This is a genomic window from Pseudomonas sp. CC6-YY-74, assembly GCF_002025205.1.
In the GTDB taxonomy this organism is placed as follows: Bacteria; Pseudomonadota; Gammaproteobacteria; order Pseudomonadales; family Pseudomonadaceae; genus Aquipseudomonas; species Aquipseudomonas paeninsulae.
This window is the reverse complement of sequence record NZ_CP019947.1, coordinates 3,782,892-4,235,171: the sequence shown is the minus strand read 5'-3', so window position 1 is coordinate 4,235,171 and position 452,280 is coordinate 3,782,892. Positions and strand designations below refer to the sequence as shown.

Below are 452,280 nucleotides of genomic sequence, written 5' to 3'. Positions count from 1 at the left end.
CCAGGGTGGCGACGGTGATATCCAGGGTCTCAGGACTGAGCGTGGTGAACAGGGTCAGGTGGGCGCCGCAGCGCGGACAGAAGCTGCGCGTGCAACTGGCTGACGAGACGAACTCGGTCGGCGTACCGGCCAGCCACGCAAAGCTTGCCAGTGGCACCGTGATCCAGGTGGTGAGGATGCCGCCGGTACTGCGGCGGCAGATCGAGCAGTGGCAATGGGCGATGTCGCGCAATGCTGCGCGAAATTGATAGCGCAAGGCGCCGCACTGACAACCACCGCTGTGAACGTCGCTCATAAGCCCCTCCTCGATCGGCACTAGCCTCAGCCTAATACCGTTAACGGCCTTGCGCCGCTGTGCCGCGCTCTCCAAGATAGCCGCTGGTCCGAAGGCGGAGATTGCCGTGCTGGAGTTGTTGCAGGCCTTGTGGCCATTGTTCGCCTTGATCGTCGCCGGCTTTTACCTGCGCCGCTGGGACTTCCCCAACGAAGCCTTCTGGCCCGGTGCCGAGCGGCTGAACTACTTCATCCTGTTTCCCGCCCTGCTGTTCAGCAGTCTGGCCAGAGCACCGCTGGACAACCCGGCGCTGCCACGCCTGGCCCTGGCAGTGATGCTCGGCCTGGGTATCGCCTGGCTGGCGCTGCTTCTGTTGCGGCGCCTGCGCGGCTGGCCTGCCGGCCGTTTCGGTGCCTTCAGCCAGGGCGCGCTGCGCTTCAACACCTACCTGGGCCTGGCCGCTGTGGGCAGCCTGTACGGCCAGGACGGCTTGAGCCTGGCCGCCCTGATGCTGGCCCTGATGGTGCCAACGGTCAACGTGCTGTCGGTCTGGTCACTGACCGCCGAGCGCGGCGTCAGTGCGCGCAGCCTGCTCCTGCCGATTCTCAAGAACCCGCTGATTCTCGCCTGCCTCGGCGGCGTCCTGATCAACCTCAGCGGGCTCGGCCTGCCCGGCGGCAGCGAGCGCCTGCTCGGCCTGCTCGCCGCCGCCAGCCTGCCGCTTGGCCTGCTCTGCGTCGGCGCCGCGCTCAAGCCCGAGCAACTCGGCGGCGAGATTCCCGCCCTGGCCTGGAACAGCGGCCTGCGCCTGCTGGCCATGCCCCTGCTGGCCTGGGCCGTGGCCTATGGCCTGCAATTGCCCGCGCTGGAAAGCAGCGTACTGGTGCTGTTCTTCGCCCTGCCGACGGCACCGACCGCCTATGTACTGACCCGCCAACTGGGCGGCGACAGCCACCTGATGGCCGGCATCATTACCCTGCAGACGCTGTTGGCGGCCGCCAGCCTGCCCTTGCTGCTGATACTGGTGGTGGGCTGAAGACCTGACTCGTCAGGCGTTGAAAATATTGGACTGCCACAGATACTGAAAACAAAATATATTCGTTTAAAAACAGCTATATAAGCCAATATTTCTCAATAATCAGCATACCGACTGCTTGGTTATCTCCACAAATATCGTGCTATTCGTTTGACATATTTTACGGCTTTGGCAGACTGAGCCGGTGTTTCGACTACCCGAGAGCGCCGAAAACAGGTTCAACCGCCACCCTCCCGGCAAGCCTCTTGCAGCCTGTTGCATCTACCCAGGCGCCCGTCGACACCGGCAACAAAAACAGGAAGCAGTGCCGCCGCGACGGCCCTTCCTGCACAGCAACGGCAGACTTTCTCTGCCCCAAGGTGATCTATGTCCAACAACAGCGGCACTATTTCCAACGCCAAACGCAAGCCCGTGGTCCTTATGTCCATGGGCGCCCAGGAACGTAAAGGTCATGCCTATCAGGTGATGACTCACAAATACATCGCCCCCCTCGTCGAGTTTTCCGGCTGCGTACCGCTGCTGGCACCGACCTGCTTCGGCACCGACGACCTCGCGCAATACCTCGACATGGTCGACGGCGTGTACCTCACCGGCGCCGGCAGCAACATCGACCCGGCCCTCTACAACCAGGAAAACCTCACGCCGGACAAGGCCCAGGATCGTGATCGCGACCTGTTCGACCTGCCGCTGATCCGCGCCGCAGTGGCGCGTGGCCTGCCGATCTTCGGCATCTGCCGCGGCATGCAGGAAATCAACGTGGCCCTGGGTGGCGACATCCACCAGAAACTCTATGCCGTCGGCGGCTTCGACGACCACCGCGAGGACTCCAGCGACCCGGTGGAGGTGCAGTATGGCGAAAGCCACAACGTGCGCCTGGTCCCCGGCAGCTGGCTGGCCGACTTGCTGGCCAAGGATGAGATCAGCATCAACTCGCTGCACGGCCAGGGTATCGCCACCCTGGGCGAAGGCCTTGAAGCACTGGCCTACGCCGAAGACGGTCTGATTGAAGCCATCCACGCGCCCGGGCTGGCGCAATTCACCCTCGCGGTGCAGTGGCACCCGGAATGGCAAGCCAGCGCAAACCCCGACTCGGTGAAAATCTTCCAGGCCTTCGGCGCGGCCTGCCGCCAGCGCGTGGCGCAGACGGCGGCGGCTAACCTGCGCTAGTACACAGTGCTTTGCGGCCGAGGTTCTGCACGCAGGCGCTCGGTCGCAGGTGCGGAAGCGGGCGGGCTATTCGAGGGTGAACCACGGCACCTCGACGCGGCGGTTCTGCTCGCGGTACTGACCTCGCGCTCAACGCGCGGCTTGCTGGTCGCGTTGCTGCAGATAGCCGTCGAGTATCAGGCGGTACTGGTTGCCCGCCTGCAACTGCGCCAGGCCCTGATTGAAGGTCAACAACAGCTGCTCGGCGTGCGGATGACGACGCGACACGATCAGGTTCAGGCTCCTCTCGGGAAAAGCACTCTGCGAGCGACGAAAATGACTGGAAGGCTCTCCCGTGGCCTCCAGCGCGGCCTCGCCAATTGGCCCATTGGCGATGAAGAAATCATCGCGCTGGAGCAACAGCAAGCGGGCGCATTCGATCATCCCCGGGGGCGCATGCCGCGTCAGCAGGCCTTGCTCGACCATGCTCTGGATCGCCGTAGGCAACTGCCAGCCGAGCGGATAACACAGCCGCTTTCCGGCCAGAGCCGGCAGGTCGTCGACCTCATAGACCTCGCCAGCCCGGCTGAACAGATGCTGCCTGACCACCAGCAGCGGATCGGAGAACAGGTAGTCCTGCTCCATCTCCTGCGAGCGCACGTAGGGGAAGGTCGCGTCGTACTGCGCTAACAGGGTCATGTGCAGGCCGCGGTTCCAGGGTTGCCAGTCCAGCTCGCTGCTGACCCGGCTCTGACTGAGGGCCGCCTGTACCACCTGGGTGAGGAGGCCGCCACCGGGCAATGCCTTGCCGGTAAAGGGCGCATAACCATCTCCGGTAACCAGCTGCATGGACTCAGCAGAGGCCTGGGGAACGAACCACAGACTCGACAGCAACATCAGCAACCGACCAACTCTCATGAATACTCATTCCTTTCGTTAACTGGCGTAGGGTGGCACCTGAGTAGATCCGCGCGACAGAGTGGCGCGAAGCGGCTACCCAGCGAAAGCGCATCAGGCCACCCTAACAGCCAGGTGTTCAGTCGAACAACGCCAATTGGCCAGCATCCTTACCCGCCGCCGGCACCGGCAAAGCCACCCCCGCCAGCCGCTCGGCCAATCCCGCCGCGCGCTCGGCGCGGGTGGCCACCGCCTCGGCCAGACGCGCCGGCAGGCCCCAGATTTCCACCTTGTGCTTGGCCCGGGTGATGCCGGTGTAGAACAGGCTGCGGCTGAGCAGCGGGCTCGGTTGCTCGGGCAGCGCCAGCAGCACTTCGCTGAATTCCGAGCCCTGGCTCTTGTGCACGGTCATGGCGAAGGCACTGTCGTGGCTGGGCAGGCGTGCCGGGGCGAAGGGGCGGTAACCGTCCTCACTTTCGAAGAACACCCGTAGGCCGTGTTCGCTGTGCAGGCAGATGCCGATATCGCCGTTGAACAGGCCGAGGGCGTAGTCGTTCTGTCGCACCATCACCGGCCGACCGACGTACCAGCGTTCGCGGCTGGCGACCTGGCTGCGCCTCTTCACCCGTGCTTCCAGCGCTTCATTGATCCCGGCCACGCCCCAAGCGCCTTCGCGCTGGGCGCAGAGGGCACGGAAGTCGTTGAAGGCGGCGAAGGCCGCCTGTGGATCGGCGCTTTTCGCCGCGGCGAGAAAGGGTGCGTAGCCCTGGTCCAGCCGTTCGAGCAGATCGGCGGGGGTCGGCTGGGCATTCCAGGCCAGGTCGCTGCGCTGTTCTTTGAGCAAACCCAGGGTGCCGCTGACGTCGCCGCCATTGATCCGCCGCGCCAGCTCGCCGATGCCGCTGTCGCCGGCAAACCGGTGGCTGTGCGTCAGCAGCACCACGGCATCGCCCAGGCGTGAGGTCGGCTGGGCGACCGCTACCTGTTGACCGGTGATGCGTTGCAGGTCAGCCGCCGCCTGGGCGTCGAAGCCACGGCCCTCGCACAGCTCGGCGAATACCGCGCCGGCTTCCACCGCACAGAGCTGATCCTTGTCGCCGAGCAGGATCAGCCGCGCGCTGGGCGGGAGGGCATCGATCAGCTTGGCCATCAGCGCCAGGTCGACCATCGAGGCTTCGTCGACCACCAGCACGTCCAGCGCCAGCGGGTTGGCCGCGTGGTGCCGCACCTGCGGGCTGTCGCCACGGGCGCCGAGCAGACGGTGCAGGGTGCGTGCCTGTTCCGGCAGCGCCGCCTTGACCGCCGCGCTGACCGGCAGCGCTGACTTGGCATTGCGGATCGCCTCGGCCATGCGCGCCGCCGCCTTGCCGGTGGGTGCAGCCAGGCCGATGGCCATTCGCTCGCCGCCGGGTTGTTCGAGTAGCGCCGCGAGCAGACGCACCACAGTGGTGGTCTTGCCGGTGCCGGGCCCGCCGGAGATCACCGCCAGCTTGCGCCGTACCGCCTGGGCAGCGGCCAGGCGCTGCCAGTCGGGTTGCTGCCCCGCTTGGGATGAAGAGTTGAAGGCGAACAGGCGAGCCAGGCTTGCACTCAGTTGGCCCTCGTCGACTACCGGCAGATCGGCCGCACGGCCAAGCAACTGCTCGGCGAGCTGGCGCTCGTAGGCCTGATAGCGCGCCAGATAGAGCCGCCCGTGGTCGAGGATCAGCGGGGTGAAGTCGCCGTCGCCACCGACCAGCGACGAGGCCTGCAGGTGCGCCTGCCACTCGGCCAGGGCCGGCAGACAGAACGCGTGGTCCGCCCAGGGCCGCTGCCCGGCCCGGCGCGCCAGCGGCAGGCAGACATCGCCGTTATCCAGCGCCGCACAGAGCAGCGCCGCCGAAATCAGCACCAGCGGTTCGGCCGCCGGGTCGAGGCGCCGCAGGCTGTCGACCAGGGCACGCTCCAGGGGACCGAGGGGCAGGTCAGTCAGCATGGAGGTACTCCGGCAGGAGATTCCCCGTCATCCAGACGCCGCGTTGTCGCGCAGCAAACTGGGGGGCAATTGCGTCTATCAGCTTGTGGGTACCTGTAGGAGCGGCCCATGGCAGCGATGCGTTTCGCGGGCATGGCCCGCTCCTACAGAAAACGTAATAACCAATAAAATCAATAACATACTGTTTGCTTGATGAGAGCGGGCCATGGCCGCGATGCTCTTGCGCCGGCGCCTTTTCGCGGGCACGCCCCGCTCCTACAAAAGCCGTCATCACCCTTCTCCTTCGAACAGGTTATCCAACGCATCCAGCAGCCCATCATTGGGTCGCGAGAAATACACCCCGGCGCTGGGCATGCCGCGCAGGAACAGGTAGTAGGCGCCGCCTAGTTGGCTGCCGTCGAAGTCGGCCAAGCGTTGACGCAGGAAACGCCGGAGCGCCACCAGGTAAATCAGGTATTGCAGGTAGTAATGCTCGCCGGCCAGGGCCTGGAGCAGACGTTCGCCGCCATAGTAGCTGGCGTCCGGGCCGAGCCAGTTGGACTTGTAGTCGGCGATATACCAGCGGCCGTCGTGCTCGAAAGTCAGGTCGATATAGCCTTTGAGGAAACCCTTGAGGCTGTCGAACTCCAAACGCGCGGCGGCTTCGCGCATCGGCGCGGCCAGGCCATGGGCCGGATCGGTGAGGATCGCGCGCAGGCGCTGCAGATCGAGATTGACCACGGGGAAGGTGAAGCCCAGTTCCGGCAGGCGGCGCGCCGACTGCAGGCTGGCCAGGGTCAGGCCGGCGCCGTTGAGATCGCTGTCGATCACCTGCTGCAATTGGCTCAACGCCACCTCGCTCCAGTCGCAGCTGATGCCATGACCGCGCAGCGCCGGCTCGATCAGCTCAGGCAACGGCGCCTTGCCGCGTGCCCAGTCTTCCAGGATCGCGTGCAGGCAGGTGCCGGCGCGGGCGCCGCGGGGGAAGGCGAAGAAGCCACTACCCGGTTCGCTGGCGGCGGGCAGCACCAGGCTATCGCGGTCCGGCGCTTCCATGTGCATGCCGGAAGCCAGGCCGGAGAAGCTGCCGATGCGCCAGGCGCTGTGCAGGCTGCGGTTCATGTGGTCCAGCTGCTGGGGCGGCGGTGCGCGGCGCTCACCGGCGGCGCTGGCTTCGCTCTCGCGCAGTGCTTGCACGGCCATATGGCCGTGGCTTGAGCCCACCAGCTGATCGATTTCGCCGCGCAGGCCGCTGGGGCTGAGCGCTTGCAGATGGCCGGCGAGTTCGCCCAGGGCATCCTCGCCCGGCAACTGGCGGCCGTGCAGCAGCCAGGCCAGGGCACTGCTGTGCAAGCCGGCCTCGCTGAGCGTGCCGTCCTTTTTCGGCTTGCAGTCCACCGGCCCCCAGTGCAACCAGAGGCGGTCGCGGGCGCGGGTCAGGGCCACGTAGGTCAGGCGCAGGCGCTCGGCGAAACGCTCATGGCGGGCGCGCTCGCGGTGCGTATCAAAGTCTTCGCCACCCAAATCGAGCAACGGCGCACCGTCGTCGGCATGGCAGGTGATGTCTTCGCTCTGGCGCAGCAAGGCGCCGTCCCACAGGTAGGGGCAGAACACCAAGGGGTATTCCAGGCCCTTGGACGTGTGGATGGTGACGATCTGCACCCGCTCGGCATCGCTTTCCAGGCGCAACAGGGCTTCTTCACCGTGGCTTTCGGCGCTGCGCTGGGCGTTGAACCAGCTCAGCAATTGCTCCAGCCCCGGCCGTTGCAGGCTCTCGCTCTGCAGCAGTTCGGCCAGGTGCAGCAGGTTGGTCAGCCGGCGCTCGCCATCGACCAGGGCGAGCAGACGCGGCGCCACCTGTTGCTCGTCCAGCCAGGCGCGGAAGGCGCGCATAAAACCCTGTTGCTGCCAGAGTTGGTGGTAGCGCTCGGCGGCTTCGCGTTCGCTATCCCAGGCCTGGGCGTCGTCCTGGCAGGCCGCCAGATCCACGGCGCTGCGGCCAAGCAGGCGGCTGGCCAGGGCGTAGCGCAGCGCACCTTCGCGGCCGGGCTCGGCGTAGGCGGCCAGCACCGCGGCCAGCTCGCCGGCCTCTTCGCTGTGCCAGACGTTTTCCTTGCCGCGGCGCACGCTGGGCACCCCGCGGGCGGCCAATTCGGCGGCGACGTCGCCAGCCTGGCGGTGGCTGGCGACCAGGACGGCGATATCGCCGCCCTTGAGCGCCGTGCGCTCGCCCTGCGCCTCGAAATAGGCCTCGCCGCGACTGCTCGCCGCCAGCAAGGCGGCGATGCGCCGGGCTGTATCGCGGGCGACCAGAGCGCCGGCTTCGCCCTTGCCGAGGTAGTCGTCGTCCAGCCAGACCAGCGCCAAGGGCGCGTCCGGCTCAGCATCGACAACGGGGAGCACCAACTGCGCCCGTGCACGCTGGCTGGCACCGACTTGCGGATAGCTCAGGCCCGGCTCGGCGAACGGCATGGGCCGGTCGAACAGCTGGTTGAGCGCGGCAATCAGCTCGGGGGTGGAACGGTGGTTGGTGGCCAGGCTGTACTGGCGCGCCGCCTCGTCGCGAGCCTTGAGGTAGGTGGCCAGGTCCGCGCCGCGAAATGCATAGATGGCCTGCTTCGGATCGCCGACAAAACACAGGTCGCCCTGGTTTTCGTAGATCCGCCGGAACACCTGGTACTGCACCGGGTCGGTGTCCTGGAACTCGTCGATCAGCGCCACCGGGTATTGTTCGCGCAGGGTGCCGGCCAGGTGTTCGCCGCCCTCGCCGTAGAGGCCCTGCTGCAGTTTGTTGAGCAGGTCGTCGAAAGCCAGCAGGCGCTGGGCGGCCTTGCGCTGCGGCAATTGCTGGTTGAGCTCGCCGATCAGGCGTACCTGCAGGTCGATCAGGCGTTGCTCGGCTTCGGGCTGCGCGGTCTGCAGGGCGTCGCACAGGCCTTGCAGGGCATCGGCCAGCGGGCTGTCCGGCGCACTGCTGCCCTTCTTGCTGGCCTTGGCCAGGCCTTCACGCGCCAGCCGCTGGTGCGCCTCGGTCTTGCTGAACAGCGCGGCGGCATCGCTGAAGTAGCCGTCCAGCTCGCCTTGCCAGGCGCCGAGCTTGAGCGGGTTGCACATATTGCTCTTGAAGCCGTCGAAGGCCTTGAGCTGCTGCAGCCATTCACCGCTCAGTTGCTGCCAGCAGTCCCGCGCGTGCTGCCAGGCATTGCGCAGGGCGCTCATCTCGCTGCGGGCACCGGGCTGCGGCTCGATGCGCAGGTAGGGTTTGCCCAGGTGGTTGCGCAGACGCTGGCGCAGGCTCTGCGGGGTCAACTTGTGCTGGACCAGAAAGGCCGCCCACTCCGGCTCGGCGGCGGCCAGCTCATGGCGCCAGAGGTCGGCGAGCAAGGCGTCGAGAATCTCGCGGTCGTCGTGGGTCAGCTCGTTGTCGAAGTCGCCGCCGGCCTCGAATGCGGCGTCCTGCAGCGCACGCTGGCAGAAGCCGTGGATGGTGAAGATCGCCGCCTCGTCGAAGCCGTGCACCGCCAGCAGCAGACGCCGATGACTGGCCGCGTCCGGGTACTCGGCGTGCAGGCGATTGAGCAACTCGTCCGCGCCGGGGCCGGCGTCGTAGACCGCCAGCAACTCGGCCAGCCGCAAGCGAATGCGCTCGCGCAATTCGGCGGTGGCGGCGGTGGTGAAAGTCACCACCAGGATCTGGCTGACGCTGAGGCGCTGCTCCAGCAACAGGCGGGCGTACAGCGCGGTGAGGGTCCAGGTCTTGCCGGTGCCGGCGCTGGCTTCGATCAGCGAGCGGCCGGCGAAACTGTCGTGCAGCAGGTCCAACGGTGCGCTCGTCATGCCTCATCCTCGTCACTGTCGCGCAGGGCATCCAGGGCCGGCCCATAGAGTTGTTCGGCCAGGGCTTCGAAACGTGCGTCCAGCGGCTCGCGGTCGCGGAAGGCCAGGGCGTTCCAGGGGTCCTGGCCTTCGCCGCTCATGTAGTCGTTGCCTTGCCACATCACCCGCGCTTCGCTGCGCGCGGCGTCGAGCGGTTCCTTGCGGCCGGGCTTGCGCCATTTACGGGCGAAGCCATAACTGCACTTGGCCAGCACCGGCAGCGGTTCGCACAGCGCACTTTTATAGGCTTCGAGCCAGGGTTCGAGCAGTTGCAACGGGTTGGCCAACGGCCCCAGGCGCCATTCGCTTTTCGGCGACAGCAGACGGCTGTCGCGGGCGATTCCTGGGGTGGCGGCGCAATTGAGCAGCAGGTGGCGCAGCCAGAACGGCGCCAGCTCCCAGGCGCCGAGGTCGCGCAGGCGGTAGTCGAACAAGCCGCTGGCGCTGACGCCGTCGAGCCAGCCGTGGATACGCACGCCGGCCAGCTGGATATCCACCAGCAGCGGTTGCGGCGCATCACTCGGCCGTTCGTCGAACAGGGTCGGGGCGAAGGCGCGGATCGGCCCACGAATCTGGCCCCAGTGCGCCTGGCCCAGTTCGCCCACCGGCAACCAGCCGGAGGCGGCGGCCACGCTGCGTTCCGCACGCTCGCTCCAGCCTTGTTCGACGGCCCGCAGCGCCAGTTGGCGCAGGCCGTGTTGGCTGGTCCATTCGACGCTGAAGGGTTCGTCGCCGGCCAGGGCTTCCTCGCTTTGCGCCAGGCGCAGGCCGAGGCGCTGTTCCAGCAGGTAGCGCGCCGGGTGCTTGAAGCAGTGGATCAGCTGGCTGGGTTCCAGGGTCAGTTGATCGCCGCCCGGCCCGTCCTGGTCCGGCGCGGCCAGGATGCTGGCGAAGGGCTGCGGTGCTGCGACCACCTCACTCAGGCGCTGGGCGGCGCGGAACCAGGGCGCGGCGAAACCGGCCTGGGCGCCACCGGCGAAGTTGCCAGAGGCGAAGGGCTGCAGCGGGTGCTGGTGGGTAATGTGGGCGCTGGCCTTGGAAGGCGATGATGGATCGGTGGCGTCTGTTTCGCGGCTAAAGCCCCTCCCACAGGAGTTTCCACAAACTGCGGTGAGGTCGATGACATCCAGCAGTTCGCTGACCAGCACCGAGGGTGGCAATTCGGCGTTACTACGCGGGTCGCGGCCGACGTAGCTGAGGTACAGGCCGCCACGCGCCGAGAGCAGGGTTTCCAGCAGCAGGTAACGGTCGTCGAGGCGCCGGGCGCGGTCGCCACGCCGGGGTTTCTGGCCGATCAGGTCGAAGCCGGCGGCCGGGGTGCGCCTTGGCAGGGCGCCGTCATCCAGGCCGAGCAGGCAGACCAGGCGGAACGGCAGGCTGCGCATCGGCACCATGGTGCAGAAGGTCACCGCGCCGGTGAGGAAACCCGAGGCGCCGCCGCCCTGCTCCAGCGCCGACGTCAGTTGCTGGCGGATCAGCGCCAGCTCCAGCGGCCGCTCGATGCCGGAAGCCAGCGCTTGATCCTGCAGCGCCGCGCAGGCTCTGGAGAGCAATAACAAGGTGTCGCCGGCCTCGCGCTCATCGAACAGGCCGTCGACCACCTGCAACAGGGTCTCGGCCCATTCGCTCAGGCTGCGTGGGTGCTGCAGGCTCTGCGCCAGGGCGGCCAGGCGCTCGACGAAGGCGATCAGGCGCCCGAGCAACTGCGCGCGGCCACCTTCCAGGGCATCCAGCGGCCAGCTGTCGCCGAGCAAGGGGGCCTGTACGCCGGCCAATTGTGGCGGCGCGGCGAAGCCCAGCAGCAGGCGATCCAGGCCCTGGCGCCAGGTGAAGGCACTGTCGGCCGGCAGACCCAGTTGCTGGCGATGCGCGCCGTCGCGGCCCCAGCGCACGCCGGCCTCGCGCAGCCAGTCGCGCAGCAACGTCAGGTCCTCGGCTTCGATACCGGCGCGGCGGGCGAGCGCCGGCTGCTCCAGCCAGGCGAGGATTTCCTCGGCGGCAAAGCGGCTGTCGGGCAGGGCGAGCAGGTTGAGGAAGGCTTCGATCAGGGGGATTTCCGCGCGCTGGCTGCGGTCGGCCAGGCTGAAGGGAATGCGGGGTCCGGCCGTCCGGGGCCGGCCATCCGTGGGGCGCCGGTTTTAGCCGCAAAAATCGCCTCGATATAAGGCGCGTAGCGCTCGATATCCGGGGTCAGCACCACCACCTGGTCCGGGGTCAATTCAGGCTCGGCGGCAAAGCGGGCGAGCAACTGGTCATGCAGGATTTCCACCTCGCGCAGCGGCGAATGGGCGATATGCAGCTCCAGCGAGCGGTCGTCCTCGCGCAACAGCAGGCGTTCATCGGCCGGGCGGGTGCGCAGGCGCAGGATGTCGTTCTGCAGCGCCTGCAGCAGGCTGGCGTCGTGCAGATCGGCATCCTCGGAGTACAGGCCGGTTTCCTGGCTGCCTTCGGCCGAGGCCAGGGAGAACAGGCTGTCAAAGAAATCGCGGCCCTGCTTGCCCAGGCTGGCCAATAACGGATGGCCGACATCCAGGTACCAGTCATCCGGGCTCAGCTCAGGTTGCCGGGCCAGCTCGCGGATATCGCGAATCTCGCCCCAGGCCTCGCGGCAGGGGTTGAGGGCAAAGATCACCACCTCGGTGTGCCGCGCCAGGCCTTCGAGCACGCGCAGATGGTGGGTCGGCAGGCTGCTGATGCCGAACACCAGCAGGCGCTCGGGCAGATTGGCGATGGGCGCCTCATCGTACAGCCGGCGCAACAGATCCTCGAGCAACCGCGCGCGATGCGGATGGCCATCTCGAGTCAGCTCGCGCCAGAGCAACGCCTGCCAGGCTTCGTCCGGCCCCAGGTCGAGCAGCTCGTTACGCTCCCAGGCGGCCAGCCAGTCATCGCGATACAGCAGGTATTGGTCGAATACGTCGGCGATCTTGCTGGCCAGCGACAGGCGCCGGCGCTCGTCGCCACCCTCGAGGTAATGCGCCAGACGCGGCGCCTCGCCCAGCTTGCTCGGCTCGCACAGCCAGTCGTACAGGCGCCAGGCCAGGGTGGTCGGGGCGAACGCCGATTGCTCTGGCAGCTGCCCCAGAACCAGGCGCGACAGGTCCCAGACGAACTTGGCCGGCAACTGCACCTCGAGCTGCATGGCAATGCCCTGCTTGCGCGCCAGCTCCAGGGTCAGCCAACGGCCCATGCCCTGACTCGGCACCACCACCAACGCCGGGGCGAAGGGCTGATGCAGCGGCTGGGCGAGCAGCGTAGTCGCCAGTTCGCCGAGGGTTTCCAGGTCGGGGGCATGATAAAGATTGAGCATGGTTGGCACTGCATCCGTTGCGAAGCGCTAGCAGCCTGTCGGATTCGACCGGCGGTGGCGAGAGGAAGCCCGCGGTCCGACATTTTGGGTTGAGGCAGTTCTGCTGTGTTATCGAGGCGAATAGCTGGCTACTTAACGAAAACGCACAGCAAAACTAACCACGTCCGGCTTTCCCGCAGTAGGACAGCGTTAAGTCCGCCAGGCTGCTAGATTAACCAGTCTGGCAGCGCGGGGCGACAGCCAGTGTCGCCCGAGCGCGAGGATACGAGTACACAAGGCCAGGAGGCTCGATCAACGCTACGACCTGAGCTTCACGGTCAAGCTGGAGCGCGGCTTCGGCCAAGGGGACGGGGCCATCAAGCGGTTGCCGAGCCATGCCACTTAGGTGCAAGTGCCGGCAGGGAGCGCGTCTGCCACCCTGACGTCCAGCAATCCAACGAGGAAATCGCCATGCCCACCCTTGCCTTCGATGTTTACGGCACCCTGATCGACCCCAGCGACGTCACCCGGCAACTGCGCACGACCCTCGGCGAACGCGCCGAGGTCTTCTACCAGAGCTGGCGCGACAAGCAGCTGGAATACAGTTTCCGGCGCGGCCTGATGGGCGCCTACGTGGATTTTGCCCAGTGCACCCGTGAGGCCCTGGCGTTTGTGTGTGCGCAGACCCAGGCCCCGCTCGACGCCGCGGCGCAACAAGGCTTGCTGGATGCCTGGAGCCACCTGCCGGCCTTCGCCGACAGCGCCTCTGGGCTGCTCGCCCTGCAGCAACGCGGGATTCGCCTGTATGCCTTCTCCAACGGCAGCCAGGCGGCAGTCGGTGCCCTGCTCGAGCAGGCCGGTCTGGTGGACTTCTTCGACGAAATTGTCAGCGTCGAGGCGGTACGCAGCTTCAAGCCGGCGCCGCTGGTTTACCAGCACCTGCTGAGTCGCACCGGCAGCGCCGCCGCAACCACCTGGCTGGTCTCCAGCAACCCCTTCGACGTGCTCGGTGCAAACCATGCCGGCCTGCGCAGCGCCTGGGTCAAACGCAGTGAACAGGCCCAATTCGACCCCTGGGGCATCGAGCCGGATTTACAGGTCGCCAGCCTGCTGCAACTGGCCGAACGCCTGCCCGACTGAGCACCTACCTGGCCCTTGGCGGTTGGCGCGAACGCCAATCGCCGACTACAGCTTAAGATAAGCCCGATAAAAACTATTCAATCCCGGGCCAGCACTATCGACCTGGGCCCAGCGCCGCGGGTAACCTGCTCCACATCCGTTTGTTGCCCGCACGTGGGCGCCCCTGTCAGGGAGATGCACGATGCTGACCCTGCTCAATCTGCTTTCTGCTGTTGCCCTGCTGATCTGGGGGACCCATATCGTCCGTACCGGCATCCTCCGTGTGTACGGCTCGCAGCTGCGCAAGGTCCTCAGCCACAACGTCAGTAAACGGCCCATGGCGTTTGTCGCCGGTATCGGCGTCACCGCCCTGGTACAGAGCAGCAACGCCACCGCGCTGCTGGTCACTTCCTTCGTCGGCCAGGGCTTGATGGCGCTGACGCCAGCCCTGGCGATCATGCTCGGCGCCGACGTCGGCACGGCGCTGATGGCGCGGGTACTGACCTTCGACCTGAGCTGGCTATCGCCACTGCTGATTTTTCTCGGGGTGATCTTCTTCCTCTCACGCCGGCAAACCCGCGCCGGCCAGCTTGGCCGCGTGGGCATCGGCCTGGGCTTGATGCTCCTGGCGCTGGAGTTGATAGTCACGGCCGCCACGCCGATCACCCAGGCCCACGGGATCAAGGTGCTGTTTGCCTCGCTGACCGGCGACCTGCTGCTGGATGCCCTGATCGGTGCCTTGTTCGCCCTGATTTCCTACTCCAGCCTGGCCGCCGTGCTGCTCACCGCGACCCTGGCCGGCGCCGGGTTGATCAGCCTGCCGGTGGCCATTGGCCTGGTGATCGGCGCCAATATCGGCAGCGGCCTGCTGGCCTTCCTGACCGCTAGCCTGCAGACCCCAGCGGGGCGCCGGGTGGCGCTCGGCAGCCTGCTGTACAAGCTGATCGGTCTGGTCCTGGTAATTCCCCTGCTGAACCCGCTGGTGAGCTGGCTGGACAGCCTGAACTGGCGTCCGGCCGAGCTGGTAATCGGCTTCCACCTGCTCTACAACAGCCTGCGCTGTGTGCTGATGCTGCCCAGCGTCGGGCCGATGGCGCGCTTCTGCAACTGGCTGCTGCCAGATCGTGCCGACACCGGCGGCGTCGCCCGCCCGCGTCACCTCGACCCCACGGCCCTGGCCACGCCGAGCCTGGCGCTGGCCAATGCGGTGCGCGAAACCCTGCGCATCGGCGATCTGATCGAGACCATGCTCAACCACCTGCTGGAAGTACTGCGCAGCAACCAGCCGGCGCTGAGCAAGGAGCTGCGCCGCCTGGATGACGATGTCGATGCCCTCTACAGCGCGGTCAAGCTGTACCTGGCTCAGGTGCCGCGTGAGGCGCTCAGCGATCAGGACAGCAGGCGTTGGGCGGAAATTCTCGAGTGGGCGGTCAACCTGGAGCAGGCCGGCAACATCATCGAGCGCATGCTCGGCAAGGTGCAGGACGAAAAAACCGCGCAACGCCATGCCTTCTCCGAGAGCGGCCTGGAAGAACTGACCGGCCTGCACGCCCAGCTGATGGCCAACCTGCGCCTGGGACTCAACGTGTTTCTCTCCGGCGACGCCGAGAGCGCCCGCCAACTGCTCCACGAGAAACGCCGTTTCCGCATCCAGGAACGCCGTCTGGCCCATGCCCACGTCGGCCGCCTGCATCGCCAGGTGGTGCAAAGCATCGAAACCAGCTCGCTGCACATGGAGCTGATCGGCGACATGAAACGTCTCAACTCGCTGTTCTGCAGCAGTGCCTATGCGGTGCTGGGAAGCAAAGAGACAGGCGCGCTGCACGCGGAGGAAGTGGGTGGCGAGTAGCGCCGAGCTACAGGCCCGCCACAGCAAGCCAGCGCCCAGCGCAAGCCCTCAGGCAAACGCCATTACCTCATGCACCGGTTTGCGCGGCTTCTGTGGCCAGTTGCCGGGCGCGGGGTAGCCCGCGGTGACCAGCATGACCGGCACCTCATTTGCGGCCAAGCCAAACTCGCGCGCCACGCCAGCTGCATCGAAACCGCTCATCGGCCCAGTCGACAGGCCCATGCCCTGGGCGGCGAGCATTAGCGTCATCGCGGCCAGGGAAGCAGAGCGCAGCGCCTCGTCGCGTTGTAACTGTGGATTGCCCTGATGCGAGCCCGTGGCCGCGGCGACCCAGCCCGCGACGATCGACTGATCGAGAATGCCCGCGTCGAGCGCCGGCTGCAGCGCATCGGCGAGGCCCTCATGCGCCGCCAGCGTGCCGCAGATGATGAAGGTGACCGGCGCTTCCAGCACCTGCCGTTGCCCGTAGGCCACGGTGTGTAGCCGCGTTTTGGCCTCGGCGGAGCGCACCGCGATGAACGTCCAGTTCTGCAGGTTGTAGGCCGACGGCGCGCGGGTGGCCAGGCCTACCAGTTCGCTGATGACTTGCTCAGACAGATCCCGGTCGACTGCATAACGGCCGGTCGAGACCCGCGATTCGATCAGCTGCTTGATGGAGTTGAACATAACTTTCTCCTTTACAGGGTGGTTGAGGGCCAGCGCAAACACGCCGCCAACCCAGGTGAGCATCAGCGCACGACTTGCGGTGATGCTGTTGGCGCCGGAGCGCTTGAGGCCCACTGCACCGCCAGGATGCTGCCGAGCACGGTCAGCAGCCCCACCAGCGACAGCCCGCTGATGCTCTGGCCGAGCAACGCCCAGCCCAACACCACCGCCACCAGGGGGCTGAGCAGGCCCAGCGACGACACCGCGACCGGCGCCAGGCGGGCGATGCCGCGGAACCACAGGGCATAAGCCAGCAGCGCACCGAACAACGAGAGATAGGCATACCCCAGCAGGTGCGTGGTGCTCAGCGTCGGCAGTGGCGGGTCGACAAGCCAGGCCACCGGCGCCAGCAGCAATCCGCCTAGCAACAGCTGCCAACCGGTGAGGGCCAGTAGGGGCATGGCCGGACGCCAACGGCGAGTCAAGTAAGTGCCGAGGGCCATGCACGCGGTGCCGACAAACGCCGCCGCGATGCCGATCGGGTCCCACACGGCGCCCGGCGCCAGCAGCAGAGCAGCCATGCCGGCGACCCCAAACAGGCTGGCACACACGGCCAGGTAGGCTGGTTGGCGCCGGTCCAGAGTCCACACCAGCCCAATCACCAGCAATGGCTGAATGGCTCCGACTACGGCCGCCAAGCCGCCTGGCAGGCGATACGCCGCGACAAACAACAAGGCCTGAAAGAAGCCGATATTCAGTGCCGCGAGCACCGCTAAGCGGCCCCACCCGGCGCGCTTGGGTAGGTGCCGGCTGTATAGCACCAGCAATATCCCAGCTGGCAGAGTGCGCAGCAGGGCGGCTGTGAACGGGAGGTCCGGCGGCAGCAGCTCGGTGGTGACGATATAGGTCGAGCCCCAGATGGCCGGCGCCAATGCGGTGAGCAGCGCATCGACCCAGGGTGGGATGGTTTTTCCAGCGCCCATGTAATTACCTTCAACTCAAGATATAATTCGAGCCTGACATGAATTAATCTTGATATCAAGACAAGTGAGACTTCCTGATGAGTGCAGATCGACAGCCGGATGCAGTAGACGCCATCCTCGGCCAATGGCGCCGGGAGCGACCGGATCTGGACCTAGGCCCGATGGCTGCCATCGGGCGGGTCAAACGCTGCTCCGTCCTGCTCAGCCGGCGGCTGGACGAGACGTTCGCAACCTTCGGCATGAGCACCTGGGAGTTCGATGTGCTGGCCACGCTCAGGCGCTCCGGGGAGCCTTATTGCCTGGCCCCGACTGCCTTGTTCTCCACCCTGATGATCACCTCAGGCACCATGACCCATCGGCTGAAACGCCTAGAGGCCAGCGGCTGGATCGAGCGCGAAGCCAGCCGCGAGGATGCGCGCAGCCTGCTGGTGCGCTTGACCCCGAGTGGGCTGGAATTGGTTGACCGCGCCGTAGAGGCGCATCTGGAGAATGAGCGGCGCATCCTCGCGCCGCTGAGCGCCGCCGAGCTGGCGGCGCTGGACGCCAGTCTGGCCACTCTGCTGGCGGTGTTGGAGCCGGTTCGCAGCTGAGCCCTGCAAGCGGCGGAAGGGTCTGCGGGAAATAGTGAGGACTGGCGGGGTTGCCCGGGTACCCATATGCAGCGTCAGCCAACCCGCTGCCATGGTGAAACTGCCGATATCCAGATAGACCTCGTTCCTGCGCCAGATGATATTCATCAGATCGCTGGTGGGCTGTCCGATGGGGATCGGCAAAGGAGCCCGGAAAAGCGGAAAAGGGGACAGATTTATTTATCAGTCAAAAATAAATCTGTCCCCTTTTCCTCATGTCCCCTTTTCCTCACGGTAGATCTGCCCATGGATGCCATTGCCGGCGGGTGACATGGCCAGAAAAGCGGCTTGGTGCAGCAGGCTTTCCGGGTCGAGATCGGGACGTTCGCTGACCAGTTCCAGTTCGAATTCGAAGGGCTGGCTGATTGCCTCGCGGCCACGAAATTCAAGCACTTGTTAAGCCTCTGGCCCGCAAGGATCAATGACTCTGACCCTATTGGTCTTCGAGACAATGTGCTAAACGGATGGGTGGCCTGGGTACCAGTACTGTTGCATCCAGGCCATGCCTTACACGCCCTCACGGCTGAAATTTACGCAGCTTTCCAATGTTGTAGTTCATGTCGCTCAGCGACGGCTGCAGTCTCACTAACAGGTTATCCAATCCTTGCCGGTTGAGCTTTAGTGATAAGCGAAATTGCAGGTCTTGCTTGGTTTCTAGCAAGATCCCACGATCCCGCACCAACAACCACCCATCTTGGATATAACCGGAAACCGCCTTAATATCGGATAATTTAATTTTCTCTTGGAACTCTACCAAATTATCCACAGTAGCCAGAATGCGCACTCCATCTTTGCGAAATTCCGCAGATAATTCGCCGATATCTTCGGGGCGGTTCGACTTGGTCATCCATGCGATGAACAGGTACAACACCAAGAAAACCCCGGCAACAAGAACAGCATCTAGCGGACCAGAAAGTTTGGTAACGGCAGTAAATAAAAGTGCAACTGTTATTAATAACCCCGACTCATATTTAGGTCTTTTTGGCTTAGCCTCGGCAGGGCGGTAATATTTTTTGATGAGGTGATGGTCAAGCTTCTTGCTCATGAAAAGTCGTTCCTTGATAAATGTATCGATAATATTCAGTTGCGATGGTCGCTATCGAAATCGTCTGCCTTGGGCGTGGCCAGAATGCCTTTGGCTTCCTGGCTGCGGTAGTAGGTTTCGATGCTTAGGCTGAGGTCGATCTTCGCCTGGAGGATGCAAGGTGGCTCCTGCCAGGGGTAAGTAGCCAGTTGCTCACGCAATTGCTTGCCCTCTTTGCGCGGCCAGGCTTTGCCATTGATATCGCGCCAATAGCGCGGTGGGCGGTTTGTCGCTGCGTCGTGGGCGACGGTCACCGAATCGAGATGGCGGCTTTGCTCCAGAATGGGCATGTCCGGCAAGGGCTGCTCTACATCCATATAGCGCTGCAGGGTGTCCCAGAAAGCCAACAGGTTGGGCTTGTCCAGGCCCAGGCTATGCAGCTTGCCGGCCAGGCAGACCTTGGTGCCGGTATAGCGGTGGTATAGCCACAGGGCATAGTCATGGCCGCCATGAGGCGTGACCATCAGCTGCATCACCGGGTCGTACTCGTAGAAAGGCGCAACGAAGGGTTTGCGCAAGCGTCGGGCAATGGCCAGGGTGCCAGCCTGACGACTGAACTCACTACCATCATGCTCGTAAAAGCGGGCATAAAGCCCGAGCAAGGCATCGGCACCGATCAAGGCCATAAAGAACAGAAACATACCCCACCAGAAGGCGGTTTGCTCAGCCCAGAAGCCCCAGAGCGCCCCATGGCGCCAACTGATCAATGCAGCGGTGAGTGCAGCGCCTACGGCCATCAGCCAATAGGCATAGTGTTGTTTGCTGGTGCCGAAGAGAAACAGCGAGCCAAGGGAAGTCCCAACGGTGGTCATGCCCCAGACAAATACTTCACCATCACTTGACCCTAAATCAAAAAGCACACCGAGCTTTACACCCCAAAAAAACCAAGGGAAGCCAAAGCAACACCACTTAATTACGAATAACAGGTGCGGAATCTTGCTGATGTTTTCAAAGCGCCAGCGCTGGGCATCGCAAAAAATCCGCTGCGGGCGTTTTTCCTGCTCTTGCCGCTCATAGGCCTTATGCAATTCGGCGTTGAGCTGGTACTCCACCTCAGTGGCAGGGTCCAACCCGGCATAGTGTCCCCAGTTCAGTGGGGTATGCATAAGCCCGGCGTGCTCGTCCTTGCTCGGCGGCAGGTCCGGGATGCCATCGGCACTGTAGGCCCCGGGCTCATAGGGAGTATTCGCTTGCTGCACACTCATGCCTTTGGGGAAAAGGGGACAGATTTATTTATCAGTCAAAAATAAATCCGTCCCCTTTTCCATTAATAGATGGCTAATCGCCTCGCGGCTACTTTAAAACCGTGGTCTGTCCCTAAGGTTTCCGGATATCTTCTTCAGAGTTTCCTTAAAGCGGAAGAGCATCCCTGTGTTCGCTGTATGTTCACTAGTACGTAATTGTATCTGGCGCGCCAATTAGTTTGGTGAGCTCACATATAAAATCAGTTTCATCTTTGGCATGTGTTTTGTCTAGAAAATCCAAGAACCACTCGGCATTCAAAATTATAAATATATCACGCCATTTTAATTGTTTTGCTGTTGACTCTGGCAATTCCCCGCCCATCAAGCCATGCCCTTTGCCTTCAAGAAATAAAAAATATTTATCCTTGTAAGAATAGCCAATAATCTTTGGCCATTCGGAGCTATGAGCTGCGTTAGGTGATAAGTCCTTTTGTGCAATAACATAATAATCTTTCATTATTTCTCCGGTAGCACGTCGACTTTATCGAAATCTACTTTCTGTCCGTCCAAATGGATCTGCGCATCTCCGCCCTTTCCGTACTCAGGGTATGCCTCGGCGAAAGGTTCAAACTTGGATTTATCGGTGTCCCCCTTCCAATGTGGCACACGCGCTTTCGGTACGCCTTCGACATAAAGTTGCAAGGTGTCGAACTCACCTCTTAAGCGAGCGTCACTCCAAGATCCCGCACCATTTGCATCTGATCCAATTTCAGGACCTTTAACTTGAAATGCCTCTCTAGCCTTAGAGCCGGTCTCATACTTCTCGAATCCCACATAAGTGGTAGGTGCGGATTTTGATTCTAGTGTCATATCGGCAAATTTATTAATACTGCCATCATCGTTTTCATACCGCATATAGCGATAGCCAGTTGAAGGGAGCGTCGAGTCAGGGCCAGATGGGCCGACATAAAAATCAGGCTTGCCTGGCGAAGGGCAATCCCCCTTCACCCCAGCCAACCCCAACGGATCCACCCACCCCGTCGGGTTGTTCACATACTGGTAGTTATTCAACCCGCCCGCCAGCTTGATCGGGTCGGGGGTGAGGTAGCTGCCGGTGTTGGGATTGTAATAGCGGTGGCGATTGTAGTGCAGGCCGGTTTCGGCGTCGTAGTACTGACCCTGGAAGCGCAGGGGGTTGTCGATTTCGGCGATTTCCAGTTTGGCGACGTTGCCGTAGGCGCGGTATTTCACCGACCAGAGGATTTCGCCGGCGGCGCTGGTGAGCTCCTGCGGGGTGCCGAGGTGGTCGAGCTGGTAGTAGAACGGCTCGGCCGTGGAGCCTTTGCCCTGAAGCATGGCCAGGGGGCGGAAGCTGCCGGGTTCGTAGAGGTAGCTGCGGTAGTGCTCCGGGCCGCTCTCTGCGATCAGGCGGTCGCCTTGCCAGAGGAATTCGCTGGTTTTGCCGTCGACCACCTTGGCGATGCGCCGGCCGAAGGCGTCGTAGCGGTAGCTCACCTGGCTGCCGTCGGGCAGGCTGACGCCGATCAGGCGGTGCTGGCAGTCATAGCGGTAGTCGGTGATCAGCCGCTGGCCGGCGCCGCGGCGTTCGCGCATCAGGTTGCCGAAGGCGTCGTAGTCGAAATGGCGGTCGCCCTGCATCAGCAAACGATTGCCCTTGACGTTGACGCGGTCGTCGGCGACGGCGCTGCTTTGCCCCAGCAGGGTGCCGGCCGGGTCGTGGGCGAAGCTTTCCGGAGTATCGCCGCGTACTGCGATCAGCCGATCCAGTGGGTCGTAGTGGAAGCTCTTGCTGCCTTTGCGCGAGTCGTCGATGCCGGCCAGGTTGCCGTTAGCGTCGTAGCGGTAATGCCGCTGCAGCACGCGTTGCTGTTCCTGACGCAGGCTGTGGGCATGCAACCGACCTTGTTCGTCGTACTGGTATTCGCTGAGCAGCGCGCCTTGCTGACGGTACTGTTCGCGCCCGCCTGGGGTGAACTGGTGGGCGGTCAGCGGCTGGCCGTTGAGATCGATGGCGGCGAGGGTACCGCCGGCCTGGTGGCGGTAGTCCAGGCGGCTGCCATCGGGCAGACGACAGTGGCTGAGCTGGCCGAGGGCGTCGTACTCGTAGCGCAGGGTGGCCCAGCCCTGGTGTTCCTCGATCAGGCGATCCTGCAGGTCGTAGCAGTAGGCCAGCGGCCACTGGCCGTCGTCGACGCCAACCAGACGACCAAGGGCATCATAGGCGTAATGCACTTGCTCGCCGTCCGCCAGGGTCTTGACCAGCAGGCGCCCGGCGGCGTCGCGCTGGTAGGCGGTGACCAGCTGGCTGCCGTTGTCGCCGAACTCGGTCTTCTCGACCAGGTGACCGTTGAGGTCGTAGGCATAGGCGGTGCTGCGCCCGTCGAAGGCGGTTTCGCGCTGGATCAGGCCGTTGGGGTGGTAGGCCAGTGTGTAGTGTTCACTGCGCTCGTTTTCGATCTCGGTGAGCAGCAGGCGGGCGTTGTCATAGCGGTAGCGTAGCTGGCTGCCGTCGGGGTTAATGCGCCGGCTGACCAGGTGCAAGCCGTCGGCGTATTCGTAGCGGGTGACGCGGCCGAGCTCGTCGCGCTCGCCGGTGACCTTGCCGTAGGCGTTGTAGCTGAAGCCGCGCGTGCCACCGCCGGGCAGGGTGACTTGCGCCAGCCGGCCGACGGCATCCCACTGGTACTGGGTGATGGCGCCGCTTTCGTCCTGGCGGGTGATCTGCCGGCCCTGGGCGTCGTAGCGGTAGCGCCGCTCGCCGCCAGTGGGTAACTGTTCCTCTATCAACTGGCCCAGCGGGTTCCAGGTGAGTTTGTGAGTGCTGCCGTCTGGGTGGCTGATGGCGAGCAGACGGCCCTGGGCGTCGTAGCTGTAGCGGCTGGTGTGGCCATGCGGATCGATTTGCGCAGTGATGTCGCCCTGGGCGTTGCGCCGGTATTTCCAGGTCGCCTCGCCGCGCTGTACCGCGCTGACGAAACCGTCGCGGTACTCATAGGCAACAGGCTGGTCTTCCGACGGGATCACGGCGGTGAGACGACCGACCTCGTCGTAGCGGTATTCGGTGATGGCGCCGAGCGGATCCTGCTCGGCGATAAGTTGGCCTTTGTCGTCGTAGGATTTGAGGGTTTGCGCGCCGTCCGGGTCGACCTGTTTGACCAGGCGAGCGTTGTCGTCGTGAACGTAGACTTGTTCGCTGCCGTCGGCGTTGAGTACCGTGACGCCACCCTTGTCGTCCCAGCTGTAGCGTGCCTCCATTTGCCGGAAATTAGCCCAGTGGCGTACGCAGCGCGCCTGCTTGCCGGCGCCTTGCCATTCCCAGTAGAAGGCCGCGCCGCCGGCCAGTTGCCGTTCGAGGATGACGTTGGCTTCGTCGTAGCGGTAGCGCTCGGTCTCGCCGAGGGCATTGCTGGCTTCAAGCAACTGACCGGCCGCGTTGTAGCGATAACGCGCCAGAGTTTGCTCGGTCTGCCAGCTGTCTTCCTCGGTGTCCGCGGCGCGCTGGACCTGATAATCCACCGCGGCGATATGCTTGCCCTCGTAGCGCAGCTTGAGGGCGCGGCCGGCGCCGTTGCTCAGGCGCTGGATGCGGCCCATCAGGTCGCGACTGAGGTTGATGCGGTTGCCGTAGGCATCGCTGATGGCGATCAAATAGCCGCCCTGGGCGTCGCGGCGGAAATGGTAGAAGCGCGGCGTCTTGCCGGCCTGGGCGAGGATCAGTTCGGCGGGGTCGTCACCCAGGTAGATGGCGGCGCGCGACAAGCGGTTGGTGATCGCCGGGCGCTGCTGGCTGGGCACTGGGAAGCGGGTGCGGCGGTTCTCATGGTCGGTCCAGACCAGCTCCTCGCCGTCGCTGTCCAGGCGGTGCGCCAGGCTGTGGCTCCAGCCATAGCCCAGGCCGCGGTCGATCTCGGCGGCACTGGTGCGATACAGACGGCTCCAGGGAAAGCTCAGCAGGCCGTCCAGTTCGCCGTCGGTAAGAGTCAGCAGCTCCTCGCCGGTAACCATCGACACAGGACATTTGTCGGTGCAGGTCTTGTCGGCGCTGTCCGCCGCTTTATCGTTGGGTTTTTCGCCGGTGTCGAAGCATCGTCCACCGTTTCCGCTTTCGTCACCCGAGTGTTTTGCGTCTTGCCGCGTTTGACGCTCAGGGTGTCCGGCTCGGTCAGGTCGATACCCTGAGCCGGGCTCTTGACCTGCAGCGTGGTCTTTTGCGAGCTATTGACCAGCACCTCGCCTCGCACGGCCAGTGGCTTGACCGCTTCGGCATGGGGTTTGAGCGCATGGCTCTTACTCACGTCGATCAGGGTCTGCACGGCATTTCTCAGCTGCCCGGCGGGACCGCTGCTGAGCCCCTTGATCGCTTTGGTGGAATAGCGCACGGCCAACCCGGCGCCGCCAGTCAAAACGATGCCCAATAGTATGTCCAGCAGCAGACCGGTAAGGGCTTGCCCGGTAAGTTCCGCCACGGTGGTGGGCGGTAACAACTGCACCCAGCAAACCACCGCAGAGGCGTAGAGAAACATCAGCGGCTCGTCGCTGACGATCAGCAGCAGGGTGTGCATCAAGTCCTTGGCCTGGGCCTTGAGCTTCTGGAAGTCGGTCTCGGAGATAAACGTCAGCAGCTTGTCGCAGTACTTGTCCAGGTTGGTGAGGATTTCGAATAGCTTCTTGACGTCGTCCCAGAGCGCCATCAGGGCGTTGCCCATGCCGTCCAGAAAAGCCTTGCTGATCTGCGCCAGGCGTTTGGGGTCGCCAACAGGTGCAAGCAGCTTCCACTGCGCGGCGATGTTGCCGCTCCATTCAGCCTGCAACCAATCGTGCAACTTGGCGATGACGCCGTCGTAGGAGGCGTAGAGGGTGTCGACCTCGCGCTGGCTGACGTTGGGATAGAAGCGGATGCGGTATTGGCTGTTCGGGATGCAGCCAACGATGCTGCCCATACCGTTAGCATCGAGAATACCGCTAAATTTCTGCGGGCTCTGACCGCTGAAGATCGAGAGCTGTTGCACCGCCTCATAGGGCGTATTGCCGATGGGCACGAAGTTGGCGGAATCGAACGCATGCAGCAGCTTGAGTTGCCCGTTGGCCGGGCAGGACGCATAGCCGTTTATCGCCCCCGTCTTATCTTTGTCGACCTTGATCGGCATGATCTCGTCGCCGATGGTGAACTTCTGCTGGGCGTCGAGCGCCCAGCCGGTCAGCAGGCTGTCGGCCAGGTCTTTGTAGCGCTCCATGCTATTGCGCTTGAAGTCGCCAATGATCTTGGTCGCGTCGGGCTCCTGCGCCGTCAGGCCGTTGAGCATGAACGAGCCATAAAGGACGTTGCTGATCATCGAATCAGTTCCTGTTCCAAATGGGCCTTGAAGCGCCCAGCTAAAGTGTCTTCCGTGTGCTGGCCGTGCCGAACGAAGTGCGCGGTCTTCAGCCGCAGGTTGGGCTCGGGAAAGGTGAAATACAGCTCGGCGTGATCCTCACGCAGCCACTGCATCAGGTTGTCGACCCGCGGAGTGGGGTCTTCCTCGTTCAGTTCGTCGAGCAAGGTCGCCGGCACTTGCCACCAGGGATAGGGCTTGGCCGGGGTGAGCGCTGGTAGGGCAACTTCAAGCCTCTGGCCGTTGATCAGGTAGCGGTCGAATATCGGCAGCAGCTCGCCGGCCTTGGCGCCTAGGTGGTTGAGGATCGGCAGCAAATGACGGCCATCCCAGAAGCGGAAGAACACCTCGCTGGCATCCGGCATGCGCACCTGGGTCAGGCCCTTGAGGTGGTCGAGCACGGTTTCCGCCGGGTACGGCGAGCTGGCCAGCCAGCCCCAGTCCTCTTCGTCCACCTGCTCGATCCAGTCAAGAAAAGGGCTGTCAGGCGGCAACTCGCCGAGAAACGGCATGACCGCCTGCCAGTCCGCATAGGGCGTGCCGTCCCAGATGGGCAGCGGCGCAATGGCGAACTCCTGCTGGTAATAGGCGTGCAGCGGATTGGCGTCGCTGGCGCTACTCATCACCACGTAGAGATGGCTATCGCCGGGGCGAGGCTGGCTATTCAGCCAGTCGCGGGTACTCAGGCGCTTAGATGGCACAGCCACCATCCTTGCATTTCTCGCACTCTTCACAGAAAGGCGCGTTGCGCTTGAGGGTTTGAATTTGCGCAGGCGTCAACAGGGCGCCCGCCTGGTCTGCATCCGCCGGTTTGACCTTGCCCGGCAAGATGGGCGCCGCCCCCGAGCCGCTGCCTGGGCCGCCGCCGGAGTTGAATTTGATCACGGGTCCGACCAGGGTGATGCCGCCGGCGTCGAGTTTGATAAAGCTGCCGGCGGCTTTTAAGGTCAGTTCGCTGCCGGCTTCGAGGACGACTTTCTGGCCGCTGGAGAGGTGGATTTCGTTGCCGGCGTGGATAAATTGGCCGGTGCCGATCTTGATGTGCTGGTTGTTGCCGACGGTCAGGTGGTCGTTGGTTTTGATTTCGCTTTTGCGGTCGAGGTGGGTGGTGCGGTGTTCTTCGGCCTTGAATTCGCTGTAGCTGTTGGCTTCGACCGTGTCGTGGCGCTGGTGGCCGATGCGGATCTTCTGGTCGTGTTCGATGTTCTCGTCCCAGTCGCGCTCGGCGTGGATATAGATCTGCTCGGCGCCCTTGCGGTCCTCGATGCGCAGCTCGTTGTAGCCGTCGCCACCCGGACTGCTTAGGGTCTTGAATACCGTGCGGGTCTTGTTCGCCGGCAGGTCGTAGGGGACTTCATGGGCAGCGTGGTGCAGGCAGCCGGTGACCAGCGGCTGGTCGGGGTCGCCTTCGAGGAAGCTGATCAGCACTTCCATGCCGACCCGCGGGATGGCGATGGCGCCGTAGCGGTCGCCAGCCCAGCTGCTGGCTGCTCGCAGCCAGCAACTGGTCTTGTCGTCGGCCTGGCCGTGGCGGTCCCAGAAGAACTGCACCTTGATCCGGCCGTATTGGTCGCAGTGGATTTCTTCGCCGACGGGGCCGGTGACCACCGCGCTCTGGCTGCCGAGGATGCGTGGCTTGGGGTGCTCCAGGCTCGGGCGGTAAGGCACCGTCCAGGGCGTGGCGCTGAAGCGGTTGCGGTAGCCCTGCTGGAAGCCGCCGTCGGCTTCGCGGTGTTCGCTCACCGACTCTTCCAGCACTTGCGGCTGCTTGCCTTCGTGGTGCAGTTCGGTGAGCAGCCAGAGGTCGTTCCAGCTGGGCCGCGGGTGGGCGGTGACGGCGAGGAAGTGGCCGCTGACCAGCAGGGGCTGGTCACTTGCGCCCTGGGCCAGTTCGAAGTCGTGGCGGTGGCGTTCCAGCGCGCGTTGGCTGAGGTGTTTGCCGCGCTCGCGCTCGACGAAACGGCCAGGGTAGTCGTAGTCCTCGAGGTCCGGGACGAACGCGCTCTTGGCCTCGGCCTCCAGCAGTAGGCGCGGTTTTTCGAAGTCGTAGTCGCGACGGGTCACCCGGCTGCTGCGGGTTTCCACGCGCACGCCGAAGCGTTTGATTACCGGGTCGTCGGCGACCAGGCCGCTGTCTTGCTGATAAGCCGTGGGCGCGAGCGTGGGGAACGGCGTCTGGTCGTCGCCAAAGACCAGCACATGTCCGTCGGTGCTGTGCTGGAAGTGGTAGTGAATACCTTCTTCCTCGCACAGGCGCTGGACGAAGTGCAGGTCGCTTTCGTTGTACTGCACGCAGTACTCGCGCTCGGGGTAGATCGAGCCGAGTTGAAATTGGTAGGCGTTGGCCTGGATGCCGTGCTCTTCGAGCACTTGGCCGATGATCTTCGCCACCGTCAGGTGCTGGAAGATCCGTTGATTGCTGCGGTGCGCCAGGTACGCCAGCTGCGGGCGCAGGCTGAGGTGGTAGCGACTCAGGCGCTTGCCGGATTCGCCCTGGGCGACGCGATAGATCTGCCCGTGGATGCCGTTGCCGGCGGGTGACATGGCCAGAAAAGCGGCTTGGTGCAGCAGGCTTTCCAGGTCGAGGTCGGGACGTTCGCTGACCAGTTCCAACTCGAATTCGAAAGGCTGGCTGATCGCCTCGCGGCCGCTGAATGCGAGTACCTGCAGATCGTGGCTAACGCCTTCGATGCTCAGGCTGAAGTGGGTCTGGTTGGCAGGGGCGAACATTCGTTGTTCCTCTTCTTTCGTTCCATGAGTCGAAGCGGCTTGGCGCGCAGCTGTTTTAACTCAGACGCGGCCCGCTGAACGTGCACATTCGTCTTTTTACGAGTAGCTCTGCTGCGAAACACAGCGGCCAGGACTATGCCTGGCCGCTGCGGTGATGCACGAACTCAGCCGATGCTCAGGCGGAGATCGGGGTACGCCAGTCGTCGGAACCGGAAGTGCCGGAGACTTCGTGGGTCCAGACGATTTTACGGTAGGTGAAGTAGACGTCTTCCAGGTGGGTGAAGTGAGACATGTTCGGATCCTGGCAGTTCGGCATGCGCGACTGCACGTCGACGATCACGGCATCTTCCAGCTCGATGGTGAAGTAGTGCTCCTGGGTACCGGTGGAGGACGTGCGGTACCACTCCAGGCGGCACTTGTTCAGGCGCTCGCCGGAGGTCAGCGAGTTGAAGATCAGCGGCGAGGACTTGTCGAACACCTTGGTGATCATCAGCGGCTTGTGCACGCGCTGGCCAGTCGGCTGACCGGACTGCGGATCGCGCGGGATGATTACCTGGTGGCTGAAGGCCTGAACCAGAATCTGGTCTTCATGACCTTCCTGGAAGATGTTACCAACCGAATCTTCGGTGAAGGTGCCGGCGGTGATCAAGCCTTGCTTGGTGCCTTCGAGGGACAGATACGCGGGTGTTGGCATGAGTGCTTTCCTTGCCTTGGGTCAGGGATCAAAAGTGATCCGGGAGCCAAGTAGAAAGCTATTTGCGTGCCAATTTTAAAAAATCGATACAAACCAATCAGTTGGCATGACCATAAAGACAACACTAGTCATAACGTGCGGTAAGTCACTGAAAGTTGAGCAACTTATTGCGCAGTGCTGCGCAACAAGTTGCTCACTGGCCTGCAGGCCATTGGCAGCAAGGCCTACAGAGAAGTACCCACAGGCTTATCCACAGCCTACTGCGCAACAAGTTGCGCAGTAGGGCGAGGCGCACGCGAACCTAGGAACACTGAGTCGCCTTCCCTATCAGGCCCCAACCGACACCTCATTCGGCATCCGCCGCCGCCGCTGCAGCCAGACCACCAGGGCGAACAGCAGCAAGCCTGGCAGCCACATCAGCTCCTTCAGCCAGCGCTCGGTCGGGGCGCGTACGACGAGGATCTGCTGGTCGAATTCCAGGCCCGCTTCGGCCGCCAGGCTGCCAAAGGTGACGCTGTCGATCAGCAGCTTGCCGTCTTCTTCAAAGGTCAGCAGGCCGAGTTTCGCCATGCGTTGCTCACCGGTCTCGCCATCCGGCACCGGCAGCAGCAGGGCGAACTCGCGGGGATCGCCCACCGCGTCCTCGCCTTTGATGCGCAGGCGCAACTGGCTGCCTGCCTCGACCTCGCCCAGCGCCTGCACCAGCTGCGCCGGTGGAATATCGCGGTAGGGGTCGTGGAGCATGTCCATCCAGAAGCCCGGGCGGAACAGGGTGAAGGCGATCAGCAGCAACAGCAGGCTCTCGTGCCAGCGGCTCTTGACCAGGAAGTAGCCCTGGGTGCCAGCGGCGAAAATCAGCATGGCGACGGTGGCGACGATGAAGATCAGCACGCCGTGCCAGAAGTCCACGTCGATCAGCAGCAGGTCGGTGTTGAAGATGAACAGGAACGGCAGCGCCGCGGTGCGCAGGCTGTAGTAGAAGGCCATCAGCCCGGTCTTGATCGGATCGCCCTTGGACACCGCCGCCGCGGCGAACGAGGCCAGGCCCACCGGAGGGGTGACGTCGGCCATGATGCCGAAGTAGAAGACGAACAGGTGCACCGCGATCAGCGGTACGATCAGGCCATTCTGCTGCCCCAGGGTGACTACCACCGGCGCCAGCAGGCTGGACACCACGATGTAGTTGGCGGTGGTCGGCAAGCCCATGCCGAGGATCAGGCTGAGCAGCGCTGTGAGCAACAGCATCAACAGCAGGTTGCCCATCGACAACAACTCGACCACATCCGCCAGCACCAGGCCGACCCCGGTCTGCGATACCGCGCCGACGATGAGTCCGGCGGCGGCGGTGGCAATGCCGATACCGATCATGTTGCGCGCCCCGGCGGTCATGCCCTCGCGCAGGTCGACCAGGCCGTCCATGAAGCTGCCGTGCTCGTGGCTGCCGTCGGTACGCAGCCAGCTCAGCAGCGGGCGCTGGGTGAGCAGGATGAACACCAGCATCACGCTGCCCCAGAAGGCCGACAGCCCGGGCGACAGCTGTTCGATCATCAGGCACCAGACCAGCACCACCACCGGCAGCAGGAAGTGCAGGCCGCTGAGCAGTACCGCGCGCGTCTCGGGCAGCTTGTCCAGTGGTGCGTCGGGGTCTTCCGCCGGCAGCGGCGGCACACTGGCGGCGATCTTCAGCAGGCCGAGATAGAGCGCCGCCAGCAGCACGCCGACGACCCAGCTGAAGCCCTCGCCGAGGGCCGGCTTGAGCCAGCCGAGGCCGTAGTAGACGCCCAGGGAAATCCCACTGATCAGCGCCGTACCGAAGGCCAGACCGGTCAGGCGGCGCAGCCAGGGGTGCGCCGGACTGTTGCGCGGCAGGGCGGTGAGGCCGAGCTTGAGCGACTCCAGGTGGACGATGTAAACCAGCGCGATATAGGAAATCAGCGCCGGCAGGAAGGCGTGCTTGACCACATCGACGTAGGGAATGCCGACGTACTCGACCATCAGGAAGGCCGCGGCACCCATCACCGGCGGCATGATCTGGCCGTTGACCGAGGAGGCCACTTCCACCGCGCCGGCCTTCTCCGCGGAGAAGCCGGTGCGCTTCATCATCGGGATGGTGAAGGTGCCGGTGGTCACTACGTTGGCAATCGAGGAGCCGGAAATCAGCCCGGTCATGCCCGAGGCCACCACCGCCGCTTTGGCCGGGCCACCGCGATAATGCCCGAGCAGGCTGAAGGCCAACTGGATGAAGTAGTGGCCAGCGCCGGCGCGCTCGAGCAACGCGCCAAACAGCACGAAGAGGAACACGAAGCTGGTGGACACGCCCAAGGCGATGCCGAACACCCCTTCGGTGGTGATCCACTGGTGATTGGCCAGGGCCGTGAAACTCACTCCGCGGTGCGACAACAGGCCCGGCATATAGGGCCCGGCCAGACTGTAGAGCAGAAAGATCAGGGCGATGATCGCCAACGGCGGACCGAGTGCTCGCCGCGTGGCTTCGAGCAGCAACGGAATACCGATACAGGCGGTCACCAGGTCGGCGCTGGTCAGGATGCCGGGGCGCTGCGCCAGATCCTGGTAGAAGATGAACAGGTAGGCCGCGCTGGCCGCGGCGACCAGTCCCAGGGCGACATCCAGCAACGGCACGCGATCACGCGGCGAGCGCTTGAACGCCGGAAAGGCGAGAAACGCCAGGAGCAGGGCAAAGGCCAGATGGATGGCGCGGGTCTCGGTGCTGTTCAACACGCCGAAGTTGAAGAGGAACGGCAGCGGCGAGGCGATCCACAACTGGAACAACGACCAGAGCAGCGCCAGGCCGGCGATCGCCTGGGCCATGACGCCATCCGGGGTGCGTGCGCCGACGTCCTGGGCGATCAGCTCTTCGGTAGACAGCTCTTTGCTGGCCGGCTTTGCGGTTAAAAGTTGCTTGTCATGCATGGGCTGCAACCTGCATTCGAGAAAGCGGAGAACGGCAAAGCCCGCAGCCTTACAGCACGCGGGCTTGTTTCAACCTTAAGGGTAGCGGGCTATTTCGCGTAGCCCGTAGCCCGTAGCCCGCAGCCCAATAAGTCCAGGCGGCGGACGGGGGCTTACATCCAGCCACGTTCCTTGTAATAACGCACGGCGCCGTCATGCAGCGGCGCGGTCAGGCCGGCCTTGATCATGTCGGCTTCCTTGAGATCGGCGAAAGCCGGGTGCAGGCGCTTGAAGCGCTCAAGGTTGTCGAACACCGACTTGACCAGCTGGTAGACCACTTCCGGGTCGGCACTGGTGGTGGTGGAAAGTACCGCCTTGCCGCCAATCGACGGGGTCGGCGCATCGTTGCCCTTGTACACGCCACCCGGAATTTCGGCCTTGGTGTAGTAGCTCTTCTCGGCCAACAGCTTGTCGATCTCAGCGCCCGTCACCGGCACCAGCACTGCATCGGTGGTGGTGGTGGCTTCCTGGATCGCGCCATTGGGGTGGCCGACGAAGTAGGTCATGGCGTCGATGTTGTTGTCACCCAGGGCAGAGGCCTGCTCGGCGGGCTTCAACTCGGCGGACAGGGCGAACACCGACTTGTCCCAACCCTTGATCTGCATGATTTCATCGAGGGTGTCGCGCTGCCCGGAACCCGGGTTGCCGACGTTGACGCGCTTGCCCTTGAGGTCGTCGAAACTGCTGATCTTGGCATCGCGGCGAGCGAGAACGGTGAAGACTTCGCTCTGCAAGGAGAACAACGCACGCATGTCGCCCATCGCGCCTTCAGCCTCGAACGGCGCCACGCCATTGAGTGCCTTGAACTGGTGATCCGACTGCATGATGCCGAAGTTGAACTCGCCGCTGCGCAGGCCATTGACGTTGGCCACGCCACCACCGCTGGCCGGGGCGTTGCACTTGATGTCGTGCTCGCCACGGTTGACGAAGCGGCAGATCGATTGGCCGGCGACGTAGTAAACCCCGGTCTGACCGCCGGTACCGATGGTGATGAATTTTTCTTCGGCCTGTGCCGCGCCGCTCAGGGTGATACCCGCAAGCGCAGCCGACAGGACCCATGCCAGGGATTTGCCTTTCATGGGAGTGCTCCTTTTCTGCTTGTTGTTAAGCCGCGCGACCTCGTGGGTTGCGGCCAGAAGCGAGAAAGTCTAACCGTTCGGGCAAAATTTGCACGGAGCAATGCGCTTTTAGAGGGTAAGCGAGTCTGTAGCGGCGCCTGCCGTGTCGAGCAACCGGCCATGATCCACCGCCGCAATGCGTAGGGAGTGGCCGTCGGGAAGGCCCACCTGCTCGTGATCCTGCCCGAGCCGAAGTGCGCCAGCCGTGTCCCGTAATGACGCCATGGCCAGGTGCCAGGGTGCGCAGTACGAGGCAACCTGAGCGACTGTAGCCAGACCGCGCGCGGTCCCGCGCCGAGCACGCGAAACCACTGAAGACCGGCAGGCGGCTCTGGACACAGGCGGCGGGCACAAGGAGTATCCTCGACTATTCGCCGACCACTGCCATGAGCCTGCCCTTGACCCTACTCGCGCGCGGAAAAACCCAGTTGTTCCGCCTGATCGCCCTGATCCAGCGCCACCCCGGGCTGGTGGCGATCTTCGGTTTTGCCTCGGGCCTGGCGAGCTTTCTGCTGGTCGAGCGCCAGGCCCAACTGGCCCAGGTGCTGGCCACGGTGATGCTGGTCAGCTGGCTGTGGCTGATTCTGGAGAACATCCTGCGCGCGCAAATCGCCCGCTGGTTCGGCTTCGAGTTGCCGCCACCGCTGCTGCGCTACGCGACCCAGATGATCCACCAGGAAAGCCTGTTCTTCGTCTTGCCATTCTTCTTCATCACCACCACCTGGAACAGCGGCCAGGTGCTGTTCAGCGGCGTGCTGGCGCTGGCGGCGCTGGTCTCGATCATCGACCCGCTGTATTACAAGTGGCTGGCGCCGCGGCGCTGGCTGTTCCTCGCCTATCACACCCTAACGCTGTTTGCGGTCATGCTCACCGCCTTGCCGATCATCTTCAAGCTGACCACCCCGCAGAGCTATAAGTTGGCATTGGCCACCGCGGTGATCCTGTCGGTTCCCAGCCTGACCGGGGTCATCACCGTAAAGCGCTGGTGGCGCGGCGTGCTGCTGGTCGGCTTGATCCTGGCGCTGGGTGCGACCGGTTGGCTGGCCCGGGTCTGGGTGCCACCAGCCACCCTGTGGCTGACCGAGGTGGCGGTGAGCCAGGAATTCAACGACAGCAACCGCTCGCCAGGCGCTGGAATCAAGCAGCTCGGCGTCGCCCAATTGCGTGCCCAGGGGCTGTTCGCCTACACCGCGATCAATGCGCCACGGGGCCTGAACGAGCGCATCTACCATGTCTGGCGGCGCAACGGCGAGGAAGTCGAACGCATCGCTCTGGATATTTCCGGAGGGCGCAAGGAAGGCTACCGCGCCTGGACCCATAAGCAGAATTTCCCGAAGGACGCGCTTGGCCACTGGCAGATCCAGGTGCTCACCGAGGCCGGGCAGATGATTGGCGTGTTGCGCTTCCGGGTGCTGGAGTCAGCTGGCGCCCCGGCTCCCGACCCGAGCGGCGAAGCCGAAACACCGCTTCAACCGAAGAACCAGTAGCACACGCCGATGGCGGCGAGAATCCCGGCCAGATCGGCGAACAGCGCACAAGCCACGGCATGCCGGGCGCGCTGGATGCCCACCGCGCCGAAATACACCGCCAGCACATAGAAGGTGGTCTCGGTACTGCCCTGTACCGTCGCCGCCAACAAGGCGGGAAAGCTGTCCACGCCAAAGCTTTGCATGGTCTCGATCAGCATGGCCCGCGCCGCGCTGCCGGAGAACGGCTTCATCAGCGCGGTGGGCAGGGCATCGATAAAACGGGTGTCCCAGCCCAGCCACTGCACCGCCGCGCGCACGCCATCCAGGCCAAAATCCAGGGCGCCGGAGGCGCGCAATACACCAATCGCGCAGAGCATGGCGACCAGGTAGGGCAACAAGCTCTTGGCCACGTCGAAGCCTTCCTTGGCGCCTTCGATGAAGCTCTCGTAGACCGGCACCCGGCGCAGCGCACCGACCAGCAGGAACAGCAGGATCAGGCCGAACAGGGTGAGGTTGCCGAGCAGCGAGGACAGTGCCGCCAGCGCCGTGGCCGAGAGCCCGGCAAGCAGCGCCATGAAGCCGCCGAGCAGCAGTGCACCGGGAATCAGGTAGGCCAGCACCACCGGATCCCACAGGCGCAGACGCTGCATCAGGGCCACCGCCAGCAGGCCGGCCAGGGTCGAGGCGCTGGTGGCCAGGAGGATCGGCAGGAACACCAGGGTCGGGTCGTCGGCGCCCTGTTGCACCCGGTACATGAAGATCGACACCGGCAGCAGGGTCAGGGAGGAGGTGTTGAGCACCAGAAAGAGGATCTGCGCGTTGCTCGCCACCACCTTGCTCGGGTTCAGCTCCTGCAGCGCGCGCATGGCTTTCAGGCCGATCGGCGTGGCGGCGTTGTCCAGACCGAGGCCGTTGGCGGCGAAGTTGAGGGTGATGAAGCCCAGCGCCGGATGACCGCGCGGTACCTCGGGCATCAACCGCGCAAACAACGGTCCCAGCGCACGACCCAGGAGGTCGACCAGGCCGGCCCTCTCGGCGATACGCAGAAAGCCCAGCCACAGGGTCAGGGTGCCAAACAGCACCACCATCACCTCGACCGCCAGCTTGGCCATGGCGAACAGGCTCTCGACCATGGCGGCGAATACCGCCGGATCGTCACCCAGCAACCAGCGCGACAAACCCGCCACTGCCGCCACCACGAAAAATCCCAGCCACAAGCCGTTCAGCATCATCCACCCCGATCGATGCGCGGATGATAACGCGCCTGTAATGGCCCGTGTGAAGGAGGGAGGGAGTAGGCAGCCCGACTCGATAATGAACGGCCGTGGGATGGACAAGGCAACAGCAGCCGATGCATGACTCGATCAATCGCTAGCGCCCAGACCGGCGCTCGTGGCCATTGTCGCGCTCAGCTGCGCGGCGGCTCCACTCGGCGTTCACTACTCATTCGTTCGTTGTTCAGCGGTTCCTTGAGGATCGGCTGTCCGTGCATCAGGCTTGCTCAGTCGGTGGGCATCGGTGTTCTTGTCGCCGACTCCAGCCGCCACGCTGCCGCCTAGCAACGGCAGCAGCGAGCGTCTTGAGTAACGGCATCGACGCTCCTCAGCCGCGCCGGCGACCCATGATGAAGGACACGACAAACAACACCAGGAACACCACGAACAGAATCTTCGCGATGCCAGTGGCGGTGCCTGCGATACCACCGAAGCCCAGCACAGCGGCAACAATGGCGATGATCAGAAAGGTTATGGCCCAACTTAACATAATGATTCTCCTTCAGTTTTCTGGATATTGCGGTGTATCAGGTAAATCCGAAGTGGCATCACACTGCCCTTATCACGTCCTGCTGCAGCGCCAACCTGACAAGCACACCTGCTAGCGGTTGCGACTGTATTTAGAACACCCAACTGCGTTGCAACCTTTGTCGTTCCCCGAGCGGTAACTGACGGACCCGACTCACCGGTTGCACCGGTGCAGCCGGCGGCACACTCAGTACTTGCTCTGTCGGCAGACGACGCCATTGCGCCGCCTGCGTCGTCGGCTTGGCATCCAGCCCTTGCTCGCCGATCAGCAGCAACAACAGTGCTGCGCTGGCCAGCAGTCCCTTAGCCAACAAAGGGTAAGGCAAGTGACGGTGGTTCATCCTCAAGCTCTTTCTGATCCTTGCTTTGCTGGCCTTTTCTGCCTTATTCATTGCAGCCTGAAGGTCACTCGATAAAAATAAAAATATATAAATCAACAAGTTAAAAATAAATCATGATGCATTAACCGACTGCCCACACAATCGCCCAGCTGCCCTCGGGCGTTTGCACAAGACCGTGGGCCCACGGGCGAGCGGAACGCCCCTGCTCCACTCCATACACCGTTGTTACTGCATGCTTTGCTTGAGCGCGCGCATGCGCTCGTGACAGGCTCGTACCTTCGGCATCTCCACCGCAAGCAGAGCCTTGACGTCCGGCTCAGCACACTCCAGGGCATCCTCGAAGGCGTGCAGGATGCGATCCTCGGCTTCTTCCAACTGGGCCACGTAGGTCGCCTCTTCCTCGCTGGACAGGGTCGCGCGAGTATCGGCATAAACCTGACGCATCTTGCCCAGCAGGGTGCCACCGGTGGCCGGCGTCTCATGGTTGGCCGCGACTTTAACGCCCAGCGCCTGTATCACCTGGGTCTTGGCCTGCTGCATATCGCGGAACACCGCTTGCAGACGTACATCCTCGACGGTCTCCTGGGCGTGCTCGTAGAAGCGCTGACCGTCACGGGTGATTTCGATCAGCTCGTTGAGTTGTGCTGTCTTGCTAGTCATGAAGTTTCTCCATTGGTTGAGTGCCGCGTCATACGGCACTGGGCAAGGAACGCTGGCCACTTCTGGCCAGCGGCTGATCAACTTTCGACGCGCAGGGTGTCGGCATCCACACCGCGTACGCCGCGGATGTTGCGAGCGGTCTCGATGGCCAGCTGCTTCTCAGTGCTGCTCCGCACCTTACCGCTGAGGCTCACCATGCCGCCCTTGGTGTCGACCGAGATGTCCAGACCATCGAGGTTGCGACTGTAGAGATAGCTGGATTTCACCTTGCTGGTGATCCACGCATCGCTGATTGCCGCACTGGCATCATCGGTCGCGTTCTGCGTCTTGGCCGCGGCGCTGTCGGCGGCGCTGACGGTGAGGTTGTTGTGCACCTCACGCACGCCCTTGGTGTTGGCGGCCAGGCGAGCGGCCAGTTCCTTGGCCTCCGGGGTTTGTGCACTACCCGTCAGGGTGACCTCACCATTCTTGGCTGCAATATTAATGTCCAGACCTTCGGTATTGCTGTTCCACAGCAATTTGGATTTCACCGTGGCGACCAGGGTGGCATCGTCGAAACGCTGCGCCAGGGTCGATTCGCCCTCGCCTTTGCGCTCGGCCTTGGCATCGACTTTCAGCTGGTTGTCGACGTTCTTTACACCGTCGATACCCAGCGCAAGCTGTTCGGCTAGATCGCGTTCAACGTCGGTTTCGACACTACCGGTGAGCTTGGCGCTGCCGTTCTCCACATCGACGTCGATAGTGAACGGGTTGAGATGACGGTTGAGGGTGATAGCCGTCCAAATTGACCCCTCCTGACGTGCTTCCCTGAGCTCGCGGCTCATATCGCCTTCGGCCGCATAAGTGGTCAAGGGCGTCAGGGCAATCACGCTGGCAGTTGCAGTGGCCAAGGCGAGGGTTTTGAAATGATTCATGGCGGTTCCTCCAGTCATATCCATATACGCGCTGCCAATGGCAGCCGTTGCATAGATATTTGCAAGCCCTGTGCCAGCTTTTAAATATAAATAACTCTTTTAAAACCAATTACTTAGTTATTCAAACTGACAACCTAAGGCTTGCAGCTTGCAAGATCGCCCCAGACACACCGTGCAACTTGCACGAAAGTTTCCGGACTAATTACATACACTCAATCACTGGAGCACGCACATGGAAGCAGTAGAAACGCAAAGCGGACGCATCCTTCTGGTCGATGACGAGTCCGCGATCTTGCGCACCTTCCGCTACTGCCTGGAGGACCAGGGCTATCAGGTGGCCACGGCCAACAGTGCGGCCCAGGCCGATGCCTTGTTGCAACGTCAGGTCTTCGACCTGTGCTTCCTCGACCTGCGCTTGGGCGATGACAGTGGCCTCGATGTCCTGGCGCAGATGCGCGTGCAGGCGCCGTGGATGCGCGTGGTGATAGTGACCGCGCATTCCGCGGTAGATACCGCAGTGGATGCCATGCAGGCCGGCGCGGCGGATTACCTGGTCAAGCCTTGCAGCCCGGACCAACTGCGCATGGCAGCCGCCAAACAGCTGGAAGTACGCCAGCTGGCCGCGCGCCTGGAAGCCCTCGAAGGCCAGGTAGATAAGGCCAAGGACAACCTCGACTCGCACAGCCCGACGATGATGGCGGTACTGGAAACCGCCCGACAGGTGGCGAATACCGACGCCAATATCCTCATCCTCGGCGAGTCTGGCACCGGTAAGGGCGAGCTGGCACGCGCCATCCATGGCTGGAGCCGGCGTGCGAAGAAGTCCTGCGTGACCATCAACTGCCCGTCACTCTCCGCCGAACTGATGGAGAGCGAACTGTTCGGCCACAGCCGGGGCGCCTTCACCGGCGCCAGCGAAAGCACCCTCGGCCGGGTCAACCAGGCAGATGGCGGCACCCTGTTCCTGGATGAGATCGGCGATTTTCCGCTGAGCCTGCAACCCAAGCTGTTGCGCTTCATTCAGGACAAGGAATACGAGCGGGTCGGCGACCCGGTGAGCAGGCGCGCCGATGTGCGCATCCTCGCCGCGACCAACCACGACCTGCAGGACATGGTGGGCGAAGGGCTGTTTCGCGAAGACCTGCTCTACCGCCTCAACGTCATCACTCTCACTCTACCGCCACTGCGCGAACGGGCCGATGACATCATCGATCTGGCCGAACGTTTTCTCGCCCGCTTCGTCAAAGACTACGCGCGTCCGGCCCGCGGTTTCAGCGATGAAGTGCGGACCGCATTGCTCGACTACCCGTGGCCGGGCAACATCCGCGAGCTGCGCAACGTCATCGAACGCGCCAGCATCATCTGCCCCGAAGAACGGGTGCAACTCAACCACCTCGGCCTGCACACCAGCGTGAGCAATGACACACCGCGGGCCGGTACCGAGCTCAGCCTGGAGCAACTGGAAAAAGCCCACATCGCCGCGGTACTGGCCACCAGCAGCACCCTCGAACAGGCGGCCAAGACACTCGGTATCGACGCCTCGACCCTGTACCGCAAACGTAAGCTGCTCGACCTATGAAACTGCGCAGTCAGCTGTTCCTCAGCAGCAGTGCGCTGATCACCGTCGCCCTGTTCGGCCTACTGCTCGGCATGTTCAGCGTGTGGCAACTGAGCAAAGGGCAGAACCAAGCGATGACCCGCAACCTCGCCATCATCGACGCCTCCCTCGGCCTGCGTCAGGAGATGGGCACCCAGGTCATCCTGATGATTGCCGACAAGCTCGACCGCGATGCCTTGAAAACCTCCGACGCACGCTTCCAGCAGTGGCTCGGCAAGGCCAGCGCAGGCGCCATCGATGACAGCGACCGCCAGGCCGTGGCTGAGATCGGCCGCGCCTATGCGCATTACCAGGACCTCCTGCAAACGCCGCTGGCGGTACGTCGCCAACTACTCAACAACGACGATTTCGGTCACGCCCTGAGGGTCCTGCGCGACCGTATCAATGCCATCCAGATGCGCTATGTCGAGCAGATGCACAGCGCCCAGGCAATGATGCGCGAACGTGCCTGGCTGATTACCGGGCTACTTGGTCTGATCAGCCTGGCCGTGCTGGTCATTGGCTTCATCACCGCGCACAGCATCGCGCGGCGCTTCAGTCAGCCGATCGAAGCCCTGGCGCGCGCCGCCGATCAGATCGGCCAGGGTGATTTCCAGGTGTCTTTGCCCATCTCCCAGGCCGCCGAGCTGGCCACCCTGAGCCGGCGTTTCGGCCTGATGGCCGCGGCCGTGCAGAAGTTCAAGAACAGCAACATCGCCGCGCTGATGGCCGAGCAGCGCCGCCTGCAGGCGGTGCTCGACAGCATCGATGACGGCTTGTTGATTTTCGATCGCCACGGCCTATTGGAACACTTCAACCCCGTCGCCCAGCGCCAGCTCGACTGGCACGACCAGCCTCTCGGTCAGAGCCTCGGCCACGCCCTGCACAAGCCTGAACTGGATGAGCAGCTGCAACGCGTGCTGCAAGGCAAGCACCTGGAGCAGGCGCTGGAGGACCTGCAGATCGAAGCCGACGGTGAAACCCGCCTGCTGGCTTACAGCCTGACCCCGGTCAGTCATGCCTCGGGGCATATCCAGGGCGCGGTGATGGTGCTCCACGACGTCACCAAGCAGCGCGCCTTCGAACGCGTGCGCAGCGAGTTCGTGCTGCGCGCCTCGCATGAGCTGCGCACCCCGGTGACCGGCATGCACATGGCCTTCGGTCTGCTGCAGGAGCGTCTGCACTTCAGCGACGAAGCCCGTGAAACCGACCTGCTGCGCACCATCGACGAAGAGATGCACCGCCTGGTACGCCTGATCAACGACCTGCTGAATTTCTCGCGCTACCAGAATGGCCTGCAACAGCTCGACAGGCGCCCGTGCGACCTCGAACAACTGCTGCAGCAGGCGCAACAGCGCTTCGCCGCCCAAGCCGCCGAACACCGGGTCACACTGAGCGTCGAGGTCGGCGGCGCGCTGCCCGAGATCGACCTGGATCGCCTGCAGATCGAACGAGCCCTCGACAACCTGCTCGGCAACGCCCTGCGCCACAGCCACGCCGACGGGCAGGTCCGTCTGCAGGCGCGGCGCCAGGGCCAGCGGCTGATCGTCAGCGTCGAGGATGATGGCGAGGGCATTCCCTACAGCCAGCAGGCGCGGATATTCGAGCCGTTCGTCCAGGTCGGGCGCAAGACCGGTGGCGCCGGCCTCGGCCTGGCGCTGTGCAAGGAGATCGCCCAACTGCACGGCGGGCGCATCGGCGTGCAGTCACGGCCGAGACAGGGCGCGCGCTTCTATCTGGAACTGCCGTTCTGAGCGGCAGCCTTGGCGTCACAGATTGCACTTTACTACTGGCATCAGCCGGTCCAGGCGGATGCCAGAGCCTGGTACAGGAGCCAGATGGATGCCCGCCATCATCCCCAGTCACGACCAAGCGGCCACCGTTGTCGAGACGATGCTGGGCGCTTGGCGACGGGCTTGAAGCTGGCGCTGACGCTTATCAGCGCCGGCCTAGCTGTCGGCTGCCGCTGCCACTGTCGACGCTTGCCCGCCGCCTGACCTGCTCGCCGGAGCACTTGCCACCAGCAGCGGGACCTCCCGACCCTCAGCGTCGAATAACTTGCCGCCCTTGAAGTAGTCACCATCGTTCAACGCGGCGACATCCTGGTAGCGCAAGGTGCGCTCGCTGGCTGCGGCGAAGACCGATTGCTGGTCCGAGTTACCGGCCTTGAAGTGGTTGAACGCCAGGTTCAGCAGGATCGCCATGATCGCCGCCGAGCTGATGCCGGAGTGGAAGATGGTTTCGAACCAGGCCGGGAATTGGTGGTAGAAGGTCGGCGCGGCGATGGGAATCATGCCGAAGCCGATTGAGGTCGCCACGACGATCAGATTCATATTGTTGCGGTAGTCGACCTTGGACAAGGTGCGGATGCCGCTGGCGGCCACCGTACCGAACAGCACGATGCCAGCACCGCCCAATACCGAGGTGGGGACTGCGGCAACCAGACGGCCCATGACCGGCAGCAAACCCAAGGTCACCAGAATCAGGCCACTGGTGGCCACCACGTAGCGGCTCTTGACCCCGGTGACGGCTACCAGGCCGACATTCTGGGCGAACGCGCTCTGGGTGAATGAGCCGAAGATCGGCGCAAACATACTGGAGATCATGTCGGCGCGCAGGCCATTGCCCAGGCGCTTGGAATCCACTTTGGTCTCGATGATGTCACCGACCGCGAGGATGTCCGCCGAGGTTTCCACCAGGGTAACGATGATCACGATCAGCATCGAAATGATCGCCGCAACCTGAAAGGTCGGCATGCCGAAATGGAATGGCGCCGGGAAAGCCAGAATCGGCCCTTCGCCAACCCTGGAAAAATCCGCCATACCCAGCGCCACCGCAACCAGGGTACCGATCACCATGGCCAGCAGAATCGACAGGCGTGAGATGCTGGCGCTGCCGAGCTTGCTCAGGAGCAGCACGGTGGCAAGGGTCAGCGCCGCAAGGCCGATATTGGCCATGCTGCCGAAATCCTCGGCGCGACTGTTGCCGCCCATCGCCCAACGCGCCGCTACCGGCATCAGGGTGAGGCCGATGATGGTGATGACGATGCCATTGACCAGCGGCGGAAAGAACTGAGTAATCCGCGAGAATATCGGGGTGATCAGCAGGCCAATGAAGGCCGCCGCAATCACCGCACCGAGCACCATGGGCATGCCACCCGCGCCGTCACTACCGATGATCGCGATCATGGTCGCCACACCCGCGAAGGAAACGCCCTGCACCAGTGGCAGCTGGCAGCCAAAGAACGGCAGGCCGATGGTTTGCAACAGCGTCGCCAGGCCTCCGGCGAACAGCGAGGCGGCGATCAGCAGGCCGATATCCGCTGGCGACAAGCCCGCGGCCTGACCAACGATCAGGGGCACGGCAACGATGCCGCCATACATGGTCAGCACATGCTGCAAGCCATAGGCAAGGTTGGCACCGAGGCCAAGATTTTCGTCTTCCGGGCGCGGCGCAGGAGACGGCGTAACAGGTGAAGTCGTCATGCTGGGGTACTCGCTGTTATTCTTGTATGCGGATTGTAGACAGCTATGTCGATAAACATCCTATTCTTTGTATACAATTTCTGTCCAGCAGTACCTGCCCGCACCTTTCGCAACGGCCTGGGGTAATCGATGCATGGCGGTCGCAGGCTGTGGCGCTGCGCGCGCGAGCTTATGGCGCCGGACAAGCAGCCGCGGTCCAGGCACGCAAACGCAAGAGGGAGAGGAAGAGGGGGAGGGGGAGGGGACAGCGGATGGCTGAGCACTGACCACGAGCGGTGATCGAGCTAGCGTGCAGGGCGCCCCAAAACCAGCAGCAGCGCCGCCGTCTCGGCATCCGGCTCACCGTCGTAGCGCGCCGGGCGGTACTTCATCTGGAAGGCTGCCAGCACATTGCGCGTGGCCTTATCCAGCTCGCCATGCTCGGGCACCAGATAGCCCTGGCGCTGCAGCTGCTGCTGAAACCAGGCCACCGTGGGCAGGCTCTGGCTGAACGCTGCCTGTTGCTGCGCCACGGCGCGGGCATCCGGCCAGGGCAGCAGACCGGCATCGGCCAGGCGCTTCCAGGGGAACAGCGGCCCCGGATCGACCTTGCGCTGCGGCGCCACGTCACTGTGGGCGAGGATGCTGCCCGGCGCCAACTGGTGGCGCTGCATGATGTCCTTGAGCAATTCGACCAGCGCCTCGATCTGCGCCGGGGCAAAGGGTTGCCATTGACGCCCGTTGGGTCCGTCGGAATAACCACGGTTAACCAGCTCGATGCCGATCGTACTGGCATTGAGCCAGGTGCGCCCCTGCCACTGGCTATCCCCGGCGTGCCAGGCACGGCGGTTTTCATCGACCAGGCGGTAGATGGTCGCCGGCGTATCACCGATCAGGTAATGGCTACTGACCTCCTCCTCGGTCAACAGACGCAACGAGTTCGACAGATTGGTCGAGGTGTAATGCAGGACGATGTACTGCACCCGGCTGTTCTGGCCGATCGCCGTGTAACGACTGTCGATACGCGGACCGCTGGCACAACCGGCGAGCAGGCAAAGCAACAGGGCAAGGCAAAGGATTCTCATGGGCTGATATGCAACACGCTTTGCAGGTTATCCAGCAGCATGTCGACGCTGAGCATGATCAACAGCATACCCATCAGTCGCTCCACTGCGGTCAGCCCGCGAGGGCCGAGGAAACGCTGCAGGAACGCGGCCTGCAACAAGATAAAGGCGGTCGCCGCCCACGCCAGGATGACGGCCAGGTAGAGCTCCCAGAGCGGCCCTTCGTGGGTATTGCGCAGGGTCATCAACACCGCCAGGGCCGAGGGCCCGGCTACCGCCGGGGTGGCCAGCGGCACCAGCATCGGCTCGCCATCCGGCACATCGCCGAGCACGCCCTGTGGTCCGGGAAAGATCAGGCGCATGGCAATCACGAACAGGATGATACCGCCGGCAATCGCGGTTGCCTCGCGCGACAAACCCAGGGCGCTGAGTACTTTGTCACCAAAGGTAAGGAACAGCAGGAGGAAGGCCAGGGCACAGAGCAACTCGCGCCCCGCCACCCACAGCCGTCGCTTGGGCGCGACGTTCTTCAGCGCGGCGATAAAAATGGCGATATTGCCGAACGGGTCGGTCACCAGAAAGATCAACACCGCGATCCCGAAAATATCCATGCAGCACTCCTAGACAGGTCACGACAGTCTAATGTTGTAGTAGGCGTGAGTCTGTCGGCAAAACGCCTTCGTGAGGCTAATCGGCGGCAAGCGCACCTTCGCCGATGCTTGAGGAACCCTCCATGCGCGCACTGCTGTGGTTCAAACAGGACCTGCGTCTCGACGATCACCCGGCCTTGCAGGCCGGACTGAGTGCCGAGTGCCTGCTGCCGGTGTTCGTCTTCGATCCGGCGCAGCTGCAGACCTGCGCCCTCGGCACCCGCCGGCTCGGCGTGCACCGTGCGCGCTTTCTCCTGGAGAGCCTGATGGTGCTGGATGGCGCGCTGCGCCAGCGTGGTTCGCACTTGCTGGTTCTGCCGGGTACGCCAGAGCAGGTGCTCCCCCGGCTGGTCAGCCAGCTCGGCCTGGATCAGGTGCTGACCCTGGAAGAGATCGCCCCGGACGAACGCGCGCAACTCGCCCGTGTGCAGGCCGCGCTTGCCGGCGTCGCGCTGCAGCAAGTACCTGGCAACAATCTGCTGCACGCCGAGGAACTGCCCTGTCCAGCCGAACAACTGCCGCAAGTCTTTAGCCAGTTCAAGAACCTGGTCGAGGAACGCCTGCATGTGTTCCAGCCCCGCCCCGCGCCACACCGGCTGCCGCCCTTGCCGGACGGCGCGCAGACGCTGCTGCAAGTGCTGCCAAGCCTGTCTCGGCTGGGCCTGGGCGAGCCGCTCAGCGTGCCGGCCAGCGCCTTCCCCTTCTCCGGCGGAGAAACCGCGGCGCAGGCACGCCTGCGCGATTACCTGTGGAACAGTCAGGGGGTGCGCCACTACAAGGACACCCGCAACGGCATGATCGGCAGTGAGTACTCGTCGAAACTCTCCCCCTGGCTGGCCAACGGCAGCCTCTCGGCGCGGCGGGTGGTGGCCGAATTACGCCGGCATGAGGCGCAATACGGGGGCAACGACTCAACCTATTGCTTGTGGCTGCAGCTGCTCTGGCGCGATTTCTTTCGCTGGACCCTGGTTCGTCACGGCAGCGCGCTATTCAAGGCGGGCGGCTTGAAAGCCACGGAGCACGCCCCGCAACGACTCGATCGAGGCTTCGAGCGCTGGTGCCAGGGTCGTACCGGCATGCCGCTGGTGGACGCCAATATGCGCGAACTGGCCGATACCGGCTTCATGTCCAACCGTGGGCGGCAAGTCGTCGCCAGTTACCTGATCAACGACTTGCAACAGGATTGGCGATACGGCGCCGCCTGGTTCGAGGAACACCTGATCGACTACGACCCGGCAAGCAACTGGGGCAATTGGGCCTACCTGGCCGGCGTCAGCTGCGACCCGCGGCAGCAGCGGACCTTCAACGCCCTGCGCCAGGCTCGCCACTTCGATCCGGACGCCAGCTATGTCAGCCTCTGGCTGCCGGAACTGCGCCATCTGCCGCCGCATTTACGCCACACGCCGTTTCTACTCTCGCAACTGCAGCTGGACGCGCTCAACTACCCGCGCCTGGAACAGATTCCCGAGACCTGGCGACCTTATCTGCCCAGGGCGGCCTGAGGCCATCCGGCCGCTCCTGCGACTAATCTCGCGACCCAACTCAAGCTGCGGTTAAACGGCCTCTCGGAGGGCGGCTTAGGCGCACGCGGCCGATCGCGATGATCCAGCAAGATCCGTTGCGCCCCCACCATCGGTGCAACGCGCCCAGTATCGCGGCGATGCGCTTGATGGATTAAGCCGCGCGCCACGATGGCGGCGCCTGAGCGCGCAGAGGCCTTGCTCAGCCGGCCTCGATACAGTTGCGGCCGCCGCGCTTGGCCCGGTACAGCGCCTGGTCGGCGCGCTCGAATACCTGTTCGCTGCGCTCACCGCTGACGAAGGTACTGATCCCGGCGGACAGGGTGATGGTCACCCGCTCGCCCCTGAAGTGGAACGGGCAGGCTTCGATGCCGGCACGCAGGGTTTCCAAGAGCTGCAGACCACCGGCCAAGGGGTTCGCCGGAATCAGCAGGGCGAACTCCTCACCGCCGAAGCGGGCGATGAAGTCAGTCTTGCGCAGGCGCTTGTGCAGTTCACCGGCGATGATTTTCAGCACCTTGTCGCCGGCCAGGTGGCCATACTCGTCGTTGATCCGCTTGAAGTGGTCGATATCGATCACCGCCATCAGCAATTCGCCGCCATAGCGCTGCCAGCGTGCCAACTCCAGATCCAGGCGCTCGTTCCAGGCCGCGCGATTGGGCAGGCCGGTAAGCGGATCGAGCAGGGCTTTCTGCCGCTGCTCTTCCAGGTGCTGACGAAAGCCCTTGGCTTCCTGCTCCATGTTCGCCACTCGCTCGACCAGGGTTTGCAGGCGCCCGGCTACTAGCTGCTCGCGCTCGTCACGCTGGCGCTGGTATTGCTCCATGGTGCCCAGCAAACCGTCCAAGCGGTTTTCCACCAAGTCCTTGAGACTCGGCAAATCCGTTGCCTGCTGCACGCTGCTGTGCAGTCCGTCGACCTGCTGGCGCAGCTCGCTGTCCAGCTCACGCGCGGCATTGACCGAATCGGCGTAACCATCGTGGGCGTCTTGCAAACCGCCCTGAAAGGTCGCCAGGCGCTCATTGAGCTGCTGGAGGTAACCCTCGAACTCGCGCTGCCCGACATCGGCAATAGCCAGCATCAGCACGGCCAGATCGTCCAGCACCGGCACCAGTTCATATAGGTTCAAGCCGGCCAGAATGCGCTCGCGCAGCAGATCGGCCTGGTCCTGGTGGCGCTCCGGCAAGGCCAATTCGTCCAACAGACCGAGCAGAGTTGCCTCGACATGGCTGGCGATGGCGCTGTACCCAGGTTCTGGCGGCGATGGCAGGGCGAACTCGGGATCCGCCTCGAGGGGCATATCACCGGGGCCAGTCTCTTCCGCCGGCGCCGCCGGCGGTAACAGGCCGGTAGGTAGTGGCAGGCTGTCGAGCCTACTCGCCAGCAGGGTCGGGGCTGGCGCGTGAACAGCGCTCGGCTCGGCCTGGCTGGCGGCAACCCGCGTGGGTTCGACCACGGGGCGGGCGGACACCGGTGTCGGCAAGGACGCGACTGTCGATGGCATTAGCGCCGACTGCAGCGGCATCTGCTGGACCACAGACAGCGACGCCGGCACAGGCCCGGATTCGGCCGCGGCCGGCAGGTCACTGGCCGTCGCGGCGCGGCCGGCGAACAGCCGCTGGAGCAAGCCCGGACGCTCGACCTGCTCGTGCCCTAGGACTGCCAGCGCCTGTTGCTGCAGGGTACTCAACTCGGCCAGCAACAGCGGCAACTCGCGTACCTGCTCGGCACGGCTATCGAGCTGCTTGGCGTAGTCTTTCAGCGGCCTGCGCACTTCGCGCGGCAGATCCAGTTCGAGCAGCTGGTCAACCAAGGCAACCAGCGCGCTGGAAACCTGCCCGACTCGTTGCTGGCGCCGCTGCTCGGAATCCAGAACGGCTTTTTCCAGACGCGGGATCAACCCAGCAAGGCCCGCATCCATGTCATCACGGCGCAGGATTTCACGCAGATCCTGCATGCACTGATCGACTGCTTTATCGGCGCCCTCGGCCGCCAGGCTGCTGCGCACCAGGCCACGCCGCAGCAGGTCGACCCGAGCATCCCAGCGCCGCTCGAGGACTTCCTGCTGCTCGAGGCTGGCCAGGTACTTGTCTTTCCAGCGCTGGACGTCGTTGTTCATTGCGATTTTTCGCCAGCGGACAGGTTAAGTGCAGGCAGCTGCGAGCTGCCCAGTGCTTGGGGCAGGCGAATTTCCACGGCCACGGGCAGATGATCGGAGATCGGCAGAGCCAATACCTCAAATCGCTCCAGCGCCAGGCCAGGGCTGAGCAGGATATGGTCGAGGCAGCGCTGTGGCCGCCAACTGGGAAAGGTCGCTTCGATCTGTGGCGCCACCAGGCCGAGGTCGCGCAAGGGCGAGTTCAGCAGCAGGTCGCTGGCGTGGGTATTCATGTCGCCCATCAGGATCTGGTGCCGGTAGCCGCCGATCAATTCGCGGATATAGGCCAACTGGCGGGTGCGGGTACGCGCCCCGAGCGACAGGTGCATCATCACCACGACAATAGCGTCCTCGCCTTCGCCAATGCGCAATAGCATCGCACCGCGGCCCGGCGGACCAGGCAGCGGGTGATCCTCCAACAGGCTGGGCCGCAGCCGGCTGAGCACGCCGTTGCTGTGTTGGGCCAGGCGGCCAAGATTGCGATTGAGCTGCTGGTACCAATAGGGAAAGGCACCGAGGCGGGCCAGGTGTTCGACCTGGTTGACGTAGCCGGAACGCAGGCTGCCGCCATCGGCTTCCTGCAGGGCGACCAGGTCGTAATCTTCGAGCAGATTGCCGATGCGCTGCAGATTGCCGGCACGGCCGATGTGGGGCAGCAGGTGCTGCCAGCTGCGCGTCAGGTAGTGATGGTAACGCTGGGTGGTGATGCCGACCTGGATATTGAAGCTGAGCAGCCGCAGGAGCCCGCCGCAGGGCCAATCGACGGCAGCAGTGCACTGCGAGTTGATCTGTGGATCACACAGACCAACTTGGCGACTGCTCGTCCAACGACGCAGCATGCTCGGCGCTCGTGGCGGCCGCCTACTGCGCGGCGCGCTCTTTGTCGATCAGGAAATCGGCCACTTGCAGAGCCTGCTTGGCACCGCCTGCGCTGCCGATGTCGAAACGGTACTTGCCGTTGACGACCATCGTCGGCACACCGCTGATCTGGTAGGCCATGCCCAGTTTCTTGGCCTTTTCCATCTGGCTCTTCACGCCGAAGGAATTGTAGGTCTTGAGAAAGGCGTCTTTGTCGACCCCCTGGGTGGCGAGGTACTCGGCCATTTCTTCTGCCGTCGCCAGCTTCTTGCCTTGCTTGTGAATAGCGTCGAATACGGCGGCATGCACCGCAGGCTCCACCTTCAGCGCTTGCAGGGTGATGAAGCCCTGACCATGCACGTTCCACAGGCCACCGAACAAGGCCGGAACGCGCACGAAATTGACGTCGTCTGGCAACTGCTCGACCCACGGGTTGATGGTCGACTCGAACTGATAGCAATGCCCACAGCCGTACCAGAACAACTCGACCACCTCGATCTGCCCGGGCTTGGATACCTGCACAGGGCTGGCGAGCTCGACATAGTTCTTGCCGGCTTCGGGTTCCGCTTGAACAGCCAGCGCGAACAGGCTGCTGATGGCCAGGGCAGCGCCGAGGATCAGTTTACGCATAGGGTACTCCTTGCTTGGATGTAAGCGTCGCCCAGCGACGAGTCGGTAGTCAGACCCTGGGCTACGGGCCAGGTTCCAGCCATTGTAGCGGGCTGACAAACGAAACAGGGTGGCCGCGGCCACCCTTTTCGTCGCAGGTTCTTACATCCCGCGCGACAAGACTCAGTGTAGGCCCTGGATGAAGCTGGATACCGCGGCGATATCCTTGTTGCTCAGCTTGGCGGCGATGCCGCGCATGATCATGTTGTCGCCGTCGTTGGTCCGATTGCCTTCACGGAAATCGGTCAACTGCTTGGCCACATAGGCAGCATGCTGGCCACCGATTTGCGGGAAGCCGGCAGCGTCGAGACCCGCACCGTCGGGCGAGTGGCAACCGGTGCAGGCTGGCATGCCTTCGTTCAACTTGCCGCCACGGAACAGCGCTTCGCCGCGGACGACCAGTTCCGGGTCAGCTGCGCCAACGCTCATCGTCTGGCTGGAATAGTAGGCGGCGATATCGGCCAGATCCTCATCGCTGAGGTTATTCAGCAGGCCGGTCATTTCCACGACCTGGCGCTCGCCGGACTTGATGTCGTTAAGCTGCTTGAGCAGGTAGCGCTCGCCTTGACCGGCCAGCTTGGGGAAATTCGGTGCAGCACTGTTGCCATCGGCACCGTGGCAAGCGCCACACACGACAACTTTGCCCTGACCTGCGGCTGCATCCCCGGCGGCCTGGGCCAAACCGGTGATGCCTAGGGTCAACAGCAGACTCACGAGTATTTTGTTCATCAGCTAATCCAATTACGGCTAAGGGAAAAAGAGTTATGGGCCGGATTTACTCGGTCATCCACTGTATGACGGCTTGGTAATCCTCGGCGCTGCAGTCCATGCACAAACCACGCGGCGGCATCGCATTAAAACCATTGGTGACGCTGGTGACCAGCATCTCCATGCCTTTAGCCAAACGTGGCTCCCAGGCAGCTGTGTCGCCTTTTTTCGGTGCCATTGGCAATTGCCCATTGTGGCATGCCCCGCAAGCGCGGTTGAACACCGTTTGTGGATCCTGGGCAGCCTGGCTGTTGTAGGAAAACACCAACACAGCAGCGGCAAGCAGCATTTTAGTCATCAGATCAGACTCATCAGGGAAGGCAATGCACCGCCCTCTATGGACACCAAGGTCTAATTCGTCCCCGCAATACTCATCCAGCGGATGGGACAAAGCGCACACAAAATTTGCGGCATTATATACTGGCACCACTGAAACGGAAACGACGCCGCTTGCCGCGCCGCGTAGCGCCCGCAGGATGTGCGCAAATGTCGCAAGGGCTGCGCGCCTGCAATTTCTATTATGCCCGCCCTCACCGGATACCCTGATGCAAGCTAAGAACCCCATTATCGGCCTGTGCCAACAAGCCACCTTCCAGATCAGCGCCGCCAAAGTCGACCAATGTCCGGACGATCTGGGCTACGAAGTGGCCTTTGCCGGCCGCTCCAACGCCGGCAAGTCCAGCGCGCTGAACACCCTGACCCACGCCAGCCTGGCGCGCACCTCGAAAACTCCGGGGCGCACTCAACTGCTGAACTTCTTCCGCCTCGACGATGAGCGGCGCCTGGTCGACCTGCCCGGTTACGGCTACGCCAAAGTTCCCATCCCGCTGAAGCTGCACTGGCAAAAGCACCTGGAAGCTTATCTGGGCAGCCGCGAGTGCCTGCGCGGGCTGATGTTGATGATGGATATCCGCAAGCCGCTGACCGAGTTCGACATTTTGATGCTGGATTGGTCGACAGCCAGCGAGATGCCCATGCACATTCTTCTGACCAAGGCCGACAAGCTGGCTTTCGGTGCGGCCAAGACGACGCTGCTCAAGGTGCAGCAGGATATCCGCCAGCGCTGGGGTGACCGGGTGAGCATCCAGTTGTTTTCCGCACCCAAGCGTATGGGCATCGAAGACGCCCAGACGGTGCTGGCTGAATGGCTGCAATTGGGTGAGTTCGCGCTGAGCGAGCCGGAAACTGAAGACTGAATCAGCGGCCGAGTACTTTTCTGCGGACAAAAAAAACCCCGAGCCTCATATGGGGAGAGAGAAGCTCGGGGTCTAAGGTCTGAACCGCTAGGGCGGGGTTCAGATATCTGCCAACACTTAACACAACAAGGAGCATTGAAAGGCTTTCTGGGCCATTCGTAAGTTCTGACTCCTGGTGCAAACGCAAAGTTCAGTGGCGTCTTAGAATCTATTGGGCATAAAGCATCTGCACTTGATGCTTTCCGGTTTGAAAAGTCGGCAACCCAGGCAGTGGCCGCCCCCATCCGCTGCCGGGTTCGCGCCGCCCAGCACCCGTATCAGTGCGCCTCGTCCCAGTTATCGCCCACGCCCACTTCCACCAGCAGCGGCACATCCAGTTCGGCGGCGCCGCTCATCAGTTGCTTGATCTGCTCGCGCACCTGCTCGATCAGGTCTTCGCGCACCTCCAGCACCAGTTCGTCGTGCACCTGGAGGATCACCTTGGCATCCAGCCCTGAGTCGCTCAGCCAGTTGTCCACCGCGATCATCGCGCGCTTGATGATATCCGCGGCAGTGCCCTGCATCGGCGCGTTGATCGCGGTGCGTTCGGCGCCCTTGCGCAGGCCCTGGTTCTTCGCATTGATTTCCGGCAGGTACAGACGACGGCCGAACAGGGTCTCGACATAGCCCTGCTCGGCGGCCTGTGCGCGGGTGCGCTCCATATAGGCGAGCACGCCGGGGTAACGGGCGAAGTAGACGTCGATATAGGCCTGGGCCTGCTTACGGTCGCAACCGATCTGCTTGGCCAGGCCGAAGGCGCTCATGCCATAGATCAGGCCGAAGTTGATCGCCTTGGCGCTACGCCGCTGGTCCGTGGTCACCTCGTCCAGGGGAACGCCGAACACTTCGGCCGCCGTGGCCTTGTGCACGTCGCGGCCATGGCGGAAGGCGTCCAGCAAGCTCTCGTCCTTGGCCAGGTGGGCCATGATGCGCAGCTCGATCTGCGAGTAGTCCGCCGCCAGCAGCTTGTAGCCCTTGGGCGCGATGAAGGCCTGGCGAATACGCCGGCCCTCGGCGCTGCGGATCGGAATGTTCTGCAGGTTGGGGTCGGTGGATGACAGTCGCCCGGTGGCCGCCACCGCCTGGTGGTAGCTGGTGTGGATGCGCCCGGTGCGTGGGTTGATCTGCTCCGGCAGGCGGTCGGTGTAGGTGCTCTTGAGCTTACTCAGGCTGCGGTACTGCATCAGCACCTTGGGCAGTTCGTAGTCCTGCTCGGCCAGTTCGGCGAGCACCGCCTCGGCCGTGGAAGCCTGGCCCTTGGCGGTTTTGCTGATGATCGGCAGGCCGAGTTTCTCGTAGAGAATCACCCCGAGCTGCTTGGGCGATGACAGGTTGAATTCCTCGCCGGCGATGTCGAAGGCCTGACGCTCCAGCGCCACCAGCTTGTCGCCCAGCTCGACGCTGTGCTCGCCGAGCAGCTTGGCGTCGACCAGCGCGCCCTGGCGCTCGATTCGCGCCAGCACCGGCACCAGCGGCATCTCGATCTCGCGCAAGACCTTGGCCAGGCTCGGTTCGGCTTCGAGCTTGGCCCACAAGGTCTGGTGCAGGCGCAGGGTCACATCGGCATCTTCCGCCGCATAAGGCCCGGCCAGTTCCAGGGCGATCTGATCGAAGGTCAGCTGCTTGGCGCCCTTGCCGGCGATGTCCTCGAAACGGATGGTGCTGTGGTCGAGGTACTTCTGCGCCAGGCTGTCCATGTCATGGCGGGTGGCCGTGGAGTCGAGCACATAGGACTCGAGCATGGTGTCGAAGGCCACGCCCTGCACGTCGATTGGCGTCGAGGCATTGGCGAGGATATTGATGTCGTACTTGGCGTGCTGGCCGACCTTGGCCTTGTGCGGGTCTTCGAGAATCGGCTTGAGCGCGGCCAGCACCTGATCCCGATCAAGCTGCGCCGGCACGCCCATATAGGAGTGGGCCAGCGGAATATAAGCGGCCTCGCCAGCCGTGACCGCAAACGACAAGCCCACCAGCTGCGCCTTCTGTGCATCGAGGCCAGTGGTTTCGCTGTCGAAGGCGATCAATTCGGCGTCTTTGAGCTTCTCCAGCCAGCGATCGAACTGCGCCTGGTCGAGAATCGTCTGGTAGCCCGTCGAGGCGGGGATCACCACGGCCGGCTCGGCTTGCGGCGCAGCGCTGGCGACCAGGTCAAACAGCTCATCGGCAGCTGGCGCGACGCTGGCGACCTTGGCGCTTTTGGCAACCAGGCCCTTGTTCTGGCGCAACAACTCATCGCGCCAGCTGTTGAATTCCAGCTCGTCGTACAGCTCGAGCAACGCGGGCACATCGGCGGGGCCAGGATGCAGCGCGTCGATTGCCAGGTTCAAGGGTACGTCCAGCTTGATGGTCGCCAGCTCGTAGGACAGATACGCCATGTCGCGGTGCTCGCTGAGCTTGGCCGCCAGGGTCTTGGCCCCGCGAATCGGCAGCCCGGCCACCTGGTCGAGGTTGGCGTAGATCACGTCGAGACCGCCACCAATACCGACCAGCAGACCTTGCGCGGTTTTCTCGCCGACCCCCGGCACCCCGGGAATGTTGTCGACCTTGTCGCCCATCAGCGCCAGGTAGTCGATGATCAGTTCAGGACCGACACCGAATTTCGCTTTCACGCCGTCGATATCATAGATGCTACCGGTCATGGTGTTGACCAGCGTAACGTGCGGGCAGACCAGCTGGGCCATGTCCTTGTCGCCGGTGGAAATCACCACGTCACGGCCTTCGCCGGCGCACTGGCGGGCCAGCGTACCGATCACGTCATCGGCTTCGACGTTATCGACACACAGCAGCGGGAAGCCCTGCGCCCTGACGCTGGCGTGCAACGGCTCGACCTGCACGCGCAGATCATCGGGCATCGACGGCCGGTTGGCCTTGTACTCGGCGTACAGCGCATCGCGGAAGGTTCCGCCCTTGGCATCGAAAACCACGGCGAAGGGGCTGTCAGGGTACTGCTTGCGCAGGCTCTTGAGCATGTTCAACACGCCCTTCACCGCACCGGTGGGCAAGCCCTTGGAGGTGGTCAGCGGCGGCAGGGCATGGAAGGCGCGGTACAGGTACGAAGAACCGTCGACCAGGACGAGAGGAGCTTGGCTCATGAGCAGGATCAACCTTTTCGGCGGGGGCGGCGTTAGAATGACCGCACCATTGAAAACAAAGGGACAAGGTTACCATGCGCACACTCAATCGCTTGTTGCTGGCCAGCCTGTTGGCAGTCACTTCGCTCGCGGCATTTGCCGATGATGCGCCTCGGCCGAGCCGGATGTAACCATCCGCCAGGAAGGCGATCGCACCGTTAAGGAATACCGGGTCAATGGTTTCCTCTATGCAATCAAAATCACCCCCAAGACCGGCAAGCCCTACTTTCTGGTGCGCGCCGACGGCAGTGACGGCAACTTCGTCCGTTCGGATTCTCCGGACATGCTGATTCCGTCCTGGGAAATCTTCAAATGGTAAGTCGGCGGTTCTGATATGTCGGTATTCACCCCCTTAGAGCGTCACGAACTGGAAGTCTTTCTCGCGCCTTATGGCCTGGGTCGCCTGCGCGACTTCCAGGGCATCGTCGCGGGCAGCGAGAACAGCAACTTCTTCGTCAGCCTGGAGCAGGGCGAATTCGTCCTGACCCTGATCGAACGCGGCCCCAGCGCCGACCTGCCGTTCTTTATCGAACTGCTCGATGTGCTGCATGCGGCCGGCCTGCCGGTGCCCTATGCCCTGCGCACCGAGAGCGGCGAAGCGCTGCGCAGCCTGGCGGAGAAACCGGCGCTGTTGCAACCGCGCCTGCCGGGCAAGCACGTCAGCCTGGCCAACCCGCACCACTGCCAGGAAGTCGGCGGCCTGCTCGCGCATATCCACCTGGCCACCCGCGCCCATGTGCTGGAACGCAAGAGTGATCGTGGCCTGGACTGGATGCTCGAAGAGGGGCCAAGCCTGGCGCTGAGACTGCCGGAGACGCAATTGCCGTTGCTGCGCGATGCCCTGGCGGAGATTCATGCGCTCAAGCCACGCATCCTCGCCTTGCCGCGGGCCAACCTGCACGCCGACCTGTTCCGCGACAACGTGTTGTTCGACGGTAATCACCTGGCTGGGGTGATCGACTTCTATAACGCCTGCGCCGGGCCGATGCTCTACGACCTGGCAATCGCCCTGAATGACTGGTGCTCGGACGCCGATGGCCGTCTCGATGCACACCGCGCCCAGGCCCTGCTCGGCGCCTATGCCGCCCTGCGTCCCTTCACCCGGCCGAGGCCGAGCTGTGGCCGGCCATGCTGCGCATCGCCTGCGTGCGCTTCTGGCTGTCGCGGCTGATCGCCGCCGATTCCTTCGCCGGTCAGGAAGTGCTGATCCATGATCCGGGCGAGTTCCAGCACCGCCTGCTGCAGCGCCAACGAGTCGAGGTGGCGCTGCCGTTCGCCCTGTAACGGCGGCGCGCTGGTGTGAGCAGCGGCGTTACCCGGCGACTACCCGCATTTGGAGTGGCCGCAGTTGAGGCAGGTCGCGCAGCCGTCCATCTGCACCACTGCCTGGGTGTTGCACTTGCCACACAGCTGCGCACCGGCCGGGAAGCCGTCGCCCGGCTCCAGCGTCACGGCGCCCAGGCTGGCCTCGTAGGCGGCGCGCTTCTCGGCCAGGTACTGGCGCTGGGTTTCGTCCAGTGCCTGCCCCTCAAGCATGCCGATGGCGATCAGGTGGCGCTCCAGCACTACACCGATCTCGGCGACTATGGAGGGCATGTACACCCGCCCTTCTTCAGGTAGCCGCCGCGCGGATCGAACACCGCCTTCAGCTCCTCGACCAGGAAGGTGCAGCCGCCGCCCTTGCGGAACACCGCGGACATGATTCGGGTGAGCGCGACGATCCATTGGAAATGATCCATGTTCTTCGAGTTGATGAATATCTCGAACGGCCGGCGCTGCTCGTGGGGCGTGCCGGCATTGAGCACGATGTCGTTGACGGTGACATAGAGCGCGTGCTCGAACAGCGGCGACTTAATCTTGTAGGTGATGCCAATCAGGGTCTCCGGACGCTGCAGGCTTTCGTGCATTTCCACCACGCTGCTCTTGTTGGCCTTGTCGGGGGTGGTGCTGGCGGCGGAGCGTTCGAGGGCCTCGTCGACTACTTTGAAACCCGTGATGCGCTGGCTGATCTTGACGGTCATGGTGCAATCTCTCCTGTCGGGCAGCGGCTGCGGCCCGAGTCTTGAACGGTGGCGGCGCCCGGCTCAGTACTTGCCGTAGTAGCCTTCTTTGAGTGCGTCGAACAGGTTGGCGGCGGAGTTCACCTCGCCATCGTATTCGACCTCCTCGTTACCCTTGAGCTCGACCGCGCTACCGTCCTCGAGGACGAAGCGGTAGAGGGTCTTCTCCAAGTCGGCTTCCTTGACCAGTACGCCCTGGAAGGCCGCCGGGTTGAAGCGGAAAGTAGTGCAGCCCTTGAGGCCCTGGAGCCAGGCGTAACGGTAGATGTCCTTGAACGCCTCGAAGGGGTAGTCGGTCGGCACATTGGCGGTTTTCGAGATCGACGAATCGACCCATTTTTGCGCCGCGGCCTGGATATCCACATGCTGGGTTGGGCTGACGTCGTCGGCGGTGATGAAGTAGTCCGGCAGCTGCTCGCCCGGCTCGATCGAACCCGGCGTGGCCCGCTGATTGATCAGGGTGCGGTAGGCCAGCAGCTCGTAGCTGAACACCTCGATCTTCTCCTTGGCCTTGCGCCCGGGACGGATCAGATTGCGCGAGTAGTGGTGGGCGAAGCTCGGCTCGATACCGTTGGAGGCGTTGTTGGCCAGGCTCAGGCTGATGGTGCCGGTGGGCGCAATCGAACTGTGGTGGGTAAAGCGCGCGCCCCGCTCGGCCAGATCTTCGATCAGTTGCGGGGCGAATTCCGCCAGTTTCTGCATGTAGCGCGAATACTTGGCGTGCAGCACGCGACCGGGAATCTGGTCGCCAACCTTGTAGCCATCCGTCTTCATTTCCGGGCGCTTGCGCAACATCTCGGCAGTGACCTTGAAGTCTTCCACCAGCAGCGGTGCCGGGCCTTTCTCCCTAGACAGCTCGAGCGCCTCTTCCCAGCCGACCAACGCCATTTCGCGGGCGACTTCTTCGGTGAACACACAGGATTCCGGGCTGCCGTAGCGCAGCTTGAGCAGGGTCAGGGTCGAGCCGAGGCCGAGGAAGCCCATGCCATGCCGGCGCTTGTGTTCGATCTCGTGCCGCTGCTGCTCCAGCGGCAGGCCGTTGACCTCCACCACGTTGTCCAGCATGCGGGTGAAAATACGCACGACTTGGCGGTACTTGTCCCAGTCGAAGCGCGCCTCGACACCGAACGGATCGATCACGAAGCAGGTCAGATTGATCGAGCCCAGCAGGCACGAGCCATAGGGCGGCAGCGGCTGCTCGCCGCAGGGGTTGGTGGCGCGGATCGCCTCGCACCACCAGTTGTTGTTCAGCTGGTTGACCCGGTCGATGAGGATAAAGCCCGGCTCGGCGTAATCGTAAGTGGAGACCATGATCATGTCCCACAGATGCCGCGCCTTGACCCGGCCGTAGATACGGCAGGCGACCAGGCCGTCCTCGCGGACGATATAGCCGTCGTGCACCGGCCATTCGCGCCAGAGCACCTGCTCCGGATCGTCCAGCTCCAGCTCGGCCTTTTCCTTGTGGTGCAGTGGGAAAATCAGCGGCCACTCGCCGTCGGCCTCCACCGCCTGCATGAACTCGTCGGTGATCAACAGGCTGAGGTTGAACTGACGCAGCCGGCCGTCCTCGCGCTTGGCGCGGATGAATTCGCGCACATCAGGATGGCCGATGTCGAAGGTGCCCATCTGTGCGCCGCGCCGACCGCCGGCGGAGCTGACGGTGAAGCACATCTTGTCGAAGATATCCATGAACGACAGCGGCCCGCTGGTATGCGCGCCGGCACCCGAAACGAAGGAGCCCCGCGGACGCAGGGTGCTGAACTCATAGCCGATGCCGCAGCCGGCCTTGAGCGTCAGCCCGGCCTCGTGAACCTTGCCGAGGATGTCGTCCATCGAATCGGTGATGGAGCCGGAGACCGTGCAGTTGATGGTCGAGGTGGCCGGCTTGTAGTCCTGCGCGCCGGCGTTGGAGATGATCCGCCCGGCGGGAATCGCGCCGTTGCGCAGAGCCCAGAGAAATTGCTGGTACCAGTGCTCGCGTCCTTCTTGCGGCTCGACATCCGCCAGCGCCCGGGCGACACGCTGCCAGGTGTCGTCGACGCTGTCGTCGACCGCCGTGCCGTCCTTGCGGGTGAGACGGTATTTCTGTGCCCAGATATCCTCGGAGGCCGCCTGCAAAGCGATACCAGAAATGTTGTCAATACCTGCCGCGATGGATCCGCTCGTCTTCGCCATGCCCTGCGTATCCTCGTGTCGATACTAAGAAATCAAAGCACTACAGGATAAACAAACTTACGCCCTACACCTTAACCTGCGTCAATTAGTGCACTACGAGTTAGCGCGATTTCAGGCGACCAGCCAGTGGCGCGCCGCGGTTATCCAGCAAGGCCGCATAGCCAGCGCCAGCCACTGCCAGGGTGGCGCCCAGGGTATCCAGTTCAGCCAGAGTCGCCGACAGTTCGCCGCTCAGGGTTTCGGCCAGGCGCGGGCTCGCTGAATACGCGGCTCGGGCCGGCCTGCTCCAGGCGGGTGCGCATGGCCGCGACCTGGCGTGCGCCCGGTTGCACTTCCCCTGGCAGCCTGTCGGACTTGAACTCATCAATGGGCGGGGGCGCGGTGAATCGCTACGGCTTTCGTAGACACATTCGCGCCTACTCTTTTGGCCATTTTCGGCCTGAGCCACCGGCAGCTTCACACCCCGAGAAAGCCATTCGCGCCAAGCCGGCGCAGCCACATTGGTTGCGCCCCTGGGTAGGGATTCTCTGCGCACACCGGGCTGGCCGCCCTTAACCGCCGGCCACTCGCACCCACAACTTCAGCGCCGTTTAGGGCGCCTTGAAATTGCAGGTCAGGTAGCGATTGCTGAAGCCGTAGCGCAGCATCGAGCGCAGGCGCAGCAGCAGGTAGAGGGGGTGCTTGCGGTAATACTGCAGCACCGCGTTGCCCACCCCTTCGGAGCGGTGCTGCTTGATTGGCCGTTTGACAAACAAGCCCTTGAATTGCCACCACTGGATCTGCTCGAACTGCTGATCCGGGCGTAGGCCATGGGCGCGGAACAGGGTGAAAAACGAGGCTTTGCTGAAGTCATGCAGATGGTGCGGGTTGCCGTCCAGGGTCGGGGTGATCGGCACCGAGGCGATCACCTGGCCATGCTCGGCCAACAGCGCGGCATAGTTGGCGACCAGTTGCCGCGGGTTTGGCAGGTGCTCGATGGTTTCCAGGCTGACGATGCTGTCGAAGCGCTGCTCGGCGCTGAAGCTCTGGGCATCGGCGCAGCGGTAGCTGAGGTTGGGCAGGCGGTAGTGCTCCTCGGCATAGGCAATGGCCGCCGGATCGATGTCCACCCCCACTAGAATCTTGTCCGGGTGCAGCTCGGCCAGCAAGGCGGTGCCGTAGCCGCACCCACAGGCCATGTCGAGGATGCGCTCGCCGCTCAGGCAGGCAGCGGCAAAACGATAGCGCTGCAGATGAATGCGCAGGGTGTTCTGATCGTCGACATTGTTCGGGTCGAGTTGCTTGGGGTAGATGCGTTCAATGGTCAGCATGCAGGCCTTCCCTGGTGAGCCAGCGGTGGCGTCGATAACGCCGGACTATAGGGCAGTGCCGCGCGTTTAAACAGGCGTGCAGCCCAAGCGCGGGCCGGGTTGGTGAGTTGGACTGAAACTGTCAGCAATCAATGCGCACGCAGGCATGATCGGCCAGGCTCTGGCGAGAATGTGCTGATAAAAAGCCCTATTGCAGCGAACTACCTTGAAGAACCCGCCTATTCACGCTGTCAGAATGACCGGACCCTGGTGGTTCTCTGTGTTCCTCGCCCAACAACCGGAGTGACCATGACGAAGTGGTACCAGCACGACCCTCTTTCCGCCCTGCAGGCCAAGGAAGAAGCACAGCGCCTGGCGTTTGCGCCAATCGCTTTTCAAACCGCACTGAGCTTGCGTGATCTGGGCATTCTCGAGGTGCTCGACCAGGCTGGCGATAGCGGGTTGCCTTCGGGCGTGATCGCCGAGCGTAGCGGCGTCAGCGAATACGGGGTCAAGGTGCTGTTGGACATGGCCCTCAGTGCAGGCATCGTCACCGAGGACGGGCCCTGTTATCGGCTGGCGCGGCTGGGCCACTTCCTCCTGCACGACGGCATGACCCGCACCAATATGGATTTCACCGCCGACGTCTGTTACCGCGCCATGAGCCATCTGACCGAGGCCATTCGCACGGGCCGGCCGGCGGGGCTGAAAGAATTCGGCGACTGGCCGACGCTGTACCAGGGCCTCTCGCGCATCCCGGAAAAGGCCCGACAAAGCTGGCTGAGCTTCGATCACTACTACAGCGACAGAGCCTTCCCCGAACTGCTGCAGCGGGTGCTGGCCGAGCGCCCGCAACGCCTGGTGGACATCGGTGGCAACACCGGCAAGTGGGCCTTGCAGTGCTGCAAGCATGACCCCGAGGTGCAGGTCACCCTGGTCGACTTGCCGGGACAGCTGGACATGGCCCTGAGTAACATCCACGTCGCCGGTTTTGCCGGGCGCGTGCAGGGCCATCCGATGAACATCCTCGACCCCGGGCAGAGCCTGCCGCAGGATGCCGATATCTGGTGGATGAGCCAGTTCCTCGATTGCTTCGCGCCCATGGAAATCCTCGCCATCCTGCGCCGTGTGCGCGCTGCCATGCGCGCCGACGCCAAGGTCTACATCCTGGAAATGTTCTGCGACCGCCAGCAATTCGAGGCGGCCACCTACAGCCTGAATGCCACCTCGCTGTATTTCACCTGCCTGGCCAACGGCAACAGCCGCTTCTACCGCAGCGACGACTTTATCGCCATCGTGCGCGAAGCCGGTTTTGTGCTGGTCGAAGACATCGACGATATCGGCCTTGGCCATACGCTGCTGCGTTTGCAGGCGGGCTGAGGGGCGATAAGAGGCAGAGCTGGGGCATGGCCGTCGTGGTTGTTACAGCCCTTCCAGGCACCCCGCCAACTCGCCCGCCAGATTCTCCAACAGGGTTTCATAGCCGTGGCCATCCACTGCCAGCGCAGCGCCCATGGTATCCAGTTCGGCCAGAGTCGCCGGCAGGCCGGCGATCAGGGTTTCGGCCAGGCGCGGGCGCCGCGGCGGCTCGTAGAATACGCAGCTCGGCCCAGCCTGCTCCAGGCGGGTGCGCATGGCCGCGACATGGCGGGCACCCGGCTGCACTTCCCCGAGCACGCTGAACACCCCGGCGTGCTGGAGGCCGTAAGCGGCCTCGAAGTAGTCGTAGGCTTCGTGGAAGACGAAATAGGGCTTGGCGGCCACCCCGTGCAAACGCTGTTGCAGACGCTGGTCGAGGGCCTCCAGACGTTTGCCGAAGGCGCCCAGGTTGGCCTGGTAACGCGCGGCGTTGGCCGGGTCGGCGGCGCTCAGGTCGGCGGCCATGCGCGTGGCGATCACCCGCGCATTGGCCGGCAACAACCAGAGGTGCGCATCCACGGTACCGGGGCGGTGATCCTGATCGTGCTGGTCGGCGACCGCCTGCTCATCCTCGGCGTACTCGTCATGGGCCTGTTCGTGGTCATCGTGCTCGGCATGCTTGTCAGCGAAGTGGCGCAGGTGCATGCCGGGCAGATCCTGCACGGCGACGCTAAGCTTGCTGCGCCCCTCTAGCACCCGCGGCAGGAAGCTTTCCAGGTTGGGACCGACCCAATAGAGCAGCGCCACGTCGCGCACTCGCCGCACATCGGAGGGGCGCAGTGCGTAGTGATGCGGCGAGGCGCCGGGCGGCAGCAGCACTTCAGGGCTGCCGACACCGTCCTGCACGGCCGCGGCGATCAGCTGCAAGGGCTTGATGCTGGTCAGCACGCGCGCCTCGGCTAGAGCAGCAGAGCTGGTGAGGAAAACGGCGCAGAGCAGGCTGACAGCAGAAAAAAGACGCAACACGGCGGACACTCTGGCGGGATGGAAAGGGTAATATAATAACGTCTCCAGTCTCTGCCGTCCCTGCCCATGACTCAGCCACCGCTCGCCTCACGCCCCCACGACCATTCCCACTGCGTCAGCCATGCCCTGGCCGAGGCCGAAAGCATCTGCACGCATCAGGGGCTGCGCCTGACCGCCCTGCGCAAGCGCGTGCTGGAGCTGGTCTGGCAGAGCCACAAGCCGCTCGGCGCCTACGACATTCTCGCCGTGTTGAGCGAACTGGATGGCCGCCGCGCCGCGCCGCCGACCGTCTATCGGGCGCTGGATTTTCTCCTGGAAAACGGCCTGGTGCACCGCATCGCCTCGCTCAACGCCTTCGTCGGCTGCAGTCACCCGACGCATACCCATCAGGGCCAGTTCCTCATCTGCCGCAGTTGCCATGCGGCCATCGAACTGGAGCACGCGCCGATCAGCGCAGCGATCATCGGCGGGGCGCAGAGTGTCGGTTTCGTGGTCGAAGGGCAGACCGTCGAAGTGCTCGGCCTGTGTGCCGGCTGCCAGGAGGCCGCATGAGCGATGCGCTGATTCGCCTCGCCGGGATTAGCGTCAGCTTCCGCGGCCAGAGCGTGCTGCAGGATGTGCAACTGAGCGTCAACCCCGGCCAGATCGTCACCCTGATCGGCCCCAACGGCGCCGGCAAGACCACCCTGGTGCGCGCCGTGCTCGGCCTGCTCAAGCCCGATAGCGGCAGCGTCTGGCGCAAGCCGAAACTGCGCATCGGCTATATGCCGCAGAAACTGCATGTCGATGCCACCCTGCCGCTCAGCGTGCTGCGCTTTCTGCGCTTGGTGCCCGGCGTCGATCGCGCCAGCGCCCAGGCGGCACTGGCCGAAGTCGGCGCCAACCAGGTGATCGACAGCCCCTTGCAGAGCATTTCCGGCGGCGAGTTGCAGCGCGTGCTGCTGGCCCGCGCGCTGCTGCGCGAGCCGGAGTTGCTGGTGCTCGACGAGCCGGTGCAGGGCGTCGACGTCAGCGGCCAGGCCGAGCTGTATCGCCTGATCACCCAGTTGCGCGACCGCCATGGTTGCGGCGTGCTGATGGTCTCGCACGACCTGCACCTGGTGATGAGCACCACCGATCAGGTGGTCTGCCTGAATCGACATGTCTGCTGTTCCGGCCATCCGGAGCAGGTCAGCGGTGACCCGGCCTTCGTCGAACTGTTCGGCCAGGATGCCAAGAACCTGGCGATCTATCACCACCGCCACGACCATGAGCACGACCTGCACGGCGCCGTGGTCAACGAACCAAGCGCCGGCCTGAACATCAAGGGTCCGGTCCAACCACACGTGCACGGAGATGGCTGCAAGCATGGCTGATTTTCTCCTCAACGCCCTGCTCGCCGGCCTGGCCCTGGCCATAGTCGCCGGCCCCCTCGGCTCCTTCGTGGTCTGGCGGCGCATGGCCTATTTCGGCGATACCCTGTCGCATGCCGCGCTGCTCGGCGTCGCCCTCGGCCTGATGCTCGACGTCAGCCCAACCCTGGCGGTGACGGTCGGCTGCGTGCTGCTGGCCGTGCTGCTGGTGACCTTGCAGACCCGCCAACCGCTGGCCTCAGACACCCTGCTCGGGATTCTCGCCCACAGCACCCTGTCGCTCGGCTTGGTGGTGCTGAGCTTCATGAGGGATGTGCGCATCGACCTGATGGGCTACCTGTTCGGCGACCTGCTCGCCGTCGGCCCCAGCGACCTGGCCTGGATTCTTGGCGGCAGCGCCCTGGTGTTGCTGCTGCTGTGCCTGCTCTGGCGGCCCCTGTTGGCGATTACCGTGCACGAGGAGCTGGCCCGGGTCGAAGGCCTGCCGGTGGCGGCGATCCGCCTGAGCCTGATGCTGCTGATCGCCGTGGTGATCGCCGTGGCGATGAAGATCGTCGGCGTGCTGCTGATCACCTCCTTGCTGATCATTCCCGCGGCGGCGGCCCAGCGCCACGCGCGCACCCCGGAACAAATGGCCCTGGGCGCCAGTTTGCTGGGCATAGTCGCCGTTTGCGGCGGCCTCAGCCTGTCGTGGTTCCAGGACACCCCGGCCGGACCCTCGATCGTGGTAGCGGCGGCCAGCCTGTTCCTGCTCAGTTTCGCCTTGCCACGGCGCACGGCCTGAGGCTCAGGCTACGCTGTAGCAAGCCTTGTGCATGAACATAGGAACTACCGGGCAATCGCAGCAGGGTTTGGTTGCGCTCGACTCGGCGGTGTAGAATTGCACGTTTTTTGCCCAACATGAGACTCGCAGAAATGATCTCGTTCGCCTCACGTTGTCTTTCCATCCTCGCCATTTCGCTGCTGCTGGCCGCGTGTCAGAGCACGTCTAAAGGGCCGGGCCAGGCCACCGACGAGCTGCTCGGTGATTTTCGCCTGCTCGAGCAGAACCTGGCCAGCGGCCAGTTGAGCGAGGCCAAAAGCCAGCTCAAATCCCTGCACGGGCGCGCCAGCGGCGATGCCCGCCTGGAGCTGTATCAGCGCCAGCTGGCCGAGGCCTATCTGCGCCAAGGGCAAACTGCCCTGCAGACCGGCGATCTGGACCGTGCCGCCAAGGCCCTCAGCCAGGCGCGTCAGTTGATGCCGCAGGCTCCCGCGCTGACTACCGGGCTGGGTGGCGCCATTGCCCAGGTTCGGCAAACCGAGCTGGACGCGGCGGATCTGGCCAGCAACGCCGCCGAACAGGCTGCCGCCCAGGCCCAGGTCGCACGCGGCGAGCAGGCGCGCCAATTGCACCAGGCGGCCGAACGCCAGGCCGCGGCGCTCAGGGCGGTCCAGTTGCCCGAAGCGGCGCCGGAGCCGCACACCCAACTGATCGATCCGGCCGCACCCAGCAGCGTGGTTGCCCTGCCGATGCTGGACAGCCGCGACAACCAAGGCCTGTACCGCCTGCTCGATGCGGTCGCCGCGGAGGTGCTCAAGTACCGCTGCACAGTGGAGATCCAGGTCCGCCAGGCCAGTGACTATCTGTGGCTCGCCCCGCTGCTCAATGCGCGGATAGAACGCCTCGATCCGCGCTTCAGCCCGACCATGAGCCAGGTGCTTGCACCCGCACAGACCCCGCAACTGCGGCTTAGCCCGCAACGCTAGCCCTGCACGACCGGGTGCCGCAACGACGGCACAGGTGCCTGTTGCTGTGTTCATTCATGCGATCTGGCTATAACCATAGGTCTACAAAGATTTTTGCGGCCTAAACGGCGCCGGGTAGACTAGACGCCTTTTCGCCTACCCGGCAGCTCGACAAACCCAAAAGGTTTAACGCGTGATCAATTTTCACCAGGTGCACAAGGCGTATCGCGTCAGTGGCCACGATATCCCCGCCTTGCAGCCGAGCGACCTGCAGATCGCCCGTGGCGAAGTGTTCGGCATCATCGGCCATTCCGGTGCCGGCAAGAGCACCCTGCTGCGCCTGATCAACCGCCTGGAAGAGCCGTCCGGTGGACGCATCCAGATTGACGGGGAAGATGTCACCGCGCTGGACGCGGCTGGCCTGCGGCGCTTCCGCCAGCGGGTCGGGATGATCTTCCAGCACTTCAACCTGCTCTCGTCGAAGACCGTCGCCGCCAACGTCGCCCTGCCGCTGAAGCTGGCCGGGACACTCTCAGGCAGCGCCATGGCGGCGCGCGTGGCCGAACTGCTGGCGCGGGTCGGTCTCAGCGAGCATGCCAACAAATACCCGGCGCAACTGTCCGGCGGACAGAAGCAGCGGGTCGGCATCGCCCGCGCGCTCGCCACCGAGCCGAAAATCCTGCTGTGTGACGAGGCCACCAGCGCCCTCGACCCGCAGACCACCGCCTCGGTATTGCAACTGCTAGCGCAGATCAACCGCGAACTGAACCTGACCATCGTGCTGATCACCCACGAGATGGACGTGATCCGCCGAGTCTGCGACCGCGTGGCGGTGATGGACGCCGGCGTGATCGTCGAGTCGGGCCCGGTGGCCGATGTGTTTCTGCATCCGCAACACGCGACCACCAAGCGTTTCGTCCAGGAAGCCGAACAGGTCGATGAGGACGAACTGCACGACGATTTCGCCCATGTGCAGGGGTGCATCCTGCGCCTGACCTTCCAGGGCCAGGCGACCTATGCGCCGCTGCTCGGTACCGTGGCGCGCGAAACCGGGGTGGATTACAGCATCCTCGCCGGACGCATCGACCGCATCAAGGACACACCCTACGGCCAATTGACCCTGGCCCTGACCGGTGGCGATCTGGATGCCGCGCTGGCGCGCTTCAAAGCCGCCGACGTACACATGGAGGTGCTGCGCTGATGGAAAAGCTATTGGCCAACTTATTGCCGAATGTCGACTGGCTGGAAATCTGGCAGGCCAGCCTGGACACCCTGAGCATGCTCGGCGGTTCGCTGCTGTTCACCATAGTCCTCGGCCTGCCGCTGGGCGTGCTGCTGTTCCTCACCAGTCCACGGCAGATGTTCGAACAGAAAACCTTCTACGGCTTTCTGTCGCTGCTGGTGAATATTCTGCGTTCGGTGCCCTTCGTCATCCTGCTGATCGTGATGATTCCCTTCACCGTGCTGGTTACCGGCACCTCGCTGGGCGTGGCCGGGGCCATTCCACCGCTGGTAGTGGGCGCCACGCCGTTCTTCGCCCGCCTGGTGGAAACCGCGTTGCGCGAGGTGGATCGCGGCATCATCGAGGCGACCCAGGCGATGGGTGCGACTACCCGGCAGATCGTGATCAATGCCTTGCTGCCCGAGGCGTTGCCGGGGATCTTTGCCGCCGTGACAGTGACCGCCATCACCCTGGTGTCCTACACCGCCATGTCCGGCCTGATCGGCGGCGGCGGCTTGGGCGATCTGGCGGTGCGCTATGGCTATCAGCGCTACCAGCCAGACGTGATGGTGGTGACGGTGATCCTGCTGCTGGTGCTGGTACAGATTCTGCAAACCGCCGGCGACAAGCTGGTGGTGCATTTCTCCCGGAAATAAAAAGCTCTCGACAATAACAGCCCAGAAAATAGGCCGGCCACCCGCCGCCGCCACCCCCCTGATCCCACAAGGAGTCCTTCATGAAAAAATTGCTGACTGCCATCGCCGTCGTCGCCGCGTTTTCCAGCGCTGCCCAGGGCGAAGCCCTGAGCGTGGCGGCCACCGCCGTGCCGCACGCGGAAATCCTCGAATTCGTCAAACCAGCCCTGGCCAAAGACGGCGTCGAGCTGGAGATCAAGGTCTTCACCGATTATGTGCAGCCCAACGTGCAGGTCGCCGAGAAGCGCCTGGACGCCAACTTCTTCCAGCACCAGCCGTACCTCGACGAGTTCAACAACAGCCGCGGCACCGAGCTGGTCAGCGTCGCCGGCGTGCATGTCGAGCCGTTTGGCGCTTACTCGAGCACGGTCAAAACCCTGGTTGAACTGCCGCAAGGCGCCAACGTGGTCATCCCCAACGATGCCACCAACGGTGGCCGCGCCCTGCTGCTGCTGCAGAAGGCCGGGCTGATCAGGCTCAAGAACGGCGCCGGAATCACCGCCACCGCCAAGGACATCGTCAAGAACCCGAAAGGCATCAAGATCCGCGAACTGGAAGCCGCGACGCTTGCGCGCGTACTGACCCAGGTCGACCTGGCGCTGATCAACACCAACTACGCCCTGGAAGCCAAGCTCAACCCGACCCAGGATGCGCTGATCATCGAAGGCAGCGACTCGCCCTACGTCAACATCCTGGTGGCTCGCCCGGACAACAAGGACAGCGCCGCCATGCAGAAACTGGCCAAGGCGCTGAACAGCCCCGAAGTCAAAGCCTTCATCCTGGAGAAATACCAGGGCGCGGTGGTGCCGGCGTTCTAAGCCGACGACTCCTGCCCCTGCAGAACGAGCCCGCCGCGTGCGGGCTTTTTCTTGGCTATATCCCCGTTACCTGTTGGAAAAAGCGCTGGGCAAGACCGCAAATCGTAGGGTGGGTTAGCGGCGCATCGCGGGCTAAAACCTAGCCTCAGTGACTGTGCGCCGCGTAACCCACCTACGGTATCGGTTCATTTGGCGGGTTACGGCGCAGCCAACTACCTGCCAACCGCTAGCCATGCAGTCAGTGCCTAACCCACCCTACGAAAACTATTCGCAACACATAACCGGGACATAGCCTTGTTCTTGCCTACCCGTGTGGCAGCGACCGCAGGCACTCCAGCAGACACTCCAGGGCCGGCTGCTGCTGGGCGCGGCGCAGCAGCGCAACCAGTTCGCGGTGGAAGGTTAGTTCGCCCAACTCGAGCACCCGCAGCTGGGTCGGCCGCTGCAGCCACAGGCCGGCGCGCGGGATCAGCGAGACGCCGAGGCCGCATTCGACCATGCGTACGATGGCCTCCAGTTCGTCCAGCTCCAGCGCCTCGTGCACGCTCAGACGTTGCTCGCGAAGAAACTGGCTGACCAGCCGGCCACCGAAGGAGCGGCGCTCGTAGCGTACGAACGGCTGCTCGGCGAGGATCTGCAGCGGGTCATCGCCGGTAACGCCCATGGGCGTGATCAGAACGAAGGGCTCGCGCGCCAGACTGATTTGCAGCAGTTCCTTGGGCAACTCGAATGGCGGCTTGATCAGCAGCGCCAGGTCCAGTTCGCCGGCATCCACCTGGCTCAGCAGATTCAGCGACACGCCGGGCACCAGCTTCAGCTCGACCCGCGGCGCAGCGGTACGAAAGCGCGGCAGGGCTTCGGGCAACAGGCCGGTCTGCACACTGGCGATGGCGCCGACCTTCAGCTCGCCCTGCCACTCGGCAGCCGAGGTCGGCAGCGCCATCTGGGCATAGAGCGCGAGCATCTGCTCGGCCAGCGGCAGGGCATGCCGGCCGGCGGCATTGAGCAGGGCGGCGCGGCCACTGCGGTCGAACAGGCGCACACCCAAGCCCTGTTCCAGCACGCGCATCTGCGCGCTGACCGCCGACTGGGTCAGGCTGACCTGCTGGCCGGCGGCGGCGAAGGTGCCGTGGCGGGCGACCATCACGAAGGTTCTCAACTCACGCAACATCGCCGCCTCGACTGATCAAATTTATTTGTGCTTGCGAACAAGAATATTCGCTTTCACTCAGTATCGCTGTTGCTGAGAATCAACGGACAGTCACCACAAGGAATCTCTTCATGGCGCTCGCCCCCTTTCACCTGGCCATTCCGGTCCACGACCTGGCCGCTGCCCGACACTTCTACGGTGAGGTATTCGGTTGCGCCGAAGGTCGCAGCAGCGCGCACTGGGTGGACTTCGACTTCTTCGGCCACCAGCTGGTGATTCACCAGGCGCCGCAGATGGAGCATCAAAAGGCCGTGCACAGCAACCCGGTGGACGGTCACGAGGTGCCGGTACCGCATTTTGGCGTGGTGCTGGAGTGGGACGATTGGCAAGCCCTGGCCGAGCGCCTGCAGGCCAGGCACACCCGCTTCGTCATCGAGCCCTATGTGCGCTTCGAGGGCCAGGTCGGCGAGCAGGCCACCCTGTTCCTCCTCGACCCCTGCGGCAACGCCCTGGAGTTCAAGGCGTTCAAGGATATAAGTCAGCTGTTCGCCAAATAGCTCGGCGATGGATTGTCAGCTACGCGGCCCGACCCACCAATCAATTCAGTGGCGTAACCAGCCCCGGTAGTTGTACCGCCAGCTTTGCGTTGTTCAACGGCGCGCGGATAAAGCCGCGTTGGGTGCCGTCCGGGCCGATGATCACCAGGTTGCCGCTGTGGTCGACGGTGTAGTTTTCCTTGCTGGTATCGGCCGGAATATAGGGAATGCTCAGCGCATTGGCGAATTTCTGCAGGGTGGTTTCCTCGGCGGTCAGGCCGACAAATCCGGCATCGAAGTAGTCGAGGTATTTCTTCAACTGCTCCGGCGTGTCGCGGTTGGGATCGACGCTGACCAGCATCACCTGCAGGTTGGCGCGGGCCTGTTCCGGCAGCTGGTCTTGCAGCTGGCGCAGCTGGGCGAGCGTAGCCGGGCAGATGTCCGGGCAGAAGGTGTAGCCGAAAAACAGCAGGCTCCACTTATCCTCGAACTGATCGACGTTAAAGGTCTGGCCATTCTGATCGACGAAGCTCAGCTCAGGCAGCGTGCGACTCTGTGGCAGCAGGACGATGCCGGCATCGAGCAGCGCGGTCGGGTCGGCCTGGCCCTTGTTGCTCAGCACCTTGTTGACGGTCAAGCCGAGCACCAGCGCAACCACGGCAACGAGAATGAAAACGGTTTTCTGAGTACGGGTCATAGCACCAACGATTACAGGTTGAACAGCAGGTAGTGATCGACCAGCAGGGCGATAAACAACGAGAAAAGATACCAGATGCTGTATTTGAAGGTATTGATCGCCGCGTGCGGTTTGCTGTCACGGTACAGCACCCAGGCCCAGTGCAAAAAGCGCGCGCCCAGGCCGATGGCGCAGACCAGATAGAGCAGGCCGCTCATGTGAATGGCGTAGGGCAGCAGGGTCACGGCAAACATCACCAGGGTGTAGAGCAGGATGTGCACCTTGGTGTAGTGCTCGCCATGGGTCACCGGCAGCATCGGGATGTTGGCTTTGGCGTATTCGGCCTTGCGGTGAATGGCCAGGGCCCAGAAATGCGGCGGGGTCCAGGCGAAGATAATCAGCATCAGCAGCAGCGGCTCGGCGGTCAGCTCGCCGGTAACCGCGACCCAGCCCAGCAGCGGCGGTGCCGCACCGGCCAGGCCGCCGATGACGATGTTCTGCGGTGTGGCGCGCTTGAGAAAGCCGGTGTAGATCACCGCATAGCCGAGCAGCGAAGCGAGGGTCAGCCAGGCGGCCAGTTCATTGGTGAAGGTCAACAGCAGGCTAAGGCCCGCCACCGCCAACAGCAGGGCGAAGCTGAGCGCCGCCAGCGGAGTGACCCGGCCTTCGGCCAGCGGGCGTTTGTGGGTGCGCGCCATGATCGAGTCGATGCGCCGGTCCACCACATGGTTGACGGCCGCCGCCCCTCCGGCACACAGACCGATACCCAGGTTGCCGAAAATCAATACCGTCCAGGGCACGCCAGCACGGGTCGCGAGGAACATGCCGACCAAGGATGTAATCAGCATCAGCACTACCACCCGCGGCTTGGTCAGCTCCAGGTAGTCGCGCCAGCTGGCGTGAGCATGTTGTTCGCGCAGTAGAGTAGCCATACGGTCTCTCCTTGTTGTTCTTTATTGACCTGTAGGAGCCAGGGGGACGCTTAGTCCTTGCTGGCGATCCGGCGTCCCGGCGTTGTGTTGCCGCACGCCTGGATCGCCAGAATGCCGGACCACAGCAAGCTGGCTGCTATGGGAGTTCAAGCGCACCCGGTAGTTAACTAACACCAGCGTCAACAGCAATAGCGCACCACCGGCGTTATGCGCCACTGCCACCGGCAGCGGCAGATGGAAAATCACGTTACTGATACCCAGGCTGACCTGCACGCCCAGCGCCAACAGCAGCCCGCCGGCCAGACGCGACAAGCCGGTGCGGCGCAGTCGCCAGGCCAGCAGCAGCAGGATCAGAGTCACCACCAGCGCACCCAGACGATGGGTCATGTGGATGGCCGTGCGTGCGTCGCTGTCGAGCTGGCCGCCTAAGTAGTTCGGACCGATATGCTGGGTAAGATGAAAGCCGTTGGCGAAATCCATCGCCGGCCACCATTCGCCGTGACAGGTCGGCAGGTCCACGCAGGCAACCGCCGCGTAATTGCTGCTGACCCAGCCGCCGAGGGCAATCTGTCCGATCACCAGCAGCAGGCTGATCGCAGCCAGACCGCGCAGGCGGGCGGAAAGCGTGGGCATTGGCGGCGCCGCACCAGACAGGCGCAAGGTCAGGAGGAACAGCAGGCTGAGGGTGGCAAAGCCGCCGAGCAAATGGGCGGAAACCACTTGTGGCCAGAGCTTGAGGGTCACCGTCCACATGCCGAAGGCGCCTTGCAGGATCACCAGGCCGAGCAGCAACAACGGCAATTTCAACGGCTGCCCCGGCTCGCCGCGACGGCGCAGCGCCTGTGCAGCAAGCCCCAGAATCACCAGGCCGAGGCTGCCGGCAAAATAGCGATGGACCATCTCGTACCAGCCCTTGGCCACTTCCACCGGCGCCTCGGGGAAACGCACCTCGGCCAGTGCCTGCTTGTGCTCGCTCATGGGCACCGCGAGAAAACCGTAGCAGCCTGGCCAATCCGGACAACCCAAGCCCGCGTGAGTCAGCCGGGTGTAGGCACCGAGCAGCACTACCACCCCGGCCAGGACGGTGGCGAACAAGGCAAGGCGGTATCCGGGTTTGACCATCGTGGTACTCCTTGTGCCGTCGTCGAGATCAGCCGATCTGGGAAATCTTCAGCAAATGGCGTAAGTCGTTGAGAATCGCCTTGCCCTTGCTACGGCTGCCATAGCGCAGCACCAGATTGCCACGCGGATCGACTATCCACAGCTGTGCCCCTTCGGCTTTGCCGGCGACTTCGCCATAGGCCTGGAGCTCGAGTTGATAGCGGGCCAACTGCGGATATTCGCGGCGCAGCAGCGCGTCATAGTCCTCGGCCAAGGGTTGGCTGCTGGCCACGGCATGTGAGGCCCGTGCGGTATCACGATTGAGACCGATATGAATCTGCCGCGCGAGGAACACCAGTTGCTTGCAATCCGTATCGCAGGCACCCGGGACTGTCACCAGCAACTGCCAGCGCTCCTCCGGCGCACCCGTGACACCGAGATCAGCACGGGACTGGCCGGTGCCAATCAACTCGCCGTGGTAGTTGCGGGTTTCCGGGACCCAGAAGCGCCACTGGTACATGGCGCTGGCCAGGATCATCGGCCCGATAACCACGGCGAGAATCATGATCAGCTGCAGGCGACCGCGCCGACGACGGCTGGGCGACACTTCAGGAAGAGTGGTGGCTGGGTTCATGGCGAGTCTCCCGCGCGTTATACAAACCTAAATAGATGAACAGGCCGAGCAAAGCCGTTGCCAAAGCGAACCATTGAAAAGCATAGCCCAGGTGTTTATCCGGGCTCATGGCGATCACCGGCCAGTCGACCCGAAAAGACCCAGGCCCGGGGGCCAGACGCACCTCATGGCTCAGGCCCACGCGCCCCAACTGGCGCCAGATTTCGTCCGGTTTGACCGCGCTGATCAAACGTGGCCAGGCACTGCCCTGCGGTCCCTGCTGCAGTTGCAAGCCATCGCCCAGGGACACGTATACCGAGGCCTGTAGGCGCAGCGGCGTATCTGGGGTGGCGAAAGTCGGGGTTATGCGGCGATCCGGCCAAGGCAGCCAGCCGCGATTGAGCAACAGCCAGAGACCGCTGGCCTGATCATGAAAGGGTTGCAGGACTTCGACGCCCGCCTGGCCATCACGGGTGCGGTTATCCAGCAAAAAACTGTGCTGCGCATCGAAGTAGCCCTGCAGTTTTACCCGCACATAGGCAAGAGTTGCATGGTTCTCGAGTTCGGCGATAGCAATAGGTGTGGCCAGCTGCTGCGCTTGATGGACGGCCAACAATTCGCGCTTTTCTTCGGCGCGTGCCAGCTGCCAGAAACCCAGGCCGATAAGCGTAGGGAACAGCATCAGCACCAGCAGACTGGGCAACCAGCCAGGGCGAAAAGCGCTCATCGCGCGCGCCCCGAAGCCCGGGTCAAGCTGGTTATACTGCATCTGCAACACATTCCTCTCCCCCCGGAGTTACCCATGCTCAAGATCGCGATCGTCCTCTTGCTACTCGCTACAGTGGTCAGCTTGTTCAGCGGTCTTTTTTTCCTGGTCAAGGACGAGGGTCGCTCTTCCCGAGTGGTCAATTCCCTGACCGTTCGGGTCACGCTCACCGCCCTGACTGTAGCCCTCATTGCCTGGGGCTTCTATAGCGGCCAACTGGCGCCCCAGGTGACGTGGTAGGCACCGGTCACACGCCTACCCCCTTCCTGCCGCTTTTCCTAGGCCGCGCGGATCAGAGTACATAAACGAACGTAAACAAGCCGAGCCACACCACGTCGACGAAGTGCCAGTACCAGGCGGCCGCCTCGAAGCCGAAGTGCTGTTCGGGGCTGAAGTGGCCACGCACGACGCGGACCAGCATCACCGTCAGCATGATCGCCCCCAAGGTGACATGGGCGCCGTGAAAACCGGTGAGCATGAAGAAGGTCGCGCCATAGATGCCCGAGCCCAGGGTCAAGCCGAGTTCGGTGTAGGCATGGATATACTCTTCGGCCTGGAACACCAGGAACGCCGCGCCGAGTACCAGAGTCAACGCCAGCCAGAGTGTCAGCGGCTTGCGCTGGTTCTTGCGCAGGGCATGGTGGGCGAAGGTCAGGGTGAAGCTGGAACTCACCAGCAGCACGGTGTTGAGCAACGGCAGACCCCAGGCGCTGATGACCCCGCTGGGGGCCGGGTAGAGTTTGGGATCCGGCGTGTTGAGCAACGGCCAGCTGTACTCGAAACCCGGCCAGAGCATGTTGGCAATGCCTTTGTCGCCTTCGCCGCCCAGCCAGGGCCCGGCCCAGGTGCGCACGTAGAACAGCACGCCGAAGAACGCGGCGAAGAACATCACCTCGGAAAAAATGAACCAGCTCATGCCCCAGCGGAACGAGCGATCCATCTGCGCGCTGTACAGGCCTGAACTGCCTTCCTTGATCACGGTACCGAACCAGCCGAACAGCATGTAGGCGAGGAACAGGCCACCAACGAAGAAGATCAACGGGCCGTTGGAGTCGGCCCGCTCGGCCTTCATATCGTTGAACCAGGTGGAGAGCCCGACGACCGTGATCAGCAAGCCGATAGTGGCGATAATCGGCCACTTGCTCTGGGCCGGAACGTAGTACTGCTCATGAGCTGCCATCTTTATTCTCCTTATTGGCCCACCTGGGCTACAGGCGGTTTACTCGCAGTGATATCGAACAGAGTGTAAGCCAGGGTCAGGTGGCGCACATCTGCGGGTAAATCTCGATCGACGATAAAACGTACCGGCATTTCAATACGCTCACCGGGCTGCAGAACCTGCTGGGTAAAGCAGAAACACTCGGTCTTGTGGAAATACGCCGCCGCCTTGGAGGGGGCAATACTGGGAATCGCCTGAGCAGTCATCGGCTTGTCCGTAGGGTTGTGCGCGACGAATAACATCTGCGTGCTTTCACCCGGATGCACCGTCACTTCATCGCCCAGCGGGCGGAACTCCCAGGCCATATCGGCCGCATTGGTGGCGAGAAACTGCACCCGCACCTGACGCGACTGGTCCACGCTTTGCTGCCCGGCCTCATAGACCCCGGCGGTTTTACCGTTAATGCCGAAGGCCTGGCACATCACGTCGTAGATCGGTACCAGGGCGAAACCAAAGCCGAACATCCCCACCACCACCAGCACTAAGCGGATGACCAGACGACGGATGGCCAGGGCCTCACTCATAGTCGGCTCGCAGGGTGGGCCGGTCAGCGGCCAAACGTGCCTGGCGAACTGGGTCTTCGCAGAGGTTCATCACTTCACGTCCGGCGGAGTCTGGAAGGTGTGGTAAGGCGCTGGCGACGGCACCGTCCACTCCAGACCTTCGGCGCCATCCCAGGGCTTGGCCGCGGCCGGCTTGCCGCCACGGATGCACTTGATGACGATGAACAGGAACAGCAACTGGGTCGCGCCGAACATGAAGGCACCGATGCTCGAGACCATGTTGAAGTTGGCGAACATCATGTTGTAGTCGGGGATCCGCCGTGGCATGCCGGCCAGGCCGACGAAGTGCATGGGGAAGAACGCCATGTTCATGCCGACGAAGCTCATCCAGAAGTGCAGCTTACCGAGGGTCTCGTCATACATATGGCCGGTCCACTTCGGTAGCCAGAAGTAGGCCGAGGCGAAGATGCCGAAGATCGCTCCCGGTACCAGTACGTAGTGGAAGTGCGCCACCACGAAGTAGGTGTCGTGGTACTGGAAGTCCGCCGGGGCGATGGCCAGCATCAGTCCGGAGAAACCGCCAATGGTGAACAGAATGACGAACGCCACGGCGAACAGCATCGGCGTCTCGAAGGTCATCGACCCCCGCCACATGGTACTCGCCCAGTTGAACACCTTAACTCCGGTGGGCACGGCGATCAGCAGGGTGGCATACATGAAGAACAGCTCGCCGGTCAGCGGTATGCCAACGGTGAACATGTGGTGCGCCCAGACGATAAACGAGAGGAAGGCGATCGATGCGGTGGCATAGACCATCGAGGTATAACCGAATAGCGGCTTGCGGGCGAAGGCCGGGATGATCGCACTGACCGCGCCGAACGCCGGCAGGATCATGATGTACACCTCGGGATGACCGAAGAACCAGAACACGTGCTGGAACAATACCGGGTCACCGCCACCGGCGGCGCTGAAGAAGCTGGTGCCGAAGTGGATGTCCATCAGCATCATGGTCACGCAGCCCGCCAACACTGGCATCACCGCGATCAGCAGGAAGGCGGTGATCAACCAGGTCCAGACGAACAGCGGCATCTTCATCAGGGTCATGCCGGGGGCGCGCAGGTTGAGGATGGTGGCGACCACGTTGATCGCGCCCATGATCGAACTGATACCCATCAGGTGGATGGCGAAGATGAAGAAGGTCACGCTTTCCGGCGCGTAGGTGGTGGATAGCGGTGCGTAGAAGGTCCAACCGAAGTTCGGTCCGCCACCCTCCATGAACAACGTGCTGACCATTATGCTGAAGGCCGCCGGCAGCAGCCAGAAGCTGAAGTTGTTCATCCGCGGCAAGGCCATGTCCGGCGCGCCGATCATCAGCGGAATCATCCAGTTGGCCAGGCCGACGAAGGCCGGCATCACCGCACCGAAGACCATGATCAAGCCATGCATGGTGGTCATCTGGTTGAAGAATTCAGGCTGCACGATCTGCAAACCCGGCTGGAACAACTCGGCGCGAATCACCATGGCCATGGTGCCGCCGAGGAGGAACATGGCGAAACTGAACCACAGGTACATGGTGCCGATGTCTTTATGGTTGGTGGTTAGCACCCAACGCATCAGACCTTTGGCCGGGCCGTGATGATGGTCATCCCCGGCATGGCCATGATCTTTATGATCCGTATCGATCACTGCACTCATGTCCTTACTCCTGAGCTTGTTTGAACGCGAGAACGTCTTGTGGCGTGACCATGTCACCCACTTTGTTGCCCCAGGCGTTGCGTTCGTAGGTGATGATCGCGGCAATGTCGACTTCCGACAGTTGCTTGCCGAAGGCGGCCATGGAAGTGCCCGGCTTGCCGTTGACCACCATGCCGATATGTTCTGCGGCTGGGCCGGTGGCGATGGCCGAGCCCTTGAGCGCCGGGAACATCGGTGGCAAGCCTTCACCAGTAGGCTGATGGCAAGCGGCACATGTGGTGTTGTAGGCTTTTTCGCCACGGGCCAGGAGTTCTTCCTGGGTCCACTCCTTGCTGGTCAGCTCCTTCTCGGCAAGCGCGAGCTGTTTGCGCTCGGCCAGCCAGAGGGCGAAGTCTTCCTTCGATTTGACCTCGACCACGATCGGCATGAAGCCATGGTCCTTGCCGCACAGCTCGGCGCATTGACCCCGATAGATCCCTGGTTCCTCGACCCGCGTCCAGGACTCATTGACGAAGCCGGGAATGGCGTCCTTCTTCACAGCCAGGGCCGGCACCCACCAGGAATGGATCACATCGGCGGAGGTAATCAGAAAGCGTACCTTGGTGCCAACCGGCACCACCATCGGCTCATCGACCTCGAGCAGATAATGCTCGCCTTTCTCGGCTTTATTATTGATCTGGTCTTGGGGAGTGGTCAGGTTGCTGAAGAACTCCACGTCCTGGCCCAGGTATTTGTAATGCCATTTCCACTGGTATCCGGTGATCTGGATATCCAGCTCGGATTCCGAGCTGTCGTAGATGTCGATCAGCGTCTTGGTCGCCGGGATCGCCATCAGCACCAGAATCACCAGCGGCACCACGGTCCAGAGGATCTCCACCGTGGTGCTTTCGTGAAAGTGCGCGGCCTGCTGTCCCGTGGAGCGGCGGTGGACCAGCATCGACCAGAACATCGCGCCGAACACCACCACGCCGATCGCGACGCAGATCCAGAAAATGGTCATGTGCAAGTCAAACACCGAGCGACTGACCTCAGTAGCTCCGGGCGCCATGTTGATCGTCCAGCTAGCGTGAGCCGAGCTGAATACCAAACACAGCAGGAGGCTCATCCAAACGCGTGGATGTCGCATCATTGCGGGTTCCCCTTATCATTCTTGTTATCCCGCCGGCGGAACATGCAGCAAAAGGATCGACGGCCATGACAACTGTCGAAACCTCTCCGTGCCGAAGCCCGTCCGGTGTTATCAGGTACTGTCTTTCGAATTCGAGTATAGACGGCGACTTCAACCTGGCAACGTCAAAACGAAAATCGTCAACACCGCGCAAGCCTTGTGCTAAACGCCACGGAGGGTGTGGCCCGCTAGAATCAGGGGTAGCGCGTTATAGCGCTCTCGTATAAGTATGAAAAATTTATGACAATCGCGTCTGAGCAGTCGCCTCCAGCCAGCTATGGTTCACGCCCATGTCCTCACTTCAGGAGTAGTCATGAATACCCCCGCATTGCGCGAACTGATTCAGCGCGCTCACCAACACGAAACCAACAGCAAGCAGCTCTCTGCGCTACTGAGTACGCAACTGGAGCGCCTGCATCCCTCCATCCGCCTACCCGACATTGACACCCTCGAGGTGCTCACGCGCTTTGTCAGCGCCTATATCGAGCAGGTACCCGATGTGTTGGAAGCGGCCAATCAGGTCGCACGCGAAGCCGGCATCGAGGCGCAGATCAAGCCCGTACTGAAAGTCGCCGAACAGTTTTTCCTCCAGCCGCCCGCGCTGATGGCCGGACATGACGGTCTCGATGGCCTGCTTGACGAAGCCTACCTGGCCCACCGCCTGGTCGAGGAGGTCAACGACCGCTACATCGCCCACCTCGGCCGACCCCTGATTCCGCTGGACACCACGGTGGCCAACCTGATCGCCCACCAGTTGATCGGCGAGCCATTTGCCAATCAGCTGGACGAAGCCGTGCACCACGCCGTGGCTGGCATGCTCGATGAGGCCAGCTTCGACCAGGCCTCCGTGCGCGCCTATCGCGAGCGCTTGAGCGATCCGCACACCGAAGCCGCCTGGAAACGCTGGCCCTGCCTGTCAGGCCAACTGGGGGTAGAACTGCAGCTGGACGAATCGCGCATAGCCGGCTGAAGTAGCCTCGCGGCTACGTATGTGCGGGGTCATTCTTCTTGACCCCGCGAATATTCAGCACGGCCAGACAGACCTGCAACACGATCAGCGCCCAGGCACCGGCATGCCAGCCCCAGATCGTCCAGAGCAGGTTGCTCAAGATAAAGCACCAGAAACCGATAGTGCGTCGACGCAAATTCAGTGACGCGATCAACCAGGCGGCGATCACGGTCGCCAGCATCGCCGGCCATTGCAGCCAATCAATGTAATCCACCGGTCTCTCCAGACAATAAGCCGCTGAGGGGCACTAAATAATGGGTGTGACAACACGCGAATAGTTCCCGCAAAAAACCTCGGGTCTAGCTTTGCAAATAACGTGGCCGCGGCGTAGCCATCGGCAGCGGGCCATCACCGATCTGGCGGAACTCGCCTTTCTCGGCGTCATAGGCCTTGATCTCGCTGGTCTCGATGTCGTACACCCAGCCATGGATGAACAGCTGACCGCTAGCCAGGCGCGAGGCCACCGAGGGATGGGTGCGCAGGTGGTCGAGTTGGGCCACCACGTTCTCCTCGGTGAGGATACCCAGGGTGTTGTGGTCGGCGCAGCCGCAATTGTCCTCGACCACGATCTTGGCCACTTCGGCATGGCGCAACCAGGCTTTTACCGTCGGCATGCGCTCCAGTTCTTCGGGGTTGAGCACCGCCTTCATCGCGCCACAGTCGGAATGCCCGCAGATGATGATGTGCTGCACGCCCAGCGCCATCACCGCATACTCGATAGCGGTGGAGACCCCGCCCATCATCTGCCCGTAGGGCGGCACTACATTGCCGACATTGCGGGAAACGAACAGGTCGCCGGGATCGCTCTGGGTAATTAATTCGGGGACGATGCGCGAATCGGCGCAGGTGATGATCATCGCCCGTGGCGTCTGCTCATGGGCGAGCTTCTTGAACAACGCCTGTTGCTGCGGAAACACCTCCTGACGGAAGCGCTGAAAGCCTTCGAGGATATGCCGCAGCGCCTCCTCCGCGCTTTCCACCACGCGAATGCTCTGCTGCTCTTGCTTGTCCATATGACTAACCTCGAAAAATCTGCGGGATCGCATCTTCCTGGCTCGGTCAATGCCCTTAGCAGGTGATTGCGCACCGTTACTGGACACTCGACGCGCGCCTTGGGTCACCGCGAACCCAGCCAATGGTGGCCTGATACATCGCCTGTTCGATTAAGAGCAATTGGCGTTCCAGTTGCGTTACCCAGGACACGATTAGCAACGGGCATCTGTAGGCGACCGCAGTAAACCGTTGATTCATAACCTCCCCGTATTCAGAGCAGGCTCAGCTGCGCACCCGGCGGGCAGAATTGCGAGCAATCCAGACCCTGGGTGTCACGGCGATCCAGACCCAGCTTGCGACTGGCCAGGCGAAAGCGCTGGGCCAGCAGTTCGGCGAACGGGCCTTCGCCGCGCATGCGGCTGCCGAAGCGGCTGTCGTAGTTTTTGCCGCCGCGCGACTGGCGGATCAGGCTCATCACATGCACGGCGCGCTCGGGAAAGTGCGCCTGCAGCCATTGCTCGAACAGCTCGGCGATTTCCAGCGGCAGGCGCAGCAGCACATAGCTGGCCGAGCCCGCGCCGGCATCGCGGGCGGCCTCGAGCAGGCGCTCCAGTTCCATGTCGTTGATCATCGGAATCATCGGCGCGCAGATCACGCTGACCGGCACACCGGCCTCATGCAGCGTGCGCATGGCGCGCAAGCGTGCCCCGGCGAGGCGGCGCGCGGCTCCATGATGCGTTTCAGTTCATCGTCGAGGGTGGTCAGGCTGAAGGCCACGCTGACCAGGCGTTGACTGGCCAGCTCGCTGAGCAGATCGAGGTCGCGCAGGATCAGCGAGCCCTTGGTGATGATGTGCAGCGGATGCTTGTAGCGCAGGAGAACTTCCAGGGCCTGGCGGGTCAGGCGCTGCTCGCGCTCGATCGGCTGGTAGGCATCGGTGTTGATGCCCAGGGCGATCGGCTGCGGCACATAGCCGGGCTTTTGCAATTGTTCTTCCAGGCGGCTGGCCAGGTTGGTCTTGGCGATCAGCCGGGTCTCGAAATCGATGCCTGGCGACATATCCCAATAGGCGTGGCTGGGCCGGGCGAAGCAGTAGATGCAGCCGTGCTCGCAGCCACGATAGGGATTTACCGAACGGTCGAAACCGACATCTGGCGAGTTGTTGCGGGTGATGACGCTCTTGGCGATCTCGCTGCGCACTTCGGTGGCGCGCGACGGCGGCGTCTCGTCCTGAAACCAGCCATCGTCCTCGGCCACCGAACGGGTCGGCGCGAAGCGGTTATGCGGGTTGCTGGCGGTACCGCGACCGCGGGTTGGTAAGGAAACGGACATGGGGCGACTCCGGCAGAATACTGTATATAAATACAGCCATTCTGCCTTGTCACCAAGTGCCAGCCGTCGCCTGCCGGCGGCCGTCCATGCCCAGACCGTGGCTCCAGGGTCATGTGCACGGCCTGCGCCGTCGTGGCTGACGCTTTTCCCATCCGCCATCGCCTTCATCGTTCCCACGCCGCAGCGGTGCAACGCAGCCCAGGACGTTGCGCATCAGCGACGAATCCAACACCTGGCACACCGCGCCGGGGCTGATCCGGGCGACAAAACCCTGTAGCCCGTGCGGGTTTACTCCTTGGGCTTCTTCAGCTTGGGATTGGGAAAGAACTGCACCGCCTGCACCTTGGGATTGGCGGCCTTGGGTTTCAGCGCGCTGATATTGACCCGGGTCGGCAGCTCCTTGGGTACCGAGTTGCCGCGCGCATCCAGGGTGTCGGCGTAGCCACAGGCCACGCATTCGCGGTGCGGCACGCCGTCTTCGTCCCACATCTGGATCTTGTCCATCTCGCTGCAGGCCGGGCACACGGCGCCGGCGATAAAGCGCTTCTTGGTCACCTTGGGTACGTCGCTCATGCGGCCTCCTGACTCAGGCCCAGATGGCGCAACAGGGCATCGATGCGCGGCTCGCGGCCGCGGAAGTCGACGAACAACAGCATCGGTTCCTGCGAGCCGCCACGGGCGAGGATCGCCTCGCGGAAGGCGCGCCCGGTGTCGCGGTTGAACACGCCTTCTTCCTCGAAGCGCGAGAAGGCATCCGCCGAGAGCACTTCGGCCCATTTGTAGCTGTAGTAACCGGCGGCGTAACCACCGGCAAAGATATGCGCGAAGCTGTTGGGGAAGCGGTTGTAGGCCGGCGGACGCAGCACCGAGACTTCAGCGCGGATGCTTTCGAGCACCTCCAGCACGCCGCGGCCGTCACCGTGGGTCGCATGCAGTTCGAAGTCGAACAGGCTGAACTCCAGCTGACGCACCATCATCAGCCCGGACTGGAAGTTTTTTGCCGCCAGCATCTTGTCCAGCAGGTTCTGCGGCAGGGCGTCGCCGGACTGGTAGTGACCGGAAATCAGCGCCAGACCTTCGGGCTCCCAGCACCAGTTCTCCATGAACTGGCTCGGCAGCTCGACCGCGTCCCAGGCTACGCCGTTGATCCCCGAAGCGCCGGCATGCTCGACGCGGGTCAGCAGGTGGTGCAGGCCATGGCCGAACTCGTGGAACAGGGTGGTGACTTCGTCATGGCTCAGCAGCGCCGGCTTGTCGCCGACCGCCGGGGTGAAGTTGCACACCAGGTTGGCCACCGGGCTGATCAGCCGGCCAGCGGCGTCACGACGCTTGTCGCGGGCGCCGTCCATCCAGGCGCCGCCGCGCTTGTTGGCGCGGGCGTAGAGGTCGAAGAAGAAGCGCCCGACATGCTCGCCGTGCTCCTTGATCTCGAACAGGCGGACATCCGGGTGCCAGGCGTCGAAACCCGACAGCTCCTCGATCTGGATGCCGTAGAGCTTCTCGACGATGGCGAACAGGCCGCTCAGCACCTTGTCGATGGGGAAATAGGCGCGGAGGATTTCCTGGGAAATGCTGTAGCGCTGCTCGCGCAGCTTCTCGCTGTAGTAGCCGACATCCCAGCTTTGCAGGTCGCTGCAGCCTTGCTCGGCGGCGAAAGCTTGCAGCTCGGCCAGGTCCTGGGCGGCGAACGGCTTGCTGCGTACCGCCAGGTCACGCAGGAAGTGCAGCACCTGGTCGGTGGACTCGGCCATCTTGCTCGCCAGGCTCAGCTCGGCGTAGCTGGCAAAACCGAGCAGCTTGGCCAGTTCCTGGCGCAAGGCGAGGATTTCCAACATCACCGGGCTGTTATCGTGCTGGCCGGCATTCGGCCCCTGATCGGAGGCGCGGGTGCAGTAAGCGGCATACACCTCTTCGCGCAGGGCGCGGTCATCGGCGTAGGTCATCACCGCGAAATAGCTGGGGAATTCCAGGCTGATCAGCCAGCCGTCCAGGCCCTTGGCCTCGGCCGCTTGCTGCATCTGCGCCTTGGCCGAATCGGTCAGGCCGGCCAGCGCAGCCTCGCTGCTGACCTGCTTGCTCCAGGCCTGGGTGGCATCCAGCAGCTGGTTGGAGAAGCGGCTGCCCAGCTCGGAGAGCTTGCTCTGAATGGCGCCGAAACGCTGCTTCTCGAGCTCCGGTAGATCGATGCCGGACAGGTGGAAGTCACGCAGGCTGTGCTCGAGGATGGTCTGCTGGGCGACGTCGAACGTGGCCGCCTCGGGGCTCGTGGCCAAGGCCTGATAGGCCTCGTAGAGCACGCGGTTATGACCCAGTTCGGTCGAGTACTCGGACAGCTTGGGCAGGCTGGCCTCATAGGCCGCTCGCAGCTCGGCGTTGTTGCACACCGCATTGAGGTGGCTGACCGGGCTCCAGGCGCGGCCAAGGCGATCATTCAATTCGTCGAGCGCCAGCACCAGCCCACTCCAGCTCGGTGTGCCAGACTGTTGCTTGAGCAGTTCGGCAATGGCGGCACGGTTCTCGGCGAGGAGCGTATCCACCGCCGGCTCGACATGCTCCGGGCGGATGACGGAATAGGGTGGCAGGTCGAAGGCTTGCAGCAGCGGGTTGTTGGCGGTCACGATAGGGCACCTGTAACGAAATGGGTTTGAAGCCATGAGCCTGCGCTTGGCAGGGTGGACTCGGCACATATGCCCGTCATCATAATTACAATCACAGCTCACCGCAGCCTAAGAGGTTTCTATCGTGTCGATACGTACATACCAACAGTTCACTCCGCTGCTCGGCGAGCGGGCCTTTGTCGATACTTCCGCCGTGGTGATCGGCGATGTAGAAATCGGCGCCGACAGTTCGGTCTGGCCGCTGGTGGTGATCCGTGGCGACATGCACAGCATCCGCATCGGTGAGCGCACCAGTATTCAGGATGGCTGCGTGCTGCACATCACCCACGCCGGGCCCTTCAACCCGCGCGGCTACCCGCTGAATATCGGCGACGATGTGACCATCGGCCACAACGTCACCCTGCACGGCTGCAACATCGCCGACCGGGTGCTGATCGGCATGGGTAGCATCATCATGGATGGCGTGGTGATCGACGCGGAAGTGGTGCTCGGCGCCGGCAGCCTGGTCACCCCCGGCAGCCACCTGGAGAGCGGCTACCTGTACGTCGGTAGCCCGGCGAAAAAAGCCCGTGAGCTGACCGAGAAGGAGCGCAGCTACTTCCGCTACAGCGCCGACAACTATGTGCGCCTGAAGGATCAGCACCTGATGGAAGGCTATGCCAGCTGATGAAGCCGGGCAGCATGCACTACCAACACATCCTCTTCGACCTCGACGGCACCCTGACCGACCCGCGTGAAGGGATTACCCGTTCGGTGCAGCATGCCCTGGCGCAGCTGGGCATCGACGAATCTGACCTGCAGGCGCTGGAACACTTTATCGGGCCGCCGTTGTTGCAGTGTTTCATGCAAACCTATGCCTTCGACGAAGCGACGGCCTGGCAGGCGGTGCATCACTACCGTGAGCGCTTTCGCGACGTCGGCTTGTATGAGAATCGCCTGTTCGATGGCGTGGGCGACCTGCTTGAGCTGTTGCTGACGCAGCAGCGAACCCTGTATATCGCCACCAGCAAGCCGGCGGTATTTGCCGTGGAGATTGCCCGCCACTTCGATTTTGCCCGGCACTTCGAGGTGATCTACGGCAGCGAATTGGACGGCACACGCACCGACAAGGTCGAGCTGCTTGCCCATCTGCTGGCGCAGGAGCAGTTACCCAAGGACAGGACGCTGATGATCGGCGACCGCAAGCACGACCTGATTGGTGCGCGGCGCAATGGCCTGGATGCGGCGGCTGTTGGCTATGGCTTCGGCAGCCGCGAGGAGTTGCTGGCCGAGGCCCCGACCTATCATTTCGCCAGCCTGGCCGAATTGCACCGAGCCTTTATCGACTGAGACCCAGGATGGGCCGGCGCGTAGCGAGGATGGGTTAGGCACGTAGCGGCGTAACCCATCGTATGGGCAGCATCGGTATCGCTCCGTTCAACTCAGCCTACAGTCAGCCGTTCTTCTGGTAGACGATCTTCCGAGTGCCACCGTCGCAGCTGCCGACCACCATGTTCTGATCCTGCACCTCGTCGTTATCGACGATCTCCAGGGTGTAGCTGGAAACGCCAGCGGCCTGGATCTTCACTTCGATTTCCTGCTTCAGTTCCTCGCAGGGCTTGGGCGCCGCCCATGCAGCGCTGCCGAGCAAGCCGAGCAGCACGGCCACTGTCCATCGGTTCATCGTCATCTCCTTGGTTTTGCGAAACTCGCCAGTATTTGACTGGCGGGCGCTACAGCAAGTTCTAGCTGGCTTTGCGCAAGGCTTCCAGTGCTGCAGTGCGCGCCTCGGCTGGCAACTTGCCGAGGGCGGTGACGCTTTGGTAGAAGCGTGGCCAATCAGCGCCGACCTCGGCGAACACGGCGGCGAACGCCGGCACCCACTTGTCGTAGAGGCCGAACGGCAGCAGCTTGGCGTTATTCAGCGGCGCCGCGACCCAGGCGTCGTAGCGGCCACGCCCGCCCCACTCGCGCTCACGCAGAGCCCGGTACTCCTGGCGTAGACGCTCGAACTCGGCCTGCTTGGCCGCACGCATGGCATCCACCGCCAGGTCGCGGGCATACAGCTGCTCCAGGCGCGCACGGCTAGCCAGCACCAGCGCACTGAACTGTTCGCGCTGCCGGGTTTCGTCCCGGTCGGTAGCCGGGAGGCCCTGCGCCTGTTGCCACTGGCGCAGGCCTTCGCGCTCGACAAAGGTGGCGAAGGATTCGTTGAACGCGGTGTCGTCGGCCACATACAGTTGCTGGTGGGCCAATTCGTGGAAGATCACCGCCACCAGGCGTTCATCGTTCCAGCGCAGCATGGTGTTGAGAATCGGGTCGTCGAACCAGCCCAGGGTGGAATAGGCCTCGACCCCAGCCAGGTAGGTGTCGAAACCGCGCTGCTTGAACAGCGCCGCCGCGCCACGGCCGCGGCCCTGACTGTAGTAGCCGCGATAGGCCACGCAGCCGGCGATGGGAAAGCAGTGCAACTCGGGCTTGACGGAAAACTCCGCCGTGGCGAACAGGTTCCACACCACGAAAGGCCGCTGGATATCGGCATACAGGCGATAGCTGCGGTTATCCGGCAGGCCCAGCCGCGCACTGGCGAAGTCGCGCGCCTGCTGAGTCAGGATCAGGCGTTGCTGCAGGCCAGGATCAACCTGCGGGTCACGCAGCAAGGCAGCGACCGGCGTGCTCGCCTGCAGCAACTGCAGCTGACCCCGGGCCAGGTGGCTGTAGTAATCCAGGGTAGTGCAACCACCGAGCAACAGCAGCGCCGCCAGCAGCGGAACCCAGTGCCGGCAGAGGGAGTCGATAAGAGCATGAGCAGTGCGATAGGTCATGCCCAGCAAACTAGCGCATTGCAGCTACTGTTCGCACTATCGGCGTAAGCTGATTACATAGCGTCAATTTCGGAGACGTCCATGCGTTACCTAACCCTGATCGTCAGCGCATTGCTTCTCAGCGCGTGCGCCTCGCCATTGCCACCGCGCGACCCTGGTATGGCCTGGGTCGATCTGTACACCAGCGCCAGCGACCTGTTGATGGCCGAGCAACTCGACGGCAAGCGCCTCAACGACGGCCGTTACTTCCAGATCAGCCCTGGCGCCCACGAACTGATCGCACGCTTTCACTTCGAAGTGCAGGGCGGCGGCAATCTGATGGCCGAGCCGATTCAGCGCACCTGTGAGATCCGCGTGCGTTACGACGACTTCGCCGCCGGCCAGCACTACCGGATCGAAGCCAGGACGCTGGCGATGAGCGCCCAGGCCTGGCTCTACGACGAGCAACGTAATGTGCTGGCGCGCGCCAAGGTGCTGCGCTGCGGAATGTTCTAACGGCTAGCGGCGCTCTGCCAATACCGATCAGCTGTCGAGCACGGCTTCCAGGGTGATCTCGGCATTCAGCACCTTGGATACCGGGCAACCATTCTTGGCGGCTTCCACCGCCTGCTCAAACGCCGCCCGGTCAGCTCCCGGAATCTTCGCGCGCAGGCTCAGGTGCACGGCGGTTATGGCGAAGCCGCCGTCGACCTTGTCCAGCGTCACTTCAGCCTTGGTCTCGATGCTTGCGGCGGTCATCCCGGCGTCACCCAGTTCCTTGGACAGGGCCATGGAAAAACAACCGGCATGGGCCGCGCCGATCAGCTCTTCCGGGTTGGTGCCCGGCTGATCCTCGAAGCGCGAATTGAAGCCGTAGGGGCTTTTCGTCAGCACACCGCTCTGGGTGGAAATAGTGCCTTTGCCGTCTTTGATGCCGCCTTGCCAGTGGGCCGATGCTGTCTTTTTCATCTGAACTCTCCATTGCATAAGGGCTACAGAGTTCAGAGAGCTATAGGCGCGACAAGTTCGCGGTGATTTAGCCGGCACGCACCTGGGCAAGAATCTCGAAGGCGCGCAGGCGGTCGGCGAAGTCGTAGAGATCGCAGGTGAAGATCAGCTCGTCGGCCCCGGTTTGCTCCAGCAGCACCTCCAGGCGCGCGCGGACTTTTTCCGGGCCGCCGACCACCGCCATGCCGAAGAAGCTGGCAACGGCCTCTTTTTCGTGGGGCAGCCACAGACCCTGCATGCTCTTGACCGGCGGCTTCTGCACCAGGCTGTGGCCACGGATCAGGGCGAGAATGCGCTGGTAGGCCGAGGTTGCCAGGTATTCCGCTTGCTCATCGCTGTCTGCCGCGATCAACGGCACACCGAGCATCACGTAGGGCTGGTCGAGTACCGCCGAGGGTTTGAAGTGGCTGCGGTAGACCCGAATCGCCTCATGCATGTAGCGCGGCGCGAAGTGCGAGGCGAAGGCGTAGGGCAGACCTTTCTCACCCGCCAACTGGGCGCTGAACAGGCTGGAGCCGAGCAGCCAGATCGGCACCTGGGTGCCCGTGCCCGGCATGGCGATGACCCGTTGCTGCGGCGTGCGCGGGCCCAGGTAAGCCTGCAACTCCTCGACATCACGGGGGAAGTCGTCGGCACTACCGGAGCGCTCGCGGCGCAGGGCATGGGCGGTGAACTGATCGGCGCCTGGCGCACGCCCCAGGCCCAGGTCGATGCGCCCTGGGTACAGGGTGGCGAGGGTGCCGAATTGCTCGGCGATCACCAAAGGCGCGTGGTTGGGCAACATCACCCCGCCGGAGCCGACACGCAGGGTCGAAGTACCCGCAGCCAGGTAGCCCAGCAACACTGCGGTTGCCGAACTGGCGATGCCGTCCATGTTGTGGTGCTCGGCGACCCAGAAACGGGTGAAGCCGAGCCGCTCGACATGCCGGGCCAGCGCCAGGGAGTTGTGCAGCGCCTGCTCGGGCCCGCCGTCATCGCGGATCGGTGCGAGATCGAGGGTGGAAATCTTGGTCTGTGCTAACGCGCTCATAGGCCCCGCCTGTTTGCTTGCATGGAGTTATCGGCGCAGGCCTGCGCCAATAACCCAGCTAAAGAGTAGGGCTTACTCTACGGATTGCAGGGACGAACGACCAGCAGGCACTTTTCAGTGCCATAGCCATTGAATGGTAAGCAAGCAGGCAACAGCGGCTGCTTAGCATGATTCGGCAAGCGGGCTGCAATCGGGCTACCCACTTGCGGAGACGGTCGCAGTAGGCGGGAGTTTTTTCACCGCCGCTCAGCTCTCGCTGAGGCGAAAACCAACCTTGAGGGTCACCTGGTAGTGACCGACCTTGCCATTTTCGATATGCCCGCGGGTTTCCAAGACTTCGAACCAGTCGAGGTTGCGCACGGACTTTGAGCACTCTTGCAGGGCATTATTGATTGCTTCATCGATGCTGTTTTTCGACGAACCGACGACCTCGATTTTCTTGTAGGTGTGGTGATCAGACATGGCGTTTTCTCCACTGTGGATAAGTAAACGCTAGTCGAGCACGCCGACTTTTGTGACATGTATTTGGTATATCCCGGCAAACTAAACGCGATAGTCAGACGCGGTTCAGCCGTCCAGCTCGCCGCGCAGCCACTCGGCCAAGCGCTGCGCGCGCTTATCCAGGCGTCGCGCGGGCACCCACAAGGCCAGCCGGGCCGGGGTTGCGACGAAGCCCCAGGGCGCGACCAACCGCCCGGCCGCCAGATCGTCGGCGACCAACTGTTGCGGGGCGATGGCCACCCCCAGGCCAGCCGCGGCTGCCTCCAGCAGGTAGTAGAGATGCTCGAAACCCTGGCCCAGCCTGAGCGCACCAGTATCGAGGCCATTGCTCGCCGCCCAACTTGGCCAGGCTTGCGGGCGCGAACTGGTGTGCAACAAGGGTTCGCCCAGCAGTACCGCCGCTGGCGCCTGGTGCAGTGCGGCGAAGCGCCCATAGCGCGGACTCAAGACCGGTCCGATGTGCTCGACCGCCAGCTCGAACACCTGCATGTCCGCCGGCCAGGGCGGTTCGGCGAACCACAGGGTGGCGTCGACCCCGACTCGCCGCGGGTCCAGTTCACCCTCACTGGCCGAGAGTTGCAGACGCAACTCCGGCAGTTCGCGATTGAGCCGATCCAGGCGCGGAATGAACCAGCGCGCCAGCAGGCTGCCCGGGCAGGCCAACACGAATGGCGCCTCGGCCTGGCCCTGCTGCAACTCGCTGCAGACCGCCCGCACCCGCTCGAACGCCTCGCTGCTGACATCGCGCAAGCGCAACCCGGCATCTGTGAGTTTAAGGCCACGACCGTCCTTGGCGAACAAGGCCACGCCGAGGTGCTCTTCCAGTGCCCGAATCTGCCGACTGACTGCACCATGGGTGACATGCAGCTGCTCGGCGGCCTGGCTGACGCTTTGCAGGCGGGCGGCAGCCTCGAACGCACGCAGGGCATTGAGGGGGGGGAGCATTTGACTCATCTGTGAGTTTTCCTGACAGGTTGCGGCAATCTTATCGCTTTTGTCCTGGGCCACACAGTCTTATCCTGTGGCCATTGTCGCAGGAACCGCAGGACCGCCGCGTCCCGCTCCCAGACGCCCAACACTCCCAGGAGAACGCCATGACCTCTTTCCGCAGCGGCCCCGATGCCAACGGCCTGTTCGGCTCGTTCGGCGGCCAATACGTCGCCGAAACCCTGATGCCGCTGATCCACGAGCTGGCCGCCGAATACGAGAAGGCCAAGCTCGACCCCGAGTTTGCCAAGGAACTGGCCTACTTCCAGCGCGACTACGTCGGCCGGCCGAGCCCGCTGTATTTCGCCGAGCGCCTGACCGAGTTCTGCGGCGGGGCGAAGATCTACCTCAAGCGCGAAGAGCTCAACCACACCGGAGCGCACAAGATTAACAACTGCATCGGCCAGGCTCTGCTGGCCCGGCGCATGGGTAAGCAACGCATCATCGCCGAGACCGGCGCCGGCATGCACGGCGTGGCTACCGCCACCGTGGCCGCGCGCTTCGGTCTGGAGTGCGTGATCTTCATGGGCACCACCGACATCGATCGCCAGCAGGCCAACGTGTTCCGCATGAAGCTGCTCGGGGCCACCGTCATTCCAGTCGTCGCCGGCACCGGCACCCTGAAAGACGCGATGAACGAAGCGCTGCGTGACTGGGTAACCAACGTCGACAACACCTTCTACATGATCGGCACCGTGGCCGGCCCGCACCCGTATCCGGCAATGGTGCGCGACTTCCAGGCGGTGATCGGCACTGAAACCCGCGATCAGATTCTCGCCCAGGAAGGCCGCCTGCCCGACAGCCTGGTCGCCTGCATCGGCGGCGGCTCCAACGCCATCGGCCTGTTCCACCCCTTCCTTGACGACAAGGGCATACAAATCATCGGCGTCGAAGCGGCCGGTTACGGCATCGAAACCGGCAAGCATGCTGCCAGCCTCAACGGCGGCGTACCGGGCGTGCTGCACGGCAACCGCACCTTTCTGCTGCAGGACGACGACGGCCAGATCATCGACGCCCACTCGATCTCCGCCGGCCTGGACTACCCCGGCATCGGCCCGGAACACGCCTGGTTGCATGAGGTCGGCCGCGTCGAATACACCTCGGTGACTGACGACGAAGCCCTCGACGCCTTCCACAAGTGCTGCCGCCTGGAAGGCATCATCCCCGCCCTGGAAAGCGCCCATGCCCTGGCCGAAGTATTCAAACGCGCGCCGACGCTACCCAAGGAGCACCTGATGGTGGTCAACCTGTCCGGGCGCGGCGACAAGGACATGCAGACCGTGATGCACCACATGGGCGAACTGGAGAACCAAGCATGAGCCGCCTACAGACGCGCTTTGCCGAACTGAAACAACAGAACCGCGCCGCCCTGGTGACCTTCGTCACCGCCGGCGACCCTAACTACGCCGCCTCGCTGGCGATCCTCAAGGGCCTACCGGCTGCTGGCGCCGATGTGATCGAGCTGGGCATGCCGTTTACCGATCCGATGGCCGATGGCCCGGCGATCCAGCTGGCGAATATCCGCGCGCTGGACGGTGGGCAGAACCTGGCCAAGACCCTGCAGATGGTTCGTGAATTTCGCCAAGGCGAGCAGAACACGCCGTTGGTACTGATGGGTTACTTCAACCCGATCCACCATTACGGCGTCGCGCGCTTTATCGCCGAGGCCAAGGAGTCGGGGGTCGATGGCCTGATCGTGGTCGACCTGCCGCCGGAACATAACGTCGACCTCTGTGACCCGGCGCAAGTCGCGGGCCTGGACTTCATCCGCCTGACCACCCCGACCACCGACGATGCGCGTCTGCCCAAGGTGCTCAACGGCAGCTCCGGCTTCGTCTACTACGTCTCGGTAGCCGGCGTCACCGGCGCTGGCGCGGCGACCCTGGAACACGTCGAACAGGCCGTCGCGCGTCTGCGTCGGCATACCGACCTGCCGATCAGCATCGGCTTCGGCATCCGCACCCCGGAACACGCGGCGACCATCGCCCGCCTGGCCGACGGTGTAGTGGTCGGCTCGGCGCTGATCGACCAGATCGCCCATGCCGAGGACAGCGAGCAGGCCGTGCAGGGCGTACTGAGCCTGTGCCGCGACCTGGCCGAAGGGGTGCGTAACGCTCGTCTGTAATCCTTGACGCGACACACAAAAGCCGCTACTGCCACACCGGCGTAGCGGCTTTTGTGTGTGTGCAGATCCTGCACGCGCCAATCAACCCCAGCTTGATTGGCAGAAGTGCTGAATAACCACGGTCAAAACCCCAGCACTGTTGCCCATAATGGAATGACCAGCCAGCAGGAGACGCGTCAGTGGACAGGTTTCAGGAAATGCAGGTGTTTCTCGCCGTCGCCGAGGAACAGGGCTTTGCCGCTGCCGCCCGCCGTTTGCACCTGTCGCCACCCAGCGTGACCCGCGCGGTGGCGGCCCTCGAAGAGCGCATCGGCACCCTGCTGCTGGCACGGACCACGCGCAGCGTGCACCTGACCGAAGCCGGCCAGCGTTATGTGGAAGACTGCCGGCGGATTCTCGTCGAGCTGCAAGAGGCCGAGGAATCGGCGGCCGGCAGCCATGCCATTGCTCGTGGTCTGCTGACGCTGACCGCCCCGGTACTGTTCGGCGAGCTGTTCGTCACCCCGCTGATGGTCGATTACCTCGAGCAGCACCCGGCGGTGTCGATCAAGGCCCTGCTGCTCGACCGCGTGGCGAGCATGGTCGACGAAGGCATCGATGTCGCGGTGCGCATCGGCAACCTGCCGGACAGCGGTTTGCACGCCGTGCCGGTCGGCACGGTGCGTCAGGTGGTCTGCGCGGCCCCGGCCTACTTGCAACGGCACGGCCGGCCAGAGCACCCGCACGAGCTGCACGCCGCACGCATCGTCCTCGCCGCCAGCAGCAGCCTGCTCACCGATTGGCAGTTCAACACACCCGAAGGTGCGTTGAGCATCCGCCCAGAACCGCGCCTGGTGGTCAGCGCCAACCAGGCCGCGATCAATGCCGCGCAACTGGGCTGGGGCCTGACCCGGGTGCTCTCCTATCAGGTGGCCGCGCAAGTGGCCGCCGGCGAACTGGAGCTGCTGCTGGAGCGCTTCGAGCCGCCGCCGCTGCCGATCCACGTGGTCTATCAGGACGGCCGCCGGGTGCCAGCCAAGGTGCGCAGCTTTGTCGATTATTGCGTCGAGCGCCTGCGCGGCGACGCGGCGCTCAATCCACCGACGCGTAGCTGACCGACCATGGACCGTTATCAACAGATGCGCGCATTTCAGGCCGTGGCCGAAGACCTCAGCCTGGCCGCAGCGGCGCGGCGCCTGAACATGTCCGCGCCCACGTTGACCCGCGCCATTGCCGCCCTGGAGCAGCGTCTCGGCACCGCGTTGCTGAGCCGCAGCACCCGCGGCGTGCAACTGACCGAGGCTGGCCAGCGCTTCGCCCTCGACTGCCAGCGCATCCTGCGCGAGCTGGTGGAGGCGAACGAGTCGGCCAGCGGCCTGCACCGGCAACCGCGCGGTCGACTGACGTTGGCCATGCCGCTGCTGTTTGGTCAGCAGGTGCTGACGCCGATCCTGCTCGACTACCTGAATGCCTACCCCGAGGTGCAGATCCTCGGCCAGTACCTGGACCGCGTGCCCAATCTGCACGAGGAAGGGGTGGATGTCGCGATCCAGGTCGGCGAACTGGCGGACTCGTCGCTGTACGCGCGCAAGATTGGCAGTATCCGCCGGGTGGTCTGCGCCAGCCCGGCGTATCTGGCCGCGCAGGGCGAACCGGAGACGCCGCAGGGCTTGCATGCCCAGCAGATCATCCACTCGAGTGCCGATACGCGTTTGCCGGAGTGGCGCTTCCAGCACAATGGCCAGGCACTGACGGTGAGCCTGCGCCCGCGTCTCAGCTGCGCCACCAGTCAGGCGGCGATTGCGGCGGCCTGCCGGGGCGCCGGCCTGACCCGCTGCACGAGTTACCAGATTCATGCGCAACTACAAGCGGGCCAACTCCGAACGGTGCTGACGGCCTTCGAACTGCCCAGCCAGCCGGTCTACCTGGTCTACCGTGAAGGCCGCAGGGCCGCCGCGCGGGTGCGCAGCTTCGTCGATTTTGCGGCGGCTAAATTACGCGAGCACCCGGCGCTCACGCCAAGCTGACGACCGCTACGGATTGCCGCAGGTCGGCCCTGATCGGCTCCAGGTGCGTGCCGCACAGTCGGCGGCGCAAGGCCGAATAGGCTTACAGCCGCCTCAGGCGTTATTGCGCAAACTGAAACAGTGGATTGTCATTTCTGGTGATTCTGCAACTTCCATCGAGGGTGGATGATCACGTCCATCGGCGCGGCCTCCGGTATTACCGCCCGCCGCTGAGCGATCCCCTCAACTGCCTTGCGGAGCCTCCCATGTCCCAGAATGCCATCAAACTGTTTGGTTTCCCCCTGTCCGGTCACTCCCACCGAGTCGAGCTGATGCTGTCGCTGCTCGGCCTGCCGAGTGAGTTCGTGCTGGTCGATCTGACCAAGGGCGCGCACAAGCAACCCGAATTCCTGGCAATGAACCCCTTCGGCCAGGTGCCGGTCATCGACGACAACGGCAGCGTGCTGGCCGACTCGAATGCCATTCTGCTGTACCTGGCGCAGAAATACGGCGAAGGCCGCTGGTTGCCGAGCGATGCCGCTGGTGCCGCCGCCGTGCAGCGTTGGCTGTCGATTGCCGCCGGGCCACTCGCTGCGGGACCGGCCCGCGCACGGCTGATCACCGTGTTCGGCGCGCCCTACAACGCCGAAGAAGTGATCGCCAACGCCCACGCCCTGCTCAAGGTAATCGAGGCCGAATTGAGCGGCCGACAGTACCTGGTCGGCGAGCAGCCGAGCATCGCCGACGTCGCCTGCTACAGCTATATCGCCCACGCCCCGGAAGGCAACGTGGCGCTGGCCGACTACCCCAACCTGCGCGCCTGGCTGGCCCGCATCGAAGCGCTGCCGCACTTCGTAGCGATGCCGCGCACGGCCGCCGGCCTGCAAGCCTGACTCGCCGCGCCGGTCACCCGCACGGTGGCCGGCACCCTGTCGCCTGAATTGTTCTGGAGTCGCCGCGATGGTTCCTCACCCTCCCGAAACTGCGCCCTCGCCCTGGCATGCCGGGGAACAGATCCTGCAGCAACGCGTCGGCGTGGCCGAGCGCATGGAGGCGTTCGGGCGCAAGGTGATCCGCGATCACCTGCCCGAGCAGCACCGCGACTTCTACCGCCAACTGCCCTTTATCCTGCTCGGCTCGGTGGATGCCGCGGGTAACCCCTGGGCCAGCATTCTCGAAGGCCTACCGGGTTTTGCCCATGCTCCCGAGCCACGCTTGCTGCAGCTCGATGGCCGGCCAGATGCCAACGACCCGGCGGCGGCCAACCTGGCCGACGGCGCGGCGGTCGGCCTGCTCGGCATCGAGCTGCACAGCCGCCGGCGCAACCGGGTCAACGGCCATGTCACGGGCTCTTCCGCGACTGGCTTCGGCGTGGCGGTGGAGCAGGCGTTCGGCAACTGCCCGCAATATATCCAGCAACGCCAAGCGCACTTCGTCCGCGAGCCAGGCCAACAGCAAGGCCTTCAGCTGCAGCGGCTCGATGCGCTGGACGAGGCCGCCCGCGAGCTGATTAGCGGCGCCGATACCTGCTTCGTCGCCAGCTATATCGACCCGGACGGTGATCCCGCGCGACGCTCGGTGGATGTCTCGCATCGCGGCGGCCAAACCGGTTTCGTCCAGGTCGAAGGCGACTGCCTGAGCATTCCGGATTTCGCCGGTAATCTGCACTTCAACACCCTGGGTAACCTGCTGCTCAACCCGCGCGCCGGCCTGCTGTTTATCGACTTCAGCAACGGTGATCTGCTGCAACTCAGCGGCCACAGCGAGATCATCTTCGATGGGCCCGAGGTGGCGGCCTTTCAGGGCGCCGAACGGCTCTGGCGGCTGCACGTCACCCAGCTGGTACGGCGGCCGGCGGCGTTAGCGCTGCGCTGGGCTTTTCAGGGCTTTTCGCCGAACAGCCTGATGACCGGCTCCTGGCCCCAAGCCCAGCCACGCCTGCAGGCCGAAGCGCTGCGCCACACCTGGCGCAACCTGCGGGTGACGCGCATCGAGGAGGAAAGCGCGAACATCCGTTCGTTCTATCTTGAGCCCGCCGACGGCGCCGGCTTGCCGCTGTTTCAGGCCGGCCAGCACCTGCCCATCCGCCTGCAACTGCCGGGCACCTCGACATTGCTGATCCGCACCTACAGCCTGTCCAGCGCGCCTTCGGATGGCCACTGGCGGATCAGCGTCAAACGCCAAGGCGCGGTGTCCAGCTACCTGCATGAGCACGTCACGGTGGGCGACCTGCTCGAGGCACGGGCGCCGCAAGGCAGTTTCGTCGTCGCTGCCGACGAGCCACGACCGCTGGTGTTGCTGGCCGCCGGCGTCGGCGTGACGCCCCTGCTGTCGATGCTGCGCGAGGTGGTCTACCAAGGCCAGCGCACCCGTCGCACGCGCCGCACCTTCTTCGTGCAGAGCGCGCGCACCCTCGCTCAGCTACCGTTCAAGGATGAGGTGGCGGATCTGACCCGCCAAGCGGGTGATGCGCTGAGCGTGCTGCGCCTGCTCAGCCAGCCGGAGGCGCATGCCCGCGCAGGCGAGGACTTCGAGCGGGCGGGGCGCATCGACATCCATCTGCTGAAGGCGCTGCTGCCCTTCGATGACTTCGATTTCTACCTGTGTGGGCCGAGCCGTTTCACTCAGGATTTGTATGACAGCCTGCGTGCGCTGCGCATCGCTGACGCGCGCATCCACGCGGAAACCTTCGGGCCCTCGACCCTGCGCCGCCAGCCCGATTCAGGCCCAGCCTTGCTCGAACAGACCATGGCGGCCACGGCACCGGTGCCAGTGCTGTTTGCCCAGTCGGCCAAGCAGGCGCGCTGGACGCCCGAAAGCGGCAGCCTGCTGGAACTGGCCGAGAGTCGTGGCCTGAACCCGGAGTTCAGTTGTCGGGGCGGTTCCTGCGGCACCTGTAGCACCCGCCTGGTCAGTGGCCAGGTGCATTACCCGATTCCGCCGGCCGAGTTACCGCCGAGCGGTGAAGTGCTGATCTGCTGCGCCATTCCGGCGCACCCCAGCGAGGGCTCAAGCGGCCTGGTGCTGGAGCTTTAATCCACCGCCCACTATTGCGAGGCAACCCCATGAGCAACGCCGAAGCCCGTCCACCCTTGCCGCCCTTTAGCCGCGAAACGGCGATACAGAAAGTGCGCATGGCCGAAGACGGCTGGAACAGTCGTGATCCACAGCGGGTCGCCCTGGCCTATACCCTCGACAGCCGCTGGCGCAACCGCGCCGAGTTCCCCCGGGGCCGGGCTGAGATCCAGGCCCTCCTCGAACGCAAATGGCAACGCGAGCTGGAGTATCGCCTGATCAAGGAGCTCTGGGCCCATGACGGCAACCGCATTGCCGTGCGTTTTGCCTACGAATGGCACGACGCCGAGGGCAACTGGTTCCGCGCCTACGGCAACGAGAACTGGGAGTTCGACGAGCAGGGCCTGATGCGTTTGCGTTTCGCTAGCATCAACGACCTGCCGATCAGCGCCGCCGAGCGCAAGTTCCACTGGCCGCAAGGCCGGCGCCCGGATGATCACCCCGGGTTGAGCGAGCTGGGCCTGTAACAGTCCCGCCCATGAAAAAGCCGCTGCTCCGGTCAGGAACAGCGGCTTTGCTGTGCGCTGGAGCGCCATGCCGACGCGCTCGTAAGCATGACCTAGCCTCGCACTCACACGCAGATTAGGGCTGCGCCGCCTGCAGCTGCCGTTGCGCCATCTTCTGCTGGCGGTAGCTGATCGCTGCGGCTGGCACCGGAGTGACCTTGCCGGTTTCCAGCCAGCGCTTCAGGCGGTTGGCGTCGGCCATGTGGGTGTATTTGCCGAAGGCGTCCAGCACCACGAAAGCCACCGACTTGCCGGCCATCTGCGTGCGCATGACCAAACAATGACCCGCCGCATTGGTGAAGCCGGTCTTGGTCACCTGCACGCTCCAGTTGTCCTTGCGCACCAGGGCGTTGGTGTTGCGAAAGCCCAGGGTGTAGTTGGGTTTATGAAAGGCCACGGTTTTTTCCCGGGTAGTGCTCAGCTCGCTGATCAGCGGGTACTGCTGAGTGGCCTTGAGCAGCAGCACCAGGTCGTTGGCGGTGGAGACGTTGTGCTGCGACAACCCGGTTGGCTCGACGAAGTGGCTGCGGCTCATACCCAAGGCCCGGGCCTTGGCATTCATCGCCGCGATAAAGGCCACATGACCACCCGGATAGTGATGCGCCAGGCTGGCCGCCGCGCGGTTTTCCGACGACATCATGGCCAGCAGGAGCATGTCGCGACGACTGACCTCGCTGCCCACTCGCACCCGCGAGAACACGCCGCGCATCTCTGCGGTGTCGCGGATCACGATCGGCAATTGCTGGTCCAGCGGCAACTTGGCATCCAGCGCGACCATGGCGGTCATCAGCTTGGTCACCGAGGCGATCGGTACGACCATGTCAGGATTGCTGGAATAGAGCACCTGGTTGGTCTTCAGGTCGACCAGCAGAGCACTCCCGGCAGCAAGCTGCTGGGTCGGGGTCTTGGCGGCGGCCAGGCTGTTCGAGGCAACTACAAGGCTGCTGCAGATCAGCAGCAGACTGACTATCGAATGACGGATTTTCACAGGAGCATTCACTGGTTGGGTGGGGAAGTGCCGGGGCAGCGGATTCTGGCCGCGCCAGTATACGCAACTCGGCTATCACTCTTGCAGTGTAGGGCGTCTGCAGCAAGGCATTGCGCCCGTTCGGCGGAACCTCTCAGACCGGCGGGGCTTCCCGTGTCAGTTCCAGCTTGAGCCAGTCGACGAACTGCTGAGTCAGGCGCTGGCGACGTTTGCGCTCGGGCAGCACCACGTAGTAGCCGAACTCGGAACGAACCTCGCCGGCACAGACCCGGCAGAGCAGGTCCTGGGCCAGCAATTCGTCGACCAGATGGCGCCAGCCGATGGCCACGCCCTGGCCGGCAATCGCCGCCTGGATCAGCAGGGTGTAGTTGTCGAAACGCAACATACCCAGGCTCGGCGTCTCGGCGATGTCGAACTCACGGAACAGGCCGTTCCAGTCGAACCAGCGCGAACGAATCTCCGGCCGCAGGTGCAGCAGGGGGAGTTCGGCCAGTGCCGTCGGCGCCAGAGGCAAGCTCCGCCCCTTGAGCAATTGCGGACTGCACACCGGGAACACTTCTTCATGAAACAGCAGGTGGGCCTCGCCATGTTTGAAACGACCGTCGCCGAAGGCGATGGCGACGTCGATGTCCGAAGGCAGGGTTCCCAGGTCACGCGCGCTGCTGATCAGGCTGACGTCCACCTCGGGGTGGATCTGATGAAAACGCGGCAGGCGCGGCATCAGCCAATAGGCGGCGAAGGCGAAATCGGTGGCCACCTGCAAGACCTCGTGCTGCTGCCGGGCGGTGACTGCCATCAGGCCGGCGTCGAGCGACTCCAGGCCGCTCCGCACATAGCGCAGCAACAACTCACCGGCCTCGGTAAGGACGATGCCGCGATAGACCCGATCAAACAGACGGGTCGCCAGCTGCTGCTCCAGACGCTTGATCTGCTGGCTGATCGCCGGCTGGCTGCTGCCCAGTTCGCTCGCCGCCGCGGTGAAACTCAGATGGCGGGCGGCGGACTCGAACACCCGCAACGCGTCCAGGGACACGCCCTCAATACTCTCAAACATAAGCTGTAGTTATCCGAGTCATGTGTTTCAAGCGGGTTTACCCGATTTATTGCCGGGTAGATTATCGCAAGCAGCAATTTCGCATAAATATTTAATATGGAATACCCGCCATGAAGCGCCCGAATATCCTCTTCATCATGGCCGACCAAATGGCCGCGCCGCTCCTGCCGATCCATGATCCGGCCTCGCCGATCAAGATGCCCAACCTGGTGCGCCTGGCCGAAACGGGCGTGGTTTTCGATTCAGCCTATTGCAACAGCCCGCTCTGTGCACCGTCGCGCTTCACCCTGGTCAGCGGTCAGCTGCCGAGCAAGATCGGCGCCTACGACAACGCCGCCGACTTCCCCGGCGACGTGCCGACCTATGCCCACTACCTGCGCAACCTCGGTTATCACACGGCGCTGTCCGGCAAGATGCACTTCTGTGGCCCGGACCAGCTGCATGGCTACGAAGAGCGCCTGACCAGCGACATCTACCCGGCCGACTACGGCTGGGCGGTGAACTGGGACGCGCCCGAAGAGCGCCTGAGCTGGTACCACAACATGTCCTCGGTATTGCAGGCCGGTCCCACCGTGCGCACCAACCAGCTGGATTTCGATGAAGAAGTGGTGTTCAAGGCCCAGCAGTACCTCTACAACCATGTCCGCGAGAACGCCGAGCAGCCGTTCTGCCTGACCGTGTCGATGACTCACCCGCACGACCCCTACTGCATCCCGGAAGAGTTCTGGAGCCTGTACCGCGATGAGGACATCCCCCTGCCGGGGGTCAACATCGACCAGCAGGACCTCGACCCGCACTCGCAGCGCATCCTCAAGGTCATCGACCTGTGGGGCAAGGACCTGCCCGAGGAGAAGATCAGGGACGCGCGGCGCGCCTATTTCGGGGCCTGCAGTTACATCGACGCGAATATCGGCAAACTGCTGAAGACCCTGGGTGACTGCGGCCTGGCCGACGACACCATCATCGTGTTCTCCGGCGACCACGGCGACATGCTTGGCGAGCGCGGCCTCTGGTACAAGATGCACTGGTTCGAGATGGCCGCACGGGTGCCCTTCGTGGTCCATGCACCGAGCCAATTCGCCGCGCACCGGGTCAGCCAGTCGATGTCCACCGCCGACCTGCTACCGACCCTGGTTGAGCTGGCCGGCGGCTCGGTAGATCCCAGCCTGCCACTCGATGGCCGTTCCTTGCTGCCGCACTTGCAAGGCAGCGGCGGGCATGACGAAGTGCTCGGCGAGTACATGGGCGAAGGCACCAACAGCCCGCTGATGATGATCCGCCGCGGCGATTGGAAGTTTATCTACTCGGAAGTGGACCCGTTGCTGTTGTTCAACGTGGCCAATGACCCGCAAGAGCTGGAAAACCTGGCCCAGTCACCCGATCAGCAAAGTCTGTTGGCCGAGTTCCTCGAGGACGCACGCCAGCGCTGGGACATGCCCACGATCCATCAGGCCACCCTCGCCAGCCAGCGGCGCCGACGCTTCGTCGCTGAGTCACTGACCAAGGGCAAGCTGAAGAGCTGGGACCATCAACCCATGGTCGATGCCAGCCAGCAGTACATGCGCAACCACATCGATCTCGATGATCTGGAGCGGCGTGCCCGCTACCCCAAGGTATGAGCGCGACAACCGACATGCGTGCGACTACAACTATAAATAAGTGGAGATGCCCCATGAAAAAGATCAGCACCCTATGTGCCGCGAGCCTGCTGATGGCCGCCGGCACCTTGCCGGCCCAGGCCGAAGACGCCCAATGCGCCACGGTGAAACTCGGCGATCCGGGCTGGAGCGACATCGCGGTGACCAACGGCATCGCCAGCTTCCTGCTCGATGGCCTGGGCTACAAGGCACAAACCCAGATCCTGGCCGTACCGATCATCTTCGCCGGCCTGCAGAAGGGTCAGGTCGATGCCTTCCTCGGCAACTGGATGCCAGCGCAACAGAGCAACTACGACAAGTTTGTCAGCAGCGGTGAGGTGGCCAAGCTGGCGCAGAACCTCAGCGGCACCGAATACACCCTGGCAGTGCCAGCCTACGCCTATGAGGCTGGCGTGAAGACCTTTGCCGACCTCGACAAATTCGCCGACAAGTTCAACAACAAGCTCTACGGCATCGCCTCGGGTTCGCCGGCCAACGAGTCGATCCGCAAGATGATCGAAGTCGACGAGTTCGGCCTGGGTGACTGGAAACTGGTGGAATCCAGTGAACAGGCAATGCTGGTGCAAGTCGGGCGCGCGGTGAAACGCGACCAGTTCGTGGTGTTCCTTGGTTGGACCCCGCACCCGATGAACGTCAACTACGACATCAAGTACCTCAAGGGCGGCGAAAAGTATTTTGGCGAAAGCGGCAGCGTCAACACCCTGGCCCGCAAGGACTATGCGGCGCAATGCCCGAACGTCAGCACGCTGCTGAGCAACTTGAGCTTCACTCAAGACATGGAGAACAGCATCATGAACCAGGTGCTGAGCAAGCAGGCGAGCAACACCGAGGCGGTCAAGGCTTGGTTCAAGGCCAACCCGGCGGTGCTCGACAGCTGGCTCCAAGGTGTCACCACCCGCGATGGCGGCGACGCGATGGCGGCGGTCAAAGCTAAGCTTTGAATCGCCAGGCTGGATTGCGTAGGGTGACCCCAGGTTCTTCCTCCGCTGGCCGCCCCGGATCAGCCGGGACTTGTGATCGACGGGGCAGCCCGCCTCCAGCCCATAACTAGACGCCCCCATGCAGCGACCCAACCGCCAAACGCTACTGCCTTTCCTCAGATGGCTGCCCAACACCAGCCGACGCAGCCTCGGCAATGATTTGCTGGTGGGTCTGAGCGGCGCCATCCTGGCCCTGCCGCAATCCATCGCCTACGCGCTGATCGCCGGGCTACCTGCGGAGTACGGTTTGTATGCGGCCATAGTGCCGGTGATCATCGCCTGCCTGTGGGGCTCGTCCTGGCACCTGATCTGTGGGCCGACCGCAGCGATCTCCATCGTCCTGTTCACCAGCGTCAGCCCACTGGCGACCCCGGGCAGCGACGACTTTATTGCGCTGATCCTGTTGCTGACCTTTCTCGCCGGGCTGTTCCAGTGGCTGCTCGGTATGCTGCGCTTCGGCGCCCTGGTCAATTTCGTCTCGCACTCGGTGGTACTCGGCTTCACCCTCGGCGCCGCGACTGTGATCGTCCTCGGTCAGTTGCCCAACCTGCTCGGCATCAGCATGCCCAGCCAGGCCACGGCTCTGGCGACCCTGCTCAGCCTCGGCGAGCACTTGCTGGAAACCGACTGGCGCTCCCTGGCCCTGGCCCTATTCACCCTGGGTGTCAGCCTGCTGAGCAAACAGTTGTGGCCACGTTCACCGGCCCTGCTGTTTGGCATAGTCGCCGGCAGCCTGGCCGTGCTGGCGTGGCCGGCCCAGCTCGGCGGCATCGCCCTGGTCAGTGCCTTCGACGGCCAACTGCCGCCGTTCCGCCCACTGACCTTCGAGCTGTCGAACATTCTCAAGCTGCTGCCCGCGGCAGTGGCCTGCGGCATGCTCGGCCTGGTCACCAGCCTGTCGATTGCCCGCGCCCTGGCCAGCAAATCCCAGCAGTTTCTCGACGCCAACCAGGAAGTGCGTGCCCAGGGTCTGTCCAACCTGATCGGCCCCTGGTTCTCCGGCTCCCTGTCGGCCGGCTCCTTCACCCGCTCGGCGCTGAACCTGCAGGCCGGCGCGCGCTCGCCCCTGGCCGGGGTGTTTTCCGCGTTGCTGGTGGCGTTGTTTGCCCTGGTCGGTGCCCGCCTGATCGCGCACATCCCACTGCCGAGCATGGCCGCGAGCATCCTGCTGATCTGCTGGGGGCTGGTGGATATCGCCGGGGTGCGCGCACTATTCCGGGTCAGCCGCTCGGAGTTCCTGGTGATGCTGCTGACCCTGCTCGCCACCCTGCTGATGGAGCTGCAAACGGCGATCTATGCCGGGGTGCTGGCCTCGTTATTCTTCTACCTCAAGCGCACCTCGCAGCCGCGGGTGAAGTTCTGGAAGGAGGGCGAGGAGGAACTGTTGCGCGTGGAAGGCTCGATCTTTTTCGGTGCCTGTCACTACCTGCAACAGATCATCCAGCGCAGCAAAGGCGAGCGGGTGATCATCGATGCCCACCACGTCAACTTCATCGATTACGCCGGGGTGGAAATGCTTCACCAGGAAGCACGCCGCCTGCTCGCGCAAAAACGCAGCCTGATCCTGCGCCGCGCCCGGCCGCAGGTGATCGAGGAGATTCATAAACTGGAAGGCGCCGAGCGCTGCCCGGTGCAGTTCGAGGATTGAAACGTGGATGACGTTTTTCATCCACCTCGCTGTCCTCATGGTGGATGGGTGAAGCGTCATGCCAGCTGACGACGCAACTCGGCCAACACCGGCGCGCTGTCCGGGCGCACGCCGCGCCAGAGGAAGAACGCTTCGGCAGCCTGCTCAACCAGCATGCCCAGGCCATCCAGGGTGCGCGCCGCGCCTTGCTCGGCGGCCCAGCGGTTGAACGCGGTGGGCTCTTTGCCGTACATCATGTCGTAGCACAGCGTATGACCCGACGCGATCAGGCTCGCGGCAATCGGTGGTAGCTCGCCGGCCAGGCTGGCCGAGGTGCCGTTGACGATCAGATCGACTGGGGCGTCGATCCAGTCGAAGCCGCTGGCCACCACCGGCCCCAGGTCGGCGAACTCGCGGGCCAGCTGTTCGGCCTTCTGCACCGTGCGGTTGGCAATCACCAGAACCGCCGGCTGCTCGCCCAGAAAGGGTTCGAGCACGCCACGCACGGCCCCGCCGGCACCCAGCAGGAGGATGCGTTTGCCGCGCAGGGCGAAGCCGGCGTTCACGGTCAGGTCACGCACCAGCCCGGCGCCGTCGGTGTTGTCGCCGAGCAGGCTGCCGTCATCGAGCTTCTTCAAGGTATTCACCGCACCAGCACGGCGGGCCCGAGCGCTCAGGCTGTCGGCCAGCTGGAAGGCCTGCTCCTTGAACGGCACGGTGACGTTAGCGCCCTTGCCCAGGGCGAAGAAGCGTCGGGCGAAACCGCCGAAGTCGTCCAAGGGCGCGAGCAACGTCTCGTAGCTCAGTTGCTCGCCGGTCTGCGCGGCGAACAGGCGGTGAATCAGCGGCGACTTGCTGTGGTCGATGGGGTTGCCGAATACGCCGTAGCGGTCCATCAGACTCATACCTCCTGCAGCCAGTCGCGATCGGTCAGGTAATACTCGGTCAGGCGCGCCTCTTCGCTGCCCGGCTCGGGTTTCCAGTCGTAATCCCAGCGCACGTGCGGCGGCAGCGACATCAGGATCGACTCGGTACGCCCGCCGGACTGCAGGCCGAACAGGGTGCCGCGGTCGTAGACCAGGTTGAACTCGACGTAGCGGCCGCGGCGCAACGCCTGGAACTCGCGCTCGCGCTCGCCGTAGGGAGTCAGCTTGCGCCGCTGCACGATGGGCAGGTAGGCCGCGAGGTAGGCGTCGCCTATCGCGCGAATGAAGGCGAAGCTGGTGTCGAAGTCCCACTGGTTGAGGTCGTCGAAGAACAGGCCGCCGATGCCGCGCGGTTCGCCGCGGTGCTTGATCTGGAAGTAGCGGTCGCACCAGGCCTTGAAGCGCGGGTAGACCTCGGCGCCAAAGGGCGCGCAGGCCTCAAAGGCAACCCGGTGCCAGTGCACGCAATCTTCTTCGTTGGCGTAATAAGGGGTCAGGTCGAAGCCACCACCGAACCACCAGACCGGCTCCTCGCCTTCCTTCTCGGCGCTGAAGAAGCGCACGTTGGCATGCGAGGTGGGCACGTAGGGGTTTTCCGGGTGGATCACCAGGGACACGCCGAGCGCCTCGAAACCGCGCCCAGCCAACTCCGGCCGATGGGCGCTGGCCGAAGGCGGCAGGCCGCTGCCAAACACATGGGAGAAGTTGACTCCGCCCTTTTCGATCAGCGCGCCATTCTCGATCACCCGCGTGCGGCCACCGCCGCCGGCCGGGCGCTGCCAGCTATCCTCGAAGAACTCGGCGCCACCGTCCTCGGCTTGCAGGGCGGAGCAAATACGGTCTTGCAGGTCCAGCAGATAGGCCTTTACGGCCTCAGTACGGTCACTCACGGCGCCACCTTGGAAGCAGTCAGGCCAGCCGGAGGTTGTCCAGCAGGCGAAATCGACGCCAAGCATAACATTTGCCAATGCGCCCTCGCAGTTGACGCCGGTTACACGAAACGATTGGATAGAGACCCCGACGCGCCTCAGCCGCCATCATCGACGGTTTGACCGAACCCCCTTGCCGCAAGGAGCCTTGTATGGCCAAGCGTATTCAATTCAGCAGCCACGGCGGCCCCGAAGTCCTCGAGTACCGCGACTACCAGCCTGCTGCTCCCGGCCCCGACGAGATCCGCGTGCAGAACCAGGCGATCGGCCTGAACTTCATCGACACCTACTTCCGCAGCGGCCTGTATCCGCCACCGGCCCTGCCGTCGGGTCTGGGCACCGAAGGCGCCGGCATCGTCGAGGCAGTCGGCGCGCAGGTCAGCCAGTTCCAGGTCGGCGACCGCGTGGCCTATGCCACCGGTCCGCTGGGTGCCTACAGCGAACTGCACGTGCTGCCGGTCGGCAAGCTGGTCAAACTGCCGGACGCCATCAGCTTCGAACAGGCCGCGGCGGTGATGCTCAAGGGCCTGACCGTGCAGTACCTGCTGCGCCAGGTGTTTCCACTGCAGGGCGGCGAAACCATCCTGTTCCATGCCGCCGCCGGTGGCGTCGGCTCCTTCGCCTGTCAATGGGCCAAGGCGCTGGGGGTGCAACTGATCGGCACCGTCAGCTCGGCCGAGAAAGCCGCGCGGGCCATGGAGCAGGGCGCCTGGGCGACCATCGACTACAGCCATGAGAACGTGGCCCAGCGCGTGCTGGCGCTGACCGACGGCAAGAAATGCCCGGTGGTGTATGACGGCGTCGGCAAGGACACCTGGGAAACCTCGCTGGACTGCGTCGCCCCGCGCGGCCTGCTGGTCAGCTTTGGCAATGCCTCGGGTGCGGTGAGCGGAGTCAACCTGGGCATCCTCGCGCAGAAGGGTTCGCTGTTCGTCACCCGGCCGACCCTGGCTGGCTACGCCGACACCCCCGAGCGCCTGCAAATGATGGCCGACGAGCTGTTCAAGATGATCGAAAGCGGTCAGCTCAAGGTCGATATCAGCAACCGCTATGCACTCAAGGACGCCGCCGCCGCGCAGGCCGCCCTGAGCGCCCGACAGACCACCGGCTCGACCATTCTGCTGCCGTAGGGTGGGGTAAGGCGCGCCAACCGGTTTCGCACGCACAGTCCAATAACTGCCGCGCCGTATCCCACCATGGCCATCTGCGGCGCCTGAATGGGTGGGTTACGAATTGCGCCAGAGCGACTTGAAGTCCTGACTTAGAGCGGCCCAGGCGGCGATCCGCGCGGAGCGTAGGGCGGCTTCGGAGCGCAGCGACAACCCGCCAGCTTTATGCCGCGCGGCTGAACCACGGTGCACTGCCTGCGGCGAGTGACACCCTACAACAGCATCAGGATGGCCTGATCACATCGCCGCTAATCAGGTCGCGAATCAGGCTGGGGTTCTTGCGCCCGCCCAGGGCGCCGCCGAGCACCTTGTCCAGTTGCCGCGGGAAGTACTGCTCGACCCGCAGCCGCGTGCGTGCCGCCGGACGTCCAGCCGGGTTGGCCGAGGTCGATACCAGCGGGCCGGTGAGGGCGCAGAGTTCGCGCACCAGCGGGTGATCGCTGACGCGCAGGGCGACGCTGCTGTGCTCACCGGTGATCCACTCGGGCAGGCGCTGTTGATGTGGCACCAGCCAGGTATTGGGCCCCGGCCAGGTGCTGGCCAAGCGCTCTTGCCAGATATCCGGCAGATCGTCGAGAAGAAAGTCGAACTGCTCAATGCAGTCCGCCACCAGGATCAGGCCCTTGTTCATCGGCCGCTCTTTCAGCGCCAGGAGCCGCTCCACCGCAATTTCGTTCCACGGGTCGCAGCCCAGACCCCATACCGCCTCAGTCGGGTAAGCAATTACGCCACCCTGACGCACCACGCGCGCTGCCTGCTGTACCTGCCAACTGCTGACCATTCTCTGCTCTCCCGCTATAGGAATGCCGCGCAGTGTATCCAAGCTAGCGGCCGCGGCCCACCCAGCGCCCAGCTTCGCAGGCTATATGACCGTCCAGCTCCAGCTCGGTGAGGGCCGCCAACACCTGGGGCAACGGCCAACCGCTGACCGCCGCCAGGGCTTCACTGCTGTGTGGCGCCGCATGCAGCAAGTCGAGCAGCGGATGCTCGAAGCGCTGGGCCGGCCTCGCCTCGCTCGCCAACGGCGGCTGCAGCTGCCAGCCGCGCAGCGCTTCGAGAATATGCTCAATGCTTTCCACCAGCACGGCGCCATCGCGGATCAACTGATGACAACCGCGCGCACCCGGATGGTGGATCGAGCCGGGAATGGCATAGACCTCGCGCCCTTGCTCGGCCGCCAGCCGCGCGGTGATCAGCGAGCCGCTGGAGGGACTGGCCTCGACCACCAGCACGCCGAGGGACAGGCCACTGATGATGCGGTTGCGCCGAGGAAAATTGCTCGCATGCGGCGGGCAATCCAGTGGCAACTCCGACACCAGCGCGCCACCATGCTCGACGATGTCCGCGGCCAACTGCCGGTGCCGCGCCGGATACAGGCGCTGCAAACCGGTGCCGAGTACCGCGATGGTTTTGCCTGCCACATCCAGTGCACCTTGATGGGCAGCGCCGTCGATGCCCAGCGCCAGGCCGCTGGTGATCACAAAGCCACCGGCGGCCAGGCTGCGGGCGAAGCTGTGCGCGGTATCCAGTCCGGGCCGTGAGGCGCGGCGACTGCCGACCATGGCCAGTTGCGGCTGCTCGAGCAACGCCGGATCGCCCGCCACATAGAGCAAGGGCGGCGCATCGCCGAGCTCGGCGAGCAACCCCGGGTAAGTCGGGTCATCCCACATCAACAGATGATGCTGGTCAGCGTCCAGCCAGGCCAGGGCAGCAGCGGCGTGCTCACGCACCTCGCTGCTGCGTCGAGGCTCCGCGCAGGCGGCCGGCAAACCCAGCGAACGCCAGGCGCTGGCTGGCGCACTGAGGGCCGCGGAGGCACTATCGAAAGCGCTGAGCAATTTGCGAAAACGCCGCGGCCCAAGCTCCGGCAGGCTGTGCAGACGCAGGCGGGCTTCGAGTTCGGCAGGGGAAATGCAGTGGCTGGGGCATTGCGCCATGGCGATCATCCTTGATCGGGTGCGCCCGCTAACCTTGAGGGTTGTGGGCGGCAGGTAGCGAGGAAGCAGAAACGCCAACCGCGCAAGCGCACGGCTGGCGTTGGAGTGTTACGGGTTACGCACCTTGTCCATCACTGCAAGCTGACGGGTGGCGCCCAGGATCAGGCCATAACTGAGCTTTTCATAGGTGCGGAACACCATCAACAGACCGGCCCGCTCATCAGGGATCTTCACCGCATCGCCCGTGATCCGATCGCGTACGGTTTCGCCGGTCTTGTACACCGCCAGCACGTTACCCTGGGCCAGGCCATCACGCGTCCCCTTGTTCAGGGTAACCACGTCGAACTGACCGATCTGGGTCACGCCACGCGGAACGTCGAGAATCAACCCCTTGATTTCGCTGCTCGGCTCGCTAGGCATGAAGGTCGAAGTGATCGCCCGCTCTTCAGTGGCGAACAGACGATCGCCAAGGCGGACTTCCTGGGTCGTGCGAGTCAGGTTCATGGTGCCGATATCACCCTCCTCGGCAACGATCTCACCGCCACCGATGTCATCGGCGTTGATCCCGAGAAACTCCTGGGTATCCGGATCGATATAGGTTTTGCCCTGGCGGAAGATGCCATACACCGGCGCCGTTTCGTCAAAGGACCCACGCGCGTAGACGCGATCCCCGGCGCCGCTGACCACACGCTCGGCATTGCCGGCGACGATATAGGGCGCTTCCTGGAATTCTTCCGGGGTATCGACGATGCGGTTACTCAGCAGAAAGCTGTTGATCGCCCCCAACGGAATAGTCGGAATGGCTTCGGCCATCGGCGTGCTGCGGATCTGCGGCGACAGCTTGATAGTGCCACGCGACTCGCCACGGCTGAGCATCAGGCGTGGTTGACCATCGACATAGACCAGGCTGAGCTGATCGCCGGGATAGATCAGGTGGGGGTTGGCCACTTGCGGGTTGGCATGCCAGATTTCCGGCCACTTCCACGGTTCACTGAGAAACCGCCCGGAAATATCCCAGAGAGTATCGCCCTTGACCACGGTATAACGGTCTGGGTGACCGTCCTTGAGATGCACTTCGGCCTGGACCAAGCCGCTAGCGGCAAGCAATAGCAGGGCGAGTAGTGATTTCCTCATGCGGTGAATCCCTTTATTATGTGTCTTCACGTGGAGCGCCCTAGCGCCGCGACTAAACCCAGTAGTACTGCGGCGTGAAGCCGTTTTTCAATGCTGCTCATCATCTTAGCAGCGGATTTTGACTTTATTCCACAAGTGCATCACAAACGCATATGGCTATCTTAAACATCCTCGAATTTCCCGATCCACGCTTGCGCACAATCGCCAAGCCGGTGGACATGGTCGACGACGCCTTGCGTCAACTGATCGACGACATGTTTGAAACCATGTACGAAGCCCCGGGCATCGGCCTGGCCGCGACCCAGGTCAACGTGCACAAGCGCCTAGTGGTGATGGATCTGTCGGAAGACCGAAGCGAACCCCGGGTGTTCATCAACCCCGAGTTCGAGATCCTGACCGACGAGGTCGAGCAGTACCAGGAAGGCTGCCTGTCGGTCCCCGGCTTCTACGAAAACGTCGATCGACCGACCAAGCTCAAAATCAAGGCGCTGGACCGCGATGGCCAGCCCTACGAACTGGTCGCCGAAGGCCTGCTCGCGGTGTGCATCCAGCACGAGTGCGATCACCTCAACGGCAAGCTGTTCGTCGATTACTTGTCCAACCTCAAACGCGACCGGATCAAGAAGAAGCTGGAAAAGCAACATCGCCAGCAGGCTTGAGCCACACCTTGATAGAAGGCTTGCCGCGGCAAGCCTTCTTCTTTTTCAGTAGTGATTAGCGAGAACCCATGTCCGAGTCTTTGCGTATCGTCTTTGCCGGCACCCCGGAGTTCGCTGCCGAACACCTCAAGGCTCTGCTCGATAGCCCGCACCAGATCATCGCGGTGTATAGCCAGCCGGATCGGCCGGCCGGTCGCGGACAGAAGCTCACCGCCAGCCCGGTCAAGCAGCTCGCACTGCAGCATGGAGTTCCGCTCTATCAACCGCAGACCCTGCGCGACCCGGCAGCCCAGGCTGAGCTGGCAGCGCTCGCGCCAGACCTGCTGGTGGTCGTGGCCTACGGCCTGATCCTGCCGCAGGTGGTGCTGGATATCCCGCGCCTGGGCTGCATCAACAGCCACGCCTCGCTGCTGCCGCGCTGGCGCGGCGCCGCACCGATCCAGCGCGCCATCGAAGCCGGCGACAGTGAATCAGGCGTCACCGTGATGCAGATGGAAGCAGGCCTGGACACCGGACCGATGCTGCTGAAAGTCAGCACGCCGATTGCTGCCGACGACACCGGCGGCAGCCTGCATGACCGTCTGGCCGGCCTTGGCCCGCAGGCGGTGATCGAAGCGATCGGCGGCCTGGCCAGTAGCAGCCTGGTTGGCGAAGTGCAGGACGACAGCCTGGCCACCTACGCGCACAAGCTGAACAAGGATGAAGCACGCCTGGACTGGACGCGCCCGGCGCTGGAACTGGAGCGGCTGGTGCGGGCCTTCCACCCCTGGCCGATCTGCCACAGCACGCTGAGTGGCGAAGCGCTGAAGGTGCATGCGGCTGAGTTGGGCGAGGGCAGTGGTGCACCCGGCAGCATACTGTCGGCCGACAAGCAGGGCCTGATGGTTGCCTGTGGCCAAGGCGCACTGCGCTTGACCCGCCTGCAACTACCGGGCGGCAAGGCACTTAATTTCAGTGACCTGTACAACAGTCGCCGCGAGCAGTTCGCCGTCGACCTGGTGCTCGGCGTATGAACCCTCGTCTCGCCGCCGCCCGCGCCCTGGCCGTCGTACTCAATGGCAAAGCCTCGCTGGGCAGCAGCCTGCCGCCGCTGCTGGACAAGGTTGAACAGCGCGACCGCGGCCTGGCCCAGGATCTGGCGTTCGGTACTGCACGCTGGCAACCACGCCTGGCGCTGATCGCCGAAAAGCTGCTGCAAAAACCCTTCAAAGCGGTCGACCGTGATGTCGAGGCACTGCTGCTGATCGGGCTGTATCAACTGTTCTACACCCGTATTCCCGCCCACGCCGCCATCGGCGAGACCGTGGCCTGTATCGACAAGCTGAAGAAGCCTTCGCTCAAGGGCCTGCTCAATGCCGTGCTGCGCAACGCCCAGCGCGAAAGCGACAGCATTATTGCCAGCCTGGACCGCGATCCGGTGCTGCATAGCGCCCACCCACGCTGGCTGCAGAAAACCCTGAAAGCCCAGTGGCCCGAACAATGGCAAGCCATCTGCGCGGCCAACAACGCCCATCCGCCGCTGATTTTGCGGGTCAATCGCCGCCTCGGCAGCCGCGATGACTACCTGGCTGAACTGCGCCGGAGCGGATTCGCCGCCGAACCCTGCACGTTCAGCCGCGACGGCATCCGTTTGCTCCAAGCGTGCGACGTCACCAGCTTGCCAGGCTTCGCCGCAGGCCACCTCAGTGTGCAGGACGAAGCCGCGCAACTGGCCGCCGAGCTGCTCGACCTGGCCCCAGGGCAACGGGTGCTGGATGCCTGCTGCGCACCGGGCGGCAAGACCTGTCACCTGCTCGAAGCCGAACCCGCGCTGGCCGGCGTGGTCGCAGTGGACCTGGAAGCAAAGCGTCTGGTGCGGGTGCGCGAAAACCTCAAGCGCCTCAACCTGGACGCCGAGCTGATCGCCGCCGATGGGCGTGATACCGCAGCCTGGTGGGATGGCCAGCCGTTCCAGCGAATTCTGCTCGACGCGCCGTGCTCCGCCACCGGGGTGATTCGCCGCCATCCGGACATCAAGCTGACCCGTCAGCCCGCGGATATTCCCGCGCTGGCCCAGCTGCAGGGCGAGTTGCTGGACGCCCTGTGGCCGACTCTGCAAGTCGGCGGCATTCTGCTGTATGCCACCTGCTCGGTGCTGCCCATGGAGAACAGTGACAACATCGCCGCCTTTCTCGCCCGAACCCCAGGCGCACGTGAGCTGGAGATAAACGCCGACTTCGGTCTCAAGCCGGCCCATGGTCGCCAGTTGTTGCCACAAATCGACGGTCACGATGGTTTCTACTATGCCAAGCTGAGCAAGATCGCCGCATGCTGAACAGATTCGTCGGCTGGGCCGGGCCGCGCAGGCTTGAGTCCAGCGCAACGCCCGTATAACTGGAGTTGGTGGACTCGAGCTGAACGCAGCCCAGCCCACCCAACAGGAGTGATCGCTTGAAAATCATCATTCTCGGCGCTGGCCAAGTCGGCGGCACCCTGGCGGAACACCTGGCCAGCGAGGCCAACGACATCACCGTGGTCGACACCGATGGTGATCGCCTGCGCCAGCTCAGCGACCGTCTGGATATTCGCACCGTACAGGGCCGCGGCTCCTTCCCCACCGTGCTGCGCCAGGCCGGCGCGGACGATGCCGACATGTTGATCGCGGTGACCAACAGCGACGAAGTCAACATGATCGCCTGCCAGGTGGCCTACACCCTGTTCCACACCCCGACCAAGATTGCCCGGGTGCGCGAGGCTGCCTACCTGACCCGCTCCGGCCTGTTCAACAACGAAGCGATTCCGGTCGACGTGCTGATCAGCCCGGAACAGGTGGTAACCAACTACATCAAGCGCCTGATCGAATACCCCGGCTCGCTGCAGGTAATCGACTTCGCGGAAGGCAAGGCCCAGCTGGTAGCCGTGCGCGCCTACTACGGCGGCCCGCTGGTCGGCCAGCAACTGCGTCAGTTGCGCGAGCACATGCCCAATGTCGACACCCGGGTGGCCGCAATCTTCCGCCGCAACCGGCCGATCATTCCCCAGGGCGACACCGTGATCGAGGCCGATGACGAGGTGTTCTTCATCGCCGCCAAGGGCCATATCCGCGCGGTGATGAGCGAAATGCGCCGCATGGAAGTCAGCTACAAGAAGGTGGTGATTGCCGGCGGCGGGCATATCGGCGAACGCCTGGCCGAGGCGATCGAGAGTCGCTACCAGGTGAAGATCATCGAGATGAACCCGGCGCGCTGCCGCTACCTCTCGGAAAATCTCGACAGCACCGTGGTCCTGCAAGGCAGCGCCTCGGACAAGGACCTGCTGGTCGAGGAGAACATCAGCGACGCCGACATCTTCCTCGCCCTGACCAACGACGACGAGGCCAACATCATGTCGTCCTTGCTGGCCAAACGTCTCGGCGCGCGCAAGGTGATGACCCTGATCAACAACCCGGCCTATGTCGACCTGGTCCAGGGCGGCGAGATCGACATCGCCATCAGCCCGCAGCTGGCCACCATCGGCACCCTGCTGACCCACGTGCGCCGGGGCGATATCGTCAGCGTGCACTCGTTACGCCGCGGCGCCGCCGAAGCCATCGAGGCCATCGCCCACGGCGACGCCAAGTCGAGCAAGGTGGTTGGCCGCGCGATCAAGGACATCCCGCTACCGCCGGGCACCACCATCGGGGCGATCATTCGCGCCGAGGAAGTGCTGATCGCCCACGATGCCACGGTGATCGAATCCGGCGACCACGTGATCCTGTTCCTGGTGGACAAGAAGTACATCCGCGATGCTGAGCGCCTGTTCCAGGTCGGCCTGACGTTTTTCTAGCCCTGACGTTGTTCCGAGCGTAGGAGCGGGCCATGCCCGCGAGCCGGGCAACGCAAGCGCTTCGCGGGCATGCAACTAGGCGTTCCCCCCGCTCCTACTCGGAGGTTTTATGCTCGAATCCCTGGAAAAAATGCTGGCCAAGGGCGTGGACAACGCCCTGCTGCGCTTCGGCCTGGGCAAAGGCTATCTGGATGCCGGCGAGCCGGCGCGCGCCGCCGAACACCTGCAGCGCTGCGTCGAACTCGACCCCAAGTATTCGGCCGCCTGGAAGTTGCTCGGCAAGGCGCTGTTGGCCGCCGAGCAACCGCTGGCGGCCCGCCAGGCATGGGAGCAGGGCCTACAAGCCGCGCACGACCACGGCGACAAGCAGGCGGAAAAGGAAATAACGGTATTCCTGCGCAAGCTGGACAAACGCCAGCAGCAACCCTAGTAGCTCACGGCAGTCTCTAGCCGCCTGTCGAGAACCTGCCTAGCGGCGAATGCAGTCCGCAGGGCTGCCCAGTTGTGCTGCCGCGCACAGGAAACACCGAGCTCGGGCCTCCCACAGATAAGACTCAAGCCGAAGAATTGAGCTAAGCAACTAACCGTATAGGCCACTAGCTAGCAGGGTTGTTCTTCAACCTCGGGAAGACAGCGCCTCGCGCTTGGGCACAGCCCGGGCGATGGCGTTGAGCAGCATGCCGTAGAGCGGCACGAAGAGCAGCAGGCTGACCGCCAGTTTGATTGCGTAATCCACCGCCGCGATCTCGACCCAGTGCTCGGCCATGAACAGGTCGCTGCTTTGCCAGAAGGCGATGGAGAAGAAGACGAAGGTATCCAGCAGGTTGCCCAGCACCGTCGAGGCGGCCGGGGCCACCCACCATTGACGCAAGCTGCGCATACGGTCGAATACCTGGATATCCAGCAGTTGCCCGAGGACATAGGCGAGGAAGCTGGCCAGGGCGATGCGGGCGACGAATAGGTTGAATGCTAGCAACGCGCTAACCCCGGCGAAACTGCCGTTGTGGAACAGCACGGACACCGCATAGGACGCGACCAAGGCGGGCAGCATGACCCGCGCGATCACTTGCCGCGCCGGGCCTTTACCGAGCAGGCGTACGGTGAGGTCGGTCGCTAGGAAGATGAACGGAAAGCTGAACGCGCCCCAGGTGGTCTGCCAACCGAACAGGGTCATGGGCAGCTGCACCAGGTAGTTGCTGGCAATGATGATAAGCATGTGAAACGCGATCAGGCCGGCCAGAGCCGGGCGCCAGATCGTCGCAGAGACCGTGGGCATGACATGTCCTTTTTCAATGAGATGGGGTTAGGGAACCCATTGCGGCGGCGGATGAATATTCACCGCGCGGCATTCTAGCGTTTTCTTGACCGCGGAGATAAGTTTTATTGTGCGCCGCGGACGGCTGGTCAGCGCTCGGAGGTTGTGAAAATATCGAGCGCCGTAGCGAGAGCGTCTTCTGGTGTTCGCGGCAAGGCGCGGTACGCGAAAAATAGCGGAGTTTACTGAGCTAAATGACCCGGTTTTTCGCGTAGCGTAACGCCAGCAGCGGGCGCCAGGGGGCGGTCGCAGTAGGCGAGAGTTTTTCCACTAGCGCTCAATAAAGCGCAGACCGATACCCTCGGCGTCCATCCGCATCACTTCCATCTGCAGCACCGGCGCCTCGATCGGCAGATCCTGTACCTGACCCGTGACTATCGTGCCTTGGGGCAGGGCCAGCAGATCCGGGTGTTTGACGTAGACGCCGCCATCGGAGAGGTCGCGGGTCTGCGCCACCACTTCACCGAAACTCGGGTGGCAGATCTTGATCCGGCACTTCATCGAGGTACGTGGATGCTGGCGCTGACTGGGCATAGAGGTGACCGTCCTAAGCAGGTGAGGTGCGATTAATAGCGCAAAACTCTGAAAACGCCCAGCAGCAAAAGGCAAAAGGCACCGATTGGGCGCCTCGCCTCAATACCACTTCTTCTCGCCTGGCGGGCGCTTCTTGAAGCGTTTCATGCTCCACATGTACTGGCTCGGGTAGGCCCGCACGTATTTCTCGATGACCGCGCTCATGGCCGCCACCGCGACTTCCACATCTTCGCTGTACATCTCCGCTGGCGCCGCCTCGAGGATCACCTTGAAGCCGGAACCATCGGCCAGGCGCAAGGCATGCAGGAACACACCGCGGGCCTTGCCGCCGACCAGCATGCCGGCCACGAATTTGCTGGTCAGCGCTTGGGTGGCCAGAAAGGGCACGAACACGCCCGCGGAGAGACTCGGCTCAGGGTCAGCGGGAATGCCCACGGCGCCGCCTTTGCGCACTTCCTTGATGACGCTGAGGATACCTTCGCGGGTCGAAGGGGCCACCCGGTTGCCCAGTTGGACCCGCTGCTTGCGCAGCAACTCGTCGACCGCCTTGAGCTTGGGCGGCCGGTAGAAAATGATCGGCTTGCACTGGTCACAATAGAAGTGATTGAGCACTTCCCAGTTGCCCAGGTGGCTGGTGATGCCGACCACGCCCTTGCCGCTGGCCAGGGCTTGCTCGAGGACGTCCAGGCCCTCGACCTCACGGATCAGGCCGATGGACTTCTGTGCCGGCCAGATCCAGGCGCAGGCGCTTTCGGTGAATGTCTTGCCGATGTCCTTGAGGCTCTGACCGACCAGGCGCTCACGCTCGGCCTCGCCCAACTCAGGGAAGCACTTGGCCAGGTTGATCCGCACCACCTCGCGCGAGCTGTTCGGCAGCTTCCACATCAGCCAGCCGATGACATTGCCCACCGCCTGAACGGCGCGCCAGGGCAGCAGGGCGAACAGACGGAGAAAGCCGACCACCAGGCGGCCTTTGAATGCTTCCACGTATGACTCCAGGCAGTTGGGTAAAAGCCGGCATTGTAACCGGCTGAGCCGGTTGCGGGCGTGCCGCGTGGTTTGGGTTGGGACGTAGGGCGGGTGCAACCCGTCAGTCTCGCGGATGATCCAGGCGGGTTGCACCCGCCCTACGGGGTCACACCATCTCCGCTAGGCACGGCACAGCGCGGCATAGCGGTCACAATCGGTGGTGTGGTCCATGACCATCCCCGTGGCCTGCATATAGGCGTAGCAGATGGTCGGGCCAACGAAAGTGAAGCCGGCCTTCTTCAGCGCCTTGCTCATGGCTTCGGCCTCCTCGGTGATGGCCGGCACCTGGCTGCGCTGGCTGAAGTGATTGAGCTTCGGCTGACCGCCGACGAACGACCAGAGCAGCGCCAGCGGATCCTCCAGCCGCAGCCAGGCCTGGGCGTTCTGCCGTGCGGCCTTGAGTTTCAAGCGATTGCGGATGATGCCGGGGTCTTGCATCAGGCTTTCCAGATACTCATCGCTCATAGCGGCTAAACGCTGCACGTCGAAGCCGAACAGCACCTCACGGTAGCGTTCGCGCTTCTTCAGCACGGTTATCCAGGACAAGCCGGCCTGAAAGCCCTCCAGCAGCAATAACTCGAACAGGGCTTGGGGATCGCGCTGCGGCACGCCCCATTCCTGATCGTGATAGGCCTGGTAGAGCGGGTCGTCGGTACACCAGAAGCAACGCGGCATAGGGCCTTCCAGGGCGGTGGAGGCCGCGTCGATTGGGGTATACTCCCGCCCTTTCTGTCGCAGCCCCAACAGGTGAATTTTCCGTGAGCCAGACTACGCCTGCCGTGCGCACCTTCCAAGACTTGATCCTCACCCTGCAGCAGTACTGGGCCGAGCAAGGTTGTGTGGTGTTGCAGCCTTACGATATGGAAGTGGGCGCCGGCACCTTCCACACTGCCACGTTCCTGCGTGCCATCGGCCCAGAGACCTGGAACGCCGCCTACGTGCAGCCCTCGCGGCGTCCGACTGACGGCCGCTATGGCGAGAACCCCAACCGCCTGCAGCATTACTACCAGTTCCAGGTGGTGCTCAAACCCAACCCGGAAAACTTCCAGGAGCTGTACCTCGGCTCGCTGCAGGCCATCGGCATCGATCCGCTGGTACACGACGTCCGCTTCGTCGAGGACAACTGGGAATCGCCGACCCTCGGCGCCTGGGGTCTGGGCTGGGAAATCTGGCTGAACGGCATGGAAGTCACCCAGTTCACCTACTTCCAGCAAGTCGGCGGCATCGAGTGCTACCCGGTGACCGGCGAGATCACCTACGGCCTGGAACGCCTGGCCATGTACATTCAGGGCGTCGACTCGGTCTACGACCTGGTGTGGACCGACGGCAAATTCGGCAAGGTCACCTATGGCGATGTGTTCCACCAGAACGAGGTGGAGCAGTCGACCTACAACTTCGAGCACGCCAACGTCGAGAAGCTGTTCGAGCTGTTCGATTTCTATGAGTCGGAAGCCAATCGCCTGATCGAGCTGGAACTGCCGCTACCGACTTACGAGATGGTGCTCAAGGCCTCGCACACCTTCAACCTGCTGGATGCCCGCCGCGCCATTTCGGTGACCGCGCGCCAGCAATACATCCTGCGCGTACGCGCCCTGGCTCGCGCCGTGGCGCAGAGCTACCTGCAAGCGCGACGCAAACTCGGCTTCCCGCTCGCCGCCCCCGACCTGCGCGATGAAGTTTTAGCCAAGCTGGAGGCAGCAGAATGAGTGCGCACGATTTCCTGGTAGAACTGGGCACCGAAGAGCTGCCGCCAAAATCCTTGAACAGCCTGGGTCAAGCCTTCCTCGCCGGTATCGAAAAAGGCCTGAAAGGCGCCGGACTGAGCTATGGCAAGGTGCGCTACTACGCCGCACCGCGCCGTCTCGCGGTGCTGGTCGAGCAGCTTGAAGAGCAACAAGCCGATCGCACCCAGAACCTCGATGGGCCACCCCTGCAAGCGGCCTTCGACGCCGAGGGCAAGCCGACTCAGGCGGCGCTGGGCTTTGCCAAGAAATGTGGCGTCGACCTGGCCGAGATCGACCGCACTGGGCCGAAGCTGCGATTCAGCCAGCGCATCCCTGGTCAGGCCGCCGCCGGCCTGCTGCCGGGCATCGTCGAAACCTCGCTGAACGAGCTGCCGATTCCCAAGCGCATGCGCTGGGGCGCACGCAAGACCGAATTCGTCCGTCCGAGCCAGTGGCTGGTGATGTTGTTCGGCGACAACGTGATCGATTGCGAAATCCTCGCCCAGACGTCCGGTCGGGTCTCGCGCGGTCACCGCTTCCACGCCAATCAGGAAGTGCGCATCTCGGCACCGGCCAACTACGCCGAGGACCTGCGCAGCGCCTATGTAATCGCCGATTTCGCCGAGCGTCGTGCGCAGATCGCCGCGCGCATCGAGCAACTGGCCAGCGAGCAGCAGGGCACCGCGATAGTGCCGCCTGCGCTGCTCGATGAAGTCAGCGCCCTGGTCGAATGGCCGGTGCCGCTGGTCTGCTCCTTCGAGGAACGCTTCCTCGAGGTGCCGCAGGAAGCGCTGATCATCACCATGCAGGACAACCAGAAATACTTCTGCCTGCTCGATGGCAACGGCAAGTTGCTGCCGCGCTTCATCACCGTGGCCAATATCGAAAGCAAGGATCCGCAGCAGATCATTTCCGGCAACGAGAAGGTGGTGCGCCCACGCCTGACCGACGCCGAGTTCTTCTTCAAGCAGGACCAGAAGCACAAGCTCGAGACCCTCAACCAGCGCCTGGCCAACGTGGTATTCCAGGCCCAGCTCGGCTCGGTCTACGACAAGGCTAAGCGGGTGTCCGCCCTGGCCGGCTTCATCGCCCAGCGCGTCGGCGGCGATACCAGCCGTGCCGCGCGCGCCGGCCTGTTGTGCAAGTGCGACCTGGCCAGCGAGATGGTCGGCGAGTTCCCGGAAATGCAGGGCATCGCCGGCTATTACTACGCCAAGCACGACGGCGAGCCGGAAGACGTCGCCCTGGCGCTCAACGAGCAATACATGCCGCGCGGTGCCGGTGCAGAATTGCCGAGCACCCTGACCGGCGCCGCGGTGGCCCTGGCCGACAAGCTCGACACCCTGGTCGGCATCTTCGGCATCGGCATGCTGCCCACCGGCAGCAAGGACCCCTATGCCCTACGCCGAGCGGCCCTGGGCGTGCTGCGTATCCTGATCGAGAAACAACTGGATCTGGATCTGGCGGCCACCATCGCCTTCGCCATCGAACAGTTCGAGGGCAAGGTCAAAGCCGGCGATCTGGCGTCTCAGGTGCTGGACTTCATCTTCGACCGCCTGCGCGCTCGTTATGAAGACGAAGGCGTCGATGTCGCCGTCTATCAGGCCGTGCGGGCGGTCAACCCGGTCTCGCCGTTGGACTTCGACCAGCGCGTGCAGGCCGTGCAGGCCTTCCGCACCCTGCCTGAAGCAGCCGCCCTGGCCGCCGCCAACAAGCGCGTGTCGAATCTGCTGAGCAAGGCCGGGGGTCAGGTCGCTGCGAGCATCCAGGCCCACCACTTCGATACGCCGAGCGAGTTCACCCTCAACGCCGCCATCCAGCAGGCAGAGCAGGCCGTGCTGCCACTGGCCGAGGCGCGTCAGTACAGCGCCGCCCTGGCGCAACTGGCCGGTTTACGCGAGCCAGTGGACGCCTTCTTCGAGTCGGTGCTGGTCAACGCCGAAGACCCGGCGGTGCGGGCCAACCGCTATGCCCTGCTGGCCAAGCTGCGTGGCCTGTTCCTCGGCGTGGCCGATATCTCGGTGCTGAGCTGACGCTTGCCTGATCGTAGGATGAGTTGAGCACAGCGATACCCACCACCACCTTCGCCGGGTTGCGGCCACCACCGCAACCCGGCTACGGACGCCCCATGAAACTGCTGATTCTCGACCGTGACGGCGTGATCAATTACGACTCCGACGCCTATATCAAAAACCTCGACGAGTGGATTCCACTGCCTGGAGCCGTCGCCGCCATCGCTCGTTTGTCCAAGGCCGGCTGGACAGTGGCGGTTGCCACCAACCAGTCCGGGCTGGCGCGTGGCTATTACGCTCAGACCGCGCTCGACGCGATGCACGCGCGCTTGCGCCAACTGGTCGCCGAGCAGGGCGGTGAGCTGGGACTGATCGTGCATTGCCCGCATGGGCCCGATGACGGCTGCGACTGCCGCAAGCCAAAGCCCGGTATGCTCCAGCAGATAGCCGCGCATTACGGCGTCAGCCTGGCCGGGGTGTGGTTCGTCGGCGACAGCAGCGGTGACCTTAACGCCGCGCTTGCCGTCGATTGTCAGCCGGTATTGGTCAAGACCGGTAAAGGCCTGCTGACACTGGCCCAGCCATTACCTGCCGGAACCCTGGTATTTGATGATCTGGCGGCGGTCGCCAGCCAACTTATCCACTGAAAGAAAGCAGGACGGTAACCGCTCCCATGTCGATATTGCAGACCCTCAGAACCTTCCTTTTCTACCTGTTGCTGTCTGCCAGCGCATGCTTCTGGTGCATCCTCAGCGTATTCGTCGCGCCCTTCCTGCCGTTTCGGGCGCGCTACCGGTTCGTCAATCAGACCTGGTGCCGGTGCGCCGTCTGGCTGGCCAAGGTGGTGATGGGTATTGGCTACCAAGTCACCGGCCTGGAGAACATCCCGCAACGGCCCTGCGTGATCCTCGCCAAGCACCAGAGCACCTGGGAGACCTTTTTCCTCTCGGCGCTGTTCGAGCCCCTGAGCCAGGTGATCAAGCGCGAGTTGCTCTATGTGCCGTTCTTCGGCTGGGCCATGGCCATGCTCAAACCCATCGCTATCGACCGCAGCAATCCCAAAGCCGCCCTCAAGCAACTGGCCAAACAGGGCCACGAGCGCCTGGAGCAGGGCGCCTGGGTGTTGATCTTCCCGGAAGGCACACGGATTGCCACCGGCCAGATCGGCAAATTCTCCCGTGGCGGCGCCTCCCTGGCGGTCAACGCCAACCTGCCGGTATTGCCCATCGCCCATAACGCCGGCGAGTTCTGGCCCAAGCAGGGCTGGGGCAAAAACCCCGGTACCATTCAGGTGGTAATAGGCCCGGCCATGCACGCCGAGGGCACAGGCCCGCGGGCAATTGCCGCGTTGAACGAGCGCGCCTTCGCCTGGATCAGCCAGGCACAGCGCGATATCGGTGCCCTGGCCGCCGAAGGTACCGCTTGCGACACCCGCGAAAGCATCTAACCAACCAGCAGATTCAATACCATTGAGAATCCGCCGCATTCTTTAAAATTGTGGATAAGCTGTGCACAAAATATTGAATAGCTTCATTTATCCGGCATAACTAGCTGATTATTAATACCTTTGTCAAAGGTATGAAAAGCTCGCCAGCTGGGTATAAGTTTTCAACCGCAGCGCTAATCCGGCACTGACGCACGGTCAGGACATACAAAGCGCCTAAGTGACTCGCCCCTCCTGTGCACTGAAGGGGATTCAGGCCGTTGCGCTCCATTTACCAACTCAAGCCACACGTCCACAACCTGCTGCGCCCCGGGGTAAAGCACCTCTACGCCAGAGGCGTGAGCGCCAATCAGGTGACTTTGACAGTGGCCATGATTGCGCTGCTGCTCGGCAGCCTTCTGGCGACCTTCCATCAACACGCCTGGCTGTTCGCCCTGATCCCGCTATGGATGCTGCTACGCATGACGCTCAACGCCATGGACGGCATGCTCGCCCATGAATTCGCAAGCAGTCGAAGCTCGGCGCCTACCTCAACAAACTCTCCAACCTGATCGCCGCCAGCCCCTGTATCTGCCGTTCGCCCTACTGTTCGACACCCTCTACCACCGCGTGCGCCAAGGTCTGGCCGAAGCGGCCTGATCTGCCCACTCGATGTTGGGGCATCTCGATGTGCGAAGTACACGCCGTGCTGCAATACCTGTGCGGCAACTGCTAGGCAAACACATATCGTCCCACGCCTGTCGCCCTCGAAGACCGTGGAAGGCTTTATCGGCGGTGTCAGCCTGGCTTGCCTGGTTGGCGCGCTGCTGGGCTGGATCACCCCGTTCAACTTCTGCCAGGCGGCGCTGATGGCCCTGACCCTCAACCTGCTCGGTTTCGCCGGCGCCCTGCTGATGTCGGCGATCAAACGTGATCGCGGGGTGATGGATGGGGGCCATATGATCGAAGGCCATGGCGGCATGCTCGACCGCCGGGACTCGGTGTGTTTCGCCGCACCGATATTCTTCCACTTCGTGCGTTACTGGTGGGTACCGCCAATGGCCTAGAGTCGGTGAGTCGGCCGCCAGGGCAGCCCAAGGAATAAAACAGCCCCAGGTACCCGAGGGCTGCTTTATTCGACTGCAGCGAAGCTCGATATACCGTTCAGTTCATACCCCCAACAGCCCACTCTTCAGCCATTGATCGACGCCAACGCCGGACGATGCCGCCACATGATGGTCGCGATGGCCGCGGCATACAGGGCAATCACCACCAGCCCCACCGACTGAATTTCGAACGGGGTGAATTTGAACAGCAGGACCAAGGCGGCCAGGACACTCACGTTGAGCAAAATGAACTTCGGCCGCCCCAGTTTCTCGACCTTGATCCCCAGGTTGTCGGTGTACAAGCGCACCAGCGAATCGACCGAATTGATCACGAAGATAATCCCCACCGTGACCATCGCCAGCTTCAACAGCAGGGTGATCTCAATGGCGTTGGCGAAGTAGTAGTACAGCACGGAAAACCATATCGCCAACGGAATGGACGGGATGATCAGCAGTGCCAGCAGCAGTTGATAGGTCTTCAGGCCGCCGACAAAGCGCGACACGAACTGCCCGATCATCACGCTCCAGGCAAACCACCAGAACAGATAGAAGGCGTGGTAGTCGCTCAGCGGCAGGACGAACTCATGCAGCTTGGCGAAATAGCCGGTGCCGATCGCCGAAGCCGCCTCGGCCACATAGCCTGCATCGGCATCCATCAGCCACCACATCCCGGCAATCAGGGCGAAGAACAACCAGGTCGAGGCCACGCTCAAGATCTTCAGGTACTTGAGATCGGTGCTCGAATAAACCGCCGCCAACAGAATCAGGAAGACCACCAGGTAACCCCAGCCCTCGCCGACTTCCGGTGCATACCAGGCGATATTCACCAGGAACAGGTAAGCCGTGAAGGCGCAGGTCGAGATGATCACCAAATTGTTGATGATCTTCACCGGTTTCAGTTCGAAGAACTTCACCCGTGGCTCGATCACACAGAAGTAAAAGGTGGTGATGAAGTAAAACACCCAAATCAGAAAGCCCCAGAAGCCGAACTCGACGGCCAATGGGTTGGAGAATTGATATTCCGCATCCTTGGCGTAGACCGGAAACTCGGTCAACGGAAATATGATCAGGCCCATGTCCAGGCCCGAGGTAAACAGGATGGCCATGAAGGTCAACAACCCCACTGGCTCCGAACCATGACAGCGCTGATTACCCCAACGCATCAGAACAAACAGGGTGATGAGCAATAGCGTGATGATCGCGCCGGACAAAACAATATTCATAGAGATCCCATGCCTAACGCCTTGCCTGATGCTGCGGGTCGGGATCAACCTGCAGGTCGGCTGTAGCGTTGTACTTGTAGTTGTAATGGCTTGATGGACTGCTTGCGGATTGGCGCTTGCCTGCTTGGGTACCGCGGTGCGGTCCTAGCGACTCATAACCACGGCTCAACTTCGAGCGGCGGCTATGGCAAGTTCATCTCGGCGGTTGAACCTACGGCCAACATCTTTAGCTCCAGGGCTGGCTGCGTCATAAGCACGCTCAGCTGTCATCGTTATCCTGTCGTTCGCTGCAACTCCACGCATTCCTGTAGGCGACGTCTTTTATCCTGTAGCCGGCCAGGACACGCCACTGTGCGAGTGATTAGTTGAGGGGGAGGGGATCATCGGCTTGACCCAGGCGATTCCAGCGGCGTGGTTCTCTTGCCTGACCTGTTGGTTTGCCTGACTGGCGGCAGGTTCCTACAGGCGGCATGTTCGCTCGGCTACACCACCGCTATAGCCCAACCGCTTGCTCGTCCGACGACCAATCGCCCTGAGTGACACCGCCCAACACTGGCGGCCGAGCGTCCGGTGTTACGACCACCAGCCACAGGTAACGTAACTGAGTGATACGGAAACAGATCAGCCACACGTCTACCTGGCAGAAACAGTGGCAATTTACCAATCTATTGATTTATAAACATATTTTAAAGCTGGCACGAGCCCCCGGTGTCAGGCTAGTTGTCGCCTCAGTGGATTTATCAAAACGATAGATTGGGGGCGTCAAAGAGAGCTGCAATGTCGAGCTATTCACCTGAGCGTAAAGCTGCCCTGCTGAACAAGTTACTCCCGCCACTAAACCACTCCGTAGCTGAGCTCGCGCGCCAAGAAAGCGTCCCCGAAGCGACGCTGTATGCTTGGCGTACCAAGCTCAAAGCAGGAGGCGCAGTAGTGCCTGGAGACAAAACCAAAGCCGATAACTGGCCCGCTGAAGCCAAGTTCGCGGCGGTGCTGCATGCGGCCACCTTGAGCGAGATCGAGCTCAGCGAATACTGTCGCAGCAAGGGTTTGTACCCTGAGCAAATCAGCGCATGGCGCCAAGCCTGCATCAGTGGCCAGCTGTCGGCCCAAGCGCAGCGTCAAGCCGATCGGGATCAGGCGCGTGCCGACAAGAAGCGCATAGCCGCACTGGAGCGCGAGCTGCGGCGCAAAGACAAGGCACTGGCTGAAACCGCCGCGATCTTGGTGCTGCGAAAAAAGATGAATGCCTTCTGGGGAAACGACAACGAGGACGTTTGACCTCGCTGCCAGAACGGCAACAACTCGTTGAACGGTTTAACCATGCCGTCGCTTCTGGTGCGCGCAAGGCGGTGGCCTGCGCAGAGATCGGACTGTCGCTGCGCGCTGACGCCGGTGATGCTGGCCGATGTGCGCACCACCACGGTACGGCCACAGCCGCCGAACGCCCTGAGTGAGGACGAGCGCCGCACCATCCTGGCAGTGTGCAACAGCGCGCCATTCGCCAGCTTGCCGCCTAGCCAGACCGTGCCACGGCTGGCCGATCAAGGCCGTTACCTGGCCTCAGAGGCGACCTTCTACCGCGTCCTCAAGGCCGCCAATCAGCAACATCGCCGCGGCGGTCGCAGCCATGCGCCGCACAAGCACGCGGCGCCGACCACGCACAGTGCAACGAAGAGCAATCAGGTCTGGTCATGGGACATCACCTACCTGCCATCGCCGGTGCGCGGAAAGTATTACTACCTGTATTTGATCGAGGATATCTACAGCCGCAAGGGCGTGGGCTGGGAGGTTTACGAGCAAGAAAGCGGCAAACTGGCGGCCGAACTGATGCAGCGCACCGTGCTGGCCGAGCGCTGCGTGGGTCAGCCCTTGGTGCTGCACTCGGACAACGGTGCGCCGATGAAATCGGTGGCGCTGCTGAGTAAACTCTACGATCTCGGCATCACTCCATCGCGTGGACGACCCCGAGTAAGCAACGACAATCCCTACTCGGAATCGCTGTTTCGAACCCTGAAATACTGCCCGCAATGGCCCAAGGATGGCTTTACAGATTTGGATGCAGCACGCAGCTGGGTGCGCGACTTTATCCGCTGGTACAACCATGAGCACCGCCACAGCCGTATCCGCTTCGTAACCCCGGCACAGCGTCATCGCGGCGAGGATCAAGAGGTGCTGGCCAAGCGCCACGCGCTGTACCAGCAAGCCCGCCATCAGCACCCGCATCGCTGGTCAGGCAACACTCGAAATTGGCAGCCTATCGGGGCTGTCACACTCAACCCAGAGAGACTGCAACCGGCACTGAGAATAGCGGCATAAGAAACACGGCTGACGCGACAACTACCTTGCAAAACGCCGGCTCGGCTACACCACCGCTATAGCCCAACCGCTTGCTCGTCCGACGACCCATCGCCCTGAGTGACACCGCCCAACACTGGCGGCCGAGCGTCCGGTGTTACGACCGCCATCCACAGGTAACGTAACTGAGTGATACGGAAACAGATCAGCCACACGTCTACCTGGCAGAAACAGTGGCAATTTACCAATCTATTGATTTATAAACATATTTTAAAGCTGGCACGCGCTGTGCTCTTTCAATGGTAGAACAACAACAAAAGCAGCAAAAAGAAAAACATCTCGACTCTGGCATAACAACAACAAAACCGCAGAGAAGTAGCAAACAGATTTTTTTGGAGAGGGTACGCTTTCGGGACTTCATTCCGGCAACCAGTTTTAAAAGAATAAATCTACCTTGAGGTAGCTCGTTCTGGTTGGATCACCTAGTGACAAGGTCAGTACCAGCAACCAAAAAAATACGTTTGCCCTTGATCCCTCTTGGGGATCTGATGAAAAAGTTGCCGATCACTAATAACAACAACAGATCGCTAAACATAAAAACAAAGCACGGATTAATTATTAGAGGGGAGCCAATGGCTCCCCTCAGTGCTTTCTGGCATCTCCATCTTTAGCAGGCCAGCCCTCTGCGGGCAGTCCCGGCTTGCTCCGGCAGACGAACGACAGCATAAGACTACGGGCAATGGCGCTGATGCTCTGGCCACTGGCCAAATCCCACCTTCGCATTTCGGCAATGATGTCCATTGATAACACCCAGATTCTCCGGCCAAAAGACCGGATGGTTGTACATCCCGGGTGTTGAAACTATTGGACGCTGTTTACCCCTGGGTAATCTGGAAAATTTCCCACGCGGTGTCACACCATCAGACTTTTCATGGCCAACACACCGGATTTCCCTCGGTTCACGGATATCTACTGTCAGTACACGAGCCTGATCTCGCCACGTTACTTGTAACCCTATGATCACAAAAAGAAAAACCCCGGCTTTTGGCCGGGGTTTTCGTTCTGATCATGACAACAATTGCGCACAAACATGACAGTTTATGCACCCATCGACAAACAATCAGAAGTCCAGATTGGAAACCGCCAGGGCATTGGCCTCGATGAATTCGCGGCGTGGTTCTACGGCATCGCCCATCAAGGTGTTGAAGATCTGATCCGCGCCAATGGCGTCTTCGATCGTCACCTTGAGCATGCGCCGTACGTCGGGGTCCATAGTGGTTTCCCACAGCTGGTTAGGGTTCATTTCACCGAGACCCTTGTAGCGCTGAACGCTGTGGCGTTTAGTGCTCTCGGTCATCAGCCAGCCCAAGGCGTCCTTGAAGGTGGTTACCGCCTTCTTGCGTTCGCCGCGCTGCACGTAGGCGCCTTCTTCCAGCAGACTGTTCAGTTGGTCGCCCAAGCTGGTGACGGTCTTGTAGTCGTTACTGGCGAAAAAGTCGCGATTGAAGGTGATGTAGCTGGATACCCCGTGGGAAATCAGTTCGACCCGCGGTAGCCACAGGTGACGCTCCTGGTCTTCGTGCAGGCTGGTCTTGTACCCCAGACCGGACTTCTCCGTGTCTTTCAGACGAGCATCGAGCAGGCCTAGCCAGGCTTGCATGGCATCCTTGTCCGCCAACTGTTCGCTACTGGCGCGTGGAATGTAGACGAAGTGTTCCGTCAACTCGATCGGGTACAGCCGCGACAAGCGATTGAGGGTCTTCATTACCAGGCGGTAGTCATTGACCAGCCGCTCCAGCGAAGCGCCTGACAAACCGGGTGCACTTTCGTTGACGTGCAGGCTGGCATCTTCCAGGGCCGACTGGGTCATGTACTCCTCCATGGCCTCGTCGTCCTTGATGTACTGCTCCTGCTTGCCCTTCTTGACCTTGTACAGCGGTGGCTGGGCGATATAGATGTAGCCGCGCTCGACCAGTTCCGGCAACTGACGGAAGAAGAAGGTCAGCAGCAGGGTACGGATGTGCGAACCGTCGACGTCGGCGTCGGTCATGATAATGATGTTGTGATAACGCAGCTTGTCGATGTTGTACTCATCGCGACCGATACCACAGCCCAGCGCGGTGATCAGCGTGCCGACTTCCTGGGAGGAAATCATCTTGTCGAAGCGGGCTTTCTCGACGTTGAGGATCTTGCCCTTGAGCGGCAGGATAGCCTGGGTCTTGCGGTTACGGCCCTGCTTGGCAGAACCGCCCGCGGAGTCCCCTTCCACTATGTAGAGTTCGGACAGCGCTGGGTCCTTTTCCTGGCAGTCGGCCAGTTTGCCGGGCAGGCCGGCGATATCCAGGGCACCTTTGCGCCGGGTCATCTCACGCGCTTTGCGCGCGGCTTCACGGGCACGGGCGGCGTCGATCATCTTGCCGACCACGGCCCTGGCTTCACTCGGATTCTCCAGGAGGAAGTCCGAGAAGTGCTTGCCCATTTCCTGCTCGACCGCGGTTTTGACCTCGGAGGAGACCAGCTTGTCTTTGGTCTGCGAGCTGAATTTTGGGTCCGGTACCTTCACCGAAATAATCGCGGTCAACCCTTCGCGGGCATCGTCGCCGGTGGTGGCGATCTTGTGCTTCTTGGCCAGACCTTCCTGCTCAATATAGGCGTTCAGGTTACGCGTCAGCGCCGAACGGAAACCGGCCAGGTGGGTGCCACCATCGCGCTGGGGAATATTGTTGGTGAAACACAGCAGGTTCTCGTTGAAGCTGTCGTTCCACTGCAAGGCCACTTCGACACCGATGCCATCTTCACGCTGGAAGGTAAAGTGGAACACCTGGTTGACCGCAGTCTTGTTGATATTGAGGTATTCGACGAAGGCGCGCAGGCCACCTTCGTACTTGAACAGCTCTTCCTTGCCGCTGCGCTCGTCCTTGAGCACGATGCCGACACCCGAGTTGAGGAACGACAGTTCGCGCAGACGCTTGGCCAGAATATCCCAGTTGAAATGGATATTGGCGAAGGTCAGGGAGGATGGCTTGAAGTGAATCTGGGTGCCAGTGGTGTCGGAGTCGCCAACGATACGCATGGGTTCTTGTGGCACACCGTGCACGTAGGTCTGCTCCCAGATGTGGCCACTGCGGCGCACGGTGAGCAGCAGATGCTCGGAAAGGGCGTTGACCACCGAGACACCCACGCCGTGCAGGCCGCCGGAGACCTTGTAGGAGTTGTCATCGAACTTACCGCCGGCATGCAACACGGTCATGATGACCTCGGCGGCGGAAACACCTTCCTCTTTATGAATATCCACCGGGATGCCGCGACCGTTGTCGCTCACACTGATGGATTCATCCGGGTGGATGGTGATGGTGATGTCGCTGCAATGCCCAGCCAACGCTTCGTCAATCGAGTTGTCGACCACCTCGAATACCATGTGGTGCAGACCGCTGCCATCATCGGTATCGCCGATGTACATGCCAGGGCGCTTGCGTACGGCATCCAAGCCTTTCAAGACCTTGATGTTATTGGAGTCGTACGTTTGGTTTTCGCTCATGCTTCACTCCCGGTGGTCGTGGGTCTGGGTGATACGGCCATGTTCCACGTGGAACATGGCAACGGGCGTATCCGTGCGCCAGCCTTCCCTCAACAATTCATGGTCTACACAGGTGATGAACACCTGGCAGTGCAAGTCTTCCAACAAACGGCACAAGGCGTGGCGATGTTGCTTATCCAGTTCTGACGGTAAGTCATCCACCAGATAAACGCACTGCCCGCGCTTGGCCTGATTTACTAAATGGCCCTGAGCAATGCGCAGGGCACAAATGACCAACTTTTGCTGACCTCTCGACAATATCTCCGCAGCACTATGGGCTGCCAGACGCAATCTGAGATCCGCGCGCTGAGGGCCGGCCTGGGTATGACCTATTTGCTGATCGCGGAGCAGGGAAGTGGCCAACACTTCGTTCAGTTCACGTTCCTTGTCCCAGCCGCGGTAATAACTGAGGGTCAATCCTTCCAGCTCGAGCAACTCGCCTAGTGTGCGCTCAAACACCGGCTTCAAGGCCTTGATATAGGCTCGTCGATAACCATCGATCTCGTCGCTGGCCAGGCATAGCTCACGGTCCCAGGCCGCCTGCGAAGCGGCGTCAAGTGTACCATGCCGCAGCCACGAGTTCCGCTGCCGCAGGGCCTTCTGCAGGCGCTGCCACGCCGGCATAAAGCGAGGTTCCACGTGGAACACTCCCCAGTCGAGAAACTGCCGACGCACCTTGGGGGCGCCTTCGAGAAGGCGGAAACTGTCCGGATTGATCAATTGCAATGGCAGCGCTTCAGCCAACTGAGCCGCACTGCGCGCATTCTGCCCATCGATGCGAATCTGCAACTCACCCTGACGATCACGGGCAATACCCAGACTACTTTGTCGGCCATCGGCCAGTTGCACTTCACCGAATACAGTACAGGCCTGCTGCTCGTACTGAATCATTGGCAGTAGTCGTGTGCTGCGAAATGAGCGTGCCAAACCAAGCAGATGTACGGCTTCCAGCAAACTGGTTTTGCCGCTGCCATTGGCGCCGTGGAGGATATTGATACGCGGGGAGGGGGAGAGGGTCACCGGGTGCAAATTGCGCACCGCGGTGACCATGACGCGGGTGAGGGACATTTAGCAGTTACAGACGCATGGGCATAACGACATAGGCGGAATCGTCGTTATCGGCTTCCTGCACCAGAGCACTGCTATTGGAGTCGGACAGAATCAGGCGTACTTGTTCCGTCGTCATTACACCCAGGACATCGAGCAGGTAGCTGACGTTGAAACCGATCTCCAACTGATTGCCGTTGTAGTCCACGGCAATCTCTTCTTCGGCCTCTTCCTGCTCAGGATTGTTGGCCTGAATTTTCAGCAGGCCGCTGGCCAATTGCAAACGAATACCGCGGTACTTTTCGTTGGAGAGAATAGCGGTGCGGCTGAACGCTTCGCGCAAGCCCTGACGATCGGCGACCACCAGTTTGTCGCCACCGCGCGGCAGCACACGCTCGTAATCCGGGAACTTGCCGTCGACCAGTTTGGAGGTGAAGGTGAACTCACCGGTGGTCGCCCGAATATGATGCTGGCCGAGGACGATGCTGACGTTGGCATCCTGCTCGGTCAGCAGACGCGCCAACTCGAGAATACCCTTGCGCGGCACTATCACCTGATGCCGTTCGGTTTGTTCAATCTCGGCGGCCATCGAGCACATGGCCAGGCGATGACCATCGGTGGCGACTGCGCGCAGAATACCGGTCTGAACTTCCAGCAACATGCCATTGAGGTAATAGCGCACGTCTTGCTGCGCCATGGCAAAACTGGTGCGCTCGATCAGGCGGCGCAATCTGCTTTGGCTCAGACTGAGGGTCAACGAACCCGGGCCTTCCTCGACGGTGGGGAAGTCATTGGCCGGCAGGGTCGACAGGGAGAAACGGCTACGTCCGGCCTTGACCAGCAACTTCTGATCGTCGACGCGGATGTCGATCAGCGCATCATTTGGCAAGCTTTTGCAGATATCCATCAGCTTGCGCGCCGGTACGGTGATTTCACCGGGCTCTGCCGGTTCATCCAGGCTCACCCGTCCCACCAACTCGACTTCGAGATCGGTACCGGTCAGCGACAGTTGCTGGCCTTCGACCACCAGCAGCACATTGGACAGAACCGGCAAGGTCTGGCGGCGTTCCACGACGCCGGCGACCAGTTGCAGCGGTTTCAACAAGGCTTCGCGTTGAATAGTGAAATGCATGGTCTAGTCCCTTGCCTAGTGGAGTGGCGTAATCAAGTGGTCAACGTACGCAGCAGATTCTTGTAATCCTCGCGGATGTCCGCGTCGGACTCCTTAAGTTCAGCAATCTTACGGCAAGCGTGCAATACCGTGGTGTGATCGCGGCCGCCGAAGGCATCACCGATCTCCGGCAGGCTGTGATTGGTCAATTCCTTCGACAGCGCCATCGCCACTTGTCGCGGTCGCGCCACCGAGCGCGAGCGGCGCTTCGAGAGCAGATCGGAAATCTTGATCTTGTAGTACTCGGCGACTGTGCGCTGGATATTGTCGATGCTGACCAGCTTGTCCTGCAGCGCCAACAGATCCTTCAGCGATTCACGAATCAACTCGATGGTGATGTCACGGCCCATGAAGTGCGAATGCGCAATCACCCGCTTGAGTGCGCCTTCCAGCTCACGCACGTTGGAACGGATGCGCTGGGCGATGAAGAACGCTGCGTCGTGTGGCAGATCGACTTTGGCCTGATCGGCCTTCTTCATCAGGATCGCCACCCGGGTTTCCAACTCGGGCGGTTCCACCGCCACCGTCAGGCCCCAACCGAAGCGCGACTTCAGGCGCTCTTCCAGGCCTTCAATTTCCTTCGGGTAGCGGTCACTGGTCAGAATCACCTGTTGGCCGCCCTCGAGCAGCGCGTTGAAGGTGTGGAAGAACTCCTCCTGGGAGCGTTCCTTCTTGGCAAAAAACTGGATGTCGTCGATCAGCAAGGCATCCACCGAACGGTAGAAACGCTTGAACTCGTTGATCGCATTCAACTGCAGCGCCTTGACCATGTCGGCAACGAAGCGCTCGGAATGCAGGTACACCACCTTGGCATTGGGGTTCTTCTGCAACAGGTGATTGCCCACCGCGTGCATCAAGTGGGTCTTGCCCAGGCCCACACCGCCATAAAGGAACAGCGGGTTGTAACCGTGCTTGGGGTTGTCCGCCACCTGCCAGGCCGCCGCGCGGGCCAACTGGTTGGACTTGCCCTCGACGAAGTTGTCGAAGGTGAAGGTACGGTTCAGGTAGCTGGTGTGCTTGAGGCCACCTTCCACTTGTACCGTGCGCTCAGTGCGCGCAGGAGCGGTCTGGCTGGCAGCCCCTGCCATCGGATCGAAACTGGAGCGCGAGGGCTCTGATAGTGCAGGAGCGGCCCTGGGCGGCGGCGCTGGCCTACTGGTCACGACTGGCGCAGGCGCGGCAGCCATGCGAGGAGCGTTGCTGCGTTTGCTGCCTATTAATAAGGACAGTGCCGGCACCATGCCATTGGTGCGTTCGGCGAGCAATTCCAGCAGCCGCGTCAGGTACTTTTCATTGACCCAATCAAGCACAAAACGATTCGGTGCATAGACGCGAAGCTCGTCGCCTGCGGCTTCAACCTGCAGCGGTCGGATCCAGGTATTGAATTGCTGGGCAGGCAGTTCATCGCGCAGAAGCTCTACGCACTGCTGCCAAAGTTCAACGGACACGGATAACCCCTAAATAGGAAAGCGGCGAGGCAAAAAACAGCCGCCATTGTAGCTGCCGAAGACCGAGTTATCCACACGTAACGGCCGCTCTGGTGAGATACCCAGTGCCAGTCATCGGCCATACCACTGGTCGATAGCGGTAAATTTAACTCTGTGGATAACCCCGCTTAAGCCCGGCGGATAAGCCTGGGGACAAGTGGTGCATGAATCCAGCTGTGGATAACATGGCATTCCATCCCCAGCTTATCCGCTGCCTTCACACAGCCGCTGCACGTCTTCCTGACAGACTTACCCTGCTCTGTAAGCTTCATGAATAAAGGGCCAGAGGCACTTATGCACAGAAAAGCGGCTTACTAATAGTTATTAACATTACAGAAAAGCTTTAAATATTCTCTTCTCTATATTCTTTATTAACGAAAATGCTGGTTGGAAATTGACCTGACCCTCGTGTTTCTCTAGAATCGCCGGTCTCTTAAAACGGGGGCCATTCCGGCCCGTAGTCGACAGCCAGGTAACACGCCATGAAACGCACTTTCCAACCCAGCACTATCAAACGCGCTCGCACTCACGGTTTCCGTGCTCGTATGGCCACCAAAAGCGGCCGTGCTGTCCTGTCGCGTCGCCGCGCCAAGGGCCGTAAGCGTCTCGCCGTCTAAATTTCGGTATTTTGGTGAGTCGAGACTTCAGTCGGGAAAAGCGTCTGCTAACCCCCGACAATTCAAGGCAGTCTTCGACTCCCCTAGCGGCAAAGTTCCGGGCAAAAATGTCCTGCTGCTGGCGCGTAGCAACCAGCTTGACCACCCCCGTTTGGGTTTGGTGATCGGCAAGAAGAGCGTCAAGCTCTCGGTTGAACGCAATCGCCTGAAACGCCAGATCCGCGAATCGTTCCGCCTCAACCAGGACAACCTGGTCGGTTGGGACATCGTAGTGGTTGCGCGTAAAGGCCTGGGCGATCTGCAGAATGCCGAACTGGCTCTCCAGTTCGGCAAGCTCTGGAAACGCCTGGCACGCAACAAACCAAGCCCGGAAACTTCTACCCCTATCGGGATAAACGACAGTCCCCATGCGTAAACTGGCCTTGGTTCCAATCCAGTTCTACCGCTATGCCATCAGTCCTTTGATGGCCAGCCACTGTCGTTTTTATCCAAGCTGCTCCTGCTACGCGCATGAAGCCATCGAACAACAAGGCCTCATGCGTGGTGGTTGGCTGGCATTGCGCCGGCTCGGCCGCTGTCACCCGTGGAATCCCGGTGGCTACGACCCGGTTCCCCCCGCGAAACCCTCCCGTTCCTCTTCGATGGCCGAATAATCATGGATATTCAACGCTCGATCCTGATCGTCGCCCTGGCAATCGTGTCCTATATGATGGTTCTCCAGTGGAACCAGGACTACGGTCAAGCTGCCCTGCCGACTCAGACTGCAGCAGTCAGCAGTACCGTTCCGAGCTTGCCAGATACCACTGCCCGCGCCCAAACAGCCAGCGGTGACGACATACCGACTGCAGCCCCTGCCGCCGAATCAGGCTCTATCAGCGTTGCCCCAGTGGCCGTCAGTGATCAACTGATTCGAGTGAAAACCGACGTACTGGATCTGGCCATCGATCCACGTGGCGGTGATGTGGTAGAGCTGCGTTTGCCGCAGTACCCGCGCCGGCAAGACCACCCGGATGTGCCGTTCCAGCTGTTTGATAATGGCAGCGAGCGCACCTATCTGGCGCAAAGCGGTTTGATCGGCACCAGTGCGCCGGACAAATCCAGCGGTCGTGCCCTGTGGAGCAGCGACCAGCAGAGTTATAAATTGGCTGAAGGCCAGGACCAACTGCAGGTAGACCTCAAGCTCAGCGAAGACGGTGTCAATTACACCAAGCGCTTTACCTTCACCCGCGGTCTGAATCCCGAGTGCTCGGCCGCAGAACAACAGCTGAAGAAGCCGGGTTGCGTAGACCCTGCGTCTTACCAGATGAACGTCAGCTACTTGATCGACAACCAGAGTGGCCAGGCCTGGAACGGCAATATGTTCGCTCAACTCAAGCGCGATGGCAGTGACGATCCCTCGTCGACCACTGCCACTGGCACCGCTACCTACCTGGGTGGCGCGCTCTGGACAACCGAAGAGTCGTACAAAAAAGTGTCGATGAAAGATATCGACAAGAAGCCCTTCAAGGAAACCGTCGAAGGCGGCTGGGTAGCCTGGCTGCAGCACTATTTCGTCACGGCCTGGATTCCCGAAAAAGGCAGCACCAATCAGGTCCAGACCCGCAAAGACAGCCAAGGCAATTACATTGTCGGCTATACCGGTCCGGCCGTTCAGGTTGCTCCCGGCACACAAGGCGAAGTCAGTGCGATTCTGTATGCCGGCCCGAAGCTCCAGGGTCACCTGAAAACCCTGTCCCCTGGGCTGGAATTGACCGTCGACTACGGCATTCTGTGGTTCCTCGCGCAACCGATCTTCTGGTTGTTGGAACATATCCACAGCATCCTGGGTAACTGGGGGTGGTCGATCATTGTGCTGACCATCATCATCAAACTGATCTTCTTCCCACTGTCTGCCGCCAGCTACAAGTCGATGGCGCGCATGCGTGCCGTCGCGCCGAAACTGGCCGCGCTGAAAGAGCAGTTGGGTGACGATAAGCAGAAGATGTCCCAGGGCATGATGGAGCTGTACAAAAAAGAGAAGATCAACCCGTTAGGCGGTTGCCTGCCGATCCTGGTACAGATGCCGGTGTTCCTCGCCCTGTATTGGACCCTGCTGGAAAGCGTGGAAATGCGTCAGGCACCCTGGATGTTCTGGATTACCGACCTGGCGATCAAGGATCCGTTCTTCATCCTGCCGATTATCATGGGCGCCACCATGTTCATCCAGCAGCAGCTCAACCCGACACCGCCGGATCCGATGCAGGCCAAGGTGATGAAGATGATGCCAATCATCTTCACCTTCTTCTTCCTCTGGTTCCCGGCCGGCCTGGTGCTGTACTGGGTGGTCAACAACTGCCTGTCTATCGCTCAGCAGTGGTACATTACGCGCAAGATTGAAGCAGCAACCAAGGCGGCTGCGGCCTGATAAGGCGGAGCTTCCAAGCTCGAGCAAGCCGTTAAAAAGACGCCCCCATCGTGGGGCGTCTTGCTATCCAGCGTTTGGAGTCCAGCATGTCAGCAGTCCGTGAAACCATTGCCGCCGTTGCCACAGCCCAGGGCCGTGGTGGCGTCGGCATCGTGCGGGTCTCGGGTCCCTTGGCCGGGCAACTGGCCCTAGCGATTTGCCAACGTGAACTGAAACCTCGTTATGCCCATTACGGCCCTTTTTTTGCCGATGCCGAGCAGGTGCTGGATGAGGGCCTGGCCCTGTACTTCCCCGGGCCCAACTCCTTTACCGGCGAGGATGTACTGGAACTGCAAGGCCACGGCGGCCCGGTGGTGCTCGACTTGCTCCTGCGCCGTTGCCTGCAACTCGGCGCTCGCCAGGCCCGTCCCGGCGAGTTCAGCGAGCGTGCATTCCTCAACGACAAACTCGACCTGGCCCAGGCCGAAGCGATTGCCGACCTGATCGAAGCCAGCTCGGCACAGGCTGCACGCAATGCCCTGCGTTCGCTGCAAGGCGAGTTCTCGCGGCGCGTGCATGGCCTGACCGAACGCTTGATCAGCCTGCGGATCTACGTCGAGGCAGCCATCGACTTTCCCGAAGAGGAAATCGACTTTCTTGCCGATGGCCATGTGCTCAACCTGCTCGAGGGCGTACGCACAGACCTCGCCGGCGTGCTGCGCGAAGCCGGCCAAGGTGCACTGCTGCGCGATGGCATGACGGTGGTGATCGCCGGTCGGCCAAATGCTGGGAAATCCAGTTTGCTCAATGCCCTGGCCGGGCGCGAAGCGGCCATCGTCACCGAGATCGCCGGCACCACCCGTGACGTACTGCGCGAACATATCCACATCGACGGCATGCCGCTGCATGTGGTGGATACCGCCGGTTTGCGCGACACCGAGGATCAGGTGGAAAAGATCGGCGTCGAGCGCGCACTGAAAGCCATTGGCGAAGCCGACCGTATTCTCCTGGTGGTCGATGCCACTGCTCCAGAAGCCGACGATCCGTTCTCGCTATGGCCGGAATTTCTCGCTCAACGTCCCGATCAGGGCAAAGTCACCCTGATTCGCAACAAGGCGGACTTGTCGGGCGAAGCCATTGCCCTGGAAGTCGGCAACGATGGCCATGTGACCATCAGCCTCTCGGCTAGGTCCTGCGACGGTCTGGATCTGCTGCGTGAGCACCTGAAAGCCTGCATGGGCTACGAACAGACTGCCGAGAGCAGCTTCAGTGCCCGCAGGCGGCATTTGGAGGCGTTGCGCCTGGCCGCCACCCACCTCGACCACGGTCACGCTCAGCTGACCCTGGCAGGCGCCGGGGAGCTGCTCGCCGAAGACCTGCGCCTGGCGCAACAGTCTCTGGGCGAAATCACCGGAGCGTTCAGCTCTGACGATCTGCTCGGACGGATATTCTCCAGCTTCTGTATCGGCAAGTAGATACCGTCTTCCCCCGGTGAGCTGGACGGCGATCCGTTCCAGCTCAGCAGCGCCTAGTTCAAAAGATCCGTAGAACGCAGCACATTCGGGGGACGTTCCCGGGTTACGTTGACTCGTATGGGCTATGAACAGCTCCTATGAGTCAGCGGGTAAATCGCTGCAAAAAAATCGATCAGCGCCCTCCTGAGTATCTCCTTCAGCTTCTCCGGCTGATGCAAATCTCTCCTCTGCACCTACCCCATCCTGCGACTTGGACGACCTGTCCTGTCCAACGACTTCACGATTGCATCCTTCAGGCAGTCGTTGCCTTAGCCAAACTCCGTTTTAAATTGAGTTATTTTCCCGTCTAAGCCCTGTGGAAAACCGGGCCTAAGCCCGGTCCATAACCCGGTGATAAAACTGAGGATAAATCGCCCTGTGGATAACTACCCCTTTCATCCACAGGCTGTCTACGGCTATCGAACAGGCTAACGGCAGGATCATCACAGCTTTTTAAAACGCTGAAAGCTACGTGGCCATTGGGCTGTATGGATCTATCCACAGAAAAGCGCTTCCTACTTTATAAACATAAAAACAAAGATCTATATAAATCTATTCTTTTATTCTTTATTAGTCGGAAGCTCTGAGAGAGGCAGGACAGGCTGGCTATTTTTTGTGCAAAAGACTTCTTTCACACCGGCTAAATCCCTATACTCGCCGGCTTTCCAGCTTTTCAAAGCTTCACAACAGGCACGAGGTGCGTGGTGGATTTCCCTTCCCGTTTTCAGGTGATCGTGATCGGCGGTGGTCATGCCGGCACCGAGGCTGCTTTGGCAGCGGCACGCATGGGGGTAAAAACCCTGCTGCTGACCCATAACGTGGAAACTCTTGGTCAGATGAGCTGCAATCCGGCGATCGGCGGGATCGGCAAAAGCCACCTGGTCAAGGAAATCGACGCCCTGGGTGGCGCCATGGCAACGGCCACCGACAAGGCCGGCATCCAGTTTCGCGTGCTCAACAGCCGCAAGGGTCCTGCCGTTCGCGCCACTCGCGCCCAGGCCGACCGGGTGCTGTACAAGGCGGCGATCCGCGAAACCCTGGAAAACCAGGCCAACCTGTGGATATTTCAGCAAGCCGCGGATGACCTGATCGTCGAGAACGATGAAGTCAAAGGCGTGATCACCCAGATGGGTCTGCGGATATTCGCCGATTCAGTGGTATTGACCACCGGCACCTTCCTCGGTGGACTTATCCACATCGGCATGCAGAACTATTCCGGCGGCCGCGCCGGCGATCCACCCTCGATTGCTCTGGCTCAGCGCTTGCGGGAATTGCCGCTGCGTGTCGGTCGCCTGAAGACCGGTACCCCGCCGCGCATCGATGGCCGTTCGGTGGATTTTTCCGTGATGACCGAGCAGCCGGGCGATACGCCGACTCCGCTGATGTCGTTCCTCGGTTCACAAGAGCAACATCCGCGTCAGGTCAGTTGCTGGATCACCCATACCAATGCCCAGACCCACGAGATCATTGCCGCCAACCTCGATCGTTCGCCGATGTACTCCGGGGTGATCGAAGGCGTCGGGCCGCGTTACTGCCCATCGATCGAAGACAAGATTCACCGCTTTGCCGACAAGGACAGCCATCAGGTATTTATCGAGCCTGAGGGGCTGACCACCCATGAGCTCTATCCCAACGGGATTTCCACCTCATTGCCGTTCGACGTGCAATTGCAGCTGGTGCGCTCGATCCGCGGCCTGGAAAACGCCCATATCGTGCGTCCGGGCTACGCCATCGAGTACGACTACTTCGATCCGCGAGACTTGAGATACAGCCTGGAAACCAAGGTCATTGCTGGTTTGTTCTTCGCCGGCCAGATCAATGGCACCACCGGCTACGAAGAAGCCGGCGCCCAGGGGCTGCTCGCCGGAGCCAATGCCGCATTGCGTGCGCAGGGCCAAGACAGCTGGTGCCCGCGCCGCGACGAGGCCTACCTCGGCGTATTGGTCGACGACCTGATCACCCTGGGCACCCAGGAGCCATACCGCATGTTCACTTCGCGGGCCGAATACCGGCTGATTCTGCGCGAAGACAACGCCGACCTGCGTTTGACCGAAAAAGGCCGCGAGCTGGGCCTGGTCGACGATCAGCGATGGGCCGCGTTCGAGATCAAGCGTGAAGCCATCACCCTGGAAGAACAGCGCCTGAAAAGTACCTGGGTCAGGCCCGGCACGCCCCAGGGCGATGCGATTGCCGCCCGCTTCGGCACGCCGCTGACCCACGAGTACAACCTACTCAACCTGTTGTCGCGCCCGGAGATCGATTACCTCGGCCTGGTCGAACTGACCGGCGCAGGTGTGCAAGACCCGCAAGTCGCCGAGCAGGTCGAGATCAAGACCAAGTACGCCGGCTACATCGACCGTCAGCAGGATGAAATCGCCCGGCTGCGCGCCAGCGAAGACACCAAATTGCCTGTGGATATCGATTACAACGGGATTTCCGGGCTGTCCAAGGAAATCCAGCACAAGCTCGGCAACACGCGTCCCGAAACCCTCGGCCAGGCTTCGCGGATTCCCGGGGTCACCCCGGCGGCGATTTCCCTGCTGCTGATCCACCTGAAAAAACGCGGAGCTGGTCGCCAGCTGGAGCAAAGCGCCTGATGTCTGTGGTCACCAGCAAGCACGCCGAAGAACTGGCGCAAGGCGCCCTCGAGCTGGGCGTCGAGGTCTCGGCCGTGCAGCAGGAACAGTTGCTGGCCTATCTGGCGCTGCTGATCAAGTGGAACAAGGCCTACAACCTCACCGCAGTGCGCGATCCGGACGAAATGGTCTCGCGCCACCTGCTCGATAGCCTGAGTGTGCAGCCCTATGTCGCCGAGGCTGGGGATAACTGGCTGGACGTCGGCAGTGGTGGCGGCATGCCGGGCATTCCGCTGGCCATCCTGTTCCCCGAGCGACAGTTCACCCTGCTCGACTCCAATGGCAAAAAAACCCGCTTTCTGACTCAGGTGAAGCTGGAGCTGAAACTGACCAACCTGGAAGTTATCCACAGCCGGGTCGAGGCCTTCAAGCCGCAGCAGGCGTTCAGCGCTATCGTCTCCCGCGCCTTCAGCAGCCTGGAGGATTTTGCCAACTGGACCCGCCATCTCGGTGATGGCCAGAGTCAGTGGCTGGCCATGAAGGGCGTGCATCCGGACGACGAATTGCAAGCTCTGCCGGCCGACTTCCGCCTGGCAGCCACCCATGTGCTCAAGGTTCCCGGTTGCCAAGGTCAGCGTCATCTGCTGATACTGCGTCGCTCGGTCTAGGGGGAACGCAACATGGCTAAAGTATTCGCAATCGCCAACCAGAAAGGCGGCGTGGGCAAGACCACCACCTGCATCAATCTGGCGGCCTCGCTGGTTGCGACCAAGCGCCGCGTACTGCTGATCGATCTTGATCCACAGGGCAACGCGACCATGGGCAGCGGTGTGGATAAGCATGCCCTGGAACATTCGATCTACGACGTGCTGATCGGCGAATGCAACCTGGTCGAGGCCATGCAATATTCCGAGCACGGCGGTTACCAGTTGCTGCCGGCCAACCGTGACCTGACGGCTGCGGAAGTCGGCCTGCTGGAAATGAAAATGAAGGAAAGTCGCCTGCGTAACGCCTTGGCGCCGATCCGCGAGAACTACGACTACATCCTCATCGACTGTCCGCCGGCGCTGTCGATGCTTACGGTCAATGCCCTGGTGGCCGCCGATGGGGTGATCATCCCCATGCAATGCGAGTATTTCGCCCTGGAAGGCTTGAGCGACCTGGTCAACAGCATTCAGCGCATTGCGAAAATGCTCAATCCGACCCTGAAAATCGAAGGCCTGCTGCGTACCATGTACGATCCGCGCATCAGCCTGACCAACGATGTTTCGGCGCAGCTCAAGCAACATTTCCCCGACACGCTGTACCAAACCGTTATCCCGCGCAACATTCGCCTGGCCGAGGCCCCAAGCTATGGCATGCCGGCGCTGGTATACGACAAGCAATCCCGTGGCGCCATTGCCTACCTGGCCTTGGCTGGCGAGCTGGTTCGCCGTCAACGCGCCAGCGCCCGCTCCGCAACCGCATAAGGAACTCTGCATGGCCACCAAGAAACGAGGGCTTGGACGCGGCTTGGACGCCCTGCTGGGTGGCACCACCGTCACTGCTCTGCAGGAAGAAGCCGCTCAGGCCGATAGCCGTGAGCTGCAATACCTGCCACTGGATCTGATTCAGCGCGGCAAGTACCAACCGCGCCGCGATATGGACGCCACCGCGCTGGAGGAACTGGCGCAGTCGATCAAGGTTCAGGGCGTCCTGCAACCGATCGTGGTGCGACCGATTGGCGAAGGCCGTTTCGAGATCGTCGCCGGTGAGCGACGCTGGCGTGCCTGCCAGCAAGCTGGCCTGGACAAGATCCCGGCGATGGTGCGTGAACTGCCCGACGAGGCGGCGATTGCCATGGCGCTGATCGAGAACATCCAGCGTGAAGACCTCAACCCGATCGACGAGGCCGTTGCCCTGCAACGATTGCAGCAGGAGTTCCAGTTGACCCAGCAACAGGTGGCTGAGGCCGTGGGCAAATCCCGCGTGACCATCACCAACCTGCTGCGCCTGATCGGTCTGCCGGAGGAGATCAAGACCCTGCTGTCCCATGGCGATCTGGAGATGGGGCATGCTCGTGCTCTACTTGGTCTGCCAGCGGAACAACAGGTCGAAGGGGCGCGACACGTTGTCGCACGTGGGTTGACCGTGCGGCAAACCGAAGCCCTGGTACGCCAGTGGTTGAGTGGCAAGGAAAAGCCGGTTGTGGAGGCCAAAGCCGACCCGGACATCAGTCGCCTGGAACAGCGCCTAGCCGAGCGCCTGGGCTCTCCAGTGCAGATCAAGCATGGGCAAAAGGGCAAAGGCCAACTGGTGATTCGCTACAACTCGCTGGATGAACTGCAGGGCGTTCTGGCCCACATCCGCTGAAACAATTGAGCATGTAGCGGGGTCACGGAAATCACTACCTGACAGTTGAACCTGGGGGGCTGCGCCCATATACTTTGCGCGCTTTTGTCGGCACGAAATATGCCAAGTCGTTGATTTGAGGCGGCCGACGCCGTAAGGACTGTACCGATGGATGTTCGCAAGCAAAATCGCCTGCCCTTTCATCGTTTAGCGGTGTTTCCGGTCTTGCTGACCCAGCTGGCTGTACTACTGTTAGCGGCTGCGGTGCTGTACGCCACACAGGGAGCAGTAAGTGGTTATTCGGGGTTGTGTGGCGGGCTGATTGCCTGGTTGCCGAATGTGTACTTTGCCCACAAGGCGTTCCGTTTCAGTGGAGCGCGGGCCGCCCAAGCGATAGTCCGGTCTTTTTATGCCGGTGAAGCGGGCAAACTGATTTTGACGGCAGTGCTGTTTGCACTGACGTTTGCAGGCGTGAAGCCATTGGATGCGCTGGCGGTATTCGGCGTATTCCTGTTGACCCAGTTGGTCAACTGGTTCTCACCCTGGCTAATGAAAATAAGATTTTTAAGACCTTAGCGCTCGAGGGATATATGGCAGCAGCAGAAACCGCTTCGGGTTATATCCAGCACCACTTGACCAACCTGACCTATGGTCAGCACCCGGTCAACGGCTGGAGTTTTGCCCACAACCTCAGGGAAGCCCAAGAAATGGGCTTCTGGGCATTCCATGTCGATACCCTGTTGGTGTCGGTGGTGCTCGGCCTGATTTTCATTCTGTTGTTCCGCGCTGCAGCCAAGCGCGCCACTTCCGGGCAACCGGGTGGGCTGCAGAATTTCGTCGAAGTACTGGTCGAGTTCGTCGATGGCAGTGTCAAAGACACTTTCCATGGCCGCAACGCACTGATCGCACCGCTGGGTCTGACCATCTTCGTCTGGGTCTTCCTGATGAACTTTATGGATCTGATCCCGGTGGACTGGCTGCCGATGCTGGCTGCGACCATCATGGGTGACCCGCATCTGTTCTTCCGCGTCGTGCCGACCACCGACCCGAACGCCACCCTGGGCCTGGCCCTGTCGGTATTTGCCCTGATTATCTATTACAGCATCAAGGTCAAAGGCATTGGCGGTTTCATCGGTGAGTTGACCCTGCACCCGTTCGGCAGCAAGAACGTCCTGATTCAGGCGCTGTTTGTGCCGGTTAACTTGCTACTCGAGTTGGTGACCCTGATTGCCAAGCCGATTTCCCTGGCTCTGCGTCTGTTCGGTAACCTGTATGCCGGCGAGCTGATCTTCATCCTTATCGCAGTCATGTTCAGCGGCGGTTTGCTGCTGGGCGGTCTCGGTATCGTCTTGCAGTGGGCGTGGGCAGTGTTCCACATCCTGATCATCGTGCTGCAAGCGTTCATCTTCATGATGTTGACCATCGTCTATCTGTCGATGGCGCACGAAGACAACCACTAAGAGCGCAACGCGCATCCTTGATGCCCTTCCCCGACGGGGAAAAGGCAGATTAGGCTGCGCTCTGCTCAAGGTGGACGCCCGCAAGGGCAATACAGGCAATGATTTAGCTTTACCGCTTTACCTTAGAAAACCTTAAACCAATACGACATAAAAGTCGGGAGGAAAGATGGAAACTGTAGTTGGTCTGACCGCGATCGCTGTAGCACTGCTGATTGGCCTGGGTGCCCTGGGTACCGCCATTGGTTTCGGCCTGCTGGGCGGCAAGTTCCTGGAAGGCGCTGCGCGTCAGCCGGAAATGGTACCGATGCTGCAAGTTAAAATGTTCATCGTCGCCGGTCTGCTCGACGCCGTGACCATGATCGGTGTTGGTATCGCATTGTTCTTCACCTTCGCGAACCCCTTCGTTGGTCAAATTGCAGGCTAATCACTCGAGTATTCGAGTGGATTGGTTTGATGGACAACGAACGAGCGAGGTGTTGGCGTGAACATTAATGCAACCCTGATTGGCCAGTCCGTTGCCTTCTTCATCTTCGTGCTGTTCTGCATGAAGTTCGTGTGGCCTCCGGTCATTACGGCTTTGCAGGATCGTCAGAAGAAGATTGCAGATGGACTGGACGCTGCCAGCCGTGCGGCTCGTGACCTGGAGTTGGCCCAAGATAAAGTGGCCCAACAACTGCGCGAAGCCAAAGGCCAAGCAGCCGAAATCATTGAGCAAGCCAAGAAACGTGGAACTCAGATCGTCGACGAAGCCCGTGACCAGGCCCGTGTCGAAGCTGACCGCGTGAAGGCTCAGGCTCAGGCCGAGATCGAACAGGAACTGAACAGCGTCAAAGACGCCTTGCGTGCCCAAGTGGGTAGCCTGGCCGTCAGCGGTGCCGAGAAGATCCTGGGCATATCTATCGACCAAAACGCGCATGCGGAGCTGGTTTCCAAACTGGCAGCCGAAATTTAAGCGAGGGCGCGATCATGGCAGAACTGACCACGCTGGCCCGACCTTACGCTAAGGCTGCCTTTGAGTATGCCCAGGCCCACCAGCAACTGGCCTCTTGGTCAGCCATGCTCGGCCTGGCTGCTGCGGTGTCGCAAGACGACACCATCCAGCGCATGCTCGGGGCTCCGCGTCTGACGAGTACAGATAAGTCCACCACCTTGAACGAGGTGTGTGGTGACAAGTTCGACGCCCAGGTACGCAATTTCATTCATATTGTCGCCGAAAACGATCGCCTGGCCTTGCTGCCGGAGATCACCGATCTGTTCGAGCTGTATAAAGCCGAACAGGAAAAATCGGTCGACGTGGATGTCACCAGTGCCTTCGCATTGAGCGATGAACAGCAAGACAAACTCGCCAAGGTTCTCAGTGCACGGCTCAACCGGGAAGTGCGCCTGCATGCTACGGAGGATGCCAGCCTGATCGGTGGTGTCGTGATCCGCGCCGGCGACCTGGTTATCGATGGCTCAGTTCGCGGCAAAATCGCGAAACTGGCCGAAGCATTGAAATCTTGAGTTTGAAGGGGCAGCAGAGCTATGCAGCAACTCAATCCTTCCGAAATAAGTGAAATCATCAAGGGCCGCATCGACAAGCTCGATGTAGCCTCGCAAGCCCGAAACGAAGGCACAGTCGTCAGCGTATCCGACGGTATCGTGCGTATTCATGGTCTCGCCGACGTTATGTACGGTGAAATGATCGAGTTCCCGGGTGCCGTCTACGGCATGGCGATGAACCTTGAGCGCGACTCTGTCGGCGCTGTGGTTCTCGGTGCCTATCAGTCGTTGGCTGAAGGCATGAGCGCCAAGTGCACCGGCCGCGTCCTCGAAGTGCCGGTAGGTCCGGAACTGCTGGGTCGCGTAGTCGATGCTCTGGGTAACCCGGTTGACGGTAAAGGCCCGCTGAACAACGTCGCTACCGACGCGGTTGAGAAGGTTGCACCGGGCGTGATCTGGCGTAAGTCAGTCGACCAACCGGTGCAAACCGGTTACAAGGCCGTCGACGCCATGATTCCGGTTGGCCGTGGCCAGCGCGAGCTGATCATCGGCGACCGGCAGATCGGTAAAACCGCTCTGGCGATCGATGCCATCATCAACCAGAAAGACAGCGGCATTAAGTGTGTCTACGTGGCAATTGGTCAGAAGCAATCGACCATCGCCAACGTGGTTCGCAAGCTGGAAGAAAACGGCGCCTTGGCTAACACCATCATCGTCGCTGCCGGTGCTTCCGAATCCGCTGCGCTGCAATTCATTGCACCGTACGCCGGTTGCACCATGGGCGAGTACTTCCGCGACCGTGGCGAAGACGCACTGATCGTGTATGACGATCTGTCCAAGCAAGCCGTGGCTTACCGCCAGATTTCCCTGCTGCTGCGCCGTCCGCCAGGCCGTGAAGCCTACCCAGGCGACGTGTTCTATCTCCACAGTCGTCTGCTGGAGCGCGCATCGCGCGTTTCCGAAGAGTATGTCGAGAAGTTCACCAATGGCGCCGTGACTGGCAAGACCGGTTCCTTGACCGCTCTGCCGATCATCGAAACCCAGGCTGGCGACGTTTCCGCGTTCGTTCCGACCAACGTGATCTCGATCACCGACGGTCAGATCTTCCTGGAATCGGCCATGTTCAACTCCGGCATTCGCCCGGCAGTGAACGCCGGTGTTTCGGTTTCCCGCGTAGGTGGTGCCGCTCAGACCAAGATCATCAAGAAGCTTTCCGGTGGTATCCGTACCGCTCTGGCTCAGTACCGTGAATTGGCGGCTTTCGCCCAGTTCGCTTCTGACCTGGACGAAGCCACCCGCAAGCAGCTTGAGCATGGTCAGCGCGTTACCGAGCTGATGAAGCAGAAGCAATACGCGCCGATGTCCATCGCCGACATGTCGCTGTCCCTGTACTCGGCCGAGCGTGGCTACCTGCAGGACATCGAAATCGTCAAAATCGGCAGCTTCGAACAAGCTCTGATTGCTTACTTCAGCCGCGATCACGCCGACTTGATGGCGAAGATCAACGTGAAGGGTGACTTCAATGACGAAATCGACGCTGGCCTGAAAGCCGGTATCGAGAAGTTCAAGGCCACCCAAACCTGGTAAGCCGCAGCGGAGGTCTATGACCTCCGCCTGCTAACCCGATAGGTGTCAAATGGCAGGCGCAAAAGAGATTCGCAGCAAGATTGCGAGCATCAAAAGCACGCAAAAGATCACCAGCGCCATGGAAAAGGTAGCTGTCAGCAAGATGCGCAAGGCTCAAATGCGCATGTCTGCCAGCCGTCCTTACGCGGAGCGCATCCGTCAGGTGATTGGTCATCTGGCCAATGCCAACCCGGAATACCTTCATCCGTTCATGATCGAGCGTGAAGTAAAACGCGTTGGTTATGTGGTGGTGAGCAGCGACCGTGGCTTATGTGGTGGCCTCAATACCAACCTGTTCAAGGCCCTGGTCAAGGACATGGTGGTAAACCGCGGACAAGGTGTAGAGATCGACATCTGCGTGATTGGTGGCAAGGGTGCGTCATTCTTCCGCAGCTTTGGTGGCAATGTCGTTGCTGCGATCAGCCACCTGGGCGAAGAGCCGTCGATCAACGATCTGATCGGTAGCGTCAAGGTCATGCTCGATGCGTACCTCGATGGACGCATCGACCGTTTGTCCGTGGTATCGAACAAGTTTATCAACACCATGACGCAACAGCCGACAGTGGAACAGTTGATTCCCCTGGTCGCTGATTCGGATCAAAAGCTCAAGCATCACTGGGACTATCTCTATGAACCCGATGCCAAGGAGCTGCTGGACGGCTTGATGGTGCGCTACGTGGAGTCGCAGGTGTACCAGGCGGTGGTCGAGAACAACGCAGCTGAACAAGCGGCGCGGATGATCGCGATGAAGAACGCTACCGACAACGCCGGTGATCTGATCAGCGATTTGCAGCTGATCTACAACAAGGCGCGTCAGGCGGCGATCACCCAAGAGATCTCGGAAATCGTTGGCGGCGCAGCCGCGGTCTGATACCGGTTCATATATTCAGAGGATCCAGCTATGAGTAGCGGACGTATCGTACAAATCATCGGCGCCGTGATCGACGTGGAATTCCCACGCGATCAGGTCCCGAACATCTACAACGCGCTGAAAGTACAAGGCGCGGAAACCACTCTGGAAGTTCAGCAACAGCTGGGCGACGGCGTGGTTCGTACCATTGCGATGGGTTCTACCGAAGGCTTGAAGCGCGGTCTGGACGTTATCGACTCTGGCGCTGCCATCTCCGTACCGGTTGGTAAAGCGACCCTGGGCCGGATCATGGACGTACTCGGTAATCCGATCGACGAAGCCGGTCCGATCGGCGAAGAAGAACGTTGGGGCATTCACCGCCTTGCGCCGTCTTTCGCTGAACAAGCGGGCGGCAACGACCTGCTGGAAACCGGCATCAAGGTTATCGACCTGATCTGCCCGTTCGTCAAAGGCGGTAAAGTCGGTCTGTTCGGTGGTGCCGGTGTCGGCAAGACCGTCAACATGATGGAACTGATCCGTAACATCGCCATCGAGCACAGCGGTTACTCCGTGTTCGCCGGCGTGGGCGAGCGTACCCGCGAGGGTAACGACTTCTACCACGAGATGAAGGACTCCAACGTTCTCGACAAGGTAGCCCTGGTTTACGGTCAGATGAACGAGCCGCCAGGCAACCGTCTGCGCGTAGCGCTGACCGGTCTGACCATTGCCGAGAAGTTCCGGGACGACGGTTACGATGTTCTGATGTTTATCGACAACATCTACCGTTACACCCTGGCCGGTACCGAAGTATCCGCTCTGCTGGGCCGTATGCCTTCCGCCGTGGGCTATCAGCCGACGCTGGCTGAGGAAATGGGTATCCTGCAAGAGCGTATTACGTCGACCAAGAGCGGTTCGATCACCTCGATCCAGGCCGTTTACGTACCCGCGGATGACTTGACTGACCCGTCCCCGGCGACCACCTTCGCCCACTTGGACGCCACCGTCGTACTGTCTCGTGACATCGCCTCCCTGGGTATCTACCCAGCGGTCGACCCGCTCGACTCCAGTTCGCGTCAGCTTGACCCGAACGTGATCGGTCAAGAGCACTACGACACCGCGCGCGGCGTGCAGTACGTGCTGCAGCGTTACAAGGAACTGAAGGACATCATCGCGATCCTGGGTATGGACGAGCTGTCGGAAACCGACAAGCAGTTGGTATCCCGTGCGCGTAAGATCCAGCGCTTCCTGTCGCAGCCGTTCTTCGTGGCCGAAGTCTTTACGGGTTCGCCTGGCAAGTACGTCTCCCTGAAGGACTCCATCGCTGGTTTCAGCGGTATTCTGAAAGGTGATTACGATCACCTGCCGGAGCAGGCGTTCTACATGGTCGGCGGCATCGAAGAAGCCATCGAGAAAGCGAAGAAACTGTAATCACCCGTGCGCCCGGAGACGGGCGCTTTTGTGAGGCTAGATATGGCTATGACAGTCCATTGCGACATCGTCAGCGCAGAAGGCGAGATTTTCTCCGGTCTGGTCGAGATGGTGGTTGCGCACGGCAACCTGGGTGATATGGGTATCGCTCCAGGCCACGCGCCGCTGATCACCGACCTCAAGCCAGGTCCGATTCGCCTGATCAAGCAAGGTGGCGAAGCCGAGGTGTATTACATCTCCGGTGGCTTTCTTGAAGTGCAGCCGAACATGATCAAGGTTTTGGCCGATACCGTGCAGCGTGCTGCCGACCTCGACGAAGCCTCTGCTCAGGAAGCCGTCAAGGCTGCCGAGAAGGCCCTGCATGATAAAGGCGCCGAGTTCGACTACGGCTCCGCCGCCGCTCGTCTGGCCGAGGCCGCAGCTCAACTGCGCACCGTCCAGCAGCTGCGCAAGAAGTACGGCGGTAGCTGATACTCGATTGTTGAAAACGTCAGTTTTCCGCAAGCGATTCGTCAGGCTTCATCGCAAGTGAGTAAAAGGGTAGCCTTGGCTACCCTTTTTCTTTGTCCGCATTTTTTGGATCAGTGTCTGCCTATGTCTCTCGATATCGTCATCCTCGCCGCCGGCCAGGGCACTCGCATGCGTTCCGCCTTGCCGAAAGTCCTGCATCCGATTGCCGGTCAATCCATGCTCGCGCACGTCATCGACCGTGCCCGAGAGCTTGCGCCTGTCGGCATCCATGTGGTGATCGGGCATGGTGCGGATCTGGTGCGTGAGCGACTGGCCGCAGATGATCTGAACTTCGTCCTGCAGAGCGAACAACTGGGCACCGGCCATGCCGTGGCCCAGGCCCTGCCGGCGCTGACTGCCGAGCGCGTGCTGATCCTCTACGGGGATGTGCCGCTGATCGAGACCGCCACCCTCGAGCGTTTGCTCGAGCAGGTCGGCGCCGAGCAGCTTGGGCTATTGACGGTCGACCTCCTCGATCCGAGTGGTTATGGCCGCATCGTGCGCGATGCCGCTGGCGTGGTGAAGGCAATTGTCGAGCACAAGGACGCCACGCCCGAGCAACGGCAGATCTGCGAAGGCAACACCGGCATTCTCGCCGTACCCGGCAACCGTCTGGGCGACTGGCTCGGGCGGCTGTCCAACAGCAATGTCCAGGGCGAGTACTACCTTACCGACGTGATCGCCATGGCCGTGGCGGACGGCTTGATCGTGGCTACCGAGCAGCCCCTGGATGCGATGGAAGTGCAGGGCGCCAACGATCGCATCCAATTGGCCGAGTTGGAACGTCATTACCAGCAGCGTGCCGCGCGCAGCCTGATGGTGCAGGGCGTGACCTTGCGCGATCCAGCGCGTTTCGACCTGCGTGGCGAGGTGACGGTGGGCCGCGACGTGCTGATCGATATCAACGTGATCCTCGAAGGCCGCGTGGTCATCGAAGACTTTGTTTCGATCGGCCCGAACTGCGTGATCAAGGACAGCATCCTGCGCAAGGGCGCAGTAGTTAAAGCCAACAGCCATCTGGACGGCGCCGAACTGGGCGAGGGTGCCGACTGTGGTCCCTTCGCCCGCCTGCGGCCCGGCAGCGTCCTGGGGGCCAAGGCGCATGTGGGTAACTTCGTCGAACTGAAGAACGCCGTGCTGGGCGAGGGCGCCAAGGCTGGCCACCTGAGCTATCTGGGCGATGCCGAGATCGGCGCCCGGAGCAATATCGGTGCAGGCACCATCACCTGCAACTACGATGGCGCCAACAAGCACAAGACGGTGCTGGGCGAGGACGTGTTCATCGGTTCCAACAGCGCACTGGTTGCTCCCGTGACCCTGGGCGACGGCACTACCACTGGCGCCGGCTCGGTGATCACCGCCGATGTACCGGCGGGCACGCTGGCGGTAGGCCGCGCCAAGCAGCGCAATATCGACGGCTGGAAACGGCCGGTGAAGATCAACAGGTAGGGCGGCCTCGCCGTGCAGCGGCAGCCCGCCATAGAGTTCGGCGTACTGCCTTCGGCGAGTACGCCCTACGGTCTGGTCGCCAAGCGGCTCTTGACTCGAAAGCTTCATTAGGTTTTGATTCGCGTAATTATCTTTCGAATCGAAACTTAGCATGTCGAAACGCAACACACCGCAACGTCGACACACCATTCTCGCCTTGCTCGCCGAGCAGGGCGAGGTGAGTGTCGACGCGTTGGCCAAGCGTTTCGAAACCTCGGAAGTGACCATTCGCAAAGACCTCGGCGCCCTGGAGAAGAATGGCTTGCTGCTGCGCCGGTATGGCGGCGCAGTGCCCCTGCCGCAGGAGTTGATCGGCGATGCCAGCCAGCCGATTTCCACCTACAAGCAGGCCATCGCCCGCGCCGGCGTGGCGCGCATTCGCGAGCATGCGCGGATCATCATCGACAGCGGTACCACCACGGCGGCAATGATTCCGCAGCTCGGCCACAAGCCGGGCCTGGTGGTAATGACCAACTCGCTGAATGTGGCCCGCGCCCTCAGCGAGCTGGAGCACGAGCCGGTGCTGCTGATGACCGGCGGCACCTGGGACCCGCACTCGGAATCGTTCCAGGGTCAGGTCGCCGAGCAGGTGCTGCGCTCCTACGACTTCGACCAGCTGTTCATTGGCGCCGATGGCATCGATCTGGCGCGTGGCACCACCACCTTCAATGAGTTGCTCGGCCTGAGTCGGGTGATGGCCGAGGTGGCCCGCGAGGTGGTAGTGATGGTCGAGAGTGACAAGATCGGCCGCAAGATTCCCAATCTGGAGCTGCCCTGGGGCAGCATCCATACCCTGATAACCGACGAACGCCTCAGCGCTGAGGCACGCGAACAACTGACGGCGCGCGGGGTCAACCTGATCTGCGCAGCCGTAGAGCATTAAAGGAGCAAGACTATGTGTGGCATCGTGGGCGCCGTCGCCGAACGCAACATCACCGCCGTGCTGGTGGAAGGTCTGAAACGCCTGGAATACCGCGGCTACGACAGCGCCGGTGTGGCGCTGTTGAATGAGCAAGGCCAGCTCGAGCGCCGCCGTCGGGTGGGCAAGGTCAGCGAACTGCAAGCCGCGTTAGTTGCAGAACCACTGGTCGGCCGTCTGGGCATCGCCCACACCCGCTGGGCCACCCACGGCGCGCCGAGTGAACGTAATGCCCACCCGCATTTCTCCGGCACTGATCTGGCGGTGGTGCACAACGGCATCATCGAAAACCACGAACAACTGCGCGCGCAGCTCAAGGGCCTGGGCTACGTGTTCAGCTCGGATACCGACACCGAAGTCATCGTCCACCTGCTCGAACACAAGCTGCAGAGTGTGGGTGACCTGACTGCCGCGCTCAAGGCCGCGGTCAAGGAACTGCACGGCGCCTACGGCCTGGCAGTGATCAGCGCCCAACAGCCGGATCGCCTGCTCGCCGCCCGCAGCGGCAGCCCGCTGGTGATCGGCCTGGGCCTGGGCGAGAACTTCCTCGCCTCGGATCAACTGGCCCTGCGTCAGGTGACCGACCGCTTCATGTACCTGGAAGAAGGCGATATCGCCGAGATCCAGCGCGATGGCCTGCAGATCTGGGATGTTGACGGCAACCCGGTGCAACGCGAGAGCGTGCAGTACCACGAAGGCGCCGAAGCCGCCGATAAGGGTGAGTTCCGCCATTTCATGCTCAAGGAAATCCATGAGCAACCCAAGGTCGTGCAACGCACCCTGGAGGGCCGTCTGGGCAGTAACCAGGTGCTGGTCCAGGCGTTCGGTCCGCAAGCCGCCGAGCTGTTTGCGCGGGTGAAGAACGTGCAGATCGTCGCCTGCGGCACCAGCTATCACGCCGGCATGGTCGCCCGTTACTGGCTGGAAGAACTGGCCGGAGTCCCCTGCCAGATCGAAGTGGCCAGCGAATTCCGCTACCGCAAGGTGGTGGTGCAGGCCGATACCCTGTTCATCAGCATTTCCCAGTCCGGCGAAACCGCCGACACCCTGGCGGCGCTGCGCAACGCCAAGGCGCTGAGCCCCGAGCAGGGCGGTTACCTGGCCAGCCTGGCAATCTGCAACGTTGGCATTAGCTCGCTGGTGCGCGAATCAGACCTGACGCTGTTGACCCAGGCTGGCCCGGAAATCGGTGTGGCCTCGACCAAGGCCTTCACCACCCAGTTGGTCGCCCTGATGCTGCTGACCCTGTCCCTCGGGCAGGTCCGCGGCAGCCTGGATAAGCAACTGGAAGCCGAGCTGGTGGACGAACTGCGCCGCCTGCCGACCCGCCTCGGCGAAGCCCTGGCGATGGACACGGTGGTGGAGAAGGTCTCCGAGCTATTCGCCGAGAAGCACCACGCGCTGTTCCTCGGCCGTGGCGCGCAGTATCCGGTGGCCATGGAGGGGGCGCTCAAGCTCAAGGAGATTTCCTATATCCACGCCGAAGCCTATCCGGCCGGCGAACTCAAGCACGGACCCTTGGCGTTGGTCGACAGCGACATGCCGGTGGTCACGGTGGCGCCCAATAACGAGTTGCTGGAGAAGCTCAAATCCAACCTGCAGGAAGTGCGCGCGCGTGGCGGCGAGTTGCTGGTGTTTGCCGATGAGCAGGCCGGCCTGCGCAACGGCGAGGGCACCCATGTGGTGAACATGCCGCATATCCACGACGCCCTGGCGCCGATTCTCTACACCATTCCGCTGCAGCTGTTGTCCTACTACGTCGCCGTGCTCAAGGGCACCGACGTCGATCAGCCGCGCAACCTGGCCAAGAGCGTGACGGTCGAGTAATGCGCGCATGAGCCCTGCGTTGGCACTGTTATTCGATGGCTGCCAGGCAGTGCTGCAGGGCGATGAGGCGTTCGTCGGCCTGCTGCGCGAGCAGGATTTTGTCTGTGGGCCAGGTTACTGGCAGTTCCGGCTGCCGGCTCTGCACGGCTTTGTCCAAGCTCAATTGCCGGCGGCCCAGCAGGCCGATTACCCGCGCTTTCTGCAGCAACTGTATGCCAGTGACCTGAACAGCCGTTTGCGTGAGTTGGGAGCCGAAGTGGCGATTGTGGATAACTACGCCAAGATCGACTCCAGCCTGTATTGCCTCAGGCGTCTTGCCCCCTGAACAGGTGACGGTGCTCGGCGTGGTACAGCGCCGAGTCGGCAAAGTCCTGGGCATTGAGCACTCGTCCGACCAGGATCAGCGCGGTGCGGCGAAAGCCCTTGGCGCTGACCAGCGCCTCGATATCGGCCAGGGTGCCGCTGACCCAGTCCTGATCGGGCCAGCTGGCGCGATGGACCACGGCGATCGGGCAGTCTGCGCCGTAATGCGGCAGCAACTCGGCGACGATTTTCCGCAGGTGCACCACACCCAGGTGTATGGCCATGGTCGCGCCGTGGCGGGCCAGATCATGCAGTTGCTCGCCGGCGGGCATAGCCGACTTGCTGGCGTAGCGGGTGAGGATCAGGGTCTGGGAGACGTCGGGCAGGGTCAGTTCGCTTTCCAGCAGGGCCGCACAGGCGGCAGTGGCGGTCACCCCGGGGATGATCTGGAACGGAATGGCCAGCGCACGCAGGTGGCGGATCTGCTCACCGATGGCGCCGTACAGCGAGGGATCGCCGGAATGCACGCGGGCGACGTCCTGACCTTGTTCGTGGGCCTGGCGAATCAGTCGGATGATTTCATCCAGATGCAGTTCGGCGGTGTTGACCAGCAACTCGGCGCTATGCCCATCGAGTACCGCGGTGGGCACCAGCGAGCCGGCATACAGAATCACCGGGCAGCTGCGCAGCAGGCGCTGGCCCTTGACGGTGATCAGCTCCGGGTCGCCGGGGCCGGCGCCGATAAAGTAGACGGTCATACAGTCTCCACAATTGGGGCGAAGGCGAGGGCGCAGGTGGCACTGGCCGAACGGATCTTCTCGCACAGCAGCTCGGCGCGCGCTCCACTCAGGCTTTCGGCTTGAGCCAGGGCGCAGGCTTCGGCCACTCCGGCGCTGCCGGTCATCTGCAGGCTCAGCGCGCTGGGTTGGCTCAGGCGGCTCTGGTAAGCGTCCAGTTGGCTGGCCGACAGCCACGTCAGCGGCAAATGCAGGTGTTCAGCCAGCTGACGGAGACCGGGTTCATCGCGCTTGTGCTCGCTGCTGGCCAGGCCACTTAGGTCGCCGGGCTGCAAACCCTGCAACGCCAGCGCCTGCTCCAGCAGGTGCTGGAGTTGCTCGCGCGAGCAACCGCGCCGGCAACCCAGGCCGGCGACATAGATCAACCTGCGCATGGCGGTCGCGCCCCCGTTGGACTGGCCACCGGAGTGGCTCAGGCGCTCTGCCGGGGGCGCGTGTAGAACCAGGCGGCAGCCAGGCCCAGGGCCGCCCAGAACAGCGCGGTGCTCAGCAGCGAAGCGAGTATGAATTCTTGCTCCAGGGCTGCTGGGGCCAGGCTCGCATGCACCTCAGGTTGCGGCGCGCCGATCAGATGGGGATAGCCAGTACCAGCAAGCCCGCGATGCGCAGCGCCCAGTGACGGCTAAATGCCAACAGGCCCAGGCCGACAGCGGTGGCCACGGCCGTGCCGATCCACCAGTACTGGCGCAGCAGCAACTCGGCGGCGGCGCTGCCCGGCAGTTCCGGCGGCAGGCCGGCGGCCGGCGCGAGGGAGAAGGTGGCAAAGCCGGCGAGGCCCCACAGCAGGCCCTGCCAGGTTTGACCCGGCGCGCGCAGGGTGAACAGACCGGCGAGCACCAGGGCGAAACCGATGGCCACCACCAGGTTGCTCAAACCGGTGGCCAGGGTGCGTTGCCAGCCGTCTTGCGGCGCCCAAGCTTGTGCGTCGTGGCTATGGCCGGCGGCAGCCTCGTGGCTATGGGCGGGGGTTGCGGCGGCATGACTATGCTCGCTCAGCACGTCTTGCGCAGGAGCGCTGTTTTCATAGCTTTCCGCCTGAAGAATCAGCGGGGTCAGCCAAAAACTCTGCAACAGGGTCAGAAAAATGGCGGCAAGCAGGCCGGCGAAGCCTGCCGTCTGGGCAATACGCTTGAACATGGCAGCGGTCTCAGTGGCAGGGGAAGGCGGCGCTGTGGCGGGTATCGTGGGCAGCGTTGTGCAGCGCCTCGATAGGCGAGAAGCCGGCAACGAAGATCAGCGCGGCGCCGAGCAGGCAGCTACCGACGGCCAACACCAGGCGTTGCGAAAGAGGGAGGGTGACGGCTACTGAAGAAGCGAGTGCGCTGCTGGACATGGTCTGACCTTCTGCTGTTGGGGAAGCTATGCAGGAGGAACGCAGCAAGGACCCAGGCCTGAACAGGCTCGGGATTCCGGCGCGTACCCGCCCACCGCGGGTTGCCAAACAAAGTTTCAGGCCGGTCTCCGGGCTTACGCAGACTGTCGACTGGACAGTGGAGGGTCAGCCTTCCCATGCCTTGCGGCACAGTGGCGATGATGACCCTGACATGCGCTTACCGTTGCGGGGGCAGCGCCAGAATTGCCCGCAAGGGCGCACTGGCTTCCCGTTTCACCTCGCGCAGCAATGCGCGAGACACCTGAAACAGCTTTTTAGAACATCACGAAGCGGCCCTGCCCGTCAACTGCGGCGATTGACCTGCCTGCGGGCACTGCGTAGCCTTCACCCCGTCGAGGTTCTTCGGTTTTGCCACCGAAGCTAAGAGGGAACAGGGTTTATGCCCTGGCTGCCCCCGCAACTGTAAACGACTCGTACCCTTGTGTTGGTCTGTCGCCTGAGCGCGACAGCCTGACAGCCACTGCGTCCGCGCGGGAAGGCGAAGGGAATGGCCGGCGAGTATTCGCCAGCCCGGTCGTGAGCCAGGAGACCTGCCTCGCAACGCTTTTGACAACCGGGCGGGGTGCTCCGGTGGTACATGGCTGGCGCGTTCTATCGCCACGCCTGTTCCCCCTGCCCGCTGGTCTTTCTTTCGCAGCCACGCAGGGTCGCCCATGAAAACGCTCGCCAAACTTCCCGTCACCATCGTCACCGGCTTTCTCGGCGCCGGTAAGACCACCCTGCTCCGGCATATGCTCAGCCATGCAGAGGGCGGCGTATCGCGGTGATCGTCAACGAGTTCGGCGAGCTGGGCATCGACGGTGAAATCCTCAAGCAATGCTCGATCGGTTGCAGCGAAGAAGAAGCCAACGGCCGGGTCTACGAGCTGGCCAATGGCTGCCTGTGCTGCACCGTGCAGGAGGAGTTCTTCCCGGTGATGCGCGAGCTGGTGGCGCGCCGTGACGACCTCGATCACATCCTCATCGAAACCTCTGGTCTGGCCCTGCCCAAGCCGTTGGTGCAAGCCTTCAACTGGCCGGAAATCCGCAACGCCTGCACCGTCGACGCGGTGATTACCGTGGTCGACAGCCCGGCGGTGGCCGCTGGCACCTTCGCGGCCTTCCCGGAGCAGGTCGACCAGCAACGCCAGCTCGATCCCAACCTCGACCATGAGTCGCCGCTGCACGAACTGTTCGCCGACCAACTGGCCAGCGCCGACCTGGTCATTCTCAACAAGGCCGACCTGCTCGACGCTGCTGGCCTGGCCACGGTACGCGCGGAAGTGACGCAAGAGCTGCCGCCGGCAGTCAAGGTGGTCGAGGCTCACGGCGGCGAGCTGCCGTTGAGCGTGTTGCTGGGCCTGAACTGCGAGACCGAGCTGCATATCGATGGGCGCAAGACCCACCATGACCTGGAAGGGCATGAAGAGCACGATCACGACGAATTCGATTCGTTCCACGTGGAACTACCGGAGGCCGAGGAAGCGCGTTTGCTACAGGCGCTGAAAGCCGCCGTGAGCACTCACGGCATCCTGCGCATCAAGGGCTTCGCGGCGATTCCCGGCAAGCCCATGCGCCTGTTGCTGCAAGGCGTCGGCCAGCGATTCGACAAACACTTCGACCGCGCCTGGCAGGCCGACGAGGCCCGCGTCACCCGCTTGATCGTGATCGGCCAGCAGCTCGACCACGCCGTCATCGACGCCGAGCTGCAAGCGGCGCTGGCCTGAGCAGAGTGTGGGAGGGGCTTTAGCCGCGACTAGGCTCGATACGGGCCGCGGCTAACGCGGAGTGCCGCCCAGCCCCTCCTACAAGAAGAGCGATCATGCATTTATTGCGCGCCCAGCCCGGCAGCCAGCTGCCGGCCGACAGCATTGCCGACCTTGGCCAGACCCCGGCCGAGTTGGTGATTCTCTGCACCGGCGATTCGCACCTGTCGTTGCTGGCCGAGGTGGCGCGGCAGCTGCCGGCGGATTACCCCAGCCTGCGCCTGGCCAGTCCGGCGCAGCTGGGCAATCACGCCTCGGTAGATCTCTACGTCGAGCAGGTGCTGCAGCACGCCAAGGTGATCCTGATTTCCGTGCATGGCGGCGTCAGTTACTGGCGCTACGGCATCGAGCGCCTGGTCGAACTGGCCGAGCGCGGCGCCCAGGTGATCATGGTGCCCGGCGACGACAGCCCAGATCCCGGGCTGAGCGGCCTGGGCAATGTGTCGGCGGACGACAGCGAACGGCTCTGGCAGTACCTGCGTCAGGGCGGCGCGCAGAACGCGCGGCAGCTGTTCAACTGCATCGCCAGCCGCTGGTTGCAGCGCGATTACCCTTGGCAGGCGCCGTGCGCCTTGCCGCGTGTCAGCCTGTATCACCCGCAGCACGCCAACGCGACCCTGGCCGATTGGCACGCGCAGTGGCAGGCGGGCGCGCCGGTGGCGGCGCTGCTGTTCTACCGCACCCAGCTACAGGCGGCGAATACCGGGTTTATCGATGTGTTCTGCCAGCGCCTGCAAGCCCAGGGCCTGAATCCGTTACCGGTTGCCGTCGCCAGCCTCAAGGAAGGGGCCTGCCTGGCCCAGGTCGAGGACTGGCTGGATGAGGTCGACGCCAGCGTCATCATCAACACCACCGGTTTTGCCATGAGCAACCCGGAAGCGCCGGAGCTGCGCCCGTTCCGTCGCGATGTGCCGGTTTTGCAGGCGATCTGCGCGCTGGACAATCTCGAACTCTGGCAAGCCAATGCCCAGGGCCTGGGTTCGCGCGACCTGGCCATGCATATCGTCCTGCCGGAACTCGACGGGCGCCTGATCACCCGGCCGATCAGCTTCAAGGGCCTGGCCTGGCGCAGCGAACGCAGCCAGAGCGATGTGGTGTGCTACCGCGCGCATCTGCCAGGGATGGACTTCGTCAGTGAGCTGGCGCGCAACTGGGTCGAGCTGGCGAGAAAGCCCAACGCGCAGAAACGTATCAGCCTGGTCCTGGCCAACTACCCGACCCGCGACGGCCGCATCGGCAATGGCGTCGGCCTGGATACCCCGGCGGCGGCGCTGAATATCCTGCGTGCCCTGCAGCAGCAGGGTTATCCGCTCGCAGCTCTGCCGGACAGCGGCACCGCGTTGATCCACCAGCTGCTCGGCGGGGTGACCAACGATCTCGACAACCTGGATGCACGGCCCTGCGCGCAGAGCCTGGCGCTGGAGGACTATCAGGCGTTCTTCGCCCAGTTGCCCGCCGCCAACCAGCAAGCAGTACTCGAACGCTGGGGCGGCCCCGAGCAGGACCCCATGTACCGAGGAGAACGCGGCGGGCGGTTGATGATCGCCGGTCTGCGTTTCGGCCTGACCTTCGTCGGCATCCAGCCGGCGCGCGGTTATCAGGTCGATGTCAGCGCGGTCTATCACGACCCCGACCTGGTGCCGCCGCACGGCTACCTGGCGTTCTACTGCTGGCTGCGCACAGCGTTTGCCACCGACGCGGTGATCCACGTCGGCAAGCACGGCAACCTGGAATGGCTGCCGGGCAAGAGCGTCGGCCTGTCGGAGCAGTGCTGGCCGAGCGCGATTCTCGGGCCGCTGCCGAACATTTACCCGTTTATCGTCAACGATCCGGGCGAGGGCGCGCAGGCCAAGCGGCGGACCCAGGCGGTGATCATCGACCACCTGATGCCGCCGCTGACCCGCGCGGAAAGCTACGGCCCGTTGCGCGATATCGAGCGCCTGGCCGATGAGTATTACGAGGCCAGCCAGCTCGACCTGCGCCGCGCTGTCGAGTTGCGCGGCGAGATTCTGCTCAAGGTGCGCGAGGCCAGCCTCGACCGCGAACTCGGCCTGCAACTCAACGATGATCCCAACAGCTGGTTGCCGCAGCTCGACGCCTACTTGTGCGACCTCAAGGAATCGCAGATCCGCGATGGCCTGCATGTGTTCGGCGAATCGCCGGCTGGCCAGTTGCGCCGCGACACCCTGCTGGCGCTGCTGCGCATTCCCCGAGGCGATGGCCAGGGCGCCAACGCCAGCCTGCTGCGCGCCCTGGCCCATGACCTGGAGTTGGGCTTCGATCCGCTGGATTGCGCCATGGCCGAGGACTGGCAGGGGCCGCGTCCCGAGGTATTACAGGCCTGCGATAACAGCCTGTGGCGCAGTGTCGGCGATACCCGCGAGCGCCTGGCAATCCTCGCGTTGCAGTTGATCGATACAGCGGACTGCGAAGCCGTTGGCCCGGCCAGCGCCCTGGTGCTACAGCGTTTGCGCGATCAGGTCGCGCCGCTGCTGGATGCCTGCGGTCCGGCGGAAATCCACGGCCTGCTCGCCGCCCTGGCCGGCCGCTTCGTCCCGGCCGGGCCGAGTGGCGCGCCCAGTCGCGGTCGCCTCGATGTGCTGCCCACCGGGCGCAATTTCTACTCGGTGGATGTACGCAACCTGCCGACCCCGACCGCCTGGCGCATCGGCGTGCAGGCGGCGGATCGTCTGCTCGAACGCCACCTGCAGGACCACGGCGACCACCTGCGTCAGCTCGGCCTGTCGGTCTGGGGCACCGCGACCATGCGCACCGGCGGTGACGACATGGCCCAGGCCCTGGCGCTGCTCGGCGTGCGCCCGGTGTGGCAGGCCGGCAGCCAGCGCGTCGAACGCTTCGAGGTGTTGCCGCTGGCGCAGCTCGGCCGCCCGCGGGTGGACGTGACCCTGCGCGTGTCTGGCTTCTTCCGCGACGCTTTCAGCAACCTGATTCGCCTGTTCGATGAGGCGGTGCAGGCGCTGGTCGAGCTGGACGAGCCGGAAGAGTTGAACCCACTGTCGGCGCGGGTCTGGCGTGAATCCCTGGCCCTGCAAGACAGCGGCCTGGACGAACATGAGGCGCGCAAACAGGCCGGCTGGCGGGTGTTCGGTTCCAAGCCGGGCGCATATGGCGCGGGCGTGCAGAACGCCATCGAAGAGCGCCTGTGGCAGACCCGCGAGGATCTCGCCGAGGTCTACCTGAACTGGGGCGGCTACGCCTACGGCAAGCACAGCGCAGGCACCCCGGCCCGCGCGCAGTTCGCCGAACGCCTGCAGCAGATGCAGGCGGTGCTGCACAACCAGGACAACCGCGAGCACGACATCCTCGATTCCAACGATTACTACCAGTTTCAGGGCGGCATGCTCGCGGCGGTGGAAACCCTGCGCGGGGCCAAGGTAGCCAGCTATCACGGCGACAACAGCCAGCCCGACACGCCGCGCATTCGTACCCTCAAGGAAGAACTGGGCCGCGTGGTGCGCGCCCGTGCGGCCAACCCCAAGTGGATCGCGGGCATGAAGCGCCACGGCTACAAGGGTGCGTTCGAACTGGCGGCGACCGTCGACTACCTGTTCGCCTTCGACGCCACCAGCGAACTGGTCGACGACCACCAGTACGCCCTGCTCACCGATGCCTATCTGCTCGACAAGGACACCCGCGAGTTTATCCAGCAGCACAACCCCGGCGCCCTGCAGGACATCCTCGAACGCCTGCTCGAAGCCCAGCAGCGCGGCCTCTGGGAGAACCCCGGCGACTACCGCGAAGCCCTGGAAAACCTGCTGATCGACAGCGAGGAAACCTAGATGCGTAGGGAGGGTTAGCCGCATGTTGCCATTTTCAAACATCACGCCTTTTGCGGTGCGGCGTAACCCACCACCGGCGCAACGCGGTCCATCGCCTGCTGGGTTACACGCCGCGCCACCACCGCGTGTGGCTTCCCGGCCGTTGTGCCGCGTCGCTAACCCACCATGGGCGCAACGCGTTCCATCGCCTGGCGGGTTACGCGCCGCGCCACCACCGTGTGTGGATTCCCGAGCGGTGTCCCGCGTCGTTAACCCACCCTACGCATCCACTCCCGTAGGGTGGGTTAGCCGCATGCCGCGGTTACCGCACTACCCAGCGAACCTGATGCGGCGTAACCCACCACCGGCGCAACGCGGTCCATCGCCTGGTGGGTTACGCGGCGCACCACCACCGCGTGTGGATTCCCGGGCGGCGTGCTGCGTCGCTAACACACCCTACGCACCGCTCTTCGCCCATACGGACGCCTGCCATGATCGATAGCCACTTCCCCCTCGCTGCCGTGGTCGGCGCTGACGACCTCAAGCTGGCGCTGTGCCTGGCGGCCATCGACCCGGCCATCGGTGGCGTGCTGATCGAAGGGCCGCGCGGCATGGCCAAGTCGACTCTGGCCCGCGGCCTGGCCGATCTGTTGGCCAGCGGCACCTTCGTCACCCTGCCGCTGGGCGCGAGTGAGGAGCGCATCGTCGGCACCCTGGACCTGGACGCGGCGCTGAGCGAGGGCCGTGCGCAGTTCTGCCCCGGCCTGCTGGCCAAGGCCAATGGCGGCGTGCTCTACGTCGATGAGGTCAACCTGCTGCCCGATCATCTGGTCGACCTGCTGCTGGATGCTGCCGCCAGCGGGGTCAATCATGTCGAGCGCGACGGCATCTCCCACCGGCATGCCGCGCGCTTTGTGCTGATCGGCACCATGAACGGCGAAGAGGGCGAACTGCGCCCGCAGTTGCTCGATCGTTTCGGCTTCAACCTGGCCCTGGATGCCCAGCCGCAACCGGCCCAGCGTGCCGAGATCATCCGCCGCCGGCTGGCCTTCGATGCCGATCCGCAGGCGTTTCTGCAGCGCTGGCAGTCCCCGCAGGATGAGCTGCACAGCCGTTGCCAGAGCGCTCGCCAGCGCCTGGCGGATATCCCGTTGGACGATGCTGCCCTAGAGCAGATCAGCCAGCGCTGTTTCGCCGCAGCCGTCGATGGCTTGCGCGCCGACCTGGTCTGGCTGCGCGCTGCCTGCGCGCATGCCGCCTGGCGTGGCGCCGAGGCGATCGAACCTGTGGATATCGACGCGGTAGCGGAGTTCGTCCTGCGGCACCGGCGTCGGCATAGCCCGCCGCCTGCCGCGCAAGCGTCGCCACCCCAGCCCCAATCCCAGCCCAGCAACGGCGCGCCAGGCGAGCAGCAGCAAGCACCGCAAGGCGAAGGCCAGTGGGGCGAATTACCCGCTCAGGCGCAAACCCTCGGCGTAAGGCGTGTACCGCCGCGCTGGGCAAAAAAGCCCTAGGCATCCGCCCGCGCACAGCCACAGGCGCGGATGCCCAGGCCGCTCCCGGCACACTAGGCGGTGGTCGCAGTGGTGCCATTCGCGCTGGCGCGGGTGGCCGGATTGACTGGCCGGCGACTCTGCTCAAGGGCCGTCCGCGCAATCGCCAGGATTTGCTGCAGCGTCCGCGCAGCGCACGACCCACGGAACTGTGGTTGGTGATCGTCGATGCCTCGGCCTCGACCCGCCGCCACGGCGCGTTGAGCAAGGCCAAGGGCCTGCTCGCTGAGGTGTTCGAGCAGGCGCGCCGCCAGCGTGCGCGCCTGGCCGTGTTGCATGCCACCGGCCGCCAAGCGCAATGGATGTGGCAAGGGCAGCAAGCTACCCAGGCCTTGCAACTGTGGTTGGCCGAGTTGGGCGCAGGCGGCGGCACGCCCTTGCTCGATGCGTTGCACCAGGCCGCCGACTGGCAGGCGCGGCGTCAGCGTTTGCACCCGGGCGAACGCCAGCGCCTGCTGATCATCACCGATGGCCGCCTGCGCGACTGGCCGGCCTTGGCGCCGAGTGCCTGCCCGGCACTGCTGGTGGATATCGAAAGCGCGCCGATTCGCCTCGGCCGCGCCCACCAATTGGCGGATGAGTTGGGCGCGCATTACCGTCATATCGATACGCTGCCGGTTGTGCACGGCAGTCCTGAACACGCTGGAGTGCAAACCCCATGAAAACCCTTCTGATCATCGGCATCGGTGCCGGCGACCCGGACTACCTGACGGTGCAGGCGATCAACGCGCTGAACCGCACGGATGTGTTCTTCCTGATGGACAAGGGCAGCGCCAAGGACAGCCTGATGGGCCTGCGCAAGACCATCTGCGAGCGCTTTATCCAGGGCCGCGACTACCGCTTTGTCAGTGCCGACTGCCCGGAGCGGGTGCGCGATGTGCCCGACTATCGCGGCAGCGTGGTCGAGCTCAATCAGGACAAACAGCAAGTGTTCGAAGGCATGATTCGCGAGCAGATGGCCGACGGCGAATGCGGCGCCTTTCTGGTCTGGGGCGACCCGGCGCTGTACGACAGCACCCTGCGCATCGTCGAACAGATCGTGGGCAACAGCAGCGAGCAGATCGAATACCAAGTGATCCCCGGCATCACCAGCCTGCAAGCCCTGGCGGCCAAACATAAGGTCTGCTTCAACAGCATCGGCCAGGCCTTCCAGATCACCCCGGCCCGCCGTCTGGCCGAAGGTGGCTTTCCCGAGGGCGTGGACAGCGTGCTGGTGATGCTCGACGCCCAGGACACTTACCGGCGCTTCATCGACCAGGACATGCACATCTACTGGGGCGCCTATATCGGCACCGCCGACGAAGTGCTGATAGCCGGCTCGCTGAGGGAGGTCGCCGAGACTATCCGCAGTCGTCGCGCGCAGCTGCGTGAGCAGCATGGCTGGATTATGGATAGCTATCTGCTGCGCAGGACCGGCTGATGGGTGTCCCCTTCCTAAGTCACAGCCGCTTTGCAGAAGGTTCTGAACGCCTGCTGCTGGCCGCTCCATGCTCGCCTCTATATCAAATAGCGAGCACTCGGCAACGGCCGTAACCCGGCCAGAAGGGACTAGCAACTGCGGCTAAGGCATCAGGGCCGATTCAGCGGGCTCGGTAGGCATCAATCATGCTGGCCATGTCGTCGGCAAGTGCTGCAATCTGAGCGTCGGGCACATTGCGCTCGGCAAACGCCCGCAACCCGATGATTTGCGCCTGTAGCAAGCGGGCAAGTCGTGGGCACTCTACATCGGCACGCAATTCCCCCATTGCCTTGGCCTGCACCAGTACCTCGCAAAGTCCCAACTCGATGGTGGCGAGCATTGTCTTCACCTGAGTCAGTAACGCGGTGTCTTCAGCATTAACCTCGAGCAAGGTCTTAATCAGCATGCAAGCCTGCGCAGGCGCTTGCGCGTCGACGCTACAGGGCCGGGCGAATGAGCGCAGGTAGCGCTTTAATCCGTCGACAACGCTCGGTGATCCTTCGATTATCTGGCGAAAGCCATCTCCGGCACGGCTGGCGTAAGCCTCCAGCGCCTCGGCAAACAGACCGCTTTTACTGCCGAAGGTGGCATAGAGGCTACCGGGGCGCATATCCAGCGCCTTCTCAATATCCTTCATCGATGATGCGTAATAACCTCTCGACCAAAACAGCTCAACGGCTCTATCTAGAGCGACTTGGCGATCAAAACGAGCAGTGCGGGGCATCATTGGCTCTCGGATAAAGGGTTAAGTGCAATCGGCGGGATCGAGTTTGAGTGACCGTTCAATTATAGCTTGATTACCTCCCTGACCTCAATTAGGCTGGTGTTCTTATTTGAACGTTCACTCAAAAAGGATTCAGCCAATGAGCACTTTTACTCTGCATGACCAGAACAGCGCACCCGAAGCCGCCAAGCCCCTGTTGGAGAAGTCGCAGAAAGCCTTTGGCATGATTCCAGGCTTGCATGCGGTGATGGCCGAAGCCCCCGGTTTGCTCGAGGGCTATCAAGTGCTGCATGGCCTGTTTCTTAACAGCAGCCTCAGCGCCGATGAAAAAACCGTGGTGTGGCAGACCATCAACGTTGAGCATGCCTGCCATTACTGCGTGCCTGCGCATACGGGTATCGCCAAGTCGATGAAGGTCTCAGACGAAGTGAGCAATGCACTGCGCGATGAGACGCCGCTGCCCACCGCGAAACTTGAGGCGTTGCGCGACTTCACACTGGCCATGGTGCGCCAGCGTGGCGAGCTTGAGCCAAAGCAACTGCAAGACTTATATGCGGCCGGTTACACCCAGCAAAATGTGTTGGAAGTCATCCTGGGCCTTAGCCAAAAGGTCATGAGCAACTACACCAACCATATTGCCCAAACGCCTATCGACGAACCTTTCAAGCAGTTTGCCTGGACTAAGAAGTAATCCCACTAACGGCGAAGCAATGCCCGACGCCACCGTCTATCTCGAGGCCACGGCGGCTTTCCGCTTCTGCACGTGGACCTTCTCAGCAGAACCGGCGGTTCTTGGCGTCACCCAGACGCTGATGTCGAAGTGGACCAGACACCTGGAGCACAGGCTGGTAGATGCACCGTGCCAGTCGAGACCGCCGGGCGTGACGATCATCGTGATACTGCTGGCGTTGCTCAACCTGACTCTGCAGCGGCACAACAAGCGCGCGCTTGGGCGCATTCACCGATGAGCGCAAACCGCTTATCGTAAGGATGACGGCGCCAAGCTCTCGGCTGCCGGGCCGCCCATCACATTCAATCGAGGAGGCACTATGACCACCCCACCCCAAAAGCTGCGGATCGACATCGTGTCCGATGTGGTCTGCCCCTGGTGCATCATCGGCTACCGCCAGCTGGCAAAGGCGTTGGAGGCGACCGGCACGGCGCACGAGATTCATTGGCATCCGTTCGAGCTGAACCCCGGCATGCCACCCGAGGGCCAGAGCCTGCGCGACCACGTGGCCGAGAAATATGGCACTACCAAGGAGCAATCGGAGGAAAGCCGGGTCAAGATGACCGAGGTTGGCGCAGATGTCGGGTTCGAGTTCCGCTTCGCCGACGACATGCGCATGCACAACACCTTCAACCTGCATCAGCTTCTGCATTGGGCCGATCGGCAAGGGCGCATGCACGACCTGAAACAGGCCCTCTTTACCGCTCACTTCACCAACCGCCGGAACCTGTCTGACGACAGCGTGCTGGCGGATGTGGCCGCAGAAATCGGGCTGGAACGGACCGAGGCCCTGGCCGTGCTTGAGGATCAGCGGTTTGCCACAGAGGTGCGCACTGCCGAAGAAGCCTGGCTGGGCAAAGGCATTAGCGGTGTGCCGGCGATGATCTTCAACCGTCGCCACCTGGTAACCGGTGCGCAAGGGGTCGAGAACTACATGAGCATCGTGCAACAGTTGGCCGAGGCGAATGACTGAGCGATCAGTCAACGCCGTGTGAGACTGCGCTGAGGCTTGAGGGGCACGTCCGGTCTTCGCCGCCCCAGCTGGACACAGGGCTAGAAATGGCCTGGAAAGCTGACAGCCAGCCACAGCCAGTATTTGTCCTAAATCCAGCAGCGCCCGCGCCCGGGTCTGCCCTGAACATTAAAGTAAGAGGTCTGGATCATGTCTGATACGAACAATTACGTACCACCCAAAGTCTGGACCTTGAACGGCGAAAATGGCGGCAATTGGGCCAAGATTAACCGCCCCATTGCCGGGCCTACACACGAGGTCAGCCTGCCGCGCGGGAGGCATCCTCTGCAGCTTTATTCGCTGGGCACGCCCAATGGCCAGAAGGTCACCATCATGCTTGAGGAGCTCTTGGCGCTGGGCGCAGCTGGAGCGGAATATGACGCGCACTTGATCCAGATTGGCGAAGGTAGCCAGTTCTCGTCGGGCTTCGTTGACGTCAATCCAAACTCGAAAATCCCGGCACTGTTCGATACTGATACCGGTAGCCGTGTATTTGAAAGCGGCGCGATTCTTCTCTATCTGGCGGAGAAATTCGGACACTACCTGCCCAAGGAAGCCGCAGCGCGCACTGAGGTCATCAACTGGCTGTTCTGGCTGCAGGGCTCGGCCCCCTATCTGGGTGGCGGGTTCGGCCACTTCTATGCCTACGCGCCGGAGAAATTCGAATACCCGATCAACCGCTTCACCATGGAGGTGAAGCGCCAGATGGACGTGCTCGACCGCGAGTTGGCCGAGCACCGCTATCTGGGCGGAAACGAATACTCCATCGCCGACATTGCCACCTGGCCCTGGTACGGCAGCCTGGTGCTGGGCAAGGTCTATGGCGCGGGCGAGTTTCTGCAGGTCGAAAGCTACAAGAACCTGCGGCGCTGGGCCGAAGAGATTCTTGAGCGACCGGCCGTGCAGCGTGGCCGCATGGTAAACCGCACCTGGGGCGAGCCGTCAGAGCAGCTGCACGAACGGCATGAGGCCTCGGACTTCGATCTGAAAACTCAAGACAAACTGGCCCCTGCAAGCACCGTTTGAGAGGCTTACGCTGCCAGCTAATCCACGCTCAAAAGACCGCGTCGCAGCCGGGCTCGGACAGTTCTGTGGCAGTGAGCCCGGTAGGCATCCATCATGCTGAGCATATCCTCGGCAAGGGCTTCACCTTGAGCCTCGGGCACAGGCTGTTGCTGAGCATGAGCAACAGATGCACTCATGTTGAGAGCCATCATGCATCGACTTAAAGCCGTGTTTATCTCGGTTTGAGTCGGTCTACTGAGCGTTGGCGCGATTGGTGCGGCATGGCAGGTCACCCAATCGCCAGTGAGTGCTGAGTGGGTTGTGGTACTCATGGCGCGGCTGCCGACCTTATGGTTTTTCGTCTGGGTGTTTAGCCTCCGTCTCTCCCGCGCGCGCCCCTTTTTCCTGGCTACCGCTCAGCGGAGCAGAAATGCGGCTTAACTCGCTGGATAAGCACATCAGCTCGGGCAGATAGCGGCCATTCAGCGCGGTGCAAAAGCCAAAGGGTGTCTAAAACCGGTCGCTCCCCTTCAATGACCTTGATGGATTCAGGCCGTGCAAAAGCCAAGCGCGCATAGCGCGGCAAGACGGTAAAGCCTAAGCCGCGAGCCACAGGTTCAAGGATCAGACTGATTTGGTTGGTGAAACCATGGCACGGGAGGCTGCCGACCCCGGGCGCGCCGGGGTAATAGCGACTAAGCAGTCGACCGGCCATGGCCTGGCCATCTGGGTGATCAATGAAACCAAGGCGTTCGAGATCAGCCCAGCCCTGAACGCTCTCGCCGGCCGGCACTAGCAGTTCCAGTGGTTCCTCGGCGAAGCGACTCACACTTAAACGCGGATCGTCCGGTTTGAGCGTCACCAGTCCAAGTTCAAAGCGGTTGTCCAACACGGCATCGAGCACTTCACGATCCGGCGCGAAACGCTGTCGAATGCTCAGGCCTGGGTGGGCATGCTGTAACTCCAGCAGCAGTGGATAGAGGGCCAAGCCTATGCTGCCGGGGCAGATCAAGCCTATCTCACCGTGCTCTGCGTCGCGCTCTGACAGACGCTGCTGCAAGCGTTGGTCGGCCGAATCGACCTCCGCGCAGTATTCGAGCAAAGCGCGCCCGGCAGGTGTGAGTTCGAGCTGGCGCGGACGGCGTATCAACAGCGGGCCTAAACGCTCCTCCAGGCGCTGCACATGCTGACTGACAGCCGCTTGGGTCAAGTCCAGGCGCTCGGCGCTACGGGTGAAATTGCCCTGCTCGGCGAGGGTCGCGAAGGTACGCAGCCACTGCGGATTTAGCATAAAGATCTCTTATTGAAATCATAATCTGATGGTTATTTTGATTATGGCTTGGCGCTCCTAGACTGACCACTATCAACTCAACACGAGGTACTGGTCATGTCTCCCGTCTACCCCCGCAGCTTTTCCCACATCGGCCTGTCGGTCACCGATCTCGACGCCGCCGTGAAGTTCTACACCGAGGTCATGGGCTGGTACCTGATCATGCCGGCGACCACCATCAGCGAGGACGACTCAGCCATCGGCGTCATGTGCACCGACGTATTCGGCGCAGGCTGGGGCTCGTTTCGCATCGCCCACATGTCCACCGGCGACCGCATTGGCGTGGAAGTCTTTCAATTCCGCAATGCGGTAAAACCGGAAAACAACTTCGAATACTGGAAGAGCGGAATATTCCACTTCTGCGTCCAGGACCCGGACGTCGAAGGCCTGGCGGCCAAGATTGTCGCCGCCGGTGGCAAGCAGCGCATGCCGGTACGCGAGTACTTCCCAGGCGAGAAGCCGTTCCGCATGGTCTATATGGAAGACCCCTTCGGCAACATCCTGGAGATTTATAGCCACAGCTACGAGCTTACCTACGCTGCCGGCGCTTACCAGTAAGTGGGACAGCTGTAGAGCCTTGAGAACTCTGCGCCACCTGATCATTAAAATGATTCGAGTAGGACGATCACGACCGGCTCTGCCGGTCATCGTCCTGTGGCTAGCAGATAAATAAAGCGGACCGCTTTTTCCATGACTAAGTCACGGCCGTTTTGCAGAAAATTCGGAGCACCTGCTGCTGGCCGATTGCAGACTGCCGCAAAGAACTGCAATCGGTCACTTACCGCTCTTTGAGCTGCCTGATCATCGCCTCCGTACCTTGTCAGTGATTGGGCAATTCGGTGCAGAGGGCGAGTGATTTTAATCCATGGTCTGTTCCACAGTGGTATCGACGGCCTTATCCTGAATACGCTCTTTCGGCGTTTTCTGATTACGTCGTGCTTGTCCGCGCTGGCGCTTCGCCTGCTGCTTCGCATGCAGCGCCTGAGCCGCCGTTACCATTCCAACTGCCTGACCGCTTAGGTCCAAGCGCGGCGCATTCTCCGTCATGCTTGCCCAATATCGACTTCCCCGGCACCAGGTAGCGATGCCCTGCTTGAGCTGTTCGCTGGATACTCCGAGCAGCTCCAGATGTTGCTCGGCATCCTTTAAAATACCTTCCTTAAGCGGAACCTTGGGGGCCGGATTGACCGGGAAGGCCAATGGAAAGTGCTTCTGCAATCGCCAGATCGCCTCCACCGCAGGATCTTGCTCGCGAGGCTTAGCTTGCTCAGAAGGCTTGCGTATAGGCTGCTTCGCACTATCAGTCTTTACCTGCACTTTTTCGGACCGTAGGCGGTCGCGTAGCTCAGCTAGTTGTTCAAAACCCATCGTTCAGTTCACAGCCTTATGATTGATTCGTGGTGCAAGGTTATCCCATGCAGTCTTTTGACACAGCCTGGCCGGTTAGCGACGGCCTGACTTCGACCGTCAGTATGCGTGGTCAAACCTCTGTCTGTTCCGCCATCTCTAGGGCGTCATCGACCTCAATCCCAGGAAAAGGGGACAGATTTATTTTTCAGCTCTACAGCCTGGTGGAAACCGCCAAGGCCAACGGCCAGGAGCCTTATGCCTACTTGCGCCATATCCTCGAGCGCCTACCTCAGGTCAATAGCGTCGAAGGCTACGAAGCGCTGCTACCTTGGAACTGCACACCTGCAATCGCACCCTGACAGCCAAACCCCATCATAAAAAGCCGGGGTTTATGGCGCGGTTACGAAGCTGGCACCGGGCCAGTAAGTTAGATCGACCTTAAGCACTCGACTGATAAACGGCAAGCCGTCTTTCGCCTGCCCTATGCGCGGCCGGTATGTCCCCTGATGGCTAGCGTCGGCCCCGCCAGCGTGGGCGTTCCATCCTGACTTTCCTCCTGCTGTGGATAACCGCGCGGCATAGCTCAACGTTCATGAAACGTCAGATAAGGTGAGCAAACTGGAGCCGATCCACAGTATTTCGCCTAAGGTAAATGAACAGCTCGAGGCGAACCTGACGCTGATGGGTGAAGTGGGAGCCTCGGCAACGCCAGCAATTTACGACCTGGACGACGAGGGGCGTCGGCAACAACAGCAAGGGGTTCCTCGTCCCGATTCGCTGAATCAGATCATGAGGCCGCTGTCAGCGAACCGTTAAACCACTAAACATGCGGCCCAGCGGCGTTACCTTGAACAAAAATGATTTGGAGGCTACATGAACGTCTGTCGCTGGCCCCTTGCAGGGCTTCTTTTAGCAGTTTCCGTGTCTACCCAGGCGGCAGATCCGGCTGCTGTCTATGGCAAAGGCGGCGCCAATTCGGCCGCGATGGCGTGCGCCACCTGCCATGGTGCCGAGGGTGAGGGAATGGCCGCAGCTGGTTTTCCGAGGCTGGCCGGTCTGTCCGCCGACTACATGAAAAAACAGTTGGCCGATTTCGCCTCCGGTGAGCGTGCCAACCCGATCATGCAACCGATTGCCGCTGCCTTGAGTCCCGAGGAAGTAGACGCCGTCACGACGATGCTCGCCAACAAGCCGCGACCGCAAGTCGAACGGATCAGCCGCGCCGCTGCGGCCGAGGGGGTGGGCGCCGTGCTTGCATTGCGTGGCGCCTGGGAGCGTAATATTCCTGAATGCGTGGCCTGCCACGGGCCAAGCGGTGTGGGCGTCGGCAAAGCCTTTCCGCCACTCGTGGGGCAGTCCGCCCAATACCTGTCTTCGCAGCTAATCGCCTGGCAGCAGGGGACTCGCAAGAACGATCCCAACGACCTGATGGGCCACATCGCGCGTGGCCTCACCGAGGACGAGATCAAGGCTGTCGCGGAGTATTTCGCCGGATTGACCGACACAGGAGCCGGAAAATGAACACTCACATAAGCGCCTTGCTGCTGATCGCACTCTCCCTTCCCGCTCAGGCGGTCGAGATCGCAATGGAGGATCAGTCGCAAATTCTCACCACCGCGGGTGAGCCTGCCAGCAACCAGTATTTCCAGCCCCCGCAGGAAAGCGAGCTGCCGGACAACGCCTTTGGCAAGCTGGTGCAGGAAGGCCGCGCGATCTTCGTCGACACAAAAAACCGAGCACCGGAATTTGTAGGTAACGGCCTGTCATGCGCCAACTGCCACCTCGAGCAGGGGCGCAAGGCCAACTCCGCACCGCTGTGGGCTGCGTACACCATGTACCCGGCGTACCGGAAGAAGAACGACAAGGTGAACACCTATGCCGAGCGCCTGCAGGGCTGCTTTCAGTTCAGCATGAACGGCAAGGCACCGGCAGCGGACGGTCCGGTAATTGCGGCCCTCTCGGCCTATTCGTACTGGCTGGCGACTGGCGCACCGACCGCTCAGGAGCTGCCAGGCCGCGCCTATCCCGAAGTGCCGGCCCCCGAGGGAGGCTATGACCTTGCGAAAGGGCAGCTGGTCTACGCCGCGCAGTGCGCGGTGTGCCATGGAAAGAACGGCGAAGGACAGAAGTCCGGCGAGGATTACGTATTCCCACCGCTGTGGGGCGCGGATTCGTTCAACTGGGGCGCTGGCATGCATCGGATCAACACGGCCGCGGCCTTCATCAAGGGGAACATGCCGTTGGGTAAAGGCGGCATGTTGTCGAATGAGGACGCTTGGCATGTGGCGGCATTCATGAACAGCCACGAACGGCCACAGGACCCGCGCTTGATCGATGGCTCGGTCGAAAAGACCCGCGACAAGTACCACGCTAACGATGGCGTGAGCCGGTACGGCGAGACGGTTAACGGAAAGATGCTGGGCAAGGGCATCTAGCCTGGTTGAGTGGTCTTGGGTGGCGGAGGGCAATGGAGTGCTTGCCTGCGGTACGTTGCCTTGCCGCCAAGCGGTGTCGAATCACGCAAAGGGCACGGATGTATTTAGCGGCCAGACTGGCCGCTTAGTGACGGTCGCGAATAGCGCTAATGCCTACGAGTCGCCGTAAGTGTTCGTTAACAGACAGATGCCTGCGCGGCCTCCACATTTGAAGACAACAGCATTCGAATCGCGAGGTCATTATGGACATCCTATCCACGAGGGGCGCCAGCTATACGAAACGCCTGGAGCCGACCTCTGAACTCAACTCGTGCTTGAGCCTGCTTACCGTCGACGCTAGAGCATGGTGTGCCCAAGCACCCGTCATCCAGGCAAGGCAGCCCCAGGCTTGCAAGCTGCACGAATACACACAGCAGCAGGTCAGTAGCACTGGCCAGCTGGAGGCCGAAGCGCAACACACCTTCGACAGACTAATCGTCGGCAGATCGGTATTCAGAAAAAGCTGGCGGCTTGGGGTAATGCGTGAGCTTTTCAAGATCAAGGACGAACTGTTGAGCACCAAGGTGAGGGGCAAGCTCATAACCTTTCTCAAGGAAACTCATTTCAGTTGAATGGGCGTTATATATAACCCGTGCGGCTGTCGCGACACGGGTTATCGGCTGTGCGCCAAACGCTCTTTTCGCTCGATTCAACCTGTCTATTTGAGTGGTTTTTCTTGTCACGCTATTTACCACGACACCCATGCAGTACGCCGCTGGTGAATTTGAGATAAACCGGCAGTTCGGGGCCTCGAAATCACCCGGCCCTAATGCCATAGATACATCTGAACGACTGCTGTTGGCCGATTTCATCCTGGTACGACCGGCGGCTACCGCCCCCACGCAAGCAATGGCACTGCTTGCGTCATCAGCTACCCAGCTCTTCGACAATGAGATCGATGAAGCGCCTGACGCGGGGTTCCAGCAGGCGTTTGCTCGGACAAATTGCCACGATCTCCACGTCGCCAGCGTCGAGGTCGACTAGTACCTGCTGCAGGCGGCCGGCAGCCAAGTCCTCGGCAAGCAGAACGTCCGGCAGCAACGCAATGCCGAGGCCCGCGACAGCGGCGGGACTCGACCCATCCTACGGCTGTGGATAACTCCTCGGCGTATACACCCACTCGCCGCCATCGGCGCGGGGAAAACGGCAGGTCTGGCTGGAGCCGATAATCACCAGGGTGCGCATATCTACTTGCTCGGGGGTGAGTTCGCCGAGGGTCAGGTTGCGCAGGGTTTCGCCGGGGCGGCCGATATCGCGGCCGAGTACCACGACAGTCTGCGGGCTGCGCTGCTGACGGAGGATGTCCAGGGCGCGGCCGAGCTGCCAGGGACGGGCCTTGGAGATAGGGTTGTAGAAGGCCATCACCAGATCGGCGGCGGCGGCATGCTGCAGGCGCTTTTCGATAATCGCCCAGGGCTTGAGGTTGTCCGACAGGGAAATCAGGCAGAAGTCGTGACCCAGCGGCGCGCCGGCCTTGGCGGCGGTGGCCAGGGCGGCGGAGACGCCGGGGAATACCTGCAATTCGACCCGCTGCCATTCGGCGTCGGTCGATTCGTGCAGGGCTTCCAGCACGGCGGCGGCCATGGCGAACACGCCGGGGTCGCCGGACGACACCAGCACCACCCGGCGACCACTGGCGGCCAGCTCGAAGGCATGCCGGGCGCGCTGCATTTCTTCGCGGTTATCGCTGCAGTGGCGCACCTGCTCCGGGCGTAGCGGGCCGGCCATGTTGATGTAGGTTTCGTAGCCGAGCAGGTCCTGCGCCTCATCCAGCGCCTGGCGGGCGGCGGGCACCATAAATTCGGCGGCGCCGGGGCCGAGGCCGATCACAGTCAGGCGACCACGGGGCCGGCCGAGTTGCGCGGCGTCGATGGGCGTAGCGGCCAGCAGCAGGCGCAGGCTGGCGTGCTGGCTGTGCAGCGGCGGCAGTTGCTCGGCGTCGTCGATAAAGCGCAGTGGCAGCTTGAGTTGCGCGGCGGCGGCGTGCAGCTCGGCGTTGGCCATCAGCGCCGGCGCGGCCAGCAGGCAGGCGAGGCTTTGTTCCGCCAGGCCGCTGGCGTGCAGCGCCTGTTGTAGCTCGCCGAGCAGTCCGGGGCTTGGTAGTTCGATCAGCGCCGCCACCTGCTGCGGATAGATCAGCAGCTCGTCGGCGTGGGCGGCGCGGCTATGCGGGCCGATATGGATAACCCGCGAGGCGTGCTCAGCTACCGGCAGCTTGGCCTGGGCCAGCCAGGGCGCGTCGCCTTCGATGCGCACGGACTGGCCGCCGAGCAGGTCGCTGACAAAGGCTTTGCCCTGTTCGAGGTCGGCCAGCACATAGCCGGGCGGCGGGTCGAGCAGACAGGTGCCGAAACGCAGTTCGCCGCTGGTGGTGATGGCCGCGCTGACTTGCAGCTGAGCGGCAAGCTCCCGCGCCATGCGGTTGACCCCGCCGAGACCACCGAGCAACGGCACCACGGCGCTACCGTCTTCGGCCACGGCCAGCACTGGCGGTTCGCTGCCTTTTTCGCCGAGCACCGCGGCCAGGCTGCGAATCACGATGCCAGCGGCGCACAGGGCGATGATCGGGACGTTGCGGCGATAGAGCGCGCGCAGGTTGTCGCCGAAGTCTTCATAAATCCGCTCTACGCCCTCGACCCGGCCGCGCAGGCCGTGGATCTGCGCCTGTGGATAAAGCGCCTGGATGCGCCGCGCGCAGGCCAGGGCGGAGGGGCCGAGAATGATGATGGCGGGGGAGTGGTTCATGCGGGTTCCATCTGTTTTGTGGGAGGGGCTTTAGCCGCGAGCCACATAAGACATGTCGCGGCTAAAGCCCCTCCCACGGGTTGTTTGCAGTTTTTCAACCGCGCCATTTTTCGCCGGGAATCACGATCATCGAGAAGTACGGTGACGACATCGGTTCGACCTCGTCCAGCGCCACGATGCGCTGGTTGCCCATGGTGGCGCGTTCGATGTAATGGGCGCGGCCGGCGATGCCCAGCTCCTGCAGCACCCGCCGGACTTTCTCGAAATTGCGCCCCAGCTTCATCACCACCGCGGCTTCGGCGTCCTGCAGGCGGCGCTTGAGTTCCTCTTCTGGGAGTACCCCGGAGAGCACGCTCAGCGATTGGTTGCGGTACACCAGCGGGGTGCCGAGCACCGAGGCGCAGCCGAGCATGGAGCACACGCCGGGCACCACCTCCACCTGGTACTGGCCGGCCAGACGGTCGTGCAGGTACATGTAGGAGCCGTAGAAGAACGGGTCGCCTTCGCAGATCACCGCCACGTCGCGGCCGGCGTCCAACTGGGCGGCGATCTGCACCGCGCAGGTGTCGTAGAAGTCGCTGATCACATCTTCATAGCTCAGCGGCGCGGCGAGCTTCTCGGTGGTCACCGGGTACACCAATGGCAGGCGCTGCTGCGCATCGGTCAGGTGCTCTTCGATGATGCCGAAGGCGTTGCCGCCCTGGCCTTTGTTCGCCTTGGCCTTGGCCACGAAGTAGCCGACCACCGCCGCGCCTTGCAGCAGACGCAGGGCCTTGAGGGTGATCAGCTCCGGGTCGCCGGGGCCGACACCGAGACCGATCAGACGGCCTTTGCCGGGGCGGGCCATGCCGGGTTGCTGCATAGCACCCATCACTCCACCTCCGTGGCCAGGGCGTTGACCGCCGCCACCGCCATCGCGCTGCCGCCGCGGCGGCCACGCACGATTACGTAGGGCACGCCGCGGCTGTCGGCGGCGAGGGCGTCCTTGGACTCCGCCGCGCCGATAAAGCCCACCGGCATGCCGATGATCAGCGCCGGCTTGGGCGCGCCGGCGTCGAGCATTTCCAGCAGATAAAACAGCGCGGTTGGGGCGTTGCCGATCACCACCACGCTGCCGTCCAGGTGCGCGCGCCAGTGCTCCAGGGCCGCCGCCGAGCGGGTGTTGCCCAGCTCGTGGGCCAGATCAATCACGCCCTCGTTATGCAGGGTACAGATCACCGGGTTGTTGGCGGCCAGGCGCGGGCGGGTGATGCCTTCGGCGACCATCCGCGCATCGCAGAGGATCGGCGCGCCCTTGGCCAGGGCAGCCCGGCCGGCCGCTCCGGCACCGGCGGAAAAGCGCAGGTCCTGCACCACATCGACCATGCCGCAGGCGTGAATCAGCCGTACCGCTAGTTTTTCCAGATCGGCAGGGATGGTGCTGAGGTCGGCCTCGGCGCGGATGGTGGCGAACGATTGGCGGTAGATTTCCTGGCCATCGCGGATGTACTCAAGCATTGCGGTTTCCTGTTGCGCAGTGGGCGGCGAACCAGTCGCCGGCCTCGTCGATAGTCATGGCAGCGGCCAGCAGTTGACCGAAACCGGCCACCGCAGGCGTGCGTTGATAAAGCTGGTAGTGGCCGTCAGTGATGGCCAACAAGGTAAAAGGTGCGGTGTGCGCGGCGGCGCAGGAGCGCGGGCAGGCGCTCAGGTGTACCTGCGGCCGTGCGCTGCTGGCGCGCAGGCGCTCGGCCAGGCGCAGGGCATCGGCCTTGCTGTCGCTCAGGCCTTTGCCGCAGGCGGCGGAGCCGGTGCAGGCGATCAGGCTGGTTAAGGGATCATGCGCATCGCTCAGCAGGCCGAGATCGCCCAGCGCTTGCAGTACGGCGTCTGCCGCCGTCGCGGGGATATTCGGCAGCAGCAGGCCCTGCCAGGGCGTCAGGTGCAGGCTGGCGTCGCCGTGCTGTTCGGCCAAATCGGCCAGGGCGCGCAGTTGCTCGGCGTCGATCCGGCCCAGTCGCGCGGCGGCGGCGACCATGCACAGGCCCGCTTGCCGCTGTGGATAAGTGCCGATGGGCGCGCGCGTACTGACCGGCGGACGCTGCCACGCCACGGGTGCGGCTTGCAGGATGAAGGGCAGGCGCGCTTGCAGTTGTTGCAGGAGTTGGCTGGCTGGAATCACGCTGAGCAGCTGGCGCATCCGGCTGTGTGCGTGGCCGGCTAAGTCGAGAAACAACATCAGCAGTTGTTCGATCAGCACGGGCGCCTGCTCGACGTTGACCACGCCTAGTGGCGTCTCACCGGGGCAGCCGGCCAGACCGAAAGCCAGGCGAGTCGGTTGTCCGGGCAGGGCGCTGAGCCAGATATCGTGCGGGTGTTCGAGCATCGCCAGGGCTTCGCCGCCGTCCAGCTGGATGGCGAACTTAGGCGACAGCGCGTGCAGCGCCGGGCTGTCTTGCAGCAGCGCGAGCAGTTGATCGGCCAGCGGCCGGGTATCGAGCAGGGCCTCTGGGTCGAGGCCGGCGGCGGGGCTGAGCAGCAGGTTGCGCACATCGTCTGCGGCCGGATTGCTCGGGCCAAGGCCGGCGGCCAGCAGGCGCTCGATCAGCGGCTTCTCGGCTTCGCGGCGCACGCCCCGAATCTGCAGGTTGCTGCGGTTGGTCAGTTCTAATACGCCGCTGGCGCAGTGGCTGGCCGCCTCGGCAATGGCGCGGGCCTGGGCGCTACTCAATACGCCGCCGGCCAGCTTGACCCGGCAGATGCCGCCGTCCAGGGCCTGGACGATACGCAACAGGCCGGGGCACGCCGATCCCGGTTTTTCGGGGCGTGGTACGGACGGATCGACGGTGGTGGCAAGGTCGCGCAAAGATTCACCAGCTACAACGAACCTGCCTACGATCTGCTGCGCGTCGGCCCTGTTGCGTTAAAAACAGGCCCTAGCTCGCGAGATCGTAAACAGGTTCTACGACGCGGCGACCGAACCAGCAGAGTCCGCCCAAGTGGGAGGGGGACTCAATGGCATCGGTACACCCCGCCCGATGTTGGCACTCGCGACTAGCGTCGTCGGCAGGTCTCCTGGCTGACAGGTCATCATCTGGCGCGGCCTTCCCGGTTACCCAGTGGCGCTGTTGCGGCAGACTCGCTGTTTACAGTTGCGGGGGCAGCTCGGTCACGATCAACAGATCGCTCCGGATTCCCTCTTAGGCCCATTTTAGAGCCTGTCCAGGGGCGTGCGAGCTAGAGCCAGGCAAGGCGGAAATGGCTGAGAATGCGGAGTTTACGAGTAGTAAATGAGCAGTTCGAAGCCATTTCCGCCTTGCCTGGCCGACGCGCAGCAGACCCTGTTCAGGCTCTTGGGCACCGACGAAGGCTGTATTATGCCCGCTTTGTTTGACGCGCAGACACTCTTGCTCGTCGGGCGTGCGTAGAGGAGTAGGTATGACGGCCTGGTTAACCCTGGTGGGGATCGGTGAAGACGGCTATGCCGGCCTGGGCGAGGCGGCCCGCGAGGCGCTGGGCGAGGCGCGTTGTATCGTCGCTGGCGCGCGGCAACTGGCCCTGCTGCCGGCGGATCTGCCGGCCGCGCAAGAGCTGTGGCCCAGCCCCTTCAGTCTGGAGCCGCTGCTGGCCCGGCGTGGTACGCCGGTGTGCGTGCTGGCCAGTGGCGATCCGCTGTTCTATGGCGTCGGCGCCAGCCTGGCGCGGCAGCTGCCGGCCGAAGAGCTGCGGGTGTTCTCGGCGCCGTCCTCGGTATCCCTGGCTGCTGCCCGGCTCGGTTGGCCGTTGCAGGAGGTGACGGTGCTGTCGCTGGTGGCGCGCCCGTTGGCGGCGTTGCAGGCGCGGATTTTCCCCGGCGCGCGCCTGTTGTTGCTGAGCAATGATGGCGACAGCCCGGCGGCGGTGGCTGAGCTGCTGCGCCAGCGTGGCTTCGGCCCCAGCCGCCTGACGGTGCTGGAACATCTGGGCGGGAGCAATGAGCGGCGTGTCGATGCTCTGGCCAGCGACTGGGCGCTACCGCGTGCCGCCGATCTCAATCTGCTGGCGGTCGAATGTATCGCAGCCGCCGATGCGCGCCTGCTGCCGCTGACGCCGGGCCTGCGTGATGAGCTGTATCAACACGACGGCCAACTGACCAAGCGCGATGTGCGCGCCATCACCCTGGCGCGCCTGGCCCCGCAACCAGGCGAGCTGCTCTGGGATGTTGGCGCCGGCTGCGGCTCCATCGGCATCGAGTGGATGCGCGCCCATCCCGCTTGCCGGGCCATCGCCATCGAGGCGGATGAAGGCCGTCAGGCGCATATCCAACACAACCGCGACGCCCTCGGGGTGCCGGGCCTGCAGCTGGTCGCCGGTTACGCGCCCGCCGCACTGGTCGGCCTGGCCGCGCCGGATGCAATCTTTATCGGCGGCGGGGTAACCGTGCCCGGTGTGCTGGAGCAGTGCTGGGCCAGCCTCAAGCCGGGCGGCCGGCTGCTGGCCAACGCTGTCACCCTGCAAAGCGAAGCGGCACTGGTCGCCTGGCGCGAACGGGTCGGCGGTGAGTTGACCCGCATCGCCGTGGCCCAGGCGCAACCGCTGGGCGCTTTCGACACTTGGCGCAGCGCCCTGCCGATCACCCTGCTGGAAGTACGAAAACCGTGAGCGCGCGCATTCTGCTGCTCGGCGGCACCACCGAGGCCTTGCGCCTGGCGCGGCGTCTCGGTCCCACGGCCATCTACAGCCTGGCGGGGCTAGGCCGGGTGCCGGATGACCTGTCGTGCCAGGTGCGCGTCGGTGGTTTTGGCGGAGCCGAAGGCTTGGCAGGATTTATCCGTGAGCAGGGCATCGAACTGCTGCTCGATCTGACTCATCCCTACGCCGCGCAGATCAGCGCCAATGCCGCCCGCGCCGCGCAGCTGGCCGGGATTGCCTGCTGGGCCCTGCGCCGCCCCGGTTGGCAGGCCGCCGCCGCCGATGACTGGCGCGAAGTGGACGATTGGGCCGGGCTGGTCGCCGCCCTGAACGGCTTCCGCCGACCGCTGTTTACCCTCGGCCGCGAGCCGCTGGAACACCTGCACGAGATTCCCCCTCACCAGCACTGGACGGTGCGCTGCTTGCAAGGTCAGGAGGCTGTGCCGCATGCGGAAATCATCGGCGCGCGTGGGCCGTTTGAGCTGAATGAGGAGCGTGCGCTGTTCGCCCGTCTGCGCAGCGATGTACTGATCAGCAAGAACAGCGGCAGCCAGGCCACCGAGCCGAAATTACAGGTCGCCCGCGAACTGGGCCTGCCGGTGCTGCTGCTGCGCCGGCCGAGCTTGCCAGCGGTGGAGCGCGAGTTCGTCAGCCTCGACGACCTCTGCGAGGCCTTGCCGCTGTAGACCTGCAGGGTGGGTTCCGACCGTGAATCCACACACGACAGTGGCGCGGCGCGTAACCCGGCAGACGATGGACCGCGTTGCGCCGCTGGTGGGTTACGCCGCGTCGCGAATGATGTGTTGTTCGGCAACAGCGGCATGCGGCTAACCCACCCTACGTAAACGGATCGCCTGTTAGACTGCCGGCCCGCTCTGGAGGCCGTCATGACCACGTCTGTTTTGCCCTACGCCTGCATTCTCTTCGTCGGCCCCGACCTTGCCGACGGCTCGTTTGCCGAGCTGTTCCGCCAGCGCCTGGCGGCCTTGCGCGGCGCGGCGGCGCTGGCCGATATCGTCGACACTAGCAGCGGTTACGCCGAGCTCTGGCAGCGGGTCAGCGAAGGTCAACGGCCGTTGCTGGTGATCGACCTGGAACCGCAGAGCAGCAGCCCGCACCTCGACTGGCTGCGCAGCGAACTGGGCCAACTGGCCGAGCCCGAGCAGCTGTTTGTCGCCAGTGCCATCGGCCAGAGCGAAGGCTTGCCAGTGGACGCCGCCTGCGCCCTGATCGAACGCCCCGAATTGCACCTGCCCTGCGTGGGCGTCACCGCCATACCGGGGCACCACGCCTGGTCGCAGATCCCGCCGCATCAGCAGCGCCTGCTGCTGTGCAACGGCCCACGCTGCACCCGTCGCGGCGCCCTGGCGCTGTGGAAAAGCCTGCGCGCGCGGCTCAAGGCCGCCGGCAAGCTGGAGTGCGCGGGCGGTGTGCATATCACCCGTACCCAGTGCCAGTTTCCCTGCGACCAGGGGCCGACCCTGAGTGTTTATCCGTCCGGTGACTGGTACCGGGTGCGCAACGAGGCGGAGGTGATTCGCCTGGTGGACGAGCATTTGGTGGGCGGCCGCGAAGTGCCCGAGCTGTTGATGACCCAGGGCTGACCGGCAAGCAGGCTGGCGCCTGCCACAGGGACCTGTCCGACGCCTCGGCATCAGCGGTCATGCATATGCTCGATCAGCGCGCGCTGTCGGCTGGCTTGGCTGCTGACCTGGTCGGCGAGCTCGAGGGTGTCGCGCTGCAGTTGCAGGCTGTGGCTGGCCAGCCCTTGCAGGGCGTGGATCTTCTGGTTGATCTCCTCGGCGGCCTGGCTCTGCTGGTTGCCGGCCTCGGCGATCTGGCTGCTGATGCCGGCGATCTCACCGATGCGCAGGGTGATGTGCGCCAGGGCCTGGGCGGTGGCGTCGACCTGTTCGACGCTGGCCCGCGACTGTTGTAGGCCCTGCTGCATGGCTTTGACTACCTGCGCCGTACCCTGGCGCAGGGCTTCGATCATGCCCTGGATTTCGTCGGTGGAAGCCTGGGTGCGCTGGGCCAGGGAACGCACCTCGTCGGCCACCACGGCGAAGCCGCGGCCATTCTCGCCGGCCCGCGCCGCCTCGATGGCCGCATTCAGGGCCAGCAGGTTGGTCTGTTCGGCGATGCTGCGGATCACTTCGAGAATGCCGCCGATGGCTTGGCTGTGCTGGCTCAATGCGGTGACCGCCGCGGCTGATTGGTCGAGGGTGGCGGCCAGGGCGGCGATGCTCTGGTGCGCATTGCCTACTTGTCGCTGGCCGTCGTCGCTCAAGGCTTGCGCCTGGTGGGTCTGTTCGGCGGCATTGCGCGTGTTGCCCGCCACCTCCTGAATGGTCGCACTGAGTTGTTCGACCGCGGCGCTGATGCCATCCAGGGCCTGTTGCTGCTGCTCGGCTGCCTGATTGCTGGTGCCGAGCAGTTGCCTGGTGTGGTCGGCATGCGCGCTGACCCGGCTGCTGCTGTCGCCGATGCGCGCCACCATGGACGCCAGACGCGCCTCCTGTAGACGATCGCTTAGCTGCAGCTGGCCGATTTCGTCGATACGCCCGGTGTAGATCAGCTGTTTGATCGGGTGCTCAACGATGCGCCGACTGTGCGCCACCAGCCCGGCAAAGGGCTTGGCATGCAGGCTCAACAGCAGCCAGCAGAGACTGACGCACGCGAACAGTACGGCGCCGCCCAGCTGCGGGCTGTGGCTCAGCGCAAGCAGGCCGAGCGGGCTGAAGGCCAGTAATGCCAGCAGGGTCTGGGCGCGGTTACGGGTCAGCCATTGCCAGCGCAATGCCGCCGGTTGCTTGCCCTGGCTGCGGGTACGGTAAATGGCTGTGGCGCGCTGGATCGCCTCAGCCTGGGGCCGGCGATAGATGGCCTGGTATTCGCTAACCTGGCCGTCTTCCATTACCGGGCTGATGAAGGCGTCGACCCAGAACGGCTGGCCATCGGCCCGGCGATTTTTCAGCATGCCCATCCAGGACTGGCCGCGGCCGAGGGTTGCCCAGAGATCCTTGATCGGTCCCAGCGGCATGTCCGGGTGGCGCAGGCAGGAGGCGGGGCGGCCGATCAGGGCGCTTTCGCTGAGGCCGGCCAGACGGCACAGGGCCGGACTGGCATAGAGGATGTTGGCCTGGCTGTCGGTCAGCAACAGCAGTTGCTCGTTGGTCTGGCCCTTGTCTGGCACGCGCTGTGGCATGGCATCCGATCCGTAGTGAAGGTTTGGGCGGGCGGCGGATGCACAGGTAACGGTTGCCCGTGCTGTGCGTGCGCCGCCTGAGTTGAATTCGGGGGGTAATGCGCGAACCGCCCGGCAGCATGCCGGGCGGTATAGGGGGACGGCCTGTCAGTTACCGGTGGCGCGCATGTGCTGCACACTGAACATTTCCGGCTTGCTCATTTCCGGGTCGACCTGACCCTTGAACTGGCCGGTGGTGCAGTGCATGGCTTGCACATCGATCATGCTGAAGCTGTCGTCGATCGATACACCGCTGCCCTTGTTTTTCGCCAGATGGTGATCCGGGTGGGCCTGGCCGATGGTGAAGGTTTTCCACAGCGCGCCCTTGCGGTCATAGGAGACGGTCCGCGGGATGGTGAAGGTCTGCGCGTCCATGTAGTGCACGCGCTTGGACAGCGGATGGCTGCCTTCCACCGGTGCCGCTTCCACCTCGTAGACCTTGCGCAGCTGCCAGGTGATGTTGGGGAAGCAACCGCCCTGGCCACCGAAGGCCACGACCTGGTAGCCGTCGCTGTCCTGGTGGGTCTCGCTGTCCAGGGTCAGTTCGTTGTGGTTGTAGAAGGGCATCAGCATGAAACGGGTGCCCTTGTAGCTCCAGTTCATGTCGGAGATGCGCCCGTTGTAGCCTTCGAAGTCTTCGATCATCAGGTCTGAGCCGAGGAAGGCGTCGGTCACCTGACCGGTGGCCAGGCGCCGCACGCGACGCTGGAAGCCGAGGTAGAGCCAGGAATTGTCGCGTTTGAGATCGTCCTGGGCGCGGTGGATCAGCAGCTGGGTGTTACGCACGTCATAGGGTTCGAGCACCTTGACGTAGATGCCGCGAAACAGCTCCGAGGGGTTTGGCGTGATCGCCGGCTTGGGTGCCTGGTTGACCCGACCGATGAAGTTGAGGAAGTGAAAATCGAACTTGATGGTGCGTTCGACCTTGGCCGACTCCATGTCGCGGTACTTCCAGTAGAACGGCGAGATGGCAGCGCTGTCGCCCCAGTTGTAGCCGTACTTGTAGTTCCAGGCCAGCTTCTCACCGGCGCGCGGGTCATTGCTATCCGGCTCCTGGGGGAACGGCCGACCAGCGACCCAGCCTTCGATCTCTCCGGCCTTGGCGCCGAGCTTGACCTTGTCCTGGCCCTGGCGGGTGGCCTCGACATAATTGGGGTGCAGGTCGAAGGAGGTGGTCTCGCCAACCTGCATGTCCAGCCAGCCCTTCTCGATGAAGCCGTAGAAGGCCGGATCGATGATGTCCTTGAACTGGGCGACGTTGGCCTTGTTGATAGTCAGGCCGGCGCTGAGTCCGGCAAAGGCCGGTTTCTCAGCCTGGTAGGGTTGGAAAGAGCGGTCGATCACGGCCGAGTCGGCCTGGGCGAAACCTGCGCTGATTGCCAGGGCAAGGGCGGCGAAACGGAAGCGGAATTGCTTATTCATGGGTCTTCCTCGTGGTGATCAGAAGCTGTAGCGCAGGGTCAGTTGCAGTTCGTCTTCCTTTTGCGCCATGCCGATCGGGCCAGCGCGGAAACGACCAAGGGGTTCATAGCCGGTCAGGCCGAGACTCATGCCTTCTGGCTGGCCACTGCTGGTGAAGGGGTCCCAGGGGTTGCAGGTACGGCAGTCGTCATACTCGCGGGCGCCGCGACCGACCTTGATGTTGGCGCCGGCGGTGATCTTCAGGTTGTCGCTGAACAGGTACTCGACGCTCGGGGCGATGGCGGTGGCCCCGGCCTTGAAGTCATGCGCGGCGAGCAGTTGCGGGCTGAGGCGGTCGTTCATCCACCAGCCCTTGACCAGCAGGGTGCCAATCCAGTTCTGCTCCCAATCCGGCATGCCGACCTTGCCCAATACACGTTTCTCTTCCTGGTGTTCGTGGATGTGTTGGCCGAACAGCTGGGCGGAGAACAGGAAGGCGCGTCCGGGGTTGAGTACTGGAATGAAGATGTTCTTGTCCGCACCGATCACGTAGCGGGTCACGTCCGACTCGGAGAACAGCCGCGGCTGCAGGGTGTTGGCAAACTCCTCGCCTTCGGTATGCGCTACCTCGAAGCGGAATACCGTGTCGATCGCTTGCGAGTAGTAGTCCATCGAGCCGCCGAGCAAGTTGACCCGCGGGAAGTGGATATCGAACGCGATCAAGCTCGGCGATACCCCTGTCTCGCCGGTGAAGCCATTCTGCGCTGGAATGCCACCGCGCAGCGAAGGCAGCTGGGAGCGATAAGTGAGGGCGTTGAGGCTGAAGCCAAAGTCGCCATAAACGCCTTCCAGCTTGATCCCGAACTGGGTGTTGGACAGGCTCCAGGACGGCATGTGCGCCTTGCGGATACCGATCTGGCCGGGGCCGAAGTCGGTGGCGGTGTCGCCGAAGGCGAAGTTGGAAACGGTGCCGCCGTTTTCCCACAGGTTGTTCATGCCGCGGAAGAAGCAGGCCGCATCGAGGATCGAGTTGGGGCCGCCGCATTGACCGAGGTTATGCGGGCGAAACTTGTCGACGTTCCACACGAAGGACATGTTGAGGTCGTCGAACAGCTCGCCGGCACCCATGCGCCAGTCGGCCTTGGCGATCCACATGGGGATGCGGATGTCTTGCAGCTCGTCATAGATGTTGTTGCGCGAATAGTCGACCGGGTTGATCACGTCGAGCACCCGGAACAGATCGGTACGACCCCAGATCACCTGCTGCTTGCCCAGGCGCCAGCTGAGGATATCGCCGTTGGGCAGCTCATTGTCGAAGTCGACGTATAGCTCGCGGATGAAATCCAGGCGATCGTTGAACTCGGGGAAACGCAGCTCGTTGCTGCTGTAGTCGAGGTAGCCGTCGATGCAGCCGCGACTGTCCTTGTCGCAGGGCCGCACCGGCACGCCGAAACCGACGCCGCCATTGGTTTTGTGCAGGTTCTCGCCGAGGACGATCATGCCCTCGTTGGGGTTGTTGGCCACGTTGAAGGTGTTCGGCAGCTTCAAGCCGCCGCCATGTGGCACCGAGCTGGCGGGGTTGATCGCGCCCGTGTCCTCCAGCTGAATGGCGCCCCCTGCGCCACTGCCGTATTCGCTGCTGTTGAGGTCGTAGACGCCATCGTAGGTGCCGCGAAAGGTGGCGTGGAAGGCGGTGTTCTTGAAGTTCAGCTGGCCCAGGTCGCCGAACTTGCGGTCGGCGTTGAGCTGCAGGGTGTTGCGAAACTTCGACAGGCCGACGCTATCGCGGGCGAAGGTGGCGTTCTCGACATAACCGGTGACCTGCGTCTCCTCGTCGGCCAGGGCGCTGGCCAATGGCGTCAGGCTGCAGCCCGCGCCTGCCAGCGTGGCCAGGGTCCAGTGTCTCAGGCTTTTTCTTATTCTTGTCTGCATGGCAGAACCTCTTGCGGTGGGTTGTTGGTGCGTTCCGGCTCAGGCCGGTTGACGCGCCTCGGGCAGCAGTCCGCCGCTCGAGTGCGCAGCACTCGGCGGTGTATCGATGGCAACTGGGGTGACGGTGTCCTGATCGGCGTGGATCACACCGTCGGCGTCGACATAGGCATCGGTGATGAAGCGTGGCTTGAATACCAGCACCCAGGCCGGCGCCAACAACATGGCGGCGATGCCGTTGATCACGATCATCACGCACAGCAGCTTGGCGGCGTCGGCTTGGAAGCGCAGGTCGGAGAGCAGCACCCACATGACGATGCCGGCCATCAGGGTCAGTGCGGTGAAGCTGATCGCCATGCCGGTGGTGGCGATGGCGCGGTGCACCGCGGCGGACAGGCTGCCGCTCTTGACCATCTCCTCGCGGATGCGGTCCATCATGTAGATCGAGTAGTCGATGCCGACCCCGATGCCCACGGCGATCACCGGCACCGTGTTGATGTCGATGCTCATCCCGGCCAGGCCCATGTAGGCGTAGGTCAGTACGGTGGCGAAGAGCATCGCCATCAGCATCATCAGGCCGGCATGCCAACTGGTGTAGAAGACCATGACGAAGGCGAAGATCAGCACGAACACCAGTGGCAGCACCAGCAGGTTGGTCTCGAACGCCGATTCGTTCATCGCCGCGGCGACGCCGAGGGTGCCACCGGCCAGGCGGATGGTCAGGCCCGGTACGTCCTCGCCGTGTTCGGCGATCCACTGCTTGGCCATGAACATGGCGCGGCGGATGGTCTCGCCCTGGCGGTCCTTGTAATAGAACACCAGGTTGGCAATGCGGTCGTCGGTGTCGTTGAACTCGTCCAGCGCCCCCGGGATCGGGCTGGAGGCCATGTAGGTGAACATCAGCCCGCCGACGTAATTGGCGTCATGGGGGATCTGGAACCAGCGTGGGTCGTCGTTGTGCATCAGCCGATTGACCTGCTTGACCAGATCCGGCAAACCCTTGCTGCCGCCTACCGCCGGGTCGCTGAGCATGTGCGCCTGCAGCGATTGCAGGGCGTGCAGCACCTCGGGGCGCTTGATCCCGCCGTTCTCGGCGTGCTCGGCGATGATGTACAGCTCCTCGGAACCGGGGAAGCGGTCGTTGATCTGCTTGGACGACAGGTTGTAGTCGTGCTCGGGATAGAGGATCGGCGAACCGGGTTCGGAGTCGCCGATGAGCACCTGCGACGAGGCCCACAGCCCGGCGAGAATCGCCAGTGCGGCCAGGCCCAGCAGCTTGCGCGCGGCACCAGGGCGCGACACGGTGGCGGCGCAGGTGGCGCCGATGTGACGCAGGAAGGTTTCCTTGATCTGTGGGTTTTTCGGCTGCGGCAGGATCGACAGCAGCAGCGGCACGCCGATCAGTACCGAGAAGATCACCGTGGTCGCCCACAGCGAGGCATAGATGCCGAGCTTGGTGTTCAGCGCGATCGAGCCGATGGCAATCAGCGACAGGCCGATGGCGTCGGAGGCGATACCCAGAGTACCGGGGCGGAATAGGCTGTCGAAGGTGGCGCGCGCGGCCAGTTGGCCGTCGCCGCGTTCGCGCACTTCGGCGTAGTAGCGTTCCACCAGCTGCACACCATGGCTCATGGCCCGTGCAGCGATCAGGAAGGGAATCACCAGGCCCAGCGGATCGAGGTTGTAGCCCAGCAGGCTGATGATGCCCAGGCCCCAGATGGTCGAGATCAGCACCCCGCCGAGCGGAATCAGCACGCCGTAGGCCTTGCGGAAATGGAACACCAGCAGCGCCAGCATGGCCAATACGGTGAACACGAAGATCTGCAGGATTTGCTCCATGTAGGTGTACGCCCAGCCAACCAGTACGGGTTGGCCGGTGGCGTAGAGGCGCACGCCATCGCGCACTTCCGCCTGGCGCAGGGCCTGCAGCTGGGCGAAGGTCTGTGCGTAGTCGAGTTGGCCCTCGATCAGCTGCGCCTTGACCAGCGCCACCTTGAGATCCGGCGATACCAGCGGCCCATAGACCCGCGGGTTGGCCACCACGTCGGCCTTCATCGCGACCAGTTGTTGCGCGTCGAGCTGGCCGAACTCGGGCTGGTAGTAGGGCTCGGAGTTGATGCTGCCGACCTCGGTCAGCCAGATCTTGCGCGAGTTGCGGTGGGTCAGGCTGCTGACCAGGTTGTGGTTGACCCCCGGCAGGTTGTCCACCGCCTGGGTGACGCGGTCGAGGGTGGCCAGGTTGGCGTTACTGAACAGGTCGCCGTCGGTGAACTCGACGCCGATCACCAGCACGTTGGCGCCGCCGAAGGTGTCCTTGATGCTGTTGTGCAGCTGGATATAGGGGTGTTGCTGCGGTAGCAGGTCGGCGAAGTCGGTATAGACCTTGAGTGCCGGTATCTGCAGGGCGAAGAACAGGGTCAGCGCGCCGATCAGCGCCAGCACCCGGCGCGGGTGACGGAAAAGCCAGAGTTTGGCCAGGTAGAAAAAATGGGTGAACCGGTGCATGGACATGGTCAAAGCCTCACTGAGCCTGGGCGGCCAGGGCCGGGCGGGTATCGAGGTTGAGCAACAGGCCGCGGCCGCCGGCCACGGTCAGGCGATGGTCGTCGCCGCCGCTGCTGGCGGCGCGCAGGTAAACCGGCGCATTCGGCGTCGGCAATGCCTGCCAGCGCTCGCCGCTCAGACGCAGCACGCTGCTGTGGTCGCCGATAGCGAACAGGCCATCGCGGTTGGCGCTGAAGTTGAAGATCGGCGCGGCGGAGGGGGTGTCCTGGCGCTGCCAGTTCTGCCCGCCGTCGACGGTGTGGTAGATGTAGCCGTTGAGGCCGCCGACCCAGCCTTCAGCGAGGCTGACGAAGTGACTGGCGTGCGGGTAGAACTCGTCCGGCAGATTGCCGCTGGCTTGCCAACTCTGGCCGGCGTCCGTGCTGTTGAAGACCAGGCCGAACTCACCGGTGACTACCGCCTGCTGCGCGTCGAGAAACTGCAGGGTGGTGAGCATGGCGTCTTCGTCCAGGCTGGTTGTGTCCCAGCTGACGCCCTGGTCCTGGCTGCCGAGCAGGGTGGTCAGACCGCCTGCCGCCCACCAGGCACCGCTGGGTGCGCAGGTCGCGGTGAGCATCTGCTCCTCGGTCGGCAGTGCATGGGCATTCCAGCTCAGGCCCTGATCGGCGCTATGCCACAGCTGGTTGTCAAAACCGAGGGCGATGAAGCTGCCGTCCGGGCAGGTATCCACATCGATCAGGCTGGGTTGCCCGGGCAGTTGCTGGCGCTGCCAGTTCAGGCCCTGATCCTGGCTGACCAGGATCACACCGTCGTTGCCGACCAGCACGCTGACTGTCGCGTTGCTGGCCAACGCCTGGTAATGGTCGGTGCGCAGGCTGGCGTGGCTGGTCGTCTCGCCAACCGCCGCCAGATTCAGTTCGGCCTCGCAACCGGCCAGCAGCACGGGCAGCAGAATCAGGGCGAGCGTGCAGCGGGGTAGACGTGGAGTGGTAATAGCGCAGGGCAGGCCGTTACGCGGCTTTAGAGTGAAGCTCATTACAGGTCACCACTTGGATTGTTGTTGTCTTGCAGCGGTTGGTAACCCTAGAGCAACGCCTGTGCCAGTCTCCGGTTTTGTTTTTTAAGTTATTGAAATATAATAGTTTATTCGTATTTAAAGGGCTTTTAAGTAAACCGTTCGAGCAGTGGAGGAGGACTTGTCGTTGAGCAAATAATCAAATCGTCCGGGCCTTTATCCATTTGGTGAAACAGTCTCGAAGCCCCCGTCTGTCTGCCCTTGGCCGAGCCAGAGGGTGCCCGCTCGTTGGGCGTTTTTTGAGCATTTGCACGGTGGCGCCTCGGCATCGTGCAGGGCCTGCCGGCCGCAGCCTGTCTAGCTCGGCGACATGCCGCAGCTGGCGCGGTTGATGCATCGAACCTGGTAATGCAGCTGAAGCCCTTGGCTGGCTAAGGGCTGCGCAGGTTGGAGTCGGCCATGAGCAGTACCCACCCAATTTTCCTGGCAAGCGTGATGCGAGGGGCACGACAGGTGCTCTGGGATATCGACGCAGACGTCGAGCCGCCGCTGGGCGCACACCTGGTCACGCCGCGCCATGGCTATTGCCATCACGGCATCTATGTCGGCAACGGCCGGGTGGTGCATTACGCGGGATTGTGCGAATCGCTGCAGGCAGGGCCGGTGGAAGAGGTGTTGCTAGAGCAGTTCGCGGCAAACCGGCCGGTGTGGATCGAGTATCGGCCCTTGCCTGGCTTCGCGGCCGGACAGGTAGTGGCCAGAGCCCGTTCGCGACTCGGCGAGCACCGCTATCGGCTGCTGACCAACAACTGCGAGCATTTCTGCACCTGGTGTCGCTACGGCTGCCCGCGCAGCGACCAAGTGCGCGGCCTGCTGGCTCGTCCCTTGGTGGCGCTGGGCTTGGTCTGGCGCCTGTTGCCCAGGCTGCTGGTGCGGGCTAACCCGCAGCTGCTGCGGGTCTGTCAGGCCTCGATACCGATCTTCTTCAACCGGTAAGCCAGGGCCGGGCGGGTCAGGCCGAGGATGCGCGCCGCGCCGGAGACGTTGTTGCCTGCCCGCTGCATGGCTTCGCGCATCAACTGCTCTTCGATGGCGTCCAGGCTCAGGCCTGAGCCCAGCACCTGCTCGATCCAGTTCTGCTCGGCAGCCGGCTGTAGCAAGGTGCCTTCGTTGGAGAGCCGGCTCTCGAGCAACTCTTCCCGCTGCAACTGCGGGAACAGGGCCTCAAGGCTGATGCTCTCGTTGCTCTCGGTGAGGATGATGCCGCGCTCGATGACATTCTCCAGTTCGCGGATATTGCCTGGCCAGGGGTAGTGCATGCAGGCCTCCATGGCCAGGTCGGAAAGGCCCAGGGTTTTCTTGTTGTATTCACTGTGGAAGCGCTTGAGGAAATGCTCAGCCAGCAGCGGAATATCTTCCTGGCGTTCGCGCAGGGGCGGGATGCTCACCGGGAACACGTTGAGCCGGTAGTACAGGTCGGCGCGGAACTTGCCCGTCTTGACCGCCTCGCTGAGGCTTTCGTTGGTGGCGGCGATCACCCGCACGTCGACCTTGCGCGTGCGGTTGTCGCCGACCCGCTCCAGCTCGCCTTCCTGCAACACGCGCAGCAGAGTGGCCTGGGCGCGCGGGCTCAGTTCGACCACTTCGTCGAGAAAAAGGGTGCCCTGGTTGGCCCGCTCGAAACGGCCCATGCGCGACTGCAGCGCGCCGGTGAAGGCACCCTTTTCCACGCCGAACAGCTCGGCCTCGATCAGGTCCGGTGGAATGGAGGCGCAGTTGACTGCGACGAACGGCTGTTCGGCGCGGGCGCTGCGCAGGTGCACGCTGCGCGCAATCACCTCCTTGCCCACGCCGCTTTCGCCAAGCAACAGCACTGAGACCTTGCCCTGGGCGGCTTTATCGATCATCTGGCAGACCTTGGTGTAAGCCAGGGACTGGCCGATGCCGTAGTACTGGCCTTCCTGGCGTTGCAGGCTGGTGCGCAGCGAGGCCAGTTGCGACTGCAACTCGTACAGTTCCTCGATGATCGGGTCGCTTTTGAAATACTGCTTGAATGCCTCGGCGTCGTCCCATTCCTCGGCAGGCTTGCCGACGACCCGGCATTTGTCATCGCCGCAACCGCGGCAGGTGACTTCCTTGAAGATCACCTCGCGGCCCATGAACGAGGAGGAATAGCTGCAGGCATAGCCGAGCAGGGTCCAGCACACCGGGTCGGCCATCGGCCCGAGTTCGCTCTGGCAGATCTCCACCTCGAAGGAGTCGACCCACTCCACCTCGACGTAGAAGCGCCCGGCCTCGATGTCGATATCCACCTCGGTGGGAATCGCCTTGACCATGCCCTTGAGCGAGTGCAGCTGTGGCCCGGCGAGGAAGATATCCAGCTCGCTGCAATGCGGGCGTAGCTTGCGCGCCAGTTCGGCATCGCGCAGGCCGGACGTATAACCCAGGCGCAGGAAGAAACCCTTGGCCCGCTCGACGCCGAGGATGCTCACCAGCTCGCGGCGAAAGCTGGCCATGGCCGAGATTTGCAGCAGCAGCATGCGCTGCTCACCGAACCAGATCTTGCCCTCCATGCTTTGAAAGCGGATCTGTTTGCTCAGATCCTGAAAGTCCGAATGTTGCAGTTGTGGCTTGTAGCTGATTGCCATGGCAATAGGGCCCCTGATTGTTTTTGTAAGGGGAGAGCCATCTCGTAGCGGTTTGCAGGTTTCCATTCAGCTACTGAAGATGGCTGAAATTGTCCGCTATTAACCTGCATTTCCTGCATTTCCTGCATTTCCTGCATTTTCCGTCAATGGAAAGGCCCGGGAGGTTGGCGGTCGAGGTTTGGGGCAACGCCTCGTGGCTCGACTCGGCAGTCACCATATCCAGATCCATGCGCGGGTGGAAGTCAACCAATTGATGAAATTGGCGTCGCCAGCTCCGTCCCCGCACAGCCCCTTCAAGGCTGCTGAGCATTTGCTCAAGCCGGCCTGTGGTGTTTGATCAAATCATCAAAAACGGCCCAATCAGCTTGGCCATCAGGCGCTGCGGGGTGCGTCTCTTATTGCCTTAAAAACATTATATAACGATATAAATCAATGTCTTATATCTTTTTTTAGAACATTGGCACAGCCGTTGCGTTAGGCCTATCACCCGCCACCAAGGGAGATGGGCCGAACATGAACACGCTTGAACCCAGTTTTGAAGACCTGCCGCGTTACATCCGGGTGCGCAGCGAACCAGGTGCCCGTTTCGTCGAGTTCGACTTCGCCATCGGCTATCCGGACTTGTTCGTCGAGCTGGTTCTGCCGCAGGCCGCGTTCACCCAGTTCTGCCAGCGCAACCGCGTGGTGGTGATGGACCAGGCGATGGCCCAGGCAGTCGACGACGACATGCTCAAGTGGCGTTTCGGTGAAGCCGGCAGCCGCATGCCGGGTAGACACGACTAAGGGTTTGCCCACGGCAGCCACACACAACAACAACAGGTACGGTCGAGATGAGCATAGAAATCAAGACGAACACGGTGGAGCCGATCCGCCAGACCTTCAGCCATATCCGCAGGCGCTTCGGCGACAAGCCGGCCAGCCGCTATCAGGAGGCCAGCTACGACGTCGCCGCCACGATCAACTTCCATTACCGGCCGCAGTGGCAGCCGGACAAGCTGCTCAACGATGTCACCCGCACCTGCCTGGTGATGCGCGACTGGTATGCGGTCAGCGATCCGCGCCAGTACTACTACGGCACCTACGTGCAGACCCGCGCCCGTATGCAGGAAACCACCGAGCACGAATACGCCTTCTGCGAGAAACGCGAGCTGCTGGGACGCCTGAGCGACGAGCAGCGCGCACGCATCCTCCGTGCGCTGGTGCCGCTGCGCCACGCCGAGCTGGGCGCCAACATGAACAACAGCGGCATCGCCGCCGATGGCTGTGCCACCACCGTGGTGCAGATGCATATCTACACCGCCATGGATCGCCTGGGCATCGCCCAGTACCTGTCGCGCATCGGTCTGTTGCTCGACGACGGCGGTACCGCGGCGCTCGAACAGGGCAAGCAGCTGTGGCTCGACGATCCGGTTTGGCAGGGCCTGCGCCGCTATGTCGAGGACAGCTTCGTGGTCAAGGACTGGTTCGAGCTGAGCCTGGCGCAGAACCTGGTCAGCGATGGCCTGTTGTTCCCGCTGATGTACCAGAAGTTCGACGAGACCCTGAGTGCCGAAGGCGCCGGCGATGTCGGCATGCTCACCGAATTCATGCGTCAGTGGTACGCCGAGAGCAGTCGCTGGGTCGATGCCATGGTCAAGACCGTGGCCGCCGAGAGCGAGAGCAATCGCCTGCAGATCGAAGCCTGGATCGAGCACTGGCTGGCCCGTGCCCTCGAGGCGCAGGCACCGCTGGCCGAGATCAGCGCTGGCGGCGTCGCATTCGCCAGCGTGCACCAGGACTTCCTCGCCCGGCTGAAAAAGCTCGGCCTGAACATTCAATAAGGATTCAGACCATGTCGCTCGTTTACCTCGTCCTGCAGGACAACGACAACGCCCACTACCTGGTGGATGGCATCACCCATGACAACCCCCATGCGGTGGTCCAGCGCCAGCCGGCGATGATCCGCATCGAAGCCGAAGGCCGTCTGGAGATCCGTCGCGACACCATGGAAGAACGCCTCGGCCGCGCCTGGGACGTGCAGGAGATGCTGCTGGACGTGATCACCATCGGCGGCAATGTCGATGAAGACGATGACGCCTTCGTTCTCGAGTGGAAAAACTAGGAGCCAAGCCATGACCGCTACCAAGAAAAAACTCGGCCTCAAAGACAAGTACCGCTACCTGACCCGTGACCTCGACTGGGAACCCAGCTACCAGAAGCAGAAGGACATCTTCCCTCAGGAGGACTTCGAGGGCATCAAGATCACCGACTGGGACAAGTGGGAAGATCCCTTCCGCCTGACCATGGATTCCTACTGGAAGTACCAGGCCGAGAAGGAGAAAAAGCTCTACGCCATTCTCGACGCCTTCGCCCAGAACAACGGCCAGCAGACCATCTCCGATGCGCGCTACGTCAATGCGCTGAAGCTGTTCATCGGTGGCATCAGCCCCTGCGAATACCAGGCGTTCCAGGGCTTCGCCCGGGTCGGCCGGCAGTTCAGCGGTGCCGGTGCGCGGGTCGCCTGCCAGATGCAGGCGATTGACGAGCTGCGCCACGTGCAGACTCAAGTGCACGCGATGAGCCACTACAACAAACACTTCAACGGCATGCATGATTTCGCCCATATGCACGACCGGGTGTGGTTCAACTCGGTGCCCAAGTCGTTCTTCGACGATGCGCGCACAGCTGGGCCGTTCGAGTTCCTCACCGCCATCTCGTTCTCTTTCGAGTACGTGCTGACCAACCTGCTGTTCGTGCCCTTCATGTCCGGCGCGGCCTACAACGGCGACATGGCCACCGTCACCTTCGGCTTCTCGGCGCAGTCCGACGAGGCGCGGCACATGACCCTGGGCCTGGAAGTGATCAAGTTCATGCTCGAGCAGCACGAGGACAACGTGCCGATCATCCAGGGCTGGATCGACAAGTGGTTCTGGCGTGGCAACCGCCTGCTGTCGCTGGTCGCGATGATGATGGACTACATGCTGCCGAACAAGGTGATGTCCTGGGCCGAAGCCTGGGAGGTCTACTTCGAGCAGGCCGGCGGCGCGCTGTTCAAGGACCTGGAGCGCTACGGCATTCGTGCGCCCAAGTACGTCGAGCAGTGCCCGATCGCCAAGCAGCACGTCTCCCACCAGACCTGGGCGACCTTCTACCAGTACAGCCAGGCCACCAACTTCCACACCTGGATGCCCAGCGACGAAGAGATGGACTGGCTGTCGGCCAAGTACCCGGAAACCTTCGACCAGTACTACCGCGAGCGCTTCACCTTCTGGCGCGAGCAGGAGGAAAAGGGCGAGCGCTTCTACAACAACACCCTGCCGCAGCTGTGCCAGGTGTGCCAGGTTCCGCCCATTTTCACCGAGCCGGACGACCCAACCAAGCTCAGCCATCGCAGCCATGTACACGAGGGCGAGCGTTACCACTTCTGCTCGGATGGCTGCTGCGACATCTTCAAGAACCAGCCAGAAAAGTATGTCCAGGCCTGGCTGCCGGTGCACCAGATCTACCAGGGTAACTGCGGCGGTAGCGACGTCGAGTCGGTGGTGCGCGACTACTACAACATCAACCTCGGCGAGGACAACTTGGAGTACCTCGGCTCGCCCGATCACCAGCGCTGGCTGCAGTGGAAGGGCTTGAATCCGGCCGTCGCCCCGCTACCCAAGGCGAGCTGAGCCGGCGCGGGACGGCAGCGCCGTCCCGCTCCTTCCCATACCCAGAACAAGAGGAACCTCTTCATGACCGTCAACTCCATCGGGCCCTATGAATTTCCCCCGCTCGACCTCGAAGCAAACTTCCACGGCAATCGCCTGCTGTACCTGAGCTGGGATCGCCACCTGATGTTCTGCGCGCCGATCACCCTGGCGGTAATCCCGGCCATGGGCTTCAGCGAGTTGTGCGAGCAGGTGCTACGTCCGGCCATGGCCGCGCATCCGGACACTGCCAAGGTCGATTTCGGCGCCAGCATCTGGTTGCTCAACGATGAGCCCTGGGCGCCGGATTTCGCCGCCAGCCTGGACGCCAACGGCCTGCGCCACAAGGACATGCTGCGTCTGCAAACCCCCGGTCTGAACGGCTTGGGCAACTCCGCGAGTTGAGGTGAGCACCATGAGCTACAACGTCACCATCGAACCGACCGGCGAAGTGATCGAAGTGGAGGAAGGCCAGACCATCCTCCAGGCCGCCCTGCGTCAGGGCGTGTGGCTGCCCTTCGCCTGCGGCCATGGCACCTGTGCCACCTGCAAGGTGCAGGTGCTGGAAGGCGAGGTCGAGATCGGCGCCGCCTCGCCCTTCGCCCTGATGGACATCGAGCGTGAGGAGGGCAAGGTGCTGGCCTGCTGCGCCACCGTGCAGAGCGACGTGACCATCGAGGCCGACATCGACGTCGACCCCGACTTCCTTGGCCATCCGGTGGCGGATTTCCGCGCCACGGTCACGGCTATCGTCGAGCTGTCGCCGACCATCAAGGGCGTGCACCTGCAGCTGGATCGGCCGATGGCGTTCCAGTCCGGGCAATACGTCAACCTCGACCTGCCGGGTATCGACGGCAGCCGGGCGTTCTCCCTGGCCAACCCCTCGGGCCAGGCCAGCGAGGTGGAGTTGCATGTGCGCCTGGTCGAGGGCGGCGCCGCCACCAGCTATATCCATCAGCAGCTCAAGGTCGGCGATCAGCTGCACTTGTCCGGCCCTTACGGGCAGTTCTTCGTGCGCAGCTCGCAGCCGGGCGACCTGATATTCATGGCCGGTGGCTCGGGCTTGTCCAGCCCGCAATCGATGATCCTCGACCTGCTCGAACAAGGCGACAGCCGCCAGATCACCCTGTTCCAAGGCGCGCGCAACGTCGCCGAACTGTACAACCGCGAACTGTTCGAGGATCTGGCCCGCGAGCACCGCAGTTTCACCTATGTGCCGGCGCTCAGCCAGGCCAGCGACGATCCGACCTGGCAGGGTTTCAAGGGCTTCGTGCATGACGCCGCCAAGGCCCATTTCGATGGCCGTTTCAGCGGGCACAAAGCCTACCTGTGCGGGCCGCCGCCGATGATCGACGCGGCCATCAGCACCCTGATGCAGGGCCGCCTGTTCGAGCGCGACATCTTCATGGAGCGCTTTCTCACCGCGGCCGATGGCGCCGGTGATAGCCAGCGTTCCGCGCTGTTCAAACGCATCTGAGGTGAACGATGAACAGCGCCAGCTACGAGGTGCATGAAGTGCTCAGCGGCCAACGCTTCCACTGTGCAGAGGACCAGTCGGTGCTGCAGGCCATGGAGCAGCAGGGCAGGCGCTGTGTGCCGGTGGGTTGCCGCGGCGGCGGCTGCGGGCTGTGCAAGGTGCGCGTGCTCAGCGGTAGTTACCAGCGCGGCCAGATGAGCTGCAAGCATGTGCCGGCTGAAGCCGCGAGCCAGGGTCTGGCCCTGGCCTGCCAGGTATTTCCGCGGTCCGACTTGAACATCGAATGCCTGCGCCGAACTGGCGTCGGCGACCACAACAACAAAAACCAGCAAGAGGTGTCGTCATGAACAAAGGTGTACTACGCCCCGGTCACGTGCAACTGCGGGTGCTCAACCTGGAGAGCGCGCTGACCCACTACCGCGACTTGCTCGGCCTGATCGAGATGGATCGCGACGAGCAGGGCCGCATCTACCTGAAGGCCTGGACCGAGGTGGACAAGTTCTCGGTGGTGCTGCGCGAGGCCGACGAGCCGGGCATGGATTTCATGGGCTTCAAGGTAGTCGACGAAGCCAGCCTGAATCGCCTCACCGAGGACCTGATCAACTTTGGCTGTCTAGTCGAGAGTATCGCCGCCGGAGAGCTCAACGGGTGTGGTCGGCGGGTGCGCTTCCAGGCACCCTCCGGACATTTCTTCGAGCTCTATGCGGACAAGGAATACACCGGAAAATGGGGCGTGGACGAGGTCAATCCCGAGGCCTGGCCGCGTGGGCTCAAGGGTATGCGCGCGGTGCGTTTCGACCACTGCTTATTCTACGGTGACGATCTGCAGGCCACCTACGAGCTGTTCACCGAGGTGCTTGGCTTCTACCTGACCGAGCAGGTGGTCGACGACGACGGCACACGGATCGCTCAGTTTTTCAGCCTGTCGACCAAGGCCCACGATGTGGCCTTTATCCAGCACGCGGAGAAGGGCAAGTTCCACCATGCCTCGTTCTTCCTCGAGACCTGGGAAGACGTGCTGCGCGCCGCCGACCTGATCTCCATGACCGACACCTCGATCGACATTGGGCCGACCCGCCACGGCCTGACCCACGGCAAGACCATTTACTTCTTCGATCCCTCGGGTAACCGCAACGAGGTGTTCTGTGGAGGCGATTACAACTACCCCGATCACAAGCCCGTGACCTGGTTGGCCAAGGATTTGGGCAAGGCAATCTTCTACCACGACCGAGTGCTCAACGAACGTTTCCTCACCGTGCTGACCTGAAGGCCCGGCTCGACTTATTGCATTGCAGAGATTGCGCAGATGAAAGAGATCAAGCATTTCATTAACGGTGCCTTTGTCGGCTCGGCCAGCGGCCGTACCTTCGAGGACATCAACCCGGCCAACGGCCAGGTGATCGGCCGCGTCCACGAGGCCGGACGCGCCGAGGTCGATGCGGCGGTCAAGGCCGCCCGCGCCGCACTCAAGGGTCCCTGGGGCAAGATGACGGTGGCTGAGCGCGCGGAGATCCTGCATCGCGTGGCCGATGGCATCACTGCTCGCTTCGACGAGTTTCTCGATGCCGAATGCCTCGACACCGGCAAGCCAAAATCCCTGGCCAGCCACATCGACATTCCGCGTGGCGCGGCCAACTTCAAGGTGTTCGCCGACCTGCTGAAGAATGTCGCCAACGAAGCCTTCGAAATGGCCACCCCGGATGGTGCAGGCGCGCTCAACTATGCGGTGCGTCGGCCCAAGGGGGTGATCGGGGTGATCAGTCCGTGGAACCTGCCGCTGCTGCTGATGACCTGGAAAGTCGGTCCGGCCCTGGCCTGCGGCAATACCGTGGTGGTCAAGCCATCTGAGGAAACCCCGCTGACCGCCACCCTGCTCGGTGAAGTGATGCAGGCCGCCGGCGTGCCGGATGGCGTGTACAACGTGGTGAACGGTTTCGGCGGCGATTCGGCGGGGGCCTTCCTCACCGAACACCCGGATGTCGACGCCTACACCTTCACCGGCGAGACCGGCACGGGCGAAGTGATCATGCGCGCCGCGGCCAAGGGCGTGCGCCAGGTGTCGCTGGAGCTGGGCGGCAAGAACGCCGGCATCGTGTTCGCCGACTGCGACATGGACAAGGCCATCGAGGGCACCCTGCGCTCGGCCTTCGCCAACTGCGGCCAGGTCTGCCTGGGCACCGAGCGGGTGTATGTCGAGCGGCCGATCTTCGACGAATTCGTCGCCCGCCTCAAGACCGGTGCCGAGAGCCTGGTGATCGGCCCGCCGGACGATGCGAGCAGCAACTTCGGCCCGCTGGTCAGCCTCAAGCACCGCGAAAAAGTCCTCAGCTACTACCAGCAGGCGGTCGACGACGGCGCTAGCGTGATCACCGGCGGCGGCGTGCCGGACATGCCGGCGCACCTGGCTGGCGGCGCCTGGGTGCAGCCAACCATTTGGACCGGGCTGGGCGACGATTCGGCGGTGGTCACCGAGGAAATCTTCGGTCCCTGCTGCCATATCCGTCCGTTCGACAGCGAGGAAGAAGCCATCGAACTGGCCAACAGCCTGCCCTATGGCCTGGCGTCGGCGATCTGGACCGAGAACGGCTCGCGCGCCCACCGCGTCGCCGGGCAGATCGAGGCCGGCATCGTCTGGGTCAACAGTTGGTTCCTGCGCGACCTGCGTACCGCCTTCGGCGGCAGCAAGCAATCCGGGATTGGCCGGGAAGGGGGTGTGCACTCGCTGGAGTTCTACACCGAACTGAAAAACATCTGTGTGAAACTCTGAGGTAACCATGAATGCATCCCTGAAGGCACCGCTTGATAGCCCCGAGTTGGGCCGCGAGATCCTCGCCGCCGGCTGGCGCACCAACCTTTTGGAGCAGGGCAGCGGCTTTCCGCTACTACTGATCCACGGCTCCGGTCCCGGCGTCACTGCCTGGGCCAACTGGCGCCTGGTCATGCCGGAGCTGGCCAAGAACCACCGGGTGATCGCCCCGGACATGCTTGGCTTCGGTTACAGCGAGCGCCCGGCCGATGCTCACTACAACCTCGACACCTGGGTGCTGCATGCCCTCGGCGTGCTGGATGCCCTGGGCATCGCCCAGGCCGATCTGGTCGGCAACTCCTTCGGTGGCGCCATCGCCCTGGCCCTTGCCGTGCGGCATCCCGAGCGGGTGCGCCGGTTGGTGCTGATGGGCAGCGTCGGCGTGCCCTTCGAGCTGACCCCGGGCCTGAACGCGGCCTGGGGCTACACGCCATCGCTGGCCAACATGCGTGCGCTGCTCGACTTCTTCGCCTTCGACCGCGGCCTGGTCAACGACGAACTGGCCGAGCTGCGTTACCAGGCCAGCATCCGTCCGGGCTTCCAGGAGTCCTTCGCCGACATGTTCCCGGCCCCGCGCCAGCGCTGGATCGAGGCGATGTGCAGCGACGAGCGGGCGATCCGCGCGCTACCCCACCAGACCCTGGTGGTGCATGGCCGCGAAGACCAAATCATCCCGCTGGAGACCTCGCTGACCCTGGCCCACTGGATCCCCAACGCCCAATTGCACATCTACGGCCACTGCGGTCACTGGACCCAGATCGAACACGCCGGCCGTTTCGCCCGTCTGGTCGAGGATTTCCTCGGCGAGGCCGCCCCCCTTTCCTGAGAGAGACAAGCATGGACCAGATATTGATCAACGAGCTCGGCGACGAGCTGTACCAGGCGATGCTCAACCGTGAGGCGATCGCGCCTCTGACCGAGCGCGGTTTTGCCATCAACATCGACGACGCCTACCACATCTCCCTGCGCATGCTCGAACGCCGGCTGGCCGCCGGCGAGAAGATCATCGGTAAGAAGATCGGCGTCACCAGCAAGGCGGTGCAGAACATGCTGGGCGTGTATCAGCCGGACTTCGGTTACCTGACCGACGCCATGGTGTTCAACAGCGGCGAAGCCGTGCCGATCAGCCAGCGGCTGATGCAGCCCAAGGCCGAGGGCGAGATCGCCTTCATCCTCAAGAAGGACCTGATCGGCCCCGGCGTGACCAACGCCGACGTGCTGGCCGCCACCGAATGCGTGATGCCCTGCTTCGAGATCGTCGACTCGCGCATCCGCGACTGGAAAATCAAGATCGAGGACACCGTGGCGGACAACGCCTCCTGCGGCCTGTTCGTGCTCGGTGATACGGCGGTGTCGCCACGTCAGGTCGACCTGGTCACCTGCGGCATGCTGGTGGAGAAGAACGGTCAGTTGCTCAGCACCGGCGCTGGCGCCGCGGCGCTGGGTTCGCCGGTCAACTGCGTGGCCTGGCTGGCCAACACCTTGGGCCGTTTCGGCATTCCGCTGAAGGCGGGCGAAGTGATTCTCTCCGGCTCGCTGGTGCCCCTGGAACCGGTCAAGGCCGGTGATTTCATGCGCGTCGAGATCGGCGGCATCGGCAGCGCCTCCGTGCGCTTCACCTGATCGAACAGAGGACTATCTGATGAGCAAGAAACTCAAGGCGGCCATTATCGGCCCCGGCAATATCGGTACCGATCTGGTGATGAAGATGCTGCGCTCCGAGTGGATCGAGCCGGTGTGGATGGTCGGCATCGACCCCAACTCCGACGGCCTCAAGCGCGCCCGCGAATTCGGCATGAAGACCACATCCGAAGGCGTCGACGGCCTGTTGCCACACGTACTGGACGACGACATTCGCATCGCCTTCGACGCCACCTCGGCCTATGTGCATGCCGAGAACAGCCGCAAGCTGAATGCGCTGGGCGTGCTGATGGTCGACCTGACCCCGGCGGCCATCGGCCCCTACTGCGTGCCTCCGGTCAACCTCAAGCAGCACGTCGGCCGGCTGGAAATGAACGTCAACATGGTCACCTGCGGCGGTCAGGCGACCATTCCCATGGTCGCTGCAGTATCCCGTGTGCAACCGGTGGCCTACGCCGAGATCATCGCCACCGTCTCCTCGCGCTCGGTCGGCCCGGGCACGCGCAAGAACATCGACGAGTTCACCCGCACCACCGCTGGCGCCATCGAGCAGGTCGGCGGCGCCAAGGAAGGCAAGGCGATCATCGTCATCAACCCGGCCGAGCCACCGCTGATGATGCGCGACACCATCCACTGCCTGACCGAGGGCGAGCCGGACCAGGACGCAATCACTGCATCGGTCCACGCGATGATCGCCGAGGTGCAGAAATACGTGCCCGGCTACCGCCTGAAAAACGGCCCGGTATTCGACGGCAACCGCGTGTCGATCTTCATGGAGGTCGAAGGCCTCGGCGACTACCTGCCCAAGTACGCCGGCAACCTCGACATCATGACCGCGGCCGCGCTGCGCACCGGCGAGATGTTCGCCGAGGAAATCGCCGCCGGCACCATTCAACTGCCGCGTCGCGATATTGCGCTGGCCTGAGGAGTAGCACCATGAATCTGCAAGGCAAGAGCGTCATCCTGCACGATATGAGCCTGCGCGACGGCATGCACGCCAAGCGCCACCAGATCAGCCTGGAACAGATGGTCGCGGTCGCCACCGGCCTCGATCAAGCCGGTATGCCGATGATCGAGATCACCCACGGCGACGGCCTCGGCGGTCGTTCGATCAACTACGGCTTCCCGGCCCACAGCGACGAGGAGTACCTGCGCGCGGTCATCCCGCAGCTAAAGCAGGCCAAGGTTTCCGCCCTGTTGCTGCCCGGCATCGGCACCGTCGACCACCTGAAGATGGCGCTGGACTGCGGCGTCTCGACCATCCGCGTGGCCACCCACTGCACCGAGGCCGATGTCTCCGAGCAGCACATCGGCATGGCGCGCAAACTGGGCGTCGACACCGTCGGCTTCCTGATGATGGCGCACATGATCAGCGCCGAGAAAGTGCTGGAGCAGGCGCGGCTGATGGAAAGCTACGGCGCCAACTGCATCTACTGCACCGACTCGGCCGGCTACATGCTGCCCGATGAAGTCAGCGAGAAAATCGGCCTGCTGCGCGCCGAGCTTAACCCGGCCACCGAGGTCGGGTTCCACGGCCACCACAACATGGGCATGGCCATCGCCAACTCGCTGGCCGCGATCGAGGCCGGTGCCGTGCGCATCGACGGATCGGTTGCCGGCCTCGGCGCCGGTGCCGGCAACACGCCGCTGGAGGTGTTCGTCGCGGTGTGCAAACGCATGGGCGTGGAAACCGGCATCGACCTGTACCGGATCATGGACGTCGCCGAGGACCTGGTGGTGCCAATGATGGATCAGCCGATCCGCGTCGACCGCGACGCCCTGACCCTGGGCTATGCCGGGGTGTACAGCTCGTTCCTGCTGTTCGCCCAGCGCGCCGAGAAGAAATACGGCGTGTCGGCCCGCGACATCCTGGTCGAACTGGGTCGGCGCGGCACCGTCGGCGGCCAGGAAGACATGATCGAAGACCTGGCCCTGGACATGGCTAGGGCCCGTCAGCAGCAGAAGGTGAGCGCATGAACCGTACCCTGACCCGCGAACAGGTGCTGGCCCTGGCCGAGCACATCGAAAACGCCGAGCTGAATGTCCACGACATCGGCAAGGTGACCAACGACTTCCCCGAGATGACCTTTGCCGACGCTTACGACGTGCAGTGGGAAATCCGTCGGCGCAAGGAGGCCCGCGGTAACAAGATCGTCGGTCTGAAGATGGGCCTGACCTCCTGGGCGAAGATGGCGCAGATGGGCGTGGAAACGCCGATCTACGGCTTCCTCGCCGACTACTTCAGCGTGCCGGACGGCGGCGTGGTGGATTGTTCCAAGCTGATCCACCCGAAGATCGAGGCGGAAATATCGGTGGTGACTAAGGCGCCACTGCGTGGCCCGGGTTGCCATCTCGGCGACGTGATTGCGGCGATCGATTACGTGATCCCGACCGTCGAGGTGATCGACTCGCGCTATGAGAACTTCAAGTTCGACCTGATCAGCGTGGTTGCCGACAACGCCTCCTCGACCCGCTTCATCACCGGCGGGCGTATGGCCAGCCTGGAGGAAGTCGACCTGCGCACCCTTGGCGTGGTCATGGAGAAGAATGGCGAAGTGGTGGAGCTCGGCGCTGGCGCGGCGGTGCTCGGCCATCCGCTGTCCAGCGTGGCGATGCTGGCCAACCTGCTGGCCGAGCGCGGCGAACACATCCCTGCTGGCACCTTTATCATGACCGGCGGCATCACCGCGGCGGTGCCGGTGGCGCCGGGCGACAACATCACCGTGCGTTACCAGGGCCTCGGCTCGGTGTCCGCGCGCTTTATCTGAAACCCCGCGGCCGGCCTGCATGGTCGGCCGCCCCTATTTTTGGAGGACGAGGCCATGCCCATCGCCCAGTTGTACATCCTCGAAGGTCGCAGCGACGAGCAGAAGGAAACCCTGATCCGCGAAGTCAGCGAGGCCATGTCACGCTCGCTGGACGCCCCGATCGAACGGGTACGGGTGATCATCACCGAAATGCCGAAAAACCACTTTGGCATCGGCGGCGAACCTGCGAGCAAGGTCAGGCGCTAGCCGCCGGTGACGCCTGCGGCGCAGACCGACGTCACGGGCGGACAATCCTGCGCTAATTCCGGATGCTGGGTTGCCGTGCGGTTGCCGTCGAAATGCCAATCGGCAAAAAAACTTCGGCGTGCTCTGTAACGCCAGTACTTGTCCTCGCTCTAGTTGAGTACCGGCGTGCAAAACCTTGCGGCGACCGGCACTCTCTAATAATTTGAGGATTACCCCATGACTACCAAGACTATGGCTACCGGCGCTGCCCTGGCATTTGCTGCCGCGACTCTGTTCGCCGGCCTGACCAGTACCGTCGTCGTGGCTGAAGAAGCCGCAGTTAACTGTTACGGCGTCAACGGCTGCAAGGGCCAGAACGACTGCAAGACCGCCAACAACGCTTGCAAAGGCCAGGGTGCCTGCAAGGGCCAGGGCTTCAAGAGCATGACCCTGGCCGAGTGCAACAACGCCAAGGGTTCTGTCGGCGAGTGACGGCACGCGGAGTGGCCGTACTCCGGCCACTCCGGTCCTGCGGATATTCAAGGAGCCTGGCATGTCCGTCGAATCATCCAGCCTGGGCTATGGCCTGGGTCTGCGTACCCCCTATTACCAAGCGATTCTCGAGCAGCGACCGAACGTCGACTGGTTCGAGATCCTCTCGGAAAACTACCTGGTCGAGGGCGGTAAACCGCTCTATTACCTGGACGCCATCGGTGAACACTACCCGCTGGTGATGCATGGTGTGTCGCTGTCGATTGGCGGCCCGCATGAGCTGGATCCTGACTACCTGCGCCGTCTCAAACACCTGGCGCAGCGGGTGCAACCTAAATGGATCTCCGATCACCTGTGCTGGAGCCGCGGCAACGCCCACCAGTTGCACGACCTGTTGCCGCTGCCCTATACCGAGGAGAGCCTGCAGCACGTCGCCGCGCGGGTGCGCCAGGTGCAGGACGTGCTCGAGCGGCCGCTGGTGCTGGAAAACGTCTCCAGTTACCTGCGCAGCGCCGACGATCAGTTCACCGAATGGCAGTTTCTCGCCGCGCTCAGCGAGCTCAGCGGCTGCGAGCTGCTGCTCGACGTCAACAACGTCTATGTCAGCGCGCGCAACCATGGTTTTGAGCCCTGGGACTTCATCAGCGGCCTGCCCAAGCAGCGTATCCGCCAACTGCACTTGGCCGGGCACAGCGATTGCGGCAGCTACCTGATCGACACCCATGATCAGCCGGTCAGCGATCCGGTCTGGCAGTTGTACCAGCGCACCCTGCGTCACCTCGGCCCGGTTGCCACCCTGCTGGAGCGTGACGACCACTACCCGCCGCTGTCAGAACTGCTCGATGAATTGGACCAAGCCCGCACCTTCGGTGCCGAAGCCTTGCGTGCGGAGCGGTTATGCAACTGAACGACTGGCAGCGCGAACTCGAGGCCTACTTGCTTGGCCAGGATACGACGGCCAATCCGGCATTGCGTGCCAGCCTGCTGGGTAGCCCAGCGCTGAGCGCCGAAGACGGCCTGGCGATTTACCACAACGCCTACCGCGCGCGCCTGCTGGAAGCCTTGCGCGGTGATTACCACGCCGTACATGGCTGGCTGGGCGATGAGGCGTTCGACGCGCTGGCTGGCGCCTATATCGAGGCTCATCCTTCGCAGCACTTCAGTTTGCGCTGGCTGGGAGCGCGCCTCGCGAGTTTTATCGAGGGCTATCTGATGGCCGAACAGAGCGCGCCGCTCAGCGAGCTGGCGCGGCTGGAGTGGGCGTTCAGCCTGGCCTTCGATACGCCTGCGGGCGAGCCCTTGAGTTTGCAGCAGATGGCCAGCCTGCCGGCCGCGGACTGGCCGACCTTGCAGGTGCGTCTGCTGCCCAGCGTGCAGTGGCAAAGCTGTCGCTATAACAGCGTTGCGGTCTGGCGCGCACTCAAGGATGGCACGGCGTTTCCTGGCAGCACGCGGCTGGAGCAACCACAGGTCTGCCTGATCTGGCGGCAGGGTTTGATCAGCCAGTATCGCAGCCTGGAGCCCGGCGAAGCCGCGGCCTTGCACGGTATGGCCGTGGCCGGCTGGAGTTTTGCCGAACTCTGCGCGCAGTTGAGCGAGCTTGGCGACAACGCGCCGCTGCAGGCCGCCACCTGGCTGCGCCAGTGGTTGAGCGATGGTCTGCTTCAGCGATATGGCATATAGCCACTGGTTATGGAACCGAATAGCTGACAACCGAGTCATCTGAACTACCTTTTCAATTATTTTTAAAGGTGGAGGTTCCTATGCTCGCGTATCTGCCGCCGAACCTGCGTGACCTGCAACTGCCCCTGCGCCTGCGCCTATGGGACGGCACAGAGTTCGACCTCGGCCCTGAGCCGCGGGTGACTATGGTGGTCAAAGACCCGAGTCTGGTGGCGCAGCTGGCCCATCCCAGTCTGGATGCCTTGGGCGGTGCCTATGTCGAGGGGCGGGTGGAGCTGGAGGGGCCGATGAGCGAAGTGATTCGCATCGGCGATGCCCTCAGTCAGGCGCTGGCGGATGACGATCCCCGCGAGCTATCGCGCGTGCCCCACGACAAGGCCAGCGATGCGGCGGCGATCAGTTACCACTACGACCTGTCGAACGACTTCTACGCACTGTGGCTGGACCCGCAGATGGTCTATTCCTGCGCCTACTTCGAGACCGGCGCGGAAGACCTCGAGCAGGCGCAGCAGGCCAAGCTGCGTCACCTGTGTCGCAAACTGCGCCTGCAACCGGGCGAACGGTTGCTCGATGTCGGTTGCGGCTGGGGCGGGCTGGCGCGCTTCGCCGCGCGTGAATTCGGCGTCGAGGTGCATGGCATCACGCTCAGTCGCGCGCAGCTGAAATTGGCCCGTAAGCGAGTCAAGGACGAGGGCCTGGGTCAGCAGGTGCGCCTGCAACTGCTGGACTACCGTGACCTGCCGCAGGACGGTCGATTCGACAAGGTGGTCAGCGTCGGCATGTTCGAGCACGTCGGCCATGCCAACCTGCCGCTTTATTGCCAGCGTCTGTTCGGCGCGGTGAAGGCCGGAGGCCTGGTGATGAACCATGGCATCACCGCGAAATTCACCGATGGCCGGCCGGTGGGGCGCGGCGGTGGCGAATTTATCGGGCGCTACGTCTTCCCCGAAGGCGAGTTACCGCACCTGGCGACCATGACCGCGCACCTCAGCGAAGCAGGCCTGGAGGTGGTCGATGTGGAAAACCTGCGGCTGCACTATGCGCGCACCCTGGAGCACTGGAGCGCGCGGCTGGAAGAGCGTCTGGACCAGGCCGCACAGTTGGTGCCGGAGCAAGCCCTGCGCATCTGGCGGCTGTACCTGGCCGGCTGTGCCTACGGTTTCGCCCGCGGCTGGATGAGCCTGCATCAGATCCTGGCGGTCAAGCCGCACGCCGATGGCAGCCACGGCCTGCCCTGGACCCGTGCCGATCTGTATCGCTGAATTCAGGACGCCATCTATACGCGCGGTAATGAATGTAGACAGCCCCATGCCTTGAGCAGGGCAGTTTCCTTCAATACCGCGCCCTTCACGCCTGTCAGTCTGCGCCTTCTCTCTGGCGATGCTGGCAGGTATGCGATGACTCTTCTGCTTTCCATGGCGGCCTTTGCCCTGGCTTCCTCGATTTCCCCTGGCCCGGTCAACCTGGTGGCGCTCAGTTCCGCTGCCCGCTATGGCCTGCGCGCCAGCTTGCGGCATGTGACCGGCGCGACTCTGGGCTTCACCCTGTTATTGCTGGCCATGGGCCTGGGGCTGCACCGTCTGTTGCAGCAGTGGCCGGTGCTGGCGGCGCTGATCCGCTGGGCCGGCGTGGCCTTTCTGCTCTATATGGCCTACGGCCTGGCGCGAGACGATGGCCGGCTCAATAGTGGCAAGGCGCAACAGCCACCCACCCTGCTCACTGGCGCGGTGATGCAGTGGCTCAATCCCAAGGCCTGGCTGGCGGCCCTGGCTGGCATGGGCGCCTATGCGGCGAACGGCGAACTGGGCGTGGTCGGGCAGTTCGCCGCGCTGTATTTCGTCATCTGCTACCTGTCTCTGGCCTGCTGGGCCTATGCCGGCGCGTTCCTGCGCCAGTACCTGGAGCAACCGCAGCGCATGCGCCTGTTCAATCGCGCCCTGGCCCTGCTGCTGCTGGCGTCTGCGTTCTATCTGCTGTGGTCGTGATCAGACCGAGCGACGGTATTGGCCGGGGGTGGCGGCGAGCAGCTGCTTGAAGGTGCGCTGCAAGTGCGCCTGGTCGGCGAAACCGGCAGCCAAGGCCACCTCGGCGATCTCGCCGCCCTGTCGGAGTCTGGATTGGGCGTATTGGATGCGGCTGTTGATCAGGTAAGCGTGGGGCGTCATGCCATAGCCGCGGCGGAAGCTGCGGGTCAGGTAGGAAGGGGAGAGCCCGGCCGCCGCGCAGATATCTTCCAGCTTCAACGCCTCGGTGCAGTGTGCGCGAATGAACTCGGCCGCCAGGTGTACGCGCGGATTGTCCTCGCGGCGGCTGCGGGGCGCCGGGGCGAGGCGACGCTGCAGTCCGGCGAAGAACTCCAGCAGGGCGCAATGCTTGCCCAGGCTGTCGGCCTGTTGGTCGCAGAGCAGGTCATACAGGCGATTCAACCCGACGTAGAGCATCGGGTCCTGGCTGAGGATGGTCGAGAAGGCGTGTAGCGGCTGGTTGCGGCTGAAACCCAGTTGTTGCTGCAGTTCGGTCAGCCAGGGTACATCCACATAGAACATGCGATAGGACCAGGGCTGGCCCTCCAACGGGTTGCAGGCATGCACGTCACCGGGGTTCATCAGCACCACGCTGCCGGCACCGATCCGTTCGCGCGCCTGCTCGTTGAGGTAGGTGCTGCGACCGTGGGTGATGGCGCCGATCGAGAAGCATTCATGGGAATGCCTGGCATAGCACAGCTGGCGGCCATCCAGCACATCCCTCACCTCGACGAACGGCAGGGCCGGGTCGCGCCAGAAGCGTGGGGTGGTCGGCTGATCCACTGTTGCCATGTTGCCTGCCCGCTGACTGATTCAGACCAAGGCTCCGACTATAGCCGGCTGCACCAGCGGCACAACCCCTCGCGCGCCTGCAATGGGCTGCGCTTTGCCTTACCATGCCGGGATTGGGTCGAGTCGAGCCGTGCATGCCTGCCTTTTTTCAGCGTTTTCGCGTCATCCTGATCGTGCTGCTGATCCTCCTCGGCCTGCTCGCCAGCATGTGGCTGGCCGGGCGATATGCCGAGCAGCGCGCCTGGCAGGAGCGCAGCGTCGAGGCGCGTGGCCAGTTGCAACTCTATGCCCAGTCGATTCATACCCTGGTCGAACGCTTCCGCTCGGTGCCCGAGGTGCTGGCGCTGGACAGCGATATCAAGTCGCTGCTGCATGCGCCGAATGATCGCCTGTTGCGCGCAAAACTCAATCAGCGCCTGGAGCAGTTGAACGCCGCCGCCGGCTCCACCGTGCTCTACCTGCTCGACAGCCAGGGTGAGACGCTGGTGGCGAGCAACTGGCGCGACTGGAGCAGCTTCGTCGGCAACAACTACGCCTTCCGCCCGTACTTTCAGGATGCCGTGCGCCAGTCTTCCGGGCGCTATTTTGCGGTGGGCGTGACCACCGGAGTTCCCGGTTATTTCCTTTCCCATGTGGTACGCGACGATGACGGCGCGGTGCTCGGCGTGCTGGTGGTCAAGCTCGAACTGGAGGCGTTGCAGCGCGAGTGGGCCGGTCAGGCCGGGGTGTTACTGGTGGCCGACAGTTACTCGGTGGTGATTCTCAGCAGCCGCCCGGCCTGGCGCTTTCTCGCCCTGCAAGCGTTGAGCGAACAGGCCCGTGACGAGCTGGTGGAGGTGCGCAAGTATGCCGAACAGGCGTTGCAACCGCTGGCCAGCGAGCTGCGCCGACGCATCGGCGCGGACAGCGAATGGCGCCGGGTCGATGGCCCGGACGGACGTCGCGACTACCTCTGGCAACGCCTGGCGCTGCCAGAGGAAGACTGGACCCTGCATCTGTTGGTCGAGCCGCAGACCCTGGTCGACAGCGTACGCAGCTACCGCCTGGCCGCCGCCGGGGTGTGGATGACCCTGGCGTTTCTGCTGCTGTTTCTCGCCCAGCGGCGCAAGAACCAGCGCCTGCAGGCCGGCATTCGCGAACGCCTGGAGTGCGAGGTGGCGCTGCGTACCGCCGAGTTGCGTGAGGCCCAGGATGGCCTGGTGCATGCGGCGAAGATGGCTGCCCTGGGACAGATGTCGGCGGCCATGGCCCATGAAATCAACCAGCCGCTGACCGCCATGCAGATGCAACTGGGCAGCCTGCGCCTGCTCCTCGACAGCGGTCGCCAGGCCGATGTGCACGAAGGCTTGCGCCGCATCGATGCGCTGCTGCAACGCATGGCCGGGCTCACCGGGCACCTGAAGACCTTCGCCCGCAAGAGCCCGGCCGGCCTCAGCGAACGCTTGCGCCTGGGCGACGTGCTGGAACAGGCGCTGCAACTGCTGGCGCCACGCCTGCGCGGCGAACAGGTCGAGCTGCACTGCGAAACAGACAGCAACGCCATGGTGCTGGGCGATGCTATTCGACTCGAACAGGTGCTGCTCAATCTGCTGAACAATGCCCTGGATGCCATGGCCGGCGCCGAACAGCGGCGGCTCGGCGTGTCGATCCAACGCCAGGGCGAGCAGTGCCGGCTGAGTATCAGCGACAGTGGCGGCGGCATTGCCGAGGAAAATCTGAGTCGGGTGTTCGAGCCGTTCTTCACCACCAAGCCGGTGGGCCAAGGCTTGGGCCTCGGCCTGGCGGTGTCCTACGGCATCGTCCGCGAGTTGGGCGGCAGCCTGGAGGTGGCCAATGGGTCTGCTGGTGCGCTGTTCACCTTGCGCCTGCCGGCGGCTCCGAATCTGTAGAGACCGTCTTGTCTCTCAGCCGGTACGAGCCAATGCTATTGATGACGGGCGGCACCAGGGGCCCGCACTCGGAATTCTTTCAGGGCCAGGTCGCCGCAGGTGCTGCGCTCCTACGACTTCGATCAGCTATTCATCGGCGCTGACGGCATCGTCCTGGCGTGCAGTATCCGGAGGACATGGAAGGGGCGCTGAAGCTCAAGGAGATTTCCTATCTCCACGCCGAAGCCTATCCGGCCGGCGAACTCAAGCACGGACCCTTGGCGTTGGTGGACAGCGATATGCCGGAGGTCACGGTGGCGCCGAACAACGAGTTGCTGGTGTTTGCCGATGTGCAGGCTGGCATGCGCAACGGCGAGGGCACCCACGTGGTGAGCATGGGCATATCCACGACGACCTGGCGCATTACGTCGCCGTGCTCAAGGGCACCGACGTCGATCAGCCGCGCAACTTGACCAATAGCGTGACCGTGGAATAAGGCGAGGCCATGCGCGTTTTGGCCTTTTCAACGGCCTGCTAATGGGGGATTAGCAAGGCGAGCAATTCCCTCCTCCTCTCTACAAGTGTCGATTTACCACACTAAGTTTACCGAGCAGTTCGGCAATGCAGGTTTCGACCGATTGCGTTTCGGTTGTTAAGGTCAGCTCTGCGGTTTCAGGCGCCTATAAGGGCTATCCACTCCGGTAAAGTCCTTTATCATTCCTGCACGTACCTGCCGGTACAGGCCTTTAGGGTCGCGCTGCTCGCAAATCGCTAGGGGGGTATCGACAAACACCTCGATAAATTCGCCCGGCGCGAAGCGCGCACGTGCTGCCTCACGATCCCTTGCGAAGGGTGAAATAAATGCCGCGACAACGATCAAGCCCGCATCGACCATGAGTCTGGCGACCTCCGCCACCCGCCGGATATTTTCTGTTCGGTCCGCCGCACTCATGGTTAGATCCTGGCAAAGACCGTGCCTTAGGTTGTCGCCATCGAGCAGCATGGTCTGCAGTCCGCATTCATGCAGGGCGAATTCCAGCGCATTGGCCAGGGTCGACTTGCCCGCCCCGGACAGCCCTGTAAACCAGATGCAGGCAGGCTTCTGGCGCAGGGCACGGGCGCGCATCGCTGGACTTACCGACGTATGGTTCCGCAGCACCTGCGCTCGGTGTTGATGTTCTTTGTATTTGTTTGGATCCATCTTCCAGTTCATTTCCCGTCAGTTCGTGCCGATACGGTTCGTTAGGGCGTTGTTAAACGCAGATCAACGGCTAAGAAGTGCCGACTCACTCAAAGCATCGGCGCCATAGGCGGTGCCTCGCTGGCAGTTCTGCGACCCCGAACAGCGACTTCTGCTTGCCCTGGAACGTTGCAGCTACCAGCGACAGCGGGTGAGGATCAAAGTTCATCTAGTAAGTATTAGTGGCCGGATGCTATAAGTCGCGCGCCCAATATAATCCTGTCATTTTGCTATCGCACCACTGCGGGCACTTTGTCGCAAATAATAATTAATTAGAAGGATTTAGCCATGTCCCAGCTGCGCCTGCGCATTACCTCGGCCACTCAACAGGTCAATGAGATCCCACTCGATCAGGTTTTGTTTCTGGAGGCGCAGCAAGGCGCGAGCTACACGATCATCGATCCGGCCACCCACAAGCCAGTTAGCGGCATCGTGCTGAAGAAGCGAGGCGATGCGCTGGAGGTAGAGGTCGACGGGAAGCCGGTTGCGCAGATCGATGGCTTTTATGCGGCCGACCAGCAAGCGGTCTTCGATGTTGGCATGCACAGTGCCAGCGGTGAAGCCCAATTGATCACCAGCAGTACGCCGACTGCGGAAGCTTCAGACGTGGTCTGGCAGGCCAGTGCCGGCGAGCAGAGCGGCGCAACGGGCTGGTGGTCGGGGCTGAGCCCAGCGGCGCAACTGGGTATTGGTGCGGCAGGGCTGGGCGGCGTCGCCCTGGCTGCCGGCGGCGGCGGCGGCGGCGGTGGTGGTGGTGGCTCTGGTGCTAGTGCTGCGACCAGCACGGTACAAGGCAGCGTGGTCGCTGGCCCGGTCATCGCCGGTCATGGCCTAAGCGTGGTGGTCTACCAGGCCGACGGAGTGACCGAGCTGGGCCGGACCGCGGTGAGCGCCGACGGCAGTTTCTCTCTGAGCGTTGGCAGCTATACCGGCGTGGTAATTGCCAAGCTGCTGGATGCCGACGCGGGTGCCGACTATCTCGACGAATCCACCGGCCTCAACAAGGATCTGAATGCCGAGCTGTTCACCGCCGGGGTGGTCAGCGCGGCCAACAGCACCCTCAATCTCAACCTCAACCCGCTGACCACCGTGGCCTACCACAAAGCGCTTGAGGCGGCCGGCGGCAATCCGCTGGATGCGAGCACGGTCAATGCCAGTAACAGCGCCATTGCCAACGCCTTTGGCATTAGTGACTTGCAGGGTACCCAGGTGGTTACCACCAACGGCGGCGCCTACAACGCCGGGGATGGCCTGAGTGCCGGCGAGCAGTACGGCGCCATACTCGCGGCGCTGTCCGGCGCAGACCAGAACAACGGAGGCAACAGCCAGCTGACCATCGACGCTCTGGTTGCCGGTATAACCCTCAGCGGCACCAGCGCCAGCCTGAACGCCGCCACCCAGGAAGCAGTGATCCAAGGGGGCAACACCGCCAAGGTCAATACGGACGGCGCAACCTCCCAGATGATCGATACTCATGCTCCCGTCTTCACCTCGGCTGCCAACGCCACTGCCATCGATGAGAACAGTGGTGCAGGCCAAGTGGTGTATATAGCTGCGGCGACCGATGCCAGTGCCAAAACCTACAGCCTCAAGGCTGGCAGCGACGCGGGCCTGAGCATCAACGCCAGCAGCGGGGCAGTGACCCTGGCCGGCAATCCAGACTTCGAAAGCAAGGCCAGCTACAGCTTCACCGTGGTCGCCACCGATGTCGCGGGCAATGCCAGCGAGCAGGCGGTGAGCCTGAACATCAACAACCTGGACGAGGTGGCGCCGAGCTTCACCTCGGGGGCCGTTGCCAGCGCCCTCAACGAAAACAGCGGCGCCGGCCAGGTGGTATACACCGCGACCTCGACCGACAACGGCGACATCGCCACGGGCTCGACCGTATACAGCCTCAAGGCTGGCAGCGACGCGGGCCTGAGCATCAACGCCAGCAGCGGGGCAGTGACCCTGGCCGGCAATCCAGACTTCGAAAGCAAGGCCAGCTACAGCTTCACCGTGGTCGCCAGCGATGCCGCGGGCAATGCCAGCGAGCAGGCGGTGAGCCTGAACATCAACAACCTGGACGAGGTGGCGCCGAGCTTCACCTCGGGGGCCGTTGCCAGCGCCCTCAACGAAAACAGTGGCACCGGCCAGGTGATCTACACCGCGACCTCGACTGACAGCGGCGACATCGCCACGGGTTCGACCGTATACAGCCTCAAGACTGGCAGCGACGCGGGCCTGAGCATCAACGCCAGCAGCGGGGCAGTGACCCTGGCCGGCAATCCAGACTTCGAAAGCAAGGCCAGTTACAGCTTCACCGTGATCGCCACGGATGCCGCCGGCAATGCCAGCGAGCAGGCGGTGAGCCTGAGCATCAACAACCTCGATGAAGTGGCGCCGAGCATCACCTCGGGGGCCGTTGCCAGCGCCCTCAACGAAAACAGCGGCGCCGGCCAGGTGATCTACACCGCCAGCAGCACCGACAGCGGCGACATCGCCACGGGCTCGACCGTATACAGCCTCAAGGCTGGTAGCGACGCCGGCCTGAGCATCAACGCCAGCAGCGGGGCGGTGACCCTGGCCGGCGATCCGGACTTCGAAAGCAAGGCCAGCTACAGCTTCACCGTGGTCGCCAGCGATGCCGCGGGCAATGCCAGCGAGCAGGCGGTGAGCCTGAGCATCAACAACCTGGATGAAGTGGCGCCGAGCATCACCTCGGGGGCCAGCGCTGCGGCACTCAACGAAAACAGCGGCGCCGGCCAGGTGGTGTACACCGCGACCTCGACCGACAACGGCGACATCGCCACGGGCTCGACCGTATACAGCCTCAAGACTGGCAGCGACGCCGGCCTGAGCATCAACGCCAGCAGCGGGGCGGTGACCCTGAGCGGCAACCCGGACTTCGAAAGCAAGGCCAGCTACAGCTTCACCGTGGTGGCCACGGATGTTGCGGGCAATGCCAGCGAGCAGGCGGTGAGCCTGAGCATCAACAACCTGGACGAGGTGGCGCCGAGCTTCACCTCGGGGGCCGTTGCCAGCGCCCTCAACGAAAACAGCGGCGCCGGCCAGGTGGTATACACCGCGACCTCGACCGACAACGGCGACATCGCCACGGGCTCGACCGTATACAGCCTCAAGACTGGCAGCGACGCCGGCCTGAGCATCAACGCCAGCAGCGGGGCAGTGACCCTGGCCGGCGATCCGAACTTCGAAAGCAAGGCCAGTTACAGCTTCACCGTGATCGCCAGCGATGCCGCGGGCAATGCCAGCGAGCAGGCGGTGAGCCTGAGCATCAACAACCTGGACGAAGTGGCGCCGAGCTTCACCTCGGGTGCCGTTGCCAGCGCCCTCAACGAAAACAGCGGCGCCGGCCAGGTGGTATACACCGCGACCTCGACCGACAGCGGCGACATCGCCACGGGCTCGACCGTATACAGCCTCAAGGCTGGTAGCGACGCGGGCCTGAGCATCAACGCCAGCAGCGGGGCGGTGACCCTGGCCGGCAATCCAGACTTCGAAAGCAAGGCCAGCTACAGCTTCACCGTGGTGGCCACGGATGTTGCGGGCAATGCCAGCGAGCAGGCGGTGAGCCTGAGCATCAACAACCTGGACGAGGTGGCGCCGAGCTTCACCTCGGGGGCCGTTGCCAGCGCCCTCAACGAAAACAGTGGCACCGGCCAGGTGGTATACACCGCGACCTCGACTGACAGCGGCGACATCGCCACGGGTTCGACCGTATACAGCCTCAAGGCTGGCAGCGACGCGGGCCTGAGCATCAACGCCAGCAGCGGGGCGGTGACCCTGAGCGGCAACCCGGACTTCGAAAGCAAGGCCAGCTACAGCTTCACCGTGGTGGCCACGGATGTTGCGGGCAATGCCAGCGAGCAGGCGGTGAGCCTGAGCATCAACGATCTCGATGAAGTGGCACCGAGCGTCAGCAGCCTGGCCATCAGTGGCGCGACCGGCGCGCAGAACAGCAGGCTGAATGCCGGCGATGTGGTCAATGTGACGGTCACCATGAACGAGGCCACGCTGGTCAATACCAGCGGTGGCACGCCGCGCGTGGCGCTGACGATAGGTGGCAGCACCGTCTACGCCGATTACGTCTCCGGCAGTGGCAGCACGGCGTTGTTGTTTAGCTACAGCATTCAGGCCGGTGAAACCGATGCCAATGGCATTGCGATTGGCATCGACGCGTTGACCCTCAACGGCGGGATCTTGCAGGACGCCGCCGGTAATGCTGCCAGCCTGAGCCACGGCGCGGTGGCCGATAATTCGAGTTACCTGGTCGATACCACGGCGCCGACGCTCAGCAGTAGCTCCCCGGCGGACAATGCCACGGCCGTCGCCGTAGGCAGCAATATCGTACTGACCTTCAGTGAAGCGGTGGTCGCGGGCAGCGGCGATATTGTGATCAGCGATGGCGTGGATGACATGCGAACAATCAGCGTAACCGACGCCACCCAAGTCACTATCAGCGGCAACCAGGTGACCATCAATCCGAGTACGGACCTGGCCGCGGGGCGCGCTTACGACGTGACCCTGGCCAGCGGCGTGTTGACCGACGCCGCCGGTAACGCGTTTGCGGGGGTGGCGCCGGATGCGCTGGATTTCACCACAAGTCCCACTAACACCGCGATAGTAGTGTTCGATCTGGTCGAGGGCGTGTCGTCGGCTCATTCGGGCCGCACCTTCCAGGCAGGCGTCAGTTACACCATCTATATCCGGGTAAACAGCAACAGCGGGGCGTTGTCGACCGACGGCGATGGCCCGGGCCTAGCCGATAGTTGGGGCACGTGGTCGGGCGCGGCGCAACTGGGTGCCGACGACCTAATCGTAGTGGCCGGGACCGGGTCCCATATTGGCGGGGGTGGGGGCCCATCTAGTAAGTGGGCGAGCCCGTCATTTTGGACCGTGTACGGGGGGGGCGCGGGGTTCAGTCAGTATAAAGCGGGTAATGTTTACTATCACGCTGGGGCGGGTGGGGGCGGAGCTGTTGATTTGTGGAATGGGTCGTGGTCAGCGAACCCCAACGCGGGACGAGCACTGGCTGAAATTTATCGAACCGCGATGCCCGTGGGTATTTTGACGTCGCAGGGCCTGGCCTAATGACCAATGCGGACTGGGGGTCGCAGGGGGATGCCCCTAACCCTGCCAGCAGCCAGCTATGCCTGCGGCTTTGGTACTCCGCCGCCCGCCGCTGCGTCTGTTGCTCCGAGCAACGCAGCCGGCGGCCGGCGAAGTTTTTCTTGAAGATTGTCCAGCGCCCCTGTGGCCACGGCGACCAGCCCCGAGGCGTCGAATTGATAACCCATCCAGTCGAAGCCCCTCTCGGGGCGGCCGATCAAGGTCTTGCCCGGGTGTTGCTGCAAGCCGGCCGCGGCGAGCCCGCGATTCATTCGGGCCAAGGCGTGCCTGAGCTGCCAGCGCGTGTGGGTAAGGATCAGCAGGTCATCCATACGCCTCAGCTAGCGCGTGCCTGGGACGCTCGCCAGTTGCCGGTCCAGCTCATCCAGATGAAAACCGCTCAGCAGGGCCTGAGCGCACTGCCGCGGCGCGGCTGGGTCGAGCAATTGCGCCAGCACCCCGGGCGCCTCCTACCTAAAGGCTCACTAACGTGTCTTACCTGAACATATTGCGCCAGCTGGTTGATCAACAGCAATTTGCCGCGCTGCAAAGCACCGCGCAAAACCACTGGCTCGAGACGGCGGATGTGCAGGCACTGCCGCTGTTGGTGTTGGCCTGGGCGCAGCTGGGCCAGCGGCATGAGGCGATGCACTGGCTGGCCGAGGCTGAAGCGCGCCTGGTGCAACTCGATCTCGACGCACGGGTGGATTTGGCCGCCGCTTATTGCCTGTTGCAGCGCCCGCTGGACGCGACAACCCTGCTCGAAGGCGCGCTTGAGGCGCAACCAGATCATCCGCTGGCCCTGGCGCGCCTGGCCTGGTTCCGGATGCACAGTGGCCAGGCGGAAGTGGCGCGGTGCCTCTACCTGCGCTCTGCCGAGCTAGCCCCGCAGCGCTTGCCGGTGTGGAGTGCGCTGGCCCGGCTGTGCCTGGAGGCGGGCGACCCGGACGCCGCGCAACAGGCGCTGGACGCGGCGATCGAGCGCTTAAACGTGCTGCATGGCGAATTTCCCGAGCCTGCCGTGGTGCAGTTCACTGCCCAGTTGCGCGGCCTGCAGCTGGAAATCTGGCTGGCCCAGGATGACCAGGCGCGGGCCGAACAATGGTTGAACGAGCGCCGCGCCACGCTGACTGAAGCGGACTGGAGCAGCCTGCTCGGTGGCTACGCCGCCTTGTTGGCCGGCCACGATCGTCATGCCGCGGCGGAAGAAGCGCTGCGCGAGGCCCACAAGCACTACCCGGAAAATATCGGGCTGCTCTCGCAATGGGCCGAGTTGGCGCAGGTGCAGGGGCGGCCGCGACAGGCCAGCCAGTTGCTGCGGCGTGCCATCGGGCTGGTGGGTAGCCAGGACGCGCAGGCGCTGGGCCTGTGGCTGCGCCTGTCTGCCGCCTGCTTGCAGGAGGGCGGCGAGCAGGCGCGCCAAGCCGCCGACCAGGCGCTAGCGTTGGCCGAGGCACTGCAAAGCGATGAGACCACCCCACAGCCGTTGATCAGGCAATTGCGACTGCAGGCCAACAACGCCTTGGCCCAGGTGGAAAGCCAGGCGCAGCACTTCGAGCTGGCTGAATCCTTATTCCGCGAGGTGTTGGCGGACAATCCCTGGTTTGTGCCGGCGTTGCAGGGCCTGGGCCAGCAGCAGATGCAGCGCGGCAAGATCGACGAGGCGCTGGCGTTGTTCGAGCGGATCAAACAGATCGATCCGGCCAAGGGCTATGCCGCGTTGATCAGCGCCCGCCAGTTCCCCGAGGACGTGCAGACCCTGGAGCGCATGGAGATGGCCGCGCGCCAGCCGAGCCTGGAAGGCTCGCTCCGTTCCGGGCTGTTGTTGCAGCTGGCCGCCGCCTGGGAAAAACGCAAGGACTATGACAAGGCGTTCGGCTTGGCCTTAGAAGCCAATACGACGAGCAAAAAATTGCTCGCCTACAGCGCCAAGGCCCACCGCGATCACTGTGCGCGGATTCGCCATGCCTTTAACCAGGCGCTGTATGAACAGCGACCGCAGCGCGGGCTGGACTCGACGCTGGCGGTATACGTGGTGGGCATGCCGCGCTCCGGCACCACCCTGGTGGAGCAGATTCTCGCCGGCCACAGCCAGATTTTCGGCGCGGGTGAGCTCGGGGTGATCCCCAGTCGGATCCAGGGTTTGAATCGCTGGGAGCGGCACACCGGCTCCGGTCGGCATTACCCGGACTGCGTCGATGACCTCAGCGCCTCTGTCAGCGCCGGCATCGCCCAGGGCATTCTCGACGAATTGCGCGAATACGCGCCGGACGCCAAGCACGTAGTGGACAAGCTGCCACACAACTTCGAGAACATCGGTCTAATCAAGTTTCTCTTGCCCAAGGCGAAGATCATCTCGGTGCGCCGCGATCCGCGCGACATCGCGCTGTCCAATTACTTCACCGACTACCAGGCCAAGCACGGCGGCATGGGCTTTGCCTATGACCTGACCAGTATTGGCGAGCAATTGGCCGACCACAATTTGCTGATGCGGCACTGGCACCAGCTGTTTCCCGGAGAGATTCTGGAGGTCAACTACGAGGACGTGATCGAGGACCTGGAGGGGACGGCGCGGCGCATGCTCGACTATATCGGCGTGGCCTGGGAACCGCAGGTGCTGGCATTCAACGAACTGGAGCGGCCGATAAAGACCGCCAGTGTCTGGCAAGTTCGCCAGCCGGTGTACCAGACCTCCAAGGCGAAGTGGCGGAACTATCAAGCGCACCTGGGGCCGCTGATCCAAGGCACTAACGGCAAGATCGAATGGGAGCCGATCGAGATGCTCGGCTTGCCCGAGCCGGGCCTGCTCAACGAAGGGGTGGAGCTGTACAAGCAAGGCGAGCTGGATCAGGCCGAGTTGCGCTTGAAGAAACTGCTGCAGCATGTGCCCGAGCATGCGGCGGCCAATTTCATGCTGGGCCTGGTGTACATGGACAAGGGCCATCGGGCAGATGCTATCGCGCTGATGGAAAAGGGCCAGCAGAAGTGTCCGTGGAATCCGAACTGGCGCAAGGATTTGATCCAGGCCTATGAAATGGTCGGTGCTGTGGATCAAGCCGACGCATTGCAGCGTAAGCCTCGCGCCGAAATCGCCGGCAGTGCGGCGGCGGACGGTGCCGACTGGCCGGCCGAATTTACCGAAACACAAGCTGTAGCTGAAGGGATTAGCACGTGAAGATGAGTCGATTATTAACCCTGTCACTGGTGTTGGTTGTAGCGCCCGGAACAGCTGCCCTGGCGGAGAGCCCGCTGGGGCTTGGCGCCGCACTGCGTGCCACGCTGAGCCTGAACCCAGCCGTCAGCGGCAAGCAAGCGGAGGTCAGTGCCAAGAACTTTACCAGTGACAGCGCCCGTGCCCAGCGCTACCCGACGCTGAGCGCGCAGCTGTCCGCTGAGGACGGCGCCAGCGCGCCGCCGAGTTCTGTGCGCATTCGGCAGCCCTTGTGGGCCTTTGGCCGAATCGACAGCAATATCGCCTACGCCGATGCCGATATATCGGTCGGCGAGGCCGATTTGATCCGGGTGAAGCGCCAGCTCATCGAGCAAACCGCCGTAGCCTACGCGCAGGTACTGGGTGCGCGGCAGCGGCAGCTGATCGCCACCGGCAACGTTGCCGGCCTGGACAAGTTGTACCAGCGTATTCAGCGTCGCCAGCTCGGTCAGGCAGCCTCGGCGGCGGATGTGCGGCTCGCCCGGGCGCGTCTAATTCAGGCCAACGCCCAGCAAGCGCGTTATGCAGCCGAGCTGGCAGTAAGCGAAACCGAGCTTCTGGCCTTGACCCAAATCGCGGTGCGGGTCGAACCCAGCCTGCCCTCTGCGATGACCTCTTTGCCGGACGGCGCCGAGCTGGAAACACTGGCCTTGGCGCACAGTGCCGACCTGCTGCTGAAGGCGCAGCAGGTCAGCCTGGCCGAAGCTGGGGTTAAGCGCGAAAACACCGCCGCCATGCCCACGCTGTATCTGCAGGCGGATCAATATTTCAATCAGCAGAACAATTTCAACAATAACGATGACACCCAGGTCGGTTTGGTGCTGGATGCCACGCTGGAAGGCCTGGGCTTCGCTGTTGTTGGTCGCAGCAAGGCGGCGCAAGCGCACTTGCAAGCAGCCGAGGACGATCAGCGTTCAACCCGCAACGAGATCATCCGCGCGGTGAAGAGCCTGTACAGCAACCGGCAATTGCAGCACAGCCTAATCCGCTCCCAGGCCGAGTCGGTGACGGAACTGACGGAGATCCTGGCCTCTTACCGACGCCAGTATGCGGCGGGCCTGAAATCCTGGCTGGATGTACTCAACATGCAGCGGGAGTGGAACGAGCAATTGATCCAACAAGCCCAGGCCGAGAACGAATGGCTGATCTACACGCTTAAGCTAGCCGCTCTGACCGGCGGGCTAGATGCCCTGGCTAGTGGGATAAAGAACTGATGATGAACTCAATCGACGACCCGATCCACCAGGCCACGCCCCCCCAGGAGGCTGATCAGGCCCGTGCTGCCGTGCCCCTACCCGCCATTCTGATTCACCAACTCCTCGAGCAGTTGGCGGTGCGTAGCGACCTGGCTGTAGTGCAGGCGGCTTGCACCAAGGCCGCTGAAATCTTGCCGGCGGCCGTGCAACCGGCCGACCAAGCCCGCTACATTTTTACCCAGGCCCAACTAAAAGGTGTACAGCCGATCCAGCTCGGCTGGCGCCGCTTCGACCAGCGTCGGCTACCGGCTCTGGTGCTACACGACCGTCGCTGGTACCGCGCCGAACGGGCCAGCTCGGAGGCGATCAGGCTAACCGATGCCGCCGGCGGTCAACAGCAAGTCGCTGAAGACACTCTGCAGAACGCTCTGGTGTTGTGGCTGCGGGGCCCTGCGCAGCGCTCAAGATCTTTGCCCTCGCCGCTTAAGGGCAACCTCGCCGCACGCCTGGTCTGGCGCGAATTATTTCGTGAGCCTGGCTGGGTCGCCAAGGTACTGACCGCTACCCTGCTGATTAACCTGTTGGCTATCTCCACGTCACTGTTTGCCATGCAGGTTTATGACCGGGTCGTGCCGACGTTGGCCTATGCCACGCTCACCACCTTGGCTACCGGCATGGCGCTGATCGTCGTGTTTGACTGGGGGTTAAAGACCCTGCGTGCGCGGATTCTCGATAGTGTGTCGATTGCAGTCGATAAACGTGTTTCACAGCAGGTCTTCGATCACCTGCTTCACCTGCGTCTGGATAAACAGCCCAAGAGCCTTGGCACCCTGGCCGCGCAGATCGGCGGCCTGGACTCGGTGCGCCAGTTCATTTCCTCCAGCGTGGTGTTCGGCCTCATCGACCTGCCGTTCGCTCTAGTCTTCATCGGCTTCATCGGCATCATCGGTGGCCAGGTTGCCTGGGTCTATGCGTTGCTGCTGCCGCTGGCCTTGCTGCTGGGCTTGACCACGCAGATGCGCCTGCGCGATCTGCTGCACAAACAGCTGCTGCGCAGCAACGAACGCCAAGGCGTACTGGTGGATGCCATCCGCAGTGCCGAGTCGATTCGCGCAAACAATGCAGGCTGGCGCTTCTCGGCGGAGTGGCAGACGATTACCGCCTCTATTGACGGTTACAACATCCAGCAAAAAGCGATCAGCAGCTTCTCGTCAGTGAGCACCGGCAGCCTGTCCACGCTGGCGTATGTCGCTGCCGTGGTGGTGGGGGTCTGGCAGATTGAGGCCGGGCTGCTGACCATGGGCGGCATGATTGCCTGCAGCATTCTGGGTGGTCGGGTCATTGCGCCTATCGCGCAGAGCGTGCAGTACCTGACGCAATGGCAAAACGTTAAGCAGTCGCTGCACATGGTCGACCAAGTGTTGGCCCTTGAGCTTGAGCGGCGCCCGGGCCAGTACTTGCTGTTGCCCGATGCGCTCCCGACGGCCATTGAGCTGGAGAGAGTTCGTTTCGCTTACCCTGAGTCGCCGGTGCAGCAGATCAATGTCGACGGGCTTACGATCCGCTCCGGCGAGCGTGTGCTGCTGGTCGGCCCGGTTGGTTGTGGCAAGTCGACCCTGCTCAAGGTAATGGCGGGCCTGTATCGCCCGCATGAAGGGCGAGTGCGCCTGGGCGATGCCGACCTGTGGGAAATCGATCCGCAGGTGGTTGCCAGCCAACTGGGCTATTTTCCGCAGTCCCCGCATTTGTTCAAGGGGACGCTGCGCAGCAACCTGGCGCTGTCTGGCAGCGCTGGAGACTCGCGCCTACTTAAAATAACCCGCGAGCTGGGCGTCGATGCTATTGCCGCCAGCAGTCCGCTGGGCATGGATTTGCTGATCAGCGAAGGCGGTGAGGGACTGTCTGGCGGTCAGCGGCAATTGGTTGCCCTGGCTCGCGTGGTAATCACCCAGCCCCGCATCTGGTTGCTCGACGAACCGACGGCCTCGCTCGATGCTGCGAGCGAGTCGCGGGTATGGAAAGTGCTCGAAGAGAACATCGGACCGGAGGATATCTTGATCGTCGCGACCCATCGGCCGATGCAGGCCATGACTCTGGCCACTCGGGTGATTGTGATGCAACAGGGTGAGGTGGTGAAGGACGGCAAACCGCAAACAATAATGCCGCAACTACTGGCGCAAAGGGTCGCTGCTGGTCAGCCGCGCGGGAACGCGAGAGGTACTTTAGATGTGGTCTAACCATGATGGCCATGAAGACGGCGGCGCTGAGCAGGCTCGAGTCGAACGTCTGGAAAATTTCCACCGGCGTAGCCATGGGGTGTTGCTGAGCTTTCTGCTGCTGGGTTTTGTGGCCTTCGTGGGCTGGGCCATGGTCTTTCGCATCGACGAAGTCGCCGGGGCGAGCGGGGAGGTCATTGCCAGCAGTCGCGTACAGGTCATACAGGCGGTCGACGGCGGGGTGTTGGCGCAGCTGAATGTCAAGGAAGGCGATCGGGTCAGGCCAGGGCAAATCCTCGCGCGCCTCGACCCTACCCGCGTCGGCGCAACGGTGGGCGAAGTTGGGGCACGCTTGTTTGCTCTGAAGGCCAAGGTTATCCGCCTCAGGGCAGAAGTGACCGGTAGCGCGCACCTGGTGTTTCCAAATGAAATGAATAACCGACTCCAGGAGTTGATCGATGTTGAGCGGGCGCTTTTCAGGCAGCGCCGTATCGGCATCCAGGCGGAAGTGCGTACTCTTCAAGTGGCCGTTGACCTGGCGATGAAAGAACAGCAGATACTCAATCAACTGCTGAAGTCAGGGGATGTCAGTGCCACAGAGTTGTTGCACGCCAAGCGTGCTGCAAACGAGGCCGAGGCCCGACTGATTAACCGGAAAAACAAGTTCCTGGAAGATGCGCGTATCGATCTGGCCAAAGCAGAGGATGAAATCGCCCAGAATGCCCAGGTGTTGACCCGACACGTGCAGGAGCAGGACGACAGTGTATTCACGGCGCAGGTCTCAGGCATCGTCAAAAATGTTCGGGTAACCACCGTTGGCGGCGTCTTGAGGGCCGGCGAGGAGATCATGCAGATCGTGCCGATCGACGACGAGCTGTTCATCGAAGCCAAGGTCAGCCCGGCAGACATCGGCAAGGTCCGCCCAGGCCTTGAGAGCAATATCCGTTTTGACCCGTTTGACTACACCATCTATGGCGGCGTACAGGGAAAGGTGATCTACGTCAGTGCCGACACCCTGAAAGAAGAAACTTCGCGCGGTGAGGAAATTTATTACCGCGTGCATGTTTCGCCTATTACCAGCCCAGTGACCACAACTACCGGCAAGGTGCTGGAGATATTGCCCGGTATGACCGCGCAGGTGGATATTCGTACCGGCGACCGAACCTTGATGGACTACTTGCTTAAACCCCTGAGGAAAACCCTGGCTGAAGGGCTCAATGAGCGCTAAGACCACGGGCTTCTGCCCGGTCGTGCATGCGCAATGACTGGGCACTGGTTGGCGGTATCTTCGGTTAACACCTGTTCGGTGTCAGCGTGGGTCAACCCGATGACCTGATAGGTCTGTTACCTGCCGCAGGCTTGCATGTCATGGCGCCGGCCGGCATACCTGGCACTGAGATGCTGAGCAGATCGGAGTGCTGGCACAGTTCTGGAATCTGCGCTGCTGGCACATGGCCCTCGACGAACTTGCCGTCGAACACCAAGGTGTGGCAGCCAGCCAGGGACGGATCAGTGCTTCGCGCCCCAGATCGGGCACCTGGCTATCCCTCGAGCGCATCTAAGATGGAACGATCGCGGGCCATGCTCGCGGCGATCAGGGTCTGTATTGTTCTGCTCATATCAGTTTCTCAGACCACATGCGGATAGCGGCGACCAAGCCTCGTCATCCACCCTACAAACTAACCAGGCGTTACACTGCCGCCGTCGAGAAAGGAGGTGCTATGAGCGGTCAGGTAATAGTGGTCGATGACGAGCCGGCGATCCGCGAGGCGGTGCAGCAGTGGCTGGAGCTCTCGGGTTTTCGCGTGCAGAGCTGCGCCAGTGCGGCGCAGGCCCTGGCGCTGATCGACCGCGACTTCCCCGGAATCGTCATCAGCGATGTGCGCATGCCCGGCACCGATGGTTTGCAACTGCTGGACAAGTTGCTGGAGCTGGATCGCGACCTGCCGGTGATCCTGGTCACCGGCCACGGCGATGTGCCCATGGCGGTGCAAGCCCTGCGCCAGGGCGCGTACGACTTTATCGAGAAGCCCTTCACCCCCGAGCGCCTGCTCGACAGCGTGCACCGCGCCCTGGACAAGCGCCGGCTGGTCTGCGAGAACCGCCAGCTGCGCCAGCAGTTCGCCCTCAAGGACCATATCGAGGCGCAGTTGCTCGGCGTCTCACGACCGATGGAGAGCCTGCGCCGGCAGATCCTCGAGCTGGCCGGCACCTCGGTGAATATCCTGATTCGCGGCGACACCGGCAGCGGCAAGGAACGGGTCGCCCGCTGCCTGCATGATTTCAGTTCGCGGGCCGGCAAGCCCTTCGTCGCCCTCAACTGTGCGGCGATCCCGGAGCAGTTGTTCGAGAGTGAGCTGTTCGGCCACGAAAGCGGCGCCTTCACCGGTGCCCAGGGCAAGCGCATCGGTCGTATCGAACATGCCGACGGCGGCACCCTGTTCCTCGACGAAGTGGAAAGCCTGCCGCTGGCCCAGCAGGTCAAACTGCTGCGGGTACTGCAGGAGAAAACCCTGGAGCGGCTCGGTTCCAACCGCAGTATCCAGGTCGATCTGCGGGTGATCAGCGCGGTCAAGCCGGACCTGCTCGATGAAGTGCGTGGCGGGCGTTTCCGCGAGGATCTGTACTACCGGCTGAACGTTGCCAGCCTGCGCATTCCGCCGCTGCGCGAGCGGCGCGAGGACATTCCCCTGCTGTTCGAGCACTTCGCCAGCCAGGCCGCCCAGCGTCACGGCCGCGAGCTAGCGCCACTGTCGCCGGCCGACTTGAGCCGGTTGCTCGGTCACGACTGGCCGGGCAATGTGCGCGAGCTGATCAATGCCGCCGAGCGTCAGGCCCTGGGTCTGAGCACCCCGGTTGAAGACGCTGGCGAGTTGCCGGCGCAGTCGCTGGCCGAGCAGATGGAAACCTTCGAGGCGCAATGCCTGCACCGTGCCTTGCAGCACTGCCAGGGCAATATCGCCGAGGTCATGGCGCTGTTGCAGCTGCCGCGGCGTACCCTCAACGAGAAGATGCAGCGCCATGGCCTGCTGCGCAGCAGTTATCGCCCGGCGGGCAGTGGCGACGAGGACTAGGGGCGTTATGTGCGCTGCGGCAAGCGCAGCGCACTCCGGCCCGCCTCAGAATTTCTGCGGGCGCAGCACCTCCACCTGGGCCAGGTAGCAGACCATGGCGAAGTTGGCGTAGTACTGGTCCTGCAGGTGGGTGGCGAGGCGTTCGGCGATGTCCTGGGTGCAGATAATTTCCACCCGGATATTGCCCTCGGTGTCCCAACCGGCGCTGCGCACCCCACGCGCGCCACGGCCACGGGCGTCGGAGATGGTCCAGCCCGGCGCGCCGAGCTGTTGCAGGTCGGCCAGCAGTTTCTTCTCCAGCGCGGCTTCGCAGATCACGGTGAGCAGGGTGCGGGTATGTGCGCTCATCTCAGAGTCCCCAGGCGATCAGTTGTTCGGCCAGCGCCAGGTACAGCGGAATGCCGATCAGGATATTAAAGGGAAAGGTAATCCCCAGTGAGGCGGTCAGTGACAGCGACGGATTGGCCTCGGGCAAGGCCAGACGCATGGCCGCCGGTACGGCGATATAGGAGGCGCTAGCCGCCAGGGTCGCGAGCACGGCGGTGCCGCCCAGCGACAGACCCATCAGGCGCGCCAGCAAGGCACCGACCAGGGCGCCGAGCAACGGCATCAGCAGGGCAAAGCCAAGCAGACGCAGACCGAACTGCTTCAACGCACCGAGCTGACCCGAGGCGATCAGGCCCATCTCCAGCAGGAAGAACGCCAGCACCGGTTTGAACATGCTGGTGTACAGCGGCTCCAACGGCTTGATCGCCTCCTTGCCGGCCACCGCGCCGATGATCAGGCCGCCGAGTAGCAGCATGATGCTCTTGCCGAGGAAGATTTCCCGGCCCAACTCGCGCCAGTCGGTGTCGCGGGCCAAGCCTTTGGCCAGCAGGATGCCGACCAGGATCGCCGGGATCTCCAGGATCGCCACGAACAGCGGCATGTAGCTCTCGAACTCGATGCCCCGGGCCAGCATGAACGCCACCACCACGGCGAAGGTACCGGCGCTCACCGAGCCATAGTGCGCCGCCACCGCCGCCGCATTGACCCGGTCGAAACTCAGGGCGCGCAGCACCGCAAAGGCCAGCACCGGCAACGCCACGCCCAGGCCCAGCACCAGCGCCGCCTGGACGAGCAACTGCAGGCTGGCCTGCTCCGCCAACTCCACGCCGCCATGCAAGCCGATGGCCAGCAGCAGGACGATGGACAGGGTTTCATAGAGCGCCGGCGGTAGCTTCAGCTCGCTTTTCAGCAGGCCGGCACACAGACCGAAGAGAAAAAACAGCACCACCGGGTCAAGCCCCATTACCGCCTCCAACACCCATGACAGCCCGGCGTTCAGTTAAAAAAAGGGAGCCTTGCGGCCCCCCGAGGTAAACAGTTGCGGCGTCCTGAGCCCATCAGGGGATGGGCTTCAGTGACCCGACTTTACTCGATCTCGATCAGCACTTCGCCCGGATTGACCCGGTCGCCCTTGGCCACATGCACCGCTTTGACCGTACCGGCGATCGGCGCCTGCACTTCGGTCTCCATTTTCATCGCCTCGCTGATCAACACCGCCTGGCCGGCTTTCACCGTGTCGCCTTCCTTGACCAGCACATCGACGATATTGCCCGGCATGCTGGTGCTGACGTCGCCCGGCGCACTGGCCTGCTTGCGCTTGCCGCCGGTCCCCGCGACGAAGTCGTTGAGCGGCTCGAACACCACTTCTTCCGGCATGCCGTCGATGGACAGGTAGAAGTGGCGTTTGCCCTCGCCCTTGACGCCGACACCGGTGATGTCGACCCGGTAGCTTTCGCCGTGCACGTCGATGACGAACTCGGTCGGCACCCCGGCGCCCCCGGCAGCGGCCACGCTACCGCCCTCGGGAATCGGCAGCAGTACTTCCGGGGTCAGGCTGCCGGCCTCACGTTCCTCGAGGAACTTGCGGCCGATGTCCGGGAACATGGCATAGGTCAGCACGTCCTCTTCGGACTTGGCCAGGGCGCCGATTTCGCCGCGCAGCTTACTCATTTCCGGCTTGAGCAAATCGGCTGGACGCACGTCGATCACGTCTTCGTTGCCGATCGCCTGCTTGCGCAGTTGCTCGTTGATCTTGCCCGGCGCCAGGCCGTAGCGGCCCTGCAGATAGAGTTTTACCTCGTTGGTGATGGTCTTGTAGCGCTCGCCAGCCAGCACGTTGAACACCGCCTGGGTGCCGACGATCTGTGAAGTCGGGGTCACCAGCGGCGGAAAACCGAGGTCTTCGCGGACCCGCGGAATCTCCGCGAAGACCTCGTTGATCCGGCTCAACGCGCCCTGTTCCTTGAGCTGGTTGGCCAGGTTGGACATCATCCCGCCCGGCACCTGGTTGACCTGCACGCGGGTATCCACCGCGGTGAACTCGCTCTCGAACTGGTGGTACTTCTTGCGCACGGCATAGAAGTACAGGCCGATCTCCTGGATCAGCGCCAGGTCCAGGCCGGTGTCGTATTCACTGCCCTTGAGCGCGGCGACCATCGACTCGGTGCCCGGGTGGCTGGTGCCCCAGGCGAAGCTGGAGATGGCCGTGTCGATATGCTCGGCACCCGCCTCGATGGCCTTGAGCTGGCACATCGCACCCATGCCCGAGGTGTCATGGCTGTGGATGAACACCGGCAGGTCGACCTCGGCCTTCAGCGCCTGGACCAGCTCGAAAGTGGCATAAGGGGTGAGCAGGCCGGCCATGTCCTTGAGCGCCACCGAGTCGATGCCCATGTCCTGCATGGCTTTGGCCTGGGCGACAAAGGCCTCGACCGTGTGCACCGGGCTGGTGGTGTAGGCGATGGTGCCCTGGGCATGCTTGCCGGCGGCCTTCACCGCGGCGATGGACACGCGCAGGTTACGCACGTCGTTCATGGCGTCGAAGATGCGGAACACATCGATGCCGTTGGCCGCCGCCTTGGCGACGAAGGCCTTGACCACGTCGTCGCTATAGTGGCGATAGCCGAGCAGGTTCTGCCCGCGCAGAAGCATCTGCAGGCGGGTATTGGGTAGCGCCTTGCGCAGTTCGCGCAAACGCGTCCAGGGGTCTTCCTTGAGGAAGCGCACACAGGCGTCGAAGGTCGCGCCGCCCCAAACCTCCAGCGACCAATAACCAACCTGGTCGAGCTTGTCGCAGATCGGCAGCATGTCGTCCAGGCGCATGCGCGTGGCCAGCAGCGACTGGTGCGCGTCACGCAGGATGGTGTCGGTGACGGCGATGCGTTTCGGCTGATCGGTCTTGCTCATCTCTGTTCTCCTGACGCCCGGATAGGATCCGTGGCTGCAACTGCCGGACTGGGTCCGAGCGACGATTCGTTAGAGCCCGGCGTGGGCGGCGATGGCGGCGGCGATGGCCAGCGCCAGCTCTTCGGGCTTGCGCTTGATCGAGTACTGGGTCAGTTCCGGGTGGCTTTCGACGAAGCTGGTGTTGAACTGGCCGCTACGAAATTCCGGGTTGCGCAGAATCTCCTGATAATAGGCCGCGGTGGTCTTCACCCCCTGCAGGCGCATGTCGTCCAGGGCACGCAGGCCGCGATCCATCGCCTCTTCCCAGGTCAGCGCCCAGACCACCAACTTCAAACACATCGAATCGTAGTAGGGCGGGATGGTGTAGCCGGTGTAGATCGCCGTGTCGGTACGCACTCCGGGGCCGCCGGGAGCGTAGTAGCGGGTGATCTTGCCGAAGGACGGCAGGAAGTTGTTCTTCGGGTCCTCGGCGTTGATGCGGAACTGCAGGGCGAACCCGCGGTGGATGATGTCCTCCTGCTTGACCGACAGCGGCAGGCCGGAGGCGATGCGGATCTGCTCGCGAACGATATCGATGCCGGTGATTTCTTCGGTGATGGTGTGCTCCACCTGCACCCGGGTGTTCATCTCCATGAAGTACACCTCGCCCTCGGCGAGCAAGAACTCCACGGTACCGGCGTTCTCATAACCCACCGCCTTGGCCGCGCGCACCGACAGGTCGCCGATATAGGCGCGCTGCTCGGGGGTCAGCTGCGGACTGGGGGCAATCTCGATGAGCTTCTGGTTACGCCGCTGGATCGAGCAGTCGCGCTCGAACAGGTGCACCACGTTGCCGAAGCTGTCGCCGAGAATTTGCGCCTCGATGTGCTTGGGATTGACGATGCATTTTTCCAGGAACACTTCCGCCGAGCCGAAGGCCTTGGTCGCTTCGGAAATCACCCGCGGAAACGCCTGCTCCAGTTCTTCGCGCGAGTTGCAGCGGCGAATACCACGGCCGCCGCCGCCGGAGGTGGCCTTGAGCATCACCGGGTAACCGATGCGCTCGCCTTCGACCAGGGCCTCGGTAATGTCGGCGACGTTGCCCTCGGTGCCGGGGGTGACCGGCACGCCGGCCTTGATCATGCTGCGCCGCGCTTCGGTCTTGTCGCCCATGCGGCGAATCACCTCGGCGGACGGGCCGATGAACTTGATCCCGCGCTCGGCACAGATATCTGCCAGCTCGGCATTCTCGGAAAGAAAACCGTAACCGGGATGCAGGGCATCGCAGCCAGTTTCCACCGCCAGATTGACCAGCTTGCGCGGGTTCAGGTAACCGGCCAGGGGATCGGCACCAATGCCATGGGCCTCGTCGGCACGCTTGACGTGCAGCGCCATACGGTCGGCGTCGGAATAGACGGCCACCGAGCGAATGCCCATTTCGGCGCAGGCGCGCACGATACGGACGGCGATCTCGCCGCGGTTGGCAATCAGGATTTTCTTGATCACGCGTGCTTCCTCGACCCAGTGGACAGACAGGTAATCGCTAGTGGCTAGTCGCGACCACCCATGCACCCTACGCCTGCGCGTTGAATAATCGAAATCAATAATAATTTGCTTGGCTATAAGTCATAGCTTATACACTCGGCCGAAAGCCCCGCCGCAAGGCCCACCCGCAGTTAGCCGAACGAGGTATCCCGTGCGCAAGTCCTTGATGCGCATCACCCTGCGCCAACTTCAGGTGTTCCGCGCGGTGTGCCAACAGCGCTCCTACAGCCGCGCCGCCGAAGACATGTCGCTGACCCAGCCGGCGGTCAGCCTGCAAATCCGTCAGTTGGAAGAGCTGCTCGGCCAACCGCTGTTCGATTACGTCGGCAAGAAGCTCTACCTGACCGACGCCGCCGAGGCCCTGCAACTGGCCAGCGCGGATATTTTCGGCCGCCTGGAAAGCCTCGACATGCAGCTGGGCGACCTGCACGGCTCCCTGCAGGGGCAGTTGAGCCTGGCCGTCGAGTCCAGCGCCAAATACTTCACGCCGCACCTGTTCGCCGCTTTCCGTCGCCAATACCCGGAAGTCAGTTTGCAGCTGGTGGTGACCAATCACGCCCAGGCACTCAAGCGCCTGAGCGCCAACCGCGATGACTTGCTGATCATGTCGCAGGTGCCGACGGACCTGAATCTGGAGTTTCTGCCCTTCCTCAATAACCCGATCGTCGCGGTGGCGCCGGCGCCGCACCCGCTATGCCGGCAGGGCGCACTGACCTTGCAAGACCTCACCGCCTGGCCGCTGCTGGTGCGCGAACGGGGCTCGGGCACCCGTCAGGCCGGCGAGGAATTTTGCCACCAGAAACGCGCGCACTTCGCCCAGACCCTGGAGGTCGGTTCGACCGAGAGCCAGCTCGAAGGGGTGCTCGCCGGCCTCGGCCTGGCGCTGCTGCCACGCCACGCCGTGCGCCGCGAACTGGCGTGCGGCGCATTGCGCGAATTGCCGGTGGCGGAGCTGCCATTGCTGCGCAGCTGGTGCCTGGTGCATCCGCGCGGCAAATACCTGTCGCCGGTGGCCCAGGCGTTTTTCGCCTTCGTGCGCGATCAGCGCAGCCAGATCAACGCCCTGGCTGAGCGCTTCGCCGAGCCGGCGCCTGAGCGGCTGCCAGGTAGTTAGCGGCGACCAGCTCCGGGTAATCGGCCAATTGCTCCTGCAACTGCCGGTGTTCGGCGTAGCTTTCGATGGCGCGGCGGTATTCCATACGGCGCTGGTCGAGCAGCTTGCGCCGGCTTTTCGCATCAGTGTTGACGTGTGACTGCGCTTCATTCGAATAACGAGGCATCTCAGGTCTCCCAGGCTGAACAACGGGAATGACAGGATCGGCCTGGGATGTGACGCTTTGCGGGCAAGGCGATGAAGATGCGATGAACCTGAGACGTTGTCGTCCGTGTCTGGACTCTGCCGTTGCGCTGCCGGTTTCGCGGATTGCGCCAAGGCTTGTCCGACTACGACAGCTGGGCAGGGAGGATGCTGCAGAACGTGCCCATTGATCGAGGGGGCAGGGCTCTGGGTTCGCTAGTCCTCGTGCGGCTTCACCGACTTGGGCGACAGGCGCAGGCTGCGCAAGCTGCGTTTGACGCTCTTCAGGTGGTTGACCAGGCTCGGCCCGCGTGACATGGCCACGCCCATGGCCAGCACATCGATCACCACCAGGTGGGCGATGCGCGAGGTCAGTGGGGTATAGATCTCGGTGTCTTCCTGCACGTCGATGGCCAGGTTGATCGTGGCCAGGTCGGCCAGCGGGGTCTGGCTCGGACACAGGGTGATCAGGGTCGCGCCGGATTCACGCACCAGGTTGGCGGTGATCAGCAGGTCCTTGGAGCGGCCGGACTGGGAGATGCAGATGGCCACATCGGTGGGCTTCAGGGTCACCGCCGACATCGCCTGCATGTGCGGGTCGGAGTAGGCGGCAGCAGTCAGCAGCAGGCGGAAGAACTTGTGCTGGGCATCCGCCGCCACCGCACCGGAGGCGCCGAAACCATAGAACTCCACGCGCTGGGCCTGAGCACAGGCGGCAATGGCACGCTGCAAGGCCTGCGGGTCGAGATTCTCGCGCACCTCGATCAGGGTGTGCAGGGTGGTGTCGAAGATCTTCAGGCTGAAGTCGGCGACCGAGTCGTCTTCATGGATCGCAAACTGGCCGAAGCTGGCGCCAGCGGCCAGGCTCTGCGCCAGTTTCAGCTTCAAGTCCTGGAAACCGCTGCAGCCGATGGCCCGGCAGAAGCGCACGATGGTTGGCTCGCTGATGCCGACGCTGTGGGCCAGGTCGGCCATGGAACTGTGCATCACCGCGGCCGGGTCGAGCAGCACATGGTCGGCCACCTTGAGTTCCGACTTGCGTAACAGATGGCGCGACTGGGCGATGTGCTGCAACAAATTCACGGGCATGGGCTCGGGCTGAAAGATGACGAATACGTTGTGCCATCTTCAGCCGAGAGACGACTCGGTTATGATCGGGGCACGCCGTGGGTGTAGTGACTTTGTAGTTATACTACATGGCCGACGCCCCCGCACGGCTAAACCGAGTCGGAGTTCCCGCTTTGAGCATTCCCTGTGACATGCTGGTTTTTGGCGGCACGGGCGACCTGGCCCTGCACAAGCTGCTGCCTGCGCTCTACCACCTGCACCGCGTCGGCCGGCTGCACGCTGACGTGCGTATCCTCGCCCTGGCGCGCAGCGCGCATAGCCGTAGCGCCTACCAGGCCCTTGCCGAACGCCACTGCCGCGCCGAAGTGGCCCGCGCCGACTTCGACAACGACACCTGGCAGAGCTTCGCCGCGCGTCTCGACTATTTCGCCATGGACGCCAGCCAGAGCGCCGACTTCGGTCGCCTGGCCAAGCACCTTGGCGCCGCTGGCGAGCGTGTGCGGGTCTACTACCTGGCCACCGCGCCCGACCTGTTCGAGGACATCGCCTCGCACCTGAAGATCGCCGGCCTGGCCGGGCCTCATGCGCGCATCGTGCTGGAGAAGCCGATCGGTCACTCGCTGGCGTCGGCGCAGGCGATCAACGCGGCGATCGGTGCGGTATTCGACGAGTCGCGGGTATTTCGCATCGATCACTACCTGGGCAAGGAAACCGTGCAGAACCTGATGGCGCTGCGCTTCGCCAACGCCCTGTTCGAGCCGGTGTGGCGCGCCGGGCACATCGACCACGTGCAGATCAGCGTGTGCGAGACCCTCGGCGTGGAAAATCGCGGCGCCTACTACGACAACGCCGGCGCCATGCGCGACATGATCCAGAACCACCTGCTGCAATTGCTCTGCCTGGTGGCCATGGAAGCGCCGGTGCGCTTCGACGCCGAGGCGGTGCGCAACGAGAAGCTCAAGGTGCTCGAGGCGCTGAAGCCCATCTCCGGCCTCGACGTGCGCGACAAGACGGTGCGCGGCCAGTACGGCGCCGGCAAGATCGGCGGGCAGGAAGTGCCGGCCTACTACTTCGAGAAGAATGTCGACAACGACAGTGATACCGAGACCTTCGTCGCCCTGCAGGTGGAAGTCGAGAACTGGCGCTGGGCTGGCGTGCCCTTTTACCTGCGCACCGGCAAGCGTCTGGCGAAGAAAACCTCGGAGATTCTGATCCAGTTCAAGCCGGTGCCGCACCAGCTGTTCGGCGACGGCGAGGCCAATCGCCTGCTGATCCGCCTGCAGCCGGAGGAGTGCATCAGCCTGCAACTGATGGCCAAGAACCCCGGCAAGGGCATGCGCCTGGCGCCGGTGGAGCTGGACCTCAACCTGGCCCAGGCGTTTCACCAGAAGCGCCGCTGGGACGCCTATGAGCGCCTGCTGCTGGACGTGATCGAAGGCGACTCGACGCTGTTCATGCGCCGCGACGAAGTCGAAGCGGCCTGGAGCTGGATCGATCCGATCATCAATGGCTGGCAGCAGCACCACCAGAGCCCGCGACCCTATGCGGCCGGCAGCAGAGGGCCGGAGCAGGCCAGCCTGCTGCTGGAACTGGCGGGGCGCAAGTGGATGGAGTGAGCTGGCGCACACGGCGCCGACCCACCGGGAAGGTGCCGTGCGGCAGATCGGCGGGTTGCGCTGTGACGTTGCAACCCAGTGGCCAGTGGCTTACTTCAGTGAACGCAGGAAGCTGATCAGGTAATCCTGTTCAGCTGGATCGATAATGGAGACGTGACGCATTCGCGTGCCCGGAACCAGCGCCTGGTTGTCGCTAATCCACTTGCGCAGGTTGTCTTCGCTCCAGGTGATCCCCGAAGCCTGCATGGCGTTCGAGTAGGCAAAGCGGGGCACGGCAGCCGCCGGACGACCGACCACACCAAACAGGCTGGGGCCGAAGGCGTTCTCGCTGCTGTCCAGCGAGTGGCACGCCGTGCAGTGGTGACTGAACAACTGGCGTCCGGCCGCCTCCATGCCGCCCTCTGCAGCCTGGACCAACGGGCCGCAGCCAATGCCGTGCATAACAACGCTAATGATGATGACAGGCGCATTTTCATTCTGTAATTCCCTCTCTGATGACTAGGCAAAAACAGTATATTTTGTAGGGCTTTTGTTCGGCTCTTGTACAAAAGCCGCAATTGCATGGCACCAAAGTACTTTTCTGCATGAGGCCATGAACAGATCTCGGCTCGAACGGGGCGCAGGCGCAGTCGCTGCTGGCCCTGAACCCGCGACGGGCAACTTTGCCACACTACCGAACGGCGAAAGATTGAGTGGCTAATAGCGCGACGAGCAGTTGTCCACTATAGCCGTGAGCAATTCCCGAACCTGGTCGATATATCCACTAGCCATTGGATTTTATTTAGCACCGCCCGCGCCCTGTAACCAACCCCCTCTGCCGCCGTGCATCTTCCCAGCGCTGGGCAGGTATTCTACGAAAGATCCGGGAGATTCACGGGCGTCATATCCACCCGCATATTCCAGCAGATATACAGCGGATATCTGACAACATTACGGCCGTCTGCGCAGGCAATCGCCGGCACTCGATAAACTGCCTAGAGCCCTTGAAAATAGCGGCATTCAGCCCGAATCATGGTTCATCGTCCAGGCGCTTTATCAGCGGTGAAATATAACTACTGCAATGGCGAAATTGGCCTCCGGCAGAACCGCCAGTCGAGGCGCCGATATGCAGCGAAATTCCTGTGCCTATCGACAAGTGCAACTCGCTAGTTACGGGAACTTAAACTAAGGCACTCTAAGCTAATTCTCACGCCGCGATTAAGGCGGGTATCCGGATTGCGGGTTGAGAAAGCTTACGCAGTATGTGTAACCTAATAGGGATTTGCACAACTTCAAGGATGTTAGTTTGAATTTTGCCCCCGTCACATTCCGTCGTCCAACCGACGGCGACGGATATTCGCTGCATCAATTGGTAGCCCGCTGCCAACCCCTGGACACCAATTCCGTGTATTGCAATTTACTGCAATGCGCCGACTTCGCCGATACCGCCATTGCCGCCGAGAACGCTGACGGCCAACTGGTGGGATTCATCTCCGGTTACCGTCCTCCCTCGCGCCCAGACACGCTATTCGTCTGGCAAGTTGCGGTGGATACCTCGCTACGCGGTCAGGGTTTGGCTCTACGCATGCTGCTGGCGCTGACCGAACGGGTCGCCGCCCAGGGCGTAGGCTTTCTGGAAACCACCATTTCGCCGGATAACGGCGCCTCCCAGGCGCTGTTCAAGCGGGCTTTTGCCCGCCTGGGCGTCGACTACGAGACGCGCACCCTGTTCTCCCGCGCCGGGCATTTCGCCGGCCAGCATGAGGACGAAGTGCTCTATCGCGCCGGCCCGTTCAACGCATCCGTCTTGGCAGAAACACATAAGGAAAATGCATGAAACTCTTCGAACAGAATGAATCGTCCGTTAGGAGCTATTGCCGCTCATTCCCCGTGGTATTCGACCAAGCGCGCGGTTCTGAACTGATCACCCGCGACGGCAAACACTACATCGACTTCCTCGCCGGCGCCGGTACGCTCAACTACGGGCATAACCACCCGGTGCTGAAGCAGGCGTTGCTCGACTACATCGGCAACGACGGCATCACCCACGGCCTGGACATGTATTCCGATGCCAAGGAGCGCTTCCTCGAGACCTTCAGCCGCTTGATCCTCAAGCCGCGCGGCATGCACGACTACGTGATGCAGTTCACCGGACCGACTGGCACCAACGCGGTGGAAGCCGCATTGAAGCTGGCGCGCAAGGTCACCGGGCGCAGCAATATCATCAGCTTCACCAACGGCTTCCACGGCTGCAGCATCGGCGCGCTGGCCGCCACCGGCAACCAGCACCATCGCGGTGCCGCTGGCGTGCCACTGACCGATGTCAGCCGCATGCCCTACGCCAACTATTTCGGCGACAAGGTCAACACCATCGGCATGATGGACAAACTGCTCAGCGACCCGAGCAGTGGCATCGACAAGCCGGCGGCGGTCATCGTCGAAGTGGTGCAGGGCGAAGGCGGGCTGAATGCCGCTTCCGCCGAGTGGGTGCGCAAGCTGGAGAAGCTCTGCCGCAAGCACCAGATGCTGCTGATCGTCGACGACATCCAGGCCGGCTGCGGGCGCACCGGCAGTTTCTTCAGCTTCGAGGAAATGGGTATCAAGCCGGACATGATCGCCCTGTCCAAGTCGCTCAGCGGCTTCGGTCTGCCGTTCGCCATGCTGCTGCTGCGCAAGGAACTGGACCAGTGGAAGCCGGGCGAGCACAACGGCACCTTCCGCGGGAACAACCATGCCTTTGTCACCGCCGCCGCCGCCATCGAGCACTTCTGGCGCGACGACGAGTTCGCCAAGAGTGTGCGCGCCAAGGGCAAGCGCATCGCCGATGGCATGAACAAGATCGTGCGTCGCTATGGCCCGGATTCGTTGTTCATCAAAGGTCGCGGCATGATGATCGGCATCAGCTGCCCGGATGGCGACACCGCGTCCGCCATCTGCCGGCATGCCTTCGAGCACGGCCTGGTGATCGAAACCAGCGGCGCCCACAGCGAAGTGGTCAAGTGCCTGTGCCCGCTGATTATCAGCGAAGCGCAGATCGACAAGGCCATGACCATCCTCGACGCGGCCTTCGCCGCCGTGATGGCCGACCAAACCGCCAACCAGGCCTCTAAGGCCTCTTGAGGAGCTGAATATGATCGTACGTACCCTCGCCGACTGCGAGCAGTCCAACCGCAAGATCGTCAGCGAAACCTGGGACAGCACACGCATGCTGCTCAAGGACGACAAGATGGGCTTTTCCTTTCACATCACCACCATCTACGCCAACAGCGAGACCCACATCTGGTACCAGAACCACCTGGAATCGGTGTACTGCATCAGCGGTGAAGGCGAGATAGAGACCATTGCCGACGGCAAGATCTACCCGATCGCCCCCGGCACCCTGTACATCCTCGATAAGCACGACGAGCACCTGCTGCGCGGCACCACGGAAATGCAGATGGCTTGCGTGTTCAATCCGCCGCTCAACGGCAAAGAAGTGCATGACGAAAGCGGTGTCTATCCGCTGGAGGCAGAACCCGTCGCCTGATCAGACTCGGAGGAGTCACCCGTGCAGACCGATCTATACCCTTCGCGCCAGCAGGAACAACCGAGCTGGCAGGACCGCCTGGACCCGGTGGTCTACCGTAACGACCTGGAAAATGCGCCGATCAGCGTCCAGCAGATCGAGCGCTACGAGCGCGACGGCTACCTGGTGCTGCACGACGTGTTCAGCGCCGACGAGGTGGCGGTGTTGCTCCAGGAACTCGACCGCGTACGCCGCGACCCGGCGGTGGCGGACTCCGCCAAGACCATCAGCGAACCGGAAAGTGGCGCGGTGCGCTCGGTGTTCGCCGTCCACAAGGACAACCCGCTGTTCGCCCAGGTTGCCCGCGACGAGCGCATCGCCGGCATCGCGCGCTTTTTGCTTGGCGGCGAGCTGTACGTGCATCAGTCGCGGATGAACTTCAAACCGAGCTTCACCGGCAAGGAGTTCTACTGGCATTCGGATTTCGAAACCTGGCACGTCGAGGACGGCATGCCGCGCATGCGGGCGCTGAGCTGCTCGATCCTGCTCACCGACAACCAGCCGCACAACGGCCCGCTGCTGCTGATCCCCGGCTCGCACAAGCACTACGTGCGCTGCGTCGGCGCCACGCCGGAGAATCACCACCAAGAGTCCCTGCGCAAGCAGCAGTTCGGCGTGCCGGATGACCACAGCCTGAGCGAGATGGCTGGCCGCTACGGCATCGACACCGCCCTCGGCCCGGCCGGCAGCGTGGTGTTCTTCGACAGCAACATCCTCCACGGCTCCAACAGCAACATCACCCCCAGCGCGCGCAGCAACCTGTTCTATGTCTACAACCAGGTGGACAACGCGCTACAGGCGCCTTTCTGCGCGCACACACCACGCCCGGCCTTCGTCGCCGAGCGCGAGGATTTCTCCGCGCTGGATATCCGGCCGCAAGAGTACCTCTGACCCACAGACAGGCCCGCAACAGCGGGCCTGTTCTCTTCCCGGGTGGGCGCTTGTCGGCCACCCGCCGAAATCACCACGAGCGAACTCTCATGCATACCGTAGAAAAAATCGGCGGCACCTCCATGAGTCGCTTCGAGGAAGTGCTCGACAACATCCTTATCGGCCGACGCCAGGACGACCAACTGTATCAGCGGGTCTTCGTCGTTTCGGCTTACAGCGGCATGACCAACCTGTTACTGGAGCACAAGAAGACCGGCGAACCCGGTGTCTACCAACGCTTCGCCGACGCGCGCAGCGAAGAAGCCTGGAGCGAGGCGCTGGCGACGGTGCGCCAACAGATGCTGGCGCAGAATGCCGCGCTGTTCGACGGCGAATTCGAGCGGCATGCGGCCAACCAGTTCATCGGTTCGCGCATCGACGATGCCGGCGAATGCATGCGCAGCCTGCAACGGCTGTGCGCCTACGGCCACTTCCAACTGAGCGAACACCTGATGAAGGTGCGCGAGATGCTCGCCTCGCTGGGCGAGGCGCACAGCGCCTTCAATACCGTGCTGGCGCTCAAGCAGCGCGGGGTCAACGCCAAGCTGGTCGACCTCACCGGCTGGCACCTGGATGCGCCACTGGCATTCGAAGCGATGATCGGCAGTCGCTTCGCCGAGGTCGACCTGAGTCGCGAACTGGCCGTTGCCACCGGTTACACCCATTGCAGCGAAGGCTTGATGAACACCTTCGACCGCGGCTACAGCGAGATCACCTTCGCCCAGATCGCCGCCGCCACCGGCGCCCGCGAAGCGATCATCCACAAGGAATTCCACCTCAGCAGCGCCGACCCCAAGCTGGTTGGCGCAGGCCAAGTGGTGACCATCGGCCGCACCAACTACGACGTCGCCGACCAGCTGTCCAATCTGGGCATGGAAGCGATCCATCCGCGTGCGGCCAAGACCCTGCGCAGCGCCGGCATCGAACTACGGATCAAGAACGCCTTCGAACCCGAGCATACCGGCACCCTGATCAGCCAGAACTACCGCAGCGAGCGGCCCTGCGTGGAGATCATCGCCGGGCGCAAGGACGTGTTCGGCCTGGAAGTGTTCGACCAGGACATGCTCGGCGATGTCGGCTACGACATGGAGATCACCAAGCTGCTCAAGCAGCTCAAGCTATACGTGGTCAACAAGGACTCCGACGCCAATAGCATCACCTATTACGCCTCGGGTTCGCGCAAGCTGATCAACCGCGCCGCGCGACTGATCGAGGAGCGCTACCCGGCCGCCGAGGTGACCGTGCACAACGTCGCCATCGTCTCGGCGATCGGCTCGGACCTGAAGGTCAAGGGCATCCTCGCCAGGACGGTGGCGGCGCTAGCGGAAGCGGGCATCAGCATTCAGGCGGTGCATCAATCGATCCGCCAGGTGGGGATGCAGTGCGTGGTCAACGAGGACGACTACGCTGCCGCCGTGGCCACGCTGCACCGGGCGCTGATCGAGCCGGAGAATCACGGCGATGTGATAGTCGCGGCCTGACCCAGGCCAACCCCGTTACTCCACCGGCGTCAGTTCGGCCACGGCAAGCGGCGGCATCGATTGCGCCGGCAGGCCACGGCCTTTGCCTGGTACGTCGCGGCGACGCGCAGCGACATCCCCTCAGCGGGCGTCGGCCTGGTCGCGTAGAAACTGGGCGAATTGCTCGGCCGGCACCGGTTTGCTGATCAGGTAGCCCTGGATCTCGTCGCACTTGTGGGCCTTGAGGAAATCCATTTGCGCTTGGGTTTCCACCCCTTCGGCGACCACCTTCAACTCCAGGCTATGGGCCATGACGATGATCGCGCGGGTAATCGCCGCATCCTCGCCGCCGAGCGCCAGGTCGCGGATGAAGGTCTGGTCGATCTTCACGTAGTCCACCGGGAAACGCTTGAGGTAACTGAGCGAGGAGTAGCCGGTGCCGAAGTCGTCGATCGCCAGTTTCACCCCCAGGTCACGCAGCTGCTGAAAGGTGGTGATGACGCTTTCGACGTTGTCGAGTAACTGGCTCTCGGTCAATTCGAGCTCGAGGAACTGCGGCGCCAGGCCGGTTTCGTCGAGCACCTGGCGTACCAGGCTGGTCAGCTTGCCCTGGCGCAACTGATGCACCGAGAGGTTGACCGACACACGGATCTGCGCCAGACCCTGCAGCTGCCAGTCCCGCGCCTGCTGGCAGGCGCGGCGCAGGACGAATTCGCCGATCGGTGCGATCAGCCCGGTTTCCTCGGCCAGACCGATGAAATCCCCCGGTGGCACCAGGCCGCGCTCCGGATGGCGCCAGCGCACCAACGCCTCGGCGGCATTCAGGCTGTCGTCGGCCAGGCACAGCTTGGGCTGATAGAACACCTCCAGCTGGTGCTCGTCGATCGCCTTGCGCAGCTGGGTCTCCAGTTGCAGGCGTTCCAGGGTGCAGGCCTGCAGGTTGTCGGTGAAGAACTGGAAGGTGTTACCGCCCAGGTGCTTGGCGTGCTGCATGGCCATGTCGGCCTGGCTGACCAGGGTGGAGATCTCCCGCGCGTTGTCCGGCAGCAGGCTGATGCCCACGGAGGCGCTGACCACCAGCTCCTGGCCGCCGACGGTCATCGGCAGGCGCAACTTGGCCAGCAGGCGGCTGGCCATGCGCGCCAGGGTCGAGAGGCTGCCGTAGGAATCGAGCAACACGGCAAACTCGTCGCCGGACAAGCGCGCAATGGTGTCGGCCTCGGGTATGGCCTGACTCAGGCGCCGGCTCATCTGCCGCAGCAACTGGTCGGCCACTTCATGGCCCAGGCTGTCGTTAAGCCACTTGAAACGATCCAGGTCGACGTGCAGCAGGGCCAGGCTGCGCCCACTCTGCCGCGAACGTTGACTGGCCTCGTGCAGACGCGCCTTGAACAGGCTGCGGTTGGCCAGACCGGTGAGGTCGTCGTAGTGCGACAGATAGCGCAGACGCTCCTCGGCCTCGCGCCGCGACGACAGGTCGGCGAAGAAACCGACGATATGACTGACCAGCCCCCGCGCATCGCGCACCACCTTGAGTTGCAGCAATTGCGGGTAGAGTTCGCCGTTCTTGCGCGTCTCGATCAATTCGCCCTGCCAGTGGTCGCCGCGCTCCAGCTCCAAGCGGATCAGCTGGTACTGGTGACGGGTGTCGCGGCTGCTGATCAGGCTGGCGACGCTTTTGCCGAGCACGTCTTCCTGGCGATAGCCGGTGACCTGGCTGAATGCCTGGTTGACCGCCAGCAGGCGGTAATCCGGGTCGAGGATGACGATGCCTTCGCTGGCCGCCTCGAACACCGTGGCGGCCAGCCGCTGCTGCTCTTCCTGCTGCTTGCGTGCGGTGATGGTGCGCCGCGTACCGAGCATGCGCAGCACCCGGCCCTGGGCGTCGCGCTCCACCGCGCGGCCGCGATCCTCGACCCAGACCCAATGGCCGTCGGCATGCTTGACCCGGTATTCGATCTGATAGTCGTCGCTGCGCCCCTTCATATGCTCGACCAGGGTCCGGCGCAACAATGGCAGATCGTCCGGGTGCAGGCGCGGCTTGAGGTCGCGCAGCATGACCTGCACCGCCTCGGGTTCGAGGCCGAAGATTTCCTTGAGCTGCGAGTGATGCACTTCATCGCTCTGCAGGTTCCAGTCCCACAGCCCCAGCTCGCTGGCCTCCAGGGCCAGGGCCAGGCGCGCCTCGCTCTTGCTCAGGGCGTGGGTGGTGGCGTCCAGCTTCAGGGTGCGCTCGGCCACGCGCATTTCCAGCTCATCATGGGCCGTGCGCAGCTCGCCTTCGGCCCAGCGGCGCTGCTCGACTTCGTGGGCCAGTTCGCCATTGAGCGCCTCGGCCTGTTGCCGGGCATGTTCCAGGCGGCCGATCAGCGCCTGATTCTGGAAGCGCTGCAACAGGCTGCGCTGCACCAGGCGGTTGACCTGCCAGACCACCACCAACAGGGTCATCAGCAGGATGCCGCCAAGCACGCCCCAGCCACGCAGCAGGCTATGTTCGCTGAGCAGCAGATACGCCACCGACGGCAGCAAGCAGGGCAAGGCGAAGGTCAGGAAGGCCGACAGGCTGACGGCATAGGCCACGCTGGCGGACAGGGTCGCCGCCGCGATCAGGCCGTAGACCAGGGCCTGCTGGTAGAACACATCGGCCGGCACCAGGGCGATGGCGGCGAAGGCCAGGGTCAGACCGGAAGCGCCGGCGCCAAGCAGGAAGTTGCGCCGCCAATGCGCTTGCACCTGGCTGCTCGGTTGGGCGCGATTGAAGGCGCTGACCTGGAGCAGGCGCATAACGGCCAGCAGCACCAGCCAGATCAGCCAGCCGGAGAGCAACACACGGCTCGGCGGCGCCCAGAGCAAATAGGCACAGGCCGCGCCATTGAGCAGCATGAATAGCGTCGGCACCCACGAGCCTTGATACAGCAGGCGGGTCCGTTCGATGGCGATATCCGTGGCGAATTGCTGACGAATCTCGCGTGTCGTGTCCAACGTCAGTTCGGCAGCGGCGCTAGCGGTCTGGGTCATAGGCTATTTTCTTGTATTGGGTGCCTAGGTCGGCGGAGCATACCCGAGCTAGAGGCATCGCCCAACAATCATCTGTGCAAATTCATAGGCCCGGCAAGTGACTTTGCGCGACCAGGATGACCTGCAACAACCACCCGGCAAGGTGACTTGCCGGTCGTCCATTGGCCGCGCTGCTGGCATGCGCGGCTTACCCGGTTTGCCCTCGTTGCCGCCGCCCCCTAGAATGCCGCGATGCAAAATGACCCCGAACTCCTGATCGCCTCCCTCAACGATGCCCAGCGCCAGGCCGTAGCCGCCGGCCTGGGCCAGCAACTGGTGCTGGCCGGCGCCGGCTCCGGCAAGACCCGGGTGCTGGTGCACCGTATCGCCTGGCTGATCCAGATCGTCAACGCCTCGCCCCACAGCGTCCTGTCGGTGACCTTCACCAACAAGGCCGCCGCCGAAATGCGCGCGCGCATCGAACAGATGCTCGGTGTCAATCCGGCCGGCATGTGGGTCGGCACCTTCCATGGCCTGGCCCACCGCCTGTTGCGGGCGCACTGGCAGGAGGCCGGCTTGCAGGAAAACTTCCAGATCCTCGACTCCGACGACCAGCAGCGCCTGGTCAAGCGGGTGATGCGCGAGCTGGGCCTGGATGAGCAGCGCTGGCCGGTCAAGCAGGCGCAATGGTTTATCAATGGGCAGAAGGATGAAGGCCTGCGGCCGAAGAACATCCAGCCCGGCGGCGACCTGTTCCTCGCCACCATGCTGAAGATCTACGAAGCCTACGAAGCGGCCTGCGCCCGCGCCGGGGTGATCGACTTCTCCGAACTGCTGCTGCGCGCGCTCGACCTGTGGCGCGACAAACCGGGCCTGCTCGAACATTACCAGCGACGCTTCCGGCATATCCTGGTCGACGAGTTCCAGGACACCAACGCCGTGCAGTACGCCTGGCTGCGCCTGCTGGCCAGGGGCGGCGAGAGCCTGATGGTGGTCGGCGACGACGACCAGTCGATCTACGGCTGGCGCGGGGCCAAGATCGAGAATATCCACCAGTACAGCCGCGACTTCCCGGCCGCCGAAACCGTCCGCCTGGAGCAGAACTATCGCTCCAGCGCCGGCATCCTCAAGGCCGCCAACGCGCTGATCGCCAACAACCAGGGGCGCCTGGGCAAGGAATTGTGGACCGAAGACGGCGACGGCGAGCCGATCAGCCTGTACGCCGCCTTCAATGAACACGACGAAGCCCGCTACGTGGTCGAGACGATCGAAGACGCCCTGCGCAAGGACGGCCTCAAACGCAGCGAAATCGCCATTCTCTACCGCTCCAACGCCCAGTCGCGGGTGCTCGAAGAGGCGCTGCTGCGCGAGAAAATCCCCTACCGCATCTATGGCGGCCAGCGCTTCTTCGAGCGCGCCGAAATCAAGAACGCCATGGCCTATCTACGCCTGCTCGACGGTCGCGGCAACGACGCGGCGCTGGAGCGGGTGATCAACGTACCGGCGCGCGGTATCGGCGAGAAGAGCGTCGAAGCGATCCGCGCCTACGCCCGTGAGCATGACGTGGCGATGTGGGAGGCGGTGCGCCTGATGGTCGCCAACAAAGCCCTGCCGGCCCGTGCCTCGGGCGCCCTGGCCGGCTTTGTCGAGTTGATCGAGAACCTCGCGGCCAAGGTGCTGAGCATGCCGCTGCACCTGATGACCCAGACGGTGATCGAGCAGAGCGGGCTGATTGCCTACCACCAGGCGGAGAAAGGCGAAAAAGCCCAGGCGCGCATCGAGAACCTGGAGGAGCTGGTCAGCGCCGCGCGCACCTTCGATAACGGCGAAGATGACGAGCAGTCGCCGTTGCAAGCCTTCCTCGGCCACGCCTCGCTGGAAGCCGGCGACACCCAGGCGGCGGAAAACGAAGACAGCATCCAGCTGATGACCCTGCACAGTTCCAAGGGCCTGGAGTTTCCCCAGGTGTTCCTGGTGGGCATGGAAGAAGGCCTGTTCCCGCACAAGATGAGCCTGGAAGAACCCGGCCGGCTCGAGGAAGAGCGGCGCCTGGCCTATGTCGGCATCACCCGCGCCATGCAGAAGCTGGTGATCAGTTACGCTGAAGTCCGCCGCTTGTATGGCAATGAAACGCGTAACTCGATCTCGCGCTTCGTCCGCGAAATTCCAGCGGAGCTGATCCAGGAAGTGCGCCTGTCCAATAGCGTCAGCCGGCCCTTCACCGGGAACAGCCGCAGCATGAGCGGCAGTAGCATGTTCGCCGGCAGTGCCATACCGGACACCGCGTTCAGCCTCGGCCAACGAGTGCAGCATGCGCTGTTCGGCGAGGGCACCATCCTCAACTTCGAGGGCTCCGGCGCCCAGGCACGGGTGCAAGTGAATTTCGAGAGCGAAGGCAGCAAATGGTTGATGCTCGGTTACGCCAAGCTGGATGCGTTGTGATGCACATTCCATAGGCTACACATTCAAACAATAAGGACGCCCCGATGAACCGCCGTAACCTCTTCACCGCTGCCGTGGCGCTGCTCGCCGCCCTTGGCCTGGCCGGCTGCAATGACGAAAAAGCCGGTAGCGAACAGGCCGCCGTCGAACCGGCGCAGAGCTTCCAGTGGAAGATGGTCACCGCCTGGCCGAAGAATTACCCGGGCCTGGGCACCGCCGCCGAGCGTTTGGCTGAGCGGGTCAAGACCATGAGCGCCGGGCGCCTGACCATCAAGGTGTATGCCGGCGGTGAGCTGGTGCCGCCGCTGGAGGTGTTCGATGCGGTCTCGCGCGGCACCGCCGAGCTGGGCCATGGCGCCGCCTACTACTGGAAAGGCAAAGTGCCGGCGGCGCAGTTCTTCACCGCCGTACCCTTCGGCCTGTCGACCTTGGAAATGAACGCCTGGCTGAGCAAGGGCGGCGGTCAGGCGCTGTGGGACGAGGCCTATGCACCTTATGGGGTCAAGCCGGTGGTAGTGGGCAATACCGGCATGCAGATGGGCGGCTGGTACAACAAGGAAATCAACTCGCTGGACGACCTCAAGGGCCTGAAGATCCGCATGCCGGGCCTCGGTGGCGAAGTCCTGAGCAAGCTCGGTGCGACCACCGTCAACCTGCCCGGCGGCGAGGTGTTCAGCGCCCTGCAGACCAACGCCATCGATGCCACCGACTGGGTCAGCCCTTACAACGACCTGGCCTTCGGCCTGCATAAAGCCGCCAAGTTCTACTACTACCCGGGCTGGCAGGAACCCCAGGCGGTGCTCGAACTGCTGATCAACCAGCAGGCCCTCGACAGCCTGCCGGCCGACCTGCAGGCGATTCTCACCGAGGCTGCTCGCGCCGCCAGCCAGGACATGATGGACGACTATGTCTACCACAACGCCCTGGCCCTAGATGAACTCAAGCAGCAGGGCACCCTGCTCAAGCGCTTCCCCGACGAAGTGCTCGACGCCATGCAGCGTGAATCCGAAGTGGTGCTCGGCGAACTGGCCGCACAGAGCGAGCTGAATGGACGTATCTGGGCCTCGATGAAGGCCTTCCAGGCCCAGGCCAGCCAGATGCACAAGCTGTCCGAGAAAGAATTGTATAACTGGCGTTGAGCATTCACGCCTAGGCCGGGTTACGCCACACGTTGGCCGTTTCAGCTTGCAGCCATGCCTGCTGGAACCGCCCGTGCACCACACAAGCGAGAACACCCTGATTGCAGCATGCCTGCGCATGACTCACGCACGGATAGCTGATCATAAAAATTGTCGGCACCGTCACCTCACACACAACCACGCTAATAAGAAATGACAAGGATTACCCCGATGAAACGCGCCTTACTCCTTACCGCTCTTCTGACCCCGCTGTCAGCCTTGGCCCAAGGTTTCGAAGGTGCCTACGCCGGCCTCTACACCGGTTATGCCTGGGCCAAGGACAAAGGCACCAGCTATGGCCAAGTGACCGACGCCAAAACCGGCTGGACCCAGGAAACCAATCCCAAGTCTGCGCAATATGGCGCGCTTGCCGGCTATAACTGGACGCTTACAAATAGCTGGCTGGTGGGACTCGAAGGTGACTACGAAGGCCGGGGTGACCAGAGCGACAGCAACTATCAGGAGTTCAACGGAACCGCCGACCCACGGTACGTTGGCACTAGTGGCCTCAACTCCAGCGGCTCCCTGCGCGCCCGCGCCGGCTATTTGCCGAGCAACAATCTGTTGCTGTTCGCTACCGCGGGCTATGCCTATGCCCGCGTCGAGCGGAAGTGGAGAGACCAACTCGCCGGCACGAGCGAAACCAACACCAATGGCCAGGACGGCTGGACGGTCGGCGCAGGCGCCGAATACCTGCTGAGCGACGCCTTTTCCGCCCGAATCGAGTACCGCTACGCCGATTTCGGCACCCAGGAAAATCTCCCCGTCGCTATGTGGGGCGAAGAGTACAAACAGCGCCTGACCGAGCAAAGCGTGCGCCTGGGGGCGGCTTACCACTTCTGAGCCACCCTTGCTCGTGCGCGGGTAGCGCCGCCAGACTGAACCCGCCCGTCGTATCCCACCACCGACCTCCCGCTCAGCCACCATACTACTGAGCGGAGGTGAAGCATGCCGCGTTCCAACCCATCCGCATCACAGATCCTCGATGGCGCCTTGCAATTGGCCGATGTCTGCGGCTGGGAGCGTTTGCATCTGTTCGATGTGGCGGCGCACCTGAACGTTGGCCTGGGCGCCATCGCCGCCCATTACCGGGAAAAGGACCAATTGGTCGACGCCTGGTTCGACCGCGCCGACCGCGCCATGCTGGTGCGCAGCAGCGCCGCCGACCTCGGTGCACTGGAGCCGGCCAAGTGCCTGGAAGAGCTGCTGGTCGCCTGGCTCGACAGCCTGGCCGCGCACCGCTCGGTGACCGGGCAGATGCTGCTGTACAAACTCGAGCCCGCGCATCTGCACCTGCAGGTACTCGGCCTGCTGCGCATCAGTCGCACCGTGCAATGGTGGCGCGAAGGTGCCCGGCGGGAAAGCCGCCACCTGCAACGCATCGCCGAGGAAAGCCTGCTGACCGGCGCCTACTTGCGCAGTTTCATCCACTGGTTGCGTCACCCCGAGGAAGACCCCGCCGAGTTCCGCGCCTTCCTGCGTCGGCAGCTGCGCTACGGGCCGCTGCAGATGCTGTTGCGCCGGTAAGTGGCGGCGCCGAAGCCATACCGTTGAGCGAAAAGCAAAAGCTCGAAACACTCTATGACTGGTTTTCCGCGCGGCTGGCGGGCAAGATGCCGCGCAGCGTTCCAACCACCAAGAGACAGCTAAACATGCAGCGTTTCCTCAGCATTGCCCTGGCCATGTGCCTGAGTTTGGGCCTTACCATGAGTTTTGATGCCGAAGCCAAGCGTTTTGGCGGGGCTAAATCCTTCGGCTCCGCACCGAGCCACCAGACCCGCCAGGCCTCGTCGCCAACCTCGAGCAGCGCCAGCACGCCGACCGCCGGGCGTCAGCCTGCGGCGGCCAGCGGTGCGTCGCGCTGGCTCGGTCCATTGGCCGGTCTGGCTGCTGGCGGCCTGCTCGCCTCGATGTTCATGGGGGATGGCTTCGAAGGCCTGCAGATCATGGACATGCTGATCTTCGGTCTGATCGCCTTCCTGCTGTTCCGCTTCCTCGCCTCCCGGCGCAAGCAGGCCGGCCCGCTCAGCGCCAATGGCGCGCCCATGCAGCGCGAGATGCCTGCTCAGGCGGCACCTGCCTCGATCTTCGGTGGTGGCAGCGCCGCTGCGCTCAAGCCAGTGATCAATGCCCCGGCCTGGTTCAACGAACAAAGCTTCGTCAGCGCCGGCCGCGAGCACTTCCTCAGCCTGCAGCAGCACTGGGACGCCGACGAGATGGACAAGATCGCCGAGTTCGTCACCCCGCAGCTGCTCGAATTCCTCAAGGGCGAGCGCGCCGAGCTGGGTGAGGGCTTCCAGTCCACCTACGTCGACAACCTCGACGTGCAACTGGATGGTGTCGACGACCTGAGCGACAAGACCGTCGCCACCCTGACCTTTACCGGTGTGGCGAAGACCTCGCGCTTCGACCAGGGCGAAGTGTTCAGCGAAAGCTGGCGCCTGGAGCGTGAAGCCGGTGACAGCCAGCCTTGGCTGGTAGCCGGTATCCGCCAGAACGGCTAACGAGTCGCTGGCTTCACACAAAACCCGGGCTTGTCCCGGGTTTTGTGTTTCCCGGGAGCCAATCCCTCTTGTTCGGTCAGGCCGGGCAGAGTAAAAAGCCAACGCGGGAGAGCCTCTTCGCTGCACGGCGAGAGGCTCCCCGTCGCTACCCCCGTCATTCTGCCTTGCTGCTGGAGTCCACCCCGTGGAAGAAGTCATCGAACAACTGCGTGAAATGAACGAACCCGTACCGGTCGCCCTGGAGCTGCCGGAAGAAGAACTGCTGGTGGAGATCGAGGAGCAGATCCTGATCAACCTGCCGTTCGAGCTGCGCGAATTCCTGCTCAAGGTCAGCGACGTGGTCTACGGCCGCCTCGAGCCTGTCACCGCCGCCGATCCGCAATCACACACCTACCTGCCGGAAGTCGCCTCGGTGGCCTGGTCGCTGGGTGTATCGCGTGAGCTGGTGCCGATCTGCGAGGATCGCGGCAACTACTACTGCGTCGAACAGGACGGCACCGTGGTGCTCTGGGAAGGCGACACCGGCGAGCAGAGCGAAGAAGAAACCTGGGACTCGGTATGGCACTGGGTACGCGACGTCTGGCTGGAGAGCTGATTATTTGGTGAGTTGCACGCGCAACCTGACCCATCCGCCTCCTGATCCAGCAGGTTGAGCAGGTACTCGTCGAAATAGCTCAGGTCCTGCTCCATCGCCACTCGCGCCGCCTTGCCGTCACCGGCCTGCAATGCCTTGAAGGCCGCTTCGTGGAAGTCATTGAGGTGCAGTAACTGCTCCGTGCCGGTAAACAAGCGGTTGAAAAAAGGCCCGATTTGCAGGCGCAGCGCTTCGATCATCCGCAGCAGGGTCGGGTTGGCGCAGGCGCGGTACAGGGTCAGGTGGAACAGGCTGTTGTCTTGCAGGTAAGCAGGTACATCGCGCTGCTCCAGCGCCTGCTCCATGCGCAGGATACAACCCTGCAACAGGTCGATGTCGGCGCTACCCAGAAGCGGCGCGGCCAGTTCGACGGCCAAGCCCTCCAGGCTCAAGCGCACCTGGGTGATCTGCAGGAAGCGTTCGCGGCTCATCGCCGGCACACGCGCGGAGCGCTGCTGTTCACCCTCCAGGGCGCCCTCGACAACCAGGCGCTGCAAGGCCGTGCGCACCGGCATTGGGCTGGTGCCCCAGGCAGTGGCGAGGTCGCGAATTTTCAGACGCTGCCCTGGCTGGAAACGACCGGCCAGCAAGTCACTGCGGATCCGCTGGTAGAGTTGTTCCTGAAGGTTATCCGCCATCTGAATCTGACCTTTTCGCCTGCCGGCAAACCGGGCAGGGCGGGGTGAGCGAGCGCGCTGCCCGCTAGCATGAAGGTGATGCACTGAACCGCAAGGGCCGGCACAGCAGGCATCCTTGGTCTCTCCGCCGTCAGGCGTGAACCGCGCTCATCATCGAATATTTACCCCGGCATTGACATGTCTATGGTCACAAAACCATGATGTGCAATAAATCGAACGGGGTGTTCAATAATCAGCGCCAGCAGTATCGCCACATCTGCCAGCAGCGCCTTGATCGCCCGAGAGCGGCAACCCTTCAGCGCACAGTGCCCGCAATCCATGGCGCTGGCCGAGCAAGCCCGCAATGGCCTGGCCCACGCCCCCCAAGGGTACGCATAGGCCAACCTTACCTACACTGAATTAACCAACCACTCTTGAGGAGCACTGCTATGAGCACCCCCGTTATCCTGATCACCGGCGCCGCCGGCGGCCTCGGCAGCGCCATCGCCAAGCGCTTCTCGCAGAGTCACTGGCGGGTCGCCGCCACCGATATCGACAAGGACAACCTGCATGGGTTGAATGCTCAGGTGCCGCTGGAATTCAGCGCCACCGCCGACCTGCGCAGTGCCACCAACTGCCGCGAGCTGATCGCCGCAGCCTTGGTCGCTACCGGCCGCCTGGATGCGGTGGTCAACGCCGCCGGGGTCTGGCGCAGAGGTCCGGTGCAGCACTTTAGCGAGGAAGATTTCGACCTGATCATGGGCGTCAACCTCAAAGCGGCGTTCTACATGAGCCAGGCGGCGATCCCGCACCTCAAGGACAGCCGCGGCTGCATCGTCAACATCGCTGGCAGTACCGGGCAACAGGCGCACCGCGGCTCGGCGGCCTACTGCGCGAGCAAGGCCGCGCTGGTGATGCTGAGCAAGACCCTGGCCCTGGAATTGGCCGAGTTCGGCGTGCGGGTCAATACGGTGTCGCCCGGCGACATCGCCACGCCGATGCTCGACTACCAGGCCGAGCGCTACGGCAAGGGCAACCCCAATGGCTACAAGCGCGAACTGCTAAACCTCTATCCACAGGGCCGCGAAGCGCGCTTCCTGCGGCCCGAGGAAGTCGCGGAGCTGGTCTGGTACCTGTGCCAACCCGCGGCCGAGGCCATCACCGGCGCCGACCTGGCGATCGACTTCGGCCTCTCGGCCGGCAAGTAGCCAAGGCCTCACATGCCGCTGGCGAAGACCGGCGCGATGGCCGTGCGCAGCGGGCGCATGGCCTGGGCGTAGTGCACCAGCACCTCGAGCGTCCAGTCGGCGCGGCTGCGGATCCGCGCATCGGCCTCGTCAACCGCGGTCTCGCCATTGAGCGCCGTCTCGACCTGGCGCACGATCAGCTGCTCGGGCAGGTAACACAGCCGGCAGTTCTTGTAACTGGAGGCGCGCAGTTCGCTCAGCGGGTAGGCGCCGCCCGTGCCGGCCGAAACGCCGACCAGCAGCCCTGGCTTGTGCCCCAGTTCGCGGCGCCCGGCGTAGACGAAGAAGTTCTTCAGTGCCGGGCTGGCCATGCCGTGCCACTCGGGGCTGACCAGCACCAGGCCGTCCGCCTCGTGCAGTAGTGCCGCGCAATCGGCCCAGGCGCCAGCATGGTCCTGCGCCGGCCACAACGGCAGCGGGGTGGCGCCGAGGTCGATCAGGCTGAGGTCCGCCGCCGCGCAATGGCCCAGTTGCAGCAGGCGCCGCTGCAGGTAGGCGGCGACCTTGGCCGACTGGCTGGACGGCTGGCTGGAGCCGGCCAGCAGCACCAGTTTCAGACTCATTGGCCGGCCCCCTCGCCCAGCGGGCCGGGCTCGGTGGCCTTGCCCGGCTTGCGGCTGCGCACCAGCGGCCAGAACAGCTCATGCTGCCAGCTGACCGGGCGCAGGTTTTCCACGCCGAAGGCCTGGGGCCGGCGGCGGGTGATCTTGGCCGTGCCGAACAGCACGTCCCAGAAGAACAGCAGGTTGCCGAAGTTGCCCTTGTAGTGGGTCACGCCATCGGCGGCGTTCTGGCCGTGGTGGGCGGAGTGGGTCGCCGGGGTCGAGATGGTCCGCTCGAGGATCCACATCAGCGGGCGCAGGGCGCGAATACGGTACAGCCGGTCGTCCCAAGCGACGCTGCTGTGGGCGCCGAAGATCACCGCCATCTTGACGATCAGGTAGCCGTAATAGACCTCCGCCAGGCCCAGGTAGACCAGCACGGCGGACAGCCAGAGTCCTGGCATCAGCAGGTAATAGAAGCTGTTGTTGCGGTAGACGATGCGGATGCTCATGTACTGCGCCGAGTGGTGTGCACGATGCAGCGCATACAGCCAGGGCAGCCGGTGCGCCAGACGGTGCCACCAGTATTGGGTCATGTCGTCGCACAGCAGCAACAGACCGACGCCGGCCCACCAAGGCAGCTCACTCAGCACGCCGCTAGCCTGCGGGGCCCAGTGTTCGAGCAGGGCATTGCACAGGAAGAAGATCAGCGGAAAGGTCAGGCCGAGCAGCAGGCTCGAGCCGAGCACCTCGATGGCGACATCGCGCCACTGGCCCTTGGCCTGGCGCAAACAACCGCAGGCCAGCTCCAGCAGGATGAAGCCGAAAAAGATCGCGCCGACCACGAGTGAGGGATTGTTGGCGATTGTTGTTGGATTCATGGCAACCTCGACTGGGCCCGGCAGACGCACCGGGCGACAGCCCCATAAGAAGCCACCTAGGCCCGAGGCAACATGCGCGAACTGGACAAAAACACCCGAGAACGGGCCAACTTGCCGGCCCGACGCTTCCACCGTGGCCCCCTCGGCCAGGTGCTGGAGCGCTTCCTGCACAGCCGTGCCAGTGCCTCGCCGGACTTCAGCCTGGTCGAACTGGAGCAACTGTGGCTGGCCGCCGCCGAGCACGATCCGGCCATCGGCTTGCACCTGTTCGCCCAGTTCAGCCCCCAGGACTGGCACGTACTGGCCCACCTCTGCCTGTTCTGCGCCGACGTCGCCGAGTCCAGCCGCTGCTGGGCACGCTATGCCAGCCTGGCTGCCGACAGCGACCAGCTGCGGATAGTCGAGGAAGGCGAGGGCGCGGGCGTCGAACTGACGATCGACGCCCCACCGCAGCTGGCCCGCTACCTGGTCGAACACTACATGGTCATGGCCGTGACCCAGATGCGCCGTGGCACCGGCCAGTCGGTGCTGCCGCTGCGTGCGCGCTTCCGTCATGCCCGCCCGGCCTACCACGAGCAGTACCGGCCCTGGTTCGGCGAGCGGGTCGAGTTCAATGCCGAGCACAATCGGCTGCTGTTCGATCAGCCCACCCAGACCCTGCCGATGCTTAACCGCCATGCCGGTATGGTCGAGCTGCTCTGCCAGGAGCTGGATCGCCGCCTGGCGCAGCGCCACCAGCTTGGCGGCTGGGCTGGCAAGGTCGCCGCGAGCGCGCGTCAGGCGCTGGAACAGGGCCTGCCGGCGAGCCTGGAAAGTGTCGCCGAATCCCTGCACCAGAGCCCGCGCACCCTGCGCCGGCGCCTGGAGGAACAGGACCTGAGTTTTCGCCAGGTGCTCGACCTGCTGCGCGGCGAACTGGAACAATACTACGAGCTGCAAGGGTTCAGTCGCGCGCAGATCGGCGAACGGCTCGGCTACAACGACAGCGCCGCCTACCTGCACGCGCGCAAACGCTGGCGTGACTCGCCATCGGCCTGAGTCGTTATCATAGGCAGGGCCGCGCGATGCCCGAAGCCGCCCCACCTCAACTACAAGAGTGCCCCCATGGAACCCGGAAACGCCCAGCTGTCGATGACCGTATTGATGACCCCGGATATGGCCAACTTCTCCGGCAATGTCCACGGTGGCACCCTGCTCAAGTACCTCGACGAGGTGGCCTATGCCTGCGCCAGCCGTTACGCCGGCTGCTACGTGGTGACCCTGTCGGTGGACCAGGTGACCTTCCGCCAGCCGATCCACGTCGGCGAGCTGGTGACCTTCCTCGCCTCGGTCAATTACACCGGGCGCAGCTCGATGGAAATCGGCATCAAGGTGATCACCGAGAACATCCGCGAGCGCTCGGTGCGCCATACCAACAGCTGCTTCTTCACCATGGTCGCGGTGGATGACGGTGGCAAGCCGATAGCGGTACAGGTACGCCAGCCGCAGACCTCCGAAGCACAACGGCGCTTCAAACAGGGCCACCAGCGCCGGGCGATTCGCCAGGAACTGGAGCAGCGCTACCGTGACCTCAAGCACGATGGTTGAGTGCTCGGGCAAGACAGCCCGCAGCGGGACTGGCAGAATGGCCTAACGCTCCTCGACACACGCCGCGCTCCGACCAAGCCCGCCTGGAACCCGCAATGCTGACCCTCGGTAATATTTTCGTTCTGATGCTGCTGGCCACCGCCGGCGCCTGGCTCTGGCACGCCCACGGGTTGCGTGAGCGCGCCCTGGCGCAAGTCAAACAGCACTGCGCGAAAGCCGACATCGAACTGCTCGACGGCAACGTCGCGCTACGCAAGATCACCCTGCTGGCCGATGCCCGCGGGCGTAAACGTCTGGCGCGGGTGTATGGCTTCGAGTTCACCGTCACCGGCGAACAACGTCATGTCGGCAGCATTGTCATGTTCGGCCAGCAGGTCGGACGCATCGAACTGGCGCCCCATCCGTTCAGGACGCCACCGGCAGAAAGCCCTCAGGTCATCGAACTCAATGCGTGGCGGCGCGAACATCAGCCGCCCGAGGACTGAGGCGAGCTCAGACGCAGCTGACCTCAGGCATATTGCGGCAAGCAGAACTCGCGCACTCGAATGGCGGCGTCCTCGGGCTGTTCCTGCATAAAGCAGTGCCCGCCAGCCACCACCTGAGCATGAATGTGCGGGTTGCTGGCGCACCAGCGCGCCACCGACTTGGCGACAAAGGGGTAGCTGCGCTGGCCATACAGCACCTGGGTCGGCGTCACCACCTTGGCCAGCGACGGCCACAGGCGCTTGGGGAAAGAGCCGAAGATTTCCGCTTCGCGGCTCGGCCGACACTTGAGTTCGACGCCGGCGTCACTGTCTCTCAGGGCATTAGCGATATAGGCCTCGAACGCCGTCTCGTTCCAGCCGCGGAACATCCCGCGGCCATGCAGCGCTGCATGTGCCGCCGCGCGATCCGGCCATTCGTGGCGGCGTTTGCGCGCCTTGCTCGCCATGGTGTTGCGTGAACTCAGACCGACCACGTCGGAGAGTGCCATCACCCCGATCATCGCCGGAGTGAACAACACCGGATCGAGCAGCACGGCGCGCTGAAATAGCTGCGGCTGTTGGGCCAGCATCAGGCTGGTTAAAACCCCGCCAAAGCTGTGGCCGACGGCAAACAACGGCACCTCGGCAAAGTGCTTGCGGCCCTCGGCGAACGCCTCCAGCGCCAGCTCGGCGCTGCGGTTCCAGCCATGGAAACGGCCGCCATGATCGCTGTCGCCATGGCCCTGGGCATCGCACAGCCAGAGATCGAAATCCGCGGCCAGACCAGCCAGCAGGGGCTCGTAGACGCGACCGCAATAGCCGTTGCCGTGAAGAAAATGCAGCAGCGGCTTGCCCGAAGGCGGCGAATGCCAGCCGCGCAGGGTGAAACCGGCGGAGCAGGCGTGGGACCAGGGTTGAAGATCCATGCAGGTACTCGTTATCGACTGGTCGGGCAGTTTACTGCCAGGACAGCCCTGACGCCGAGAGCCAGACGAAAAGTTGGCACCATAAGGTGCCCAAAAACCCACGTTCAACTCTTTGACAACTACTACTTGGCTCGGATAAAACGCTCCAGCAAGGCATTCAGACGCTCGGGCTGATCCAAGGGCGTGGCATGCCCCGAGTCGGCCACCACCTCCAGTTCTGCATTACGCAATTGCGCCACATAGGCCTGCTTATAGGCCAATGGGGTGTAGTCGCGATCACCCGCCACGATCAACATCGGCGTGTCGACGCCATTCACCGCCGGCAGCGCCGACCAGCCGAGAATCGCGCGTATGGCATGCAGGTAGGACATCCGGTCATTGGCACCGATGCGCATGGCAGTTCGCCGACGCAGTTCGCCCTGCTCGGCATGGGGAAACAGCTTGCGTGCCAGCAGGCGGCCCATGGCCTTCAAGCCGAGCAGGCGGATCAGCGTCAGGCGCAGCAGCACTTTGCCGCGCAGGGCCCAGGAATCCAGCGGGAAGCTCGGCGCACTGTTGATCGCCACCAGCCGCCCGACCAGCTCGGGCTGCTGTGCAAGCAACTGGAAGCCGACCATGCCCCCCATAGAGATGCCCACCAGCACGCAACCCTGAATGCGCTGAGCACGGATAAACTCGGCCACGTCTTCAGCCAGCTCGGCCACACTGACGGGTGCGCGCAGGGGTTCACTGGCACCATGCCCACGTAGGTCGAGGGCAAAGACTTCGGAAAAGCGTGACAATGCGTCAATCTGCGGCTGCCAATCCTGCCAGAATGAACCCAAACCATGCAGCAGCAATACCGGCATGCCCTGTCCCTGGCGGATGTACGCGCAACGGCCACTCTTCAGTTGAATATAGTGCACGGATAACACCTCTTTAATAATAACTTTGAAGCACTACTACTCCTGCCCTCCTGGGCCGCTTCGGTTATCAGGAAACAACTATGAAAGATATCGAATTTGCCCACTTAGTTATTAAGTCAGCGTTTGCCTTGTCGCGGCGAAAAACCTAGAATCGACTGGCTTCTTATAGAGAACTCTCCCCATGTACAGCATTTCCAGCCCGACTCAGGCCCGCAGTAAAAAAGCCTTGGAACGCTTTCTCAACGTGGCTGCCGAACTGCTGGCAGACAACCGTTTCGAAGACACCGGCATTTCCCAGATTGCCCAGCTGGCCAAATCCTCCGTGGGCACCTTCTATCGCCTGCTGGGTGACAAGGACGTGCTGCTCTACGCCGTGCATGAGCGCTTCGTCGAACAGACCCGCAACGCCATCGATGCCCTGGTCGAGGACCTCAGCCACAGCAAACTGTCGCTGGTCGAGCAGATCGAAGCCTTTATCCGCGGCATGGTCGAGTTGTTCGGCGGTCACGAGGGATTGCTCCGCGCCCTGGTTCGCCGCAGCTCGGCCGATCTGCAATTTCGCCAGCGTTTCCACCAGCTCAATGCTTACATCGGGGAGACCTTCTGCCGCATCGTCCTGGCCCGCCAAGGCGAACTGGGCCACCCGCAACCGCAACAAGCCGCCGATCTTTCTGCGCATATGCTGCTGGCCAGCATGAATTACCTGACCATGGTCGGCACACTGGGCGAAACTCCCCGGGAAGTTATTCCCGGAGAACTTTCCAAGCTGATCTGCAATTATCTGGAAGTTGCCAAACATTAACGCCGGCTGTCCCGGCGTAATTGCGCTGGGGTAAAGTCCGACGGTTTCAAGGCAATATCAAACTGATTGGCTGGCTCTTCATTGGACAATACGCCGATGACATAACGGCCACCAATCAAGTCATATACCGCATCGCCTTTAGTCCAGATCAATGGCTGGTCATACAAGTTAATCGTGTAGGACTCGCCCACCCGCCACAGGGTGTCTCGGTTGTCGTAATGATCGACCACCAGAATCTGGTAGCTGTCTTCATCGAAATACATGTCGCGCTGCTTGTACTGGTGGCGCATCCCCGCCTTCAGCGTAGCGCGCACATGCCAGACCCGGTGCAGCTCGTAACGCAGCAGATCGGGGTTGATATGCCCGCGTTTGACGATGTCGCTGTACTTGTTGCTCTTGGCCGCCAGGCGATAGCTGTTGTACGGCACATAGAGTTCCTGCTTGCCCACCAGTTGCCAGTCGTACTTGTCCGGCGCGCCGGAGAACATGTCGAAATTGTCAGTGGTGCGCATGCCATCGGACGAGGTGCCGGGCGAGTCGTAGGCCACGTTCGGCGCACGCCGCACGCGACGCTGGCCGGAGGCGTAGAGCCAGGCCAGGCGCGGTTCCTTGACCTGGTTAACGGTCTCATGCACCAGCAGCTCGGTGCCGGCCAGGCGCGCCGGGGCCAGCACCGACTGGCGGAAGTAGAAGAGGATGTTGCCGTTACTCTGGCTGTCGTCGCCAGCGGCCTGGTTGAACAGGAACAGATCCTCGATCTTGGTCATGAAATAGTCGCCGCTGGCATGCGGCACGGCTTGGGCGTAGTAGCGCTTGACGCTGTCGCCGCGGTAGCGCACCAGGTGATTCCACAACACCTCGAGGCCCGACTGTGGCAGCGGAAAGGGCGTGGCCAGCTTGAAGTCGGCGATACCGTTGCCGTTGTCGATTAGCTTGGCCGAGGTGGCGTTGTGCTTGGCCGCGGCATACACCTTGTCCGGGTAGGAGGCCGAACGTCGGGTCGGGTAGACGTTGAGCTTCCAGCTGGCGCTGAAGCGGGTGAGCATGGCCAGCTGTCCTGGACTGAGGTGCTCGCGGTACTGCTCGGCATTCGCCGCGGTGATGCTGAACAGCGGCTGGTCGGCGGCATAGGGGTCGCGATAGCCCTGAGCCGGATCGAAGGCGCTGGCATCGCGGGCCAGGCCGCCCGTCCAGGGCGGAATGCTCCCGGCGGCATTGCCAGCCATTTCGCCGCCCAGCGGGGTCAGCTCATGGCCGAGGCGCGCGGCCGGCGTGGCATTCACCTGAGCCTGAGCCAGGCCGCCGGTCAGCAGCAGGGAACCGAACAGGCCGGCCCGTAAGAATCCTGAAGTCGTCATGATCTTCCCTTCCTAGAAACTGTATTTGATGTTGAAGCCGAGGTAGTCGCGGTCGCTGCTCTTGTTGGCCAGACCGCCGGCGCTGTAGCCGACATATTTGACGCCGAGGCTCAGGGACTCCTGATAGATCGCATCGAGGCCAACCGAGTAGCTCTTGCGCTCCTCCAGCAGGCCATTGGTCAACTGCGGCGCCACGCCATTGATGCCGTATTGGTAGCTGACGCTGGGCACCAGATTGACCACGTTGAACACGTTGCTGTAGGTCAGCGACAGGCTGCTCTGCGCGCCCCAGGCGCTGGAGGTGGCGCCGTAATAGTCGATATCCGACTCAAGGCCCTGCACCCGGCTGCCCACCACCTCAGTGAATAGCGTGGCGGCGTTGGACCCGAGCAGGTTGTTAAAGCTGTAGATACCCACCAGCGAGGCCTGCCACATGGCCTTCTCGTTAAAGCCATCGAGGCGCGTACCGGCCGGTACTCCCTGGTTGGTACCGAATAGCGCAGTCGGCAGGTACTCACCCAGCCCCAGGGCAATAGGCGCATTGGGCCGATAGCTCAATTCACCGGCCAGGGATAAGCCATTCAGCCAGTTGTCGCCACCGATACTGGTGTTGAAGCTGAGCCCGTAGAGGTGGCGCTTCTCCAGGTACTCGGCGTAGTAGTTGGCGGTATTGGCCAGCGGCAGGCCCATCATGGTCTGCGCCACGGTCAGGCCGATCATCGGCACGTTCATGTTGTAGCGCAGGTAGTAGAAGCCCAGCTCGCTGTCGTTCAACTCCGGCACCATCCAGCGCAGGGCCACGCCGAACTGTGCCGCATCATCGGCTTTGACATCCTTGCCGCGTGGGATATAGGTGGTCGGCAGCAAACCCTTGACCAATGCCAAGGCCGGAATAGCAGGCAAGCTGTTGGCGTAGGCCAGGGCTTGTTCCGGCGTATCGAAGGCCAGACCGCCTGGCACGAGTGCCTGGGTCAGCTGCTCCTGCAAAGGCGGCAGCATCAAGTAATCGCAGCCGCCTCCCAGCGCATCCAGGGTGGAAAAGTACGTGCCGCAGGGGTCGATCTTGGTTTCTTCCCAGGCACTGCCAGGCTGCCAGTAGCCTTCGATGGACAGGTCGTCGCTCAGCTCGAACGAGGCATAGCCCATCAGGGTCGGCAGGTAGGCTTCTTTCAGTTCGGAGCCTGGAGCGCGCAGGGCGTTGAGGTCCACCGGGTTGGTCGCGCCGATGCCGTTCTGGTAGAACAGCCCCTCACCCCAGTTAATTACTTGCCGCCCAAGGCGAGCGTTCAGTGCACGGTCGGCCACCGTCCAGCTGCCATAAACGAAGGCATCCAGCAGGTCGATACTGGAACCGGCATCGTCCAGCCCCTTGGAACTGATCTCGCGGTGCCGACGGTCGTCGTCCTTCAGTTCGAAGTCGTAGAAACCACGAGCGCGCAGAAAGATGCCGTAGTCATCCTGAACGTTCAGGTCCATTTCGGTGACCACCTTGGCCACCTCGGAGAACAGCTCGCCCTTCTTGAAATTGAGGTTGCCGTCGTCGGAGTTGATCAGCGCGCTGTTATCGCCTTTGCCGCCATTGGCGCGGGCAATCAGCCGACGATCTTGGTTTTCCATGCGGTAGTTCACCCCGTAGGACAGGGTGGTATCCAAAGACAGTGCCCAATCCCCTGAGCGCCCCTGAAAAGCATGTGCCTGGCTAACCGCCAGCAATGCCAAGCAACCCGCAGTCCATGCTGATCTCTGTGCTTCCACGACGATCTCCTGTTGTATCGTTTTTATCGGAACCGGAACATCGGTTCCGATAAAGTAGTGGCCCGATTGCCTTTTGGCAAGCCCGTACGTTTTTTTCTTGCGGCGATGGCCGGCGCTAGAGAGTCTGCGGCGCTGTAGCGCCCAGGTTGCGGGGCTCGGTTACTTGACGGAATCGGAATTCAGGTTTCTATTTAGTCCGTGACAGTAGGGAATTAACCTGCTTTTTCACGAAGACAATCCCTTAAAAACCAATAAGAAAGTGGAGAGCCATCATGCATATCACGGCTAAACCGAGTGTCCGCTGGCTGGGCCTGATCGCCCTGCTGGCGTGCTGCTTCGCCACCCCGAGCTGGGCCGACTCGCCCTGCAGCGAACGCAAGAAAAGCCTGCTGCTGCCCGGCAAGATCAGCTGCAGCCACCAGTCGACCTGGATTGCCGCAGGCCCCCTGAGCCTGCGCAAGGTGATCTATCAGACCCCGGCTGGCACCCCGCCTGCTGGCGGCTGGCCGGTGGTACTGTTCTATCAGGGCTCGTTCTTCGCGCTGGACGATTTCGTCTATTACAGCAATCAGTGGCTGGGCAAGCTCTACAACGAGGGAAAAACCATCAAGACCCTGCTGGACCACGGCTATGCGGTGATCGCGCCCAGCGCACCGGCCGACCTATTCTGGCAGACCAATATTCCCGGCCTGTCGGGAGCGCTTTATGAAGCCGGCACGGACTTCAGCTTCCTGAGCAACCTGTTTCAGGCCATTGATGACGGTCACTTTGGCCCGCTGAGCGGCCAACGCAAATACGCCACCGGGATCTCCAGCGGCGGCTACAACACCAGTCGCATGGCGGTGTCCTTCCCCGGCCAGTTCAAGGCCCTGGTGGTGCATTCCGGCTCTTACGCCACCTGTAGCGGGCCTCTCTGCACAGTGCCGGATACCTTGCCAGCTGATCATCCGCCGACCTATTTCATCCATGGTTTCGTCGACGCAGTAGTGCCCTGGTGGAGCATGGATATGTACTACGACCGCTTGCTCTACCAGGGCATCCCCACCGGCCGCTATACCGAGCCCTTGGGTAACCACGAATGGTTCGACGCCTCGCCGGGCAAGGTGCTCGCTTGGTTCAACGCGCACCCCTGACTCCCGGCTCAAAGCCGGCAGGCCACCATGCCCTGACGCAGCGCCTCGATCTCCTGCGCCTCGCCAAAAATCAGTTCCAGGCGCGAGTCCTTGCGCCATTCGCTGGTTTGCCAGTGCAAGGACTGGCCCTCCAGAGCATTGGCCGAGAGCCAGCCGGCGTTGGTCTGCAGCACCAGTTTGGCGCGGCGCCAGGCCAAGCTGGAGAGCCAGTGCTGCACCTGCATCAGTTCGAAACGCTGGCTGGGATGCCAGCGCCAGCCGATGCTCCAGCCTTCAGGTTGCGCCTGAACCTGGCAGATCGGCTCGGCCGGCGTGCGCCAGATCTGCGGCAGGGCTGCGGCTGCGGCGGCGCTGCGGGGCAGGTCGTCCAGACCCGTACCTGCTTCGGCCTGGGCGGCGAAACCGGGTAGTTGCGCCAGGGGCAAGGCCGCCTGAGTCGTCCACAATAGTGGCCGCGCTGGCAGTTGCGCCTGAATCCGCCCCTTCGCCGCATCGTCCAGCTGCTCGGCCTTGTTCAGCAGTAGCAAGCCGGCACTGCTCAAGCTGGCCTGCTGGCTATCGGGCAAGCCTGCGCCGGCGGCCAGGGCGGCGGCGTCCAGCACCAGTACCGTCGGTTGCACGGCCAGCACGCCCTCCCAGGGCGGCTCGCGCAATTGGCGCAACAACTCTAGCGGATGGCCCAGGCCGGACGGCTCGATCAGCAGGCGATCCGGCCTGGCCTTGCGCAACAGTCGGCTCAGGCCGATCTGGAAGGGCACGCCGTTGACGCAGCACAGGCAGCCGCCCGCGACCTCGGCCATGACGATGCCGTCGGCGTCGCTGCTGAGCAGGGCCGCGTCCAGGCCGATCAAGCCGAACTCGTTGATCAGCACCGCCCAACGCTCAGCGGCCGGACGCTGTGCCAGTAGTTGGCGGATCAGGCTGGTCTTGCCAGCGCCCAGGGGGCCGGCGATCAGGTGGGTAGGAATATTTTTCAGCATGGGCCTATGGTGCGGTTGTGCAAGCGCTAGGGGAAGGGCCTGGAGGAGGCGCGACGGTCCGGCTCGGCGCCACGCAGACGTGAAAAAAGCGGCATGGTAGAGTCGCCAGCATATTCGCTTTGGGGGTAAATCGATGCGTGTTGTTCTGCTACTGGGCATGCTCGCCCTATCCGGTCTGGCCTGGGGCGAAGCCTGCGTGATTCACAGTCAGGCCGAGCGCCTGGACATTAAGGTCTGCCAGCAGAATCGCAGCATTCCACCGAACCTGTTTCGCAGCGGTTTCTGCCAACCGCAATTGAAAGGCCAGAAGGTCGAAGTCGCCTTCGTCGAGCAATGCCCGATCGGCGCCTACGGCGTCTGTCGCAATGCTCAGGTGGGCGGCATGCCCTACCAGCAGGACATTCACTATTACGGCGTGGCCAGCGACGCCGCCTACCTCAAGCCCTTCTGCGAACGGCAGAGCAAGGGCGTGTGGATGGCGCGGTAGGGCGAACTCAGGAGCGCAGCGAACAGTCCGCCACACACCGCCGTCGCCGCACTGACGCCTTACGCCAACCAATCTAGAGTCAGCAATAACCGTCGCTCGCCGGCTGGCGGCTGCGGCGAGCGGTGGATCAGCCCAGCACCTTCGTTGCCGATCCATTTCTCGCCCTTGGCCAGCAGCACATGGCCGGCCGCCGCGCGTTCGATCAGCGCTGCATCCTCGGGCTCTGCGGCCGGGTCGCCGAGGCGACGGCGGGCCATCACGCCCTCGCGCAACCACTGGCTGCCGACCCCGGCATAGCTGGTGATCAAGCGCAGCGGCACATGGTCGACATGAAAGCGCGGGCACATGGCCTTGTCCAACGCGCGCACGCGCAAGCCGATGCGCCTGCCATCGACCAGGCAAGCAAAGGCGCCGACCAGCCAGCCGACATCGGCGATAAAGGCCGCGTGGCCGGGCAGCTCCTGGTAACCGGCCAGCAGGCTACTCAGGTCCGGTTCGGTATCGGCGCCTGGCAGCTCCAGGGTCAGGGTTTGCGCCAGCGGCTCGTGCAGCGCCAGCAACTGGGTCGCAAAATCGGTGATCGCAGCCGGCAACCGGCGCTGCCAGACTGCCAGATTTACCTGGTCGTTGAGCACTTCACAGAACACTTCAACCTGTTCGCCGGCCATCTGCGCCAGCGGTTGTCTGAGGATGGGTGCGAGCATCAGGCCGCCGCCTCTTCGACCCAGGGGCCGAACGGGTCGGGCAGCGCCCGCCAGGCATCCATGCCCAGGGCCATTTCCGCGTCATCCAGCAGGCAGGTGTCCAGTTCGGCGGTCAGTTGCGCGAAGTCGATATTCTGGCCAATAAATACCAGTTCCTGCCGGCAGTCGCCGCTCTGCGCCTCCCAGTTCTGCATGATCGCCTGCAGACCTTCGGCGTCCTCAGGCCACTGGGCTTTCGGCACAAAGCGCCACCAGCGCCCGGCAAAGCCATGACGCATCAGGCCGCCAGCCTGGGACCAACTGCCGGCTTCCTGGTATTTGCTGGCCAGCCAGAAGAAACCCTTGGAGCGCAGCAAGCGGCCGTTAGTCCACTCGCGACTGATGAAGCTGAAGAAGCGCTCGGGATGAAAGGGCCGCCGCGCACGGTAGGCGCTGGAGGCGATACCGTACTCCTCGGTCTCCGCGATGTGCTCGCCGCGCAACTCCTTGAGCCAACCCGGCGCCTCGGCCGCGCGGGCGAAGTCGAAGCGACCGGTGTCGAGGATCTTGGCCAGCGGCACCACGCCCATGGCCATGGGCAGAATCTCGGCATGGGTGTTGAGGCCGCGCAGGATGGCAATCAACTCTTCGCGCTCATGGCTGCTGATCAGATCGATCTTGCTGACCAAGATCACATCGGCGAACTCCACCTGCTCGATGAGCAGGTCGGTAATGCTGCGCTCGTCGTCCTCACCGAGGGTTTCGCCACGGCTGGCCAGGCTCTCGGCCTCGTGAAAATCGCGGAGGAAGTTGACCCCATCGACCACCGTAACCATGGTGTCCAAGCGTGCCAGATCGGCCAGGCTCTGGCCGTCCTCGCCACGGAAGGTAAAGGTCTCGGCCACCGGCAGCGGCTCGGAAATGCCGGTGGACTCGATCAGCAGGTAATCGAAGCGACCTTCACGGGCCAGGCGGCCGACCTCTTCCAGCAAGTCTTCGCGCAGGGTGCAGCAGATGCAGCCGTTGCTCATCTCGATGAGTTTTTCTTCGGCGCGGTTGAGGCTGACATCGCGCTGGACTTCGCTGCCATCGATATTGATCTCGCTCATATCGTTGACGATCACCGCGACCTTGAGGCCCTCGCGGTTCTTCAGGATGTAGTTGAGCAGGGTGCTCTTGCCGGCACCGAGAAAGCCGGACAGTACGGTTACGGGAAGACGATTGGACATGGTTTTAGGCTCCATCAGGGTTCGGCATGACGCAGATGCTTTTCGCGTTGTTCTTGGCGTTCTTTGGCCTCAATGCACAGGCTGGCAGCGGGTCGCAGCAGCAGACGCTTGAGGCCGATCGGCTCGCCGGTTTCACGGCACCAGCCGTATTCGCCACGGGCCAGGTGATCGAGGGCTGCGTCGATCTTGTCGAGCCGTTGCTTTTCCCGCTCGAGCTGGCGCAGTTGCCACTGCCGCAGTTCTTCGGCGCTGCCGATATCGGCCGGGTCGCTGCTGGTTTCGTGCTCGCGCAGGGTTTCGAACTCCTCGGCGATGCGCGTCTGCAGATCGCCGCGCTGGCTCAGCAGCACGGCACGGAAAAACTGCTGTTGGGCGTCGTTCATATAATCATCGGCCGGCTGGGCAAGCAGCTCGGTTGCGGTGAGCAGGGTCAAGGTCATGGTACGAATTCACTGGCATGCAGTTTGGATTGATATAACATAACATTTATCGCCACTGCCTACTGCTGGATTTTTGATGCATGCCCTGACTCTGCCGGATATTGCCGCCCAAGCGACTCACTACCCACAAACCCTGGATTGGGTCGGCATGGGCGAAGTCGCCTTACCGCTGTTGTTTGCCAAGCAACGGATCAACGCCCGTGCCGATGCCGGGGTCAGCCTGGACGCTGGCAGCGTGCGCGGCATTCATATGTCGCGCCTGTACCTGGCGCTGCAGGCCTTGGAAGCCGAGGACCTCAGGCCACAGTTGTTAGAGCAGCTGCTGGGCGAGTTTCTCGACAGCCATCAAGGCCTGTCGCAGCAGGCCTATATCACCCTGCGCGGCGAGGCCTTGCTCAGCCGTCCGGCGTTGGTCAGTCCGCTATCGGGCTGGAAGGACTACCCCTTCGAAGTACGTGCACGTCAGGATTCATCGGGGTTCCACGTGGAACTGCAGGTGCAGATCGACTATTCCTCGACCTGCCCCTGTTCCGCTGCCCTGGCCCGGCAGCTGATCCAGCAGCGCTTTATCGAGGACTTCGCCGACCAGCCCCTCGACCATCAGCAACTGCTGAGCTGGCTCGGCTCGACCCAGGGCATTCTGGCCACACCGCACAGCCAGCGCAGCACCGCCACCCTGCAGGTACGCCTGAGCCCGCAAGCCGCTGAGCTGCCGCTGATCGAGCTGATCGACTGCGCCGAACAGGCCCTCGGCACCGCCGTGCAGACCGCAGTCAAGCGTGCCGACGAGCAGGCCTTCGCCCTAGCCAACGGGCAGAATCTGATGTTCTGCGAAGACGCTGCGCGCCGCCTGCACAGTGCCCTGTTGCTGCAACCAGAGCTGAGCGCCTTCAGCCTGCGCGTGGCGCATGCGGAAAGCCTGCACGCCCACGATGCGGTGGCCGCGAGCAGCTGGAACTGGAGCCCGGCATGATCCGTTGCCGGCACCTGCAGTGGGGCCCAGGTGGCCAGCCGCTGACCCCGCCATTGGATCTACAGCTGCCCAGCGGCAGCCTGACGGGGCTGATCGGCGGCAACGGTTGTGGCAAAAGCAGCCTGCTCAAGGTGATTGCCGGCCTGCAACAACCACTGCGTGGGCGCCTCGAACTGGGCGTGCCGCGCCTGGGCGGTGTGGCCTATCTGGTACAGCAGCAGGCCCTCGACCGGCAGTTTCCGATCAGCCTGCAAAGCCTGGTCAGTACGGGGTTCTGGCGCAGCCCGCTGAACCGTCGCGAACGCCAGGCTCGCCTGTGCCAAGTGTTGGACGACTGGGGCCTATATGGGTTGCCGCACCAGTCGCTACAGGCGCTCTCCGGCGGCGAGCTGCAGCGCGCGCTGCTGGCGCGCCTGAGCCTGACCGATGCCAGAGTGTTGCTGCTGGATGAGCCCGAAGCCGCCCTGGACGATCATGGCCAGACGCTGCTCTGGCACCATATCCAGCGCTGGCAGGCCGAGGGTCGCACCCAGTTGCTGGTCAGCCATGACCTCACCAGCCTTAACCAGCGCCTGGACAACGCCCTGCAGCTGTCGCGCAATGCGTGCCTATTCGCGCCGATCCGCCAGCTGATCGGCCAGCGCCAGGCATTGGAACAGGTGGCCTAGGGTGGAGCTGCTATGGGCGCCCTTCGTCGAATTCGCATTTATGCGCCGCGCCCTGCTCGGCGGCTTGGTGCTGGCGCTGAGCGCCGCGCCGCTGGGGGTGTTTCTGATCCTGCGCCGCCTGAGCCTGATCGGCGACGCCATCGCTCATGGCATCCTGCCCGGTGCGGCCGTCGGCTTCTGGCTATTTGGCCTGAGCCTGCCGGCCCTGACCCTCGGCGGATTGGTCGCCGGACTCGGCATGGCCGGCCTTGCCGCCTGGATCACTCGCCGCACCGGCCTGCGCGAAGATGCCAGCCTGGCAGCGATCTACCCGATTTCCCTGGCCAGCGGCGTACTGTTGCTGGGCCTGGCCGGGCGCAAGCTGGATCTGCTGCACCTGCTGTTCGGCTCGGTATTAGCCGTCGATCAGAGCACGCTCAACGGCATGCTGCTGGTGTCGCTCGGCAGCCTGCTGGTCCTGGCGCTGATCTACCGCTGGCTGCTGCTGGATAGCCTCGATCCGCTGTTTCTTGCCAGCGTCAGCCGCTTCGGCCCGCTGGCCTATGGCCTGTTTCTGACCCTGGTGGTGCTCAATCTGGTGATCGGCTTCCAGGCCATCGGCGCGCTGATGGTGGTCGGCCTGATGATGCTGCCGGCCGCCGCCGCACGTTTCTGGAGCCGCCATCTACCCAGCCTGCTACTGCTCGCCGCACTGACCGGTGCGACCTGCGTCTGGCTCGGCCTGCTGCTGTCCTACTACGCCAACCTGCCCAGCGGCCCCTGCATCGTGTTGCTGGCTGGCCTGGCCTATGCCCTTTCCGTGCTGTTCGGGCCGCTCAATGGTCTGCTGCGCACTACTTGCCCCTTACCTTCACCCTGAGGAACGCGCCATGCGTGTGTTGATCGCCCTATTCGCCCTATTCGCCCTGCTCGCGGCGCTGCCCCTGAACGCAGCAGAGAAACTCAAAGTCGTCACCAGTTTCAGTATTTTGGCCGACATTACCCAACAAATAGCCGGAGATAAGCTCGAGTTGTACAATCTGGTCGGTGCTGATGCCGACGCTCATGTCTACCAGCCGAGCGCCGACGATGCCAAGGCGGTGCTCAACGCCGACCTGATCATCGCCAACGGTCTGGGTTTCGAGCCCTGGCTGCGGCGTCTGATCGCCAGCAGCGCAGCCCCCGGCAGACGGCTCGACGCCAGCGCCGGGGTGCTGCCGCTGATGCTTGATGAAGACGGCGAAAAGGTGCCCGACCCACATGCCTGGCAGAACCTGGCCAATGCCGAGATCTATGTACAGAACATCGCCAAGACACTGAGCCAGGCCGACCCGGTCAACGCCGCCTACTACGGCAGCCGCCGCGATGCCTACCTGGCCGAAATCCGCGCCCTGCTCGTTGAGGCGCATCAGGGGCTCGGTCAGCTGCCACCGGCCCAGCGCACCATCATCACCAGCCACGATGCCTTCGCTTACCTGGGCCAGGCTTATGGCCTGAGCTTTATCGCGCCCCAGGGGCTAAGCACCGAGGACGAGCCTTCGGCCGCCGAAGTGGCGGCGCTGATCCGGCAGATCCGCGCCGACGGCGTGCGCGCGGTGTTCGTCGAAAACATCCGCGACCCACGGCTGATCCAACAGATCGCCAACGAGGCCGGGGCCAAGGTCGGCGGCACCCTGTATTCCGACGCCCTGGCCAGGACCGGCCCGGCGAGCAGTTACCTGGGCATGTTCAAGCACAACTGCGACACCTTGCTGGCGGCGTTGCGGCCATGAAGCCGTGGAGCCCATTGCTAATGGCGCGTCAGATCTTGCTGACGAACGTACGGGCTTGGTAGAGCGCGAAACCACTCAAGGCGATGATCACCACCACCGCCAGGATATCGGCCCCTGGATAACCCCAAAAATCAGACATGTTATTTCCCCTTCAGGCAGTTGCCTGGGTAGTGAGCGTATGGGTTTTGCTCAGATCAGCGCGGTATCGCGCATACGCTGCCGACCGAAATCGCTCAGACGAAATTTGAACAGCACCTTGCCGAGGCCGAAGTAGTCCTGCTCATCCAGCTGCTCCTCGACACTTTCGATAATGCCGCTGGAATAGAGGTCGGTCAGGGTCACCCGCGTGGTGCCTCGCCAGTACGGGCCGGAAATGGCGTATTCGCGCTCAAGAATGTCCGATACCTGCCAATCCCATAATCCGTGCTCCAGCTGATCGTTGATCAGCTGCAGGATACGGCCCTTCATATGCAGCTTTTTCATGGGCGGACCTCCTCTGCTTTGGTCTTGGACACGGCACGCACCACTTCCAGTACCTCGTCGCTCTCGGTGTACATCACGAAACCACCGATGACGAACAAGGCAAGCCCGGCGAGGAAGTTCCACTCAGGAAACTCGAGGGTGAAGGCGGCCAGAAAGATCACCGCAAAAAGGCCGTACAAGGCAGCAATAGCCTGCCCGCGGCCCACGCCGATGAGAGGAAAGGACTTGTACCAGGACACATAACAGAAGGCGAAGGTGACCCCGGCCAACATCAACCAGCCGATTGCCGCCCAGTTGAACGTCGCCACTACCAGCTCCACCACCGGTTGATCGGTAAACAGGTAAATGGCGGGCAGAATCAGCGCGACCCAGTAGAGCACCTCGGCGGAGAAGCGCACGGTGATGCCCACGTCGGGGTCGGCAACATCCAGGCCTCGCCCGGCGATCGCGCCCTCAATGCCCCAGCCCAGTGCGGCCATGGCGCCGCCCAGGTAGCCCAGCCAGCCACTGTCCCCGGTCCCCGTCAATTCACCGATAATCCCGGGCGCATAAACCGTCACACCGCCGGCCATGATGATGAAAATGCCAATTGCCGCCCGTTTGGTGATTTTCTCCTGATACCAGAGGCGAGCCAGGGTCGCGCCGATTATCGGGTACATCAGCGCGGCGATGGCAGCGAACGCACCACCGATATACCCCATGGCCAGATAGGAGCCGAAGATCGCCATGGGGCCACCAAAGATGGCGCCGATGAAGAACCACTTGGAAATATTGCGCATCTGGCGAATGGTGCGGCCGTATTCCCCCCATTTGCCGAGTACGCCGTTCCAGAGAAACAGGAACAACAACACGGCGATGGCATTGAAGGTCGTCAGCACTGCCGCCGCCAACAGAAATTCGGAATTAGTCTCATAGGACAGGTTGACATAGGGTGCTTCAAACCAGACGGCGGACCCAGGTACATACCACGCCCCCCACAAAACAGCGCACCACAATGCCCAGATAAATCCCCAGCGAATACTACTGGCAGTAAAGCGCGTGCGCGCCTGCTCCAGACTTTTATGCATTATTATTTCCCCGTTATAAAGTTGAATGAGACGCAGCGGCCGCCGGATACTGCTGTTCTTTTGGCTGGCCGATGTAATTCATTCGACACTTCGTTACCCATGGAAATACGGGGTAACGCCAGTGCAAAAAAAAACTGTGCCCAACTATTAATAGTGTCAGGCGATATAGCGCCTCACGCTGCAACGCTAACATGCAGTCCGCGAAATCGGCTAACCCTTTACCTATAAATATTAAAACCAACAGCCCGTTTATCCACGCAGCGAGCCGTCAAGAAGCGCTTATTCCGAGGCTGTTCGCACGCTTGAATAAATGCTTGGGTGCATGCCGCATCAAGCGAATACTGACCCGGTCAGTTATGTGTATGAGGCGGCGCGCTCGGGAGCTTATTGCCCCGATTGCGAGACGCAATAAACCAACATATTAATTCCTATGGCTATGTTTATGGAGCAACCTCCAGGATTAATCACGCGCTCTTGCGCAACTATTCTACGCAGGCTAGCCACCACCATTAATATTGGCGCAGGCCTTGCTGAGCGGCCGTTTCAGAGAGCTTCAGGTGGAATAAAAACACCGCCGCCGCCGGCCTTTTGCGCCGCGCCTTAGGCCATCCTGGACACCAGCAAACAGACAAGGCTGCACGCTTACTGTATGGTCATCCCTCATTTTCATGCACATCGAACCCGTGAAGTTAGCGATTCATGGTTCTTGATCTATTAACTCGCCTAGTTGATAGAGCGGTATCTTGTTGTTTATTAAAGCGGCAACAAGGCACCTTATCCAGGGAGAAATTTATCACGACTCGAGTAGCTATTATTGGTGCCGGCCCCAGCGGTCTGGCACAACTTCGCGCCTTTCAGGCAGCCCAAGAAAAAGGCGCCGAAATTCCTGAGCTTGTATGTTATGAAAAGCAGGCGGACTGGGGCGGATTGTGGAATTACACATGGCGCACGGGTCTGGACAAGCATGGCGAACCCGTACACGGCAGTATGTACCGCTATCTCTGGTCCAATGGCCCAAAAGAGTGCCTCGAGTTTGCCGATTACACCTTTGACGAACACTTTGATCAGCCCATCGCCTCCTATCCGCCGCGCGCAGTACTCTGGGATTACATCAAGGGCAGGGTCGAGAAAGCCGACGTCCGTCAATATATCCGTTTCAATACGCCGGTTCGCCACGTTAGTTATTGCCCGCAAAGTCGACAATTTACGGTAATTGCCCATGACCATGGCAGCGACAGTACTAGCAGTGAGCTATATGACCATGTGATCGTTGCGTCCGGTCATTTCTCGACACCCAGCGTGCCCTTTTTCGAGGGTTTTGAGGGCTTCAATGGCCGTATTCTGCATGCCCATGACTTTCGCGATGCAGTGGAATTCAAGGACAAGGATATTCTTCTGATCGGCAGCAGTTATTCCGCCGAAGATATCGGTTCGCAATGCTACAAGTACGGCGCCCGGAGCATTACCAGCAGTTATCGCACCCGGCCCATGGGCTTCGATTGGCCGAAAAATTGGCAGGAAAAGCCCCTGCTGACCAAGGTCGATGGCGATACCGCCTATTTTGTCGACGGCAGCTCAAAGAGAGTCGATGCCATTATTCTCTGCACCGGCTATCTGCATCACTTTCCGTTCCTTGATGAAGAGCTGCGCCTGAAAACCAGCAACCGTCTCTGGCCGCTGGGCCTGTATGAGGGCGTGGCCTTCGTCGAGCAGCCAGGCCTGTTCTACCTTGGCATGCAAGACCAGTGGTACACCTTCAACATGTTTGATGCCCAGGCCTGGTTTGTGCGGGATGTGATTCTGGGTCGTATCGTCACGCCCGCCAAGCCGGCAATGGAGGCTGACATCCAGACCTGGAGTCGGCGCGAAGCCCTGCTGAAAAGCGATGAGCAGATGATCCGTTATCAGGGCGACTACATAAAATCCCTGATCGAACAGACGGACTATCCGAGCTTCGACATCGAAGGTGTGAACCAGACTTTTCTGCAGTGGGAACAGCATAAGCACAACGATATTCTGACCTTCAGGGATCACTCCTATCGCTCTCTGATGACGGGTACTCAGGCACCGGCGCACCATACGCCGTGGCTCGAGGCGATGGATGACTCGCTAGACGCTTATCTGAACCCACCGAGCAAAGCGGAAGCTGAACAGGCCATCTGAACCGGGGTCAATCAGGCCCTTCTCGACGGCTGATTAACGCTCTGCAAGGTTCCGCCCGATCGGTGCAGAGCCTCATGGCATGCGCTCCTTGCTGCGGGCTCGCAGCTGTTCTTCCGGTCTGAGTTTCTCTGAGTACAGATCTAGCGGTTTACCACGCCTGCCGGGATCGGCTAGCGTTCAGGGGCACGGGCCGCGTCGCGGCGTTTATTGGCAGACCCCATACGCCGGTAAACCCACAGGCTGCGCGAGGTGGCCACGGCAGGTTATCAACCTCCCCCCGCAACATCGGTCATGACCTATGTCCAGCAAACCCAACATTTCCATCCGCGATTACCGCCCCAGCGATCTCCAGGCTGTAGTCACGCTGTTCAGCACCTCCGTGCATGCTTTGGCGAGTGCTCAGTATGACGCCGCGCAGCGGCTGGCCTGGGCGCCGGAGGAGGCCGATCTGCAGGCCTGGCAAGGGCGCCTGGCGACGTTGCAGGTCAGGCTGGCGCAACACCGGGGACAACTCGCCGGGTTTATCGGCTTCACTGCGAACGGTCATATCGAGCTGCTGTTCAGTGCGCCGTCGTACGCCCGCCAAGGGGTAGCGACAGCGCTGTATCGGGATGCCGAGGTCTGCTTGCGCAGTCTGGGCGTGGCGGCGCTGTCTACTGAGGCCAGCCTGACGGCGCGGCCATTCTTTGCGCGGCAGGGCTTTTCTGTGGAACAGGCACAGACGCTGGTACGCGGCGCTGTTACCTTGCAGCGCTTTGCCATGCGCAAGTCGCTGCGTCCCTGAATTGCTGCGCGACAGCCCGCCACCCCGGAGTAACCATGACTCATCTGACCTGGACAGGACTTGCGCTGGTACTGCTGGCGGTCGCGGGGTTGGCCTACTGGAACTGGCGCAGTAACCGTCAACTCAGGCAGTTGGATCAGCGTGTCCGCCGACAGGGCGAATTGCTCGAGCAAATCGACAGCGTGCTGGATAACCCGCAACTCAGCGAAGACGAGCAACTCGCTAAAAGCGAAGCCCTACTGGCCAAGCTGCGGGAAAGCAGCAAGCCCTGAGTGGCGATCGCACAGCCTGCGACCGCAAGCCTGCAGGCGCCGCGCTGGTTGGCCCGCCCCTCGGCAGTGCATGGGCGCAGCGCCGTGCGCCGGCCATCTATACCTTAAGAGATATGGTCAAAGGCCGGCGGCGCGTGGCAGTGTGGCTATTGCACTGCTCATTTTTCCGTACGGATGGACTGTCATGGATATTGCCGAATTCGCCGACCTGCTGGCCGCCGCCAAGGCCCAGCCGGAACCACAACGCTTGCTGCTGGTGTTCGTTAGCGCCGAGTTACCCGAAGACGCCAGCGCAGAAGAACGCCAGCGCCACGCCGAGAACCAGGGCGGCTCGCTCAAGCCGGTGCTGTGCGTCGACAAGCTGCCGGACGAACTGGTGGACTTTGCCGGGCTGCTGGCCGAGTCCAGCCGCACCGGTGTGGCCTGGGATCTGGTGTTCGCCGCCGGCCTGGCTGGGCGCGCAGGCATGGCGCCGAACAGCGACGAGGCCGAACAACCGCTGAAGATGATGGTCGGGGCCATCGAAGCCGGCAGTATCGGCAACTTCGCCGCCTTCGACCGTGAGGGCCATGCGGTCAACTTCTACTAGGCGCCGGTCACCGTACTACTGCGCAAGTCGCAACAATCAAGGAGCAGCGACCTAGGGCCAAGGTTCCCTGGCTCGCTGCGCGCCCGCGTGTGAACGCCCCTGGACGGGTAAAGCACAACCGGGAGTTCCGGGTGCAAGACGCAGAGTTGTGTCGCTGGCTGCTGGAAGTGAACGAGTCCTGGGAGGTCAGCCGAGTCCGTGTCGACACCCGCAGCCGCGGCTGGCCGACTACTGCGCAGCCATGGTCAATGTCGGCATCCAGTCGCTGGATCGCGAGCCGGGCCTGGTGTCCTTCTACGTGCCGGTGTTCGCCGGGGTGCACTACCGTTTCGCCGACGCGGTCGAGGACTATAGCGAGCGCTTCATATAGGCCATGCCCAGCGACGGCGGCCCCATCCTGTTCGGCTGCAACTGCATCCTCAATTACCTCTATTTGCAGTTGCAGGGGCACCAGACCGCGCGCCTCATCGGCTCCATCATCTTCGGCGAAGTCGCGTACCAGCTGCTTAACCAGGCGGCGGTCTACCTGACGCTTGAGCAACGCTGAACCAGCGGCCTCGCACCGCCAGGATCGCGACCCGGCAGTGAAACAGTCGCGTGTTCGTCGCAGGACACGTTATGGTTAGGGCATGTCGCCCAGTCGGCACAGTGCTGCCGGCGCTCGACCAGTTGGCAGTCATTTTCCCGGGCGAGGTCGACCCCGCGAGACCATAGGTTTGGACTCGTCCGTCCGCCCACTCTCAAGAGACCCGTATGCAGATCGAGTTGATCGAAATCCGCGACCACCTGCAGCGCTTCCCGCCCTTCGATGGGCTGCCCGAAGACACACTCGACGAGATCGCCCGCCAGGTCGAAGTCGGCTACTTCAAGGCCGGAAGCGAGATTCTCAGCTTCGGTGCGGAGATCCACGACCTGCACTATGTGCGCAGCGGCGCGGTGGAAATCTACCGGCGCACCGGGGCGCTCTACAATCGCCTGACCGAGGGCGATGTCTTCGGCCAGTTTGGCCTGCTGCGCGGGCATAAAGTACGTCTGCCGGCCCGGGCCATTGAAGACAGCCTGATCTATTTCATTCCCGGCCGCCTGTTCGAGCAACTCTGCGAGGCCCATGACTTCTTCGCCGACTTCGTCGAGGCCGAGGGCCAGTCGCGGCTGAAGTCGGCGGTGGAAAGCCAGGGCAACGCCAGCGAACTGATGAAGATCAAGGTGCGCAAGCTGGTCTCGCGGCGCACGGTCAGCGTGCCCCTGGGCACCTCGGTGCAGGAGGCAGCGCGGGTGATGACCGAGCACAGCGTGTCTTCCCTGGTGATCCTCGGACCGCCATCCGCCGCCGGGGCGCCCCTGAGTCAGGTGATGGTCGGCATTACCACCGATCGCGACCTGCGCACCCGGGTGCTGGCCGAAGGCCTTGCCCTGGACACCCCGGTCGATCGGGTGATGTCACCCAACCCGATCACCATCAATGCCGACGACTCGGTGTTCGAGGCGATGCTGTGCATGCTCCGCCACAATATCCATCACCTGCCGGTGGTGTACCGTCAGCGCACGGTCGGAGTGATCAACCTGTCGGACATCATCAAATACGAGTCGCAGAGCAGCCTGTACCTGGTCAACAGTATCTTCAACAAGCAGTCGGTGGCCGAGTTGCAGGCCCTGTTGCCGGACCTGCGCATCACCTTCCTGCGCATGGTCAATGAACAGGCCACCGCCCACATGATCGGCAGCGCCATCTCGGGCATCGGCCGCAGCCTGACCCAGCGCCTGCTGGAGCTGGCCGAGCAAGAGCTCGGCCCGCCGCCGGTACCCTACTGCTTCATGGCGCTGGGCTCGATGGCCCGCGACGAGCAGCTGATCGTCACCGACCAGGACAACGCCCTGGTCCTCGACAACCGCTTCGATCCGCGAGTCCACGACGACTACTTCCTCAAACTGGCGACCTTCGTCAGCGACGGCCTGGCGGCCTGCGGATACAGCTACTGCAAGGGCGGGATCATGGCCACCAATCCCCAGTGGCGCCAGCCGTTGCGGGTGTGGAAGGGCTACTTCAACCAGTGGATCGACCGGCCCAACCCGGAAACCCTGCTCAACAGCTGCATCTTCTTCGACCTCGACAGCGTCTACGGCGAGGCCGAGCTGGTCGAAAGCCTCAAGGACCTGCTGGCGCAGAAAGCCAGCAGCAACCCGCTATTTCTCGCCAGCCTGGCGCGCAACGCACTCAACCGCACCCCGCCGCTGGGCTTCTTCCGCACCTTCGTGATGGAGAAGGACGGCCAACAGAACAACATCATCAACCTCAAGGGCCGCGGCACCGCCCCGCTGACCGACCTGATCCGCGTGCATGCGCTGGCCGCCGGCTCCAAGGCGCAGAATTCCCTGGATCGCCTGGACGCCATCGCCAGCACCAAGCTGCTGACCGAGGAAGCCATCACCAAGCTGCGCTACGCCCTGGAATTCCTCTCCATCGTGCGCATCCGCCATCAGGCCATGGACCTCGAGGCCAGCCGCGAGCCGGACAATTACATCGAGCCGGAAAAGGTCTCTGCCAGCGAGCGCTACAACCTCAAGGAAGCCTTCCAGGTACTCAGCAACGCGCAGAAATTTCTGCGCTTCCGCTACCCGGCGGGCGGGTCCCAGTGAAGCTGCCCACGGTCTCGCGTAATACCGCCCGCGTAGTGCCGACAGATTGGCCGAGTATCTTCATCCAGCTCGCGCAAACGGCCAAGGATCCGCGCCTGGCCGCCTTCTATCAGGCCGGCGTGGTAGCCGCCGACACCCCGCTGGAACAGGTACCGCTGGTGGCGCTGGACGTGGAAACCACCGGTCTGGATTGCAATCGCCACTCGATCGTCAGCCTCGGTCTGGTGCCCTTCAACCTGGTGCGCATCCGCTGCGGCCAGGCGTTGTACTGGGTGGTCAAGCCGGTTTCCGAGCTGAGCAGCGAGTCAGTCACCTTCCATCACATCACCCACAGCGACATCCGCGACGCCCCCAGGCTGACGACTATTCTCGGTGAATTGCTGACGGCCATGGCCGGCAAGGTGATGGTGGTGCATTACCGCACGATAGAACGCGGTTTTCTCGACCAGGCGGTACGCCAGCATCTGGGCGAGGCGCTGCACTTCCCGGTGATCGACACCATGGAACTGGAGGCTCGGTTACACCGCAGTCAGCGTCAGCCGGGCTGGTTCGACCGGCTGTTCGGCCGTCAGCCGACTTCCATCCGCCTGGCCGACAGTCGCCTGCGCTATGGCCTGCCGCTGTACCAGGCGCACCACGCCCTGACCGATGCCCTGGCTACGGCGGAGCTGCTGCAGGCGCAGGTAGCCACCCACTATTCACCGACCACCCAGGTCGGCGAGTTGTGGAGCTGATGGATTGCGGCGAAGGACATTTTTGCGAGGGGCCACTGGATCACGCAGAGCTCTTGTAGGAGGGGCTTTAGCCGCGATGCTTTTACCCACTCCCGTTGGCCAACGTAGGATCGGTTGAGCGCAGCGATACCCATAATCCTCAGCGGGTGCCAGTCATTGCGCCGCGTTGACTGACCCTTCAGGTGCGCGCCCGAGGGGCGCAACCCACATCAACTCACACGATGTAATGCCGAACACAAATAGCCGCGTCAGCACCCCACCAACCTGGTTAAGAACTCGCGGCGAAAGCCCCTCCCTCAAGAATTGCGGCGCTGACTCATGCGACCCAGTCCTGCGCAGCGCAGACAAAAAACGCGCCCGAAGGCGCGCTCTTGTATTGCCCAACAACAGCGGTCAGCGCGGCTCGCTCATCAAGCCTTTGACGATGGACACGCAGCCCACCAGCAAGACGATGGTGAACGGTAGTCCAGTGGACACCGCCATCGCCTGTAGGGCTACCAAGCCGCCGCCCAGCAGCAGGGCGATGGCGACCACGCCTTCCATGATGGCCCAGAATGCCCGCTGCGGAATCGGCGCATTGACCTTGCCGCCAGCAGTGATGGTATCGATCACCAGCGAACCCGAGTCCGACGAGGTGACGAAGAACACGATCACCAGGACGATGCCGATAAAGGAGCTGATCTCGGCCAACGGCAAATGCTCAAGCATGACGAACAGCTTCAGCTCCAGCGCGGCATCCTGCACCCCGGTGAAGCCATCGCCGACCAGTTGGCCGATGCCGGTACCGCCAAAGGCGGTCATCCACAGCACCGAGGCCAGGGAAGGCACCAGCAGCACCGCGACCAGGAACTCGCGCACCGTGCGACCGCGGCTGACCCGCGCGATGAACATGCCGACAAAGGGCGACCAGCTGATCCACCAGGCCCAGTAGAAGGCGGTCCAGCCCTGGCTGAAGTTGGCGTCTTCGCGACCAAAGGGGTTGGACAGCTCGGGCAGATAGACCAGGTAGTTCCCCAGGTTGCTGAAGAAGCCGGTGATGATCGCCAGCGTCGGACCCACCAGAATGATGAAGCCGAGCAACAGGATCGCCAGGATCATGTTCAGCTGGGACAGGCGCTTGACCCCCTTGTCCAGGCCGGCCATTACCGACATCAAGGCAATCGCAGTGATCCCGACGATCAGCAGCACCTTGCTGGTATCGGTCGCGGTTATGCCGAACAGGTGATCGATGCCGGCTGCCGCCTGCTCGGCGCCCAGGCCCAGCGAAGTAGCCAGGCCGAACAGGGTGGCGAACACGGCGAGGATGTCGATCACATGCCCCGGCCAGCCCCACACCCGCTCACCCAGCAGCGGGTAGAAGATCGAGCGAATGCTCAGCGGCAGGCCCTTGTTGAACGAGAACAACGCCAGCGCCAGCGCCACAATCGCGTAGATCGCCCACGGGTGCAGACCCCAGTGGAAGATCGTGGAGGCCATCGCCAGGCTTGCGGCTTCCTGCGCATTGCCGGCGGCAGCGCCCAACGGCGCCCAGTCGGTGCGCAGGCCATCTTCGCCGAGACTGGTCCCGCCCATGGCCGAGGCAAAGTGGGTCATCGGTTCAGCCACGCCATAAAACATCAGGCCGATGCCCATGCCGGCGGCAAACAGCATGGAAAACCAGCCGGCATAGGAATGGTCGGGCGTCGCCTCTTTGCCACCCAGACGTACCTTGCCCAGCGGCGAGACGATCAGGAACAGGCAGAGCAGTACGAAGATATTGGCCGCGCCGATAAAGAACCAGGCCAGGTTACTGGTCAGCCAACCCCGTACGGCATTGAACAGCGGCTCGACTTCGCTTTGCAAAGCCAGCGCCAGGACCACGAACAGCACCACGGTCAGAGCCGAGATACTGAAGACCTTGCCGTGGATATCCAGGTTGAACAGGAACCTGCCTTTGATGTTGTCCTGGCCGACCACATAGTCGGTATCGATCAGGTTGGCGGCTCCGCTCGGGGCCGGAATGCCACCCTCTATTTCCGCTTCTGGCTGTGGCGTCGTGTCATGCGAAGGGGGTTTTTCCATGTGGAGTTCTCCTTGAGGCATTTAACTCGCTGGCAAGCACAAGAAGGACGGATTCGCCCAACTTACAACTCATCGCGACCGAAAATATTTTCCCGGTTAGCCGGTAAGGGTAACAGGCAAACCCCACGTTTGCTGGCCACGGGCCGTCATTCGCGGGCCAAATGCCGCCATTTACTGATTTTTGGCTAACTGCACGCGGCCTTGTTGATGCCACACTGCATGGGTAATAGGTTTAGCACCAACCCGGCGTCAGCGCACAGGAACCAGCATGCCTCTGGACTTCGCGATCCCCAATCTTTTCGCCTACCTGATCGCCGCGACCCACGCCCTCGGCATGCTCGCGGCTGTACATGCCGTGCTGACCGTGCGCACCGCCCAGGGTGCGCTGGCCTGGGCGGTGTCGCTGTTCTTCATGCCTTACCTGACCCTGGTGCCCTACCTGGTGTTTGGCCGCAGCCGCTTCGATGCCTATATCAAGGCGCGCCGCCACGCCGACAAGCAGATGCACCAGGCCATGGCCGAGCTGAACTGGCGGCCGTGGGTCGACGAAGCCCTGAGCGCCAGCGCATCCCCGGCCTCCCAGCAACTGCGCGCCTTGCCCCGGCTGGGCCGGATGCCCTGCCTGGCGAACAACCAGGTGCAGCTGCTGATCGATGGCGAAGCGGCCTTTGCCGCGATCCTCGCGGCCCTGGCCCGCGCGCGCAAGGTGATCCTGCTGCAGTTCTTCATCCTCCGCGACGACCTGCTCGGCCGGCGCCTGCAAGACCTGCTGCTGGAGCGCGCGGCTGCCGGCGTGCAGGTTTTCGTGCTCTACGACGGTGTCGGCAGCCACGGCCTGCCGCGTCATTTCAGCGACAAAATGCGCGTCGGCGGCATCCAGGTCCACGCCTTCACCACAGGCGGCGGACTGCTCAGCCGCTTCCAGCTGAACTTTCGCAACCACCGCAAGATCGTGGTGGTCGATGGCGAATGCGGCTTTCTCGGCGGGCTCAACGTCGGCGTCGAATACCTCGGGCACAAGCCGCCCCTGGCGCCCTGGCGCGATACCCATGTCGAAGTGCGCGGGCCGGTAGTCGCCTGCCTGCAGGAGTCCTTCGCCGAAGACTGGTTCTGGGCCAGCCACCAATTGCCGCCGCTGCTGCTGCCCGAGGCCTACCCGGGCGAGGGCATGCTCTGCCAGGTGATCGCCAGTGGCCCGGCCGATCCGCAGGAAACCTGTGCGCTGCTGTTCGTCGAGGCGATTCACAGCGCCCGCGAGCGGGTGTGGATCACCAGCCCCTACTTCATCCCCGACGAGGCGCTGTTCGCCGCCTTGCGCCTGGCCGTGCTGCGCGGCGTCGATGTGCGTATCCTGCTGCCGGCGCGGCCCGACCACCGGGTGGTCTACGCCGCCTCCAGCCTGTATGCCTTCGAGGCCTTGCGCGCCGGGGTCCGGGTGTTCCGCTACCAGCCGGGCTTTCTGCACCAGAAGGTCATGCTGATCGATGACGATGTCGCCAGCGTCGGCAGTGCCAACCTGGACAATCGCTCGTTCCGTCTGAACTTCGAGATCACCCTGCTGACCTTCGACCCCGGCTTTGCCGCCGAGGTCGAACAGATGCTTGAGCAGGACTTCGCTCGCTCGCGCGAATTGCTCGCCGGCGACTACAAGAACCTGCATCGCCTGCAGCAACTGGGCATGCGCGTGGCGCGCCTGATCTCGCCGATTCTCTAATAGGCGGTTGGCGTCTCTGACATGAGCTGCCAGCAGCGCTGTGCGCCGAAGCATGACCGGCATGCGCCTGGCCCCGCACAGCACACATCAGCGCGGTTGCAGGCCGCCACAATCGGCCGCAATCCAACGCGCATGGCTTTCCATGCTGCTGCTCTGGCCGCCGTAGGTGCCGTTGACCTGGGTGGTGAACTCGCGATCGCTGATGAAGCGCGTCTCGCCCTCACCCTGTCCATCCGGGCAACTGAAGCGGAACTTCCAGCGCTCGGCGCTACGCTCGGTGACCTCGTGGCTACACCCTGACTTGGGGTCTTGCAGGGGAATGTCCTGAGCCTTGATCTGCTCCTCGCTCAAACAGATGCGCACACCCTGGTCGCCCAGTTGCACGCCCTGCTTGGCCATCATCTGCTCCATCATCTGACGCTGTTCGGCCGGCAGGTTTTTCATCTGCTCCAGCATTTGCTGCATGCCCGGCAGCGCCTGACCGCCGACCTGCATATTGCTCGAGCTGATTTCCCACAGACCGGGCTGGATCTCCTGCGCCGTGGCCAGCGCGGGCAATAGGCACAGGGCCAAGGACAGGCTTTTTAGTACTGAGATGCGCATGGCCAGACTCCAACGATTCATCGACCCTGCAAGCGTAGGCTGAGTTGGCGACGCAGGCCTGCGCTGATGAAAACAAGCGCACTTTGCGGGGTTGATCGCGCGCTCAGCCGACCGCAGCCTAGAGGGTCACGTCTTCGCGATAGAGCTGCAGGCCGCGCGCCCGGTAATTGGCCAGGGCGCTGGGGTGATCGAGGCTGCAGGTATGGACCCAGACGCGCGTTGTATCCGGCCAGAGCCAGGCCGCTTGCAGCGCATGGCTCAGCAACGGGCCGCCGAAACCCTGGCCGAAAAATGCCTCGGCCAGGCCGAAATAGAGAATCTCCACAGCGCCCTCGGCATCGCGCAATAACTCGTAGTAGCCGGCGATTGCGCCCTGGTGATAGGCCACCCAGGTGCGGTGATTGGCTTGCTCGACCAATGCCCGCCACTGGGCATCGCTCCAGTTCAGCTTGTCCGTCCAGGCCCAGGGCTCACCGACCAGCTGATAGAGAAAACGGTTGAACTGGAACTGCTTGATCCGGCATTCGACGATGTGCAGCTCCGCAGGCAGCGGCTTGGGCCGCAGCTGCTCGGGGCTGTGCATTTCCAGGTAATAGGTCAAGGTACTCATCGGCGGAAAATCCTTGCTTGATAGTGGCCGAGGCTAGACGAACAAAACCCCCACTGGCAAAGCCAAATGGGGGTTCTCCTCTTCTTGCCGCCAGCGCTTGTGACGCTGGGAGCGACAACGGCGTTAGCCGTTACCCGCATCGTTGACCGATAGGGGGGAGCCGAGCTCACAGCTCCAGAGTTCCACCGCCGGCTGGGTCGCTTGTGGCGGGCCGAGCCAGTCGCCCATGGAGCGACAACGCTGGTTGAAACACAGTTGGTAATCCCCTGCCTCGGGGGTTCGCCCCAAGCGCAGTGGTTGCAGGGGCGCTAGCTGGCGTTGGTAATGCCAGCTGCCCTCACGCAGTTCGGCATCGGCAGGAATTTCCATGCCAGCACCAGAACCCTTGACCCGCGCCTCGCCGAGCAGCAAGCCCTCGGCGGTCACGCGGTAATCTTCTTCCCAGCGAATTTTCTCGATGGTGTGCCGCCAGGCCAAGGTGAACTCGACAACCGGCAGCTCGGCCCAGACCGCTCCGGCCAGGCCCATGCACAATCCGATCACGCCATCGTCGCCTGGGCACGGTGCGCCCGCCAGAAGTGCTGGCCGAGGAACAGCGCCACCAGCACGAAGCCGATCTCATCGCTCATCGGCGTGGCCAGGATCAGGCTGATACCCGCGGCGAAGCCCAGCGCGCGCTCCCACCAGGGCATCTTGCAGTGCAGGAACCCGGTGAACACCGCGCCCCAGATACCGATCGCCAGCGCCGCCTTGATCAGCACATAAATGATCGCCAGTAGGCTATCGCTCTGCAGCATCAGCGCCGGCTCATACACCGCCATGAAGGGGACGACGAAACCGGCGATGGCGATACGTATTGCCCACAGGCTGATCTTCAACCCGCTCTCCTTGGCGATCGGCGCCGCCGCGAAACAGGCCAGTGCCACCGGCGGGGTGAGGTCGGCCATGATGCCGAAGTAGAAGACGAACATGTGCGAGACGATCAGCGGCACGCCCAGTTCGAGCAGCGCCGGGGCGGCAATCGAGCTGGTGATGATGTAGTTGGGAATGGTCGGAATACCCATGCCCAGCACCAGGCAGGTGAGCATGGTGAGGATCAGCGAGAGAAACAGGTTTTCCTGGCCGATGGCGAGGATGTAACCGGCGAAGGTCGAGGCCACCCCGGTCAGCGAGACCACGCCGATGATCACCCCGACCAGGGCGCAGGCGATGCCCACCGGCACCGCATGCCGTGCGCCCTCGACCAGCGCATGCAGGCAGACCACCAGGGTGTCGCGCCCGCCCTTGATGAACCAGCAGATCGCCACCAGCAGCGCGACCACCCGAATACCACGCCGATACCCAGCTGGAAGAAACCAGCGCAGAGCACCCCGAGGGCAATCCAGAAGGCCATGCGCAGTACGGTCGAGGACACCCGCAGGATGATCGCCGAACCGAGAATGACGATGGCGGTCAAGGCCAGGCCGACCATCCCGGAAAACAGCGGCGTGCGCCCGGAGAACAGCAGGTAGATGAGGATGAACAGCGGGATCAGCAGGTACCAGCGCTCTTTCACCGCGGCCCAGGGGTTCGGGCACTGGTCTTTCGGCAGACCGCTCAGATTGGCGCGCTTGGCCTCCAGATGGACCATCCAGAACACCGAGCCGAAGTACAGCAGCGCGGGCATCAAGGCGGCCTTGGCCACCTCGATGAAGGGCACGTTGATGGTCTCGGCCATGATGAACGCCACCGCACCCATGATCGGCGGCATGATCTGGCTGCCCATGCTCGAGGTGGCTTCGACGCCGCCGGCGAAGGCCGGCTTGTAGCCGAAGCGCTTCATCAGCGGAATGGTGAACTGGCCAGTGGTGACCACGTTGGCCACACCGGAGCCGGTGATGGTGCCCATCAGCGCCGATGACACCACCGAGACCTTGGCCGGGCCGCCGAGCTTGTGGCCGAACAGGCCCATGGCGAAGTCGGTGAACAGCTTGATCATGCCCGCTTGCTCGAGGAAGGAGCCGAACAGGATGAACAGAAAGATATAGGTGGCCGACACATAGGTCGGGGTGCCGTAGAAGCCCTCGGTGCCGAAGGCCAGCTGGTTGACGATCTGATCCAGGCCATAACCGCGGTGAGCCAGGTCCCCGGGCAGGTATTGGCCGAGCAGGCCATAGGCGAGGAACAGCCCGCAGATCAGCGGCAAAGCAATGCCCATGACCCGCCGCGCTGCCTCGAACACCAGCACTATCAGCACCAGGCCGACGACCATGTCGGCACTGGTCAGGTCGCCGGAGCGCTGGATCAGGTCCGCCTCGAACACCCATTGGTAGGCCGCCGTGCCCATGCCCGCCAGGCCCAGCAGCCAGGCCAGCGGTTGCCAGGGCTTGTGCTTGCCGACCAGCGGAATGCTGAGAAATACCACCAGCAGCAGGAAGCCGACGTGCACGGCACGGAGGATCTGGCTGGACACCGGATGAAAGGCCGCGGTGGTGATCTGGAAGATCGAAAACAGCAGCGCCACATAAAACAGCGCTTTCGGCCAGTCGCCCGGACCTGCCGCGAGGCCGTGGTTTTGTTCAGTCATGGAGCTTATGCCCTCATTGCAACGTCGATAAGGCGCAAGAGTCGCCAATAAAACCTGCCGTACTCAGCACGCTGGTTTTATTCGCAGCTCTACTTGCAGGATGGCGCATGGGTGGCAGGGTAGGATGGGTTAGCCGCGCAGCGGCGTAACCCATCGGGCCGTGGCCATGGGTATCGCTTCGCTCAACCCATCCTACGGGCTCAGTCTGTGCGAGCCCCAACCCACCCGCGTTTTTTACAGCGCGCCGACTTCCTTGTAGAAGCGCTCGGCACCCGGATGCAGCGGGATCGGCAGGTTCTTCGCCGCGCCGTCCAGCTTGATGTCCTTGGCCGCAGAATGGGCGTTGCCCAGACGCTCGAGGTTGTCGAACATCAGCTTGGTCATCTGGTAGGCCATTTCCTCGGACACGTCTTCATGGCTGACCAGGATGTTCTTGATCGCCACTGTCGCGATGTCGACATCCTGACCGTCGTAGGTGCCGGCTGGAATCACGGCTGGCTGATAGGCCGCATTGCCGATCTTGGTGGTCACGTCGGCCGGAATGGCGACGAAATTGATCGGCAAGGTGGCGGCCAAATCGCGGATCGCCGCCATGCCCAGCCCCGAGGATTGCAGGGTGGCATCCAGCTGACGATTCTTGATCAGCTCGACCGACTCGGCGTATGGCAGGAACTCGACCTTGGCCATGTCGTCATAGCTCAGACCCGCCGCGGCGAAGATCGCCCGAGCATTCAGTTCGGTGCCGGACTTCGGCGCGCCGACCGAGATGCGCTTGCCTTTGAGGTCAGCCAGGTTGGCGATGCCGGACTCCTTGTTGGCGACGATCTGGATGTAGTTCGGGTAGGTGCCGGCAATCGCGCGGAGCTTTTTCAGCGGGGTTTTGAAGCCGGCATCTTCCACGCCATTCCAGGCATCGGCGACCGAGTCACCCAGGGCCAGGGCCAGTTCGCCACGGCCGCTCTGCAGCAGGTTGAGGTTTTCCACCGAGGCCTTGGTGGCCTGCACCGAGGTTTTCGCGTCGTCGATACCGTTGCTGTAGAGCTGCGACAGGGCCACCCCGATCGGGTAGTAGACCCCGCTGGTGCCGCCGGTGAGGATGTTGATGAAGGTCGGCGCGGCAAATGCCGCAGTGCTGGCCGTCAGGGCTGCGGCAGCAGCGAGCAGGCTGAAACGCTTGGTCAATCGCATGGAGTATCTCCGTCGTTGTTATGGCTTTATGCAGCGTTTTTTTACTGTAGACGATGCATGGCCGCCGCAGCGGAGATGCAGGTCGGGGGCCGATCAGAATGGGCGAAAGTGGCGAATGCCCGCACCCGGCCGGGGCCTGGCACGCGAGAGGCGGCATAGCGGAGCTGGGCGAGACAGGCTCGCGGGGGACGTACGGCAGTTCATAAGCACACCTCTGGTCTTTCTTATAATCGCCGACGCAAACAACGCGTATGGCGTAGCAGAGCTATAGCAGATGCCGTGCCAAGGGTTGAAATGCCCGGTTTAGAGCACGTTGGCCGAATATCCGCGGGCGCAATGGGCGGAATCATGCCTATCGGCGCACAACAATAAGCGTAAATCCGCCGACGCCATCAGCCGCAGCCTGGGTAAACCCGGGTGCACTCCGGGAGCAGTGCCGTGTGATCAGTGATAGCCGCCTGGCGTCTAGGAAAGATCGTCCGAGGTTTGCTCGGGCATTGCGGCGAGTCTGAGCATGCAAGCGCTGTTGAACGAAATCCTCGATCAAGTCCGCCCGCTGATCGGTCAGGGCAAGGTGGCCGATTACATTCCGGCGCTGGGCGATGTGTCGGGCAACCAGCTGGGCATCGCGGTGTACAGCAACGAGGGCGAGTTGTTCAGCGCCGGCGCTGCGCATACGGCGTTTTCCGTGCAGAGCATCTCCAAGGTGTTCAGCCTGGTGCAGGCCATCGGTCACTCCGGCGAGGAGATTTGGCAGCGTTTGGGCCACGAGCCGTCCGGGCAGCCGTTCAATTCGCTGGTGCAGTTGGAGTTCGAGCGCGGCCGGCCGCGCAACCCGTTCATCAACGCCGGTGCGCTGGTGATCTGCGACATCAACCAATCGCGCTTTGCCACGCCGGTGGTGTCGATGCGCGATTTCGTCCGCCGCCTGGCCGGCAACCCCAAGATAGCGGTGGATAACCGGGTCGCCGATTCGGAATACCAGCATCGCGCGCGCAACGCCGCCGCGGCCTATCTGATGCAGTCTTTCGGCAACTTCCATAACGATGTCGAGACGGTGTTGCGCAACTACTTCAGTTACTGCGCCTTGCGCATGAGCTGCGTCGACCTGGCCCGCGCCTTCTGCTTTCTGGCCAACGATGGTTTTTGCCTACACAGCGGCGAGCAGATCCTCACGCCGCGGCAGACCAAGCAGGTCAACGCCATCATGGCCACCAGCGGCCTGTACGACGAGGCCGGCAATTTCGCCTACCGAGTCGGCCTGCCGGGCAAGAGCGGGGTCGGCGGCGGCATAGTCGCGGTGGTGCCGGGGCGTTTCAGCGTCTGCGTCTGGTCACCGGAACTGAACGCCGCCGGCAACTCCCTGGTCGGCATGGCGGCGCTGGAGCTGCTCAGCGAGCGGATCGGCTGGTCGGTGTTCTAGCGCGCAGCGCCGGTGGATGTAGGCTACAACAGCTTGCGGAACTGCAAGAAGCCCGAGCGCTCGGCGACCCGTTCGTACAGCAGCATGGCCTTGCTGTTGCTGTCGTGGGTCAGCCAGTGCACCCGCGCGCAGTCGGCCTGACGGGCCTGGTCGTAGACGTGTTCGATCAGCTGGCGGCCGACGCCACTGCTGCGCACGTCCTTGGCGATGAACAGATCCTGCAGGTAGCAGTAGTCGCCAACGGTCCAGGTCGAGCGGTGGTAGATCCAGTGCACCAGGCCGATGGCCTTGTCTTCGTGCCAGGCCAGGGCGGCATGCATCGGCTCGGCCGGATCGAGAAAGCGCTGCCAGGTGACGTCACTGGTGGCAGCGGGAATCTCGGTCATGTAGAAGCGCTGATAGCGCTGCCACAGGGGTAACCAGGTCGCCTGGTCGGCGGCGCTGACGGGACGGATCTCGGCGGGAATGCGAACGGCCATCGTGCGACCTCCTGTAGGTAGGATCAGTCATCCTGAAACTGTTATGGCTGCGCTGCAAGTCCTGCCCATCTGGCTAGTCGGCGCGCTCGCCACACAGGTCCAGGGCGAACCAGTGTTCCGTCTCGGCCTGGCTGAGGCCGGCGCCGAGCAGGGCGAACAGCTTGCCCAGGGCGGCTTCGCGGGTCATGCCGCCGGCCGAGATCAGCCCCGCGCTGGCCAGTTTGCTCCCTGCAGCATAGACGCCGAACTCGACATGGCCATGCGCGCACTGGCTGATCGCCGCCAGCACCACGCCACGTTCATGGGCCGCCTTGAGTGCCGCCAGCAACGCGGCGTCATCCGAAGGGCCGGTGCCGCTGCCGTAGCATTCCAGCAGCAGGCCGCGTACGCCGCTGTCGAGCAGGGCGCTGACATGCGCGGCCTGGATGCCGGGGAAGCACGGTAGCACCGCGAGATTGACCGGTTGGCGCGGCTGGCGGTAATCGAGGCTGGCCGGGATGTTCTCGGCGCGCGGGCTCTGGCGCTGGCGCGGCAGTTCGGCGAAGGCGCCGAAGGTGGCGCTGGCCAGTTTGCTGACCCGTGCGCCATGCATCAGGGTGCCGTTGAAGTACAGGTGCACGCCGGCGGCGACACCTTGTTGCAGCGCCTGCATGGCGCCGAACAGATTGGCCCAGGCATCGCTGCCGGCAACGCCGGCCGGCAGCATCGAACCGGTCAGCAGCACTGGAACCGGCAGGCCGAGCAGCAGGAAACTCAGGGCTGCGGCGCTGTAGGCCAGGGTGTCGGTGCCGTGCAGCACCAGTACGGCGTCGCAGCCGTCCTGCTCGACGCCTGCGCGGATCGCCGCGACCATCGCCAGCCAGTTGGCCTGGCTCATGTTGGCGCTGTCGATTGGCGGCAGCAGTTCACGGAAGATCCAGCTGGGCAGTTGGCGCGCCTGCTCTTGCGCTTGCTGGGCACGCAGCTGCGCCTCGAAGCCGGAGGCGGGCGCCAGGCCATCTGCGCTCATCTGCATGCCGATGGTGCCGCCGGTGTAGAGCACCAGGAGTTTTGTTATAGCCATGACGGCTCTCCTCAGAGGTTGTGAAAATATCGAGCAGCCGTCGCGAGGCTGCCGCAGTAGGCGGGAGTTTTTTCACAGCCTCGCATTAAAAAACAGGGGGCCATAGCCCCCTGTGTATCGCGTCGTTAGCGGCTCAGCGCTGGTGCACGCGGTGGCCGATTTCGGCGCTCAGGGTCTGCGGCGCTGTCGACGGCTGGGCGGGCCAGACTGCCGGATCGAGGTCCAGATCAGCGAAGGCTTTCGGGTCGAAGACGGGCGACTTTACCCCCGCCTTGATCTGGTCGTCGTAGTCGCGCATCAGGCGCAGGCCGACCTTGAACAGCAGGGCCAGGGCGATCAGGTTGGCGATGGCCAGCAGGCCCATGGTCACGTCGGCGAAGGCAAACACCGTACCCAGATCCTGCACCGAGCCCCAGAGTATCAGGCCGACTACCAGCACGCGGTAGACCTGTACCGGCCAGCGCTTGGTGGTGAAGAAGCCCAGGGCGTTCTCGCCGAGGTAGTAGTTGTAGATCAGGGTGGTGAAGACGAACAGCAGCAGGGCGACGCTGACGAATACCCGGCCCCATTCGCCGACTACCGCGGCCATGGCGGTCTGGGTCAGGACCACACCGGCCATCTCGGTGCCTGGCTGATACACGCCGGAGAGCAGGATGATCAGCGCGGTGCAGCTGCACAGGATGATGGTGTCGATGAACACGCTGAGCGACTGCACGATGCCCTGGGCGACCGGGTGCTTGACCTCGGCTACCGCGGCGACGTTGGGCGCGCTGCCCAGGCCGGCTTCGTTGGAGAACAGGCCGCGCTTGACGCCCATGAGGATCGCCGCGCCGATGCCACCGGCAAAGGCTGGCTCGAGGCCGAAGGCACTGTTGAAGATCAGCGTCAGGGTGGCCGGAATCGCGTCGAAGTTACTGCCGATGACGTACAGCGCCATGGCGATGTAGGAGAAGGCCATCGCGGGCACCAGTACGTCGGCGAACTTGGCGATGCGCTTGATGCCGCCGAAGATGATCAGGCCGATCACCACTACCAGGGCGATGCCGCTGACATAGGTGGGCAGGCCGAAGGTGTCATGCAGCGAGCTGGCCACGGTGTAGGACTGCACGGCGTTGAAGCCGAAGCCGAAGGTCGCCAGCAGCAGCAGCGACACCACGATACCCAGCCAGCGCTGGCCGAGGCCGTGCTGGATGTAGAAGGCCGGGCCGCCACGGTAGCCGCCGTCGGGCTCGCGGCGCTTGTACAGCTGGGCCAGGGAGCATTCGAAGTAGCTGGTGGCCATGCCGACCAGGGCGACCATCCACATCCAGAAGATCGCGCCTGGGCCGCCGAGCATGATCGCCACGGAGACCCCGGCGATGTTACCGGCGCCAACCCGGCCGGCAACGCTGAGCATCAGCGCCTGGAACGAGCTGAGCTGGCCCGGCTGGTGCTTGAAGGCTTCGCTGAAGATGCGGAACATGCTGCCGAAGTAACGAAACTGGACGAAACGCGAGGCGATGGTGAAGTACAGACCAAGGCCGATCAGCATGACGATCAGCAGCTTGCTCCAGATAAGGTCGTTGAGAATATCGAGCATGACGGGAAGGTCTCTCTTGTTGTTCTGTCAGGAAAAAATGCTAGGGACGAATGGTTGAGCAGGGCGGCCTGTCATGCAATTGCGCGGGTGGCGGCGACCTGATGCGAGTTGATGCTACAATCGCGTCGCTCGCGCCATTAGTCAGCACCTTGCGCAGCGACGAGCGTCTGGTCTTCGTCTGCCCCGACAAACGGTGGCGCGAAGCGCCGGATGAGGGGGCGGCTATGCCGCCGAGGCTTGCATGATTCGGCTATGGCGCTCGCGGCCTACCCGTTAGGAACAGCAGCATGTCGGATTATCTGGGGTCAAATCTCAAGCTGCTGTGCAGCCACTACCGCTCGATTGCCGAGGTGTGCCGCAAGCTGGCGATCAACCGCGCCCAGTTCAATAAATACCTCAGCGGGCAGAGCCGGCCGACCGCCTACAACCTCAAGCGTATCTGCGATTTCTTCGGCGTCGAGGCCTACGAGCTGAGCCTGCCGGGCGAGCAGTTCGCCGACCTGGTCGGTGCGCGCAGTGCCGGTCAGGCCCCGCGGCTGGTCGGCGATCCGTTGCTGGACTTCTTCCAGCCGCTGCGTGAGCACGCCAGCAGCCTGTCGCGCTATTGCGGCTACTACTTCGAGTACGCCAACTGCATGTCGGTGCCGGGGCAGATCCTGCTGTCGCTGGTACACCTGCGCGAAGAGCGCGGCAGCTTTCTGTTCGAGCGCCAGGAGCGCCAGGAGCCCTCGCGGGCCGACAGCGGCAAGGCCGAGGACTGGGTGCGCTGCCGCTACCTGGGCGCGGCTTTCTACCTGCAGGACCGGCTGTTCCTCATCGACTACGAGTCGCTGACCGGCAACGAGATGAGCCAGACCATCCTGATCCCCAGCTTCAAGAGCCGCATCAGTCGCCTCAACGGCCTGAAGACCGGGGTCTCCAGCGGCGACCTGCGCACCCCGGCCTGCACCCGGGTGGTCTGGGAGTTTCTCGGCGGCGAGGTCAATCGGGTCAATGCCTATCGCCAGGTGATGCTCTACAGCCCGGACGACCCGCGCATCGACGCCGACATCCGCCAGCGCCTGGCCGGCGCGCAGATCCGCAACGGCCTGTTCGAGATCGAGTAAGGCGTCTCAGCCCCGCTCGCTAGCCGCGCGCAACTGCTCCAGGCGCTGGATCTGCCGCCCTTGGGGATCGAAGTTGTCACTGCCCAGCCAGCGCTGGAACGCGACCTGGCAGGCTGGCCATTCGTGGTCGAGGATGGAGAACCAGGCGCTGTCGCGGTTGCGCCCATTGATCACCATGTGCTGGCGGAAGGTGCCTTCGTAGACGAAGCCCAGGCGCTCGGCGGCGCGCATCGAGCGGGCGTTGAGGGCGTTGCATTTCCACTCCAGGCGTCGGTAGCCGAGCGTGCCCATGGCCAGCTCGGCCAGCAGGTAGACCGCCTCGGTCGACGCCGGGCTGCGCTGCATGGCGCGGCCGAAGGCAATATGGCCGATCTCGATGCTGCCGTCCTTGGGTGCCATGCGCAGGAAGCTGAGCAGGCCGACGGCGCGCTGGCTGGCGCGTTCGAGCACGGCGAAGAACAGCGGGTCGCTGCTGGCCGCGTTAGCCGCCAGCCAGCTATCGAAGGCCGCGCGCTCGGGAAACGGGCCATAGGGCAGGTAGTCCCACAGCAGTGGATCGGACTGCGGACCTTGCAAGGCCAGCCACAGGTCGTCGCCGTGGGCGGCGAGATTCAGCGGCTCCAGGCGCACATAGTGGCCGATTAGTGGCGCGCGGACCGGGCTGGGCACGGGCTGCCAGTCGAGGTGCAGTTCGTCGGTCATGGGTCATCCCTGGGCTGGGCCACTAGGGGTGTTCATACGCGCGGCCAGCTCGCGGTCACGGGCGTCAAGGCTGTTGCTAAGGCCCTCGCGCACGCCGCTCTGGTCGGCGGCGCTGCGGTTCTGCCCGAGCTTCCACTTGCCTTCCAGGCGCTGGATCGGCAGGGCAAAGCCGACGATGGCGCGCAGCATGCTGTCGATATAGTCCGGCGGCGCCTCGCTGACCGCCCAGGGTTGGGCGCGGCCGGCTTCGTGGCGCTGGCTCAGGCGGCTGACCAGCGCCAGCAGCCGCTCGGCGTCGTCGAACACCTCGGCCTGGCCGTAGGCATGCACGGCGATGTAGTTCCAGGTCGGCACCACCTTGCCGTGCTCGGCCTTGGCCGGGTACCAAGTCGGGCTGACGTAAGCCTCCGGGCCGCTGAAGATCGTCAGCACTTCGCCGCCGTTGGCCAGCTCCTGCCACTGCGGGTTGGCTCGGGCGAAATGGCCGTAGAGGGTACCGAACTCACCTTCAGCGGGTTCCAGGAGCAGTGGCAGGTGGCTGGCCTGCAGGCCGCTCGGGCCCTGGCTGACGATTGTAGCCAGGCGGCAGGCGGCGATCTGCCGGTGCAGCGTGGCGAGGTCGTCCTGGCGGAAGGCGGTGGGCGAGTACATGGTGGCTTCTCCGAAACGGTCTTGACGTGATGGAGCCATGCTAGACAGGGTATTGGTCTGTTGTAAGATCCATTAATCACGACATTGATAGGGCCAATAGTCATGCCAGTCTCGCCGCCGCTGCCGGTCGATCTCTCCGGCATTCGCCTCGACCCGGCCCAGGGTCTGGCGCGCCAGCTGTACCAGGCGCTGCGCGAGCGCATCCTCGATGCACGCCTGGCCAGTGGCACCCGCCTGCCGGCCAGCCGCGACCTCGCGGGTCTGCTGGGCATTTCACGCAATACCGTGACCCGCGCCTTCGACCAGCTGTACGCCGAGGGTTATGTGCAGGGCCGCGTCGGCGCGGGCACCTATGTCGCCGAGCTGGCGGCTGTCGCGCGCCCGGCGGCGCCCGTTGCTCGCCCGGTCGCGACTCCGGCGCTGCAACGCCTCGCCTCCCATCACCTGAGCCTACCGCCGAGCGGTCCGCCGCGGGCCTTCCGGGTCGGCGTGCCGGCCTTCGACCTGTTCCCCTTCGAGACCTGGGCGCGGCTCAGTGCGCGCTTCTGGCGCAAGCCGTCGCCGGCGCGCCTGGGTTATGGCGACCCGGCCGGCGACGCGCAGCTGCGCGAGCTGATTGCCGCCTACCTGCGCAACAGCCGCGGCCTGCACTGCGATCCGGCGCAGATTCTGGTCACCTGCGGCGCCCAGCAGGCGATCAGCCTGTGCGCCCAGCTGCTGGTCGAACCGGGTGACCGGGTCGCCATCGAGAACCCCGGCTATCGCGCCGCCGGGCATGCCTTCGCGGTGGCCGGGGCGCAACTGGTGGGCATTCCGGTGGATGGCGAGGGGCTGGACACGGCAGCGCTGGAACGGGCGGGGCGCTGCCGTCTGGCCTATGTCACGCCTTCGCACCAGTACCCGACCGGGGTGACCCTGTCGCTGGCGCGGCGCCTGGAACTGCTGGACTGGGCCGAGCGCCACGACAGCCTGATCATCGAGGACGACTACGATGGCGAGTACCGCTACAGCGGCACGCCGTTGGCGCCGCTGGCGGCCCTCGACCGCCAGGGCCGGGTGCTCTACGTCGGCACCTTCTGCAAGATCGCCTTCCCGGCGCTGCGTCTGGGCTATCTGGTGCTGCCGGCCGGCCTGGCCGAGTCCTTTGCCCGCCGCCGCGCTCTGGACATGCGCCATTCGGAGATCGGCACCCAGGCGGTGATGGCCGAGTTCATCGCCGCCGGGCATTTCCAGCGGCATATCCGGCGCATGCGCGGCGCCGCGCGCAGTCGCCGCGATGCCCTGCTGGTCGGCTGGCCGCAGCACATACCCGGTTGCGCGCCGCTGCCGGTGGTGGAGGCCGGCCTGCACCTGTGCGTGCGAGTGGACAGCCTGGCGCGCGAAGGCGAGCTGGTCGGCGCTGCCGAGCGGGTCGGAGTGGAGTTGAACGCGCTCAGCGACTACTGGCTGGCGGATAGCACAGAGCCCGAAGATCAGCGCGCCGGGCTGGTGCTGGGCTTTGCCGCGGTGCCCGAGGCGCAGATTACCCAGGCGCTGGAGTCGTTGCGCAGCGTCTGGCAGGTATAGCGCGAGTTCATAGGAGGCGCTTTAGCCGCGCCAGTCCCAGCACAGGCGTGCTGCTAAGGGCAGGTTTTAGGTAACGGCCGCCTTACGCGAACTTATTCATGCGGCACATGCTTATCCAGCAGGTCGTTGCCCTGGTCAGATTGGATTTCCGCGTCCACTTTCTGCTCTATATGTTTGTCCGGGGAGACATCCAGCACCGCATCGCCGCGCTCAACTGGGGTTGCCTGAGGTTCATCTTTGACAGCACGGCTAGCACGCGTGGTGACGTCACTGCGCTTACCCTCCAGAGCGCCAAACAGAGCCGAGTTGACCTCGGGATCGAAGCGCAAACGGTAAATGGGTTCAGGCAAGGTGAAACCTTGCTCTTCCAGTGCACGCATGGTGACGCGAATGGCCAAACTGCGGGCTTTGGCAAAGTTGGTTTCTCGTTGATCTATCCAGGCATAGAACGTCAGCACGATGTTGGAGTCGCCCACCGTGTTTATCAGCGCATCGGGCTCTGGGTCTTGCAGGATAAAGTCGAGGGTGCACATGGCGTTCAATCCGGCCTTCATTCCGGCCACCGGGTCATCTTCGGCATCAACGCCGAGTTCGAACTCAAAACGCCTTTCCGGGTTGGTCGAGTAATTCAGGATGATGCCCTTGAAAACCGCTGCATTGGGTATGCGCATATGGTTTCCGTCGAGGGTCATTAAAATAGTGGCGCGCGACGTGAGGCGTACGACGATGCCTTCTATGTCATTGATGATGACATGGTCCTTGGCGCGGAACGGCTGGCGCAGACTCAGCATAATGCTGGAAATGTAGTTCTCCACCGTGTCGCGCACGGCAAAACCTATTGCCAGGCCGATGACACCGGCACCGCCGAGTATCGTGGTGATAACGGCAGCAGCACCCAACAAATCGAGCGCCAGGATAATTCCCAGCAGCAGAATGACAACGCGTGTCGCTTGGGCGAGCAAATCGGCCAGGAAGGGATTTGGCGCTATTTTTAGCCACAGTACTTTGCGGCGAGTAAGGAAATTGCCCAGCAAGATGAAGCCAGTTAACACAAGCAGAGCCAGCCCAAGCAACGGCAGTGCTTTTATAAAATTCAAGGTTTGCGTTCGCATACGTTCGATCACAGGCCGCACGTTATCGGCCACGGCCAGCGTTCTGCTCATCTCGTCGGTTACCGTGACCACCCCGGCGAGCCGACTGGCCAAGCGCTCGGCTTGCTGCGCAGCCACCTCATTGGCGACCTCACCGCGCAGAATGACCACCCCCTCACCGACATAAACCGTTACGCCACGAAGCGGCTGCAATTCGGCGAAAATGTTTTCGATGCGCGACCTTATTTTCTCATCACTCTCTACAGCCTCTGCTTCGATATCCATAGCGGGTGCAGGGTCGGAGAGAGCGGCGCTGTCGGTCTGGGCCAAGGTAACGTGGCCAGGTAATAGAGCCGCCAGAAAAGCCAATGCCAGCGCGGTGTTCCGCGAGGGTTTGATTGAGAATTTCATCGCATGCGGCTCCAGAATAAGGCGGCGAAAAGTAAATTAGCCTGCGTGGGTGCGCAAACGGGTGACTGACCATGTTGCGAGCTGGTCGACGGGTCGAGCTGTGTGGTGCTGATGCTGCAGTATTAGGGGGCAGACCACCGTTATCCAATTCGATTCCGTCGAATCTTCTGGTGTCATGCCTTAGGAGAAGGCACTTCACTGCGCCATTCGCATAAAAAAGGGATGGCCGAGGCCATCCCTGAGGAAAAGAGGCGAGGGCGCCTCTTGATCGATAAGGTTTAAGCGCTAAGCGGCACCAGGCGCGGGGCGATCATGTTCTCCGGACGGAGGATGTCGGCCAGGGTGGCGTCGTCCAGCAGCTTCTCTTCGCGCACCAACTCCAGCACGCTGCGGCCGCTTTCCAGGGCCAGCTTGGCGATGCGCGTGGCGTTCTCGTAGCCGATGTAGGGGTTGAGCGCGGTGATCAGGCCGATGGAGTTCTCCATCAGCGCGCGGCAATGCGCCTCGTTGGCGGTGATGCCGACGATGCAATGCTCGCGCAGCATGTCCATGGCGCGCTGCAGCAGGCGGATCGAGTCGAAGATCTTGTAGGCGATCAGCGGCTCCATGACGTTGAGCTGCAGCTGGCCGCCCTCGGCGGCGATGGTCAGGGCCAGGTCGTTGCCGATGATCTCGAACGCCACCTGGTTGACCGCTTCCGGAATCACCGGATTGACCTTGCCGGGCATGATCGAGCTGCCCGGCTGACGCGCCGGCAGGTTGATCTCGTTGATCCCGGTGCGCGGGCCGCTGGAGAGCAGGCGCAGGTCGTTGCAGATCTTCGACAGCTTGACCGCGGTGCGCTTGAGCATGCCGGAGAACAGCACGAAAGCGCCCATGTCCGACGTCGCTTCGATCAGGTCGGCGGCCGGCACCAGCGGCTGGCCGCTTATCACTGCCAGGCGGTCAACCGCGAGCAGCTGATAGCGCGGGTCGGCATTGATCCCGGTGCCGATCGCGGTGCCGCCCAGGTTGACCTCGGTGAGCAGCTCCGGGGCCAGGCTGCGCAGGCGCGCCAGGTCTTCGCCGAGGGTATTGGAGAAGGCGCGAAATTCCTGGCCGAGGGTCATCGGCACGGCGTCCTGCAACTGGGTGCGGCCCATCTTCAGGACGTGGGCGAATTCCTCGCCCTTGGCGGCGAAGGCGCCGATCAGGCTGTCGAGGCTGGCCAGCAGGGTGTCGTGGCCGAGCAGCAGGCCGAGGCGGATGGCGGTCGGGTAAGCATCGTTGGTCGACTGCGCCATGTTCACGTCGTTGTTCGGGTGCAGGTACTGGTACTCGCCCTTGGCGTGGCCCATGGCCTCCAGGGCGATGTTGGCGATCACCTCGTTGGCGTTCATGTTGGTCGAGGTGCCGGCGCCGCCCTGGATCATGTCGACCACGAACTCTTCATGGAAATCGCCGCGGATGATGCGGGCGCAGGCTTCGCTGATCGCCGCGTGCTTGGCCGCGCTGAGATGGCCCAGTTCGCGGTTGGCGTCGGCTGCCGCCTGCTTGACCATGGCCAGTGCCGTCACCAGTTTCGGGTAGTGCGCCAAGGGCACGCCGGACAGGCGGAAGTTGTGCACGGCGCGCAAAGTCTGGATGCCGTAATAGGCCTCGGCGGGAACTTCGAGGGTGCCGAGCAGGTCTTTTTCGACGCGAAATAATGCAGCAGCGGACATGATGACTAGGTTCTCTTGGGGATGCGGTGAGTGCCGCGATGCCTTTTAGAATAGGGGCTGCGCTCGAATACTGGCCAATGCTGTTAAGCGCTAGGGTATGCACAATCGGCATAATGTCGGCGTGACGCCGAATTGACGGCGAGCGTAGTAGGGTGGGTTAGCGGCGCCGTACTCCGGCCTAGATTCAGCATGCGCTTGCGGCGCGGCGCGTAACCCAGCAGGCGATCGACCGCGTTGCGCCGGTGGTGGGTTACGCCGCGTTGCGCCACCGTAGGGCGTACTCGCGCAGCAGTACGCCGAAGCCGGTTCGACTGCGAGCGTGGGGTGAACCGGCAAGGGTGGCGGACTGTTCGCTACGCTCCTGAGTCCGCCCTACGGTTCGCCCTACGTTCAAGCCACGAGATGGATGCCTTATGAACCTGGAAACCAAATGGCTGGAGGACTTCGTTGCCCTGGCCGCCACCCGCAGCTTTTCCCAGGCCGCCAAGAAGCGCTTCGTCACCCAGCCGGCCTTCAGTCGACGGATCAAGGCGCTGGAGCAGATGCTCGGCCTGACCCTGGTCAATCGTTCATGCACCCCGGTGGAGCTGACAGAGTCGGGGCAACTGTTCCTGGTCACCGCGCGCAGTCTGGTCGAGCAACTCGGTGAGGTGGTGCGCCATCTGCACAACATCGAGGGCAAGCAGGGCGAGATGTTGCAGATCGCCGCCGCGCACTCGCTGACCCTGGGCTTCTTTCCCGAGTGGATCGCCCGCTTGCGCCGCGAAGGCCTGCCGCTGGCTACCCGTCTGGTGGCGACCAACGTCGGCGAGGCGGTGCATGCGCTGCGCGAAGGCAGTTGCGACCTGATCCTCGCCTACTACGACCCCGACGCCGCCCTGCAAATGGACCCGGAGATCTTTCCCTCGCTGCACCTGGGCCTGACCTCGATGCTGCCGGTGTGCGCGGTGGACGCAGCGGGGCAGCCCTTGTTCGATCTCGACAGCGGCCACAGTGTGCCGCTGCTGGCCTATACGGCTGGCGCCTTCCTCGGTCGCTCGGTCAACCTGCTGCTGCGTCAGCGCGTGCTGCGCTCGACCACGGTGTACGAGACGGCGATGGCCGACAGCCTGAAAAGCATGGCCCTGCAAGGCATGGGCGTGGCCTGGGTGCCGCGCCTGAGCGTGACCGCCGAACTGGCCCGCGGCGAGCTGGTGGTGTGTGGCGGGGAACCCTGGCAGGTGCCGCTGGAGATCCGCCTGTACCGCTGCGCCCTGGTGCGCAAGGCGGCGGTGCGCCTGCTGTGGCGCAGGCTGGAAAGCGGCGAGCTGGGGCGCTGAGGCGGCGGCATGCCGTCCTGAAAAACGGAAAATGCCCGTCTCGCGCGATACGGGCATTGTCTATTTCTGCAGCCGGGTTGCCGCGCGTGCAATCAGGTCGCTGCGCCACTGCTCTGGCGGGCGGTGACCCTCAGGGCCGACTCGACCATGTCGTAATCGACATAGCAGCCTTGCAGGTGACGTCGACCGGTTTGCGGGTCGAAGCGCTTGCGCCCATGCATGACCCGGCGGTTGTCGAAGGCGACCATCTCGCCGGCGGCCAGGCGCAGGTCGAGGCGGTAACGCGGTGAGCGCAGAATTTTCCAGAAGGCCAGGTAGGCGCGGTACCAGGGCATGATCTGCGCAGGCGGCAAGCGCAGGCTGTCGCGCAGCCAGTTGTTGAAGCGCACCTCGATGACCTGGTCGTGCTCGTCGAGGTGAATCACCGTGGCGCGCGTCACCAGGTCCACTTCTTCGTCGGCGAAGCGGCAGTCGATGCTGGTTTCGGCCAGCAGGCGGAAGGCCTGCGGGTCCTGTTTGCGCAAGGCCTCGGCCACGGCGACGCCGTCGGCGAAGATCGACTCGCCGCCCTGGGCGTCGTTGGCCAGGCAATAGAGCATCTGGATATCCGGCGGATTCTTCCAGTTGGTCAGGTCGGTATGCAGCTCCAGGCCCAGCGCGGTGTAGGCGGCGTTATTGGGCTTGGGCTTGCTGAAAACCTCGAAGCGCCCGCCGAAGTTGCTGGCGCGAATCGGGCCGATGGTGGCTGCCACCTGGTCGATCTCGCCGCCCGCGCTGGGGCCGTTCTGCAGGATCGCGAAGCCATCGCGACACAACGCATGCAGCCATGCCAGGCGCGCGCTGCCACCGGCCATGTAGTCGGCGAAGTCACTGCGATGGGGGATGAAGTGTTCCGCCCAGGCCTGGTTCGCCGGCACGATATTCGGCTGCCAGGCCTGCTGCTGCGGGCGCAGCTGATACAGCCAGCCGGCATCGAAGCGGCTGGCATGACCATCGCTCCAGGTCAGTGCCAGGTGTCCGTCCTGCACATTGATGGCCGGGGCCACCTCCAGGCAGTTGGGGTCCAGGTCGATGATGAACTGGGTGCGCTCGTAGGTCTGCGGGTGCCGGCAGGTGTCACAGGCGCAGTGATCGCGCAGCCACAGCAGCGGAAATGCGCCACTTTCGCGGGTATCCAGCAGCTGCCAGTCGATGTGGATGCAGGCGTCTGCGCAGTGGGCGGCGACGATCGGCAGTGAGTTGGCGTAGGCGCCATATTCTTTCATGTCGACTGAGCTGCTCAGGCTATCGGCGGCGGCAGCTGGGGGGGTGAGGCAGTCAGTCATCGGGTATCTCCGCTAAAGCGCAGCGCGCGTAAAAGTAGCTCGGTTGGCCGTGAAGTGAGGTGTTCGGCGCATGCCCGGTGCAAGCAAGCGTGAGGCTTGGCAGTGGGGCTGACAAACGATCAATTCGCGCTCTAAGACCAAGCCATGCTAATGCCTGCCTTAGTCATGTGGGTTATTCTCGGCGCACTGTCCTTCGTCAAGGAGCCACCCTCATGCACGATTCCCCGCGACCTGCTTCGGCCATTACCAGCGGGTCAATGGCTGATAATTTGGATCTGTCCGGGCTGACCCATGATCTTCCGCCCTTGCTCTGGCTGGAGGCATTCGAGGTGGCCGCCCGCACCTTGAGTTTCACCGCCGCCGGCCGCGAGCTGAACATTACCCAGTCGGCAGTCAGTCAGCGCATCCGTTTGCTGGAAGATCGCCTCGGCCAGCCGCTGTTCGTCCGCCATCCGCGCAGCCTGAGTCTGACCCTGGCCGGCCAGGCCTGGTTGCCCTCTATCCAGACCGCCTTCTTGCGCATGCGCGACAGCACGGCCGAGGTGTTCGGCCTGTCGCGCGATGCGCCGGTCACCTTGCGCTCCACGCCGCTGGCGCAACAGGCCTGGCTGGCGCCGCGTTTGGTGGCTTTTCACAAGGCTCATCCAGAGGTTGCCTTGCACCTGGCCAGCGGCTTCTGGAGCAATGACTTCGGCAGCGAGGGCGCGGACATGGAGATCCGTTACGGTCGCGGCGATTGGGACGAGCAGGAGTGCATTGCCCTGGGCGAGGGCGAAGAACAGATGGTGGCCCTGGCCACGCCGGAACTGGCGGCACGTTTGCAGTCTCCTCAGGATCTGGCTGGCGAGACGCTGTTGCACTCAGTCGGCTTCGCGGTTGGCTGGCGCGCCTGGTTGCAGGCGGCTGGGGTGGCCGAGTTGGAGCGGCAAACCCGGCGGGTCAGCTGCGACACCCAGGTGATGGCATTGGAACTGGCGCGCCAGGGCATGGGCGTTGCCTTGGCCCACCGCAACCTGTTCATGCGTTGGCAGCGCGAAGTGCGCCACGGTCTGGTCCCGGTGTTCGATCTATGCGTGACCACGCCGGAGCGTTTCTGGTTGGTGCGCCCGCTACGCCGCCAGTTGCGCGAGCCGGCGCAGAAGCTGTGGGACTGGTTGTCGAGCCACAGCAAGAGCTGACTCGGCGCTGTTCACCTCAGGTACGCACACCGGGCGCTCGGCCCGGCGTACTGCCTGCGAGTCAGAGCTGCAGGTGCTTCATCACTGCGGCCTTGCCATCCTGACCGTCGAAGGTCGTCACGCCCTCCAGCCAGGTGTCCAGCCACTGCGGATTCTTCGCGATCCATTGCTTGGCGACCTGCACCGCCGGTTCCTTGGCCATGATTCTTTCCATCATGTGCGACTCCATCGGGATGTCGAACTTCATGTTGCTCACCAGCTTGGCGGCGTTCGGGCAGCGCGTCTGGTAGTCGTTGGCCATCACGGTGTGGACCTTGGCCGCGCCACCGCCTGGTCCCCACAGGTCGTTGGCACCGCTGAGGTAGGTCATGTCGAACTGCAGGTTCATCGGGTGTGGCGCCCAGCCCAGGAAGACGATCGGCTCCTGCTTGCGGATGGCCCGCGCGACTTGCAGGCGCATGGCCGTCTCGCTGGACTCCACCAGCTGGAAGTCGCCGAGGCCGTAGCGATTTTCGTCGATCATGGTCCTGATCAGCTGGTTGCCGCCGGCTCCAGACTCGATGCCGTAGATTTTGCCTTTGAGTTGATCCTTGTAGCGGGCGATGTCACTCATGTCCTTGAGTCCGTCTGTCGCCAGGTAGCTCGGCACCGCCAGGGTGAATTTGGCCCCGGTCAGGTTGGGTTCCGGCAGCAGGGTTACGCTGTTGTTCGCCGCCGCCGGCTGGAACAGTGGGTCGGAGGCCGGCGACCAATAGTCGAGGAAGACGTCGATATCTTTCTTCTGCAAGGAAATCAGAATGATCGGCAGGCTCAGGGTCGTGACTTTCGTCTCGTAACCCAGCCCCTCGGCTACTGCCATGGTCAGGCCGTTGATGGCGCCATTGTCGACCCAGCCGACGTCGGCCAGCTTCAGGGTCTGGCATGACGGCGCTTCCTGGGCCCAGGACGGGCTCGCGGCGAGCGTCAATGCCATACCCAATAAAGTAGAACGATTCGCTTTATTCATTCTTGTAGTCTCACTGAAATTATAGTTTTAAGTGTGACAAGGACGACGATCACGGCCAGGCGTGGAGCTGCTGAGATTAGCGCGGCCATACTTTCGGCGGCGGCAGCGGGTGGAGGCTGGCAGTAATAGGGTCTCTCGACTAAAGCACATCGCAAGGAAATGGAGCCCGGCCATCCTTGAGCCGGCGCATTCGGCTTATGCCGAGTACGGGCAAGAGTGGGGCCAGGCCGATGTGCAGACAAACGATCAATTTGCCTGCTAAGGCCAAGCTGAACTAATGCCTGGCATTGCTATAGGTCGCGCTCTCCGGCGCACTGTCCCTCCTCAAGGGACAATCACCATGAATGCTGCGCTTCGACCCGCTTCGGCTGGAGGTCTTCGAGGTAGCGGCACGCACCTTGAATTTCACCCCGGTGAGGTACCCCGGCCTCGCCACACTCGATGACCACGCAGTACAGGTCCGGCCACTTCTCGAATACGCCCTGGGCGATCATGCTGGCCACGTGGGCCATGGCCGACTGCGGCAGCAGTGCCTGGGTTTCCCAGAAGAAGGTGGTCGGCCCCGCGCCGATCGGGTTGCTGTTGACCCCGCCCTGGCCGCCTAGGTGGATGGCGAACAGGCATGCTGGCGTCGAACGTCGAGATCATCTTGGCCAGCCTGCGTTAGGGCCTTAGGGCGGCGCATACGGGCAGTGGTTAAGACGTGAATTACCCAACAGATAAGCATCAAGTGCAGCTGGCTGGGGCGTGGTAAGCCATTGCTTGGCTGGCAGCGGTTACCTGGTGTATCTGTAGTTTTATGGCGTCTATTGATATCTGGGAGTCGTGCTCCGTGATGGATATGAGGTGATTTGCGCGACTCTAGTTGCGCCTCAGGGCTAATGATTAAAAAGCGATTAAATCGCTCTGTTTCGGGAGAGATTCACGTATGTATGTCGCAGTAAAAGCCACTTGGGCGCTCTTGATGAGTATGGGGCTGCTCATGCTCGGCAATGGCTTGCAGGGCTCGCTCATCGGTCTGCGCGCCACTCTGGAGGGGTTCTCCACTCAGTTTGCCGGGCTGCTCATGTCCGCCTACTTCGTTGGCTTTCTGCTGGGCTCGACCCTGACCCCCAAGATCGTTTCCAAGGTCGGCCACGTGCGCGTGTTCGCAGCATTGGCTTCACTGGCTTCGACCATGGTGTTGCTCCACTCGGTGTTCGTCGACCCGGCGCTCTGGTTCATCATGCGAGTGATCACCGGCTTCTGTATGGCCGGCCTGTACATAGTCGCCGAAAGCTGGCTCAACGCCCTCGCCACCAACCAGACGCGGGGCCAGCTGCTTTCGCTGTACATGGTCATCATGATCGGCGGCATGGCCTGCGGCCAGTTGCTGCTCAACGTCGCCGACCCGGGCGGCTTCAAGCTGTTCATTCTGATTTCGGTGCTGTTGTCCTTCGCGCTGTTGCCGGTCCTGCTCAGCGTTGCGCCGGCACCGAACTTCGCCTCACCTGCGCCTATGGGGCTGCGCCAGCTGTATCACAGCTCGCCCCTCGGGGTGATTGGTTGCATGGCCGTCGGCTTGTCCAACGGTGCGGTCGTGGGGGTGGGGGTGATCTACGCGGGGCTGATCGGTTTTCCGCTCTCCGACATCTCCATCTTCATGGGGCTGATTCTGCTGGGAAGCGTGGTGCTGCAATGGCCGATTGGCCATCTGTCCGACAAGCATGATCGGCGCTGGGTCATCCTCGTGGTCACGCTGCTGGCCGCGCTAGTGGCGCTGGTTGCGATACCTGCATCGCAGATATCCGCGAATAGTTTGCTGGCTGCGGCATTTCTGTTCGGCGGTCTGTCTTTTCCCATGTATTCGCTGTGCGTGTCGCATACCAACGACAACCTCGAGCCGAAACAAATGGTTGCGGCCAGCGGCAGCCTGGTGCTGGCGCTGGGCATAGGCGCGACCTTGGGGCCTTCAATTGCCGCCGCTGCCATGGGCCTGGTGGGACCAAACGGGTTGTTCTGGTTTCTTGCCGTGGTGCATGCCGGTGTCGGCGTGTTCGCCCTGTATCGCATGACCCAGCGCCGCTCGGTGCCACTCGATGAGCAAGGCCATTGCGTTGCCATTCCTGCTACGGCGTCCCAGGTGGCGATGGCCATGGTCCAGGAAACGGCGGTAGGTGATGCCGATGCAGTTGCTGATCGAGCAGTCGAGTAGCCATCGGCTGGCGCCGCCTCGCTCGCAAGCATGATCGAGGCAATCATCAGCTGAGCATGCGGGCGCTGCCTGCGCGGCGAGTGGGCGCCATCCGTCGATCGTCATCGCCCGGGTCTGGCAGCTGCCGATCTGACGCGTGTTGCAGGCCAGTGCTCTTCACTCGTTTGCTTGCGTCCAGCTCGGGCTTAGGCCCGCCCAATGTACCGAGGGCGTTGCCCAGGGTGAGGCTGCTGATTACCACCGCCACCTCGGTCAAAGGCAGCACTTGCAAGGTGGCAACCCGACCAAGCAGGATCAGGCCGAAGGCGAAACCGATCAGGCTCTGGGCCACGCTGGCCAGGGCCACGTACAGCAGAAATAACCCATGCACCTGCGACTCATACCGCCGCCATTGCCGGGCGGGCGGCCGTCTGCTGATCAGGCGGCCAGAGCAAGTGACCTCGGGCGATTGCTTTAGCCCAGCCACTTCACCGCGAACAGAATCAGCGTGGCGAGAAAAACGGTTTCACTGACCAGCAGGGTCGCCGGACGCCAGCCGACTTCCAGCAGTGACTTCAGCGAAGTCTTCATTCCCAAGGCGGCGATAGCCGTAATCAGGCACCAGCGCGACACATTGCCAGCAAATTCCTGCACCTGCGTCGAGGCTACACCACTGCTGTTAATGGCGACGAACAGCACAAAGAAGATGATGAACAAGGGCAACGGCAATGCCGGGCGCGGACCACCTGCCGCGCCGCGTTTACGCAGCAGTAGCGATAGGCTGAAGACGATCGGCACCAGCATCGCCACCCGCAGCAACTTGACCACGGTCGCGGTATCGCCGGTTTCATCCGACATGCTGTAGCCGGCACCGACCACCTGGGCCACATCGTGAATGGTCGCGCCGAGAAATACCCCGGCTTGCTGGGCATCCAGGCCAAACCATTGGGCGATCGGCGGGTAGGCGATCATCGCGATGGTGCTCAGCGCGGTCACGCTGATCACGGTGAAGATGGTGTTGCGCTCGCTGTCCTTGTTCTGCGGCAGTACTGCGGAAATCGCCAGTGCCGCAGAGGCGCCGCAGATGCCCACGCTGCCGCCGCTGAGAATGCCGAAGTCGCGTGACTGGCCGAGCAGCCGAGACAAGAGAATGCCGAAACTGATGGTCAGGAACACCGCGCCGATCACCACCGCCATCAGCGTACCGCCCAGCGAGAGGATCTGCTCCACGGTGATGCGCATGCCCAGCAGGGCCACGCCGATACGCAGGATGGTGCTGGAGGTGAAACGAATACCGGCGACCGCACGCCCTTCCTCGGAAAGAAAGCCCAGCGCCATGCCCAGCAACAGGGCCATCAGCATCACCGGCGCACCGTAATGCTCAGAGAGGAAGGAAGCACTGGCAGCGACGATCAGCGAGGCGATGATCCCCGGCAACAACAGGTTGAGTTTCTGTTTGCGGCGCATCAGCCAGGACGCTGGCGGCTGCGCCTCGTCCAGCGACGGGTTGGGTAGGGGAGGAATTGTGTGGTGCTGTTTTATGGTCATGTGCTCACCTGCACCCGGCGGGAATGACATGACTGCTTTTCGATGCGAGCAGGCCGTTGTGCCGGAACCCGGCTGTACTGCTCAGGTTCACCGCCAGGGCGGCGCTGAACACGCGGTCTGGCAGCACGCTTTCCACGCGCCGAGCCAACGCCTGTAATGGGCGAGGGAAGGGTGTGGCCTGGCGAATGGTTTTCAACAAAGGCATGGCATGGGTTTCCTTGGCAGTCGCAAGTAAACCTAAGCGTCTTGTGTTTAACTTAAAAACTGATTATATCCATATAACCTACCTGCATAAGTGGTTGATGCCAGTGCGGATAAGCCTGAGGCAATTACAAATCTTCTGCGCCGTTGCCAAGACGGGCAGTACAACGGCTGCGGCCGACTCGATAGCGTTGTCGCAGTCCGCCACCAGTGCCTCGCTGAATGAGCTTGAGGTGCTGCTGGGCACCAAACTGTTCGACCGCGTCGGCCGGCGCTTGCTGCTTAACGACAGCGGCAAGCTGTTGTTGCCCAAGGCGCAGCAACTGCTCGATGGCGCCGGTCAGATCGAGGAGCATTTTCGCGGTGAAGTCGGCGCGCTGAAGAGCACGCTACGGGTAGGGGCCAGCAGCACCATCGGCAATTATGTGCTGCCGCATTACCTGGCGGAATTTCGACGTATATGCCCCGAAATCCAAGTGAACGTGGCTATTTCCAATAGCGCCGCGGTGGCGGCAATGGTGGCCAACTTCGAAGTCGACATTGGCCTAATCGAAGGGCCTTGCCATGAGGCCGGGTTGACCGTGAGTCCCTGGTTGAGCGATCAGTTGCTGGTGTTCTCCGCACCCGAACACCCGCTGGCCAAGCGCAAGGGCGTGACCCTGGAAGAGTTGCAACAGGCGGAATGGTTGCTGCGTGAGCAGGGCTCCGGGACCCGCGAGGAAGTCGAGCATGCCTTGTTGCCGCACTTGCATGCGCTGAACCTGCAGACAGAGCTGGGCAGCTCGGAGGCCATCAAGCGCTCGGTGGCCGCCGGTCTCGGCATCAGCTGCCTGTCGCGTTGGGTGCTGGCGGACTGGCTCGACAACGGTCAGTTACAAGCGTTGGATAGCCTGTTGCCGCCACTGTCGCGCCGCTTCTACATGCTGCGCCATCGCGACAAATTCGTCTCCACCGCCCTGGAGCGCTTCTGGCAGCACTGCGCCGCCAAGGGGACTGGGATTCTCGTTAGCGGGGAGTAGTTTATTGCTCGGCTAAGGCCGCTCTCACAGGGCCGAGAAACCCGTGGCAGCGGCCTTGGCCGCGAAGCGTTGTGCTTAGGGGCGATCAAGGGACGACTCACTAGTCGTCCCGCCCCGGAGCTGTACTCAGGTGCCCGACTTGATCCGGGTCCAGGCGCGGGTGCGCAGGCGCTCGACCTTCAGCGGCAACGGCTTGAGCACATACAGGGTCTGCTGCGCTTCGGCGGTCGGGGTCAGGTCGGGGTTGTCGCGGATCTCTGTGCTGACCAGCGACATGGCGTCCTTGTTCGGGCTCGGGTAGCCGAGGAAATCGCTGATGGGCGCGACCACCCTCGGGTCGAGCAGGTTGTTGAGAAACTCGTGGGCCTCGTCGACGTTCTTGGAACTGGCCGGAATGGCGAAGGAGTCGAACCACAGCGGCGCACCTTCCTTGGGCAGGCGCCAGTCGACCACCACGCCGTTGCCGGCTTCCTTGGCGCGGTTGGCGAACTGGTAGAAGCTGCCCGAATAGCCGATGGCCACGCAGATGTTGCCGTTGGCGATGTCGTTCATGTACTTGGCCGAGTGGAAGTAGCGCACGTGCGGGCGGATCTTCAGCAACAGCTCGGTGGCCTTGTCGTAGTCCTCGCGCTTGCTGCTGCTTGGGTCCAGGCCCAGGTAGTGCAGGGCGATCGGCAGGATCTCGCCCGGCGAGTCGAGCATGGTCACCCCGCACTTCGCCAGCTTGGCGGCGTTCTCTTCCTTGAAGATCAGGTCCCAGCTGTTCACCGGGGCGTCCTCGCCGAGCGCGGCCTTGACCTTCTCCGGGTTGAAGCCGATCAGCACGGTGCCGTACATGTAGGGCATCGCGTGCTCATTGCCGGGGTCGTTGGCGGTCATCAGCTCCAGCAGGGCTGGGTCGAGGTGCTTCCAGTTGGGCAGCTGGCTCTTGTCCAGCTTCTGGAACACCCCGGCCCTGATCTCGGTGTCGAGGAAGGTATTGGTCGGCACCACCAGGTCGTAGCCGGAGTTGCCGGTGAGCAGCTTGGCCTCCAGCGCCTCGTTGGTGTCGAACACGTCCCAGGTCAGCTGAATGCCGGATTTGGCCTGGAACTCCTTGGGCACCGAGGGCAGCATGTAGTCGGCCCAGTTGTACACGCGCAGCTCGCGCTGCTTCTCTTCAGCTTGCGCCTGGGCCGCGCCGCACAGCGCGGTGGCGACCAGGGTCGCGCCGAATAGCTGGGTGATTCTGTTCATCGAGGCCACTCCGTTCTTGTTGTAATTCTGTCGCCGCGCTCGGGCGCGCGGGATTGCCTAGGGTGGATGGATAAGGCGTCATCCACCCTAGGATTAGCTCGCTTCGAAACCTTCCAGCACGTTCACCGCATTGATGCCGATCTCCTCCACCGCGTAGCCGCCCTCCATGACGAACAGGGTCGGCAGGCCGAGCGCGGCGATGCGCTGGCCCATGCGCAGGTAGTCCGGGCTGTCGAGCTTGAACTGGGAGATCGGGTCGTCCTTGAAGGTGTCCACGCCGAGCGAGACGATCAGCACTTCTGCGCCGTACTCGGCGATGCGCTGGCAGGCCTGCTCCAGGGCATCGGCCCATTCCTCCCAGCCGCTGCCGGCCGGTAACGGGTAGTTGAAGTTGCAGCCTTCGCCGGCGCCTTCGCCAGTTTCATCGGCATAGCCGAGGAAGAACGGAAACTCCGCCAGCGGATCGCCATGGATCGAGGCGAACAGCACATCGCTGCGGTCGTAGAAGATCGATTGAGTGCCGTTGCCGTGGTGGTAATCGACGTCGAGGATCGCCACCTTGGCCCGGCCCTGATCGAGGAAGGCCTGGGCGGCGATGGCCGCGTTGTTCAGGTAGCAGTAGCCGCCCATTACATCGGCGGCCGCGTGGTGGCCCGGCGGGCGACACAGGGCGAAGACGCTATGGGCGCCGGCGGCGATTTCCGCCTGGGCGCTAAGCGCGACTTGCGCGGCGCTGTAGGCGGCCTGCCAGGTACCGGCGGTAATCGGCGCCCCAGCGTCGAAGCTGTAGTAACCGAGCTGACCGTGCAGGCTTGTCGGCATGACCGAGCGCAGGGTGCGCGCTGGCCAGGTGTAGGGCAGCAGATCACCCTGACCGGCCTGCTCCTGCCAGCGCGCCCAGGCGCCCTCGAAAAACTCCAGATAGGCCGCGCTGTGGATGCGTTGCAGCGGCGCGCGGCCGAAGTCCTTGGGCGCGCGCACTTCGCCGAGCTGACGATCCTTGACCCGCGCCAGGATATGGTCGGCGCGTTGCGGCTTCTCGAAGCAGGGCACCAGTTGCCCGTTCATCAGTTCGCAGCTGCCGTGGTGCAGGTGATGGTCGTCGCTGTAGTAAGTCAGCATGTGTGGGCGGCTCCCAGGTTTGTTGTTGTGGCAAGCACAGCAATGGCTGCCAATCTTGTGGGAGTCATTGTTCGCCGGGCCGGCCGACTGGGGAACGCTGGCAACGGCCAATAGGGGATCGAAGTGGCCAAACTTGCTGGCCACAGCGTAGCGTCAGCTGCGGAAACGACTCGGCGCGACCCCGCTCCAGCGCTGGAAGGCATGCCGAAAGCTGGCGCTCTCGCTGAAGCCCAACTCCTCGGCGATCCGGCAGATCGGCCAGTCCTCCTGGGCGAGCAAGGTCTTCGCCCGTTCGAAGCGCAGCTCGTCGAGCAGTTCCTGATAATGGGTGCCGAGCTCCTGCAGGTGCCGGCGCAGGGAGCGCGGCGAGCAGTGCATCAGCTGCGCCAGCGCCTCCAGTCCCGGTGGCTCGGCCAAGTGGCTGGTCAGTGCCTCGCGCACGCGCTGCAGCCAGGCCTGGCGGGTGGTGAACTCGACATTCAGCTTGCGGCAGCGGGCGAGCATCTCCTGATGGGTGACCGGGTCGGCCAGCGGCAGGCGTCGTTGTAGCCACTCGGCGGGGAAGGCGAAGGCATTGCGCGGCGCCTCGAACTGCAACGGGCAGGCGAAGCTGGCCGGGTAGCGATCTATATAGGCCGGCCGGGCGTGGCGGAACTGCGCCGCGGCCAGTGGCACAGGCTGACCGAGCAGGTCATCGCAGATCAGCTTCAACGAGGCCAGGCACATCTCCACATTGAACTGCTCCAGCGCCGACGCATGTTGGTACTCGGCGGCGCCGACCCAGGCCAGTTCGTCTTCCACCGTCAGATCCAGCTTGAAATAGGTGCCGAGCAGGGCCGGGTACTGCAGAAGCAACTGCCAGGCGTCACCAAAGGTGGCACTCGACAGCGCGGCGTAACCGAGCAAGCCGTAGGCGGACACGTGCATACGACGGCCCAGCGCTAGGCCAAGGTCGCTGCGCTGGCTCAGGGCATTGGCGCACACTTGCAATTCCTGGGTGCGGGTGATGCGCTGCCCGCCGCTCGCGAGGTCGCTGGCCTGGATGCCACTGCCGGCCAGCAAGGCCTCGCTCCACTCGGGCCGTTCGGCGAACAGCTCGAGAATCATCGAGACGACATGCAGGGTGGTCAGGTGGGCATGCAACATCGACGGCATCCGCTGGGTTCGGGCGTTGAAACAGAGCAAGAAGCATACCGCGAGGCTGGGCCGGATCGGTTTTGGCTGCAGGCTATCGCGCAGCAGATGCTGCCCCGACTCAGTCATGGGCAATGTGCAGGAGCTGATGCCGGCGCTCGGGCCCCCTCAGGAAACCGAGCGTAATAGCCGTGCAAAGGGGTAGAGCTGAATGGATTCCGCGAGGGCTTCGATGTGCGAGGCCGGATGCGGTGTGTGCTGGCAGTTTGCTCCTGTGCAGGCGTCTAGCTCAAGGGCGCAGACGTTCACTGCCTGTATAGAGAGAGAAGGCCCGCGACCCCCGGCGCCAGGCCGGCGGACGGGCGGTCATGCAGGGGGGCGCTCTTTGTGGCGTTACGCTATACTGCGCCGCCTCAAAACCCGCCTGCTCGCGGGTTTGACCCGAACATGACAAGCCACGCCCTCTGCGTGGCTTGTTGGTTTTTGACGCGCCGTGAGGCGCCCGATGAAGAGGCACGACGATGAGCGCACTGGTTGGCGTGATCATGGGCTCCAAGTCCGATTGGTCCACCCTTAGCCACACCGCCGAGATGCTGGACAAGCTGGGCATCCCCTATGAAGTCAAAGTGGTGTCTGCCCACCGCACTCCGGATTTGCTGTTCCAGTACGCCGAACAGGCCGACAGCCGTGGCATCCAGGTGATCATCGCCGGTGCCGGTGGCGCCGCCCACCTGCCGGGCATGTGTGCGGCCAAGACCCACCTACCGGTACTCGGTGTGCCGGTGCAGTCGGCGATGCTCTCGGGCGTCGATTCGCTGCTGTCGATCGTGCAGATGCCGGCCGGTATTCCGGTCGCCACCCTGGCCATCGGCAAGGCCGGTGCGATCAACGCGGCGTTGCTGGCGGCGAGTATCCTCGGTCACCAGCACCCGCAGTTCCACGCGGCGCTGAAGCAGTTCCGTCAGGAGCAGACCGACACCGTGCTGGAAAATCCGGACCCGCGTCAGGCGTGACTGCCGGCTAGGCATTCCTGGCCGGATCAAGGCATCGCGGGCCCGCCCGCTCCCATGGGTTGTGTACCGCGAAGGCGCTTGCGGCATTTGAAGAGGTAGACGCATGAAAATCGGTGTAATCGGTGGCGGCCAACTGGGTCGTATGCTGGCCCTGGCAGGTACTCCGCTGGGGATGAACTTCGCCTTCCTCGATCCGGCTCCGGATGCGTGCGCCCAGGCGCTCGGCGAGCACATCCGCGCCGACTATGGCGATCAGGATCACCTGCGCCAATTGGCCGATGAGGTCGATCTGGTGACCTTCGAGTTCGAGAGCGTGCCGGCCGAGACCGTGGCGTTTCTCTCCCAGTTCGTGCCGGTCTACCCGTGCGCCGAGTCCTTGCGCATCGCCCGTGACCGTTGGTTCGAGAAGTCGATGTTCAAGGACCTCGGCATCCCGACGCCAGCGTTCGCCGACATCCAATCGCAGGTCGACCTGGATGCTGCCGCCGCCGCTATCGGTCTACCGGCGGTACTCAAGACCCGCACCCTGGGCTACGACGGCAAGGGCCAGAAGGTCCTGCGCACGCCTGCGGATGTGACCGGCGCCTTCGCCGAACTGGGCAGCGTACCGTGCCTCCTCGAAGGCTTCGTGCCCTTCACCGGCGAAGTCTCGCTGGTCGCCGTGCGCGGCCGCGATGGCGAGACGCGCTTCTACCCGCTGGTGCACAACCGCCACGACAGCGGCGTCCTCGCCCTGTCCATCGCCAGCAGCGACCACCCGTTGCAGGCCTTGGCCGAAGACTATGCTAGCCGCGTGCTGAGCCAACTCAACTACGTCGGCGTGCTGGCGTTCGAGTTCTTCGAAGTCGACGGCGGCCTCAAGGCCAACGAGATCGCCCCGCGCGTGCACAACTCCGGGCACTGGACCATCGAAGGCGCCGAGTGCAGCCAGTTCGAAAACCACCTGCGCGCCGTTGCCGGCCTGCCGCTGGGCTCGACCGCCAAGGTCGGCGAGAGCGCCATGCTCAACTTCATCGGCGTAGTACCGCCGGTGGCCGAGGTCATCGCCATCGACGACTGCCACCTGCACCACTACGGCAAGGCCTTCAAGGTCGGGCGCAAGGTCGGCCACGCCACCCTGCGCTGTGCCGATCGCGCCACCCTGGACCAGCAGATAGCTGCCGTTGAGGCGCTGATCAGCAAGGCATAAGAGGCTGCGAAAACACGCTCGCCTACTGCGGCCGTCTCCAGGGGGCCGCTGCTGACGTTGCGCTAAGCAAAAAACGGGGTCATTTAGCTCACTAAACGCCCCCGGTTTTTTGCGGAGCGCCTTGCCGCGAACACCTGGAGACGTCCTCGTGACGGCGTTCGATGTTTTCACAACCTCTGAAGTCGTCTCTGGCGGCGGCTGCAACCGGCACCGGAGATTTTTCACGGAACCTCCGCGACTCCCATCCATCCGATAGCCTAATGCCACGGCGTTTCTCCGCCCTGGCCCACTTACCTATTCGGAGAACCAGTCATGGGCATTATCGGCACCATCTTAATCGGCCTGATCGTTGGCCTGATTGCACGCTTCCTCAAGCCTGGCGACGACAGCATGGGCTGGATCATGACCATCCTGATCGGCATTGGCGGCGCCATCGCCGCGACCTACGGCGGCCAGGCGCTGGGCATCTACCAGGCGGGCCAGGGGGCGGGTTTCATCGGTGCAGTGATCGGCGCCATCGTTCTGCTGATAATCTACGGCGCAGTCAAAAAGGACTGAGCGCAGCCCTTGGTTGCCTGCTGGCCTGTTCGGTTAATCCGATTAGCCATGGACTCAAGCTTGTCCGGAGCCTGCTAGGAGGCCGCGCCTCCCGGCATTTTTCCTACCGTCCCATCCATGGGTGCGCTGGCGGGCTTGCGCCATTTGCCACAGCCATGCGGGGGCTTGCCCTTCGGCGAATGCAGCCCGTAAGGCTGCCAGGTTGCGGTGGCACGCTGCAGGACAAAGGCTTCGCCCCGAGGTCGGGCCGCCCACAGACAAGACCCAAACCGGCGAATTTGAGTTAATCCACTAACCACCTGCGAGTCCGCTCATGCGCTACCTGCTGTTGTCCCTCCTGCTATTGAGCAGCCTGGCCTGCGCCGAGCTGCCGGAAACCGACTGGCTCGAGCTGATGCCGGATGAAGACCGCCAGGCCCTCGAAGCCATGCCGGAAATCAGCCACGACAGTCCCGAACAGGACGGCACCTTCTACGATCCCAGTGGCCTCAAGCAGCAGGACAAGAACCTGCCCGCGGTGATGTACTCGGCCAAGACCGTAGCCGCCCTCGACGGCAAGGCCATCCGCCTGGGCGGCTACCCCGTGCCCCTGGAAACCGACTCCCAGGGCCGCAGCATCCTGTTCTTCCTCGTCCCCTATCCCGGCGCCTGCATCCACGTCCCACCACCGCCACCCAACCAGTTGGTGCTGGTGCGCTACCCGGCAGGCATCGAACTCGAAGACATCTACGCCCCGCTCTGGGTCAGCGGGACGTTGCAGGTAGAGCAGGTCAGCAACGAGCTGGCGGATGCGGCCTATGCGCTGGAGGCGGGGGCGGTGCGGCTGGTAACCGAGGAAGATCTATAAGACTGGAGTGTCAGCCATGAAAACCGCCCTCGTTCTGCTGCTGTGCCTGAGCTGCGCCAGCGTCATGGCGCTGGAAACCGGCGAGCGGCTGGCCCTTTGGACCCTGTTGGATCAGCACGACCAGTCCTACACCCTGGATAACCATCTACAGGTGCTGCTGGTGGCCCGCAGCATGGACGCCGCCAAACTGGTCGACGCCGCACTGCAAGGCAAGCCCAAGGGTTACCTGGAGCAACGCCACACGGTTTTTCTCGCCGATATCAGCCGCATGCCCAAGGTGATCGCCAGCCTGTTCGCCATCCCCAAGATGCGCGACTACAACTACCGCATTCTCCTAGACCGCGACGCCCGCATCGCGCCGCGCTACCCGGTAGACACTCCCAACGTGCTTTGGCTCGATTTGCGTGACGGTATACTGCAGGGGCAACGCAGCTTTGCGGACGCAACGGCATTGTCCCAGGCGCTGGAGGCGGTGGAACAGTAAATGTCTGCAGGGGCATTACTTCGCCAGGGTTTGTTTGATGCTTTCACTCAATACCTTGAACCGCGGGATGACCTCTTCGGGCGGTGGCGTTAGGTCTTTCAAATCATCGGTGCCCTGCTGGAAGGTGAACATCTGTACGGCCAGTAGTGGAGACAACGTGCCGCCGGTGTGGGCCAGGCCGAACCAGGCGCGTTCCTGTTCACCTGAGCCAGACTTGGGATCGAGGCGCCAGCCTTCCAGGCCGGCCAGGCGCTTGCCCAGGTACAGGCGCTCTATGAAGGCGGTTTTCGTCCACTTGTTGGCGTCGTAGCCGGGGCGGTAGTCGTTGTCGTAGGTGCCGGTGGTGGGCTTGGTCTGCCAAGGGTCATTCGCGGAGGCGGCGACCAGGGTGAAGATGACGTTGGGCGTGTGGGTAAAGCGCAGGCTGTTCTTGATGCTGTAGGCGGTTTTGCCATCGTCGGCGATAAAGCCGTAGGGAAAGCAGAAGCCTGGATCTTTGGGTACTTCGTAGAGTTCGCGTGGCTGAAAGCGGCCTATCAGCGCCTTGATGCGCTCGGCAGAGTCGGGGCCCGCCTTGCCGAAGGTGAAGTAGTACACCCGGCTGTTGCGCCAAAGCAGGGCCTCGCCCGGCGCGATATTGCCGCCCAAGAAGTAGGCGTCGGGAATACCAAGATCGTATTCATGGATTTTGGCGAGCGGGATTTTTCGTTCTATTTCCTTTAGATCAGTATCAAGACTGGCAATATCCTCTGGCTTATATTTGTTCTCTTTAAACTCCTTCAATAATCGGTTAGCTGTAACGAGGTCCTTCTTCAGTCTCTCCTGATACAGATTTGCCGTGCCCTTTTTATATCTCGCAGCGCCGTCGAAAGCGTCGCGCTCAACAATATCGCTGACATAGATGGTCAGGCCGTCGTAGTCATAGCTGGCGTTATCGCCACTGGCATAAACCTTCTTGGTAAAGCCATGCCCCCCCCCTTCGGTGATGCGGTTGGTATGGTCGGCATTGTAAACAGCCCACTGCATCACCTCTGGCACATCGAAGGTCATGCGCCCAATGCACTCCTGACGTGGCGCGTCAGCCAGCGCCATGCCCGCAGGAATCAGCAGGCATAGGCTCAGGTATTGGAATATTCTTTTCATGTGCGTCGGGTCCCTTCTGCATGCATGCCACTCGCTTCGGCGAACGTCTGATCGGACTGCTCAAGCAACTGGGCCAGGATGGTCAGGTTGATGCCGGAGTCGTTGTTCTCGCCCCGCGTCCAGTTGGTCGGCAGGACTGCAAAAAAGGGGACAGATTTATTTGTCGGCTACTCCCGTCAGTCAAAAATAAATCTGTCCCCTTATCGGTCCTGAGTATGGCCCCTAACTTCTGTGCGTTCTCACAATAAAGGCTTGATGATCGGGGAAGTAAATAAAACAGTTATCTTTTCCGACCAATTTAATCCTGGAAACTAACCATAGCTTCCAATTATTGAAAATATGCCTGAGTCAGGATCCTGCAGCATGCCGAATTTGCACTCTGATTTTCCATCTCGCCAAAAAACAAGTATTTTAACATTGAATTCTAATGGGTTGTTTTGACTTGCCTCATAGGAGGTGATCTCAATTTTTTCTATTGAGCTAATTGCTATATCGGTATAGCTATTATCAAGGGTGTTTCTACCCCAAAGAAATGAATTGATAAAATACTCAGAATCGCCTTTTAGAAAGCCATAGAATTGTTCTTCAAGATATTCCTTGTTCATGTGTTGCATGAAGCGCTTCACGTCTTTTGATTTTATTGTGTTCAGAAATCCGGTCAAAAATGCAGTTTTAATGTCGATTTGCCGAACCAAGTCGGGATTGTTGTAGAGGCAATCTAGCCCTCTGCACTCACTTTGCAGTGCACGAAGATATAAATCCCGCTCTTGGGTGATTTTTATTGCACAGTCCATATCAAACAAGAACTGATAAGATTGCCTATATCCGCACTGACCATCCCTTAACCTGATCCAGCTCAGCTGGCTTTCTTTAGCAGCCTGCTTGCCTTTCATGTCTAGCGACGATATGAGCTTAGTATAAGATTTATTTAGAGCAATGTCTGAGTCTTTATAAATTTCACTTAAACAGCGCAGCCCATTGAAATCATCTGTAGGCGTACGGCATGCAGCCACTGCCTGCATGGTTGACAGGAAACTAATAACAAAAAATATACTGATATTACGCATTATTTAAACTCAGCTGTGGGCAAGAAGAGCCGGAAACGAGAAGAATTGCAGATTTGTTTTCCGGTATATTACCAGTCGTAGAAATAAAGTTATCCCTTACTCATCCGGTTATTTATCTGTATATTGGTTTACTGGCTCATGGAAGAATATCCCTACGCCGCGTCCAAGTAATTGATCCGTTTTACTTATCGACGCCTAAGTTTTGGTTTGCGCATTCGAGTGTATCCTTGCGCTGTATCCACCCCTTGATGTCGCCTTTTTTCTTGTTGTGAAACACGGCCTCCAGCCAGCCTGCTTCCTGATTCAGTACTTGAACCTCATCGCCATCTATCAAATATTTTGAGGTTCTATCTGCAACGTTGGGCTGATCATGTAAGTAGGTCTTTCTCGATATGCGGGTAGTGATTTGTTTCTGTTCGAGCCATGCTTTGTATTGAGCGGAAGCTAATCTGCTTTGGATAGAGACTTCGGATTTGTATGGGTATTCGTATGCGAGTTTGTCGCTCGTAAGTGACGATAAGACGTCCCCACCAGCGCCGAAGTAGGTGCTGACTCGATCGCTCCGTTCGTACGTAAATGTGTCTAGGTACTTGTAGACCAGTGTTGTGAAGTAATCAGAGCCGTAGCTGATACCGGTGTCGGAGTAAAGGGTTGCTCTATGAATGACAAAGAGCTCTGCCTTACCGTCGAAATCTGAGTCTGCCAAGAAGGCGCTCTCCACTTTCCCAGGGTCGCCAAGATAGGGAAGTTCTGCGATTTGCGTTTCGCTTCCGGTATCGCAGTTCTGTCCCACTATCATGATGGGGAAAATATCACCATTCGGATCGATCGATATATTTGAAATTTCAAAGCGTATCGCGAAACTCTTGTCTAGAAGTATCGGGCTGTATAAATCCTTTTCAGATTTGGCCGCACAGGCTGAGCCGTCTGCATAGCATGTACTGACCACGGCAGAAAAAGTCAGTGCGCATAGTAGTTTTTTAATTTTCATGCAGAGCAGCTCCCATATAGCTCAATGAATACCTCAGTAATTTCGCGTTTAAATTGCTTTCTTTCCGCGAGGCCTTTATCCCCACCATTGATGATCCGTGTGATTTTCTTCACAGCTTCCTCTTCTGTGAGTTCGGTGTTTTCTGCGTGGACTTTCAAGTTATTGGTTTTCCAGAACCAGAGCCCGGTTTCGACAATTACAGCTACATCACTTTGTACCAGCGTCGGTTCTGCATCGATCGGCTTGCCTATTGCTAAGGCGCAAGCGTGATAGTTCGTGTAATGAGTGAGGTGGAGCAAACCTCGTCCGCGATAATCGTTGTCTGGATATTCGTTGCTGCCGAAGGAATGCTGGCCGTATCCTGCGTCGTTCTTTAGCAGGTTAGCCTCGATATATTGAAGTTTTGCTGCGTGGGTGGGAAAGGTTAGACCTTTACGAGTGAAGCCATTGTTGATTGCCGTAGGGGCCATGCTATATAGGTCTTGGGCTGTGTAGCTAGAGTAGTAAAGTGACTCGCGAAATGCAGTAAATCGTTTTGTTTCGTGTTTGGCTTGTGCAAGTAGATGGGTTACTTGGGAGCAGGAGTTGATTCCATATTTCTCGAAGAAATTTTCGGTATGCAAAACAAAGTCCTTGATGAAGTCCTCTGCTGTGTTGTTTGGACATATTTTTTTCATCAGCTCATAAGTTATAGAGATGCTCTTGTTGCATTTCGAGCAGGTATTTTTTCTCTTACCCGTAAAGTCGGCAACGAGCATGGGAGCATGGAGGTGCCAAGCTAATCCATCTCCACTAATCTCATGCTGCCCCGCCAGCTCTTTCCACCAGCTCAGCTTCTCGATCCGCTGTTTTTCCACTTCCCAGGTCTGATTTGGCGTGCCAGGCTCCTCTGCCAGCAATGGGTCGAGTTCGTCCCATTTGCTTTTGTTCCAGTACCACTCGCTTTCATATTTGGTGATTAGCTGGCCAAGCACTTGGGCGTGCCAGGGTTTGCCGAGAGCTGCGCGAATCTCGTCGCTGGTAAGTACGTCGTCCTTATTGGTGTCGACTATGTCGTAGAGGCGGGCGATGCCCAAGATAGGGCCGCCGTCGGCTTTGCTGATCTGGGCGCGGTAATTCTGCTTTTCATCGTCGCTCAGCATGCCTCTGGCATTCAGGGTGTAGGCCAGTTTCTCAACCGGCTTGCCGGTGTCTTCGATGCATTGGAAGTCTTGCCATTCCCAAGGGCTATGGCGCGTGGTGATTAGGTCTTGTTCGGCGAGCCAACCGTTGATGGGGTTGCCATCCCTGTCTGCGAGCAGTCCGTCCAGACGCCACCAGTGAGTGGTCTGCGGAATGTTGCTGCCGGCGACAGCTTTGCTGGCTTTGATTTTGTTAGCCGCTGGTAACCCATCAAGCAGGGCTTGAGGAATGATCAGATCAACGCCGATCTGGCTGCCGGCGTCGCCTAGTTGGGGTGGGTTGTCGGCCTTGATATCGTCACGGTGGGTGATCAGTCGGCTGGCGTCCTTGTGGACCTTGAGCAGGGTCTTCTCGGTATCTGGCAGGCTGCGGGCCCAGGCTTGGCTTTGGCTGATAAAGCTGGGTACGTCTTCGCAGCTGAATACCTCCAGATGCAGCAGCGGCTGCGCTGCGCCGTTGTGGTTCTGATAGGTGCCTAGATGACCGATCAGGTCGCCGGCCTTGATCGCGATGCCTGGGTTTAGCACTACCACGCTGTCCTTGGCCTTGGGTTCGTGTTGGGCTTTGAGCAGTTTGAAGGCCACAAAGCCGGGTAGCTTGCCTGCACTGTCTGGCGTCAGAGCCGGTTCGGCTGCCCCACTGACGATGCTAAGCAACTTACAGTAATCGCCCTCTGGGTGGCTGACGGTGACCTGCGAGTCCTTGGCTAGCACGGCCAAATGCGTGCCGTTGGTGTTGGGCTCGGCACGTACATTGAGGCCCTGGTCTTTGGTGTCGACGATATACGTTACTGCGTCCCAGAATCCCGGTCGGGCAAGATCCGCTTTGGCCTGATAGCCCGCCCAGTCCTGCAAATGCATATACAGGCTGTAGACGGTCAGTGTGGGAGGCGACTGTTCGCTGGCTGTTGATGTGCCGTTGCTGGGCTGAGGAGGCTGGAGCTTATGTTTGACCAACACGAACCCCGAGGAGAACGGCACGCGTTTGATCTGCGGGATGGCCTCGGTGTATTCGCTGACCGGGTAGCTATCGTTGATGCGATAAGCGATCACCTCGCCATCGGCGATACAGCGCACGCTGGACTGGTCAAAGACCGCAGCGGTGCCTTTGTCGAAGTGCACGCCGCCGTGCCACAGGCCGTTCTCGCCGGTGGGGTAGTAGCCATCCTTGGCTTTGGCCATGTGGGTCAGGTACTGCAGTGGGTTTACCGATGCTTCAGTGGTTTTGAACGGATACGCCCAGTTGATCGGTTTGCTGTCTGCCATGGTGGTAATCCCTAATCCTTGTTGGCGAGCTAATTGACCGCTCGCGCTCCATCCCTGTTAGCCCGAGAAATTGAGCATACGTTTGCGCTTGTTTGGTGTGTTGAGCAGGGCACCGGCTTGCGCCTGATCCAACAAATTCCCCGCCTTGTCGCTGTCCGCCGCTCCTGGCAGTACCGGCGGTTTGATCTTGATGCCCGAGCCCTTGCCCGGCGCGCCGCCGGCGTTGATCTTGACCAGGGGGCCGCTGAGGGTGATGCCGCCGGGGTCGAGTTTGATGAAGCTGCCGCCGGCCTTGAGGGACAGTTCGGTGCCGGCTTCGATGACCATTTTCTGCCCGGCCTTGAGGTGGATCTCGCGACCGGCTTTGGTCAGTTGCGCGCTGCCGAGTTTGATGTGCTGGTTCTGCCCGACCGTGAGGTGATCGTCGGGTTTGACTTCGACTTTGCGCTCGGCTTTGACGGTCAGGTGTTCTTCGGCTTTGAGTTCGGTGTAACTGTTGGCCTCGACCGTGTCGTGACGCTCGTGGCCGACGCGGATTTTCTGGTCGTGCTCGATGTTTTCGTCCCAGTCGCGTTCGGCGTGCAGGTAGATCTGCTCTTCGCCTTTTTTGTCTTCGATGCGTAGTTCGTTGTAGCCGCCACCGCCCGGCGAGCTCAGGGTCTTGAACAGGCTGCGGGTCTTGTTCGCCGGTAGGTCGTAGGGACGACGTGCTCCTTGTGGTACAGGCAGCCGGTGACCAGGGGTTGGTCGGGGTCGCCTTCGAGGAAGGTCACCAGCACTTCCATGCCGATGCGCGGGATGGCGATGGCGCCGTAGTTGTCGCCGGCCCAGCTATTGGACACGCGCAGCCAGCAGCTGGTTTTGTCGTCGGCCTGGCCGTGACGGTCCCAGAAGAATTGCACCTTGATCCGGCCGTACTGGTCGCAGTGGATCTCTTCGCCGGCCGGGCCGGTGACCACCGCGCTCTGGCTGCCGAGCACGCGCGGTTTTGCGTGCGCCAGCGGCGGCCGGTAGGGCACGTCCCAGGGGGTGGCGGTGAAGCGGTTGCGGTAGCCTTGGTGGAACTCGGCGTTGTCTGTTTGCCCCTCATCCCAAAGGGGGGAGGGCGAATGTATGGCGTCGCCCGACGTAATCGACTCTTCCAGCACTTGCGGCTGTTTGCCCTGGTGGATCACGTCGTGCAGCAGCCAGAGGTCGTTGTAGTCGCCACGCGGGTGGTCAGAGAGTTCGAGGAAGTGGCCGCTAAGCAGCTTGGGCTGATCGCCACGGCCTTCGGCCAGGCAGTAGTCGGCGCGGTGACGCTCCAGGTTGCGTTGGCTGAGATGCTTGCCGCGCGTACGGTCGACGAACCGGCCGGGGTAGTCGTAGTCTTCCAGATCCGGCAGCGGCTTGGCGTCGGGGTCTGGCGCGGGTTTGAAGCCGGCCTGCAGGAGCAGGCGCGGCTGTGCGAAATCATAATCGCGGCGCGTGGTGCGACTGGTGCGGGTTTCCAGGCGCACTTTGAGGCGCTTGATCACCGGTTCATCGGCGGTCATGCCGTTGTCCTGCAGATACGCAGTCGGCTGGCCGAGTTTGCCGAAGGCGCTCTGGTCGTCGCCGAAGACCATGACATGCCCGTTGCTGCTGTGCTGGAAGTGGTAGTGAATGCCTTCCTCCTCGCACAGGCGCTGGATGAAGTGCAGGTCCGACTCGTCGTACTGCACGCAGTACTCGCGCTCGGGATAGACCGTCGGCCGAGTTGGAACTGGTAGGCGTTGGCCTGGATGCCGTGCTCCTCCAGCACCTGCGCGACTATCTGCGGCACCGTCAGGTGCTGGAAGATGCGCTGGTTGCTGCGGTGGCTCAGGTAGCTGAGCTGCGGCACGATGGAGACTGTGTAGCGGGTCAGACGCTTGCCGGACTCGCCCTGGGCAACCCGGTAGATCAAGCCGTGAATACCCAGGTCATCGGGGCTGAAGGCGAGAAAAGCCGGCAGGTGCAGCAGGCTTTGCAGGTCGAGATCCGGGCGCTGGCTGATCAGCTCAACCTCGAAGCGATAGGGCTGGCTGATCGCCTCGCGACCGCTGAACTCGAGCACTTGCAGGTCGTGTTCGAGGCCTTCGATGCTCAGGCTGAAATGGGTTTCATTGGCCGGGTTGAACATGCTCATTTCCTTGTAAAAAGATCATCCATTGATGCCGTCGACTAGCGGCTACGGCCCAGCCAGCGCGACCAGCGGCTCGGCGGCGGCTGCTGGCGAAATACCTCGAGCAACTGCGCGCAACTGATGCTGCGCTGCGCCTCCTCGAATGCCAGAGCGGTGCGCAGGGCCGGCCAGCAGTGCGCCGGCAGTTGCTCCGGTCGTTGCAGCTGCTTGTCCAGTTCCATCGCTTTGGCCTGTTTGGCGCTGAGACGGCGGAACGGATGGCGACCGCTGGCCAGCTCGTAGAGCACGCAGGCCAGGGCGTAGACATCGGCCGCGGCAGTCAGTGGCGCGCCATCGAGCAATTCCAGCGCCGCGTAACGCGGGGTCCAGGCGGTAAAGCGATTGCGGCACAGGCGCGGCAGGCCGGGTAACAGGCCTTCCACCGGCTGGCCGAGACCATAATCGAACAGGCGCAAGCCGTCTTCGGCAAGCATCACATTGCTGGGCTTCAGGTCGCCGTGCAGCACGCCCAGGCTGTGCGAATAACTCAGGGCGTCGAGCAGGGCGACGGCAATTTCCTGCAACTCGCTCCAGGGCACGCCCTCGGGTCGCTCGCAGAGCAATTGATCGAGGGTCAGGCCCTTGAGCAGCTCCAGGATCAGAAAGGCGCGCTGGCTCGGCACGTCCACCTCGAAACCGAACAGGCGCACCACATGGGGATGGGTGAGCCGCGCGGTGAGGGCGAATTCGCTGTAGAGCAGGGCGTTGGCATCCGGGTATTCGGCGAAGTCGTCACTGAGGGTTTTCAGCGCCACATAGGGTTCGGGATCGCCGAACTGTTCGCGCAGCAGGTCGCGGGCGCGGTACACCGCACCCATGCCGCCGACGCCGAGCAGGCGCTCGATCTTGTAGCGGCCGCCGAGCACGTCCGGCAGTTCGCTGAGCACCGGCCGCGTGACCTTTTCCGCCGGTTTGGCCGCAGTGGCGGCCAGGGCGAAATAGGTCAGGTCGCTGGCCTCAGCGCTGGCCAGCGGCGGTGCGTCGAGCAGTTGCTCGCTCATCCTGGGCTCCTCATCGGCGGATCACCACCGCACTCAGGTTGTCCCGCGCCGGGCCGTCGAGCACCCGCTGAAACAGGCGATTGAGGGTCAACTGCGGCGCCGGCAGATTGAGCGCGGCGCCCAACTCGTCGGCGGACAGATCCTGATAGAGGCCATCGCTGCACAGCAGAAAGACATCGCCGGGCAGGATATCCAGTTCGAGAATCTCCAGCTTCAACTCTTCGCTGGCACCAATGGCGCGGGTCAGCGCATGGGCCGCCGGGTGGCGGGCGGCCTCGGTCGGGCTGAGCTGTTGCTCGTCGATCAGTTGTTGCAGCAGCGAGTGATCGCGGCTGAGCTGGTACAGCCGGCTGCCGCGCCACAGGTAGCAGCGGCTGTCGCCGGCCCACACGCAGGCGCCGCGGTCGCCGTCGATCAGCAGCGCCACCACGGTGCTGCCGATCACCGGGTCGGGGCGCTCGGCGGTGACCGTCAGCTCCTGGCCGAGGCGCCGGTTGAGGCCGTGCAGGCGCTGGCGCAACTGCTGCAGACGCTGCTGCAGGTCGCCCGCGCTGGGTTCGGCCAGGTACTCGACGATCAGGCGGCTGGCCAGGGCGCCGTTCTGGTGCCCGCCCATGCCATCGGCGACCACCCACAGGCCCTGCTCCGGCATCGCCAGAAAAGCATCTTCGTTACGCGCGCGCACCTTGCCGACTTCGGTACGCGCGGCGCTGCGCCATGCGTTAGTCACTTGCGCCATCAGAGCGTCGCCGGCAGCTTGAAGCTGCGCAGCAGGTCGATATCGAACGGATTCGGCGAGCGCTGGCTGTGCAACAGGTAGTTGGCATGCCGACCACCGAGATCGGCCTTGAGCATCAGCACGTCGCGACCGCTGTGGTAGTCCACGCTCATCAGGTCGAGCAGGCGGAACAGCGACCAGGGCCCGCTGTTCTTCTCGATCCCGACCTTGTGCCCGCCGAGTTCCTCGACCACCAGGCTGGTGCGGCCTTCGTTGGCCTCGGCTGGCCAGCTGAAGGCGGTCTGCACGATCGGCCCGTGGCGGTATTCCATGCGCTGGCCACCGAAGCGGAATTCCGCACGGCCCAGGCTGGAATCCAGCGAATAAGGCTCGAGCTTGAACAGCACTTTCGGCTCGTTGGGGTTCTCGGCGAAGAAGCTGCGGCGGATGGTCTGGGTATGGCTCATCTGCAACAGGAACTCGCGCGACAGCGGCAAGCCGCGGCCATCGACCTGGCGCCGGCGGTACTGGCCGGCGCTGCCGCTGACAAAGGGCTTGAGGTAGTCGTCGAAGAAGCGCTGGGCGATGCCTTGGCTCTTGAAGAACTCGCGGAAGTCGGCAATCGCCACGTCGCTTTCACTGTGCGCGCTGAACGGATAACGCTGCTTCAACGAGCCTTTATAGGCGGCGTACAGCTCGCTCTTGTAGCGCTGGTTGAGGTAGTAATAGGCGTCGTCCAGCACCAGCATCCAGCTGTCTTCGGCGAGCAGGCTGAGCCAGTTGCCGACCGGTTGCGGCAGGCGCGCGGCGCTGCTGCGCAGCTGGTTGATGGCATCGCGTTTGCCACCCATGCGCGCCTTGGCCAGTTCGAACGCGGCCTGTCCCGGAGCACTGGCGTGGGCCAGGCTGGCCAGTTGCAGCTGCAGCGCATCCAGGGCTTGCAGGGTGATTGCCAGTTCCGGGCCGGCACCGCCGTTGTCGTCGAGCAAACGGTGCAGCGGCTCGAAGCGCCGTTCCAGGGTTTTGCGCGCGGTGTCCGGCAGGTTCTTCACCAGCGCGGCCTGGGCCTGTTTGGCCGCGGCGCCCGCGATCTTGGCGACTTTACCCAACTTGCCCCTGGCGCCCTTCAGCGCCTCGGCAGCTTCGCCCGCGTCGTCGGCGGCGTCGGCCATGCCCTTGAAACGGGTGTTGTCGCGCACCTCCACCAGCAATTGCAGCAGCGGCGAGTTGGCGGCGGTCAGGCCGGCCAGTTGCAGGGCGCCCTGGTTGGCGCTGCCGATCGGCTCCAGCGTCAGATGGGCCAGGGCCTCGCCCCAGTAGTTGGCATAGTCGCGGAAGTACAGCTGTTCCATTTCCACCAGCAAACGGCTGAGGTCGTTGCTGCTGAGGCTGTCACTGCCACCAAGCACCCAGTTGTCGCGCAGGATGTCGCGCACCAGATCGGCGCCCTTGGTGGTGAAGGTCTTCTGGTAGCCGACCTGGGTATAGAAGCCCGGAATGGCGTAATCGCCGCCGGCGAACAACCCGGCTTGCGGGCCGAGTTTCTCGTTGAGGCGATACTCCGGCAGGCTGCGCGCCTGGTCACGCAGCATGCGGTAGACCACCGTGGCCAGCGACTCGCTGCGCAGCACCTGACGGGCCTGGGCGACCAGCGGTTCGTTGAGCGAGTAGGGCGCGAACGACTCGGCCAGCAGGCGCTCGAAGTGTTGGTTGAGCCCGCGCTGCCCGGCGCTGTTGCCGGCGTAGCGCAGCGACCAGTCGGCGGCCAGCCATTGCTGCAGGAAGGCCTTGTCGCGCCGTTCTTGCAGATTGAGCATCAGGTAGGCGCGCAGGCTGTTGAGCAGGCCCTCGCGGTCGTTCAGGTTGGCCCGTACTTGCGCCTCCAGCTGACGGCCGACGCGCGACAACAGCAGGTTTTCCAGCTCGCCGCGGTAGACCCGTTGCAGGGTAGGGCCGACTTGTTCACCCTGGTATAGGCCGCCGCGTTGCAGGTAGGCCGCTTCGTCCACCTGCGGGAATACCTGGGTCGCGGCGTAGCTGTGATCCAGCGCCTTGAGGGTGCGCAGGGCATCGTCCTGATCGCTCAGGCTGCCGTGTTGCTGGGTCAGTTGCTGCGCCAGGTCGCGCAGTTGCTCCAGGCGCCCGTGGTTGCCGGAGAAGCCGTTGGCCCAGAGTGCGCCGAACAGACTCAGGCAGACGAACGCCGCGGCGTACATGGCGCGCTGGCCCCAGTCGATGCGCCGCACTTCCTTCTGGTCCAGGCCGGCCAGCTCGGATTCGGGGAAGATCACCTGGCTCAGCAGGTGGTTGATAAAGCGTGCACGGCCACTGCGAAAGGTCGGCAGCGCGCTGCTGGCCAGGCCGAGGTTGCGGCCGATGCCGCTGGTGCTCGGGTCGAGCTGGCTGTTCAGCTCCGGCGCGCTGGTCAGGTAGAAACCGCGCAGTTGGCTGGCGCGCTGGTAGCGGTTGCCGCTGAAGGCCAACTCGCTGAACAGGCACAGGCGCTCGCCGATCAGCCCGAGTTGATGCGGGAAGTCGAGGATACGGCCACGGCGCTGGGTGTCGCGCTCCTGGTGCATGCGCAGGATCACCTGGCTGTTGAGGCGGCGCAGCAGTTCTTCGAACTCCTGGCGGATCACCTGCACGTCGGTAGCGTTCTGCTCCTTGCGGAAACTGGCGCCGAGCACCTGATCGCTTTCCTCGCGCGACAGCTGGTCGAAGAACTCATCGAAGCCGAGCACCTTATCGGCCTTGCTCAGCACCAGGTACACCGGCACATCGGCGCCGAGGCGCTGGTGAATTTCCTGCAGACGCTGGCGGGTCTGCCGGGCCAGGTTTTCCAGCTCGACTTCGCTGCCGCCCTGCAGCAGCTCAAGCGGAATATTGACCAGCACACCATTGAGCGGGCGGGCGCGGCGCTGGCGCAGCAGGCCGAGGAGGAAGTCCCAGGCGCGGCTGTCGACCTGCGCGTCGGGTTGATTCAGGTAACGCCCGGCGGTGTCGATCAGCACGGCATGATCGGCGAAATACCAGTCGGCGTAACGGGTGCCGGAGACGTCCTTGGTCAGGCGCTGCTGCTCACCGCGGTTGAGCGGAAAGTCCAGGCCTGAGAAATCCAGCAGGCTGGTCTTGCCGCTGCCCTGGGGGCCGAGCAGCAGGTACCAGGGCAACTCGTTGCGCCACTTCTCGCTTCGGCCGCGATACAGGCTGGAGCGTTTCAAGGTGTGCAGCGCCTGCTTGAAGCGCTGGCGCAGTTCGACCTGCTCCTCGCCGATCATGCCTTCGCGGCGCAGACGTTCCTGGGCCTCGGCGTCGTCTTCCTCGGCCTTCTTGCGCGCGCCGCTCTTCCAGCTGGCGAAGACCATGGCCAGGCCCCAGACCAGGAACAGCCCGCTGATGCTCAGCAGGCGGCTGGTGGTCGACGCCCAGAACTTGTAGTCGGCGACCGCCAGCAGCGGGCCGACGAACCACACCAGCAGCGCCAGAACCAACACCAGGCACAGGCTCCACACCCAGGTCTTGCAGAAAAAAGCGGCTAACTTGCCGAAAAAACTCTTCATTTCAGATCATCCATGCTTACACCCGCGGACGGGTCGAGTTGCTCGTACGGCTGCAAAATAGTCTCGCGTTGTTCGCCCAGTACCCAGGCGAAGCCGCCATACATCACGGCCAGACACATCAGGGTGAACAGCGCCACCAGCCACCAGGGCACGATGCGCACCAGGCGCCGGCGGGTATCTTTCAGGCCCTGCCAGTGCGGCGAGACTTCCCGCGGCACGTCGCCGCGCATCTGGCGGATCTGCCGGTACAGGCTGTCGCGCACCGCTTCCAGTTCGAGCATGCCGCGCGGCAGCACGCGGTACTTGCCCTCGAAACCCAGCGACAGGCACAGGTACATCAGTTCGAGCATCGGCAGGTGCTTGACCGGGTTGCGCGACAGGCGCTCGAGCAGCTGGAAGAACTTTTCGCCGCCGAAGGTCTCGTTGTGGAAGCTCGACAGCAGGCTCATCTGCGACCACTCGCTCTCGTTGCCCCAGGGCGTGGTCACCACGGCCTCGTCTACCACGGTGCAGAGCACATAACGCGCGGCCATCACCTGGCTGCTCTCGGCGCCTTCATGCAGGGCGCGGTGCTCGAACAGCTTGATCGCACTGGAAAGACGCTGGTTCAGCGCGCGCATGTCCTCGCTGTCGAAGCTGTGCTTGAGCCGTACCACTTCCGAGAGCAGCGACGAGGCCGCGGCGACCAGCGGATTGAGGCTGATATTGAAGGTTTCCGCCGGGCGCAGACGCGCGGCGTAAATCATCCGCTCTTCCAGCTGCTCGAATTTCGGCGGGGCGGCGAAGTCGGTCAGTGGGCTGTGCGCCGGGGCATCGCCCTGGCGGTTGAGGATGACGGTTTTATCGTCCTGGCCGTATTCCATTTCCTTGGTAGTCATCGTCAGTTCCTGATCGCCCAGAATTTCAGCTCAAGCCCGGAGAACTCGCCGGACACGTGGAAGGCAAAGCCGCCGGAGCGCTCCAGCTGCGCCAGTTCCTCGGAGCCGAGCTCCAAGGCGAAGTAGGTCTTGCCCGAGTGGAACGGGATCTGCCGTGGCGCCACCGGCAGCGGTTTGACCTTGATCCCCGGCAGGTGCAGGTTGACCAGTTGGCGGATGCTTTCCACCGGGCCGACCTTGAGGTGCGCGGGCAGGCGATTGCGCAGCTCTTCCGAGTCGCACTGGGCACTGGCGGCGAGGACGAACGAGGAGGTGGCGAGCAGCTTGTGGTCGTGCAGCGGCGACACCTGAATACCGTACTGGCGCTGTTGCAGCAGCAGCTCGATGGCGTGTTGTTCCAAGACCATCGACAGCACCTGGCGGACCGCGTCCATCAATTTGCGAAAGCTCAGACCCTGGTCGCTGTGCAGGTAACGACCGTCCAGGCGCGGGCGCTTGATCTCGCTGGAGAAGGTCGCCAGTTCGCCGAGCAGGCCCAGCAGTTCGCGGTAGATCTGCTCCGGGTGCACCTGTTCGATGCCCAGGTAATGGCGCAGTACCGGCTCGAAGCGGTTGATCAGCTGCAGCATCATGAAGTCGCCGACTTCCGCGCCGCCGACCTTGCCGGTAGCGCTGATGCGTTCGGCGAGGATGTCGCCACGATGGGCCAGCATGCTGATCACTTCCTTGAGGCAGCTGAGCAGATAGCTGGATGCCTGGAAGTTGACGTAGGTCGGAATGAATTCCGGGTCGAGGCTGATCACCCCGTCCGGGGTGGTATCCAGCACGTCGCACAGCTGCAGTTTGACGTAGGCCTGGTCGCGCTGTTGCTCGCCGAGCAGCAGGCGGAAATCCGGGCGGCCGCAGCTGACCTGACTCGATGCGCTGTCGCCGGCGTTGGAGTCGGCGACTTCCTCGTCGAAGGCGGTGAAGCGTGCCAGCACGTCCTGCTGCTCCGGACGGCGGCTCTCGATATGGTTGCCGGTGACCAGCGGCAGGGCCAGGTACACCGGGGTGTTGCCGGTATTCGGCGGCACGTCGAGGGCCAGCGGCTCGCGCTCGGCGCCAATATCGAACAGGCTGCCATCGGGCAGGATGCCACTGGCCTTGCTCACCACCAACTTGCCCATGTTGAGAAACTGGCGATCGATCTCCAGCTCGAAAAAGCCCCAGGCATAGCTGTCGAGTTTCTGCGTGCGGGTCTTCAGCTGGTAGTCGTAGTAACGGTCGTTCTGCTGGAAGTGCTGCGGACGCAGCAGCATGCCTTCCTGCCAGACCACTTTATGCATGGCCATGGCTTATTTCCCTTCCTGGGTGGCGTCATCCTGGGCCTTGATACCCAGTGCATCGAGTGTCAGTACGCTGCTATTGCGTTGCTGTTCCTGCAGCGGAATGACGAAGCGCCAGTTGCTTTCCGGCAGGTCGCGGTAGGCGGCCAGTACGCCGACATAGCGGCTGCCCGGCTGCACAAAGAGTTTCAGCTCGCGCTGCTCGCCCGGCCTTAACTCAAGCTCTTCGAGGGTGACCATATCCGGCGCCAGGGCTTCCTTCGGGCGCTGGTAGAGCGAGAAGAAGTCGGCGCTCTCGAAGGCCACCGGATGCTTGAGTTCGATCAGGCGCAGCACGATCGGCGAGGGCCGGCCATTGAGGTCCGGGTTGAGCTGTTCGCTGCCGCTGACGCGCAGGTCGAGCTTGGTCATATTCGAGTACGGCGACAGCGCCGAGCAGCCGGCTAGGGCCAGTAAGGCGACCAGCAGGGCCAGGGGGGAAAAGCGATGCATGGAGATCATCCTTGAACGTCGGTGTTGAGGGTGGCGATCAGGCGAACCTGTTCTTCATAGGTGTTGGCGAAGTCGCGGGCGAACAGGCGCTCGCTCCAGTCGTCGTTCTGCGTAAGCTGCGTGTGCAGACGCCGGTACGCGCGCCAACGGCTGCCGGCGGTGGCGATCAACGGCTTGCGCCCCTCGCGCTCGAAACGCAGGCTCAGTTGCTCCGGCGACAATTGCTCGAACATGCCCTTGACCGCCGCGCGGCTGGCGGCCAGCAGGGCCACCTGATGGGCTTGCAGGTCGCGGAAGCTGCGGCTGATGGTCTGCTCGGCGGAAAGCGCGCCGGGCTTGCCGCCGCGTAGCAATGCGCTCAGCGCTTCGCTGCTGTCGGCGCTGTGCTTGAGCGGGTTATTGCCGGCGCTCTGCACGGTGGTCAGGGCCAGGCGCAGTTCGTTCTTCAGCTCGCTGCGGGTGCGCAGGCTTTGTTGCAGGCTGCCGACGCTCTGCTTGAGCAACCTGGCCGCATGCAGGGCCAGGGCCTCGCGGCCATCGTCGTCGAGGTCGTCGAGCTTGACCCCGAGGGCCTCGCCGAATTTTTCCCAGAAGCTCAAAGGCAGGCGTACCGGCTCGGGCGCGCGCTTGGGTTGCGGCTCGGGCGTTGGCATCACCAGCTCGGGCACCTGGAGGTTCTCTTCGTCGATCTGCGCGTAATCGCGCTGCTGCGCCTGCACATTGTGCGGACGCAGGATCGCGGTCAGGTCATCGACCTCGGCGTACACCCGTTCCTGCTGCTCGAGGGCGGTCAGCGGGTCCAGGTCGAGAAAGGCGTCGTCCGGGATGATGCTGCCGGCCGGCTGCGAGCGACCGATATCGCCGGCAAACAGCGCCGGGTCCTGAATCAGCCGCGCGCGAATCTCGAACTCGCCGAAGCAGTACACACTGCCGTGCTCGATGCGTTGCGGTTGATCCTTGCGCAGGCTGGCGCCGCTGTCTTTCAACTGGATGCCATTGCTGCTGGTGTCGGTCAGAAAGAACGAGCCATCGCGGTAGCTCACCTCGGCATGCCGGCTGGACAGCACGCGCTTGCGATCCGGAATCACCCAGTCGCATTCCTCCGCCCGGCCAATGATGCCGCCGGCCTGCTTGAAGGTTTTGGTGGTCAAGAGACCCGGCACAAACTGCTGTGCACTGACCACATCGAAGACCAGTTCCATGGTTGTTAACTCCTTGCGGTCAGTTGCCGCGTTGCGCTGCTTGCGGTTCGCCGAGGGGGCGGTATTGATCGTCGCTGAACTTGTAGTTGCCGCTGCAGGCGGAGAGGCAGAGGGCCAGGGCAATCAGGGCGGCTGGGTAGTAGGTGCGTTTCAAGAGTGTCTCCGTCATAGATCGTTCTGGATCAAATTTGGGTATGAGATGTGTTGGGAATTATTCGACTGCTTGGCGAGCGGGGGCCTTGATGTAACAGCCGTCCATTTCCTCAATAGCCAGGCAATTCGGGCGAATATGCAAAACCATTCCATCAAAGATTTGACCAAAATCGTCTTCTGAGACAGGGCTACTGGTTTGTCGATGCAACGTCAAACGCTGGCCTGTCTGCGTCCAGTTACCCTTGGCGGCGCCAAAGTCCATGATTGCTTCGAAGTTACCGTCATTGCGCAATAACAATTCAGAACCCATCTCCATGGCACCTTGCAGGTAATAGTGGCCAGCCAGATCTTTATTCAGGGCTTCGCTTGATGAGGCACAGGCGGATAGAAGCAGGCATATAAATAATGGGATAATTTTTTTCATATGAACGACTCCTTACCAACTGCCATAAGGAATGCCGAACTGTTCGATATAGGCTTTGGACTCAGGCGTTATGGGATAGGCATAGTGGCCATTGTTTTTCCCCATATCCGGGCCCTCTTTGATGATCTTTCCCTCGAAACGACCGATCTCTACCGGGGCCAGGCAGGGGCCTTGCAGCCAGGCTTTGGCGATCCCACCAGGGGCTAAGCCGATGGTGATGTGATCGCGGTAACCAAAGCTGGGTAGATCCTTGCCCCAGTCGCTCTTCCATGGACAGAGGGGTTGTTCCTTGTTAACCATTCGCTCGCGCACCCACTGCGCAATATTGATCCGCACGTTATAGGTTTGCGGTTCAATCAATGATTGCCAGCGCACAAAGATAAACTCAGGTAGGTCTACCCCCGAGATTGGTTTGGCGCTACCGCCGGGCCGGGTAGTCCAGCCTGCAGGCTGGCCATTTTTATGTGGCGGTTCACCAATAGACCCAACACCACCGTAGACGCGCTCAAATACCCGCCCGCGTTTGTCGATCACGTCCACGCTCTCAATCCATACATCCATATGTTTGGGTGCGAATACGGCAATGGCCCAATTACCATAGGGCAGGTTTGGTTGCCCCTGAGTACTGGCGCAGCCGCTTAGAAAAAGTGTTGTCAGCCATAACAGCAGTGCCGGCAGTTTCATTCTGGGTATCCTTTTTGCGGCTTATTGGAATAGACCGCCCGACGGTTGGCCGCTGGCTTGTTGATCAACAGCCCTTTGCTTGGCGTCCAGTGGGTAGAAATATGGATATAGCGGGCGTGCAGATGGCGCTCTTCCGCCGGAGATAGACGATTCGTTGTGCCCTGAGCCTGGGCCATGATTTTTTCCGCAATAGCCTGCAAGTCATCAGGAATGGCAACAGCGCTGGTATTTGGAACTGGTTTGAAAGGAACCGCATTCTGAGCGGCCAATTCACGCATGACGCGCAGATAGACCCGCGATAGCTCGCCCCGTACTTTGCGGGTGAGAGCTGCCGCGACCATGGCTCTTTGAGTTTGCGAATTTTCGTTAGCACGGCCAGGTACGGCGAAAAACCATCTGGCGGTTTTTATTTCGCCCTCACCGGGCAAGCCGCGCTGTTCCAACTGACCAATAGCCTCTTGGGTTTCACCCCAGGCCCGGCTGCGTTCTAGCGGCTGTGCAGGGGTTACCAGGGTGGAGCGCGGGCGGCTGATAAGCAGTTTTTCGGTCATGCTGCTGCGGTAGCCGCCGCCGATATCAGAGTGTACCCCTGGCAGGCTGATTTCCTGATGCTGCGGCGCCACGCTATTAAGCGCAAAGTTCTGGCGTTGTTCATCTCGGGCAGCCAGTTGCACAACCTTGCGCGCACAGCCTGCGGGTAAGTACAGATTGACCCCCGGGTTGTATTCGTTGGCTGGGCTAAGGTCGCCCCGCGCCGGGTTAACAATGGCAGTTACCGTATCGAATAGGCCGATAAAATTGATGCTAGTGCGTTCTTCCCAAGTGAATCCTGTTGTTACTCCTGGTGCCTGTGAATTAAGTATGGGAGCGAGCAGGCCGCCGCTAGGTTTTAGCAACTCGTTGGCAAAGTGCCGGGCTGCTGCGGCACCACGGCTGAATCCGAAAATATCGAACTCTATATTGCTAATTTGCAAGGTTGGGTTACTGCTTAAAAGTTTGAGCAGTTCTTGCTGAATTTTCTCAGGGCTTTGTTCTACCCGAGCCACTACGCCAGTATCACTTAAGCCAGTGCCTTGGCTGATTAGTGAGTCGGAGTCACCGCTGCTAGTGCCGATCCCTTCAAGGTAGACCCGAAGAGAAGCCTGCTCTGTGTCAGAGGCAATGGAGCTGCCGCTATCATCTCGATAGAGATCATGCAGCAGCGCCACATTACTGGCCCCGTTTCCGTAACTGCTATCGGGAGTTTTTTCGAACATGCCTGAAGCGTTGTTGTCGCGATAACCGTGGGTTGTGCAGTAGCTGATGGTCTCCTGTAATGCAGACTCATCCAGTAGCTGCAAGTCGTCGCGTCGGCACTGCTCGGTGACGGCAGAGTTCGCCAGGTTATTACCGGTGCCATCAAAGAACACGCCAATGCGCAGGGTGATACCTACGGGCGTTTCTTCTTCAAGTTCCTCCTCTTCCTCTTCCAGTAACTCCGCCAGCTTAAGCGGATCTGGTGGTGGCACCAATGTGTTGGCCGCTGGCCCCTTGAGCAGGTTGCCCGCCAAGGCCATCGCGGCAGCAGCTGGGGTAATGGCTGACAGAATGCCAATCCCGCTGCCCTTGCCCGGCCCACCGCCGGAGTTGATCTTGATAGTCGCGCCGCTGAGGGTGATGCCGCCGGGGTCGAGTTTGAGGAAACTGCCGCCGCCGCTGGCGGTGAGTTCCATGCCGGCGTCGATCACCACCTTGCTGCCGGCGTAGTAGTGGATCTCGTTGCCGGCTTCGACGAACTGGCCGACGCCGACTTTCACGTGCTGTTTCTGGCCGACAGTCAGGTGGTCGTTGCTGCGCGCTTCCACCTTGCGCTCGCCGTGGGTGGTGCGGTGTTCTTCGATCTTGAATTCGCTATGGCTGTTGGCCTCGACCGTGTCGTGGCGCTGGTTGCCGATGCGGATTTTCTGGTCGTGCTCGATGTTCTCATCCCAGTCGCGCTCGGCGTGCAGGTAGATCTGCTCGGCGCCTTTCTTATCCTCGATGCGCAGTTCGTTGTAACCGCCACCGCCCGGGCTGCTCAGGGTCTTGAATAGTGAGCGGGTCTTGTTCGCCGGCAGTGGATAGGGCACCAGGTGTTCAGCGTGGTACAGGCAGCCGGTGACCAGCGGCTGGTCGGGGTCGCCTTCGAGGAAGGTCACCAGTACCTCCATGCCGACCCGCGGAATGGCGATGCCGCCGTAGCGGTCGCCGGCCCAGCTGGAGGCGACGCGCAGCCAGCAGCTGGTGGTGTCGTCGGCTTGGCCTTCGCGGTCCCAGTGGAACTGGACTTTGATCCGGCCGTACTCGTCGCAGTGGATTTCTTCGCCGGCGGGGCCCGTGACCACGGCGGTCTGGCTGCCCAGCACCTTGGGTTTCGGGTGCTTTAACGCGGGGCGCCAGAGCACGTCCCAAGGGGTGGCGCTGAACTGGTTGCGGTAGCCCTGCTGGAAACCATCGCTGGCCTGGGTGTGGCTGGTTACGGATTCTTCCAGCACCTGCGGTTGCTTGCCCTGGTGGAAGATTTCGGTCAGCAGCCACAGCTGGTTCCACTCCTCGCGCGGGTGGGCGCTGAGGTTGAGGTAGTGCCCGCTGGCCAGCAACGGTTGATCGCTTTCGCCGGCGGCCAGTTCGTAGTCACTGCGGTGGCGTTCCAGATTGCGTTTGCTCAGGTGCTTGCCGCGCTCGCGCTCGACGAAACGGCCGGGGTAGTCGTAATCCTCCAGATCCGGGCTGAACTCGCTGGTGAACGCCGCTTCCATCAGCAGGCGCGGTTTCTCGAAGTCGTAATCGCGGCGAGTGACGCGGTTGCTGCGGGTTTCCAGGCGCAGGGCGAAGCGCTTGATTACCGGGTCGGCGGCGACCAGGCCGCTGTCTTGTTGATAAGCCGTGGGCGCGAGTTTGGGAAAGGGCGTCTGGTCGTCGCCGAAGACCAGCACATGGCCTTGTTCGCTGTGCTGGAAGTGGTAGTGAATGCCTTCTTCCTCGCACAGACGCTGGATGAAATGCAGGTCGGATTCGTCGTACTGCACGCAGTAGTCGCGTGCGGGATAGACGGTCGGGCCGAACTGGAAGGCGTAGGCATTGCTCTGGATGCCGTGTTCTTCCAGCACCTGGCCGATGATTTGCGCCACCGTCAGGTGCTGGAAGATGCGCTGGTTGCTGCGATGGGCCAGGTAGGCCAGTTGCGGGCGCAGGGTGACGTGGTAACGGCTCAGACGCTTGCCGGACTCGCCCTGGGCGACGCGGTAGATCAGTCCGTGGATGCCGTTGCCGCCAGGGGCGAAGGCGAGGAACGCCGGCTGGTGCAGCAGGCTTTCCAGGTCGAGATCCGGGCGTTCGCTGATCAGCTCCAGTTCGAACACGAAGGGTTGGCTGAGCGCTTCGCGGCCAGTGAATTCGAGTACCTGCAGGTCGTGGGCGAGGCCCTCGATGTTCAGGCTGAAGTGGATTTGGTTAGCTGCATTGAACATGCTCTTCTCCTTAAGCCTTACACGTCAGCCGGGCTGATATTCAGCCGCTGCATGCGGTACAGCAGGGTGCGGCGCGGCAGGCCCAGTTCGCCGGCGGCGCTGGTCTGGTTGCCGCGGTTCTTGCGCAGGCAGTCGAGCAGCAGGCTGCGCTCGACTCGCTCCATGCGCTCACGCAGGGTCATGTTGGCGTCGCTGTTGCTGTCCTGGTGCAGGTTGAAGTATTCGGGTAACAACTCGCCGCTTTCGCAGAGCAGTACGGCGCGCTCGACCAGCCCCTTGAGCTCGCGCACATTGCCGGGGAAGGCATAACTGGCCAGTTGATCCAGGGCGCTGTTGGCCCAGCGGCAAGGGTCACGTTGGAGGAAGGCGCTGGCCTTGTCGGCGAAATGCCGGGCCAGGGTCAGGATGTCCTGGTCGCGCTCGCGCAGGGCAGGTAGCTCGATGGGAAATTGTGCCAGGCGATAGAACAGGTCTTCGCGAAAGCGGCCTTCTTCCACCAGGGCGCGCAGGTCGCAATGGGTGGCGGCGACGATGCGCACATTGACGGTGTGGGTTTCGCTGCAGCCCAGCGGGCGTACTTCGCCTTCCTGTAATACCCGCAGCAACTTGGCTTGCAGGGCCAGCGGCATGTCGCCGATTTCGTCGAGAAACAGGGTGCCGCCGTCGGCCGCGTCGAACAGACCCTGATGGTCGCGGTCGGCCCCGCTGAAGGCGCCTTTGCGGTAGCCGAACAGCTCGCTTTCCAGCAGGGTTTCCGGCAGCGAGGCGCAATTCTGCACGATAAAGGCCTGGCTACGCCGCACCCCGCAATCATGGATGGCGCGCGCCACCAGCTCCTTGCCGGTGCCGGTCTCGCCGGTCAGCAGCACGCTGACCGGGTTGTGTAGCACCTTGCCGATCAACTGGTAGAGGTCGCGCATCGGCGCGCTGTCGCCGATCAGGCCGTAGCCACTGGCGCAGGGTATGTTGCTGGCCCGGGCCGGTTGTTCGGCACGTGGCGCGCGCAGGCGTTGCAGCAGGTGCAGGTGAGCGATCACGAAGCTGCCGAGATGACCAAGCGAGTCGGCAAACCCTTGCAGGTCAACGGCCTGCTGGCTGGCGATCAGCAGCAGGCCGTTGACGTGTTGCTGTTCGTCGAGCAGCGGCACGCACAGCAGGCTGCGCCAGGCCTGTACTACGTCCGGGAGAAAGCCGATCTGCTGCAGGCTGCTGTCCAGTTCACTGATGCTGAGTACCTGGTTTTGGCACAGGCAATATTGCAGCAGTTGCTCGCCGTCATAGTCGCTGGGCAGGCTGGCCTCTGCCCGGGGTTGCAGCAGGCCGTCCTGCCATTCGGCATTCAGGGTCAGGCGGGTGTGGGTGTCGTCGAGCAGATACAGCTGGCTTAGCGCGCAACCAGACAGTTGCGCCGCGGCCTCAACCAGGCCGCCGAGCAGGGCTTCGCCGTTGGCCGCCCGGGCCAGGCCGGCGAAACGCTGCAGCAGCGCCTCGGCATAACGCAGCGGCTGCGCCACCTGGTGGAACATCGGTGAGACCTTAAGCGAACTCACAGACCACCGTCCCTTCACCGTCGAGGGTGGCGTGCACGCGTTGCAGGCTTTCGCCGCTGGCCATGGCCGCCAGCAGGCGATCGACCACCAGGGGTTGCAGGTGCTGGTCGATCAGGTGGTCGATCAGACGCGCGCCGCTGTCGCTGTGGCTGCAGCGCTCGGCGAGGTGGTCGACCAGCGCGGCGCTGTGGCTGAACTGCAACTGACGCGGCTGCAGGCGCTCGCCGAAACGTGCCAGCTTGAGGCCGACCAGTTGGTTGAGCACCTCGCCATCGATTGGGTAGTAAGGCACCACGCGCATGCGCCCAAGCAGCGCCGGCTTGAAGTGCTGCGACAGGGTCGGGCGGATCGCCTGTTCCAGGTCCTCGGCGTCCGGGCGTTGGCCGCCCTGGCAGAGGCTGGCGATAAGTTCGCTGGCCAGGTTGCTGGTCATCAGGATCAGGCAATTGCGGAAGTTGATCTCGCGCCCTTCACCGTCGTTGGCCACGCCCTTGTCGAAGATCTGATAGAAGATGTTCATCACGTCCGGGTCGGCTTTTTCCACTTCATCCAGCAGGATCACCGAGTAGGGCTTTTGCCGTACCGCTTCGGTGAGCATGCCGCCCTCGCCGTAACCGACATAGCCGGGCGGCGCGCCGATCAGCCGCGAGACGCTGTGCTTTTCCTGGAACTCGGACATGTTGATGGTGGTGAGGAAGCGCTCGCCGCCGTACAGCAGGTCGGCCAGGGCCAGGGCGGTTTCGGTCTTGCCGACGCCGCTGGGGCCGACCAGCAGGAACACCCCGACCGGCGCATCGGCGCGGTTGAGGCCGGCGGCGCTGGCGCGCATCGAGCGGTCCAGGGCTGCGATGGCCTGCTCCTGGCCGCGCAGGCGCAGGCGCAGGTCGGTGGCGAAGCTCAGTACCTTGCTGTTGTGCTCGCGGGCCAGCTGGCTCAGCGGCACGCCGGTCCAGTGGCTGATCACTTCGGCGACCAGGCGCGGGCAGACTTCGAAACTGACCAGGCGCTCGTGAGCCTGGGCGCTGGCCAGCTCGACCTGCACGTCGCGCAGCTGGCTTTCCAGCTGTTGCAGATCGGCCTGGCTGGCGTCTTCGGCGTTTGCCGCACGCGCCGTGGCGCATTGCTTACGCAGCGCCAGCAGGCGTTCGGCCAGTTCACGCTGCACAGCCCAGCGGGTTTCGATCTGCTCCAGCTCGGCGCGGGCTGCGCTCAAGCGCTGCTCCAGCTGCGCGAGGGCCTCGCTATCGATGTGCAGGCCGGCCTCCAGGTCGCGGCCCATTGCCTCGCTCTGCCGTTCGCCCTCGGCGATTTCGCCACGCAGGCGTTCCAGCGCCTCGGGGGCGGCGGCCAGGCTGATGCGCACCCGGGCGCAGGCGGTGTCCAGTACATCCACCGCCTTGTCCGGCAGCTGGCGGCCAGCCAGATAGCGGGCGGACAGCTCGGCGGCGGCGACCACGGCGTCGTCGCGCAGGTAGATGCCGTGGCTCTTTTCATACACCGGAGCCAGGCCGCGGAGGATGGTCACCGCTTCCTCGACCGTGGGCTCGAGCAGTTGCACCGGCTGGAAACGCCGGGCCAGGGCCGGGTCCTTCTCGAAGTATTTTTTGTACTCGCTCCAGGTGGTGGCGGCGATGGTGCGCAGCTCGCCACGGGCCAGGGCCGGCTTGAGCAGGTTGGCGGCATCGCCGCTGCCGGCCTGGCCACCGGCACCGATCAGGGTGTGGGCTTCGTCGATAAACAGGATGATCGGTTTGGGCGAGCCTTTGACTTCATCGATCACGCCCTGCAGGCGCCGTTCGAATTCGCCTTTGACGCTGGCGCCGGCCTGCAGCAAGCCGAGGTCCAGGCACAGCAGCTCGACGCCCTTGAGCGCGTCCGGCACTTCTCCGGCGGCGATGCGCAGGGCCAGGCCTTCGACGATGGCGGTCTTGCCGACGCCGGCCTCGCCGACCACGATCGGGTTGCTCTTACGTCGGCGGGCAAGGATGTCGATCATCTGGCGGATCGCCGCGTCGCGGCACAGTACCGGGTCGAGCTTGCCGTCGCGGGCCTGCTGGGTGAAGTTGTGGGTGAAGCGTGACAGGTTGGATTCGCCGCCCGCCGCTGGTTTGCCTGCCGTTTGCTGCGGTTGCTGGGCCATGGCGAAATCGCGCAGGCGCTCGGGGTTGAGCTTGGCCAGCAGCGCCTGGTAGTGGCTGCCGGCGTAACGCAGCGGGTTGCGCAGCAGGGCGAGGATCAGCGCGGCCTGCTCGACCTGGTTTTGGCCGAGCTCCAGGTTGGCTACCAGCAGGGCGTCCTGCAACCATTGCACCAGCTCGCTGGAAAACACCGGATTGCGCGACTCGTTGTGCTCGCCGCGCGGTTGCAGCGCGCGGGCCAGCTCGCCGGCGTCGACCTCTGCATCCTGCAGGGCGCGCTGCAGCAGGCCATCGGGCCGCTCGAGCAGGCCGAGCAACAGATCCTCGACCAGAATCTTGCTGCCGCCACGCACCACGCAGCGCTCGGCGGCGCTTTCCAGGTCGTTCTTGGTGGCGGCGTCGAGGGCTTGCACCAGTTGCTGTAAGTCGACGTTGATCATTACTCTCTTTCCCTAGTGAGTTTGGCTGCCGAGGGTGACCACGCCGTCGGCGTTATCGCGCCCCAGCCAGGTGGTCCAGCCCAGCAGGCAGGGGTTGTCGGCGCCGAGGCGCAGTTGACGAATTTCGTCCTGACGCAATTCCAGGCGGATGTCGTAGTCCAGCGGGTCGCGCAGGGTGAAGCGCACCAGCGCGCAGAGCGGTTGGTAGCCACTGCCAACCGGCAGGAATTCATGGAAGCGCTCCCAGTCGAGCTGGCGCACATGGATGCGGAACTTGCCGCCGCGATCACGCACCCGCTCGCCGAGCACCAGGCTTTCGCCCAGTTGACTGTTGGCCAGGCCGAGGCGATTGCGTTGCTCGTCGAGAATGTCCACCTGGCGCTCCAGGCACTGCTCGATAAACAGCGCGGCGTGCTTGAAGTAGTAACGCAGCACCGACTCGATCAGCGCCGCCGAATGGGCGCGCAAACTGAGCAGGCCGAGGTAGGGCAGCAGGCGTTTCCAGTTCAGTTCCGAGGCGACGCGAATCTGTGCGCCGCCGAGGCCGATCAGGGCGAACAGCTGCTCGGAGAAGGGGTCAAGTGCGCCGCTCTGGAAGCGGGCGTGATAGCGGTACTTCTGCCAGATCGGCAGCAGCAGGCCTTGCAGGCGGTTGTTGAACAGGTCGAGGAAGTCGCGGGTCGGGTTGCCGTCCGCACTGTCGCCCAGGGCCTGTTCGCCATAGAAGGCGGGCAGCGGCGAGCCGGCACCGCACAGGCTGACCAGATTGATGCGCAGGCGTGCGCGCAGCTCGCCGTGCTCCTCGAAGAACTGCACGCGATCGATATCGCTGCCGGGAAAGCCCAGGCTCGGATTGGCCTGCAGTTCCAGACGTTGCAGCAGCGCGTGCTCATCCAGGTGCGGATGGGCGGCCTGCAGGCGTTCCAGCACCAGCTGCACACCCTGGAACAGGCTGTATTCGCGGATGCCCCGGCTGAGCCGGGTGAGGTCCGGCGCAAAGGCTGCTGTGCTGCTGCCAGGCGGCGTTGCAGTCGGGCTCGGAGTACTCATTTACACTCCGTAAACGGCGCTGCTTCGCCCGCTTGCACCTTGCCTGTCTCTGGCTCGCGAGTCTTTGTGCAGAGTCTCATAGCAGGGGTTGTTGCCCCATGCGCGGCGTCCATTGATACAGCTCTCCCTGGGTGCTCTGCACGCGCAACTCGTGGTACGAGTTCAAGCTGGCGTACAGGGCGAAAAATTCATTGAGTACCGTGGCGAACAGGAACAGGTCGCCCTCGCCGACATAGCCCTCGGGGTTGATCGTCAGCTGGGTGCGTACGCCGCGCACCGGCAGGCCGCGGTGCAGACGATCGACGTGCTGGTGGCTGATGCTTTTCAGGCCATCGAGCAGGCGCTTGCTGACCTTCTCGGCGTGCTGGTCGTAGTAGCGCGGCAGGTCGTAGGTTTCGAGGATCACCTTGAGCGCCTCGACGTTGGCCAGCGACAGGTAGTTCAGCGACATGTTGCTGATCAGCTTCCAGAGGAAATCGCGGTGCAGCGGCGGCGCGTAGCTCGGCGTCACCGCGCTGATATTGCGGAAGGTGAGGAACTCCGGGGTGTCTTCGCAGGGCAGGCAGATATCGCCCAGGCCCAGCTGGCGCGGCAGGTTCTGGTTGGTGCAGGTCAGTTCGATCGACAGGGTTTCGTGCTGGTCGAGGTTGCGCAGGCCGAAGCTCAGGTAGGTTTCCAGGCCGTCGCCGAGCATCGACGGCTGCTGCCGTACGCTGTAGTGCGGGCGGGCCTGGGGCACGTCGAAGCTGGCGTCGTGCTCGAAGGATTCGAATGGCACGTACTCCTCGTAGCCCTTGCCGCCGGGCTTCCAACCGGTGACCCGGTCCACCGAGAACACCCCGCAGTGCTGCGAGTCGAACTCAGAAGGCAGCAGCAGGTACTGATCCTGCTTGCCGTCCAGGCGGATCGGAATGGCGTCGTGGGCGAACAGGTTGACCACCGGCGTGCAGTACAGGCGCACGTTGTCCAGGGTCGGGCGAATGCGTTGCACCCCGGCCTTGTGGATATCGAAGCGCAGCTCCAGGCCGCGAGCTTGCTTGAGCAGCTCTGGCGGCAGGCGCTTGAGCGCATCCAGGCCCTTGAGGTCGACGAACAGGAATTTGTCCTGAAAGGCGAAGTACTCCTGCAGGTAGCGGTAGCCGCGGAAGGTGTTGAGCGGGTAGGGGATCAGCGCCTGGTCTTCGTCGAAGCCGACCGGCTGCACCTGATCGGCACCCAGTTTCAAGGCCGGGACCGCTTGGCCCTGAGCGTCTTGCAGCGGCTTGCCAGCGCCATCCAGCAGCACCAGCTGGATGCCGCCCAGATGCCGCAGCAAGCTCAGGTAGAGCAACTGACTGATATAGCGCTCGCCGGCCAGGTGCAGGCGCAGCTGCTTGAGGTCGAGGTCGCCGAGGTGGCCGTCGGCGCTCATCGCCAGCCGCAGGCTGAGCAGCGCGCCGTCGCCCTTGACCGAGTAATCCAGACCGTCGAGCGCCAATGGCAGCACTTCGGTGGCATAGCAGGTGCGGAAGCGACAGGTCACGCCCTGGATCGGCTTGGATTCCACCGGCGTGTGGCGCGGCACCGACAGCGCCGGGCCGGGACGCTGCAGTGGGTCGAACTGCAGCATGCTGAAGGCCGGCAGCGGGCGCATGTAGTTCGGCCACAGCAGGTGCATCAGCGAATGGGTCAGCTCCGGCAGCTCGTCGTCGAGCTTCTGCCGCAGGCGCCCGGTGAGAAAGGCGAAACCTTCCAGCAGCCGCTCGACATCTGGATCGCGCCCGCTCTGCCCGAGAAACGGCGCCAACGCCGGACTGCGCTCGGCAAAGCGCTTGCCGAGTTGGCGCAGGGCAGTGAGTTCGCTCTGGTAGTAGTGGTTGAAAGACACTGATCGATCCCTGATTTTTTAGAGCCGTATGGCCTGTTCTTTTAGCGCTCTGTTGCGCGAATGGCGCTCAATCAACCGCACTCTCGCAGGGTCCAGCCTGCATAACCGTCGTCGGTGGGGTAGATGGCGTTCCCGTTCACCCATTTCTCGCTTTCGCTGTCGGCGAACTCGCGCTGCCAAAGCAGCCATTCAGAATTTTTAAGCAGCGTTCCATCCTTGCGGTACACGCGGAAAAATGCGTCGCTGCTAAAGAGCTTGACGATCTTCCCGGGTACACCAAAGGAAGAGAATTTTGGAATGTAGGCGTTGATATAGCAGGCGCGGGATTCGCTCCATGTAGTTGCATAGGGCTCGGTGCTTCGGCTTAGGTTGACCTTGACGTACAGCCAGATGGCTAACGGCATCAGCACAACGCCTGCCGTCAGAAGCAAAACAACCTTGTATCGAAGTCTGCTGGGCATGGGGTTCTCAGATGCTCGACGCACGAGCTTTAAATTCTTCAAAATCGGTATCGCTTAGGTGCACGACGATGGATATCTCTCAAACGCTCTTTACATCAGAGCCTAATCGTCTGGCTGCATAGATGGCCAAGAGCGCCAGTCCCCCAGACAACCCGGCAAAAAACAGCGCTCGTAGAGGATGCTGAGGTAGCAGATAGATGAGATTTACCAGTACCAATGCACTGGCCAGAAACATCTTTGCCTTCATGCTTGTTGTCATGGCGATCAGCCCATTGGTCAGAACGAAGACGGCAAAAATAAGCTCTACCGCCAAACCTATTGCGACACCTCTGGACAGCGGGGAGCCGAAGATGGACGTATAGGTCTGAAAACCCACCGTGGTGGCAATAGGGAAAAGTAGGCATGCCACGGCATGGCATGCCACGGCTTTAATTTTTTGCTTAGTCATTTCTTCCACTCTCCGAAGGATGTGAGGGATTCCGTGGAGATGGATTGCTGGAGATAGCGTAAGGAGCCAGGTTGGAAGACCGTGCTCGTCCGCTCGACTGTGCGGACGACATCTCGCGTGTGGAGCAATTCCCTGGTAACGATCAGTTGGAAGTTTTCTGAGGCCCAGAGTGCTCCACGAAGCACCATGTAGTTATCGTATTGATTGGTTGGGTCGCTATTGGGAGAGAACGGATTACCGTCTCCGTACTCCATGCCGGTTCGCACGGTTTTGCGGATTGCCTCAGGGTTGATACGTAGTTCTTCGAGATACTTCCTGAATGTGTCGACCGCGAAGGGAATCTGCCCTACGCCATCGGCCCAGAATGGGGAGTTATCAACCATGACCATCAGAAAATCTGCTCCTCCATCGGCGTTGGCTTTCCAGTCTCCCGGAAGATCCTTGGAGAAACTGACCGACCACCGATCCACGATGGCGAAGTCGATGATCTGCTGCCAGGTGAAGTGCTTGTACGCGGAATAAGCTTCGGAGCCCGGCTTGGACGAGCCTGGATGCAGCCAGATACTCTCCCTGTAGTTGTCTCCCAATGGTTCAAACCATTGGATTTTCTCTGAGTAAAGTTTGTCGGCCGTGATGATGCGAAATGGGGTTTCGTCCTGCTTCGGTCGAACGGCAAATAGAGGGAATCCGTTTCTGCGGGTAATCAACCACACGACAGGAATCTGAATCGGCTCAGGGGTTTGATCCTTGCTCGTTGTGCTTTTGGACTGCAGCTTCAGCTCGGTTTTGCCCTCTTTCGTCTCGAAGGTATGGCTGACCCCATCCAGGGTGATGATGGTTTCCATCAGTCGGCCCCCGAGATATAGAGCGTGATCGGCTCTTGCTTGGCGCCGGTGGAGAAGCTGTCTGTGTCCCCAGTGGTTGATGTGTTCCCCTGGCGTGAAAGGCCGCTGGCCGAAACCAGGTGGTAACTCAGCCCGTCAACGGGCTTGCCGTCTGTTGTGGTCAGAGTGAAAGCGCGATCAAAAGTCCCACTGATCGTGAGAGGAGTGGGTGCCGTAAACGCCGCCCCACCCCCACTGGTCCCAATCAATACAGTCCCCGACCCACCCACAACCACATTGCCATGACTTCCGACGGTACCAATGGTGGTCGCCGGTTTGCCGTTGATCAGTACCGTCGGGATCACCGCGCTGGCCAACGCGCTGCCGCAGGCGGTCGGGTCGCCCATGCGCGCGGCCGGCAGGCCGTCGAACAGCACGTCGGCCGAACCGGCGACGATCGGGTTGCTGCCGTGACCCGGAATCGGGCAGGCAGTCGGATCGTTGAGGCGTGCAGCGGGTTTGCCAGACATGGGACGCTCCTTAATTGACCTTGACCTGTCCGCTGCCGTCCAGGCTCGCGGAGAAACTCACTTGGCGCTTGCACCCTTCGATTTCCAGCAGGCCTTCGATGGCGAAGCGCAGGCTGAGGGGATCGTGGTGGCGGGGCAGGGAAATCACCCGCACCTCGCGCAAACGCGGTTCGTACGCTTCGATAAAGCGTTCGATGGCGATACGCGCCTGCTGCAGCGAATCGTGCAGCGACAGGCGCATATCATTGAGATCGGGCAACCCGTAGTCGGGCAGCGTTTGCACGCTGCCCGCCCGGGTGCTGAGCATTTTGGCCAGGTGGGTCGCCACCGACGCCATGGCGGCGACCTCGCGGCTCCAGCCAGCACGTTGGCTGGCTTCACCGCCGAGGCGTTCGAAGAGACTTCCGTACCCGGCCATTGGATGCTTACTCCTTGTCCAGCTTGCCAACCAAGGACAGGGTGAAATCGGCACCCATGTACTTGAAGTGCGGACGCACGTTGAGGCTGACGCGGTACCAGCCAGGCTCGCCTTCGACGTCACTGACGATGACCTGGGCGGCGCGCAGGGGACGACGGCCACGCACTTCGGCGCTGGGGTTTTCCTGGTCGGCGACGAACTGGCGGATCCACTTGTTGAGTTCCAGTTCGAGGTCGGTGCGTTCTTTCCAGGCGCCGATTTGCTCGCGCTGCAGCACTTTCAGGTAGTGAGCCAGGCGGTTGACGATGAACAGGTAGGGCAGCTGGGTGCCGAGCTTGTAGTTCAGTTCGGCGGTTTTGCCTTCCGCGCTGATGCCGAAGAACTTCGGCTTCTGCGCCGAGTTGGCGGAGAAGAACGCGGCGTTGTCGCTGCCCTTGCGCATGGTCAGGGCGATGAAGCCTTCTTCGGCCAATTCGTATTCACGACGGTCGGAGACCAGCACTTCGGTGGGGATCTTGGTTTCGATCTCGCCCATGCTCTCGAAGTGGTGCAGCGGCAGGTCTTCGACTGCGCCACCGCTCTGCGGGCCGATGATGTTCGGGCACCAGCGGAACTTGGCGAAGCTGTCGGTCAGGCGGCTGGCGAAGGTGTAGGCGGTGTTGCCCCACAGGTAGTGCTCGTGGCTGTTGGCGACGTTCTCTTTGTAGACGAAGCTCTTCACCGGGTTGTCTTCCGGGTCGTAGGGGTTGCGCAGGAGGAAGCGCGGCACGGTGAGGCCGACGTAGCGGGCGTCTTCCTGTTCGCGGAAGCTCTGCCACTTGGCGAACTGCGGGCCTTCGAAGTGGTCTTTCAGATCCTTCAGGTCCGGCAGGCCGGTGAAGCTTTCCAGGCCGAAGAATTTCGGGCCGGCCGCGGCGATGAAGGGGGCGTGGGACATGGTGGCGACGCTGGCAACGTATTGCAGAGTCTTGATGTCCGGCGCGCTCGGGTCGAAGAAATAGTTGGCGATCAGGGCGGCGACCGGCTGGCCACCGAACTGGCCGTACTCGGCGGTGTAGATGTGCTTGTACAGGCCGGACTGAACGATTTCCGGGCTGTCCTCGAAGTCATCGAGCAGATCCTGCTTGGAGGCGTTGATGATCTCCAGCTTGATGTTTTCGCGGAAGTTGGTCCGGTCCACCAGCAGCTGCAGGCCGCGCCAGGACGATTCCAGGGCCTGGAAGTCGGCGTTGTGCAGGATTTCATCCATCTGCCGGCTGAGCTTGGCGTCGATCTCCGCGATCATGCGGTCGACCATGGCCTTTTTCACCGGCTCGTTTTCGTTCTGCGGTTTCAGCAACTCTTCGATAAAGGCCGACACGCCGCGCTTGGCGATGTCATAGGCTTCGTCGTCCGGAGTCAGTTTGGTCTCGGCGATGATACGGTCGAGAATGCCGAGTTCGGCGGCGCTACTACCGCTTTCCACTGCTGCGCTTGTGCTCATTAAATTAGCTTCCTTGTTAATTGAGATCAGGAATCCAGCTTGCCTTGGGCGGCGAGGCCGAGCTCACCGAGTACGCGCTCGCGCGAGTCGTCGTCGGCGAGTACGCTTTCGATCGCCTTGCGAAAGGCCGGGGCATTGCCCAGCGGGCCTTTCAACGCCATCAGGGCGTCGCGCAGTTCCATCAACTTCTTCAGCTCGGGCACTTGCTCGACCAGGTTGGCCGGGTTGAAGTCCTTCATCGAGTTGATGCGCAGCTGTACGGCCAGCTCGTCATCGGTGGCTTCGTCCTGCAGACGGTTAGGTACGCCGAAGGTCAAGTTGAGTTCCTGCTTGGCCAGGACTTCGTCGAAGCTGTTCTTGTCGATGCTGATCGGCTTGCGGTCTTCGATCTTGCGTTCGTCGGCGCGCTGGGTGAAATCGCCGAGCACCATCAACTTAAGGGGCAGTTCGATCTCTTCCTGGGCGTCACCGGTGGAAGGTTTGAACGTGACGTTGATGCGTTCCTTGGGGGCTACTGAGCCTTCTTTGGCCATGGTGATTCTCCGTTACGGTTATGGCCCGTGGGCCTAGTCCAGTACCACTTCAAGATCGAGGTGGCACAACCTGCGGTAGATCTCTTCCTTGCTTTCACGCACCGCATGGTTCTGCGGCAACAGCTCGCAGCAACTGTGCAGCATGCGCAGTACGTCCAAGGCGAGATCGGGTTCCCAGTCGCCCAGGCCGGAGGCCTGTAGCGTCTGGTCTAACGATTCGAGTTGGGTTTTGGCCAGTTCATATTTCTTGGCGCTGTAGCACAGGCGGACCAGGGTCAATTGCCAGAAAAAGCGTTCGCGCCCGCCGCGGGCCTTGGCCAAACCCTTTTTAAGTTGTTGTACGGCAGCTTTCAGGCCGTCTTTGCGCAGCTTCGGTAGCACTTCCAGCAGGGCGACTTCCCAGGCCGGTTGGCTAGCGCCTGCAGTGGCCGTCGGGGCACTGTCGGCCACCGGTAGCTGCAGGTGCGGCATGACGTGGGAGCTGATCCAGGCGCGGGTCTGGGCATCGGCGAAGGCACTGCCATCGTGAAAGTGCAGTTCTTCCAGGCCGTTCATGCGCTGCAGGAACAGCGCCAACTGGATCTCCACTTCGCGCATCGCCTGTTCGGCATTGAGCCCTTGCAGGCACTGCCAGACTAGATGTTGGCCGTCGAGCCAGAAGGGCGCGCGGGCGATACTGGCTTCCAGATCCACCAGCAGATCGGCGTACTGGTCTTGTTGATAACGCTCCTGATAGCTGGCCAATTTGTCGGCGGGCAGGCCGCGCAGAGCGGTGATCTGCTCGGCGCTGCGTTCCGGCAGGCTGTCGATTGGCAGCCACAGCAGGGTACGAGACAGACGCAGGGCTCGCAGGTCGCTGGCTTTCTGCTTGAGCCAATAGGCGCACAGTGGTCGGGCCTGGTCTTGCAGGCCGCGCAGGCTCTTGTGTGCGTCTTTCTCGCTGCCCACCGCGGCACCGGCCGTGAGCATCTGGCTGGCGACCTGCTTGACCTGGGCCAGCGCCGCGCCGACGCTGCCTGGTTCCGGGTGGCCCTGGCTGGCGCGATTGACCAGCTCGTCGAGGCGCCGACACAACGGTAGCAACAGCGGCGCGTCTTCGCCCAGGTGGGTGGACAGGCAGGCTTCGAGGGCACGCAGTTGTTCGGCCAGGCTGCGGAACAACGCCAGCTGCTCGCCGATCGGCACATGCTCGGCCAGTGCCTGTTCCAGGCGTGGGATCAGCCAGCTGATGGCAGCTGCACGGGTGCGCGCTTTGCGTGGGTGCAGAGCGTCCCAGTGATTGAGACAGAGGTAGTGCAGCAGGCTCAGGCCGGCTTGCAGACCGGCGAAGGATTCGCGCTGATACAGGCCCCAGATCAACCAGGACGCGACGCGCAGATCCTTGGAGTGGCTGCTGAGCAGTATCTCGCTGTTTTCGCGGACTTTCTGCCAGTCGATAGCGGTGGTTTCATGCAGGGCGGTGGCCTTGCCCAGCTCGTTTTCCAGCACTTCGTATTCACTGGAATAACGCACGTCAGTGCCGGCAAAGGCTCCCTCATTAATAGGGAGTTTGGCCAGTTCCAAATAATGCGCGGTGAGCGTGTTCGAATAGGTCATTCCATGACTCGACTAGTGGTTCAAGCAACTCGAGAGCACGCGGCCTATATATAAGATGGTGGCCGCTGAACTGTCCGAGTTGCGCAACTTCTTGCGCACTTATTTGTGCAACAAGTTGCGCAAAGTCCCTATGAGGCCGGCATCCTAGCCCCATGAAGGCTATGGGGCAACCGTTGAAAGTGTGACGTGCATTGCACTGAAGGAGATTGCAGGAGTGATTGCTGGGGCGATAGTTCCCATTGTTTTTGCGGACCAATAGGCAAGTTTCAAAGTGTTTTATGCGCGTGCGAGATAATGGTTGTGTCGTGTAGGCGATAACTTACTGGCAAATTAGTGGCACATCACAAAAGTTAAAATCTATATGCTCTTTTATGTGAATGAGGCAGCGGTTTTTCCTCTCTATTTATGCCACGCGAGGCGCCACTGACGGCAATCAAGCCGTCAGTGGCGCCTCGTCTCAGGCCGGCAATGCTTCGCTCCACAGGCTGACGCTGAGCCGGTGCTGGGCGCCGGGCGCGAGTAGGATCACATCTTCCAGGACATTGGCGTGCTCGATACAAAGCATGCCTTGCCAGGCGTCCTCGGCGAATTGCGAGAGACGCCGGGCCTTGTCGATCCAGGGGTTCCACATAACGGCCGAGGCTGAGCCGCTGCTGCGTAGCTGGATGCGCCGCTGCCAGGCGGGGTCGACGATGCTCAGTTGCGCCGGGGTATCCAGGTAGATGCGGTCGGTTTCGCCGTGAAAGCTCAGGGTGTCGCTCTGTTGCCGTTCCAGCCAGTTGTCCAGGGTGTCGATGTAGCGGCAGTCCCTGAGTCCTTCGACGCGCACCTGACGAATATCGCTGACGGCGAAGTAGCTGTGCAGGGCCTGGCTGAATGACAGGGGGGTGTCGCCGAGGTTGCGCGTCTCGAGCTCGAGGTGCAGTTGGTCGTCGAGGCGGATGCGCAGCTTCAGCTCGGCGGCATGTGGCCAGTCCGTCTGCGGCTGCTCGACACTGTTGAAGACGAATTCGAGGACGACGCTGTGGTCCTGGCTGTCGATGCCGAGTAGTTGCCAGTCCAGCGCGCGTACCAGGCCGTGGGCCGGCACCAGGCTGCCGCCCTGATACATCGCCTGCACCGCCTGCGGGTTGCGCCGCAGGTCGCCGAACCAGGGCCAGCACACCGGCACCCCGCCGCGCACGGCCTGGCCTTGCTTGAATTCGGCCTGTTCGCTGAGCCAGATCAGCGGCTGCTCGCCATCGCGTTGGTAGCTGAGGATCTGCGCGCCCTGTTGGGCGACCAGCAGTTCGGCGTTGGCGGTGCGCACGCGCCAGCAGGCCAGTTGGTTGAATTCTACCCGCTCCACCTGTGGGCGTTGTTCGGTTCCGCTCATGACTGCGCTCCTCAATTGCTCTTATAGAAAGTGTGAACCGCTGTGCCGGCAAAGGCCAGGCCGCGTCATGCCCTGACCTGGCGCATTGTTGCTCGGTTCCCGCTGACCGATGCTGAGCGCGAGCGATGGGCGCCTGTGATGCGCAAGATTCTGATGGCTGTGCGCTGCGGTTGGCGGCGCTTATCGGCCTGTGCGCCGGCATGACGCGCTTGCATCCGCTGGATGCGTTGCGCCGCGAGTCACAGGTCACGAGTAGGAATGTGGGTTATCTGTGGCGCGCAAACGAAAGGTGGGCTACAGACCGTCAAGAATGTCTATTTGGCGATGGCAGTGTGCAGAGGGTCGCCGCTCGGCCCGCCCTGCAAGCGCGAGTGCACCGTTAACGGGCACATAGTCATAAAAAAGGCCAGCGCTTGCGGCTGGCCTTGATCGTAGAGCGGCGCGGCTTACTTGCCGTACACCTGCTCCGGCAGCCAGGTAATCAGGCCAGGGAAGATGTAGGCAATCACCAACAAGAACAGCTGGATCAGGATGAACGGCAGCACGCCCTTGTAGATGGTGCTGGTCGGTACCGACGGCGGCGTGACCCCGCGCAGGTAGAACAGGGCGAAGCCGAACGGCGGGGTGAGGAAGGACGTCTGCAGGTTCAGCGCGATCATCACGCCGAGCCAGACCGGATCAAGACCCATGGCCATCAATACCGGACCGACAATTGGCACCACCACAAAGGTGATCTCGATGAAGTCGAGGATAAAGCCGAGCAGGAAGATCACCGCCATCACCAGGAAGAAGGCGCCAAGCACACCGCCGGGTAATTGGGCGAAGATGTCTTCGATCATGACTTCGCCGCCGAAGCCGCGGAACACCAGGGAGAACAGTGAGGCGCCAATCAGGATCAGGAACACCATGGCACTGATTTCGGTGGTGCCGTAGGCCACTTCACGCAATTGACCGAAGTTTAGCTGGCCTTTATACAAGGCCAGCAACATGGCGCCGAGCGCCCCGAGGGCCGCCGCTTCGGTTGGGGTGGCGTAACCGGCGAGGATCGAGCCGAGCACCGCCCCGATCAGCAACAATGGCGGCACCAGAGCATTGATCAGCTTGCCCCATTCGATCGGGCCGAGTTCTTCCTGCGGCAGTGCCGGCAGCTTCTTCGGTTGAAAGATGGCCACGCCGATGATGTAGAGGATGTACAGACTGACCAACAGCAGGCCGGGCAGCAGCGCGCCGACGAACAGGTCGCCGACCGAGACGGTCTTGGGCGAGAAGATACCCATCTTCAACTGTGCCTGCTGATAGGCGCTGGACATCACGTCACCCAGCAGTACCAGTACGATCGAGGGTGGAATGATCTGTCCCAGGGTGCCGGTGGCAGCCAGGGTGCCGGTGGCCACGGCCGGATCGTAACCGCGCCGCAGCATGGTTGGCAGGGCCAGCAGGCCCATGGTTACCACGGTGGCGCCGACGATGCCGGTGCTGGCGGCGAGCAGCGCGCCGACCACGCACACGGAAATCGCCAGACCGCCGCGCAGGGTGCCGAACAGCCGCGACATGGACTCGAGCAGGTCTTCGGCGACCCGCGACTTCTCCAGCATTACCCCCATGAAGACGAACAGCGGCACCGCCAGCATGGTCTGGTTGTTCATGATGCCGAACAGGCGGTTGGGCAGTGCGTTCAGGTAACTGCCATCGAAGGTGCCGGTGAGCATGCCGATGCCGGCAAACAGCAGGGACACGCCACCGAGGGTAAAGGCCACCGGGTAGCCCGCCATCAAGGCCGCGCAGATGCTGATGAACAGCAGGATCGCCATTAACTCAATCATGCTTCACCTCCGGCGCAGGCAGGTGGCCGCTGAGGATGTAGGCGGATTTGATCAAGTCGGAGATTCCTTGCAGCACCAGGCTGATGACCAGCACCAGGATGATGCTCTTCTGTAGATAAACGAACTTCAGGCCGCCCGACTCGCTCGAGCCTTCCAGGGTTTTCCAGGAGTTGCCCACGTAATCCCAGCTGCTCCAGCCGAGGAACAGGCACACGGGGAGAAGAAACAGCAGGTTGCCGAAGATCTCCACCAAGGCTTGCCGGCGGGGGCTGAACTTCTGGTAGAAAATATCCACGCGGACATGGCCGTTGCGCTGCAACACCCAGGCCGCGGCACCCATGAATACCAACGCGTGGGCATAGAGCACGGCTTCCTGCAGCGCCGTGGCGCCAATGCCGAAGCCATAGCGCAACACCACCACGGTTGCAGTGCCGATAACCAGAAACAGGGTGAGCCAGGCGCAGGCCTTGCCCAAGGCGGCATTCACTGCGTCGAGCAGGCGCGCAAAACCGAGCAAGGGAGGGGGATGATTCGGCATGGCAGATCCTTATTATTATGGCCAGGAAACCCGACGATTCTAGGCGGGTGGGTGATTGCGTCGCAACCGGCAGTACTACGTACGTAGTCGCTAAGCTTGAGAGGTACCGATTCCTGTGATACTCAACATATAGCTGAATACTGGCGATCCCAGCGCTCAGACCATTAATACAACAACAAGGAGTTATTCCATGAAGCGTCGTCAAATTCTCGCAGCCGCAGGCGTAGGTCTTGCCGCCACTGCATTGGCGGGTTGCAATAAAGAGACTGAAACTGCCGCCAAGCCCCAAGAAGGTGAGAGCAGTGAGACTTTCAGCTGGAAGATGGTTACTTCCTGGCCGAAGAACTTTCCTGGCGTTGGTGTCGGCGCGGAACGGTTTACCACGCTGGTCGATGAGATGAGCAATGGCCGCCTGAAAATCAAACTGTATGCGGCGGGCGAACTGGTGCCGGCCCTGGAAGTGTTCGATGCGGTTTCCCGTGGCACCGCCGAAATGGGCCATGGCGCGCCTTACTACTGGAAAGGCAAGGTGCCGGCCGCGCAGTTCTTCTGTGCCCTGCCGTTTGGCCCCAACGCCCAGGAAATGAATGCCTGGTTGCACAAGGGTGGCGGCCTGGAACTGTGGGAAGAGGTCTACAAGCCCTTCGGCGTGCTGCCGATGGCCTGTGGCAACACTGGTGTGCAGACCGCCGGCTGGTTCAACAAGGAAATCAACAGTGTCGAGGACTTCCAGGGCCTGAAAATGCGCACCCCGGGCCTGGGCGGCGAAGTGCTGACCAAGATGGGCGGCACCGTGGTTAACATGCCGGCCGGCGAGATATTCACCGCCATGCAGACCGGTGCCATCGACGCCACCGAGTGGATCGGCCCGTACAACGACCAGGCGCTGGGCCTGCACAAGGCCGCCAAGTATTATTACACCCCGGGCTGGCAGGAGCCGAGCGTGCTGTTCGAGCTGGACATCAACATCAAGGCCTGGGAAACCCTGCCGGCCGATCTGCAAGCCATCGTGCGTGCGGCCGCGCGCGATGTGAATGCGGACATGCTCGACGACTATGACGCGCGCAACATGGAAGCCATGGAGCAACTCAAGGGCGAGGGCGTTGAAGTGCGTCGCCTGCCGGACGAAGTGCTGGCCAAGCTGAAGGTAATGGCCGCTGAAGTGGTCGACGCCTCGGCCGCAGCCGATCCGGCGGCGAGCAAGGTGTGGGCGCAGCAGAAAGCTTATCTGCAGCGCCTGTACGACTACGCCGAAAGCGCCGAAAAAGACATCTACAACATCCGCGGCTGATTCTTCGCGCAAGGAGAGCGCGCAACTAAAACGCCGGCTCTCGAGCCGGCGTTTTCGTATCTAGGATTCAGGTTTTGCAGTGCGGGCGGGGAACAGGTGATGGCTTAGGTCGTTGCCTCAGCGGCGCGCCGGTACCGGGCGGGTGCGGCCGCTGCCGTCGATGGCGACGAAGACGAACACCGCTTCGGTGACCTTGCGCCATTCGCTGGACAGCGGATCGTCGCTCCACACTTCGACCAGCATCTGGATCGAACTGCGGCCGATCTCGAGTGCCTGGGTGTAAAAGGACAGTTGCGCGCCAACAGCGACCGGTACCAGGAAGGCCATGCGATCGATTGCCACCGTTGCCACGCGGCCACCGGCGACCTTGCTGGCCATAGCCGTACCGGCCAAATCCATTTGCGATACCAGCCAGCCACCATAGATGTCGCCGAAACCATTGGTTTCGCGTGGTAGTGCGGTGATCTGTAAGGCCAGATCGCCTTGGGGGATCGGGTCATCCTGTTCGAAGTCGTCGTTCATCTCGAGTACGGCTCGCGGCGCGGTTGTTGTTATAGGGGCGAAACCGCTGCTTGCAGCGGCCTGCGGGCCCGCAAGGGTGCGGGGTCGATGAGTATACCGACTGAACGGTCGCTGAGCGAACATGGCACTTTGCCGCTAGTTCGGCATGGCAGATGGCGGCAAAGTGCCTGGCATTCATCTAACTGTCACATTGATTTCATAGATTGGTCACAGGGGCTGCAGATACTTGGGCTCGTTCAATCCAACACTAAATTCTGCTAGGAGCAAGGCATGAAACTTAAGCGTTTGATGGCGGCCATGACTTTCGTCGCCGCTGGCGTCGCCGCCGCCACTGCGGTTGCTGGTGTCGACCCGGCTCTGCCGACCTATGAAAAAACGTCCGGCGTGTCGGGCAACCTGTCCAGCGTTGGTTCCGACTCGCTGGCCAACCTGATGACCCTGTGGGCGGAAGAGTTCAAGAAGAACTACCCGAACGTCAATATCCAGATTCAGGCCGCCGGATCCTCCACCGCGCCACCCGCGATGACTGAAGGCACTGCCAACATGGGGCCGATGAGCCGCACCATGAAGGACAGCGAGATCCAGGCCTTCGAACAGAAGTATGGCTACAAGCCGACTGCCATTCCGGTGGCCATTGATGCCCTGGCGGTATTCGTGCACAAGGACAACCCGATCAAGAGCCTGTCGATCGAGCAGGTTGACGCGATCTTCTCCAACACCCGCCTGTGCGGTGGCGCCAGCGACATCAAGACCTGGGGTGACGTGGGCCTGACCGGCGAGTGGGCGACCAAGCCGCTGCAACTGTTCGGGCGTAACTCGGTATCCGGCACCTACGGCTACTTCAAGGAAGAAGCCCTGTGCAAAGGCGATTTCAAGGCCAACGTCAACGAGCAGCCGGGTTCGGCCTCCGTGGTGCAGTCGATCTCCAGCACCCTGAATGCCATCGGTTATTCGGGTATTGGCTACAAGACTTCCAGCGTCCGGGCTGTGCCGCTGTCCAAGAAGGATGGCGAAGCCTTCGAAGCCAACGAAGAAAACGCCCTGGCTGGCAAGTTCCCGCTGGCGCGTTTCTTCTACGTGTATGTCAACAAGGCGCCGAACAAGGCCCTGAGCCCGCTGGACACCGAGTTCGTCAAGCTGGTGCTGTCCAAGCAAGGTCAGGAAGTCGTGGTCAAGGATGGCTACATCCCGCTGCCGAGCAAAGTGGTTGAGAAAACCATGAAGGATCTGGGTCTGTAAGCGCCTGGCTTTACTGGCAGGGACGCCAGTTTTGTAGCGACGCCCGCCTCTCGAATAGTGAGGCGGGCGTCGCTTTGTCTGCGCGCTGTAACTTTTCTGTCACACAAGCTGGCTACATTATTCAGCCTGTGCCACGAATGAAATTACGGCGCGCTCATGGCCGCGCAGAGATGCTCTTACTATGAATGACCTGGCTCGTGAAACCGTGACCGCCTCTCCCAAATCCCTAAGACTGGACTTCAATACGCCGGCCTTGCTGCGCAAGCGACGTATCCGTGCGCTGAAGGATCACCTGGCCCGCTGGTGTGTGACCATCGGCGGCATGGCGGTGCTTGGCACCATTACCCTGATCTTCTTCTACCTGGCCTACATCGTCTTGCCGATATTCCAGGGCGCTGATCTCGCTACTCGCGAGCCGGTGCAACCGGCCTGGTTGGCCCAGGCTGGCCAGCCATTGTTGATGGCGGTGGAGGAGCAGAACCGGGTGGCCATGCGCCTCAATGAGCGTGGTCAGGTGCAGTTCTTCGATGCCAAGAGCATGGACGCACTGAGTGCCGTCGACCTGCCGTTGCCGGCCGATAGCCAGGTTGTCTCGGTTGCCCAGGATCAGCCGGGCAGCAATCGCGTGGCCTTGGGGCTGTCCAATGGCCAGGTGCTGGTGTTCGAGCATGCCTACCCGGTCAGTTACCCGAACGATGTGAAAACCATTACGCCGCGGATCAGCTATCCGTTTGGCGAAGCCGCGATCACTCTCGACGAGCAAGGCCGCGCGCTGGATCACGTGGGCGTCAGTCTGAATGACGGCACGCTGTTGCTGGCCGGTTCCACCGGTACCGAACTGCAGGTGCTGAGCCTCGGTCGCGAAGAAAACATGATGACCGGCGAGGTGAGCCACAGTGAGGCTCGCATCGAGTTGGCGCAGATCGCCGAGCCGATCAAGGCCCTGATCGTCGATCCGCGTCATCAGTGGCTGTATGTGATCAACGGCCGCGCCACGGCGGACGTCTTCAGCCTGCGTACCAAGGCGCTGAATGGCCGCTACAAGCTGCTCAGCGATGGCGCCACTACCGTTACCAATGCCACCGCGCTGCTCGGTGGTATCTCGCTGATGATCGGCGACAGCAAGGGCGCCATCCAGCAGTGGTTCATGGTCCGCGACGAGGACGGCAAGCAGTACCTGAAGTCCATTCGGCGCTTCCAGATGGGCGACAGTGCCATTACCCAGATTCTCCCGGAAGAACGCCGCAAGGGCTTCATGGCCCTGGATGCCAAGGGCAACCTGGGCATCTTCCACAGCACCGCGCACCGCACCCTGCTGGTCGAACCGGTGGCCGACGGTGCGGCCCTGGCCGGTTTGTCGCCGCGCGCCAACCGCATGTTGGTCGAGTCGCAAGGGCAATTGCAGCGCCTGGTGGTCGACAACCCGCACCCGGAAGTCTCCTGGAATTCGCTGTGGGGCAAGGTCTGGTATGAAAACTACGACGAAGCCGATTACGTCTGGCAGTCGACCTCTGCCAGCACCGATAACGAACCCAAGCTGAGCCTCGCGCCACTGGCGTTCGGCACCCTGAAAGCCGCGTTCTACGCGATGTTGCTGGCGGCGCCGCTGGCGATTGCCGCAGCCATCTATACCGCCTACTTCATGGCGCCGTCCATGCGCGGCAAGATCAAGCCGGTGATCGAGCTGATGGAAGCGCTGCCGACGGTGATTCTCGGCTTCTTCGCGGGCCTGTTCCTTGCGCCTTATGTCGAGGGGCATCTACCCGGCATCTTCAGCCTGCTGATCTTTACCCCGATCGGCATCCTCCTGGCCGGGTTTGCCTGGAGTCGCCTGCCCGAGTCGGTCCGCCTGGCGGTGCCGGACGGCTGGGAAGCCGCGTTGCTGATCCCGGTGATTCTGCTGATCGGCTTCGTCTCGCTGGGCATGAGTGGGCAAATGGAAGTCTGGCTGTTCGATGGCAACATGCGCGCCTGGTTGAGCAATGATCTGGGCATTCCGTTCGACCAGCGCAACGCTCTGGTGGTCGGCCTGGCCATGGGCTTCGCGGTGATTCCGACCATCTACTCGATTGCCGAGGATGCCGTGTTCAGCGTGCCCAAGAGCCTGACCTTCGGCTCCCTGGCGCTCGGTGCTACGCCCTGGCAGACCTTGACTCGGGTGGTCATCCTCACCGCCAGCCCCGGTATTTTCTCTGCCGTGATGATCGGCATGGGCCGCGCGGTCGGTGAAACCATGATCGTCCTGATGGCCACTGGTAACACGGCAATCATGGACATGAACATCTTCCAGGGTCTGCGCACCCTGGCTGCCAACGTGGCGGTGGAAATGCCTGAATCGGCGGTGGGCGGTACGCATTACCGGGTGCTGTTCCTCTCGGCGCTGGTGCTGCTGAGCTTCACCTTCGTCATGAACACGCTCGCGGAGTTGGTGCGCCAGCGTCTGCGCGTCAAGTACGCGTCGCTCTAAGGCCCTGGAAGGTATATGTCCGTGAAAAACAACTCCGTAAAAGCCTGGGTTAAAAGCGGTTCGCCGTGGATCTGGATGAACGCCGGCGCGGTGTCCATCGCCGTGATCATGACCCTGGGTCTGCTTGCCGTGATCGCCACGCGTGGCCTCGCCCACTTCTGGCCAGCCGACCTCATCGAAGTCGATTATCAGGTACCTGGCCAGGAAACCAAGGTGATGGCTGGCGAGATCACGCAGCACGAAGAGATCCCGCGTGCACGCCTGGCGGCGTCCGGTCTGCCGGTGGCGACCGAGGGTGGCGAGTTCATGACCCGCGAGCTGTTCAAGGTGGGTAACCGCGACATCTACGGCGCCGACTTCACCTGGGTCGTGGGCGAATGGTTGAGCAACCCGCGCACTCCGGAAAACCTCACCGCGTTCGAGCGCCGTGAGTGGGGCAACTTCTACGGTTACCTGGTCAACGTCAAGGAAAGTGGTCAGTTGGTCGCCGAGGGCGATGGCGCCTGGGACGATCTGCAGGTGCGTCTGGCTCGGGTCGAAGAGTTACACGCGCAAGTGGTGCGCCTGGAAAAGAAAGACATCGGTCGGATCAATGCCGGGCTCGAGCGCATTCGCCTGCAAACCCGCAAGCTGGAACTGCAGGGCGAGCTGGATGCACAGGCCCAGGCTGATCTCGATTCGGATCGGGCGCCGTGGGATGCCGAGTACAAGGTGCTGGAAACCCAGTTGGTTGCGCTCTACGAGGCCTTTAATCGCGACAGCATCACGGTGCGTACTGCCGAAGGCCGCGAGGTCGAGCTGAGCCTGGGCAAGGTGGTACGTGCCTATCAGCCAAACGCCATGTCCAGCCTCGGCAAGCTGCAGTTCTACGGTGTCAAACTGTGGGAGTTCGTCAGCGATGATCCGCGCGAGGCCAACACCGAAGGCGGTGTCTTCCCGGCGATCTTCGGCACCGTGATGATGACCCTGATCATGGCGGTAATCGTCACCCCGTTCGGCGTGATCGCGGCCATCTATCTGCGCGAGTATGCCAAGCAGGGGCCGCTGACCCGAACTATCCGCATCGCGGTGAACAACCTGGCCGGCGTCCCGGCAATCGTTTACGGGGTGTTCGGTCTGGGCTTCTTTGTTTATGTGCTGGGCGGCTCGCTCGACCAGCTGTTTTTCCCCGAATCCGCGCCGGCGCCGACCTTCGGTACGCCAGGGCTGTTGTGGGCTTCGCTGACCCTGGCGATTCTTGCCCTGCCGGTGGTGATTGTCGCCACCGAGGAGGGCCTGGCGCGGATTCCGCGAGCGTTGCGCGAAGGTTCCCTGGCCCTGGGGGCGACCAAGATCGAGACGCTCTGGCGCGTGGTGCTGCCAATGGCCAGCCCGGCGATGATGACCGGCCTGATCCTCGCCGTGGCGCGTGCCGCCGGTGAAGTGGCGCCGCTGATGCTGGTCGGCGTGGTCAAGCTGGCGCCGAGTCTGCCGCTGGACACTAACTACCCGTACCTGCACATGGATCAGAAAATCATGCACCTGGGTTTCCACATCTACGATGTCGGCTTCCAGAGCCCTAACGTCGAGGCCGCGCGGCCGCTGGTCTACGCCACGGCGCTGCTGCTGGTGCTGGTGATCGCGATTCTGAATCTCACGGCGGTGTTCATGCGTAACCGCCTGCGTGAGAAATACAAGGCGCTGGATCACTAAATCCTTTTCGTTGGCTGCCATAGTGGCAGCCAACGTGATAACGAATTGTTCGCGTAGGGAGCATCCCATGCAGCACCAAGCACACACACACGGCATCGATATCACGGCCCTGGGCCGGGAAAAGCAGAGCCTTGACCTGGCCGCGGAAACCGTGGCGATTCAGGTGCCGGGTCTGAACCTGTACTACGGCGACAAGCAGGCGCTGTTCGACGTCAAGCTGAAGATTCCCAAGCAGCGCGTCACGGCGTTTATCGGCCCGTCCGGTTGCGGCAAGTCGACCCTGTTGCGCACCTTCAACCGGATGAACGATCTGGTCGACGGTTGCCGCGTGGAAGGTGAAATCAACCTCGATGGGCGCAACATCTACCGCAAGGGCGAAGACGTCGCCGAGCTGCGCCGTCGCGTCGGCATGGTGTTCCAGAAGCCCAACCCTTTCCCCAAGAGCATCTACGAGAACGTGGTGTATGGCCTGCGTATCCAGGGCATCAACCAGAAGCGTGTACTCGATGAGGCGGTGGAGTCGGGCCTGAAAAGCGCGGCATTGTGGGACGAGGTTAAAGACCGCCTGCACGAGTCGGCACTCGGCTTGTCTGGGGGCCAGCAGCAGCGCCTGGTGATCGCGCGAACCGTGGCGGTGCAACCGGAAGTGCTGCTGCTCGACGAACCCTGCTCGGCGCTAGACCCGATCTCCACCCTCAAGGTCGAAGAGCTGATCTACGAATTGAAAGCCAAGTACACCATCATCATCGTCACCCACAACATGCAGCAGGCGGCGCGGGTGTCGGATTACACCGCCTTCATGTATATGGGCAAACTGATCGAGTTCGGTGACACCGATAGGCTGTTCACCAACCCGGAGATGAAGCAGACCGAAGACTACATCACCGGCCGCTACGGCTGATGGCCATGCCAGCGGGCACTGGACTGCGTCGGCGGAACTTGCCGTACTACTTGTACTGTCTGCGTTCCGCCTCCTTGCCCAGCACCCGCTGGCAAAGCCCATCCACCTGATAATTCGTAGGGTGCGCCGTGCGCACCACAGCCACCCAAGCCGGTAGCTTTCGCGGAGCGAAATATGATCAACAAAGACAACCTCACCCAGCACATCTCCCAGCAGTTCAACGCCGAGCTGGAGGAGGTGCGCAGCCACCTGCTGGCCATGGGCGGCCTGGTCGAGAAGCAGGTCAATGACGCGGTCACCGCGCTGATCGACGCCGATTCCGGCCTGGCTCAGCAAGTGCGCGAGATCGATGACCAGATCAACCAGATGGAGCGCAACATCGACGAGGAGTGCGTGCGCATCCTCGCCCGTCGCCAGCCGGCTGCGGGCGACCTGCGCTTGATCATCAGCATCTCCAAGTCGGTGATCGACCTCGAACGCATCGGCGACGAAGCGACCAAGATCGCCAAGCGTGCGATTCTGCTGTGCGAAGAGGGCGAAGCGCCGCGTGGCTATGTGGAGGTGCGACATATCGGCGATCAGGTGCGCAGGATGGTGCAAGAGTCGCTGGACGCCTTCGCCCGTTTCGACGCCGACCTGGCTTTGTCGGTGGCGCAGTATGACAAGACCATCGACCGCGAATACAAGACGGCCCTGCGCGAGTTGGTCACCTACATGATGGAAGATCCGCGTTCGATCTCCCGCGTACTGAATATCATCTGGGCCCTGCGTTCGCTGGAGCGTATCGGCGACCATGCGCGCAATATCTCCGAGCTGGTGATCTACCTGGTCCGAGGCACCGATGTGAAGCACATGGGCCTGACTCGCATGAAGGAAGAAGTGCAAGGCATCGGCAAAGACCGCTGAATTCGGCGGCCGAGAGTCAGCGCCGCAATTTCTCCAAGGCCCGCTAAAGTGGCGAGCAGCCACTTTAGGGTTAGCCTTTGGTCATTCGCCGCGTTTATGCTGGCAGCCATTCGAACAGGAGTGGCCGATGAGCAAAGTCAGCGTACTGGTGGTGGACGACGCAACCTTTATCCGTGACCTGGTAAAAAAAGGCCTGCGCGACCACTTTCCCGGGGTGCAGATCGTCGAAGCCATCAATGGGCGCAAAGCCCAGCAATTGCTCGGCCGGCAAAGCATCGACCTGATTCTCTGCGATTGGGAAATGCCCGAGCTGTCCGGACTCGAGTTGCTCAGCTGGTGCCGTGAGCAGGACAACCTGAAAACCGTACCCTTCATCATGGTCACCAGCCGTGGTGACAAGGACAACGTGATCCAGGCGATCCAGGCCGGTGTTTCCGACTTCATCGGCAAGCCCTTCTCCAACGAACAGTTGGTGACCAAGGTCAAGAAGGCCCTGAGTCGTGCCGGCAAGCTGCAAGCCCTGATGGCCGGCGCACCGCCGAAAATGCTCAGCGGTGGTGGCTTCGCCAATGACTCCCTGGCGGCGCTGACCGGCGGTCAGGCCCAGGTGGTCAAGCCTGCCGCAGCGGCGCCGATAGAGGCCGTAGCGGCGCGCCCGGATGCGCCTGCGGCTTCGGCTAAAGCGGCGGGGCAGGCCCCGGGCGGGCGTGGTCAGGGCCAGTTGCGTCTGCCTGGCGGCACCATGAACTGCGTGATCAAGGCGCTCAGCCTCAAGGACGCTCAACTGGTGGTCAAACGCGCTGAACTGTTGCCGCAAGTGCTGGAGAGCGCGGTGCTCGACCTCGAGCAGGGTGAAGGTGGCGAGGTGGCGCGGCTTAACGGCTACCTGCACGCGGTGGCAGCGATGGAAGCCAAGCCGGACAGTGAATGGCTGTTGCTGACGTTCAAGTTCGTCGACCGCGACCCGCAGAAGCTCGACTATCTGTCGCGCCTGATCGCCCGCGGGACGACGCAGAAACACTTCGTCCCCGGCGCCTGATCAATCCTCAGGCGTTGTGGAAATATCGAACACCGTCGTGAGGCCGCTCGGAGCGAGGGCGGCCCAGGTGGCGATCCGCTCGGAGCGAAGCGACAGCCTGCGGGATGTGTGCCGTAGCGGTGAGCGACGCTGCACTGCCTGCGGCGCGCGACACTCTGCGAATCGCGGCTTGCTCAGGCAATTACTGCGCAGGGTAGAGCGCCACTTCATGGCGGCGGCCGCAGTAGGCGAGCGTTTATTCACCCGCTCTCAAGGGCTGCTCAGCCCAGGCGTTGCAGTAGCAGGAAAGACACCAGCAGCAGCGTGTTGATCGCCCAGGCGGCCGTCAGGACGCGGGCGATGTCACCGTGGACTGGATTGTCCACGTTGCCACTGCAGTGCCAGATCTCGCAGATAATCCAGGCGGTATAGGCCAGGAGCACGGCGAACATGGGCACCGTCGTGGCCAGTGCGGCGCCGCTGAAATACCCCGCGAGCGTTATGGCCCAGAGAATATTGCTGGGGATCACCCCGTAGAACCAGAAAATCTCCCGCAGTGGCTTATCGATCAGCAAGGTGTGAAGCATCGAGGTTTTCATGGCAGCTAATCCTCGTGGCAGCGAAGGTGGCGTTTGACCGGCCAGTTCCGTGCCAAACCACCACGCATCTCACACTAGAAGCTTAGTCTGCTCAGACGCGGCGTCAAAAAGCTGCAGAGGCTATGGGTGACGCTGGCTGCGCGGGGTCACATTCCAGTCATTTCGGGCTCGCGTGTCTGCACGGGCGCTGCTAGTCTCCAGTGCTCTGGAGAGCCACAGCAGTTCGTGAGCCATGCCCTATCGCCTGACCGTTTTTTGCGCCCTGGTGCTGGTTGCCAGTCAGGCCGCAGCCCTGACCATCTACAAGTACACCGACGCCAGCGGTGTGGTGACCTATACCGATAAAGCGACGGCGGGCGCCCAGGTGTTCGTCTTCCGCGACCGCATGGTCGAGCGGCTGGACAATCAGGTGAAGCTGGAAACCCAGAAGCACGCGGGCGGCGACACCCTGCTGGTGCGCAACGACCTGTATGCCCCGGTGCAAATCGAACTGAAGCTGGAGCAGGTCGACAACGCCATCGGCGCCCCGACTAAACCCATCACCTGGGTGTTGCCGCCGCGCAGCAAGATCCGCCTGGCCACCCTGACTGCGCGCGACCCCAGCAAACCCCTGAGTTACACCCCCAAGCTGCGTTATGCCCTAGGCGACCCGCGCCTGCTGCCGACGCAGCAGAACTACCCGCTACCCTGGCGCGGTGGACCGTTTCGCCTGAGCCAGGGCGCCAACGGTAAGTACAGCCACTTCACCGCGAAAGGCCGTTACGCCCTGGACATCGCGATGCCCGAGGGCACGCCGATAGTCGCGGCGCGCAGCGGCGTGGTGGTCAAAACCGAGAACCAGCAGAGCGGGCGCGGCAACAACCCCTCCGGCAACTATGTGCGCATCCTGCATGACGACGGCACCATGGGCGTCTACCTGCACCTGATGCAGGGCTCGGTCAGCGTGCGCGAGGGCCAGCGGATCAACAGCGGCAGCGCTATCGCCCGCTCAGGCAACACCGGCAACAGCACCGGTCCGCACCTGCACTTCGTGGTGCAGCGCAACGTCGGCCTGGCCCTGGAATCCATCCCCTTCGACTTCATCCAACCGGTCAACAGCCTGCCGAATTTCGCCGTCGGCGGTGATTGAGAGCTGTTTCAAGCGGTAAGCCATACGCTGCGCGTAGAGCCAGGAGGTTCCCCACGGCCATCGTGTCGACGGCGGATGGTGTCGAGCGCAGCGATAGCCATCAGCATGCCGCGCAAACGTGACTGGCATGGATTGCCCCGCCGGGTTTTCATACACGTAGTCCAGATGCAATCCGGGCTACGAAAACGTGCTGCTCACTCGGCTTGAATGAACAGCATGGCCGCAACAGGCGCGGTTTTTTCATCGCCGTTCAATCCAGCCTGAGTACCTTGGCCAGGACGATCTTCGGTCCCTTCATCTTCTTGACGATGATGCGCAGGCCGTCGACTTCCAGCACTTCCTCTTCCTCGGGCATGCGCTTGAGGGTTTCGTAGATCAGCCCGGCCAGGGTTTCCGCCTCGATATGGTCGAGGTTGACCCCCAGCAAGCGCTCGACCTTGAACAGTGGCGTGTCGCCACGGACCAGCAGCTTGCCCGGTTGGTAGGCGAGAATGCCGCGCTCGGTCTTGTGGTGCTCGTCCTGAATATCGCCGACCAGGGCTTCCAACACGTCTTCCATGGTCAGGTAGCCGATCACCTTGCCGTCGGCCTCTTCGACTAGGGCGAAGTGCGAGCCGCCCTGGCGGAATTGCTCGAGTAGGTTGGACAGCGGCATATGCCGGCCAACCCGTTCGATCGTATGCATCAGTTCGACCAGTTTCAGTGCCGAGGGCAGCATTTCCAGCAGGGAAAGGTGCAGCAGCAGGTCCTTGATGTGCAGCACGCCGACGAACTCGCCGGCGGCTTCGTCGAAGATCGGGTAGCGGCTGTACTTGTGCCGGCGAAATACGCTGAACACCTCGTCCAGCGGCGCGTTCAGCTCCAGGTAGACCAGGTCTTCGCGCGAGTTGGCCCAGTCCACCACTTCCAGTTCGCCGAGTTCCACCGCCGAGGCCAGCACGCGCATGTCCTGGTCGCTGGGGTTGCGGGCGCGGCTGGAATGCAGGATCAGCTTGAGTTCGTCGCGGCTGTAATGGTGCTCGTGGTGCGGCCCCGGCTCGCCCTGGCCGGCAATGCGCAGGATGGCGTTGGCGCTGGCATTGAGCAGGAAGATCGCCGGGTACATGGACCAGTAGAACAGGTACAGCGGCGCGGCCGTCCACAGTGACAGTCGTTCGGGCTGGCGAATCGCCCAGGACTTGGGCGCCAGCTCGCCTACCACGATATGCAGGTAGGAAATGATCGCGAAGGCGCTGAAGAACGCGATGCCGTGCACCAGCTTGGCTGACTCGATGCCGATGGCGCCGAGTAGCGGGGTGAGCAGTTCGGCGAAGGCCGGTTCGCCGACCCAGCCCAGGCCCAGCGAGGCCAGGGTGATGCCCAGTTGGCAGGCCGACAGGTAGGCATCCATCTGGTTGTGTACGGTGCGCAGGATATGTCCGCGCCAGCCGTTTTCGCTGGCCAGGGCCTCGACCCTGGTGGCGCGCAGCCTGACGATGGCGAACTCGGCGGCGACGAAAAAGCCGTTGAGCAACACCAGCAGCAAGGCAAATAGAACGAGGCCGAAATCGGCGAAAAAGGTAGCGACGGAGATACTCGTGGAGGGGTCCATAAAGGTTTCGGTAGGCCAATGAGCACTAGAGGGTGGGGCTAAGCAATCGGCTTTGCAAGCCTGCGCGTGCGCCGCAGCCTGTTAGCCGCCGCGGCGTACCACCTGAGTGCTGGGGAAGTGGCAGGTGAAGGTGCTGCCCTTGCCCAGACTGCTGTCGATCTGCAGGCGGGCGCGGTGGCGCAGCAGCACATGTTTGACGATGGCCAGGCCCAGGCCGGTACCGCCGGTGCTGCTGGCGCGGCTGGAGTCGACCCGGTAGAAACGTTCGGTCAGGCGCGGCAGGTGCTTGGCCTCGATGCCCGGGCCTTTGTCCTGCACCACCAGGTGCGCGCCTTGCTCATCGCCCCACCAGCGGATGTCGATGCGACCCTCGTCGGGGCTGTACTTGACCGCGTTGAACACCAGGTTGGAGAAGGCACTGCGCAGTTCCGCCTCGCTGCCCTTGAGACGCAAGTGCGGGTCGGCCTCTAGGCTGATGCGGTGCATGCGTTCGCCGGACAGCGCCTGGGCGTCGCTCTTGATGCTCAACAGCAGCAGATCGACCGCCACCGGCTGATTGTCCGAGGGGTAGTCGGTGGCTTCCAGCTTGGCCAGCAACAGCAGGTCATTGAGCAGGTTCTGCATGCGCCCGCCTTGCTGCTGCATCTGTTGCAGCGCGCGCAGCCAGCGCGGATTGACGTCCTCGACGTTGTCCAGCAGGGTTTCCAGGTAACCGGCGATCACCGTCAGCGGCGTGCGCAACTCGTGGGAGACGTTGGCGACGAAGTCCTTACGCATCTGCTCCAGTTGATACAGGCGGGTGATGTCGCGCACCAGCATCAGGTGTTCGCGATTGCCGTACTGGGTGATATGGAACTGCAGGCGTAGACGGCCACTGACCGGCGAGGGCAGCTCCAGCGGCTCGTTGTAGTTGTGGTTCTCGAAGTACTCGATAAAGCGTGGGTCGCGCAGCAAGTTGGTGATTGCCTGACCACTGTCCTGCGGGGTTTTCAGGCCCAGCAGGGTCTCCGCGGCGCGGTTCCACCACTCCAGGTTGCCGTTGCTGTCGAGCATGACCACCGCATCTTTCAGCGCGGCGGTGGACTCCTGGACCCGGTCGATCACCGCCTGCAGACGGCCGCGGGCGCGCTGGTTGCGCCGTTGCAGGTGGTAGATGCTGTCGAACACCTCGCCCCAAAGACCATAGCCATCCGGTGGCGGCTCGTCCGGCTGGTGCTCGTGCAGCCATTTGTGCAGGCGCAGCAACTGGTTCAGGGTCCAGCCCAGATAGACGGCCAGACCGGTCGCCAGCGCCCAGGCGTACTCGCCGGTGAACAGGCCGAGCAGCAGGCAGGCACCGATTAACAGCAGCAGGCGGCGCACCATGGCGCCACGCCAGTTTTGCTTCACTTGGGAGTCATCCGCCAATCGATCCATTGAGCCGCTGAGGCAAGCCGGCAATCCTAACCCGTGCCGTCATCGACCGGGGATACCGCTAGCTTTTGGTGGAGAAACGATAGCCCGTGCCGCGCACGGTCTGTACCAGGTTTTCGTAGATTTCGCCGAGCGCCTTACGCAGGCGACGGATGTGCACATCGACGGTGCGCTCCTCGACGTAGACGTTGCCACCCCAGACCTGGTCGAGCAACTGGCCGCGGGTATAGGCGCGCTCCTGGTGGGTCATGAAGAATTGCAGCAGGCGGTATTCGGTGGGGCCCATCTCGGCCGGCTTGCCGTCGATGGTCACCCGGTGGCTGATCGGGTCGAGCAGCAGGCCGCCGACTTCGATCGGCCCCTCGCTATCGCTGGGGCCGGCACGGCGCAGTACGGCCTTGAGGCGGGCAACCAGTTCGCGCGGTGAGAACGGCTTGGTGATGTAATCGTCGGCGCCGACTTCCAGGCCCTGGATCTTGTTGTCCTCTTCGCCCTTGGCGGTGAGCATGATGATCGGGATGTCGCTGGTCAATTCGTCACGCTTGAGCCGGCGCGCCAGCTCGATGCCGCTGGTGCCGGGGAGCATCCAGTCGAGCAGGATCAGGTCGGGTTTGCGGTCGACGATGATGGTGTGGGCCTGCTGGCTGTTCTCCGCTTCCAGGCACTCGTAGCCGGCCATTTCCAGGGCCACCGCGATCATTTCGCGGATCGGTGCTTCGTCATCGACGATCAGAATGCTCTTGCCAACCATGGGTCCCGCCTCAAGTCGTTCTACTGTCATGCGTGGCATTAGATAACGGAATTATTGCAGCCATGTGACAGGCCAGCGTTAACGCCCGACTGGTCTATGCTGAGCGATGCGCCCGATCAATCGATCGGGCGCTTGGAGCCTGGCGCAAAAAGGCCTGCTAACTGCAGGCATTTCAGGGTTCTGCCTGCTCGTCCTTCGAGGTTGTCCGGCACCGATCTTAGCCTGTCGCCAGACTAACGTGGCTAACAGAAGGAGATATCACCGATGATCAGATCCAACCCGATCCGACTGGCCCTGCTTGGCGGCGTGCTGCTGGGGTTATCCGCTGTAGTGCAGGCGGCCGAACCGGCGATGGTTGAGAACGGCATGCTGGTCGACAGCAAAGGAATGACGCTTTACACCTACGACCAGGACGCCATGGGCAAATCCAGCTGCTACGACCAATGCGCGGAGAACTGGCCACCCCTGGCCGCCGAGGCCGGCGCCATGGGCGACGATGATTGGACGGTGGTTAAGCGTGACGATGGCACCTTGCAGTGGGCCTATTACGGCAAGCCCTTGTACACCTTCGTCAAAGATATGAAAGCAGGTGATATGACCGGTGACGGTAAAGGGGGCGTCTGGCACATGGCCAAGCCTGAGTGACCCCGCTGTCCACGCAGCGCTTGCGCGCTGCGTGGACTTCAGCGCAGCGCGTAATCCAGCACGATGCCGAGGAAAATCGCCAGCCCGGCCCAGTGGTTATGCAGGAAGGCGTTGAAACAGGCCATCGGCTTGCGATTGCGTGTGGCCCGGTATTCCCAGAGGAAACACCCCGCGGCGACCAGCAGGCCGAGGTGGAACGGCAGGCCCAGCTCGAAGCGGCTGCCCGCCAGCAGCAGACACAGCAGGGTCAGGCCCTGGAGGATGGCGATGATCAGGCGGTCGGCGTCGCCGAACAGGATGGCGGTGGACTTCACGCCGATCTTCAGGTCGTCGTCGCGGTCGGCCATGGCGTAGTAGGTGTCATAGGCCACCGTCCACAGCAGGTTGGCGATGAACAGCAGCCAGGCCTCCGGCGGCAGGCTGCCGGTCTCGGCGGTGAAGGCCATCGGCATGCCCCAGGAAAACGCCGCGCCGAGTACCACCTGGGGGTAGAAGGTGTAGCGCTTCATAAAGGGGTAGCAGGCGGCCAGGGCCAGGCCGCCGAAGGACAGCCAGATGGTCGTGGCGTTGGTCAGCAGCACCAGCAAGAACGCCAGCGCCACCAGCACGGCGAACAGGATCAGCGCCTCGCGCGGCGTCACCTTGCCGCTGGCCAGGGGGCGCGCCTGGGTGCGTTTGACATGGCCGTCGAAGTTGCGGTCGGCGTAGTCGTTGATCACGCAGCCGGCGGCGCGCATCAGGATCACGCCGACGACGAAAATAAACAGGTTTTTCGCGCTCGGCACGCCTTCGGCTGCGACCCACAGGGCCCACAGCGTCGGCCATAGCAGCAGGTAGATGCCGATGGGTTTGTCCAGGCGCATCAGCTGGATGAAGTCCCAGGTGCGGGGGTGCAGGCGATTCAGCGATTTGAGCAGGCGGGTGTACATCGAGCGCGTCTCCGTGCGAGGTGCGGCGGATTATACGGGTGCTGGGCGTGTAGGGTGGATGACGCTGTTTGCATCCACCGTCTTCTCGGCAGATACAGCGTGACCCACCCTGGCCGGTTCGAGCTGGGTAGAAGGCGAGAGGCAGAATGAGCGGTTAGCCCGTGGCAAGCCGCGCGGCATGGTGGGTGGCAAACGCTGCGCGGTTTTCCACCCTACGCCTCGATCCCGGCGGCTGGCCAGAACTCGGGCAGAAACACTTCGACCACCAGCACCCCGAGGGCGCCGCGGCTGAAGCAGGAGCGGCGTGCCCACAGGCGTTCTGCGCGCACCTCGGCGGGCAGCCAGGCTGCCGGGAAACGGCAGACTTGCAGGGCGTTGCGCTCGAACGCGCGGTCGCTGAACAGCAGTTCGCCGAGCGAGCGGCTGCCCAGCTGATCGAGGGCCAGGCCAGAGCCCTCCAGAGCGCTGCGCGCCGCCACGCTGCGGGCGAACACCCAGGGTTGGCCGTGGCCGCGCAAATACACTTCACGCACCCAGCCCTGACTGCCGGCGGCGACGTTGAGGGCCGTGCATTCGTCGCTGCGCAGGCGCTGCCAGCCCTCGACCAGCGGGGTGACGCTAAAACCGGCATTGGACAATGCCGTCAGTCTGCGGGTCAGCGAGTCTTGATTGAACAGCCAGTCGCGTACCCCGGCAGCCGGGGCCGGGTGCAGTTGGCTGGCGGTCAGCCAGTGCGGCGGGTGGGCGAGGGCGGCGTTGGGCACGACAGAATTCACCACAAATCGGAAGCGCGCGAGTCTAGCACGGACGTTCGCGGGCGTAGGCTGGGTTAGGCGGCAAGCCGGTGCCCGGCATAGGCAGCCCCTGGTGGCTTACGCGGCGCCCACAACGCGGTGGTCGGTGCAGGATCGGCGTTACGCGCCGCTAACCCTCAATGCGCCCCTCCCCGACCGATCACGACCAACCCTCCAGGCGCATGGTCGCGCGCACCAGGCGTTGTTCCTCCTGCTCGATTTCCTTGAGGTTGTCGCGAATGCTGTGGATGTGCTCGCGGGCGGCGCGCTGCGCCAGTTCCGGCAGGCGCTCGATCACCGCGTGGTACAGGCGCGAGTGCTGGCGGTCGATCTGGCGTTTCTGCAGGGGCCGGTGATAGAGGTTGTTGACCGAGGCGAACACCGTGCTGAGCATCAGGTCGGTCAGCGACTGCAGGGTGTGCAGCAGCACCGGGTTGTGCGACGCCTCGCAGATCGCCAGGTGGAAGGCATGGTCGAGACGCGCATGCTCGCGCGGATCGACGTCGCTTGGCGGCTCGTTGTGGGCGGCGAGCATTTCCTCGTAGCGTCGGGTCAGCAGGACGAAATCCGCATCGGTACCGCGCAGGGCGGCCAGGCGCGCCGACTCGGCCTCGAGCAGGGCGCGCACTTCGAGCAGATCGAACAGGGTGCGCGGCTGCGAGTTGAACAGGTGCATCAGCGGGCTGGCATCGCGCGGCCCGTTCAGGGTCGCGACCCGCGAGTCGCGGCCTTGCGCGGTTTCGATGATGCCGCGCCCGCGCAGCACCTTGAGCCCTTCGCGCAGTGCCGAACGGGAGATCCCCAGCTTCTCGCACAGGCGCCGTTCCGAGGGCAGGGCCTGGCCCACCTTGAGCACGCCGTCGACGATCAGCCGTTCAATTTTTTCGGCCACTACATCGCTGACCTGGCGGCGTACTGCGGGCTGTTCTGGGTCCATTATGGCGCACTCGATTACTGGTAGGACCAGTTATGGTTTGGCGGACTTCGGCTGAGCAATATAAGCGTGTTAGCCAGTATTGATAAAGCCTGAGTCGATAAGTGGTGACGCGCGAGTCGAAAAAAACTGGTCATACCAGTGTGTCTGGCGATGGACGCCAAGGTTGCCAGGGCCTAACCATGCGGCACAACCAGCGCACCACAGTCCGGCTGCGCCATAACGATGACACCCGCTACGCCACCTGAGTGAGCCTGCCATGAGCATTCTGTACGACGAGCGCGTCGATGGCCCGTTGCCCTCGGTCGATAAGCCAGCCCTGCTGGCCGCATTGCGCGAGCAGCTGCCGGACCTGGACGTGCTGCACGATCAGGAAGACCTCAAACCCTACGAGTGCGATGGCCTCTCGGCCTATACCGTCACGCCGATGCTGGTGGTGCTGCCCGAGCGCATCGAGCAGGTCGAGCGCCTGCTTAAACTCTGCTACCAGCGTGGCGTGCCGGTGGTGGCGCGCGGTGCCGGTACCGGCTTGTCCGGCGGCGCCTTGCCGCTGGAGCAGGGCATCCTGCTGGTGATGGCGCGCTTCAACAAGATTCTCGAGGTCAACCCGGCCGGGCGCTTTGCCCGGGTCCAGCCCGGCGTGCGCAACCTGGCGATTTCCCAGGCTGCCGCGCCGCATGAGCTGTATTACGCGCCGGATCCGTCCTCGCAGATCGCCTGTTCGATCGGCGGCAACGTCGCCGAGAACGCCGGCGGCGTGCATTGCCTGAAATACGGCCTGACCGTGCACAACCTGCTCAAGGTGGAAGTCCTCACGGTCGAGGGCGAGCGCATGACCCTGGGCAGCGATGCCCTGGATGCACCGGGCTTCGATCTGCTGGCGCTGTTCACCGGCTCGGAAGGCATGCTCGGCATCATCACCGAGGTCACGGTCAAGCTGCTGCCCAAGCCGCAGGTGGCCAAGGTGCTGCTGGCCAGTTTCGATTCGGTGGAGAAGGCCGGGCGTGCGGTCGGCGCCATCATCGCCGCCGGCATCATCCCCGGTGGCCTGGAGATGATGGACAACCTGGCGATCAGGGCGGTGGAAGACTTTATCCATGCCGGTTACCCGGTCGAGGCCGAAGCCATCCTGCTCTGTGAACTGGACGGCGTCGAAGCCGACGTGCACGACGACTGCGAACGGGTGCGGGCGGTGCTGCAGGCGGCCGGTGCCAGCGAAGTGCGCCTGGCCCGCGACGAGGCCGAGCGGGTCAAGTTCTGGGCCGGGCGCAAGAACGCCTTCCCGGCAGTCGGGCGCATCTCGCCGGACTATTACTGCATGGACGGCACCATTCCACGCCGCGAGTTGCCCGGCGTACTGCGTGGCATCGCCGAGCTGTCCGCCGAGTACGGCCTGCGCGTGGCCAACGTGTTCCATGCCGGTGACGGCAACATGCACCCGCTGATCCTGTTCGATGCCAACCAGCCCGGCGAACTGGAGCGCGCCGAAGCCATCGGCGGCAAGATCCTCGAACTCTGCGTCAAAGTCGGCGGCAGTATCACCGGCGAGCACGGCGTCGGCCGCGAGAAGATCAACCAGATGTGCAGCCAGTTCAACAGCGACGAGCTGACCCTGTTCCACGCGGTGAAAGCGGCCTTCGATCCCAAGGGCCTGCTCAATCCAGGCAAGAACATCCCGACCCTGCACCGCTGCGCCGAATTCGGCGCCATGCACGTGCACCTCGGTCAGCTGCCTTTCCCCGAACTGGAGCGTTTCTGATGGCCATGCCGGATAATTTCGATGCCAGCACGGCGCTGCTGGAGCAGGTCAATCACGCCCTCAATAATTCGCTTGCGCTGCGTATTCAGGGCGGTAACAGCAAGGCCTTTCTCGGCCGCCCGGTCAGCGGCGAGCTGATCGACAGCCGTGCCCATCGCGGCATCGTCAGCTACGACCCGACCGAGCTGGTGATCACCGCCCGCGCCGGCACCCCGCTGGTCGAGTTGCAGGCGGCGTTGGATGAGGCCGGGCAGATGCTCACCTGCGAGGCGCCGAGTTTCGCTGGTGGCGCCACTGTCGGCGGCATGGTCGCCAGCGGGCTGTCCGGACCGCGTCGGCCCTGGGTCGGTTCGGTGCGTGACATGGTCCTGGGCACCCGCCTGATCACCGGCCATGGCAAGCATCTGCGCTTCGGCGGCGAGGTGATGAAGAACGTCGCCGGCTATGACCTGTCGCGTTTGCTGGCGGGCAGTTTCGGCTGCCTGGGGCTGATCACCGAAGTGTCGCTCAAGGTCCTGCCCAAGCCCCGTCAGTGCCTCAGCCTGCGCCTGCCGATGGACGTCGAGAGCGCCCTGCGCAAGCTTGCCGAGTGGGGCCAGCAGCCGATCCCGCTGAGCGCCGCCAGTCATGACGGTCGCGCCCTGCACCTGCGCCTGGAAGGCGGCGAAGGTTCGGTGGCCGCCGCTCGCAAGAGCCTGGGTGGCGAGCTGCTCGACCCGACCTACTGGGAGCAGCTGAACGAGCAGCGCCTGGCGTTCTTCGCCGATCCGCGGCCGTTGTGGCGCCTGTCGCTGCCCAATAACACTGCGGTGTTGAACCTGCCCGGCGATCAGTTGATCGACTGGGGCGGTGCCCAGCGCTGGCTGAAATCGACTGCCGAGGCGGCGCAGATTCGCAGCAGCGCCAGTGCCGCCGGCGGCCATGCCACCTGCTTCACTGCCGGCGTCTGCGACAGCCCGTTCCAGCCCCTGGCCGCGCCTTTGCTGCGCTATCACCGCCAGCTGAAAACCCAGCTCGACCCGCAAGGGATCTTCAACGCTGGCCGCATGTATGCCGAGGTGTAAGCCGTGCAGACGAATTTAACCGAACAGGCCAAGCGCCTGCCGCGCGGCGAAGAAGCCGAAAGCATCCTGCGCAGCTGCGTGCATTGCGGCTTCTGCAACGCCACCTGCCCGACCTACCAGCTGCTCGGCGACGAGCTGGACGGCCCGCGTGGGCGCATCTACCTGATCAAGCAGGTGCTCGAAGGCAATCAAGTTACCGCCAAGACCCAGTTGCACCTGGACCGCTGCCTGACCTGCCGCAACTGCGAAACCACCTGCCCATCCGGGGTGGACTATCACAACCTGCTGGATATCGGCCGCGCGGTGGTCGACGCGGCGGTACCGCGGCCGCTGGGCCAGCGCGTGCTGCGCGAAAGCCTGCGCGCCCTGGTGCCGCGTCCGGCGCTGTTCAAGGCCTTGGTCCAGGCTGGAGAGGCCTTCCGGCCGCTGTTACCGGGCGTACTCAAGGCCAAGTTGCCCCGGCAGATTCACCCGGCCAAGCCACGGCCGCAGGTGCGCCATGACCGTCGCGTGTTGATCCTCGAAGGCTGCGTGCAGGCGGGCCTGTCGCCCAACACCAACGCGGCCAGCGCGCGGGTGCTCGATCGACTCGGCATCAGCGTCACGCCGATCCGCGAGGCCGGCTGCTGCGGCGCCGTGGATTACCACCTCAACGCCCAGGAACAGGGCCTGCAGCGCGCCCGGCGCAATATCGATGCTTGGTGGCCGGCAATCCAGGGTGGCGCCGAAGCCATCGTGCAGACCGCCAGCGGCTGCGGTGCCTTCGTCAAGGAGTACGGCCACCTGCTCGAGCACGACCCGGCCTATGCGGCGAAAGCCAAGCGGGTCAGCGAGTTGGCCAAGGATCTGGTCGAAGTGCTGCGCGGCGAGGCGCTGGAACAGCTCGGCGTGCGCAGCGACCAGCGCTTGGCCTTCCATTGCCCCTGCACCCTGCAGCACGCGCAGAAGCTCGGCGGCGCCGTCGAGGGCGTGCTCAGCCGTCTGGGCTTCCAGCTCACCGCGGTTAGCGATGGGCACCTGTGCTGCGGTTCGGCCGGGACCTATTCGATCACGCAACCGCAGCTGTCCAGGCAGTTGCGCGACAACAAGATGGACGCCCTGGAAAGCGGCAAGCCGGAGGTGATAGTCACCGCCAATATCGGCTGCCAGACCCACCTCGATGGCGCCGGGCGTACCCCGGTACGCCACTGGATCGAGCTGGTCGAACAAGCCATGGGCTGAGAACCACTGCCCTTACCCGGGCGACGAATTTCGCGCACTGCGCGCCAATCAATCACGAGGAACCACACATGCACAGCAAAGCCGTACTGGGTCAAGCCGAAGTCGCCCGCATCCTTGCCGCTGCGCGCGCCGAAGCGCAGCAGCACAACTGGGCCGTAGCCATAGCCGTAGTCGATGACGGCGGTCATCCGTTGGCCCTCGAGCGCCTCGATGGTTGCGCTCCGATCGCTGCCTACATCGCCACTGAGAAGGCGCGTAGCTCGGCCATCGGTCGGCGCGAGACCAAGGGTTACGAGGACATGGTCAACGGCGGCCGCAGTGCCTTCCTGTCCGCGCCGCTGCTGACGTCGCTCGAAGGCGGGGTCCCGCTGATCGTCGACGGCCAGGTGATTGGTGCGGTTGGCGTGTCCGGGGTCAAAGCCGATCAGGACGCCCAGGTCGCCAAGGCCGGTGTCGCCGCCCTGGTCTGAACGCAATAGCGCTGCGGTTGCTACGCGCAGCGCCGAAAAACCTGCCCCCGCGACTGCTGTAGCGGGGCGGCGGATAACTGAATTGGAGAGCCGAAGATGACCGAACGCGTGAACTGCCAGCGCCTGCAAGTGGCCGCCAAGCTGCAACGTTTCGTTGATGAAGAAGTGCTGCCGGGCAGCGGTCTGGAGAGCGCCGCTTTCTGGGCTGGCTTCGATGCCCTGGTGCACGACCTGGCGCCACAGAATCGCGCGCTGCTGGCCGAGCGCGATCGTCTGCAGGGTGAGCTGGACCATTGGCACCGCGCCAATCCGGGTCCGGTGACGGATATGCCGGCCTATCGCGCCTTCCTCGAAACCATCGGTTACCTGCTGCCGCCACCGACCGAGATACAGGCCAGCACCGCCAATGTCGACAGCGAAATCAGCAGCCAGGCCGGCCCGCAGCTGGTGGTGCCGGTGATGAACGCGCGCTACGCGCTGAACGCCGCCAACGCCCGCTGGGGCTCGCTGTACGACGCCCTGTACGGCACCGATGCGATCAGCGAAGCGGGCGGGGCGCAGAAAGGCCCCGGCTACAACCAGGTGCGCGGGGCCAAGGTGATTGCCTTCGCCCGTGCCTTCCTCGATCAGGCTGCGCCGCTGGCCAGCGGCAGCCATGCCGATTCCGTCAGCTATCGGGTGGTCGACGGCCAGCTCCAGGTGACCCTGGCGAACGGCAGCCAGACCGCGCTCAAGCAGCCGGAGAAGTTTCTCGGTCATCAGGGCGAAGCCGCCGCGCCAACCGCCGTGCTGCTGAAAAACCACGGCCTGCACGTGGAAATCCAGATCGACCCGCACAGCCCTACCGGCGCCACCGATGCGGCTGGGGTCAAGGACCTGCTGCTGGAAGCGGCGCTGTCGACCATTCTCGATTGCGAAGACTCGGTCGCCGCCGTCGATGCCGACGACAAGGTGCTGATCTACCGCAACTGGTTGGGCCTGATGAAGGGCGACCTCAGCGAGGAACTGGACAAGGGCGGCCAGCGCATCACTCGCCGTCTCAACCCGGATCGTCAATACATCGGCGCCGACGGTGCTAGCCTGAGCCTGCAGGGTCGTTCGCTCATGTTCGTGCGTAACGTTGGCCATCTGATGACTAACCCGGCGATCCTCGATGGTGAGGGCCGCGAGATTGCCGAAGGCATTCTCGATGGCGTGATGACCAGCCTGATCGCCCTGCACGACCTCAAGCGCCGGGGCAATTCGCGCAGCGGCAGCGTGTATATCGTCAAGCCGAAGATGCACGGCCCGCTTGAAGTGGCCTTCGCCGACCAGTTGTTCGCGCGTATCGAAGACCTCCTGGCGCTGCCACGCAACACCCTGAAGATGGGCATCATGGACGAGGAACGGCGCACCAGCGTCAACCTCCAGGCCTGCATCGCCGCCGCCAGCACGCGGGTGGCCTTCATCAACACCGGCTTCCTCGACCGCACCGGCGACGAGATGCACACGGCCATGGAAGCCGGGCCGATGCTGCGCAAGGGCGAGATGAAAACCACCCCGTGGATTCAGGCCTACGAGCGCAACAACGTGCTGGTCGGGCTGAGCGGCGGCCTGCGTGGCCGCGCGCAGATCGGTAAGGGCATGTGGGCCATGCCGGATCTGATGGCGGCCATGCTCGAACAGAAGATTGCCCACCCGCTGGCCGGCGCCAATACCGCCTGGGTGCCGTCGCCAACCGCCGCCGTATTGCATGCCTTGCACTACCACCAGGTGGACGTGCAGGCGGTGCAGCGCGAGCTGGAAAGCATCGACTTCAACGCCGAGCGCGACAGCTTGCTCAACGATCTGTTGACGGTACCAGTAGCGGCCGAGCGCACGTGGAGCGAAGCGGATATCCAGCAGGAACTGGACAACAACTGCCAGGGCATCCTCGGTTACGTGGTGCGCTGGGTCGAGCAGGGCGTCGGCTGCTCCAAGGTGCCGGATATTCATAACGTCGGCCTGATGGAAGACCGCGCCACCTTGCGTATCTCCAGCCAGCACATTGCCAACTGGTTGCACCACGGCGTGGTCGAGCGGGCGCAGGTCGAGGAAACCCTGCAGCGCATGGCCAAGGTGGTCGATGGGCAGAATGGCGGCGACCCGCTGTACCGCCCGATGGCGACCAACTATGTCGCTTCGGCCGCGTTCCAGGCCGCCAGCGACCTGGTGTTCAAGGGTCGCGAACAGCCCAGCGGCTATACCGAGCCACTGCTGCACGCCTGGCGTCTGCGCTTCAAGCAGGAGGCGTAAGCCCTCACTGGTAACTGATATTCGGCCCCGTGCGCACATGCGCCCGGGGCTTTTGAGCATGGATGCCGGCATGGGCGCAGCCCAGAGGCGGTGTTCGCGGGCCTGACAAGCTCCGCTGCGTGATACCGGATCTTCCGGGCAACTGTGGTTCACAACAAATAAAAAGGACCCACCCATGAATCAAACGCTACTGTCCATCCTCGCCTTCGTACCTCTGGTGCTGGCAGGTGTGCTGCTGATCGGCTTTCGCTGGCCGGCCAAGTACGCCATGCCGGTGGTCTTCCTGCTCACCGCTCTGATCGGCCTGACCGCCTGGGATATGTCCTTCAATCGGGTCGTGGCTTCCAGCTTGCAAGGGTTGCTGCTCACCGCCGCGATCCTGTGGATCATCTTCGGTGCGATTCTGCTGCTCAACACCCTCAAACACTCCGGTGGCATCACCGCCATCCGCCACGGCTTTGCCGGCATCACCCCGGATCGGCGGGTGCAGGCCCTGATCGTCGCCTGGCTGTTCGGCTGCTTCATCGAGGGCGCCTCCGGCTTCGGCACGCCTGCCGCGGTGGCGGCGCCACTGTTGGTGGCCCTGGGCTTCCCGGCTTTGGCCGCGGTGGTATTGGGGATGATGGTGCAGTCCACGCCGGTGTCGTTCGGTGCGGTCGGTACGCCGATTCTGGTGGGCGTGGCCGGCGGCCTGGACAAGGTCGGCATGAGTGAGCAGTTGCTGGCCTTGAACAGTAACTGGGAAGTGTTCTTCCACCTGATCTACTCGCGGGTGGCGATTACCCATGGCCTGATCGGCCTGCTGATGCCGCTGATCATGGTGATGATCATGACCCGTTTCTTCGGCAAGAATAAGTCGTGGAAAGAAGGCCTGGCGGTGGCGCCATTCGCGATCTTCACCGCGCTGTGCTTCTCGGTGCCGTACATGGCTGCCGGGGTGTTCCTCGGTCCTGAGTTTCCGTCGATGATCGGCGCCATGGTCGGTCTGGCCATCGTCGTACCGGCTGCCAAGGCGGGTTTCCTGCTGCCGAAACAGACCTGGGACTTCGCCGAGGCCAAAGACTGGCCAGCCGAGTGGATGGGCAAGATCGAGATGAAGATCGAGGATGTCGCGGGCAAGACCCCGGTGTCCGTACCCATGGCGTGGGCCCCTTACCTGTTGCTGGCAGTCTTCCTGGTGGCCTCGCGGATCTTCCCCGAGCTCAAGGCCGCGCTGATCGCGGTCAGCTTCGGCTGGACTGACATCCTCGGTGAGACAGGCGTTTCCGGTAGCCTGCAACCGCTGTACCTGCCGGGTGGCATCCTGTGCATGGTAGTTATCGTGACCTGTTTCCTGCACCGCATGCGCTTCAGCGAGGTGAAGGCCGCGGTCAGCGAGTCGAGCCGTACCCTGCTGGGAGCCGGCTTCGTGTTGATCTTCACCATTCCCATGGTGCGTATCCTGATCAACTCCGGGGTCAACGGTTCCGATCTGGTGTCGATGCCGGTGGCCATGGCGCAGTTTGTGGCCAACAGCGTGGGCGATGTGTATCCGTTCTTCTCTCCGGCCGTGGGTGCGCTGGGCGCCTTTATCGCCGGCTCCAACACGGTGTCCAACCTGATGCTCTCGCAGTTCCAGTTCAACACCGCCGGCCTGCTCGGCGTGTCTGGCGCGATGATGGTGGCGGCGCAGTCGGTGGGTGCGGCTGCGGGCAACATGATCGCGATCCACAACGTGGTGGCGGCCTCGGCCACCGTGGGCCTGCTCGGGCGTGAAGGCATCACCCTGCGCAAGACCATGCTGCCGACCCTGTACTACCTCCTGGCAGCCGGCAGCCTGACCATGATCGCCATGTATGGCATGGCGATCAGCGATCCGCTGATGGTCGGTTAACGGGCCGGGCAAAACCTGCCGAGCCTGGCTTCGTTAGGTTTTGCCCAGACCGCTACGGGTTTTCTGGTTGGCTTGCCCGCCATCTGGCGGGCAAGCCAACTCCTCGGACAGCCTGCCGCTGGGCGCAATTGCCCGGCCGCCGGGTTGGCGCATCCGCGCATTTGCGGTAGCGTGCCGGCATGCACTACCCGAGATACACCCGAGGACGTTATGAAGAAGTGGCAATGTGTGGTCTGTGGATTGATTTACGACGAAAGCCAGGGCTGGCCCGACGAAGGCATCGCCGCGGGCACGCCGTGGCAAGATGTACCGCAAGACTGGCTGTGCCCGGACTGCGGTGTGGGCAAGCTGGATTTCGAGATGATTGAAATCGGCTGAGCGCAGCCATACTCATACGGCGACCCAGGGTCGCCGTTTTTTTTGCGCGATCAACGCCGGTCGAGCCGGCATGGGCGCGTATCAGGCTTGGCGGCTGGCGGGCAATTGCGCTAGGGTCAGGAAAATTCTCGCAACGCGCAGGTGCTCTATGTGCAAGTGGCAATGCATCGTTTGCGGCTTTATCTATGACGAAGCTGCAGGCCTGCCGGAAGAAGGCATTGCTCCGGGAACCCGCTGGGCAGACATCCCCGCCGACTGGCTGTGTCCGGATTGCGGCACCGGCAAGCAGGATTTCGAGATGATCGAAATCAGCTGAGCCAGCAGGCCCTTGGGCCTCCCCCGTAACTACCCCATGCGGTGGCGGCAGCCTGAGGCCGTGGCCCGGTTTTGCCGATTAAGGACGTGAAGATGAGTGCAGCTGTGACGACGCCCGTGGTTACACCCGTAGTTACACCCGTGGTGATAGTCGGTACCGGCTTGGCCGGCTACAACCTGGCCCGGGAGTTTCGCAAGCTGGACAGCGCAACCCCGTTGCTGCTGATCAGCGCCGATGACGGTCGCTCCTACTCCAAGCCGATGCTGTCCACCGGCTTCGGCAAGCACAAGGATGCCGATGGTTTGAGCATGGCCGAACCCGGCGCCATGGCCGAACAGCTCAAGGCCGAGATCTATACCCATACGCGAATCACTGGGATTGATGCGGGCCAGCGGCGGCTGTGGATCGGCGAACAGGCCGTGCTTTATCGCGATCTGGTGCTGGCCTGGGCGCCGAGCCGATTCGGGTGCCGGTCGAGGGCGATGCCCAGGACGCGATTCTGTCGATCAACGACCTGGAAGACTACGCACGCTTTCGCGCCGCCGTGGCCGGGAAAACGCGCGTGCTGCTGCTCGGCGCCGGCCTGATCGGCTGCGAGTTTGCCAACGACCTCAGCCTCGGTGGTTATCAGATCGAGCTGGTAGCGCCCTGCGAGCAGGTGATGCCCGGCTTGCTGCATCCGGCGGCGGCTGCGGCAGTCCAGGCGGGGCTGGAAAGCCTCGGTGCGCGCTTCCACCTCGGGCCGGTGCTGGTCAGCCTCAGCCACGCCGATGATGGCCTGCAAGGGCGTCTGTCCGATGGCACGCTGATCGCTTGCGATCTGGTGCTCTCGGCGGTTGGCCTGCGCCCACGGATCGACCTGGCTGCGGCCGCCGGCCTGGCGGTCAACCGTGGGGTGATGGTCGACCGTGAACTGCGCAGTTCCCACGCTCACATCTATGCCCTGGGCGATTGCGCCGAGGTCGATGGCCTCAACCTGCAGTACGTCATGCCGCTGATGCACTGCGCTCGCGCCCTGGCCCAGACCCTGGCGGGCAAACCGACCGCGGTCAGTTACGGGCCGATGCCGGTGACGGTGAAAACGCCGGTGTGCCCGCTGGTGGTTTCGCCGCCGCCGCGCGGCCTGCAGGGCGAGTGGACGGTTGAGGGCAGTGGGGGCGATATCAAGGCGCTGTGCCGCGATGCGGCCGGCAGTCTGCTCGGTTATGCCTTGACCGGAACGGCCGTGCAGGAAAAGCTGGCGCTGAATAAGCAACTGCCGGCGTTGCTGGCGTGAATGCTGGCTGTTCTGTCGTGAACGCCCTTAAATTGCCCGTTTAAACTGTCGGACAAGACTGGCGCAGGTCCGCATCACATGCCATTCTCCCTGGGGTCTGCCGCAGTGTAGAGCTGTTGCGACGCCTTGGGCGCTGCTCTGGATGAGCAGCACGGACACAACAAAAAAAAACCGTCAAAGGGGCATTTATGCGTAAACCGGAACTCGCCGCCGCCATCGCCGAAAGGGCGGATCTGACCAAAGATCAGGCAAATCGCGTACTCAATACCGTACTGGAAGAAATCACCGGTGCACTGAACCGCAAGGACAGTGTCACTCTGGTGGGCTTTGGCACGTTCGTGCAGCGTCACCGCGGTGCTCGCACAGGCAAAAACCCGCAAACCGGTCAGCCGGTCACGATCAAGGCCAGCAACACCGTCGCCTTCAAGCCGGGGAAGTCGCTGAAAGACGCGGTCAACTGAGCCTCGTCAGCCCGGAGCCGGCTGGCTCCGGGTTCTTTCCCCGACTTTGTTAAGCCCGCCAGGGCAACCTGACGATCGACCTGCGGTTATGTGGCTCACCCGCCTCAAGGCTGGGCTGTAGTCCCGTGCAAAAAACACTACAATGCGCCGCCAATACCCTTCCCCGACGAGGCCGTGCGCATGAAATTCCGTTTTCTCCTGTGGATGCTGGGGCGCCTGATGGCCAAGGCCAGCCGTGATAACCCGGCTTTCCAGCAGCAATTGATCGACCGCGACATGGTGTTCCAGCTGCACACGCTGGACGGCAAGGTTGCTCGTCACTTCATCGTCAAAGACCAGCGCATCAGCAGCAAGCGTGGCCCGGCCAGCCAGCCGGCCTTTGCCCTGGGCTTCAAGGATGCCGTCTACGGCTTCGCCACCATGAACGCGAAGAACAAGCAGCTGGCGTTTATGCAGGGTATTCAGAACAAGGACATCCAGATTCAGGGCAACCCGGCACTGGTGATCTGGTTCCAGGGGCTGACCAAGTACCTGATGCCGAAAAAGAAAACCAGCGAGAAAAAAGCCGCCTGATACGCACTGCGGGTCAGTGTCGCTGGCCGGCGCTAGCGCCATTCGCTAGGCTGGACGCCGTCACTGTGGATGCCCGCTTATGCGTTTGTCGATTATTGCCCTGCTGCTCATCAGTAACCTGGCTCACGCCGCCCCGGCCAACGTCGATGCCTTTGCCCCGGTGTTCGAGCTGGCCGGCATTCGCCTGCTCTGCGAGCAGAGCGCGCCATTACTGCAGCGTGGCCTGAGCGAACAGCAGCAGGCGCAACTGGGCGAGGCCTTCGCTGCCGATGCGCTGTGTCTGGATCTGGCCAAGCATCTCGCTGGCAGGTTCGACCAGGCCCAGTTGCGGCAAATCCACAGTGTGCTCGGCAGTCCGATCGCCAAGCGCTTCAGTGCGCAGGAGCGGGCGGTCGGTGCAGACGGCGGCGAGGCACTGGCCAGTTACCGCGTGCAGCTTGCCCAGCGCCCGCCGCGCAAAGACCGCCTGGTGTTGGTGCGGCGTCTCGATGCGGCGGCGCACACCACCACCTTGGCAGGGCTGTTGCGTTATGAAGTGGGCAAGACCCAGGCGCTGTTAGCCCTCATGGCGCGTGGCGAGACGCTCGACGAACAGGCCATGAGCAGCCAGACCGCGGGCCAGGGCAAGGCGCTACTGGCCTCAAGCGCCGAAGCGGTGGAATCCTTCATGCTCTATGCCTACCGGCAGATGCCCAGCGCCCAGCTGGCTGAATACACCGCGCTGTATGAGCAGCCGGCGGTCGCGCGCTTGCTGGAAAGCTGCACACAGGTGTTGCCGGGGTTGTTCGCCGAGCGCCGGGCGGCTCTCAGAAAGGCGGCGGCCAAGCGCTAGGGCTACAGCCGGCCGCTGTCTTAGCCTGGAGATGACGGGGCTATAAACGGGAGGGCTGAAGCCCTCTCTATGCAGCGGCCGCCCGGCGATGGGTCGACCGCATCCTGTAAAAGCTCTCGTAACTCGAGCGCTTTCCAGCGATCTCAAGTCGGAGCATGGAACTGGTTCGCCAGTTCGCGTAGCGCCACTTCGGCGGCGAGCACCTTGTTCACCGCTTCCTCGGCCTTCTCACGGCTCAGGCCCAGGGCATCCAACAGGCTCTGTGGGATTTCGGACTGCGGGCCGGCACCGATCCCGCGGTTGCGTAGCAGGTTGACCGCCAGGCACACCAGATTCGGGTAGGCCGCATGGATGCCGGCATACTCGGGATCGTGCTGGAAGCGCAGCGCGCTGGCCAGTTCTTCGGGCATGTCCCAGTAGCGCATCAGCCAAGTGCCGATCTGCTCGCGACTGATGCCCAGCAGATGCTGTTCGATATAGCTGTGCGCCAGGTGCGGATTGACTTCCATGTGGCGACAGATCAGCGAGAAGTGCGGCGGGAACACATGCGCCAGCACCAGATAGCCGAAGTTGTGCAGCAAGCCGGCGAGGTAGGTCAGTCCGGCTTCCGGGCGCTGGGCGCGGGGCATGGCGCGGGTCAGCCCCTCGATCACCGCGGCGGTGTAGATCGCCTGTTGCCAATAGGGCGTGGCCTGCTGCGGATGATCCTTGGGCAGGCTGAGGGTCTTGCCCAGAGCCAGGCCGAGGGCCAGGTTGATCACCAGGTCGAAGCCGAGCACGCGCACGATGGCGTCTTCTACCGAACGGATCTTGCCGGGTGCGGCGTAGTAGGGCGATGCCGCCCAGCTGACCACTTGGGCGGCCAGCGCCGGGTCGGTTTCGACCACGCCGGTGATGTCGTCTACCGTGGCATTTGGGTCGACCCGCAGTTTGATAATCTTCTGTGCGGTTTCCGCCAGTGGCGGGATTTCGATGGTTTCTTCCAGGCGTTGCTGAATGCGTCGCGCGGTGAAGGCCTGCACCGCCTGGGTGATTTCGGCGCGGTCATCGTCCGGGCGGTCGAGGTTGAGCCGGATATTGCTCAACGGCTCGCCGATACGCGCGGCGCTGGCCTTGCTCAGCAGACTCTTGAAGGCTTCGCTGGCTATTTCCAGGAGTACGCCGGGTTGGCCCGACTCGATGAACAGGCTCGGCACTTGTAGCAGGCGCTCATCGTACAGGCAGGGCGAGCTGGTCAACTGCGGCAGGCCGGGTAGTACGCGCAGGGCATGCTTGGCAAGCATGCGTTCCAGGCGCTCGGGTTTCACCGCGACGAGTTTGCGCCCGGTTAGTTCGGCCAGGCGATCCAGCGCGAGCAGTTGACTCTGAGGATAGAGCACCAGCAAGGCGCCAACCGCATCATCGACCAGCACCGCTTGCACGCGTTGTGCGGCGGGCAAGCGGTGCTGGTCGATGTGCACCCGAAAGGCCAGGCCGAGTTTCTCCAGCAATTGCACGATCACCGGCGGCGGGGTTGCGGCGGTGTCTGGGGCGAGGGCTACATCACTCATAACGAAATCCGGTTTGAGGGGGCGCAAACGCCCGAAGTATAAATAGCAGGCCAGTGGGTCGAGGGTTCAGGCGACGGATACCCGGCAAACTGGATCACACTTGTCCGTATTGCTGGCCATGTCGCAGCCAGCGTTCGAGTAGCGGGCTGACATGCTGTGGCCAATGTTCCAGCAGGGCTTGCGCGGCATCGCGCACGGCCGGCAGCAGATCAGCGTCACGCATCAGGTCGGCGACCTTGAACTGTAGTAAACCGGTTTGCCGGGTACCGAGCATTTCCCCCGGACCGCGCAGCTCCAGATCCTTTTCGGCGATGACGAAACCATCGCAGGTCTCACGCATGATGCCAAGTCGTTCCCGGCCTAATTGCGACAGCGGCGGATGATAGAGCAGCACGCAATGGCTAGCGGCACTGCCGCGGCCGACTCGCCCGCGCAACTGGTGCAGTTGTGCCAGACCCAGGCGCTCGGGGTTCTCGATGATCATCAGGCTGGCGTTGGCTACGTCGACGCCGACTTCGATCACGGTGGTGGCGACCAGCAGTTGCAGGCGGCCCTGCTTGAATTGATCCATCACCGCGGCTTTTTCCGCGGGCTTCATGCGCCCGTGGATCAAGCCGACATGCAGGCCGCCGAGGGCGGCGGAGAGGTCGCTGAAGGTGGTCTCGGCGGCCTGGCAGGTCAGCTCCTCGGATTCCTCGATCAGGGTGCAGACCCAGTAGGCCTGGCGACCTTCGCTGCAGGCCGAGCGTACCCGTTCAATCACTTCCGGGCGGCGGCTGTCGGCGATCACCAGGGTGTTCACCGGCGTGCGTCCTGGCGGTAGCTCATCGAGGATCGAGGTGTCGAGGTCGGCATAGGCGCTCATCGCCAGGGTGCGCGGGATGGGCGTGGCGGTCATGATCAGCTGGTGCGGGCACAGGCGCCCGCCGATGCCTTTCTGGCGCAGGGCCAAGCGTTGTTGCACGCCGAAGCGGTGCTGCTCATCGATGATCACCAGGGCCAGGCGGGCGAATTTGACTTCGTCCTGAAACAGCGCATGGGTGCCGACCACCATGGCCGCGCTACCGGCGATCTGCTCCAGCGCCGCGGCACGGGCCTTGCCCTTGAGCTTGCCGGCCAGCCAGGCCACTTCGACGCCAAGCGGCGCCAGCCATTTGCTGAAATTGAGGAAGTGCTGCTCGGCGAGAATTTCGGTGGGCGCCATCAGTGCGACCTGATAGCCGGCCTCCAGCGCCTGCAAGGCGGCAAAGGCAGCGACCACGGTTTTGCCGGCACCCACGTCACCCTGGAGCAGGCGCAGCATGGGTTCGTCCTGACTCAAGTCATAGGCGATCTCGGCGCCGACCCGTTGTTGTGCGCCGGTGGGGGCAAAGCCCAGGTTGTCGAGGAACTGCTGCGGCAAGCGCTTGGCGATCGGCAGAGCCGGTGCTTGCTGGGCGCGCACGCTTTCGCGCAGGCGCTGCAGGGACAACTGATGGGTCAGCAGTTCCTCGAAGGCCAGGCGGTGCTGCGCCCAGTGGCGGCCCTCGGCGAGTTCATCCTGGTCGGCGTCCGGTGGTGGTCGGTGCAGGTAGCGAATCGCCTGGTCCAGCGGGCTGAGCTGGTAGTCGCGGGCCAGTTCGCGGGGCAGCCAGTCCGGCAGGCTCTGCGGGCCGAGGCGGGCCAGGGCCTGTTCGCTCAAGCTGCGCAGGCGCTGCTGGGTCAGGCCTTCGGTACTCGGGTAGATCGGCGTCAGGGTCTGCTCCACGGCAATCGGCTCGCTGGCCGAGAGCGCGCGGTATTCCGGGTGGTAGATCTCCAGGCCGGAGGAGCCGGGACGCACTTCGCCATAGCAGCGCACCTGGGTGCCGCGCTTCAGGCCTTCCTTCTGCGCCTGGCTGAAGTGGTAGAAGCGCAGGGAGAGGGTGCCGCTGCCGTCCTGCAGGCGCACCAGCAGGCTACGGCGGCGGCCCATGAGCACATCGGCGCCGGCGACCGTACCCTCGACCACGGCGTCCTGGCCGGGCCGCAGCTCGCCGATCGGCACGATGCGAGTGCGATCCTGGTAACGCAGCGGCAGATGGAACAGCACATCCTGCAGGGTTTCCAGGCCGACCTTGGCGAGCTTCTCGGCCAGGGCGGCGCCGACGCCTTTCAGTGCCGTAACGGAAACCGCAGCGAGCTCGGTCATGGGGCGCGCCTTAAGCGGTTTGTGCTTGCGGGCGGGCCACCGAGCACAGGCGGATCGAGTCGGCCAGGATTTCGATGGCTTTCGGCCGCGGGAAGCTGGCGCGCCAGGCGATGGCCACGGTGCGGAACGGCGCCGGGGCGCTGAGCGGGCGCACTTCGATGATCCCGGGTGCATAGTGGTGACTGTCCACCGCCGAGAGCGGCAGGATCGACACGCCCAGGCCGGAGGCGACCATGTGGCGGATGGTTTCCAGCGAACTGGATTGCACGGTGGTGTGCTGGGCGTGTTCTTCGCCGCCCTTGCGCAAGCTCGGGCAGGCTTCCAGCACCTGGTCGCGGAAGCAGTGGCCTTCACCGAGCAGCAGCAGGCTCTTGTCGTTGAGCAGTTTGCTGTCGATGGTCTTCAGCGCCGCCCAGGGGTGGCCGGCTGGCAGCAGGGCATAGAACGGCTCGTCGTAGAGCGGCAGAGTCAGTACGTCGGCTTCCTGGAACGGCAGGGCGATGATGATCGCGTCCAGCTCGCCGGTGCGCAGCTTGTCGCGTAGCACGTGGGTGAAGTTCTCTTCGATATACAGCGGCATCTGCGCTGCGACCCGGTGCAGCTGCGGAATCAGATGGGGGAACAGGTAGGGGCCGACGGTATAGATGGCGCCGATCTTCAGTGGCGCGGTCAGCTGGTTCTTGCCGGCCTGGGCCAGTTCGCGAATGCCCTGGGCCTGTTCGAGTACCTTCTGCGCCTGGGTGACGATGCCTTCGCCGACCGGGGTCAGGCGCACCGCACTCTTGCTGCGCTCGAAGATCAACACGCCGAGTTCGTCCTCGAGCTTCTTCACCCCCACCGACAGGGTTGGCTGGCTGACATGGCAGCGCTCGGCGGCCCGACCGAAGTGTTGTTCCTGGGCCAGGGTGACGATGTAGCGCAGTTCGGTGAGGGTCATAGGGTTTATCCATTAAGTTGCTGCCAAGCATAGCCTTTGCATTGCAATCAACCAACCGGGCTAAACTGCTGGCCAGTGAATTTGAAACATTGATGGAGCCTTACATGTCGACGTGCGCGAGTCTGTTGATTGCCGGTTGCGGCGATGTCGGTACCCGTCTGGGGCTACGTCTGGCCGCGGCGGGCTGGCGGGTGCATGGCCTGCGGCGGGCAGTCGAGCAGTTGCCCGCGCAGATCCTGCCGGTTGCCGGGGATCTGCAGGTCGATGCCTGTCCGCCGGCCTGGCCGGCGGGTGGGCTGGATTACCTGGTGTACTGCGCGGCGGCGACCGAGCGTGACGAGGCCGGTTATCGAGCGGCCTATATTGACGGCTTGCGCCGGGTGCTCGGCTGGTCGGCGCAGCATGGGCAAAGGCCCAAGCGCCTGCTGTTCGTCTCCAGCAGCAGTGTCTATGGCCAGCAGGGTGGCGAGTGGGTCGACGAGGGCTCGCCAGCCGAGGCTACGGGCTTTGCCGGGCGGGTGATGCGTGAGGCGGAGCAGTTGGCATTGGCCAGCGGCATTGCCGCCAGCGTGGTACGCCTGAGCGGGATCTACGGGCCGGGCCGGGAGTGGCTGCTCAGCCAGGTGCGCCAGGGTTACAAGGTGACGAGCGAGCCGCCGCTGTATGGCAACCGCATTCAGGTTGATGATGCCGCCGGCTTGTTGGCATTCCTGCTGCAAGCCGATGCTCGTGGCGTGGCGCTGGATGACTGCTATCTCGGCGTCGACGATGAGCCGGCACCGCTGCACGAGGTGGTAGCCTGGCTGCGCGGCCAGTTGGGCGTCAGTCACTGGTCCGAACAATCCAGCGTGCGCCGCGCCGGCAGCAAGCGCTGCAGCAACGCGCGCGTCCGAGCCCTGGGGTGGGCGCCAGAGTACCCGAGCTACCGCGAGGGCTACGCGGCGGTACTGGCGAGGCATTGAGGCCGGCGTATTTTTTCAGGTAGATGTAAATGCAGTCTGCAGGACGCAGACGGCGCATTTTCCAGGTTGCCTCAGGGTTACGACATCTGGGTAAAGCGTCATCCACCTTACGCTGTCACAGCCCTTGCACGGGGGCATGGACGCTACCGGGTCATGTGCTCAAGCCGCCAGCGCAGTTCGCCCTTATGGTAATCGGGCATTTCATCGCTCTGCGCGCGGTTGAGTGCCTCGAAGATGCTCAGGTGCTGGTCGTCGCGCTCGAACAGCCAGGTCCGGCCCTGTTCGCCGAGTTGCAGCCAGATGCTGTCGAATTCGCCGCTCATCGCGGCGCAGTCGCCGGCCAGGCACAGGGCATAGCGCTCGACACCGGGCAGGCCTTCGACGCGGCCGTCAGGCTGGAACAGCACCAGGCCACCGTTGCCCAGGCCTTGCCTGATTGTCCAGTTTCCGCCCAGGTAGGCACTGTAGAGGGCGTGTTCGAAGCTTCTGCCCAGCGGCACATCCACGGCAACGGGGGTTGCCGGACGGGTAAAACGTTGCTCCGGCCAGGTGTCGCTGGTGGCCTGCAGCAGTTCGCCGCCGCTGAGGCTGAGCGATTCGTGATAGTCGGCGTAGAAATCGACCCGCCAGCGGTTGTCGTCTTCGTCGCGTAATTGGCCTTCGCCCTGTTCGAAGCCGTTGCTGTAGGTGGCGAGCCGGCGCTGCGGCTGGATCCGCCATTCCAGGTTGGGGCCATAGGCGAGCAGTGCTTCGCGCAGCTTGCCGTGTTCGGTCGCGGCATCGATAGCCGCCTGGTTGATCCAGGTGCCGCTGGGGTCGACTGGCTTGCCAGCGCAGCCGCCGAGCAGCGAGGCGCCGAGTAATAGCGCGAGAAGAGGGCGCATGAGCCATTCCTTGGGCGAGAAGGGTGGCGGGGCGCGGTGCCCCGCCGGAGGACTTACTCGAGTACCAGGATTGCGTCCATTTCCACTTGGGCGCCCTTCGGTAGCGCGGCTACGCCGATAGCGGCCCGGGCCGGGTATGGCTGCTGAAAGTAACGGCCCATGACTTCGTTGACGGTAGCGAAGTGCGATAGGTCGGTGAGGAAGATGTTCAGCTTGACCACGTCCTTGAACGAGCCGCCAGCGGCTTCCATGACGGACTTGAGGTTTTCGAAGACCTGCACGGTCTGTGCTTCGAAGCCTTCGACCAGTTCCATGGTCTGCGGGTCCAGCGGGATCTGCCCGGACATGTAGACGGTGTTGCCGGCCTTGATCGCCTGGGAATAGGTGCCGATGGCTGCCGGGGCTTTGTCGCTGGTAATAACGCTCTTGCTCATGAGGGTCTCCTGATTGGTCGGGGTTAGTAGGGTGGGCCGGGCGGCGATCCGCGTTAGCCCACCAGGGAAGTGAATGAATGCGCCGGATCGGGGCCCAGCCTACATGTGTGGATTGGTGGGCATGCGCTCAGCCGCGCGCGCGGGTGATGCGCATCACGCCATTGAGCGCGCGCAGCTTGCGGATCACCCGGGCCAGGTGCACGCGGTCGTGCACGCTGACCACCAGTTGCACGACGCTGATGCGGCCGTCGCGCTCGTCCATGCTGATCTTCTCGATATTGCCATCGGCGGCGTTGACGCTGCCGGCCAGCAGGGCAATCAGGCCGCGCTGGTGTTCCAGTTCGATACGCAGTTCGACATTGAATTCGCCGACCACATCCTTGGCCCAGGACAGTTGGATGCACTTCTCCGGGTTGTGGCGGACCTCGCTGATGTTCCTGCAACTGTCCAGGTGCACCACCATGCCCTTGCCGGCGGAAAGGTGGCCGACGATCGGGTCGCCGGGAATCGGTGTGCAGCATTTTGCATAGCTCAGTACCAGGCCTTCGGTGCCGCGAATCGCCAGCGGGCCTTCGGTGCTCGACAGTTGCTCGCTGTCACTGGCCAGCAGACGGCGCGCCACCACATAGGCCATGCGGTTGCCCAGGCCGATGTCTTCCAGCAGGTCCTCGATCACCTCCTGGTGGTATTCGCCCAGCACCGCTTGCACGCGCTCGGGGGCCAGCTTGTCCATATGGCTGTGGAAGCCGGCCAAGACCTTGTTGAGTAGACGTTCGCCGAGGCTGATCGACTCGGAGCGGCGCTGCAGCTTGAGGGCGTGGCGAATATGCGTGCGCGCCTTGCCGGTAACCACGAAATTGAGCCAGGCCGGGTTCGGTCGTGCCCCCGGGGCGCTGACGATTTCCACGGTCGAGCCGCTTTCCAGGGCCTGGGACAGGGGGGCCAGGCGACGATTGATGCGGCAGGCGATGCAGGTATTGCCGACGTCGGTGTGTACCGCATAGGCAAAGTCGACCGCGGTCGAGCCCTTGGGCAGCTCCATGATCCGGCCCTTGGGGGTGAACACGTAGACCTCGTCCGGGAACAGGTCGATCTTCACGCTCTCGATGAATTCCAGCGAGTTGCCGGCGCGCTGCTGCATTTCCAGCACGCCCTTGACCCACTGGCGGGCTCGCGCGTGGGTGCCCTTGGGCTGGTCTACTTCGTTGGACTTGTACAGCCAGTGCGCGGCGATGCCGTTGTTGGCCATCTCTTCCATCTCGCGGGTGCGGATCTGGATTTCGATGGGCACGCCGTGCATGCCGAACAGCGTGGTGTGCAGCGACTGGTAGCCGTTGGCCTTGGGTATGGCGATGTAGTCCTTGAAACGCCCGGGCAGTGGTTTGTACAGATTGTGCACGGCGCCGAGCACCCGGTAGCAGGTGTCGACCTTGTCGACCACGATGCGGAAGGCATAGACGTCCATGATCTCGTTGAACGCCTTACGCTTGCCGCGCATCTTCTGGTAGATGCCGTAGATGTGCTTTTCGCGACCGAGCACTTCGCCTTCCAGACCTTCGCGGGTCAGGCAGTGGGTCAGCGACTCTTCGATCTTGTTGACGATTTCCTTGCGATTGCCACGGGCGCGGCGCACTGCAGCGCGGATACGCTCGGAGCGCATCGGGTGCATGGCTTTGAAACCCAGGTCTTCAAACTCTATGCGCATGCTGTGCATGCCCAGTCGGTTGGCAATCGGAGCGTAGATTTCCAGGGTTTCCTTGGCGATGCGTCGGCGCTTCTCGCCGGACAGCACTTCCAGGGTGCGCATGTTGTGCAGGCGGTCGGCCAGCTTGACCAGGATCACGCGAATATCGCGGGCCATGGCCATGGCCATCTTCTGGAAGTTCTCGGCCTGCGCCTCGGCCTTGGTCTCGAAGTTCATCTGGGTCAGTTTGCTGACCCCGTCGACCAGTTCGGCCACGGTCTCGCCGAACTGGGTGTTCAGCGCTTCCTTGGCGATTCCGGTGTCTTCGATCACGTCATGCAGCATCGCCGCCATCAGGCTCTGATGGTCCATGTGCATGTCGGCAAGGATATTCGCCACCGCCAGCGGATGGGTGACGTAGGCTTCACCGCTGCGACGGCGTTGGCCGTCGTGGGCTTGTTCGGCGTAGAAATAGGCGCGCCGAACCAGATTGACCTGGTCGTTATCCAGGTAGCTCGAAAGTCGATCGGCGAAGGCGTCTATGCTCGGCATGGATGATCTCCTTGCCGATTCTTATGACTCCGCGCCTCACGACTTCGTCCAGGCATAGGCTTACAGAGGCTCGTTAGCCTCATCCTCGAAGGCAGCGAACAGCGGCTCTTCTTCGATGATTTCGTCTTGGGCGATGACGTCGTAGCTCATCAGGCCGGCGGCGATTTCACGCAGAGCGACCACGGTCGGCTTGTCATTTTCCCACGCGAGTTTCGGTTCTTTGCCGCCGGTGGCGAGTTGGCGCGAACGCTTGGTGGCGAGCATGACCAGTTCAAAACGGTTCTCAACGTGATCCAGGCAATCTTCGACAGTAACGCGAGCCATGGTCTTCCTCGTAGCATATGCAAAATAAGGCTGAGCCCAGATGGGCGAGCGGACTGAGTAGTTTAAAAAACAACCAGTATTAATGGAAGCTTTGTTTTCACCAACTATAAGCTTAAGTCATAAGCAGTATGTGCGGAGGCTCTGCTCGAGGCCGCTCCGTGTGTGGCTCGAAGCCTACAGGGTGCCACAGCCGCTAAGCCAGGAGCTCGCTGAGCAGGCCGCGATGACGTTGCTGCTGCGGGCTTTGCAGCAGCTGGTTGGCGCGGAAGATGGCCTTCAGGTCGCTGAGGGCGTGGGCGAAATCGTCGTTGATCAGCAGGTAGTCGTACTCGACGTAATGACTTATTTCGCTGACGGCTTCGCGCATGCGCTGCTCGATGATCTCGCCGCTGTCCTGGCCGCGATTGGTCAGGCGGTGGCGCAGCGCCTCCTGGGTTGGCGGCAGGATAAAGATGGACTTGGATTGGGGCATCAGGTGGCGCACTTGCTGGGCGCCCTGCCAGTCGATTTCCAGAATCAGATCGTAGCCGTCGATGAGCGTCTGCTCGACCCAGGCTTGTGACGTGCCGTAGAGGTTGCCGAATACTTCGGCGTGCTCGAGCAGTTCACTGTTGTCGATCATTGCCTGAAACTGGTCGCGGCTGGTGAAGTGGTAATTCACCCCCTCCGCCTCGCCTGGGCGCATGGCGCGCGTGGTGTGCGAGACCGATACACGGATCTGTGGTTCGCTGTCGATCAGCGCCTTGACCAAGCTGGTCTTGCCGGCGCCGGAGGGGGCGGAAATGATGTAGAGGGTGCCGGTGGTGATGGCCATAAGAGCTTCCTGGGGCTGGCTGTTCTTTAATCAGGTCTTTAAAACGTAGCGAGCGACGGCTAGGCAAGGCGAAATCAGGCGAGGAAGCGGAGTTTACGACTGTAAATGAGCATTTCGAGCCTGATTTCAACGCGGCATAGCCTAGCGCAGTAGTTTTACTCGATGTTCTGTACTTGTTCGCGCATCTGCTCGATTAGCACCTTGAGGTTGACCGCCGCCTGGGTGCTGCGGGTGTCGAAGGCCTTGGAGCCGAGGGTGTTGGCTTCACGATTGAGTTCCTGCATCAGGAAGTCCAGGCGTCGGCCGGCTGCGCCGCCGGTCTTGAGTACGCGGCGCACTTCGCTGACGTGGGTGCTCAGGCGGTCCAGCTCTTCGGCGACATCACTTTTCTGCGCGAGGATCACCAGTTCCTGCTCCAGGCGCTGCGGGTCGAGTTCGGCCTGTAGCTCGGCGCTGCGGTCGAGGATTTTCTGGCGTTGTATGGCAAGCATCTGCGGCACCAGTTCGCGCAGGGCGGCAACTTCGCCGTCAATGCTGTCCAGGCGTTCGTTAAGCAGCTTGGCCAGGTCACTGCCTTCGCGCGAGCGGCTTTGCTTTAGCTCGTCCAATGCTTGCTTGAACAGGCTCAGGGCGGCTTTGTTGAGTGCTTGCGGGTCGGCGGCATCGGCGACCAACACCCCGGGCCAGCTCAAGATTTCCAGTGGGTTGAGTGGCGCCGGATGCTTGATCAGGCTGGCGACGCTTTCTGCGGCGGCGACCAGTTGGGCGGCGCGCTCGCGGTCCACTTGCAGTGGCTTGCCGGCGCTGTCTTCGGCGATGCGCAGGGTGCATTCGACTTTGCCGCGCGACAGGCCGTTGCGCAGCGCTTCGCGCACTGCGCTTTCGAGGTCGCGGAAGGCGTCCGGCAGGCGCAGGTGCGGCTCCAAGTAGCGGTGGTTGACCGAGCGCAGCTCCCAGGTCAGGGTGCCATTGGTCCCGGCCTGCTCGGCGCGGGCGAAGGCAGTCATGCTGTGGATCATGGGCGAACCTCGCGGAAAGTCGGTACTGACGGGCCTGCCATGCAGGGCCCGTGGAGTCATGAAAGCTGGCAGGGCACGCTCGCCGCCCTGGTCCGGCGCTGCGCGCGGCACAAGGAGGGTGCCACTGGGCGACTTTCATGGTTAAAGGCGCGAGATTGTAGCGCAGTGCGTCGGCCGCTCCCAATTCGGCATGTCGTTGCTGGTGCACGCGCCCTATAATGGTTCGCAGATTTCTATTCAGAGCAGGTATTCCTTGATGAAACGTCCCAGTGGCCGCAGCGCCGATCAGTTGCGCTCGATCCGTATCACTCGCAACTACACCAAGCATGCCGAGGGCTCGGTGCTGGTGGAGTTTGGCGACACCAAGGTGATTTGCACGGTCAGCGTCGAGTCGGGCGTACCGCGCTTCCTCAAGGGCCAGGGTCAGGGCTGGTTGACCGCCGAGTACGGCATGCTGCCGCGTGCCACTGGTGAGCGTAACCAGCGCGAGGCCAGTCGTGGCAAGCAGGGCGGGCGCACCCTGGAAATCCAGCGGTTGATCGGGCGCTCGCTGCGCGCCGCGCTGGATATGAGCAAACTGGGCGAAATTACCCTGTACGTCGATTGCGACGTGATCCAGGCCGATGGCGGTACACGGACTGCCTCGATCACCGGCGCCATGGTGGCACTGATCGATGCGTTGAAAGTGATCAAGAAGCGTGGCGGCCTGAAAGGCGGCGATCCGCTCAAGCAGATGATCGCTGCGGTGTCGGTTGGCATGTACCAGGGCGAGCCGGTGCTCGATCTGGACTATCTGGAAGACTCCGCCGCGGAAACCGACCTGAACGTGGTGATGACCAACAGCGGTGGCTTTATCGAGGTGCAGGGCACCGCCGAAGGCGCGCCGTTCCAGCCGGCAGAGCTGAACGCCATGTTGGCGCTGGCGCATAAAGGCGTGACCGAACTGTTCGAGTTGCAGCAAGCGGCATTGGCCGACTGACACGTTTGACGTTCAGCTAAGGAGGGTGACCATGGAATCGCAGGATCTTGTGCCGGCCCCTACTCCAGAGGCTCGGCAGTGGGCGATGTTCTGCCACTATGCGGCGTTCTTCTGGTTTTTGGTGCCGATGATTGGCAATGTAGTCGGGCCCTTGATCGTCTGGCAGCTGAAGAAAGACCTCGATCCCTTCGTCAACGAGCAGGGCAAGGAGGCGCTGAACTTTCAGATCACCTTCAGCCTGGCCATGATCGTTTGCGGCATATTGGCCTGGGTGGTGATCGGGTTCCCGCTGATGCTGCTGGTCAGCATCAGCGCGCTGGTGCTGACGATTATTGCCGGAATCAAGGCCAATGCCGGGGAAGCCTATCGCTACCCGATTTGCTGGCGCGTGGTGAAATAGAAGGGTGGTAAAGGATGTGAGTGGTAGCCATGCTTCGATGGGTTGCCACCTGCGTGGCCCGACCTACACGGCCCCGCCCCATTCAGTGGTTCTGATCGTCATCACCGGGATCAAGACCAAGGATGCAAAAAGCCGGCGCGATGCCGGCTTTTTTGTCTCTGCAGATAAGCCTAGACGCTGAGAATCCAGTCGTAATCGACGGTCAGCGGCGCATGCTGGGAGAAGCGTGGCTGGCGCGGCAGGCGCGCCGTACGCACGCTGCGGCGCATGCCGGGGGTGAGCAGTTGATAGTCGAAGCGATAACCCAGGTTGAGCATCTCGGCCTGCTCACTGTCCGGCCACCAGCTGAACTGGTCGCCTTCGCGGCTGACTTCGCGCAGGGCATCGACATAGCCCATGGTGCCTATCACTTCGTCCAGCCAAGCCCGCTCGGGGGCGAGGAAGCCCGGTGATTGCTGGCAGTCGCGCCAGTTCTTCACGTCGAGTTTCTGGTGCGCCACATGGAGCGAGCCGCAATAGATGTACTCACGGCGCTTGCGCCGCTGCTTGTCCAGGTAATGGGTGAAGTCGTCCATGAACTTGAATTTCTGATTCAAGCTCTCGTCGCCGTCCTGCCCGGATGGCAGCAGCAAGGTGGCGATACTTACCTTGTCGAAATCGGCCTGCAGGTAGCGCCCGTAGCGATCGGCCATTTCAAAGCCGAGGCCGCTGATTACCGCCTTGGGTTGCAACCGCGAATACAGTGCCACGCCGCCTTGGCTTGGTACTTCAGCATCGCAGGCATAGAGGAAATAGCCATCCAGTTGGAGGGCTTGGTCGTCCAGCTCAAAGGCGGAGGCGCGGGTGTCCTGCAGGCAGATGACGTCGGCATTCTGTGCTTGCAGCCAACTGAGCAAACCGCGCTCGACTGCAGCGTGAATACCATTCACGTTCACACTGATGATCCGCATAAATGGCCCCTAAAAACACGTGCGTGTATGATACCCGAGCTCGTCTCCAATAAGCTAAATTCCTAGCTAAATCCGTGCCGTCCGGGACTTTTCATGCAAGCGTACCAGCGCGATTTCATTCGTTTTGCCATTGAGCGTGGGGTTCTGCGCTTTGGTCAGTTCACCCTCAAGTCGGGGCGTACCAGCCCATATTTCTTCAATGCCGGGCTGTTCGACAGCGGTCTGGCCCTGGCCCGGTTGGGGCGCTTTTACGCCGCCGCAGTGGTGGACAGCGGGATTGCCTTCGATGTGTTGTTCGGCCCGGCCTACAAGGGTATCCCGCTGGCGGCGACCACCGCGGTGGCCCTGGCCGAGCATCATCAGCGCGATGCGCCCTGGTGTTTCAATCGCAAAGAGGCCAAGGATCACGGCGAAGGTGGCAGCCTGGTCGGCGCGCCACTGGCCGGTAAGGTGCTGATCGTCGACGACGTGATCACCGCCGGTACTGCGATTCGCGAGGTGATGCAGATCATCCAGGCCCAGGGCGCGCAAGCCGCGGGGGTGCTGATTGCCTTGAATCGTCAGGAACGTGGCCAGGGCGAGTTGTCGGCGATCCAGGAGGTCGAGCGCGATTTCGGCATGCCGGTGGTGAGCATCGTGTCGCTGGAGCTGGTGCTGGAATATCTGGCAGACGATGCCGAACTCAAGCAGTATCTACCGGCGGTGCAAGCCTATCGCGCCGAATATGGAATCTAACTCCTCGACTTAGGGTGCTGCCTCGATGCGCAAACCGGCTCTGCTCCGCTGTTCGCTGTTGTTCGCTTTGCTGCTGCCGATTGTTGCGGGTGCCACCGAGTTGTATCGCTATACCGATAATCAGGGCGTTACCGTGCTCGGTCGTCAGGGTGTGCCGCCGGAGTTCATCGGCAAGGGCTATGAGGTGCTCAATGATCAGGGGCGGGTGACCAAGGTCATCCCGCCGGCCCCGAGCGCTGAGGAAATGCAGCGTTTGCTCGCCGACAAGGCCCGCGCCAAATCCGATGCCCAGCTGCTGCGCCTGTACAGCACGCCCGAGGACATCGACCGTGCCCGCGATCGCAAGCTGGCCGAGCTGGACGGCTTGATCGGCGTGGCGCGCAGCAATTTGCAATCGGCGCGCCTCCAGCAGGGCAACGTGCAGAGCCAGGCGGCAGATCATGAGCGGGCCGGGCGTGAAGTACCGGAGCACCTGCTGGCGCAGATCGACAACCAGAAAGATGAACAGCTGCGTCAGTACAAGGATATTGCCCGCTATCAGGAAGCGCGCAAACAGACGCAGGCCAGCTTCGCTGCCGATCGCCAGCGTCTCGGTGAGCTACTGGGCAAGCTGCGCTAGCTGGCGCTCACGCCCTCGATCGGCCTGTAGGCGCTATTCCTGAGGCGCGCAGTGCTCATAGCCGCACACCTTGTCGCGCAACCACTGCGGTAGAGGCCGGCTGCTACGGCTGGCGCTGTCGGCATGTACGTAGATCACTTCACCTGCAGTCAGCGCTGCGTCCCCGCGCCAGATGCCCAGGTTGAAACTCAGGCTGGAGCGCCCCAGGCGGCCAACGCGCACGCCAATCTCCAGCAGGTCGTCGAAGCGCGCTGGCGCCAGATACTCGAGTACCGTCTTGATCGCGAAGAAATCGCCGCCGTCGCGGCTCAGGTCGGCAGGGTAGGCAATGCCCAGGGTGCGAAAATATTCGGTGATGGCGACATCGGCGTAGGTTAGATAATGGCCGTTGAACACGATGTTCTGGGGGTCGACTTCGGACCAGCGTACCCGCAGCGGGTGGAAGAAGCGGAAGGTGTCACGGGACGGTGCGGCAGTCATGGCGAGGCCCTGCTCTGTTGCTGAGGTCGGTAGAGCGTCGACGCGCAGTCGCAGAACGGCAAGTGACTGGCGGGACTTATCAAGGCGATGTCCCGGTTAACGGGTGCCTCTCGTTTTGGTGAGGTAGGCCGGGCGGCGATCCGCCTTAGCCCAGCCTACGTTTCCCCTCAATAGGTAAATGGGGCATGGCCAACTCAAGGGGCAAGTCAGCCCGAGCCAGTCGGGCTGATTTGCGGGTTGCCGGTTTCACTGACGCTTGCGGTTGCAGATCTGCGTACCGACACCGCTGTCGGTGAAGATTTCCAGCAGCACCGCATTAGGCACCCGACCGTCGATGATGTGCGCGCTGGTTACACCGCCCTGAACCGCTTCGAGGGCGCAGCGGATTTTCGGCAGCATGCCGCCGTAGATGGTGCCATCGGCGATCAGTCCATCGACCTGTTCGGTGGTCAGACCGGTGAGCACCTCGCCCTGCTTGTCCAGCAGGCCGGCGATGTTGGTCAGCAGGATCAGTTTCTCGGCCTTCAAGGCTTCGGCCACCTTGCCGGCGACCAGGTCGGCGTTGATGTTGTAGGACTCGCCTTCCGAGCCGACGCCGATCGGCGCGATCACCGGGATGAAGTCACCCTTGACCAGCATGTTGAGCAGGTCGGTATTGACCCCGGTGACCTCGCCAACGTGGCCGATGTCGATGATTTCCGGGGTGGTCATCTCCGGGGTCTGGCGGGTTACGGTGAGCTTCTTCGCGCGGATCAGTTCGGCGTCTTTGCCGGTCAGGCCGATGGCGCTGCCGCCGTGGCGGTTGATCAGGTTGACGATGTCCTTGTTGACCTGGCCGCCGAGGACCATTTCCACCACATCCATGGTCTGCGAATCAGTCACGCGCATGCCGTCGATGAAGTGGCTCTCGATCGACAGGCGCTTGAGCAGGTCACCGATCTGTGGACCGCCACCATGCACCACCACCGGGTTGATGCCGACCGCCTTCATCAACACGATGTCGCGGGCGAAGTTGGTTTTCAGTTCGTCGCTTTCCATGGCGTTGCCGCCGTATTTGACCACCAGGGTCTTGCCGACGAAGCGGCGGATGTACGGCAGTGCTTCGGACAGAACTTTGGCGACGTTACTGGCGGCATCACGTTCGAGGGTCATGCGGGTCTCCATGGCTAATCTCAATCAAAACGGCAAAGTGATATCGGGTGCAGCGCTGTACAGTTGCGTGCGAAAGACGGCCTTGATGCGCTCGAGCTCTTCCTCGGTGTCGGCCTCGAAGCGCAGCACCAGCATCGGCGTGGTGTTGGAGGCGCGTACCAGGCCCCAGCCCTTGGGGTAGTCGACGCGTACACCGTCCAGGGTGGTGAGGTTGGCCTCGCCCCAGTGACCGTCGCGCTGCAGCGTCTCGACGATGCTGAATTTGCTCTGCTCGGTGACCGGGATATTGATTTCCGGGGTGGAAATGTCGCTGGGGAAGGCGGCGAACACCTGTTCGGCGTCGCGCGTGTCCTGGCTGAGGATCTCCAGCAGGCGGGCGGCGCTGTAGACGCCGTCGTCGAAGCCGAACCAACGCTCCTTGAAGAAGATATGGCCGCTCATTTCGCCGGCCAGCAGTGCGCCGGTTTCCTTCATTTTTTTCTTGATCAGCGAGTGGCCGGTTTTCCACATCACCGGGCGGCCGCCGTAGCCGCTGATCAGCGGGGTCAGGCGGCGGGTGCATTTGACGTCGAAGATGATGTCGGCGCCGGGATTGCGCGACACCACGTCCTTGGCGAACAGCATCAGCAGGCGGTCCGGGTAGATGATGGTGCCTTTGTTGGTCACCACGCCGACCCGGTCGCCGTCGCCGTCGAACGCCAGGCCGAGGTCGGCCTGCTCTTCTTTGACCTTGGCGATCAGGTCGATCAGGTTTTCCGGCTTGCCCGGATCCGGGTGGTGGTTGGGGAAGGTGCCGTCGACATCGCAGAACAGCGGGATCACCGTGCAGCCCAGGGCTTCGATCAGCTGCGGGGCGATTACCCGGCGGCGCCGTTGCCGCAGTCGACTACGACTTTCAGCGGTTTGGCCGTGGCGATATCGTCACGAATATGGTTGAAGTAGCGCTCCAGCACATCGACCTGCTCGACCGTACCGACGCCGCTGACCAGATCGTTGTTGTCGATGCGGGTCTTGAGAGCTTGAATCTGTTCATTGGCCAGGGTGTCGCCGGCGATGACGATCTTGAAACCATTGTAATCCGGTGGATTGTGGCTGCCGGTGAGCATCACAGCGGATTTGCCCGCAAGGATATGCCCGGCGTAGTAGACCACCGGGGTTGGCACCATGCCGACATCGCTGACGTTGCAGCCGCAGTCGAGCAGGCCCTGAATCAGTTGCTCGACCAGCTCCGGGCCGGACAGGCGGCCATCGCGGCCCACTGCAACATTCGGCTCGCCCTGCGCCAGGCTCTGCGAGCCGATCGCGCGGCCAATCCAGTAGGCGGTTTGCGCGGTCAGGCTGCTGCCGACCACGCCGCGAATGTCGTAGGCGCGGAAGATGTCGGCGGGCACTTGTGCTGCTGAATTTTGCGTATTCATCAAGGGGGGTTGCTCCAGTCCCAGGAGATCCTGGTCTTCGTCGAGAATGTCGATATCGAGGATATCGGTGTCTTGAAACAGCGGATCGATCAGCCCAGCCGTCTGGCTGGGTACCGCTGCGGGCGAAGCGCTGCCGGCGCTGTTGTGGTTTTCCATGGACTTGCTGGTGTGGCGCGATAGGCGGGTCAGGGTTTGTACCAGGTTGTCGAGCGCCGGCAGGCTCAGGCTGAAAGCTTTGACGGCTTTACCGGCTGAGAGTTCTTTAACCAGTTGTTCAAGTCGCAATGCATCCTTGTGCAGACGTCGTTGCTGGCTGCTGTACACCAGGTAGAGGCCAAGCAGGGCACCGGCCAGTGCCAGCAGAGTCGCCAGGCCAGGCAATGTCGACGAGAACGCCGACGCGGTCAGGCTCTGGCCTGGAGTGAAGCTAAGCTGCCAGTTCGGGTTGCCGCTATCGAGGCGTTGTGCGTCGCCCTGCGCTCGGCCGCGTTGCGCCAGCAGCTGGCCGGCAGTGTTGCCGAATTGCTGAATCAGTTGCAGTTGGCCGGCGTCGGCCGGTAGTGGGGGCAAACTGGCCAGCAGGCGGTTCAGCTCGACGGCCAGCAGCAGCGTGCCCTGCGCTGGTTGATCATCACTCTGGCGCAGTGGCGCAGCGCTGTAGACCAGCCAGCGTTGGCCGATCTTGTAGGCCTCGGCCGCAGGCTTCTGGCCGTTTTCCACGCGGCGCAGCATGTCCAGCGCGGCAAAGTTCATCGGTGCTTCCCGGCCCATGTCCTGCACGGCTTCGCCGCGGGCATTGAGGTGCGCATCGATCACGCCATCCCAGTGGCGCAGATTGCGTTCGGCCGCCCGCACCTGCTGGCTGTCCCGGCTTTGCAGCGCGTGTAACAGTTCGGGGTTGCGCGCCGCGGCGCTGGTGTCGGCGGCCAGCTGGCGCAATGCCTGTTGCAAGGTCGCGGCCTGCGCGCCTCCCCAGGCCTGGGCGAGTTGCTGCTGTTGCTGTTGCTGCACGTTGTTGAACAGGCCGAACCAAAGCAGCCCGGCGGCTAGAATCAGTCCGCCGATAACGGCCAGCAAGCCCGGAAGCAGGGCGCTGGCGGTCTGTTTGCCGGTACCTGGCGGCTGCCTGCCCGAGCTGGTGGTGGCGTCCTTGGCGGTGCGCTTGAAGCGTTTCATCGAACGTTTCCTTGGCGGTTCATCCTGAAAGGGGGCGTCACTCAGTGACTGCCGGAATGGCCAAAGCCGCCGCTGCCGCGTTGGCTTTCGTCGAACTGCTCGACCAGCTCGAAGTGCGCCTGCACCACCGGCACCAGGATCAGCTGGGCGATGCGCTCGCCGATGGCCATGCTGAACGCGCTTTGGCCGCGGTTCCAGCAGGACACCATCAGTTCTCCCTGGTAGTCCGAGTCGATCAGGCCGACCAGGTTGCCGAGCACGATGCCGTGCTTATGGCCAAGGCCCGAGCGCGGCAGGATCAGCGCCGCCAGGCTGGGGTCGCCGATATAGATCGACAGGCCGGTGGGGATCAGCACGGTTTGCCCGGGTTCCAGGATCAGCTCCTGCTGGAGCATGGCGCGCAGATCGAGGCCGGCGGAGCCGGGCGTGGCGTATTGCGGCAGGGGAAATTCGCTGCCCAGGCGCGGGTCGAGGATTTTGGCTTGTAAGGCGTGCATGTCAGGCTCTGTGGTCGGTGAATGAGTGCATCAGGCGCGGTGCAAGCGGTCGGCGATAAAGGCCACCAGCTGGCGGGCGATCTTACCTTTGCTGGTTTGCGCGAAGCTGCTTTGCTGGAGGTCGCGATCGATGATGGTGATGGCGTTTTCCTCACTGTTGAAGCCGATGCTGGGATTGGCCACGTCGTTGGCGACGATCAGGTCGAGGTTCTTGTCCTGCAGCTTGCGCGAAGCATAGCCCAGCAGGTTCTCGGTCTCGGCCGCGAAGCCGACGCTGAACGGTCGGTCGCTGCGCCCTGCCAGCGTGGCGAGGATATCCGGGTTGCGCACCATTTGCAGGAGCAGGCCGTCGCCGCTGGCAGGATCTTTCTTCAATTTGTGCTGGGCGACCACTTCTGGGCGGTAGTCGGCCACGGCGGCAGCGGCGATCAGTAGATCGCAGGGCATGGCGGCTTCGCAGGCGGCGAGCATGTCGCGGGCGCTGACCACGTCGATGCGGCTGACCCGGTCCGGGGTCGGCAAGTGCACTGGGCCGCTGATCAGGGTGACCCTGGCACCGGCTTCTGCGGCGGCCTCGGCGAGGGCGAAACCCATCTTGCCGGAGCTGTGGTTGGTGATGTAACGCACCGGGTCGATGTTTTCCTGGGTCGGCCCTGCTGTGATCAGTACGTGCTTGCCGGTCAGTGCCTGGTTATGGAAGCAATCGGCGGCGCATTGCGCCAGGTCATCGGCTTCGAGCATGCGGCCGAGGCCGACATCGCCGCAGGCCTGGCTACCTGCCGCGGGGCCAAACAGGTGCAGGCCGCGCTCGCTGAGGAGTTGGGCGTTGGCCTGGGTGGCCGGGTCGCGCCACATCGCCTGATTCATCGCCGGTGCCAGGGCTACCGGAGCATCGGTTGCCAGCACCAGGGTGGTCAGCAGGTCATCGGCAACACCCTGAGCCAGGCGCGCCATCAGGTCGGCGGTGGCGGGGGCGATCAGCACCAGGTCGGCCCAGCGGGCCAGTTCGATATGGCCCATGGCGGCTTCGGCAGCGGGATCGAGCAGATCCAGGTGGACCGGATGGCCGGACAGGGCTTGCAGGGTCAATGGGGTAATGAATTCGCGGCCGCCGCGGGTCATGACCACATGCACGTCTGCACCCTGGTCGCGCAGGCGGCGAACCAGCTCTGCGCTCTTGTAGGCGGCAATGCCGCCACCCACGCCGAGAACGATGCGTTTTCGATAAAGCCGCTGCATAGGCCTGCCTTGTATTTAGGTGGATGTGCGCCGCGGCGGTGACGCCTCCCCAGGCCAGTCGCCGCGCAAAAAGATGGGCTAAGATAGCACAGCAGCCGCAGCGGAAAAGCGGCGCGGGGAGCTTGCCAGATCCGGCCCATACGGGCAGTTTCAGGTTCGGCAGGTTCAGGGCTCGACATGGAGGTGTTATGAGCATTCGCGATTGGCCCGCGGCGGAACGCCCGCGGGAGAAACTGCTGGCCCAAGGGGCCGCTACCCTGACCGACGCCGAGTTGCTGGCGATCTTCCTGCGTACCGGCGTGGCCGGGCAGAGCGCGGTGGATCTGGCGCGCCATTTGCTTGGTGATTTTGGCGGGCTGCGCGCATTGCTGCAGGCGGATTTGCCCTCCTTCACCCGGCGTCTGGGGCTGGGGCCGGCCAAGTTCGCCCAGTTGCAGGCGGTGCTGGAGATGGCCCGCCGGCACCTGGCCGAGCAGCTGCGGCGTGACTCGGCGCTGGAGAGTCCGCAGGCGGTGCGCGACTACCTTAAGGCCCTGCTGCGGCATGAGCCGCATGAGGTGTTCGGTTGTCTGTTTCTCGATGCCAAGCATCGGGTGCTGGCCTTCGAGGCGCTCTTCCACGGCTCCATCGACAGCGCCAGTGTCTATCCCCGTCAGGTGGTCAAGCGTGCGCTGGCGCATAACGCCGCGGCGCTGATCCTGACCCATAACCATCCCTCGGGCGTGGCCGAGCCGAGTCAGGCGGACCGGGTGCTGACCAAGCGCCTGAAGGAAGCGCTGGAGCTGGTCGATGTACGGGTGCTCGATCACTTCATCGTCGGCGACGGCGAGCCGCTGTCGATGGCCGAGTACGGCTGGTTGTAGCTGGGGCACCGGATCTCCACCGCGGGGCTGGCCCAGCATGTCTGTTTCGCGGCTCGGCACCTTGGCGATTGTCAGGGTGCCAGGCGCACCTTGGAAAAATCCTGGCGGCCGAAGGGACTGACCTGATAGCCCTCGACTTCCTTGCGGATCAGGGCATAGGCGGTCGGGTGGGCCAGGGGCAGCCACAGCGCCTGCTGCTGGATGATCCGCTGCGCGTCCTTATAGATCTGGCTGCGCTGCGCCTGGTCGCTGGTGGCTTTGCCAGCAGCGATCAACTTGTCCAGTTGCGGGTCGCAGTAGCGGGCGAAGTTCAGTCCCGATTCGAGCGAGGCGCAGGCGAATTGCGGGGTGAGGAAATTGTCCGGATCGCCATTGTCGCCGGCCCAGCCCATGAACAGTAGGTCGTGTTCGCCGGCCTTGGCACGGCGGATCAATTCGCCCCATTCGATCACGCGGATCTCGGCCTGAATGCCGACTTTGCCCAGGTCGGCCTGCAACAACTGGGCGCCGAGGCTCGGGTTGGGGTTGAGCAGGCTGCCGCTGGGGCGGGTCCAGATGGTGGTCTTGAAACCGTCGGGCAGGCCTGCCTCGGCCAGCAGGGCGCGGGCTTTGTCCGGGTCATGGGCATATCCGGGCAGCTCTGCGGCATAGCTCCAGGTGTTGGGCGGATAGGGGCCGTTGGCCGCCTCGGCGCTGTTTTCGAACACCGCTTGCAAATAGCTGGTCTTGTCGAAGGCCAGGTTGATCGCCTGGCGCACGGCGATTTTATCCAGTGGAGCATGCTGGCTGTTGATGCCGACGAAGGCGGTCATGAAGGCTGCGGTGTGCACGCTCTTCAGATCTGCATCGGCGGCGCTGGCTACCACGTCCTGCGGCTTGGGTGAGAGGGCGATATGGCATTCGCCACGGCGCAGCTTCTGCAGGCGCACATTGGCGTCCGGGGTGATGGCGAACACCAGGCTGTCTACCGCTGGCTTACCGGCAAAGTACTCGGGGTTGGCCTCATAGCGCACCGTGGCGTCTTTCTGGAAGCGCTTGAAGACGAAGGGTCCGCTGCCAATCGGCTGGCTGTTGAGCCGCTCTGGAGTGCCGGCTGCAAGCAGTTGGTTGGCGTACTCGGCGGAATAGATCGAGGCGAAGCCCATGCTCAGGGTGGCGAGGAAGGTGGCGTCGGGGCGACTCAGGGTAAAGCGCAGACTGTGCTCGCCGAGCTTGTCGATGCTTTTGATCAGGCTGGACAGTTGCATCGACTGGGCGTGTGGATAACCACTAGGCGCAACCTTGTGCCAGGGGTGGGCCGGGTCGAGCATGCGCTGGAAGCTGAACAATACGTCGTCGGCGGTCAATGGGCGGCTGGGGCTGAAATAGTCGGTTTCGTGGAAGGCGACATCCTCGCGCAAGACAAAGCTGTAGCTCAGGCCGTCCTCGCTGACTTCCCAGCTTTGCGCCAGACTCGGCAGCAACTGGCCGCTGCCGGCATCGAATTCCACCAGGCGGTTCATCAATACATCGGCCGAGGCGTTGGTGGTGGTCAGCGAGTTGTATTGCACCACGTCGAAGCCGTCCGGGCTGGCTTCAGTGCACACGCTGAGCGTGGCGGCCTGAACCAGCAGCGGACTCAGCAGGCTGGTCAAGAGCAGCGTTTGGGTGACGAGGCGCATGACAAACTCCTTGATAATGCGGTGCGCGCCCATCGGCACGCCGACAAAGGTTTCACCCTAGAGCATAATGCGGTGGCAGAACAGTAGACTTGTCGACGAGCGGTAGGGTGCCGGTGCTGGCGGCCTGGAGGCCGATGTTTCGCGGCATACGCGGGGGCTGAAAAGTGTGTTTAGCCTTGTTGCACTCTGGGCTTTCTGGTATAAAGCAGCGCTCTTTTGTAGGGGCCCGGTACTTGCGCTTTGCTGTGCAGCTGGTAAGACCCTCGAGATACGCGGCGCCGAGCGCCAGTGACATTCAAGTTAAGCGGCCAACCCATGCCGGGTTGGGCATGTGGTTTTAGAGGGCTGAGGCATGTCGAAAGTCTGTCAAGTTACCGGTAAGGGTCCGGTAACTGGGAACAACGTTTCCCACGCACACAACAAAACCCGTCGTCGTTTCCTGCCGAACCTGCAGCATCACCGCTTCTGGGTCGAGTCTGAGAACCGTTTCGTGCGTCTGCGCGTCTCTGCCAAGGGCATGCGTTGCATCGACAAGCGTGGTATTGACGTCGTTCTGTCCGAGCTGCGTGCTCGCGGCGAAAAGGTTTAAGGAGTAACTCATGCGCGAATTGATCCGTTTGGTGTCCAGTGCCGGTACCGGCCACTTCTACACCACCGACAAGAACAAACGCACCACCCCGGACAAACTCGAAATTAAAAAATTCGATCCGGTTGTACGTAAGCACGTGAACTACAAGGAAGCCAAGATCAAGTAATTGATCCCGGCTCTTGTCGAAAAAGCCCGCCTTATGGCGGGCTTTTTCATGCATGCGATTTAGCTGGGGCGCACGTTCGGTGGTTGCCCATTCACGGGCAAGTCGCTGCGGTCACACGCGCCGCTGGATGCCAGGCATACCGCTGCATGGGCGAAAAAAAGCCCGCACGCGGCGGGCTAAAGGGTGACGCATGAATAGAGCCGGTCAGTGCGCTGCTGGTTCGAAGATCACGTAGACCTTGCGGCAGGCTTCCAGCACTTCCCAGGTGCCGGAGAAGCCGGCGGGGATGACGAAGCGGTCGCCGGTGCGCACGGTCTTGGCGTTGCCGTCCTGATCGCGCAGCACGGACACGCCCTGGAGGATTTCGCAGTATTCGTGCTCGCTGTAGTTGACCGTCCACTGGCCGACCGCGCCCTCCCAGATGCCGGCGTTGAACTGGCCGCACGGGCTGCCATAGTGGTTGTACACGTTTTGCTCGGGGTCGCCCTTGAGGATTTTTTCCGGCGCCGGGCGGTAGTGCTCGGCGGCGGCGGTGCTGGCTTGGGCGAAGTCGAGGATCTGTTCGATAGTCATGGCGTGGTTCCGGTTCGGGGCGGTTAGCTGGCTTGGCGGATCGAATCGGCGAGTTTGTCCACCAGGGAGTCAATCTGCGCCTTTTCCACGATCAGCGGGGGCGACATGGCCAGGGTATCGCCGGTTACCCGCACCATCAGGTCGTTATAGAAGCACTGCTCGAATACCTGGTAGCCGCGTTTGCCGGCGCCTTGGCCGCTCGGCGCCAGTTGCACGCCGCCGACCAGGCCGATGGCGCGGATGTCGATCACGTTGGGCAGGTCGCGCAGGCTGTGCAGGGCGTCCTGCCAGTAGCCTTCCAGCTCGATCGCGCGGTCGAACAACCTGTCGCGCTGGTAGATGTCCAGAGTCGCCAGGGCCGCGGCGCAGGCGACCGGGTGGCCGGAGTAGGTGTAGCCGTGGAACAGTTCGATGCCGTCCGGGCCTTGCATAAAGGCGTCATGGACCTTCTCGTCGACCAATACCGCGCCCATCGGAATGGCGCCGTTGGTCAGGCCCTTGGCCGTGGTGATGAGGTCCGGGGTGACGCCCCAGCGCTGGGCGGCGAAGGCCTGACCAACGCGGCCGAAGCCGCTGATCACTTCGTCGAAGATCAGCAGGATGCCGTGCTTGCGGGTGATCTCGCGCAGGCGCTGCAGGTAACCCACCGGCGGTAGCACCACCCCGGCCGAGCCGGACATCGGCTCGACAATCACGGCGGCGATGTTCTCGGCGCCATGCAGGGTTACCAGGCGTTCCAATTCGTCGGCCTTGTCGATACCAAATTCCGGCAGGCCGCGACTGAACGCGTTGCGCTGGATGTCCAGGGTGTGCGGCAGGTGGTCGACGCCGGGCAGTTGCAGCGCGAAGGCGCGGCGGTTGTTGAGCATGCCGCCGACCGAGATGCCACCGAAACCGACGCCGTGATAACCCAGCTCGCGGCCGATCAGGCGGGTACGGCTGCTTTGCCCGATGGCACGTTGGTAGGCCAGGGCGATCTTCAGCGCGGTGTCGACCGACTCCGAGCCGGAGTTGGTGAAGAACACCTTGTTCAGGCCGGGCGGGGCGATCTCGGCGAGCCGGCTGGCTAGCTCGAAGGGCAGCGGGTGGCCCATCTGGAAGGTCGGAGCAAAATCCAGTTTGGCAATCTGCTTGCTCACCGCCTCGGTGATTTCCCGACGGCCGTGACCGGCATTGCAGCACCAAAGTCCGGCGGTGCCGTCTAATACGTTGCGGCCGTCGTCGGTGGTGAAGTACATGCCTTCGGCGCTTTCCAGCAGGCGCGGCTTGGCCTTGAATTGACGATTGGCGGTGAACGGCATCCAGAAATCGTCGAGGCTGTTGGTTTTTCTGTTCGGTTGAGAGCTGTTTTCGGTTGTCATACTGGTCATCCGGACGCGCGAGGAAAGGGGGCAGGGGGTGATTTCGCGCAGTCTATGTTTAATAAAACGAACATGACAAGGGGGTTTGCCGCTCTTTGTAAAAAATATTGAAAAGGTGCAGCCCTCTGGTTTAGTGTTGTCCGCAGGATTTGGCCCTTAGAGGCCTTGCAGAATTATTGACAGTGCGCGCGCCGACTCCGCGGCACTTTTTACCGATAGAGGATGCTCGAATGACTAGCCTGACTCGCGACGACTGGGAACAGCGCGCCAATACCCTGAAAATCGAAGGCCGTGCCTTTATTCACGGTGAATACTGCGCGGCAGCGTCCGGCGCGACCTTCGAGTGCATCAGCCCGGTGGACGGGCGCATGCTGGTAGAGGTCGCCAGTTGTGACCTGGCCGATGCCGAATTGGCGGTGCAGGACGCCCGCAGTACCTTTAATGCCGGCGTCTGGTCACGCCTGGCGCCGGTTGCGCGCAAGGCCGTGATGATTCGTTTCGCCGAGCTGATCGACCAGCACGGCGAAGAGCTGGCGCTGCTGGAAACCCTCGACATGGGCAAGCCGATCAGCGACGCCCTGGGCATCGACGTCTCCAGTGCGGCCAACGCGATCCGCTGGAGCGGCGAGGCGATCGACAAGATTTACGACGAAGTAGCTGCCACGCCTCATGACCAGCTGGGCTTGGTGACTCGCGAGCCGATCGGCGTGGTCGCGGCCATCGTGCCGTGGAACTTCCCCCTGCTGATGAGCTGTTGGAAGCTCGGCCCGGCGCTGTCCACCGGCAATTCGGTGATCCTCAAGCCCTCCGAGAAGTCGCCGCTGACCGGTATCCGCCTGGCCCAACTGGCCATCGAGGCCGGGATTCCGGCCGGCGTGTTCAACGTGCTGCCGGGTTACGGCCACACCGTGGGCAAGGCCCTGGCCCTGCACATGGACGTCGATACCCTGGTGTTCACCGGTTCGACCAAGATCGCCAAGCAACTGATGATTTACGCCGGTGAGTCGAACATGAAGCGCGTCTGGCTGGAAGCCGGCGGCAAGAGCCCGAACATCGTCTTCGCCGATGCCCCGGATTTGCAGGCTGCCGCCGAAGCCGCCGCCGGCGCCATCGCCTTCAATCAGGGCGAAGTCTGCACCGCCGGCTCGCGCCTGCTGGTGGAGAACTCGATCAAGGACAAGTTCGTGCCGATGGTGGTCGCGGCGATCAAAACCTGGAAACCGGGTAACCCGCTGGATCCGGCGACCAATGTCGGCGCGCTGGTCGACAGCACTCAGATGAATAACGTGCTGAGCTATATCCAGTCCGGTCACGACGAGGGCGCCAAGCTGGTGGCTGGCGGCAAGCGGGTGATGGAAGAAACCGGCGGCACCTATGTCGAGCCGACCATTTTCGATGGCGTGAGCAATGCCATGCGCATCGCCCGCGAGGAAATCTTCGGTCCGGTGCTCTCGGTGATCGGCTTCGATTCGGCGGAAGAAGCCGTGGCCATCGCCAACGACACACCTTATGGTCTGGCGGCGGCGGTGTGGACCAGCAACCTGTCGAAGGCCCATCTGACCGCCAAGGCGCTGCGCGCCGGCAGCGTGTGGGTCAACCAGTACGACGGCGGCGACATGACCGCGCCATTCGGCGGCTTCAAGCAGTCCGGCAACGGCCGCGACAAATCGCTGCACGCCTTCGACAAGTACACCGAATTGAAAGCCACCTGGATCAAGCTGTAACCGCTACCTAGGCTGGGCTTTAGCCCACCGCGAGCAAGAGGTACCGACGAGCGTGTGGTGGGCTGAAGCGGATTATCGCCCGGTCCACCCTGCAGGTCGCGGTGCTGGATAGGTCCGCCCTTCGGGGCCGGCTCTTCATGAGCCAAACCTGCGGCCGGGTTTCCTTGGGAAACCCGGCCGTTTTGTTTTGAATGGCCACGACATAAAGGAGTCTGGCAATGCGTTGGGGTACCTATTTCGCGGTCTGTTCGGCGGTCATCAGCATCGGGCTGGCCCTCGGGGTGACCATGCCGCTGGTGTCGCTACGCCTGGAGAGTTGGGGCTACGACACCTTCGCCATCGGCGTGATGGCGGCGACTCCGGCGGTGGGTATCTTGCTCGGCGCGTCCCTGGCTGGCCGGTTGGCGGCGTACTTCGGTACCACTCGGCTGATGCAGCTGTGCCTGCTGGTCGGCGCCCTGTCCGTGGGGCTGCTGGCGCTGATGCAGAGCTATGCGGTGTGGCTGCTGTTGCGCCTGCTGATCGGCATGGCGCTGACCGTGGTGTTCATCCTCGGCGAAAGCTGGATCAACCAACTGGCCGTGGAGAAGTGGCGCGGCCGGTTGGTCGCCCTGTACGGCACCGGCTATGCGTTGAGTCAACTGTGTGGACCGCTGCTGCTGAGCGCGTTGGGCACCAGCACCGACCTGGGCTTCTGGGCGGGCGTTGGCCTGCTGATCGGCGGTTCGTTGATCCTGCTGGGGCGCACGGGTGCCCCTCGGGTGGACGGCTATAGTGCCTCGGGGCGTGGCCTGCCGGCATTCTGCCGCAAGCTGCCGGCCATCGCCTGGGCGGTGATGCTGTTCGCCGCGTTCGAGGCCATGATGCTGACGCTGTTGCCAATCTACGGCCTGCGTCAGGGTTTCAGCCAGGAGGTGGCGCTGTTCATGGTCAGCGTGGTGGTGGTCGGCGACGCCGCCCTGCAACTGCCGATCGGTCTGCTGGCGGACCGCATGTCGCGGCGCACCCTGTTCCGCGGGTGCGGGGTGATTCTGCTGTGCGCCAGTCTGGCGATTCCATGGTTGCTGCACACGTCGCTGATCTGGCCGCTGCTGGTGCTGTTCGGCGCCAGCGCCGGCGGGCTGTTCACCCTGTCGCTGATCCTGATCGGCGAACGTTACCGTGACGATGAGCTGGTACGCGCCAATGCCCACGTGGCGCAACTCTGGGGCATCGGTTGCCTGATCGGTCCGCTGGCCACCGGCGCGGGTGGTCAGTGGGTCAGCGGTCACGCGCTGCCGCTGTTGATGGCGTTGGGCGCCGCCGTGTTCGTGGTGCTGGCCTGGCGCGGTCAGGGCGCTGATGACCAGTTTGGTGTGGCTGCGCCGGCGCGCAGCGACTAGCCCAGCTCCGCCAGTAGCTCGGCGACGCTCTGGCCGACCCGGCGCACCGCTTGTTCGATTTCCGTACTGGGCTTGGCCGCGTAGTTCAGGCGCAGGCAGTTGCGGTATTTGCCGGCGGCGGAAAAGATGCTGCCCGGGGCGATTTGTACCCTGTGCGGTTGCAGTTCGCGGTTCAGCCGTTGGCTGTCGAATCCCGGGTCCAGCTCGACCCAGAGCATGAAGCTACCCTGGGGCCGGCTGACCCGCGTGCCGGACGGAAAATAACGACTGACCCAGTCGACCATCTGCTCCAGGCCGCGGGCGTACTGGCTGCGCATGCGCCGCAAGTGCGGCTCGTAGTGGCCGGCCTCGATGTATTCCGCCAGGGCCAGTTGCGGCAGCTGCGCGGTGCTGCCGGTGCCCATGTATTTCATGTGCAGCACGCGATCCAGGTAGCGCCCGGGGGCGATCCAGCCGATGCGCAGGCCGGGCGCCAAGGTCTTGGAAAAAGAGCTGCAGAGCAGCACGCGGCCGTCTTCGTCATAGGACTTGATGGTGCGCGGGCGCGGGTAGCTGTAGGTCAGCTCACCGTAGACGTCGTCCTCGATGATTGCCACGTCGTAGCGTTGCGCCAGGGCGAGCAGGGCACGTTTGTTGGCGTCCGGCATGATGTAACCGAGCGGGTTGTTGCAGGTCGGCGTCAACTGTATGGCTTTGATCGGCCATTGTTCGAGAGCTAGCTCCAGGGCTTCCAGGCTGATCCCGGTGAGCGGGTCGGTGGGCAACTCCAGGGCCTTCATGCCGAACCCTTTCAACGCCTGCATGACGCCGTGGAAACTCGGCGAGTCCACCGCGACTATGTCGCCGGGTTGGCAGGTCGCGCGGATCGCTGCGGATAACGCTTCGTGGCAACCCGTGGTGATCACGATGTCCTGATAGGGAATCTGGCAGCCGGAATCGAGCATCAGTCGCGAGACCTGCTCGCGCAGGCCCTGGTCACCATAAATGCAGCCGTAGGTGAGGCTGTTCAGGTCCTGTCTGCGGCCCAGGCGGGAAAGCGAGCGCAGCAGGGGTTTGAGCGTCGGGCTGCTGACATCCGGGCGGCCACGGCCCAGTTGGAGCATATCGCTGCGGCTGGGCGACAGGCTGATCAGCTCGAGTACCTGATCCCATTGTGATACGTCTACCGGCCGTTGCGCCGTACGGCTGACCATCGGCAGCGCCGGTTTTTCGCGCGCCAGTGGGACGAAATAGCCGGACTTCGGCCGCGGTGTGGCCAGGCCCCGGTCTTCCAGGTGGCGATAGGCCTGTTGCACCGTGCTCAGGCTGACGCCGTGCTCAAGGCTGAGGGCGCGCACCGAGGGCAGGCGGTCGCCTGGACGGTACAGGCCTTGCTCGATGCGCGCGCCGAGCTGCTCGGCCAGGTTGACGTAGAGGGTCATGACAGTTGCCCTGATATTTTGTCGCTAACTGAATAAACAGTACAGATTGCGCATGAATCGACGATTCAGAGGCTTTTAAACCTAATCTGTATGTATTTAATAAGATATTTTTGCATCTGTCCTGCTTTTTGTCCGGCGTTCATCATGAGCTCCAATGCGCTTTCGGGCAGGAGAACGAGATGAATGGGCTCAGTGATGTACGGTTGGCGTTGCGTCAGCAGGAATTGTCGAGTGACGGCCGGCCGCAGCTGGCAGACAGCCGCCGGTGGGGCAGCGCGCCAGGCGCGACGCGCTGGCAGGCATTCTGGCGGCGGTTGATCACCCGCCGAGCGTTGCTCGAGCTGAATGCCGCGCAACTCAAGGACATCGGCATTACTCGCGAGCAGGCGCTTAACGAGGCGTTGCGACCGTTCTGGACACTCTGAACAGCCGGCCGCTGGATCAGCTCAGATCAGTTCCTTGAGGCGGTGCCAGAGCATGCCCAGAGCCAGCAACGGCGAACGCAGGTGCTGGCCGCCGGGGAAGGTCATGTGCGGCACCTGGGCGAACAGGTCGAAGCCGTGGCTGGCTTGGCCGGCGATGGCCTCGGCCAGCAGTTTGCCGGCCAGGTGGGTGGCGTTGACCCCGTGGCCGGAGTAAGCCTGGGCATAGTAGACGTTGGGCTGATTGTTGAGCCGACCGATCTGCGGCAGGCGGTTGGCGCCGATGCCGATCATCCCGCCCCACTGGTAGTCGATCTGCACGTCCTGCAGGTGGGGAAAGACGGCCAGCATTTTCGGCCGCATGTAGCCGGCGATGTCCGCCGGGTCGCGTCCGGAGTAATGGCAGGCTCCCCCGAACAGCAGGCGTCGATCGGCGGACAGGCGATAGTAGTCGAGGGCCACACGCTGGTCACAGAGTGCCATGTTCTGCGGAATGATCGCGTGGGCTTCGGCCTCGGACAGCGGCTCGGTGGCGATCACGTAGCTACCGGCCGGCAGCACCTTGCCGCCCAGAGTGGGGTTCAGCGCGCCCAGGTAGGCGTTGCAGCCGAGCACCAGATTGGCTGCGCGCACCACGCCTTGGGCGGTGTGCACCTTGACCTGCGTGCCGTAGTCGATGCGCGTGACGGTGGAGTCTTCGAACAGCTGCACGCCCAGCGCTTGCGCGGCAGCGGCTTCGCCCAGCGCCAGGTTGAGCGGGTGCAGGTGGCCGGAACCCATGTCGATCATGCCGCCGACGTAGCGGTTTGAGCCGACCACCTCATGCATCTGCTCCGGCTGTAACAGGCGCAGTTCATGGCGATAGCCGAGGCTTTTCAGCTCCGCCAGGTCGGCGGCGAAGCCGTCGAGATGAGCGGGCTTGTTCGCCAGGTCGCAATAGCCCCAGGTCAGGTCGCAGTCGATATTGAACTGCGCGACCCGGCGGCGGACGATCTCCACCGCCTCCAGGCCCATCAGCTTGAGTTCGCGCACACCCTCTGCGCCGATTACCGATTCGAACTGCCCGACGTCATGGCCAACCCCGCGAATCAGCTGGCCGCCGTTGCGCCCGCTGGCGCCCCAGCCGATCTTGTGCGCCTCCAGCAGCACCACCGAGAAGCCTTTCTGCGCCAGTTCGATGGCGGTGTTCAGCCCGGAAAAACCGCCGCCGACAATGCACACGTCGGCGCTGAGCTCCCCGTGCAGCGGCGGGTAGGCCAGTTGCCGGTTGACGCTGGCGGCGTAGTAGGAGGCGGCGTGCTGGGTGTTGTGGACCGGTTGGTGAACGCGGGCGTTCATGTGTGAAATCCTGATTGTGGTGTTTGGAAATTTTTACGCAGGATAAGCGCGGACTTTGCTTGCCGCCAAGTGGGACGGTGCAAAAAAGCAGTTTTCCGTCGGTTAATCCGGGTGATCTGCCGCGAATAGCCGCAGGCGGGGTTAAGATGCGCGGGATTTCCCCAGGACACTACCGATGAGTTGTACCAGCCGCAAGATTGACCAGTTGCGTTTGCAGATTCCCAGTTTCGCCTGCGTGCCCGGCTGTCACGACTGTTGTGGGCCGGTCACCGCCTCGTCCGAGGAAATGGCCCGTCTGCCGGTGAAAAGCGACGCCGCGCATGACGCCGCGTTGGCTGAACTGGATTGCGTGCACCTCGGCCCGCAGGGCTGCGAGGTCTACGACCAGCGGCCGTTGATCTGTCGCCTGTTCGGCACGAGCAAAAGCCTGCCCTGTCCGCATGGGCGAGGGCCGGAGACGCCAATCGAGGCGCAGGTCGAACAGCAGGTGCACCACCTGATCGCCAGCACCCGCCAGGTGCTGGTGTAGGGTGCGCGGCATACCTTGCGAGCTATTCCGCAATCGGTAACGCCAGCGATTCCTTGACCTCTTCCATGACGATATAGCTCTTCGACTCGCGCACATGCGGCAGCTTGAGCAGGATGTCGCCGAGCAGCTTGCGGTAGCTGGCCATCTCGTTGATCCGCGCTTTCACCAGGTAGTCGAAGTCGCCGGAGACCAGGTGGCACTCCAGCACATGCGGCAGCTTGAGCACGGCGCGGCGGAACTCCTCGAAGGTATCGCCGGACTTGTAGTCCAGGCTGATCTCGACGAACACCAGCAGGCTGGCCTTGAGGTACTGCGGATTGAGGCGGGCGTGGTAGCCCATGATGATGCCTTCGCGTTCCAGGCGGCGGACTCGCTCGGTGCACGGCGTAGTCGATAAGCCAACTCGTTCACCCAGCTCGGTGAAAGAGATACGCCCGTCCTCCTGCAGGAAACGCAGGATATTGCGGTCGATCTTGTCCAGTTCGCGACGGCTCTGATGCTGGGTGCGCATGGGGGATGCCCCTCCGTTTAAGTGGATTTTGCCAAGAATTCTCGCCAAATATAGTTATATATATAGTGAAAGGCACTGGCTAGTGCTCAATATACTGCGCCCATCAATGCTCAAAACAAAAAACGCCAGCGCATAGTCGCGGCGAGGAGATGACGATGCGGGTTCTGGTGCTGGGTAGCGGTGTGGTGGGTGTGGCTAGTGCGTACTACTTGGCTCGCCAAGGCTTCGAGGTGGTGGTGGTCGACCGTCAGGACGGCCCTGCCCTGGAAACCAGCTTCGCCAACGCCGGCCAGGTCTCCCCCGGTTACGCCTCGCCCTGGGCCGCCCCTGGCGTGCCGCTGAAAGCCATCAAGTGGCTGCTGCAGAAGCACGCACCGCTGGCGATCAAGGCCACTGCCGATATCGACCAATACCTGTGGATGGCGCAGATGCTGCGCAACTGCACCGCCAGCCGCTACGCGGTGAACAAGGAGCGCATGGTGCGCTTGTCCGAGTACAGTCGCGACTGCCTCGACGAACTGCGCGCCGAGACCGGCATCGGTTACGAAGACCGCCGCCTGGGCACCACCCAGCTATTCCGCACCCAGGCCCAGGTCGACAACGCGGCCAAGGACATCGCCGTGCTCAAGCAGTCCGGCGTGCCCTTCGAGCTGCTCGACCGTGAAGGCATCGCCCGGGTCGAACCGGCCCTGGCCGGGGTCAAGCACAAGCTGGCCGGCGCCCTGCGCCTGCCCAACGATCAGACCGGCGATTGTGAGATGTTTACCACCAAGCTGGCCGAAATGGCCAAGCAACTGGGCGTCGAATTCCGCTTTGGCCAGACCATCGAGCGCCTGGATTTTGCCGGCGACCGGATCAATGGCGTATGGATCAATGGCAAGCTGGAAACCGCCGATCGCTACGTGCTGGCCCTCGGCAGCTACAGCCCGCAACTGCTCAAGCCGCTGGGCATTCGCGCGCCGATCTACCCGCTCAAGGGCTATTCGCTGACCGTGCCGATCAGCAATGGCGACATGGCGCCGGCCTCGACCATCCTCGATGAGACCTACAAGGTCGCCATCACCCGCTTCGACAATCGTATCCGCGTCGGCGGCATGGCCGAGATCGCCGGCTTCGACCTGAGCCTCAATCCGCGCCGTCGCGCGACCCTGGAAATGATCACCGCCGACCTCTACCCGCAAGGTGGCGATCTCAAGCAGGCGGAGTTCTGGACCGGCCTGCGCCCGGCGACTCCGGATGGCACACCGATCGTCGGCGCCACCGGTTTCAGCAATCTGTTCCTGAATACCGGTCACGGCACACTGGGCTGGACCATGGCCTGCGGCTCCGGTCGTTTCCTCGCCGACCTGATGGCCAGCAAGCGCCCGCAGATCAGCACCGAAGGCCTGGATATCTTCCGTTACAGCCGTTCCCCGGAGAGCTCGAAACATGCCAATCCAGCGCCTGCGCACTGAAACCCGTTACAGCGAAATCAACATCCACAACGGCACGGTCTACCTGGCCGGGCAGTTGGCGGATGATTACCGCGGCGACATCGCGCAGCAGACCCGCGAGACCCTGGCCAACATCGATGCGATGCTGGCCGAGGCCGGCAGCGACAAGACGCGCCTGCTCTCGGTAACCATCTACCTCAAGGACATGGCGCGCGACTACGCCGGTCTCAACCAGGTCTATGACGCCTGGGTCGCGCCAGGCGCCGCGCCGGGTCGCATCTGCGTCGAGGCGGCGATGTACACCCCGAGGTGCTGGTCGAGATGATGGTGGTGGCTGCCGTCTGAGCCTCTGTAGGCCAATTTTGGTGGTTTTGCCCGGCTGTCACTCCGGGCTTTTTAATTCGTTCGTTAGCGTGCGCTCACGCAGCTACGTACGACGAAGTCGTTCATGGGCTGGGTTACCCAGTCAATCCCGCCAACCGTTTGAAGTGTGGAAACCATGCGTCCAGCCCGTGCCCTGATCGATCTGCAAGCCCTGCGTCACAACTATCAACTGGCCCGTGATGTGTCGGGCGCCAAGGCGCTCGCGGTGGTCAAGGCCGATGCCTATGGGCATGGCGCGGTGCATTGCGCGCAGGCTCTGCAGGGGCAGGCCGATGGCTTTGCCGTGGCCTGCATCGAAGAGGCCCTGCAACTGCGCGAAGCCGGTATTCATGAGCCGATCCTGTTGCTGGAGGGTTTCTTCGAAGCGGACGAGTTGGCGCTGATCGAGCAACATGGCTTCTGGTGCGTGGTGCATTCGCTGTGGCAGCTGGAGGCCATCGAGCGTTCGTCCGTGCGCAAGCCGCTGACGGTGTGGCTGAAGATGGACTCGGGCATGCACCGCGTCGGCCTGCATCCGGCCGACTACCAGGCGGCCTATCGCCGCCTGCTGGCTAGCGGCAAGGTGGCGAAGATTGTACTGATGAGCCACTTCGCCCGTGCCGACGAGCTGGATTGCCCGCGCAGCACCGAGCAACTGGCGGTGTTCGAGCAGGCGCGCCAGGGCATAGTCGCCGAGATCAGCCTGTGCAACTCGCCGGCCGTGCTCGGCTGGCCGCAGATGCCGAGCGACTGGGTGCGTCCCGGCATCATGCTCTACGGGGCCACGCCATTCGAGCAGGCGCAGGCAGTGGCCGCCCAGCTGCAGCCGGTCATGACCCTGGAATCGAAGATCATCAGCGTGCGCGAACTGCCGGCCGACGAACCGGTCGGCTACGGTGCACGTTTCGTCACCGAGCGGCCGACCCGCGTTGGCGTGGTCGCCATGGGCTATGCCGACGGCTACCCGCGGCATGCGCCGAGCGGTACGCCGGTGCTGGTCGATGGCCTGCCGAGCCGGCTGATCGGCCGGGTCTCGATGGACATGCTCTGCGTCGATCTCAGTGATGTGCCCGGCGCAGGCCTCGGCAGTCGGGTCGAGTTGTGGGGCAAGCATGTCCTCGCCAGCGACGTGGCGGCTTGCGCCGGCACCATTCCCTACCAGCTTTTCTGCAACCTGCGCCGGGTGCCACTGCTCTACTCCGAGGGCTGAGGCGCTACTGGGCAGAATTTGCAATCAGGCTGTTGTAAATACTGAACGCTGTTGCCATGATACGGACACTTTTCCGTATCTTCCCGAGGGGGCTCCAGCATTGGACGTCGGTATTCGACTGCAATCCATTCGCAAACTCAAAGGCCTTTCCCAGCGTGAACTCGCTAAGCGGGCAGGCGTCACCAACAGCACCATTTCGATGATCGAGAAGAACAGCGTGAGCCCCTCGATCAGTTCGCTGAAAAAGGTGTTGGCGGGTATCCCCATGTCGCTGGTGGAGTTCTTCTCCCAGGATGGGGAGCAGGACAACCAGGCCCAGGTGGTGTACCGGGCAGCCGAGCTCACGGATATCCACAGTGGTGCGATCAGCATGAAGCTGGTGGGCAAGACCCACCCGAACCGGGCGATTACCCTGCTCGACGAAACCTATCCGGTTGGTTCCGATACCGGCGACGATATGTACACCCATGAAGGCGAGGAAACCGGCGTGCTGGTGGAAGGGCGCATCGAACTGACCGTCGGTGAGCAGGTGTTCATTCTCGAGCCGGGCGACAGTTACTACTTCGAGAGCACCAAGCCGCACCGCTTCCGCAACCCGTTCGAGCACCCGGCACGGCTGATCAGTGCCACTACGCCGGCGAATTTCTAAGCGGCAGGGTGGCGCCAATAACCCTGCGACAATCTGGGTTGTTTCAGCCTGACAGGCTTCCCGTTATACTGTCGCCCGCTCGCGAAACCGTGGCCGCGGGCGTGACTAGCCACGATGAGGGTGTACCGTGAATCTGATTAAGAAAATGCTGGTAGCGCCGGCTGCCGTCTTGGCAATCTGGGCCGTGACTGCTCAGGCCACGACCGATGAGGCCATCGCCGAACGTCTGAAGCCGGTCGGTGAAGTCTGCATCATGGGCGAAGAATGCAAGGGCATCGAGACCGTGGCCGCCGCTGCTGGTGGCGCTGCGCGTACTGGCGACGAGGTGATTGCCAAGCACTGTGGCGCTTGCCATACCTCTGGCGTACTCGATGCACCGAAGACCGGTGACACCGCAGCCTGGCAGGCTCGCGCGAGCAATGGTGTCGATGGCTTGCTGGCGAACGCGATCGCGGGCCTCAACGCGATGCCGCCGAAAGGCACCTGCAGCGACTGCTCGGATGACGAATTGCGCGCCGCCATCGAGACGATGTCCGGCCTGTAAGCATCCAGTGCAGCGATAAAAGCCGCCTTCGGGCGGCTTTTTGCGTTGTGGCGCCGCACTGTTGCCATGCAAAGCCTGTGGCAGGGTCCAAACTGAATCTCTCACGGATGCAGTCGGGAGTCGCCAGATGCCGCAGTTATGTTCCATCGAGCAAGCCGTAGAGCGTGTCGTGCAGGACATCCAGGGACCGATTCGTCTGGGCCTGCCCTTGGGGTTGGGCAAGCCGAACCGCTGGGTCAATGCCTTGTACGCGCGGATCAAGCAGTTGCCGCAGCGCCAACTGACGATCTACACCGCCTTGTGCCTGGGTCGGCCGAGCGCGTCGCACGATCTGCAGCGGCGTTTTCTCGAACCTTTCGTCGAGCGCATTTACGGCGACTATCCCGAACTGGACTTTCTCGCCGACCTGCACGCCGACCGCCTGCCCGCCAATGTGCATATCGAGCAGTTCTACCTGCAAGCGGGCAGCCTGCTGAACAGCCCGCCGGCGCAGCAGGACTACATCAGCTGCAATTACAGCCATGTGGCCCGCGATCTCAACGATAAGGGGGTGAATCTGATTGCCCAGTTGGTCGCCTGCGATCCGCAGAGGCCCGACTACTTCAGTCTCAGCTGCAACCCGGATATCACCCTGGATCTGCTACCGCTGCTGGCCAAGCGGCGCCTGGCCGGGGAAACCATTCTCTGTCTGGCCCAGGTGCATGAGGCGTTGCCCTATATGGCGGGCGCCGCACAGGTGACGCGCGACAGCTTCGACCTGCAGCTGCAGGAGGTGGAGCGCAGCACCCTGTTTTCCACGCCGAACATGCCGATCAGCGTGCAGGATCACTGCATCGGTCTGCATGCCAGCAGCCTGGTGCGGGACGGTGGCACCCTGCAAATCGGCATCGGTGCGATGGGCGACGCGGTGAGTGCGGCGCTGTTGGCCCGACAGCGCGACAACCGCGGCTACCGTGCGCTGCTGGCGGAGTTGCAGGTAGCGGCGCCGGGCCCGAGCGACGAGCTGCAACCCTTTGTCGACGGCCTGTATGGTTGCAGCGAAATGTTCGGCAACGGATTGTTGGCGCTGGCCGAGGCCGGAATAGTGCGCCGGCGGGTGTACCCCGACTTGCGCGTGCAGCAGTTGGCCGTTGCCGGCGCGCTGGACGGCGAGGGACGGCCGCGCAGCGTGCAGCTCCTGCTCGACGCCGGCGTGCCGAGCCGGCTGGATGGGCAAACCCTGGCCTGGTTGCAGGCTGTCGGTCTGTTGGACCCGGCGCTGCAGGTGCTCGGCGATTATCTGCAACTGCCCGATGGCCGGCAGCTGCCGAGCGAGTTGAGCCACCGGCAGACCCAGGCTGCGCTGCGCGATTACCTGCGCCCGGCAGTCGGCGGGGCGGTGCTGCATGGCGGCTTCTTTCTCGGCCCAGCAGACTTCTATCGACGCCTGCGCGCAATGGCGCCGGAGCAACTCGCGCCTTTCGCCATGTGCGGGATCCACTTTATCAATGAGCTCTATGGCGACGAGCCACTCAAGCGCCTGCAGCGCCGCGATGCGCGCTTCGTCAACTCGGTGTTCTGCATGACCCTGCTGGGCGCCGGGGTGGCCGATCAGCTGGAGGACGGGCGCGTGCTCAGCGGCGTTGGCGGGCAATACGACTTCGTCGCCCAGGCTCATGCGCTGGAGGGCGCTCGCTCGATTCTGATGCTGCGCAGTTGGCGCGAGGCCGCGGGGCGAATCAGTTCGAACATCGTCTGGCGCTACGGCCATGTCACCATTCCCCGCCACCTGCGCGACATAGTGGTGACCGAGTACGGCGTCGCCGACCTGCGCGGCAAGACCGACGCCGAGGTGATAGCGGCGCTGCTGGCGATCAGTGATTCGCGCTTTCAGCCCGGGCTGATCGCCGAGGCGCAGCAGGCGGGCAAGCTATCCCAGGATTTTCGCCTCGAGCCGCGCTTCGCCGACAATCGCCCGCAGCGCCTGCAGGCGGTACAGGCGCGGCATTCGCCGCTATTCGGCGAGTATCCGTTGGGCTGCGACTTCACCGGCGAGGAGCGCGACCTGCTGCGCGCGCTGAACTGGCTCAAGCCCCGAGCCCGGCTGGGTGCGGTGGTGGCGCTGGGCAAGGCCGTGCTGACGGCGCCGCCGGCCGCCGCCTTCATGCCACAGCTGACGCGAATGGGCTTGGCCCGGCCGCAGGGGTTGCGCGAGGCCCTGTATCGGCGCCTGCTGCTGGCGGGCCTGCGGGCGACTAGTCGAGAAAGCTGACCTGGCCGTCTTTCAGCGAGCTGATGCGCGCCAATGACTCGACCCGGAAACCCTGAGCGTCGAGTTCGGCGCGGCCGGCCTGGAAGGACTTCTCGATCACCACGCCGACCCCGGCGATGCTGGCGCCAGCCTGCTGGATCAGGTCGATCAGGGCCTTGGCCGCATGGCCGTTGGCCAGGAAGTCGTCGATCAGCAGCACATGGTCGGCGCTGGTCAGGTGCTTGGCGGAGATGGCGATGGTGCTCTCGGTCTGCTTGGTGAAAGAGAACACCTTGGCGGTATAGAGCTCGTCCTTGAGCGTCAGCGACTGGTACTTGCGGGCGAAGATCACCGGCACGCCCAGTTCCAGGCCGGCCATGATCGCCGGGGCGATGCCCGAGGCCTCGATGGTGACGATCTTGCTGATGCCCAGACCGGCGAAGCGCCGGGCGAATTCGTGGCCGATCTGCTGCATCAGGGCGGGATCGATCTGATGGTTGAGAAAGGCGTCGACCTTGAGTACCTGGTCGGAGAGCACCAGGCCTTCGTCAATAATCTTCTGCTTCAGTGCTTGCATGGGGTGGGCTCTCGTGGTCTACGGCGGGTTATTTTTTCAGCATGGCGCGCATGTTGGCCAGCGCCGAGTTGCCGGTGGCGGCCTTGACCTCTGGGGGCGCGTCTTCCAGGCCTTCCCAGGCCAGATCCTCGGGCGGCAGTTCATCGAGAAAACGGCTTGGCGAGCAGTCGATGATTTCGCCGTATTGCTTGCGCTTGGCGGCGAAGGTCATGGTCAGGTTACGCTTGGCGCGGGTGATGCCGACGTAGGCCAGGCGGCGCTCTTCCTCGACGGTGTCGGCCTCGATACTGGAGCGGTGCGGGAGGATTTCCTCCTCCACGCCGAGGATGTACACCGAGGGGTACTCCAGGCCCTTGGAGGCGTGCAGGGTCATCATCTGCACGCCCTCGGCGCCTTCCTCGTCCTCCTGCTGGCGTTCCAGCATGTCGCGCAACACCAGCTTGCCGATGGCGTCCTCGATGGTCATGTCGCCGTCTTCGTCGCGCTCCAGGGTGTTCTTCAGCGCCTCGACGAGGAACCAGACGTTGCCCATGCGCGCGTCGGCGACCTTGTCGCTGGACGCGTTCTGGCGTAGCCAGTTCTCGTAGTCGATGTCCATCACCATGCTGCGGATCGCCGCGATCGGGTCGTTCTGCGCGCACTCCTGGCGCACCCGGTCCATCCACTTGGTGAAGCGTGCCAGGCGTTCGCTAAAGCGTGCGTCCAGGGTTTCGCCCAGGCCCATTTCGCTGGCGGCGGCGTACATGCTGATCTTGCGCCCGGTGGCGTAGTTGCCGAGCTTTTCCAGGGTGGTGGAGCCGATCTCGCGGCGCGGCACGTTGATCACCCGCAGGAAGGCGTTGTCGTCGTCCGGGTTGACCAGCAAGCGGAAGTAGCTCATCAGGTCCTTGACCTCCTGACGGGCGAAGAAGCTGGTGCCACCGCTCAGACGGTAGGGAATCTGGTGGTGCTGCAGCTTCAGCTCCATCAGCTTGGCCTGGTAGTTGCCGCGATAGAGGATGGCGTAGTCGCTGTAGGGCCGCTCGGTGCGCAGGTGCTCGGTGAGGATTTCCAGGGCTACCCGCTCGCATTCGGCGTCCTCGTTCTTGCAGCGGATCACCCGGATCTCGTCGCCCATGCCCATCTCGCTCCACAGCTGTTTCTCGAAGGCGTGGGGGTTGTTGGCGATCAGCACGTTGGCGCACTTGAGGATGCGGCTGGTGGAGCGGTAGTTCTGCTCCAGCATCACCACCTTCAGCGACGGGTAGTCCTCTTTCAGCAGCATCAGGTTTTCCGGCCGTGCGCCACGCCAGGCGTAGATCGACTGGTCGTCGTCGCCGACCACGGTGAGCTGATTGCGCATGCCCACCAGCAGCTTCACCAGCAGGTACTGGCTGGCGTTGGTGTCCTGGTATTCGTCGACCAGCAGGTAGCGGATGCGGTTCTGCCACTTTTCCAGGATCTCGGGGTGCTCCTGGAACAGCTTCACCGGCATCAGGATCAGGTCGTCGAAGTCCACCGCGTTATAGGCCTTGAGCGTGCGCTGGTAATGCAGGTAGACGATGGCGGCGGTCTGCTCCTTGGGGTTGCGCGCCTCGGCCAAGGCCTGGTCGGGCATGATCAGTTCGTTCTTCCAGCTGCCGATGTAGTTCTTGATCTCGTCGGCGCCATCATCGCCGGAGTATTCCTTCTGCATGATGTCGCTGAGCAGCGCCTTGATATCGCCCTCGTCGAAGATCGAGAAGCCCGGCTTGTAGCCCAGCGCCGCGTATTCCTTGCGGATGATGTTCATCCCCAGGTTGTGGAAGGTCGAGACCGTCAGGCCGCGCGCCGCGGGACCTTTGAGCAGGCTGCCGACGCGTTCCTTCATCTCCCGCGCGGCCTTATTGGTGAAGGTCATGGCGACGATATGCCGCGCCTGGATGCCGCAGTTCTGCACCAGGTGGGCGATCTTGCGTGTGATCACGCTGGTCTTGCCGGAACCAGCACCGGCGAGCACCAAAAGAGGGCCGCCGACGTAGTTCACGGCTTCCTGCTGCCGGGGGTTCAGTCGGGACATTGCATCGATCGTCGCGGGGAATGGGCGCGCATTTTAGCAGGCCCTGAGATTTGTGCCTGAATCCTCTGGCGTTGTGCGATGGAACACGTCCTGGCAGTAAGCCGGGCTTGGTTATTTCGTGTAATCCAGTACTCTGACGCCGCTTGTCGGTTTTTTGTCTTTAAGCCAGGATGCACCACAGTAGTACTCGGATGTACTTGATTAGACGCCGATTACGCTGCAACAGGGCGGTATGCCGCCGACTATCTTTGAGGCCTGGGGAGGTTGCTTGTCCGCGCTCGACGAACCTTTGCGGTTGGTTCTGCTGGCTGAAACGCCAGAATGGCCCGAGCTATTGCGTGAGCGGCTAGGCGCTTTAGGCAGTATCTTCCCGCTGATTACCGCGCCCTCGTGGGCGGCGGCCAGCAGTCTGTTCGATACCCCGATCAATGGCCTGTTGCTGACCACCGAGGCGCGCCGGCCAGCCGCCGGGCTCTGCCCTCTACCGGTCATCTTGCTGCTTGACGCGGAACCCGCCGAGGCGCCAACGGGGGTCTGCGACTGGTTGGTGCGTGACCAGCTGACGGTCGATGTACTGCGTCGCTGTTTGCGCTATGTGCGCGAGCAGGGGCGTCTGCAAGAAACCCTGCAGCGCCTGGCCGAGCAGGATGCGTTGACCGGTATCGCCAATCGACAGGGCTTCCAGACGCTGCTTGCTGCCCGTCTGGCCGAATGCCAGGGCCGCGGCCTGGCACTCGCGCACCTCGATCTGGACAATTTCCGGCATGCCAACGATGCCCTCGGCCACCAGGCCGGCGATCACTTGATCCGACAAGTGGTGACGCGACTCAAGGCGCAGTTGCAGGCAGGGGATCAGGTCGCCCGGCTGGGCAGTGACGAGTTTGCCCTGCTGCTCGATGTGCGCAGCGATCCGCAGCGTGCGCCGCGCCTGGTCGAGCGCATTACCGAAGCCCTGGCCGAGCCTTACTGGGTCGACGGTGAGAGTCTGTTGATTGGTTGCAGCATTGGCTTGGCCTACGTGCGCGCCGGTGGTGGCGCCGACTCGCTGATGTGGCATGCGCATATCGCCATGCGGCAAGCCAAGAGCCAGCCAGGCTGTACCTTCCACATCTTCGACGAACAGACCGGTCGCGGCACGCGTAGTCAGGCCGAGTTGGAAAGTGAGCTACGCCGGGCGCTGCGTCGCGACGAACTCGAACTGCATTATCAGCCGCGCCTGTGTGTGCAGACGGGCCGCATTGTTGGTCTGGAAGCGCTAGTGCGCTGGCACCACCGCGAGCGCGGCCTGCTGGCGCCAAACGAATTCGTGCCGCTGGCCGAAGAAAGCGGACTGATAGTGCCGCTCGGCTACTGGGTGATTTCCCGTGCCCTGCGCGATATGCAATGGCTGCGCGGACGCGGCCTGCCTGCTCTGCATATGGCGGTCAACCTGTCGTTCCGCCAGTTTCAGGACAGTCAGCTGTTGCCGACCCTTAGCCGCTTGATCGCCGAGCGCGGAGTCGATGCGCGCTGGCTGGAGTTCGAGTTGACCGAGACCGCGGTGATGCGCCGCAGTGATCAGGTGCAGCAGACCATGCTGGCGCTCGGGCGCCTGGGTGTGCGTTTTTCCCTGGACGACTTCGGTACTGGTTTTTCCTCCTTCGTCCACCTCAGCAGCCTGCCAATAGCCCTGTTGAAAATCGACAAGAGCTTCGTCGGCGACATGCACGAACGCGCGGAGAGTCGCCAGTTGGTGCGGGCGATGATCAATCTGGGCCATAACCTCAATCTGCAGGTGGTCGGCGAAGGCGTGGAAAACGCCGAGCAACTGGCCCTGTTGCGCGAGTTTGGTTGCGACCAGGTGCAGGGCTATCTGATCAGCAAGGCGATCCCGTTGAACGAGCTGGCGCGCTTCCTGGTGTTTGGTATGCGGCAACCGTTGTTAGGGCTGCTCAATCCCTAGCGCGGAGTCGGGCATGGCTTCGCGCTCTGGTAGCCCGGATGCAATCCGGGGTCGATCTTATGGACGCCACCGATGCCCCGGATTTCATCCGGGCTACAAAAGACCGCTTACGCCAAACACGTCTGTTTAGCGGCGTGCGCCGGCCGCAGCAGGCGTGCGGTCTTCCACTCGAAGCCCAGGCTCAGGCCGATGGCCGCGCACGCCAGGCCACTGGCCAGGCCCCACCACACGCCTTGCGCCCCCCAACCGAGCGGGAAGGCCAGGGTCCAGGCCAGTGGTGCGCCGATCAGCCAGTAGCAACCGAGGCCGACCAAGAAGGTGGTCTTGGCGTCCTTGAGGCCGCGAATCGCGCCCATGGCGATGGTCTGGATACCGTCGAAGAACTCGAACCAGGCGGCAATCGCCAGTAGACCTACAGCCAGGGCCGTCACCTCGGCATAGGCCGGGTCGCGGCGGTCGAGAAACAAGCCCACCACCCACTGCGGCGCCAGCCAGAACAGTGCGGCGAAGCCGAGCATGCACACGGCGCCGATGCCGATGCCCAGGCGTCCGGCGCGGCGTGCTTCGAGCAGGCGGCCGGCGCCGAAGTGCTGGCCGATGCGGAAGGTCACTGCGTAGGACAGCCCCACCGGCACCATGAAGGCCACATACACCGACATGATCGCAATCTGATGCGCGGCGAGTTGCAGGCTGCCGAGGGCGCCCATGCACAGTGCGGCGAAGGCGAACAGCCCTGCTTCCACGGCATAGGTGCCGCCAATCGGCAGGCCCAGGCGCAGCAGCTCTTGCAGCTCGCGCCAGGTCGGGCGCAGCAGGCCGCGCCACAGCGGGTAGGCGGCATAAGCGCGGTGGCGCAGGACATGCCAGGCCAGCAACAGGGCCATGGCATTCATCACCAGTGCGGTAACCAGGCCGATGCCGGCCAGGCCCAGATGTGGCAGGCCGAACCAGCCCTTGATCAGTGCGTAGTTGAGGACGAAGTTGGCCAGCGCGCCGCCAATGCTGATGGCCATCACCGGGCCGGGGAGGCCGATCGCGCTGGTAAACCCGCGCAGCGCCATAAAGGTCATATAGCCAGGCAGGGCGAACACCAGGGTGGTGAGAAATTGCATGGCCCCCGTGACGTTTTCCGGCAACTGGCCGAGCCCTAGCAGCGCCGGTTGCAGATGCCACAGGGCTACCCCGGCCAGCAAGGCCAGGCCCCAGCCCAGCCACAGGCCGTTCTGGGTCAGGCGCGTGACACCCGCGGCATCGCCGGCGCCATGACGGATAGCCACCAAATTGCCGACCGCGGCGATCACCCCGACGCAGAAGATCGACACGCAGGCATAGCTGGCCGCGCCCAGGCCGCCACCGGCCAGTGCCGCCGGGCCGAGCCAGCCCATCATTACGGTGTCGGTAAAGACCATGAGCACGTGCGCCAGCTGGGCGGCGATCAGTGGGCCGGCCAGGCGCAGAATGGCGCTGAGTTCGTTGCGAAGGGCGTGCGGCATGATGAGTCAAGCTCAGTAAGAGGGCTTGCCCGGGTTGTCCGGGCGAGCGGAGAATGGCGCTATTCTCGGGAGTCTTCAGCGCTCGCACAAAAGGAAAATAACCATGTCAGGCATGATTAATACTCATGGATAAAAGCCGGCGTCTAGCGCCGCTGTACGCCTTGCGCGCCTTCGAGGCGGCGGCCCGGCATAGCTCCTTCACCCGCGCCGCCGAGGAGTTGGCGATCACCCAGAGTGCGGTGAGCCGGCATGTGCGTACCCTCGAAGAGCACTTCGCCTGCCGCCTGTTCGAGCGCCGCGGGCGCAGCCTGCAGTTGACTGAGCCGGCGCGCATGCTGCTGCCCGGCCTGCGTGAAGGTTTCGATGCCCTGGAGCGTGCCTGCACCACCCTGCGCGCCGACGATGCGATCCTGCGCCTGAAGGCGCCCTCGACCCTGACCATGCGCTGGCTGCTGGCGCGCTTGTCGCGCTTTCGTTTGCAAAACAGCGATATCGAGGTGCAGCTGACCAGTGCCTGGATGGACGTGGACAAGGTCGACTTCCTGCATGAGCCGTTCGACTGTGCGGTGTTGCTGAGCAACGGCGTTTTTACCGAGGAGTGGGGCAGCGTGTTGTTGTTCGACGAGTGGCTGATCCCGGTCTGCGCGCCCGAGGCGGCCGCGGACGGCCCCTGGGATCTGGCGCGGCTACAGGGCGCCGAACTGCTGCATCCCACCCCGGATCGCCGCGATTGGCGGCAGTGGCTGCAGGCCATGGGCCTGGCCGAGCAGGTGCCGCTCAAGGGCGGCCAGGTGTTCGACACCCTGGAGTTGGGCATGGTCGCCGCCGCGCGCGGCTACGGCGTGTCGATCGGCGATCTGGTGATGGTTGCCGAGGACGTCGCCCAGGGCCGCCTCGGCCTGCCCTGGCCCTGCGCGGTGCCCAGCGGCTGCAGCTATTACCTGGTCTGGCCCAAGGCGCGGCGCGGTCAGGAGCGCTACCAGCGTTTGCGCGATTATCTGGTCGGCGAAGTGGCGGCGATGCAGTTACCGCAGGTGCAGCGGCGGGCTTGACCGCGTCAGCTCTGCGGATGACCGCGGTATTGCAGCGCCTCAGCCAGATGGCTGCGGGCGATCTGTTCGACCTGTTCGAGGTCGGCCAGGGTACGTGCCACCTTGAGCACCCGGTGCGCGGCGCGTAACGATAGGCCAAGGCGTTCGCAGGCGCTTTCCAGCCAGCCCTGATCGGCGGCGTGCAGGCTGCAGTGCTGGCGCAGGCCGGGCAGGTCGAGGAAGGCATTGGCCACGCCCTGGCGCAGTATTTGCCGTTGCCGAGCGCGCGCCACCAGGGCGGCACCGGTAGCCGTGTCGGCACCGTCGCTGGGGGGGACATGCAGGGCGGTGGTTTCCCGCGCCACCGTGACATGCAGGTCGATGCGGTCGAGTAAGGGTCCAGACAGTTTGCCGCGGTAGCGCTGGATCTGTTCGGTGCTGCAGCGACAGCGGCCGCTGGGATCGCCGAGAAAGCCGCAGGGGCAGGGATTCATTGCCGCGACCAGCTGGAAGCGCGCCGGGAAACGCACCTTGTCACGGGCCCGGGCGATGACGATCTGTCCGCTTTCCAGGGGTTCGCGCAGCACCTCCAACACCTTGCGGTCGAACTCGGGCAGTTCATCCAGAAACAACACGCCCTGATGGGCCAGGGTGATTTCGCCGGGTTGCGGACGGCTGCCGCCGCCGACCAAGGCCGGGCCGGAGGCGCTGTGATGGGGGTTGCGAAAGGGCCGCTGGGGCCAGGCGTCCAGTGGGGTGTGGCTGGCCACCGAATGGATGGCGGCGACTTCCAGGGCCTCCTGCTCGTTCAGTGGCGGCAGCAGGCCGGGCAGGCGGCTGGCCAGCAGGGTCTTGCCGGTGCCCGGTGGGCCGGTCAACAGCAGGTTGTGCGAGCCGGCTGCGGCGACCAGCAGGGCGCGCTTGGCGGCGACTTGCCCCTGCACTTCGGCCAGGTCGGGATAGGGCAGGCTGCGGTGCAGCAAGCCGAGAGACTGATAGGGCGCGATTGGCGCTTGGCCATTGAGGTGCGCGGCCAGTTCGAGCAAGTGGTCCACGGCGATCACCACCAGCCCGGAGGCCAGGCTGGCTTCCTCGGCGTTGGCTTTCGGCACCACCAGGGAGCGTCCGGCGGCGCGGGCCGCCAGGGCGGCGGGCAGTACGCCCCGCACTGGGCGCACGGCGCCGGATAAGGCCAATTCACCCAGGCACTCGATTTGCTCCAGGGCGGTGCTTGGCACCTGGCCGCTGGCGGCGAGAATCCCCAAGGCAATCGCCAGGTCGAAGCGGCCGCCGTCCTTGGGCAAGTCGGCTGGGGCCAGGTTCAGGGTGATGCGGCGCGGCGGGAAGTCGAAGGCGGAGTTGAGGATGGCGCTGCGCACCCGGTCTTTGCTTTCCTTGACCGCGGTCTCGGGCAGGCCGACCAGCGCCAGCGACGGCAAGCCATTGGCCAGGTGCGCCTCGACGGTTACGGCGGGCGCTTCGACGCCGACTTGGGCGCGGCTGTGGACTATGGCCAGGGACATCGATCACTCCTTGATCGTCAGCCGTTCGAGCGGATTACTCGGTCGGCGGCGTAGCGGCTTGCTCGGTGCGTGCCTCGAGTTCGACAACCTTGGCTTCCAGTGCTTCAAGGCGGGCACGGGTGCGGGCGAGGACCGCCATCTGGCTGTCGAACTCTTCCCGGCTGACCAGATCGAGCTTGCTGAAACCGCTCTGCAGCAAGGCTTTGAACTGGGCTTCGAATTCACTGCGGGGTAGCGGCGTTTCACCGTTGAACAGGCGCGAGGCGTGGGCGCTGAGTGCATCGAGCAGGGCTTTGGGCGGCAACATGGCAGGGTTCCAAGAACAGACGGAGCAGTGTAGCACGCAGCCTGGCTTTGGCCCGCCGCGGTCAGTGCTGCACACTTTTTGCGCATAGGTGGTTGCGTGCATGCACCGTTATCGAGCACTGCTCGCCTGTCGGGGCCACGCCTGCTACTGGGTTTCTATTCTAACTATTTGAAATAAATAGTTTTTATATGAAATGGCAAGCTTTCTGCTTAGTCGACTGTGATGAATGCACCGATGCAGTTCCGGTGCGTTAGGCGAAGCGGGAAGTGTTTCGTCGGGAGCGGTTGGTGGGTATCGCTGTTGTCCCCTGGGGCTAGCGATACATTACAAAAGCCAGACACAGCGCTTAGACTTGAACCGGGTTCGTAATTCCTGGGGCAAGTCCACCTTACACGGGAGAAAGTTTCATGAAGCTAGTCACTGCCATCATCAAGCCGTTCAAGCTGGACGACGTCCGTGAGTCACTGTCGGAAATCGGCGTGCAGGGCATCACCGTTACCGAAGTCAAAGGCTTCGGTCGGCAAAAAGGTCACACCGAGTTGTACCGCGGCGCTGAATACGTGGTCGATTTTCTACCCAAGGTAAAGATTGACGTGGCCATCGCTGATGATCAGTTGGATCGCGTCATCGAAGCCATTACCAAGGCAGCCAACACTGGCAAGATCGGTGACGGCAAGATTTTCGTTGTAAACCTGGAACAGGCGATTCGCATCCGTACCGGCGAAACCGATACCGACGCAATCTAACTAAGCCCGCGAACCCCCAACGCCCCAGGAGTACCCCCAATGACTCTGCGAAAAATCGCAGGGCTAGGAGCCCTTTTGTCTCTGGTTCCTGGCCTGGCCATGGCCGACGAGGCAGTTCTAAATGGCGGCGATACGGCCTGGATGCTGGTCGCGACCGTCCTAGTGCTGTTCATGACCATTCCGGGGCTGGCCCTGTTCTATGCCGGCATGGTGCGGTCGAAGAACGTCCTGTCGGTGTTGATGCAGTGCTTCGCCATCACTGGCCTGATCAGCGTGCTCTGGGTCGTCTACGGGTACAGCCTGGCCTTTGACAGCACCGGCATGGAGCAGGGTGTGGTCAATTTCAACTCCTTCGTCGGCGGCCTGTCGAATGCCTTCCTCGCTGGCCTGACCAGTGACAGCCTGGTGGCAGGCATACCGGAAAGTGTGTTCATCACCTTCCAGATGACCTTCGCCATCATCACCCCGGCCCTGATCGTCGGCGCCTTCGCCGAGCGCATGAAATTCTCCGCCATGCTGGTGTTCATGACTGTCTGGTTCACCATCGTCTATGCCCCCATCGCGCACATGGTGTGGAGCGGTGACGGTGCGTTGATGGGGGATTGGGGCGTGCTGGATTTCGCCGGTGGCACTGTGGTGCATATCAATGCGGGTATCGCCGGTCTGGTGGCCTGTCTGGTGTTGGGTAAGCGTAAAGGCTTCCCGACGACCGCGATGCCGCCGCATAACCTCGGTTACACCCTGATTGGCGCGAGCATGCTCTGGATCGGCTGGTTTGGCTTCAACGCCGGCTCGGCTCTGGCTGCCAACGGCACCGCCGGCATGGCCATGCTGGTGACCCAGATCGCCGCGGCGACGGCGGCCCTGAGCTGGATGTTTGCCGAGTGGATCACCCACCGCAAACCCAGCGTGCTGGGCATCGCCTCCGGTGCGGTGGCGGGCCTGGTGGCCATTACTCCGGCGTCCGGCACTGCCGGGCCGATGGGGGCGCTGGTCATCGGCCTGGCGTCAGGGGTGATTTGTTTCTTCTGCGCGACCAGCCTGAAACGCAAGTTTGGCTATGACGATTCCCTGGATGTCTTCGGCGTGCATGCCATGGGCGGCATTGTTGGCGCCATTCTCACCGGGGCGTTTGCTGCGCCGGCGCTGGGTGGTTTTGGCACGGTGGAGAACATCCCCGCACAGTTGTGGGTGCAGTGCGAGGGCGTGGCCTTCACGGTGGTCTACACCGCGGTGCTGACCTTCGTGATTCTGAAAGTGATCGACCTAGTAATGGGCCTGCGTGTCAGCGACGAGGAAGAGACGGTCGGTCTCGACCTCGCCCTGCACAACGAGCGTGGCTACAACCTGTAAGCACACGGAGTGCGCCCGGAGCCAACCCCGGGCGCCTTAACCGAACAGCGCTATAAACGCGCGCCGGCAAGAGGTGAACCATGGATAACACAGCATTGACTGCGCTGCAGTACGGCTTCGATACCTTCTACTTTTTGATTTGCGGTGCTCTGGTGATGTGGATGGCAGCGGGTTTTGCCATGCTCGAAGCCGGCCTGGTACGGGCGAAGAACACCACCGAAATTCTCACCAAGAACATCGCCCTGTACGCGGTAGCCAGCGTCATGTACCTGGTGATCGGCTACCACATCATGTACTCCAGCCCGGCCGGCGGCATCCTGCCAAGCCTGGGCTTCCTGATCGGCGACGAACACAGTGTCGAGTCGGTTCTCGCTGGTGGTGACGGCGCGCCCTATTACTCGGCCCGCTCGGACTTCTTCTTCCAGGTGGTGTTTGCCGCGACCTGCATGTCGATCGTCTCCGGTGCCGTGGCCGAGCGCATGAAGCTGTGGGCCTTCCTGGCCTTCGCCGTGGTCATGACCGGTTTCATCTACCCGGTGCAGGGCTTCTGGAAATGGGGTTCGGGCTTCCTTAACGAAGCCGGCTTCCTCGACTTCGCCGGCTCCGGCGTGGTGCACATGGCGGGAGCTACCGCTGCCCTGGCTGGCGTGCTGCTGCTCGGTGCACGAAAAGGCAAGTACGGCGCTAATGGCCAGGTCAACGCCATTCCAGGCTCCAACCTGCCAATGGCGACCCTCGGCGCCTTTATCCTGTGGATGGGCTGGTTCGGCTTCAACGGTGGTTCGCAGCTGAAGATGAGCACCATCGAAGATGCCAACGCCGTGGCCAACGTGTTCGTCAACACCAACATGGCCGCCGCTGGTGGTCTGATCGTCGCACTGATCGTGGCGCGCATCCTGTTCGGCAAGGCTGACCTGACCATGGCGTTGAACGGAGCTCTGGCTGGCCTGGTGGCGATCACCGCCGAGCCGCTGACGCCGACTGCCCTGCAAGCGACCCTGATCGGTGGTGTTGGTGGCGTGCTGGTGGTGTTCTCTATTCTCGGTCTGGACAAGCTCAAGCTCGACGATCCGGTCGGTGCCATTTCCGTGCACGGCGTGGCCGGTATCTGGGGGCTGTTGGCTGTGGTACTGACCAACCCGGATGCCACCCTTGGCGCCCAGTTGCTGGGTATCGGCTGCATCTTCGCCTGGGTGTTCAGCGCCAGTTTGATCGTCTGGTCGATCCTCAAACTGGTGATCGGTCTGCGCGTCAGCGAAGAAGAAGAGTACGAGGGCGTGGATATCGCCGAATGTGGCATGGAAGCTTATCCGGAATTCACAAAAAGCTGATTGTCGAAGATTTAAAACAAAGGCGCCTAAAGGCGCCCTTTGTTTTTTCTGACAGCACGCTAGAATGCGCGCCGATAAGTACTGTTATGCGAGGCCGTGGTACTTGTCCGAACCAGCGTGAGAAGCGGCTGGGGACTTTGCCCAGCAAGGTCATTTGAATTTCCCCGGCGACGTACGAAAGAGTACGTAGCTGGGCTATAACTAACCTGCTTTTCGCAAGTCATGAGGTTGAACATGAGCGACGAAGATCTGGAACAAGACGAGCTCGAAGGAGCTGACGAGAACAGTGGCGAGGAAATGGCCGCCGCCAATGACGTCGACAGCGGTGATGACGATGGCGACGAAGTCGTCAGCACGGGCAAGAGCAAGGCCAAGGCCAAGGCGGCGGTCAGTGCTGAAGAGCTGCCGAGCATCGAAGCCAAGCAGAAGGACCGCGATGCCTTGGCGCGCGCCATGGAAGACTATCTGGCGCGCGGCGGCAAGGTGCAGGAGGTCGAGCCCAACGTGGTTTCCGACCCACCGAAGAAGCCTGACAGCAAATACGGCAGCCGCCCTATCTAAGCGGTTTGCAGGCCTGGCCTATACCCAGCTATGCAGCAGCGCGGGCAATTCGGCCAGGCTGCAGATTTCGCCATCGGCGCGCTTATCGCCTTCCCAGACTTTGCCTTGCGGGTTGAACCAGATCGCCCGCAAACCGGCAGCCTGGGCGCCGGCGATATCGTCGCTGGGGTGGTCGCCGATATGCACGGCGTGCTGCGCGGCAACGCCTGCACGCTTGAGTGCCTCCTGGAAAGGCTTGGGATCGGGTTTGCCGACCCCGAGTTCTTCCGCGCACAGGGCGAACTGGAAATAGTCGGCCAGGCCCAGGCGGCGTACATCGGCATTGCCATTGGTAATCACCCCGAGCTGGAAGCGATTGGCCAGGGTCTCCAGGGTCGGGTGTACTTCGGCGAACAGCTCGACCCGATGGCGTGCGGCGAGAAACACCTGGAAGCCATATTCGGCTAGCGCCACGGCCTCGCTGGGGGGGTAGCCGGCGCCTGCCAGGGCGTCGTGCAGGATGCGCCGACGCAGTTCGCTGAGGCGATACTTGAGCGATGGTTCGGCGTGCAGCAACCGCGCGCGAATTGTCCACAGGTGTTCGACCGGCACCGCGCCAAGGCGTGGCGCGTGCAGCGCCAGCCAGTTACGCAGCGTCGCTTCGGCGTCCAGCATCACCGGGGTTATGTCCCAGAGGGTGTCGTCGAGGTCGAAGGTGATCAACTTGATGGTCATTCGCTGCTGCCTTTGCGTTTGGCCCGTGGGTGGGCCTTGTCATACACCGTGGCCAGGTGCTGGAAATCCAGGTGGGTATAGACCTGGGTGGTGGCGATATCGGCATGCCCGAGCAGCTCCTGCACCGCGCGCAAGTCCTGCGAGGACTCCAGCATATGGCTGGCGAAGGAATGGCGCAGCATGTGCGGGTGCAGATTCTGCCCGAGTTCGCGCACCCCGGCCTGACGCACGCGCAGTTGCACCGCGCGCGCACCGAGCCGGCGACCTTGCTGGCTGATGAATACCGCACCATCCCCCGGGTTGGCCAGGGCGCGCAAGGGCAACCACTGTTCCAGGGCCTGACGCGCCATGCGCCCGACCGGCAACTCGCGGGTCTTGTTACCCTTGCCCAGTACCCGTACCAGGCCGTCGCCCAGGTCCAGGTTGTCGAGGTTCAGGCCGACCAGTTCGGACAGGCGCAGGCCGGAGGAATAGAACAGCTCGAGCATGGCCTGATCGCGCCGGGCGATGAAGTCGTCCTCGACCGCGCCATCGAGCAGCTGAGCGGTGCGATCGGCATCCAGGGTTTTCGGCAGGCGCTGCGCGCCTTTCGGCGGCGACAGGCCGCTGGCCGGATCATTCTGGCAATGACCTTCGCGGATCAGGTAGCGGTACAGGCCGCGCGTGGCCGAAAGCAGGCGCGCCAGGCTGCGGCTGGACTGGCCCTCGAGATTCAGGCGGGCGATCAGCCGGCGCAGGCGTGGGGTGTCCAGCTCGGGCCATGCGGCGATCTGCTCGCGCTCGCAGAAGGCGAGGAGTTTGGCCAGGTCGCGGCTGTAGCCGTCGAGGGTGTGCTTGGAGACCTGGCGCTCGCTGCGCAGGTGCTCGAGGTAGGCGTCCAGTTGCTCTTGCATGGAAGCTCCCGGCGTAGGATGGGTTAGCGGCGTAGAGCACAGATTTGAGGCGCTAAGCGATAGTGGTGCGGCGGTAACCCATCGGGCTAGCTATCGAGCAATGCTGGGTATCATGAGGTGCATCCATGTACCTCAGCCTGCGGGTAGCTAAAGCTGTGCAAAACGGCAGCCTGCCGTTCTGTCGCTGCGCTCAACCTAGGCGATCCCACCCATCCTCCGGGCTTGGCGCTGCGTTTAGCGCACCGAACGCAGCGGCGTGGCGAAGCGCGGCAGGACCCGGGCCAGGACCTCGGCGATATAGCCGAGGAACAGGGTGCCCAGGGAGCTCTTGTAATGCTGGGGGTCGGCACTACCGATTGCCAGCACACCATGCAGGCCCTGATAGGACAATGCGACCACGGCTGCCGAGCCGACTTGCTTGGCTGCACTTTCGCCGAACAGGAAGTTCAGTTCATGCTCGCGCAACACGCCGCAGATGGTCTTGCCGCCGGCCAGCAGGCCGCCGATGGCCTGATGCGCTTCGGCGCTGCTGACCGAACGACCGACCGCTAGCGGCGTATCACTGAACAGGATCAGGCTGACGAAGGGCACCTGGAACTGGTGGCGCAGGCTGTCTTCCACAGTGCTGACCAGCTCTTCGAGGCTGGCTGCATCGAGCAGGTCGAGCACCAGGTGGCGGGTCTTGTCGAACAGGCGGTCGTTGTCGCGGGCCACATCCATCAACTGCGAGAGGCGGTGGCGCATCTCGATATTGCGCTCGCGGAGCAGCTTAACCTGGCGTTCGACCAGCGAGATGGTGTCGCCGCGCTGGTGCGGAATACGCAACTCGGGAATCAATTCATCGTGGTCGACGAAGAACTCCGGGTGCAGGCGCAAATAGTCGACGACCGCAGCCGCGTCGAGGTCGTGTGGTTTAGGCGAATCCTGCTGGTCGGTCATAGGCGCACCTGTCCTTCGTACACGCGCATCGCGGGTCCGGTCATCATAACGGGCTGGTCCGCGCCTGCCCACTCGATCAACAACTTGCCGCCGGGCAGTTCGAGTTGCACTGGCGAGTCCATCCAGCCTTGGCCAATCGCCGCCACTGCCGCCGCGCAGGCGCCGGTACCGCAGGCCTGAGTCTCGCCCGCGCCGCGTTCCCAGACACGCAGCTTGGCATGCTGGCGATCGATGACTTGCAGGAAGCCGACGTTGACCCGCTGCGGAAAGCGCGGGTGGTGTTCCAGTTTCGGCCCCAGCTCATGCACCGGTGCGTTGTCGACGTTGTCGACGCGCAGCACGGCATGCGGGTTGCCCATGGACACGGCGGCCAGCTCGAACGCTTGGCCCTCGACCTCGACGCAGTAACTCAAGGCTTGCTGATCGGCCTGGAAGGGGATTTGCGCCGGCTCCAGGCGCGGCGCGCCCATGTTCACGCTGATCTGGCCGTCGGCGCGTACGTCGAGTTCGATGATGCCGCCCTTGGTTTCCACGCGGATCTGCTTCTTCATCGTCAGCCGCTTGTCCAGCACGAAGCGGGCGAAGCAGCGGGCGCCATTGCCGCACTGCTCCACTTCCGCGCCATCGGCGTTGAAAATGCGGTAGCGAAAGTCGACGTCCGGATTGCTCGGCGGTTCCACCAGCAGCAGTTGATCGAAGCCGACGCCGGTGTGGCGATCGCCCCACTGCTTGGCGTTCTTGGACTGGATATGCGCGTGCTGGCTGACCAGGTCGAGAACCATGAAGTCGTTGCCGAGGCCGTGCATTTTGGTAAAGCGCAATAACATCAGGGTGCCCTTATGGTGCTGGCGGCAGACGGCTTTCGCCCGCAAAGAGTTCGCTGAGGGGCTCGCGACGACGCACTTCGAAGGCCTGGTCGCCATCCACCATCACCTCGGCGGCGCGGCCGCGGGTGTTGTAGTTGGAGCTCATGACGAAGCCATAGGCGCCCGCCGAACACACGGCCAGCAGGTCGCCTTCGGCCAGCGCCAAGTGACGATCCTTGGCCAGGAAGTCGCCGGTCTCGCAGATCGGTCCGACAATATCGTAGTTGCGCGTCGCGCCATCGCGCGGCTGCACGGGCACCACGTCCATCCAGGCCTGGTACAGCGCCGGGCGGATCAGGTCGTTCATCGCCGCGTCGACGATGGCGAAATCCTTGTGCTCGGTGTGCTTGAGGTATTCGACCTGGGTCAGCAGTACGCCGGCATTGGCGACGATCGAGCGACCCGGCTCGAACACCAGGGCCAGGTCGCGGCCTTGGATGCGTTCGCGCACGGCCTTGATGTAGTCGCCGGCCAACGGCGGCTGTTCGTCGCGGTATTGCACGCCGAGGCCGCCACCGAGGTCAATGTGGCGCAGGTGGATGCCGCAATCGGCGAGGCGGTCGATCAGCGCCAGCAGGCGGTCCAGGGCATCGAGGAAGGGCGGCAGGCTGGTCAGTTGCGAGCCGATATGGCAGTCGACACCGACCACGTCCAGGTTCGCCAACTGCGCGGCGCGGATGTACACGTCCTCGGCGTCGGCGATGGCGATGCCGAACTTGTTTTCTTTGAGGCCGGTGGAGATATACGGATGGGTGCCGGCGTCTACATCGGGATTGACCCGCAGCGACACCGGCGCTTTCACGCCCAGTTCGGCAGCGATCAGCTGCAGGCGCTCCAGCTCATCGCTGGACTCGACGTTGAAGCAGTGCACGCCGACTTGCAAGGCGCGGCGCATGTCGTCACGGCTCTTGCCGACGCCGGAGAAGACGATTTTGTCGGGCGCGCCGCCAGCGGCCAGGACGCGTTCCAGCTCGCCACGCGAGACGATGTCGAAGCCGGCGCCGAGACGTGCCAGGACGTTCAGTACGCCCAGGTTGGAGTTGGCCTTGACGGCGAAGCAGACCAGGTGTGGCATGCCTTGCAAGGCGTCGGCATAGGCGCGGTACTGCGCCTCGATATGCGCGCGCGAGTAGACGTAGGTCGGCGTGCCGAAGCGTTGGGCGATGGCGGACAGGGCCACGCCCTCCGCGAACAGCACGCCGTCGCGGTAGTTGAAGGCGTTCATCAGCTGTCCTTATTGGTTTTGCGCGGGCGCGGGCTTGCTGTCTTCCGGGAGGAACAGCGGGCCTTTCTGGCCGCAGCCGGCAAGCAGGGTGCTGATGGCGACAAGCGCGATAAGGGCAGTAAGCAGCCGCTTCATGGTGAAGTCCTTGTTAAAAGCATAATTGCGCCGGAGTATACCGGCCCCCCGGGGCCTTGCCTATGCGCCAGGATTCCCGTCCGGCGGGCTTTGCCTGGGTCCAGGGAGAGGTGCGGATCATGCGCATCGAGCACGGTATACTGCGCTCGATGCTTACTCGACCCGCTATGCTGGCCTCGCGAAGCAACCTTCGAGCGCTACATTGCGTTCGGTTCAGATGCTCCCGTCTGGCCATCGCGCGCAACGATGTCCCGGAGCGCCTGGCACTTTTCTGCACTACCTGAATTTTTCGAGGACATCCGCAATGAGTTTGACTGAAGCCCGCTTTCACGATCTGGTCGATACCGTACAGCAAGCGGTGGAAGACATTTTCGATGACAGCGACCTGGATCTCGACCTGGAAAACTCGGCGGGTGTACTGACCGTGCGTTTCGAGAATGGCACGCAGCTGATCTTCAGCCGTCAGGCGCCGATCCGTCAGTTGTGGCTGGCGGCCCGCTCCGGCGGTTTCCACTTCGACTACGAGGAAGCCAGCGAGCGTTGGATTTGCGACAGCAGCGATGAGCTGCTGAGTGAAATGCTCGCCCGCATCACCCTGGAGCAATCTGGAGCCAGCCTTGAGTTTGAAGAGCTCTGAGCCAGCAGGCGCTTCGCCCAAGCCGGCTGAGCCGCTAATCGCCTCGCCGTGCGTGCGCCAGTGCTGCCTGAACGAGCGAGATATGTGCCTGGGTTGTGGTCGTTTGCTCAATGAGATTCTCGAATGGGGCAGTGCCGATCATTCGCGTCGGCGGCTCATTTGCCATGCTGCCCAGGCGCGTTTGCAGCAACGACAAGGCTGATCTGCCGGCCTTGTTTATTTGAACGGCTGTGATACGGTCGACCCGACTAGCGCAAAACCCCGTCTCTAGCAGGCGGGGTTTTGCTTTTTAAGCATTCCGTAAAGGAGAGTTGAGCTGACCATGACCAGTGCACCGTCAATTACCATTACCCGTCTCGATTTGCAGCGGTTGGAACGTTTGCTCGACAGCCTGGAGGAGTTCGGCCCGGGTGCTGTCGCCCTGCAGGCCGAACTGGATCGGGCTGAAGTGATTGGCCATGACCAGGTGCCAGCGGGGGTGGTTACCATGAACTCGCGGGTGCATTGTCGCGAAGAAAGCAGCGGCAAGGACTATCACCTGACCCTGGTTTACCCGCAGGACGCCGGCAAAGAAGGCTGTGTGTCGATTCTCGCACCGGTGGGCAGCGCGCTGCTGGGGCTGAGTGTCGGCCAGCATATGGACTGGATCGCGCCCGGCGGCAAGCAATTGAAACTGACCCTGTTGGCGGTGGAATACCAGCCAGAAGCGGCCGGTGAATACAGCCGCTGAACGACCGTCGGGCAGACCCTGGCTGCCTGCGCCTCGGCGCGCCTGATCAGGTTTTTTCCAGCGCCGTGTTGAGTGCTGCTTCCAGGCGAGCTTTGTAGCGCAGGTAGTGAATGGTCTGGGCCTGTCCGTCGCCGAGTACGGCGGACAGGTCGAGGTCGGTGATGTAGCACGGGTAGCGCTCGCCCTCGCGGCGTTGGGCGAGGATATGCCGGGCCACGGCGGCGAACAGGTCGCCGGCATACTCCAGTTCGGAAAACTCTCGGTGGTTGCAATACAGGGTCACGTTGGCGCGCTTGCCCTCGGCCGGTTCGACAATTGCCTGCACATCGTAGAAGGGCGGGCTCACCGGCGCTTGCGGCGGCGCGCGCAGCTCCACCTG

General features: G+C 62.9%; 395 protein-coding genes, 26 pseudogenes and 3 riboswitches (2 of these 424 running past the window's edge). Of the genes and pseudogenes, 211 read left to right on the top strand and 210 right to left on the bottom strand.

What is annotated here, in order from left to right; translation table 11 throughout:
• On the bottom strand, positions 1–295 hold the 5' portion of the coding sequence (locus B2D37_RS19260; protein WP_079204211.1) for a GFA family protein. The gene continues 110 nt to the left of window position 1, outside the view; the window shows 295 of its 405 coding nt (coding positions 1–295); its start codon is at positions 293–295; its stop codon lies beyond the left edge, outside the window.
• Between the two features lie 76 nt (positions 296–371).
• On the opposite strand from B2D37_RS19260, the gene B2D37_RS19255 reads away from it, so the two are divergent.
• Together B2D37_RS19255 and B2D37_RS19250 are read left to right on the top strand one after the other, a co-directional pair.
• A complete protein-coding gene (locus B2D37_RS19255) occupies positions 372–1,310 on the top strand; it encodes an AEC family transporter (RefSeq protein WP_256573214.1) in 939 nt (312 codons plus the stop codon).
• A 366-nt stretch (positions 1,311–1,676) separates the two neighbouring features.
• A complete protein-coding gene (locus B2D37_RS19250) occupies positions 1,677–2,477 on the top strand; it encodes a gamma-glutamyl-gamma-aminobutyrate hydrolase family protein (protein ID WP_079204209.1) in 801 nt (266 codons plus the stop codon).
• A gap of 129 nt (positions 2,478–2,606) precedes the next feature.
• Here the strand turns inward: B2D37_RS19250 and B2D37_RS19245 are convergent, their stop codons facing one another.
• From B2D37_RS19245 to recC, 4 genes and pseudogenes are all read right to left on the bottom strand, one after another.
• Positions 2,607–3,374, bottom strand: a complete 768-nt coding sequence (locus B2D37_RS19245; protein ID WP_256573100.1) for an ABC transporter substrate-binding protein — start codon at positions 3,372–3,374, stop codon at positions 2,607–2,609.
• Between the two features lie 118 nt (positions 3,375–3,492).
• Positions 3,493–5,328, bottom strand: a complete 1,836-nt coding sequence (gene recD / locus B2D37_RS19240; protein ID WP_079204206.1) for an exodeoxyribonuclease V subunit alpha — start codon at positions 5,326–5,328, stop codon at positions 3,493–3,495.
• 270 nt (positions 5,329–5,598) lie between these two features.
• Positions 5,599–9,144, bottom strand: a complete 3,546-nt coding sequence (gene recB / locus B2D37_RS19235; RefSeq protein WP_079204205.1) for an exodeoxyribonuclease V subunit beta — start codon at positions 9,142–9,144, stop codon at positions 5,599–5,601.
• Positions 9,141–12,493: pseudogene (recC, locus tag B2D37_RS19230) on the bottom strand (exodeoxyribonuclease V subunit gamma). The gene recB and the pseudogene recC overlap by 4 nt, the downstream one beginning before the upstream one ends.
• A gap of 450 nt (positions 12,494–12,943) precedes the next feature.
• On the opposite strand from recC, the gene B2D37_RS19225 reads away from it, so the two are divergent.
• Both B2D37_RS19225 and B2D37_RS19220 read left to right on the top strand, forming a co-directional pair.
• On the top strand, positions 12,944–13,612 hold the full coding sequence (locus tag B2D37_RS19225) for a haloacid dehalogenase type II (protein WP_079204204.1): 669 nt from the start codon (positions 12,944–12,946) through the stop codon (positions 13,610–13,612).
• 181 nt (positions 13,613–13,793) lie between these two features.
• Positions 13,794–15,440, top strand: a complete 1,647-nt coding sequence (locus B2D37_RS19220) for a Na/Pi cotransporter family protein (protein WP_079204202.1) — start codon at positions 13,794–13,796, stop codon at positions 15,438–15,440.
• 48 nt (positions 15,441–15,488) lie between these two features.
• Here B2D37_RS19220 and B2D37_RS19215 read toward each other — a convergent pair whose 3' ends face one another.
• Positions 15,489–16,106 carry a nitroreductase family protein gene (locus B2D37_RS19215; RefSeq protein WP_079205045.1) on the bottom strand — a complete coding sequence of 206 codons (618 nt, stop codon included), beginning with the start codon at positions 16,104–16,106 and terminating at the stop codon, positions 15,489–15,491.
• 62 nt (positions 16,107–16,168) lie between these two features.
• The gene (locus B2D37_RS19210) at positions 16,169–17,068 is read right to left on the bottom strand and encodes an EamA family transporter (RefSeq protein WP_079204201.1); all 900 of its coding nucleotides are present in this window, start codon (positions 17,066–17,068) and stop codon (positions 16,169–16,171) included.
• A gap of 77 nt (positions 17,069–17,145) precedes the next feature.
• Between B2D37_RS19210 and B2D37_RS19205 the strand changes: the two genes are divergently transcribed.
• On the top strand, positions 17,146–17,658 hold the full coding sequence (locus B2D37_RS19205) for a MarR family winged helix-turn-helix transcriptional regulator (protein ID WP_079204199.1): 513 nt from the start codon (positions 17,146–17,148) through the stop codon (positions 17,656–17,658).
• 258 nt (positions 17,659–17,916) lie between these two features.
• On the opposite strand, the pseudogene B2D37_RS19200 reads toward B2D37_RS19205, so the two are convergent.
• The 10 genes and pseudogenes from B2D37_RS19200 to B2D37_RS19155 form a co-directional block, all read right to left on the bottom strand.
• Positions 17,917–18,093 (bottom strand): annotated as a pseudogene (locus B2D37_RS19200) (hypothetical protein); the annotation flags it as partial.
• A 121-nt stretch (positions 18,094–18,214) separates the two neighbouring features.
• Positions 18,215–18,742, bottom strand: a complete 528-nt coding sequence (locus B2D37_RS19195; protein WP_079204198.1) for a hypothetical protein — start codon at positions 18,740–18,742, stop codon at positions 18,215–18,217.
• 35 nt (positions 18,743–18,777) lie between these two features.
• Entirely contained in the window at positions 18,778–19,980 is a 1,203-nt protein-coding gene (locus B2D37_RS24255; protein WP_371915411.1) for a hypothetical protein, read from the bottom strand.
• 190 nt (positions 19,981–20,170) lie between these two features.
• Positions 20,171–20,482, bottom strand: coding sequence for a hypothetical protein (locus tag B2D37_RS19185; protein ID WP_079204197.1), 312 nt, complete (start codon positions 20,480–20,482; stop codon positions 20,171–20,173).
• Positions 20,482–25,319: pseudogene (locus tag B2D37_RS19180) on the bottom strand (RHS repeat-associated core domain-containing protein). The gene B2D37_RS19185 and the pseudogene B2D37_RS19180 overlap by 1 nt, the downstream one beginning before the upstream one ends.
• Positions 25,316–26,059 (bottom strand): DUF4123 domain-containing protein, encoded by a 744-nt coding sequence (locus B2D37_RS19175; protein WP_079204196.1) that lies wholly within the window; start codon positions 26,057–26,059, stop codon positions 25,316–25,318. The pseudogene B2D37_RS19180 and the gene B2D37_RS19175 overlap by 4 nt, the downstream one beginning before the upstream one ends.
• On the bottom strand, positions 26,049–28,088 hold the full coding sequence (tssI, locus tag B2D37_RS19170) for a type VI secretion system tip protein TssI/VgrG (RefSeq protein WP_079204195.1): 2,040 nt from the start codon (positions 28,086–28,088) through the stop codon (positions 26,049–26,051). Before tssI (B2D37_RS19170) ends, B2D37_RS19175 begins: the two co-directional genes overlap by 11 nt.
• Before the next feature lie 175 nt (positions 28,089–28,263).
• Positions 28,264–28,782 (bottom strand): Hcp family type VI secretion system effector, encoded by a 519-nt coding sequence (locus tag B2D37_RS19165; RefSeq protein WP_079204194.1) that lies wholly within the window; start codon positions 28,780–28,782, stop codon positions 28,264–28,266.
• A 327-nt stretch (positions 28,783–29,109) separates the two neighbouring features.
• A complete protein-coding gene (locus B2D37_RS19160) occupies positions 29,110–31,713 on the bottom strand; it encodes a TRAP transporter permease (protein WP_079204193.1) in 2,604 nt (867 codons plus the stop codon).
• A 152-nt stretch (positions 31,714–31,865) separates the two neighbouring features.
• Positions 31,866–32,831 (bottom strand): TAXI family TRAP transporter solute-binding subunit, encoded by a 966-nt coding sequence (locus B2D37_RS19155; RefSeq protein ID WP_079204192.1) that lies wholly within the window; start codon positions 32,829–32,831, stop codon positions 31,866–31,868.
• 425 nt (positions 32,832–33,256) lie between these two features.
• On the opposite strand from B2D37_RS19155, the gene B2D37_RS19150 reads away from it, so the two are divergent.
• The gene (locus tag B2D37_RS19150; RefSeq protein ID WP_079204191.1) at positions 33,257–34,357 is read left to right on the top strand and encodes a DUF5924 family protein; all 1,101 of its coding nucleotides are present in this window, start codon (positions 33,257–33,259) and stop codon (positions 34,355–34,357) included.
• Here the strand turns inward: B2D37_RS19150 and B2D37_RS19145 are convergent.
• The 5 genes from B2D37_RS19145 to B2D37_RS19125 form a co-directional block, all read right to left on the bottom strand.
• Positions 34,339–35,568 carry a nucleoside recognition domain-containing protein gene (locus B2D37_RS19145; protein ID WP_079205043.1) on the bottom strand — a complete coding sequence of 410 codons (1,230 nt, stop codon included), beginning with the start codon at positions 35,566–35,568 and terminating at the stop codon, positions 34,339–34,341. The genes B2D37_RS19150 and B2D37_RS19145 overlap by 19 nt on opposite strands.
• 373 nt (positions 35,569–35,941) lie before the next feature.
• Positions 35,942–36,103 carry a DUF1328 domain-containing protein gene (locus tag B2D37_RS19140; RefSeq protein WP_079204190.1) on the bottom strand — a complete coding sequence of 54 codons (162 nt, stop codon included), beginning with the start codon at positions 36,101–36,103 and terminating at the stop codon, positions 35,942–35,944.
• Positions 36,104–36,233: 130 nt separating this feature from the next.
• Positions 36,234–36,482: a hypothetical protein gene (locus tag B2D37_RS19135; protein WP_079204189.1), complete on the bottom strand. Its 249-nt coding sequence runs from the start codon at positions 36,480–36,482 to the stop codon at positions 36,234–36,236.
• A gap of 225 nt (positions 36,483–36,707) precedes the next feature.
• A complete protein-coding gene (locus B2D37_RS19130; RefSeq protein ID WP_079204188.1) occupies positions 36,708–37,142 on the bottom strand; it encodes a PA2169 family four-helix-bundle protein in 435 nt (144 codons plus the stop codon).
• A 77-nt stretch (positions 37,143–37,219) separates the two neighbouring features.
• Positions 37,220–38,056 carry a BON domain-containing protein gene (locus B2D37_RS19125; protein WP_079204186.1) on the bottom strand — a complete coding sequence of 279 codons (837 nt, stop codon included), beginning with the start codon at positions 38,054–38,056 and terminating at the stop codon, positions 37,220–37,222.
• A gap of 232 nt (positions 38,057–38,288) precedes the next feature.
• On the opposite strand from B2D37_RS19125, the gene algB reads away from it, so the two are divergent.
• Together algB and B2D37_RS19115 are read left to right on the top strand one after the other, a co-directional pair.
• Positions 38,289–39,635 carry a sigma-54-dependent response regulator transcription factor AlgB gene (algB, locus tag B2D37_RS19120; RefSeq protein WP_079204185.1) on the top strand — a complete coding sequence of 449 codons (1,347 nt, stop codon included), beginning with the start codon at positions 38,289–38,291 and terminating at the stop codon, positions 39,633–39,635.
• Complete coding sequence (locus B2D37_RS19115; protein ID WP_079204184.1) at positions 39,632–41,407, top strand: KinB sensor domain-containing domain; 1,776 nt, start codon at positions 39,632–39,634, stop codon at positions 41,405–41,407. The genes algB and B2D37_RS19115 overlap by 4 nt, the downstream gene beginning before the upstream one ends.
• A gap of 195 nt (positions 41,408–41,602) precedes the next feature.
• Here the strand turns inward: B2D37_RS19115 and B2D37_RS19110 are convergent, their stop codons facing one another.
• The 3 genes from B2D37_RS19110 to B2D37_RS19100 form a co-directional block, all read right to left on the bottom strand.
• Positions 41,603–43,138: a nucleobase:cation symporter-2 family protein gene (locus tag B2D37_RS19110; RefSeq protein WP_079204183.1), complete on the bottom strand. Its 1,536-nt coding sequence runs from the start codon at positions 43,136–43,138 to the stop codon at positions 41,603–41,605.
• Positions 43,139–43,422: 284 nt separating this feature from the next.
• Complete coding sequence (locus B2D37_RS19105) at positions 43,423–44,202, bottom strand: N-acetylmuramoyl-L-alanine amidase (protein ID WP_079204182.1); 780 nt, start codon at positions 44,200–44,202, stop codon at positions 43,423–43,425.
• The gene (locus tag B2D37_RS19100) at positions 44,199–44,792 is read right to left on the bottom strand and encodes a MarC family protein (protein WP_079204181.1); all 594 of its coding nucleotides are present in this window, start codon (positions 44,790–44,792) and stop codon (positions 44,199–44,201) included. The genes B2D37_RS19105 and B2D37_RS19100 overlap by 4 nt, the downstream gene beginning before the upstream one ends.
• Before the next feature lie 122 nt (positions 44,793–44,914).
• Between B2D37_RS19100 and B2D37_RS19095 the strand changes: the two genes are divergently transcribed.
• Complete coding sequence (locus B2D37_RS19095) at positions 44,915–46,333, top strand: DASH family cryptochrome (protein ID WP_079204180.1); 1,419 nt, start codon at positions 44,915–44,917, stop codon at positions 46,331–46,333.
• Positions 46,334–46,553: 220 nt separating this feature from the next.
• Here B2D37_RS19095 and B2D37_RS19090 read toward each other — a convergent pair whose 3' ends face one another.
• From B2D37_RS19090 to B2D37_RS19070, 5 genes are all read right to left on the bottom strand, one after another.
• Complete coding sequence (locus B2D37_RS19090; protein ID WP_079204178.1) at positions 46,554–48,470, bottom strand: GGDEF domain-containing protein; 1,917 nt, start codon at positions 48,468–48,470, stop codon at positions 46,554–46,556.
• Positions 48,467–49,348: an endonuclease/exonuclease/phosphatase family protein gene (locus tag B2D37_RS19085; RefSeq protein ID WP_079204176.1), complete on the bottom strand. Its 882-nt coding sequence runs from the start codon at positions 49,346–49,348 to the stop codon at positions 48,467–48,469. Before B2D37_RS19085 ends, B2D37_RS19090 begins: the two co-directional genes overlap by 4 nt.
• A 22-nt stretch (positions 49,349–49,370) precedes the next feature.
• Complete coding sequence (locus tag B2D37_RS19080; RefSeq protein WP_079204174.1) at positions 49,371–49,997, bottom strand: thiol:disulfide interchange protein DsbA/DsbL; 627 nt, start codon at positions 49,995–49,997, stop codon at positions 49,371–49,373.
• 162 nt (positions 49,998–50,159) lie between these two features.
• Positions 50,160–50,765 carry a cytochrome c gene (locus tag B2D37_RS19075; RefSeq protein WP_079204172.1) on the bottom strand — a complete coding sequence of 202 codons (606 nt, stop codon included), beginning with the start codon at positions 50,763–50,765 and terminating at the stop codon, positions 50,160–50,162.
• Between the two features lie 46 nt (positions 50,766–50,811).
• Entirely contained in the window at positions 50,812–51,102 is a 291-nt protein-coding gene (locus tag B2D37_RS19070; protein ID WP_079204171.1) for a cytochrome c5 family protein, read from the bottom strand.
• Positions 51,103–51,349: 247 nt separating this feature from the next.
• Here B2D37_RS19070 and yihA point away from each other — a divergent pair, with 247 nt between their 5' ends.
• On the top strand, positions 51,350–52,000 hold the full coding sequence (gene yihA / locus B2D37_RS19065) for a ribosome biogenesis GTP-binding protein YihA/YsxC (protein ID WP_079204169.1): 651 nt from the start codon (positions 51,350–51,352) through the stop codon (positions 51,998–52,000).
• 317 nt (positions 52,001–52,317) lie between these two features.
• Here yihA and polA read toward each other — a convergent pair whose 3' ends face one another.
• A complete protein-coding gene (polA, locus tag B2D37_RS19060; protein WP_079204168.1) occupies positions 52,318–55,131 on the bottom strand; it encodes a DNA polymerase I in 2,814 nt (937 codons plus the stop codon).
• Positions 55,132–55,205: 74 nt separating this feature from the next.
• On the opposite strand from polA, the pseudogene B2D37_RS19055 reads away from it, so the two are divergent.
• Positions 55,206–55,489 (top strand): annotated as a pseudogene (locus B2D37_RS19055) (DUF2782 domain-containing protein).
• A 15-nt stretch (positions 55,490–55,504) separates the two neighbouring features.
• Positions 55,505–56,454, top strand: a pseudogene (locus B2D37_RS19050) (homoserine kinase).
• Between the two features lie 39 nt (positions 56,455–56,493).
• Here B2D37_RS19050 and B2D37_RS19045 read toward each other — a convergent pair.
• The 4 genes and pseudogenes from B2D37_RS19045 to B2D37_RS19035 form a co-directional block, all read right to left on the bottom strand.
• Positions 56,494–57,191: pseudogene (locus B2D37_RS19045) on the bottom strand (NrdJb).
• A gap of 63 nt (positions 57,192–57,254) precedes the next feature.
• Entirely contained in the window at positions 57,255–59,405 is a 2,151-nt protein-coding gene (locus B2D37_RS19040) for an adenosylcobalamin-dependent ribonucleoside-diphosphate reductase (protein ID WP_079204167.1), read from the bottom strand.
• A gap of 100 nt (positions 59,406–59,505) precedes the next feature.
• A pseudogene (locus B2D37_RS23860) lies at positions 59,506–59,743 on the bottom strand (zinc ABC transporter substrate-binding protein); the annotation flags it as partial.
• Positions 59,744–59,995: 252 nt separating this feature from the next.
• Positions 59,996–60,715, bottom strand: coding sequence for a bifunctional 2-polyprenyl-6-hydroxyphenol methylase/3-demethylubiquinol 3-O-methyltransferase UbiG (locus B2D37_RS19035; RefSeq protein ID WP_079204166.1), 720 nt, complete (start codon positions 60,713–60,715; stop codon positions 59,996–59,998).
• A 288-nt stretch (positions 60,716–61,003) separates the two neighbouring features.
• On the opposite strand from B2D37_RS19035, the gene B2D37_RS19030 reads away from it, so the two are divergent.
• A complete protein-coding gene (locus B2D37_RS19030; protein ID WP_079204165.1) occupies positions 61,004–62,074 on the top strand; it encodes a methyltransferase in 1,071 nt (356 codons plus the stop codon).
• A gap of 42 nt (positions 62,075–62,116) precedes the next feature.
• On the opposite strand, the gene znuA is transcribed toward B2D37_RS19030, so the two are convergent.
• Positions 62,117–63,079, bottom strand: a complete 963-nt coding sequence (gene znuA, locus B2D37_RS19025) for a zinc ABC transporter substrate-binding protein ZnuA (RefSeq protein ID WP_079205042.1) — start codon at positions 63,077–63,079, stop codon at positions 62,117–62,119.
• Positions 63,080–63,145: 66 nt separating this feature from the next.
• Here znuA and B2D37_RS19020 point away from each other — a divergent pair, with 66 nt between their 5' ends.
• From B2D37_RS19020 to B2D37_RS18990, 7 genes are all read left to right on the top strand, one after another.
• On the top strand, positions 63,146–63,631 hold the full coding sequence (locus tag B2D37_RS19020) for a Fur family transcriptional regulator (RefSeq protein ID WP_079204164.1): 486 nt from the start codon (positions 63,146–63,148) through the stop codon (positions 63,629–63,631).
• Positions 63,628–64,434, top strand: coding sequence for a zinc ABC transporter ATP-binding protein ZnuC (znuC, locus tag B2D37_RS19015; protein ID WP_079204163.1), 807 nt, complete (start codon positions 63,628–63,630; stop codon positions 64,432–64,434). Before B2D37_RS19020 ends, znuC begins: the two co-directional genes overlap by 4 nt.
• Positions 64,427–65,215 carry a zinc ABC transporter permease subunit ZnuB gene (gene znuB, locus B2D37_RS19010; RefSeq protein ID WP_079204162.1) on the top strand — a complete coding sequence of 263 codons (789 nt, stop codon included), beginning with the start codon at positions 64,427–64,429 and terminating at the stop codon, positions 65,213–65,215. Before znuC ends, znuB begins: the two co-directional genes overlap by 8 nt.
• Positions 65,216–65,346: 131 nt before the next feature.
• Positions 65,347–66,180, top strand: a complete 834-nt coding sequence (locus tag B2D37_RS19005; RefSeq protein ID WP_079204161.1) for a hypothetical protein — start codon at positions 65,347–65,349, stop codon at positions 66,178–66,180.
• A 172-nt stretch (positions 66,181–66,352) separates the two neighbouring features.
• Complete coding sequence (locus tag B2D37_RS19000) at positions 66,353–67,360, top strand: methionine ABC transporter ATP-binding protein (RefSeq protein ID WP_079204160.1); 1,008 nt, start codon at positions 66,353–66,355, stop codon at positions 67,358–67,360.
• Positions 67,360–68,037, top strand: coding sequence for a methionine ABC transporter permease (locus B2D37_RS18995; protein WP_079204159.1), 678 nt, complete (start codon positions 67,360–67,362; stop codon positions 68,035–68,037). Before B2D37_RS19000 ends, B2D37_RS18995 begins: the two co-directional genes overlap by 1 nt.
• Positions 68,038–68,117: 80 nt before the next feature.
• Positions 68,118–68,894, top strand: coding sequence for a MetQ/NlpA family ABC transporter substrate-binding protein (locus tag B2D37_RS18990; protein WP_079204158.1), 777 nt, complete (start codon positions 68,118–68,120; stop codon positions 68,892–68,894).
• 304 nt (positions 68,895–69,198) lie between these two features.
• Here B2D37_RS18990 and B2D37_RS18985 read toward each other — a convergent pair whose 3' ends face one another.
• Positions 69,199–70,065, bottom strand: a complete 867-nt coding sequence (locus B2D37_RS18985; RefSeq protein WP_079204157.1) for a LysR substrate-binding domain-containing protein — start codon at positions 70,063–70,065, stop codon at positions 69,199–69,201.
• Positions 70,066–70,175: 110 nt separating this feature from the next.
• Between B2D37_RS18985 and B2D37_RS18980 the strand changes: the two genes are divergently transcribed.
• Positions 70,176–70,601, top strand: coding sequence for a VOC family protein (locus tag B2D37_RS18980; protein ID WP_079204156.1), 426 nt, complete (start codon positions 70,176–70,178; stop codon positions 70,599–70,601).
• Between the two features lie 40 nt (positions 70,602–70,641).
• Here B2D37_RS18980 and B2D37_RS18975 read toward each other — a convergent pair whose 3' ends face one another.
• From B2D37_RS18975 to B2D37_RS18955, 5 genes are read right to left on the bottom strand one after another with little or no spacing between them, the layout of a single operon-like run.
• On the bottom strand, positions 70,642–71,277 hold the full coding sequence (locus B2D37_RS18975; RefSeq protein WP_079204155.1) for an SCO family protein: 636 nt from the start codon (positions 71,275–71,277) through the stop codon (positions 70,642–70,644).
• Between the two features lie 11 nt (positions 71,278–71,288).
• Entirely contained in the window at positions 71,289–72,188 is a 900-nt protein-coding gene (cyoE, locus tag B2D37_RS18970) for a heme o synthase (RefSeq protein WP_079204154.1), read from the bottom strand.
• 21 nt (positions 72,189–72,209) lie between these two features.
• Entirely contained in the window at positions 72,210–73,310 is a 1,101-nt protein-coding gene (locus tag B2D37_RS18965) for a heme A synthase (protein ID WP_079204153.1), read from the bottom strand.
• A gap of 28 nt (positions 73,311–73,338) precedes the next feature.
• Positions 73,339–73,923, bottom strand: a complete 585-nt coding sequence (locus B2D37_RS18960; RefSeq protein WP_079204152.1) for a hypothetical protein — start codon at positions 73,921–73,923, stop codon at positions 73,339–73,341.
• Positions 73,898–74,629 carry an SURF1 family protein gene (locus B2D37_RS18955; protein WP_079205041.1) on the bottom strand — a complete coding sequence of 244 codons (732 nt, stop codon included), beginning with the start codon at positions 74,627–74,629 and terminating at the stop codon, positions 73,898–73,900. The genes B2D37_RS18960 and B2D37_RS18955 overlap by 26 nt, the downstream gene beginning before the upstream one ends.
• Positions 74,630–74,704: 75 nt before the next feature.
• Here B2D37_RS18955 and B2D37_RS18950 point away from each other — a divergent pair, with 75 nt between their 5' ends.
• The gene (locus tag B2D37_RS18950) at positions 74,705–74,908 is read left to right on the top strand and encodes a twin transmembrane helix small protein (protein WP_079204151.1); all 204 of its coding nucleotides are present in this window, start codon (positions 74,705–74,707) and stop codon (positions 74,906–74,908) included.
• Between the two features lie 52 nt (positions 74,909–74,960).
• Here B2D37_RS18950 and B2D37_RS18945 read toward each other — a convergent pair whose 3' ends face one another.
• The 4 genes from B2D37_RS18945 to coxB all read right to left on the bottom strand — a co-directional run bounded on the left by B2D37_RS18945 (position 74,961) and on the right by coxB (position 79,214).
• Positions 74,961–75,848 carry a cytochrome c oxidase subunit 3 gene (locus tag B2D37_RS18945; protein WP_079204150.1) on the bottom strand — a complete coding sequence of 296 codons (888 nt, stop codon included), beginning with the start codon at positions 75,846–75,848 and terminating at the stop codon, positions 74,961–74,963.
• A gap of 11 nt (positions 75,849–75,859) precedes the next feature.
• Positions 75,860–76,411, bottom strand: a complete 552-nt coding sequence (locus B2D37_RS18940; RefSeq protein WP_079204149.1) for a cytochrome c oxidase assembly protein — start codon at positions 76,409–76,411, stop codon at positions 75,860–75,862.
• Between the two features lie 69 nt (positions 76,412–76,480).
• Entirely contained in the window at positions 76,481–78,085 is a 1,605-nt protein-coding gene (ctaD, locus tag B2D37_RS18935) for a cytochrome c oxidase subunit I (protein WP_079204148.1), read from the bottom strand.
• Between the two features lie 4 nt (positions 78,086–78,089).
• Entirely contained in the window at positions 78,090–79,214 is a 1,125-nt protein-coding gene (gene coxB / locus B2D37_RS18930; protein WP_154067123.1) for a cytochrome c oxidase subunit II, read from the bottom strand.
• Positions 79,215–79,566: 352 nt separating this feature from the next.
• On the opposite strand from coxB, the gene B2D37_RS18925 reads away from it, so the two are divergent.
• Entirely contained in the window at positions 79,567–80,223 is a 657-nt protein-coding gene (locus B2D37_RS18925) for a hypothetical protein (protein ID WP_079204146.1), read from the top strand.
• 13 nt (positions 80,224–80,236) lie between these two features.
• Here B2D37_RS18925 and B2D37_RS18920 read toward each other — a convergent pair whose 3' ends face one another.
• The 5 genes and pseudogenes from B2D37_RS18920 to prlC form a co-directional block, all read right to left on the bottom strand.
• Positions 80,237–80,443: a hypothetical protein gene (locus tag B2D37_RS18920; RefSeq protein ID WP_371915459.1), complete on the bottom strand. Its 207-nt coding sequence runs from the start codon at positions 80,441–80,443 to the stop codon at positions 80,237–80,239.
• A gap of 118 nt (positions 80,444–80,561) precedes the next feature.
• Positions 80,562–81,275 (bottom strand): carbonic anhydrase, encoded by a 714-nt coding sequence (locus B2D37_RS18915; RefSeq protein ID WP_079204144.1) that lies wholly within the window; start codon positions 81,273–81,275, stop codon positions 80,562–80,564.
• A gap of 251 nt (positions 81,276–81,526) precedes the next feature.
• Positions 81,527–82,587 (bottom strand): annotated as a pseudogene (locus tag B2D37_RS18910) (PA0069 family radical SAM protein).
• 288 nt (positions 82,588–82,875) lie between these two features.
• On the bottom strand, positions 82,876–83,160 hold the full coding sequence (locus tag B2D37_RS18905; RefSeq protein WP_079204143.1) for a YheV family putative zinc ribbon protein: 285 nt from the start codon (positions 83,158–83,160) through the stop codon (positions 82,876–82,878).
• The gene (prlC, locus tag B2D37_RS18900; RefSeq protein ID WP_154067122.1) at positions 83,157–85,241 is read right to left on the bottom strand and encodes an oligopeptidase A; all 2,085 of its coding nucleotides are present in this window, start codon (positions 85,239–85,241) and stop codon (positions 83,157–83,159) included. The genes B2D37_RS18905 and prlC overlap by 4 nt, the downstream gene beginning before the upstream one ends.
• A gap of 88 nt (positions 85,242–85,329) precedes the next feature.
• On the opposite strand from prlC, the gene B2D37_RS18895 reads away from it, so the two are divergent.
• Together B2D37_RS18895 and B2D37_RS18890 are read left to right on the top strand one after the other, a co-directional pair.
• Complete coding sequence (locus tag B2D37_RS18895; protein ID WP_079204141.1) at positions 85,330–85,872, top strand: gamma carbonic anhydrase family protein; 543 nt, start codon at positions 85,330–85,332, stop codon at positions 85,870–85,872.
• A gap of 14 nt (positions 85,873–85,886) precedes the next feature.
• A complete protein-coding gene (locus B2D37_RS18890; RefSeq protein ID WP_079205040.1) occupies positions 85,887–86,534 on the top strand; it encodes an HAD family hydrolase in 648 nt (215 codons plus the stop codon).
• 103 nt (positions 86,535–86,637) lie between these two features.
• Here the strand turns inward: B2D37_RS18890 and B2D37_RS18885 are convergent, their stop codons facing one another.
• Both B2D37_RS18885 and B2D37_RS18880 read right to left on the bottom strand, forming a co-directional pair.
• Positions 86,638–86,868, bottom strand: coding sequence for a DUF1161 domain-containing protein (locus B2D37_RS18885; protein WP_079204140.1), 231 nt, complete (start codon positions 86,866–86,868; stop codon positions 86,638–86,640).
• A 61-nt stretch (positions 86,869–86,929) separates the two neighbouring features.
• Positions 86,930–88,009 carry an aminopeptidase gene (locus tag B2D37_RS18880; protein ID WP_079205039.1) on the bottom strand — a complete coding sequence of 360 codons (1,080 nt, stop codon included), beginning with the start codon at positions 88,007–88,009 and terminating at the stop codon, positions 86,930–86,932.
• 81 nt (positions 88,010–88,090) lie between these two features.
• Between B2D37_RS18880 and B2D37_RS18875 the strand changes: the two genes are divergently transcribed.
• The gene (locus tag B2D37_RS18875; protein WP_079204139.1) at positions 88,091–88,504 is read left to right on the top strand and encodes a hypothetical protein; all 414 of its coding nucleotides are present in this window, start codon (positions 88,091–88,093) and stop codon (positions 88,502–88,504) included.
• A gap of 27 nt (positions 88,505–88,531) precedes the next feature.
• Here the strand turns inward: B2D37_RS18875 and B2D37_RS18870 are convergent, their stop codons facing one another.
• From B2D37_RS18870 to B2D37_RS18855, 4 genes are all read right to left on the bottom strand, one after another.
• Complete coding sequence (locus tag B2D37_RS18870) at positions 88,532–88,957, bottom strand: OsmC family protein (RefSeq protein ID WP_079204138.1); 426 nt, start codon at positions 88,955–88,957, stop codon at positions 88,532–88,534.
• Between the two features lie 67 nt (positions 88,958–89,024).
• Entirely contained in the window at positions 89,025–90,026 is a 1,002-nt protein-coding gene (locus B2D37_RS18865; protein WP_079204137.1) for an LLM class flavin-dependent oxidoreductase, read from the bottom strand.
• A 246-nt stretch (positions 90,027–90,272) separates the two neighbouring features.
• Positions 90,273–90,488, bottom strand: a complete 216-nt coding sequence (locus B2D37_RS18860; RefSeq protein WP_079204136.1) for a dodecin — start codon at positions 90,486–90,488, stop codon at positions 90,273–90,275.
• Positions 90,489–90,593: 105 nt separating this feature from the next.
• Entirely contained in the window at positions 90,594–91,481 is an 888-nt protein-coding gene (locus B2D37_RS18855) for a LysR family transcriptional regulator (RefSeq protein WP_079205038.1), read from the bottom strand.
• A gap of 140 nt (positions 91,482–91,621) precedes the next feature.
• On the opposite strand from B2D37_RS18855, the gene trpB reads away from it, so the two are divergent.
• From trpB to B2D37_RS18820, 7 genes are all read left to right on the top strand, one after another.
• Complete coding sequence (trpB, locus tag B2D37_RS18850) at positions 91,622–92,833, top strand: tryptophan synthase subunit beta (RefSeq protein ID WP_079204135.1); 1,212 nt, start codon at positions 91,622–91,624, stop codon at positions 92,831–92,833.
• Positions 92,830–93,639, top strand: a complete 810-nt coding sequence (gene trpA / locus B2D37_RS18845) for a tryptophan synthase subunit alpha (protein ID WP_079204134.1) — start codon at positions 92,830–92,832, stop codon at positions 93,637–93,639. Before trpB ends, trpA begins: the two co-directional genes overlap by 4 nt.
• 179 nt (positions 93,640–93,818) lie before the next feature.
• Positions 93,819–94,733 (top strand): LysR family transcriptional regulator, encoded by a 915-nt coding sequence (locus B2D37_RS18840; RefSeq protein ID WP_079204133.1) that lies wholly within the window; start codon positions 93,819–93,821, stop codon positions 94,731–94,733.
• Positions 94,734–94,739: 6 nt separating this feature from the next.
• Positions 94,740–95,645, top strand: coding sequence for a LysR family transcriptional regulator (locus B2D37_RS18835; RefSeq protein WP_079204132.1), 906 nt, complete (start codon positions 94,740–94,742; stop codon positions 95,643–95,645).
• 245 nt (positions 95,646–95,890) lie between these two features.
• Positions 95,891–96,517 (top strand): glutathione S-transferase family protein, encoded by a 627-nt coding sequence (locus B2D37_RS18830; RefSeq protein ID WP_079204131.1) that lies wholly within the window; start codon positions 95,891–95,893, stop codon positions 96,515–96,517.
• A 67-nt stretch (positions 96,518–96,584) separates the two neighbouring features.
• Complete coding sequence (locus tag B2D37_RS18825; RefSeq protein WP_079204130.1) at positions 96,585–98,660, top strand: pyridoxamine 5'-phosphate oxidase family protein; 2,076 nt, start codon at positions 96,585–96,587, stop codon at positions 98,658–98,660.
• Positions 98,661–98,689: 29 nt separating this feature from the next.
• Positions 98,690–99,166: a nuclear transport factor 2 family protein gene (locus B2D37_RS18820; protein WP_079204129.1), complete on the top strand. Its 477-nt coding sequence runs from the start codon at positions 98,690–98,692 to the stop codon at positions 99,164–99,166.
• A 115-nt stretch (positions 99,167–99,281) separates the two neighbouring features.
• Here B2D37_RS18820 and pbpG read toward each other — a convergent pair whose 3' ends face one another.
• Together pbpG and B2D37_RS18810 are read right to left on the bottom strand one after the other, a co-directional pair.
• On the bottom strand, positions 99,282–100,193 hold the full coding sequence (gene pbpG / locus B2D37_RS18815; RefSeq protein ID WP_079204128.1) for a D-alanyl-D-alanine endopeptidase: 912 nt from the start codon (positions 100,191–100,193) through the stop codon (positions 99,282–99,284).
• 133 nt (positions 100,194–100,326) lie between these two features.
• The gene (locus B2D37_RS18810) at positions 100,327–101,247 is read right to left on the bottom strand and encodes a LysR family transcriptional regulator (RefSeq protein ID WP_079204127.1); all 921 of its coding nucleotides are present in this window, start codon (positions 101,245–101,247) and stop codon (positions 100,327–100,329) included.
• Positions 101,248–101,357: 110 nt separating this feature from the next.
• On the opposite strand from B2D37_RS18810, the gene betC reads away from it, so the two are divergent.
• From betC to B2D37_RS18795, 3 genes are all read left to right on the top strand, one after another.
• On the top strand, positions 101,358–102,866 hold the full coding sequence (gene betC, locus B2D37_RS18805; protein ID WP_079204126.1) for a choline-sulfatase: 1,509 nt from the start codon (positions 101,358–101,360) through the stop codon (positions 102,864–102,866).
• Between the two features lie 92 nt (positions 102,867–102,958).
• Positions 102,959–103,846 (top strand): choline ABC transporter substrate-binding protein, encoded by an 888-nt coding sequence (gene choX / locus B2D37_RS18800; protein WP_256573213.1) that lies wholly within the window; start codon positions 102,959–102,961, stop codon positions 103,844–103,846.
• 118 nt (positions 103,847–103,964) lie between these two features.
• Positions 103,965–105,533, top strand: coding sequence for a SulP family inorganic anion transporter (locus B2D37_RS18795; protein ID WP_079204124.1), 1,569 nt, complete (start codon positions 103,965–103,967; stop codon positions 105,531–105,533).
• A 56-nt stretch (positions 105,534–105,589) separates the two neighbouring features.
• Here B2D37_RS18795 and aroE read toward each other — a convergent pair whose 3' ends face one another.
• Positions 105,590–106,408 (bottom strand): shikimate dehydrogenase, encoded by an 819-nt coding sequence (aroE, locus tag B2D37_RS18790; protein WP_079205037.1) that lies wholly within the window; start codon positions 106,406–106,408, stop codon positions 105,590–105,592.
• Between the two features lie 5 nt (positions 106,409–106,413).
• The gene (hemF, locus tag B2D37_RS18785; RefSeq protein WP_079205036.1) at positions 106,414–107,328 is read right to left on the bottom strand and encodes an oxygen-dependent coproporphyrinogen oxidase; all 915 of its coding nucleotides are present in this window, start codon (positions 107,326–107,328) and stop codon (positions 106,414–106,416) included.
• Positions 107,329–107,519: 191 nt separating this feature from the next.
• Here hemF and B2D37_RS18780 point away from each other — a divergent pair, with 191 nt between their 5' ends.
• Positions 107,520–108,497, top strand: coding sequence for an NADPH:quinone reductase (locus B2D37_RS18780; protein WP_079204123.1), 978 nt, complete (start codon positions 107,520–107,522; stop codon positions 108,495–108,497).
• A gap of 262 nt (positions 108,498–108,759) precedes the next feature.
• On the opposite strand, the gene B2D37_RS18775 is transcribed toward B2D37_RS18780, so the two are convergent.
• The 3 genes from B2D37_RS18775 to B2D37_RS18765 form a co-directional block, all read right to left on the bottom strand.
• The gene (locus B2D37_RS18775; RefSeq protein ID WP_079204122.1) at positions 108,760–109,317 is read right to left on the bottom strand and encodes an L-threonylcarbamoyladenylate synthase; all 558 of its coding nucleotides are present in this window, start codon (positions 109,315–109,317) and stop codon (positions 108,760–108,762) included.
• A 43-nt stretch (positions 109,318–109,360) separates the two neighbouring features.
• Positions 109,361–110,473 (bottom strand): DNA-processing protein DprA, encoded by a 1,113-nt coding sequence (gene dprA / locus B2D37_RS18770; RefSeq protein WP_154067121.1) that lies wholly within the window; start codon positions 110,471–110,473, stop codon positions 109,361–109,363.
• A 108-nt stretch (positions 110,474–110,581) separates the two neighbouring features.
• Positions 110,582–111,607, bottom strand: a complete 1,026-nt coding sequence (locus B2D37_RS18765; protein ID WP_079204120.1) for a LysM peptidoglycan-binding domain-containing protein — start codon at positions 111,605–111,607, stop codon at positions 110,582–110,584.
• A gap of 152 nt (positions 111,608–111,759) precedes the next feature.
• Between B2D37_RS18765 and def the strand changes: the two genes are divergently transcribed.
• The 5 genes from def to B2D37_RS18740 all read left to right on the top strand — a co-directional run bounded on the left by def (position 111,760) and on the right by B2D37_RS18740 (position 116,500).
• On the top strand, positions 111,760–112,266 hold the full coding sequence (gene def, locus B2D37_RS18760) for a peptide deformylase (protein ID WP_079204119.1): 507 nt from the start codon (positions 111,760–111,762) through the stop codon (positions 112,264–112,266).
• A gap of 68 nt (positions 112,267–112,334) precedes the next feature.
• Positions 112,335–113,279, top strand: a complete 945-nt coding sequence (gene fmt / locus B2D37_RS18755; RefSeq protein ID WP_079204118.1) for a methionyl-tRNA formyltransferase — start codon at positions 112,335–112,337, stop codon at positions 113,277–113,279.
• Positions 113,276–114,580 (top strand): 16S rRNA (cytosine(967)-C(5))-methyltransferase RsmB, encoded by a 1,305-nt coding sequence (gene rsmB / locus B2D37_RS18750; RefSeq protein WP_079204117.1) that lies wholly within the window; start codon positions 113,276–113,278, stop codon positions 114,578–114,580. Before fmt ends, rsmB begins: the two co-directional genes overlap by 4 nt.
• Before the next feature lie 116 nt (positions 114,581–114,696).
• Complete coding sequence (gene trkA / locus B2D37_RS18745) at positions 114,697–116,070, top strand: Trk system potassium transporter TrkA (protein ID WP_079204116.1); 1,374 nt, start codon at positions 114,697–114,699, stop codon at positions 116,068–116,070.
• Positions 116,071–116,179: 109 nt separating this feature from the next.
• The gene (locus B2D37_RS18740; RefSeq protein WP_079204115.1) at positions 116,180–116,500 is read left to right on the top strand and encodes a tetratricopeptide repeat protein; all 321 of its coding nucleotides are present in this window, start codon (positions 116,180–116,182) and stop codon (positions 116,498–116,500) included.
• A 186-nt stretch (positions 116,501–116,686) separates the two neighbouring features.
• On the opposite strand, the gene B2D37_RS18735 is transcribed toward B2D37_RS18740, so the two are convergent.
• The 4 genes from B2D37_RS18735 to B2D37_RS18720 all read right to left on the bottom strand — a co-directional run bounded on the left by B2D37_RS18735 (position 116,687) and on the right by B2D37_RS18720 (position 119,623).
• The gene (locus B2D37_RS18735; protein WP_079204114.1) at positions 116,687–117,346 is read right to left on the bottom strand and encodes a 7-cyano-7-deazaguanine/7-aminomethyl-7-deazaguanine transporter; all 660 of its coding nucleotides are present in this window, start codon (positions 117,344–117,346) and stop codon (positions 116,687–116,689) included.
• A 309-nt stretch (positions 117,347–117,655) separates the two neighbouring features.
• Entirely contained in the window at positions 117,656–117,919 is a 264-nt protein-coding gene (locus tag B2D37_RS18730) for a PilZ domain-containing protein (protein ID WP_079204113.1), read from the bottom strand.
• Positions 117,920–118,018: 99 nt separating this feature from the next.
• Positions 118,019–118,906 (bottom strand): lysophospholipid acyltransferase, encoded by an 888-nt coding sequence (locus tag B2D37_RS18725; RefSeq protein WP_079204112.1) that lies wholly within the window; start codon positions 118,904–118,906, stop codon positions 118,019–118,021.
• A gap of 162 nt (positions 118,907–119,068) precedes the next feature.
• Positions 119,069–119,623: a DNA-3-methyladenine glycosylase I gene (locus B2D37_RS18720; protein ID WP_079204111.1), complete on the bottom strand. Its 555-nt coding sequence runs from the start codon at positions 119,621–119,623 to the stop codon at positions 119,069–119,071.
• An 83-nt stretch (positions 119,624–119,706) separates the two neighbouring features.
• Here B2D37_RS18720 and glyQ point away from each other — a divergent pair, with 83 nt between their 5' ends.
• The 6 genes and pseudogenes from glyQ to B2D37_RS18690 form a co-directional block, all read left to right on the top strand.
• The gene (glyQ, locus tag B2D37_RS18715; protein WP_079204110.1) at positions 119,707–120,654 is read left to right on the top strand and encodes a glycine--tRNA ligase subunit alpha; all 948 of its coding nucleotides are present in this window, start codon (positions 119,707–119,709) and stop codon (positions 120,652–120,654) included.
• On the top strand, positions 120,651–122,705 hold the full coding sequence (glyS, locus tag B2D37_RS18710; RefSeq protein ID WP_079204109.1) for a glycine--tRNA ligase subunit beta: 2,055 nt from the start codon (positions 120,651–120,653) through the stop codon (positions 122,703–122,705). Before glyQ ends, glyS begins: the two co-directional genes overlap by 4 nt.
• 95 nt (positions 122,706–122,800) lie before the next feature.
• Positions 122,801–123,331, top strand: coding sequence for a D-glycero-beta-D-manno-heptose 1,7-bisphosphate 7-phosphatase (gene gmhB / locus B2D37_RS18705; protein ID WP_079204108.1), 531 nt, complete (start codon positions 122,801–122,803; stop codon positions 123,329–123,331).
• 26 nt (positions 123,332–123,357) lie between these two features.
• Positions 123,358–124,131, top strand: coding sequence for a 1-acyl-sn-glycerol-3-phosphate acyltransferase (locus tag B2D37_RS18700; protein WP_079204107.1), 774 nt, complete (start codon positions 123,358–123,360; stop codon positions 124,129–124,131).
• Between the two features lie 257 nt (positions 124,132–124,388).
• Positions 124,389–124,716: pseudogene (locus tag B2D37_RS18695) on the top strand (CDP-alcohol phosphatidyltransferase family protein); the annotation flags it as partial.
• 94 nt (positions 124,717–124,810) lie between these two features.
• A pseudogene (locus tag B2D37_RS18690) lies at positions 124,811–125,174 on the top strand (phosphatidate cytidylyltransferase); the annotation flags it as partial.
• Positions 125,175–125,299: 125 nt separating this feature from the next.
• Here the strand turns inward: B2D37_RS18690 and B2D37_RS18685 are convergent.
• Positions 125,300–126,436 (bottom strand): choline transporter, encoded by a 1,137-nt coding sequence (locus B2D37_RS18685; protein WP_079204105.1) that lies wholly within the window; start codon positions 126,434–126,436, stop codon positions 125,300–125,302.
• Positions 126,437–127,213: 777 nt separating this feature from the next.
• On the opposite strand from B2D37_RS18685, the pseudogene B2D37_RS18680 reads away from it, so the two are divergent.
• A pseudogene (locus B2D37_RS18680) lies at positions 127,214–128,752 on the top strand (IS3 family transposase).
• 1,099 nt (positions 128,753–129,851) lie between these two features.
• Here B2D37_RS18680 and gyrB read toward each other — a convergent pair.
• The 4 genes from gyrB to dnaA are packed head-to-tail and all read right to left on the bottom strand — an operon-like array spanning position 129,852 to position 135,974.
• Complete coding sequence (gene gyrB, locus B2D37_RS18675) at positions 129,852–132,269, bottom strand: DNA topoisomerase (ATP-hydrolyzing) subunit B (RefSeq protein ID WP_079204104.1); 2,418 nt, start codon at positions 132,267–132,269, stop codon at positions 129,852–129,854.
• 3 nt (positions 132,270–132,272) lie between these two features.
• A complete protein-coding gene (recF, locus tag B2D37_RS18670; protein ID WP_079204103.1) occupies positions 132,273–133,376 on the bottom strand; it encodes a DNA replication/repair protein RecF in 1,104 nt (367 codons plus the stop codon).
• A gap of 7 nt (positions 133,377–133,383) precedes the next feature.
• Positions 133,384–134,487 (bottom strand): DNA polymerase III subunit beta, encoded by a 1,104-nt coding sequence (gene dnaN / locus B2D37_RS18665; RefSeq protein WP_079204102.1) that lies wholly within the window; start codon positions 134,485–134,487, stop codon positions 133,384–133,386.
• Between the two features lie 32 nt (positions 134,488–134,519).
• Positions 134,520–135,974, bottom strand: a complete 1,455-nt coding sequence (gene dnaA, locus B2D37_RS18660) for a chromosomal replication initiator protein DnaA (protein WP_079204101.1) — start codon at positions 135,972–135,974, stop codon at positions 134,520–134,522.
• 521 nt (positions 135,975–136,495) lie between these two features.
• Between dnaA and rpmH the strand changes: the two genes are divergently transcribed.
• The 22 genes and pseudogenes from rpmH to B2D37_RS18550 all read left to right on the top strand — a co-directional run bounded on the left by rpmH (position 136,496) and on the right by B2D37_RS18550 (position 157,349).
• On the top strand, positions 136,496–136,630 hold the full coding sequence (rpmH, locus tag B2D37_RS18655) for a 50S ribosomal protein L34 (protein WP_079204100.1): 135 nt from the start codon (positions 136,496–136,498) through the stop codon (positions 136,628–136,630).
• A 14-nt stretch (positions 136,631–136,644) separates the two neighbouring features.
• Positions 136,645–137,045 (top strand): annotated as a pseudogene (gene rnpA, locus B2D37_RS18650) (ribonuclease P protein component).
• Positions 137,038–137,283, top strand: coding sequence for a membrane protein insertion efficiency factor YidD (gene yidD, locus B2D37_RS18645; RefSeq protein ID WP_079204099.1), 246 nt, complete (start codon positions 137,038–137,040; stop codon positions 137,281–137,283). The pseudogene rnpA and the gene yidD overlap by 8 nt, the downstream one beginning before the upstream one ends.
• A 2-nt stretch (positions 137,284–137,285) precedes the next feature.
• Positions 137,286–139,034, top strand: a complete 1,749-nt coding sequence (yidC, locus tag B2D37_RS18640) for a membrane protein insertase YidC (RefSeq protein WP_079204098.1) — start codon at positions 137,286–137,288, stop codon at positions 139,032–139,034.
• An 86-nt stretch (positions 139,035–139,120) separates the two neighbouring features.
• Positions 139,121–140,488 carry a tRNA uridine-5-carboxymethylaminomethyl(34) synthesis GTPase MnmE gene (mnmE, locus tag B2D37_RS18635; protein ID WP_079204097.1) on the top strand — a complete coding sequence of 456 codons (1,368 nt, stop codon included), beginning with the start codon at positions 139,121–139,123 and terminating at the stop codon, positions 140,486–140,488.
• A 743-nt stretch (positions 140,489–141,231) separates the two neighbouring features.
• Positions 141,232–143,124 carry a tRNA uridine-5-carboxymethylaminomethyl(34) synthesis enzyme MnmG gene (mnmG, locus tag B2D37_RS18630; protein WP_079204096.1) on the top strand — a complete coding sequence of 631 codons (1,893 nt, stop codon included), beginning with the start codon at positions 141,232–141,234 and terminating at the stop codon, positions 143,122–143,124.
• A complete protein-coding gene (rsmG, locus tag B2D37_RS18625; protein ID WP_079204095.1) occupies positions 143,124–143,771 on the top strand; it encodes a 16S rRNA (guanine(527)-N(7))-methyltransferase RsmG in 648 nt (215 codons plus the stop codon). The genes mnmG and rsmG overlap by 1 nt, the downstream gene beginning before the upstream one ends.
• Before the next feature lie 12 nt (positions 143,772–143,783).
• On the top strand, positions 143,784–144,572 hold the full coding sequence (locus B2D37_RS18620; RefSeq protein WP_079204094.1) for a ParA family protein: 789 nt from the start codon (positions 143,784–143,786) through the stop codon (positions 144,570–144,572).
• Positions 144,573–144,582: 10 nt separating this feature from the next.
• On the top strand, positions 144,583–145,455 hold the full coding sequence (locus B2D37_RS18615; protein WP_079204093.1) for a ParB/RepB/Spo0J family partition protein: 873 nt from the start codon (positions 144,583–144,585) through the stop codon (positions 145,453–145,455).
• Positions 145,456–145,602: 147 nt separating this feature from the next.
• Complete coding sequence (locus B2D37_RS18610) at positions 145,603–146,010, top strand: F0F1 ATP synthase subunit I (protein ID WP_079204092.1); 408 nt, start codon at positions 145,603–145,605, stop codon at positions 146,008–146,010.
• Positions 146,011–146,024: 14 nt separating this feature from the next.
• Positions 146,025–146,894 carry a F0F1 ATP synthase subunit A gene (gene atpB, locus B2D37_RS18605; protein ID WP_079204091.1) on the top strand — a complete coding sequence of 290 codons (870 nt, stop codon included), beginning with the start codon at positions 146,025–146,027 and terminating at the stop codon, positions 146,892–146,894.
• 166 nt (positions 146,895–147,060) lie between these two features.
• A complete protein-coding gene (gene atpE, locus B2D37_RS18600; RefSeq protein WP_003097235.1) occupies positions 147,061–147,318 on the top strand; it encodes a F0F1 ATP synthase subunit C in 258 nt (85 codons plus the stop codon).
• 57 nt (positions 147,319–147,375) lie between these two features.
• Positions 147,376–147,846, top strand: coding sequence for a F0F1 ATP synthase subunit B (locus tag B2D37_RS18595; RefSeq protein WP_079204090.1), 471 nt, complete (start codon positions 147,376–147,378; stop codon positions 147,844–147,846).
• Positions 147,847–147,860: 14 nt separating this feature from the next.
• Positions 147,861–148,397, top strand: coding sequence for a F0F1 ATP synthase subunit delta (locus B2D37_RS18590; protein WP_079204089.1), 537 nt, complete (start codon positions 147,861–147,863; stop codon positions 148,395–148,397).
• 21 nt (positions 148,398–148,418) lie between these two features.
• Positions 148,419–149,963, top strand: a complete 1,545-nt coding sequence (gene atpA, locus B2D37_RS18585) for a F0F1 ATP synthase subunit alpha (RefSeq protein WP_079204088.1) — start codon at positions 148,419–148,421, stop codon at positions 149,961–149,963.
• Positions 149,964–150,012: 49 nt separating this feature from the next.
• Positions 150,013–150,873, top strand: coding sequence for a F0F1 ATP synthase subunit gamma (gene atpG / locus B2D37_RS18580; RefSeq protein ID WP_079204087.1), 861 nt, complete (start codon positions 150,013–150,015; stop codon positions 150,871–150,873).
• 30 nt (positions 150,874–150,903) lie between these two features.
• Complete coding sequence (atpD, locus tag B2D37_RS18575; protein WP_079204086.1) at positions 150,904–152,280, top strand: F0F1 ATP synthase subunit beta; 1,377 nt, start codon at positions 150,904–150,906, stop codon at positions 152,278–152,280.
• A 42-nt stretch (positions 152,281–152,322) separates the two neighbouring features.
• The gene (locus B2D37_RS18570) at positions 152,323–152,751 is read left to right on the top strand and encodes a F0F1 ATP synthase subunit epsilon (protein ID WP_079204085.1); all 429 of its coding nucleotides are present in this window, start codon (positions 152,323–152,325) and stop codon (positions 152,749–152,751) included.
• A gap of 123 nt (positions 152,752–152,874) precedes the next feature.
• Complete coding sequence (gene glmU, locus B2D37_RS18565; RefSeq protein WP_079204084.1) at positions 152,875–154,239, top strand: bifunctional UDP-N-acetylglucosamine diphosphorylase/glucosamine-1-phosphate N-acetyltransferase GlmU; 1,365 nt, start codon at positions 152,875–152,877, stop codon at positions 154,237–154,239.
• Between the two features lie 151 nt (positions 154,240–154,390).
• Positions 154,391–155,161: a DeoR/GlpR family DNA-binding transcription regulator gene (locus B2D37_RS18560; RefSeq protein ID WP_079204083.1), complete on the top strand. Its 771-nt coding sequence runs from the start codon at positions 154,391–154,393 to the stop codon at positions 155,159–155,161.
• A 12-nt stretch (positions 155,162–155,173) separates the two neighbouring features.
• Complete coding sequence (glmS, locus tag B2D37_RS18555; RefSeq protein WP_079204082.1) at positions 155,174–157,024, top strand: glutamine--fructose-6-phosphate transaminase (isomerizing); 1,851 nt, start codon at positions 155,174–155,176, stop codon at positions 157,022–157,024.
• 7 nt (positions 157,025–157,031) lie between these two features.
• Positions 157,032–157,349: a hypothetical protein gene (locus B2D37_RS18550; protein WP_154067119.1), complete on the top strand. Its 318-nt coding sequence runs from the start codon at positions 157,032–157,034 to the stop codon at positions 157,347–157,349.
• Here B2D37_RS18550 and cobM read toward each other — a convergent pair.
• The 4 genes and pseudogenes from cobM to B2D37_RS18530 form a co-directional block, all read right to left on the bottom strand.
• Positions 157,330–158,085, bottom strand: coding sequence for a precorrin-4 C(11)-methyltransferase (cobM, locus tag B2D37_RS18545; RefSeq protein ID WP_079204080.1), 756 nt, complete (start codon positions 158,083–158,085; stop codon positions 157,330–157,332). The two genes, B2D37_RS18550 and cobM, sit on opposite strands and share 20 nt — an antisense overlap.
• On the bottom strand, positions 158,082–158,498 hold the full coding sequence (locus tag B2D37_RS18540; protein ID WP_079204079.1) for a cobalamin biosynthesis protein: 417 nt from the start codon (positions 158,496–158,498) through the stop codon (positions 158,082–158,084). The genes cobM and B2D37_RS18540 overlap by 4 nt, the downstream gene beginning before the upstream one ends.
• A gap of 38 nt (positions 158,499–158,536) precedes the next feature.
• Positions 158,537–159,261 (bottom strand): annotated as a pseudogene (locus B2D37_RS18535) (CbtA family protein).
• 10 nt (positions 159,262–159,271) lie between these two features.
• Positions 159,272–159,457 carry a CbtB domain-containing protein gene (locus B2D37_RS18530; protein ID WP_079204078.1) on the bottom strand — a complete coding sequence of 62 codons (186 nt, stop codon included), beginning with the start codon at positions 159,455–159,457 and terminating at the stop codon, positions 159,272–159,274.
• Between the two features lie 101 nt (positions 159,458–159,558).
• A riboswitch (cobalamin riboswitch) is annotated at positions 159,559–159,777 on the bottom strand.
• 58 nt (positions 159,778–159,835) lie between these two features.
• Positions 159,836–160,070, top strand: a riboswitch (cobalamin riboswitch).
• 100 nt (positions 160,071–160,170) lie between these two features.
• Between B2D37_RS18530 and cobW the strand changes: the two are divergent.
• From cobW to cobF, 5 genes and pseudogenes are all read left to right on the top strand, one after another.
• A pseudogene (cobW, locus tag B2D37_RS18525) lies at positions 160,171–161,222 on the top strand (cobalamin biosynthesis protein CobW).
• A gap of 95 nt (positions 161,223–161,317) precedes the next feature.
• Positions 161,318–165,061 carry a cobaltochelatase subunit CobN gene (cobN, locus tag B2D37_RS18520; protein ID WP_079204077.1) on the top strand — a complete coding sequence of 1,248 codons (3,744 nt, stop codon included), beginning with the start codon at positions 161,318–161,320 and terminating at the stop codon, positions 165,059–165,061.
• Between the two features lie 470 nt (positions 165,062–165,531).
• Positions 165,532–166,554, top strand: coding sequence for an ATP-binding protein (locus tag B2D37_RS18515; protein ID WP_079204076.1), 1,023 nt, complete (start codon positions 165,532–165,534; stop codon positions 166,552–166,554).
• Complete coding sequence (locus tag B2D37_RS18510; RefSeq protein WP_371915458.1) at positions 166,536–167,255, top strand: VWA domain-containing protein; 720 nt, start codon at positions 166,536–166,538, stop codon at positions 167,253–167,255. The genes B2D37_RS18515 and B2D37_RS18510 overlap by 19 nt, the downstream gene beginning before the upstream one ends.
• Positions 167,252–168,013 (top strand): precorrin-6A synthase (deacetylating), encoded by a 762-nt coding sequence (cobF, locus tag B2D37_RS18505; RefSeq protein WP_079204074.1) that lies wholly within the window; start codon positions 167,252–167,254, stop codon positions 168,011–168,013. Before B2D37_RS18510 ends, cobF begins: the two co-directional genes overlap by 4 nt.
• A gap of 160 nt (positions 168,014–168,173) precedes the next feature.
• On the opposite strand, the gene B2D37_RS18500 is transcribed toward cobF, so the two are convergent.
• A complete protein-coding gene (locus B2D37_RS18500; protein ID WP_079205035.1) occupies positions 168,174–168,776 on the bottom strand; it encodes a TetR/AcrR family transcriptional regulator in 603 nt (200 codons plus the stop codon).
• Positions 168,777–168,915: 139 nt separating this feature from the next.
• Here B2D37_RS18500 and B2D37_RS18495 point away from each other — a divergent pair, with 139 nt between their 5' ends.
• The 4 genes from B2D37_RS18495 to yghU all read left to right on the top strand — a co-directional run bounded on the left by B2D37_RS18495 (position 168,916) and on the right by yghU (position 171,544).
• Positions 168,916–169,467: a carboxymuconolactone decarboxylase family protein gene (locus B2D37_RS18495; RefSeq protein ID WP_079204073.1), complete on the top strand. Its 552-nt coding sequence runs from the start codon at positions 168,916–168,918 to the stop codon at positions 169,465–169,467.
• 19 nt (positions 169,468–169,486) lie between these two features.
• Positions 169,487–169,744 carry a hypothetical protein gene (locus tag B2D37_RS18490; protein ID WP_079204072.1) on the top strand — a complete coding sequence of 86 codons (258 nt, stop codon included), beginning with the start codon at positions 169,487–169,489 and terminating at the stop codon, positions 169,742–169,744.
• 81 nt (positions 169,745–169,825) lie between these two features.
• Positions 169,826–170,479: a DsbA family protein gene (locus B2D37_RS18485; RefSeq protein WP_079204071.1), complete on the top strand. Its 654-nt coding sequence runs from the start codon at positions 169,826–169,828 to the stop codon at positions 170,477–170,479.
• A gap of 189 nt (positions 170,480–170,668) precedes the next feature.
• On the top strand, positions 170,669–171,544 hold the full coding sequence (gene yghU, locus B2D37_RS18480; protein ID WP_079204070.1) for a glutathione-dependent disulfide-bond oxidoreductase: 876 nt from the start codon (positions 170,669–170,671) through the stop codon (positions 171,542–171,544).
• 388 nt (positions 171,545–171,932) lie between these two features.
• On the opposite strand, the gene B2D37_RS18475 is transcribed toward yghU, so the two are convergent.
• Positions 171,933–172,814, bottom strand: a complete 882-nt coding sequence (locus B2D37_RS18475) for a LysR family transcriptional regulator (RefSeq protein WP_079204069.1) — start codon at positions 172,812–172,814, stop codon at positions 171,933–171,935.
• 96 nt (positions 172,815–172,910) lie between these two features.
• Here B2D37_RS18475 and B2D37_RS18470 point away from each other — a divergent pair, with 96 nt between their 5' ends.
• Positions 172,911–173,411, top strand: coding sequence for a lactoylglutathione lyase family protein (locus B2D37_RS18470; RefSeq protein WP_079204068.1), 501 nt, complete (start codon positions 172,911–172,913; stop codon positions 173,409–173,411).
• Between the two features lie 300 nt (positions 173,412–173,711).
• Here B2D37_RS18470 and B2D37_RS18465 read toward each other — a convergent pair whose 3' ends face one another.
• Positions 173,712–174,221: a ProQ/FinO family protein gene (locus B2D37_RS18465; RefSeq protein WP_079204067.1), complete on the bottom strand. Its 510-nt coding sequence runs from the start codon at positions 174,219–174,221 to the stop codon at positions 173,712–173,714.
• A 188-nt stretch (positions 174,222–174,409) separates the two neighbouring features.
• Between B2D37_RS18465 and B2D37_RS23215 the strand changes: the two are divergent.
• The 5 genes and pseudogenes from B2D37_RS23215 to B2D37_RS18440 all read left to right on the top strand — a co-directional run.
• Positions 174,410–174,562, top strand: a pseudogene (locus tag B2D37_RS23215) (transposase domain-containing protein); the annotation flags it as partial.
• A 250-nt stretch (positions 174,563–174,812) separates the two neighbouring features.
• Entirely contained in the window at positions 174,813–175,019 is a 207-nt protein-coding gene (locus tag B2D37_RS18455; protein ID WP_079204065.1) for a hypothetical protein, read from the top strand.
• A 57-nt stretch (positions 175,020–175,076) separates the two neighbouring features.
• Positions 175,077–175,724 (top strand): cytochrome c, encoded by a 648-nt coding sequence (locus tag B2D37_RS18450; protein WP_079204064.1) that lies wholly within the window; start codon positions 175,077–175,079, stop codon positions 175,722–175,724.
• Positions 175,721–176,638, top strand: a complete 918-nt coding sequence (locus B2D37_RS18445) for a c-type cytochrome (RefSeq protein WP_079204063.1) — start codon at positions 175,721–175,723, stop codon at positions 176,636–176,638. The genes B2D37_RS18450 and B2D37_RS18445 overlap by 4 nt, the downstream gene beginning before the upstream one ends.
• A 242-nt stretch (positions 176,639–176,880) precedes the next feature.
• A complete protein-coding gene (locus B2D37_RS18440) occupies positions 176,881–177,249 on the top strand; it encodes a hypothetical protein (protein WP_079204062.1) in 369 nt (122 codons plus the stop codon).
• 295 nt (positions 177,250–177,544) lie between these two features.
• On the opposite strand, the pseudogene B2D37_RS18435 reads toward B2D37_RS18440, so the two are convergent.
• From B2D37_RS18435 to cobG, 5 genes and pseudogenes are all read right to left on the bottom strand, one after another.
• Positions 177,545–177,733: pseudogene (locus B2D37_RS18435) on the bottom strand (LysR substrate-binding domain-containing protein); the annotation flags it as partial.
• A gap of 27 nt (positions 177,734–177,760) precedes the next feature.
• Complete coding sequence (gene cobJ, locus B2D37_RS18430; protein WP_079204060.1) at positions 177,761–179,422, bottom strand: precorrin-3B C(17)-methyltransferase; 1,662 nt, start codon at positions 179,420–179,422, stop codon at positions 177,761–177,763.
• A gap of 94 nt (positions 179,423–179,516) precedes the next feature.
• Positions 179,517–180,269, bottom strand: coding sequence for a precorrin-2 C(20)-methyltransferase (locus B2D37_RS18425; protein WP_079205034.1), 753 nt, complete (start codon positions 180,267–180,269; stop codon positions 179,517–179,519).
• Positions 180,270–180,292: 23 nt separating this feature from the next.
• Positions 180,293–180,919 (bottom strand): precorrin-8X methylmutase, encoded by a 627-nt coding sequence (locus B2D37_RS18420; protein WP_079204059.1) that lies wholly within the window; start codon positions 180,917–180,919, stop codon positions 180,293–180,295.
• Complete coding sequence (cobG, locus tag B2D37_RS18415; protein WP_079204058.1) at positions 180,912–182,267, bottom strand: precorrin-3B synthase; 1,356 nt, start codon at positions 182,265–182,267, stop codon at positions 180,912–180,914. The genes B2D37_RS18420 and cobG overlap by 8 nt, the downstream gene beginning before the upstream one ends.
• A gap of 181 nt (positions 182,268–182,448) precedes the next feature.
• A riboswitch (cobalamin riboswitch) is annotated at positions 182,449–182,643 on the bottom strand.
• A 196-nt stretch (positions 182,644–182,839) separates the two neighbouring features.
• Here cobG and cbiE point away from each other — a divergent pair.
• The 3 genes from cbiE to B2D37_RS18400 all read left to right on the top strand — a co-directional run bounded on the left by cbiE (position 182,840) and on the right by B2D37_RS18400 (position 185,676).
• Positions 182,840–184,042, top strand: a complete 1,203-nt coding sequence (gene cbiE, locus B2D37_RS18410; protein ID WP_079204057.1) for a precorrin-6y C5,15-methyltransferase (decarboxylating) subunit CbiE — start codon at positions 182,840–182,842, stop codon at positions 184,040–184,042.
• Positions 184,039–184,758: a cobalt-precorrin-6A reductase gene (locus tag B2D37_RS18405; protein ID WP_079204056.1), complete on the top strand. Its 720-nt coding sequence runs from the start codon at positions 184,039–184,041 to the stop codon at positions 184,756–184,758. The genes cbiE and B2D37_RS18405 overlap by 4 nt, the downstream gene beginning before the upstream one ends.
• A gap of 201 nt (positions 184,759–184,959) precedes the next feature.
• The gene (locus B2D37_RS18400; RefSeq protein WP_079204055.1) at positions 184,960–185,676 is read left to right on the top strand and encodes a ferredoxin; all 717 of its coding nucleotides are present in this window, start codon (positions 184,960–184,962) and stop codon (positions 185,674–185,676) included.
• Between the two features lie 50 nt (positions 185,677–185,726).
• Here B2D37_RS18400 and B2D37_RS18395 read toward each other — a convergent pair whose 3' ends face one another.
• The 5 genes from B2D37_RS18395 to B2D37_RS18375 form a co-directional block, all read right to left on the bottom strand.
• Positions 185,727–187,280: a PAS domain-containing methyl-accepting chemotaxis protein gene (locus tag B2D37_RS18395; protein ID WP_079204054.1), complete on the bottom strand. Its 1,554-nt coding sequence runs from the start codon at positions 187,278–187,280 to the stop codon at positions 185,727–185,729.
• 147 nt (positions 187,281–187,427) lie between these two features.
• On the bottom strand, positions 187,428–188,741 hold the full coding sequence (locus B2D37_RS18390; RefSeq protein WP_079204053.1) for a DUF1329 domain-containing protein: 1,314 nt from the start codon (positions 188,739–188,741) through the stop codon (positions 187,428–187,430).
• An 18-nt stretch (positions 188,742–188,759) separates the two neighbouring features.
• Positions 188,760–190,652 carry a DUF1302 family protein gene (locus B2D37_RS18385; RefSeq protein ID WP_079204052.1) on the bottom strand — a complete coding sequence of 631 codons (1,893 nt, stop codon included), beginning with the start codon at positions 190,650–190,652 and terminating at the stop codon, positions 188,760–188,762.
• 39 nt (positions 190,653–190,691) lie between these two features.
• On the bottom strand, positions 190,692–193,160 hold the full coding sequence (locus tag B2D37_RS18380; protein ID WP_154067118.1) for an RND family transporter: 2,469 nt from the start codon (positions 193,158–193,160) through the stop codon (positions 190,692–190,694).
• A 10-nt stretch (positions 193,161–193,170) separates the two neighbouring features.
• Positions 193,171–194,190: a YCF48-related protein gene (locus tag B2D37_RS18375; RefSeq protein WP_079204051.1), complete on the bottom strand. Its 1,020-nt coding sequence runs from the start codon at positions 194,188–194,190 to the stop codon at positions 193,171–193,173.
• A 438-nt stretch (positions 194,191–194,628) separates the two neighbouring features.
• Here B2D37_RS18375 and B2D37_RS18370 point away from each other — a divergent pair, with 438 nt between their 5' ends.
• Positions 194,629–195,165: a lecithin retinol acyltransferase family protein gene (locus B2D37_RS18370; RefSeq protein ID WP_079204050.1), complete on the top strand. Its 537-nt coding sequence runs from the start codon at positions 194,629–194,631 to the stop codon at positions 195,163–195,165.
• On the opposite strand, the gene B2D37_RS18365 is transcribed toward B2D37_RS18370, so the two are convergent.
• A complete protein-coding gene (locus B2D37_RS18365) occupies positions 195,132–196,817 on the bottom strand; it encodes a sigma-54-dependent Fis family transcriptional regulator (RefSeq protein ID WP_079204049.1) in 1,686 nt (561 codons plus the stop codon). The genes B2D37_RS18370 and B2D37_RS18365 overlap by 34 nt on opposite strands.
• A gap of 513 nt (positions 196,818–197,330) precedes the next feature.
• On the opposite strand from B2D37_RS18365, the gene B2D37_RS18360 reads away from it, so the two are divergent.
• From B2D37_RS18360 to B2D37_RS18265, 20 genes are all read left to right on the top strand, one after another.
• Positions 197,331–197,600 carry a phenol hydroxylase subunit gene (locus tag B2D37_RS18360; protein WP_079204048.1) on the top strand — a complete coding sequence of 90 codons (270 nt, stop codon included), beginning with the start codon at positions 197,331–197,333 and terminating at the stop codon, positions 197,598–197,600.
• Between the two features lie 47 nt (positions 197,601–197,647).
• Complete coding sequence (locus tag B2D37_RS18355) at positions 197,648–198,637, top strand: aromatic/alkene monooxygenase hydroxylase subunit beta (RefSeq protein ID WP_079204047.1); 990 nt, start codon at positions 197,648–197,650, stop codon at positions 198,635–198,637.
• Between the two features lie 11 nt (positions 198,638–198,648).
• Positions 198,649–198,918 (top strand): MmoB/DmpM family protein, encoded by a 270-nt coding sequence (locus B2D37_RS18350; protein ID WP_079204046.1) that lies wholly within the window; start codon positions 198,649–198,651, stop codon positions 198,916–198,918.
• Positions 198,919–198,928: 10 nt separating this feature from the next.
• On the top strand, positions 198,929–200,467 hold the full coding sequence (locus B2D37_RS18345; protein WP_079204045.1) for an aromatic/alkene/methane monooxygenase hydroxylase/oxygenase subunit alpha: 1,539 nt from the start codon (positions 198,929–198,931) through the stop codon (positions 200,465–200,467).
• 63 nt (positions 200,468–200,530) lie between these two features.
• The gene (locus tag B2D37_RS18340; protein WP_079204044.1) at positions 200,531–200,890 is read left to right on the top strand and encodes a phenol hydroxylase subunit P4; all 360 of its coding nucleotides are present in this window, start codon (positions 200,531–200,533) and stop codon (positions 200,888–200,890) included.
• Positions 200,891–200,900: 10 nt separating this feature from the next.
• Positions 200,901–201,962 (top strand): NADH:ubiquinone reductase (Na(+)-transporting) subunit F, encoded by a 1,062-nt coding sequence (locus tag B2D37_RS18335; RefSeq protein ID WP_079204043.1) that lies wholly within the window; start codon positions 200,901–200,903, stop codon positions 201,960–201,962.
• A gap of 8 nt (positions 201,963–201,970) precedes the next feature.
• Complete coding sequence (locus B2D37_RS18330) at positions 201,971–202,309, top strand: 2Fe-2S iron-sulfur cluster binding domain-containing protein (RefSeq protein WP_079204042.1); 339 nt, start codon at positions 201,971–201,973, stop codon at positions 202,307–202,309.
• Positions 202,306–203,229 (top strand): catechol 2,3-dioxygenase, encoded by a 924-nt coding sequence (locus B2D37_RS18325; RefSeq protein ID WP_079204041.1) that lies wholly within the window; start codon positions 202,306–202,308, stop codon positions 203,227–203,229. The genes B2D37_RS18330 and B2D37_RS18325 overlap by 4 nt, the downstream gene beginning before the upstream one ends.
• Before the next feature lie 39 nt (positions 203,230–203,268).
• The gene (locus B2D37_RS18320) at positions 203,269–204,729 is read left to right on the top strand and encodes a 2-hydroxymuconic semialdehyde dehydrogenase (RefSeq protein WP_079204040.1); all 1,461 of its coding nucleotides are present in this window, start codon (positions 203,269–203,271) and stop codon (positions 204,727–204,729) included.
• Positions 204,730–204,748: 19 nt separating this feature from the next.
• Entirely contained in the window at positions 204,749–205,594 is an 846-nt protein-coding gene (locus B2D37_RS18315; protein WP_079205032.1) for an alpha/beta fold hydrolase, read from the top strand.
• Between the two features lie 11 nt (positions 205,595–205,605).
• On the top strand, positions 205,606–206,391 hold the full coding sequence (dmpE, locus tag B2D37_RS18310; protein WP_079204039.1) for a 2-oxopent-4-enoate hydratase: 786 nt from the start codon (positions 205,606–205,608) through the stop codon (positions 206,389–206,391).
• 19 nt (positions 206,392–206,410) lie between these two features.
• The gene (locus tag B2D37_RS18305; protein WP_079204038.1) at positions 206,411–207,334 is read left to right on the top strand and encodes an acetaldehyde dehydrogenase (acetylating); all 924 of its coding nucleotides are present in this window, start codon (positions 206,411–206,413) and stop codon (positions 207,332–207,334) included.
• A gap of 11 nt (positions 207,335–207,345) precedes the next feature.
• Positions 207,346–208,386, top strand: coding sequence for a 4-hydroxy-2-oxovalerate aldolase (dmpG, locus tag B2D37_RS18300; protein WP_079204037.1), 1,041 nt, complete (start codon positions 207,346–207,348; stop codon positions 208,384–208,386).
• Positions 208,383–209,177: a 2-oxo-3-hexenedioate decarboxylase gene (dmpH, locus tag B2D37_RS18295; RefSeq protein WP_079204036.1), complete on the top strand. Its 795-nt coding sequence runs from the start codon at positions 208,383–208,385 to the stop codon at positions 209,175–209,177. The genes dmpG and dmpH overlap by 4 nt, the downstream gene beginning before the upstream one ends.
• A 54-nt stretch (positions 209,178–209,231) precedes the next feature.
• Positions 209,232–209,423, top strand: coding sequence for a 2-hydroxymuconate tautomerase (locus tag B2D37_RS18290; RefSeq protein WP_079204035.1), 192 nt, complete (start codon positions 209,232–209,234; stop codon positions 209,421–209,423).
• 216 nt (positions 209,424–209,639) lie between these two features.
• Positions 209,640–209,894, top strand: a complete 255-nt coding sequence (locus B2D37_RS18285; RefSeq protein WP_079204034.1) for a hypothetical protein — start codon at positions 209,640–209,642, stop codon at positions 209,892–209,894.
• Positions 209,895–209,955: 61 nt separating this feature from the next.
• The gene (locus tag B2D37_RS18280; RefSeq protein WP_079204033.1) at positions 209,956–210,801 is read left to right on the top strand and encodes a DUF692 domain-containing protein; all 846 of its coding nucleotides are present in this window, start codon (positions 209,956–209,958) and stop codon (positions 210,799–210,801) included.
• Positions 210,792–211,577: a DNA-binding domain-containing protein gene (locus B2D37_RS18275; protein WP_079204032.1), complete on the top strand. Its 786-nt coding sequence runs from the start codon at positions 210,792–210,794 to the stop codon at positions 211,575–211,577. Before B2D37_RS18280 ends, B2D37_RS18275 begins: the two co-directional genes overlap by 10 nt.
• 80 nt (positions 211,578–211,657) lie before the next feature.
• Complete coding sequence (gene cfaB / locus B2D37_RS18270) at positions 211,658–212,839, top strand: C17 cyclopropane fatty acid synthase CfaB (protein ID WP_079204031.1); 1,182 nt, start codon at positions 211,658–211,660, stop codon at positions 212,837–212,839.
• Between the two features lie 135 nt (positions 212,840–212,974).
• Entirely contained in the window at positions 212,975–213,562 is a 588-nt protein-coding gene (locus tag B2D37_RS18265) for a LysE family translocator (RefSeq protein WP_079204030.1), read from the top strand.
• On the opposite strand, the gene B2D37_RS18260 is transcribed toward B2D37_RS18265, so the two are convergent.
• The gene (locus tag B2D37_RS18260) at positions 213,563–214,393 is read right to left on the bottom strand and encodes an AraC family transcriptional regulator (protein WP_079204029.1); all 831 of its coding nucleotides are present in this window, start codon (positions 214,391–214,393) and stop codon (positions 213,563–213,565) included.
• Between the two features lie 134 nt (positions 214,394–214,527).
• Here B2D37_RS18260 and B2D37_RS18255 point away from each other — a divergent pair, with 134 nt between their 5' ends.
• The 3 genes and pseudogenes from B2D37_RS18255 to B2D37_RS18245 form a co-directional block, all read left to right on the top strand.
• Positions 214,528–216,282 carry an ATP-binding protein gene (locus B2D37_RS18255; protein ID WP_079204028.1) on the top strand — a complete coding sequence of 585 codons (1,755 nt, stop codon included), beginning with the start codon at positions 214,528–214,530 and terminating at the stop codon, positions 216,280–216,282.
• Positions 216,283–216,308: 26 nt separating this feature from the next.
• A pseudogene (locus B2D37_RS18250) lies at positions 216,309–216,438 on the top strand (XRE family transcriptional regulator); the annotation flags it as partial.
• Positions 216,438–216,757 (top strand): annotated as a pseudogene (locus tag B2D37_RS18245) (SIS domain-containing protein); the annotation flags it as partial. The pseudogenes B2D37_RS18250 and B2D37_RS18245, both read left to right, overlap by 1 nt.
• Positions 216,758–216,919: 162 nt before the next feature.
• On the opposite strand, the gene cysC reads toward B2D37_RS18245, so the two are convergent.
• Positions 216,920–217,474 (bottom strand): adenylyl-sulfate kinase, encoded by a 555-nt coding sequence (cysC, locus tag B2D37_RS18240; protein WP_371915410.1) that lies wholly within the window; start codon positions 217,472–217,474, stop codon positions 216,920–216,922.
• Between the two features lie 315 nt (positions 217,475–217,789).
• Between cysC and B2D37_RS18235 the strand changes: the two genes are divergently transcribed.
• The gene (locus B2D37_RS18235; protein WP_079204027.1) at positions 217,790–222,595 is read left to right on the top strand and encodes a cadherin domain-containing protein; all 4,806 of its coding nucleotides are present in this window, start codon (positions 217,790–217,792) and stop codon (positions 222,593–222,595) included.
• A 56-nt stretch (positions 222,596–222,651) separates the two neighbouring features.
• On the opposite strand, the gene B2D37_RS18230 is transcribed toward B2D37_RS18235, so the two are convergent.
• A complete protein-coding gene (locus tag B2D37_RS18230) occupies positions 222,652–222,945 on the bottom strand; it encodes a hypothetical protein (RefSeq protein WP_079204026.1) in 294 nt (97 codons plus the stop codon).
• 158 nt (positions 222,946–223,103) lie between these two features.
• On the opposite strand from B2D37_RS18230, the gene B2D37_RS18225 reads away from it, so the two are divergent.
• From B2D37_RS18225 to B2D37_RS18210, 4 genes are all read left to right on the top strand, one after another.
• A complete protein-coding gene (locus B2D37_RS18225) occupies positions 223,104–225,788 on the top strand; it encodes a tetratricopeptide repeat-containing sulfotransferase family protein (protein WP_079204025.1) in 2,685 nt (894 codons plus the stop codon).
• A 2-nt stretch (positions 225,789–225,790) separates the two neighbouring features.
• The gene (locus B2D37_RS18220) at positions 225,791–227,038 is read left to right on the top strand and encodes a TolC family protein (protein WP_079204024.1); all 1,248 of its coding nucleotides are present in this window, start codon (positions 225,791–225,793) and stop codon (positions 227,036–227,038) included.
• Positions 227,038–229,257: an ATP-binding cassette domain-containing protein gene (locus tag B2D37_RS18215; protein WP_154067117.1), complete on the top strand. Its 2,220-nt coding sequence runs from the start codon at positions 227,038–227,040 to the stop codon at positions 229,255–229,257. Before B2D37_RS18220 ends, B2D37_RS18215 begins: the two co-directional genes overlap by 1 nt.
• Positions 229,258–229,336: 79 nt before the next feature.
• Positions 229,337–230,464, top strand: a complete 1,128-nt coding sequence (locus B2D37_RS18210) for an HlyD family efflux transporter periplasmic adaptor subunit (RefSeq protein ID WP_218190336.1) — start codon at positions 229,337–229,339, stop codon at positions 230,462–230,464.
• 91 nt (positions 230,465–230,555) lie between these two features.
• On the opposite strand, the gene B2D37_RS18205 is transcribed toward B2D37_RS18210, so the two are convergent.
• Positions 230,556–230,738, bottom strand: coding sequence for a DUF411 domain-containing protein (locus B2D37_RS18205; RefSeq protein ID WP_371915457.1), 183 nt, complete (start codon positions 230,736–230,738; stop codon positions 230,556–230,558).
• A gap of 219 nt (positions 230,739–230,957) precedes the next feature.
• On the opposite strand from B2D37_RS18205, the gene B2D37_RS18200 reads away from it, so the two are divergent.
• On the top strand, positions 230,958–232,310 hold the full coding sequence (locus B2D37_RS18200) for a sigma-54 dependent transcriptional regulator (RefSeq protein ID WP_079204021.1): 1,353 nt from the start codon (positions 230,958–230,960) through the stop codon (positions 232,308–232,310).
• A gap of 45 nt (positions 232,311–232,355) precedes the next feature.
• Here the strand turns inward: B2D37_RS18200 and B2D37_RS18195 are convergent, their stop codons facing one another.
• The 4 genes from B2D37_RS18195 to B2D37_RS18180 all read right to left on the bottom strand — a co-directional run bounded on the left by B2D37_RS18195 (position 232,356) and on the right by B2D37_RS18180 (position 237,029).
• On the bottom strand, positions 232,356–232,658 hold the full coding sequence (locus B2D37_RS18195) for a P-II family nitrogen regulator (protein ID WP_079204020.1): 303 nt from the start codon (positions 232,656–232,658) through the stop codon (positions 232,356–232,358).
• A gap of 1 nt (position 232,659) precedes the next feature.
• Entirely contained in the window at positions 232,660–233,601 is a 942-nt protein-coding gene (locus tag B2D37_RS18190; protein ID WP_079204019.1) for a sodium-dependent bicarbonate transport family permease, read from the bottom strand.
• 122 nt (positions 233,602–233,723) lie between these two features.
• The gene (gene oadA, locus B2D37_RS18185; RefSeq protein WP_079204018.1) at positions 233,724–235,544 is read right to left on the bottom strand and encodes a sodium-extruding oxaloacetate decarboxylase subunit alpha; all 1,821 of its coding nucleotides are present in this window, start codon (positions 235,542–235,544) and stop codon (positions 233,724–233,726) included.
• 69 nt (positions 235,545–235,613) lie between these two features.
• Positions 235,614–237,029 (bottom strand): acetyl-CoA carboxylase biotin carboxylase subunit, encoded by a 1,416-nt coding sequence (locus tag B2D37_RS18180; protein ID WP_079204017.1) that lies wholly within the window; start codon positions 237,027–237,029, stop codon positions 235,614–235,616.
• Positions 237,030–237,219: 190 nt separating this feature from the next.
• Between B2D37_RS18180 and B2D37_RS18175 the strand changes: the two genes are divergently transcribed.
• Complete coding sequence (locus B2D37_RS18175; protein ID WP_079204016.1) at positions 237,220–238,182, top strand: LysR family transcriptional regulator; 963 nt, start codon at positions 237,220–237,222, stop codon at positions 238,180–238,182.
• On the opposite strand, the gene B2D37_RS18170 is transcribed toward B2D37_RS18175, so the two are convergent.
• Positions 238,124–238,348: a PA3496 family putative envelope integrity protein gene (locus B2D37_RS18170; RefSeq protein ID WP_079204015.1), complete on the bottom strand. Its 225-nt coding sequence runs from the start codon at positions 238,346–238,348 to the stop codon at positions 238,124–238,126. The genes B2D37_RS18175 and B2D37_RS18170 overlap by 59 nt on opposite strands.
• A 233-nt stretch (positions 238,349–238,581) precedes the next feature.
• Complete coding sequence (gene hexR / locus B2D37_RS18165; RefSeq protein ID WP_079205031.1) at positions 238,582–239,448, bottom strand: transcriptional regulator HexR; 867 nt, start codon at positions 239,446–239,448, stop codon at positions 238,582–238,584.
• Between the two features lie 113 nt (positions 239,449–239,561).
• Between hexR and zwf the strand changes: the two genes are divergently transcribed.
• Positions 239,562–241,049, top strand: coding sequence for a glucose-6-phosphate dehydrogenase (zwf, locus tag B2D37_RS18160; protein ID WP_177345249.1), 1,488 nt, complete (start codon positions 239,562–239,564; stop codon positions 241,047–241,049).
• Between the two features lie 90 nt (positions 241,050–241,139).
• On the opposite strand, the gene B2D37_RS18155 is transcribed toward zwf, so the two are convergent.
• On the bottom strand, positions 241,140–241,490 hold the full coding sequence (locus tag B2D37_RS18155) for a cytochrome c family protein (RefSeq protein ID WP_079204013.1): 351 nt from the start codon (positions 241,488–241,490) through the stop codon (positions 241,140–241,142).
• Between the two features lie 844 nt (positions 241,491–242,334).
• Here B2D37_RS18155 and ectA point away from each other — a divergent pair.
• The 5 genes from ectA (at position 242,335) to B2D37_RS18130 (ending at position 247,004) form a co-directional block, all read left to right on the top strand.
• The gene (ectA, locus tag B2D37_RS18150) at positions 242,335–242,865 is read left to right on the top strand and encodes a diaminobutyrate acetyltransferase (protein WP_079204012.1); all 531 of its coding nucleotides are present in this window, start codon (positions 242,335–242,337) and stop codon (positions 242,863–242,865) included.
• Positions 242,862–244,148 carry a diaminobutyrate--2-oxoglutarate transaminase gene (gene ectB, locus B2D37_RS18145; protein ID WP_079204011.1) on the top strand — a complete coding sequence of 429 codons (1,287 nt, stop codon included), beginning with the start codon at positions 242,862–242,864 and terminating at the stop codon, positions 244,146–244,148. Before ectA ends, ectB begins: the two co-directional genes overlap by 4 nt.
• A gap of 10 nt (positions 244,149–244,158) precedes the next feature.
• Positions 244,159–244,554 carry an ectoine synthase gene (locus B2D37_RS18140; protein ID WP_079204010.1) on the top strand — a complete coding sequence of 132 codons (396 nt, stop codon included), beginning with the start codon at positions 244,159–244,161 and terminating at the stop codon, positions 244,552–244,554.
• A 21-nt stretch (positions 244,555–244,575) separates the two neighbouring features.
• On the top strand, positions 244,576–245,484 hold the full coding sequence (gene thpD, locus B2D37_RS18135; protein WP_079204009.1) for an ectoine hydroxylase: 909 nt from the start codon (positions 244,576–244,578) through the stop codon (positions 245,482–245,484).
• Positions 245,485–245,573: 89 nt separating this feature from the next.
• Positions 245,574–247,004: an aspartate kinase gene (locus B2D37_RS18130; RefSeq protein WP_079204008.1), complete on the top strand. Its 1,431-nt coding sequence runs from the start codon at positions 245,574–245,576 to the stop codon at positions 247,002–247,004.
• A gap of 120 nt (positions 247,005–247,124) precedes the next feature.
• On the opposite strand, the gene B2D37_RS18125 is transcribed toward B2D37_RS18130, so the two are convergent.
• Positions 247,125–250,001: a bifunctional diguanylate cyclase/phosphodiesterase gene (locus B2D37_RS18125; protein WP_079204007.1), complete on the bottom strand. Its 2,877-nt coding sequence runs from the start codon at positions 249,999–250,001 to the stop codon at positions 247,125–247,127.
• A 231-nt stretch (positions 250,002–250,232) separates the two neighbouring features.
• On the opposite strand from B2D37_RS18125, the gene uvrD reads away from it, so the two are divergent.
• The 6 genes from uvrD to B2D37_RS23850 all read left to right on the top strand — a co-directional run bounded on the left by uvrD (position 250,233) and on the right by B2D37_RS23850 (position 256,699).
• A complete protein-coding gene (uvrD, locus tag B2D37_RS18120; RefSeq protein ID WP_079204006.1) occupies positions 250,233–252,422 on the top strand; it encodes a DNA helicase II in 2,190 nt (729 codons plus the stop codon).
• A 44-nt stretch (positions 252,423–252,466) separates the two neighbouring features.
• On the top strand, positions 252,467–253,561 hold the full coding sequence (locus tag B2D37_RS18115; RefSeq protein ID WP_079204005.1) for a TRAP transporter substrate-binding protein: 1,095 nt from the start codon (positions 252,467–252,469) through the stop codon (positions 253,559–253,561).
• Positions 253,562–253,771: 210 nt separating this feature from the next.
• Positions 253,772–254,443, top strand: a complete 672-nt coding sequence (locus B2D37_RS18110; protein ID WP_177345248.1) for an outer membrane protein — start codon at positions 253,772–253,774, stop codon at positions 254,441–254,443.
• A 105-nt stretch (positions 254,444–254,548) separates the two neighbouring features.
• The gene (locus tag B2D37_RS18105) at positions 254,549–255,127 is read left to right on the top strand and encodes a TetR family transcriptional regulator (protein WP_079204003.1); all 579 of its coding nucleotides are present in this window, start codon (positions 254,549–254,551) and stop codon (positions 255,125–255,127) included.
• Between the two features lie 125 nt (positions 255,128–255,252).
• Positions 255,253–256,104, top strand: coding sequence for a Tim44 domain-containing protein (locus B2D37_RS18100; RefSeq protein WP_079205030.1), 852 nt, complete (start codon positions 255,253–255,255; stop codon positions 256,102–256,104).
• A 184-nt stretch (positions 256,105–256,288) separates the two neighbouring features.
• Positions 256,289–256,699 (top strand): SMI1/KNR4 family protein, encoded by a 411-nt coding sequence (locus B2D37_RS23850; protein WP_079204002.1) that lies wholly within the window; start codon positions 256,289–256,291, stop codon positions 256,697–256,699.
• A gap of 35 nt (positions 256,700–256,734) precedes the next feature.
• Here B2D37_RS23850 and B2D37_RS18090 read toward each other — a convergent pair.
• A pseudogene (locus B2D37_RS18090) lies at positions 256,735–257,376 on the bottom strand (GntR family transcriptional regulator); the annotation flags it as partial.
• 428 nt (positions 257,377–257,804) lie between these two features.
• Here B2D37_RS18090 and B2D37_RS18085 point away from each other — a divergent pair.
• Positions 257,805–258,563 (top strand): SDR family NAD(P)-dependent oxidoreductase, encoded by a 759-nt coding sequence (locus B2D37_RS18085; RefSeq protein ID WP_079204001.1) that lies wholly within the window; start codon positions 257,805–257,807, stop codon positions 258,561–258,563.
• Between the two features lie 8 nt (positions 258,564–258,571).
• Here the strand turns inward: B2D37_RS18085 and B2D37_RS18080 are convergent, their stop codons facing one another.
• Positions 258,572–259,165 (bottom strand): NADPH-dependent FMN reductase, encoded by a 594-nt coding sequence (locus B2D37_RS18080; protein WP_079204000.1) that lies wholly within the window; start codon positions 259,163–259,165, stop codon positions 258,572–258,574.
• Entirely contained in the window at positions 259,162–260,025 is an 864-nt protein-coding gene (locus B2D37_RS18075; RefSeq protein WP_079203999.1) for a sterol desaturase family protein, read from the bottom strand. The genes B2D37_RS18080 and B2D37_RS18075 overlap by 4 nt, the downstream gene beginning before the upstream one ends.
• 72 nt (positions 260,026–260,097) lie before the next feature.
• Here B2D37_RS18075 and B2D37_RS18070 point away from each other — a divergent pair, with 72 nt between their 5' ends.
• The 3 genes from B2D37_RS18070 to B2D37_RS18060 all read left to right on the top strand — a co-directional run bounded on the left by B2D37_RS18070 (position 260,098) and on the right by B2D37_RS18060 (position 262,097).
• A complete protein-coding gene (locus B2D37_RS18070; RefSeq protein ID WP_079203998.1) occupies positions 260,098–261,063 on the top strand; it encodes an AraC family transcriptional regulator ligand-binding domain-containing protein in 966 nt (321 codons plus the stop codon).
• A 66-nt stretch (positions 261,064–261,129) separates the two neighbouring features.
• Positions 261,130–261,612 (top strand): acyl-CoA thioesterase, encoded by a 483-nt coding sequence (locus tag B2D37_RS18065; RefSeq protein WP_079203997.1) that lies wholly within the window; start codon positions 261,130–261,132, stop codon positions 261,610–261,612.
• A 95-nt stretch (positions 261,613–261,707) separates the two neighbouring features.
• The gene (locus tag B2D37_RS18060; protein ID WP_079203996.1) at positions 261,708–262,097 is read left to right on the top strand and encodes a DUF3301 domain-containing protein; all 390 of its coding nucleotides are present in this window, start codon (positions 261,708–261,710) and stop codon (positions 262,095–262,097) included.
• 23 nt (positions 262,098–262,120) lie between these two features.
• On the opposite strand, the gene B2D37_RS18055 is transcribed toward B2D37_RS18060, so the two are convergent.
• Positions 262,121–263,002, bottom strand: a complete 882-nt coding sequence (locus B2D37_RS18055; RefSeq protein ID WP_079203995.1) for an alpha/beta fold hydrolase — start codon at positions 263,000–263,002, stop codon at positions 262,121–262,123.
• Between the two features lie 122 nt (positions 263,003–263,124).
• Positions 263,125–263,907 carry an alpha/beta fold hydrolase gene (locus B2D37_RS18050; RefSeq protein WP_079203994.1) on the bottom strand — a complete coding sequence of 261 codons (783 nt, stop codon included), beginning with the start codon at positions 263,905–263,907 and terminating at the stop codon, positions 263,125–263,127.
• A gap of 181 nt (positions 263,908–264,088) precedes the next feature.
• Between B2D37_RS18050 and B2D37_RS18045 the strand changes: the two genes are divergently transcribed.
• Positions 264,089–264,709, top strand: a complete 621-nt coding sequence (locus B2D37_RS18045; protein WP_079203993.1) for a TetR/AcrR family transcriptional regulator — start codon at positions 264,089–264,091, stop codon at positions 264,707–264,709.
• On the opposite strand, the gene B2D37_RS18040 is transcribed toward B2D37_RS18045, so the two are convergent.
• Both B2D37_RS18040 and B2D37_RS18035 read right to left on the bottom strand, forming a co-directional pair.
• A complete protein-coding gene (locus B2D37_RS18040) occupies positions 264,706–266,067 on the bottom strand; it encodes a DUF1329 domain-containing protein (protein WP_079203992.1) in 1,362 nt (453 codons plus the stop codon). The two genes, B2D37_RS18045 and B2D37_RS18040, sit on opposite strands and share 4 nt — an antisense overlap.
• 12 nt (positions 266,068–266,079) lie before the next feature.
• Positions 266,080–267,822, bottom strand: a complete 1,743-nt coding sequence (locus B2D37_RS18035) for a DUF1302 domain-containing protein (RefSeq protein ID WP_256573098.1) — start codon at positions 267,820–267,822, stop codon at positions 266,080–266,082.
• Positions 267,823–268,094: 272 nt separating this feature from the next.
• Between B2D37_RS18035 and B2D37_RS18030 the strand changes: the two genes are divergently transcribed.
• On the top strand, positions 268,095–268,955 hold the full coding sequence (locus tag B2D37_RS18030) for a plasmid partitioning protein (protein WP_256573097.1): 861 nt from the start codon (positions 268,095–268,097) through the stop codon (positions 268,953–268,955).
• 8 nt (positions 268,956–268,963) lie between these two features.
• Here the strand turns inward: B2D37_RS18030 and B2D37_RS18025 are convergent, their stop codons facing one another.
• The gene (locus B2D37_RS18025) at positions 268,964–269,935 is read right to left on the bottom strand and encodes a GTP-binding protein (protein WP_079203990.1); all 972 of its coding nucleotides are present in this window, start codon (positions 269,933–269,935) and stop codon (positions 268,964–268,966) included.
• Between the two features lie 133 nt (positions 269,936–270,068).
• On the opposite strand from B2D37_RS18025, the gene B2D37_RS18020 reads away from it, so the two are divergent.
• Positions 270,069–270,422 carry an NADH:ubiquinone oxidoreductase gene (locus tag B2D37_RS18020; RefSeq protein WP_177345246.1) on the top strand — a complete coding sequence of 118 codons (354 nt, stop codon included), beginning with the start codon at positions 270,069–270,071 and terminating at the stop codon, positions 270,420–270,422.
• 59 nt (positions 270,423–270,481) lie between these two features.
• Here B2D37_RS18020 and B2D37_RS18015 read toward each other — a convergent pair whose 3' ends face one another.
• The 3 genes from B2D37_RS18015 to dksA are packed head-to-tail and all read right to left on the bottom strand — an operon-like array spanning position 270,482 to position 272,774.
• Complete coding sequence (locus B2D37_RS18015) at positions 270,482–271,126, bottom strand: DUF1826 domain-containing protein (protein ID WP_079203988.1); 645 nt, start codon at positions 271,124–271,126, stop codon at positions 270,482–270,484.
• Positions 271,126–272,334: a zinc metallochaperone GTPase ZigA gene (gene zigA / locus B2D37_RS18010; RefSeq protein WP_079203987.1), complete on the bottom strand. Its 1,209-nt coding sequence runs from the start codon at positions 272,332–272,334 to the stop codon at positions 271,126–271,128. Before zigA ends, B2D37_RS18015 begins: the two co-directional genes overlap by 1 nt.
• A 14-nt stretch (positions 272,335–272,348) precedes the next feature.
• The gene (dksA, locus tag B2D37_RS18005) at positions 272,349–272,774 is read right to left on the bottom strand and encodes an RNA polymerase-binding protein DksA (protein ID WP_079203986.1); all 426 of its coding nucleotides are present in this window, start codon (positions 272,772–272,774) and stop codon (positions 272,349–272,351) included.
• Between the two features lie 76 nt (positions 272,775–272,850).
• Here dksA and folE2 point away from each other — a divergent pair, with 76 nt between their 5' ends.
• Genes folE2 through B2D37_RS17985 form a run of 4 tightly spaced genes read left to right on the top strand, consistent with a single transcriptional unit; the run spans position 272,851 to position 276,166 of the window.
• Positions 272,851–273,747: a GTP cyclohydrolase FolE2 gene (folE2, locus tag B2D37_RS18000; protein WP_079203985.1), complete on the top strand. Its 897-nt coding sequence runs from the start codon at positions 272,851–272,853 to the stop codon at positions 273,745–273,747.
• Positions 273,744–274,415, top strand: a complete 672-nt coding sequence (locus tag B2D37_RS17995; RefSeq protein WP_079203984.1) for a metal ABC transporter ATP-binding protein — start codon at positions 273,744–273,746, stop codon at positions 274,413–274,415. Before folE2 ends, B2D37_RS17995 begins: the two co-directional genes overlap by 4 nt.
• Before the next feature lie 40 nt (positions 274,416–274,455).
• The gene (locus B2D37_RS17990) at positions 274,456–275,274 is read left to right on the top strand and encodes a metal ABC transporter permease (protein WP_079205028.1); all 819 of its coding nucleotides are present in this window, start codon (positions 274,456–274,458) and stop codon (positions 275,272–275,274) included.
• 10 nt (positions 275,275–275,284) lie between these two features.
• Positions 275,285–276,166, top strand: a complete 882-nt coding sequence (locus tag B2D37_RS17985) for a metal ABC transporter substrate-binding protein (RefSeq protein ID WP_079203983.1) — start codon at positions 275,285–275,287, stop codon at positions 276,164–276,166.
• 189 nt (positions 276,167–276,355) lie between these two features.
• On the opposite strand, the gene B2D37_RS17980 is transcribed toward B2D37_RS17985, so the two are convergent.
• Positions 276,356–276,649, bottom strand: coding sequence for a hypothetical protein (locus tag B2D37_RS17980; protein ID WP_079203982.1), 294 nt, complete (start codon positions 276,647–276,649; stop codon positions 276,356–276,358).
• A complete protein-coding gene (locus B2D37_RS17975; protein ID WP_079203981.1) occupies positions 276,646–277,716 on the bottom strand; it encodes a DMT family transporter in 1,071 nt (356 codons plus the stop codon). The genes B2D37_RS17980 and B2D37_RS17975 overlap by 4 nt, the downstream gene beginning before the upstream one ends.
• 792 nt (positions 277,717–278,508) lie before the next feature.
• On the opposite strand from B2D37_RS17975, the gene B2D37_RS17970 reads away from it, so the two are divergent.
• From B2D37_RS17970 to B2D37_RS17945, 7 genes and pseudogenes are all read left to right on the top strand, one after another.
• Entirely contained in the window at positions 278,509–279,879 is a 1,371-nt protein-coding gene (locus B2D37_RS17970; RefSeq protein WP_079205027.1) for an NAD(P)-binding domain-containing protein, read from the top strand.
• Positions 279,880–280,177: 298 nt separating this feature from the next.
• On the top strand, positions 280,178–280,663 hold the full coding sequence (locus B2D37_RS17965; protein WP_079203980.1) for a GNAT family N-acetyltransferase: 486 nt from the start codon (positions 280,178–280,180) through the stop codon (positions 280,661–280,663).
• Positions 280,664–280,698: 35 nt separating this feature from the next.
• The gene (locus tag B2D37_RS17960) at positions 280,699–280,935 is read left to right on the top strand and encodes a hypothetical protein (RefSeq protein ID WP_079203979.1); all 237 of its coding nucleotides are present in this window, start codon (positions 280,699–280,701) and stop codon (positions 280,933–280,935) included.
• A gap of 184 nt (positions 280,936–281,119) precedes the next feature.
• Positions 281,120–281,524 (top strand): ribonucleotide reductase subunit alpha, encoded by a 405-nt coding sequence (locus tag B2D37_RS17955; protein ID WP_079203978.1) that lies wholly within the window; start codon positions 281,120–281,122, stop codon positions 281,522–281,524.
• Positions 281,525–281,672: 148 nt separating this feature from the next.
• A pseudogene (locus B2D37_RS24250) lies at positions 281,673–282,071 on the top strand (hypothetical protein).
• A gap of 206 nt (positions 282,072–282,277) precedes the next feature.
• Positions 282,278–284,161 carry a DUF294 nucleotidyltransferase-like domain-containing protein gene (locus tag B2D37_RS17950; RefSeq protein ID WP_079203977.1) on the top strand — a complete coding sequence of 628 codons (1,884 nt, stop codon included), beginning with the start codon at positions 282,278–282,280 and terminating at the stop codon, positions 284,159–284,161.
• A gap of 2 nt (positions 284,162–284,163) precedes the next feature.
• Positions 284,164–284,895: a 3'-5' exonuclease gene (locus B2D37_RS17945; protein WP_371915456.1), complete on the top strand. Its 732-nt coding sequence runs from the start codon at positions 284,164–284,166 to the stop codon at positions 284,893–284,895.
• Between the two features lie 393 nt (positions 284,896–285,288).
• Here B2D37_RS17945 and B2D37_RS17940 read toward each other — a convergent pair whose 3' ends face one another.
• A complete protein-coding gene (locus B2D37_RS17940; RefSeq protein ID WP_079203976.1) occupies positions 285,289–286,956 on the bottom strand; it encodes a BCCT family transporter in 1,668 nt (555 codons plus the stop codon).
• Positions 286,957–287,224: 268 nt separating this feature from the next.
• Between B2D37_RS17940 and cls the strand changes: the two genes are divergently transcribed.
• Positions 287,225–288,670, top strand: a complete 1,446-nt coding sequence (cls, locus tag B2D37_RS17935; RefSeq protein ID WP_079203975.1) for a cardiolipin synthase — start codon at positions 287,225–287,227, stop codon at positions 288,668–288,670.
• An 87-nt stretch (positions 288,671–288,757) separates the two neighbouring features.
• On the opposite strand, the gene B2D37_RS17930 is transcribed toward cls, so the two are convergent.
• The 5 genes and pseudogenes from B2D37_RS17930 to B2D37_RS17910 form a co-directional block, all read right to left on the bottom strand.
• Positions 288,758–289,273 carry a DUF3617 domain-containing protein gene (locus B2D37_RS17930; RefSeq protein WP_079203974.1) on the bottom strand — a complete coding sequence of 172 codons (516 nt, stop codon included), beginning with the start codon at positions 289,271–289,273 and terminating at the stop codon, positions 288,758–288,760.
• A 118-nt stretch (positions 289,274–289,391) separates the two neighbouring features.
• Positions 289,392–289,883 (bottom strand): GNAT family N-acetyltransferase, encoded by a 492-nt coding sequence (locus B2D37_RS17925; protein WP_079203973.1) that lies wholly within the window; start codon positions 289,881–289,883, stop codon positions 289,392–289,394.
• A gap of 123 nt (positions 289,884–290,006) precedes the next feature.
• Positions 290,007–290,426: a DUF1850 domain-containing protein gene (locus B2D37_RS17920; RefSeq protein ID WP_079203972.1), complete on the bottom strand. Its 420-nt coding sequence runs from the start codon at positions 290,424–290,426 to the stop codon at positions 290,007–290,009.
• Positions 290,423–292,449: pseudogene (locus B2D37_RS17915) on the bottom strand (TRAP transporter permease). Before B2D37_RS17915 ends, B2D37_RS17920 begins: the two are co-directional and overlap by 4 nt.
• A gap of 234 nt (positions 292,450–292,683) precedes the next feature.
• On the bottom strand, positions 292,684–293,637 hold the full coding sequence (locus B2D37_RS17910) for a TAXI family TRAP transporter solute-binding subunit (protein ID WP_079203971.1): 954 nt from the start codon (positions 293,635–293,637) through the stop codon (positions 292,684–292,686).
• Positions 293,638–294,151: 514 nt separating this feature from the next.
• Between B2D37_RS17910 and glsB the strand changes: the two genes are divergently transcribed.
• Positions 294,152–295,060 (top strand): glutaminase B, encoded by a 909-nt coding sequence (gene glsB, locus B2D37_RS17905; RefSeq protein ID WP_079203970.1) that lies wholly within the window; start codon positions 294,152–294,154, stop codon positions 295,058–295,060.
• 23 nt (positions 295,061–295,083) lie between these two features.
• Here the strand turns inward: glsB and B2D37_RS17900 are convergent, their stop codons facing one another.
• From B2D37_RS17900 to B2D37_RS17890, 3 genes are all read right to left on the bottom strand, one after another.
• The gene (locus B2D37_RS17900; RefSeq protein ID WP_079203969.1) at positions 295,084–295,539 is read right to left on the bottom strand and encodes a GNAT family N-acetyltransferase; all 456 of its coding nucleotides are present in this window, start codon (positions 295,537–295,539) and stop codon (positions 295,084–295,086) included.
• Between the two features lie 73 nt (positions 295,540–295,612).
• A complete protein-coding gene (locus B2D37_RS17895; protein ID WP_079203968.1) occupies positions 295,613–296,602 on the bottom strand; it encodes an asparaginase in 990 nt (329 codons plus the stop codon).
• Between the two features lie 133 nt (positions 296,603–296,735).
• On the bottom strand, positions 296,736–298,181 hold the full coding sequence (locus tag B2D37_RS17890) for a sodium:alanine symporter family protein (RefSeq protein WP_079203967.1): 1,446 nt from the start codon (positions 298,179–298,181) through the stop codon (positions 296,736–296,738).
• Between the two features lie 287 nt (positions 298,182–298,468).
• On the opposite strand from B2D37_RS17890, the gene B2D37_RS17880 reads away from it, so the two are divergent.
• A complete protein-coding gene (locus tag B2D37_RS17880) occupies positions 298,469–299,287 on the top strand; it encodes a helix-turn-helix transcriptional regulator (RefSeq protein WP_079203965.1) in 819 nt (272 codons plus the stop codon).
• A 6-nt stretch (positions 299,288–299,293) separates the two neighbouring features.
• Here the strand turns inward: B2D37_RS17880 and B2D37_RS17875 are convergent, their stop codons facing one another.
• Positions 299,294–299,989: a GNAT family N-acetyltransferase gene (locus B2D37_RS17875; RefSeq protein WP_079203964.1), complete on the bottom strand. Its 696-nt coding sequence runs from the start codon at positions 299,987–299,989 to the stop codon at positions 299,294–299,296.
• 3 nt (positions 299,990–299,992) lie between these two features.
• On the bottom strand, positions 299,993–300,640 hold the full coding sequence (locus B2D37_RS17870) for an FMN-binding negative transcriptional regulator (RefSeq protein ID WP_079203963.1): 648 nt from the start codon (positions 300,638–300,640) through the stop codon (positions 299,993–299,995).
• 102 nt (positions 300,641–300,742) lie between these two features.
• Here B2D37_RS17870 and B2D37_RS17865 point away from each other — a divergent pair, with 102 nt between their 5' ends.
• Positions 300,743–302,206 carry a PLP-dependent aminotransferase family protein gene (locus B2D37_RS17865; RefSeq protein ID WP_079203962.1) on the top strand — a complete coding sequence of 488 codons (1,464 nt, stop codon included), beginning with the start codon at positions 300,743–300,745 and terminating at the stop codon, positions 302,204–302,206.
• 92 nt (positions 302,207–302,298) lie between these two features.
• On the opposite strand, the gene B2D37_RS17860 is transcribed toward B2D37_RS17865, so the two are convergent.
• A complete protein-coding gene (locus B2D37_RS17860; protein ID WP_079203961.1) occupies positions 302,299–303,708 on the bottom strand; it encodes a mechanosensitive ion channel family protein in 1,410 nt (469 codons plus the stop codon).
• A gap of 278 nt (positions 303,709–303,986) precedes the next feature.
• The gene (locus B2D37_RS17855) at positions 303,987–305,411 is read right to left on the bottom strand and encodes an aspartate ammonia-lyase (RefSeq protein ID WP_079203960.1); all 1,425 of its coding nucleotides are present in this window, start codon (positions 305,409–305,411) and stop codon (positions 303,987–303,989) included.
• 413 nt (positions 305,412–305,824) lie between these two features.
• Between B2D37_RS17855 and B2D37_RS17850 the strand changes: the two genes are divergently transcribed.
• Positions 305,825–306,730, top strand: a complete 906-nt coding sequence (locus B2D37_RS17850; RefSeq protein ID WP_079203959.1) for a LysR substrate-binding domain-containing protein — start codon at positions 305,825–305,827, stop codon at positions 306,728–306,730.
• 92 nt (positions 306,731–306,822) lie between these two features.
• On the opposite strand, the gene B2D37_RS17845 is transcribed toward B2D37_RS17850, so the two are convergent.
• On the bottom strand, positions 306,823–308,055 hold the full coding sequence (locus tag B2D37_RS17845; RefSeq protein ID WP_079203958.1) for a TauD/TfdA family dioxygenase: 1,233 nt from the start codon (positions 308,053–308,055) through the stop codon (positions 306,823–306,825).
• Between the two features lie 212 nt (positions 308,056–308,267).
• Here B2D37_RS17845 and B2D37_RS17840 point away from each other — a divergent pair, with 212 nt between their 5' ends.
• Positions 308,268–309,233, top strand: a complete 966-nt coding sequence (locus B2D37_RS17840) for a LysR substrate-binding domain-containing protein (protein WP_218190335.1) — start codon at positions 308,268–308,270, stop codon at positions 309,231–309,233.
• Between the two features lie 61 nt (positions 309,234–309,294).
• On the opposite strand, the gene choX (B2D37_RS17835) is transcribed toward B2D37_RS17840, so the two are convergent.
• A complete protein-coding gene (choX, locus tag B2D37_RS17835; RefSeq protein WP_079203957.1) occupies positions 309,295–310,239 on the bottom strand; it encodes a choline ABC transporter substrate-binding protein in 945 nt (314 codons plus the stop codon).
• Between the two features lie 964 nt (positions 310,240–311,203).
• Between choX (B2D37_RS17835) and B2D37_RS17825 the strand changes: the two genes are divergently transcribed.
• Complete coding sequence (locus B2D37_RS17825; protein WP_177345245.1) at positions 311,204–312,433, top strand: MFS transporter; 1,230 nt, start codon at positions 311,204–311,206, stop codon at positions 312,431–312,433.
• 46 nt (positions 312,434–312,479) lie between these two features.
• Here the strand turns inward: B2D37_RS17825 and B2D37_RS17820 are convergent, their stop codons facing one another.
• The 3 genes from B2D37_RS17820 to B2D37_RS17810 all read right to left on the bottom strand — a co-directional run bounded on the left by B2D37_RS17820 (position 312,480) and on the right by B2D37_RS17810 (position 314,165).
• Positions 312,480–312,803, bottom strand: a complete 324-nt coding sequence (locus B2D37_RS17820; protein ID WP_079203955.1) for a hypothetical protein — start codon at positions 312,801–312,803, stop codon at positions 312,480–312,482.
• A gap of 83 nt (positions 312,804–312,886) precedes the next feature.
• The gene (locus B2D37_RS17815; protein WP_079203954.1) at positions 312,887–313,879 is read right to left on the bottom strand and encodes a YeiH family protein; all 993 of its coding nucleotides are present in this window, start codon (positions 313,877–313,879) and stop codon (positions 312,887–312,889) included.
• Between the two features lie 85 nt (positions 313,880–313,964).
• Positions 313,965–314,165, bottom strand: a complete 201-nt coding sequence (locus tag B2D37_RS17810) for a hypothetical protein (RefSeq protein WP_079203953.1) — start codon at positions 314,163–314,165, stop codon at positions 313,965–313,967.
• 103 nt (positions 314,166–314,268) lie between these two features.
• Between B2D37_RS17810 and B2D37_RS17805 the strand changes: the two genes are divergently transcribed.
• Complete coding sequence (locus B2D37_RS17805) at positions 314,269–315,180, top strand: LysR family transcriptional regulator (RefSeq protein ID WP_079205024.1); 912 nt, start codon at positions 314,269–314,271, stop codon at positions 315,178–315,180.
• A 126-nt stretch (positions 315,181–315,306) separates the two neighbouring features.
• On the opposite strand, the gene B2D37_RS17800 is transcribed toward B2D37_RS17805, so the two are convergent.
• The 3 genes from B2D37_RS17800 to B2D37_RS17790 form a co-directional block, all read right to left on the bottom strand.
• A complete protein-coding gene (locus B2D37_RS17800; RefSeq protein ID WP_079203952.1) occupies positions 315,307–316,416 on the bottom strand; it encodes a polyamine ABC transporter substrate-binding protein in 1,110 nt (369 codons plus the stop codon).
• A 93-nt stretch (positions 316,417–316,509) separates the two neighbouring features.
• Entirely contained in the window at positions 316,510–317,538 is a 1,029-nt protein-coding gene (locus B2D37_RS17795) for a histone deacetylase family protein (RefSeq protein WP_079203951.1), read from the bottom strand.
• A gap of 153 nt (positions 317,539–317,691) precedes the next feature.
• Positions 317,692–318,684, bottom strand: coding sequence for an AraC family transcriptional regulator (locus B2D37_RS17790; RefSeq protein WP_079205023.1), 993 nt, complete (start codon positions 318,682–318,684; stop codon positions 317,692–317,694).
• Positions 318,685–319,193: 509 nt separating this feature from the next.
• Between B2D37_RS17790 and purE the strand changes: the two genes are divergently transcribed.
• The 5 genes from purE (at position 319,194) to B2D37_RS17765 (ending at position 322,763) form a co-directional block, all read left to right on the top strand.
• Positions 319,194–319,685 carry a 5-(carboxyamino)imidazole ribonucleotide mutase gene (gene purE, locus B2D37_RS17785; protein WP_079203950.1) on the top strand — a complete coding sequence of 164 codons (492 nt, stop codon included), beginning with the start codon at positions 319,194–319,196 and terminating at the stop codon, positions 319,683–319,685.
• Positions 319,686–319,788: 103 nt separating this feature from the next.
• Complete coding sequence (locus B2D37_RS17780) at positions 319,789–320,874, top strand: 5-(carboxyamino)imidazole ribonucleotide synthase (protein WP_079203949.1); 1,086 nt, start codon at positions 319,789–319,791, stop codon at positions 320,872–320,874.
• A gap of 312 nt (positions 320,875–321,186) precedes the next feature.
• Complete coding sequence (locus tag B2D37_RS17775) at positions 321,187–321,432, top strand: GlsB/YeaQ/YmgE family stress response membrane protein (protein WP_079203948.1); 246 nt, start codon at positions 321,187–321,189, stop codon at positions 321,430–321,432.
• 313 nt (positions 321,433–321,745) lie between these two features.
• A complete protein-coding gene (locus B2D37_RS17770; protein WP_079203947.1) occupies positions 321,746–322,279 on the top strand; it encodes a DUF3299 domain-containing protein in 534 nt (177 codons plus the stop codon).
• Positions 322,280–322,295: 16 nt separating this feature from the next.
• Positions 322,296–322,763 (top strand): FAD/FMN-containing dehydrogenase, encoded by a 468-nt coding sequence (locus B2D37_RS17765; protein WP_079203946.1) that lies wholly within the window; start codon positions 322,296–322,298, stop codon positions 322,761–322,763.
• Between the two features lie 15 nt (positions 322,764–322,778).
• On the opposite strand, the gene B2D37_RS23840 is transcribed toward B2D37_RS17765, so the two are convergent.
• The 32 genes and pseudogenes from B2D37_RS23840 to B2D37_RS17610 form a co-directional block, all read right to left on the bottom strand.
• Complete coding sequence (locus tag B2D37_RS23840; protein ID WP_256573094.1) at positions 322,779–323,906, bottom strand: T6SS immunity protein Tli4 family protein; 1,128 nt, start codon at positions 323,904–323,906, stop codon at positions 322,779–322,781.
• Positions 323,907–324,217: 311 nt separating this feature from the next.
• A complete protein-coding gene (locus B2D37_RS17755; protein ID WP_079203945.1) occupies positions 324,218–324,973 on the bottom strand; it encodes a lysozyme inhibitor LprI family protein in 756 nt (251 codons plus the stop codon).
• A 181-nt stretch (positions 324,974–325,154) separates the two neighbouring features.
• The gene (locus B2D37_RS17750) at positions 325,155–325,964 is read right to left on the bottom strand and encodes a hypothetical protein (RefSeq protein WP_079203944.1); all 810 of its coding nucleotides are present in this window, start codon (positions 325,962–325,964) and stop codon (positions 325,155–325,157) included.
• Positions 325,961–328,411 (bottom strand): glycoside hydrolase family 19 protein, encoded by a 2,451-nt coding sequence (locus B2D37_RS17745; protein WP_079203943.1) that lies wholly within the window; start codon positions 328,409–328,411, stop codon positions 325,961–325,963. The genes B2D37_RS17750 and B2D37_RS17745 overlap by 4 nt, the downstream gene beginning before the upstream one ends.
• A gap of 57 nt (positions 328,412–328,468) precedes the next feature.
• Positions 328,469–330,554 (bottom strand): annotated as a pseudogene (gene tssI / locus B2D37_RS17740) (type VI secretion system tip protein TssI/VgrG).
• Positions 330,555–330,595: 41 nt separating this feature from the next.
• The gene (locus tag B2D37_RS17735) at positions 330,596–331,597 is read right to left on the bottom strand and encodes a serine/threonine-protein kinase (protein WP_177345244.1); all 1,002 of its coding nucleotides are present in this window, start codon (positions 331,595–331,597) and stop codon (positions 330,596–330,598) included.
• Between the two features lie 10 nt (positions 331,598–331,607).
• Positions 331,608–332,336, bottom strand: coding sequence for a PP2C family serine/threonine-protein phosphatase (locus B2D37_RS17730; protein ID WP_079203942.1), 729 nt, complete (start codon positions 332,334–332,336; stop codon positions 331,608–331,610).
• Positions 332,336–335,875 carry a type VI secretion system membrane subunit TssM gene (gene tssM / locus B2D37_RS17725; protein WP_079203941.1) on the bottom strand — a complete coding sequence of 1,180 codons (3,540 nt, stop codon included), beginning with the start codon at positions 335,873–335,875 and terminating at the stop codon, positions 332,336–332,338. Before tssM ends, B2D37_RS17730 begins: the two co-directional genes overlap by 1 nt.
• Positions 335,872–336,753, bottom strand: coding sequence for a type IVB secretion system protein IcmH/DotU (icmH, locus tag B2D37_RS17720; RefSeq protein WP_079203940.1), 882 nt, complete (start codon positions 336,751–336,753; stop codon positions 335,872–335,874). The genes tssM and icmH overlap by 4 nt, the downstream gene beginning before the upstream one ends.
• Positions 336,754–336,755: 2 nt before the next feature.
• Positions 336,756–338,087, bottom strand: a complete 1,332-nt coding sequence (gene tssK / locus B2D37_RS17715) for a type VI secretion system baseplate subunit TssK (RefSeq protein WP_079203939.1) — start codon at positions 338,085–338,087, stop codon at positions 336,756–336,758.
• Between the two features lie 3 nt (positions 338,088–338,090).
• Positions 338,091–338,573, bottom strand: a complete 483-nt coding sequence (gene tssJ / locus B2D37_RS17710) for a type VI secretion system lipoprotein TssJ (protein WP_079203938.1) — start codon at positions 338,571–338,573, stop codon at positions 338,091–338,093.
• Between the two features lie 5 nt (positions 338,574–338,578).
• Entirely contained in the window at positions 338,579–339,775 is a 1,197-nt protein-coding gene (tagH, locus tag B2D37_RS17705; RefSeq protein ID WP_079203937.1) for a type VI secretion system-associated FHA domain protein TagH, read from the bottom strand.
• A 19-nt stretch (positions 339,776–339,794) separates the two neighbouring features.
• Positions 339,795–339,929: a type VI secretion protein gene (locus tag B2D37_RS17700; protein WP_256573091.1), complete on the bottom strand. Its 135-nt coding sequence runs from the start codon at positions 339,927–339,929 to the stop codon at positions 339,795–339,797.
• 57 nt (positions 339,930–339,986) lie between these two features.
• Positions 339,987–340,352, bottom strand: coding sequence for a hypothetical protein (locus B2D37_RS17695; protein WP_079203935.1), 366 nt, complete (start codon positions 340,350–340,352; stop codon positions 339,987–339,989).
• A 12-nt stretch (positions 340,353–340,364) separates the two neighbouring features.
• Positions 340,365–341,036 (bottom strand): DUF2931 family protein, encoded by a 672-nt coding sequence (locus tag B2D37_RS17690; protein WP_079203934.1) that lies wholly within the window; start codon positions 341,034–341,036, stop codon positions 340,365–340,367.
• Positions 341,033–342,292 carry a phospholipase effector Tle1 domain-containing protein gene (locus B2D37_RS23825; protein ID WP_256573209.1) on the bottom strand — a complete coding sequence of 420 codons (1,260 nt, stop codon included), beginning with the start codon at positions 342,290–342,292 and terminating at the stop codon, positions 341,033–341,035. The genes B2D37_RS17690 and B2D37_RS23825 overlap by 4 nt, the downstream gene beginning before the upstream one ends.
• A 264-nt stretch (positions 342,293–342,556) precedes the next feature.
• Positions 342,557–344,524 (bottom strand): annotated as a pseudogene (locus B2D37_RS23820) (type VI secretion system tip protein VgrG); the annotation flags it as partial.
• Between the two features lie 17 nt (positions 344,525–344,541).
• Positions 344,542–346,050: a sigma-54-dependent Fis family transcriptional regulator gene (locus B2D37_RS17680; RefSeq protein WP_079203932.1), complete on the bottom strand. Its 1,509-nt coding sequence runs from the start codon at positions 346,048–346,050 to the stop codon at positions 344,542–344,544.
• A gap of 10 nt (positions 346,051–346,060) precedes the next feature.
• The gene (gene tssH / locus B2D37_RS17675) at positions 346,061–348,652 is read right to left on the bottom strand and encodes a type VI secretion system ATPase TssH (protein ID WP_079203931.1); all 2,592 of its coding nucleotides are present in this window, start codon (positions 348,650–348,652) and stop codon (positions 346,061–346,063) included.
• Positions 348,653–348,664: 12 nt separating this feature from the next.
• Complete coding sequence (tssG, locus tag B2D37_RS17670) at positions 348,665–349,702, bottom strand: type VI secretion system baseplate subunit TssG (protein ID WP_079203930.1); 1,038 nt, start codon at positions 349,700–349,702, stop codon at positions 348,665–348,667.
• Between the two features lie 76 nt (positions 349,703–349,778).
• A complete protein-coding gene (gene tssF, locus B2D37_RS17665; RefSeq protein WP_079203929.1) occupies positions 349,779–351,569 on the bottom strand; it encodes a type VI secretion system baseplate subunit TssF in 1,791 nt (596 codons plus the stop codon).
• A gap of 71 nt (positions 351,570–351,640) precedes the next feature.
• Entirely contained in the window at positions 351,641–352,030 is a 390-nt protein-coding gene (locus B2D37_RS17660) for a hypothetical protein (protein WP_079203928.1), read from the bottom strand.
• A 79-nt stretch (positions 352,031–352,109) separates the two neighbouring features.
• Positions 352,110–352,478: a hypothetical protein gene (locus B2D37_RS17655; RefSeq protein ID WP_079203927.1), complete on the bottom strand. Its 369-nt coding sequence runs from the start codon at positions 352,476–352,478 to the stop codon at positions 352,110–352,112.
• On the bottom strand, positions 352,475–353,323 hold the full coding sequence (locus B2D37_RS17650; RefSeq protein WP_079203926.1) for a hypothetical protein: 849 nt from the start codon (positions 353,321–353,323) through the stop codon (positions 352,475–352,477). Before B2D37_RS17650 ends, B2D37_RS17655 begins: the two co-directional genes overlap by 4 nt.
• Positions 353,323–353,832 carry a PAAR domain-containing protein gene (locus tag B2D37_RS17645; RefSeq protein WP_079203925.1) on the bottom strand — a complete coding sequence of 170 codons (510 nt, stop codon included), beginning with the start codon at positions 353,830–353,832 and terminating at the stop codon, positions 353,323–353,325. The genes B2D37_RS17650 and B2D37_RS17645 overlap by 1 nt, the downstream gene beginning before the upstream one ends.
• A gap of 10 nt (positions 353,833–353,842) precedes the next feature.
• Positions 353,843–354,250: a type VI secretion system baseplate subunit TssE gene (tssE, locus tag B2D37_RS17640; RefSeq protein ID WP_079203924.1), complete on the bottom strand. Its 408-nt coding sequence runs from the start codon at positions 354,248–354,250 to the stop codon at positions 353,843–353,845.
• Between the two features lie 7 nt (positions 354,251–354,257).
• Positions 354,258–355,733 carry a type VI secretion system contractile sheath large subunit gene (tssC, locus tag B2D37_RS17635; RefSeq protein ID WP_079203923.1) on the bottom strand — a complete coding sequence of 492 codons (1,476 nt, stop codon included), beginning with the start codon at positions 355,731–355,733 and terminating at the stop codon, positions 354,258–354,260.
• A 26-nt stretch (positions 355,734–355,759) separates the two neighbouring features.
• Positions 355,760–356,266, bottom strand: a complete 507-nt coding sequence (tssB, locus tag B2D37_RS17630) for a type VI secretion system contractile sheath small subunit (protein ID WP_079203922.1) — start codon at positions 356,264–356,266, stop codon at positions 355,760–355,762.
• Between the two features lie 33 nt (positions 356,267–356,299).
• Complete coding sequence (gene tssA / locus B2D37_RS17625) at positions 356,300–357,862, bottom strand: type VI secretion system protein TssA (protein ID WP_079203921.1); 1,563 nt, start codon at positions 357,860–357,862, stop codon at positions 356,300–356,302.
• 457 nt (positions 357,863–358,319) lie between these two features.
• Positions 358,320–359,237 (bottom strand): D-hexose-6-phosphate mutarotase, encoded by a 918-nt coding sequence (locus tag B2D37_RS17620; RefSeq protein WP_079203920.1) that lies wholly within the window; start codon positions 359,235–359,237, stop codon positions 358,320–358,322.
• Between the two features lie 446 nt (positions 359,238–359,683).
• Positions 359,684–361,060, bottom strand: a complete 1,377-nt coding sequence (locus B2D37_RS17615) for a TRAP transporter large permease subunit (protein WP_079203919.1) — start codon at positions 361,058–361,060, stop codon at positions 359,684–359,686.
• Entirely contained in the window at positions 361,053–361,598 is a 546-nt protein-coding gene (locus tag B2D37_RS17610; protein ID WP_079203918.1) for a TRAP transporter small permease subunit, read from the bottom strand. The genes B2D37_RS17615 and B2D37_RS17610 overlap by 8 nt, the downstream gene beginning before the upstream one ends.
• Positions 361,599–361,788: 190 nt before the next feature.
• Between B2D37_RS17610 and B2D37_RS17605 the strand changes: the two genes are divergently transcribed.
• Positions 361,789–362,889, top strand: coding sequence for a TRAP transporter substrate-binding protein (locus tag B2D37_RS17605; RefSeq protein WP_079203917.1), 1,101 nt, complete (start codon positions 361,789–361,791; stop codon positions 362,887–362,889).
• A gap of 117 nt (positions 362,890–363,006) precedes the next feature.
• Here the strand turns inward: B2D37_RS17605 and B2D37_RS17600 are convergent, their stop codons facing one another.
• Positions 363,007–363,411, bottom strand: a complete 405-nt coding sequence (locus B2D37_RS17600) for an acyl-CoA thioesterase (RefSeq protein ID WP_079203916.1) — start codon at positions 363,409–363,411, stop codon at positions 363,007–363,009.
• Between the two features lie 270 nt (positions 363,412–363,681).
• Here B2D37_RS17600 and B2D37_RS17595 point away from each other — a divergent pair, with 270 nt between their 5' ends.
• The 6 genes from B2D37_RS17595 (at position 363,682) to B2D37_RS17570 (ending at position 371,655) form a co-directional block, all read left to right on the top strand.
• Complete coding sequence (locus tag B2D37_RS17595; protein WP_079203915.1) at positions 363,682–364,650, top strand: PstS family phosphate ABC transporter substrate-binding protein; 969 nt, start codon at positions 363,682–363,684, stop codon at positions 364,648–364,650.
• A gap of 181 nt (positions 364,651–364,831) precedes the next feature.
• Positions 364,832–367,117: an ABC transporter permease subunit gene (locus B2D37_RS17590; RefSeq protein WP_079203914.1), complete on the top strand. Its 2,286-nt coding sequence runs from the start codon at positions 364,832–364,834 to the stop codon at positions 367,115–367,117.
• Positions 367,118–367,132: 15 nt separating this feature from the next.
• A complete protein-coding gene (gene pstA, locus B2D37_RS17585; RefSeq protein WP_371915408.1) occupies positions 367,133–368,809 on the top strand; it encodes a phosphate ABC transporter permease PstA in 1,677 nt (558 codons plus the stop codon).
• 67 nt (positions 368,810–368,876) lie between these two features.
• On the top strand, positions 368,877–369,710 hold the full coding sequence (pstB, locus tag B2D37_RS17580) for a phosphate ABC transporter ATP-binding protein PstB (protein WP_079203913.1): 834 nt from the start codon (positions 368,877–368,879) through the stop codon (positions 369,708–369,710).
• A 174-nt stretch (positions 369,711–369,884) separates the two neighbouring features.
• Entirely contained in the window at positions 369,885–370,616 is a 732-nt protein-coding gene (phoU, locus tag B2D37_RS17575) for a phosphate signaling complex protein PhoU (RefSeq protein ID WP_079203912.1), read from the top strand.
• Between the two features lie 127 nt (positions 370,617–370,743).
• A complete protein-coding gene (locus tag B2D37_RS17570) occupies positions 370,744–371,655 on the top strand; it encodes a response regulator (RefSeq protein WP_079203911.1) in 912 nt (303 codons plus the stop codon).
• A gap of 260 nt (positions 371,656–371,915) precedes the next feature.
• Here B2D37_RS17570 and B2D37_RS17565 read toward each other — a convergent pair whose 3' ends face one another.
• Positions 371,916–372,233, bottom strand: coding sequence for a hypothetical protein (locus tag B2D37_RS17565; RefSeq protein WP_079203909.1), 318 nt, complete (start codon positions 372,231–372,233; stop codon positions 371,916–371,918).
• Positions 372,234–372,465: 232 nt separating this feature from the next.
• On the opposite strand from B2D37_RS17565, the gene B2D37_RS17560 reads away from it, so the two are divergent.
• Positions 372,466–373,362: a M23 family metallopeptidase gene (locus B2D37_RS17560; protein WP_079203908.1), complete on the top strand. Its 897-nt coding sequence runs from the start codon at positions 372,466–372,468 to the stop codon at positions 373,360–373,362.
• 250 nt (positions 373,363–373,612) lie between these two features.
• Here the strand turns inward: B2D37_RS17560 and B2D37_RS17555 are convergent, their stop codons facing one another.
• From B2D37_RS17555 to phoB, 3 genes are all read right to left on the bottom strand, one after another.
• On the bottom strand, positions 373,613–374,953 hold the full coding sequence (locus tag B2D37_RS17555) for a hemolysin family protein (protein WP_079203907.1): 1,341 nt from the start codon (positions 374,951–374,953) through the stop codon (positions 373,613–373,615).
• Between the two features lie 81 nt (positions 374,954–375,034).
• Positions 375,035–376,369, bottom strand: coding sequence for a phosphate regulon sensor histidine kinase PhoR (phoR, locus tag B2D37_RS17550; protein ID WP_177345243.1), 1,335 nt, complete (start codon positions 376,367–376,369; stop codon positions 375,035–375,037).
• A gap of 58 nt (positions 376,370–376,427) precedes the next feature.
• Positions 376,428–377,117, bottom strand: a complete 690-nt coding sequence (gene phoB / locus B2D37_RS17545; RefSeq protein ID WP_079203905.1) for a phosphate regulon transcriptional regulator PhoB — start codon at positions 377,115–377,117, stop codon at positions 376,428–376,430.
• A 264-nt stretch (positions 377,118–377,381) separates the two neighbouring features.
• On the opposite strand from phoB, the gene B2D37_RS17540 reads away from it, so the two are divergent.
• Positions 377,382–377,762 (top strand): hypothetical protein, encoded by a 381-nt coding sequence (locus B2D37_RS17540; protein ID WP_079203903.1) that lies wholly within the window; start codon positions 377,382–377,384, stop codon positions 377,760–377,762.
• A 38-nt stretch (positions 377,763–377,800) separates the two neighbouring features.
• On the opposite strand, the gene ubiA is transcribed toward B2D37_RS17540, so the two are convergent.
• From ubiA to glcC, 3 genes are all read right to left on the bottom strand, one after another.
• On the bottom strand, positions 377,801–378,691 hold the full coding sequence (gene ubiA / locus B2D37_RS17535) for a 4-hydroxybenzoate octaprenyltransferase (RefSeq protein ID WP_079203902.1): 891 nt from the start codon (positions 378,689–378,691) through the stop codon (positions 377,801–377,803).
• Between the two features lie 212 nt (positions 378,692–378,903).
• On the bottom strand, positions 378,904–379,455 hold the full coding sequence (locus B2D37_RS17530; protein ID WP_079203900.1) for a chorismate lyase: 552 nt from the start codon (positions 379,453–379,455) through the stop codon (positions 378,904–378,906).
• 190 nt (positions 379,456–379,645) lie between these two features.
• A complete protein-coding gene (gene glcC / locus B2D37_RS17525) occupies positions 379,646–380,422 on the bottom strand; it encodes a transcriptional regulator GlcC (RefSeq protein ID WP_079203899.1) in 777 nt (258 codons plus the stop codon).
• 256 nt (positions 380,423–380,678) lie between these two features.
• Between glcC and glcD the strand changes: the two genes are divergently transcribed.
• The 12 genes and pseudogenes from glcD to B2D37_RS17465 all read left to right on the top strand — a co-directional run bounded on the left by glcD (position 380,679) and on the right by B2D37_RS17465 (position 392,916).
• Positions 380,679–382,178, top strand: a complete 1,500-nt coding sequence (gene glcD, locus B2D37_RS17520; protein WP_079203898.1) for a glycolate oxidase subunit GlcD — start codon at positions 380,679–380,681, stop codon at positions 382,176–382,178.
• Between the two features lie 5 nt (positions 382,179–382,183).
• Positions 382,184–383,242, top strand: coding sequence for a glycolate oxidase subunit GlcE (gene glcE, locus B2D37_RS17515; protein ID WP_079205018.1), 1,059 nt, complete (start codon positions 382,184–382,186; stop codon positions 383,240–383,242).
• A 3-nt stretch (positions 383,243–383,245) separates the two neighbouring features.
• Positions 383,246–384,463: a glycolate oxidase subunit GlcF gene (glcF, locus tag B2D37_RS17510; protein ID WP_079203897.1), complete on the top strand. Its 1,218-nt coding sequence runs from the start codon at positions 383,246–383,248 to the stop codon at positions 384,461–384,463.
• A gap of 68 nt (positions 384,464–384,531) precedes the next feature.
• Positions 384,532–384,933, top strand: a complete 402-nt coding sequence (locus B2D37_RS17505; RefSeq protein ID WP_079203895.1) for a heme-binding protein — start codon at positions 384,532–384,534, stop codon at positions 384,931–384,933.
• 96 nt (positions 384,934–385,029) lie between these two features.
• On the top strand, positions 385,030–387,207 hold the full coding sequence (locus B2D37_RS17500; protein ID WP_079203894.1) for a malate synthase G: 2,178 nt from the start codon (positions 385,030–385,032) through the stop codon (positions 387,205–387,207).
• A 175-nt stretch (positions 387,208–387,382) separates the two neighbouring features.
• Positions 387,383–389,080, top strand: coding sequence for an L-lactate permease (locus B2D37_RS17495; protein WP_079203893.1), 1,698 nt, complete (start codon positions 387,383–387,385; stop codon positions 389,078–389,080).
• A gap of 210 nt (positions 389,081–389,290) precedes the next feature.
• Complete coding sequence (locus B2D37_RS17490; RefSeq protein WP_079203891.1) at positions 389,291–389,458, top strand: rubredoxin; 168 nt, start codon at positions 389,291–389,293, stop codon at positions 389,456–389,458.
• A gap of 148 nt (positions 389,459–389,606) precedes the next feature.
• Positions 389,607–389,774 (top strand): rubredoxin, encoded by a 168-nt coding sequence (locus B2D37_RS17485; protein WP_079203890.1) that lies wholly within the window; start codon positions 389,607–389,609, stop codon positions 389,772–389,774.
• Between the two features lie 92 nt (positions 389,775–389,866).
• Positions 389,867–391,050: pseudogene (locus B2D37_RS17480) on the top strand (NAD(P)/FAD-dependent oxidoreductase).
• A 188-nt stretch (positions 391,051–391,238) separates the two neighbouring features.
• A complete protein-coding gene (locus B2D37_RS17475) occupies positions 391,239–391,511 on the top strand; it encodes an HU family DNA-binding protein (RefSeq protein ID WP_079203889.1) in 273 nt (90 codons plus the stop codon).
• A gap of 180 nt (positions 391,512–391,691) precedes the next feature.
• On the top strand, positions 391,692–392,084 hold the full coding sequence (locus tag B2D37_RS17470) for a helicase (protein ID WP_079203888.1): 393 nt from the start codon (positions 391,692–391,694) through the stop codon (positions 392,082–392,084).
• Positions 392,085–392,163: 79 nt separating this feature from the next.
• Entirely contained in the window at positions 392,164–392,916 is a 753-nt protein-coding gene (locus B2D37_RS17465; RefSeq protein WP_079203886.1) for a hypothetical protein, read from the top strand.
• 143 nt (positions 392,917–393,059) lie between these two features.
• On the opposite strand, the gene B2D37_RS17460 is transcribed toward B2D37_RS17465, so the two are convergent.
• The 3 genes from B2D37_RS17460 to B2D37_RS17450 all read right to left on the bottom strand — a co-directional run bounded on the left by B2D37_RS17460 (position 393,060) and on the right by B2D37_RS17450 (position 397,573).
• Complete coding sequence (locus B2D37_RS17460) at positions 393,060–394,466, bottom strand: aminoacyl-tRNA deacylase and HDOD domain-containing protein (RefSeq protein ID WP_079203885.1); 1,407 nt, start codon at positions 394,464–394,466, stop codon at positions 393,060–393,062.
• 94 nt (positions 394,467–394,560) lie between these two features.
• Positions 394,561–396,636: an ATP-dependent DNA helicase RecG gene (gene recG / locus B2D37_RS17455; RefSeq protein WP_079203884.1), complete on the bottom strand. Its 2,076-nt coding sequence runs from the start codon at positions 396,634–396,636 to the stop codon at positions 394,561–394,563.
• 10 nt (positions 396,637–396,646) lie between these two features.
• Positions 396,647–397,573, bottom strand: a complete 927-nt coding sequence (locus B2D37_RS17450) for a hydrogen peroxide-inducible genes activator (RefSeq protein ID WP_079203883.1) — start codon at positions 397,571–397,573, stop codon at positions 396,647–396,649.
• A 104-nt stretch (positions 397,574–397,677) separates the two neighbouring features.
• On the opposite strand from B2D37_RS17450, the gene B2D37_RS17445 reads away from it, so the two are divergent.
• Entirely contained in the window at positions 397,678–398,535 is an 858-nt protein-coding gene (locus tag B2D37_RS17445; protein ID WP_079203882.1) for an NAD-dependent epimerase/dehydratase family protein, read from the top strand.
• A 143-nt stretch (positions 398,536–398,678) separates the two neighbouring features.
• Here B2D37_RS17445 and B2D37_RS17440 read toward each other — a convergent pair whose 3' ends face one another.
• From B2D37_RS17440 to B2D37_RS17415, 6 genes are all read right to left on the bottom strand, one after another.
• The gene (locus B2D37_RS17440; RefSeq protein WP_079203880.1) at positions 398,679–399,419 is read right to left on the bottom strand and encodes a hypothetical protein; all 741 of its coding nucleotides are present in this window, start codon (positions 399,417–399,419) and stop codon (positions 398,679–398,681) included.
• 53 nt (positions 399,420–399,472) lie between these two features.
• On the bottom strand, positions 399,473–399,853 hold the full coding sequence (locus B2D37_RS17435) for a RidA family protein (protein WP_079203879.1): 381 nt from the start codon (positions 399,851–399,853) through the stop codon (positions 399,473–399,475).
• Positions 399,854–399,980: 127 nt separating this feature from the next.
• Positions 399,981–402,089: a bifunctional GTP diphosphokinase/guanosine-3',5'-bis pyrophosphate 3'-pyrophosphohydrolase gene (gene spoT, locus B2D37_RS17430; protein ID WP_079203877.1), complete on the bottom strand. Its 2,109-nt coding sequence runs from the start codon at positions 402,087–402,089 to the stop codon at positions 399,981–399,983.
• 60 nt (positions 402,090–402,149) lie between these two features.
• Positions 402,150–402,413 (bottom strand): DNA-directed RNA polymerase subunit omega, encoded by a 264-nt coding sequence (gene rpoZ, locus B2D37_RS17425; protein WP_079203875.1) that lies wholly within the window; start codon positions 402,411–402,413, stop codon positions 402,150–402,152.
• A gap of 193 nt (positions 402,414–402,606) precedes the next feature.
• On the bottom strand, positions 402,607–403,227 hold the full coding sequence (gene gmk, locus B2D37_RS17420; protein WP_079203873.1) for a guanylate kinase: 621 nt from the start codon (positions 403,225–403,227) through the stop codon (positions 402,607–402,609).
• 155 nt (positions 403,228–403,382) lie between these two features.
• Complete coding sequence (locus B2D37_RS17415; RefSeq protein WP_079203871.1) at positions 403,383–404,246, bottom strand: YicC/YloC family endoribonuclease; 864 nt, start codon at positions 404,244–404,246, stop codon at positions 403,383–403,385.
• A gap of 256 nt (positions 404,247–404,502) precedes the next feature.
• On the opposite strand from B2D37_RS17415, the gene rph reads away from it, so the two are divergent.
• Both rph and B2D37_RS17405 read left to right on the top strand, forming a co-directional pair.
• The gene (gene rph, locus B2D37_RS17410) at positions 404,503–405,225 is read left to right on the top strand and encodes a ribonuclease PH (protein WP_079203870.1); all 723 of its coding nucleotides are present in this window, start codon (positions 404,503–404,505) and stop codon (positions 405,223–405,225) included.
• Between the two features lie 31 nt (positions 405,226–405,256).
• Positions 405,257–405,625, top strand: a complete 369-nt coding sequence (locus B2D37_RS17405) for a DUF4870 domain-containing protein (RefSeq protein ID WP_079203868.1) — start codon at positions 405,257–405,259, stop codon at positions 405,623–405,625.
• A gap of 170 nt (positions 405,626–405,795) precedes the next feature.
• Here B2D37_RS17405 and B2D37_RS17400 read toward each other — a convergent pair whose 3' ends face one another.
• Positions 405,796–406,575 (bottom strand): exodeoxyribonuclease III, encoded by a 780-nt coding sequence (locus tag B2D37_RS17400; RefSeq protein WP_079203866.1) that lies wholly within the window; start codon positions 406,573–406,575, stop codon positions 405,796–405,798.
• A 93-nt stretch (positions 406,576–406,668) separates the two neighbouring features.
• On the opposite strand from B2D37_RS17400, the gene pyrE reads away from it, so the two are divergent.
• Complete coding sequence (gene pyrE / locus B2D37_RS17395) at positions 406,669–407,310, top strand: orotate phosphoribosyltransferase (protein WP_079203865.1); 642 nt, start codon at positions 406,669–406,671, stop codon at positions 407,308–407,310.
• Between the two features lie 25 nt (positions 407,311–407,335).
• Positions 407,336–407,929: a DUF4124 domain-containing protein gene (locus B2D37_RS17390; protein WP_079203864.1), complete on the top strand. Its 594-nt coding sequence runs from the start codon at positions 407,336–407,338 to the stop codon at positions 407,927–407,929.
• Between the two features lie 33 nt (positions 407,930–407,962).
• On the opposite strand, the gene B2D37_RS17385 is transcribed toward B2D37_RS17390, so the two are convergent.
• From B2D37_RS17385 to coaBC, 5 genes and pseudogenes are all read right to left on the bottom strand, one after another.
• Entirely contained in the window at positions 407,963–408,409 is a 447-nt protein-coding gene (locus B2D37_RS17385; protein WP_079203863.1) for a thioesterase family protein, read from the bottom strand.
• Between the two features lie 246 nt (positions 408,410–408,655).
• A complete protein-coding gene (gene argB, locus B2D37_RS17380) occupies positions 408,656–409,561 on the bottom strand; it encodes an acetylglutamate kinase (RefSeq protein ID WP_079205017.1) in 906 nt (301 codons plus the stop codon).
• A 24-nt stretch (positions 409,562–409,585) separates the two neighbouring features.
• Positions 409,586–412,155, bottom strand: a pseudogene (locus B2D37_RS24245) (phosphomannomutase/phosphoglucomutase).
• A gap of 41 nt (positions 412,156–412,196) precedes the next feature.
• Complete coding sequence (dut, locus tag B2D37_RS17370) at positions 412,197–412,652, bottom strand: dUTP diphosphatase (RefSeq protein WP_079203862.1); 456 nt, start codon at positions 412,650–412,652, stop codon at positions 412,197–412,199.
• A 30-nt stretch (positions 412,653–412,682) separates the two neighbouring features.
• Positions 412,683–413,891 carry a bifunctional phosphopantothenoylcysteine decarboxylase/phosphopantothenate--cysteine ligase CoaBC gene (gene coaBC / locus B2D37_RS17365; protein WP_079203861.1) on the bottom strand — a complete coding sequence of 403 codons (1,209 nt, stop codon included), beginning with the start codon at positions 413,889–413,891 and terminating at the stop codon, positions 412,683–412,685.
• 188 nt (positions 413,892–414,079) lie between these two features.
• Between coaBC and radC the strand changes: the two genes are divergently transcribed.
• Positions 414,080–414,754, top strand: coding sequence for a DNA repair protein RadC (radC, locus tag B2D37_RS17360; RefSeq protein WP_079203860.1), 675 nt, complete (start codon positions 414,080–414,082; stop codon positions 414,752–414,754).
• A 71-nt stretch (positions 414,755–414,825) separates the two neighbouring features.
• Here radC and B2D37_RS17355 read toward each other — a convergent pair whose 3' ends face one another.
• Positions 414,826–416,415, bottom strand: coding sequence for an ABC transporter substrate-binding protein (locus B2D37_RS17355; RefSeq protein ID WP_079203859.1), 1,590 nt, complete (start codon positions 416,413–416,415; stop codon positions 414,826–414,828).
• 352 nt (positions 416,416–416,767) lie between these two features.
• Here B2D37_RS17355 and rpmB point away from each other — a divergent pair, with 352 nt between their 5' ends.
• Both rpmB and rpmG read left to right on the top strand, forming a co-directional pair.
• On the top strand, positions 416,768–417,004 hold the full coding sequence (rpmB, locus tag B2D37_RS17350; protein ID WP_079203858.1) for a 50S ribosomal protein L28: 237 nt from the start codon (positions 416,768–416,770) through the stop codon (positions 417,002–417,004).
• A gap of 10 nt (positions 417,005–417,014) precedes the next feature.
• Positions 417,015–417,170 carry a 50S ribosomal protein L33 gene (gene rpmG / locus B2D37_RS17345; protein WP_079203857.1) on the top strand — a complete coding sequence of 52 codons (156 nt, stop codon included), beginning with the start codon at positions 417,015–417,017 and terminating at the stop codon, positions 417,168–417,170.
• Between the two features lie 204 nt (positions 417,171–417,374).
• Here the strand turns inward: rpmG and B2D37_RS17340 are convergent, their stop codons facing one another.
• Together B2D37_RS17340 and B2D37_RS17335 are read right to left on the bottom strand one after the other, a co-directional pair.
• Positions 417,375–417,743 carry a cupin domain-containing protein gene (locus B2D37_RS17340; protein WP_079203856.1) on the bottom strand — a complete coding sequence of 123 codons (369 nt, stop codon included), beginning with the start codon at positions 417,741–417,743 and terminating at the stop codon, positions 417,375–417,377.
• Positions 417,744–417,766: 23 nt separating this feature from the next.
• Positions 417,767–419,104, bottom strand: a complete 1,338-nt coding sequence (locus tag B2D37_RS17335; protein ID WP_079203855.1) for an aspartate aminotransferase family protein — start codon at positions 419,102–419,104, stop codon at positions 417,767–417,769.
• Between the two features lie 230 nt (positions 419,105–419,334).
• Here B2D37_RS17335 and B2D37_RS17330 point away from each other — a divergent pair, with 230 nt between their 5' ends.
• Positions 419,335–420,828 carry an aldehyde dehydrogenase gene (locus B2D37_RS17330; RefSeq protein WP_079203854.1) on the top strand — a complete coding sequence of 498 codons (1,494 nt, stop codon included), beginning with the start codon at positions 419,335–419,337 and terminating at the stop codon, positions 420,826–420,828.
• Between the two features lie 218 nt (positions 420,829–421,046).
• Positions 421,047–422,210, top strand: a complete 1,164-nt coding sequence (locus B2D37_RS17325) for an MFS transporter (RefSeq protein WP_079203853.1) — start codon at positions 421,047–421,049, stop codon at positions 422,208–422,210.
• On the opposite strand, the gene B2D37_RS17320 is transcribed toward B2D37_RS17325, so the two are convergent.
• Positions 422,207–423,631 (bottom strand): PLP-dependent aminotransferase family protein, encoded by a 1,425-nt coding sequence (locus B2D37_RS17320; RefSeq protein ID WP_079203852.1) that lies wholly within the window; start codon positions 423,629–423,631, stop codon positions 422,207–422,209. The genes B2D37_RS17325 and B2D37_RS17320 overlap by 4 nt on opposite strands.
• Positions 423,632–423,810: 179 nt before the next feature.
• On the opposite strand from B2D37_RS17320, the gene B2D37_RS17315 reads away from it, so the two are divergent.
• Positions 423,811–424,056, top strand: coding sequence for a DUF1127 domain-containing protein (locus B2D37_RS17315; RefSeq protein WP_079203851.1), 246 nt, complete (start codon positions 423,811–423,813; stop codon positions 424,054–424,056).
• 21 nt (positions 424,057–424,077) lie between these two features.
• Here B2D37_RS17315 and B2D37_RS17310 read toward each other — a convergent pair whose 3' ends face one another.
• Positions 424,078–425,391 carry an FAD-binding oxidoreductase gene (locus tag B2D37_RS17310; RefSeq protein ID WP_079203850.1) on the bottom strand — a complete coding sequence of 438 codons (1,314 nt, stop codon included), beginning with the start codon at positions 425,389–425,391 and terminating at the stop codon, positions 424,078–424,080.
• Between the two features lie 175 nt (positions 425,392–425,566).
• On the opposite strand from B2D37_RS17310, the gene B2D37_RS17305 reads away from it, so the two are divergent.
• Entirely contained in the window at positions 425,567–425,920 is a 354-nt protein-coding gene (locus B2D37_RS17305; protein ID WP_079203849.1) for a YkgJ family cysteine cluster protein, read from the top strand.
• A gap of 22 nt (positions 425,921–425,942) precedes the next feature.
• Here B2D37_RS17305 and B2D37_RS17300 read toward each other — a convergent pair whose 3' ends face one another.
• Positions 425,943–426,431 (bottom strand): Lrp/AsnC ligand binding domain-containing protein, encoded by a 489-nt coding sequence (locus tag B2D37_RS17300; RefSeq protein WP_079203848.1) that lies wholly within the window; start codon positions 426,429–426,431, stop codon positions 425,943–425,945.
• Positions 426,432–426,586: 155 nt separating this feature from the next.
• Between B2D37_RS17300 and dadA the strand changes: the two genes are divergently transcribed.
• The 6 genes and pseudogenes from dadA to B2D37_RS17270 all read left to right on the top strand — a co-directional run bounded on the left by dadA (position 426,587) and on the right by B2D37_RS17270 (position 432,881).
• The gene (gene dadA, locus B2D37_RS17295) at positions 426,587–427,885 is read left to right on the top strand and encodes a D-amino acid dehydrogenase (protein WP_079203847.1); all 1,299 of its coding nucleotides are present in this window, start codon (positions 426,587–426,589) and stop codon (positions 427,883–427,885) included.
• A pseudogene (locus tag B2D37_RS17290) lies at positions 427,860–428,209 on the top strand (RidA family protein). Before dadA ends, B2D37_RS17290 begins: the two are co-directional and overlap by 26 nt.
• A 154-nt stretch (positions 428,210–428,363) precedes the next feature.
• Positions 428,364–429,437, top strand: a complete 1,074-nt coding sequence (gene alr / locus B2D37_RS17285; RefSeq protein WP_079203846.1) for an alanine racemase — start codon at positions 428,364–428,366, stop codon at positions 429,435–429,437.
• Between the two features lie 100 nt (positions 429,438–429,537).
• The gene (locus B2D37_RS17280; protein WP_079203845.1) at positions 429,538–430,086 is read left to right on the top strand and encodes a cupin domain-containing protein; all 549 of its coding nucleotides are present in this window, start codon (positions 429,538–429,540) and stop codon (positions 430,084–430,086) included.
• A gap of 127 nt (positions 430,087–430,213) precedes the next feature.
• On the top strand, positions 430,214–430,630 hold the full coding sequence (locus tag B2D37_RS17275; protein WP_079203844.1) for a cytochrome c5 family protein: 417 nt from the start codon (positions 430,214–430,216) through the stop codon (positions 430,628–430,630).
• Positions 430,631–430,757: 127 nt separating this feature from the next.
• Complete coding sequence (locus B2D37_RS17270; protein ID WP_079203843.1) at positions 430,758–432,881, top strand: acetyl-CoA hydrolase/transferase C-terminal domain-containing protein; 2,124 nt, start codon at positions 430,758–430,760, stop codon at positions 432,879–432,881.
• Here the strand turns inward: B2D37_RS17270 and B2D37_RS17265 are convergent.
• Together B2D37_RS17265 and rep are read right to left on the bottom strand one after the other, a co-directional pair.
• Complete coding sequence (locus B2D37_RS17265) at positions 432,865–433,437, bottom strand: xanthine phosphoribosyltransferase (protein ID WP_079203842.1); 573 nt, start codon at positions 433,435–433,437, stop codon at positions 432,865–432,867. The two genes, B2D37_RS17270 and B2D37_RS17265, sit on opposite strands and share 17 nt — an antisense overlap.
• A 28-nt stretch (positions 433,438–433,465) precedes the next feature.
• Positions 433,466–435,475, bottom strand: a complete 2,010-nt coding sequence (rep, locus tag B2D37_RS17260) for a DNA helicase Rep (RefSeq protein WP_079203841.1) — start codon at positions 435,473–435,475, stop codon at positions 433,466–433,468.
• Positions 435,476–435,743: 268 nt separating this feature from the next.
• Between rep and B2D37_RS17255 the strand changes: the two genes are divergently transcribed.
• Positions 435,744–437,417: a bifunctional diguanylate cyclase/phosphodiesterase gene (locus tag B2D37_RS17255; RefSeq protein WP_079205016.1), complete on the top strand. Its 1,674-nt coding sequence runs from the start codon at positions 435,744–435,746 to the stop codon at positions 437,415–437,417.
• 107 nt (positions 437,418–437,524) lie between these two features.
• On the opposite strand, the gene B2D37_RS17250 is transcribed toward B2D37_RS17255, so the two are convergent.
• Positions 437,525–438,910 (bottom strand): NorM family multidrug efflux MATE transporter, encoded by a 1,386-nt coding sequence (locus B2D37_RS17250; RefSeq protein ID WP_079203840.1) that lies wholly within the window; start codon positions 438,908–438,910, stop codon positions 437,525–437,527.
• Between the two features lie 125 nt (positions 438,911–439,035).
• On the opposite strand from B2D37_RS17250, the gene B2D37_RS17245 reads away from it, so the two are divergent.
• Positions 439,036–439,962, top strand: a complete 927-nt coding sequence (locus B2D37_RS17245) for a LysR substrate-binding domain-containing protein (RefSeq protein WP_079203839.1) — start codon at positions 439,036–439,038, stop codon at positions 439,960–439,962.
• 5 nt (positions 439,963–439,967) lie between these two features.
• Here the strand turns inward: B2D37_RS17245 and B2D37_RS17240 are convergent, their stop codons facing one another.
• Both B2D37_RS17240 and B2D37_RS17235 read right to left on the bottom strand, forming a co-directional pair.
• A complete protein-coding gene (locus B2D37_RS17240; protein ID WP_079203838.1) occupies positions 439,968–441,464 on the bottom strand; it encodes a YifB family Mg chelatase-like AAA ATPase in 1,497 nt (498 codons plus the stop codon).
• A gap of 34 nt (positions 441,465–441,498) precedes the next feature.
• On the bottom strand, positions 441,499–441,771 hold the full coding sequence (locus B2D37_RS17235; RefSeq protein WP_079203837.1) for an accessory factor UbiK family protein: 273 nt from the start codon (positions 441,769–441,771) through the stop codon (positions 441,499–441,501).
• Between the two features lie 407 nt (positions 441,772–442,178).
• On the opposite strand from B2D37_RS17235, the gene glnK reads away from it, so the two are divergent.
• From glnK to sutA, 4 genes are all read left to right on the top strand, one after another.
• Positions 442,179–442,517: a P-II family nitrogen regulator gene (gene glnK, locus B2D37_RS17230; RefSeq protein WP_003096476.1), complete on the top strand. Its 339-nt coding sequence runs from the start codon at positions 442,179–442,181 to the stop codon at positions 442,515–442,517.
• 39 nt (positions 442,518–442,556) lie between these two features.
• Positions 442,557–443,870, top strand: coding sequence for an ammonium transporter (locus B2D37_RS17225; RefSeq protein WP_079203836.1), 1,314 nt, complete (start codon positions 442,557–442,559; stop codon positions 443,868–443,870).
• 80 nt (positions 443,871–443,950) lie between these two features.
• Positions 443,951–445,201: an ammonium transporter gene (locus B2D37_RS17220; protein WP_079203835.1), complete on the top strand. Its 1,251-nt coding sequence runs from the start codon at positions 443,951–443,953 to the stop codon at positions 445,199–445,201.
• 234 nt (positions 445,202–445,435) lie between these two features.
• On the top strand, positions 445,436–445,762 hold the full coding sequence (gene sutA, locus B2D37_RS17215) for a transcriptional regulator SutA (protein ID WP_079203834.1): 327 nt from the start codon (positions 445,436–445,438) through the stop codon (positions 445,760–445,762).
• A gap of 18 nt (positions 445,763–445,780) precedes the next feature.
• On the opposite strand, the gene B2D37_RS17210 is transcribed toward sutA, so the two are convergent.
• From B2D37_RS17210 to B2D37_RS17185, 6 genes are all read right to left on the bottom strand, one after another.
• Positions 445,781–446,476, bottom strand: a complete 696-nt coding sequence (locus B2D37_RS17210; RefSeq protein ID WP_079203833.1) for an HAD family hydrolase — start codon at positions 446,474–446,476, stop codon at positions 445,781–445,783.
• Positions 446,473–447,369 (bottom strand): tyrosine recombinase XerC, encoded by an 897-nt coding sequence (gene xerC, locus B2D37_RS17205; protein WP_079203832.1) that lies wholly within the window; start codon positions 447,367–447,369, stop codon positions 446,473–446,475. The genes B2D37_RS17210 and xerC overlap by 4 nt, the downstream gene beginning before the upstream one ends.
• Before the next feature lie 234 nt (positions 447,370–447,603).
• Complete coding sequence (locus tag B2D37_RS17200; RefSeq protein ID WP_079203831.1) at positions 447,604–448,308, bottom strand: DUF484 family protein; 705 nt, start codon at positions 448,306–448,308, stop codon at positions 447,604–447,606.
• Positions 448,305–449,135, bottom strand: coding sequence for a diaminopimelate epimerase (gene dapF / locus B2D37_RS17195; protein ID WP_079203830.1), 831 nt, complete (start codon positions 449,133–449,135; stop codon positions 448,305–448,307). Before dapF ends, B2D37_RS17200 begins: the two co-directional genes overlap by 4 nt.
• Positions 449,136–449,145: 10 nt before the next feature.
• Entirely contained in the window at positions 449,146–450,399 is a 1,254-nt protein-coding gene (gene lysA / locus B2D37_RS17190) for a diaminopimelate decarboxylase (RefSeq protein ID WP_079203829.1), read from the bottom strand.
• A 9-nt stretch (positions 450,400–450,408) separates the two neighbouring features.
• The gene (locus B2D37_RS17185) at positions 450,409–450,534 is read right to left on the bottom strand and encodes a lipoprotein (protein ID WP_079203828.1); all 126 of its coding nucleotides are present in this window, start codon (positions 450,532–450,534) and stop codon (positions 450,409–450,411) included.
• Between the two features lie 304 nt (positions 450,535–450,838).
• On the opposite strand from B2D37_RS17185, the gene cyaY reads away from it, so the two are divergent.
• From cyaY to rnk, 3 genes are all read left to right on the top strand, one after another.
• Positions 450,839–451,171 (top strand): iron donor protein CyaY, encoded by a 333-nt coding sequence (cyaY, locus tag B2D37_RS17180; protein WP_079203827.1) that lies wholly within the window; start codon positions 450,839–450,841, stop codon positions 451,169–451,171.
• On the top strand, positions 451,107–451,373 hold the full coding sequence (locus B2D37_RS24240) for a DUF1289 domain-containing protein (protein WP_371915407.1): 267 nt from the start codon (positions 451,107–451,109) through the stop codon (positions 451,371–451,373). The genes cyaY and B2D37_RS24240 overlap by 65 nt, the downstream gene beginning before the upstream one ends.
• 120 nt (positions 451,374–451,493) lie before the next feature.
• Positions 451,494–451,901: a nucleoside diphosphate kinase regulator gene (gene rnk / locus B2D37_RS17170; RefSeq protein WP_079203825.1), complete on the top strand. Its 408-nt coding sequence runs from the start codon at positions 451,494–451,496 to the stop codon at positions 451,899–451,901.
• A gap of 46 nt (positions 451,902–451,947) precedes the next feature.
• On the opposite strand, the gene B2D37_RS17165 is transcribed toward rnk, so the two are convergent.
• A protein-coding gene (locus B2D37_RS17165; RefSeq protein WP_079203824.1) for a class I adenylate cyclase crosses the window boundary here: on the bottom strand, positions 451,948–452,280 show its final stretch. It continues 2,523 nt past the right edge of the window; 333 of the gene's 2,856 nt are visible here — the last part of the coding sequence; its start codon lies beyond the right edge, outside the window — the gene reads right to left on this strand; the stop codon is at positions 451,948–451,950.

What these genes read in the sequence shown, in the direction of transcription:
- B2D37_RS19250 (WP_079204209.1), top strand. Translation starts at nt 1,677, where the DNA reads ATGTCCAACAACAGCGGCACTATTTCCAACGCCAAACGCAAGCCCGTG.
- B2D37_RS19245 (WP_256573100.1), bottom strand. Translation starts at nt 3,374, where the DNA reads ATGAGAGTTGGTCGGTTGCTGATGTTGCTGTCGAGTCTGTGGTTCGTT.
- recD (WP_079204206.1), bottom strand. Translation starts at nt 5,328, where the DNA reads ATGCTGACTGACCTGCCCCTCGGTCCCCTGGAGCGTGCCCTGGTCGAC.
- recB (WP_079204205.1), bottom strand. Translation starts at nt 9,144, where the DNA reads ATGACGAGCGCACCGTTGGACCTGCTGCACGACAGTTTCGCCGGCCGC.
- B2D37_RS19225 (WP_079204204.1), top strand. Translation starts at nt 12,944, where the DNA reads ATGCCCACCCTTGCCTTCGATGTTTACGGCACCCTGATCGACCCCAGC.
- B2D37_RS19220 (WP_079204202.1), top strand. Translation starts at nt 13,794, where the DNA reads ATGCTGACCCTGCTCAATCTGCTTTCTGCTGTTGCCCTGCTGATCTGG.
- B2D37_RS19215 (WP_079205045.1), bottom strand. Translation starts at nt 16,106, where the DNA reads ATGTTCAACTCCATCAAGCAGCTGATCGAATCGCGGGTCTCGACCGGC.
- B2D37_RS19210 (WP_079204201.1), bottom strand. Translation starts at nt 17,068, where the DNA reads ATGGGCGCTGGAAAAACCATCCCACCCTGGGTCGATGCGCTGCTCACC.
- B2D37_RS19205 (WP_079204199.1), top strand. Translation starts at nt 17,146, where the DNA reads ATGAGTGCAGATCGACAGCCGGATGCAGTAGACGCCATCCTCGGCCAA.
- B2D37_RS19195 (WP_079204198.1), bottom strand. Translation starts at nt 18,742, where the DNA reads ATGAGCAAGAAGCTTGACCATCACCTCATCAAAAAATATTACCGCCCT.
- B2D37_RS19185 (WP_079204197.1), bottom strand. Translation starts at nt 20,482, where the DNA reads ATGAAAGATTATTATGTTATTGCACAAAAGGACTTATCACCTAACGCA.
- tssI (WP_079204195.1), bottom strand. Translation starts at nt 28,088, where the DNA reads ATGTTCGCCCCTGCCAACCAGACCCACTTCAGCCTGAGCATCGAAGGC.
- B2D37_RS19165 (WP_079204194.1), bottom strand. Translation starts at nt 28,782, where the DNA reads ATGCCAACACCCGCGTATCTGTCCCTCGAAGGCACCAAGCAAGGCTTG.
- B2D37_RS19160 (WP_079204193.1), bottom strand. Translation starts at nt 31,713, where the DNA reads ATGCATGACAAGCAACTTTTAACCGCAAAGCCGGCCAGCAAAGAGCTG.
- B2D37_RS19155 (WP_079204192.1), bottom strand. Translation starts at nt 32,831, where the DNA reads ATGAAAGGCAAATCCCTGGCATGGGTCCTGTCGGCTGCGCTTGCGGGT.
- B2D37_RS19150 (WP_079204191.1), top strand. Translation starts at nt 33,257, where the DNA reads ATGAGCCTGCCCTTGACCCTACTCGCGCGCGGAAAAACCCAGTTGTTC.
- B2D37_RS19145 (WP_079205043.1), bottom strand. Translation starts at nt 35,568, where the DNA reads ATGCTGAACGGCTTGTGGCTGGGATTTTTCGTGGTGGCGGCAGTGGCG.
- B2D37_RS19140 (WP_079204190.1), bottom strand. Translation starts at nt 36,103, where the DNA reads ATGTTAAGTTGGGCCATAACCTTTCTGATCATCGCCATTGTTGCCGCT.
- B2D37_RS19135 (WP_079204189.1), bottom strand. Translation starts at nt 36,482, where the DNA reads ATGAACCACCGTCACTTGCCTTACCCTTTGTTGGCTAAGGGACTGCTG.
- B2D37_RS19130 (WP_079204188.1), bottom strand. Translation starts at nt 37,142, where the DNA reads ATGACTAGCAAGACAGCACAACTCAACGAGCTGATCGAAATCACCCGT.
- B2D37_RS19125 (WP_079204186.1), bottom strand. Translation starts at nt 38,056, where the DNA reads ATGAATCATTTCAAAACCCTCGCCTTGGCCACTGCAACTGCCAGCGTG.
- algB (WP_079204185.1), top strand. Translation starts at nt 38,289, where the DNA reads ATGGAAGCAGTAGAAACGCAAAGCGGACGCATCCTTCTGGTCGATGAC.
- B2D37_RS19115 (WP_079204184.1), top strand. Translation starts at nt 39,632, where the DNA reads ATGAAACTGCGCAGTCAGCTGTTCCTCAGCAGCAGTGCGCTGATCACC.
- B2D37_RS19110 (WP_079204183.1), bottom strand. Translation starts at nt 43,138, where the DNA reads ATGACGACTTCACCTGTTACGCCGTCTCCTGCGCCGCGCCCGGAAGAC.
- B2D37_RS19105 (WP_079204182.1), bottom strand. Translation starts at nt 44,202, where the DNA reads ATGAGAATCCTTTGCCTTGCCCTGTTGCTTTGCCTGCTCGCCGGTTGT.
- B2D37_RS19100 (WP_079204181.1), bottom strand. Translation starts at nt 44,792, where the DNA reads ATGGATATTTTCGGGATCGCGGTGTTGATCTTTCTGGTGACCGACCCG.
- B2D37_RS19095 (WP_079204180.1), top strand. Translation starts at nt 44,915, where the DNA reads ATGCGCGCACTGCTGTGGTTCAAACAGGACCTGCGTCTCGACGATCAC.
- B2D37_RS19090 (WP_079204178.1), bottom strand. Translation starts at nt 48,470, where the DNA reads ATGAACAACGACGTCCAGCGCTGGAAAGACAAGTACCTGGCCAGCCTC.
- B2D37_RS19085 (WP_079204176.1), bottom strand. Translation starts at nt 49,348, where the DNA reads ATGCTGCGTCGTTGGACGAGCAGTCGCCAAGTTGGTCTGTGTGATCCA.
- B2D37_RS19080 (WP_079204174.1), bottom strand. Translation starts at nt 49,997, where the DNA reads ATGCGTAAACTGATCCTCGGCGCTGCCCTGGCCATCAGCAGCCTGTTC.
- B2D37_RS19075 (WP_079204172.1), bottom strand. Translation starts at nt 50,765, where the DNA reads ATGAACAAAATACTCGTGAGTCTGCTGTTGACCCTAGGCATCACCGGT.
- B2D37_RS19070 (WP_079204171.1), bottom strand. Translation starts at nt 51,102, where the DNA reads ATGACTAAAATGCTGCTTGCCGCTGCTGTGTTGGTGTTTTCCTACAAC.
- yihA (WP_079204169.1), top strand. Translation starts at nt 51,350, where the DNA reads ATGCAAGCTAAGAACCCCATTATCGGCCTGTGCCAACAAGCCACCTTC.
- polA (WP_079204168.1), bottom strand. Translation starts at nt 55,131, where the DNA reads ATGAGCCAAGCTCCTCTCGTCCTGGTCGACGGTTCTTCGTACCTGTAC.
- B2D37_RS19040 (WP_079204167.1), bottom strand. Translation starts at nt 59,405, where the DNA reads ATGGCGAAGACGAGCGGATCCATCGCGGCAGGTATTGACAACATTTCT.
- B2D37_RS19035 (WP_079204166.1), bottom strand. Translation starts at nt 60,715, where the DNA reads ATGCTGACCATTGAACGCATCTACCCCAAGCAACTCGACCCGAACAAT.
- B2D37_RS19030 (WP_079204165.1), top strand. Translation starts at nt 61,004, where the DNA reads ATGACGAAGTGGTACCAGCACGACCCTCTTTCCGCCCTGCAGGCCAAG.
- B2D37_RS19020 (WP_079204164.1), top strand. Translation starts at nt 63,146, where the DNA reads ATGACTCAGCCACCGCTCGCCTCACGCCCCCACGACCATTCCCACTGC.
- znuC (WP_079204163.1), top strand. Translation starts at nt 63,628, where the DNA reads ATGAGCGATGCGCTGATTCGCCTCGCCGGGATTAGCGTCAGCTTCCGC.
- znuB (WP_079204162.1), top strand. Translation starts at nt 64,427, where the DNA reads ATGGCTGATTTTCTCCTCAACGCCCTGCTCGCCGGCCTGGCCCTGGCC.
- B2D37_RS19005 (WP_079204161.1), top strand. Translation starts at nt 65,347, where the DNA reads ATGATCTCGTTCGCCTCACGTTGTCTTTCCATCCTCGCCATTTCGCTG.
- B2D37_RS18995 (WP_079204159.1), top strand. Translation starts at nt 67,360, where the DNA reads ATGGAAAAGCTATTGGCCAACTTATTGCCGAATGTCGACTGGCTGGAA.
- B2D37_RS18990 (WP_079204158.1), top strand. Translation starts at nt 68,118, where the DNA reads ATGAAAAAATTGCTGACTGCCATCGCCGTCGTCGCCGCGTTTTCCAGC.
- B2D37_RS18985 (WP_079204157.1), bottom strand. Translation starts at nt 70,065, where the DNA reads ATGTTGCGTGAGTTGAGAACCTTCGTGATGGTCGCCCGCCACGGCACC.
- B2D37_RS18980 (WP_079204156.1), top strand. Translation starts at nt 70,176, where the DNA reads ATGGCGCTCGCCCCCTTTCACCTGGCCATTCCGGTCCACGACCTGGCC.
- B2D37_RS18975 (WP_079204155.1), bottom strand. Translation starts at nt 71,277, where the DNA reads ATGACCCGTACTCAGAAAACCGTTTTCATTCTCGTTGCCGTGGTTGCG.
- cyoE (WP_079204154.1), bottom strand. Translation starts at nt 72,188, where the DNA reads ATGGCTACTCTACTGCGCGAACAACATGCTCACGCCAGCTGGCGCGAC.
- B2D37_RS18965 (WP_079204153.1), bottom strand. Translation starts at nt 73,310, where the DNA reads ATGGTCAAACCCGGATACCGCCTTGCCTTGTTCGCCACCGTCCTGGCC.
- B2D37_RS18960 (WP_079204152.1), bottom strand. Translation starts at nt 73,923, where the DNA reads ATGAACCCAGCCACCACTCTTCCTGAAGTGTCGCCCAGCCGTCGTCGG.
- B2D37_RS18955 (WP_079205041.1), bottom strand. Translation starts at nt 74,629, where the DNA reads ATGAGCGCTTTTCGCCCTGGCTGGTTGCCCAGTCTGCTGGTGCTGATG.
- B2D37_RS18950 (WP_079204151.1), top strand. Translation starts at nt 74,705, where the DNA reads ATGCTCAAGATCGCGATCGTCCTCTTGCTACTCGCTACAGTGGTCAGC.
- B2D37_RS18945 (WP_079204150.1), bottom strand. Translation starts at nt 75,848, where the DNA reads ATGGCAGCTCATGAGCAGTACTACGTTCCGGCCCAGAGCAAGTGGCCG.
- B2D37_RS18940 (WP_079204149.1), bottom strand. Translation starts at nt 76,411, where the DNA reads ATGAGTGAGGCCCTGGCCATCCGTCGTCTGGTCATCCGCTTAGTGCTG.
- ctaD (WP_079204148.1), bottom strand. Translation starts at nt 78,085, where the DNA reads ATGAGTGCAGTGATCGATACGGATCATAAAGATCATGGCCATGCCGGG.
- coxB (WP_154067123.1), bottom strand. Translation starts at nt 79,214, where the DNA reads ATGATGCGACATCCACGCGTTTGGATGAGCCTCCTGCTGTGTTTGGTA.
- B2D37_RS18925 (WP_079204146.1), top strand. Translation starts at nt 79,567, where the DNA reads ATGAATACCCCCGCATTGCGCGAACTGATTCAGCGCGCTCACCAACAC.
- B2D37_RS18920 (WP_371915459.1), bottom strand. Translation starts at nt 80,443, where the DNA reads ATGCTGGCGACCGTGATCGCCGCCTGGTTGATCGCGTCACTGAATTTG.
- B2D37_RS18915 (WP_079204144.1), bottom strand. Translation starts at nt 81,275, where the DNA reads ATGGACAAGCAAGAGCAGCAGAGCATTCGCGTGGTGGAAAGCGCGGAG.
- B2D37_RS18905 (WP_079204143.1), bottom strand. Translation starts at nt 83,160, where the DNA reads ATGAGCGACGTACCCAAGGTGACCAAGAAGCGCTTTATCGCCGGCGCC.
- prlC (WP_154067122.1), bottom strand. Translation starts at nt 85,241, where the DNA reads ATGGCTTCAAACCCATTTCGTTACAGGTGCCCTATCGTGACCGCCAAC.
- B2D37_RS18890 (WP_079205040.1), top strand. Translation starts at nt 85,887, where the DNA reads ATGCACTACCAACACATCCTCTTCGACCTCGACGGCACCCTGACCGAC.
- B2D37_RS18885 (WP_079204140.1), bottom strand. Translation starts at nt 86,868, where the DNA reads ATGAACCGATGGACAGTGGCCGTGCTGCTCGGCTTGCTCGGCAGCGCT.
- B2D37_RS18880 (WP_079205039.1), bottom strand. Translation starts at nt 88,009, where the DNA reads ATGACCTATCGCACTGCTCATGCTCTTATCGACTCCCTCTGCCGGCAC.
- B2D37_RS18875 (WP_079204139.1), top strand. Translation starts at nt 88,091, where the DNA reads ATGCGTTACCTAACCCTGATCGTCAGCGCATTGCTTCTCAGCGCGTGC.
- B2D37_RS18870 (WP_079204138.1), bottom strand. Translation starts at nt 88,957, where the DNA reads ATGAAAAAGACAGCATCGGCCCACTGGCAAGGCGGCATCAAAGACGGC.
- B2D37_RS18865 (WP_079204137.1), bottom strand. Translation starts at nt 90,026, where the DNA reads ATGAGCGCGTTAGCACAGACCAAGATTTCCACCCTCGATCTCGCACCG.
- B2D37_RS18860 (WP_079204136.1), bottom strand. Translation starts at nt 90,488, where the DNA reads ATGTCTGATCACCACACCTACAAGAAAATCGAGGTCGTCGGTTCGTCG.
- B2D37_RS18855 (WP_079205038.1), bottom strand. Translation starts at nt 91,481, where the DNA reads ATGAGTCAAATGCTCCCCCCCCTCAATGCCCTGCGTGCGTTCGAGGCT.
- trpB (WP_079204135.1), top strand. Translation starts at nt 91,622, where the DNA reads ATGACCTCTTTCCGCAGCGGCCCCGATGCCAACGGCCTGTTCGGCTCG.
- trpA (WP_079204134.1), top strand. Translation starts at nt 92,830, where the DNA reads ATGAGCCGCCTACAGACGCGCTTTGCCGAACTGAAACAACAGAACCGC.
- B2D37_RS18835 (WP_079204132.1), top strand. Translation starts at nt 94,740, where the DNA reads ATGGACCGTTATCAACAGATGCGCGCATTTCAGGCCGTGGCCGAAGAC.
- B2D37_RS18830 (WP_079204131.1), top strand. Translation starts at nt 95,891, where the DNA reads ATGTCCCAGAATGCCATCAAACTGTTTGGTTTCCCCCTGTCCGGTCAC.
- B2D37_RS18825 (WP_079204130.1), top strand. Translation starts at nt 96,585, where the DNA reads ATGGTTCCTCACCCTCCCGAAACTGCGCCCTCGCCCTGGCATGCCGGG.
- B2D37_RS18820 (WP_079204129.1), top strand. Translation starts at nt 98,690, where the DNA reads ATGAGCAACGCCGAAGCCCGTCCACCCTTGCCGCCCTTTAGCCGCGAA.
- B2D37_RS18810 (WP_079204127.1), bottom strand. Translation starts at nt 101,247, where the DNA reads ATGTTTGAGAGTATTGAGGGCGTGTCCCTGGACGCGTTGCGGGTGTTC.
- betC (WP_079204126.1), top strand. Translation starts at nt 101,358, where the DNA reads ATGAAGCGCCCGAATATCCTCTTCATCATGGCCGACCAAATGGCCGCG.
- choX (WP_256573213.1), top strand. Translation starts at nt 102,959, where the DNA reads ATGGCCGCCGGCACCTTGCCGGCCCAGGCCGAAGACGCCCAATGCGCC.
- B2D37_RS18795 (WP_079204124.1), top strand. Translation starts at nt 103,965, where the DNA reads ATGCAGCGACCCAACCGCCAAACGCTACTGCCTTTCCTCAGATGGCTG.
- aroE (WP_079205037.1), bottom strand. Translation starts at nt 106,408, where the DNA reads ATGGACCGCTACGGCGTATTCGGCAACCCCATCGACCACAGCAAGTCG.
- B2D37_RS18780 (WP_079204123.1), top strand. Translation starts at nt 107,520, where the DNA reads ATGGCCAAGCGTATTCAATTCAGCAGCCACGGCGGCCCCGAAGTCCTC.
- B2D37_RS18775 (WP_079204122.1), bottom strand. Translation starts at nt 109,317, where the DNA reads ATGGTCAGCAGTTGGCAGGTACAGCAGGCAGCGCGCGTGGTGCGTCAG.
- dprA (WP_154067121.1), bottom strand. Translation starts at nt 110,473, where the DNA reads ATGGCGCAATGCCCCAGCCACTGCATTTCCCCTGCCGAACTCGAAGCC.
- B2D37_RS18765 (WP_079204120.1), bottom strand. Translation starts at nt 111,607, where the DNA reads ATGAGGAAATCACTACTCGCCCTGCTATTGCTTGCCGCTAGCGGCTTG.
- def (WP_079204119.1), top strand. Translation starts at nt 111,760, where the DNA reads ATGGCTATCTTAAACATCCTCGAATTTCCCGATCCACGCTTGCGCACA.
- fmt (WP_079204118.1), top strand. Translation starts at nt 112,335, where the DNA reads ATGTCCGAGTCTTTGCGTATCGTCTTTGCCGGCACCCCGGAGTTCGCT.
- rsmB (WP_079204117.1), top strand. Translation starts at nt 113,276, where the DNA reads ATGAACCCTCGTCTCGCCGCCGCCCGCGCCCTGGCCGTCGTACTCAAT.
- B2D37_RS18740 (WP_079204115.1), top strand. Translation starts at nt 116,180, where the DNA reads ATGCTCGAATCCCTGGAAAAAATGCTGGCCAAGGGCGTGGACAACGCC.
- B2D37_RS18735 (WP_079204114.1), bottom strand. Translation starts at nt 117,346, where the DNA reads ATGCCCACGGTCTCTGCGACGATCTGGCGCCCGGCTCTGGCCGGCCTG.
- B2D37_RS18730 (WP_079204113.1), bottom strand. Translation starts at nt 117,919, where the DNA reads ATGCCCAGTCAGCGCCAGCATCCACGTACCTCGATGAAGTGCCGGATC.
- B2D37_RS18720 (WP_079204111.1), bottom strand. Translation starts at nt 119,623, where the DNA reads ATGCCGCGTTGCTTCTGGTGTACCGACGACCCGCTCTACCAGGCCTAT.
- glyS (WP_079204109.1), top strand. Translation starts at nt 120,651, where the DNA reads ATGAGTGCGCACGATTTCCTGGTAGAACTGGGCACCGAAGAGCTGCCG.
- gmhB (WP_079204108.1), top strand. Translation starts at nt 122,801, where the DNA reads ATGAAACTGCTGATTCTCGACCGTGACGGCGTGATCAATTACGACTCC.
- B2D37_RS18700 (WP_079204107.1), top strand. Translation starts at nt 123,358, where the DNA reads ATGTCGATATTGCAGACCCTCAGAACCTTCCTTTTCTACCTGTTGCTG.
- B2D37_RS18685 (WP_079204105.1), bottom strand. Translation starts at nt 126,436, where the DNA reads ATGAATATTGTTTTGTCCGGCGCGATCATCACGCTATTGCTCATCACC.
- gyrB (WP_079204104.1), bottom strand. Translation starts at nt 132,269, where the DNA reads ATGAGCGAAAACCAAACGTACGACTCCAATAACATCAAGGTCTTGAAA.
- recF (WP_079204103.1), bottom strand. Translation starts at nt 133,376, where the DNA reads ATGTCCCTCACCCGCGTCATGGTCACCGCGGTGCGCAATTTGCACCCG.
- dnaN (WP_079204102.1), bottom strand. Translation starts at nt 134,487, where the DNA reads ATGCATTTCACTATTCAACGCGAAGCCTTGTTGAAACCGCTGCAACTG.
- rpmH (WP_079204100.1), top strand. Translation starts at nt 136,496, where the DNA reads ATGAAACGCACTTTCCAACCCAGCACTATCAAACGCGCTCGCACTCAC.
- yidD (WP_079204099.1), top strand. Translation starts at nt 137,038, where the DNA reads ATGCGTAAACTGGCCTTGGTTCCAATCCAGTTCTACCGCTATGCCATC.
- yidC (WP_079204098.1), top strand. Translation starts at nt 137,286, where the DNA reads ATGGATATTCAACGCTCGATCCTGATCGTCGCCCTGGCAATCGTGTCC.
- mnmE (WP_079204097.1), top strand. Translation starts at nt 139,121, where the DNA reads ATGTCAGCAGTCCGTGAAACCATTGCCGCCGTTGCCACAGCCCAGGGC.
- rsmG (WP_079204095.1), top strand. Translation starts at nt 143,124, where the DNA reads ATGTCTGTGGTCACCAGCAAGCACGCCGAAGAACTGGCGCAAGGCGCC.
- B2D37_RS18620 (WP_079204094.1), top strand. Translation starts at nt 143,784, where the DNA reads ATGGCTAAAGTATTCGCAATCGCCAACCAGAAAGGCGGCGTGGGCAAG.
- B2D37_RS18615 (WP_079204093.1), top strand. Translation starts at nt 144,583, where the DNA reads ATGGCCACCAAGAAACGAGGGCTTGGACGCGGCTTGGACGCCCTGCTG.
- B2D37_RS18610 (WP_079204092.1), top strand. Translation starts at nt 145,603, where the DNA reads ATGGATGTTCGCAAGCAAAATCGCCTGCCCTTTCATCGTTTAGCGGTG.
- atpB (WP_079204091.1), top strand. Translation starts at nt 146,025, where the DNA reads ATGGCAGCAGCAGAAACCGCTTCGGGTTATATCCAGCACCACTTGACC.
- atpE (WP_003097235.1), top strand. Translation starts at nt 147,061, where the DNA reads ATGGAAACTGTAGTTGGTCTGACCGCGATCGCTGTAGCACTGCTGATT.
- B2D37_RS18590 (WP_079204089.1), top strand. Translation starts at nt 147,861, where the DNA reads ATGGCAGAACTGACCACGCTGGCCCGACCTTACGCTAAGGCTGCCTTT.
- atpA (WP_079204088.1), top strand. Translation starts at nt 148,419, where the DNA reads ATGCAGCAACTCAATCCTTCCGAAATAAGTGAAATCATCAAGGGCCGC.
- atpG (WP_079204087.1), top strand. Translation starts at nt 150,013, where the DNA reads ATGGCAGGCGCAAAAGAGATTCGCAGCAAGATTGCGAGCATCAAAAGC.
- atpD (WP_079204086.1), top strand. Translation starts at nt 150,904, where the DNA reads ATGAGTAGCGGACGTATCGTACAAATCATCGGCGCCGTGATCGACGTG.
- B2D37_RS18570 (WP_079204085.1), top strand. Translation starts at nt 152,323, where the DNA reads ATGGCTATGACAGTCCATTGCGACATCGTCAGCGCAGAAGGCGAGATT.
- glmU (WP_079204084.1), top strand. Translation starts at nt 152,875, where the DNA reads ATGTCTCTCGATATCGTCATCCTCGCCGCCGGCCAGGGCACTCGCATG.
- B2D37_RS18560 (WP_079204083.1), top strand. Translation starts at nt 154,391, where the DNA reads ATGTCGAAACGCAACACACCGCAACGTCGACACACCATTCTCGCCTTG.
- glmS (WP_079204082.1), top strand. Translation starts at nt 155,174, where the DNA reads ATGTGTGGCATCGTGGGCGCCGTCGCCGAACGCAACATCACCGCCGTG.
- B2D37_RS18550 (WP_154067119.1), top strand. Translation starts at nt 157,032, where the DNA reads ATGAGCCCTGCGTTGGCACTGTTATTCGATGGCTGCCAGGCAGTGCTG.
- cobM (WP_079204080.1), bottom strand. Translation starts at nt 158,085, where the DNA reads ATGACCGTCTACTTTATCGGCGCCGGCCCCGGCGACCCGGAGCTGATC.
- B2D37_RS18540 (WP_079204079.1), bottom strand. Translation starts at nt 158,498, where the DNA reads ATGCGCAGGTTGATCTATGTCGCCGGCCTGGGTTGCCGGCGCGGTTGC.
- B2D37_RS18530 (WP_079204078.1), bottom strand. Translation starts at nt 159,457, where the DNA reads ATGTCCAGCAGCGCACTCGCTTCTTCAGTAGCCGTCACCCTCCCTCTT.
- cobN (WP_079204077.1), top strand. Translation starts at nt 161,318, where the DNA reads ATGCATTTATTGCGCGCCCAGCCCGGCAGCCAGCTGCCGGCCGACAGC.
- B2D37_RS18515 (WP_079204076.1), top strand. Translation starts at nt 165,532, where the DNA reads ATGATCGATAGCCACTTCCCCCTCGCTGCCGTGGTCGGCGCTGACGAC.
- cobF (WP_079204074.1), top strand. Translation starts at nt 167,252, where the DNA reads ATGAAAACCCTTCTGATCATCGGCATCGGTGCCGGCGACCCGGACTAC.
- B2D37_RS18500 (WP_079205035.1), bottom strand. Translation starts at nt 168,776, where the DNA reads ATGCCCCGCACTGCTCGTTTTGATCGCCAAGTCGCTCTAGATAGAGCC.
- B2D37_RS18495 (WP_079204073.1), top strand. Translation starts at nt 168,916, where the DNA reads ATGAGCACTTTTACTCTGCATGACCAGAACAGCGCACCCGAAGCCGCC.
- B2D37_RS18490 (WP_079204072.1), top strand. Translation starts at nt 169,487, where the DNA reads ATGCCCGACGCCACCGTCTATCTCGAGGCCACGGCGGCTTTCCGCTTC.
- B2D37_RS18485 (WP_079204071.1), top strand. Translation starts at nt 169,826, where the DNA reads ATGACCACCCCACCCCAAAAGCTGCGGATCGACATCGTGTCCGATGTG.
- yghU (WP_079204070.1), top strand. Translation starts at nt 170,669, where the DNA reads ATGTCTGATACGAACAATTACGTACCACCCAAAGTCTGGACCTTGAAC.
- B2D37_RS18475 (WP_079204069.1), bottom strand. Translation starts at nt 172,814, where the DNA reads ATGCTAAATCCGCAGTGGCTGCGTACCTTCGCGACCCTCGCCGAGCAG.
- B2D37_RS18470 (WP_079204068.1), top strand. Translation starts at nt 172,911, where the DNA reads ATGTCTCCCGTCTACCCCCGCAGCTTTTCCCACATCGGCCTGTCGGTC.
- B2D37_RS18465 (WP_079204067.1), bottom strand. Translation starts at nt 174,221, where the DNA reads ATGGGTTTTGAACAACTAGCTGAGCTACGCGACCGCCTACGGTCCGAA.
- B2D37_RS18450 (WP_079204064.1), top strand. Translation starts at nt 175,077, where the DNA reads ATGAACGTCTGTCGCTGGCCCCTTGCAGGGCTTCTTTTAGCAGTTTCC.
- B2D37_RS18445 (WP_079204063.1), top strand. Translation starts at nt 175,721, where the DNA reads ATGAACACTCACATAAGCGCCTTGCTGCTGATCGCACTCTCCCTTCCC.
- B2D37_RS18440 (WP_079204062.1), top strand. Translation starts at nt 176,881, where the DNA reads ATGGACATCCTATCCACGAGGGGCGCCAGCTATACGAAACGCCTGGAG.
- cobJ (WP_079204060.1), bottom strand. Translation starts at nt 179,422, where the DNA reads ATGAACCACTCCCCCGCCATCATCATTCTCGGCCCCTCCGCCCTGGCC.
- B2D37_RS18425 (WP_079205034.1), bottom strand. Translation starts at nt 180,269, where the DNA reads ATGGCCCGCCCCGGCAAAGGCCGTCTGATCGGTCTCGGTGTCGGCCCC.
- B2D37_RS18420 (WP_079204059.1), bottom strand. Translation starts at nt 180,919, where the DNA reads ATGCTTGAGTACATCCGCGATGGCCAGGAAATCTACCGCCAATCGTTC.
- cbiE (WP_079204057.1), top strand. Translation starts at nt 182,840, where the DNA reads ATGACGGCCTGGTTAACCCTGGTGGGGATCGGTGAAGACGGCTATGCC.
- B2D37_RS18400 (WP_079204055.1), top strand. Translation starts at nt 184,960, where the DNA reads ATGACCACGTCTGTTTTGCCCTACGCCTGCATTCTCTTCGTCGGCCCC.
- B2D37_RS18395 (WP_079204054.1), bottom strand. Translation starts at nt 187,280, where the DNA reads ATGCCACAGCGCGTGCCAGACAAGGGCCAGACCAACGAGCAACTGCTG.
- B2D37_RS18390 (WP_079204053.1), bottom strand. Translation starts at nt 188,741, where the DNA reads ATGAATAAGCAATTCCGCTTCCGTTTCGCCGCCCTTGCCCTGGCAATC.
- B2D37_RS18385 (WP_079204052.1), bottom strand. Translation starts at nt 190,652, where the DNA reads ATGCAGACAAGAATAAGAAAAAGCCTGAGACACTGGACCCTGGCCACG.
- B2D37_RS18380 (WP_154067118.1), bottom strand. Translation starts at nt 193,160, where the DNA reads ATGTCCATGCACCGGTTCACCCATTTTTTCTACCTGGCCAAACTCTGG.
- B2D37_RS18375 (WP_079204051.1), bottom strand. Translation starts at nt 194,190, where the DNA reads ATGAGCTTCACTCTAAAGCCGCGTAACGGCCTGCCCTGCGCTATTACC.
- B2D37_RS18370 (WP_079204050.1), top strand. Translation starts at nt 194,629, where the DNA reads ATGAGCAGTACCCACCCAATTTTCCTGGCAAGCGTGATGCGAGGGGCA.
- B2D37_RS18365 (WP_079204049.1), bottom strand. Translation starts at nt 196,817, where the DNA reads ATGGCAATCAGCTACAAGCCACAACTGCAACATTCGGACTTTCAGGAT.
- B2D37_RS18360 (WP_079204048.1), top strand. Translation starts at nt 197,331, where the DNA reads ATGAACACGCTTGAACCCAGTTTTGAAGACCTGCCGCGTTACATCCGG.
- B2D37_RS18355 (WP_079204047.1), top strand. Translation starts at nt 197,648, where the DNA reads ATGAGCATAGAAATCAAGACGAACACGGTGGAGCCGATCCGCCAGACC.
- B2D37_RS18350 (WP_079204046.1), top strand. Translation starts at nt 198,649, where the DNA reads ATGTCGCTCGTTTACCTCGTCCTGCAGGACAACGACAACGCCCACTAC.
- B2D37_RS18345 (WP_079204045.1), top strand. Translation starts at nt 198,929, where the DNA reads ATGACCGCTACCAAGAAAAAACTCGGCCTCAAAGACAAGTACCGCTAC.
- B2D37_RS18340 (WP_079204044.1), top strand. Translation starts at nt 200,531, where the DNA reads ATGACCGTCAACTCCATCGGGCCCTATGAATTTCCCCCGCTCGACCTC.
- B2D37_RS18335 (WP_079204043.1), top strand. Translation starts at nt 200,901, where the DNA reads ATGAGCTACAACGTCACCATCGAACCGACCGGCGAAGTGATCGAAGTG.
- B2D37_RS18330 (WP_079204042.1), top strand. Translation starts at nt 201,971, where the DNA reads ATGAACAGCGCCAGCTACGAGGTGCATGAAGTGCTCAGCGGCCAACGC.
- B2D37_RS18325 (WP_079204041.1), top strand. Translation starts at nt 202,306, where the DNA reads ATGAACAAAGGTGTACTACGCCCCGGTCACGTGCAACTGCGGGTGCTC.
- B2D37_RS18320 (WP_079204040.1), top strand. Translation starts at nt 203,269, where the DNA reads ATGAAAGAGATCAAGCATTTCATTAACGGTGCCTTTGTCGGCTCGGCC.
- dmpE (WP_079204039.1), top strand. Translation starts at nt 205,606, where the DNA reads ATGGACCAGATATTGATCAACGAGCTCGGCGACGAGCTGTACCAGGCG.
- B2D37_RS18305 (WP_079204038.1), top strand. Translation starts at nt 206,411, where the DNA reads ATGAGCAAGAAACTCAAGGCGGCCATTATCGGCCCCGGCAATATCGGT.
- dmpG (WP_079204037.1), top strand. Translation starts at nt 207,346, where the DNA reads ATGAATCTGCAAGGCAAGAGCGTCATCCTGCACGATATGAGCCTGCGC.
- dmpH (WP_079204036.1), top strand. Translation starts at nt 208,383, where the DNA reads ATGAACCGTACCCTGACCCGCGAACAGGTGCTGGCCCTGGCCGAGCAC.
- B2D37_RS18290 (WP_079204035.1), top strand. Translation starts at nt 209,232, where the DNA reads ATGCCCATCGCCCAGTTGTACATCCTCGAAGGTCGCAGCGACGAGCAG.
- B2D37_RS18285 (WP_079204034.1), top strand. Translation starts at nt 209,640, where the DNA reads ATGACTACCAAGACTATGGCTACCGGCGCTGCCCTGGCATTTGCTGCC.
- B2D37_RS18280 (WP_079204033.1), top strand. Translation starts at nt 209,956, where the DNA reads ATGTCCGTCGAATCATCCAGCCTGGGCTATGGCCTGGGTCTGCGTACC.
- B2D37_RS18275 (WP_079204032.1), top strand. Translation starts at nt 210,792, where the DNA reads ATGCAACTGAACGACTGGCAGCGCGAACTCGAGGCCTACTTGCTTGGC.
- cfaB (WP_079204031.1), top strand. Translation starts at nt 211,658, where the DNA reads ATGCTCGCGTATCTGCCGCCGAACCTGCGTGACCTGCAACTGCCCCTG.
- B2D37_RS18265 (WP_079204030.1), top strand. Translation starts at nt 212,975, where the DNA reads ATGACTCTTCTGCTTTCCATGGCGGCCTTTGCCCTGGCTTCCTCGATT.
- B2D37_RS18260 (WP_079204029.1), bottom strand. Translation starts at nt 214,393, where the DNA reads ATGGCAACAGTGGATCAGCCGACCACCCCACGCTTCTGGCGCGACCCG.
- B2D37_RS18255 (WP_079204028.1), top strand. Translation starts at nt 214,528, where the DNA reads ATGCCTGCCTTTTTTCAGCGTTTTCGCGTCATCCTGATCGTGCTGCTG.
- cysC (WP_371915410.1), bottom strand. Translation starts at nt 217,474, where the DNA reads ATGAACTGGAAGATGGATCCAAACAAATACAAAGAACATCAACACCGA.
- B2D37_RS18235 (WP_079204027.1), top strand. Translation starts at nt 217,790, where the DNA reads ATGTCCCAGCTGCGCCTGCGCATTACCTCGGCCACTCAACAGGTCAAT.
- B2D37_RS18230 (WP_079204026.1), bottom strand. Translation starts at nt 222,945, where the DNA reads ATGGATGACCTGCTGATCCTTACCCACACGCGCTGGCAGCTCAGGCAC.
- B2D37_RS18220 (WP_079204024.1), top strand. Translation starts at nt 225,791, where the DNA reads ATGAGTCGATTATTAACCCTGTCACTGGTGTTGGTTGTAGCGCCCGGA.
- B2D37_RS18215 (WP_154067117.1), top strand. Translation starts at nt 227,038, where the DNA reads ATGATGAACTCAATCGACGACCCGATCCACCAGGCCACGCCCCCCCAG.
- B2D37_RS18200 (WP_079204021.1), top strand. Translation starts at nt 230,958, where the DNA reads ATGAGCGGTCAGGTAATAGTGGTCGATGACGAGCCGGCGATCCGCGAG.
- B2D37_RS18195 (WP_079204020.1), bottom strand. Translation starts at nt 232,658, where the DNA reads ATGAGCGCACATACCCGCACCCTGCTCACCGTGATCTGCGAAGCCGCG.
- B2D37_RS18190 (WP_079204019.1), bottom strand. Translation starts at nt 233,601, where the DNA reads ATGGGGCTTGACCCGGTGGTGCTGTTTTTTCTCTTCGGTCTGTGTGCC.
- oadA (WP_079204018.1), bottom strand. Translation starts at nt 235,544, where the DNA reads ATGAGCAAGACCGATCAGCCGAAACGCATCGCCGTCACCGACACCATC.
- B2D37_RS18170 (WP_079204015.1), bottom strand. Translation starts at nt 238,348, where the DNA reads ATGCCTCGTTATTCGAATGAAGCGCAGTCACACGTCAACACTGATGCG.
- zwf (WP_177345249.1), top strand. Translation starts at nt 239,562, where the DNA reads ATGGCCGACGCCCCCGCACGGCTAAACCGAGTCGGAGTTCCCGCTTTG.
- B2D37_RS18155 (WP_079204013.1), bottom strand. Translation starts at nt 241,490, where the DNA reads ATGCACGGCATTGGCTGCGGCCCGTTGGTCCAGGCTGCAGAGGGCGGC.
- ectB (WP_079204011.1), top strand. Translation starts at nt 242,862, where the DNA reads ATGAAACTCTTCGAACAGAATGAATCGTCCGTTAGGAGCTATTGCCGC.
- B2D37_RS18140 (WP_079204010.1), top strand. Translation starts at nt 244,159, where the DNA reads ATGATCGTACGTACCCTCGCCGACTGCGAGCAGTCCAACCGCAAGATC.
- B2D37_RS18130 (WP_079204008.1), top strand. Translation starts at nt 245,574, where the DNA reads ATGCATACCGTAGAAAAAATCGGCGGCACCTCCATGAGTCGCTTCGAG.
- B2D37_RS18125 (WP_079204007.1), bottom strand. Translation starts at nt 250,001, where the DNA reads ATGACCCAGACCGCTAGCGCCGCTGCCGAACTGACGTTGGACACGACA.
- uvrD (WP_079204006.1), top strand. Translation starts at nt 250,233, where the DNA reads ATGCAAAATGACCCCGAACTCCTGATCGCCTCCCTCAACGATGCCCAG.
- B2D37_RS18115 (WP_079204005.1), top strand. Translation starts at nt 252,467, where the DNA reads ATGAACCGCCGTAACCTCTTCACCGCTGCCGTGGCGCTGCTCGCCGCC.
- B2D37_RS18110 (WP_177345248.1), top strand. Translation starts at nt 253,772, where the DNA reads ATGAAACGCGCCTTACTCCTTACCGCTCTTCTGACCCCGCTGTCAGCC.
- B2D37_RS18105 (WP_079204003.1), top strand. Translation starts at nt 254,549, where the DNA reads ATGCCGCGTTCCAACCCATCCGCATCACAGATCCTCGATGGCGCCTTG.
- B2D37_RS18100 (WP_079205030.1), top strand. Translation starts at nt 255,253, where the DNA reads ATGCAGCGTTTCCTCAGCATTGCCCTGGCCATGTGCCTGAGTTTGGGC.
- B2D37_RS18085 (WP_079204001.1), top strand. Translation starts at nt 257,805, where the DNA reads ATGAGCACCCCCGTTATCCTGATCACCGGCGCCGCCGGCGGCCTCGGC.
- B2D37_RS18080 (WP_079204000.1), bottom strand. Translation starts at nt 259,165, where the DNA reads ATGAGTCTGAAACTGGTGCTGCTGGCCGGCTCCAGCCAGCCGTCCAGC.
- B2D37_RS18075 (WP_079203999.1), bottom strand. Translation starts at nt 260,025, where the DNA reads ATGAATCCAACAACAATCGCCAACAATCCCTCACTCGTGGTCGGCGCG.
- B2D37_RS18070 (WP_079203998.1), top strand. Translation starts at nt 260,098, where the DNA reads ATGCGCGAACTGGACAAAAACACCCGAGAACGGGCCAACTTGCCGGCC.
- B2D37_RS18065 (WP_079203997.1), top strand. Translation starts at nt 261,130, where the DNA reads ATGGAACCCGGAAACGCCCAGCTGTCGATGACCGTATTGATGACCCCG.
- B2D37_RS18060 (WP_079203996.1), top strand. Translation starts at nt 261,708, where the DNA reads ATGCTGACCCTCGGTAATATTTTCGTTCTGATGCTGCTGGCCACCGCC.
- B2D37_RS18055 (WP_079203995.1), bottom strand. Translation starts at nt 263,002, where the DNA reads ATGGATCTTCAACCCTGGTCCCACGCCTGCTCCGCCGGTTTCACCCTG.
- B2D37_RS18045 (WP_079203993.1), top strand. Translation starts at nt 264,089, where the DNA reads ATGTACAGCATTTCCAGCCCGACTCAGGCCCGCAGTAAAAAAGCCTTG.
- B2D37_RS18040 (WP_079203992.1), bottom strand. Translation starts at nt 266,067, where the DNA reads ATGACGACTTCAGGATTCTTACGGGCCGGCCTGTTCGGTTCCCTGCTG.
- B2D37_RS18030 (WP_256573097.1), top strand. Translation starts at nt 268,095, where the DNA reads ATGCATATCACGGCTAAACCGAGTGTCCGCTGGCTGGGCCTGATCGCC.
- B2D37_RS18025 (WP_079203990.1), bottom strand. Translation starts at nt 269,935, where the DNA reads ATGCTGAAAAATATTCCTACCCACCTGATCGCCGGCCCCCTGGGCGCT.
- B2D37_RS18020 (WP_177345246.1), top strand. Translation starts at nt 270,069, where the DNA reads ATGCGTGTTGTTCTGCTACTGGGCATGCTCGCCCTATCCGGTCTGGCC.
- B2D37_RS18015 (WP_079203988.1), bottom strand. Translation starts at nt 271,126, where the DNA reads ATGCTCGCACCCATCCTCAGACAACCGCTGGCGCAGATGGCCGGCGAA.
- zigA (WP_079203987.1), bottom strand. Translation starts at nt 272,334, where the DNA reads ATGTCCAATCGTCTTCCCGTAACCGTACTGTCCGGCTTTCTCGGTGCC.
- dksA (WP_079203986.1), bottom strand. Translation starts at nt 272,774, where the DNA reads ATGACCTTGACCCTGCTCACCGCAACCGAGCTGCTTGCCCAGCCGGCC.
- folE2 (WP_079203985.1), top strand. Translation starts at nt 272,851, where the DNA reads ATGCATGCCCTGACTCTGCCGGATATTGCCGCCCAAGCGACTCACTAC.
- B2D37_RS17995 (WP_079203984.1), top strand. Translation starts at nt 273,744, where the DNA reads ATGATCCGTTGCCGGCACCTGCAGTGGGGCCCAGGTGGCCAGCCGCTG.
- B2D37_RS17990 (WP_079205028.1), top strand. Translation starts at nt 274,456, where the DNA reads ATGCGCCGCGCCCTGCTCGGCGGCTTGGTGCTGGCGCTGAGCGCCGCG.
- B2D37_RS17985 (WP_079203983.1), top strand. Translation starts at nt 275,285, where the DNA reads ATGCGTGTGTTGATCGCCCTATTCGCCCTATTCGCCCTGCTCGCGGCG.
- B2D37_RS17980 (WP_079203982.1), bottom strand. Translation starts at nt 276,649, where the DNA reads ATGAAAAAGCTGCATATGAAGGGCCGTATCCTGCAGCTGATCAACGAT.
- B2D37_RS17975 (WP_079203981.1), bottom strand. Translation starts at nt 277,716, where the DNA reads ATGCATAAAAGTCTGGAGCAGGCGCGCACGCGCTTTACTGCCAGTAGT.
- B2D37_RS17965 (WP_079203980.1), top strand. Translation starts at nt 280,178, where the DNA reads ATGTCCAGCAAACCCAACATTTCCATCCGCGATTACCGCCCCAGCGAT.
- B2D37_RS17960 (WP_079203979.1), top strand. Translation starts at nt 280,699, where the DNA reads ATGACTCATCTGACCTGGACAGGACTTGCGCTGGTACTGCTGGCGGTC.
- B2D37_RS17955 (WP_079203978.1), top strand. Translation starts at nt 281,120, where the DNA reads ATGGATATTGCCGAATTCGCCGACCTGCTGGCCGCCGCCAAGGCCCAG.
- B2D37_RS17950 (WP_079203977.1), top strand. Translation starts at nt 282,278, where the DNA reads ATGCAGATCGAGTTGATCGAAATCCGCGACCACCTGCAGCGCTTCCCG.
- B2D37_RS17940 (WP_079203976.1), bottom strand. Translation starts at nt 286,956, where the DNA reads ATGGAAAAACCCCCTTCGCATGACACGACGCCACAGCCAGAAGCGGAA.
- cls (WP_079203975.1), top strand. Translation starts at nt 287,225, where the DNA reads ATGCCTCTGGACTTCGCGATCCCCAATCTTTTCGCCTACCTGATCGCC.
- B2D37_RS17930 (WP_079203974.1), bottom strand. Translation starts at nt 289,273, where the DNA reads ATGCGCATCTCAGTACTAAAAAGCCTGTCCTTGGCCCTGTGCCTATTG.
- B2D37_RS17925 (WP_079203973.1), bottom strand. Translation starts at nt 289,883, where the DNA reads ATGAGTACCTTGACCTATTACCTGGAAATGCACAGCCCCGAGCAGCTG.
- B2D37_RS17910 (WP_079203971.1), bottom strand. Translation starts at nt 293,637, where the DNA reads ATGCGATTGACCAAGCGTTTCAGCCTGCTCGCTGCTGCCGCAGCCCTG.
- glsB (WP_079203970.1), top strand. Translation starts at nt 294,152, where the DNA reads ATGCAAGCGCTGTTGAACGAAATCCTCGATCAAGTCCGCCCGCTGATC.
- B2D37_RS17900 (WP_079203969.1), bottom strand. Translation starts at nt 295,539, where the DNA reads ATGGCCGTTCGCATTCCCGCCGAGATCCGTCCCGTCAGCGCCGCCGAC.
- B2D37_RS17895 (WP_079203968.1), bottom strand. Translation starts at nt 296,602, where the DNA reads ATGGCTATAACAAAACTCCTGGTGCTCTACACCGGCGGCACCATCGGC.
- B2D37_RS17890 (WP_079203967.1), bottom strand. Translation starts at nt 298,181, where the DNA reads ATGCTCGATATTCTCAACGACCTTATCTGGAGCAAGCTGCTGATCGTC.
- B2D37_RS17880 (WP_079203965.1), top strand. Translation starts at nt 298,469, where the DNA reads ATGTCGGATTATCTGGGGTCAAATCTCAAGCTGCTGTGCAGCCACTAC.
- B2D37_RS17875 (WP_079203964.1), bottom strand. Translation starts at nt 299,989, where the DNA reads ATGACCGACGAACTGCACCTCGACTGGCAGCCCGTGCCCAGCCCGGTC.
- B2D37_RS17870 (WP_079203963.1), bottom strand. Translation starts at nt 300,640, where the DNA reads ATGTACTCGCCCACCGCCTTCCGCCAGGACGACCTCGCCACGCTGCAC.
- B2D37_RS17865 (WP_079203962.1), top strand. Translation starts at nt 300,743, where the DNA reads ATGCCAGTCTCGCCGCCGCTGCCGGTCGATCTCTCCGGCATTCGCCTC.
- B2D37_RS17860 (WP_079203961.1), bottom strand. Translation starts at nt 303,708, where the DNA reads ATGAAATTCTCAATCAAACCCTCGCGGAACACCGCGCTGGCATTGGCT.
- B2D37_RS17855 (WP_079203960.1), bottom strand. Translation starts at nt 305,411, where the DNA reads ATGTCCGCTGCTGCATTATTTCGCGTCGAAAAAGACCTGCTCGGCACC.
- B2D37_RS17850 (WP_079203959.1), top strand. Translation starts at nt 305,825, where the DNA reads ATGAACCTGGAAACCAAATGGCTGGAGGACTTCGTTGCCCTGGCCGCC.
- B2D37_RS17845 (WP_079203958.1), bottom strand. Translation starts at nt 308,055, where the DNA reads ATGACTGACTGCCTCACCCCCCCAGCTGCCGCCGCCGATAGCCTGAGC.
- B2D37_RS17840 (WP_218190335.1), top strand. Translation starts at nt 308,268, where the DNA reads ATGCACGATTCCCCGCGACCTGCTTCGGCCATTACCAGCGGGTCAATG.
- choX (WP_079203957.1), bottom strand. Translation starts at nt 310,239, where the DNA reads ATGAATAAAGCGAATCGTTCTACTTTATTGGGTATGGCATTGACGCTC.
- B2D37_RS17825 (WP_177345245.1), top strand. Translation starts at nt 311,204, where the DNA reads ATGAGTATGGGGCTGCTCATGCTCGGCAATGGCTTGCAGGGCTCGCTC.
- B2D37_RS17815 (WP_079203954.1), bottom strand. Translation starts at nt 313,879, where the DNA reads ATGCGCCGCAAACAGAAACTCAACCTGTTGTTGCCGGGGATCATCGCC.
- B2D37_RS17810 (WP_079203953.1), bottom strand. Translation starts at nt 314,165, where the DNA reads ATGCCTTTGTTGAAAACCATTCGCCAGGCCACACCCTTCCCTCGCCCA.
- B2D37_RS17800 (WP_079203952.1), bottom strand. Translation starts at nt 316,416, where the DNA reads ATGAACAGAATCACCCAGCTATTCGGCGCGACCCTGGTCGCCACCGCG.
- B2D37_RS17795 (WP_079203951.1), bottom strand. Translation starts at nt 317,538, where the DNA reads ATGCTGACTTACTACAGCGACGACCATCACCTGCACCACGGCAGCTGC.
- B2D37_RS17790 (WP_079205023.1), bottom strand. Translation starts at nt 318,684, where the DNA reads ATGTTGCATGCCCACCTGACCACCCTGCATGTCGTCTCGATGATTCTC.
- purE (WP_079203950.1), top strand. Translation starts at nt 319,194, where the DNA reads ATGAGCGCACTGGTTGGCGTGATCATGGGCTCCAAGTCCGATTGGTCC.
- B2D37_RS17780 (WP_079203949.1), top strand. Translation starts at nt 319,789, where the DNA reads ATGAAAATCGGTGTAATCGGTGGCGGCCAACTGGGTCGTATGCTGGCC.
- B2D37_RS17775 (WP_079203948.1), top strand. Translation starts at nt 321,187, where the DNA reads ATGGGCATTATCGGCACCATCTTAATCGGCCTGATCGTTGGCCTGATT.
- B2D37_RS17770 (WP_079203947.1), top strand. Translation starts at nt 321,746, where the DNA reads ATGCGCTACCTGCTGTTGTCCCTCCTGCTATTGAGCAGCCTGGCCTGC.
- B2D37_RS17765 (WP_079203946.1), top strand. Translation starts at nt 322,296, where the DNA reads ATGAAAACCGCCCTCGTTCTGCTGCTGTGCCTGAGCTGCGCCAGCGTC.
- B2D37_RS23840 (WP_256573094.1), bottom strand. Translation starts at nt 323,906, where the DNA reads ATGAAAAGAATATTCCAATACCTGAGCCTATGCCTGCTGATTCCTGCG.
- B2D37_RS17755 (WP_079203945.1), bottom strand. Translation starts at nt 324,973, where the DNA reads ATGCGTAATATCAGTATATTTTTTGTTATTAGTTTCCTGTCAACCATG.
- B2D37_RS17750 (WP_079203944.1), bottom strand. Translation starts at nt 325,964, where the DNA reads ATGAAAATTAAAAAACTACTATGCGCACTGACTTTTTCTGCCGTGGTC.
- B2D37_RS17745 (WP_079203943.1), bottom strand. Translation starts at nt 328,411, where the DNA reads ATGGCAGACAGCAAACCGATCAACTGGGCGTATCCGTTCAAAACCACT.
- B2D37_RS17735 (WP_177345244.1), bottom strand. Translation starts at nt 331,597, where the DNA reads ATGAGCGAGCAACTGCTCGACGCACCGCCGCTGGCCAGCGCTGAGGCC.
- B2D37_RS17730 (WP_079203942.1), bottom strand. Translation starts at nt 332,336, where the DNA reads ATGGCGCAAGTGACTAACGCATGGCGCAGCGCCGCGCGTACCGAAGTC.
- tssM (WP_079203941.1), bottom strand. Translation starts at nt 335,875, where the DNA reads ATGAAGAGTTTTTTCGGCAAGTTAGCCGCTTTTTTCTGCAAGACCTGG.
- icmH (WP_079203940.1), bottom strand. Translation starts at nt 336,753, where the DNA reads ATGACTACCAAGGAAATGGAATACGGCCAGGACGATAAAACCGTCATC.
- tssK (WP_079203939.1), bottom strand. Translation starts at nt 338,087, where the DNA reads ATGGCCATGCATAAAGTGGTCTGGCAGGAAGGCATGCTGCTGCGTCCG.
- tssJ (WP_079203938.1), bottom strand. Translation starts at nt 338,573, where the DNA reads ATGCATCGCTTTTCCCCCCTGGCCCTGCTGGTCGCCTTACTGGCCCTA.
- tagH (WP_079203937.1), bottom strand. Translation starts at nt 339,775, where the DNA reads ATGGAACTGGTCTTCGATGTGGTCAGTGCACAGCAGTTTGTGCCGGGT.
- B2D37_RS17695 (WP_079203935.1), bottom strand. Translation starts at nt 340,352, where the DNA reads ATGAAAAAAATTATCCCATTATTTATATGCCTGCTTCTATCCGCCTGT.
- B2D37_RS17690 (WP_079203934.1), bottom strand. Translation starts at nt 341,036, where the DNA reads ATGAAACTGCCGGCACTGCTGTTATGGCTGACAACACTTTTTCTAAGC.
- B2D37_RS23825 (WP_256573209.1), bottom strand. Translation starts at nt 342,292, where the DNA reads ATGTTCGAAAAAACTCCCGATAGCAGTTACGGAAACGGGGCCAGTAAT.
- B2D37_RS17680 (WP_079203932.1), bottom strand. Translation starts at nt 346,050, where the DNA reads ATGTTCCACCAGGTGGCGCAGCCGCTGCGTTATGCCGAGGCGCTGCTG.
- tssH (WP_079203931.1), bottom strand. Translation starts at nt 348,652, where the DNA reads ATGATCAACGTCGACTTACAGCAACTGGTGCAAGCCCTCGACGCCGCC.
- tssG (WP_079203930.1), bottom strand. Translation starts at nt 349,702, where the DNA reads ATGAGTACTCCGAGCCCGACTGCAACGCCGCCTGGCAGCAGCACAGCA.
- B2D37_RS17660 (WP_079203928.1), bottom strand. Translation starts at nt 352,030, where the DNA reads ATGCCCAGCAGACTTCGATACAAGGTTGTTTTGCTTCTGACGGCAGGC.
- B2D37_RS17655 (WP_079203927.1), bottom strand. Translation starts at nt 352,478, where the DNA reads ATGACTAAGCAAAAAATTAAAGCCGTGGCATGCCATGCCGTGGCATGC.
- B2D37_RS17650 (WP_079203926.1), bottom strand. Translation starts at nt 353,323, where the DNA reads ATGGAAACCATCATCACCCTGGATGGGGTCAGCCATACCTTCGAGACG.
- B2D37_RS17645 (WP_079203925.1), bottom strand. Translation starts at nt 353,832, where the DNA reads ATGTCTGGCAAACCCGCTGCACGCCTCAACGATCCGACTGCCTGCCCG.
- tssE (WP_079203924.1), bottom strand. Translation starts at nt 354,250, where the DNA reads ATGGCCGGGTACGGAAGTCTCTTCGAACGCCTCGGCGGTGAAGCCAGC.
- tssC (WP_079203923.1), bottom strand. Translation starts at nt 355,733, where the DNA reads ATGAGCACAAGCGCAGCAGTGGAAAGCGGTAGTAGCGCCGCCGAACTC.
- tssB (WP_079203922.1), bottom strand. Translation starts at nt 356,266, where the DNA reads ATGGCCAAAGAAGGCTCAGTAGCCCCCAAGGAACGCATCAACGTCACG.
- tssA (WP_079203921.1), bottom strand. Translation starts at nt 357,862, where the DNA reads ATGACCTATTCGAACACGCTCACCGCGCATTATTTGGAACTGGCCAAA.
- B2D37_RS17620 (WP_079203920.1), bottom strand. Translation starts at nt 359,237, where the DNA reads ATGAGCGGAACCGAACAACGCCCACAGGTGGAGCGGGTAGAATTCAAC.
- B2D37_RS17615 (WP_079203919.1), bottom strand. Translation starts at nt 361,060, where the DNA reads ATGATTGAGTTAATGGCGATCCTGCTGTTCATCAGCATCTGCGCGGCC.
- B2D37_RS17610 (WP_079203918.1), bottom strand. Translation starts at nt 361,598, where the DNA reads ATGCCGAATCATCCCCCTCCCTTGCTCGGTTTTGCGCGCCTGCTCGAC.
- B2D37_RS17605 (WP_079203917.1), top strand. Translation starts at nt 361,789, where the DNA reads ATGAAGCGTCGTCAAATTCTCGCAGCCGCAGGCGTAGGTCTTGCCGCC.
- B2D37_RS17600 (WP_079203916.1), bottom strand. Translation starts at nt 363,411, where the DNA reads ATGAACGACGACTTCGAACAGGATGACCCGATCCCCCAAGGCGATCTG.
- B2D37_RS17595 (WP_079203915.1), top strand. Translation starts at nt 363,682, where the DNA reads ATGAAACTTAAGCGTTTGATGGCGGCCATGACTTTCGTCGCCGCTGGC.
- B2D37_RS17590 (WP_079203914.1), top strand. Translation starts at nt 364,832, where the DNA reads ATGAATGACCTGGCTCGTGAAACCGTGACCGCCTCTCCCAAATCCCTA.
- pstA (WP_371915408.1), top strand. Translation starts at nt 367,133, where the DNA reads ATGTCCGTGAAAAACAACTCCGTAAAAGCCTGGGTTAAAAGCGGTTCG.
- pstB (WP_079203913.1), top strand. Translation starts at nt 368,877, where the DNA reads ATGCAGCACCAAGCACACACACACGGCATCGATATCACGGCCCTGGGC.
- phoU (WP_079203912.1), top strand. Translation starts at nt 369,885, where the DNA reads ATGATCAACAAAGACAACCTCACCCAGCACATCTCCCAGCAGTTCAAC.
- B2D37_RS17570 (WP_079203911.1), top strand. Translation starts at nt 370,744, where the DNA reads ATGAGCAAAGTCAGCGTACTGGTGGTGGACGACGCAACCTTTATCCGT.
- B2D37_RS17565 (WP_079203909.1), bottom strand. Translation starts at nt 372,233, where the DNA reads ATGAAAACCTCGATGCTTCACACCTTGCTGATCGATAAGCCACTGCGG.
- B2D37_RS17560 (WP_079203908.1), top strand. Translation starts at nt 372,466, where the DNA reads ATGCCCTATCGCCTGACCGTTTTTTGCGCCCTGGTGCTGGTTGCCAGT.
- B2D37_RS17555 (WP_079203907.1), bottom strand. Translation starts at nt 374,953, where the DNA reads ATGGACCCCTCCACGAGTATCTCCGTCGCTACCTTTTTCGCCGATTTC.
- phoR (WP_177345243.1), bottom strand. Translation starts at nt 376,369, where the DNA reads ATGGATCGATTGGCGGATGACTCCCAAGTGAAGCAAAACTGGCGTGGC.
- phoB (WP_079203905.1), bottom strand. Translation starts at nt 377,117, where the DNA reads ATGGTTGGCAAGAGCATTCTGATCGTCGATGACGAAGCACCGATCCGC.
- B2D37_RS17540 (WP_079203903.1), top strand. Translation starts at nt 377,382, where the DNA reads ATGATCAGATCCAACCCGATCCGACTGGCCCTGCTTGGCGGCGTGCTG.
- ubiA (WP_079203902.1), bottom strand. Translation starts at nt 378,691, where the DNA reads ATGTACACCCGCCTGCTCAAATCGCTGAATCGCCTGCACCCCCGCACC.
- glcC (WP_079203899.1), bottom strand. Translation starts at nt 380,422, where the DNA reads ATGGACCCAGAACAGCCCGCAGTACGCCGCCAGGTCAGCGATGTAGTG.
- glcD (WP_079203898.1), top strand. Translation starts at nt 380,679, where the DNA reads ATGAGCATTCTGTACGACGAGCGCGTCGATGGCCCGTTGCCCTCGGTC.
- glcE (WP_079205018.1), top strand. Translation starts at nt 382,184, where the DNA reads ATGCCGGATAATTTCGATGCCAGCACGGCGCTGCTGGAGCAGGTCAAT.
- B2D37_RS17505 (WP_079203895.1), top strand. Translation starts at nt 384,532, where the DNA reads ATGCACAGCAAAGCCGTACTGGGTCAAGCCGAAGTCGCCCGCATCCTT.
- B2D37_RS17500 (WP_079203894.1), top strand. Translation starts at nt 385,030, where the DNA reads ATGACCGAACGCGTGAACTGCCAGCGCCTGCAAGTGGCCGCCAAGCTG.
- B2D37_RS17495 (WP_079203893.1), top strand. Translation starts at nt 387,383, where the DNA reads ATGAATCAAACGCTACTGTCCATCCTCGCCTTCGTACCTCTGGTGCTG.
- B2D37_RS17490 (WP_079203891.1), top strand. Translation starts at nt 389,291, where the DNA reads ATGAAGAAGTGGCAATGTGTGGTCTGTGGATTGATTTACGACGAAAGC.
- B2D37_RS17485 (WP_079203890.1), top strand. Translation starts at nt 389,607, where the DNA reads ATGTGCAAGTGGCAATGCATCGTTTGCGGCTTTATCTATGACGAAGCT.
- B2D37_RS17475 (WP_079203889.1), top strand. Translation starts at nt 391,239, where the DNA reads ATGCGTAAACCGGAACTCGCCGCCGCCATCGCCGAAAGGGCGGATCTG.
- B2D37_RS17470 (WP_079203888.1), top strand. Translation starts at nt 391,692, where the DNA reads ATGAAATTCCGTTTTCTCCTGTGGATGCTGGGGCGCCTGATGGCCAAG.
- B2D37_RS17465 (WP_079203886.1), top strand. Translation starts at nt 392,164, where the DNA reads ATGCGTTTGTCGATTATTGCCCTGCTGCTCATCAGTAACCTGGCTCAC.
- B2D37_RS17460 (WP_079203885.1), bottom strand. Translation starts at nt 394,466, where the DNA reads ATGAGTGATGTAGCCCTCGCCCCAGACACCGCCGCAACCCCGCCGCCG.
- recG (WP_079203884.1), bottom strand. Translation starts at nt 396,636, where the DNA reads ATGACCGAGCTCGCTGCGGTTTCCGTTACGGCACTGAAAGGCGTCGGC.
- B2D37_RS17450 (WP_079203883.1), bottom strand. Translation starts at nt 397,573, where the DNA reads ATGACCCTCACCGAACTGCGCTACATCGTCACCCTGGCCCAGGAACAA.
- B2D37_RS17445 (WP_079203882.1), top strand. Translation starts at nt 397,678, where the DNA reads ATGTCGACGTGCGCGAGTCTGTTGATTGCCGGTTGCGGCGATGTCGGT.
- B2D37_RS17440 (WP_079203880.1), bottom strand. Translation starts at nt 399,419, where the DNA reads ATGCGCCCTCTTCTCGCGCTATTACTCGGCGCCTCGCTGCTCGGCGGC.
- B2D37_RS17435 (WP_079203879.1), bottom strand. Translation starts at nt 399,853, where the DNA reads ATGAGCAAGAGCGTTATTACCAGCGACAAAGCCCCGGCAGCCATCGGC.
- spoT (WP_079203877.1), bottom strand. Translation starts at nt 402,089, where the DNA reads ATGCCGAGCATAGACGCCTTCGCCGATCGACTTTCGAGCTACCTGGAT.
- rpoZ (WP_079203875.1), bottom strand. Translation starts at nt 402,413, where the DNA reads ATGGCTCGCGTTACTGTCGAAGATTGCCTGGATCACGTTGAGAACCGT.
- gmk (WP_079203873.1), bottom strand. Translation starts at nt 403,227, where the DNA reads ATGGCCATCACCACCGGCACCCTCTACATCATTTCCGCCCCCTCCGGC.
- B2D37_RS17415 (WP_079203871.1), bottom strand. Translation starts at nt 404,246, where the DNA reads ATGATCCACAGCATGACTGCCTTCGCCCGCGCCGAGCAGGCCGGGACC.
- rph (WP_079203870.1), top strand. Translation starts at nt 404,503, where the DNA reads ATGAAACGTCCCAGTGGCCGCAGCGCCGATCAGTTGCGCTCGATCCGT.
- B2D37_RS17405 (WP_079203868.1), top strand. Translation starts at nt 405,257, where the DNA reads ATGGAATCGCAGGATCTTGTGCCGGCCCCTACTCCAGAGGCTCGGCAG.
- B2D37_RS17400 (WP_079203866.1), bottom strand. Translation starts at nt 406,575, where the DNA reads ATGCGGATCATCAGTGTGAACGTGAATGGTATTCACGCTGCAGTCGAG.
- pyrE (WP_079203865.1), top strand. Translation starts at nt 406,669, where the DNA reads ATGCAAGCGTACCAGCGCGATTTCATTCGTTTTGCCATTGAGCGTGGG.
- B2D37_RS17390 (WP_079203864.1), top strand. Translation starts at nt 407,336, where the DNA reads ATGCGCAAACCGGCTCTGCTCCGCTGTTCGCTGTTGTTCGCTTTGCTG.
- B2D37_RS17385 (WP_079203863.1), bottom strand. Translation starts at nt 408,409, where the DNA reads ATGACTGCCGCACCGTCCCGTGACACCTTCCGCTTCTTCCACCCGCTG.
- argB (WP_079205017.1), bottom strand. Translation starts at nt 409,561, where the DNA reads ATGACCCTCGAACGTGATGCCGCCAGTAACGTCGCCAAAGTTCTGTCC.
- dut (WP_079203862.1), bottom strand. Translation starts at nt 412,652, where the DNA reads ATGCACGCCTTACAAGCCAAAATCCTCGACCCGCGCCTGGGCAGCGAA.
- coaBC (WP_079203861.1), bottom strand. Translation starts at nt 413,891, where the DNA reads ATGCAGCGGCTTTATCGAAAACGCATCGTTCTCGGCGTGGGTGGCGGC.
- radC (WP_079203860.1), top strand. Translation starts at nt 414,080, where the DNA reads ATGAGCATTCGCGATTGGCCCGCGGCGGAACGCCCGCGGGAGAAACTG.
- B2D37_RS17355 (WP_079203859.1), bottom strand. Translation starts at nt 416,415, where the DNA reads ATGCGCCTCGTCACCCAAACGCTGCTCTTGACCAGCCTGCTGAGTCCG.
- rpmB (WP_079203858.1), top strand. Translation starts at nt 416,768, where the DNA reads ATGTCGAAAGTCTGTCAAGTTACCGGTAAGGGTCCGGTAACTGGGAAC.
- rpmG (WP_079203857.1), top strand. Translation starts at nt 417,015, where the DNA reads ATGCGCGAATTGATCCGTTTGGTGTCCAGTGCCGGTACCGGCCACTTC.
- B2D37_RS17340 (WP_079203856.1), bottom strand. Translation starts at nt 417,743, where the DNA reads ATGACTATCGAACAGATCCTCGACTTCGCCCAAGCCAGCACCGCCGCC.
- B2D37_RS17335 (WP_079203855.1), bottom strand. Translation starts at nt 419,104, where the DNA reads ATGACAACCGAAAACAGCTCTCAACCGAACAGAAAAACCAACAGCCTC.
- B2D37_RS17330 (WP_079203854.1), top strand. Translation starts at nt 419,335, where the DNA reads ATGACTAGCCTGACTCGCGACGACTGGGAACAGCGCGCCAATACCCTG.
- B2D37_RS17325 (WP_079203853.1), top strand. Translation starts at nt 421,047, where the DNA reads ATGCGTTGGGGTACCTATTTCGCGGTCTGTTCGGCGGTCATCAGCATC.
- B2D37_RS17320 (WP_079203852.1), bottom strand. Translation starts at nt 423,631, where the DNA reads ATGACCCTCTACGTCAACCTGGCCGAGCAGCTCGGCGCGCGCATCGAG.
- B2D37_RS17315 (WP_079203851.1), top strand. Translation starts at nt 423,811, where the DNA reads ATGAATGGGCTCAGTGATGTACGGTTGGCGTTGCGTCAGCAGGAATTG.
- B2D37_RS17310 (WP_079203850.1), bottom strand. Translation starts at nt 425,391, where the DNA reads ATGAACGCCCGCGTTCACCAACCGGTCCACAACACCCAGCACGCCGCC.
- B2D37_RS17305 (WP_079203849.1), top strand. Translation starts at nt 425,567, where the DNA reads ATGAGTTGTACCAGCCGCAAGATTGACCAGTTGCGTTTGCAGATTCCC.
- B2D37_RS17300 (WP_079203848.1), bottom strand. Translation starts at nt 426,431, where the DNA reads ATGCGCACCCAGCATCAGAGCCGTCGCGAACTGGACAAGATCGACCGC.
- dadA (WP_079203847.1), top strand. Translation starts at nt 426,587, where the DNA reads ATGCGGGTTCTGGTGCTGGGTAGCGGTGTGGTGGGTGTGGCTAGTGCG.
- alr (WP_079203846.1), top strand. Translation starts at nt 428,364, where the DNA reads ATGCGTCCAGCCCGTGCCCTGATCGATCTGCAAGCCCTGCGTCACAAC.
- B2D37_RS17270 (WP_079203843.1), top strand. Translation starts at nt 430,758, where the DNA reads ATGCCGCAGTTATGTTCCATCGAGCAAGCCGTAGAGCGTGTCGTGCAG.
- B2D37_RS17265 (WP_079203842.1), bottom strand. Translation starts at nt 433,437, where the DNA reads ATGCAAGCACTGAAGCAGAAGATTATTGACGAAGGCCTGGTGCTCTCC.
- rep (WP_079203841.1), bottom strand. Translation starts at nt 435,475, where the DNA reads ATGTCCCGACTGAACCCCCGGCAGCAGGAAGCCGTGAACTACGTCGGC.
- B2D37_RS17250 (WP_079203840.1), bottom strand. Translation starts at nt 438,910, where the DNA reads ATGCCGCACGCCCTTCGCAACGAACTCAGCGCCATTCTGCGCCTGGCC.
- B2D37_RS17245 (WP_079203839.1), top strand. Translation starts at nt 439,036, where the DNA reads ATGGATAAAAGCCGGCGTCTAGCGCCGCTGTACGCCTTGCGCGCCTTC.
- B2D37_RS17240 (WP_079203838.1), bottom strand. Translation starts at nt 441,464, where the DNA reads ATGTCCCTGGCCATAGTCCACAGCCGCGCCCAAGTCGGCGTCGAAGCG.
- B2D37_RS17235 (WP_079203837.1), bottom strand. Translation starts at nt 441,771, where the DNA reads ATGTTGCCGCCCAAAGCCCTGCTCGATGCACTCAGCGCCCACGCCTCG.
- glnK (WP_003096476.1), top strand. Translation starts at nt 442,179, where the DNA reads ATGAAGCTAGTCACTGCCATCATCAAGCCGTTCAAGCTGGACGACGTC.
- B2D37_RS17225 (WP_079203836.1), top strand. Translation starts at nt 442,557, where the DNA reads ATGACTCTGCGAAAAATCGCAGGGCTAGGAGCCCTTTTGTCTCTGGTT.
- B2D37_RS17220 (WP_079203835.1), top strand. Translation starts at nt 443,951, where the DNA reads ATGGATAACACAGCATTGACTGCGCTGCAGTACGGCTTCGATACCTTC.
- sutA (WP_079203834.1), top strand. Translation starts at nt 445,436, where the DNA reads ATGAGCGACGAAGATCTGGAACAAGACGAGCTCGAAGGAGCTGACGAG.
- B2D37_RS17210 (WP_079203833.1), bottom strand. Translation starts at nt 446,476, where the DNA reads ATGACCATCAAGTTGATCACCTTCGACCTCGACGACACCCTCTGGGAC.
- xerC (WP_079203832.1), bottom strand. Translation starts at nt 447,369, where the DNA reads ATGCAAGAGCAACTGGACGCCTACCTCGAGCACCTGCGCAGCGAGCGC.
- B2D37_RS17200 (WP_079203831.1), bottom strand. Translation starts at nt 448,308, where the DNA reads ATGACCGACCAGCAGGATTCGCCTAAACCACACGACCTCGACGCGGCT.
- dapF (WP_079203830.1), bottom strand. Translation starts at nt 449,135, where the DNA reads ATGTTATTGCGCTTTACCAAAATGCACGGCCTCGGCAACGACTTCATG.
- lysA (WP_079203829.1), bottom strand. Translation starts at nt 450,399, where the DNA reads ATGAACGCCTTCAACTACCGCGACGGCGTGCTGTTCGCGGAGGGCGTG.
- B2D37_RS17185 (WP_079203828.1), bottom strand. Translation starts at nt 450,534, where the DNA reads ATGAAGCGGCTGCTTACTGCCCTTATCGCGCTTGTCGCCATCAGCACC.
- cyaY (WP_079203827.1), top strand. Translation starts at nt 450,839, where the DNA reads ATGAGTTTGACTGAAGCCCGCTTTCACGATCTGGTCGATACCGTACAG.
- rnk (WP_079203825.1), top strand. Translation starts at nt 451,494, where the DNA reads ATGACCAGTGCACCGTCAATTACCATTACCCGTCTCGATTTGCAGCGG.